We start from the raw sequence: 459542 nt of genomic DNA, 5'->3' as shown, positions 1-459542 counted from the left end.
CCCGAGTCGCTGGTCGCAACCGGGGGCGAACCGCGACTCAGCAACCGGATGCGCGAGCGCCTTGCCCTGGGAATCATGGGCATGATCGGCGCGCACTACCTGAGCGGCCGGCCAGCATGGACTCTCAGGCAGCTATGTCAGGCACTGCAGGTACCGAGCCATAGCGTGGCGGCGATTCTCGACGCCTTGCAGGACGGCGGCCTGCTCGTGCAGAGCAGGGACAATCCGCGAGGCTACCTGCCGGCGCGCGACCTTGGCGCGGTCTCGGTAAAGCAGTTGCTGGACATCGTCCGCTCCGCCGGCGAAGACGGCTTCCTGAATCCGGCCGCGTTGCCGGTTTCCGCTACTGTCGAGCACGTCCTGCAGTCGATCGAGCGCTCGCTTGACAGGCCATTCCAGACCATGAGCATCATGGAACTCGCCGGCCAAGCGGCCGGGCACGACCACATCACGATACCGAACGGAAATTTGCTGAAGTCGGTGCAACAAGCGGCAGGTGGAGCGGGCGAAGGGAATCGAACCCTCGGCTCTAGCTTGGGAAGCTAGGGTATTACCATTATACGACGCCCGCGCAGGCCGCTATTCTACGACGCTTGTGCTCCTCTTAACAACGGCCGCGCGCTCGGCGTACGTCCACCACCCAGTGCGTGCCGCCGCCTGGATTCGCCAGGCGCCGAGCGTACCACCACCGCGCGCGGTCTGCAGAAGGAGTCAGACTGCCGCCTGCTGCGCGATCACAGCTGACATCGGAGGGTCAGCGTGTCTATAATGCTTCGATGGATATCCCCACTGCTCTCCTGTACACGATCATCAGCACGATTGCCGAGATGGCCATGACGCCGTCTGCCGACTCGCAGTCCGCGTACGAAACGGCCGCCATCGCCAGAACGCTGCCACCCGAGGCCAAACAGGGCGTGATGCAGCCACCGGCCGGCGACGGCTTCCTGATCATCAATGGACGTGAGTGGCCGCTGGCCCCGACAGCCCAGATTCGCAGCCGCCAAAACCTGATCGTCGTGCCGATGCAGATCCAGAACCCGGTCGACGTTGTCTATCTTACCGACGCCTCCGGCGCCATTTTTCGCGTCTGGATGCTGACGCCGAGCGAAGCCTCGGTGCCCCGCCCGCGCTAGGTCAAACACACGATGGCAAGAAAACTGTTCATCCGCACCTTTGGGTGCCAGATGAACGAATACGACTCGGACAAGATGGCCGACGTGCTCGCCGGATCCGAAGACATCGTCAAGACGGATAGCCCTGACGATGCCGACATCATCCTCTTCAATACCTGCTCGGTGCGCGAGAAGGCGCAGGAGCGCGTCTTCCACGACCTCGGCCGCGTGCGCCTGCTCAAGCGGGCCAATCCGGATCTGGTGATCGGCGTGGGGGGCTGCGTGGCCAGCCAGGAGGGTGCGGCGATCGTCGCGCGCGCGCCTTACGTCGACGTGGTTTTCGGACCACAGACGCTGCACCGGCTGCCGCAACTGATCGCCGACCGCCGCCGACTGGGCAAGTCGCAGGTCGACATTTCCTTCCCGGAGATCGAGAAGTTCGATCATCTGCCGCCCGCCCGGGTCGCCGGGGCTTCGGCCTTCGTCTCGATCATGGAGGGCTGCAGCAAGTTCTGCTCGTTCTGCATCGTTCCCTACACGCGCGGCGAAGAGGTTTCACGCCCCTTCGACGACGTGCTGACCGAGGTCGCCGGTCTCGCCGCGCAGGGCGTCAGGGAAGTGACGCTGCTCGGGCAGAACGTCAACGCCTACCGGGGAGCGATGAGCGGCGTCGGGCAGGCGCCCGCCGGCGACGAGGCCGCCGATCTCGCGCTGCTCATCGAGTACATTGCCGAGATACCCGGCATCGAACGCATCCGCTACACGACCTCGCATCCGCGCGAGGTATCGCAACGCTTGATCGACATCTACGCGAGAGTTCCCAAGCTCGTTTCGCATCTGCATCTGCCGGTGCAATCGGGTTCGGACCGTGTTCTGGCGGCGATGAAGCGCGGCTATACGGCAATCGAATACAAGAGCCTGGTGCGCAAGCTGCGCGCGGCGCGCCCCGACCTGTCGCTGTCGTCCGACTTCATCGTCGGCTTTCCCGGCGAAACCGCGGACGATTTCGAGAAGACGATGAAACTGATCGACGATGTCGGCTTCGACGCTTCATTCTCCTTCCTGTACAGTTCGCGTCCCGGCACGCCGGCCGCCGAGCTTGCCGACGACACGCCGTCGACGCTGAAGCTGGAAAGGCTGTTGCGCCTGCAGGCGCGCATCGACGAACTGGCGCAGGCCGTCTCCGTCAGCATGGTCGGCACCGTCCAGCGCGTGCTGGTCGAAGGTCTGTCGAAAAAGGACAGCGGCGAACTCGCCGGACGCACCGACAACAACCGGGTCGTCAATTTCGCTGCCGGCTCCGACGACTGCACGCGATGGCTGGATCGTTTCGTCGATGTGCGCATCACGTCGGCGATGCCGCATTCGCTGCGCGGTGAACTGGTGGGTGGCCTGGCATGAGCGAGAAGACAGCGGCGGCGAAAAGCCGGGCGACCGAACTCCTGCTCTCACCGGTCAACAACAAGCAACTGGCCAACCTGTGTGGTCCTCTCGACGAGAATCTGCGGCAGATCGAGACCGCCCTCGACGTCATGATCGCTCGCCGCGGCGAACGCTTCACGCTGCGCGGCGAGCCCGCGCAGACCGCGCGCGCCTCCGAAGCGCTGCAACAGTTCTACGCACAGGCCAAGGACACGCTGTCGGTCGATGAGATCCAGTTGGGCCTGATCGAACTCCTCAACCGGCCGGTTCGCAGCATCTCGTCGGGAGGGGGCGTGTCGCCGGCGCTGATGACTCGCAAGAGCGAACTGCACGGCCGTACGCCCCGCCAGATCGAATACCTCAAGAATATCCAGGAGCACGACATCACGTTCGGCACCGGCCCGGCGGGCACCGGCAAGACCTACCTGGCGGTGGCTTCGGCGGTGGATGCCTTCGAGCGCGAACTGGTGCAGCGCATTGTCCTCACCCGCCCCGCCGTCGAGGCCGGCGAGCGCCTGGGCTTCCTGCCCGGTGACCTGGCGCAAAAGGTCGACCCCTATCTGCGACCACTTTACGACGCGCTCTACGACCTGATGGGTTTCGAGCGCGTCGGCAAGCTGTTCGAGCGCGGCGCGATCGAAATCGCCCCGCTCGCCTACATGCGCGGGCGCACGCTGAACCACGCCTTCATCATCCTCGACGAGGCACAGAACACGACGCCCGAGCAGATGAAGATGTTCCTGACGCGCATCGGCATCGGCGCCAAGGCGGTGGTCACCGGCGACGTGACGCAGATCGACCTGCAGCGCGGCCAGAAAAGCGGCCTGATCGAGGCCCGCCAGATCCTCAAGGAAGTTCGCGGCATCGCCTTCACCGAGTTCCTCAAGGAAGACGTGGTCCGCCACCCCCTGGTGGCCCGCATCGTCTCCGCCTACGAGGCACACACCGCCGCACTCGAGGCACGCGATGCGGCGGCGGCAACGGCGGGAAAGCATGCCGGCAGCAAGTAAGCGGCTGCACGTTGGCGTGCAGTACGCCTGCCTGGCCAACGAACTGCCGCAAAAGCCGCAAGTCCGGACCTGGGCGCGCGCCGCGATTGACGTTGACGGCAAGCGGCGGGGGCAGATCACCGTGCGCTTCGTCGATGCCGACGAAGCGCGTCGCCTGAACCGCGACTACCGCCACCGGGACTACGCCACCAACGTCCTGTCGTTTCCCTACGCACGGGAACCGGTCGTCTGCGGTGATTTGGTGCTCTGCGCCCCGGTGGTGGCGCGCGAGGCGGCCGAGCAAGGCAAGCCACTGGAAGCGCACTATGCACATCTGATCGTGCACGGCCTGCTGCACCTGCAGGGCTACGACCACGAAACGAGCGCACGGCAGGCTGCGGAAATGGAAAGTCGGGAACGCCGAGTCCTGCATGCTCTGGGCTATCCGGACCCGTACGCCATGGAGGTGTGACGCGTCAGCGGCGCCGGGCGACGAATGCCATGAATCCAATGAACCTCCGTCACCCGGCGCCGCTGACGCCTCATTCCTCAAAAGGTCAGTATGGACAGTAGCAGCCCAAGTGGCAAACCCGGTTTCTTTGAACGTCTCTCGTCGCTCCTGGTGCGCGAACCGGAAGACCGCGAACAACTGGTGCAACTGCTGCACGCGGCACACCAGCGCAAGCTTCTCGACGCCGACGCCTTGAGCATCACCGAAGGCGCCCTCGCCGCCTCGGAAATGATCGTTCGCGAAGTCATGGTGCCGCGCCCGCAGATGGAAGTGGTCGATGTCGGCGACACGCTCGATGACGTCATCGACCGTGTCAACACCACGGCTCACTCGCGGTTCCCGGTAATCAACGGCGACCGCGATCATGTGGTCGGCATTCTGCTCGCCAAAGATCTGCTGCGCGTACGGCGCGATGCGCCCTTCAACCTGCGTGAGTGGGTGCGCCCGGCGGTGTTCATCCCCGAATTCAAGCGTCTCGACGTCCTGCTCCGCGAATTCCGCGTCTCGCGCAATCACATGGCCATCGTCATTGACGAATACGCCGGAATTGCCGGCCTCATCACCATCGAGGACGTCCTCGAACAGATCGTCGGCGAGATCGAGGACGAATACGATTTCGACGAAGCCGACGAGAACATCCAGCTCGACCAGAATGGTCTGTATCGCGTCAAGGCGCACGCGGCAGTGGCGGATTTCAACGCCGCGCTGGGAACCCACTTCAGCGACGAGAAATGCAATACGGTCGGTGGACTGGTCCTGCACCACCTGGGCCGGGTGCCGCAGTTCAACGAGACGATCGTCATCGACGGCACGCGCTTCCAGGTATTGCGCGCCGACAGCCGGCGCATCTACACCCTGATCGTCACGCGGCCACCCGAGGCTGACAGTCCTGAGTAACGCGCTGCGCTGGCACTGCCTCGGCGCGCTGCTGCTCGGCGCGGCCGGCGTCCTCGCCTTTGCCCCGCTTGGCTGGTTTCCGGTCAACTGGCTGAGCCTCGGCGGCCTGTTCGGCCTGCTCTCTGCCGAAGCCGCCGGCGCCAGGAGTTCGCGCCGTGCCGCCTTGATCGCCGGAGCCTATGGCTGCGGCCTGTTCCTGACCGGCGTTTCGTGGGTCTATGTCAGCCTCAGCGTTTTCGGCGGCATGCCGGTATGGCTTGCGGGCGTGGCCACGGTCCTTTTCTGCGCTGTACTCGCACTGTTTTCGGCACTGGGCGGCGCGCTGTTCGTTCGTCTCTCGGCGCCTGGCTGGTTTCCCCGGGCACTGCTCTTCGCCGGCCTGTGGACGCTTGCCGAGTGGACGCGCACCTGGGCCTTCACCGGCTTTCCCTGGCTCGCCGCCGGGTATTCTCAGACACCGCCGAGCCCGCTCGCCGGCTATGCGCCGCTGCTCGGCCTGCATGGCGTCACGCTGGCATCGGCGCTGATCGGGGCGCTGATTCTCGAGGTCGTCAGGCGCTGGCTGTCGAGCGAAAGCTGCGGCACGCGCAGCTTGCTGCGCTGGTGTCCCGCCTTGCCGCTGCTCGCCACGGCCGTGGTTCTTGCTGCGGGCGGCCTGCTCCGCGAAGTCCGCTGGACGCAACCGACGGGCGAGCCGCTGTCGGTAGCCCTGCTCCAGGGCAACGTCGCCCAGGAAATGAAATGGCGGCCCGAGCGCTTCGTCGATTCGCTGCGCACCTACTATCGTCTGGCGCTGGAGAATCCAGCGCAGCTTACGGTGCTGCCGGAGACCGCCCTGCCCGCTTTTCTCGAGCAGATTCCGGGCGAGTATCTCGACGCCTTGCGACAACTTGCACTCCGCCAACAAGGTGACCTGCTGCTCGGTATCGCCATCGCCGACGGCCGGCAGTACTTCAATGCGGCGCTGAGCCTCGGTGCCAGCGGCCAACAGCACTACAGCAAGAGCCACCTGGTGCCCTTCGGCGAGTTCGTTCCCCCCGGCTTTGCCTGGTTCATGGCCAAGGCCAACATCCCGATGTCGGACTTCACGGCCGGCGCGCGCGCGCAGGCGCCGCTGCGCCTGGGCGGCCAGTACGTCGCGGTGAACATCTGCTACGAGGATGCCTTCGGCGAGGAGATCATCGGCGCGCTGCCGGCCGCCACGCTGCTGGTCAACATCTCCAACGTGGCGTGGTTCGGCGACTCGCTGGCGCCGGCACAGCACTTGCAGATCGCCCAGATGCGCGCACTTGAAACCGGCCGCATGATGCTGCGCGCGACCAACACCGGCATGACCGCCATCGTCGATGTCGACGGTCATGTGCAGTCGGTGTTGCCGCCATTTACCCGCGGCGCGCTGGTCGGCGAAGTACGGGGCTATTCCGGAGCGACGCCTTATGTTCGCTGGGGTAACTGGCCGGCCGTCGTTCTCGCGTTGCTGCTCATCGCCCTGGCGAGCGACCGCAAGGCGTTCCCACGACAGGCATGACCAGTCGGCGAGTGTCAATGTTGCCAGAATGACGGGCGCCGGGCCGCCGGTTGCGTCGAAGGAGAAGAAATCTCACTGGCAACATGCAGCAGTTTCATGCTCCGCCGCGGCCGTCTCCCTATGCTTGGTCCTCCTCAACCAACCTGGGAACCCACCGTGTCCGATTCCAGCATCGTCGTCTTCGAGCAACACGCCGGCATCGTCGTGCTGACGCTCAACCGCCCCGAGGCGCTCAATGCGCTCAACCTCGCCGTCTTGCAGCAACTCGCCGCGCTACTCGACAGGTTGCGCACCGACGCTGCGGTGCGTGCCGTCATCCTCACCGGTGGCGGCACGCGCGCCTTCTGCGCCGGCGCCGACATTCGCCAACTCAACAGCGCCTCGCCGCTCGCCGTGCGCGAGTTCGCCAGGCTCGCCGTCGAAGTCAATTGCCGCATCGAGACACTGGGGAAGCCGGTGGTCGCCGCGATCAACGGTGCGGCGCTGGGTGGCGGCCTGGAACTGGCCGAGGCGTGCACGCTGCGCATCGCCGCTCGCGGTGCGCGGCTCGGCCACCCGGAAGTGCAGATCGGTGCCATCGCCGGCTTCGGCGGCACCACCCGGCTACCGCGTCTGGTCGGCCGCGGTCGGGCGGCCGAAATGCTGCTGCGTGGACGCGCTGTCGATGCCGACGAGGCTCTGCAGATCGGCTTGGTACAGAGTGTCGTCCCCGTTGACCGTCTCCTCGACGAGGCACAAGTCTTCCTTGCAGACATCCTCGCGCAGTCGCCCACCGCCGTGCGACTGACCTGGGAGGCGATGCACCGCGGGCTGAACCTCTCGCTCGACGACTCGGCGCAACTCGGCGCCGACTACTTCGGCCTCGTCGCCGCCAGCGAAGATTTCCGCATCGGCACCACCGCTTTCCTCAACAAGCAGCAGCCCCGCTGGACAGGCCAGTGAAGCTCATTCCTCATTCCTCGCTCCAGGCCAGGCGCGCACCGCACACATGCGCCTCCTCACGACCGAAGCCGGCTTGCCCGCAGGCTCTGCGTTTCCGCAGGGAACAAGGGCAAGCAGCGCGGCGAGCCAGGTACTGCGCCTTGACCGTCTCTTGGGCCTGGGTCGCCGGTCCTTCAGACCACTTCCAGGACGGCGCCGCCGAAGGTAAATCCTCCCCCAAAAGCGGTAAGACCCCACTTCTGCCCCGCTGTAGCCAAGGGCAGAAGTTCCTCAAGGCAAAGGGGAATGGTCGAGCTGGAGGTGTTCCCACTGTGGCCGATGTTGGAGTAAACCTGGTCTTCCGCCAGCTTCATTCTCTGGCGGAGAGCATTGATGATCCTCTGGTTGGCTTGATGCGGAACGACGAGATCCAGGTTCTGCGGTTCCATGCCCAGCTGACGACACGCGTCCACCAAGGCCTGCGGCATGTACTTGACCGCGCCCAGGTAGACCTTGGGACCATCCATTGAAATCTTCTCGCCGGGATTGGCGGGCAGCTTCAGTATTTCACCCGACTCTCCATGCGTTCCTATGGCTGTTTCCAATACCTTGAGTTTCATGACTCCGGCTCTCCCCGACCCGACAAGCAGAGTAGCCGTGGCAGCGTCGGCGAACACCGGCGCGGTACCGTAGTCGGCCATGTCGATCTGCGGCGACAGGACTTCCGCGGTAATCAGCAGCACCCGATCCTTTTGCCGGAGTTTCAAGTGATCGGACGCCTGCTTCAATCCAAAAATATACCCGGAGCAAGCAGAAGAGAAGTCATAGGCAGGAACCAGGATGGGATCGGCCTCATCGAGGTTCAGATTCATCTGGATCATGGCAGCCAGGGACGGGGTGTGGGCTGGCGGCGTACCCGTCGACACCAGGATCAGATCGATGTCCGCCAATGTCAGGCCCGTTTGTTTGAGCAACTTTCTCGCTGCCGCCGTGGCCAGGAACAATACCGTCTCTCCGTCGGCAATCCAGGGCCTGGTTTCAATACCGATGCGCTTGAAGATATCATCGGTCTCCCACTCGGGACACATCCCGGCAATCTCCAGGTTGGTGACAACCCGACTTCCCTTGACACTCGTTACGGCCTGAATGCCCACCAATCCTTGGGAATCCCGGTGAGAAACCAGCGGTGCGACCGGCGTGGCGGGCGCCAGCCGCAGGTCGGATATCCGAGGTTGTCCCGGATTCTCTTTCGTCAGAGGCTTGAAGCCTTCCTCGCCCTCGCCGATCTTGACCTTTAGAACAGGCGTACCCACCTTTACCATGGTTCCTTCTGGAACCAGGATTTCTTCCAGGAGTCCAGAGGCTGGCGATCGCAACTCCACGGCGGCCTTGTCGGCTTCCAGGTCGCCGATATAGTCCCCTTCCCCGATCGTATCGCCCGGCTTTACCAACCACCTGGCCACCGTGACGGATTCATCAGAGGGGCTGGAACCAATGGCCTCCACCAAGAAGCAACCTCTTGGCGCGGTGGGCGGAAGCTCCCAGCCAACATGACCTCCAAGCATTTCCACAGCCGTTTCAAGTAGGCGTTTATAGCTCGGGAGAACCTCCAGCTGGTTGGCAAAGTTACAGGGCACATAGGTGTCTGCCCTCGCCACCCGGCGGACGCGGAAGGGTCTCGCTACCGTTTCTGCCATGACCGCTATGATTTCCGCACCCATGCCCGCACTCTCGTTATCCTCGTGCACGACGACAAGGCGCCCGGTCTTCTCCACCGAAACGGCCACAGTCCTCCGATCCCAGGGCTGGAGCGTTCTGAGATCGATGACCTCCGCCTCAGCACCCTGCGATGACAAAGCCACAGCCGCCTGGAGGCAGAGTTTCACGGTGTTGCCGTAGCCAACCAGGGTGATGTCCTTTCCCTGACGGACGGTTCTCGCTCTTCCCAGGGGAATGAGCTGTTTCTCCACGTCGCAACTGGTGGCGTTGTCCCGGTCATTGAGGCAGCTCTTCGGATAAAAGAAAAGGGTTGGACGTCCGCTTTCGAAGGCCGCGTTGAGAAGACCTGCGGCGTCGCCAGCGGTCGAAGGCATGAAAACGTCCACTCCGGGCGTGTGAACAGCCAGGGCTTCGTAACTCGAGGCGTGGAAAGGACCCAAACCGGGTTTGTAGCCGCCGCAGGTGACCATGACGATTACGGGCGCTTCCCAACCCCCGTCGGTTCGCCAATGCATGGACCCCAGTTCTGAAACGATCTGATTGTAGGCAATGGGAAGGAAGTCCGCGAATTGAAGAAAGGCCACCGGGCGCCTTCCCGCCAGGGCTTCCCCGATGCTGACTCCGACGATGGTGGCTTCGGCCAGTGGCGAGTTCCTTACCCGGCCCGGAAAGGTGGTCGACAGGCCTTTGGTCAGCCCGAAGACGTCGCCCTTGGGATCCTCGAGATCCTCACCGAACAGGGTGATCCTTTCGTCCTCCGACATCCGTTTTCTCAGCACTTCGCGGATGGCTTCCAGCATCACCAGATTGTCTTCACCGGTGGCGGAAGGGGAGCCTCGATATTCAGACGAGGGGTCTTCCAGCGTTGGTGGCAAAGGCTTCAGCGCCGTACGGGTGGGAGACGGCTCCGGACTTCTTTGGGCCAGGGAAGCTTGTATCTTGAGATCGGCACGCAGGGAGTCCCCTAGCCCAGCAAAGAAGTCTTCCGGTACACCCTGAGCCTTGAGCCAGATTTCCAGGTTCACAATGGGGTCCCCGGATTCCTTCACCTGCTCGAGTTCGCCGACACTGCGGTAGATTCTCTGGTCATCGGCATTGGTGTGGCTATGTAAGCGGTCCACGTCCATGATGACAATGGCCGGACTCCGGTCTTTTCGCATGGCCGCGACCAGCGTTGCGAAAGTCTCCAGGCAGGTTTGCGGATAGCGCCCATTGATCCGGTGAATGGGAATTCCATAGAACTCTGAAGCATCTCCCGCCGGCGTCTGGTAAAAGGTCTTGGCGGTGGTGGAGGTGGAGATGGCCAGCTTGTTGTCCTGGACCAGAAAAAGCACAGGCAGGTTTTCTCGGACGGCGTGCGCCAGGGCTTCAAGAACCTCTCCCTGCTGAGTCATTCCATCGCCAAGCGAGCACAGCACCACCGGTTGATCGGCGTCACCTTTCACCGCGTTGGCAACGCCAACCGCCTGCAGAGCCGAGTTGCCCACCGGCCCCACGAGGGACAGAATCCTGAGTTGCGGGCAACTCATATGCGCGTTCATTTGACGGCCCCGGCTGTGGGAGGCGTCTTTGTTGAAAAGCGCAAGAAAGAACTGCTGTGGGGCAATGCCACGGGCCATCATCAGAGCTTTGTCGCGGTAGTGGCAGTGGAGCCAGTCCTGCGGTCCCAGAAACGGACTCAGGGCTGCAGAGGCTTCGTGGCCTGCTCCGGAAACGTGAAAGACAGCCTCCCCTCGACCCGTGTATTCCTGCTCGATCAGATCGACCTCGCGCGACATCACCATGGTCCGGTAAAGGGCTTTGAGGATATCCAGAGGTGCTGAGGCTTTGATTGCCATGGGTTCTCCTAGGACTCTAACCAGCATCTATCGACTTCGTGTCACAGCCCGGGGCTAACGTGGTTTCCTCAAGATCCATGACCATCGTTCCCGACTGTCGGCGAATTCTCTTGAAAGACGGTTAGGCGTTCTCCGGGAGTTAGTCCCCAATCAAGGGCTTGTTCCACGTTTTCCGGGGTACTGGCGGTTTCTGACAACTGGATCAGGCAAGGCGATCCAGGGGGCATCGTGACAGGTTGTGAAAATCAGTCTGACAAGGCTGGTCACCCCCGGCGTGCCACACTCACGCCCGCTCGCGAAAGTGTCGGCATCAGACGCTCGCGACGGCGGCTTACCGGGTCGACCGTCGATTCGATCTCGGGACTCTCATCGGGCGGCGCTGGGCGGCGGCCGCAGCCCGGGCGCCACAATCCCGGCGCGCGATCCGGGCGGCTGACGTTCATCGAGAAGGGCCAGGACAGCTATCCCCGGCGTAATCCGGATCGCGCCCTGAGGGAGAATTCTGTGGCTCATTTCGAGCCTGCCGTTCTCTTGAGCGCATCGGCGAGGGCACCCAAGCGCCGCACATGCACCACATTCCTGAGCCAGTCAGCGTGTTTCATCAACGGCATCGACCCGGTGTACATTCCCGGCTCGGTAATCGACTTGGTGACCAGCGTCATCGCCGAAACGACGGCGCCGTCGCAGATCTCCAGATGACCGACAACACCGGAGCCGCCGCCCATCATGACGCGGCGGCCGATTGTGCTGCTGCCGGCAATGCCGACGCATCCGCAGATGATTGTGTGATCACCGATCACGCAGTTGTGGCCGATCTGAACCTGATTGTCGATCTTGACGTCGTTGCCGAGCACGGTGTCATCGATCGCACCGCGATCGATGGAGGTGTTCGCACCGATTTCGCAGTCATCGCCAATGACGACGCGGCCGACCTGCGGGATTTTTGCCCAGCCACCGTCGCCTTCCGAAAAGTCGGGCGCAAACCCGAAGCCATCGGCGCCGATCACCACGCCGGCATGGATGATCCCGCGCGCGCCAATCGAGCAGCGCGCGTAGATTGTGACGCGCGCGACGAGGCAGGTGTGGGCACCCACCGACACCTCGTCACCCAGGATACATCCCGGTCCGATGCGCGCACCTTCACCAATCACGGCGCCGCGACCGATCGAAACATGTTCTGCGACGGAAGCGCTTTCAGGTACGCGCGCCCCGGCGTGGATGATGGCAGACGGATGGACGCCGCTGGCGTAGAGCGGTGGCGGACTGAAGAGTTGGGCCACCCGCGCGAAACAGACGTACGGGTTGGCAACCACCAGACGTGGCAGCGGCGTCAGGTCCCGGTCTGCAGCGCCGAGAATGACCGCCCCGGCACGCGAAGCCGCCAGATCGGAACGGTATCGTGAATTCGCCAGGAAGGTTATTTGGGTCGGCGTGGCCGAACGGATTGTGCCGACGCCGGTGAGCGGCTGATTGACTTCGCCCACCATCTCGCCGCCGAGTTTCTGCTGAAGATCGCGCATGTACATGCCCGCATTTTCGCACGGGACAGGCTGCCGGGGATAGTCAAAGCCTTGCAACAACGGGTGGTTTCGATCCGCGCTTGACAGCGCCGAGCGAGCCGGAGATACTCTCCCGCCGGTCGGCGTTGTCTCCTCTTGCCATTTTCCTCCCCCGCTACCGCCTGAATTGGCCATCCGCTCCGCGTCGAGCGAGCGGCCTGCCGCGAGTTACCGAACTCGCTGCCATGTCCGGGAGGCGTGCGGCGCTCTTTTCTTGTTCTCTCCCTTCCTGCCCATGACTCCGATCTTTCTCTACGACACGACCCTGCGTGACGGCTCGCAGCGTGAAGACATCTCGCTTTCCGTTGACGACAAGCTGACCATCGCGCAGCGCCTGGCCGCTTTCGGCATGCATTACATCGAATGCGGCTGGCCCGGTTCCAACCCCAAGGACGCCGACTTCTTCGCGCGCGTCATGCGCATGAATCTGCCGGCGCGCCTGGCAGCCTTTGGACGGACGCGCAACGCCAACGGATCGTGTGAGGAGGACACCAACCTGCGCGCCCTGGTCGTCGCCGGTACGCCAGTGGTAACGCTGGTCGGCAAGGCCTGGGACTACCACGTGACGCATGTACTCTCGACGACCCTCGAAGAGAACTTGGCGATGATTCGCGACAGCGTCTCCTGGATGAAGGCGCAGGGCAAGGAAGTCGTCTTCGACGCCGAGCATTTTTACGATGGTTTCCTGGCCAACCCGGACTACGCCGTGGCGACCCTGCGCGCGGCAGCCGACGGCGGGGCCGACTGGCTCGTGCTCTGCGAAACCAACGGCGGCAAGCTGCCATGGGAAATGGAGTCGATCACCCGCGCGGTTGCCGAACGGCTGCCCGCAGCCCGAATCGGCGTGCATTGTCACAACGACACAGGCTGCGGCGTCGCCAATTCGCTGGCGGCCGTCCGTTCTGGCGCGACGATGGTACAGGGAACGATCAACGGCTATGGCGAGCGTGTCGGCAATGCCGACCTGGTGACCATCCTGCCCAATCTGCAACTGAAGATGGGCTATTCCGTGCTGGCCGAGGAGCGCCTGCGCGAGTTGACCGCGCTTTCGCGCTATGTCGCCGAGGTGGCCAACCTGAAGCACAACGACCACCAGCCCTATACGGGTCATTCGGCATTCGCGCACAAGGGGGGCATTCACGTCGCCGCGATCCTGAAGTCGCCGGATACCTACCAGCACATCGACCCGGAGCAGGTGGGTAACCTGATGCGTTCGGTGACCTCGGAGTTGTCCGGTCGCGGCAACATCGTTCTGCAGGCGCGCCGCATGGGACTCGACCTCGACAACGAGGCGGCACAGCATGTGCTGGCACAGATCAAGCACCTTGAGCACGAAGGCTTCACCTTCGAGGCAGCCGAGGCCAGTGTCGAACTGATGTTCCACCGGCTGAGCCCACACTACCGCCGCCCCTTCGAACTCCTCGACTATTTCGCGATCACCGAAAGGCGGCATGGGCGTGGGCTGGTGGCCGAGGCAACGGTCAAGATCAAGGTCGGCCAGACCGTGAAATTCACCGCTGCCGAGGGCAACGGCCCGGTTAACGCACTGGCCAGCGCGCTGCAGGAGGCACTCGTCGAGGACTATCCGGTTCTCCGCACAGTACGACTCGCCGACTACAAGGTGCGCATCCTGGGCGGTACGGCCGGCACGGCGGCCAATACCCGCGTCCTGATCGACTTCCAGAGCGGAACGGAAGCCTGGACCACCGTCGGCGCCAACGCCAACATCATTGACGCCAGTTGGCGGGCGCTCTCCGACAGTATGGAGTACGCGCTGATCCGGCTGACGGAAAAGGACTGAATTGCGGCGACCAAAGCCCGCGAAATGCGATAATCTAGACTTTCCTTGGCCCGGCAAATTGATCATGGCACGCACGCTTTACGACAAACTCTGGGACGCGCACGTCGTCCATCAGGAAGGCAATGGCACGGCGTTGATTTATATCGACCGTCATCTGGTGCATGAAGTGACCAGCCCACAGGCTTTTGAAGGACTCAAGCTGGCTGGCCGCCGCCTGTGGCAGGCAAAGACGGTTCTCGCCACCCCCGATCACAACGTGCCGACCACCGACCGCGCCGCCGGCATCGTCGATCCGGTCTCGCGGACCCAGGTGGAAACCCTCGACGCCAACTGCGCCGAGTTCGGCCTGAACGAATTCCGAATGGACGACAGCCGCCAGGGCATCGTCCATGTCATCGGGCCCGAACAGGGTTTCACCCTGCCGGGGGCGACGCTGGTCTGCGGCGATTCGCATACCAGCACGCACGGCGCCTTCGCTGCGTTGGCCTTCGGCATCGGAACTTCCGAAGTCGAGCAGGTGCTGGCGACACAATGCCTGTGGCAGAAGAAGTCGAAGTCGATGCTGGTGCGAGTCGACGGCAAGCTGCCGGCCGGCGTGACCGCCAAGGATCTCGCGCTGGCGATCATCGGCAGAATCGGCACGGCGGGTGGCAATGGTTATGCCGTCGAGTTCGGCGGTAGCGCGATCCGCGGGCTGTCGATGGAAGGCCGCATGACGCTGTGCAACATGGCGATCGAAGCCGGTGCCCGTGCCGGCATGGTGGCCGCGGACGAAAAGACGATCGCCTATGTCGAGGGCCGTCCACAGGCGCCAAGAGGTGCCGACTGGCAACAGGCGGTGGCGTACTGGCGCACCCTGCACTCGGATGACGGCGCCCAGTTCGACGCCGTGCTCGAATTCGACGCAGCAACGATCAGGCCGCAGGTGACCTGGGGCACGTCGCCGGAAATGGTGTCGTCGGTCGAAGACCGCGTGCCCGACCCGGCGGATGCGCCAAGTGCCGTCAAGAAAGCCGGTTGGGAACGGGCACTGGCCTACATGGGGCTGACCGCCGGCACACCGATCACCGAGATCGCCATCGACAAGGCCTTCATCGGCTCGTGCACCAACTCGCGCATCGAAGACCTGCGTGAAGCCGCTGCCGTGGCGCGCTGGGCGGTTGCGCAGGGGCGCCGCGTCGCCGCCAATGTCCGCTTGGCCATCGTCGTTCCCGGCTCCGGTCTGGTCAAGTCCCAGGCCGAGGCGGAAGGGCTCGACAAGGACTTCCGCGCCGCCGGTTTCGAATGGCGGGAGCCCGGCTGTTCGATGTGCCTGGCGATGAATGCCGACCGCCTTGAGCCGGGGGAGCGTTGCGCCTCGACCTCGAATCGCAACTTCGAGGGGCGTCAGGGACAGGGTGGTCGCACCCATCTCGTATCACCGGCGATGGCGGCGGCAGCGGCCGTGTTCGGGCATTTCGTGGATATCCGCGGCTTGACCGGCGAGGCCCGGTGATGACGGCAAACACTCTTCACCGCTGCGACGCACGCCAAGTCGCGCGCGCGATTGACCTGGATCTTCGAGGGGCTGGCATGGCCAGCCGGAAGGCAGACGACAAATGAAACCGTTCACCACCCTGCAGGGTCTGGTCGCCCCGCTCGACCGCGCCAATGTCGATACTGACGCGATCATCCCCAAACAGTTTCTCAAGTCGATCAAGCGCTCGGGCTTCGGCCCCAACGCTTTCGACGAATGGCGCTACCTGGATCGCGGCGAACCGGACCGCGATTGCGCGACGCGCCCGCTGAACCCGGATTTCGTTCTCAACCAGCCGCGCTACCAAGGTGCGTCGATCCTGCTCACGCGCGAAAATTTCGGCTGTGGTTCGAGCCGTGAGCACGCGCCTTGGGCGCTCGAGGATTATGGCTTCCGCGCCATCATCGCTCCGAGCTTCGCAGACATCTTCTTCAACAACTGCTTCAAGAACGGCATCCTGCCGATCGTTCTGGCTGCCACCACTGTCGATCGACTGTTCCAGGAGACCGCAGCACACGCCGGCTATAGCCTCAGCCTCGATCTCGCCGCGCAAACGGTCACCACACCGGCCGGCGAGGTGATTCCCTTTGTCGTCGATGGCGAGTGTAAACACCGCCTCTTCAACGGTCTCGACGACATCGGCCTGACCCTGCTGCACACCGACAAGATCAAGGCCTACGAGGCGCGGCGCCAGGCCGAGGCGCAATGGCTGTTCCAGACATGAAGCACGTGATCTGGGTCATGTGGCCGGCCTTTATCGCCGCCGGCATCGCCGAGACGCTGTTTTTCACGATGATCGATCCGCGGCAGTTGTACCTGTTCGGCGAACTCGTCGAATGGTCGCCGACAGCCACCTACTCGACGGGTTTCCTGCTCTTCTGGATGATCTGTATGTGCTCGAGCCTGATGACCTATTTCATGATGCCGCAACCGGCCAAGGATGCGCTGAAACAAGCCGCCGGCGATCGTGACGATCTGGCCCGGCCGAAACGCCGCGAGCCCTCCGGCGGCAACCGCTAGATCGACGACAGGCCGATTTCGAGGTCGGTCTGCAGATCGACCACGGCCTCGAGACCGACAGCAATGCGCAGCAGGTCGTCGCCGATGCCCGCGGCGGCGCGCTGTTCGGGCGTAAGCCGGCCATGCGTGGTCGAAGCGGGATGCGTCAGGGTCGTCTTCGTATCCCCGAGGTTGGCGGTGATCGACAGCAGACGACAGCTATCGACGACCTTCCAGGCTTCGGCGCGCGCTCCCTTGACAGTAAAGGAGACGATCGCACCACCGCTCTTCTGTTGCCGTCGCGCCAGTTCGAACTGTGGATGCGAGGGCAAGCCGGGATAGTAAACCCGTGCCACGCTGGGATGCTTCTCCAGCCACAACGCCAGTTGCATGGCCTTCGCCGATTGCGCTTCGAGGCGAATCTGGAGCGTCTCCAGCCCTTTCAGCAGCACCCAGGCGTTGAAGGCGGAAAGCGTCGGCCCGGCGGTTCGCAGAAACTTGAACACCTCGTCGGTGAGTAGCCTGGGCCCGGCAACAGCACCGCCGAGGACCCGCCCTTGACCGTCAAGAAACTTGGTCGCCGAATGGACGACCAGATCGGCGCCCAGGTCGAGCGGTCGTTGCAGAATCGGCGTGCAAAAGCAGTTATCGACCGCCACCAGGACACCCTGCGCGCGCGCGATGCCCACCAGCGCGGCGATGTCGGCGATTTCGGTCAGCGGATTCGACGGGGTTTCGAGGAAGAACATCTTCGTTTCAGGCTGTATCGCCGCGTGCCACGCGGCGACATCGGTCTGCGCAACAAAGGTCGTACGGATGCCGAAGCGCGGCATGATGGTGCCGAGCAATTGCTGCGTGGCTCCGAACAGGCCCGTCGACGCGACCACGTGGTCGCCGCTGCTGCACAGCGCCATGACCAGAGAGAGAATGGCCGACATTCCCGACGCCGTGGCCACGCACGCCTCGGCGCCCTCGAGGGCTGCCAGACGATCCTGGAAAGCGGCCACCGTCGGATTGGTGAAGCGCGAGTAGACGTTGCCGGCTTCCTCCCCCGAAAAGCGTGCAGCAGCCTGCGCCGCGCTGTCGAAGACAAAGCTCGATGTCAGGTACAGGGCCTCGCTGTGCTCGTTGAACTGGCTGCGTTCCTGGCCCTCGCGCACGGCCAGCGTTTCGAGGGAATAGTTGCGATCGAGTGCCATCGACTTCAGTCCACCGACATCAGGTTGAGTTGCAACTGCCTTGACGTCCAACGATCGTCCTTGGTCAAGGCATGGTGACCCTCCCGCGCCAGTTCGATGGCGTTGAGGTACTCCAGGCTGACATCGCCAGTAACGTAAGTACCATCAAAGCAGGAGGTGTCGAAGCTGGCGAGCGCCGGCTTGAGCTCACGAATCGACGCTTTCAGCGCGTCCAGATCCTGATAGACCAGCGCGTCGGCGCCGATCTCGAGGGCGATCTCCTCGCCGGTACGACCGGTGGCAATGAGTTCGCCACGTGTCGGCATGTCGATTCCGTAAACGTTCGGAAAGCGCACGGGCGGCGACGCCGAAGCGAAGTAAACCTTCAGCGCGCCGGCGGCGCGTGCCATCTCGACGATCTCGCGGCTCGTCGTTCCGCGCACGATCGAATCATCGACCAGGAGGACGCGTTTGCCTTTGAATTCCTGCGCCACGGTGTTGAGTTTCTGCCGTACCGACCGCTTGCGCGTCGCCTGACCAGGCATGATGAAAGTACGTCCGATATAGCGGTTCTTGACGAAACCTTCGCGATACGGGACGCCGATGCGCTGGGCCAGCTGCATTGCCGAAGGACGGCTCGAGTCGGGGATCGGGATGACCACATCGATCTGATCGACCGGAATGCGTTTGATCAACTTGTCTGCCAGATGCTCACCCATCCGCAAACGCGCCTCATAGACGGACACGCCGTCGATCACCGAGTCTGGGCGTGCCAGGTAGACAAATTCGAAGATACAGGGCGAGAGTGTCGAAGTCACGGCGCACTGACGCTGATGCATGCGGTGCTCCAGGTCGATGAAGATCGCTTCGCCGGGAGCAACATCCCGAAGCACCTGGAAACCGAGGGTGTCGAGCGCCACCGACTCGGAAGCGAAAAGATACTCCGTGCCTTCGGGAGTCTCGTTGGTGCCGAAGACCAGCGGGCGGATGCCGAATGGATCGCGGAACGCCAGCATGCCATAACCGGCGATCATTGCGACCACCGCATAGGCTCCCCGGCAACGACGATGAACGGCGGCGACGGCGGCGAAGATCGTATCGAGATCCAGGCGGCAGCCCTGGGCTGTCGCCTGCAACTCGTGCGCCAGCGCATTGAGCAGGACTTCCGAGTCGGAGCTGGTGTTGATGTGCCGCAAGTCCTGACGGAACATCTCCTCCTTCAACTGTTCGGTGTTGGTCAGGTTGCCGTTGTGCCCAAGGACTATCCCGAACGGCGAGTTGACATAAAAGGGCTGCGAGAGTGCGGCATCGAACGCCGAACCGGCGGTGGGGTAGCGACAGTGGGCGATGCCCATGTTGCCCGGCAAGGCCCGCATGTTGCGGGTGCGGAAAACGTCGCGCACCAAGCCCGAACCCTTGTGCATGTGGAACGCATCATCCTCGGCCGTCGCAATACCGGCGGCATCCTGACCTCGGTGCTGCAGGACCATCAGACCATCATACAGCAACTGGTTTACCGCCGTGGTGGCGACCACCCCGAGAATCCCGCACATAGTCTGTTCCTAACCGAACCTGATTCGTTTAGCCACGTCCGTCGGCAACCAGGGCCTGCTGGCCAGCACCGCCGTTTCCAGCGGAGCAGCGAAGTACGCCTCGCTCCACCATTTCTCTTTCGGCAAGGACGTCATGCCGCCAACCGCCACGAAGGCCAGGACGATGACCAGACCCCGCGCCACACCGAACATGACGCCGAGCAGGCGGTCGGTAACGGTCATCCCCAAGGCCTTGAGCAGGCCCTGTACGACCATGCGCAGAAGAGCCATGGCGATGAGCACGATCACGAAGACTGCGACCCACCCGGCGACGATGCGCAGGGTTGGATCGGCAATCGCCGAGAACCCTAGGGCAAGTTCCGCGCCCCAGGCCCTTGCCGCCAGGAAAGCCAGGATCCACGCCACGAGGGCGATGATCTCGCCCACCACGCCGCGCCACATGCCGAGCAACAGCGAAGCAGCGACGACCATCACCACGGAATAATCGAAGACTGTCATTGCCTGCCGGCGACAACTCCATTGATGCCACTGCGCTTCAACTTTTCGAGAGCATTGTCGGCGGCCTCGCGAGTGGGAAAAGGACCGGCGCGCACTCGCGTCTTGGCGCCATCCGGCGAGTTGAGCATCTCGGTGTAGGTGCTGACGCCCAGTCCACCGATCTTGCCCTGCAACTGTTTGACATTCTCGGGATTGGCAAAGGCCCCGATCAGAATGACATGCTGCCCACCGGGTTTCGCTGGCGCCGGCGCTGGCACCGCTGCGGCTGTCTTGCCGGCCGGCGGGGCCGCGCTGGCGGGGCGCGCCGACTCGTCCGCCGCAGGCTTGGCACCTTCGTCAACGGGTTTCTCTCCCGGTTTGTCGGCTGCCGGCTTGCTGGCGTCGTCGACAGCCTTGTCCAGTGGCCTGGAGACCGGCTTCTCGACCGGTTTCTCAACGGCTTTCGTCACCGGCTTCTCCGCTGGCTTCTCCACCGCTTTCTCGACTGGCTTCGGAGTCGGCTTCTCGGCCTTCTTGACTTCCGGCTTCTCCGCCGGCTTGTCGATCTTCTTTACGACCGGCTGTTTGTCGGGGGTCTTGTCGACGGGCTTGACGGCTTTTTTCTCGGGAGATTGTTCCGCCAGCCTCTCGGGCGGCTTCGCCACTTTCTTCTCCGGGGCCTTGTCCGCCCCCTTGTCGGCCGGCGCGGTACCGGAGAGCTTTGCCGTCGGCACGATTGCCTGTGACTTTTCGGCGGCATCGTGCGAAGTCCCTACAGCCGCCTGCTCGGCACTCGCCACGGGCGCACCCGAAGGCGTCGGCAAGGCCGCACGGGCAGGCTCAGCTGGTCTCACGGGCACCTGTTCCTGACCGGGAATGCGTATCTGGACGTCCTGAAGCCGCTGTTTCGGTTCCTCATCCATGACCATCGGCAAGACCACCGCAGCCAGGCCAGCAAAAGCGACTGCGCCGACGAGGCGGCGACGAGCCCGTTTCTTGAGTTGCAGTTGCGGGTCAGAGGATTCAGTCATCGGTATCGTGGCGCCCACTCGCTTCGTTCAGCGGCCATTCTGCATGCTGTGCATGGCCGCCGCGACCGTGTAGAACGATCCAAAAACCACAATTCTATCATTTTCCCCGGCCAGCTTGACAGAACGCTGGAAAGCCAGAGAGGGTGAAGCGAGACACTCGACATGGCCACCCAAGGTGGCGGCCGTCACCACGTCCGCCAGAAAGGCAGCCGACGCACCACGCGGTAGGTCGAGATCGGCCAGCAGCCACAAGTCAACCCTGCCCGCCAGCGGCGCCAGTGAACCGGCAATGTCCTTGTCGGCAAGCATCCCGACGACAGCGATGGTGCGGGCGAAGAAACCCATGTCACCGAGGTTGTCGACCAAGCCGACAACGGCCTGCGGATTGTGCGCCACATCGAGGACGACCACCGGCCGCCCCGGGAGAACCTGGAAACGCCCGGGCAACTGAAAATCGACGAGGCCACGCCGTACCGCCTGCATCGACGCGGGCAGTTGCGACCTGAGAAGTTCGATGGCAGCCAGAGCGGCGCTGGCGTTGCGCATCTGACAGGCGCCCCGCAGGGCGGGATTGGCGAGACCACCACGGCGCAGCCCATGACGCCCCCAGAATGTCCATTGCTGTCTGTCGCCGAAGTACCCGAAATCACGCCCGATCAGGTGCAGGTCGGCACCAATCGCCAGCGCATGCTCGATCAGCGATGGCGGCGGGTCGGGATCGGCACAGATCGCCGGTTTGCCGGCCCGGTAGATGCCCGCTTTCTCAAAACCGATGGTCGTTCGCGTCGGGCCCAGCCAGTCGGTGTGATCGAGAGCAATACTGGTCACCACCGCGCAACTCGCGTCGTAACAATTGACCGCATCAAGCCGGCCGCCCAGCCCGACTTCGAGAATGATGACCTCGACCTCGCGCGCACGGAACACTTCCAGAGCGGCCAGGGTTCCGAATTCGAAATAGGTCAGCGCTATGCCGCCGGAAGCCAGTCTCGCCGCCTCGACTCGCGCAAAAGCCTCGCACAGCGCGCGGTCGTCTACGGGCAGGCGATCCACGCGCACCCGCTCGTTGTAGACGAGTAGATGCGGCGAAGTGTAGCAGCCAACCCGGTAGCCGGCGAACGAGTAGACGGCCTCGAGATACGCGCAAGTCGACCCCTTGCCGTTCGTACCGCCGACGGTTATCACAGGGCAGGCGGGTTCCTGAGCCAGAGCTTCCTTGACACGCAGCACCCGCTCCAATCCCAGTTCGATTCCCGCCTGTCCCCTGGGGTGGAGGCCTTCGAGATGCGCCAGCCACGCCGTCAAAGTAGAGGGCTCCGGGGCCTCGCCTGTAGGTGCAGCCGACTGCTCCCTGCCTTCCTCGGCGGTCACGCCGCGTCCCTCACGACAACGCGGGTCGCTTCTGCAGCAGGGCCAGCAACGATGCAACCCGGTTTTTCATTTCCCGGCGGTCGACGATCATGTCGACTGCGCCTTTTTCGAGCAGGAACTCGGATCGCTGAAACCCCTCGGGAAGCGTCTCGCGGACGGTTTGCTCGATGACCCGCGGGCCGGCAAAGCCGATCAGAGCGCCTGGCTCGGCAATCACGACATCGCCAATGAAGGCGAACGAAGCCGACACGCCGCCCATCGTCGGGTCGGTCAGGATCGAGATGAAGGGCAGCCCCGCTTCCGTCAGCCGGGTCAGGATCGCCGTCGTCTTCGCCATCTGCATCAGCGAGAAAAGACCTTCCTGCATGCGTGCCCCGCCCGACGCGGTGACGCAGATGAACGGCACGTGGTGTTCGACCGCCGCCTGCACGCCACGCGCGAAGCGCTCGCCAAGCACCGAACCCATCGACCCACCCATGAAATCGAACTCGAAGACGGCCAGGACCACGGGCAGCGTCCGGATCGTGCCGCGCATCACCACCAGAGCGTCCGTCTCGCCGGTTGCCGCCGTCGCGTCCTGCAGGCGATCCACATAGCGACGACTGTCCTTGAACGACAGGGAATCCACCGGCAGGACCTCGGCACCAATTTCCGCACGCCCTTCCGTATCGAGCAGCAGGTCGATGCGGGCCCGCGAGTCAAGACGTTTGTGATGACCACACTTGGGGCAGACGTTGCTGTTGTTCGCGAGGTCGGTGGCGTAGAGCACGGCCTCGCACGCCACGCACTTGCTCCACAGACCTTCGGGCAGGGACGACTTGCGGGCGACGCCATTGTCGTTACGCTTGATCTTCGGCGGTAGCGGTTTGTTGAGCCAGCTCATGCTTGTCCTCGCGACACCGCGGCATCCATCGCACGGCGAATGGCGTCCACCAGGGTGCCGACGTTGACACACACCTTGTCGGACGGCGACTGTTCGATTTCTTCGATGATCCGGCTACCGATGACGACCGCATCGGCCAGTTCCGCGACTGCCGCCGCTGTCGCCGCATCACGGATGCCGAAACCAACGCCGACGGGAACGCCGGTGCGTGCGCGGATCTCCGGAATGCGTGCGGCGACGGCCGCAACATCCAGCGCCGCCGAGCCGGTAACGCCCTTCAGCGACACGTAGTAGATGTAGCCGCTGGCCAGCGCACCGACCTGCGTCATGCGCGCCTCGCTGGATGTCGGCGCCAACAGGAAGATCGGATCGAGCGCGTGCCGGTGCAAGGTCTGTGCGAACTCGACAGCTTCCTCGGGTGGATAGTCAACGACCAGGACGCCGTCCACACCGGCATCAAACGAGGCCGCGGCAAAGGCTTCAAGACCCATCGACTCGATCGGATTGGCGTAGCCCATGAGCACGATTGGTGTTTCGTTGTCGTCGGCGCGAAAATTGGCCACCATCCCAAGTACGTGGCGCAGACTCACGCCCTTCGCCAGCGCTCGCTCGGAGGCACGCTGGATGGTTGGTCCATCAGCCATCGGGTCGGAGAACGGGACGCCAAGTTCGATGATGTCGGCCCCCGCTTGCACCAGCGTATGCAGCAGCGGTACGGTCAGCTCCGGCGCCGGATCTCCCGCAGTGATGAACGGAATCAGCGCCTTGCGCCCGCGCGCCTGGAGGCGTTCGAATACAGCCTGTATTTTCGACATGGTCAGAAGGTGATTCCCGATTTTTCGGCAACGGTGTGCATGTCCTTGTCACCACGACCGGAGAGGTTGACCAGCAGTATCCTGTCCTGCGGCAAGGTCGGCGCCAATCGGCTGGCGTAGGCCAGGGCATGGCTCGATTCGAGCGCCGGAATGATGCCTTCGAGGCGACACAGATCGTGAAAGGCCTGCAGCGCCTCGCTATCGCTGACTCCGACATACTCCGCCCGGCCGCTATCCTTGAGCCAGGCGTGCTCCGGGCCGACGCCCGGATAATCGAGGCCGGCCGAAATCGAATGCGTCTCGATGATCTGACCGTCCTGATCCTGCAGCAGATAGGTCCGGTTACCGTGCAGCACGCCTGGCCGCCCTGCCGTCAACGAGGCCGCATGCCGTCCCGTCGCGATGCCTTCGCCGGCCGCCTCGACGCCGATCAGACGCACACCGGCAACCGGAATATAGGGGTGGAAAATGCCCATCGCGTTCGAGCCACCGCCGACGCAGGCAATCACGGCGTCGGGTTGACGGCCGCACTGCTCCTGCATTTGGGCGATCGCCTCGCGGCCGATGACCGACTGAAAATCGCGCACCATCATCGGATAGGGATGCGGGCCGGCCACCGTACCGATGATGTAGAACGTGTTGGAGACATTGGTGACCCAGTCGCGCATTGCTTCATTCAACGCGTCCTTGAGCGTCCTTGAACCACTCTCGACCGGCACGACGGTCGCGCCGAGCAGTTTCATCCGGTAGACGTTGGCGGCTTGCCGTCTGATATCTTCCGAACCCATGTAGACAACGCATTCCATGCCATAGCGCGCGGCGACGGTCGCCGTTGCGACACCATGCTGACCGGCACCCGTCTCGGCGATGACGCGTGGTTTATGCATCCGCCGCGCCAGCATCGCCTGACCGATGCAGTTGTTGATCTTGTGGGCACCGGTGTGATTCAGGTCTTCGCGTTTGAGATAGATCTGGGCGCCGCCGAGTACCTCCGACCACCGCCGCGCATGGTAGAGCGGACTTGGCCGACCGACATAGTGTCTGAGGTCGTAATCGAATTCGGCGACGAATTGAGGATCGCGCTGAGCGGCGGCGTAAGCCTCCTTGAGTTCGTCGAGTGCACCGATCAGGGTTTCGGCGACGAAGACGCCACCGTACTGGCCAAAATGGCCTGTGGCGTCGGGTAAATCGTAGTCAGGCTGGGTCATCAACACATATCCTTGCGAGCTGGCGACAAGGCGCTTGCGCAGCGCCGGAGAAAAGCACCAGACGCCCCCTCAGGTATGTTTCGCCAGATGCTGCCGCCAGCACATCCGCGTCCGACCACCAGACTGCCTACCCATGACCCAACCTCGCTCAGAGACCTTCTGCATCGTTCGCTGTTCATTTATCGAACAGCCCGTACCGCGGCCACAAAGGCACGCATCTTTTCGCCATCCTTGATCCCCTTGGCGGCTTCGACACCCGACGAGACGTCCACCGCTGCCGGCCGCAGTCGGCGTACCGCTTCGCCCACGTTGCCGGCATCGAGTCCGCCTGAAAGGATCACCGGCCTGTCGAGCGACTCCGGCACCAGCGACCAGTCGAAGACCTTGCCGCTGCCACCGTAGCCGTCCGCAAAGGCGTCGAGAAGAATCGCTTGCGCCGACGGGAAGGCAGCCGCGTATTGTACCAAATCCAGCCCTGGCCTGACGCGCGCGGCCTTGATATAGGGCCGATCGAACTGCCGGCAATAGGCTTCGTCTTCATCACCGTGAAGTTGCAACACATGCACTGGCACAGCCGAAAGCGTCGCCCGTACCAACCCCGGATCGGCATTGACGAACAGGCCGACGATGGTGACGAAGGGCGGCACCGCGCGCGCCAAACGCGCCGCAGTATCGACATCCACGCAGCGCGGGCTCGGCGGATAGAAAACCAGACCGATCGCGTCCGCGCCAGCCTGCACTGCCTGCTGCAGATCCTCGCCGCGAGTCAGCCCACAGATCTTGATACGTAACGGCAGTGGGCCGGCGAGCTTATTGTCCATAGAGCGGAATACAAGGTGTGAGGTTCGTTTGGTCCCCACTCGGCAGCCCGAGTTCCGGCGGATACCTGACCGCAAAGAGGTAGAGCCCGGCCGCCGCGAACGTCGGCGCCGCCAAGCGGCGATCGCCGGCAGCCAGCAGTTCGCCAATCCACTCGGGCGGGCGTTTCCCCTGACCGACATGAACCAGGCTGCCGACCAGATTCCGTACCATGTGATGAAGAAAGGCCGAGGCTTCGAAGTCGAAGGCGATCAGATCACCGAAACGCCGTACATGAGCCTCGCGCATCACTTTCACCGGGGAGTTGGCCTGACACTCGGCCGCCCGGAAAGCCGAAAAATCCCGCTCACCAAGCAGCAGGTGTGCAGCCGCCTGCATTGTCCCCACATCGAGCGGGTGATGATACCAACCGACCCTGCCGTTCCAGACTCCCGTCCGATGTGCGCGGTTGATCAACAAATAGCGGTATCGCCTGGCATACGCCGAAAACCGCGCATGGAAGTCGTCCGCGACCGGTCGCGCCCAGCGGACGGCAACCGCCGACGGCAAGAAGCTGTTGGTGCCGCGTACCCAGGCAAACATCGACCGTTCAACGGCGGCATCGAAATGCACGACCTGCCCCGTCGCATGCACGCCGGCGTCCGTGCGCCCAGCGGACACCACCTGAACCGGCACACCGGCGAACTGTCGCAAGGCGTCCTGCACGGCATCCTGCACCGTACCGCCACCCGGCTGCGTCTGCCAGCCTCGAAAACCGCTCCCGTCGTATTCGACAGCCAAGGCAATGCGCATAGCTCAGGCCTGCCACAGCCAGACGGTCGCCAGCGTACCGGCGACCAGCGCCAGAACCAGGAAATCCCCCCCGGAGAAAGGCCGATCGGCGATTTCGAACACCTCCTCCGTGTTGCCGGTGGTCGGCACGTCGAGCAGGATACGCCAATCGCGCGGACGCGGCAGCGTTTCAAGGTGGCGCAGAACCAGCAGCAGTCGCACCAGTCCACGATCGGGATCGACTCCCAGCCGCCGTAGCGGTCCCAACAAGCGACGCGTACCGGTCAGCAACTCGGGCAAGGACATTCGCTCGCGGAGGATTGCCACCGCCATCAACACCAGCAGCAGACGTCCGACATGCGTCAGGGCATCGGCCAGTCCCTCGCGACTGGGTGCCAGCAAGCCGCTCCACGCCGGCTCACCGGCGCCTCCCCAGGCCATGATGACGAACAGCGACACAAAAAGCCAGCGCGCACCCCAGGCCAGTCGCGCGCAACGCCGCTGCGCCTTGCTGCCGGACAGCAGCAAGGACAGCAGACCTGCCAACAGCAGGTGGCTACCTTCCAGACACTGGATCAACACCAGCGCCACGAGCCAGACCAGCAGGCCGCTTGCCGGGTGCATTGCCGCGTCCGTCCTTTCAGCTTACGCCCAAGCGCAGGCGCCGACGCGACCCACCCCTCACCCGGCGCACCGCCAGCCCGCCGCCCCGAAGGCACTTAGGCGGCAAGCAAAAATAACTTGAACAATACGAGTTATTCGTCATTTTTCCGGGGTATCAACCGGTAGTTCCATTCGCCATGAAACGCGTCGCGCTCGATGGCAAGCGAAGCAAGTTCTTCGTCGGACACCTTGATTCCCGACGTATAGGCGTTTTCATCGATCGCAGCCTGGATTCGCAAGCCTGTCTCGGTTGTCGTGTTACCGATCAGGTTCACCACCACCTGTCGACTGACTAGCGGTCGTCCGCGCCAATTCGCGGTGATGTGGCAAAACATGCGATGCTCGATCTTGTTCCATTTGCTGGTTCCAGGCGGGAGATGACAAACCTGAACCGTCAGGCGAAGTTCATCCGCCAGCTTTTGCAACTCCCTTCGCCATAGACGCACACGATAACCGTTGCTGCCACCGCCGTCCGCGGTGATCAGCAGACGGCGAGCATTCGGGTAGGTCACCTGTCCCATTTCACGCCACCAGCGCCGGATGCTTTCGACGGCAAATTCGGCGGTATCGTGGTCGATGCCGACACTGACCCAGCCCGTATTGGTGGTCAAGTCATAAACCCCGTAGGGCGCGACCTTGCCGAGTTCACGGTCAATGAAGTCATGAACCCGGACTTCTTCTGGCTTTCCCTTGGGTTGCCACTCTTTGCCGCCATTCTTGAAGTCGCCGATTAACTCTTTCTTCTTGGTGTCCACCGAAATCACCGGATCGCCTGCCGCCTGATACTCCGCAACAGTACGGGCGATGTGGCCGAACTGGGCATCGCGGTCCTCATGCTGCCCACCCTCTCGCGTCTTTCGCGTCGATTGCAGACTGAAGCCTGCCAAACTCAGCAAATCACAAAGGCTCCGCTGGCTGACCGTATGCCCCTGTCGCCTCAGTTCTTCAGCCAGGCGATAGGTGCTCTTGCAGGTCCAGCGCAGCGGCGACATCGGATCACCACGCGTTGTCGGCTCCACCAAGGCGTCGACATCGCTCAGCAAGCTGGCATCCTTGTCAATCAACTTCTTTCGCCCACCGCCTACCGCTCGCGCTCGGAGTGGCACGCCTTGCTCCCCAGCCGAAACCGGTGCGTTCAGTTCACTCAAACCCGCATGAATCGTCGTGCGCGACAGGCCAGTCGCCTTGGCGACCAAGGTGACGCCACCACGCCCCAGGCTTCGTGCCTCCGTCGCCGCCCAAAGGCGAAGCGTGGCCTCATCCAGCCTGCCGCACAGCGCTTGATACTTGGCTTCTATGGCTAGCTCTTGCTCCATGCTGAAACCATAGGCCAATCACCACAAATGTTCAAGTTATTTTTGCTTAACGCCTTACTCGCGGAGTTCCGTCAGAAGGGCGCTGGCCGCTTCGCGCTGCCGAGAATCACCGTCCCTGAGAACCTCCTGCAGGAGTTCGCGCGCCCCTTCGAGATCACCCATCTCCTGATACGCCCTGGCGAGGTCAATCTTCGTCGCCACTTCCTCGCTCGAACTGATCTCCGGTTCCGCCGCCAGATCAAGATCCGGGGGGAACCGTGAATCCAGTCCGGCGTCGGTGCTCTCCACCGAGAAATCCGGATTGACCAGGGTATCCTCCTGCTCGGCTTCGAAGGAGGCTTCCGGCGATTGGTCGGCAACACTCACCTCAGCCCGCCTAGGCATATCGTCGGCCAGGTCAAGGCTGATTGACGAGATGTCGAACGATGGATGCTGCAGCGCCTCGCCAAGAACTGTCGACTCGGTCAGCTTGACGTCGAACTCCAGGGCATCGACGCCAGCCGAGCCGATATCGAGCATCTCATCCGGCGCCGCGGGCACACGCAACTCCGTTTCGGCACCCTGCTCAACCGACGACGCGGCATTCAGATCGAAAGCGAAATCGACTCCAATGTCATCCGAAAGCGTACCCGGGTCCGTTCCGGGCGCGATGAGCATCGTGATTTCCGGCGGCTCGATGTCCACCCGCGGCGTCGGCTGCATCGCATCGAGTTCCTCGTCCGAAAGCGATGGCGTCTCCGAATAGGACGTGGCCAGATCGAAATCGAGTGGATCGTCGGGTGCCGGACCTTGAAACGCGAGAGTGGTTTCAAGGTGAGCGTCCTCGACAGCGCTTGCCTCCAACGGCTTCGCGTCATCGAGACCAAGATCGAAATCCAGGCTGGCCAGTTCGACCGGCGCGGCTACTGCCGGCGCTGCGGCAGGCGGCACCAGCGCAGCCGCGGCGGTAGCGACGGTAGCGGCGGCAGCCATTTTCGCCAGTTCGCCGGGCTTGGTGACGGTATCCTGCAAGATGGTCGTGGAGGCTGGCTCATCCGGCGCCGACGCCTTCGGCTTCTCCAGAATCGTCTCGGGACGCACGATGATCGTCGTTTCGGAGTCCCGCGACGGGGCAGGAGTTGTTCCAGCGGCGCCATACAGCGGGTTCAACGGGTCGAGCTGCAAGCCCATCGCGGCAGCTTTCTCCCATTCGACGCCAACCCCACCGGTGACGCTGAAGAGTTCAGCCGCCAGCGTGTCGAAGGGCTTGACGTCCTTGCGCCCCAGATAGATCTCCAGCAACTTCAGGTGAATGGCATGACGCCGCGGGTCTTTCTGCTTGGCCTCGAGGAGAATCTCTTCAGCCTGCGCGTCACGGCCGTACGCCATGTAGACGTCGGCCTCGGCCACCGGATCCACTTCATCGGTATCAATGCTGCCTGGCCCGGCCTGGCTGAAATCGGTCTGAGCCATCGAGTGCGATGTATCGACGCTCTGCCCACCCGTGTTGTGGAACACCGAGTTGGCGACCAGACTATCGCCTGGCGGAGCAATCGTGCTGGTCGCATCGAGCGACCTGGAGGTCTCGCTGCGATGACGACGCCTGGCCAGCCAGTAAGCGGCAAGCAGCGCCAGGACACCGCCGCCGCCTGCCAGGAAGGGCGTACTGGTCAGCAGCGCCTCGAAGAACCCCGGCTCTTCTTCGGGCGGCGAGGTGACCGCCACAGCCTTTGCTTTTGGTGCAACGGCCGGCTTGGGCGCTGCAACCGGTTTCGGCTCTTCCGGCTTGGGCTCGACCTTTGGCTCCTGTGGTACAGGTTCAGGCTTCGCCGCCACATCGCTGGGCTTGCTGTCGGCAGGCACATCGGCAGGTTTGGCGGCGACCACCGGTGAGGCAGGGGGTGGTGATACCTCCGATCGCCCGCCAACGACGCCTGGCGCCGGCGCTCCCGGCGACGTCACGGGTGCTCGGGCGTCTTCCACGGTCTTTTTCGTCTCGGCTGCCGGCGCGCCGCCCTTGCCCGCTGCCTGTTTTTCTAGATCAGCCAGCGTCTGACTCTTCAGTTCCACCAGCCTCTGCAACTCGGCCACATTCTTTTCGAGGCTGGCCAGACGCTCATTGGCATCCTTGAGCGCCTTTTCCTTGGCAATCAAGTCCTCGTCGGCACGCTTGCTGGGGACCGCCGGCTTGCTGCCGGCGAGCTCCGTCTTCGATACCTTCAGTTGATCCTTTGGTTCAGCCGCCGGTGCCGCCCGGTCTTCGACCCGTGCCGTGATCTTGCCGACAGATTGCTGGCGCGCCGCCTCCTCCGGAACGGGAGCGTCGGCTGCACCTGCGGCAAGCTTGCGGCGGTAACCACCCCAGTCGGTGGACTGCGCCACGACGACTCGCCGGGCTTCGTCCTTTGGTATTGCCTCAAGACTTCCCTTGTCCGGTATCGAAAGAATCCTGCCGGCCTTCAACCGGTTCATGTTGCCACGATCGAATGCGTCCTGGTTGGCCTGGAAGAGCCCGACCAGCATCTGGTCAAGCGACACCCCCTCGGGCCGGAGGTCACTGGCGATCTTGCCGAGCGTTTCGCCGCGACGCACCTCGTAGGTCTCGCCGCTTTTCGGCGCCTGTTCGGTGGCCCGCGGCCGGCTGTAGGAGTCGCCGCGCTGGGGCCTTGCGACGGTGCGCTCTTCGGCGAACGGCCTTGGCGACACCAGCGGCCTGGCGACAGGTGGCGGAGCAGCGGTCTTGCCAGCGAACTCCACCGGATCGAGGAGGAACGTGTACTCCCGAATCACGCGACCGGTCGGCCAGTTGAGTTCCAGCAACAGATCGACGAAGGGGTCGTTGACCGCCCGCTCCGAAGTCAGCCTGACGATCGCCTGCCCATTCGGGCGCTTGTCGATGGCGAAGCGGATGCCCAGCAAGGTCGGCGCATATTCCACGCCAGCCTGCTTGAAGGCATCCGGCGACGCCAGCTGCGCCCGCAGACCGGCAAGTTCTTCGCGCGTCGCAAAGAGCTCCACCTCCGCGCGCAGAGGCTGACCGATCGCAGAGAGGACGGTGACCTTGCCCAAACCGGCAGCGGCTGCGGCCAGGGGCAAAGCCGCGACCGCCAAGGCTGATGCAACCGCCCATGCAGAGGTCCGCAGTCTGAAATTGCTTGCTGTATATTGTATTTTCTTGGCCACGGCGCCACCCTGCGCGTCGAAATCGGAATAATTAAAATAACATCATGAAGTTAGCCATGCAAGCTAAACTTGCTTGTGATTCCGGGCACTGCGCCGGGCCGAATACCGGCGGTCCGCACCGAACTCGCCGGTTTCTACCCAATCAGTCCTCGAGCAGAATACGGAGCATTCGCCGCAGCGGCTCAGCCGCGCCCCACAACAACTGGTCCCCGACAGTAAAAGCGCCGAGATAATCCGGCCCCATGGCCAGCTTGTGGAGGCGACCGACCGGGACATGCAGGCTACCGGTAACCGCCGCCGGCGTCAGTTCCCGCTCACTGATCTCGCGCTGATTTTCCACGACCTTTACCCAGGGATTCGCCTGCGCGATAACGTCGCTGATCTCATCCAGCGGCACCTCCCGCTTCAGCTTGATGGTCAGACCCTGCGAGTGACAGCGCATGGCACCGATGCGCACGCAAAGACCGTCGACCGGTATGCTGCCTGGCGTGCGAAACGCCGGCAAGCCGAGGATCTTGTTGCATTCCGCCCCACCCTTCCACTCTTCCTTCGACTGGCCACCATCAACCGGCACATCGATCCATGGGATGAGGCTGCCGGCAAGTGCCGTGTTGCGGAAGTTCGTCGTCGGGAAACTCGGTGAACGCATGCATTCGGCCACTTTCCGGTCAATATCGAGAATCGCCGAAGCCGGCTCGGCGAGCTCGGACCTGACCGCATCGTGCAGCGCGCCCATCTGCAGCAACAACTCACGCATGTTCTGCGCCCCCGCCCCCGATGCCGCCTGATAGGTCATGGCGCTGACCCACTCCACGAGATCGTGCCGGAACAGCCCGCCAATACCCATCAGCATCAGCGATACGGTACAGTTGCCACCAATCCAGTTGCGCCCGCCATTGACCAAGGCATCCCTGATGACGCCAAGGTTGACCGGATCAAGGATGATTACCGCGTCGTCGTGCATGCGCAGGGTGGACGCAGCGTCGATCCAGTGACCTTGCCAACCGGCAGCTCGCAGCCTGGGAAACACCTCCTTGGTGTACTCGCCACCCTGACACGTGATTACCGCGTCCAGGTGCGCGAGCGCCTCGATCGACATTGCATCCGCAAGCGTACCGCCTCCCTTGCCAGCGAAAACCGGGGCCGTGTCACCAACGGCCGAAGTCGAAAAATAGAAGGGTTCGAAATGCTCGAAATCACCCTCATCAACCATCCGCTGCATCAGGACCGACCCTACCATACCGCGCCAACCGACCAGACCAACTTTCATCATTGCCTCACCTCTACCCGTATTCCGACTCTCACAGCGCCGCGAGGACAGCATCACCCATGGCCCGCGTACCGACCCGCCGGGTGCCTGCCTCGTAGATGTCGGCGGTGCGGCACCCCTGCGCCAGCACTTTCTTGACCGCGCTCTCGATGCGTAGCGCCTCGCCCTCCCGACCAAAGGTATAACGCAGCATCATCGCCACCGAAAGAATCGTCGCCAAGGGATTGGCCACCCCCTGGCCGGCGATGTCAGGCGCTGAACCGTGGCAGGGCTCGTACAAACCCTTGTTGTTGGCATCGAGCGAGGCCGACGGCAGCATGCCGATCGACCCGGTGAGCATCGATGCCTCGTCCGAAAGAATGTCGCCAAACATGTTGCCGGTGACGATGACGTCGAACTGCTTCGGATTGCGCACCAGCTGCATCGCGGCATTGTCAACCAACATGTGGCTCAACTCGACATCGGGGTACTCGCTGGCCGTCTCGCTGGCGACGTCGCGCCACAACTGAGTGGTTTCCAGCACGTTCATCTTGTCGACCGAACACAACTTCCTGTGGCGTCGACGCGCCGCCTCGAAGGCAACCCTGACGATGCGTCGAATCTCGCTTTCGCTGTAGTGCATGGTGTTGTAGCCGAAGCGTTCCTGGTGGCCATCGACATCGCGTGTTTCGACTCCCCGCGGTTGGCCGAAGTAGATGTCACCGGTCAGTTCGCGCACGATCAGGATATCGAGACCGGCAACTATCTCAGGCTTCAATGTTGAGGCGTTCGCGAGTTCCGGATAGAGGATCGCCGGCCGCAGATTGGCGAACAGACCAAGCTGCTTGCGAATACCGAGCAGACCACGTTCCGGCCTTTGCGCACGCGGCAGATCGTCCCACTGCGGACCACCGACGGCCCCGAGCAGGACCGCATCGGCTTCCTGGGCCAGTCGCTGCGTTGCCTCCGGATAGGGATCACCCGTGGCATCGACGGCGCAGCCACCCAGGAGCGCTTCCGTCATTTCGCACCCGAGATCGAGTGCCTGCAGAACGCGCACCGCTTCGGCCATGATTTCCGGGCCGATACCGTCTCCCGGGAGAATACAGATCTTCATTTCCTGTCCTTGTCATCCTGAATGCTGAGCTGGTACGACGTCCTGCCGACAAACCGGTTGATGCTGGGTCAGCCGAGGGGTCACCCACCCATTTTCGATGGCGCTCGCCAACGGGCGGATTATGTCACAGCCCTCGATAGCTGTCTGTCGGCCGATGGCAAGGCTTCAGTCTGGCACGTCGTCGAGATCGCTTCTGCGAACCCATTGAGCAACGAATAGTAGACCGACCAGGGCAAACACCGAACTCAAGGCATAAGTGGGTGCGGCACCCAAGCGTTCCCACGTCCAGCCGCTGAGCAGCCCACCCACGAGACCTCCGGCGCCAAACGACACACTCGAATAGAGCGCCTGCCCACGGGCCTGGCAGCGACCCGGGAACCAGCGATTAATCGCCGCGATCGCCGCTGCATGATAGGCACCAAAGGTCAGCCCATGGAGAAGTTGGGCAAGGACGATCACCAGCAACCAGTCGACGCCCCAGCCGATCATCAGGAAGCGCACCGTTGCGGCGGCAAAACTGAGCAGCAGAATGGCGCGCAAGCCGAACTGGCGCAGCAGATCGCTCATGAAGAAGAACACGATGATCTCGGCCAGAACCCCGAGCGACCAAAGGCAACCAACCAGGAACTTGTTGTATTGATGATCGGCGAGGTGGATCGAGTAGAAGACGTACAGCGCGCCGTGCGCCGCCGACATCATGAAGCAGGCCGCGAAAAGCGCCCTGACGCGCGTCTGGCGGACGATATCGCCCACCGGCAGGTGTTCGTCAGCGGACGCGTGCGCCGGCGCTTCAGGAACGGCCAGCGCGTAGATCAGGATGCCGGTCAGCGTCCCGACAATCACCCACAGCAGGCTCGGCAAGTGTAGGCCATCGAGCAGCGCGCCGGTCCCCATCACCGCGACGATGAAGCCGACCGAACCCCACAGGCGAATGCGGCTGTAACGCCCCGGTTGGTCCCGCAGATGGTCGAAGGTCACCGTTTCGACCAGCGGCAACGCGGCACTCCAGAAGAAGGCCAGCAATGCCATGGCGACGAGCATCGCCGGGAAACTCTTGACGAGGAAGAATGCCGAAAACGCGATCAGACTCAGCACGGCGGCGAGACGAACAACCGATACCCGCTGCGCCAGACGATCAGCGAGAACGCCCCAGAGGTAGGGAGCGCACAGGCGCATCAGTTGCATTTGCGACATCAACAGGCCGATGTCCCAGGCTGAAAAGGACAGCGACTGGAGGTAGAGCCCGAAATAGGGCGAGAAAGCGCCAATAAAGGCGAAGTAGAAGAAGTAGTAGCCGGACAGACGCCAATAGGGCAGTGAATGCATCCGGCAATTCTACCGGATGCACCGCATCACACCGGCGGGATCGGATCAGTGGCCGTTCTTGTGCGCGACGAGCATCCGATACATCTGGTCCTTGAGCCGCACACGGTGCTTCTTCATGGTTTCGATAGTGAAATCGTCAACCGGCAGGTCTTCCTCTTCCAGACGTTCGACTTCTCTGGTCAGATGCTGGTATTCATCATACATACTGCCGAACTGCTCGCTCGATGTCTTGAGGACGTGAATTACATCCAGATACTCGGGAAACTCCTGATGAAGGTCGTGGTGCTCAACTTGCATGATCATCGCCTCTCACTGATCGATCCCGGCTCGCCCCATGCGCAACCGGACCGCGCGATTATAACCATTGCCACGGCACCACGTCATCCCGCTACGCGGCCGGCAATGCGAGGCGTGGCGCACAGCACATCAGCGCACTGCGCCCGATGACGAAGGGCCTGATCGATCAGTACCAGCGCGAGCATTGCCTCGGCAATCGGGGTCGCCCGGATACCCACGCAAGGGTCGTGCCTGCCGTGGGTTTCAACGAGCGTGGCATGACCAGCGAGGTCCACCGAGCGGCGTGGCAGGCGGATGCTCGACGTCGGCTTGATGGCCAGCCTGACCACCAGGTCCTGCCCGCTCGATATGCCGCCGAGCACCCCTCCCGCGTGGTTGGTGACGAAGCCCTGCGGGGTCATCTCGTCACCGTGCTCGCTGCCCTTCTGGGCAATGGCCGCAAAGCCGGCGCCGATCTCCACCCCCTTTACCGCGTTGATGCCCATCATCGCGTACGCGATCTCGGCATCGAGACGACCATAAACCGGTTCTCCCCAACCGGGCGGCACGCCACTAGCGGTAACCGTGATCCCGGCGCCGACGGAATCACCGGACTTTCGCAACTGATCCATGTAGGCCTCGAGTTGCGGTACCAACGCCGCATTCGGCGCGAAGAAGGCGTTGGCGGCAATATCGGTCGCGTTGAGGAAGGGAATCTCGATCGGTCCGAGCTGGCTCATCCAGCCAACGATCATGATGCCGTAGCGTTCGGCGAGCCACTTGCGGGCAATCGCGCCGGCAGCCACGCGCACCGCCGTCTCGCGCGCCGACGAGCGGCCACCGCCACGATAGTCGCGGAAACCATACTTCTGTGTGTAGACGTAGTCGGCATGCCCTGGACGAAAGGTCTCGGCGATGTTGCCGTAGTCCTTGCTGCGCTGGTCCTGATTGCGGATCAGGAGCCCGATCGGCGCACCCGTCGTCCGGCCGCCGAAGACTCCGGACAGGATCTCGACCGCGTCCGGCTCGCGCCGTTGTGTCACGTGGCGAGAGGTTCCCGGCCGGCGGCGATCCAGTTCAGCCTGGATGTCGCCTTCGCTGATCGCCAGCCCCGGCGGACAGCCATCGACCACGCAGCCGATTGCCGGCCCGTGTGATTCACCAAAGGACGTCACGGTGAAAAGGGTACCGATCGTGTTGCCGGACATGGCTGTCTTCTTGCACGTTAGAATGACGGCGAAGTCTACCACAGCGCCAGCCAGTGGCCGCGATCACTCCGATGAACCGAAAAGCAAACCGACCGGGCACCAGTCCGGCCAAGCCCGCACCCCAGCGGGCCACCTCAGGCAATCCCGTTGAGCACACCGCCAATGCCCTGCGCCAAGCGGATTCGCGCTGGCGGCGGGCGGCTCGCTACGGCTGGGACAAGGGGGGCAGCAAGGGCGGCCGCTGAAGTCGGGGGACGAGGACGATGTGATGATGCCGCGCGTCGGCACGTCGATGACACAAAGGCTTTGCCGGATACCACGGTCGGCCGCAACGAATCAACCCCTTCGCTCACGCACCGAAGTGGATACAGGCCGAACGACAGTGCAGCGTGTGCGAGAAACCAAAGCGGCCCGGCAGCTTGTCGCTGCCGGGCCGCTTGCTGCTCAACGCAGGCTGCTAGCGGCTACCGCTCAGTGGCCGGACGCCGACGAAGCGCCCACGCCCGTTTCCGAGCGAACCTTCTGGGCCGGGTAGAGCGAACGCTCGAGCTTGGCCTGCTGGCTGTTGTCCATCTTGGAGACCAGATAGATCACCAGGAAGGCGCCCGTCATCGAGAAGATCGCCGGTGACGAGTAGGGGAACAAGGCACTGCCCTTCGGGTTCTTCAACACCGCTTCCCACACCGAGGCCGACAGGAGGGTCAGGCCAACCGAGCTGACCAGACCGAAGATACCCCCGGCGACGGCTCCTTTGGTCGTGCAATCTTTCCAGAGCACGGACATGAAGAGGATCGGGAAGTTGGCCGAACACGCGATGGCGAAGGCCAGCATCACCATGTAGGCGACGTTTTCCTTCTCGAAGGCGATCCCGAGGAACACCGCAACGACGCCGAGGCAGACCGTGGTCATCTTGGAGACGCGCAGCTCGGCCGCCGAGTCGGCGTTGCCGTGCTTGAAAACCGTCGCATACAGGTCGTGCGACACGGCCGAAGCACCCGACAGCGTCAGACCGGCGACCACCGCCAGAATCGTCGCGAAAGCCACCGCGGAGATGAAGCCGAGGAAGACGTTACCGCCGACCGCATTCGCCAGATGAATGGCGGCCATGTTACCGCCACCCTTCAACCCTTTGGCCAGATCCCCATCGACATAGTAGAGATCGGGGGACTGCGTCAACATGACGACGGCACCGAAACCGATGATGAAGGTCAGAATGTAGAAGTAGCCGATCCAGGTGGTCGCCCAACCGACCGACTTGCGGGCTTCCTTGGCACTCGGCACCGTGAAGAAGCGCATCAGGATGTGCGGCAGACCCGCCGTCCCGAACATCAGCGCCATGCCGACTGAGATCGCCGACACCGGGTCCTTGATCAGCGCCCCCGGACTCATGATCGCGTCGTGCTTGCTGTGCACTTCAACGGCTTTGGCAAACAATGCTTCCGGGTTGAAGCCGAACTGCCAGAGCACCGCCAGCGCCATGAAAGTAGCACCGGTAAGCAACATGATGGCCTTGATGATCTGCACCCAGGTGGTGGCCGTCATGCCGCCGAACAGCACGTAGCACATCATCAGCACGCCGACGAGGATCACCGCAACCGTGTATTCGAGACCGAATAGCACCTTGATCAACTGACCGGCACCGACCATCTGGGCGATCATGTAGAACGCCACGACGACCAGCGAGCCGGTTGCCGCGAAGGTTCGCATCGGTGTTTGCGCGAAACGATACGCCGCCACGTCGGCAAAGGTGAACTTGCCGAGGTTGCGCAGGCGCTCGGCCATCAGGAAGGTGATCACCGGCCAGCCGACCAACCAGCCGATCGAGAAGATCAACCCATCAAAACCGTTGGCGAACACCAGGCCGGAAATACCGAGGAAGGACGCGGCCGACATGTAGTCGCCGGCAATCGCCAGACCATTCTGAAACCCGGTAATGCCGCCGCCGGCCGTGTAGAAGTCGGCAGCGGACTTCGTTTTCGCCGCGGCCCACTTGGTGATCCCCAGAGTAATGGCGACGAAAATGGCGAACATCGCAATCGCCACCCAGTTGGTCGCCTGCTTGGTGGTGTTGCCAAGGTCGGCTCCCGCAGCCAGAGCACCACCGGCAACGCCGAGACCCAGCGTCAGTGCGAAAATGGTACGAGTGGATTTGCTGATCATTTCCTGTTCGCCTCCTTGATGATTTCGGCATTCAGGTCGTCGAACTCCGTATTCGCACGCCGAACATAAATGTTGGTGACGACGATCGTGAAAACAATAACGCCCACACCGAGCGGAATACCGATCGAGGTGACCATACCGGCGCCGATCTTGGTCGCCAACCATTCCTTGTTGAAGGCAATCAAGAGAATGTAGCCGTAGTAGACAATGATCATCAGAATCGACAGGGTGATGCCGAATGAATTGCGCTTGCTCACCAGTTCGTGATACTTCGGATTGGCCTCAATCCGTGCAACGATGTCGTCGTTCACTTCGCGTTTCCTCCTCCAAAATGGACTTTTGTCGAGTCACTTAGCATGACTAGCGCCAGATCATAGTTGCCATTGCTTACTTCGGGCTTACGGCCTCGAAAAAACCATTGCTCCAGCAACACCTTGCTCACACCGCCATGTGCAGCCGGCGGCAAGGTTGGAAGCTTCATCGGCAGAACGGATTCTGATGAGTCGGGAGTCAGCAGCGTTGAACTCGGACGACGGGGAAGCGGCCGGGGCATCGGCACCAGCGACGGTCAGGCACGCCCGTCGCGCCCTGCTCCCAAGCGGGAAACGCGGGACGTGGCGGCAGTCCTTTTGCAAAGCGTTGACACGGCGCGGCAGAGACCGCACCGCGGCGTTCACGACGACGACTCGCCCCACGGCATTGGCTTGCCGAAAAAGTAACCTTGAGCATAGTCGACGCCGAGTTCGCACAAGCGTTCGGCGATCGACTCGCTGCACACGTACTCGGCGACCGTCTGAATCCCCATCGCGTGGCTCATCTGGTTGATGGCAGCCACCAGGGCATCGTCCCGGGGATCCTCGCACATGTCCTTGACGAAGCTGCCGTCGATCTTCAGGTAGTCGACAGGCAGCGTCTTCAGGTAATGGAACGAGGAGAGTCCACTGCCGAAATCGTCAAGCGCCAGATGACAGCCGTGCCCCTTGAGCGCGGCCATCAGACCGAGCGCAGGTCCCAGATTCTGAATGGCGGCGGTTTCCGTGATCTCGAAACAGGCTCTTTCCGGCGGGAACGCGTGTTCGACAAACTGGCTTTCGATGAAAGCGAGAAGGCTCTCGTCGCTGAGTGAGTTTCCCGACAGGTTGATCGCCAGTCTGGCACCGCCGAGACCGACTCCGTTTGCATATTCCCGGAAGGCGGCCTGAATCACCCAGCGATCGATGGCGCCCATCAGATTGTAACGTTCCGCCGCCGGAATGAAGGCCGCCGGCAAGACCAGTTCCCCCTTGCGCTGGGTATTGCCAGGATGAGCAACGCGCAGCAGCGCCTCGTAGCGCACGGTGCGGAAGTCGGGGCCCTGCAAGGCCACGATCGGCTGGTAGTGAAGCCGGAACAGGCCCTGGTCGAGCGCGTCGCGCAGACCGGCCGCGCCGAGTATTTCGCTGTGACGCTGAACGCTCTCGCTGTCTGTCCGCTGGTAGACATGGACGCGGTTGCGACCCAGTTCCTTCGCCGTATAGCAGGCAATATCGGCCTCGGTCAGCAACTGGACGGTATCCTGGGTTTCGGCCGTGATCGGCACCAGGCCAATACTGACGCCGATCTGGTAGCTTCGCCCCTGCCAGTTGAAGCGGTGCTCACGGACATTGCGCACGACGGACTGGGCAATGGCGTAGGCGCGATCCAGCGGACAGTTTTCCTGCAGGAGCGCGAACTCGTCACCGCCAATCCGCGCCAGCGTGTCGCTCTCCCGGAACATGCCGGCCAGAATCGTATTGATCTGCTGCAGCAACTCGTCACCGGCCGCATGCCCGGCGGTGTCGTTGACCACCTTGAACTGATCCAGGTCGAGATAACACAGGACGTGCCGGGCGCCGTCCTGACGGGCGCTGGTGACGGCTCGCTGCAATCGCCGCTCGAACTCGGGCCGATTGATCAGACCGGTCAGAGCGTCGTGCGTGGCATCGTGCGCCAACTGGCGTGCCAGCTCGCGCGTCTCGGTGACGTTGCGGAACACGAGGACGACGCCGAGAAGCTGGTTGTCCCGGCCACGAATCGGCGCTGCCGAATCGTCGATGTCGTACTCCTGGCCGTCGCGCGCGACCAACAGCGAATGGCTGGCCAGGGCAACGATGCGTCCTTGCTGTAGGCAGCGACTGACCGGATCCGCGACCGGCCGACGCGTCTGGTCATGCACGATCGGGAACACCTCACCGGACGACCTGCCCCTCGCCTCCGCCGTCGTCCAGCCGGTGAGCGCTTCCGCTACAGGATTCAGGTAGTCGACATGCCCACTCGCATCCGTGGTGATCACGGCATCGCCGATCGAATGTAGGGTCACCAAGGCTCGCTCCTTGGCTTCGAACAAAGCCTGTTCCGCAAGCTTGCGTTCGCTGATGTCGCTACAGACGCCGATCAGTTGCTCGACCTCGCCATCGCCATTGACGATCGGCGCCTTGATGGTGTGGAACCAGCGCACTACACCCGCCCGGTCGACAAAGCGAATCTCGCGCTCGACGCGACGCCGCTTGCCGCTGAGGATGGCCCGATCATCGTCGCGCAGCGTCTGCAGGAGATCAGGGTCGGTCACGAAGTCCGGCAGGGCGTGTCCGACCATTTGCGCGGGCGTCAGATCGAAGCTCACCGCCAGGCTGCGGTTGGCGAGGCGGATCGTCCCCTGCCCATCGATGACGAAGACGAAGTGCGGATTGGCGTCGATCACCGCTCTGAGGAAGGCACGTTGCTGCTCGATTTCCCGCTGTGCATGCAGGAGGCGCTCGACCAGCTTGACGTTACGGAAGCAGGCGGCAATGTTGGCAACGAAAACGTCGAGCAGGGTGCGGTCGAGAGTCTCGAGCACCTGGCCGGAATCGAGGAAGATCGCCGCCTCCTGATGCGGTGAAGCCTTCAGGTAGAGGACCGCGTAGTCGCTGCCAAAGACGTGCTGGCGACGCGCCACGCTGGCCAGGATGGCGTCAACGATCCGCTCATCCGGCAAGGTCTCCAGCGGCTGAGCAATATAGCCCGCGTGACGACCGGCGGCACCCACGACATAGCAGTGGTCGCCATCACCGCCCAGCGGTGACCCTTTCTGTGTGCACACGATGCCGTCTACCGGCAGCTTGAGCAGGGCCGCGAGCTGCGTGAGCACACCCTCCGCCAGATTGGCGATGGCGCGCTCCTCCATCAGATCGGCGGCGGCTCGAACGATCAGTTCCAGACCGCGCCGATGTTCGGCGACCGCGTGCAGTTGCTGGTACGAGCGCAGAGCTGAACTGACCGTCGTGATCAGGCGAGTGTGGGTCAGTTCGGCCTTGGTACGGTAGTCGTTGATATCGTATTCCTGGATGACGGTCAGCTCAGGCGCATAACCCGGCTCGCCGGTGCGCAGGATCAAGCGGCACTCGCTCATGCCGAGTTCGTCACGAATATGGCCGACGAGATCGAGGCCCGCCTGTGCCGTCTCCATGACGACATCCAGCAGGGCGACGGCAATGTCGGGATGCACCTGCAGCTGCCTGCGCGCCTCCTCGCCGCTGAACGCGTGCAGCAGACGCAGCGGCCGCCCGCAGACGTGCAGGCCGTCGAGAACGAAGCGCGTCACGCCATGCACTTCGGGGTCGTCGTCGACCACCAGAATCTTCCAGGGACACTGACCGCCAGGGACCAAGCTGTCGTGCGATCCGGTGTCATCCGTCCAGCGAAGTAGTTCGTCGTTCATGCAGGGTATTCCAGGGCAGAGCGGGCGAGGTCCGACCGCTGCTAGGTCAGCGGGAAAGCAATCTCCGCAACAGCGCGGCGACTGGCCGTGATTTCTCCATCGAGCGATTCATTGGTGAACGGCAGACAATCTACACTACACGATACACCACTGAAGACGACTCGGTCGAAGCGCCAATGAACTCGGCGCCGCTGAACACACAAGAAAAGAGCCAACCTGACAGCGTTGGCTCTTTTCTCTGGTCCATTGGTCGGGGCGCCGGGATTCGAACTCGGGACCCCTTGCACCCCATGCAAGTGCGCTACCAGGCTGCGCCACGCCCCGACGAATTGATAATTATAAAGCAAACACTGCGACGGCTCAAACCCGAAGCATTTCTGCAATGCTCAACAACTCGGCACGCAGTATTTCCGGCGTCAGCCCGGACGAACTGGCGTCGGCCTCTTCTTGGAGCACAGCCTCGTCGAGGCGATTGCGCGCGCCGCTGATCGTGAAGCCCTGACTATAGAGAAGCTCGCGAATGCGGCGAACCAACAGCACCTCGTGGTGCTGGTAATAGCGCCGGTTCCCGCGGCGTTTGACCGGTCTGAGTTGGGAGAATTCCTGCTCCCAATAGCGCAGCACATGCGGTTTGACGCCACAGAGTTCGCTGACTTCGCCAATCGTGAAGTAACGCTTGGCGGGAATGGCCGGCAAAGGCTCATTGCCCGTGTCCCTAGGACTCGCTTCCATCATAAGCGTGCTCCACCTCGCCCTTCAGTTTCTGGCTGGCGTGAAAAGTGACCACTCGTCGCGCCGTGATCGGGATTTCCTCGCCGGTTTTTGGATTCCGGCCCGGCCGCTGCGGCTTGTCGCGCAACTGGAAATTGCCGAACCCCGAGAGCTTGACACCGTCGCCACGTTCCAGTGCATTCCGGATCTCTTCGAAAAAAGCCTCTACCATATCCTTGGCTTCACGCTTGTTGAGGCCGACCTTTTCAAAAAGCAAGTCCGCGAGTTCTGCTTTGGTAAGCGTCATTCCTCTCCCTTCTCAGACGCGAAGCCGCGCCGCGAATGCCTCGCTGAGATAGGCCGTCAGCTGCTGCATCGCGGCGTCAACGTCGGCTTCGAGCAACGTTTTTTGAGTATCTTGCATCACTATGCGGAAGGCAAGGCTTTTCTTGCCGGCCTCGACGCCGCTACCGGCATAGACGTCGAACAGCTTGATATTCCTTACGATTGCCGGGGAATTGCGCCTCAAACCATCGTCCAGTTGCTGCAATTCCAGAGCCTGATCGACGACGATCGCGATATCCCGTATGACTAGTGGTTGACGGGAAACCTCCGCGTATCGCGGCAGAGGGATCACCGTCAACGCGTCGAGATCGAGTTCGAAGAGAACCGGCACCAGTGGCAATTCGTACTTCTGCTGCCAGCGTGGGTGCAACTCACCAACAAAGCCAATCGTTCTGCCATCGACCACCACCGCGGCACTCCGACCGGGATGCAGGGCAGGATGCGCCGTCTTCTCGAAACGTGCCGCGAGTGGCGCGAGCAGGCGCTCCAGATCGCCCTTGGCGTCGAAGAAGTCTACGTTGCGCAGCGCTGACCCCCACTGCTCAGGCAGCGCACTCCCATAAGCCAGCGCGCTCAGCTTCCAGGGCTGTCGAAAGCCGGCGACCGGGCCGCCCAGCGGATCACGAGAAAAGCAGCGACCTGTCTCGAAGACTCGAACGCGGTTCTGCCGCCGCCTGAGGTTGGTCGCCACATTGGCCACGAGACCGCCGATCAACGTCGAGCGCATGACGCTCAAGTGGCTGGCGATCGGGTTGGCAAGGCGAATCACCTTGGCGTTACCGGCAAAATCGGCTTCCCACGCTTCTTCGACGAAAGCGAAGTTCACCACCTCCTGATATCCGCAGTCAGCCAGAATCTGTCTGATTCGCTGGCAGGGCCGGACCGCTTCGGTTTGCGGCAACATTGACATCAAGGCCCGCGGGACCGGAGCGGGAATGTTCTCGTAACCATGCAGCCGCGCTATCTCTTCGATCAGGTCTTCCTCGATCTCGATGTCGAAGCGAGAGGTCGGCGGCGTGACGATGAAGTCCTCGCCGTTCCGGGTGAACGGCAGACCCAGACGGGAAAGCAGTTCAGCGATGCGCTCGGTCGAGACAGCCATGCCCAGAACCCTGACCACACGCGCCGGCCGCAGGCGCACCGGCGAACGTTCGGGTAGGGTCGCCAATGCTTCACTGAGCGGACCCGCCTGGCCACCGCAGATGTCGATGATCAGCCGCGTGGCACGTTCCAGCGCGCGCCGCGTGCCGCCGAAATCGACACCGCGCTCGAAGCGATGTGAAGCATCGGAGACAAAATTGTACCGACGGGCGCGACCGGCAATGGCCTTCGGCGCGAAGAACGCCGACTCGAGGAACACTTCAGTGGTCACCGATGTGATACCGGTGTCCGCACCACCCATGATCCCGCCCATCGCCACGGGACGCCGCTCATCGGCAATCAGGAGAACGTCTTCCTGCAATTCGAGTGTCTGCTCGTTGAGCAGCACGATCGATTCTCTATTGCGCGCCATTCGCACGTGAATGGCTCCGGTGAGCCGGGCATTGTCAAAGGCATGCAGCGGTTGGCCGAGTTCGAGCATCACGTAGTTGGTGATGTCGACAAGTGCCGAAATCGGACGAATGCCGCTACGTTCGAGGCGCCGCCGCATCCACCCGGGCGTCATCGCGCCGGCGTCGACGCCGGCAATGATCCGTCCACAGTACAGGGGGCACGCCTGGGGAGCATCAAGAACGACGACGCGGGACGCGCTGATCGTTGCGGCGACTGCCTCGACTGCGGCAAAGCGTGCTGGTGCACCCGTGAGCGCCGCCACTTCACGCGCGATGCCTTCCAGCGACAGACAGTCGGCGCGGTTCGGCGTCAGCTTGAGCGTCAGCAGGCGATCGTCGAGATCAAGGTAGCGGCGGATGTCATCGCCAACCGGCGCGTCGACCGCCAGTACCAGCAGGCCTGTCGCGTCGTCGGTAATGCCGAGCTCCCGCGCCGAACAAAGCATGCCGAAAGACTCGACGCCGCGCACCTTGCTGACCTTGATGGTCAGTCCGCCGGGCAGTTCAGCGCCGGGCAATGCACACGGCACCTTGATCCCGGCGGCAGCGTTCGGCGCGCCGCAGACGATCTGCAGCGGTTCCCCGGAGCCGACATCGACGCGGCAGACATGGAGGCGATCGGCATCCGGGTGCTTGCCGACCTCGAGTACCTCGGCGACGACGACCCCGCCGAAGTGCGGAGCCACCGTCACCTCCTCCTCGACTTCGAGGCCGGCCATGGTCAACAGGTGCGAGAATTCATCTCCCGCGCAGGCGGGGTCAACGAAGCTGCGAAGCCAGGATTCAGAGAATTTCATGGGCGCCAGAGTTCAGGAGAAGACACCGTCAGACAAACTGCCCCAGGAAGCGCAGGTCGCCATCGTAGAACAGGCGCAGGTCATTGATGCCATAGCGAAGCATCGTCAAACGATCGGGGCCCATGCCGAAGGCAAACCCAATGTACTTCTCGGGATCGATATTGACGTGGCGCAGGACGTTCGGATGGACCATGCCGCAGCCGGCGATTTCCAGCCAGCGCCCCTTGAGGGCACCGCTCATGAAGGCCATGTCGATTTCGGCAGACGGCTCGGTAAAGGGGAAGAACGACGGGCGGAAGCGCACCTGCAGATCGTCGCTCTCGAAGAAACGGCGCAGAAAGTCGCCGATCACCCCCTTGAGGTCGGCGAAGCTCACCTGCTCACCAACCCAGAGGCCCTCGACCTGATGAAACATCGGTGAATGCGTCGCATCCGAGTCCACACGATAGACGCGTCCCGGAGCGATCACGCGGATCTCGGGCATGGTCTCCGCGCCGGCATACCGGGCGACGTGCGCCTGCATGTAGCGCACCTGGATCGGGCTGGTATGCGTACGCAGCAGGATCCCCGGCGCCACTCCGCCATTCTCGTCCTGCAGATAGAAGGTATCGTGCATCGAGCGCGCCGGATGATCCTCCGGTGTGTTGAGTGCCGTGAAATTCTGGAAGTCGGCCTCGATCTCCGGTCCATCGGCAACCTCGAAGCCGATTGACCGGAACAGCCCTTCCATACGCTCCAAGGTTCGCGTCACCGGGTGCAGTCCGCCACGCGCCTCGCCACGGCCCGGCAGGGTCACATCCAGCGCCTCCTCGGCCAGTCGAGCTGCGAGCGCCATCTGGCGGAGCGACTCGCGGCGGGCATGCAGCGCCGACTCGACCGCCTCCTTGACGCGATTTATTGCTGCGCCAACGAGCTTGCGCTCGTCCGGCGGCAGTTTCGCCAGTCCCTTGAGCAATCCGGGAATCTGGCCGTTCTTGCCAAGGAAGGAAGCCTTGATCTGCTCAAGCGCGTCAGGGTCGTCGGTCGCCGCGAAGGCGAGCAACGCGTCCTGGATGATTTGGTCGAAATTTTGCATGGTTTACCGAAAAAAGGAGGCTCGCGCCTCCTTTCCCGAGATCGGTCGAGCTAGCCGTCGAGCTGAGCCTTGGCCTGCTGGGCGAGAACCGCAAAAGCCGGCTTGTCGAAGACCGCGAGGTCGGCCAGCACCTTGCGATCGACCTCGACCTGCGCCTTCTTCAGACCGTTCATGAAGGTGCTGTATTTCATCCCCAACTCACGAGCCGCCGCATTGATGCGGGCAATCCAGAGACTGCGGAACTGACGCTTCCTTTGGCGACGGTCGCGATACGCGTACTGGCCTGCCTTCATCACCGCCTGCTTGGCGACGCGATAGACATTGTTGCGGCGACCGCGGTAACCCTTGGCGAGGGCGAGAATCTTCTTGTGACGCGCGTGCGCCGTTACACCACGTTTGACTCGGGGCATCTCTTATCTCCTCACGCGTACGGCAGCATGGCACGAACCATGGCCTTGTCAGAGGCATGCACCTCGGTCACCCCGCGCAGCTGGCGCTTGGTCTTCGTGTCCTTCTTGGTAAGAATGTGTCGCTTGAACGCATGCGAGCGCTTGATGCGGCCGCCGGGACTGATCGTGAAGCGCTTCTTCGCTCCCGACTTGGTCTTCATTTTGGGCATGGAATGCTCCTGTTTATAAACATGCTGCCAGGTGTCTCCCGACGGGAGCACTTTCGACCCGGCACCACTTGTTTTTGCTGCTGAAGGTTGAAACGAGTGCTACTTCTTCTTGCTCGGCGTCAGCACCATGACCATCTGGCGGCCCTCCATCTTGGGCATCTGCTCGACGACCGCCATCTCCTGCAAGTCGGCCCGTATCCGCTCGATCTGACGCATGCCGATATCCTGGTGGGCCATTTCCCGACCGCGGAAGCGCAGAGTTACCTTGACCTTGTCTTCTTCTTCGAGAAAGCGCGTCATGTTGCGCAGCTTGATCTGGTAGTCATTCTCGTCGGTACCGGGACGGAACTTGACTTCCTTCACCTGCACCTGCTTCTGCTTGAGCTTGGCCTCGTGCTGACGCTTCTGTTCCTGGTACTTGAACTTGCCGAAATCGACGATGCGACAGACCGGCGGTTGCGCCATCGGGGCAATCTCGACGAGGTCAAGGCCTGCTTCCTCGGCCAGCGACAACGCTGCCCTGACACTCATGACTCCCAGTTGCTCGCCTTCCTCCCCGACGAGACGAACTTCCGGTGCGTTGATCTCTTGGTTAACGCGTTGCGCCTTTTGCAGTGCGATGGGTCCACTCCTTGTTTCGACAAAAGTCAAGCCGTGCCACTACGCGACGCAACTTCCTCGAGAAGTTGCCGGATCAGGGACTCGAGCGACATTTGCCCCAGATCCTGCCCACCGCGTGTGCGCACGGCCACCAGATTGGCTGCCACTTCCTTGTCGCCAACGACGACCTGATAGGGCAGCTTGTTCAAGCTATGTTCCCGAATTTTACGGGTAATTTTTTCGTTGCGCAAATCCGCTTCGGCGCGCAGGCCGGCGCGGCGAAGCGTCGCCGCCACCTGTTCGGCATAGTCGCCTTGTTTCTCGGAGATATTCAGTACCACGACCTGCATCGGCGACAGCCACAAAGGCATGGCGCCAGCATAGTGTTCGATGAGAATACCGATGAAACGCTCGAGCGAACCGAGGATCGCCCGGTGCAGCATGACGGGAACGTGGCGGTCGTTGTCTTCGCCGACATAGTGCGCGTCGAGGCGTTCCGGCAAGGCGAAATCAAGCTGCAAGGTGCCGCACTGCCAGACCCGCCCGAGACAGTCCTTGAGTGAAAACTCGATCTTCGGACCGTAAAAGGCGCCCTCTCCCGGTTGCAGATCGTAGGCCAGGCCCTTGGCAGCCAGCGCCTCGGCAAGAGCCGCTTCCGCCCTGTCCCACACCGCATCGGAACCGATGCGTTTGTCCGGGCGTGTCGACAGCTTGACGAGGATGTCGGTGAACCCGAAATCGGCATAGATCTTTTCCAGAAGATCGATGAAGGCCGCCGTTTCCGGCAGAACCTGCGCTTCTGTACAGAAAATGTGGGCGTCATCCTGCACGAAAGCGCGTACACGCATGATGCCGTGCAGAGCGCCGGAAGGCTCGTTACGATGACACGAGCCGAACTCGGCCAGCCGCAACGGCAGGTCCCGATAGCTGCGCAAACCCTGATTGAAGATCTGGATGTGGCCGGGACAATTCATCGGCTTGATCGCGTAGTCGCGGTTCTCGGACGCCGTGGTGAACATGTGCTCGGCATAGTTCTGCCAATGGCCCGAGCGCTCCCACAACGTGCGGTCCATGATCATCGGCGTCTTGACTTCACAATAACCGTTCTCGCCAAGCAGACGACGCATGTACTGCTCAACTTCCTGCCAGATCGTCCACCCTTTGGCGTGCCAGAAGACCATTCCCGGTGCCTCGTCCTGCAGGTGGAACAGATCCAGTTGCCGCCCCAGCTTGCGATGGTCGCGCTTTTCCGCCTCCTCGAGCAGGTGCAGGTAGGCGTCCTGATCTTCCTTCCGAGTCCAGGCGGTACCGTAGATCCGCTGCAGCTGCTCGTTGCGATGATCGCCGCGCCAGTAGGCACCCGCCAGCTTCATCAGCTTGAACACCTTCAGTTTGCCTGTCGACGGTACGTGCGGGCCGCGACAGAGGTCGACGAAATCACCCTCGCGATAGAGCGACACTTCCTGGCCGGGCGGAATGGCATCGATCAACTCGGCCTTGTAGTGCTCGCCGATCGACTTGAAGAAAGCGATGGCCTCATCGCGCTGCCAAACTTCCCGCTGCACGAGCAGATCGCGGCGGGCGAGTTCGGTCATCCGCTTTTCGATCGCCGCCAGATCCTCGAGCGTAAACGGGCGCTCGCAGGCAAAGTCATAGTAGAAGCCGTTTTCGATCACCGGGCCAATCGTCACCTGCGCCGCCGGGAAGAGTTCCTTGACCGCGTAAGCCATCAGGTGCGCGGTCGAGTGCCGGATCACTTCGAGACCTTCGGGGTCCTTCTCGGTGATGATGCCCAGATGCACGTCGGTATCGATGCGGAAGGAGGTATCGACCAGACGACCATCAATCTTGCCGGCGAGGGCCGCGCGCGCCAGACCGGCGCCAATGCTTTGCGCCACCTCGGCCACGGTGACCGGCTGCGCGAACTCCCGTTGAGAACCGTCAGGCAGTGTGACAATCGGCATAGGGCAACCTCAGAAGAAATGGAAAAGCCAGAGGTCTGCTCTGGCTTGAAGGTGTCCGACACGCGCGCTGGTCGCCCAAGGCCGGCCCCGCGGCGATCTCGCCGTGCCCTTCCTGGGTCAGACCGCCGGAACCCACGGGACCGGACGTTCGCGCCAACGACTGGCGACGCCGGAAGCCACGGAGACATGGCGGCAGCGCGACAAGCTCACCAGCAAAATCAGCATTCTAGCACAGTGACGGGCCGGCACCCAAGGCGCCAGAGCTCGCAACTGACGGGGATTGGCCCTTCGCTACGGCAGACCGTCACTCCTGGCGGCCCGGCTGGACCAGTTCCACGCAGAAATCCGCCTCGTATGGCGGCACATGGACTTCGATGATCGAGCCCGGAGCGACGTCGAGACGAATTCCCGTAACGTCGGCATGAATCGGCAGCAGGCTGACGCCGCGGTCGACAAGAACGACGCTGCGGATCAGCCCCGCGCCCCGCGCCGCCAGGAACTGCACGACCCGCAGGAGCGAATGGCCCCGGTAAAGGACATCGTCTACCACCACCACCGTCTTCTCCGCCAGGGCTACGCCGGCCGGCACCTGCCGCTCGGTCAGGCGCGTTTCCGGATACAGCAGTGCAAGGTCGTCGCCGTAGCGCTTCACCTCGAGGTCCAGCCGCCAGGCAGAGCGAACTCCCAGCTTGTCCAGCCGTTCGGCCAGCCGCGATGCCAGCGGCACACCGCGCCGGAGAACACCAACCAGGACGATATCGGCGTTGCCACCGAGCAGACCCGTCAAGCGTCTGGCCATACCGTCGAGCACCACATCCAGTTGTCGTTCGTCGTAAAGACAAGAGCGCGCGTTCCCGTTCATCGGCCGATTATGCACAAAAAACCGGCTGCCGTCGCGTGCCGCGGCAGAACGCCGCGACGATCGCGTACAGGCGGTCCTGTCGCGGTGTGGTCTTCACCCTCGGGCAAGCGCAGGCTCTCCCGCGAGGGCTGAGCACAGGGTCGGGGCTGGGTGTCGTGCGGACACCCGCCATCGATGGAACGACGTCCACAGGCTGAGCAAAATGGTTTATGCTGCCCACGACCCGACCACTGACCGATGATCTGCGCGCTGCCGTTACCGGAATAGGGACCGCGCACAGGCGCCGAGCCGTCGCCGCGCCGGCGAACGCTCCGTGGCGGCAGATACCGTTCAATCCAGGAGGAATGCCCCATGTCCATCCACGTCAAGCGCTTGTCCGTCATAGCCGGCCTTGGTGCCCTGCTCGCCATGGCAGGCTGCGACTCCAACTCGTCGTACGACCATCGCTACGACGATTACTCGTACGACCGCTACCCGTCATCCGACCGCAACTCGGCGTACGAGCGCGGCTATCGCGATGGCGAACGGGCGAGTTTCAACCAGAACTACAACTCTCGAGACTACCGAGAAGGATATGACCGCGGCAGGAAAGAAGCCAAGCGGGACAGCAAGGAACGTAGCCGCGACCGTAACGACTACCGGCATTCGAACGATTACCGCCCGCCTAGCGACTACCGCCCGCCGAGCGATTACCGTGGCGCCCCGGGTGGTGTCCCATCAGCCCCGAGCACCTACGGGACGAATGACGGCTGAGAAGAGACCGTTCGCCACGATGAAAGAAATGATCTCCGGCAACCCCTGCCCGGTCTTCATGTTGCTGAAGACAAACGGCCGCTCGCCACGCATGCGACGGCTATCGCGCTCCATCACCTCGAGCGAGGCACCGACCAGCGGCGCCAGATCGATCTTGTTGATCACCAACAGGTCGGAGCGGGTAATCCCCGGCCCGCCCTTGCGCGGTATCTTGTCGCCGGCAGCGACGTCGATGACGTAGATCGTCAGGTCGGAGAGTTCGGGGCTGAAGGTCGCCGCCAGGTTGTCGCCACCCGATTCGACGAGAACGATCTCGATGTCGGGGAAGGTCGTCGTCAGCCGGTCCACGGCTTCGAGGTTGATCGAGGCGTCCTCGCGGATCGCGGTGTGCGGGCAACCACCGGTTTCGACGCCGAGAATGCGCTGCTGCGGCAGCGCCGCATGCTGGACGAGGAAGCGCGCGTCTTCGGCCGTGTAGATGTCGTTGGTCACCACACCGAGGCTGTACCGATCACGCAGGGCGAGGCACAGGGCGAGAGTGAGCGCGGTCTTGCCTGAGCCGACCGGCCCGCCGATGCCGATACGCAGCGCGGGTCGCCGGGTGATGGGCGCGTCGTGGTCTTTCATGATCGGAAGAGTCTCGAATACTGTGTTTCGTGGCTGCTCGACGCCAGCGCGAGACCGGGAGCGAAGTTACTCCATGCCGCTTCGGGAAGTTCGATCGCCTGCTCCGCCAGCACTGGAATGCGGCCACCGAGCGCCAACAGCAGACGCTGCCCGGCTGCCTGCCCGAGGGGTACGCTCTTGAGCGCGGCCATGACCTGGTTTTCGCACCAGGACCAGAGATAGGCGGTCAGCGAGTCCACCGTCGGTATCTCCCAGACCGCGCTGGCGAGTGCCCAAGCGGTTGGGAAAGCCACTTCAGGCATGGCATCGAGCGTAGGCGGCACCGGAAAGTCCTCGAGATCGTGCAGCAGGCGGCGCAGCGAATAGCCCATTTGCACCGTCTCGGCGCGCAACTCGGACGACTCGCGACTGGCCAGGAAGTCGGCATTCAGCCGCTCGACCTCAGCCGTCTGGCCAGCCGCCCAGGCGCGCTGCAGACAGGCCGCCAACGGTGCTTCGAAGCGGCCGACGGCGTGCTCCAGCAGCCCAGCGATCCATTGCTCGCCAGTCGCCTGATCGTGTACCAGACCGGCCTCGACCGCCCACTCGAGGCCTTGCGAGTACGTGTAGGCGCCAACCGGGAGGGCCGGGCTGGCGAGTTGCAGGAGGCGAGGCAGGGCAAGATTCACTTGAACTCGTGGATCTTCGCCGGCGAGCGATGCGCGCCATGCCCGGGGTCGTGCGCAGCGCGTGGCGAGGCGGCCGTCGCTTCGCGCGACGGCCGGTAGGCGTGCCCTCCTCCAGCAGCGTGGGCATGGCTGCCATAGGCACCGCCCTCGGGATCGAAAGCCGCCTGCACCGCCTCCACCAGACAGCCGAGCCCGATCAGCATTTCGGCCAGAACATGATCCGGCTGAAAGCGCAGGCAGCCCTCGGCCAGTTGCACGGGAACGTGCCGGTTGCCGAGATGATAGGCGGCGCGGGTCAGTTGCAGGCTGTCAGCGGCGCGGACTTCGAGCAGTTCTTCCGGAGCGGCTTCGACCGCGACAACACGCCCGCTGCCGGTCAGCAGGCGATCGCCGTGGCGCAGGACGGTGCCGGCAGGAAAAACGTAGCCCAACTCCTCGCCGCTCGCCAGCATCACGCGCTGCCGGCTCTTGCGACGAGCGTCGTAAGGCAATACCAGGCGGTCGCTGGCCGGGGCCCCGGCTGCGGCAAACGATTCGGCAAAAAGCATCCGCCCCTCAGAAGAGAAAGTAACGTTGCGCCATCGGCAGCACGCTCGCCGGTTCGCAGACCAGGAGTTCGCCGTCGGCGCGGACGACATAGGTTTCGGGGTCGACGTCGATCTTCGGCGTCGCGTAGTTATGCACCATATCGGGTTTGCCAATCCCGCGCGTCCCGCGAACGGCGACCAGCGGCTTGCTCAACTGCAGCGCCGCCACCTCGGGATTGGCGAGTGCCGCCTGTGAGACGAAGGTCACCGAAGTTCGCAGCGCCCGCCCGAAGGCGCCGAACATCGGCCGGTAGTGCACTGGCTGTGGCGTCGGAATCGACGCATTGGGGTCGCCCATCGCCGCCGCGGCGATCATCCCGCCCTTGACAATCAACGACGGCTTGACGCCGAAGAAAGCGGGCTTCCAGAGCACCAGATCGGCGAGCTTGCCGACTTCGATCGAACCGACGAGATGGCTGATGCCATGCGTGATCGCCGGGTTGATCGTGTACTTGGCGAGGTAACGCTTGACGCGGAAGTTGTCATGCGCGCTCGCCGGATCACCCGCTGCGGCGGGCAGGTGGCCACGCTTCGCCTTCATCTTGTGCGCCGTCTGCCAGGTGCGGATGATCACTTCGCCGACGCGGCCCATCGCCTGCGAGTCGGACGACATCATCGACAGCGCGCCGAGGTCGTGCAGGATGTCCTCGGCGGCGATCGTCTCGCGCCGGATGCGGCTTTCGGCGAAAGCGACGTCCTCGGCGATCGCCGGGTCGAGGTGGTGACAGACCATCAGCATGTCGAGGTGTTCGTCGACGGTATTCACCGTGTAGGGCCGCGTCGGGTTGGTCGACGAGGGCAGGACGTTGGTCTCGCCGACGGCGCGCAGGATGTCCGGTGCGTGGCCGCCGCCGGCACCCTCGGTATGGAAGGTGTGGATCGTTCGCCCCTTGAAGGCGGCAAGCGTCGTTTCGACGAAGCCCGATTCGTTGAGCGTGTCGGTGTGGATCGCCACCTGCACGTCCATCGCGTCGGCCACCGCCAGGCAGTTGTCGATCGCCGCCGGCGTCGTTCCCCAGTCCTCGTGCAGCTTGAGGCCGATGGCTCCGGCGCGCACTTGCTCGCGCAAGGGTTCAGGAAGCGACACGTTGCCCTTGCCGAGGAAGCCGAGGTTCATCGGAAACGCCTCGGCGGCTTCGAGCATGCGGTGGATGTGCCAGGGTCCGGGAGTACAGGTGGTTGCGTAGGTGCCGGTCGCCGGGCCGGTGCCACCACCCAGCATCGTCGTCACGCCCGACATCAGCGCCTCGTCGATCTGCTGCGGGCAGATGAAGTGGATATGGCTGTCGATGCCGCCGGCGGTGACGATCATCCCTTCGCCGGCGATGATCTCGGTGGCGCCGCCGATGGCGATCGTCACGCCCGGCTGAATGTCCGGATTGCCGGCCTTGCCGATGGCAGCGATGTGGCCGCCCTTGATGGCGATGTCGGCCTTGACGATACCCCAGTGGTCGACGATCAGCGCATTGGTGATCACCGTGTCGGCGACTTCCGCGGCGACCTTCTGGCCCTGCCCCATGCCGTCGCGGATCACCTTGCCGCCGCCGAACTTGACCTCGTCGCCATAAACGGTGAGATCCCGCTCGACCTCGATCCACAGATCGGTGTCGGCGAGGCGGACGCGGTCGCCGACGGTTGGCCCGAACATTTCGGCATAGGCCTGGCGCGAGATGCGGACGCTCATTCGAGGGCTCCCATGACAGCGGCAGTGAAACCGTAAACCCGGCGATCGCCGGCGAGCGCGACGAGTTGCACGCTGCGCGTCTGCCCGGGCTCGAAACGCACCGCCGTACCGGCGGCGATGTCGAGCCGGAAGCCGCGCGCCGCCGCTCGATCGAAGGACAGCGCGGCGTTGGTCTCGGCGAAGTGGTAGTGCGATCCGACCTGGATCGGTCGGTCGCCGGTGTTGGCGACGACGAGCCCGATCGTCTCGCGACCAGCGTTGAGCTCGATCTCGCCGGGCTGGACAAGTATTTCTCCGGGAATCATGGCTCGCCTCCTCAGATGATCGGGTGATGGACGGTGACCAGCTTGGTGCCGTCGGGAAACGTCGCTTCCACCTGAATGTCGTGGATCATTTCCGGCACGCCTTCCATGACGTCGTCGCGGGCAAGCAGCGTCGTGCCGTAACTCATCAGTTCGGCTACCGTCCGGCCATCGCGGGCGCCTTCGACGATGGCCGCGCTGATCAGGGCGACGGCTTCCGGGTAGTTGAGCTTGAGACCGCGCGCACGCCGCCGTTCGGCGAGCAGCGCGGCGGTAAAGACCAGCAGCTTGTCCTTCTCTCTCGGTGTCAGTTCCATTGCTCCCTTTCAGCAGAATCAGGTACTCCAGAGGCGTGGCGGCACGGCCACCCGGGCCAGCGCCAGCGGCCGCAGGCGCTGCCAGACTTCGACCAGCCACGCCCTTGCCGGTTCGGCGGCCGGCCCAAGGCAGCGCGCCACCAGCACGCCGGGCAGCGCCGTGACGCCGGCCCGCAAGCCGGCGGCGAGCGGCACGGCGCGGCACGCCGCCAGCCATTCCGGCTCGACCGGGCGGCCGGCGAGCAGCAGCGTCCCGCTCACCGGCAGGCCGCCGAGGCCGGCCGTCGCGGCCAGCCACGGCGAACCGCCACGCAGACCGCCCCGCTCGATCCACAGCGGCCGCCCGGCCTGCTCGATGCGCGTCGCCAGATCGAGCCCACCGTGAGTGTAACGCTCGCCGCAGGCGGTCCGCCCCAGGCAGAGAATGTCCCAGCCACAGTACAACGCCCCGGCGGCCAGTTCGACCCGCGTCTCCAGCTCGGCCTCGGCGCCGTCGAAAACGATCGTTTCCTGCGGCAGCCACTCGACGATGGCCTGCTCGTCGACGCGCACATGCAAGGACTGCCGCGCGCGCCGGCCGCCGGAACGATACCACTTGCCGGCACCCGGTGTCGTCAACTGCGCATGCGCCCCCGCCGCCGCGGTCAGCACGACTTCCAGACTGTCGCCGCCGGCGATGCCGCCCGGCGGATGCAGGACGATCGCCTGGCAGACCGCCGGCCCCTCCGGGTACAGCGCCTTCTGCACGCGCAGCGGCCCGAAGTGTTCGCAGCGGGCCAGCAGCGTCCGCTCGCCGCGCCGCTCGAAACCGAGCGTCAGGCGTCCCGGCCAGCCCGGCCGTGCCGCTTCCTCGATCGCCCGCACGGCGCCGGACGCCAGCCGCAAGCTCTCGCTCAATCCGCCCACCGCCGCGCGCGCGCCGAGCCGAGCGACGACAGTGCGCGCGCCAGCCGTGGGGCCGGCCGCGCCGGGGAGAGCAGACGGCCGCTCATGATCTCGCCGAAGAGATGTTCGGGCAGAGCGAAAGGATCTTCGTGGAGCGCGGGTTTCTCCTGCCATGGTGCCGTTCGAACGAACGGCGGCGGGCCGGCGTCGCCGGCTTCGAGCACCGGGGCAGATCGGCAGGCACATCGCGTAAGGCGAGCTTCGGCATGGCTTGGGCAGTGACATCGCAAGGACGGCACTTTAGCATCGGCCAGCCGTGTGCAGGCGAAATGCGGCTGCGGAGCCCGCCAGGCGAGCGCGTCTTCGAAGCGCAGGCTTCGGGAGCGGCGATGTTTCGCGCCAGCCGCGCCGCTCGCCGGCGTCGATAGCCGGCGACAGCTTTCTCTGCCCAAGAACCCGCTTGCCGCAGCGGCTGTCACACGGCGGCCACGCCGGCCGCCGCGATGGACACCGGCCCGACGTGCCGCTAAGATCAAACAGGAAGATATGAAGCGGGCGCGCCGGACGCGCGCGTCGGTTCTTCGCGAACGCTCGAGTGCCAGCGCTCGGGTGCCAGATCGACGGCCCGGATGAGCGACGAATCCTGCAGGGGATCCGGCATTCCTGGCGCAGAAGAGCTTCCCGTAATCCCTTCGAGTAACCTTGTCGCTGCTCGTCAATACGCCGATCATGTGTAACTCACCGCAAGGACAGCTCAATGACCATGCGCAGCCGTCGGCACCCTGGCTCATCGACCAACGACGGGACGCTGCCTGTCTCGCCAGCCCGGATGGCGGGCCCATGAGCACAAACATTCACCATCGCTGGCAGCGCTACTGGCTGCCTATGGGCGCCAACTTGAACCTCGACGTGGATGGTTTCCTGCCCGATCCGGAGTGCGAGTTCGGCCGCCACTACAATCCGGAGTTGCGCCGGCTGGAAGCCTTGCGTGCCATTCCGCTCTTGATGCTGCTTGGCGAGCCCGGCGCGGGAAAATCCACGCTGATGCAGGACGAGGCGGACGCACTCGCGGCAGCCGGTCAGGCCGTCCACTCTCTGCGGCTCAATGAGTACAGCTCGGCCGATCTGGTGCCCGCCGCATTCGACTCGCCAAGCGTGCTGCACTGGCGACAGGGAGCGCACAGGCTCTACCTGTTCCTCGATGGTCTCGACGAGTGCCTCCTGATCATTCCCAACGCCGCCCGCCTGCTGCTGCGAGCGCTCAGGGAATTGCCGCGGGACAGGTTGCTCCTGCGTTTGAGTTGTCGCACGGCCGAATGGCCATACGGTCTTGCCGATGAACTCGGTGCGCTATGGCCCCGCGAGAACGCCGATGTCGAACGGCAAGCAGACGAGCAGTGCCAGACTGCAGCGAACGAGGCCGGCGCGGCCCCCCGTGTCTACGAACTCGTGCCGCTGTGCCGGCGCGACGTCGAAAACGCGGCGCGCGATTACCAGATCGATCCGGCAGGTTTCCTGCAGCAGGTTCATGACCTGGAGATCGCGACCTTCGCCGCCTTGCCCAACACGCTGCGCATGCTGTTGAAAATCCAGAAGCAGAACGATTGCCTGCCGGCCACGAAACAGGAGATCTTTCGCCAGGGCTGCCGCCTGCTGGCGGACGAACTATCTCAGAGTCGACTTCAGGCCGCTTTCCGAGGTCGCTTGAGCACCGACCAGCGCCTGGCAATAGCCGGGCGTATCGCCGCCATGCTGCTGTTGGGAAACAGGCAGTCGGTATGGCTGGGACAAGCACTGGAAGTGGCGCCGGATGACCTGTCGCCCGCAGAGATCCTCGGCGAGAACGAACGCGCCGGCAGGCTGCGTGTCCGGGTCGATGACCAGGCGCTGAAGGAGGTGCTGAACACCGCCCTATTTACCACCCGCGGCCATCAGCGATTGGGCTTCGGGCACCAGAGCTGGGCCGAGTACCTGACCGCCGACTATCTTGCCGAGCGCGTGGCAGACCCCGAACGACTGCTCGCATTGTTGCGCGGCGGCGGCGACCCGCGCCTACCGCCGCGACTGTCGGAACTGACGGCCTGGTTGGCGAGCCTCTCGCCCGCGCTGTTCGACATCCTCGTGGCGACCGAGCCGGCGCTGCTGCTGCGCGGCGATCTCGGGGCGCTCGATGCGCCGCGCAAGGCGAGGCTGCTCGATGAACTGCTGCAAGCCTTCCGGCGCAATGAGGTGAATTTGTGGGATCGGGAAACGCGTCCTCATTTCCGCAAGCTGGCGCATGCCGGCCTCAGCGAACGGTTGCGGCGCTGGCTGCCAGACCGCAGTTTGCCCGAAGACGTGCGTGCCGCCGCTCTGCAGATCGCCTCCGCCTGTCGGGCAGACGAACTGGCGGAGCTGGCGGCCAAGCTCGCGCTCGATGACGACGAAGCGCCGCGCATTCGCTACGCGGCTGCGAAGCTGGCGGCCGAACTGGGCGATTGCGCGGTCCTGGCTCGCCTGCGTTCGCTGGCGATCGGAACCTCCGCGACGAACCAGGAATTGCGGTCGCTCCTCCTGACCCGTTTGTGGCCGCATCATGTCGATACGCGGGAACTGTTCGACGGTTTCGGCAGAGACGGCGATTGGCAATGCCTGGGCCCCTACCGCTATTCTCCGGGGAAACTCGTCGATCGTTTCGGCCCGTCCGACCTCCTTGTCGCGCTGGATTGGCTGGAGGCGAGCGAGCGCTCACCTTTCGATTTCGGTCATGACGACCTGGCAAACGCCATCGTCGCCAGAGCCTGGCAGTGTTTGGACGACCCCGCCATTTGCCGGGCCTTCGCACCGGTCGCATGGCGGTGTCTGCAGCGTTACGAGAAGCTGTTCACCCGCCGTAGCGAAACGGCTGACGGTGCGCACCCCTTTGCGTTCGACGCCGGGAAGCGCAGGAGGCTGGTGCTCGCCATCCTTCCTCTGGTCAACGACCCGGCAGAGCAACTCGTGCCGCTCGTCTACGCGGAGAATCCCCTGCTGCTCCCCGAAGACCTGCCCTGGCTGCTGGATCAATACGAAGCGACCGCCGATGAGCAGCAGAAGACGCGTCTGGCCTCCTGCCTGCGGAGGGTGTTTTCACCGAATGCCGACAACGACTGGACGAACCGGCTGTTTGAAGCGGCCTGCCGGGATGCTCCCCATTCTTTCTCTCCGCTTGCTGATGCCGTCGCTCCCTTAGTCGAGCCGATCTGGCTCGGCACGGACGCCGAAAGGGACGCCCGGGAAGCGCACGCGCGTCAACTTGAGTTCGAGCAGAGGAGATCGCAGGGCGAGCGTCGGCTGGACCCTCCACCGGCAGAGCGGGTGCAGAACGCCCTCGACGACCATGCGTGCGGCGATACCGGGGTCTGGATGCGGTTATGGCAGGAACTGAGCCTGAAAGACGGCGCTGCGGGATACCCCGTTTTGCCGTTTACGCCCATTCTTAAGACGCCTGGCTGGGAGCGCGCCAACCCGGCGCAGCGAATGAGAATCCTCGATTGCGCCCAGTCGTGGGCGACGGCCATTTCGCTTTCCGAGCTGGGGATCGGCTTGCCCGACGGAGAGATTTCCTATTCAGACATCGCCACCCACCTTGCCCTCGCGCTGCTGGGACATGAACGGGCCGGCTGGCTTGGTGCAGCCACGGAAGAGCGATGGTCGGCGTGGCTTCCCTCCATCTTGTCGTATCCCTTTGAACCCAGCGCCCCTGTCCGGGGTAGGCTGCTCAGGATAGCCAGCGAGAGGTTTCCGGATCGCGTGCTTGCCGAAATCGGCCAGCAACTCGACAAGGAAGTTGCCGTGGAAAGTCGCCACTTCACCGGCCTCGGTGACCTGCAGGCAGTCTGGTCACCGCAGGCAGCGGCAATGGTCCATGCCTACCTGCAGCGGCTGACCGACCCGGACCAGCGCAAGGCTTTCCTGAAAGTGCTGCTCAACCGGCAAGATGCGACCGCGGTCAGTCTGGCCTTGACCGAGTTCGCGGCAGCGGTCGACTCGGGAGCCGCGGAGACAGGTCGTTCTCTCGAACTCGCCGAAATGCTGATGGAGCATGCACCGAGTGCGGCCTGGCCGCCGCTGTGGGCGAGGAGCCAGCAGGATCCCGCGTACGGAGAAGCTCTCTGGAGCAAGCTGGCAGGTCGATACCACTGGCTTGCCGCGCTGCACGAGTCGCAGTTGGGTGATCTGTATCTCTGGCTCGAGGAGCGCTTCCCGGCGGCCACCGATCCCGTACGCCCAAGCATGCAGGTCTATTCCCCCACCAGCCGCGATCACGTCGCCCGCCTGCGCGACGGCTGTGTCGGACAGCTCTCGGCAGCGGCGACGGTTCAGTCGGTCGCCGTCCTGCAGAGCTTGTGCGATCGATTTCCCGGACAGCACGGGTTGGTAGAAAGCCTGCTCTCTGCCCGCTCGGCCCTGCGCGAAAGGAATTGGTGTCCAATCCGCCCATCAATGCTGCTGCAGTTCCTCGAACGAACCGACGCACATCTCGTACGCAACTGCGCGGAACTGACCAACGCGGTCCTGGCCTCGCTCGCGCGGCTACAGAGACTGCTGCAGGGAGACACGCCACTGGCGCCTTTCCTATGGAACGTGGAACGGGACCAACGCTCCGGAAGGCCGAAGGGCGAGGACCGGCTGTCGGATTTCGTGCTGCATCATCTGCGACGTGATCTCCCCGGTTCGGTCATCGATCGCGAGGTACAGGTGAGGAATCTACGGGAAAGCGGGATCGGCGAGCGCACCGACCTCAAGGTCGAGACTCGGGCGGCCGACGGCTCTCCTCTCGTACTGATCATCGAGACCAAGGGCTGCTGGAACGAAGACCTGATGAGCGCGATGGAAAACCAGTTGAAGGAACGCTATCTTGAAGCGCTCGACACCGCGCATGGCATCTATCTGGTCGGCTGGTTCGGCTGCGACTTCTGGCTGGAGGGGCCGAAAAAGCGAGCGTGCCTGCGCCATGCTGAAAGCTCGGCCGCGCTCCTGTCAGAGCTTGAACGGCAGGCAACCCGGTTGTCGAGCGATAGCTGTCGAATCGTCGCGATGGTTCTGGACATCGCCCACCCGGCGCCGTAGCGCGAGGGACCGGCGGTCTTGTCCTGCGGCGAGTTCACCAACTCAACAACTTTGCAACCGCTCCGCCTGCCTCGCCACCCAAGGGCGAGCGGCCGGCTGGCCTTGTCTTCCGCCGGCGCCGGCAAGCTTCGGCACCCCCACCGCAAGGTGAGGGGCTGGCCCGCAAGGGTTCAGGACATGCGTTGCCGCTTCAGCGGATTGCGCGCCGGCCGGGCGAGCCGAAGCGCCGCGGAGGCGCCTCATTCTCCAGTGGCAACGGCGCGATAGCTGGCCAGTTCGGCGAGATGGTCGCTTTCGATCATCGCCGCGAGTTCGGAGTGGGCCTTGAACACCTGCATCGCCGGCACCTTGAACTTCGTCTTCCGCCAGCGTTTCTTGTGCTCGAAGTCCATGCGGATCCACCCGCCGGTGGTGTCGTCATCGACGATGAAGATCGGCCGCCGCTCCCACTTGATTCCGGGGTAGAGCGCATGCTCCTGCAGCGGGTGATCGGGTGGCAGAGCATTCCTGATCTCGGCAATGCAAAGGTCGATGTATTCCATCGGGACCATCGTCCAGGGGGATTTGATTTCGAGTGTTTCTTTCATTGATCGCTCCGCGGGAAAACGGGGTCTGGGGTCTGGGGTCTGGGGTCTGGCTGCGGGCTGCTGGCAGGGCGTGTGCCATCGTCGGAGAGGTCGCCGGGGACCGGCGCGGCGCCGTCACGAGTCGCCGCCGGGCTTGGCGCCGGGGTCGCGCGCCAGACAGTCGGCGATCTCGTCGTCGCTCCGGCCCATCTTCTGCAGCAGGGCGACGGTGTTGGCTCTCACTATCTGTGAGTTGGGGTGCTCGCTGCCGAAGCTGGCGACGAATATTCGCCGCGCGCGGCGCATCAGCGGCTCGGCTTCGGCCAGGCGGTCGGTGGCCTGCAGCAGTTGGGCCAGGTTGTTGAGGTGGATCGCGACCCTGGGGTGCGCGTCGCCGAAGCTCGCCTCGTCGATCGCCAGCGCGCGGCGCATCAGCGGCTCGGCTTCGGACAGGCGGTTGGTCGCCTGCAGCAGTTGGGCCAGGTTGTTGAGGTCGATCGCGACCGTGGGGTGCGCGTCGCCGAAGCTCGCCTCGTCGATCGCCAACGCGCGGTGCAGCAGCGGCTCGGCTTCGGCCGGGCGCTTGGTCGCCTTCAGCAGTCCGGCCAGATTGTTAAGGTGACGCGCGACCCTGGGGTGCGCGTCGCCGAAGCTCGCCTCGTCGATCGCCAGCGCGCGGCGCAGCAGCGGCTCGGCTTCGGCCAGGCGCTTGGTCGCCCGCAGCAGTTGGGCCAGGTTGTTGAGGTGGCGCGCGACATTGGGGTGCGCGTCGCCGAAGCTCGCCTCGTCGATCGCCAGCGCGCGGCGCATCAGCGGCTCGGCTTCGACCAGGCGGTTGGTGTCCTGCAGCAGTCGGGCCAGGTTGTTGAGGTCGATCGCGACTTCGGGGTGCGCGTCGCCGAAGCTCGCCTCGTCGATCGCCAGCGCGCGGCGTATCAGCGGCTCGGCTTCGGCCAGGCGGTTGGTCGCCTTCAGCAGTTGGGCCAGGTTGTTGAGGTCGCGCGCGACGTTGGGGTGCGCGTCGCCGAAGCTTGCCTCGTCGATCGCCAGGGCACGGCGCATCAGCGGCTCGGCTTCGGCCAGGCGGTTGGTCTCCTGCAGCAGTTGGGCCAGGTTGTTGAGGCGGATCGCGACTTTGGGGTGCGCGTCGCCTAAGCTCGCCTCGTCGATCGCCAGCGCGCGGCGCAGCAGCGGCTCGGCTTCGGCGTAGCGTGCCTTCTCCAGCAACAACAAGCCAACTTGATTGAGCAGCCGGGCCGTGGGATCGGCGATTCCGGCCGCGTCGGCATAGCGAGCGACGGCCAGTGCGTGCGGCGCCAGCGCGTCGAGCAGCGGCCAGTCGCGGACATCGCCGGGATCGCCGACGAAAGCCGCATCGACCCAGGCCAGCGCGGCGCGCAGCGCGGCGGCGGCGGCCGGCGCCGTATCGTCGCGCGGGCGTCGGCTCACTTCCTGCAGCAGCCGGTGGATCGTGAAGCTCGGCGCGTCGCTGGCGCGCCGGACCAGCGAATACGACTCCAGTTCCACCAGCGCGGCCAGGCTGTCGGCCGGCGCGCCGGCGGTCGCGCGCGCCTCGCCGGCGTCTTCGGGTACGGCGACGGCGAGCAGCGATTCGGGAATCGGCTCCGGCGCCAGCCAGGCGAGACGCTGCAACAGCCGCCGCGCCGGCTCGCCGACTCGGTCGAAGCTGGTCTGCCAGGTGATCGCGACGCTCTTCGGGTACTGCATCAGGCGCGCGTCGTACCAAGCGAGCACCTTCTCACGCTGGCTGTGCCATTCGGCCAGGTACTCGGCGAAGTTCAGCCGGCGCTGCGCGATGTAGGCGCCGGCCTGTTCGAGCGCCAGCGCCAGGCCCCCGAGTTCGTCGGCGAGCTGCGCCGCCAGGGCGGCATCGTCGGTGCGCGGGCGCCGCCGCTCCTGGCTGCGCGCCACCAGGAAGTTGGCGGCGTCCTTGCGCGCGAGCACTTCGAGCGACGGCAGCGCCAGGCGGCCGCTCCAGTGGGCGAGCCGGCTGGTGAGGACGACGTGGCCGCCGGCGAGTCGCGGCAGCAGCGCCTCGGCCGCCGCCGCGGCGTCTTCGGAATCGACGTTGTCGACGATCAGCAGCCAGCCGGGGTGGGTGCGCAGCCAGTTCAGAACAGCTTCGTACTGGCGGCCCTCGTCGGTCTCGTGCCGCTCCGGGAGATCGAGGACGCTGGCGCTGCACAGCGCGGCGAGGTGGCGCTGCAGCGCCGCGGGCGACTCGGCGCCGACGAAGAGCAGCGCGCTGTAGTCATCGGCGCGCCGCCACGCGTATTCGAGCGCCAGGCGAGTCTTGCCGACGCCGCCGATGCCGTTGATGACGCGCGCGACGACGGCGCTGGGGCTCGCCGGGATACCGCCGAGACTGACGGCGAGGTCGGCGAGCGCCGCGTCGCGGCCCTTGAAGAGAGCGCCCAGGCTGCCGAACGGCAGGTTGGCCGGCCGCATCCGGACGCCGGCGCGCGCGAGGATTTCGTGCAGCTTCGAGCGGAGCAGCTCGACGGCGAGGCGGTCGGCGTTGGCGAAGCGGATTTCGGGATGGCGCTCGACTGCCGCCAGCCGCGCCAGGTGCGCCTGCTGCGCGGCGCGCTGCGCTTCGTCGCGGCGGTAGCCCGCGTCACGTGGCGCCGCGTCCTCCGGCACGGCGATCAGCAGCGTCTTGCCGTGATAGAGCGCCAGCCACGCCTCCCACTGCGTGTAGGAGAGCGCCGGCGCGCCGTCTTCGAGGAAGGGCGCGAGCGGCGGCAGGCGGCGGCCGAGATCCGGGTACCGTTGCCGGATCAGCGCCAGCGACGACGGCTGCGCCAGCGCGCCGGTCAGGTCGCCGACGAGGTGGATGACGGCGTCGCAGCCGGCGATGTAGGTGTCCAGCTTGTCGAGCGTTTCGCTGCCCGTCGGGATGAAGTCTTCCTGGACCCTGACGGTGACCCCGGGGCGTTCGAGGTCATGACGCAGCGCATCGCGATAGCTGCGGAACTCGCTGCCGACCGCCGAAACGAAGAGGCGGTACGCATTGAGCAGATCGGGGAAACGCGCCGCGAGCAGACTCGCCTCCTGATCGAGGCCGCCCTGGCGCAGGAAGCCGAGCGCACGCAACAGCAGGTCTTGCGCTTCGGCTTGCGTCAGTCCCTGCTGCCGACCGCGCTGCAGCCGCTCGATCGTTGTCGCGGCCAGCGAGCGCAGCTCCGCCGGGTCGAGGCGCGTGTCGATGGCCCCGCGTTCGCGCGCGCCAAGCCGGTCGCCTGCCGCTTCGGCGGTTCTGGTGGTTTCAGCGATCTCGCTGAGCTGCAGCTTGACGAGAAACCACGAATCGAGGTCGGGGACGAGGCGAATGAAATCCTCGGCGAGGTGCGGCGGCAGCCACCAGATCTGGCGCTGCGGCTGCTCGCCGAGGGGCTCGCGCTTGAGGTTGAAGCGGTAGAGCGCTTCCCGGCGTTGCGCGCTGTCGAGCGGCAGAGCGCTGGCGAATCCGTCGATCGAGACGGCGCCCGGGGCGAGCGTCGAAAGGTGCGCCAGCAGATCACTGGCCAGTGCCGAGGCGTCGGCGACCGTCTGCAGGGTGATCTCGTGCAGCAGAATGCCACGCGCCGCCAGGTCCTCGCGCAAGCCTGCTACGACGCGGCGGCGGGCGCCTTCGCTGCTGAATTCGACGCGCGCCAGGCCCGAGTCGCTGCGCTCGCACCAGAGGACGAGCCGCTGGCGGACGTCGGCGATGCTGCCCAGAGGCGGCGATCTATTCGGTTCCACCGGGCACCCGACCGGAGTCCGGGCGGGCAATCCTGTTCTGGCGAACGAGCAGGTCCACCACCAGCGGATGCACGCCGAACCAGCGCTCGCCGTTGAACTCCTGCACGGCGCGCGAGCGCAGCAGCGAATAGAGCACTGGCGCGGGAATCTTGGCTTCCGGATCCCCTTCGTAGATGCGCAACATCCGTTCCGCTTTCGCTTCGTAGGCGATCGGCCGCGCCTTGCCATCGGCTCCGGTTTCCTGGTCGTACTGGCTTTCGCCGAGCTGGCGCTCGTAGTCGGTCCGCAGTTGCCGTATGGCGCCGCTCACGTCGTCCGCCTCGATCCGCTGGCCGCCCCGAAGCAGCGCCGTATCGCCGGCGCTGGCGGTCATCGCGAAGAGGTTGCGGAGGTTGCCGCCGGACGCCTCGATCAGCCGTTCCATCTCGCCGGCGGCAAAGAGTTCGGGCCGCATGCGGGCTTCGAGGACGGCGCGGATGGCCGCCCGCCCGGGCTCGTACGGTCGATGCTCCCGGTCGAAGACCATCGTGTCGGGGAGGACGAAGAGTGCGCTCTGCGCAACCGGCAAGGAGCCGGCTCGCGGCGAGTAACCGAGCGTGATCGGAATGGTGAACAACAGCTGGGCGTCGAGTTCGCGAATGGCGTTGGCGTAGGTGACGAAGAGATCCTCGGTCTGCTTCGGCGAAATCCCGGCCTTGTCGAAATCCTCGAAGATGAACAGCCACTCGTGTCCGGTCGCCGCACGCAAGAGGTCGTTGCAGTGCACGAGCAAGCGGTTGGCGGCGCCGATCAGTTCGTCGAGGCGGCTCAAGCGGTAATTCACCTTCTGCCGGTCGCGCACGCTGGCATATTTGATCTCGCCCTTGATGTTGGCGAACAGACCGGTGAGTTTGGCCCACAGGGTGTCGCCCGCGACGCCGGCGCCGGCCGCGGCCTGCGCGGTCGTCTCCGTCCGGCTGCTCACCATATCCTTCTCGCTGGCGAACCAGTCCTCGATGTCCTTCAGGTAAGCATCGTCGGGTCGCCGACCGGCGCCGGCGGGTTTGTTCTCCGCCGTGCGCCGGGCGACTTCGATCATCATCAAGAGAACGACGTCGAAGGGCTGGAAGCTGATCGGGTCGAGGCTCTCGCTCGCGCTCAGCCGGATGACCCGGTACTTGTCCTCGACCTCGCGCGTCAGGCGTGTCAGTTCGGTCGACTTGCCGACGCCGGCGTGCCCCATCAGCAGCGCCTTGTACGGCAGGATGCCGTGCGCCCGCTTCAAGCCTAGACTCATCCGTTCGACGACCTGACCGCCGCGCACGGCATTGATTTCCTGGCGGTAGAAGGCGGCGAAGTCGGCGGGATCGATCAGCGGTTGCGGCGACAGAGCCTTGTAGAGGTCTTCGAGCGTCTCGGCGCGTTGCAGCATGTGGTGTCCTCCATGACTCGGCGGAACCCGCGAGGGAAAGCGGGCAACGCCCGAGAATACAACGAAGGAGCCTTGCATCTCAACGATTCTGCCGGCACGCGCGATCGACGCGCGCGGGATTCTGCGGCGAACGGGTCGATCCGGATCAGTGGGAAGCGAAGCGGGCGAGCATCGGCACCGACCGGCGTGCCGGCGCCGGCACTGCCGAACGGGTCCGTCAGCGGCAGCGTGCCGCGCCGCCAGGCACCGACCGCGCCGTCAGACGGCGAGCGCCGCCAGCACCCCGTCCTTCTCCATGTCGTCGCCGCGCCCGCGCATGATGATCTCGCCACGCTCCATGACCAGGTACTGGTCGGCGAGCGAACGCGCGAAATCGTAATACTGCTCGACGAGCAGGATGGCCATTTCGCCGCTTGCCGCCAGTGCGCGGATGGCGCGTTCGATGTCCTTGATGATCGACGGCTGGATGCCCTCGGTGGGCTCGTCGAGAATCAGGAGCTTCGGCCCCATCGCCAGCGCGCGGCCGATCGCCAGTTGCTGCTGCTGGCCGCCGGAGAGGTCGCCGCCGCGCCGGCGCAGCATCTGGCGCAGGACCGGGAACATCTCGAAGATGCGCTCGGGAACGCGCGTGCCGCCGGGACAGGTCGCCAGCCCCATCAGCAGGTTTTCCTGCACGGTCAGGCGAGGGAAGATCTCGCGCCCCTGCGGCACGTAGCCGATGCCGGCCTTGACCCGCTGGTGCGACGCAGCACGCGTCAGGTCGCGGCCGGCAAACTCGATGCTGCCGCTCTTCGTCGGCAGCAGGCCCATCAGCGACTTGAGCAGCGTCGACTTGCCGACGCCGTTGCGGCCGAGAATCGCCGTCACCTTGCCGGCCTCGGCGGTGAAGCTGAGGTTGCGCAGGATGTGGCTGCCGCCGTAATACTGGTTCAGGTTGTTGATACTCAACATGGTCGTCCTAACGCCCCAGATAGACTTCGATGACGCGCTGGTCGGCCTGCACTTCCTCCAGAGTCCCTTCGGCGAGCATGCTGCCTTCGTGCAATACCGTCACCTTGCCGCCGAGTTGCTTGACGAAGGCCATGTCGTGCTCGACGACGACCAGCGAGTGCTTGCCGGCCAGCGAGAGAAACAACTCGCCGGTACGCTCGGTCTCCTCGTCGGTCATGCCGGCCACCGGCTCGTCGAGCAGCAGCAGCTTCGGCTCCTGCATCAGCAGCATGCCGATCTCCAGCCACTGCTTCTGTCCGTGCGAGAGCAGGCCGGCCAGGCGATCGGCGTGCGCCGACAGGCGAATCAGCTCGAGGGTCTCGGCGATCCGGTCGCCGGCGGCGGAGTCGAGCAGCGCCAGAAGGCTGCACCAGACGCGCTTGTCGGTCTTCATGGCCAGTTCCAGGTTCTCGAAAACCGTGTGGTTCTCGAAAATCGTCGGCTTCTGGAACTTGCGGCCGATGCCGATGTGCGCAATCTCGGGTTCGCTCAGTCGCGTCAGGTCGATCGTCTGGCCGAAGAACACCGTTCCCTCGTCGGGCCGTGTCTTGCCGGTGATGACGTCCATCATCGTCGTCTTGCCGGCGCCGTTCGGGCCGATGATGCAACGCAGTTCGCCGGCGTCGATGGTCAGCGACAGCTTGTTGAGAGCGCGGAAACCGTCGAAGCTGACCGTAATGTCTTCGAGATAGAGGATGACCTTGTGCGACAGGTCGAGCTGGCCGGGTTTCAGTACGTGCCCGAGTTCGGCCGTGCCGCTGTCCCAGTCCGGGTTGTCCTGGTCCGCCAGGTGAAGTTCGCCGGCGTTCATGCGCGCACCCCTTTGGCGTCGCCCGCGACCGCCCCGGCATCGTCGTTGCGGAATCGCCCGCGCAGCTTGAACCACAGGCCGACGACGCCCTGCGGCAGGTAAAGGGTGGCGACGATGAACAGCGTGCCCAGGAAGAACAGCCAATATTCGGGGAAGCTGACCGTAAACCAGCTCTTCGCCAGATTGACGATGAACGCCCCAATGACCGGCCCGATCAGCGTGCCGCGGCCGCCGACGGCCACCCAGATGGCGATCTCGATCGAGTTGGCGACGGACATTTCGGACGGGTTGATGATCCCCACCTGCGGCACGTAGAGCGCGCCGGCAAACGCGCAGAGCATCGCCGACAGCGTCCAGACGAACAGCTTGTACCACAGCGGGTTGTAGCCGATGAACATTACCCGCGACTCGGCGTCGCGGATCGCCGTCAGGACTCGGCCGAACTTCGAGGTCACCAGATAGCGCGCGAGCAGCAAGGTGCCGATCAGCGCCAGAGCCGACAGCGCGAAGAGGACGACACGCGTCTCCGGCGCGGTGATCGAGTAGCCGAGAATGCGCTTGAAGTCGGTAAAGCCGTTGTTGCCGCCGAAACCGGTTTCGTTGCGGAAGAAAAGCAGCATTGCCGCATAGGTCAGCGCCTGCGTGATGATCGAGAAGTACACGCCCTTGATGCGCGAGCGGAAGGCGAAATAGCCGAAGACGAAAGCGATCACCGCCGGCACGACGAGCACCAGCAGCGCCACCCACAGAAAGCTGTCGCTGCCGGCCCAGAACCACGGCAACTCCTTCCAGTCGAGGAAGACCATGAAATCCGGCAGATCGCTCTGGTAGCTGCCGTCACGCCCGATCTGGCGCATCAGGTACATGCCGAACGCGTAGCCGCCAAGCGCGAAGAAAAGGCCGTGCCCGAGCGAGAGGATGCCGCCGTAGCCCCAGATCAGGTCCATCGCCACAGCGACGATGGCGTAGCAGAGGATCTTGCCGACCAGCGTGATGAACCAGGTCGACAGATGCAGCGGGTGGTCGGGCGGCAGCGCGAGGTGCATCACCGGCACGGCGACCAGCGCGAAGGCGGCGAACAGGCCGACGATCTGCCAGGTGCGCGCGTCGAAGCTGCGTCCGAGGCGAACGATGAAGGGCACGGGTACCGGTGAAGGGTTCATGATCGCTTTTCCCGGCTCACGATTCGACGAAGCGGCCCTTGAGGGCGAACAGCCCCTGCGGACGCTTCTGGATGAAGATGATGATGAACACCAGCACGACGATCTTGGCGACCACGGCCCCGGTCCAGCCTTCGAGGAACTTGGTGAAGACGCCGAGTCCGAGAGCCGCCCAGACCGCGCCGGCGAGTTGCCCGACGCCGCCGAGAACGACGACCATGAAGGAATCGACGATATAGCCCTGGCCCATGTCCGGCCCGACGTTGGCGATCTGTGACAGCGCCACGCCGCCGAGGCCGGCGATGCCGGCGCCGAGGCCAAACGCCAGCGTGTCGATGCGGCCGGTCGGCACGCCGACACAGCCGGCCATCGGCCGGTTCTGTGTGACGGCCCGCACGAACATCCCCAGCCGCGACAGGTTGAGGATCGCCCACATGGCGACCAGCACGGCAATGGAAAAGGCGACGATGATGATCCGGTTCCACGGCAGCATGAGATTCGGCAGCAGTTCGATGCCGCCGGCCATCCAGGCCGGGTTGGCAACCTCGACGTTCTGCGCGCCGAACACGGTGCGCGCGACCTGCATCAGGAACAGCGAGATGCCCCAGGTAGCCAGCAGGGTCTCCAGCGGACGGCCGTAAAGGTGACGGATGATCAGGCGCTCCATCAGTACGCCCACCAGCGCCGCGGCGAGAAAGCCGACGGGGATCGCCGCCAGCAGATACCAGTCGAGCGCCCCGGGCAAATAGGCGCGGAACACACTCTGCATCGCCCATGCCGAGTAGGCGCCGACCATCAGCAACTCGCCGTGGGCCATGTTGATCACCCCCATCACGCCGTAGGTGATCGCCAGTCCGAGCGCCGCGAGCAGCAGGATCGAGCCGAGCGACAGGCCGGTAAACGCCCGTCCGAGACTGTCGGCCCAGGCCAGCCGCTGCTCGATCGAACGGAGCGAGGTGCCGGCCGCGGCGCGCACGGCGCTGTCGGGCTCCACCCAGCTATCGCCGCGTTTCTCGTTGAGTGGCAGGAGAAGCTGGCGGACCTTCGGATCGCTGCTCTCGCCGAGCGTCTTGACTGCCGCGAGGCGGACTTCGGCGTCGGTCGAACCCAGACTGGCTTGCGCATGCGCGAGTTGCAGGCGCGTTCGAATCTCGGGATCCTTTTCCGCGGCGAGCGCGCGGTCGAGCAACGGCAGCATCTTCGCATCGGCGCTCAGGGTCACTTCCTGTGCCGCCTGCCAGCGCACCGCGCGCTCCGTCGAGAAAAGCCGCAGTGCAGCCAGCGCGGCCGAGAGTTCTCGGCGCACACGGTTGTTGATCCCGATCACCTCGCGCGCTGCCGGCGCCGGCGAGATCTCGGTGTTATTGGCCGCGTCGAGAACCCGCTCGCCGGCAACGATGACGACGCGCTCCCCCGCCACCGCCAGCGAATCGTCGGCCAGCGCCTTGAGCACCGGCAGCGCCTCGGCAGGTGCCGCCTGGGCCAGAGCCGTGATCGCGGCGATCTTGGTGTCGGAATCTTCGGAGGCCAGCGGCTTGAGCAGCGCCGGGTCGATGGCCGCCTGCGCAAGCGAAACGCTCAACAGCCAACCACACAGCAGAAATCGAGACTTGCCCATGCTCTCTCCACGATCGGGTGCCGGCGGCTGACCGCCGGCACCCGCAGAACAACGCTTACTTGCCTTCCGGCGTGTCTTTCTTCTTGTCGTTACCCGGGATGTACGGGCTCCACGGTGCTGCCTTGACCGGACCAGGCGTCTTCCAGACGACATTGAACTGCCCGTCGGCCTTGATCTCGCCGATGAACACCGGCTTGTGCAGATGGTGGTTTTTCTCGTCCATCTTGATCGTGAAACCGGACGGCGCCTTGAAGGTCTGCCCGGCCATCGCCGCGATCACCTTGTCGACGTCGGTGGACTTGGCTTTCTCGACCGCCTGCTTCCACATGTAGACGCCGATATAGGTCGCTTCCATCGGGTCGTTGGTGACCGCCTTGTCGGCATTCGGCAGCTTCTGCTTGACGGCCCACGAGCGGTACAGCTTGGTGAACTTGTCGTTCTCGGCGTTCTTCAACGACATGAAGTAGTTCCACGAGGCCAGGTGCCCGACCAGCGGCTTGGTATCGACGCCACGCAGTTCCTCTTCGCCGACCGAGAAAGCAACGACCGGCACGTCGGTCGCCTTGATGCCGGCGTTACCCAATTCCTTGTAGAACGGAACGTTCGAATCGCCGTTGATCGTCGAGATCACCGCCGTCTTCTTGCCTTCGCTCGAGAACTTCTTGATCTTGGCGATGATCGTCTGGTAGTCGCTATGCCCGAAGGGGGTGTACTCCTCCATGATGTCGGCGTCGGCGACGCCCTTGGACTTCAGGAAAGCGCGCAGGATCTTGTTGGTCGTGCGCGGATAGACGTAATCGGTGCCGAGCAGAACGAAACGTTTGGCCTCACCACCATCCTTGCTCATCAGGTACTCGACCGCCGGGATCGCCTGCTGGTTTGGCGCTGCGCCGGTGTAGAAGACGTTGTACTCGAGTTCCTCACCTTCGTACTGCACCGGGTAGAAGAGCAGGCCGTTGAGTTCCTTGTAGACCGGCAGGACCGACTTGCGCGACACCGAGGTCCAGCAGCCGAAAGTCACCGCAACCTTGTCCTTGCTCAGGAGCTGGCGTGCCTTCTCGGCGAACAGCGGCCAGTTGGAGGCCGGGTCGACGACCACCGGCTCGAGCTTCTTGCCGAGGACGCCGCCCTTGCTGTTGATCTCGTCGATTGCCATCAGGACGGTCTCCTTGAGAGCCGTCTCGGAAATCGCCATGGTGCCGGAAAGCGAATGCAGAACACCGACCTTGATCGTCTCGGCGGCCAGGGCGCTCAGCGAGTTGAGGCCGAAGGCAGCCGTGACGGCAACCGCCGACAGGGTCTTCATGAAATTGCGACGTACCATCTGTTGTCTCCTCGAAGGTTAAGAAGCGGGAAGAAGTCTTCCTCCGAGGAGCATTAAGCAAGCGGCGTGCCAACACTAAAGATGTTCGGAAGGCGCGCCGGCAGGCGGCGCTTGGCCGCGGCACGCACTATTCAGGGAGCATCGCGCCTTTTCTCCGCACCAAAGCGGGGCAACGGCCGGCGTCGTGCACCAGGATCACGCATCTGGCGCTTTCCGTCCGCTTGCCGACAAGCCCATCGGTGGTAGCCATGGGGGAAGAAGGGGTAGGCGCCAATCATGGGGGTAGTCGGTCTGCCGCCGATTCAGGGCCATGCCGCCCCACAGGCAGCGGCGGAGTGGGTCAGATGCGGCTCAGCAGCTCCGTCTTCTTGGCCGAGAACTCCTCGTCACTGAGGATGCCCTTGGCGCGCAGATCGGCGAGCCTTTCCAGCGTCGCGAACACGTCCTGCTCGCCGCGACCCGCCGCCGGCGCCGATTCCAGCGCTACGCTGTTCGCCCAATCATTGGCTGCCGGCCTCGCCGGCGACCTCACGGGAAGCTGTCCGGTGGACGAGACCACCGGCAGGCTTGCTACGTCGATCAAGCCATGTTGGCTCGAGAAGCTCAGCGTGCCGCCGACCGACTGCTGGATAGTTCATTGCACAGCCCGTCGATACGCCCCTTCAGTGAGTTGTCGAACATGTCCGATACCATGATCATGCCGCCGCGCGTCCACTGACCGGAGCCGGAGAATTCGGAATGCGAGAACTGCGCCATGCTTGCTCCACTGGTACACTGGCCGCCCACTTGAACGCAGGATGTGATGATGGAAGGGATCCTTGCCAGGCAGGAGCGCGTCGACGCTCGCGTCCCGCCGGCAGTCCATGAAACGCTGTACCGTGCCGCCGAACCCTCCACCGATCTGCTCGCGCCGCCTGCACGGACCCGTGTCGCCGCCCTGCCGGGAGACCCGGCATGGGCCACCAGCACGGAAGGCTGGCGCCGCCCGTTGGCGGTGACACCGGCGCTCGTCGTTAACCTGGTGGTCGCGCCTTGCCATGTCGGCGCGACCGCGCTTGACGAACGTGCCGAAAACCACATGCTCACTTGCCCACAGGCCCTCGCTCTCGACGATATGCCCGTTCCCGCCGCGCAAGGACTGGCCGAGGAACGAAGCCATGATCTCGACGACCGCAAACGCTTGCGCAGGCCGCCAGGAGAGTGAGTACGGATGCCCGAACCGCTGTGCCCGCGCTGCCTCCCTACTACGAAGCACCATCCGGTCTGCGCCCTCTGGCCTGGGCGGTCGCTGCCTCGCTGGTCGTGCACGCCGTCGTGCTGTTCGCTCCACAAAAGGAGCCGCCTCCCCTGCTGAGCGCCAGCTCGCGCTTCGAAGCCAGCCTGTCGGCCCGCCCGCAGGCCGAGGCCCCACCCGCACCCGCGCGCCCGCCGGAAAAGGCGGCGCCGACGCCGAAGGCTCCCACCCGGCCGACCGTTGCCCCGCCAGCCAGGCAGCCGCCCCGCGCGCGCGTATTGACCGCGCCGAAGTCCGCCGCGCCGGCCGTCGCCGAGACTCCACGCTGGTCAGCGGCTGAGAAGCAGGAGATGAACCGTTTCCTCGACGAACTCGCCGCCGAGGCCAAGGCCGCGCCCAAGCCTTCGCTGGCCCAACGTTCGCTGGCCATGGCCAGGGACATCAGTCGTCAGCAAGCACGCCAGGACGAAGAGGGTAGCGCCCTGCTCGAGCGGCGACCGAACACGCCGCCGCCCGAGCCCTTCAGTCTCGATCTCTATGTGGACGGAGTCGTCAAGCGCCTCAACCGCAGCGCCGCCTTCGTCCGCAACGACCCACGCAGCCGGGGCCTGAAGACGGCGTCGGTGCAGTTCCGGATCAATCCCGACGGCAGCCTGAAATCCTTCAAGGTCATCAATGCGGGTGACCAGGAAGAGGAGATCGCTTTCATCAGGTCGGTCGTCGAGCGCGCCATCCCCTTTGCACGCTTCCCGCCGGACATCGACCGCGCCGCCCGCTCGCTGGGCGTGACCATCTGCATTCAACCGGGTGTCGGCGGCGGTTTCGGCTTTTCGCGACTGGCCGACGGCCGGCCGTGCTGATCGGCGACACGACTTCCCTGGGCGATAGGCTCGCTACATACCGCCGGGCCGGGTGGCGGCCGCGACCACCGCCAGGGCGACCCACCGGGCCCCCTCAGCCGCCGGCATCCAGCCGGTACACGGCCTCCTGCATGCGCCGCAAGGCTTCATCGAGGACCGCACTACCGGCAGCGAAATTGAGTCGCACAAACCCGGGTGCGCCGAAATCGGCGCCGTCCGAAAGGCCGACGCCCTGCTGCTCGAACCACTGTGCGGCGTTGCCGACTTTGCCAACGAGCCGCCGCGTGTCGATCCACGTCAGGTAGGTCGCCGCCGGATGGCTGTGCGGCAGGTGCATGGCGTCGAGCGCTGCCGAAACCTGGTCGCGATTCCGGCGCAGCCTGGCGAGCAGCGCCTGACGCCAGGGCTCGCCAGCGCGCAGCGCGGCCTGCAGTGCCGTATAGCCAAAACAACAGGCCTCCGGCACCAGGCGCTGCTTGGCGGCGCGGAAGCGCTTGCGCAGTCCGGCATCCGGAATGATCGCCCAGGCGATTCCCAAGCCGGCGAGGTTGAAGACTTTTCCCGGCCCGTGCAAGGTGATGCTGCGCGCCAGATGCGTCGACGAACGCGCGGCAAGCACGCGGGCAAACGGCACGTGGGGCGTCGTGCCGTCGAGAATCAGGTCGCAATGGACTTCGTCCGAACAGACATACAGATCGTGGCACACACAGAAGTCCGCCAGCGCATCAAGTTCGTCACGGGAGAACAAGCTGCCGACCGGGTTGTGCGGGTGACAAAGCAGCAGCAGGCGCGTATCCGGCAGGAGGGCCGCATCGAGACGAGCGAAATCGATGTGGTAGCGTAGATCACCGGCTCGCCAGGCGGCTTCATCGAGCGCCAGGGGAACTTCCAGCGTGCGCCTCCCCTGCGTCGGCGCCGCGCTCAGGAACGGCGGGTAGACGGGGGAAAAGGTCAGCGCCGACTCGCCGTCGCCGCAGCAGGCCTTGACTGCGAGATTGATCCCGAGCACCAGACCCGACAGCCAGACGATCCACCCGGGCTCGATCTGCCAGCCATAGTGCTCGGCGTGGTAGGCAACCAGGTCGCCGGCCAGTTCGCGCGGCGCCGACATGTAGCCATAATTGCCATGCCGCACGTGCGCCGCGACGGCGCGCTGGATCGCCGGCGCAACCGGGTAATCCATGTCGGCGATCCACAGCGGAATGACGTCCCGCCCGCGATATTTTTCCCACTTGGTCGCCGACCACTCGAGGCGGTCCGCAGGCGAGTCGAAGCTCGCCGAAAAGTCCCTTGTCATGGCTGTCGATTCACGCGGGCCTGAGGCAGTGCAGACACTTTTCCAACTTGACGGACACCCACTGCGCCGTGTGGCCGCAGGCCGACTGGAGAGCGCAGCAACCCACCGAACGGGCAGCCGGTGCCCCGCCCCCCGGACTGGCGCCTACTTGCACAGACCGAGCAGCCGTTCCTGCTGCGAGCACGCCTTTGCCGGCGGCGATCCCGTCTGCACTCGCCCCTTGGCCTCGCCGCCGATGCAGGAACGCAGTTCAGCAGTGGTGGCGGCGTAGTAGTTCCAGCCACGCCCAAGGTCCGGCAGGGCAAGCTCGACCTCGCGCCATTTCGGGTGCCCCTTATCGAGCAGCGTCGGGAAGTTCTGGCACAGCGAACGGGCGAAGCGTCGCAGGTAAGCCTCGGTGTTCTTCACCTGGAAGTCGTAGGTGACGAGGAACGCCTTGACGGCCAGCCCGGGCAGGTCGGCCGTCAGCAGGTTGGGATAATTGCTGGCCCGCACACTCGCCTGGAAGTAGGTCCTGAGCACCGACTTGCTGGACGGATGGTTGGCATCGAACTTGAGCAGCTTGATGCGCTGACGCGCCTCGGGCTTCATATCGACGAGAAGTTTGGCAGGCTGGCCGGCAACCACGGCGACCACGTCGATGGTCTTGTCAGTCACCAGTTTGACCAGCGCCTCCTCGTTCGACAGGTAGCTGGCGCTGGCGTCGGGTATCGCTTCGCCGAACATCAGGCGGTAGAGCGTCGCCGAGGTCAGCGCCGTGCCGCTCCCCAACTCGCCAGCGTTGATCTTCGCATTCCTGATCTCGTGTACGTAGTTGCGCTCCGAGTCAGCCCGGACGATGAAGTAGATCTCTTCGTTGTACAGCGGCATGATCACGCGCAATGGCCGGATCAGCGCGCCCGCCTCGCTGTTCCCGCCGCTGGCCATGTCGAGAAAGGACTGATAGACATCCGACTGCACCAGAGCGAACTTGACGCCCGGCTCGTAACGCAGACGTCGAACGTTATCCACCGATCCCGCCGACGACAGCACCTCGAGAGCGATGTCCGCCGGCGGCGCCACGAACTGGGCGAGATCGCGCCCGATCTTGATATAGGTACCCCGTTCCGAAGCGGTCACGATCTTGTATTCCGCCGCCGCCAGAACGGCGATCGCATGGCCCATCATTGCCGCCAGCAGCAGCGAGTACAGGACTATCTTTCTCATGCTATTGCTTCCCCTGTTTCAAGTTCGCCGCGCACAGACCGAGGGCATCGACGGCTTCCGGACATCCCGTCACCGTCGGCGCCGCCTCCGCCGGCTTCGCCGCCGCATCGGTTCCATTCCTTGCGCGCATGGGCTTGGCCGCGCCGGCGGCCGGCGGCGCCAGCGCCAAGGCCTTGTCGGGAACGCCAATTCTGCTCGCTACTGGCGGTGTCACGGCCGATGGCGGTGCGCGGTCGAGCCTGGCCGCCACGTTCGTCGAGGCAGCATCTGCCTTCAGCGGAGGTTCGGTCGCGCTCGCCGGCAATGCTTGTTCAGCCTGCTTCTCGGCAACCGGAAGCGGTGCCGAACGCTCATGGGCGTAATAGAGCGAAGCGGCAATCGCCACCAGCAATAGCGCAGCCACGGCAGCCCGCCAGCCGCGTCCGGAGTCGGCGCCCGGCGCGTACGGAGTAGCCGACGTCAGCGTTGCGTCAGCCGGCAACAACTGGGGAAGCTGGGGACGCGCGTGCGTCTGCTCGTCATTCGCCGGCGTTGCTTCCGGAACATCGAGTTCCGCCACCGGTTCGCCGACATCGTGATCAGCGCGTGGCACTCCCCGGCGCAACTCAGCGAGCGCCAGCGCCACCGATTCGGGCACCGCCGGCCGCCCACTGGCGACGCCGCCGGCGTCAAGGGGTGGATCTGCGAGCGGCTGGTCGAGCGCCGCCAGTGCCGAGTCGATCTCATCGGCGAGAGACTCGGCCGACAACTCGCTCTCCGCCGGCAGCGGGAACTCGCCACCGCACTTGTAGCAGGTCGCCGCCGTCCGCTTGTCGATTGCCCCGCAGCGTTCGCACGGCTGCAGGTGCAAGGGCGAACCGCAGCCATTGCAGAAGCCGGCACCCTCGGGATTAGGGTGCTTGCAGAACAGGCACAGGAGGAAGCGCATGGATGACATGATCAGCAGGTGCGTTGGTGCCATGGGCACAGGTCCGGCGAAACCACCGAGCATCCTGCTCGGCATTCCGTGATCGCGAACATCTGTGCAGCCCGCCATGGACCCACCAGTTCCGTCGTCACGCGTCGCCAACCGCCCGGTAAGTCAACGGTACGGCATCAGTATAGGTGGCCGGGTCAACGCCAGTCAATGCGGAGCGCCGGGCGGTCGCCACAGCGACTCCCGGTGTGCCAGCCCGGCCAGCCTGCGCAGCGCCGCACGGTGGTGCATTGCCGGTGTATTCCTGCATTGACAGCCGCTTCCCCGCGCCCTTAACCTACCGTGAAAACCATGGCGCAGCGACGCCATCGATCTCCTGGCCGGCCCATCCGGGCGCCCCTTTTCCGTCGGCAGAGCCGCATGCGCGTGTTATTGGTCGAAGACGATCCGATGATCGGCAAGAGCGTTCAGCAGGGCCTGCGCCAGGACGGCCATACAGCCGACTGGCTGCGTGACGGCCAGCAAGCGGAGCTGGCTCTGGCCACGACGCCCTACGACATCCTGCTGCTCGACCTCGGCCTGCCCGGCCGATCCGGCCTCGACGTCCTCACCCGCCTGCGGCGATCGGCCAACAGCATTCCGGTCCTCGTGATCACCGCCCGCGATGCGATCGCCGACCGCATCCGGGGACTCGATGCCGGCGCCGACGACTACCTCGTCAAGCCATTCGACCTCGACGAACTGTCCGCACGCATGCGGGCGGTACAGCGGCGGCATGCCGGGCGCGCCGAACCGGTGATCGAGAATGGACCCCTGCGGATGAATCCGGCCACGCACGAACTGACACTGGACGGCACGCCGGTAACGCTCTCGGCGCGTGAGTTCGCGCTGCTGCAGGCACTGCTCGAACAGCCCGGCGTACCGCTCTCGCGGGCCAGGCTCGAAGAGAAACTCTACGGCTGGGGCGACGAAATCGAAAGCAACGCGGTCGAGGTCTACATTCATTCGCTGCGGCGAAAGCTCGGTGCCGAGCAGATCAAGAATATCCGCGGTGTCGGCTACCTGGTGCCGCGCCTGCCATGAGATCGATCCGACGCCAGTTGCTGTTCGCCCTGCTCGCGGCGATCACGCTGACCACGCTGCTCGGCGCGCTGGCCACCTACCGGACGGCGCGCGCGGAGGCCAACGCGATGTTCGACTACCAACTGCGCCAACTGGCCTTGTCGTTTCGCGACCAGGCCTTGCAGAATGCGCACATCCGCGACCTGGCGAGCAACGACGACGCGCAGGACTTCTCGATCCAGATCTGGCGACCGGACGGCACCCGCATCTACCTCTCGCACCCCGGCAAGGAACTACCGCACCACGCGCCACTCGGCTTCGCGACGATCGACACCGGCAAGGGCAAGTGGCGCGCGTTCGGCTTGCAGCAGGGTGGCCAGACCATCCAGGTCGCGCAACCGCTGCAGGCGCGCGACGAGTTGGCGCTGGCCGCCGCCTTGCGTACCGTCGCACCCTTCCTGCCGATGCTGCCGATGCTCGGGGTATTGATCTGGGTGGTCGTCGGCCGGGGCTTGCGGCCGCTCGACGCGGTGGCGCGCGCGATGACCACGCGCACGCCCGTGGCGCTCGATCCACTGCCGGAAAACCGGGTACCCACCGAGGTGGTGCCGCTGGTGCGCTCACTGAATGACTTGCTCGCCCGCCTCAAGCGCGCGCTCGACGCGCAGCGCGAGTTCATCGCCGACGCCGCCCACGAATTGCGGACGCCCCTGGCGGCCCTCAGCCTGCAGTTGCAACTGGCCGAACGCGCGACCGATGCCGCAGCGCGCGGCGACGCCTTCGGCGAACTGGAACGTGGACTCGAACGTGCTACCCACTGCGTGCAGCAGCTCCTCACCCTGGCCCGCCAGGAGCCCGGTGGCGGTGACCGGCCGCTGACGCCGGTGAACCTTGACGACCTCGTGGCCAAGGTCGTCGCCGACCAGTTGCCTCTCGCCGAAGCCAGGCAAATCGACCTCGGCGTAACACCCGCGGCGCGCGCGCTCACCGTCAGCGGCGACGCGGAGGCGCTGCACATCCTCGTCAGCAACCTCGTCGGCAACGCGATTCGCTATACCCCACCCGGCGGCAAGGTCGACGTGGCGGTCGGCGACGACGCTCTCGGCACCTTCGTCGAGGTCAACGATTCCGGCCCCGGAATTCCCCCCGAGGAGCGAGAACGCGTCTTCGACCGCTTCTATCGGCGCGCCCAGACCGACGAACCGGGCAGCGGTCTCGGACTCGCGATTGTCAGAACGATCGCCGAACGGCATCGGGCCAGCGTCCTGCTCGATGCGGCGGACCTCGGTGGCCTGCGGGCGCGGGTTCGCTTCGGCGGGTCGACGGCATCCTGACCGGTGCTCGCCGGCAATCACGTGGACTCGCCGGCGCCTTAAGTCAGATTTAAGTCATGCCCTCCTATCGTTGCGCCATGGGAAGCCGAGCGCTTCCGGTGTGCAACGAAACAGGAGACCAACATGCAAGGAAGCACCTTCAAACGCAGTCTGCTCGCCGTGACCCTGATTGCCGCGCTGGGCGCCGGCTACGCCAAGCTTGGCGGGCACGCCATCAGCCCCGCCGATGCGCTTCCGGCGGCCGCCGCAGCGGCCCCCGCACCGGCCCCCAGGTCCGCGTCGGCACTGCCGGACTTCACGTCGATCGTCGAGCGCAGCGGTCCGGCCATCGTCAACATCAGCTCCACCGGCCCGTCGAAAACGGCGGCGACGATCGACCCGAACGATCCAATGTTCGAGTTCTTCCGCCGCTTCGGCCTGCCCTCGCCGCACGGCGGGGCGCCGGCGCGCGGCATGGGGTCGGGCTTCATCGTCAGCGCGGAAGGGCTGATCCTGACCAACGCGCACGTCGTCGACGGTGCCGACGAGGTCACCGTCAAGCTCACCGACAAGCGCGAATTCAAGGCCAAGGTGGTCGGCCTCGACAAGCTCACCGACGTTGCCGTCCTGCGCATCAACGCCGGCAATCTGCCGGTCGTTCGCCTCGGCGATCCATCGCGGACACGCGTGGGCGAATGGGTCGTTGCCATCGGTTCGCCGTTCGGCTTCGAGAACAGCGTCACGGCCGGCATCGTCTCGGCGAAATCGCGCTCGCTGGCCAGCGACAGCTACGTGCCCTTCATCCAGACCGATGTGGCGGTCAATCCGGGCAATTCCGGCGGCCCGCTGCTCAACCTGGACGGCGAGGTGATCGGCATCAACTCGCAAATCTACAGCCGCAGCGGCGGTTATCAGGGGGTCTCGTTCGCCATTCCGATCAACGTCGCGCTCAACGTCCAGGAGCAGTTGCTGCAGCATGGCAAGGTCCGCCACGGCCGCCTCGGCGTAGCGATTCAGGAGGTCTCGCAGTCGTTGGCCGAATCGTTCGGACTGAAGAGTTCGGCGGGCGCCCTGGTGAGTTCGGTCGAGAAAGGCAGTCCGGCTGCCGCCGCCGGCCTCGAGGCGGGCGACATCATCCTCAAGCTCAACGACACCGAGATCGGCCGCTCGTCCGACCTGCCGCCGCTGGTCAGCGCGATCAAGCCCGGAACGCAGATCAAGCTGCAAATCTGGCGCAAGGGGGCCACGCGCGAGCTGGCACTCTCGGTCGGCGAGATCCCGACCGCCAAGGTCGCCGCGGAGCGCAGTGGCGACGCCGACAAGTCCCGCCTCGGTCTGGCGCTGCGCTCGCTGACGCCGCAGGAGCGCCGCGAGGTCGAAAGTCCAGACGGGCTACTGGTCGAAAGCGTCAGCGGTCCTGCCGCGCGGGCCGGCATCCGCCCCGGCGACGTCATCGTCTCCGTGAACGGCCAGCCGGTCCGCGACGTGCCGCAGCTACGCGCGCTGCTCGACAAGGCGGGCAAGAAAGTAGCCCTGCTGATCGAGCGCGAAAACGCCAAGATCTTCGTACCGGTGGAACTCGGCTGATGTTCGCCCGGGGAAGGTGTTTGGGATCGACGCCTGAATCACGAGGACCGAAAGGCCGATCGGCGCGCTGCCGGACAGCGACGCTGACCTGCCGGCCACCGCAGTTTCCAAGCGTGGATGAGCCGCCCTGGCGGGCGCAGGTCGTAGGTTGGGGTGAGGAACGAACCCCAACATGGCAGGCGTGGAATGGCGTTGGGGTTCCTTCGTCACCCCAACCTACGGAGTGCCTCGCGGCAAGTGGTCTGTTGTCGCCACTGTCCGGGCCGACGCCGGCGAGTGCGCAGGCCTTCTCGCCGAACGTCGGGCGGGCGACCGGAGAACTGGCTGCCCTCGCTGCCGGTTGCGGAACCGATCCTCGCCATCGTCGCAGCACGGCGCCGAGCCGACAGGCGATCCGCCGCGCGCGCCGAGCGTGCCCAATGCGCGCCAAACGCCAGTGAACGCGTCGATCGAGCGTAGAATTCCCGGCTAGCGACCCTGGGCCAACTGTCCCGATGAGTGAAAACACAATCAAGGTAACGATCGTCGATGACTCGGCGCTGGCTCGCCAGTTCATCGCCCAGGCGCTGTCGGCTGCACCGGGAATCGAGGTGCTCGCCACGGCGGCCGACCCGGTCATCGCCTTCGACCGGATGCGCAGGCAATGGCCGGACGTGCTGGTCGTCGATATCGAGATGCCGCGCCACGACGGCATGGCCTTCCTGCGCGAGGTAATGGCCGAACGGCCGACGGCCATCGTCATCTGCTCGGCGCTCGCCGCCCGGGGAACGCCGGCGAACCGCGAGGCGATGACGGCCGGCGCGCTCGCCGTCATCACCCGGCCAAGGATCGGCCTCAAGGCTTTCCTCGACACTGCCGGCGGCGAGATCGTGCGTGCCGTGCGCGCCGCCGCCCGTGCCCGCGTGGGCACGGGGCCACGCGTCGCCGCGGCGACCCCGCTCCTGCGGCCGAAAAACTCCGCCGACGTGATGCTCGCCGCCGGCCCGCCGCTGGCCATGCCCGGGAACGGCGAGCAGATCATCGCCATCGGCACGTCGACGGGTGGCACGCAGGCGCTGGAGGCGGTTCTCACGCGGCTGCCGGCAAGCTGTCTCGGCATCGTCATCGTCCAGCACATGCCCGAGCGCTTCACCGCGATGCTGGCGCAGCGCCTCAACGAGCTGTGCCGGATGGAAATCCGCGAGGCGCAGAACGGCGACCGCGTCATGCCCGGGCGAGCGCTGATCGCCCCCGGCGGCAAGCACATGCTGCTCAAGCGCAGCGGCACTCAATATCAGGTCGACGTCGCCGACGGCCCGCTGGTGAACCGCCACAAACCGTCGGTCGATGTCCTGTTCCGCTCGGTGGCCAGGTTCGCCGGCGCCAACGCACTCGGCATCATCATGACCGGCATGGGCGACGATGGCGCGCGCGGCCTCAAGGAGATGCACGACGCGGGCGCCCGCACGATCGCCCAGGACGAAGCCAGTTGCGTGGTTTTCGGCATGCCCAGGGAAGCCATCAAGCTGGGCGCGGTCGACCAGACGATGGCGCTCGACCAGATTCCCGGCGCCGTCACCGCCTACTGCCGGACCGGCAACCCGGTCGCGTGAGGTGACGCGGATGCGCCGAGACCTTCGCCAACGCTACGTGCCGGGGACGCACCGGCGCTTCCCGAGCGCCGCGCCAGCGCGTATGCTCCGGCGATGAGCATTCGGGGAGTCATCGCAGCGTCAGACCCGCATACGGCGGTGGCCGGGGCGCGAATGTTGCGGCGCGGCGGCAACGCCGTCGATGCGATCGTCGCCGCCAAGCTCGCGGCAACCGTCACCGAACTGCCCCTGACCTCACTCGCCGGCGGCGGTGCCTGCCTCTGGGGTGACGCCAGGGACGGCTACGAAGTTGTCGATTTCTTCGCGGCGATGCCGGGCCGCGGCCTCACGGCTTTCCCGGTCGTCGACTTCGCGCCGGTGGCCGTCGATTTCGGGCGGACGACGCAGACTTTCCACGTCGGCAAGGGAGCGGCGGCGGTACCGGGCGAACTGGTCGGTCTGCTCGAACTGCATCGGCGCGCCGGCCGCCTGTCGCTCGCCGAGGTCGTCGCACCGGCGGTCGCCTGGGCGCGTGACGGCTTCATGGTCAGCCCGCAGATCGCCAGGATTGCCGCCGTCATCACGCCGATCGTCAGCCGCTCGCCGGCCGTGGCGCGCCTCTTCTTTCCGGGCGAGCACATGCTGCAGGCAGGCGATCGCCTGGCCAACCCGGATCTGGGCGATTTCCTGCACGCGCTTGGCGCAGGCAATCCCGCCGTCCAGGTCGCCCAGTACTGGTCGTCCTTGGTCGACCACTTCGGCCCGGCGCACGGCGGCCTGATCACGGCAGCAGATGTCGCGGCCTACGCGCCGGTGATACGCGAACCGCTGCGCGTGGAGTTCGGTCGCCACACCGTGCTGACCAACCCGCCGCCTTCAGCGGGCGGCGGCCTGGTCGGCGCCGGACTGCGCATCGCTGCCGGCCTCGGTCTCGGCCAGGAGGCTTTCCGCACGCGCGCGCATCAGCTCGCCATCGCGGCGCTGCTGGCCACCGTATCCGACCTGCGCCAGTCGGGCTATGACGAAAGGCTGCGCAGCGACCCCGCGTCGATCCGCGACCTGGTGGCTGGCGACGGCATCCCGACCTGGGTGGCGCGGGCCCGCTCACGCCGGCACGAGAACCCGCTGGGTGCGACCACGCACATCTCGGTGATCGATGCGCAAGGCATGGCGGCGGCGATGACCACGAGCAACGGCGAGGGCTGCGGAGAGGCGCTGCCGGGACTGGGAATCCACGTGAACAACTTCCTCGGCGAGGACGACATCAACCCGGGCGGCTTCCACCAACTGGTGCCGGGAAGCTGGATGAGCACGATGATGTCGCCGACGATCGTCGTCGCCGGCGAGCGACCCTGCTTCGCGCTCGGCAGCGGCGGCTCGAACCGCATCCGCAGCGCCATCCTGCAGGCCTTGCTCAACCTGCTGGCGTACCAGCGGCCCCTCGACGACGCCGTCAACGCCGCTCGTCTGCATGTCGAAGGACCGCAACTCTGGTTCGAAGACTTCGGTGTCGACGCCGACGCCGTCGCCGCCCTGCGCGCCGCCTGGCCGGACGCGATGTGTTTCGACGCGCCGAGCCTGTTCTTCGGCGGCGTCAATTGTGCGGCGAGCCTCGACGGGCAGCTCGCCGGCGCCGGCGACCGTCGACGTGGTGGCGTGGTCGTGCTTGCCGAGGATTAGTCGCCGGCAACCGCCGCCGGTAGGGACGGCGTCAGCGGCCGAGCGTGCTCACCACTTGCGAGAAGGTCTGGGCGATTTCCTCGGTATGCGCTTCCAGCCCCATCTGGCGCTGGATCCGCGCCAGGGAGAAAACGCCGCAGAGAACGTGGTGGTCCTCCTCGTCGTGATCGACGACCAGGCAGAAGGGCGTCCCCAACTCCTTGAGCGTGGTGACGATGTTGCCCACCCGGGCATGCGCGACATCCCTCAGATGCAGTACTTCGGCCTCGTCGTGCTTGTCGATCATGACATTGCCGACGACCAGTTCGCCCGGCCGAACACCCATCCGGTGGGCAATGGCGAGTGGCTGATTGCCTCGCGTACCGGCCTCGGTGACGATGCCCAGCAACTGCTGCTGCTCGTCGGTCACCAGCAGATACTGCACCCGGCACAGCGTCATCGCCCGGTTCGCATCGTCGAGCGAGGCGCTGCGCGCGATGGTCACCGGGGTCTGGCGGCGATAATCGGTCATCACCTCGAGCGCCGGCGAATTGGCATCGACCGAGGCATGGCCGGCGGCTCGCGGAAGGTAACAGGGCACGCCCCTCTTGAGCTTGGTCCAGGGCAACGGCTTGTAACGATTCTCGGGCATTTGTCGATCCCTCCGGTCGGTGGCAATGCAGGAATTAATACACCGATGTCGTCCTGCTGACAAGCGCCGCGCAGCCAGGCCAGGCGACGCCAGAATTGCGTCACGCGAGTCTTGAAGGTAGTATCCATGCCGCGCGCCGCATGATTGTGCCAATCCTTTCATTTTGCCGCCCCGGCGCTCCACTCCGGACCGCACTCTACCTGGTCACGGCGGACAAGAACCGGCTCCGCCAGTTGGCTCGGGCCGACATATTAACTTCGCAACATCCTCTACCGTTCCCAGAATGATTTCCGGCCTACTCAAGAAGATTTTCGGCAGCCGCAATGACCGGCTGATCAAGCAGTACTCGCAGGTTGTCCGCAAGATCAACGCGCTGGAAGCTTCTGTCAGCGCACTCTCCGACGACGGCCTGCGCGACAAGACAGCCGAGTTCAAGGCTCGTGTCGCCAATGGGGAGTCGCTCGATGCCCTGCTGCCGGAGGCTTTCGCCGTCGTTCGCGAGGCCGGCAAGCGTAGCCTGGGCATGCGTCACTTCGACGTGCAGCTGATCGGCGGCATGGTGCTGCACGACGGAAAGATCGCCGAAATGCGGACCGGCGAGGGCAAGACGCTGGTCGCGACGCTGGCTTCGTACCTCAACGCGCTGTCCGGCAACGGCGTGCACGTGGTCACCGTCAACGACTACCTGGCCAACCGCGACGCCGAGTGGATGGGGCGTCTGCACCGCTTTCTCGGCCTGACCGTCGGCGTGAACCTGTCGCAGATGGCACATGAGGAAAAGCAGGCCGCCTACGCCGCCGACGTCACTTACGGAACCAACAACGAGTTCGGCTTCGATTACCTGCGCGACAACATGGTGTACGCCGCCAGCGAGCGGGTGCAGCGCAAGCTCAGCTTCGCGATCGTCGACGAGGTCGATTCGATCCTGATCGACGAAGCGCGCACGCCGCTGATCATCTCGGGCCAGGCCGAGGACCATACCGACCTCTACGTGCGCATGAACAAGGTCGCGCCGCTGCTCAAGCGCTGTGCGGAAGAAAACGGCCCCGGCGACTACTGGGTAGACGAGAAGGGCCATCAGATCCTGATGACCGAGGAAGGCCACGAGCATGCCGAGGAACTGCTCGCGAGCGCCGGCCTGCTACCCGACGGCGGCAGTCTGTACGATGCCAGCAACATCCTGATGATCCACCACCTGAACGCCGCCCTGCGCGCCCACAATCTCTTTCTGAGGGACCAGCAGTACGTGGTGCAGAACGGCGAAGTGATCATCGTCGACGAATTCACCGGTCGCCTGATGTCCGGCCGCCGCTGGTCCGACGGTCTGCATCAGGCCGTCGAAGCCAAGGAGGGAGTGCGGATTCAGAACGAGAACCAGACTCTGGCCTCGATCACCTTCCAGAACTACTTCCGTATGTACGACAAGCTGTCCGGGATGACCGGCACGGCCGACACCGAAGCCTACGAGTTCCAGCAGATCTATGGTCTCGAGACGGTGGTCATCCCGACCAACCAGCAAATGCGGCGGACCGACAACAACGATCAGGTCTTCCGTACCGCCAAGGAAAAGCACGAGGCGATCGTCGCCGACATCCGCGCCTGCCGCGAACGTGGCCAACCGGTGCTGGTCGGCACGACCTCGATCGAGAACTCGGAACTGCTGTCGGCGCTGCTCGACCACGAGAAGCTGCCGCACCAGGTGCTCAACGCCAAGCAGCACGCGCGCGAAGCAGAAATCGTCCGTGACGCCGGCAGTCCGGGCGTCATCACGATCGCCACCAACATGGCCGGCCGGGGTACCGACATCGTCCTCGGCGGCAGCATCGAGAAGAAGATCTCCCAGGTTCGCGACGACGAGACGCTGAGCGCCGCCGAGATCGATGCGCGCATGGCCGAAATCCGTGCCCAGTGGCAGAAGCTGCACGACCAGGTGGTGGCGGCGGGCGGCCTGCACATCATCGGTTCGGAGCGGCATGAGTCTCGCCGCATCGACAACCAGTTGCGCGGCCGTTCCGGTCGCCAGGGCGATCCGGGTTCCTCGCGCTTCTTCCTCGCGCTCGATGATTCCCTGCTGCGCATCTTTGCCGGTGACCGCCTCAAGGCCATCATGGAGCGCCTGAAGATGCCCGAGGGCGAGCCGATCGAGCATCCCCTGGTGTCACGTTCGCTCGAGTCGGCTCAGCGCAAGGTCGAGGCGCGCAACTTCGACATCCGCAAGCAACTCCTCGAGTACGACGACGTCGCCAACGACCAGCGCAAGGTCATCTACGCGCAACGCAACGAGTTGCTGGAGAGCGGCGACATCTCGGAAACGATCACCGCGATGCGCGAAGGCGTCCTGCACGACATGTTCCGGCTTCATGTTCCGGCGGAAACGGTCGAGGAACAATGGGACCTGCCAGGACTCGAGAACGCGCTTGCCGCCGAACTGCAGCAACACCTGCCGATCGTCGAATGGTCGACGAAGGAACCGAATCTTGGCGACCAGGAGATGCTCAGGCGCATCGTCGACGCGGTTGCCGCCGCCTACGCCGAGAAGATCGAACTTGTCGGCGCCGAGAACTTCCACGCGTTCGAGCGCAACGTCATGCTGCAGAGCCTGGACACGCACTGGCGCGAACACCTGGCGGCGCTCGATCACCTGCGGCAGGGAATCCATCTGCGCGGCTACGCCCAGAAGAACCCCAAGCAGGAGTACAAGCGCGAAGCCTTCGAACTGTTCCAGCGACTTCTCGACAGCGTGCGCGTCGACGTGACGCGCCTGCTGGTCACCGTTCAGGTGCGTGCACAGGACGTCGAGGAAAGTGCCCCGCACGCCGAGGTGCAGAACGTCCGCTACCATCACGCCGACTACGACGAGGCACTCGGCAGTACCGACGGCGACGCGGCTGCCGCAGCGAGTGCTCGCAAGCCGATGGCACCGGGCGCCAAGGTCGGCCGCAATGAGCCTTGTCCCTGCGGTTCAGGCAAGAAGTACAAGTTCTGCCACGGCAAGCTGTCGTAGGCGTCAGCCACGGGGAGAACAGCTTGCGGGCACCCCACCCCTCGGCGCCCCCGGCCTTCGCCCTGCTCCTGCCCCTGCCTTGCTCCTGGCTCGTTGCTCGTTCTCCGCTCGCGAGGTTGCCATGCCCGTGAATTATCGTACCCCTGCTCCCGAAGAACTGCTGCCGGTCGCCGGCGTTCGCCTCGGCGTTGCCGCGGCGGCGATCCGCAAGCTCGACCGGCACGACCTGACGCTGCTCGCACTCGACGCGGGCTCCCGGGTCGCCGGCGTGTTCACCGCCAATCGCTTCTGCGCCGCTCCGGTGCAGGTCTGCCGGCGGCATCTGGAAATCGGCAGCGACATGCGGGCGCTGGTGATCAATACCGGCATCGCCAATGCCGGCACCGGCGAGCAAGGCTGGCTGGCGGCGACGGAAACCTGCGCCGCGGTCGGCCGCCTGCTGGGAATCGATGACCGCCAGGTACTGCCTTTCTCGACCGGCGTGATCCTCGAACCTCTGCCGGTCGACCGCCTGATCGCAGGCCTGCCGTCCTGTGCCGCCAACCTCGCCGCCGACAACTGGCACGCCGCGGCGCATGCGATCATGACCACCGACACACTGGCCAAGGCCGCCTCACGGCGCATCGAGAACGCCGGCCGAAGCATCACCATCACCGGTATCAGCAAGGGAGCCGGCATGATCCGGCCGAACATGGCAACGATGCTCGCTTTCATCGCCACCGACGCCGGTATCGCCGCACCGCTGCTGCAGCAACTCCTGCAGGAAGCCGCTGCCGAGTCGTTCAACTGCATCACCGTAGACGGCGACACCTCGACCAACGATTCCTTCATCCTCATCGCCACCGGCGGCGCCGGCATTGAGTTTGCAGACGCCGGCGCGGCTGGCTACGAGGCGCTGCGTCAGGCCGTAATCGACGTCGCCGTCGAACTCGCGCAGGCGATCGTTCGCGACGGCGAAGGCGCCAGCAAGTTCATCACCGTCGCCGTCGAAGGCGGTCGCGATAGCGCGGAGTGCAAGCGCGTCGGCTATGCGATTGCGCACTCGCCGCTGGTCAAGACCGCCTTCTTTGCGTCCGACCCCAACCTCGGGCGAATTCTCGCCGCCATCGGCTACGCCGAGGTCGACGACCTCGACGTAGACCGCGTCAAGGTCTGGCTGGCCAGTGCCGGTAGCGAGATTCTGGTTGCCGAAAACGGCGGACGGGCGGCGTCGTACCGTGAAGAAGACGGCGCGCGCCGCATGCAGGAAGCCGAGATCGGCGTCCGCGTCGACCTCGGGCGTGGTCCCGCCCGCGCCGCGATCTACACCTGCGATCTCTCCTACGACTACGTCAGGATCAACGCCGATTACCGCAGCTAGACGCGTTGCAGGCGAATCCGTCTGAACCAACCACCGGCCAGCGCCGGCTGGTCGCTCGCCACGACCAGGCCAGGCACCTGCGCGAGCACCTCTTCGAAAACCACATCGAGCCGTGTCGCGACATGGCGGACCATCGGGTTGACCAGTCGCCGCACCGGCGCCCACTGCCCCGGTTGCAGGAACTTGTCGAAAATCAGCACGCTGCCGCCTGCAGCCAGGACTCGTGCGGTCTCTCGCAGGCAGGCCACCGGGTCCGGCAGAACGGCCAGGATCAGGTGCAGGACGGCGTGGTCGAAACTGCGGTCGGCAAACGGCAGGCGCTGCGAATCTCCCTGAATCCACTGGAAATCGAGGTCGCCGGCGCGCCGCCTGGCTCGCCGCAGCATCGCCGGCGTCAGATCGATGCCGGTGTAGTGGTGCTGTAACGGCAGCAGCGGCAGGTCGAGACCGGTGCCGACACCGCTGAGCAGCACGCGCGCCGGCGCCTGCGGCAGCTCGGCCAGGCTGTCGGCGCGCTGGCTGCGGCTGGCCGCCGCGAGCACCAGATCGTAGAACGGCGAGATCAGCGTGTAACTGTGCTTGAGGCTCAAGCGCGGGGAATCAATGCAGGACGTGCGGGACGGCCAGGGTGAACTCGGCAATCTCCGCGTCGAACTGCCGGCCATCGACAGCCGTCATCTGGTAACTGCCACGCATCGTACCCACCGGGGTATCGAGCTGACAGCCGCTGGTATAGGAAAACTGCTCGCCGGGCTGCAACAAGGGCTGCCGGCCGACGACACCGAGCCCGCGCACTTCCTGGACCTTGCCGCCGGCATCGGTGATGACCCAGTGGCGCGAAATCAACTGCGCGGCCACGGTGCCGACATTCTCGATGGTGATCGTGTAGGCGAAAACGTAATTGTCGTTCACGGGATCCGACTGGTCGGCGATGTATTGCGGAACCGCGGTGACCGCGAACTCGTATTTCTTGCTTTCGGCCATGATTTCTCGATGTCGGAACGATCAGAACCCGCATTGCACACCAAACGGCGGGTACTGGCAAGCCTGCCGATAAACCGAGGGGCCCCTCTAAGCCGACCAGACCTTTCGGAGTAGAATAAACCCTGTTTTCCCTACGGATTCCCCACATGCATGTCATCGCCCCCAGTATCCTCTCCGCCGATTTTGCCAGACTCGGCGAGGAAGTCGTGAATGTCATCGCCGCCGGCGCAGACTGGATCCACTTCGACGTCATGGACAACCATTACGTTCCCAACCTTACCATCGGTCCGCTGGTCTGTGCGGCCATCCGCCCGCTGACCGAGGCGCCGATCGATGTGCACCTGATGGTCAGGCCCGTCGACCGTATCGTTCCCGACTTCGCCAAGGCCGGTGCCAACATCATCACCTTCCACCCGGAAGCCTCGGAGCACGTCGACCGCACGCTCGCGCTGATCCGTGAGAACGGTTGCCAGTCGGGGCTCGTCTTCAACCCGGCGACACCGCTCGACTACATGGATTACGTCATGGACAAGCTGGACATCGTCCTGCTGATGAGCGTCAACCCGGGTTTCGGTGGACAGCAGTTCATTGCCTCGACCCTGGCCAAGCTCGCTGCAGCACGCGCCAGAATCGACGCCTATGAACGGAGCAGCGGCCGGCGCATCCGGCTGGAAGTCGACGGTGGCGTCAAGATCGACAACATTGCCGAAATCGCCCGCGCCGGCGCCGACGCCTTCGTCGCCGGGTCGGCGGTCTTCGGCGCCGGCCGGGACAGCGACGCCAATCGCTACGACACGGTGATCGCGGCGCTGCGCGCCCAACTGGGAGAGATCTGATGCCCCAGTCACTCGCCGTACGTGCCGTTCTCATCGATCTCGACGGCACGTTGCTCGACACTGTCCTCGATCTGCACGCCGCCGCCAACGCCATGCTGGACGACCTCGGCCGTCAGGAGGTTGCTGTCGAGGCGATCCGCAGCTATGTCGGACGTGGCATCCCGAATCTCGTCAAGCGCGTGCTGGCCGGCACCATGGAAGCCGCCGACGACGCGGCGCCGCCACCGGCCAAGGCGCTGGCCAGCTTCAGGTATCACTACGCCGCAGAGAACGGGCGCAACGCCATTCTTTTCCCGGGCGTCATCGAAGGACTCGACGCGTTCAAGGCCATGGGGTTGCCGCTCGGCGTCATCACCAACAAGGCGGAAGCATTCACCCTGCCGCTGCTCGAGCATACCGGTCTGGCTCCCTACTTCGACGTCGTCGTCAGCGGCGACCTCCTGCCGCGGCCCAAGCCCGATCCGATGCCACTGCTCTGGGCGAGCGGCCGCCTCGGCGTATCACCGGCGCATGTGCTGATGATCGGCGACTCGCTGCACGATTTTCATGCCGGACGCTCTGCCGGCTGCCGCGTTTTTCTGGTGCCTTACGGCTACAACGAAGGACGCGATGTCCGCGATCTGGACTGCGATGGTATAGTCTCGTCCCTCGCCGAGGCCGCCCGCCGCATCGCTCAGGAATGACCGCGCTCCACCACAGACGGCCACCGAGACCTGCCCGCGGGGTGCGGGCCTGGCGCTGGCGCGGCGGACGCGTCTAGCCGCCGCGTGGCGGCCCCGCCCAGGACGCGCATCGGCCCGGTGCGCAGCCACTTGCGCCGTGTTTCCCGCCGTGTTTCCTTGTGGAGTTCCGATGACCGAAGCCTATTTCAATCGCCTGGCTGCCGAAGGCTACAACCGCATCCCGGTGACGCTGGAGACCTTCGCCGATCTCGACACGCCGCTGTCGATCTATCTGAAGCTGGCCAACGCCCCCTACACCTACCTGCTCGAATCGGTCCAGGGCGGCGAACGCTTTGGCCGCTACTCGTTCATCGGCCTGGCCAGTCCGACGCGCATCGTCGTCAATGCCCATCAGGTACTGGTTCTCAACGGCAATCGCATCGCCGAACGCGAAGACGACACCAACCCGCTCGACTTCATCGGCAAATACATGAAACGCTTCCGCGCCGCGCCGACGACCGGCCTGCCGCGCTTCTGCGGTGGTCTCGTCGGTTGCTTCGGCTATGACACCGTCCGCTACATCGAAACCCGCCTGACGCGTTCGCAAAAACCCGACGACCTCGGAATTCCCGACATCGTGCTGCTCCTTTCCGAGGAGATTGCGGTAGTCGACAACCTGTCGGGCAAGCTGACGCTGGTCGTCTACGCCGAGCCCGGGGTTCCCGGTGCCTACCACAAGGCGCAGGCCAGGCTCAAGGAACTGCTCGCCCGCCTGCGCGAACCGGTGCGCATTCCAGCCGAAGCGCCGCAATCGTCGCAGCCGGCGACGTCGATGTTCGGCGAGTCCCAGTTCAAGCGAGCGGTGGTCACGGCCAAGCGCTACATCACCGAGGGCGACATCATGCAGGTCGTCCTCTCGCAGCGCATGAGCAAACCGCTTGCCGCCAGCCCGATGGCGCTCTACCGGTCCCTGCGCTCGCTCAATCCGTCGCCGTACATGTTCTACTTCGACCTCGAGGACTTCCATGTCGTTGGCGCCTCACCGGAAATTCTGGTTCGCCTCGAAGGCGACACGGTGACGGTCCGGCCGATCGCCGGCACCCGCCGGCGCGGCGTGTCCTTCGAGGAGGATCAGGCGCTTGCCGCCGAATTGCTGGCCGACGCAAAGGAACGTGCGGAGCACGTCCAGCTCCTCGACCTCGGCCGCAACGACGCCGGCCGCGTTGCCCGCGTCGGCACGATCAAGCTCACCGAGAACATGATCGTCGAACGCTACTCCCATGTCATGCACATCGTCTCCAACGTCGAGGCGCGGCTGCGTCCGGACCTTTGCGCGCTCGACGTGCTCAAGGCGACCTTCCCGGCCGGCACCGTCTCGGGCGCGCCGAAGGTGCGGGCGATGGAGATCATCGACGAACTCGAACCGGTCAAGCGCGGCATCTACGCCGGTGCCGTCGGTTACCTCGGCTTCAACGGCGACATGGATCTGGCGATTGCCATCCGTACGGCCATCGTCAAGGATGGCCAGCTGCACGTGCAGGCCGGTGCCGGCATCGTCGCCGATTCGGATCCGTCGTCGGAATGGCAGGAGACGGAGAACAAGGCCCGCGCCGTGTTGCGCGCCGCCGAACTGGCCGAGCACGGTCTCGACACCCGCTGCTGAGGGAACGACCGCGCCAGGGTCCGGGGTGAGCGGCGGCTACCTCAGGAGCGACGCGCGCCGATGCCGTCGGCGATGCACCGCGAACGCTCACTCCGCGGCTGCCCCGGTCAAGGGCACGAAGGCGACCGGCAGGACGCGCCGTTCGGCGAGCCCGCCCAGCGCGTCCTTTTGGAGCACCAGCAACTCCTGCCCGAGGTAGCGGCTGCCCACCGGCATGACCAGGATGCCGCCGGCCTTGAGCTGCTCGATCAGCGCCGGAGGAATGCGCGGGGCGGCCGCGGTGACCATGATCGAATCGTACGGGGCGTGCTCGGGCCAACCGAAGCGGCCGTTGCCGGCGCACACCTCGACGTTGTCGCAACCCAGGCGCTGCAGGCGCACGCGCGCCTGTGCGGCGAGTTCCTCGATGATTTCCAGCGAGTAGACCTGCTTCACCAGCCGCGCGAGAATCGCCGCCTGGTAGCCCGAACCGGTACCGACCTCGAGGACGACGTCCCCCGCGCGCGGCTGAATCAGGTCGCTCATCAAGGCTACGATGTACGGTTGCGAGATCGTCTGTCCATGGCCGATCGGTAGCGGGTGGTTGACGTAGGCGCTGGCCTGCAGATCGTCGGGGACGAACATATGCCGCGGCACCCCGCGCAAGGCCTCGAGCACGCGCGGATCAAGAACCGGACGACCGGTCAGTTCGCGCGTGTCGCGGACCTCGTCCCGGATTTCATCGAGCAGCCGCTGCATACACCCGTCGTCGTCCTGGCGCATGCCGTCAGCGCGCCCAGTGGACCCGCAAGTGCGCGTCTTCGGCGTTGTAGTGAAACTCCAGTTCGCCCTGATAGGCGTGATGTACGGCTTCGCCGATACCGCGTGCAAGGTGCATGTCGGTCGTACTCACGCGCATCTCGCTGTCGCTCTCTTCGATCGCCATCACACGTTTCAGCGGGTGTCCGGCCCTTTCGCGCTCCGCCTCGTTGAGAACGAGGTGCTTGATTTCCTCGCGGTGACTGTGCAGGAAGCTGCCCTCGAGGACGACAACGCCGGCCGGATAATGGTCCTGCACACGCTGGCACGCCGGGCAGCTTGTCCGCTGGGCGTCCTCGGGGGCACTGATGCCCCACTGCCATCGCCCACCATGAAACACCGCGCCACAGTGCGGGCAGACCGTCGGCTCCGCAAGCTTTCCTCGGGTTTTGTAGCTGTCATGCCGCTCTTCCTGCAGCAGGCGGTCGCGGCGAACCCGCTGAAAGCCCGCTGGAATTGATCTGGTAATCATGGCAAACCTCCTTGCCGGAAAATTCCGACATTATGGAGCAGCCACCCCACTCGTCCGCCGGGCTTGGCGACGCCGCCGCCCCTGTTCTTTCTGGCGAGCTCATTCTGTGAGCCTATAGCGCCCTACACTGCGGCTCATGCCCCAACCCCATGAGCCCGTGCGATGAGTTTACATTTCCTCCTGAAAGCCAAAGCCCGTACCCTGTCCGTGGTTCAGGTCCTGGCGATGAGTGACGACGACGCGTTTACCCTGTTCCGCGAGGCGCGCTGGGGCGACGGGGAGGAAGTGGTCTGCCCGCACTGCGGCATGGCGCACCGGCACTACTTTCGCCCGGCCCGCAAGATTTGGCGTTGTGCGGGCTGCCAGGAGGATTTCTCGGTCACGTCCGGAACGATTTTCGCCTTCCACAAGCTGCCGCTGCGCCTGTACCTGGCGGCCGTGATCCTGTTCACCAACGCCGTGAAGGGCATTTCCGCGCTGCAGGTGGGTCGCGACCTGGGCGTGTCCCACAAGACTGCCTACGTGCTGTTGCACAAGATCCGGGAGAGCCTGCTGGTGGGCCGGGAGGAATCCGCTCTGCAGGGCGAGATACACGTGGATGGCGCGTATGTCGGCGGGAAGGTCCGGCCGGAGAACAAGAAGGAAGACCGGGTAGACCGGCGCCTGGCAGAGAATCAAGACCCGGACAAGCGCTGCATCCTGGTGATGCGTCAGGCGCACACCGAGGCGGAGGTAGAGGCCGGCAACGCCGGGGCCAAGAAGACGCTGACCTTCATCGTCAAGAATGAGAACCAGGCCGACCTCGGCAAACTGGCGCCAGCCTACATCGCGCCAGGTGCGGTGATCTGTGCCGACGAATCGGACGCCTACGACCGGCTCGCTGCCAAGTACGAGGTTCGCCGGGTGAACCACGGCAAGGAGTACCGCGCCGATGACGGCACGACCAACAACCTGGCGGAATCGTATTTCTCCCGCTTCCGCCGTTTCCACATCGGCCAGATCCACAAGGCGGCTCCGAAGTACCTCGACAACTACGCCAACGAGATGGCCTACCGGGAAGACACCCGGCGCTGGAGCAACGGCGACATCTTCCGGGACATCCTCGGCAAGTGCGCCCGTGCCCTGGTGAGTCGGGATTGGTGCGGGTACTGGCAGGGCAACCACCGACTGGGGGAAAGCCTGGCGGTGTGAAAGCGTCAGGCGACCGCCCAGGTGGCGCCGTGCCCGTCACGGCCGGCAGGGATCAGGGTGCCGCTACGCTCCAGGCGATGCACGACGCCAATGGCGTTCTTCCGCATCTGCTCGATCATGACGGTGGTCGCTTCCAGACCCCGGCGTGCCGTCAGCGCTTCGCCGATCTGGCGGCTGCTCAGCGCTGCGCCTTGAGCCTCGCGGAAGATGTCCAGAACCAGGCGTTGGCATTCCCCCGGGCGGAAGAAACGGTTCCGCATCCGGTGGGCCTTGACCCGGATCGTCCGCAGGTCGATCTCCGGGGAAAACAGCTTGAGGGTGGCGTCAAGGTGGGCCAGATCATCCGCCAGACGATCCATTTCCTTCTGATGATGCTCGATCAGCCCAGCCAGTTCGGCGCGCTTGCTGATCAGGGCCGTAACCACGTGGCTCTCCGCCATGAACAATGCTCCTGTTCGTTGAAAACAAGAGAATTTTCGCCGGGCTGAGCGTCAGCCGCTGGGGGTGGCTGCTCCATAATGCCGGAAAATTCGCTGCAGCGACAGGAAACGCTGTCCCTGGCTCGTCCTGCGAGGTTGTTTGCCGCGGCTCGACGGAAACAACTCCGCCTATTCATCATAGGTCGTTTGCCGCGCTTTCCCAGTAGAAATAAAGATCGCGACGACCACTGCGCGGAATGCTGGTCGTCCGGCTGAGGAGCTTGCCGTGGTACTCGACGTCGATCCGGTAGGTACCGGGTCGCAGCGTGGCGAAGAATAGCGGGCCGGGCGAACGTGCCACGAGGACCGTCTCACCGCCCGCACCGTGCAGCGTGACCCTGACATCGGCGAGATAGGAGCCGCTGCCTTTCAAGGCGAAGACGAGTTGCAGGTTGTGCAGGCGCCGCATCATCTCGATTTCGATCGGGTCGTCGTCGCCGATGCCGAGACTGACATGGATGACCTCGGCAGCAAGCACGCGCGCCGGCACGCCGACAGTGCAACCGAGGCACAGCATCAACAGGCCAGCCGACAAGCTCAACTTTCGCCTTCGCATCTCCGCCCCCTTCTCCCGGAATGTCGATGCAACAGATTTCGGCACGGCATGCGGCAGCGCCGAGCGATCATCGCGGCATGGCATTGCGCACCGCGTCGTCGACATTCTCGAGAAAGATGAATTCGAGTTTCTCCTTCGCCTCCGCCGGCACTTCCTCGAGGTCCCGGCGATTCCGCGCCGGCAGCATCACCCGCTGGATGCCGGCGCGCATGGCGGCGAGCACCTTGTCCTTGATCCCGCCGACCGGCAGGACGAGGCCGCGCAGGCTGATCTCGCCGGTCATGGCGGTGTCGTTGCGCACCGGACGCTCGGCAAAGAGGGAGGCGAGCGCGATGAACATCGCCACCCCGGCGCTCGGACCGTCCTTCGGGATCGCTCCAGCCGGGACGTGGACATGCACGTTGACCTTCTCGAAGCCGGCGGGATCGAGCCCGAGGCTGGCCGCACGCGTTTTCGCCAGGGTCAGCGCCGCCTGCGCCGACTCCTTCATCACCTCGCCGAGTTGACCGGTGAGGATCAGCTTGCCGTCGCCACTGGTGCGACTGGCTTCGATGAACAGGATGTCGCCGCCGACCGGCGTCCACGCCAGTCCGGTCGCCACCCCGGCCTCGCCGGTGCGCAGCGCGACTTCGTTGTCGTACTTGCCCGGCCCGAGAATTGCCGGCAGATCGTTCTCCTCCACCTGCATCGCGTTCAGCGTTCCCTCGGCAATGTTCACTGCAGCGCGTCGACAGACGGCGCCAATCTGCCGCTCGAGCGAGCGGACGCCGGCTTCGCGCGTGTAGTCACGGATGATCGCCGTCAGGGAGGCGTCGGAAAACTCGATCTGCCCTTCCTTGAGGCCATTCTGGACGATCTGCCGGCCGACGAGATAGCGGCGGGCGATCTCCCGCTTCTCCTCCTGCGTGTAACCGGGCAACTGGATGATTTCCATGCGGTCACGCAAGGGGCCGGGGATGTTGTCCAGCACATTCGCCGTGGTGATGAACAGCATCCGCGACAGGTCGTAGGGCAGCGCCAGGTAGTTGTCGCGAAAGGTATTGTTCTGTTCCGGATCGAGCACCTCGAGCAGCGCCGCCGACGGGTCGCCCTGGATGCCGCTGCCCAGCTTGTCGATCTCGTCGAGCATCATCACGCAGCCCCGCGATCCAGCCTTGCGGATCGCCTGAATGATGTTGCCGGGCAGGGCGCCGATATAGGTGCGTCGGTGGCCACGGATCTCGGCCTCGTCGTGACAACCGCCGAGGGAGGCACGCACGAACTTCCTCCCCAGCGCCCTGGCAATGGACTGGCCGAGCGAGGTCTTGCCGACTCCCGGCGGCCCGACGAAGCAAAGGATTGGCCCGTGCCCACCGGGATTGAGCTTGCGCACGGCGAGAAACTCGATGATCCGCTTCTTGATCTGGTCGAGGCCGAAGTGATCGCCCTCGAGAATGCGGCGCGCTTCGCCGATCTCGATGCGATCCGGCTCGGGTTCCTTCCAGGGCAACTCGACCAGCCAGTCCAGATAGGCGCGGATCATCGAGGATTCGGCGGAGCCGTCGGACATGCGTTCGAGGCGCTTGAGTTCCTTGTTGGCCTGGGTCGCCACCTCCTCGGGCATCTCCGCCTCGGCGATGGCCTTGCGCAGTGCTTCGATCTCGCTGCTGTTGCCGGCGTCACCCTCACCGAGTTCCTTCTGGATCGACTTCAACTGCTCGCGCAGCAGGTATTCGCGCTGATGCTGGTCGATGCTGGCCTTGGCACGCTCGTCGATCTCGCGCGACAGCCGCAGCACCTCGAGCCGCCGCTGCAGACAGCCGAGCACAAGGTCGAGTCGTCGCCTGAGGTCGATGGTCTCGAGGACCTGCTGCCGCTCGGCGATCTTGATCTCCGCCACACTCGCCACCAGGTCGGTCAATGCTCCGGGCTGGACGAGACTCTTCACGGCGCCGAGCAATTCCTGCGAGACCTGCGGCAGAAACTGCAGGACTTCGAGCGCTCGTTCCCTGAGCTGGATGGTGCGCGCTTCCACTTCGCTGTCGATCGCCTCGGGTTCGTCGATGCGACCGATGCGCGCCACCGGGAACGGATAGCCCGAAAGGTATTCGGCGATGCGAAAGCGCTGTAGCCCCTGGCAGACGATGACATGTGTGTTGTCGGGCAGGGTGACGTAGCGCAGGATGTTGGCTACCGTACCGACCAGACAAAGATCGTCAGGGCCCGGCACCTCGACCCCGGCGTCGCGCTGCAGGAGGATGCCCACCGGCCGCTCCGTCTTCACCGCCTGCTGGGCGGCGAGGATCGGCTGTTCGCGGCCGATGGTCAGCGGCAGGATCATTCCGGGAAACAGCACGACGTTGCGTACCGGCACGATGACCATCGCATCCTCGGGGATCACCAGGATGCTGGCTCCTGTCGCGACGCGGTCGCGATTCCGGTCGGACCTGTCGGTCGGCATGTTGTCCCCACTCATTCAGGGTTGACGGAGGACGACCACCAGACAGCCGTTCTCAAGGAACTGCTCGTGCACGTGAAAGTCCCGGCCGGGCAACTCGATCCGGCGCTCGAACCTGCCGTAAGGGATCTCCAGGCGATGGATGGCGGCATGCTGCGACGTCGACGGCATCGGGCGCTCGCCGCGCACGGCCAGTCCCTCGTCGTCGACGAGAACCTCCAGGTGCCCCGAGTCGACGCCCGGCAGAGCGACGACCACCTTGAGTTCATCGCCCTCGTCATAGACATCGACGGCGGGAACCCAGCAGGTAACCGACTGCAGGCCAGCCAGCGTGAAGAACCGGCGCTGCAGTTGCTCGCCAGCTCGGAGAAGATCGAGCGCTTCCGCCCAAACCCAGAGACTCTGGTCATGAGATCGCATTGGCCGAACCCTCCCCTGAAACTCGCGCCTACTGCCGCCCCGTCGTAGAAATCGTGCGAATCGTGCGATTCGTGCAAGTATAGCCCTCGCCATCGCCTCATCGCCATCGCGTTGTTCCGCTGCGCTCTAACGGGTCCAATGCCCTCGATGCGTGCGCACGCCGACAGCGATCCGCAGCCTACTTTTCGCTGCGCACACCGAGCACGGGCGCCTGCGCTGGCCACAGCCCGCGCTCGACGGCTCGCCCGCCCTCGAACACCAGCCAGCTCTGCCCGCCGTAGTGCGGCAGTGGCCGCGCCAGCGCGCGTAGCGCCACCGCATCGTCCGCGGCCACCGCGAGCAGCGGCCCGCGCGCGCTCGTCCACACCCGCGCCGAACCGCGCCCGCCTTTCTTGCCCAGGGCTTCCGACTGCTTCGGCAAGCCCGACGCGGAGAGCGCTGCATCGACCTCTGTCGGTGTGCCGATGAGCATTACCATCCCGTCGTCAGCCAACACCGACTTCAGGTCCGACACGGCAAGCGGCGTCGCCGGGCGCTCGAAAAACCGACTGACGACGACCTCCGCCGCCTTGCGAAATTCGGCATCGCCGCCGACCACGGCCCAGCGCGGCTTCAGGGCGCCGAGCCAGCGGCGCAGAATGGGCGGCTGTTCAGCGACATCGAGCCGACGCCAGACGCGCGCGTCGGGATCCAGGCGCAGTTGCTGCGGACGGAAGTCGAGGTCGAGGTCGACGATCCTGCGCGCGCCGTCCAACTCGACCCAACGCACGACGCGCCGCTCGCCGGCGGCGATGTCGACCGGCACCCGCAGCGTCAGCGGCGGGTTCGCCTGACGCAGCGTCAGGCGCAGGCGATGGCCGACGGCAGAACGGCTGACCACGGCGTCAGCGGCCGTCACCTCAGGCAATTGCCGCGAATTCAGCCACTGCGCGAAGAAAGGACGCAGGTCGTGCCCCGAGGAGCGCTCGAAAGCGCGGCGCAGGTCGTCCCAGTCGGCCCGGCGGAAGCGCTGCGTCTGCCAGAAATCGCGCAGACCCTTCTGGAAGGCCACCTCGCCGATGCGGTCGCGCAGCATCAGGAACAGCATCGCCCCCTTGCCGTAGCCGACGGCCGCCTCGGCCCCATGGCGTCGCGAACGGAAGTCGCGCAGCGCCGGCTGCTCGCTCGCCGGCAGTGCCGCGGCATCGCGCAGCCAGGCGAGACGCATGTCGCGCGCGGCCGCCGCCGAACGCTCCTCGCTGTAGGCGTAATCGGCGAGAAAGGTGGTCAGCCCCTCGCTCCAGTTGCCGCTGCGCGCGTCGCCATAAACGCCGTTTCCCCACCAGTTGTGGAGAATTTCATGGCCCAGGGAAGTGGCGCGGATGAAAGGCAGGCGCAGGACATCCACGCCGAGATAGGTCAGCGTCGGCATGCCGAAGCCGGTCGGCAGCGGGCTGGCGACAATCGAGAAAGCGTCATACGGATAGGCACCGATCAGGCTGCTATAGCGGGCAATATAGTGCTCGCTGTCGGCGAGGTAGCCCTCGGCAAGCCCCGGCTCGGCGTCGAGCTCGGCCGGAAAGTAAGTGCGCAGGCGCAGAGCCGGCGCACCCGCACGCGCCACCAGACGCTCGCGTACGCGCCACGGCCCGGCCATCAGGTCGATGCCGTCGGTGCCTTGCGGGAACTCGAACTCGGCCTCGTAACGATCGCCAGCGCCGGTCGGTAGCCGCTCACCGAGCAAGCGGCCGGCAACGAGCGCGCGCTGCTCGCCGGGCAGCGAAAGGCGCACACGGTAGTCGAACAGCGCGGCCGGCGGCTGCGGATACCAGGCGCTGCCGGCAGGCAGAAACGAACCCTCGGGAGCCGCCATCGGCGGCAATCCGCGCAGCACTTGTCGGTGGTCGCGGCGCAGCTCGGTCGCCGGCAGCGTACCGGCGTAGGCGATGCGCAGCCGCTCGCTGCCGGCCGGCAAGACGAGGCGCCACAAACGGGTAGGGCCGCGCGACTCCTCGCCGCGGCGGCCGACCGCATCGGCCAGCCCAATGACCCGGCCGGCCGCCGTGGCCTGGCTGACGGTCAAGGATTCGTGCAGTTCGAACGCGAAGCTCCGCCCGGCAACGGGCAGTTCGGCGACCACTTCGAGTCGCCGCGTACCGGGATCGAGCGTCACCGCGAGGTCCAAGGCCGGCGCCGCCCCGGCCCCTGTAGGCAGCAGCAGGACAGGCAGGAGAGCAGCGATCAGCCAGAAGCGCTTCATGGTGCCGGCGGAAAGCGGATCACGGCCTCGAAACTGGCCTCGCCGCGTTTGACGCGCAGCGGTAGCCAGGTTCCTGGTGGCGCTGCGCGCACGACGGCGATCACCGCGCCAGCTGTCGCCGTCGGCCGACCAGCAACTTCCAGCAAGCGGTCGCCAGCGGCGAGGCCGCTTCGCTCGGCGAGACTGCCGGCGGTGACGGCCAGCACGCGCACCCCGCCCTGCCCGGCGTCGGCGTCGGCGAGTTGCACGCCGAGGCGCGGTGGCGGCGCCGGCGTCGAAGGCTTCTTCGGCAAAGCGAAAAGCGCATCGGCGAGGCCCGGGCGAATCTCGCGGCAATCCGCGTCGGGCGACAGCGGCAGCAGCGTCACGACGCGCTCGACGCCGAGATCGCGCAACTGGTGCGCTACGCCGAAGCCGTAGCGCAGATGCCCGCTGCCCATGACGCCGACGATCAGTGGCGGTTGCCTCGACGACCCGGCCACCCGCCGTACCGCCAGCGCCTCGGCCATGGCACGGTCCCAATTCTGCTGCGCCTCGACGAAGTACTGGAAACCGCTGCTGCTGCGCGCGCCGTCGCCGTGCGCATGCTCTCGGTAGATGGTGAACAGGAAATCACGATAGGCCTCGCTGGCCGGCGCCGCCCGACCGACTCCCTCACGTTCGCGCTCGGGAATGGCATCCCAACCCTTGTCGCCGATAGCCCGGGTGAGTCTCGCATCGACATTGAGCGCGAGCATCGGGATGCGGTTGATGCGCGCGAACTCGAACAGCGGCAGATACAGGTCGATCGGAAAGTTCCAGTTTTCTTCCCAAGCCGTTTGCGCGAGCAGTGCCGCGACGGACAACTCGCCGGCTATCCAGCGATCCAGTGCCGGCTGTACCCGGCGCGGGAACATCTCGAAACCGATCACCAGATTCGGGCGAAGCCCATGCAGCCCGGCCAGCACCTGTGCCTGCCAGCGATGGTGGTCCTCTTCGTCGTGCTGCTCGCCCAACAGGACAATCTCGGCAGCGGCGGCCCGCGCCAGCACCTCGTTGCCGGGAACCCGCTCGCTGCCTGTGCCGGACGCTTGCAACCAGCCGCCCGGGGCGGCACAGGCGGCCACCGAAGCCGAAGAACCGAGCGAGGCCGCCAAAGCGGCCAACGCAGCGACGAAGGCAGACAGCAAACACAGAAACCGCCACCGAGGACGATGTAGATTCATGCTAGGCACCTCGAGCATGGAACGTCACCATGACCAGCCTTGCAGCCACGGCATGGCATCGATCAGATCACAGCAGGACAGCGACAATACCCGGCCCGAGTATACGGTTTCCAGGTCGATGCTCTCGCATCCGAGTCGCTGGGGGCTGCGGCTGAATCACCCGCGGAAGCATGAAGTGCGTCTCCTTGCCATGCGGGGCAGCCGCTGTCCACTTGCCGAGCAGCAGCAGCAGCTTCGGGTTCAGGCGACGAGCAATCGGTGCGGCGAAAGCCGGGACGCCGCATCCGGGGATAGTGGCGGCCTTTCGGTCTTGCTCATCAGTGTCCTAGACAGTCTGAAGATTTTACCGTAGTGTAGCAGCAATATTAGGTTGTTTGGTGGTTTGCATTTTTGTTGTCCTGAACAAAATAATCGTTCGCTCGATCAAGCTCGTGGCTTCTGTGGCCGACGGGGCGACCGTTCCCGGACGGCAGGCGCAACTGGAGAAGCGATGTCATGGCAAGAATAACTCTTGTCACTGGAACGGCAGGCGGGCTGGGTCAATCGGTGGCGGCCAGGCTGGCGGCTTTCCCTCGCCGGGCATTGGCTCGGCGGACGCACTGCTTCGTCTGGAGCGTCTTCCCGGCGCTTCTCGCCTGGTCGGCATTTCTGTTTCCGCCGATGCTGGCGAGTTTTCTTCTGGTATCCGGGTTTCTGGCCCACTACTGGCAAGATAGACTGCTGGTCGCAACGAGCCTTCTGCCGTCCTGGTACCTGCCCTTGCGCTTCCGGCTGACCACCGTGGCCTGCCTTTGCCTGATGGCGGGTGCTTTCGCCGAGACCTGGTAATCGTTCAAGACCTGTCGAGTAAAGGAGTAACGATGAACGCCTTCAACAGACTTCCGGGATTCGTGCAGACGCCGGCTGGGCGGGAGCGTGACGTCCTGCGCCTCTTGCCCCGCGCGCTCGTTTTCGGCACGCTGCTCTTGGCCCTGCCGTCGCTCGGCGCGAGGATCTTTTTCGGGGACGGGGATGCCGTGGAAGCTTCTTCTCGCCTCCAGATGGTCGACATTCTGGCGATCAGTATCCTGGTCCTGCACTGGACGGGATCGGCGCGCGATTGAACGGGTTGGCGGAACGAAGAAGGAGCATGGTCAGGCTGCTCATCGTTGCCCTTGCGGCCATGGCATGCCCTTTGCTGGCGCGGGCCGATCAGCCGCCATTGCCGCTTGGTGAGCTGGCCAAACCGGGCCGTCTGCTGATGCTCCGGCATGCCCACGCGCCGGGGTTCGGCGACCCGCCGAATTTCGTCATCGGCGATTGTTCCACGCAGCGCAATCTTGACGCCAGCGGCCGTGCTCAGGCACGAGAGCTGGGGGCCCGTCTGCGTGCGGTCGGCTTGGCCAGAGCGCGTGTCTTTTCGAGTCAGTGGTGCCGCGCGCGCGAAACGGCCCGCCTACTCAACCTTGGGCCGGTGGAGTCCTTGCCCGCGCTGAACTCGTTTTTCGAACGGCAAGGCGATCGGCAACGGATTCTGGACGACTTGCGAGCGTTCCTTGCCAAGTTGCCCGTCGATGGCCAGCCGGTGATCCTGGTCACCCATCAGGTCGTGGTGAACGCCTTCACGGAGGCGACGCCGCCTGCCGGTGGCGGCAGCATTTTTCAGATCAACGGGACCGGGGCACCACAGTGGATTGGCACCATCCCGATCGAAGCACGGTAAGGTTCATGACCACTGCCTCCATTCGACGCACCTGCCTCACCCAGGCTTTCGTTCGCAGGTGTATGGCGCCACTCCTCACCGACCGGCTTCGACCATGACCCCTTTCCAGAAAGCAATGTGCTCAATATTCAATGCTCGCATGACGCAGGAAGATGGAGGCTGCGACCGCCTGTTACGACGACATCTGTTGCGGGCGTCGCTGAAGCAGCCGGCGAGTCTCCAGTGCTCTGCTGCCTGCCGCTCACATCCGATAGAAGACATAATCCGCCTGATACGCGACCTGCGTCTTTGCGCCGACTGAACCGGCAGAGCAGGCATCCGCTGGCGCGACCCCGCCCTTGGTGTTCAAGCGCTGGATATAGGTGACATTGCTCATCGCGCCGTTGCCGGTCGCAGGTTCGGCCTTGACGAGCTGCAACGGAATGCTTCCGGGTGCGGCGGGCGAAACGGCAACCTGCTTGCCGGTGACCTTGCTGCCATCAATGGCCTCCCAAGTCGGACCGGCGTAGTACTTGCCGACCTCCTTCTTGCTCATATCCATCAGGGTCGCGACGGGCGCGACGAAGGCCCATTCGAAGACAGCAGTGGTGCCGGCCTTGGCGCGGCATTCATAGGTGATCTCGCCAACGCCGACGGTATGCAGGCTCATCGCATGGCCAACCGGCGGACGGACGGCTTCTGGCGCGTCCATCATGTCGGCAAGAGCGGGAGCGGAAAACACGGCGGCAAGTGCCGCAAAGCGAGCGAATGTGCGCATGGGTCTTTCCTTTCGATGTTGTGGTTCAGGTGCCGTTACCTTATACGCATGCCAGCGCGGACTGGATGCACCGTGCACACTCGCGCATCGCGGCCGGACGCGTGCGCCGCCTCGCTCGTGCCATGAGCCGCCTCAACGAACCCGCATCTGCCCTGGTTGTCTGGGAACGACGACAATGTCGCCACACTGCCGCGCCTTGCCGGACTGCTGCCCAGCGGCCTCGATGTCGGGCCGCTACTGCGGGAGCCAAGCGCCAGTCGCACGTCGAGGCGGATCATCTCGGCGAAGGCATCTGGCTCCGCCGTTACGCCGGATTGCTCGCCGAGAATCGCCCGATCAGACCACTAGAGCACGCCAAAATTATCGGCGCCGCAGTTGAGCGGGGCTCGCCGGCAGGCGATAATATGCGGTCTCCGGATTGCCGACCCCAGCGCGCTCTGCCAACGACAAGAAAACACGGCGAGAGGCGGCCGGGATTCCTGAGTCCCGTCAGCAATTCATATATTAATCAACAGGCTATCTCCCGTATGCTGCTGATGCTCGATAACTATGACTCCTTCACCTACAACCTCGTCCAGTATTTCGGCGAGTTGGGGCAGGACGTCCGGGTGTTCCGCAACGATGCCGTCACCATCGCCCAGATCACTCGCCTTGACCCGGCCGTGCTGGTGATCTCTCCCGGCCCCTGCACGCCGACGCAGGCCGGGATTTCCCTGGCAGCGATTCGCGAGTTTGCCGGCCGGATCCCCATCCTCGGCGTTTGCCTGGGCCACCAGGCGATCGGCGAGGCCTTCGGCGGCCGCATCGTGCACGCCCGCAAATTGATGCACGGCAAGGTTTCGCCGGTGCATCACGCCGATCAGGGCGTTTTTCGCGGGCTACCCAATCCGCTGACGTGCACGCGCTACCACTCGCTGGCCGTCGAGCGCGCCTCCCTGCCGGCCTGCCTGGAAATTACGGCGTGGACGGACGACGGCGAGATCATGGCGCTGCGCCACCGTACGCTGGCCGTCGAGGGCGTGCAGTTCCATCCGGAATCGATCCTCACCGAACGTGGCCATGATCTGTTGCAGAATTTCCTCGAGGAACATGCCAAATGAAAGTACAGGAGGCGCTGGCGCGGGTCATCGAACACCGCGAGATTTTCCACGACGAGATGATTTCCCTGATGCGCCAGATCATGGGCGGCGAGGTCACACCGGTGATGATCGCGGCGATCATCGTCGGCCTGCGTGTCAAGAAGGAGACGATCGGCGAAATCGCCGCGGCGGCACAGGTGATGCGCGAGTTGTCGACCAAGGTGGTGGTCAGCGACGCGACCCACCTCGTCGATACCTGCGGCACCGGCGGTGACGGCGCACAGACCTTCAACATCTCGACCGCAGCGATGTTCGTCGCTGCCGCCGCCGGCGCCCGCGTCGCCAAGCATGGCGGGCGCTCGGTTTCCTCGCAGTCGGGCAGCGCCGACGTCCTCGAAGCGCTCGGCGTCAATATCAACCTCTCGCCGGAACAGGTCGGACGCAGCGTCGACGAAACCGGCATCGGTTTCATGTTCGCACCCAATCACCATAGCGCCATGAAGCACGCCGCGCCGGTACGCCGCGAACTGGGCGTCCGCACCCTCTTCAACATCCTCGGTCCGCTGACCAACCCGGCCGGCGCGGCCAAGCAGGTGCTCGGCGTCTTCCATCCCGATCTCGTCGGCATCCAGGTGCGCGTTCTGCAACGGCTCGGCAGTACGCACGCGTTGACCGTTTTCGGACGCGAGGGTCTCGACGAAATCTCGATTTCCGGCGAAACCCTGGTCGGCGAACTGAAGGACGGCCGGGTCGAGGAATATACGGTCCACCCCGAGCAGTTCAACCTGCCGGTGCACGACCCGCGCGTCCTGCGCGTCGGCAACGTCGAGGAGTCGAAAGCCGTGCTGCTCGCTGCGCTGGAGAACCGGAGCGGCGCCGCGCGTGACATCGTCGCACTCAACGCCGGCGCCAGCATCTATGTCAGCGGTCTGGCGGCCACGCTGGCCGATGGCGTCGACAAGGCCTTCGAGACCATAGCCTCCGGCGCGGCGCGCGCCCGGCTCGACGATTTCGTTGCGTATACTCGACGCGTTTCGGCCTGATCGACGGCCTGGTCACGGAGAACGCGCATGAGTGACATTCTCAAACGGATTCTCGCCGTCAAGCGCGACGAAGTCGCCGCGGCGCAGGCCGCCCTACCGCTCGCCGAAGTCCGCGCGATGGCCGAGAGGCAGCCGGCGGCGCGCGATTTTCTCGGTGCCCTGCGCGACAGGATCGTCGCCGGTCGCCCGGCGGTCATCGCCGAGATCAAGAAGGCCAGCCCGTCACGCGGGGTACTGCGCGCCGACTTTCGCCCGGCCGAAGTCGCCGCCAGCTATCAGCGGCACGGCGCCGCCTGCCTGTCGGTGCTGACCGACCACGCGTTCTTTCAGGGCGCGCCCGAGTACCTGCAGGCAGCCCGCGCCGCCTGCAGCTTGCCGGCCTTGCGCAAGGACTTTCTGGTAGACGCCTATCAGGTCCATGAGTCACGCGCCATGGGCGCCGACGCCATCTTGCTGATCGCTGCCGCGCTCGATGTGCCGGCCATGCGCGACTTCGAAGCCATCGCCGGCAGCCTCGGCATGGCCGTTCTCGTCGAAGTGCACAACCGCCAGGAACTCGATCTCGCCCTGCAACTCGCGACGCCGCTGCTCGGCATCAACAACCGCAACCTGCGCAGCTTCGACGTCAGCCTGCAGACGACCCTCGAACTGCTGCCCTACATCCCGGCCGCGCGTATCGTCGTCACCGAAAGCGGCATTCTCACTACCGGTGATGTTCAGTTGATGCGCGACAACGGCGTCAATGCCTTCCTCGTCGGCGAAGCCTGCATGCGCGCGGTCGACCCTGGCGAGGCGCTCGCCGAATTGTTTTCCTGAGCTTTCTGCTCAGTCCGTCGTCGGCGTGATCAGTTGCAGGCGTGGGAGCAAGGCCGGAACCTTGAGAAACCGATCGGCAAGCCGTCGGTAGCTTCCGCCGCTCGCCGGACGCGCCTCATCACCGGCAATAGTGGCGACCGCGCTGGCCTCCGGCCACCCGCGGCACCTTCCTGCTGGACAGCTTTGTTGAACAAATCGCTACGCCTGTAGCAAAAAACCAACAATCCTTCGGCTTCAAACAGCGAAAGCGCTCAGGGCGCTTGCTCCGGCTGGCCGCGTTTGCCAGAATCGCCCCAACTTCTCGTCTGTTTCGAGAGGTCCAGTTTGGTGAAGCAGCGGTTGGCTTCATCGATCTCAAACCTAGAGGAGATTCACAATGCAAAAGAAACTGATTGCACTGGCAGTAGCCAGTCTGGCCTCGGGCGCTGCTTTTGCCCAGACCAATGTCACGATGTACGGCATTGCCGACGCCGGCTATGTCTATAGCACCGGCGATGCCGGCAAAGCCAGTGCCCCAGGCTTTCCTGTTGCTCCTGGCGCTGCCAACATTCCCGGCAATAACACCTTCAGCGGCGTCGTTTCCGGCCTGCTGAGCGGTTCGCGCCTCGGTTTCCGCGGTGAGGAAGCGCTCGGCAACGGCCTGAAAGCCATTTTCACCCTGGAGTACTCGCTGAACATCGACGACAACAGCGGCGTCGGTAACACCACCAGTGGTCTCCAGGCGCGCCAGCAGTTCGTTGGCCTGTCGGGTGGTTTCGGTGCCATCACCCTCGGTCGTCAATATGCTCCGGGCTACCAGGCCACGGCGAACAACGACCCCGCCGCCGGCGCCGTCTTCGAGCCGCAGTCCTACCTGTCGGCCCAGGCCGGCAACACCATCACGCCGAATAGCGGCGCGCGCTGGAACAACTCCATTGCCTACACCACCCCGAACTGGGGCGGCTTCACCGGCAAGCTGATCTACGCCTTCGGCGAAACCAACAACCAGGACGCGATCACTCCGTCGGGCGCCGTTCCCGCCGGCACGTATAACGACAAGGTCGTGAGCTGGGAGGACAACGGCCGTTACGGCATCGGTGCCAACTACGCCAACGGCCCGTTCAACATCGACTTCGTCTGGCAGACTCGCCAGAACGTGATCGCGAATCCAGCTCCGCTGATCACGAGCGGCCTCCTGGCACCGACCGCCATTCCGGCACCGGCCAACGCGGCCGGCAAGGACATCAACGAAGCCTATCTGGGTGGCAGCTTCGACTTCAAGGTCGTCAAGATCATGGCCAGCTACCAGCAGCAGAACGACAAGAACCCGATCAACAACGACAACACGGTTTGGCAGGTTGGCGGCATCGTCCCGGTGGGCAACGGCAACATCCATCTGGGATACGCTTCGCTGGAAATGGATCAGGGCAGGGTCAAGGCGCCCTACGCCCCAGTCAACGCCAAGAAGCTGAACGGCAACTCCGACGCCTGGATGATCGCCTACACGCATAGCCTGTCGAAGCGCACCACGCTTTACACCGGTTATGTATGGACCGAGAACGACAACAACAGCTTTGCCGCCGGCCCAATCTCAAACGCCACCTCGCTTACCGGCGCCAAGGGCCAGGACAACCAGACCTTCCTGGCCGGTGTTCGTCATACCTTCTAATTTGACGACCGTCATTTAGTTGCTGACACGGGCGCTTCGGCGCCCGTTTTTTTTCCAGCGCTCCCGAACCTCCTCGCGTCAACGCCGTTCCGCCCGGACCAGGCCGCCGTCGCCTCGCCAGCAGAGCGCTTCCCGCTTCACGGGGGCGAGAACTCCGCCATCCGCCATCGCCGGCCAACACCGCCGCCCGCCTGCCGCCCTCTGGCAAAGACTCCGTAGCATAAGCGCAACAAACCGCCCACAGGCTCCGCTCCGGGCCGTGTAAACGTTGCCCACGCCTCGACCGTCTGTCACAATCGACTCAGACCTTCGCCTGACACGCTTGATCTTGAACGCGCGCCTTGGTGGAAACGATTTCGGGACTCACTTTTTCAGACCTACAGGAGATGACCCACATGCAAAAGAAACTCATCGCGCTGGCCGTTGCCAGCCTGGCCTCCGGCGCAGCGCTGGCCCAGACCAACGTCACCGTTTACGGTGTTGCGGATGTTGGCTACGTGTATAGCGCGGGCGGCGCTGGTCGCGACCCTGTTACGGGGCTCAAGATTCCTGGAAACAACAAGTTCAGCGGCCTCGCGGGCGGGGGCGTGACTGCGGGTAACCGTCTCGGTTTCAAGGGTGAGGAAGCGCTCGGCAACGGCCTCAAGGCCGTATTCACGCTTGAATATGGCCTGAACATGGATAACAACTCCGGCCTTGGCAATACGGGTGGCCTGGACGCACGCCAGCAGTTCGTCGGCCTGGCCAGCAATTACGGAACGCTGTCGCTCGGTCGCCAGTACGCTCCGGGCTTCAACGCCACGATAAACAACGACGCCCTCGAAGTCACGGACCTCAGCCTCGTGTCCAACCTCAGCGTCTATGCCGGCAACTCGATCACCCCGAACAGCCCGGCTCGCTACAACAACTCCATTGCCTACACCAGCAACAATCTGGCTGGGTTCACGGTCAGTGCGATTTACGGCTTTGGCGAGGCGACGAACCCCTTCACCAACGCCAGCCTTGGTACTTATAACGATAAACTCGTGACCGTCAGCGACAGCGGCAAGGTGGGACTTGGCCTCAACTACGCCAACGGCCCTATCAACCTCGACGCTGTGTACCAGGCCCGCCAGAATGTCGTCGTTGCCGTCCCGAACCCACCCGGTTTCGGTAAGGATGTTAACGAGTGGTATTTGGGCGGTAGCTGGGACTTCAAGATCGTCAAGGCCTACGCAAGCTACCAGGCGCTGGACAACAACAACCGCGGCGTCATTGCCCTTCCCGTTGGTTGCTGTCTCGCCAAGAGTAACGACCTGTGGACCGTCGGCCTCAGCGCACCGATCGGCAACGGGTCGGTCGCCGTGAGCTACGGCAAGCTGTCCGTCGACAACAGGAATGCACCCGACGGCGATAGCTGGGGCTGGGGCGCCATGTACCAGCACAACCTGTCGAAGCGCACGGCGCTGTACGTGGCCTACCAGTACATCGATAACGACAAGTACTCTGTACCCGCGCAGTCGCAGTCGGCCGGTGGTGGCGAGGGTATCGGCGTCTTGGGCGAAAGTAACTACGCGCTTGGAGCCGGCATCCGTCACAGCTTCTGATCGTCGTTCAATCGCTTCGCAGAATCGACGGGCGCTTCAGCGCCCGTTTTCTTGTCGCTGTGCCTTCGGGAAAGTATTGCGCCAGAGGGCCTCAGCCGCTATACTGCGCGGCTTTCGATCCATTCATCAGCCTTTCATAGGGACCCAAATTCATGGCCAATAGCGCACAAGCTCGCAAGCGGGCCCGCCAAGCCGTCAAGCAACGCGCCCACAACGCCAGCCTGCGCTCCACCCTGCGCACTGCCGTCAAGCGCGTGCAAAAGGCAATCGTGGCGGGCGACAAGGCCGCCGCCCAGAGCATCTTCCGGGAATCGGTGTCGACCATCGACCGCATCGCCGACAAGAAGATCATTCACAAGAACAAGGCCTCTCGCCACAAGAGCCGCCTCGCCGCCCAGATCAAGGGCCTCGCTGCCTAGTCGGTCGGCGGCAGTGCGGGAACAGTAGCGGCGCCTGCGGGCGCCGTTGTCGTTTTCGCCGCCCGGGGTTCCGGCAATCCCGTCGCCGCCCCGTCATCCCGAAAACCTCCCGGGGGAGACCACGCGCAGCGGTGGCGATCGCCTTGCGCGGCCCCCAGTTGATCCAAGGTATAATGGCGGTATGGGCAGGGAATATTAGATCGTGCTAATATCGATATTGTGATGAGGATTGCTATGTCTGCGGTGAAGATGGATATGGAACAGGCTCGCTTCAACATGATCGAGCAACAGATCCGCCCCTGGGAGGTTCTCGATCCCGAGGTGCTCGACATTCTCGCGACGGTCAAGCGTGAGGATTTCGTTCCGGCCGCGCACCGGGCACTGGCTTTTGCGGACCTCGAACTGCCGATCGGCAACGGTCAGACCATGCTCCAGCCGAAGATCGATGCCCGCGTTCTCCAGGAAGTGAACGTAAGGAGCACCGACATCGTCCTTGAGGTCGGTACCGGTAGTGGCTACATGGCCGCCCTCCTGGCGGCGAATGCGGAGTACGTCCATACGGTCGAGATCGATCCCGTCCTGGCGGAAACCGCCCGGCACAACCTTCGGCAGGCGGGCATCACCAATGTCAGCGTCGAAGTCGGAGACGCTTCGCAAGGCTGGTCGGCGTCGTCACCCTACGACGTCATCGTCATCTCCGGCGCGCTCCGCGAATTGCCGGAGGCGTTTCTCCAACAACTGAAGCCTGGGGGTCGACTGGTGGCGTTCATCGGCGAGCCGCCGGTGATGGAGGCCCAGCTGGTCACCCGCACAGGCGACAGGGCGTTCACCACCATCAACCTTTTCGAAACCGTGGTCGCACCACTGAGCAGCAGGAAGCGCCCGCGCTTCGTTTTCTGACGCCCGGCGTGGATCGAGCAGCGGGGTTCGGCGGTCCACCCGGCGCCCGCGCGGCGCACACCCCGCCGTTCGGTCTTGAACATTGCGGGCGGCGTCGATGCCCGGCTGCACGACACTGCTGATCCGGCGCGATGCACAAGTACCGAAAGTGAGTTAGCTGCATGCCTCTGAAACCGCGTGTCCGCAAGTCGAGCGTCGCGCTGCTTGCTCTTTGCGCCGCCATTCCGGCGTTCGCCGCCGATCTGGTGCACGTCTATCGCGAAGCCCTGGCCTACGACGCGCAGTACGCCGCTGCCCGCGCCACCGCTGAAGCAGGCCGCGAGAAGCAACCGCAGGCGCTTGCCGGCTTGTTGCCGACGATCGGCGCGACCGGCAACACCTTCTGGAATGACAGCACCTTCGACAGCAAGGCCGGGGCGGCGACCTTGCACGAGCGCAACAAGTACAACAGCAACGCCTATAGCGTCAACCTGACGCAGCCGCTGTTCCGCTGGCAGAATTTCGTTCAGTACGACCAGTCCAAGCTGCTGGTCATGCAGAGCGAAGCCAATTTTGCCCAGGCCGGCCAGGATCTGATCGTCCGCGTCGCCCAGGCCTACTTTGACGTCCTCTTCGCCATCGAGAACCTGCGCGCGGTTCAGGCCAACAAGACGGCAATTGCCCAGCAGCTCGAGCAGGCCAAGAAAAACTTCGAGGTCGGTACGGCGACGATCACCGACACCTACGAGTCCCAGTCGCGCTTCGACCTGGCGACCGCCCAGGAGATCGCCGCCGACAGCGAACTCGAGGTCAAGCGCTACGCGCTACGCGTGTTGATCGGCAAGGATCCGGGCGAACTGAATCGGCTGAAGCCGAAGGCGGTGATGGAAGCACCGCAGCCGGCCAGCATGGAACCCTGGGTCGAGGCGGCCGAACGCGACAGCTTCGTCGTCCAGGCGCAGCAGGCCGCTGCCGAAGCCGCGAACAAGACGATCGAGATCAACCGGGCCGGCCACTACCCGACGCTCGATGTCGTCGCCAACTACGGGACCAACAATGGCCCCGGCCAGTTCGGCATCGGCGAAATCGACACGACGACACGCCAGGTCGGTCTGCAACTCAATATTCCCCTTTTCCAGGGTGGCGCCGTCAACTCGCGAACCCGCGAGGCGATCGCGAGACGCGATGCCGAGCGGGCGACTCTCGACAGCGCCAAGCGAAACGCGGCATTGAATTCGCGCCAAGCCTATCTCGGCGTGGTCAATGGCCTGGCCGAAGTGAGGGCGCTGGAAGCCGCGCTGGTTTCGAGTCTCAGTTCGCTCGACTCGAACCGGCTCGGCTATGAGGTGGGCGTGCGCATCAACATCGACGTCCTCAATGCCGAAAACCAGGTATACGTGACGCGGCGCGATCTCGCACGCGCCCGTTTCAACACCCTGCTTTCGCAACTCAAGCTCAAGGCGGCGGTCGGCTCGCTCGCCGAAGCTGACCTGGAACGTATCAACGTCCTTTTCGAAGCGCCATGAGCCGCTGAACCAGCTGCATGCTGCGCAGCGTCGCACCGCGATGCGCCTGGCTGAACGTCGTGGCGGCTGCGCGCATCCCCAGGAGCCGCTGCCGATCGTTGAGCAGATCGCGCGTGGCAGCCGCCGCCGCGACGGCATCGGACACGCGCCGCGCCGCGCCACAGGCGATGGCATCCTCACTCGCCTGCGCGAAGTTGAAGCTGTGCGGGCCAAGTACCACCGGGCAGCCGCAGGCGGCCGCCTCGATGAGATTCTGCCCACCGAAGGGCAGCAGCGTGCCGCCAACCAGGGCCAGATCGGCCAGGGTGTAGTAGGCGGCCATTTCTCCCATGCTGTCGCCCAGCCAGACCCGCGTGCCGCTGCTCGGCAGCGTGCCGTCGCTGCGCCGGCAGAAAGGCAGCCGGCGTTCGTCGATAAGCGCGGCGACCTCGGCGAAGCGTTGCGGATGGCGCGGTACCAGGAGAAGCAGCAGTTCGGGAACGTGGAGCCCACTGAAGGCATCGAGGATCAGCGCCTCTTCGCCCTCGCGGGTGCTGGCGGCAAGCCACACCGGGCGGGCGCCGAGCGCCTGCCGCCACAGCGCTCCCTGTTGCAGCTTTTCCGGCGCCGGTGCGACGTCGAATTTCAGGTTGCCGCACACGCTCACGTCGACGGCGCCGAGCTGCCGCAGACGCTCGGCGTCAGCCGCGGTCTGTGCGGCGACACCACTCAGCGATGCCAACGCCGGCCCGATCAGGCTCTTCAGCCGCGCATAGCCGCGCAGTGAGCGGGCCGAGAGGCGGGCGTTGATCAAGGCCACCGGCAGACGCCGTCGCGCCGCCGCCGCGATCACGTTCGGCCACAGTTCGGTTTCCATCAGCAGCCCGACGCGTGGTTTGAAATGATCGAGAAAACGCCCGCAGGCGCCCGGCAGATCGTACGGCAGGTAAGCTTGCATCACCCGCCCGGGGTAGCGGGCCAGCAACTCACCACCGGTGGCCCGGCCGGTAGGCGTCATATGCGTCAGCAGCAGGCCGTGCTCCGGATACTGCTCCAGCAAGGCCGCGATCAGCGGCTCGGCGGCACGCGTCTCGCCGACCGAGACCGCGTGCACCCAAAGCAGCGGTGCCGGCGACGCCGGCGGGTAGTAACCATGCCGCTCGCCAAGATGCTGCAGATACTCCGGCTGCCGGCGCGCCCGCCACAACAGACGCAGCCAGACCAGCGGTATCGCCAGGTAGAAAAGCGTCGAGTAGATCAGGCGGGGCATCAGCGCAACGCCTGCTCGGCAACCGTCATGACCTCGGCGACCGAAGGGGGAGCACCGGTTCGCCCGAGATTGCGGACGAAGCCGCTGCCGTACACCCCGGTGAGCGCCGGCTCGGTCGCTACGTAGAGCGCGATGGTCGGCACGCTCAGGGCAGCGGCGAGGTGCGCCAGCCCGGTATCGACGCCAATCGCCAGACGCGCGCGTGCTGTCAACGCGGCGATCTGCGGCAGACTCAGCGGCGGCGCGACGACGGCGCCGGTGGCCACGGCGGCGATACGCTCCACCCGCTGGCGTTCGACCGGGCTGCCGGCCGGCAGGACCGGCGTCAGCCCGCGATCGAGCAAGGCTCTGGCCAAGTCGCACCAGTGCCCTTCGTTCCACAGCTTGTCGTCGCGGCTGGTTGCCGTCAAGAGGACGACGAGCCGATCGCCGGCGCACCAGCCGCTGTCGATGGGCGGCGCCGCTATCCCGTAGTCGAGCGGCAGATCGACCGGGTAATCGAAGGCGGCGGCGGCCAGCCAGCGGTTGCGCTGCACGGCATGCACATTGCGGGGAATGACGAAGGTGGCATCGTAGAAACGTGCCGCCAGGGGTTCGCGTGCCGCCTCGGCCGCGTAACCGCAGCGCCTGCCATGCGCCTGACTGACGATCAGCGCGCTCTTCAGCAAACCTTGCGTATCGAGAACGGCGTCGTAGTCGCTCTCGCCAAGTCGCCGGCGAAAACCGGCCAGTTCGCGCCAGGTGGCGAGGCGGCCGAGAGTCCGGCGCCAGCGCCTGATGGCGACCGGTATGATCTGATCGACGCCCGGGTGCAATCGGGGAATGTCGGCAAAGACTTCCTCGACGCACCAGTCGATCTGCACGCCGGGAAAACAGCGGCGCAGGTCGCTGACCACCGGCAGGTTGTGGATTACATCACCGAGCGACGAAGTCTTTACCAGTAGGATGCGCATCGGTGGGCCAGGGTGTGTGAGATGGGCGGCAGCCGCAAGACGCGCATTATAGGAGATGACGGCAAACCGCTATAATCCCGCCGCCCGCATCCACTTCTCGGCGCGCCCACTCCTCATGGAGACACTGTCAATGACCCCCCCTGTGATTCGCCCCGTCATCCTTTGCGGAGGATCCGGAACTCGCCTGTGGCCGATGTCACGAACGCATTACCCGAAGCAGTTTCTTCGCCTGGCGGACGAGTTTTCCCTGCTCCAGAACACGCTGCGCCGGCTCGACGGACTGCCGGGACTCGCCGGCACCATCGCCGTCGCCAACGAGAACCATCGCTTCCTGGTCGCCGAGCAGCTTCTCGAGATCGGGCTGCGTGCCGACATCCTGCTCGAACCGGCAGCGCGCAATACGGCGCCGGCCGTCGCCGCGGCCGCGCTGCACGCCCTCGGCAAGGCGAATACGCCGGTACCCCCCCTGCTTCTGGTGCTCCCCTCGGATCACGTGATCACCAACGTGGCGGCCTTGCAGGCGGCGATCAGGGCGGCCATTCCACACGCCAGTTCCGGGTCGCTGGTCACCTTTGGCGTCGTGCCCGACCGTCCCGAAACCGGTTACGGATACATCCGCCGCGGTCCGCCCGTCGCCGGCGGCTATGCCCTCGACCGGTTCGTCGAGAAGCCCAATGCCACAACGGCGCAGGCCTACCTGGATTCCGGGGATTACTACTGGAACAGCGGCATGTTCATGTTCCGCGCCGATTGCTACCTGGATGCGCTGGACCGTTTTGCCCCGGGAATTCACGAGTCGGTTGCCACAGCCCTGGCCGATGCCAGTCACGATCTCGACTTCCTGCGCCTCGATCACACCGCCTTCAGCAGCAGCCCGTCGGACTCGATCGACTATGCGGTAATGGAAAAGACCGACCGCGGCGTCGTCATCCCGCTCGATGCCGGCTGGAACGACATCGGTGCCTGGGATGCGCTCGCTACGCTGGGTCTCGCCGATCGGAACGGCAATACCGAGCGCGGCGACGTGCATAGCGTGGACACCGAGAACTGCGTGCTGCTCTCCGAGGGACGACTGCTCACCACCGTCGGGGTCAGGAACCTGATCGTCGTGGCCACGCCGGACGCGGTGCTGGTGGCCGACAAGTCGAAAGCCCAGGACGTCAAGACGCTGGTTGCCGAATTGAAGCTCGGAGCCCGCGGCGAGATCGAGTTCAGGCACATCGTGCATCGCCCCTGGGGAAGCTACGAGGGACTGGCCAATGGCCCGCGCTATCAGGTCAAGCGCATCCTCGTCAAGCCGGGCGCCAGCCTCAGTCTGCAGAAGCACCATCATCGCGCCGAGCACTGGGTCGTCGTCAAGGGCACGGCGGTGATCGCGCGCGGCGACGAATCGCTGCTGCTGTCGGAGAACCAGTCGACGTACATCCCGCTCGGCGTCGTTCATCGGCTCGAGAACCCGGGCAAGATCGACCTCGAAATCGTCGAGGTGCAGTCCGGCAGCTATCTGGGTGAGGATGATATCGTCCGCCTGGAGGACAGCTACGGCCGCTAGACGCGATCGCCGGAAGCACACCGTGACGCGTCGGTCACGGCCCTCCCCTTTTCCCAATTCTCCTGGAAGGAGCGCGACATGATTCTGGTTACCGGCGGCGCCGGCTTCATCGGAGCAAACTTCGTTCTCGACTGGCTGGCGCAGAGCGACGAGGCGATCGTCAACCTCGACAAGCTGACCTATGCGGGCAATCGCGAAAACCTGTCCTCGCTGGCCGGTGACCCACGCCACATCTTCGTGCACGGCGACATCGGCGACGCCGCCTTGACGAGCCAGCTGCTTGCCCGCCATCAGCCGCGCGCCATCGTCAATTTCGCCGCCGAATCCCATGTCGACCGATCGATTCACGGCCCGGAAGACTTTATCCAGACCAATATCGTCGGCAGCTTCCACCTGCTGGAAGCCACCCGCGGCTACTGGGGCAGCCTGCCGGACGAGGCCCAGAGACGCTTCCGCTTTCTCCACGTCTCGACCGACGAGGTCTATGGCTCGCTCGCCAGAGACGAGCCCGCCTTCAGCGAACTCCACCGCTATGAACCCAACAGTCCCTATTCGGCAAGCAAGGCGGCGAGCGACCATCTGGTGCGAGCCTACCATCACACCTATGGCCTGCCGGTGTTGACCACAAACTGTTCGAACAACTACGGCCCCTACCATTTTCCCGAGAAGCTGATCCCGCTGGTGATCGTCAATGCCCTCGCCGGCAAGCCCTTGCCGGTCTATGGCGACGGCCAGCAGATTCGCGACTGGCTCTACGTCAGGGATCACTGCAGTGCCATCCGGCGCGTGCTCGATGCCGGTCGCCCCGGTGAAACCTACAACATCGGCGGCTGGAACGAGAAGCCCAACCTCGACATCGTGCACACGGTTTGTCTCCTGCTCGACGAACTGCGCGCGCGCGGCGACGGCAAGCCGTACCGTGACCAGATCGTTTACGTCGCCGACCGGCCTGGCCACGACCGGCGCTACGCCATCGACGCCCGCAAGATCGAAAGCGAACTGGGCTGGCGGCCTGCCGAGACCTTCGCCAGCGGAATTCGCAAGACCGTGCAGTGGTACCTGGAGAACCAGGACTGGGTCAGGAACGTGCAGTCCGGCGCCTATCGCGAATGGGTCGAGAAGAACTACCAGGGACGCGACCAATGAAGATCCTGCTGTTCGGCAAGCGCGGCCAGGTTGGCTGGGAACTGCAGCGCAGTCTGGCACCGCTCGGCCAGGTCGTCGCACTCGACTGCGAAGGGGATGGCAGCCTGTGCGGCGATTTCAGCAATCTCGCCGGTCTGGCCGTCTGCGTACGCGAAGTCGCGCCCGACGTCATCGTCAATGCCGCCGCTCATACCGCAGTGGACAAGGCCGAAGCGGAACCGGATCTGGCCAGCACCATCAACGCGCGCGCGCCCGCCGTGCTGGCCGAGGAAGCCGCCCGGCTGGGTGCCTGGCTGGTCCATTACTCGACGGACTACGTGTTCGACGGCAGCGGCGAAACGCCGTGGCTGGAAACGGATACCCCCGCTCCGCTCGGCGTCTATGGCCAGACCAAACTGGCCGGCGAACTGGCCATTGGCCATCGTTGCGACAAGCACCTGATCTTCCGCACCAGCTGGGTGTACGCCGCACGCGGCAACAACTTCGCCCGGACGATGCTGCGTCTGGCGGCGGAGCGCGATCATCTGCGCGTCATCGCGGACCAGATCGGTGCGCCGACCGGCGCCGAACTCCTCGCCGATGTCACCGCACATGCGATTCGCAGCGCTCGTCAGCGCCCCGAACTCGCCGGTCTCTATCACCTGGCTGCCGGCGGCGAGACCAGCTGGCATGGCTACGCCCGACATGTCGTCGAGCAGGCGCGACGAGCCGGCCAGCCGATTCGCGTTGCCGCGGAGGCTGTCGAGGCGGTGCCGGCTAGTGCCTATCCGCTGCCGGCGCCTCGGCCCGCCAACTCGCGCCTGGATACCGGCAAGCTGCGGTCCGCTTTCGCCCTGAACCTGCCCGATTGGCAGAGCGGTGTAGACCGGATGCTCGAGGAGATCCTCGGACAACAGTGAACTGGCCGATGGCGACCACTGCCCGGGACGCACCGGCGCTCAGCCGCGGTCAGCGGCGGTCAGGCAAAGCGCACCCCGGCCGGGAATCGTGGGATGATAGTGGCCTTCTGGCCGCGGCCTTGACGGGGGTCTCACTTGCTCTGGTGGTTGGCGTATATCACGCTGGGCCTGTTTACCGGCTTCTTTGCCGGCATGCTCGGTATTGGCGGCGGACTGGTGATGGTCCCTGCGCTGACCATGATGTTCGCTGCCCAGGCTGCCTTTCCGGGTTCCGAGATTCTCCATCTCGCGCTCGGCACGTCGATGGCGACGATCCTGTTCACTGCCCTCGCCAGCCTGCGTGCGCACCACCGGCACGGCGCCGTGCTGTGGCGGGTGGTCGGTCAGATCACGCCGGGGATTCTCCTCGGGACCTTGCTTGGCACCTTGTTCGCGTCGAGCATCCCGGCCCGGCCGCTGGCCATCTTCTTCACGGCCTTCGTGTGCCTGGTGGCAGTGCAGATGATCCTCAATCTGAAGCCCAAGCCGTCGCGCGACTTGCCCGGTGCGGCGGGCGTCATTGCGGTCGGTGTCGGCATTGGCGCGCTGTCGGCGCTGGTCGCCATCGGTGGTGGCTCGCTCACCGTACCTTTCCTCACCTGGTGCAACGTGCGCGTGCAGCATGCCATCGGCACGTCGGCTGCCGTCGGCTTTCCGATTGCCATCGGCGGCTCGCTGGGCTACATCTACAACGGCTGGGGACACCCCGGGCTGCCGGAGTGGAGCCTTGGCTACATCTACCTGCCCGCCTTCGTCTGGCTCGTGCCGTCGAGCATGCTGATTGCACCGCTCGGTGCGCGCCTGGCGCACCGCTTGCCGGTAGCCACACTGAAGCGCCTCTTCGCCGTCGTGCTGATCGCGCTCGCCGCCAAGATGCTGTGGGGCCTGTTCGCCTGACGAAGGCGATCAGCGACCACGGAAGTTCGGCTGGCGTTTCTCGATGAACGCCGCCAGGCCTTCGCGGTAGTCTTCCGTTTCGAGAAAGGCGAAGGACGCCCGCAGTTCATCCTCGCTTAGCGGAACGTCATGCTGCAGACGGCGTATCCACTGCTTGTGCCAGCGCGCGACCAGAGGTGCGCCGGCGCAGATGCGACGCGCGCTGGCGTACGCTTCGGCAGCGACTTCGTCGTCGGCGACAACACGCGTGACGAGCCCCTTGGCCAGGGCCTCGACGGCGCCAAGGATCCGCCCTTCGAGCAGGATTTCGAGCAGCGTCGCCGAGCCGACCAGACGCAGCAGCGCTTCCATTTCCGCAGGATACATCGAGAAGCCGAGCTTGTTGATAGGCGCGCCGAAGCGTGAGGACGCACCGCAAATGCGCAGGTCGCACTGCGCGGCAAGCTCCAGCCCACCGCCGATACAGGGCCCCTGGATCAGCGCGATCGTCGGATGGCGGCAGGTGAACAGTGCCAGCAAGGCGGCACCTGCCTGCGCGTGGTAGGCCATCGCGTGCTCGAGGGTGTCGCGCTTGCTGGCGAACTCGCCGATGTCGCCACCGGCGGCAAACGCCTGGTCGCCTTCCCCACGCACGATCACGCAACGGAGTTCCTCGTCGTCCGACAACTCGCCGACAATCGCGGCCAGCTCCTGCCACATCGCGTGGTCGATGGCGTTGAGCTTGCCCGGATTGGCGAGAGTGACCGTCGCAATGGTCGACTCGCGGCGACACAGAATGCGACCGCTCATGCCGGCACCTCATGCTGCGAAATGCTTCTGACGAGCGCGCGCCGCACCGACAGGATGTGATCGTGCATCGCCGTCTGTGCGGCCACCGCGTCACCGGCCTTGATCGCATCGAGAATGACGCGATGTTCGATCAAGGACTGCTCCAGACGACCGTCGATACTCAACGACAGCAGACGTGTCAACTTGAGTACCTTGCGCAGGTCCTGGATCACCTGTCGCAACCAGCGGTTGCCGGCCATCAACTGGATCTGGGAGTGGAACTCCTGATTGGCCTCGAAGAATCGCTCGATCTGATTGTTCTCGGCAAAACGCTCGAGTTGCCGGTGAATGGCCTCGAGCCTGGCGATCTCCGCGGCCTGCGCCCGGCCGGTCGCCTCCAGCGCACAACGGCCTTCGAGCATGGCCATCAGGGGAAGAATCTCGTCCAGATCCTGCTCGGAGATCTCGGTGACGAAGCAACCCCGGCGGGGCCTCAGCGTCACCAGCCCTTCGGCCGCCAGGACCTTCAAGGCTTCCCGCAAGGGCGTCCGGCTGATGCCGTAATCGATTGCCAGACCCTGCTCGTCGATGCGCGTTCCCGGCGGTATCTGGTGCGCGAAAATCCGCTGGCGCAGTCTCTCGGCAACCTCCTGGTAAAGGGCAGTCTGCGCTATACGACTCGGAGCCATCGATCTTTTCTTGCCGACTTGTTCAGGGTCACCATCGGACCTTGCTTTCATAATTATGGATACAGTATTATTCGCAGGGCGGGGTGTCAAGCGTTTCAGCTGGCTCTGACTCGGCATGATTCTCCAAGTCGGTATGATTCTTGCGTCGAAGGCGGGAGCGCCGCCTCAATCCACAGATTTCGTGAAAGGTTCCGTCATGTCCAACGCGAACAATGCAACGCCACTGGTTTCTCCAAACATCGAGGCCTGGAAAAAGGCCGCCACCAAATCCGCACCGGGTGGCAACATCGAAGCATTGAACTGGGTCACCCCTGAGGGTATTGTCGTCAAGCCTTTGTATACCAAGGCGGATGTCGAAGGGCTCCAATACACCGATACGCTGCCGGGTCTGGCGCCTTTCGTGCGCGGCCCGCAGGCGACGATGTACGCCGTACGTCCATGGACCATCCGTCAGTACGCCGGTTTCTCAACCGCCGAAGCATCGAACGCTTTCTACCGCAAGGCGCTGGCCGCCGGCGGTCAAGGCGTTTCGGTCGCCTTCGACCTGGCCACCCACCGCGGCTACGACTCCGACCATCCGCGCGTCACCGGCGACGTCGGCAAGGCCGGTGTGGCGATCGATTCCGTCGAAGACATGAAGATCCTGTTCGACGGCATCCCGCTCGAAAAGATCTCGGTGTCGATGACGATGAACGGCGCCGTCCTGCCCATCCTCGCCGGCTACATCGTCGCCGCCGAAGAACAGGGCGTACCCCAGGAAAAGCTGTCGGGGACCATTCAGAACGACATCCTCAAGGAGTTCATGGTCCGCAACACCTACATCTACCCGCCCAAGCCGTCGATGAAGATCATCTCCGACATCATCGGCTACACCGCGCACCACATGCCCAAGTTCAACTCGATCTCGATCTCCGGTTACCACATGCAGGAAGCCGGAGCGACTCAGGCGCTCGAACTCGCATTCACCCTCGCTGACGGCCGCGAGTACGTGAAGACGGCAATCGCTTCCGGCCTCGACGTGGACGAGTTTGCCGGCCGACTGTCGTTCTTCTTCGCCATCGGCATGAACTTCTACCTGGAAGTCGCCAAGCTGCGGGCGGCGCGCCTGCTGTGGTGGAAGATCATGCAGGAATTCTCGCCGAAGAGCCCGAAGTCGATGATGTTGCGCACGCACTGCCAAACCTCCGGCTGGTCGCTCACCGAACAGGATCCCTACAACAACGTCGTGCGCACGACCATCGAGGCGATGGCGGCGGTCTTTGGCGGCACCCAGTCGCTGCACACCAATGCCCTCGACGAAGCGATCGCGCTGCCGACCGAGTTTTCGTCGCGCATTGCCCGCAACACGCAACTCGTGATCCAGGAAGAGACACACATTACCAACGTCATCGATCCCTGGGCCGGCTCCTACATGATGGAAAAACTCACCCAGGATCTCGTCGACGAGGCCTGGAAGCTCATCGAGGAAGTCGAGGCCATGGGCGGCATGACGCACGCCGTCGAATCGGGCTGGGCAAAGATGAAGATCGAGGGCTGTGCCGCCGATAAACAGGCGCGCATCGACTCCGGCAAGGATGTGATCGTCGGCGTCAACAAGTACAAGCTGGCCAAGGAAGATGCGATCGACATTCGCGACATCGACAACAACGCCGTGCGCGATTCGCAGATCGCCCGTCTCAAGCAGGTTCGTGCCGCCCGCGATACCGACAAGGTCAACGCGGCACTTGCCGATCTGGCGCGCTGCGCCGAAACCGGCGAAGGCAATCTCCTCGAGTTCGCGGTCAACGCCATGCGCCTGCGCGCGTCGGTCGGCGAAGTCTCCGACGCCATGGAAAAGACCTTCGGTCGTTTCCGCGCCACGCAGCAGACCGTTTCCGGCGTCTATGGCGCGGTCCTCGAAGGCATGGCAAGCTGGGAATCGCTGAAAGCCGAGATCGCCAAGTTCAACGAGGACGAAGGCCGTCGGCCACGCATCATGATCGCCAAGCTCGGACAGGATGGTCACGACCGTGGTGCCAAGGTCGTAGCCACCGCCTTTGCCGACCTCGGCTTCGACATCGACGTCGGCCCGCTCTTCCAGACCCCCGAGGAAGCGGCACGCCTGGCGATCGAAAACGACGTGCACGCCGTTGGCGTCTCGTCGCTCGCCGCCGGTCACAAGACGCTGCTGCCGGCGCTGGTTCAGGCACTCAAGGATCAGGGCGCCGACGACATCATCGTTTTCGCCGGTGGCGTCATCCCGGCGCAGGACTATGACTTCCTCTTCCAGGCTGGCGCCAAGGCCATCTTCGGCCCGGGAACGCGAATCGAAGATTCGGCAATGACCGTCCTGACGGAGATCCGCAAGGCACGTTCGCACGCTCCAGCCTGAGCAACAAGCTCGTACCAACGTTTGGTTAGGGACATGACCAGCACCTCTGCCACCAGCCTGTCGGCTGCCGACCAGCATCTCGTGGAAGGGGTGCTGGCCGGTCGTCGGCGAGCGCTGGCCAAGACCATCACGCTCGTCGAATCGACGCACCACGATCATCAGCGGCGTGCCCGCCAGGTATTGACGGCACTGCTGCCGCACACCGGCCGGACGATTCGCGTCGGCATCTCCGGTGCCCCGGGCGCCGGCAAGTCGACCTTCATCGAGACTCTCGGCCTCTATTTGATCGAAGCCGGCAAGCGCGTCGCCGTGCTCGCCGTCGATCCCTCGTCGTCGGTTTCCGGCGGCTCGATTCTCGGCGACAAGACGCGTATGGAGTTCCTGTGCCAGCGCGACGAGGCATTCATCCGGCCCAGCCCGTCGTCCGGCTCGCTGGGCGGCGTCGCCGACAAGACGCGCGAAGCGATGCTGGTCTGCGAAGCAGCGGGTTTCGACGTGATCATCGTCGAGACGGTCGGCGTCGGGCAGTCCGAGACGACTGTCGCCGGCATGGTCGATATCTTTGTCCTGCTGCAGTTGCCCAACGCCGGCGACGACCTGCAGGCGATCAAGAAGGGCATCGTCGAAATCGCCGACCTGGTGGTCTTCAACAAGGCCGATATCGACGAACGCGCCGCGGCTTTTGCCCGCGGCCAGATGAAGGCCGCACTGACCATGCTGCGCAGCGCCAGCCCGAACTGGCGGCCGCCGGTCCTCACCGTCAGCGCGCTCGCCAAGCGCGGCATCAGCGAATTCTGGGCCGAGATCGAACGTTACCAGACGACGATGACGGCCAGCGGCGAGTTCGAAGAGAAGCGCCGTCGACAGGCCGTCGACTGGATGTGGAATCTGATCGACTCGGGCCTGCGTCACTATTTCCGTTCGCATCCGGCAGTCCGCTCGGCGCTGCCGGAACTCTCGGCAGACGTCGCCGAAGGGCGAACGACGCCCGGAGCAGCCGCTTCACGACTGCTGACCTATCTAAAGCACTGACTCTTGGCTATTGCAACGAAACCTCCGACTTGTTTGTAGTTCTGATTGACGCGACCGTTAGGGAGTAGAACATATGCATGACATTATTCGCCAGCTAGCAGAAAAGCGCGCGGCGGCCTGTCTGGGTGGTGGCCAGAAGCGCATCGACAACCAGCACAGCAAGGGCAAACTGGCTGCCCGCGAGCGCATCGAGCTCCTGCTCGACAGTGGTTCTTTCGAAGAGTGGGACATGTTCAAGGAGCACCGCTGCAACGACTTCGGCATGGCCGAACAGTCGGTGCCCGGTGACGGCGTCGTGATCGGCTGCGGCACGATCAACGGTCGCCTGATGTTCGTCTTCTCGCAGGACTTCACCGTCTTCGGGGGCTCGCTCTCGGAAGCGCATGCCGAGAAGATCTGCAAGGTCATGGATCATGCGATCAAGGTCGGTGCGCCGGTGATCGGTCTCAACGACTCGGGCGGTGCGCGCATCCAGGAAGGCGTGGCTTCGCTCGCCGGTTACGCCGATGTCTTCCAGCGCAACGTTCTCGCCTCCGGCGTCGTACCGCAGATCTCCCTGATCATGGGACCGTGCGCGGGTGGTGCGGTCTACAGCCCGTCGATGACGGACTTCATCTTCATGGTCAAGGACTCGTCGTACATGTTCGTCACCGGCCCGGAAGTGGTCAAGACGGTGACGCATGAAGACGTCACTTCCGAAGAACTCGGGGGCGCGATCACGCACACGACCAAGTCCGGCGTCGCCGATCTGGCTTTCGAGAACGACGTCGAAGCCCTGATGATGATTCGCCGCTTCATCAGCTTCCTGCCGTCGAACAACCGCGAAAAGCCACCGCGCCTGCCGTCGCAGGATCCGGCCGAACGTCTCGACTTCTCGCTCGACACGCTGGTCCCGGACAACGCCAACAAACCGTACAACATCAAGGAACTGATCATCAAGGTCGCCGACGACGGTGACTTCTTCGAACTGCAACGCGAGTACGCCAAGAACATCGTCATCGGCTTCGCGCGCATGGACGGTTCCACCGTCGGCATCGTCGCCAACCAGCCGCTCGTGCTGGCCGGCTGCCTGGACATCAAGAGCTCGATCAAGGCCGCCCGCTTCGTGCGCTACTGCGACGCCTTCAACATCCCGGTGGTGACCTTCGTCGACGTTCCCGGCTTCATGCCCGGTACCGCACAGGAGTACGGCGGCATCATCAAGCACGGGGCGAAATTGCTCTACGCCTACGCCGAATGCACGGTGCCGAAGATCACCGTGATCACCCGCAAGGCCTACGGCGGTGCCTACGACGTGATGGCCTCGAAGCACCTGCGCGGCGATGTCAACTTCGCGTGGCCATCGGCCGAAATCGCGGTCATGGGACCGAAAGGCGCGGTCGAGATCATCTTCCGCGAGGAGAAGAACGACCCGGCCAAACTGGCGGCGCGCGAGGCCGAATACAAGGCCAAGTTCGCCAACCCCTTCGTCGCCGGCGCACGTGGCTTCATCGACGACGTCATCATGCCCAACGAGACCCGCAAGCGCATCTGCCGCTCTCTGGCAATGCTGCGCAACAAACAGCTGGAAAACCCGTGGCGCAAACACGGCAACATTCCGCTTTGATCGACGGGGAGAAATAGAGATGTTCAAGAAAATTCTGATCGCCAACCGCGGCGAGATCGCCTGCCGGGTCATGAAGACCGCCAAGAAAATGGGCATCAAGACGGTCGCGGTCTATTCCGAGGCCGACAAGGACTCGATGCACGTACTGATGGCCGACGAAGGCGTATGTATCGGCCCCGCCGCCTCCAAGGAATCGTATCTGGTGATCGACAAGATCATCGCCGCCTGCCAGGCGACTGGTGCCGAGGCGGTACACCCCGGCTACGGCTTCCTCTCCGAGAACGAAGAGTTCTCCCGCCGCCTCGAGGATAACGGCATCATCTTCATCGGCCCGAAGCATTATTCGGTCGCCGCGATGGGCGACAAGATCGCTTCCAAGAAGCTGGCGATGGAAGCGAAGGTCAACACCATCCCTGGCTACAATGCCGAGATCGCCGACTCGCCACAGGCCGTCGAAATCGCCAAGGGAATCGGCTACCCGGTGATGATCAAGGCGTCCGCCGGCGGCGGCGGCAAGGGACTGCGCGTCGCCTTCAACGACAAGGAAGCCTTCGAGGGCTTCGAGGCCTGCCGCAACGAAGCCCGCAACAGCTTCGGCGACGACCGCGTGTTCATCGAGAAATTCGTCGAAGGCCCGCATCACATCGAGATCCAGGTGATCGCCGATTCCTTCGGCAACACCGTCTACCTGCTCGAGCGCGAGTGTTCGATCCAGCGGCGGCACCAGAAGGTCCTCGAGGAAGCCCCCTCGCCGTTCATCGACGACACGATCCGCAAGGCGATGGGCGAGCAGGCGGTGGCACTCGCCAAGGCCGTCAACTACCAGAGCGCAGGCACCGTCGAGTTCGTCGTCGGCTCGGACAAGTCGTTCTACTTCCTGGAAATGAACACCCGCCTGCAGGTCGAGCATCCGGTCACCGAGATGATCACCGGCGTCGATCTCGTCGAACTGATGATCCGCGTTGCCGCCGGCGAACCCCTGCCGTTCAAGCAGGAGGACATCAAGCCGAACGGCTGGGCGATCGAATGCCGGATCAACGCCGAGGATCCCTTCCGCGGCTTCCTGCCTTCCGTCGGCCGCCTGGTCAAGTACCGGCCGCCGGAGACCGTCGAAGGTCAGGTCCGGGTCGACACCGGCGTCTTCGAAGGCGGCGAGATCTCGATGTACTACGACTCGATGATCGCCAAGCTGATCTGCCACGGCGGCACCCGCGACCAGGCGATCGCCAGACTGCGTGACGCGCTCAACGCGTTCGTGATTCGCGGCATCGATTCGAACATTCCCTTCCAGGCGGCGCTGATGCAGAATCCGCGCTTCCTTTCGGGCGTGTTCACCACGGCCTTCCTCGCCGAAGAGTATCCGGATGGCTTCGTTGCCGCCGACGTGGTGCATGACGATCCGGGGCTTCTCGCCGCATTGGCGGCCTTCGGCCGTCGCCGCTATATCGATCGCGCCGTCCAGGTCAGCGGCCAGATGGCCGGCCACCAGCGCAAGGTCGGCGACGAGTGGGTCGTGCAGATGGAGGGCAAGGACTACCCTGTGGTGGTGAAACCGATCCCCGGCGGCTACTCGGTGACGCACGGCGCCGACCGCTACGACCTGGTTTCCGACTGGAAATTCGGCGAACTCGTTTTCCACGGCACCTGTAACGGTGCGCCGATCTGTCTGCAACTCGAACGCATCGGTCTGCTCTATCGTGTCGTGCACTTCGGCAAGCAGGTCAAGGCGACGGTGATGACCGCCAACGCTGCCCGCATGCTGGCACTGATGCCCAAGAAGCTGCCACCGGACCTCTCGAAGTTCCTGCTCTCACCGATGCCCGGCTTGCTGCGCGAAGTGTCGGTCGTCGCCGGACAGCAGGTCAGTGCCGGCGAGAAGCTGGCCGTCATCGAAGCGATGAAGATGGAAAACGTCCTCAAGGCCGAACTCGACTGCAAGGTCAAGAAGGTCGTCGCTGCACCCGGCGAGAGCCTGTCGGTGGATCAGGTGATCATCGAGTTCGAATGAGTCTGGTTTGGCTGTATGCCTGGCTCCCCATGGAAGCCCGCCGCAAGGCGGGCTTTTTGTTCTGGCGGCAAGGAACCCCTGAAACCACCGCCGCTGCAGGCGGCCGTGCCGTCGCCGACTAACCGGCGTCTCGAGCAAGCTCTTCCGCGGCCTCGGTGAACCCGAGGACCCACTCCAGCGCCTCGATCTGGCATCTGTTGACGGCGTTCAGGTCGAAGCCACAATCTGCGGCCAGGGTCTCGATCGACGCTTGATCACCACTCTCGCAGGCCAACGCCAGTTCGAGATAGCCGGCAAATTTTCCCTGGTGATTGAGCAGCGCATTCGACACTTCCGGTGGCAGCGTGAACTTCTCCACGGCGTGTTGCATCGACATGCGAAACAGCTTGTCGATCATCGACAGGACGCCGACAACGAACAGCTGGCTGCATTCCAGCGTGTTCAGGCGCCCGGCGGCGAGCACCTCCATGAAGCGCCCGCGCACGAGGGCCGTTTCGCGCCAGGCGTTTTCCATCGGCTGCCTGTCTTCCGGGCGATGACTGGAAAACAGCAGCAGCGTTACCCAGCGGTAGAGTTCGTCGTAGCCGAGGTAGGTGATGGCCTGCTTCAGATCGCTGATCGGCGCGCGCAGACGAATGGCAGGCGAATTCACGACGCGCAGCAGACGCAACACCAGTGTCGGGTCGGACCATGCCTTTTCCGCGAGTTCGTCGTGATTGGCCTGCCGGCGAATCGCATTGAGCAGTTCCATCGCTGCCACCTTGTACGGGGGAAGATCGACGTTGCCTTCCGCCTCCTCGCTACAACTGATGAAGTCACCGTGGAAATACCCGAAGCGCATCTTGCGGCAAGCGTGGTACATCTCGATGAAGTCGACGTTCATTGCCATCAGCGGCTTCTGCTGGTGGCGGCCCGACAGCCGGCGTTGCACGTCGAGGAGATCGGGTGGCGCCATCTGGCCCACGTCGACCGTGACGTAGTCCGCCAAAGCCGCCAATCCGTCGTCGCCGTCCATGAGATCGTGGGCGCAGGCAAGGGAAAACCCGAGTTCGCGCAGCCGGGTCATACCGGCAAGCAGCGTGCTCGGCGAACCCGGGCTACCCTCATCGTGCCAGGCAATCTGCAGCACGACGTTACGCCGTGGCAGGCTGGCCAGCGCCGGGTGGTCGATGATCCCGATACCCACCGGCAGAAACACCAGACGCTGCATGAGGAGGGCATCCAGCCTCGCCTGCGCAAACTGCCAAAGCAGGACATCACCGAAAAGCTTGCGCGACGTCGCCTGCCATTGGTGGGCATGCAGCGCTCGATGCCTCTCCACGGTGAGTTCATACGCAACCACGCGCTGTTCGCGATCGAGTATCGGCCGATGCCGCAGATACGTCTGGCTTTCCGGCCGGCCGACATCGGGCCTGCCCACATCGGCGACGGCGACTTTGGCCACCGGCGGGACCTCGGCAGGCGCGTTCCCGGTCTTCGTGCGAAAAAACGACAGCAGGCCTCTGAACATCGGTTTCCTCCACTCCCGGGTGTGCTCTTGTCATTCCCGCGGGCCATCACGCGCGCAGCGCAGAGAGTATATGTGGCGCCGTCAACGGTGGTCAATCGACGATTGACCACCGGCAGACCAGGCAGACCCGGCAAAGCCCTCTCTTCGGGTCACCTCTCTGTCCCGTAACCTCGCGGCGTCGCCCCGGTCGGCGGTGATCCCGGAAACGCCGGTCGGCATTTGCCTCTGTCATGGCAGGAGGAGTATAGTGCGGCCCAGACACTGGGCAAGCTCATGCCCTCAACGACACGAGAACGGCAGTGAACCTCACCCACCCGGCAGCCGTAAGCACGAACCTCGCCTTGCCAACGCCTGACCCGGCTCATGCGCGCCATGCGCATCGGCACACGCACCCAACCGACGGCAGCGGCCCGGCGCATGGACTGGCACAGCAATCCCTGTTGCTTGCCGCCATCGGGCTGCTATCGCTGCCGGCGGCGTCCGTGCTCGCCGCAACGGCGCTGCCCACCGGCGGCGTCGTCACCGCCGGCAGTGCCACGATCAGTCAGACGGGCAGCAGCATGCGCATCGACCAGACATCCGCCAAGGCCGTCATCGACTGGCGCAGCTTCAATGTCGGCAGCGATGCCGCCGTCCGCTTCCAACAGCCTTCCGCCTCGGCGATAGTACTGAACCGCGTCGGCGCCGACGGCGGACGCTCGGTCATCGACGGTCGCCTCTCCGCCAACGGCCAGGTCTGGCTGCTCAACCCCGGCGGCGTCCTTTTCGGCCCCACCGCCCGCGTCGATGTCGGCGGCCTGCTGGCCGCCAGCCTCAGGCTCGGCAACGACGATTTCATGAGCGGCAACTACCGCTTCACGAAGGAGAGTTCCGGCAGCATCGTCAACCAGGGCACGCTGACCGCCGCCGACGGCGGCTACATCGCCCTCCTCGCACCGGAAGTCAGAAACGAAGGCATCATCGCCGCCCGACTGGGCACTGTCGCGTTGGCCAGCGGTGAGGAACTGCGCGTCGACTTTTCCGGCGACCGGCTGATCGAAATCCGCGTCGACCGGGCCGATGTCGCCGGCCTGATCGACAACAGGAACCTCGTAGCCGCCGACGGTGGTTGGGTCCTGATGAGCACCGACGCCGCCGGTCGCCTGGCCAACGGCGCCATCAACAACAGCGGCATCGTCCGCGCCACCACGCTCAGCGAGCACCAGGGAGTGATCAAGCTGCTCGGCGGAGCCGTCAAGGTCGCTGGCACCCTCGACGCTTCCGCGCCCAGCGGCGGCGATGGCGGCTTCATCGAGACATCCGGACACAGCGTGAAAGTCGATTCCTCCACGCGCGTCACCACGGCTGCAGCCTACGGCAAGACGGGAAACTGGCTGATCGATCCGAACGACTACACCATCAGTTCGGTGCCATCCGGCGGCGACATTACCGGCCCAGCGCTGTCGAGCCTCCTCGCGACGACCAGCGTGACCATCCAGACGGCGACCATGGGTACTCCTGGCGGCGCCGGCGACATCTTCGTCGATGACCCCGTGTCGTGGAGTTCGGGCAACGCGCTCACCCTGGTGGCCGAACGCAACATCACGATCATCGGCAACGTCACCGGAACCGGGCTGAATTCACGCTTCGCTGCCACCGCGCCGGGCACCCTGAACGTCTTCGCCAACGTCACCGGTACCGGCCCCGGCGGTGGCGGCGGCGATGCCGTCCGTTACCAGGCCAACAACCTCGTGCTGAGCGGCACGACGACGGCCATCGCCGGTACGCTGAGTATCCAGCCCAACGATCCCGGCCGCTCGATCCGCATCGAAGCGACGCCGAGCGCGGGCGTCCTGAGCCTGACGCCAACCCAGTTCGCCACCCTGCGTGCGGATGCAGACCGGGCTATCGTGCTCTTTACACAGAACGGCGACATCAGCGTGGGGGCCGCGCTTGCCGGCAGCCAGATCCATGCCGGTTACCTGGCGCTGAGCACCCCCGGCGGCAACATCACCATCGACGCGCCGATCACGGGCGGGCCGGGACTGTTGGGGATCGGTCTTGAGGCGCTGGCGGGTGTCCGGATCAACAGTGCCGTCAGCACCCCGGGGGTCTTCAAGATCGATACAGCAGGGACGCTGACTGTTTCGAGCACCGGCCGCGTGAACGCGGCGGACGTCGAGTACCACGCCAATGACCTGGATCTGACCGGCACGACGACGAGCAGCGCAGCAAGTATCGGCATCCGGGCTTTCGATTCGACTCGCGCCATCCGCATCGAGTCGAGCCCGAGCGCCGGCGTGCTGAGCCTTTCCCCGGCAGAAATCGCCACCCTGCATGCACCGGCTGCCCATAACATTGTCATCGGATGGAGCGGCGGCGGCCCCCTGACGGTCGCCGCCGACCTCGACGCCAGCCATATCGATGCCGGAGACCTGCATCTGGGCGGCAGCAGCGTCGTGGTGAACGCTCCCATCACCTTCGGTTCGGGTGCGTCTGGCCTGCTCTTCGACACCGGCAGCGGCGGCGTCCAGATCAATGCGCCGATTTCCCTGACCAATGCCGATGGCTTGCTCAGCTTCCAGTTGAGCAGTGGCGGCCAGGTCCGCCAGTCGGCTGCGGCGCCGATAACCGCCAGACAACTGGTGGCAACCGGCAGCGGCGAGATCATTCTTGTCGATGCGGTCGGTGGCAACAGAATCGGCACCGTCGCCGCCGATCTGGGCAGCGGTAGCGTCGGTGACTTCGCGCTCATCAACGACAGCAGCACGGGAATTACGGTTGGCTCGGTCGATGGTGTCAATGGCATCACCGCCGTCAACATCCTCCTTTACACCGGCGGCAACATGACGCTCAACGCGCCGATTGTCGCCGTCGACAGGGGTTACGGATTTGGCCTCGGCCCCGTCTATACCGTGGACCCACTGTGCACCGGCACCTGCGTGCAGCCGCATATCGATCTACGCGCGGGCGGCAGCTTCACCAACAATGTCGGCGCCAGCGCTCTGACGCTCCCGGCCGGCAGCTTCTGGTCCCTGATCACCGACAAGCCGTCCACCACCTACCTGAACGGCCTGAGCGGGTATGTCGTGTCCTTTGACGGCGCCAGCATTCAAGGGGACATCCTGTTGTCGGCAAACCGGGTGTTCTACACGTCCGGCGGAGGCGATTCCTCGCTCGTCGGTCAAGTGAAAAGCGCCATCGTCACAACCGATACCCGGGTCAACGAGCAGTCGTCCGCCAATCCGCCGACCAACGGGCTGGTGTCGGCCGCCATCGCGCCCCCCGGAGGCCTGGGCAGCGGTGGCGCGGCGATGAGCAATTTCCCGAGCGGCAGCGCAACGAGCCAGGCCTCGTCGACAGGTACGCTGGCCAGCGCCACAACGAAAACGCCCCCCCCTCCACCGGAATTGATCGTCGACGCGAGCACGACCATGCCCCGGCTCGCCGGCGTGCTGAAGCTTGGCGACCTGCAGGCCATCAGCCGGCAGGTACACGCGGCGCGCAGCCAGCTCTTTGCCGACGCACTGGCTGTGCTGGCGAAGAATCCCGGCGCCGCCGACATTCCGGACTGCATTGACGGTCGCAGCGAGCTGTGCATCGCCACGCCGCTGCGAGCGGCGGACGACGGCTACCAACCGGCGGTCAGACGCAAGGTGGCGCTGCTGATCGGCAACAACGCCTACCGCTCGCCAATCCCCGAACTCGAGACCCCGATCAACGACGCCAACGCCATCGCCGCGCAACTGCGCGACCGATTGGGTTACGAGACCAGGGTGGTCGACAATGCCGACCGCCAGGAACTGGTCAAGGCCCTGAACGACCTGATCCGCAACACCGCGCGCAACGACAGCGTGCTGGTGATGTACTCGGGCCACGGTTATCTCGACGAGGCCACGCACACCGGTTACTGGCTGCCCACCGACGCTGACGTGCAGACGCCATACCAGTGGATCTCGAACCAGACGATTGCCCGCGCCCTGCGCAACATCCCGGCCAAACAGGTGATGCTGGTCTCGGACAGTTGCTACTCCGGTTCGCTGACCCGGGAAGGCAAGGTGACCGATAGCGTCCGCGTCAGCCGCGAGCAGACGCTGACGCGGCGCTCGGTGCTGGCGTTCTCCTCGGGCGGCGAGGAGCCCGTTTCCGACGAGGGCTACGACGACCATTCGATCTTTGCCTGGAACCTGATCCGGTCGCTCGAGCAGATGAAGGAAGAGACCTCGGGCCAGCAACTGCACGCCGCGATCAAGGCCGCGGTGGCCAGCGAGTTCCCACAGGTGCCGCAGTACGGCATCGTCGTTTCCGCAGGCCACGCGGAAGGCGGCGAGTATCTGCTGACGCCGGGGCGCGCGGGAGAGAAGCCATGACCACCACTGGAGCCTGGCCCCTGCGCCCGCCACACGATCCTGTTCTTCGGCAACGGCGCGCGGCGGCAACGCTGATCTGGACGCCGCTACTCCTCTGTCTGGCGAGCGAAGCCTGGGCGGCGCCACCGCCTGACGCCGGTTCGCTGCTGCGCGAGGAAATCCGCCGCGACCAGCCGCCCGCTGCGCCCTTCATGCCGCCCACACCCGATGCCGTCGACGGTGCCAAGAGTGCCACCGACAGCGGCCCGAAGACCGAGGTCCGAGCCTTTCGCGTGACCGGCCTGAGTGCGGTAGCGGAGTCCGAGGCGCAGGCCTTCCTCGCCGCCTTCGCCGGTCAGCTACTGAGCGTGGACGGCCTGCAGCGTGTCGCCGCGAAGTTCGAGGCGTGGTTGCGCAAGCGCGGCCTGTTTGCCGCCCGCGCCTACGTGCCGCCGCAGGAGATCAAGGATGGCGTCGTCGAACTGCGCGTCATCGAGGGCCGTGTCGAAGGTATCGACATCAAGCGCGCACCGGATACGCGCCTCTCCGACGACAGGCTGCGCGCCATGCTGGCCGGCGCGCTGCCACCAGGAAGCGCACTCGAGGAAGAGCGCCTGGAGCGCGGCCTGCTGCTCATCAACGACCTGCCAGCAACCAGCGCCCGTGCGGTACTGACACCGGGCGAGGAACTCGGCGGTACGCGCGTCCTCATCGAGGCCGGGCAGGGAGCGGTCCTCGCCGGCACCATAGACATGGACAATGCCGGCAACCGCTACACCGGCAGGGCGGAACTGGGCGCCGGGATAGCGATCAACGACGCCTATGGACTCGGCGACCAGTGGAGCCTGCGCGGCCTGGTCAGCGAAGGCACTTCCTTCGTGCGCGGCAGCTACGCGCTACCCCTCGGCGATGATGGCTGGAGAGCCGGCGTCGTCGCCATCGAATCGCGTTACCGGCTGTGCTGCGGCGATTCGACGATGTCGGCATTGCGCGCAAATGGCGAAGCCTCTTCGCTTGCCGGATTTGTCACCTATCCGCTGCTGCGCACCCGCCTGAATAACCTCAGACTTCCGGATCTCGAAGGAAACCCGGATGGCACTTCAGACTAGAGCAAAGGTCATTTTTGCTCCGGTTTCCGGATGCGGGAATTCCTGTTGGGTGAGTTCGTCCAGGAGAGCGGCGATGGCACGATCATGGACCGGACTGGCCATCCGGTGAATCTTGACGGTCAGTGTGTTGGCGGCGGTGTTGGGCTGGATATCAGCAGCAGAAACGAACAACTCGCGAATGAGCGCGCGCGCCTCGTCCTCGTTCTTCAAGTGGCGGCGTAATAGCGCCACCATCGCGGTCTCGGCCCGGTAGGCGACCATTTTTATGGTATCGCAGAGTATCTTGTTCAGCGGCGGCAGTTGGGTCGGCCGCTCGGCCTCGGGCAGGCTGTCGATCGTCACTTTTCGGGAGGTTGCCTTGCGCTTTGAGAGAAGTCGCTTGAGTTCCTCCTGAACGGCTTGAAGCGATTCAACCGACTCGGCGTTTTTCTGGATTTCCCCGCCGTCGTTCAGCGCCGTCCTGGCGAGTTCGGCCTGGAGCTTTCGTTCGCTCTGGCGGGTTTGCCTGACGGCTTTGTCGAGCTCCCGCCAGCGGGGATTGACGACTGGGTGAGTGCCGGGAAGAGATTCGGCTCCGTACTCGACAAGTCCATCAATATCATAGTGTTCCATCATGTACGCGAAGTAGTTTTCCTGGCACCAACGGGCGAACATCCGGCCCGCGATGGTGGTGTTTCCGAGTTGCCTGGCGGTCGTGATCACGGCCGTTTGATGTCCGGTCTGGGTCAGCCGACGGACTTCGCTGACGGCGAGGCTGTTCGCGTCGGCGCCGAGTCGGGTTTCGCGCATCGCCAGTTTCATCCGGGTGCTGCCGCCGGCCGGCAGACGGACTTCCTGGTCCTGAAACTCGTCTTCGGGCCAGAGGGCCTTGACGTTCTTGCGGTAGGTCAGGGCGCCGATGCGCTGTTTCCAGAGTCTGCCGAGGAGACTCTGGGTCGCCCCTTCGCGATCGAAGACCATCACAAACCGGTGCAGGGTCGGGTCGGCGTCCAGTTCGCCCGGTGTCGGCTGTGCCGGGACGATGTCCAGCAACTGGGGAACGATGTCCTTGAGCAGGGTCTCGGCGAGTCCGTCATTGAGCGGCTGCGATACCACGAAGAAGGGGCGACCCAGGGCATCATTGACCCAGTAGTCGGTGGTGCCCCGCAGGCACAGGCGTTCGCGCGAGACGTAGCGTCGTGAGAGATTGGCTTGCTTGCCGTGATACACCCGAACATGTCCATCGACATAAAGGTAACCGGCTTCTGCGGGCTCGCTTGCCATCCAGTTCTTCGCCAGGTCCCGCATCCAGGCCGCCGGGTCGCCTGTCTTGGCCAGCAGAGTGATCTTTTCCCGCAGGGTGCGGACCTCCGGCACCCGGTCAAGGCCGATGACTTTGCCCAGCTCTCCGGGCGGGGTTTGTCGCAGATGTTCCGGACGCTTGATTCGCCCCAGCGCCATGAAGCCGAGGACGAGAAGGATATGCAAGGCGCTGTAGAATCCCCGTGGCAGCTTGAGATGGCGACCCAGGCCGGTCAGCAGCCCGTTGGCGCATAAGGCCGGTAGCCCGGCCAACAGCCCTCCCATCGCCACATCATGGCTCGCTTCGAAGCGCGTCGTTGCACCGGTCGCCAACCCCAGCGCCGCCTGGATCCGCTCGTCCGCGCGCGTGCAGGCGGTTCCCATCCCCGCAGCGGCTTCCGCATCCGCCCGGCTGCGCTCGCTCTTGGTACTCGCCGGTGCCGACTCCACCCGCTCTGGTGGCAGGGGCGCCAACTGCGGCACACCCTGGCGACGGATCGCCTTGCGCAGCGTCGACTCCTTGACGCCCACCTGTCGCGCCACTTCAGACGGTCGCTTTCCCTCGCTCAGCAACCGCGCGCATTCGGCACTCTTGTCCGGCGTCATGATCCGCGGCTTGCTCGGCGCCGCCGGCCGAAAGAAAGACGATGGCCCCGCTTTGCGGCTTTGTCCCACCCAGTTCATCAGCGTGCGGTGCGGAATGCTCAGCGGTGCCCTTTCCAGTTCCACCGCCTTAACGTGCCCGTTTTCCATCAGGCTGGCCAGCGCGAATCTTCGGCTGGCGTCGTCTCCTGCCGCGTGCGAAAAATAGTTGTCCCCTCCAACGAAGTAGGTCACCTGGCCATCCTTCTCCAGAATCGCCAATCCTTCCCCTACCTTCTGCGCACCATCAGGAAAACCCGGAAGCCACGACTGTCTCAACACCTTCGCACTCCTTGGCAACGTGAGGCGCCCGATTATGCCAATAACAACCTACTGCTCGGCGAATAAAGTGCTACCTCGAATTCCTGAATTTTACCTCCATACCCCGCCGAGATCCGGAAATCTGAACCTGTCGGTGTCGGCCAACTGGGCGAGCCAGAGCTTCGTCAACCGCGCCCTGGGGGTGACGACCAGCGACATCGAGAGCAAGACCCTGACACTGGGACTCAGCGGCGACCGCAGCAACCTGCTCGGCCTCACCGGCCTCGGCGCCTACACCAGCTATTCTGCGCAATGGGTGTCGGGCCGGATCACGCTCGACGGCTGGGCGGCGAACAAGCGCCAGGATGCGGTGACTGCACAGGCACAGGGCGGCTTCGACAAGGGCAGCGCGCAGCTCGTGCATCTGCTGCGCTTGTCGAAAACCTCGGCGCTGTATGCGGCGCTGTCCGGGCAAGTGGCCAGCAAGAACCTCGACTCGTCGCAGAAGTTCGTCCTCGGCGGACCGCAGGGCGTGCGCGCCTACCCGACCGGCGAAGCCAGTGGAGACGAAGGCTGGCTCCTTAACCTCGAGTGGCGCCGCGAAATCGACCGCCACTGGCGTCTCGTGGCTTTCCTCGATCATGGCGAAATCCGCTTGCACCGCAACCCGTGGTCGACCTGGAACGCGTTGACGCCAAATCTGGACAACCAGTACGGGCTCTCCGGCTTCGGCGCCTCGGCGGTGTGGACGCCGACGGCCAACAGCCAGATCTCGGCAACGCTGGCGCAGCGCCTCGGCAACAACCCGGCCAGCGACGTCAACGGCAATGACTCCGACGGCCGCGCACGCAGCCCGCAACTCTGGGTCCAGGTCAGCGCCGCCTTCTGAACGCAGCGCGGGCGGCGCGGCGCCGACAACGCTGCGCCAACCGGCCCCGTCCGCTACCGCTCGCCCGCCTGCTGCGCGAGGTTGCGCTGCATGAGCGCGAAGAAGCGGTCGTAGAAGGGTCCGGCGGGAATCGTTTCGCTCGCCACCTTGACCAGCGAATCGTCGGAAGCGGCGAGCGGGATCGACAACGAGCCGAACGCGGCGACGCCGACGGTCGCCGAGTTCGGGCTCTTCTTGAGCGCGTAACGGTCCTGGATCGCATTCACATAGGCTGTCGACACGTGCTCCTGCCCGCCCTCCGGCGCGCAGACGACGTTGAAGACGATTTGCACATGCACCTCGCCCTCGGGCTGGAAGTTCTTGCTGGCGCTGATGAAATCGCGCTTCAGCGTGCTCAGCACGTAGCCCTGGCTGAGCAGGGCGCGCCGCGCCGCCTCGCAGGTCGCGTCGACATCGGCGTCGAACAGCCGCGAAAAGGTTTCGTTGGCTTCGAAGCCTTCGTTCTGGTAGACGGCGACGCTGCTCCGCGTGCTGCCGCAACTGGTCAGCAGGCCAAGCAGCAGTATCGCGGCAAGCGTCCGGAAGGACGAGGGAAAGGACGGGGAGCGGAAGTTGAGCAGCACCGGCGAGAGTATAGGTGGCCCTGTCAGGCAAGGTCAAACGCCGACCGCCTGCCGATCGGCGACGCCTGCGCGCCTGACGCGGAAGGTGGCGGGCAGGTAAGGACGCTTGCCCGGCGCGTGCTCGTCGGCGAGCGCCGCTGCCAACCCAGCGACCGCCCGCGCGACCGTGAGAAAATGCCCGAAGCGGTGCAACATACCGATACACTGTCTTGTAGAGCTGGTGTCTCCCACTCGAAAAGCCTTCGCAAGACCGCTTGCGCACGAGCCCGTTCGGGCTTGAAACGAACCATCAATGGCCTCATCGATACGTTCCCTGCTTGGTGAACTGAAAAACCTGGCGACCCGGATTGCCCCGGGCCTTTCGTCCCGCTTCGCCGGCACGCTCGACTCGCTCCGCCAGCCGACTCGGCGAGGGGTGATCCGGACACTGCTGGCGGTACCTGCGCTGTTGCTGCTCTATGTCCTCATCCTCATCCCGTTCACGCCAAGCATCAGCAACATCCGCAAGGCGTCATCGGAGCACCCGGCGCAAATCCTCTCGGCAGATGGCAAGAGACTCACCGAGTTCAAGCAATCCAACCGGGAATGGGTCGCACTCGCCGAGATCTCGCCATATGTCATCAACGCCCTGATCGCCACGGAAGATCACCGCTTTTATGACCATTTCGGTCTCGACTGGCGACGCACCGCTGCCGCGGCGCTCAACAGCCTCAGGGGCGACCGCCAGGGGGGCTCGACGCTCACCCAGCAACTCGCCCGCAACCTCTACCCGGAGGAGATCGGCCGGGCGCCGACGCTGACCCGCAAGATCAAGGAAGCCATCACGGCATTGAAGATCGAGGCCATCCACAGCAAGGACGAAATCCTCGAGACCTACCTCAACACCGTACCCTTCCTCTACAACGCCTACGGTATCGAGATGGCGGCGCGTACCTATTTCGATACCTCGGCCGACCGGCTCGATGTACTGCAGAGCGCGACGCTGGTCGGCATGCTCAAGGGCAACAGCTACTACAATCCGGTGCTCAATCCCGAGCGAGCGCTGCAGCGACGCAACACGGTGCTGAGGCAAATGGTCAAGCGCGAGAAATTGACCCCGAAACAATTCGACTCGCTCAGCAAGCGGCCCATGCGTATCGACTTCGAGCGCCAGACGGAACCGCCGGGACCGGCACCCCACTTCGCCAGGCAACTGCGCAAGTGGCTGATTGCCTGGGCCGACCGCAACGACTACAGCATCCATGGCGACGGGCTGGTGGTACGCACAACCATCGATTCCCGGCTGCAGGCAGCCGCCAACCAGGCCGTGACGCGCCAGGGCAACAGCTTGCAGAACATCGCCAACGCAGCATGGGGAAAGCGCTCGGCGTGGGGCACCGACTCCAGCCTGGTCCAGGCCTTCATCCGCGAATCGCCGGAGTACGCCGCCGCAATCGCCAAAGATCGGACGCCTGCACAGGCCATGCTGGAACTGCAGGCCGACAAGGACTTCATGCGGGCGCTGCGTCAGCAAAAGACGCAGATACAGATCGGTTTCCTGGCCATCGACCCGCGCAACGGCCACATCAAGGCCTGGGTCGGCAGCCGCGACTTCGAGCAGGAGGCCTTCGACCATGTGCAGCAGGCACGCCGCCAGCCCGGCTCGACCTTCAAACCCTTTGTTTACGGCGAAGCCTACCGCCAGGGCGCCAGCCCGGACGACAGACTGATCGACCAGGCGGTGGAAATCGCGGTCGGCGGTAGCGAGGTCTGGCGGCCCACTGATGGTGCAGCGCCAAGCGGCGAGGCGATGAGCCTGAGCGACGGGCTTGCCTACTCGAAGAACACCATCACCGCGCAACTCATCCAGCAGGTCGGCCCCGCCAAGGTGGCCAGACTCGCCCGCCACATGGGCGTGCGCCAGAGCAAGCTCGAAGCCGTGCCATCGCTCGCCCTGGGCACCAGTCCCGTCACTCTCAAGGAAATGGTTGCCGCTTACGGGACGATCGCCAATGGCGGTGGCTACCTCGAGCCGCTGCTGGTCAGCCGCATCGAAGACCGCGACGGCCGGGTCATCGAGGAATTCAGCCCGCAAGACCCCGACATTGCGCTCGAACCCGACGTCGCCTACACCCTGATCGACAACCTGCGCGGCGCAATCAACCGCGGCACCGGCCGAGATATCCGCAGCCGCTATGGCATCCGCGCCGACGTGGCCGGCAAGACCGGCACGACGCAGGACAACGCGGACGGCTGGTTCATCCTGATGCACCGACAGTTGGTCGCCGGGGCGTGGGTCGGTTTCAACGACAGTCGCGTCACGCTGCGCAGCGACTACTGGGGTCAGGGGGCGCACAGCGCCTTGCCGGTGGTCGGCGACTTTTTCGGGAACGCCCTGCGCGCTCGCCTCATCGATCCACGTGCTCGTTTCGCGGCACCGGAGGACACCGGCCTCTGGGCGCGCATCACCGGCTGGTTCCGCAGACTCCTGTCGCCGGAACCCGTCGCCGAGCCCAGGCCGCAACGGATTGTCAAACCCGCCCAAAAACAACAGCCTCGCGAGGACCCGGCGACGCCGGCTCCGAACGTATTGCCCCCCCAGGCTCAGGATGACCCGCTGCAGGAGAAGATCGATCAAATCATGAAAGAGAGCGACGAAGCCGAACAGCTGCCCACCGATCCAGCAGCGGCGGCGAAGCTGGAGGACTCGCGTTGAAGCAGGGCCTGCGGCACCTCCCTTTCTTGGGGAGCGGCATTCAGCTCATGGCGATCCGACTTGCGGCTGGGTGCATCGCCGTGGCCCTGATTTTTGCCACTGAACTGGCGGCTGCGGATTTCGCAAGCAGGGGCGGGCCTGAGCCCGCCAACATTGCCGAGATAGGGGAATTGCTCCGCACCGACCCCTACGATCTCGAACTGCTGATCAGCTTCGGCACCTCCAAGGGTGGGTCAGCCGGCCACCTCGCGCTGGCGCTCCGGGACGACAACACTGACGACGATCTGGTCTACTCGGCGAACTTCTATGCCGACCGCCGCCCCGAGCACGACCAGGCGTTCTATACAGATGACCTCATGCTCGCCGTTCCGAAACTCGAGTACCTCTTCAAGACGACCTCATCTCTCGGGGAAACCGCCTCATTCGGCCTGGACTTCGGCGAGATCTACAAACGCTCGGTCGTCGGCGTGCGCGTCTATGGTGTGCCAGCAGGCGAAAAGGAGGCTCTGGCGAGCTTCTTCGGGCGCATCAACGCCGACTTTCATGCCCGCGCCGCGCGCACGGCATACCACGACGGGGAAATCAAGTACGACTACCTGCTCTTCAACTGCGCCAAGAGCATCGGCTCGGCATTCAAGTTTGGTGCTGGCTACGAGGAACTTGCGGTGACCAGCCCGCGGCGCCTCTCGCTGACGCGGCTGGCAGCCGCTGCCAACGCCAACCTGCCGACCGAGATGGCCATGAAGCTGATCAGCGAATGGAGCCGGCGCGGCTACGCCATCGACGTGGTGCTCTACAAGAAGTATGGCGGCTCGACCTACATCGACCCGCATGAAGAAGAGAAGGTGGCTTTCAAAGATCTGCCCAACCGTTTCCCCTCGGTTCGCTCCCGCGATTTCCGCCGAGAAGAAGGCGCCTACCGGGACTTCGACAACCTCTACGCGATGTACCTGCTCTACAACCTGGGCAAGTACAGCGTGTGGGTCAATGAAGCGACGCAAGGTCTCGAGATAGAGAAGGAGAAGCAACCGATGGCCTACGACGAGGCGGCAGCACTGGCAAAGACCAATGCCAGGTCGGACAGCAGGAGCTACCGCAGACACCTGCGCTTCCTGCCCCGGGGAATCCGGATTGGTGAAGCTCCGGACAACTCGCATCTGTACGATTACACGCATGGCGGCAAGGCAGATTGAGGCCATGCGTCGGGCAGCCAACTATCTCCCCATCCTGATCACGGCTTTCTGCATCCTTGCCATGATCGTCCAGGGTCCGATCCCACAAACGGAGAACTACCATGCCTTCGCCGACGAGACTTCTTTCCTCGGCATTCCTCACGCGCGCGACGTGCTGTCCAATCTTGGTTTCGCCTGCGTGGGCCTGTGGGGATTGCTGGGCCTCTGGCGGCACCGCCGTCACCCCGGCATCGCGCGCGGCTGGCCGGGCTATGCGCTGTTCCTGATCGGCCTGATCCTGACCGCATTCGGTTCGGCCTACTACCATTGGCTGCCGGACAATGCCCGCCTGGTCTGGGATCGCCTGCCAATCGCACTCGTCTGCGCCGGCCTGCTTGCCGGGGTCTGGGCCCAGACGGCCCTGCCACCGGGCCGTGCCGGCATTGTCACCGGGCTGCTCGCCGTGTATGCGGTGCTCAGCGTGCTCTGGTGGTATTGGACCGAACTGAACGGACAGGGCGACCTGCGCCCCTATCTCCTGCTACAAATACTGCCGATCCTGTTGATCCCGCTCTGGCAGGCAATTCACCGCACACCGGCAGTCGAACGACTCTGGTTCGGCGCAGCCCTTCTCCTCTACGTTCTCGCCAAGGTTGCCGAAGTCAATGATCATGCCCTGCTCGCCGCGACATACTCTGCGTTGAGCGGCCACACGCTGAAGCATCTGCTTGCCACCGCGGCGGCCGCGGCGCTGGTGTATCGGCTCCTGCAGGCAGTAAGGTCGGCGGCGCCATTGGCCGTTTCATCACGATAGGGGTTTCAGTTCTCGAGATCCGCTTTCATCGGTCGCCCTCAATCACCTGCACGGTCGGCTTTCCCGAAAAAGAGAGCCCATATTTTTTCCTCCCCGAGCACCCGCCCAAGTTCCTTAACGGCGAAGAAAGGGATCAAAGCGACGAAGATCACCAGGGATCCGGCGAGCAATTCGTGCGGCCCCCTGTCAAGGAACTCAGCGAAACCGCCGGCGAGTCCGTTTCCCGTCCAGAGGCCCTTGATCGCATGCTCGACAAGGTTGAGAACGACGACCAGAAAAGTGAAGACCACAGCCTTGTAAAGGGTCGGGAAGATCAGGGGACGTTGCTCAAGGCTGCGCCCCAGGCGGAACACGGCGCCGATCATGATCACTTTCCCGAGGATCAGCGCCTGGATCACTGCCACCCAGTAATTCGTGTAGATGATGTCATGGGCGGCGAGAACGAGTCTCCGGTACTGCGTGAAAGCGGCGAATACGAGCGTCAGATAAATGACGTTGATCGCATACTCGGCCATCTCGTGGACGAATTTTTCCTTCCAGCGTCCAGTTTGCCGCTCAGTGCCAGCCATGAACCACCTCCCTCCCGAGGCGAAGTCCTGCTGCGCCGCACATGCTCGGTGGCACCTGCAAAGTCGTCGCCACGAAGACCCGCCGATTCGTTCAATTCGCCAGTAGGCGAGTGTGGAACCGCGACAGCATCCCGCCCGCCAGCGTCCTCGCCGTGAACCCGTGCTGCACGAGCGCGCGTGTTGCGTAATAGGCTCGCTGACCGGAGCGGCAAATGACCAGGATCTCCCGATCGCGGGGAAGCTCGTCGAGGCGCGCCCGGAGCTGGCCAAGCGGGATGTTGAGCACGCCCGGCACGCTCTCCACGGCGAGTTCGCCGGGCTCGCGCACATCGAGCAGGAACGCGTTGTCGGCAGCATCCCAATGAGTCAAGGGCATGTCGCCGCAGAGGATATCCGCAGCGACCATGCCCGCGAAGTTGACCGGATCCTTCGCGCTTCCGAACTGCGGCGCGTAGCACAGCTCGGCTTCTTCGAGGTCATGGATCGTCGCGCCCATCTGGAGCGCCATGGCGAGAGCGCTGATGCGCTTGTCTACCCCATCCTCGCCGAGCGCCTGCGCACCCAGGAAACGTCCGTCGGATTTCCGGAAGAGCACTTTCATCGCAATCGGCCGCGCACCCGGGTAGTAGCCGGCGTGCGAATTCGGGTAGAGGTAGATCTTTTCATAATCGCTGTCGCCGAGCCGCTTGAGCGTTTTTTCGCTGGCGCCGACCCAGGCGGCGGCGGCACCGAACAGCCCGATGATCGACGTGCCCTGGGTGCCGCGGAAGCGGGACTGGCGCCCGGCGATCACGTCGGCGGCGATGCGGCCCTGCCGGTTCGCCGGCCCGGCGAGCGCGATGAGACTCCACTCGCCGGTCACGAAATCCCTGACTTCGATCGCGTCACCGACGGCGAAGATGTCCGGGTTGCTGGTGCGCATCTGCTCGTCGACGCGAATCCCGCCGCGTTCGCCGATAGCGACGCCGGCCGTCTTCGCCAGAGCCGTCTCCGGACGCACGCCAAGCGCGAGGATCACGATGTCGGCCGGATGCACCTTGCCCGACTTCGTCAGAACCTCAAGCGAGCCGTTCGCGGCCTGCTGGAATCCGGCCACCCCGTCATTGAGCGCGAGACGGATACCGTGACGCTCCACGTAGCTCTCCACGATGCGCGCCATGTCCTGATCGAGTGGCGCCAGGACCTGATCGAGCATCTCGACCAGGGTGACTTCGAACCCGCGATGCACGAGGTTCTCGGCCGTTTCAAGGCCGATGAATCCGCCGCCGATGACCACCGCGCGGGTCTTCGGCCTGAGCGTCTGGAAGCCCGAGTACTTGTCCATCCCGGAGAGGAACAGCGAACCCCGTTCGATCCAGTCGCGGATCGCCCGCGCATCGGGCACGGTGCGCACCTGGAAGATTCCGGGCAGGTCGATTCCCGGCAAAGGCGGGCGGACAGACGACGCGCCGGGCGACAGCACGAGCTTGTCGTAGGGCTCGCTCGTCACCTCGCCAGTCTCCAAATTGCGCAGATCGATGGTCTTCGTGTCCGGCGACACCCGGATGGCTTCGCAATTCGTTCTGACATCGACATTGAACTGCCGGCGGAAGGTGTCCGCAGTCGCTACCAGGAGGCTCGATTCCTTTTCGATCACGCCACCGACATGGTAGGGAAGCCCGCAATTGGCGTAAGAAACGTACGGCCCGCGTTCGACCATGAGGATTTCCGTGTTTTCGTCCAACCTGCGCAGCCGTGCCGCGCACGAGGCACCACCAGCCACGCCGCCGACGATGACGACCTTGTTTCTTGCACTCCCGCTCTTTGCTTCCATGACGCTCTCCTGATGATCAACCAATCCCTTGCCAGGCGGATACCCAGCAGCGCATTCATGGATTCTAATCCGATAAATCACCTGGAAGCCGTGCCCCAACGAGAAGAGAAGTGACTCGACGAAGTGCAGGTCAAGGTTCACCACCGTCTGCGGCGCGCACCAACCCGGCGCGGTGTGCCTGAGCCCGACGACGCCGCGACGATGGCGAATGGCGGTGGCTACCTCGAGCCGCTGCTGGTCAGCCGCATCGAAGATCGCGACGGCCGGGTCATCGAAGACTTCAGCCCGCAGGATCCCGACATAGCGCTCGAACCCGACGTCGCCTACACCCTGCTCGACAACCTGCGCGGCGCAATCAACCGCGGCACCGGCAGAGATATCCGCAGCCGCTATGGCATCCGCGCCGACGTGGCCGGCAAGACCGGCACGACACGGGCGCCGCGGACGGCTGGTTCATCCTGATGCACCGGCAGTTGGTCGCCGGGGTGGTGGGTGGGTTTCAACGACAGGCGCGTCACGCAGCGCAGCGACCACTGGGATCCGGGGGCGCACAGCGCCGTGCCGGCCCCGGCACCTTGAGGACATTACCCTCTTTATTACATCCTTTCACGCCAATTGCCCCTTCTCTGCCAGAGCGCACCGGGGCCTCGGCCGATGCAGTCGACGGACTGTCCTTTCTGCGTATTCAGCACCCGCCGGATCATGTCCCGGCTCACCCCCGGGCAGGCACGCTCCAGGTCGGCCAAGGAGAACGTTCCCGGCATCTTGGCGATGGCCTCCAGCACCATCTGGGTTTTCGATCCTCGTGGCTCCGAGGTTTCCCCAACCCGTTCGACGAACTCACGATAAGCGCTCTTGAGGATGAACAACACGTAGTTGATGTAATGCCACGGATCGTGCTTGGCCTCGTGCCAGCGCTGCGAACTCAGTTCCAGTGTCTCGTAGTAACGGTCCTTGTTCTGCTCGACCAGACGTTCCAGGCTGATGTAGCGTCCGACCTCGAAACCCAGTTGGTAGCTCTGCAACAGCCAGATCAGCCGGGACACCCGGCCATTACCATCGCGGAACGGATGGATGCACAGGAAATCGAGATTGAACGCGGCCAGCGCGATCAGCGGCGGAACCCAGCGCTCTTCGAGGCAGGCCCGCCAGTCGCCGACCAATCGGGCCATGGCTGCCGGCGTCTCCTTGGCAGGCACGGTGCGAAAGCGCACCCGCTCGCGCCCATCGGGATAGCGTTCGATGATGTCGCCATCCTTCTCCTTGTACAGACCGGCATCCCAGATCTGTCCCCGCGTCATCGCGTGGAGACGCTGGATGGATTCGGTGGCAATCGGGATGCGCTGGGCATCCTGGTGAATCCAGGTTACGGCATCGCGGTAGCCGCGCACTTCTTCCTCATCGCGATCCCGAAACAGCGGTCTGGCCGATACGACCACATCGCGGACCCGCGACGGCTCGACGGAAACACCCTCGATGCGGTTCGATGAGACAGCGCTTTCGATCAGCGCATGCTCGCGCAAGGCCTTGAGGCGCAGCGGTGACTGCCGGGTGTAAAGCTCCTGCTTACCGCGGAATTCGCCGAGGTCCGAGAGATACCAGGCCGTGGCGGGAGGTATAGACGATTTCCCAGCGGCAAACAGTTTCAGCGTACTCGTCATGCTTTATCCTCTTCTGCCGATTCGACATACAAGTTGAAGAGGGACCAATGAACAGCGGGGTTTTGCGGACGGCATACCAAATTGCTCGTCCCAACACCGAAGTGCCGAAGAGAATCGACGTGGGTGGAGTATGCAGCAGAGCGAATTCCATATACTGTCCCCAGAACTCGCCCCAGCCATCAATTCACACCCTCCTCCAATGAACGACAAACCACAAAACGAAAGATACAAGGGGTGGGGTGCCCGAAGGGCTCGGCTTGGGGTCCCGGGGCCCCGTTCCACACGAAACGGACTAAACCCTGATGTTTCTAATGATTGCCGCTGCAAAGTTACGGTGTGCTGGGCGTACGACCGATGTGATCGCCGGGCGCTCACATTGTGTTGTGGTCAGAATGGCGTGCAGTTCGTAAAAGGTCCATTCTGCATACATGTATAGTTAGGCGACGGGCGGTGCATGTGCTCTGCTGGTGCCTGATTCCGCTGACGTGTAGCGTTTAGCATTTCGTTACGTGCATTTAATTCGGCCACTTTCTTGTCAAGCAAGTAGGCCCATTCGGTTTCGTGCATCGCTCGTGCGTCCATCTTCTTTGCGAGGTAACGTTGATACGATTCCATCTCACGCGTCATGTCATCTTCCAATGGCAGGATCTGGTCGCGGAGTTCGTAGAAGCGATTAACCATTTCGGACCACGAGATACGTCCACTTCTTGCTAGTTGGTAGCCCTGTAATTCAGTTCTATGGAGAGCCTGACAGCGAGAAGCATACTGAGGTGGGCAGTCGGCAAACCCAAGTGGTGTTGGCTTTGAGGCAAGATAAGGGCCGTCAGCAAGTGCTGTTGAACAAGTCAACGCTATCGCCAGGGTAAGTGTGGCTCGGCTACAGCAGTGCTTTAGGTGGTTCATCTAGTTCTCCAGCAATGCGATCGGAAGCGACCAAACGCGATGCTATTTGAATTGCAGAGGGAGCGCCATAGCGGGTACACCGGTCAGGGCTCCCGCACTCGGATAGCATAGTCTACGTCGCTATATTCAGAGAGGCAAGAATTGTTCACGGGCATGAATTTATGCCAATAGCTTTTAAACCCGCGCGAAATCGGGTCTACTCTCGTCTTTTGGACGACAGAAATAACTCTGACGAGGGGGGCAAGCCTGATGTGTTGTTTCCGGGAAGTGGATGACCCGCGCAAACCCAGCAATGGGACGCTGCATGACTTTCTGGAGATTCTCGTGATTGCTATCGCCGCTGTCCTCTCCGATTGTGACACCATCGAAGACATCGCCCATTGGGAACGTGAGAAGGAAGATTGGTTGCGTCAGTTCCTGGTGCTGCGGAACGGTGTGGCCTCCGAGGAAACGTTTCTGCGCATCTTCCGAGCCCTCGACCCGAAGCAATTTGAGGCGGCGTTCCGCCGTTGGGTGGCTGGGGTGGTCGGTACCCCGAGAGGCGGCCTGGGGGTCGATGGCAAGACGGTACGAAATTTCGGGGACAGCATACCAAATTGCTCATTCCAACACCGAAGTGCCGAAAAGGGTCGACGCGTGTGGAGTGTGCAGCGGTGCGAATTCGAAATACTGTCCCTAAAATCTCCAAGCGCAATGCATCCAAATAGGCTTCGGTGCTGGCTACAGCGGCCTCAACAAGGGCACTCACAGGAAGGTCAGGCATGGCTCGTGGCATCGTCTCCGGCACAACCAGTGCGTCGAATTAGTCGCAACTGACCGTTTTCTGGGCCACTGTCTGTTCCACGAAGAACTGGGCAGTCGGAGCCTGGCGACGTGGGGTGAAGGGGTTGCGGGAACAAGAGAGGATATACCACGTTGCTTGGGAGTCATCGTCAAGCATGCTGCTCGGCTGATCCCACGGAGCTATCCGGTAGCTTCTCGAGAATCGCCTGCCAGTGAATGACGATTTCAGGGAAGATGGCCGGCGAGCGTTCGCCGGCCATTTCGGCAATTTCCGGGCCGCCGTAGATGCCGTCCTTCAGCGTGTACAGCGTAATGACACGGTCGACCGGGTGAACCAGCCAGTATTCTCGGACACCGGCGCGTTCGTAGAGGGCGCGCTTGGTCAGGTGGTCGTGGCGGGCGGTGGCGGGGGAGAGGACCTCAATGATCCAGTCCGGGGCGCCGTGAATGTTGTTCTCGGTGACCTTGGCCGGGTCGCAGACGACCAGAATATCGGGCTGGACGACGGTCGTCGCCTGATCATCAGCGTCGCTCGCTGCCGACAACAGGATGTCGACCGGAGCGATCAGGGCGCGGCAGGAGGCGCCATCCAGGGCTTGATCGATCTGTCTGAAAAGCTGACCAATCATCGTCTGGTGGCTGATCGTCGGCGCCGGCGCCCTCGCGTAGGCCACGCCATCGATCAGTTCCCAACGCTCGCCAGCGGGCCATTTCCGGTAGTCGGCATAGGTAAGACGGTGATCGGTGGCTTTCGGCAAGGCCATGACGTTGATTCCGGCAGGGCAGACCCGATCATTGTGCCTTGATGCCTGCCCCCATGGCAATGACAGGATCAGGCCATCCACTCCGACAACATTTGTTCGTTTCACGCAAGCCGGCGATGGAGGCTCGCCTAAGGGGCTAGACCTCGTTGATGGGAATGTTGTGCGGAAGCTTCAAAGCCCAGCCAGGAAACAAGGCTGTGGGTGTGGATGGGTGCGGAAGACGGATTGCGGCGACGGACTGGAAACGCGGCTGGAAGCGCTTTCCGGCGGGCTGCGTCGACTGACCTACCGCCCGCAACCCGTCCGGCACGTCTAGATCCCGAAGGGTAACGAAGGTAGACGCCCACTGGGGACACCCAGTTTTGAAAAGTGCATCGTCCAAGATCGGCCTTGCGAAATTCTGCTAGCGATCGGGGAAGCAGGTTTTGGCGCCTGTGCCTGTGGGTTTCGACCGGGCCGTAATGCCCACCAGGCGCTCGAGCGACTGGGGGAAACCGTCACCTCGAAGGCGATGCAAACGGCTAGTCGAGGCCGAAGGTCGGGCGGACCCACGGCAGTGCCGAGCGGCCGATCTCCGATGAGTTCGCTGCCGTTCGTGCGGCTCTATTTCCTGGGCCGCTACGGCCGGCTCCGGCCGATAGTAGCCATTGAGCCGTTTTCAGCGCAGCAGCCACACAGAGGCGCCGGGTGCACCCCACGACCGTCGAGCGCCGGCGATCGGCGGGAAGTCGTCATTCTCTTGCGAACCCCTCCTGTCCGGTCAACAGCAGGCCGCGGCAGCCCCCCGCCGGCGCTCAATGCGCCTCGTCCCAGTTGGCGCCGACGCCCACGTCGACGACCAGCGGCACGCGCAAGCTGGCGAAGTCGGTCATCAGCCGCGGCAGTTCGCCGCGCACGCGTGCCAATTCGTCGTCCGGCACTTCGAGGACGAGTTCGTCGTGCACCTGCATCAGGAGGCGCGTCTGCAGGCGCTCGGCGTCGAGCCAGCCCTGCACGGCGATCATCGCCGACTTGATGAGGTCGGCCGCCGAGCCTTGCATCGGGGCGTTGATCGCCGCCCGCTCGGCGCCCTGGCGGCGGCCGGCCTGGCTCGAACGGATTTCCGGCAGCCATAGCCGGCGGCCGAAAACGGTTTCGACGTAGCCCTGCGTCCTGGCCGCCTCGCGCGTCGTCGCCATGTAGCGCGCGACCCCCGGGTAACGCGCGAAATAGCGCTCGATGTAGGCCTGCGCGGCGCCACGTTCGAGATCGAGTTCGCGCGCCAGGCCGAAAGCGCTCATGCCGTAGATGAGGCCGAAGTTGATGACCTTGGCGACGCGCCGCTGGTCCGGACCGACGTCGACCGGCCGGACGCCGAAAATCTCGGCGGCGGTGGCGCGATGCACGTCCTCGCCCTGCGCGAAGGCTTCGAGCAGGCGCGCGTCTTCCGACAGATGCGCCATGATGCGCAGCTCGATCTGCGAATAGTCGGCCGAGACGAGCGAACTGCCCGGCGGCGCGATGAAGGCGGCGCGGATGCGCCGGCCTTCGGCGGTGCGTACCGGGATGTTCTGCAGGTTGGGGTCGCTCGACGCGAGCCGGCCGGTGACCGCCACCGCCTGCGCGTAGCTGGTATGCACGCGCCCGGTGCCGGCGTTCACCATCTTCGGCAGCTTGTCGGTGTAGGTGCCCTTGAGCTTGGCGAGTTGCCGCGATTCGAGCAGGATCTTCGGCAGCGGATAGTCGAGCGCCAGTTCGGAGAGCACTTCTTCGTCGGTCGATGGCGTTCCCGACGGCGTCTTCTTCTTCACCGGCAGGCCGAGCTTGTCGAAGAGGATTTCGGCGAGCTGCTTCGGCGAGTTGACGTTGAACGGCTGCCCGGCGGCGGCGTGTGCGCGCGCCTCGAGGTCGAGCAGGCGCTTGCCGATCTCGTGGCTCTGGCGGGTCAGGAGTTCGCCGTCGATGAGGACGCCCTGACGCTCCATCCGGAAGAGGATGTCGCGCACCGGGATTTCGATCTCCGCGTAGACGCGCGCCAGACCGGCGTCGGCGACGATCTGCGGGTAGAGCACGGCGTGCAGGCGCTGGCAGAGGTCGGCGTCCTCGGCGGCGTATTCGGCGGCCTGGCCGATGGCCACCTGCTCGAAGCCGATCTGGTTCGCACCCTTGCCGCAGAGCGCTTCGTAGGGGATCGTCGCGAGTCCGAGGTGGCGCGTCGCCAACTGGCCCAGGTCGTGGCCGCGCACGCCGTCCTTGCCGGATTCGAGAACGTAGGACTGCAGCAGGGTATCGTGCCGGACGCCGGCGAGGGCGATACCGTGGTTGGCCAGCACATGCTGGTCGTACTTGAGGTGCTGGCCGATCTTGGCGTGGCCGGGCGATTCGAGCCAGGACTTCAGGCGCGCCAGGACCTCGTCGCACGGCAACTGCGCCGGCACCCCGGGGTAGTCGTGGGCGAGAGGCAGATAAGCCGCTTCGCCGGGGGCGACGGCCAGCGAAATGCCGACGATGCGCGCTGCCAGCGGATCGAGGCTGGTGGTTTCGGTATCGAGCGCGGTCAACGGCGCGTTCTCGATCTTCTGCAGCCAGTTCTCGAAAGCCGGCCAATCAAGAACCGTCTCGTAGCCCGCACGGTGCGCGCCAGGCGGCAGCGGCTCGGCGGCGACGGCCGGCGCGGCCGCGCTGCCGACCGCTACGGCCGCTGCCTGCGCCGCGGCATCGGCCGATCCTTCGCCCTGCACCTCCCGGAGCCACGATCGCATCTCGTAGTGCGCGAAGAGCTCGATCAGGCGCTCGCGATCTGCCGGACGCGGCGCCAACTCGCGCAGCGCGAGCGGCAGTTCGAGATCGCAGCGCACGCTCACCAGGCGCCGCGCCAGCGGCAGGAAGTCGAGCGAACGGCGCAGGTTCTGGCCGACGACGCCACCGATGGCTGCCGCGGCGGCGATGACGCCGTCGAGCGAGCCGTACTGGTCCAGCCACTTCACCGCCGTCTTGGGGCCGACCTTGTCGACACCCGGCACGTTGTCGACGGCGTCGCCGATGAGCGCCAGGTAATCGACGATGCGTTCCGGTGGCACGCCGAACTTGGCGCGCACACCGGCTTCGTCGAGCGCCTCGTTGCTCATGGTATTGATCAGCGTGACGTGCGGGCCGACGAGTTGCGCGAGGTCCTTGTCGCCGGTGGACACCACCACCTCGATGCCGGCCGCCGCTGCCTGCGTGGCGAGCGTGCCGATGACGTCATCGGCCTCGACGCCGTCGATGCTCAGCAGCGGCCAGCCGAGCGCGGCGATGGCGGCATTCAGCGGTTCGATCTGGCGCACCATGTCGTCGGGCATCGGCGGGCGGTTGGCCTTGTACTCGGGGTACCAGTCGTCGCGGAAGGTCTTGCCCTTGGCGTCGAAAATACAGGCCTTGTAGGTGATTCCCGCTGCCTGGTAGTCGCTTTCCAGGCGGCGCAGCATGTTCAGGACGCCGTGCAACGCGCCTGTCGGCTCGTTCTTCGTCGTGCGCAGGTCGGGCATCGCATGAAAGGCGCGGTAAAGGTAGGACGATCCGTCAACCAGCAGCAGGGTAGGCATCGGCAGGCCATGGCAAGGGCGAAAGGACGAAAAAACGAAAGAGCGAGAAGGAGATGCTGCGCCAGACCGCAAAGCCGCTGGCCAAACTCGGCGGGCCTGCGAGGTCTGGCGACTCCCCGGCATTATCGCAGAGTTCGCCGCACCCACCGAATGGCCGGCCGACCGTTTGGCCCCCCGCTACCGGAGCGGGCGGCCAAACGGCGCGGCATCCCGGCGACCGGCGCGCTGCGACAGTGCTGGCGCCGTCTGGCGAACGCGGGATGCCCGTCAATCTGTACTACAATCGACACTGGTTCATGCCATTCACCGATTGACCACCTGGAAGCTTGCTCATGCGTCGCCCCCCCGCCCTTTTTGCCGTCCTCGCCCTCCTTGCGGCGTCGGCGGTTGCGCAGACCCAGACCAATCTGCAGCCGCTGCCGGCCGTGCCGCCACCACCGCCGGACATGGCGCCCTTCGACGCCGCCCTCGAACCGCAGGTGACGATCAAGAAGCGCGAGGGCGACACGGTCGAGGAACACCGCATAAACGGCAAGCTCTACCGCGTCAAGGTCACCCCGGCCGACGGCATTCCCTACTGGCTGATCGACCGGCAGGGCGACGGCAACTTCACCCAGGAGACGATGGGCAACCATGACGTCAGCGTCCCGCAATGGGTCATCGGCACGTTCTGAGTACGCTGCCCTGAAGGGTAACTGCCCGCCTGCCGACCCTGCCACAACACGATGTCGGTTTTTACCCCGCTGAGCGCCGAGCAGGCGGCAACCTGGCTCGAAGACTATGCGCTGGGGACGCTGGTGGCGCTCGAAGGGATTGCCGAAGGCGTGCAGAACTCCAACTTCTTTCTGACGACCACGCATGGGCCGTACGTGCTGACCGTTTTCGAACAGGTGGCGCGGGCGGCAGTGCCTTTTCATGTCGAGCTGATGGCGCATCTGGCCGCGCACGGCATTCCCTGCCCGCAGCCGGTCGCCAACCGCGCCGGGGCGTATGTCAAGGAGATCGCCGGCAAACCGGCGGTGGTCGTCAGCCGGCTGCCGGGTCGTTCCGAGAGTGCGCCGAGTCTGGCGCAGTGCGCGGCCATCGGCACGCTACTCGCCGAGCTGCACCTGGCAGCGCAGTCGTTCCCGGCTCCCCTGGCGCACCACTGCGATACCGCCTGGTGTGCGCAGGTCGCCGCGCAGATCGTCCCGCACCTCGGCGCCGACGATGCCCCACTGCTGCGCGACGAACTCCAGCATCAGCAACGCTGTCGGCCGGACGACCTGCCGCGCGGCGTGATTCACGCCGACCTGTTCCGCGACAATGTGCTGTTTGTCGGCGACCGGCTGACGGGCGTGCTCGACTTCTACTTTGCCGGCGTCGACGATCTGCTTTTCGATCTGGCGGTGACCGTGAACGACTGGTGCTCGACCGCCGACGGTGCGCTCGACGATGCGCGCAGCGAGGCACTTGTCGCCGCCTACGACGCCCGCCGGCCGCTCGCCCGCGGCGAACGCGCGGCCTGGCCGACGCTGTTGCGCGCGGCGGCGCTGCGCTTCTGGACCTCACGGCTGCTCGACCATCATCTGCCGCGATCCGGCAAGCTCATCGTCCGGCGGCAACCGGACACCTATCGGACGATCCTGCGGGCTCGCCGCGCGGCGGATGCCGGGCACGCCCGGCTTGCCTCGCGCTGTCAGGCCGGCTAGCATCCATTCTCCCCCAACTCCCTCAACTCCCTCCCGACATGGTCATGGAAAACGAACCCTTCCCGATTCTCCCTCCCACCTTCAGTGGCAACAGCCGCAGCGTCGACGTCGGCAATGTCTTCGACTGGCTCCGCCAGGGCTGGGCGACCTTCATCGTCAATCCCGGCACCTGGATCGCCATGATGGTCATTACCATCGTCATCTTCATCGGCCTGGCGATCGTTCCCCTTATTGGTCAACTCGCCGCCCACCTGCTGACCCCGGTTCTCGCCGCCGGCATGCTGGTCGCCTGCCGCAAGGTGGCCAGTGAAGAAACGCTGGAAATCGCCGATCTTTTCGCCGGTTTCCAGCGCAATACCGGCCCGCTGATGATGCTCGGGGTGCTCTACATGATCGGCATGCTGCTGGTCTCGCTACTGGTCCTCGCGCTCGCCGGTGGCGGCCTGGCCGGCGGCCTGATGATGGGCAGTCCGGTGGGTGCCAGCATCGCCGTCGGCGGCTTTCTGGTGGGTGCCATGCTCTGGCTCGCGCTGTCCGTACCGATCGCCATGGCCATCTGGTTTGCGCCGGCGCTGGTCCTCTTCAACGACATGCCGCCGGTCGATGCGCTCAAGGCCAGCTTCAACGCCTGCCTGCGGAACATCGTCGCCTTTCTGGTCTTCGGCCTGATCGTCATGGTGCTGTGTTTCTTTGCGGCGCTACCCGTCGGCCTCGGCTTCCTGGTCCTCGGCCCCGTGCTTGCCGGCGCCATCTACGCGTCCTACCGCGACATCTTCGCCGCCGCCTGAGTTTTCTCACCACATGCACCCACTCACTCTTCCCGCGGCGCGCGGCTGGCACTGGCTGGCCGACGGCTTCCGGCTGTTTCGCCAGAATCACCTGATGCTGACCTTCCTGATCGTCAGCTACTGGATGTTGATGGCGCTGGTGAACGTCATCCCGTGGATCGGCACGATCGCCAGCACGCTTTGCATCCCGGCCTTCTCGGTCAGCCTGATGAATGCGTGCCGCAACATCGAAGCGGGTCGCCCCCTGGCGCCGCCCCTGCTGTTCTCGGGTTTCCAGAGCAATCTGCGCTCCCTGCTGACCCTCGGCGCGATCTACCTGGTCACGACGCTGGCGATTCTCGCGCTGTCGGCGCTCGCCGACGACGGGGCGCTGCTGCGCTTGATGCTTGCAGGCCAGAAGCCGGAGGAAGCGTCGGTGACGGATGGCAGTCTGCTCTTCGCCACCCAGATCGCGCTGGCCCTGCTGTGCCCACTGATGATGGCCTACTGGTATGCGCCGGTACTCGCCGCCTGGCATGGCTTTTCGCCGGCCAAGGCACTGTTTTTCAGCTTTTTCGCCTGCGCTCGCAACTGGCGGGCGTTTCTCGTCTACTCGCTGGCGATCCTCGTCGTCGCAACGCTGGTACCGGGGCTGCTCCTCGGGATTCTGGCGGCCATGCTGCCCGACGGCGCCGGGCTGATGACCGTTCTGGCAATGGTGTTGGTCGTTCTCGTTCTCGCGCCGACGCTGTTTGCCAGCTTCTACGTCAGCTATCGGGACGTCTTCGTCGCCAGCGAAGCCGATGCCTGAAAGCACCGGCGACAGGCCGCTGGGAGTTTTCGGCGGCACCTTCGATCCGGTTCATCTCGGCCACCTGCGCCTCGCTGAGGAAGCTACCGACGCCCTTGGCCTCGCCGGCATCCGCTGGATCCCGGCCGGCCAACCGGCCCTGCGTGACGCGCCGCAAGCCGCCGCCCAACAACGCCTGGCGATGGTTCGCCTGGCGACCGCCGGCAACCCTCGCTTCACCGTCGATGCCGGCGAGGTCGAAGCTGCCCGGCCAAGCTACACGGTGCAGACGCTCGAGCGTCTGCGGCGAGCCGACGCGTGTGGTCCGCAGCGGCCGCTGGTACTGCTGGTCGGCGCCGACGCGTTCGCCGGCCTGCCCGCGTGGCATCGCTGGCAGTCGCTGTTCGACCTCGCACATATCGCCATCGCTCATCGCCCGGGCTTTCCGATCGCTGTCGCCGACCTGCCCGCGACGCTGGCGGCCTGCTGGAGCGTCCACTTCTGCGACCAGCCGGCGCTGCTCGCCGAGTCGCCGTCGGGACGCATCGTCACCTTTGCCATGACCCAGATGGCGATCTCGGCGACGCAGATCCGTGCCTTGCTGGCCAGCGGCGCCAGTACGCGCTATCTGCTGCCCGACGCGGTCATCGCTCACATTGACAAGCACCACCTCTACCAGGAGAACTGACCCGCCAATGAAACTCCCCCAACTGGAAAAACTCGTCGTAGACGCGCTCGAAGACATCAAGGGCCGCGATATCGAGGTCATCAACACCAGCCGCCTGACTGCGCTCTTCGACCGCATCGTCATCGCCTGCGGCGACTCGAACCGCCAGGTCAAGTCGCTGGCTCGCAACGTGCAGGACAAGGTTCGCGAAGCCGGCGGCTGCGTCCTCTCGTGCGAAGGCGAAGAGGTCGGCGAATGGGTACTGGTCGACCTTGGCGACATCGTCGTTCATGTCATGCAGCCGGCAGTGCGCAGTTATTACAACCTCGAAGAACTGTGGGGCGGCAAGGGACCGCTACGCGTTCGCCGGGCCGCTGCCACGACCAGCGACATCGCCCAGGGATGAAACTGGGGATCCTCGCCGTCGGCCACCGGGCACCCGACTGGGTGGCCGAGGGCTGCGCCGAGTACATCAAGCGCATGCCGCGCGAACTGCCGGTGGCGCTCGTCGAAGTCAAGCCGGAAGCGCGTGGCTCGAAAAGCCGCGAACAACTGCTCGCGGCTGAGAAGGCGCGCCTGCTGGCGGCGCTCAACGGCTACGACCGGCTGATCGTCCTCGACGAGCGCGGCGATGACTTGCCGACACTGAAGCTGGCCGAGCGACTGGCGGGCTGGATGCGTGCCGGCGGCGCCACGGCTTTCGTCATCGGCGGCGCCGATGGTATCGACGAAGCCTTGAAGCGACAGGCCGACGAGACGATCCGCCTGTCCAGCCTGACGCTGCCGCATGCGATCGCCCGTCTGGTGCTCTGCGAACAGCTCTATCGCGCTATCAGCATCGTCCATAAACACCCTTACCACCGGGAGGGCTGAATGGCAATCGATCTGCTGCAACCTCGCGTACACCTCGCGTCGCGCAGCCCGCGGCGGCGCGAATTGCTGGCGCAGATCGGCGTCGCCTTCGATACCATCATCCTGCGCGATTCGCCGCGCGCCGAGCCGGGACTCGATGAAACACCGCTGCCGGGCGAGGATCCGGTCGCTTATGTCGAACGGGTCGCCCGCAACAAGGCCGAGCACGGCTGCCGCATCGTCCAGTGGCGCAGGCTGCGTGCGCAGCCGGTGCTGGCTGCCGACACGACACTGGAGCTGGCCGGCGAGTTGATCGGCAAGCCCGTGGACGCCGCGGATGCCCAGGCCATCCTGCAGCGTCTCTCGGGCAAGACGCATCGCGTTCTCACCGCCGTGGCCGTCGGCTTCGAGAGCCGCATCGAATTGGCACTGTCGATCAGCGAGGTGCGTTTTCGCACGCTCGACGAGCAGGAAATCCGCCACTATGTCGCGAGCGGCGAACCCATGGACAAGGCGGGCGGGTATGGGATACAGGGTCGCGCCGCGATGTTCGTCGAGCATCTCGCCGGCAGCTACTCGGGGGTGATGGGACTGCCGCTGTGCGAGACGGCCCGCTTGCTCAAGCGCTACGGCTACGTCCTGTAGCCGACCACAGGAAGACGCCGTCGATGGCCCACCCGGACGGGCAACAGAGCGACATCGAAGCGCGGGTCTTTGCCGAGCAGATTGCCATGATCTACCGGCTGACGCCGCATACCCTGGCGATGTCGGTCATCGGTTCGACCTTGATCCTGGTGGCCCTCTGGACGTCGGCACCGCACCCCCTGCTTTTCGGCTGGTACCTGCTGCACCATGTCATCACGCTCTGCCGCTATCGACTGATCCGATCGTATCGGCGTGCCGACCCGCCGCCGGCGGCAGCGCCGCTGTGGGCTCGGCGATTCGTGATCGGCACGATTGCGGCCGGACTGATCTGGGCGACTGTCGGCACGGTCCTCTTTCCGCCACCGGGTAGCGACGTTCAGTTCTTCATCGGCATGTATCTGGTCGGTGTAGCCGCGACCGGCATGTTCACCTTGTCGGCCTATTTCTGGTCATTCCTGCCCCTGGCCGGCCTGACCCTGATCCCCATGTCCCTGTGGCTGCTGGCTTCCGGCGTCACGAGCCTGCAGATCGCCGGCGGCGCCACTTTCCTGTTCGTCTATATCGTCCTGTCGAACGGCCGGCGCTTCGAAAGAATCACCAGCGATTCGATCCGCCTGCGCATCGAACTCAATGCCGCCAAGGAAGCGGCGGAGGCGGCGAGCCGTGCCAAGTCGCAGTTTCTCGCCAACATGAGCCACGAAATCCGCACGCCGATGAACGGCGTGCTCGGCATCGCCGAACTGCTCCTCGCCACACCGCTTGCCGAGCAGCAGCGCAGCCGCTTGCAAACGCTCTACCGTTCGGGCCAGAGCCTGCTCGACGTCATCAACGACATCCTCGACTTCTCGAAGATCGAAGCCGGCAAGCTGGAGCTGCGGGAGAGCGACTTCGACCTGCGCGCCATGCTGCGTGATGTACTCGACGCATTCGCGGCGACTGCCGCCGCCAAGGGCCTGGCCCTCTCCTCGCGGCTTGGCGCCGACGTTCCTGCCGGGCTGCACGCCGACCAGGCACGCCTGCGCCAGGTGCTGACCAACCTGATCGGCAACGCCATCAAGTTCACCGAGGCGGGACGGGTCGTGGTGACTGTCGAACGGCTCGACGACCAACACCTGCGCTTTGCCGTGCAGGACACCGGAGTCGGTCTGGCAGCCGAGGAGCGAGCGCGAGTTTTTGACGCCTTTGCCCAGGCCGATGTCTCGCATACCCGCCGGCACGGCGGAACCGGGCTGGGCCTGGCGATTTCCCGGCAGATCGTCACGCTGATGGCAGGCGAGATCGGCGTCGACAGCACCCCGGGCGCGGGCTCGACGTTCTGGTTCAAGCTGCCGTTCCAGCCAGCGCAACACGAACCGGCGACGCCCGCGGCCGACCCGCTCGCCAGCCCGCAGCGGCGCCTGCAAGGGCGCGTGCTGCTGGTCGAGGACAACGCCGTCAATCAACTGGTCGCGCAGGCCTTCCTGCAGCGTTTCGGCTTGCAGGTCAGCCTCGCCAAGGATGGTCTCGAAGCCGTCAGGATGACCGCCGAGCAGCCCTTCGATCTCGTCCTGATGGACTGCCAGATGCCCGAACTGGACGGTTTCGAGGCGACGCAACAGATTCGCGCGCGCGAAAAGGCGCGGGGAAGCACCGGGAGGGCGGCCATGCCGATCATCGCGCTGACCGCGAACGTCTTCGAAGGCGACCGCGAACGCTGTTTCAGCAGCGGCATGAACGACTTCATCGCCAAGCCGTTCAAGCAGGACGAACTGTACGCGGTCCTCGCGCGCTGGCTCTGAGCACTCTCGGACGACGGAGCAGCGCATGCTGAAGCCTTCGCGAGCGGCGGACTTCCGTCGTGGCGTCCTGGACATCCTGCCGGTGCTCGCCGCCGCGGCGCCGATCGGCCTGCTCTGGGGGACGCTCGCCGCCGCCAGAGGCTTCTCGCCCTTCGAGGCGTGGCTGACCAGCGCCACGGTGTTCGCCGGTGCCTCGCAGTTCGTCGCCATTGACATGTGGCGCGACCCCGTCCCGCTGATGCTCGTCGTCTTCACTACCTTCGTCGTGAACGTGCGCCACCTGCTGATGGGTGCCTCGCTGCAGCGGCACCTCGCTCGCTTCTCGGCGCCGGGCAAGCTGCTGGCCATGTTCCTGATGACCGACGAGAGTTGGGCCTTCGCCGAGCGCAAGGCGCTTGCCGAACCGCTGCGACCCGCCTACTACTTCGCTGTCGCCGTGTCGATGTGGCTGGTATGGACTTCCGCCTCGCTGGCCGGCGCCATCGCCGGCCACTCGCTCGGCGATCCCGCCGCCTATGGCTTCGATTTCGCGTTCTCGGCGATGTTCATCGCCATTCTCGCCGGTTTCTGGAAGGGCCGGCGTACCGCGGCGGTACTCGCCAGCAGCGCCGTCGCCGCCGCACTGGCCAAGCTGGCGCTGTCCGGTGCCTGGTACATCGTGATCGGCGGCCTGAGCGGTGTGGTCGTCGCGGCCCTCCTCCACAGCGACGAGGAGGCAGCGGCATGAGCGGCGACTGGCTCACCATCGCGACGATCATCGCGATGGCGGCAGCGACCTACCTGACGCGCATCGGCGGCCTCTATCTGATGAAGGGCATCACCGTCAAGGGCCGGCTGAAGGCGGCTCTCGACGCGCTGCCGCCGGCCGTGCTGATGGCGGTGATCGCGCCGACGGTGCTGGCCACCGGCCCGGCGGAAACCATCGCGGCGGCGATCACCGCCGGCGCCGCTTTCCTGCGCCTGCCGATGATGGCGGTGGTGGCGATCGGCGTCGCCGCCGTGATCGCTCTGCGCGCATTGCTCTGACCGGCGCCTCCGCCCGCGCTCGTCGGCGCCGGCCGGGCAAGCCACGGGCAGAGCGGCTTCACAGCACCGCCTCGCCCCTGTACCACCTGACCTCGGTAGATGCATCGGTCAGAGCCGCCAGCACGGCCGCAAGCAGCTCGCGCGGCGACGCCGGCAGCCCGACTTCCCGATAGGCAGCGGCCGTGCCGGCCATCAGGGCCTCGGCGTCGACCAGCAACTTGAGGTTCTGGGTAATCTCCGGTGCGAACGTCTCGCACTGCTTGACCGAAAGGGAATGCGCCTTGCGGCAGCTTGCCGGCCTCACCTCGTAGATGGAGCAGCGGTCGTCGACGAGAAACGCACAGGCCTGCCGGGTATCGCCAAACCCGGCGCGTTGCTCGGCAACGCAGCCGCGCAGCTTCGCGAGGAGGTCGGCAAGTTGGGCCGCGGGCCACTGCCCCACCCGTCGTGCGATGTGGAAGATCTCGGGGTCGGTCGCCTCGACACGGACGTGGCAGCAGTACGCGCAACCAGCCCGGCAATCGGCAACGGGCCCAAGTTCGGCGGCGCGAGCGGCCACCTGGTCAAGGCCGCGATGCAGGTTGGCGACGAAGTCGACGGCACGCCCGGCATCGGCAAGCTCGCCAAGACTTCTTGCCGCCACGCGCCGGACGCGGTCAACGGACTGATGAAAGATCAGCAGTTCTTGGTCGCTGAGCATGCGGGAACCACCTGCAGGAAACCGCACAGTTCGCGCGCCTTCCGGACGTCGACGATCTCCGTACCCATTCAAGAAGGCGCCGCCTCCGGTACCGCGCTGGCCACCTCCCGAGTGTTGGCACGCAACTCGGCGTGGTAGTGGCGAAAGCCGCACGACTGCGGTCTACAGCCGCGGGCGCCTGGTATCCCGTCCCAACCGTCGGGCAGGGGAACGTCTGGCCGCCCGGTCATCGAACAGACCGGGATGACCCAGCAGCCTGCGAGTCCCACGAGCTTGACGCTCGCGCCATGCGTACCGGGAAGCGCGAGACCTGGCAGGCGCAAGCCCTGTAGATGGGAGGCTGCCCCGTCGTCAATCGGCACGGGCAGATCGACAGGCAGTTGCGACAGCTTGGCAAGCATGAACCCTCCACAACTTGACGGCCAATCGGCCCCCAAGGCGATTGCACGCGCCCTGGACCATCAAGGCGAGCATACCTGCGTCGAGCGCCCTTGTCGACGACACGGACAGAGGCGGGCGTGGCTCAGCATGCAAACAAGGGCAGGAGACGGCGGGCAACTCGGATCATCGTCGGAAGGATGAACGTCGGTGGCGATTCCCGCCAGGACCGAGTCCGCCAGCTACCCTGAGTCTCGATGCAGAAGACGCCCCAAAATGGTGCGCGCGCTTGTTATAATGATGTGTTGCATGTAACCATGGAGGCGCTCACGATGACCAACGCATATCAAGGGATGTCCACCCGCAGCCAATTGCTGGTAATGCTTTCGCTTCCCCTCCTGGCCCTCGTCGCTTACGCGACGATCACCGTCTGGGGAGCAATGCGCGAGCTTCGCTCGGTGCACCTCTCGACCGCCGCCGTCGAGGCAGCGATCGCCAGCAGCCAGTTGATCCATGAACAACAGAAGGAACGTGGGCTTTCGAGCGGGTTTCTGGCCAGCAGGGGTGAGCAGTTCCGCCCGGAACTGGCCAGCCAGAGGGAACTCACCAACCGGAGACTCGACGACCTGCGCTCGGTCGCCAGGCGCCTGAGCGAAACGCCCCTCCTGGCGGAAACTCTGCTCAAACCCCTTGAGCTGGCGATTGACAAGGCCAGTGCCCTGTCTGATTTCCGGCCGCAGGTCGACGCCCAATCGGTCAAGCCAGCGGAGTCTTTTGCCCGCTACACCGCCGCGATTTCGACAGGCGTCGACGTCATCAGCGCCGTCGCCAAGGCCACCAACAACGCCGAAATTGCGCGCGCCGCAACGGCCTATCTGATGTTTGTTCAAGCCAAGGAGTTCGCCGGCCGCGAGCGTGCGACGCTGAATGCGGCGTTCGCCGCCAGGACCTTCGACCCGGAATCGTTCCGCCGCTTCGTCGGCATCGTCAGCGCCCACGATCTCTACATGCATGGTTTCCGCACCTTCGCCACGGCGGAGGCGCGCAATATTGTCGACGAGACCGTCAAGGGCAGCGCGGTAGACGAGGTGAGCCAAATGCGCAGGAAAGCGCTCGAATCGACCGCCGGGGAGGAAGTCGACGTAGCTCCGGCGCAGTGGTTCAAGGCATCGACGGCGCGCATCGAATTGATGAAAACGGTGGAGTCGGCACTGGACGAGCAGATCCTGGGAGTGCTGGCCCAACAGGAGAAGGTCGCGCTGCGCACCTTGAGCGTGGCGGCTCTGGGCTCTACCGTCGCGGCAGTTGTCGCCCTCGTATTGAGCAGCGTGATGATCCGTCGCCTGACCCGCCGCCTTGGCGGCGAACCGGCAGCCGCCGCAGCGCTCGCTCGCGCCATTGCCGGCGGCGACCTGACGCAGCCGATCCAGGTGGCGCCGGGGGATACGCGCAGCGTGATGGCCGCCATGCGCGCGATGCAGGAAAGTCTGCGGGAGATGATCGCCGCCGTGCATGCCACGTCGACCACGGTATTTTCGCAAGCGACCCGTCTCGCCAGTGCTTCCCGCCAAGTGTCCACGGCCTCATCGGCCAGCAGCGAGTCGGCGCAGACGATCGCGACCGCGGTCGAGCAGTTGTCGACGTCGATTCAGAGCATTGCGGGCAGTTCGGACGCGGTCAACGCCACTTCGAAACAGACAGGCGAGGCGGCGATGGCTGGCAGGCAGATCGTGAGCCGTACGGCCGACGAGATGAAGTCGATCGCCGAGGTGGTCGACGCCTCTTCGCGCTCGGTCAACGAACTTGGCCAGCAATCGCAGGAGATCGCCACGATTGCCAACGTGATTCGCGAGATTGCCGACCAGACCAACCTGCTGGCGCTCAATGCCGCGATCGAAGCTGCCCGCGCCGGCGAACAGGGACGCGGCTTTGCCGTCGTTGCCGACGAGGTACGCAAGCTGGCGGAGCGGACGCGACGTTCGACGCTGGAAATCTCCTCGACGATCGAAAAGATCCGGTGCTGCATGAGCGAGGCCGAACGGGGGATGGCAGCCGGCACCGCGCGCGTTCGCGACGCGCTGGCCGAAGCAGAGCGTGCCGAGGAGTCGATCGGCGACATCCACTCGTCGGCCGCGGCGGTCATTTCCAGCGTCGACGACATCACGGCTCACCTGCGCGAGCAGAGCAGCACGAGCAAGGAAATATCGCAGAACGTCGGCGCCATCGCCACCAGCAGCGCGCAGGTCAGCGACACCGTCGACTCGATGGCCGGAATCGCGAGACACCTCGAATCGCTCGCCGGCACGCTGCAGCAGTCGGTAAAGCGCTTCCAGATCGCCTGACCTATCCTGGCGCGGGACAGACTGCTGCTCCTGATGACTATGACTGACCCGGGCCTTCGCCGAGCGCAAAGCAGTCGGCGAAGCTCGGCGACCGGCCTGGTACTTCGGCGCCGCGATCGCGATGTGGCTGGCGACAACGCACAGGCCAAGCCAAGGGCCCCGTGGCAGCCGAACGACCAGCCGGCGGCGAGCCCGACCTTCGCCGTCCGCTACATCCGCAGCACCAGCGCATCCGGGTTCCAGCATTCGTCTTGCCTGACCTCAGCGGGCTCGCCTGCCATCTGAACGTCCGCCGGCAACAATGGGGCTTGCCCCATGTACCCGTTCTCCATGCAGCAGGCGTCAGCATCCAGAAAGTCCTTGATGGCCCGCGCCAGTGGCTGCCTGTGCATGGCCAGCGAGTCGCCCAGGCAGCTGCGGGCCAACTCTCGGTCACCCACGGCCACAGCGCGAAGCGCCTCCTCCAGCCGGCGCACTGCTTGTTCCATCGCCTGCCGCGCAAGCGAGAAGTCGCAGCCGCAACGCGGACAGACGCCGTCTTGCGCCAAGCGCGCCCGACACGCCTGGCAACGATCAAGCGTTTCAGGCATCGAGGTAGTACAGGAGATCAGCAAGGGCATCCATCGCCGTCTTCAAGCTTGCGTCTGGTCCGCCGAGCTGATCCTTGACCGCCTCGATGCCGTTTACCAGATCCTCGGCGTCCTCAGTGCCGGCACTGGCCAGCAGGCGCTCGGCCTTCTCGATCAGGGCACCGGCTTCGACGCGCAGGCGTCGACTGTCATCGATCGGCGCTGCCCCAACGCTTGCGCCTGGGCGCCCCTCCTCGCCATCCTGATCACGGAACAGCGCGTCGATTCGATGCCGCGCTTCCCCCAGCTTGTCGCCGGTGAAGCGGCTGATGGCATTGTCGATGGTGATCGAGTGCACCAGCCCCGTGTTCTTCTCGCGCGAAGTGACCTGGAGAATACCGTTATGGTCCAGCGAGAAGGTGGTGATCAGTGGGTTGCCGGCCGGTGCGTCGCGCAGGCCCTCGATGGTAAAACGCCCAATCTGAATATTGTTCAGGGCGTCCGGGTCCTCGCCCTGGTAGACGTTGATGTCCACTTGGCGCTGACCATCGAAGACGGTGCAGAAGCCCTCGCTCTTGGAGACGGGAATCGGCGTGTTCTTGCGGATCAGCGGCACGTAGCAGTAGGGATACATGTCGCCATTGAAGTATTCCAGGGCACTGGTACCAAAGGTATAGGGCGTCACATCGACGAGAACCGTCGGCGCCTGACCGCCGGCGATCACGGCCGCCTGGATGGCGGCGCCCATGGCGACACAGAGATCGGGGTCGACTTCGGCGCGCGGCTGCATACCGAGTTCACTTTCGAGTCGGCGCTGCACCAGCGGCGTCCGCGTCGCACCGCCAACGAGCAGGATCTCGTTGATGTCGGCGACTGTCAGCCCGGCGCCGCTCAACGCAACATGTACGGCTTCGAGCGTCTCGGCGACATACGGTTCGATCATCTCCTCGTAGTCATCACGTGAGATTTCGACCGACAAGTGGATCGGCACCCCGTCCTTCTCGAACAGATACTCTTCCGCAAGTGTGGCGTACGGCTCGTCGGAGAGGGTGATCTTTGCGGCTTCAGCGGCATGCTGCAGGCGCGCCATGGCCTGTGCATGCGGCCTGATGTCGATGTCGTGCTGTGCTTTCAGGTGATCGATCGCGAAGGTAATGAGTTTCTGGTCGAAATCGTCGCCACCGAGATGATTGTTGCCGTGACTGGCGAGTACTTCGACGACGTCGCTCTCCAGATTGACTACCGAGACATCGAAGGTTCCCCCACCCAGGTCATAGACCAGCGCCTTGCGCGCGCCGCTGTGACAGCTTTCGTAAGCCAGCGCGGCCGCCGTCGGCTCATTGATGATGCGTACCACCTCCAGACCGGCAATTTCGCCGGCCTCGCGTGTCGCCTGGCGCTGCGCATCGGAGAAATAGGCGGGTACGGTAATCACCGCTTTGCCCACTGGCTCACCAATATGTGCCTCGGCGATGTCGCGCAGCCGACGCAGGATCATCGCCGAGATTTCCTGCGGGCTGTAGTCCTTCCCGGCCATCTGTACCGCCGTGTACTCGCCCATTCGACGCTTGATCGAGCGCACGCTGCGTTCGGGGTGCAGTGCATACTGATTGCGCGCCGCTTCGCCAACCAGCAGGCTCCCGTCATCGGCAACACCAACGAGGGAAGGAAGAATGCGCACGCCAGGCGCAACCGGAATGACCTCGACGCGCCCGCCGCGAACGATCGCCACTTCGGAGTTCGTCGTACCGAGATCGATACCGACAATGATTTCTGTCATGTTCTGGTCGCCTTCTTGCTGACAATGACCTGGGCAACCCGCAACAGTTCGCCCTCGTGGAGAAACCCGCGCTGTACCTCGCGCAGGACGGTGCCATCCGCAACGTTGGCCGCCTCGGCGGCAGCTTCAACGCCGACCACCCGCATTCGGTGCGGATCGAGGGTCTCGCCCAGCACCTGCAGCGACCGTACACCATGACTGGCGAGCAACTCATCAAGGCGCTGCAGGGTGAGCCGCTGCCCCTCTGCCAAGCTGGCAGCGAAGCGCGTTGGACCAGGCACCAGACGCGTCAGAAACGACGATGGGGGCCGCCCTGCCGCGTCAACCCCACTCTGCAGTCGATCGCGCAGATCAAGCAGGGCGAGCAGGAACTGGCGCTCGGTCCGACCCTGCACAGACGCGGCCTGCTCACGCGCGCGCTCAAGATCGCGCTGCAGTCGCTCGCCGTGCTGACGCAGGTCGTCGCCGAAAAGCCGTAGCTCCTCGAGCGTGTTCTTGAACTGCCGCGACTGCAGCCGCACCTCGTTCTTCAGAACGGCCATCTCGCTGAGCAGGGTCGCGAGGTCGACCGCCGTCTGCGGGTCTCCGACCGATTCACCTTCCGGCAAGCCTTCAAGCTCACCATGCCTTGCGGCTCGCTCGAGACCGGCGCGGAAGTCGTCGACGAGACGCTCGCGTTGCTCAGGGTCGAGGACGATCGGCGACTGGTTCATTTCGCGCCCAATACCCGCAGCAGCCGTCGCTCGGTCGGACACTGCGGAACAAAATCGCTGCTGATGGCGATCAGCACATCGTCCACGGTCGGGCTGGAATGGTCGAACAACTCGTGCGCAATCCGCCGGCGACAGTTGCAGATCGCTTCATAGGCCGTGCGCACACTCTCGAAACGCTCGCGGTCACGTTCAGGTGGCGACTCGCGAATAGCCGCCAGATAGGCGGCGCGAATGGCTTCGTCACCCGCGGTCAGGGCGACGCCAAGCACGCGGTAGGGGTCAATCATCGAACAGCCCTTTCTGCCGATCATCCGGGACCGGTTCCTTGTTTCGCGGAGATCGCGGAGCGCGTGGCGCCGGCTTGGCCGCTTTGTCAGGCGAGCGGGCCGCGGGCAGACGCGGCGCCACTTCAACCAGATGATCGATCAGCATGCGGGCCAGCTTCCTCCGATCGCCGCCGGCGGCAAGTTCCAGCCGGCGAAACTCGCCGGCAGACACGATGTCGCGAGCCATGTTGATCAAGCCCTGTTCGTTGCCGAGCGAGATCATCATTTCCAAGAGCGCGCGCGGATTCTCGAACAGAGCCTCGCCCGGATGATCGAAAGCATCCAGATCAACGACGTCGTCAGGATCGTCACCCTGATCGAAGTCCGCTGGCTCGATCAGTTCACGGATTCGCAATACCGTGCGCTGATCACCGTCACGGGATGCCTTTTCCAGAGCACGTTCCAGGGCCGCTTTCTCGCGTGCCGACATGGCGAACAACGCCGCAGGACCGTGCTTCGCGAAGGTCGTCAGGTAGACGAACACCGGTCGCTCAGGCCAACGCTGCAAACCGACATCGGCATACGCCAGGAGGAGCATACGTTCACCCCGGCGCAGCAGGGTCTCGCAGATCGAGATACGTTCCGACTCACTGAAATCGCCATCGGCAGCGTATTTCAATGGTTCCCGCAGAGTGTCGAGGACAGTCCCCAATGCCCGCTTTTCGGATTTGCCAAGCACGTTGATCGCCTGCATGACGGCGAGGACTTCTCGATCAACGGGCGTTCCCGACAGACTGATCGCGGCCCGCTGCAGCTCGGCCGTGCCCGGCCTACCGATGCGAATGCTCTCGAACATGAGATGGAAGGAGGCGAGGAGATGCCCTCCCAGTTCGACAACGGCTTCCCGCAGCAGCGCTGTAGCCCTCGCATCGCTGGCGCTCAGTCCTCGCAACAACTTGCTCAGGCGGCGTTCATTCGGTGACGCGAGCCACTCGTCGGCGAGGTCGAGTTCCTTGACTGCCATGTCCGGGCGACCCGCACGGATCTGTTTGCGTGCATGCGACAGGTGCGCCTGACCGATCACTGCCCGCGCCTGCGAGTTGATCGGGTCGATTTCGAGCAGACGCTTGGCCAGGGTCACCGCTTTCTTGAACGCATTGCCGGCCAGCGCTATTTCGACGGCTTCGAGCAATACTGCCGAATCGTTGGCAAAGCGCGCCAGCGCCGTCTCCATCGCCGCACGCGCCGCTTTCAGATCCTGGGCCTGGCGGTGGATTCTGATCAGCTTGAGGTGAGTATCGCGGTCTTCCGGGTCCAGTTCAAGGCTGCGCTCCAGCCATCCGGTGCACTCGTCATCGAAGTCCGACGCGTCGTCATTGCCAACGATCAGGTCGAAGAGATGGCGCAGGATCAAGGCAGCTTGCAGCGGCGCGCTTTCCCGCGTCGAAAACAGGACGGCGGCGCGCAGCCAGTGCCTTTCACTCCGCTCGGGAGCCCTCCGGAGTTCGGCGGCGAGGGCCAGGATGCTCTCGCCTTCCGCTGCGCCAAGCGGACCGAACGCACTCCGGTATTCGTCCAGGCGTTTGTCGGCATAGGGCAACAGACGGCGGCACAGTCTGGCCGCCGTGGCCGGCAAGTTGCGATTGCGGCGCAGCAGGAGCTCAACAACCCTGGCCGGCGCCGGTGGCATGCCGACCTTGGCGAACTCCGCCACATCAAGCAGCAACGAGCGCCTGTTCTCCGGACAACCCTTGATTTCCAGCAACAACAACCGGCCGTCTTCGTCGAGATCGAGAAGCGCCGAAAGCCAGCGTGTACCGGGCAGGACGCCAGCGCGTACGACGGCCGCGAGCTTTTCGAAAGGGCCGTCCGCGGGCACACGGGCAATCAACTCGCCTGCCCGGGAGGCATTGCCGCCGGCCAGCAGGAGCGCCTTGAGGATCAGACGCAGATCGCGATACGGGGAGCGAAAAGGGATGGCACGCAGTTGCTCGTCGAGGTCAGCCGCATCGCCCCCGCAGCACGCGGCTAGGGCCGCGAGGGCCGCAGCACGATGTCGGCGCAGCGGACTGTCGGCTGCGAGTTGCGCCAGCGCGCTGTCCGGCGCGGTCAGCGCCACGGCGGCCAGACGCGTCTCGAGGTCTGTGCCCGTGGTCGCCGGAAGATCGCCGACCGTCGTCAGCAAGCCCAGCGCTGCGTGGTGTTCACCTGCGCGCAGCAACCACTCGACATAGGGTCCTTCGGCCAGCGGCTTGCCGCACAGACTCGATCGATTGCGCCACACCACCAGCGCCTCCGGCAGCATGCCCTTGCTCGCCAATTCGTCAGCCCGACCGGCATAGCTCGCCGCCAGCCCATCAAGCCACTCGGATCGGCGCTCCTGCTTGAGCAAGCCCTTGTAGAGTTCTATCGCCTCACGATAGCCACCTGCCTCCAGGACCGCTCTTGCGCGCGAGTCAGGCGAGACCGACGTGCCGGAAGCACCGGAACGTGTCCTGGGCGCCGATGTTCTGTTCTTGGTAGACACTTACGGAAGAGAGTCGAGGGGCGACGCGAAGGCTCGATTTTACCCGCAATCGCGGCTTGCGGCTTTGCGGCTTTGCCGCTTTGCTCTCCTGCGTCTCGCGCTTCCGTCCGAGTTTGCTCATGGCGACGCTGGCCGTGTCTCCAAGGGTCATCAGGGCCGACACCCGCTCGCCGGCGACGTCAGGAGGCCAGCAGCCGCCGGATCTCCGCCAGGCCCGCCGAGAGCATGGCCAGGTCCTGCGGCTCATTGCTCTTGATCTCGTCGAGCACGGCGTGCGCAGCGCCGGTGGCCGGCAGGCTGCCGGCGAGAACCTGCCCCAGGAGATGCTGCCGCAACGCCGAGAGGTCGCTGGTGAGCTGCGCGCGCGCGCGCGCCTGCCAGCGGTTGCCGGCCGGCAGGTGGTTGACGGCGCCGCCCAACCAGTCCAGATCGATCTGCGCTGCCAGGTTCCCCAGCGCGTCGGCGACGACGTTCAGCGGCTTGCCGCAAACGCGCGCGAGATTGACCAGATCGAACGCGGCGACGATCGCAGAACGTTCCTCGATGAGTGCGGTAATCGCCTGCGCACCGGTCTGGCCGCAGCGAATGCGGTCAATGGCGGCGCCGACCGCCGGGCGGTAGTCGGCCAGCAAGCGGCCGATCGTCGCACCCGCCAGGTGCTGCGTCAGGAGGAGCCGGGTGGCGGCCAGCGTCATGGCGCGCAGCCCGGCCATCAGCTCCATCTGCCGGCTGGCGTCGACGATCAGGTCGAGCGACTCGATCTCGCACCACAGCGCTTCGCCGTCCAGCACGCTGCTCGCCGCGTACCACGCGCCGGCCACCTGCGCCGGTGCGGCGCCGGTCTCGTCGGCCACCTGCATGACGAAGGTCGTTCCCATGCGGTTGACCAGGCGATTGACGAGTTGGGTCGTGATGATGTCCCGCTTCAGCGGATGTGCCGGCAGCAACTCGCGACAATGCGCGACGAGGGCGGCCGGGAAGTAGTTTACGAGCAGATCATGAACGTCCTCGCTGTCAGGCAGGCTGGACGCCAGGATGGCTTCCTTCAGCGCGATCTTGGCGTAGGCCAGGAGGACGGCAATCTCGGGCGCCGTCAGGCCCCGCTTCTGTTGCGCCCGCTCGGCGAGCCCCTTGTCGTCAGGCAGGAACTCGATGCCGCGATGCAGCGCGCCTCTGGCCTCGAGGCTGCGGATGAGGCGCCCATGCACGTCGATCAACGCCGCTCCTGCCGCGGCTTCGAGCGCGATGGCCTGCGTCTGCTGGTAGTTGTCGATCAGGACCAGGCGCCCCACTTCGTCGGTCATCGAAGCGAGCAAGGCATCGCGCTGCTTGCCGGTCATGTCGCCGCGACCGACGAGGCCGGCGAGCAGAATCTTGATATTGACTTCGTGATCCGAACAATCGACTCCGGCCGAATTGTCGATCGCGTCGGTGAAAATCCGGCCGCCGTTCTGGGCAAACTCGATCCGACCCCTCTGGGTCAGACCGAGGTTGCCGCCTTCGCCGACGACCCGCGCGCGCAACTGGCTGGCATCGACACGCAGGATGTCGTTGGCACGGTCGTTGGCCTCCTGGTGGCTCTGCCCGCTGGCCTTGACGTAGGTGCCGATGCCGCCGTTGTAGAGCAGATCGACCGGCGCCTGCAGGATGGTCTTGATCAGTTCGGGCGGAGTCATCTGGGTCGCCTCGGTTCCCAGCCAGGCACGCACTTCCGGCGACAGCGGGATCGACTTGGCGCTGCGCGACCAGATGGCGCCGCCTTCCGAAATCAGCGTCGCGTCGTAGTCGGCCCAGGAGGAACGCGGCAGCAGGAACAGGCGCTGCCGCTCGGCGAAGCTCCGTTCGGGGTCCGGCGACGGGTCGAGGAAGAGATGCCGGTGGTCAAAAGCGGCGAGCAGCCGGATTTGCGACGACAGCAACAGGCCGTTGCCGAAGACGTCGCCGGACATGTCACCGATGCCGACGACGCTGAAGGCCTGCGTCTGGGTGTCCAGACCGAGCTCGCGGAAATGGCGTTTGACCGCCTCCCAGGCACCGCGGGCGGTGATTCCCATTTTCTTGTGGTCGTAGCCGACCGAGCCGCCGGAAGCAAAGGCGTCGCCAAGCCAGAAACCGTACTCGATGGCGATGCCGTTGGCGATATCCGAAAAGGTCGCCGTTCCCTTGTCGGCAGCGACGACGAGGTAAGGGTCGTCGCCATCACGACGCCGCACCCCGGACGGTGGCTGGATGCGGCCATCGATCAGGTTGTCGGTCAGATCCAGCAGGCCGCGAATGAAGGTCGAATAGCAGGCGATTCCCTCGGCCTGAAAGGCTTCCCGGTCAGCGGCCGATGGCAGGCGCTTGCAGACGAAGCCGCCCTTCGATCCGAGCGGAACGATGACGGCGTTCTTGACCATCTGCGCCTTGACGAGACCTAGCACTTCCGTGCGGAAATCCTCCATGCGGTCGGACCAGCGCAGACCGCCGCGCGCGACGCGCGCACCGCGCAGGTGCACGCCCTCGACGCGCTCGCTGTAGACGAAGATCTCGTACAGCGGTGCGGGCGCGGGCAGGAAGGGGATGTCTCTGGACGAAAACTTGAACGACAGGTAGCGCTTGGACTGGCCGTCGCTGCCGGCTTGATAGACGTTGGTCCGCAGCGTCGCTTCGATTACCGTCTGCAGGGCGGAAAGGATGCGGTCGTCGTCGGGATTGGCGACCTGCAGGAGCGCCATGTTCAGCTCGTCGACCAGTGCCTTGGCGAGAGCATCGTCGTGCGCCGGCGAAAAGCGCGCCTCGAACAAGGCCATCAATCGGCGCGTGATCGCGAAATGGGTCGCCAGGCAGCGCTCGACGTAGGCCTGGCTGAACGGCAGCCCGGCCTGCCGCAGGTAACGGCTGTAAGCGCGCAGGATGCTGATCTGCCGTCCGTCGAGGCCGGCCAGCAGGACCAGGCGGTTGAAACCGTCGTTCTCCGCCTGCTCACGCAACAGGTTTTCGAGCAAGGCGACAAAGGACTGGCGCGTCGCGTCCTCGTCAAGCGCCGCCGGGTCGGGCAGGAGCACGGCAAAATCGGCGATATGGAGGTCGCTCTTCGGTAAACTGAACGGCTGCTCGGAAAGCACCGTCAGCCCCATGTTCTCGAGTATCGGCAGGATCGCCGACAGGGGCCGCGGGCGACCGCGGCGAAAAAGCTTGAGATGCTGGTGCGACCCGTCATCGGCTTGCGTGGCGCTCAGCTTGACTTCGACCCGGCCGCTCCCTTCGGCGGCTTCGAGGCGCTCGAGGTCCGACACCGCCGAGGCCGGCGTGACCCGTTCCTGGTAAGACAGGGGCAGTTCGAGCGAATAGCGACGCAGCAGCGCATTGCCGCGCTCCTCGCCGAAATGCCCGACGAGGTTCTGCTTCAGTTCGTCAGCCCAGCCGCGAACGATGCGTGCCACCTGTCGTTCGATCGCCTCGGCATCGTAGCGGTAGCGGCTGCCAACCGGTGTGCGGGCGATGAAATGCAGGCGCGCCAGTCGCGCCTCGCCGAGCATGATGAAGAAGTCGACGCGCTCGGCGGCGAGGGTGTCGTCAAGCAGCGCCGAAATCCGCTCGCGCACCGAGGTGTCGAAACGATCGCGCGGCATATAGACAATCGCCGAAACGTAGCGTCCCCAGGCGTCGTTGCGCAGGAAGATGCGTACCCGCTCGCGTTCGTACACCGAGACGATGCCGCGGGCGATGCGCATCAGGTCCTCGCGATCGATCTCGATCAGTTCATCGCGCGGGTAGGTTTCGAGGACGTTGATCAGCGTCTTGTCGCGATGGCTGCGCGGCAGGAAGCCGATCGCTTCACGCACGGCGGCAATCTTGCGCCGCAGCAGCGGGATCTCGGTCGCCGTCACATGGTAGACGTGCGCCGTATAGAGGCCGACGAAAGCGCGCAGTCCGACGATGTTGCCGCTGGCGTCGTAGCGCTTGACGCCGATGAAATCCAGATAGGCCGCGCGATGAACGGTCGCGCGCGCATCGGCCTTGACCAGGATCAGCGGCAAGGGGTCTTTGGCGAGTTCGGCAACGGCACCGGGAATCCCCGCCAGGCAGCGGCCGAAGCCGGGATGATCGGCGTCGCGGAGAATGCCGAGACTATTGCCGGGGACACGTGCGAGCGTACTCTCGCCAGGGGCAGCCCGGTAGTCCGCGTAACCGAGAAAAACCAGGTTGTTGGCGGCGATCCATTGCAGATAGGCGGCCGCTTCGTCGCTCTCGGCGACCGGCGCTGTCATCAGCTCCGCATGCCCCTCGTGCATCCGCTGCTGCATCGTTGCACCATCGTCGACGGCGGCACGCACGTCGCCGAGAACGGCGGCGATCTCATGGCGCAGGCCGTCGATCAACTCGCCATCGCCGACACGGTCGATCTCGATGTGGATCCACGATTCCGGCCGGCTGCCGGCGGCGCCACGCGGCAGCGCGCGCTGCAGCTTGCCGTCGCCATCGCGCTCGGCACCGAGCAGGGGATGCACCAGACGATGGATCACCAAGCCATGGCGATAGACAACCATGGTGATCGAATCGACGAGGAAGGGCATGTCGTCGGTCACGACATCGATCACCGTGTGCGGGGAATGCCAGCCGTGGCGGTCGAAGTCCGGCGTGTAGAGGGCCACCCCGGCCTGCCCCGGCTGTCGCAGTTCGCCAAGGCGAAAGTGCTGCAGGGCGGCGCCGAGAAGCTCTTCCGGGCTCGCGTCGCTGGCGTCGCTCAGCTCGACATCGGCGAAATAGGATTCGAGATACTCGCGGAGCGGCAGCGACAGATTCTGGTGTTCGGAGATTTCGCGCAGGTTGCGGCGCAGGTTCTGGGCGGATTCGCTGACCATGGCCATCCCTCTCCAGCGGCTTCAGTGGTGCAGGATCTTGGCGAGGAACTGTTGCGCGCGCTCCGAGCGCGCATGCTCGAAGAAAGCCTCCTTGCTGTCATCCTCGACGATCCGCCCCTGATCCATGAAGATCACCCGGCTGGCGACCCGCTTCGCAAAGCCCATCTCATGCGTGACGCACATCATGGTCATCCCTTCCTTGGCCAGTTCGGTCATCACGTCGAGGACCTCGTTGACCATCTCGGGGTCGAGCGCCGACGTCGGCTCGTCGAAAAGCATGCAGATCGGGTCCATCGCCAACGCCCTGGCGATCGCCACGCGCTGCTGCTGGCCGCCGGAAAGCTGGCCCGGGTATTTCTCCGCCTGCTCGCGCAGGCCAACCCGGTCGAGCAACTTGTAACCCTTCTCGCGCGCCTGCTCCTGGTTGCGCCCGAGCACCTTGAGCTGGGCAATGCTCAGGTTGTCGATGATGCTCATATGAGGGAAGAGTTCGAAGTTCTGGAAGACCATGCCGACCGTCGAACGCAGCTTGGAGAGATTGGTTGCGGGGGCGCCGACCGACACCCCATTGACGATGATCTCACCGCTCTGGAAGGGCTCGAGGCCATTGACGCACTTGATCAGCGTCGACTTGCCCGAACCCGAGGGCCCGCAGACGACGATCACTTCGCCCTTCTGGACCTGCGTCGTGCAGTCGGTGAGAACCTGGAAGGCGCCGTAATGCTTGCTGACCTTGTTCATCGAAATCATCGAAATCTCCTCTGTTCGTTGCGGCAAAGCGGCCCGGGGGCCGCCTTTGCACTCTTGTGTTCTGTTGCCTCGGGCGGCCTCAGGCCGTCTTGAGCTTGTTCTGGTAGTAGCGAACGATTCGCGACGCGGTGAAGCAGATCACGAAATACACGGCGCCGGCAAAGAGCAGCAGTTCGACCAGCCGCCCGTCGCGGTCGCCGACCTTGTAGGCAGCGCCGAAAAAGTCGGCCAGCGCCGAAACATAGACCAGCGAGGTGTCCTGGAACAGGATGATCCCCTGCGTCAGCAGCAACGGCACCATGTTGCGGAAGGCTTGCGGCAGCACGACGAGGCGCATCGCCTGGCCGTAGGTCATGCCGAGCGCACTCGCCGCCGCCATCTGGCCTTTCGGCACCGACTGGATGCCGGCACGGATGATCTCCGAGTAATAGGCCGCCTCGAAGAGGGCAAAGCCGGCGATCGCCGACGACAGGCGCATGTCCGAACCGCGCGGGAAACCAAAAATGCTCTCCAGCAGATGCGGCACGATCAGGAAGAACCACAGCAGCACCATGACCAGCGGAACGGCCCGGAAGAGATTGACGTACCCCGCCGCAAACCATGACAGAGGCGTGACGGAGGAGAGGCGCATGAGCGCCAGCAGCGTTCCCCAGACGATCCCGAAAACCACCGCGCTGAGCGTGATCTCGAGGGAAATCTTCATCCCGTCCCAGAGGAAGGGCAAGGCATTGGGGATCGAAGACCAGTCGAAGTCATGCATCTCACTTGCCTCCGATGTAGCCGGGAACGCGCACGTGCTCTTCAACCCAGCGCATGCCGAACATGACGACGACGTTGATGAGCAGATAGGCGAGCGTCACGGCGATGAACGACTCGTAGGGTTGCGCGGTGTAATCGACCAGTTGCCGACCCTGGGCGGCCAGTTCCAGCAAGCCGATCGTCGAGCAGACGGCCGAGTTCTTGAAGATGTTGAGAAACTCCGAGGTGAGCGGCGGTACGATCAGGCGCACGGCCATCGGCAGCAGCACATAGCGATAGGTCTGCGACAAGGTGAAGCCCATCGCCAGGCCGGCGTTCTTCTGCCCGGGCGGCAGCGAGTTGATCCCCGAACGCACCTGCTCGGCGACGCGTGCGCTGGTGAACAGCGCCAGGCAGACCATCGAGGAAAGGAACTGCTGGACGATCGGGTTGCTCTGCTTGAAGGCGTTGCCCAGGTTCTCGGGCAGCAACTCGGGCATTACGAAGTACCAGAGGAACAATTGGACGAGCAGCGGAATGTTGCGAAAGACTTCGACGTAGGCGGTCGCGAAGCCGGACAACCACTTGTTGGGAACCGTCCGCAGGATGCCGACGACGGCGCCGAGAACGAGCGCGATGAACCAGGCCGACAACGACAGGGCGATGGTGACCTTGAAGCCGTAGAACATCCAGCCCAGGTAGGTGCCATCGCCGGTTGCCGTCGGCTGCAGAAAAATCCCCCAGTTCCAGCTGTAGCCCATCTGCGCTTCTCCTTGGAGCAAGGCAGCGGCCGCCCGTCAAGGCGCCCTGCCGCCGTCTAAGAACGGGGAATCAGTATTCCCAGAAAATCCGCTGCAGTTCCTTGCTGTCCTGAGTCTTGCTCAGGGCGACGGCGGCGAGAATGCGTGCCTTCTGCGGATTGAGGTCGTGCGCCACCACCCAGTCGTACTTGTCGTCGGGCTGTTCGGCGTTGCGCAGGACAAAGCCGCCGGCATTGACGTGCGACGACCGAATGATCTGCACGCCCTGCCCGCGCAGGTCGAGCAGCGACGGGACGACGGCGCTGCTCACCGAACCGTTGCCGGTGCCGGCATGGATGATCGCCTTGGCGCCTTTCGCCGCGAAGGCACGATAGGCGGTATCCGAGGCATTGCCGGAACCATAGGCGATCTCCACCGCGGGTAGCGTGTCGATCTTCTCGATGTCGAACTCGGAGTTGCTCGTGTGCCGCTTCGCCGGCAGGCGGAACCAGTAGTTCTTGCCCTCGACGACCATGCCGAGCGCTCCCCACGGGCTCTTGAAGGCCTCGGTGCGCAGGTTAACCATCTTGGAGACGTCGCGACCGCTGTTGATCTCGTCGTTCATCGTCACCAGCACGCCCTTGCCGCGTGCGTCCTTGCTGGCTGCCACGCTGACCGCGTTGTACAGGTTCAGCATGCCGTCGGCCGACATCGCGGTTCCCGGCCGCATCGAGCCAACCAGGACGATCGGTTTGTCGGTGCGCACGACCAGGTTGAGGAAGTAGGCCGTCTCTTCGAGCGTATCGGTGCCATGCGTAATCACCACGCCATCCACATCGCCTTGCTTGACCAACGCCGCGACGCGCTTGCCGAGGGTCACCAGGTTATCGTTGGTGAAGCTCTCCGAGGCAATCTGGAAAACCTGCTCACCACGCACCTCGGCAATCGTCTTCAATTGCGGAATGCCGGCAATGAGCTTGTCGACCGGCACCTTGGCTGCCTGATAGGTGGCGCTGTTGGTCACATCGGCACCGGCACCGGCGATGGTGCCACCGGTGGCGAGGATGACGACGTTCGGCTTGTCGGCAGCCACTGCAGCGCTGCCGACCACGAGCATCGAGACCACGGCCAACAGCCAACGACTCAAGTCCACTCGAAACATGGCTTCCTCCTTTGCGGGTGATGCATTGCCCAGGGGCCGCCCGGCCCCTGGCGCGAAACCTACTCGAACGCCTTGTCGTTGGGAGCCTTGTACAGCTTCTTGACGGCCTCCGAGAGCGCGAAGTTGAGGTTGAGCCCCTTCGGCGGAATCGGCTGCAGGAACCACTTGGCGTAGATTTTCTCAGCTTCGCCCGAGGTCATCGCCTTGGCCAGTGCGCCATCGACGACCTTCTTGAACGCCGGGTCATCCTTGCGCAGCATGCAACCATAGGCCTCATACGACTGCGGCGTACCCACCACCACCCAGTCGCTGGCCTTCTTGGCCTTGGCCATTTCGCCGTAGAGCAGCGCGTCGTCCATCATGAAGGCCACCGCGCGGCCGGTTTCCAGGGTCAGGAACGATTCGCCATGGTCTTTCGCGCTGATGACGTTCATCTTCATCTGCTTGTCTTCGTTCATCTTGCGTAGCAGGCGCTCGGAGGTGGTACCGGCAGTGGTCACGACATTCTTGCCGGCCAAATCCGGGAAATCGTTGATCCCGGAATTCGTCTTGGTCATCAGGCGGGTGCCGATGATGAAGATGCTGTTCGAGAAACTGACCTGCTTCTGGCGTTCGGTGTTGTTGGTCGTCGACCCGCATTCGAGGTCGACCGAGCCGTTCTGGACCAGCGTGATACGGTTCGCCGAGGTAACCGGCATCAGCTTGACATCGAGCTTGGCAAGCTTCAGGTCGGCCTTGATCGCCTCCACCGCCTTGAGCATCATTTCATGCGAATAGCCGATCACCTGTTGCTTGTCGTCATAATACGAGAACGGGATCGACGACTCGCGATGTCCCAGTGTGATGACGCCGGTATCCTTGATCTTCTTCAGCGTACCGGTCAGTTCCTGCGCCGCGACGGGTGCCGACAGCAGGGCCGCGGAGAGGGTTGCAGCAATGGCGAAGCGCCTCGAAACCTTGAACATCGTGTCTGTCTCCTCATCAAACAAGAAAAGTGGCCACCGGCCGAATACCGGACCGCGCGATTGTGGCACGACTCTCGCCCGGATCCAAGTAATGAAAAGGTCATCTCCCCGCGTCGCGTCGCCAACAGTGCTGCCGGATACGCGGCATGCCAGGCAGTCATGGCGGCACGCACTCGACACTCGCGTGGGCCAGGCAACGCGCCTTAGTCGCCCCCATGCTCGCCCCGCTTCTTGCCCCGCTTCTTGCCCCGCTTCTTGCCCCGCTTCTTGCCCCGCTTCTTGCCCTCTTCCCATCGTCGGACCGTGCACAGGCCGTACAATTCCGCCAGATTCCCGAAAAGTGCATGCAACCGTCCGATGAAGCCCGTCCACATCTGCTACAGCATCCGCCCCAGCCATCCCGAGGCCCATCTGTTCGAAGTCCGCTGCACGGTTCGCGAAGCCGACCCGGCGGGCCAGTGCTTCGCCTTGCCGGCCTGGATTCCCGGCAGCTATCTGATTCGCGACTTTGCCCGCCACGTCGTCGCGATTCGCGCCGAGTCCGCCGGCAAGCCGGTCGCTCTCGAGAAGATCGACAAGCACACCTGGCGGGCCGCGCCGCTCGGCAAGGCGCAGGCACTCACCGTGATCAGCGAGATCTACGCCTGGGACCTCTCGGTACGCGGCGCGCACCTTGACCAGACGCACGCCTTCTTCAACGGCAGCAGCGTCTTTCTGCGCGCCCTCGGTCACGAACATCGGCCGTGCCTGGTCGACATCCAGCGACCGCTCGGCACGGCCTTCCAGGATTGGCGCGTCGCCACCGCGCTGCCACGCGCGCTCGGCGAGCGCGGAGCTGCCCGACAGCATGGCTTTGGCCTCTACCGGGCCGCCAGCTACGACGAACTCATCGACCATCCGGTCGAGATGGGGACGTTCACACTCGCCGCGTTCACCGCCTGCGGCGTGCCCCACGAGATCGCCATCAGCGGCCGTCACGACTGCGATCTGACGCGCCTCACGACCGACCTGACACGCATCTGCGAGTGGCAGATCCGTTTCTTCGGCGAACCGGCACCAATGCGCCGCTACCTCTTCCTGGTCACTGCCGTCGGCGACGCCTACGGCGGACTCGAGCACCGCGCCTCCACGGCCCTGCTCTGCGCGCGCGACGACCTTCCCTATCCTGGCATGAAGGGCCTGCCCGAGCGCTACCGGACGTTTCTCGGTCTGTGCAGCCACGAGTACTTCCATGCCTGGAACGTCAAGCGCATCCGGCCGGCCGCGTTCACCGCCTACAACCTCGACAGCGAGAACTACACCACCCTGCTCTGGGCTTTCGAGGGTTTCACGTCGTACTACGACGACCTGACGCTGCTCCGCTGTGGGCTGATCAAGGCGAAGAAGTGGCTGGAACTGGTCGCCAAGACGATCGACCGGGTCCAGCGCGAGCCGGGTCGCCAGCGTCAGACACTCGCACAGTCGAGCTTCGACGCCTGGACCAAATACTACCGCCCCGACGAGAACACGCCCAATGCGGTGGTCAATTACTACGCCAAGGGAGCCCTCGTGGCGCTGGCGCTCGACCTGACCCTACGCGCCGAAACCGACAGCCGCGTTTCCCTTGATGATGTGATGCGCACGCTCTGGGAGCGCCATGGCGAGCGGGACGACTACCGCGGGCCGGGTGTTGGCGATGAGGACATCCGGCTGATCGCCGAGAATCTGTCAGGCCTGGATCTGCGGCGCTTCTTTGCCGACGCTGTGCATGGCACGCCCGAACTGGCTCTGGCGAGCCTGCTCAAGCCTTTCGGCATCGTCCTCAAGCGCACCGCGGCATCCGCGACGCCGACGCTCGGTGCGCGCACCAGCACCGAGGGCAATGACGTGCGGCTGGCAACGGTGTATGAGGGCAGCCCGGCGCAGGTCGCCGGGCTGTCGGCGGGCGATCTGCTGCTGGCGATCGACGGCTTGCGCGTCACGCCGCTCGGGCTGGAACGTCTGTTGTGCCGGCGGAAAAGCGGCGATACCATCCGGGTCCATGCCTTTCGTCGCGACGAACTGATGGAATTCTCGGTTCAGCTCGGCCCACCGGCCAGCGACAGCCACAAGCTCAACCGCAAGGTCAGGGTCAACCCGCTGCGCAAGCGCTGGCTGCAGGGTCATCGGGCATCCCCGGATGCGCACTCAGCCTCCATCGATCCACCCTTGCCCCACGACACGACATGACCGATCTTGCCGCCTTGCGAAAGAGCTACGAACGCGCCGAACTCAGCGAGGAAGCGTCGCACGCCGACCCGCTAAAGCAGTTCGAGCGATGGCTCGGCGAAGCGATCAGCGCGTGCGTGCCGGAACCGAACGCCATGACGCTGGCGACGGTCGACGCCGGGCTGCGCCCGTCCACGCGGGTGGTGCTGATCAAGGGCTACGACCAGGCGGGGATCACCTGGTTCACCAATTACGACAGCCGCAAGGGCCGGGAACTGGCGGCCAATCCGTGGGCCGCGCTGCAGTTCCACTGGGTCGAACTGGAGCGCGTCGTGCGCATCGAAGGGCGGGTCGACAAGGTCAGCGCCGAAGAGAGCGATGCCTACTTCGCCAGTCGCCCGCTCGATTCACGGATCGGCGCCTGGGCCAGTCCGCAAAGCCAAGTCATTGCCGGACGCGGCGTACTGGTGGCCAACGCCGCTCGTTTCGGCACGAAGTTCCTCCTCCATCCGCCGCGTCCACCACACTGGGGCGGCTACCGCCTGCGGCCCGACACCTGGGAATTCTGGCAGGGCCGGAAGAGCCGCTTGCACGACCGCTTGCGCTACCGACTCGCTGCCGACCAGCAGTGGATTCGCGAGCGATTGGCACCCTGAGCGAAAGCCGGGAAGCGGCAAAGCTGCATTAGCGAGGCGCTTCGCGACCCGAACGCACTCAGGCTAACTCCCGCCCGTCCGCGTTAGTTGTCAACCGGCGCCACCTTCTGCCAGGCGCCGGGACATTGCCGGACGGCAGGATAGTAAGCACCCTGCTCCCGACAGTAGTACCAGTAGCCAGGCTCCAGTGGGTCAGCGCTGTCCGAGGTGGCCGCCGGGATCTCGTCGGAGCGTTCGACATAGACGACCGGTGGAGGCACCGCAACGACCGGCGGATAAACCACTACTGGCGGGTTGTACACCGGCACCCACGGCCCGCCCCATACGACAGGGCCGCCGACATAGACACCGACGCGTGGGCCCGGGTATCCCCAGCGGGGCCCGTGGCCATAGTAGCCTCCCCGCGGCCCAACGGGCCCACCGACGACCACCGCCCCGGAAACGCCATAGGCGCCACCGCCACCGGCCAGAACGATGGACGGCTGGACAGCCGCCAGGGCAAGCAGCGCCACGGTCAAGGTCTTCATGGAATGCTCTCCAGGTGCTGATGGTTGATGAGCTGTCGGCCGGCCATGGCTTGCCGCAGCCGACGGTGTTGACAGCTTCCGGCAGATCATCCACGAGTAACGCAGCATTTTCGCCATCGCCGACACGGCCGGCCGGATAACGCGTCGATACGGCCATGGCCGGTCCCGAACAGGCGCCGCCGGACTGCCGCGGCGAACGGCAACCGGCAACCGGCCCACCAATCGCCTTTCACGCAGTGGACTCACCGGCAGCCGTCGTCGGCGGCAAGCGTGATCGATTCGACGATCGCCCCCTGGTTGGTGCAACGCCACTTGATCTCCAGGTCGTGGAGACGCAAGCCGTACTGGCGCAGCGGGTCGTCGGCATAGGCGGGACGCGGGTCCTGCGCGAGAACTTCGCGCAGCAGCGCGGCCAGGTCGGGCCAGCGATGCGCGTGCTGGTGCAACTCGTCCAGCGCCTGCGCCGTGAAATCGACCGGCAGTTGCGCCGGCGGACCGTCGACGAAACCCGCGCGGGCGGCGGGCCGGCTTTCGACGAAAGGGATGTACGGTTTGATGTCGAGCACCGGTGTGCCGTCGAGCAAGTCGACGCCGCCAAAGGTCAACAGCACGCCGTCGCGCGTGTCTATCGCCAACAGTTCGACCAGTGACAGTCCCAGCGGGTTGGGGCGAAAGGGGCTACGGCTGGCAAACACGCCGACGCGTTCGTTGCCGCCGAGGCGCGGCGGCCGCACTGTTGGGCTCCACCGGCCGGCGGTGCGGTGGAAGAGGAAGCTGAGCCAGACATGCGAAAAAGCGTCGAGCCCGCGCACCGCCTCCGCCCGGTCGTAGGGCCGCAGGAGGCGCAAGCGACCCAGCGCGTGCGGCGCCAGTTGCGGCTGGCGGGGAATTCCGAAGCGATCGCGAAACGGCGTCGCCAGATAGCCGATCGGCACCAGGGCGCCCTCAGGCACGGCGGCTCTCGGCGAGCCCGGCGGCCACCGCCTGGAAGGAACGAAGGCAGGCAAGCGCCTTGCCGTCGCCGGCGAGCGCCCGCACTGGCTAGCCGCCGGCAACCGTCAGTGCATGCGCAGCCATGGCCTGGACGATGGTCTCTGCCTCGCCGACGGCAGCGGCGAGTTCAAAGCAGGCGCGCGGATGACCTCGGCGGAGTTCGTCGAGAAGCAGCGGCACGTCGCGCTTCAGGTGACCACCCCGGGCAATGAACATCGGCAAGACGACGATGCGTTCGAAACCCTCGCCAAGCAGGGATTCGGCGCACTCGCGCAAGCCGGGCTGGATGAACTCCAGGAAAGCCAGTTCGACGCGCAGTTCGGGGGCCTGCTGGCGCAGCGCCGCGCCAACGCGACGCATGGGCTCTGCCCATTCGGGGTCACGCGCACCGTGCGCAAAGAGAATCAGGGCGGCTTTCGGCATGTCTTCAGTTTAGCGCAACGGCAGCGTCGACGCCGGATCGGGTTGATCGACGACAAAACCGCCAAAGTGGCTCGGCCGGTGCGGACTGCCGGCCTGGCACGCCGAATCAGCGCAAACCGGCGACGGCGGCAATGTCTTGCGCATGATCAACGAGATGATCGGCCCCCCAGGACTCGATCGGGTCGCCGTCGCCAAGATAGCCGTAACGCACCGCCACCGTCGCCATGCCGACGGACCGGCCGGCCTGGATGTCGCGCAGGTCGTCGCCGACGTAGAGGCAACGTCCCGGGGCGCGGGTGATCAGCGTACAGGCCAGTTGCATCGGGGGCGCTGCGGGCTTGGCGCGCCGCGCCGAGTCGCCACTGACGACGCAGGCAGCGCGCTTGGCGTAGCCCAATTGGTCGAGCAGGGGCAAGGTGAAGCGCTGGGCCTTGTTGGTGATGATTCCCCACGGCGAACCACGGCTCTCCAGCCGTTCGAGAAGTTGGTCAATACCGGGGAAGACGGTCGTGGCGACGCAGATGTCCTGGCTGTAGTAGCGCAGGAAGCGATCGTAGAACTCGGTGTAGAGCGAATCACCCGGCCGCATCGAGAGCCCGGCCTTGAGCATTCCGCGTACGCCCTGCGAGGTATACGGGCGCAGCCGCCCGAGCGGTACCGGCGGGAGGTCAAGATCGGCGCGCAGGCGGTTCAGTGCGGCGGCGAGGTCGGGTGCGGTATCGGCAAAGGTGCCGTCAAGGTCGAAGAGGACGGCATCAAACATTCTTCACGCAATGCAGCAGGTAATTGACATCGGTATCGCGCCCCAGCGTGTAGCGGCCACCCAAGGGGTTGTAGCTCATGCCGCGCAAGTCGAGGCCATCGAGGCCGACCCTCCTTGCCCAGCGTAGAAGCTCTGACGGCTTGATGAATCGGGCATAGTCATGGGTGCCGCGCGGCAACATCCGGAGGACATACTCGGCGCCGATGACGGCGAGCAGGTAGGCTTTCGGGTTGCGGTTGATGGTCGAGAAGAAGACGTGCCCGCCGGGTCCCGCGAGAGCAGCGCAGGCGGCGACCGTACTCGCCGGATCGGGGACGTGCTCGAGCATTTCCATGCAGGTCACGACATCGTAACTTCCGGCGCACTCGGCCGCGAGTTCCTCGGCCGCGATCTTGCGATAGTCGACCTGGTGTCCGCTCTCGAGCAGGTGCAGACGGGCAACACTCAGCGCCTTGTCGGAGAGATCGATGCCGGTCACCGTCGCGCCTTTTTCGCACATGCCTTCGGAAAGCAGGCCACCGCCGCAACCGACGTCAAGTACGCGCTTGCCGGCCAGGCCGCACCGATCGTCGATCCATTCCAGACGCAAGGGGTTGATGTCATGCAGCGGCTTGAAATCACTGCTCGGATCCCACCAGCGATGGGCCAGCTGGCTAAATTTCTCGAGTTCGCCCTGATCAGCGTTGATGGTCATGCCTGCGGTATCCGTGTCAAAGGGTCAGTATAGGGGCTTGGCGAACGCTTGCAACGAAAAAGCCCTGCCGAGGCAGGGCTTCGCGTGGGACGGCGAGGAATTACTTGGTGCCGATGAGTTCGATGTCGACGCGACGGTCAGGCTGCAGGCAGGCGATGACCTTCGGGCTCGTCTTGCCGAGGCACTGATCGGGCTTGGTGACCGGATTCTTCTTGCCCTTGCCTTCGGTGTAGACACGATTCGCGTCGATACCCTTGCTCACCAGGTACTGCTTGACGGCCGCAGCGCGACGCTCGGACAGCTTCTGGTTGTAGGCATCGGAACCGATGCGGTCGGTGTGACCGACGGCGATGATCACTTCGAGCTTGATGGCGCCGGCCTTGGCGACCACTTCGTCGAGCTTGGCCTTGCCTGCCGGACGCAGGGTTGCCTTGTTGAAGTCGAACAGTGCGTCGGCGGCGACGGTGATCTTGTCACCCGACGGCTTGGCCGCCGGTGCGGCAGCCGGGGCAGCCTTGGCGACCATCGGCTCGCAGACTTCCTTCGGGATCAGATCCTTGTCGCACTTGCAGCCAGCCGGATCGCGGGCTGCCCCGGCGGGAGTCCAGAATCCAGTCCGCCAGCAGAGGCCGGCACCGCTCATGACGACTTCGCCGCGTTGATCGATCACATACACGCGATCCAAAGGAGCCGACGTCTGAGCCTGAGCCAGCGAGGCGCCGAAGCCGACAGTCGCGGCGAACACGGCCATCATTGAGTTTCTTGCAATTCTGTTCATCTGGGTTTCCCTCGTTAGTTGGAGCTTGCGAAACTGGTCCGCATAGCCTGTTATGCCTCGTTGTAGACTCAACTCATCACGGACGAATTTTATTTTGCCACAACAGGGCCAGTTTTATCAATCCAGTTTCGTTGTTTTCAACCAGTTGCCCATTCTCTACGCGGATCCGCCCAGCCACCCAGACGTCAGAAACATGCTCCCGGCCTAGCGAGTAGGTGAGGTGCGACACCGGGTGGTAACAGGGCGCAAGGGCGATGTCGTCAAGCCTGACGGCGCACAGATCGGCATACTTGCCGGTGGTGATCGAGCCGATGTCCGCGTCCAGGCCGAGCGCACGAGCGCCGCCCAGAGTCGCCATGCGCAGTACGCGGTGAGCGTCGATGGCGTCGGCACGCCCGCCCTGCTCCTTGGCGAGCAACGCCGCCAGGCGCATTTCCTGAAAGATGTCGAGCCGGTTGTTGCTCGCCGCGCCGTCCGTGCCGAGACCGATGTTGATCCCTTGGGCGAGAAGTTGCGTGATCGGCGCGATGCCGCTGGCCAGCTTGAGATTGGAACTTGGGCAATGGGCAACCGAACAGCCGTGCTCGGCCAACAGTTCGATCTCCTGCGCATTGAGGTGAACGGCGTGTACCGCGATCAAGGCCGGACTGAGCAGACCCAGGCGGCGAATACGTTCGATCGGGCGCATCCCGAAGCGCTGCTCGCTGTCGTCGATCTCCTGGACGGTTTCATGCAGGTGCAGGTGGATCGGCACCTCGATCTGCTCGGCCAGCGTCAGTACCTTGGCAAAACTCCGCTCGCCGACGGTGTAAGGCGCATGCGGGGCAAGACAGAACGATAGCAGCGGCTCGTCCAGCAACTCGTCGCGAACGGCGAGCCCCTTCGCCAGATAGTCGTCTGCATCGGCCGCATAGTTGCTTGGAAAGTCGACGGTGATCAGGCCTATCGCGGCGCGCATTCCCGAAGCGAGCGCCGCGTCGGCGGCGGCTTTCGGAAAGAAATACATGTCGTTGAAACAGGTGATGCCGCCGCGCAGCATTTCGGCGCAAGCGAGCAGGCTGCCGTCATGAACGAACTGCTCGCAAACGTGCTTTGCCTCGGCCGGCCAGACGTGATCGTGCAGCCATTCCATCAGCGGCAGATCATCGGCGAGACCACGCAGCAGCGTCATCGCCGCGTGCGTGTGCAGGTTGACCAAACCGGGAATCAGCACGTGCTGGTCAAGCCGTTTGCGCTGGCGCGGCGAGAAACGGGCAGCCGCCTCCGCCTGTGAAAGCACGGCGACGATCCGGCCGTCGTTGACCGCCACCGCATGGTTCTCGAGAACGGCGCCCACCGGTTCGACCGGCACCAGCCAGCGCGCCTCGATCAACAGATCGACAGCTTGCAGCCCAGAGATCATTTCCATGATCTACCGCGGAGGCTAAAAAAAACCCCGCAGAAGCGGGGTTTTTTGGGCATGGCCTGGATTACTTGGTGCCGATGAGTTCGATGTCGACACGACGGTCAGGCTGCAGGCAAGCGATGACCTTCGGACTCGTCTTGCCGAGGCACTGATCGGGCTTGGTGACCGGATTCTTCTTGCCCTTGCCTTCGGTGTAGACACGATTCGCGTCGATACCCTTGCTCACCAGATACTGCTTGACGGCCGCAGCGCGACGCTCGGACAGCTTCTGGTTGTAGGCATCGGAACCGATGCGGTCGGTGTGACCGACGGCGATGATCACTTCGAGCTTGATGGCGCCGGCCTTGGCGACCACTTCGTCGAGCTTGGCCTTGCCTTCCGGACGCAGGGTTGCCTTGTTGAAGTCGAACAGCGCGTCGGCGGCGACGGTGATCTTGTCACCCGACGGCTTGGCCGCCGGTGCGGCAGCCGGGGCAGCCTTGGCGACCATCGGCTCGCAGACTTCCTTCGGGAGCAAATCCTTGTCGCACTTGCAACCGGCCGGATCCTTGGCCGCAGCGGCCGGTGTCCAGAAGCCGGTCCGCCAGCAAAGGCCGGCGCCGCTCATCACGACTTCACCGCGTTGGTCGATCACATAAACGCGCTCACCAGCGGTTTGGGCTTGCGCCGCGCCAGCGGCCACGAAAAGGCCGATAGAGGCCAGCAGGGTGGTAATGACTTTCGATTTCAAGATGTTCCTCCTCGATTAATTGATCTCTGTTGGGTCCGAATGCGTATGCAGCGATGCGATTTTTGCGCAGTGGGGCGATTTAAGCATACAAACTTGAATGGCTTCAACCATCGGTTTGGCATTGTGTCGTATTTATGCAACGAATGGATGGGGATTCGTCTTTGGCAACGGTGCTCGCACGGGCTGGGCGAGTCGCCACGCAGGCCGGATTGCGGCCTTCTCCTCACCTGCTCCCATCCCCGTATACTGACGCGGTTGCGGCGTAGAAGCTTGCCGCATCGCCGGCGCCGGCCCTGCCCACCGCGTGCGGAGGCAGTTGCCGGGAGGGCAGGCCGTTCATTCATGAATGAGGAGGCTGTCATGCTATCAACGAGTCTGGAATCGATTGCCACGGTTCTCCGGCGGGCGCGCGAAGTCGTCGTCTTCTCGGGCGCCGGACTTTCCGCCGACAGCGGCATTCCCACTTTCCGCGACGGCGCCACAGGATTGTGGAACAACGTCGACCCCGACGAGGTGGCCAGCATCGAAGGATTCCTGCGTAAACCGCGTGTGGTCTGGGACTGGCTGCTGCAATTGAAGAACCTCGTTGACGACCGGCATCCGAACGCCGGCCATGAGGCAATCGCCCGCCTCGAGGATCTGTGCAAGGGCAAACGGCTGACCATCATCACCCAGAACATCGATGGCTACCATACGCAAGCCGGCAATGCGCAGGTGCTCGAAGTCCACGGGACGATTCATCGGGTACGCTGCCACCGGCGCTGCGGTTTCGCTGCCGTCTGGGAGCAAAGCGCCGTGGAGCCTTTTTCCTGCCCCAACTGTGGCGGACCGGTACGGCCCGATCTGGTCCTCTTCGGGGAAATGCTCGATGAGGAGGTGTTTGCGGCGGCGGGGATACGCAGCCTCAATGCCGATCTGTTCTTCTGCGTCGGCACCTCGTTTACCGTCCAGCCCGCCGCCCGCCTGCCGGTGTGGGCGAAAGGGGCCGGCGCCACGGTGGTGGAAGTCAATCCGCACCCGACGCCACTGTCGGATGCGGCGGACTACTCGATTCGTGCCGGCGCTTCGCAGTTCTTCGGCGCCCTCTGCGCGCGACTCCAGGAGAACGGTCCAGGACGCTGAAGGGAATTCGCGATCAGCCCCCAGCCTCCCGGCGTCAGCGCATCGGGCACGGCGGCAAACCCCTGGCGCCGCCGAATGCTGCGGGCGACCAGGACCGATCGGCTATAATGCCGCCCTTTTCCTGCACTGCCCAGCGCGGCAGGCGCAGACCAGTCCACTGTAGAAGTCGAGTCGCGAGTCGCATCCCTTGTCATTGCCGCTGCCCCGATCGCCTTTGCCCCAGGCCGGCGAAAGGCTCCATCTCCCATCGTTTACCGGCTCGGCCGACGCACTCCTGATCGCCCATGCGGCATCGGCAGCCAGCAACGGCGTCAGGCCGCGCCTGCTGGCGGTGCTGACCGCCAACGCCGGCGATGCGCAGCGTCTGCTGCAGGAGATCCCGTGGTTCGCCGCCCATCTGCGTGTACGCCTGCTGCCGGATTGGGAAACGCTGCCCTATGACAGCTTCTCGCCCCACCACGACCTGGTTTCCGAACGACTGGCGACGCTCTACGCCGTCACTCGCGGGGATTGCGACGTGCTGCTGGTACCGGCCAGCACTGCCGTCTATCGTCTCTCGCCCGCCGCCTATCTGGCCGCCTACACGTTCTTCCTCAAGCAGGGCGAGAAGCTCCACTCTGAACCGTTCCGCGCCCAGCTGACGCTCGCCGGCTATGCGAATGTCACGCAAGTCGTCGCGCCTGGCGAGTACTCGATCCGCGGTGGCATCGTTGACCTCTTCCCGATGGGGTCACCGCTGCCTTACCGCCTCGATCTTTTCGACAACGAAATCGAGAGCATCAAGACCTTCGACGTCGATAACCAACGCACGCTCTATCCGGTGCCTGAGGTACGCCTTCTGCCGGCGCGCGAGTTTCCCCTTGACGACAGGGGACGCGCGCGATTCCGCCAGCGCTTTCGCGAGATCTTCGAAGGCGACCCGGCCCGCTCGCGAATCTACAAGGATGTCTCGAACGGCGTTGCCGCTGCCGGTATCGAGTACTGGCTGCCGCTCTTCTTCGAGGAAACGGCAACGCTCTTCGACTACCTGCCGAAGGATAGCGTGCTGTGCCTGCACCGCGACGTCCCGGAAGCGATTCGCGCCTTCTGGCGTGAGGCGCAGTCGCGCTACACGATGCTCTCCGGCGACCGGACGCACCCGCTGCTGCCACCGGCGGATCTCTTCCTGGCCGAGGAACCCTTTTTCGTCGCCGCCAAGGCCTACGCCCGGGTGGACATCGCGGCCGGCGACGACGGGCCGGTGCACAGCTTGCCACCGCTGGCCGTTGACCGCCGGGCCGAGGACCCCCTCCACCGTCTGAAGGCCTTCATCGACGGTTTCGCTGGCCGCGTTCTGCTGGTCGCCGAAACCCCCGGGCGGCGGGAAACCCTCGCCGGGCTCTTCGCTGAATATGGTTTGAAGCCGGCGGCGAGCACCGGCCTTACAGACTTCCTGGACTCGCCCAGCCGTCTCGCGCTGACCATGGCACCGCTGCACGACGGCTTCGTGGTCGATCACTTGGCGATCATCACCGAAGCCGAGTTGTATGCCGACAGCCCGTCACGCCGCACACGCCACGCGGCACAACGCAAGGCCTCGGTCGACAACTGGCTGCGCGATCTCACCGAACTCAAGGTCGGCTCCCCAGTGGTCCATGAACAGCATGGCATCGCCCGCTACCAAGGGCTCGTCCACCTCGACCTTGGCGAAGGCGACATGGAGTTCCTCGAACTCCACTATGCCGGCGACGCCCGACTGTATGTACCGGTAGCGCAACTGCACGTCATTTCGCGCTACTCGGGCGCCGACCCCGACGCGGCACCTCTGCACACGCTCGGCTCACCGCAATGGGAAAAGGCCAAGCGCCGGGCAGCTTTGCAGGCGCGCGACACGGCCGCGGAACTGCTCGCTCTCTACGCCCTGCGTGCAGCGCGACAGGGTCACGCCTGCCAGTTCAAGGCACATGACTACGACGCCTTTGCCGACGGGTTCGGTTTTGAAGAAACGGCGGATCAGGCGGCAGCGATCAACGCCGTGATCGAAGACATGCAATCGGGGCGGCCGATGGACCGTCTCGTCTGTGGCGATGTCGGCTTCGGCAAGACCGAGGTGGCCCTGCGCGCAGCCTTTTGCGCCGTGGCCGGCGGCCGGCAGGTGGCCGTTCTGTGCCCGACCACGCTGCTCTGCGAACAGCACCACCAGACGTTCAGCGACCGCTTTGCCGACTGGCCGGTGAGCATCGCCGAACTGTCGCGCTTCAAGACGGCCAGGGAGGCCAGCCAGGCCCTCAGGGAACTGGCCGACGGCAAACTCGACATCATCATCGGTACGCATCGACTGCTGCAGAAGGACGTGCAATTCAGTCGCCTGGGGCTCGTCGTCATCGACGAGGAACACCGCTTCGGCGTCCGCCAGAAGGAAGCACTGAAGGCGCTGCGCGCCGAAGTCGACGTGCTGACGCTGACCGCAACGCCGATCCCGCGCACACTCGGCATGTCGCTCGAAGGCCTGCGCGATTTCTCGGTCATCGCCACCGCGCCGCAGAAGCGACTGGCGATCAAGACCTTCGTCACCCGCTTCTCCGACGGCATCATCCGTGAGGCGCTGCTGCGCGAGTTCAAGCGCGGTGGCCAGGTCTATTTCCTGCACAATGAAGTCGACACCATCGAGAACATGCGCGACAAGCTCGGCAAGCTGTTGCCGGAGGCACGCATCGTCGTCGGCCACGGGCAACTCAAGGAGCGCGATCTCGAGCGCGTGATGCGTGACTTCACGCAACGCCGGGCCAACGTCCTGCTGTGCACGACAATCATCGAGACGGGAATCGACAACCCACACGCCAACACCATCATCATCAATCGCGCCGAGAAGTTCGGTCTTGCCCAGTTGCATCAGCTACGCGGCCGCGTCGGCCGATCGCACCACCAGGCCTACGCCTATCTGCTGACGCACGACGAGACGGCACTCAACAAACAGGCCCGTCAACGCCTCGAAGCGATCCAGATGATGGACGAACTGGGTGCCGGTTTCTATCTCGCCATGCACGACCTCGAAATACGCGGCGCCGGCGAAGTGCTCGGCGACAGCCAGTCTGGCGAAATGCAGGAGGTCGGCTTCAACCTGTTCACCGAGATGCTCAACCGCGCCGTCGCGGCACTCAAGCAGGGCAAGGAGCCCGACCCGATGCAGCCGCTGGCGATCGCCACCGAGATCAACCTGCACACGCCGGCTCTGCTCCCCGACCAGTATGCTCCGGACGTCCATGACCGGCTGACTCTCTACAAGCGCCTGGCCAACTGCACCGTCGCCGACGAACTCGGCGAGTTGCAGGAAGAACTCATCGACCGCTTCGGCGACCTGCCGCCGCAGGCGCGCGCGCTGCTCGACAGCCATCGGCTGCGGCTGCTCTGCAAACCGCTCGGCATCAGCAAGCTCGACGCCACGACCGAGCAAATCGTCGTACAGTTCCAGCCTGACCCGCCCATCGAGCCGACGCGCATCATCGACCTGATCACGAAGAACCGCAATTACCGGCTGGCCGGACAAGACAAGCTGCTCCTCAAGCGCCATTGCGCGACGCTCGCCGACCGCGTCGCCGCCGTCAAAGACATCATCCATCAACTCAGCAAGTGAAGGCGCCCAAGCCATGACCACCCTCGACATCGACAACATCAACGTCAGCGCCTTCGACCCCATGCCTTCGCCGGACGAGATCGCGGCCCGCCTGCCGCTCTCCGCGAGCGCGGCCGGGGAGGTCAGGCGCGACCGCGAGGTGTTGCGCAACATCCTCGACCGCCGGGACCATCGTCTGTTCGTCGTCGTCGGCCCGTGCTCGATCCACGACCCGCTGGCGGGGCTGGACTATGCGCGCCGTCTCAAGGCGCTCGCCGACGCGGTCGGCGACACGCTCTACCTGGTGATGCGCGTCTACTTCGAAAAGCCACGTACGACAACCGGCTGGAAAGGGTACATCAACGACCCGGACATGGACGACTCCTTCCACGTCGATCAGGGGATGCAGAAGGCACGCCAGTTTCTCCTCGAACTTGCCGAACTGGGACTACCCGCCGGCACCGAGGCGCTCGACCCGATTTCGCCGCAGTATCTGGGCGGCCTGATTTCGTGGACGGCGATCGGCGCCCGCACCACCGAGTCGCAGACGCACCGCGAGATATCGTCAGGCCTGTCGACGCCGGTCGGTTTCAAGAACGGCACCAACGGCGATGTCGGCATCGCCGTCAACGCCATCCTTTCCGCCTCGCGACCGCACAGCTTCCTCGGCATCAACGGCCAGGGACGCACGTCGATCGTCCGGACGCGTGGCAACCGGTATGGCCACCTCGTCCTGCGCGGCGGCGATGGCCGTCCGAACTACGACACGGTGAGTGTGCAGATGGCCGAACAGGCACTGCGCAAGGCCGGTTTGCCGACCAATATCGTGGTCGACTGCTCGCATGCCAACAGCTACAAGAAGCATGACCTGCAGCCACTGGTGATGGCCGACGTCGTCAATCAGGTGCGTCTCGGCAACCGGTCGCTGGTCGGCATGATGGTCGAATCGAACATCGTCGCCGGCAACCAGGCGATCCCCGAAGATCTCGACCAGCTCCAGTACGGCTGCTCGGTCACCGACGCCTGCGTCGACTGGCCGACCACCGAGAAGATGATTCTCGACGCTGCCACGCTGCTGCGAGACGTGCTGCCAGCACGCAACGCCGGCTGAACCGCTGGCGTCGCCGCGTCACACGCCTCCGGCGTAGGCCTGCTGGCGCCACGCCTCGAAGACGGTAACGGCCACGGCATTCGACAGGTTCAGGCTGCGCTGGCCGGGCAGCATCGGCAAACGCAAGCGCCAGTCATCGGCAAACTCGGCCAGGACGGCGGCCGGCAGGCCACGCGTTTCGGAACCAAACACGAAAACGTCGCCGGCGGCGAAGCGTCTGTCGGCGATCGTCCGCGCCGCCCGGGTGGTGCAGGCGAAGAGGCGCCGCCCGACAAGCGCGACGCGCAGGGCAGGCCAGTCATCATGCACCCTGACTTCGGCGTATTCGTGATAGTCGAGTCCGGCGCGGCGCAGGTTCCTGTCGGCGAGGTCGAATCCCAGCGGCTTCACCAGGTGCAGACGACAGCCGGTATTGGCGGCGAGGCGGATGACGTTCCCCGTATTGGGCGGGATTTCCGGCTCGACGAGGACGATTTCGAACACGTCGCTGCAGCGCCTTGCTCAGCGTACCGATCCGCCGCCCGCGAACTCGCGGTCGTAGGCCTCGACCGCCTTCTTGACCGAGACGAAGAAGTCGTTGCCACCAATCTCCTCGGAAAGCCCGACCTTGGCAAGCTCCTCGAGGAATGGTCGGGGCGCGTCGGCGATCTTCACGTCAACGCCCTCGTCGGCCAGTTCCCGGTGAAGTTCCGCGAAACGCTGCGCGGCGGTGACATCCATGTCATGGATCGCCTGCGCGTCGATGACCAGCCACTTGACCGGTGGATCGGCCTCGTCGACCAGCGTACGAATGCGCGTCATCACATGCCGCGCATTGGCGAAGACCAGCGGCGCGTAGGGCCGATAGACGAGCAGACCGGGCACACTCTCTGCTTCCTCATCATCCCGGCAGTCATGGAACCTGCCGTCGAGGAGGCGCCGGCGAAGTACCGCGTCGCCGGGCCGCGAAATCTCGACGAGAACGGTGATCAGCGACAGCAACAAGCCAAGGATGATTCCCGGCACGACCCCGGCCACCAGTATGGCCGCCGTCACGCCCAGGGCGATGGCGAACTCGACACGGTCGATCCTGTAGAGACCGACGAGCGAAGCCATCTCCAGCATGCCGATGGCGGTGACGATGAGGATCGCGCCGAGGGCGACCTTCGGCAACAGCGCGATCAATCCGGTCAGGAAGAACAGGAAGAGGAGCAAACCCACGGCCAGCACCAGTTGCGCGACCTGTGACTTGCCGCCGGAGGCATCGACGATCGACGTCCGCGACTGGCTGGCGGAAACCGGGAATCCCTGCCAGAGGCCGGCAAGAATGTTCGCCGAACCAAGCGCCACGAGCTCCCGGTTTGGCTGTACCTCATAGCCGTTCTTCTCGGCAAAGGTCTGGGCCAGCAGAATGCCGTCGGAAAACGCGAGAAAGGCGATCGCCACGGCGGCGGGAGCGAGCGCGGCGATGTCTCCCCAGCGGAAGCTGGGGATCGTCAACTGCGGCACGCCCGACGGCACCGTGCCGACCAAGGCAATGCCGTAGCTGCCGAGATCCAGGAAGAAAGTGGCGAGAATCGCGACGGCACAGACGGCCAGCGCGCCAGGGACACGTGGCAGCCAACGCGCGAGAGCCACCAGCAAACCGACCAGGAGCACGCCCAGAAGGAAGGTCGGCAGCTGCGTCTGCGGCAATTTCTCGATCACCGTATAGACCAGTTCGAAGAACTCCTCGCCTTCGGTTTTGATGCCGAACATCTTGCCCAGTTGGGTGGCAATGAGCACCAGCGACGCCCCGTTCAGGTAGCCGATGAGCACCGGCCGGGACAACAGGTCGGCAATGACGCCGAGCTTCAGTCGAGCGGCGAGCAGCAGCACGCCGCCGGACATGATGCTGAGCACGGCAGCCAAAAAGACGATGCGCGCCGGGTCGCCCGCCGCCAGCGGCAGGATCGCCGAGCCCGCCAGCAGGCCGATGGCCGCATCCGGTCCGGCGATGACGTGCCGCGAACTGGCAAACAACGCGTAACCAACGGCCGCCGCCAGCGCCGCGTAGAGCCCGGCAATCGGCGGCAGATGCACGAGCTCGGCATAGGCAATCACCGACGGAATCGAGACGATGCACGCCGACAGGCCGGCGATCGAATCCTTGCCGAACCAGGAGAATCGGTAGTCTCTCAGGGTCGCCAGCAGCGGCACGCCGGATAGCAGGTACTGGAAAATCGCAGCAGCTCTCATGGGCTTGGCTCCGGGCAAGAAAGGAATAGACCGGCAATATAACCTGATCTGCGGCGAATGCGGCAAGCGAGCCGGCATCGACGGTGCAGCAGGTGACATGTCTTGAGCATACCTGGAGCGGACAATGATACTGTCTTCAAACATGTTGAGACGCAGCATGATTGCGTCCTTGACTTGGAACCGCCGCAAGAAGGGCTCTCGCTACGCCTTTCCGAGGCCCTGGCAACCCAGAAATGTGAGGAAAATGCGGCGCGCGGCGTCGAAAGGATGGACCGCTGAAGACCGTCCGGGTAGACTAGTCAGTTGGACTACAACGCACGCAGCACCCAGGGGGAGAACATCGTCATGCAGATCAACGTGGAAACCAAGCCGGTCGCCTCTGCTGCCTACAACACCAGGAAGAAACGGCTCGTCGAGACGATCGACCGGCTCTATCACCGCGGTGCCAAAGTGCCCCTGCAAAAGGTGATCGCACGGGTTCACCCTGCCGACATGGCGTCGATTCTCGACGAGCTTCCCCCAGCACACGTGGTGGACATCTTCTACGCGATTACCGACACCGAGATGGCGGCCGAAGTTTTCCATCAGCTATCGCCAAGTCTGCGCACGGAGGTGATGACCGAGTCGCCCGTCGACAAGCTGGCGGCCGTGCTGCAGCACCTCGCCCCGGACGACCTCGCCGACCTGATCGGCGATCTGCCCGATGATCAGCGCGCGCAGCTGATGGCACTGCTCGACCGTGAAAGCAAGGACGAGGTCGAAAGCCTCCTGAAGTACGACCCGAACAGCGCCGGCGGCATCATGACCACCGACTTCTTCTCGCTGCCGCACACGCTCACCGTCGAAGAGGCCATCGAGAATATCCGCAGCCGCGAAGACGTCGAGATGGTCTTCTACCTTTACCTGACCGACGAGGCGGGGCGGCTGGTCGGCGTGGTGTCGCTGCGCCAGTTGCTGCTCGCCCGGCCCGGTACGCCCCTCGACAAGGTCATGAACCGACGCGTCATGAAGGTGACGACGGACGCCGACCAGACCACCGTCGCCATGCTGGTCGAGAAGTACCACCTGCTCGCCGTACCGGTGGTGGACGAGGAGAACGTGCTGGTCGGCATGGTCACGGTCGACGACGTCATCGACGTCCTCGAAGAGGAAACGACTCGTGACATGCTGAAGATGGCCGGTACCAGCGAGTCGGAGACGCTCACCCACTCGGCTTTCAAGATCGCCGGGATACGCCTGCCGTGGCTGCTCGCCGCGTTCATCGGCGGCCTTGCGGCAACAGCGGTGATCGGCCGCTACGAGGCCATCCTCGGCGAGGTCCTCGTGCTGAGTGCCTTTCTGCCGGTGGTCATGGGCATGGCCGGCAACGTCGGCGTGCAATCAGCGACGGTCGCCGTGCGTGGTCTGGCGACCGGCGCGATCGACGTCCGCGACACGGTACCGCTGGTCCTCAAGGAATTGCGCGTCGGCCTGCTGCTCGGCGGTTTCTACGGCGTCATCCTGGCAATCTACGGGTACCTGATGCACGACAGTCTGGCGCTTGGCGAGGTCGTCGGTCTGACGATCCTCGGCAACATGACCGGCGCCGCCCTGCTCGCCGTTCTCCTGCCGATGCTCTTTCAGCGCCTGAAAGTGGATCCGGCGGTCGCCACGGGACCTTTCGTGACCACTGCCATCGATATCCTCGGCGTCCTCAACTACTTCGTGATCGCCAGCTGGATCTACAAGCTGTAGGCGGCGCGGGCCCCGGTCGAGGCGCCGCGCCGGCGCCCGACAATCCGCACAGATCTCAGGGCTCGTCCCACGGCGCGACCCGCTGCTGGAAGTCGCTCAGTTGCCGAGCCAGTTCGGGCCGCAGGGACTCGATCGCAGCGCCCAGCCAGGCCTGCAGCGCCTCGCCTTTGCGGCCTGGTAGCGCCGCCAGCGTCATCTGCCGGGCTACCGCGAGATCGTTCAGGCGACCGAGCAGTTCCTGCAGGGAAGTCGTCGCCTGAAGGTAGCCCGGCAAGCCTGGGGCCACGACGATCGGGGTGAAGAACTCCAGCGCATAACGCAGTTGCTTGAAGGCGACGCGCAGGCGGTGGCGGGCCGCCACGTCGGCACCGAGAGCATCCGGAGCACGCTCGATCACGCGCCGGAGACGCTTGTTCAGGCAACGCGGCACGAAGGCGGCCAGCGGTCCCGTATCGGCTTCCGGCAATCCCAGGACGGCGGCGGTGAATTCGATCAGCAGCCGCGAGTAGTCTGCCGACCTGAGAGCGCGGCGGGCTGCCTGGCGGCTGCCCGCGCAGCGCCGCTGGCTGTACAGCGCCAGCCGGTCGGTCTCGGAACCATCCGGAAAGGCCGTGCGCAGAGCGGGCAAGGTTTCGGCAATGAACACGTCCCAGTTGCGTGCGTCGCCGAGTTTCGCGGCCAGCCCTTGCCAGAGCGGATCGAAATGCGCGACAAAAGACTCCGGCAGCAGCGGTTCCCAGAGACGCATGGCCGAGCGCAGGCGACGCATGGCGACCCTCGCCTGGTGCACGAACTCGGGCAGATCGCTGTCGCAAACGCCTTCTTCGTTGTTTTGCAGGTGATTGAGGCAGCACAGGGTGATCACGCGAAACGCGCCGATGCTCGGCATCGCGCCGGCGACCGGTGCGGGCAGCGCCTTCGCCGCCGCCGGCGGCGCGTCGGCCAGCAAACGGTAGGCGCGGTCCGACTTGCTGCGCGCTTCCGGGTGTAGCGGCAGCGTCGCCTGCAACTCCCCGGCCAGCAGGAACAGATCGCCGACTGCTCCGGCAAGCAGTTCGAGTTCGATCTCGCGAATCGTCCGCCGGCGAGCCTGCGCTTCTATCAAGCCGCGATCGAGCGCCAATTCGACGCGCACACCGCTGCGTGGTTCGAGCAGCCAGGCCTGGCGCGTGAAGCGAGTGGTGAAAATCGGCTGCAGTTGATCGCGCACCGACTCGAGCAGGCCACGGACGACAAGGTCATCGACATTCCAGAAGTCGAACTCGCCCGGCCGGCCCGGAACCTCCCACTCGCTGCGTTGCGCCAGCCCGCCGCTGAGGAGCGCGGCGGTCTTGACCGTAAGGAGCCACTCGCGGCCCTTGCGGCGATAGCGCACGACAACCCGTTCGCGCCGCAGACGGCCATCCGGAGTGTCGTAATAGGTATTGACGAGGAGTTGCCTATGCGGCTCGACGCCGGCCAGCAAGGGATGCTTCGCCAATTGACTGGCGGTACGCGCCGACAGGGAAAACTTGATCTCGGTTTCAGTGGCCATGCAGACCCTCGTGCGGTGGAAGGCTGATCAGGACATCTTCTCGATCAGGTGCGCCTTGAGCTGAGCACGCCCCGAAGGATTGGCCATGGCGATGATCGTGTTGCCGGCCTGGATGACGTGATCGACCTTGGGATTGAACACCCAGGCTCCATCCTCCTCACGCAGGGCCAGGAGAATGTAGTCGGGGCTGCGCAGACGCAGATCGCCGACCCGCGTCGGCGGGAAATTCGCCGGCACCGGCACCTCTTCGACGCGCACGTTCTTGTCCGACCGGATCATCTCGTCGAGAAAACCGACGACGTGCGGCCGGACCATTGCCGACGCCAGACGAATGCCGCCGGTGAAGTCCGGCGAGATCACGGTGTCGGCGCCGGCCTTGGTCATCTTCTCGACATTTCGCAGTTCCTGGGCGCGCGCCACGATGCGCAGGTTCGGATTGAGCTGCCGCGCCGTGATGATGATCATCAGATTGCGCGAATCATCGCCAGTGACGGCGAACAAACCCCTGGCATCCTCGATGTCCGCTGCTTCCAGGAGATCGTCGTCCGAGGCGTCGCCGTGCAGATAGAGCAAACCGGGAAAGCGGTCGAGATTCTCCTCGAAACGCGCTTCTTCGACATCGATCGCCACGTAGTGACGGCCGGTGTTGTGGAGTTCCCGCCCGACACTGCGGCCCACGCGGCCAAAACCACAAATGATGAAATGCTGCCGCAGTTTCTGGATGCGTTTTTCCATCCGTCGTCTCCGAAGGGACTGATCAAGATCCTTCTCGAGGAAGAACACTGACAGGCTGGTGAAAAGAAAGGTCAGCGCCCCCAGGCCGGCAATGGCCATGATGCCGGCAAACAGGCGATCATTGAGCGAGTGCAGCGGAACGATCTCGCCGTAACCGACGGTCGAGATGGTGATCAGCGTCATGTAGAGAGCGTCGGACCAGTTGCCGTGGTCATCGGCAATCTGGTAGAAGCCAAGCGTCCCGACGCCGATCAGCACCAGCACGACCACGCCGGCCCAGATGATGCGGACAATGATGCGCTGCAGTTGTGCAGCGACGCGCAGATCCGATTCGCGTAGGCGGCGCGAGCGGCGAAGCCTCATGCGAGCCTGCAGCGGGCTATCTGGCATGCGCAGGAGAGGAGTCTGATTGGGCTCTTGGGGTCATCGAGGAAACAGACACGCGGTAGGGATCGACAGGCGGCCAGTCACGCAGGCGGTATATGCTGAGCGGGCGAGATTCGCACATCTGCCGGCGATTGTCCACGATTCCGGAGGAGCCCTGCGGGTTGACCAGGACAACGCCTTGCAAGGGAGCCGTGCGCGGCGACCACGCCGTCATCGCGCGACCCTTCGCGCCGGCGCTGCCGGCGATCGTGGCGAGCGGCAGGCAAGCGTTCGCCGGCAACGTTTGGGCACTGATGGTTTACCATCGAGCCCCAAAGCAAGTCTTGCCCTGTCGTCAGCCACCAAACACGCGCCATGCCACTACCGTTGGACGATCCTGCACAAATCACCACCCGCACCCTGGCACATTACGAGCAGCATGCCGAGGACTTCCGGGAAGGAACCCGCGACCACGACGTGAGTCAGAACATCGCCGCTCTCTTGCGACATATCCGAGCGCAGGCGCCATTCACGATTCTCGACCTCGGCTGCGGCCCGGGACGCGATTTGCAGACTTTTTCCCGCCTTGGCCACGTCGCCATCGGCCTGGACGGCGCCGGCAGCTTCGTCCGGATGGCACGCGCCGACAGCGGTTGTACGGTCTGGCATCAGGATTTCGTCAGCCTCGACCTGCCGGGTGGCCTTTTCGACGGGATCTTCGCCAATGCCTCGCTGTTTCATGTGCCCAGTCTCGCCCTGGCGCGCGTTCTGCGGCAACTGCGCGCCGCCCTCAAGCCCGACGGTGTGCTGTTCTGCTCGAATCCACGCGGCCAGAACGAGGAGGGATGGAACGGCGAACGCTACGCCGCCTACCACGACCTCGCCGCCTGGCGAAGCCGCATGGTCGACGCCGGCTTCGTTGAACTCGAACACTACTATCGGCCCCCCGGCCTGCCGCGCGCGCAACAGCCCTGGCTCGCCAGCGTCTGGCGCCGGACCGCGGAATGAGCGACCATCAGCGCCGGCTGGCAGCACCGCGAAACCGTCATTTTCCTCTACCACACGTCGAAGGTCCCCATGCGAGACAAACCCTTCTCCAGACACGGCATCCGCTTCCGGGCCGGACAGCGGATCGCCGAAGCCATCCTCGATTATGTCGGCCAGACGCCGCCGAGCACCGAGCAGAGGCGGCAGAAGCCGCAAGCTCGTGCCCGCGCGCTGGCCCGCAAAGCGGCCCGGCAGGCGGCGCTGACCGCCGGTAGCCTGACGCTGCCGCCTGGCCCGCTCGGCTGGCTGACCCTTCTTCCCGAACTGCGATCCCTGTGGAAGCTGCAGACGCAGATGGTCGCCGACATCGCCGGCTGCTACGGCAAGACGGCCGAGCTCGAGCGTGAACAGATGCTCTATTGCCTGTTCCACCATACCGACCCGCAGGCCGTCCGCGATCTGGTTGCGCAGATCGGCAAACGCCTGGTCGTCCAGCGCGCGTCGCGCCCCGAAGTCCAGTCGGTGGCCCTGAAGATCGGCATGCACATCTCGCAACGACTGATCGGCAAAGGAATCTCGCGCTGGATCCCGGTCTTCGGTGCGCTCGGTGCCGGTGCTTACGCTTACTACGATACTTCACAGGTGGCCGAGACGGCGATCGAGCTGTTCACCGCTGTCATCGAGGTACCGGTGGAGGAAGCGCCGGCGGACTGTTAGAATGGTCCGACAGGGTCTGTGATGAAGGCTAACGGCATGCTGAGCGGCACCGGCAGACATATCGAGGAATGGGCCAACCCGCGGGCGGTAATCTTCCTGACCCTGCTGTTTCTCGGCACGCTCTGGTCGCTGGTCGTCTTCTCGGCGATCACGACTCGCCAGGAGAGCATTGACGCCACCGGTGACCGGCTGCAGCGGATGAACCATGCCGTCGAGGAAGAGACCCGTCGGTATGTCGATCTCGTCGCCGTTTTCCTGGCCGCCTGCGAGCAGTCGCTGGCAGCCAACCCGGCGCACGATCCGCGCAGCGACGCCGTGTTGCGCAACCTGGTCGAAGGCTTTCGAGCGAGAACGGGCGGCGCCATCGACATCCGCCTGGTCGCCCGCGACGGTAGCCTGGTCGACGTCGTGGAAACCGCTGCCACGCCATTGGCCAATGTCGCCGACAGCGATTACGTCAGGGGTGCGCTGGCAGGCCCGGGGCTGTCTATCGGCCACCCGGTGCAGAGCCCGCTTAGCGGTCGCCACGGCTTGCCGGTCGCGCTGCGTTTGCGGCAGCCTGCGCACGACATCCACATCTTGCTCGCCGTCATCGACCTGCCCACCCTGCAAGACACCTACGAGGAGCAGCGCCAGAAACCCGGAGGCACGATCGCACTCCTGCGGCGAGACGGTACGGTCCTGGCCAGCGCGCCCGGCGACGAGGGCTTGCCGGGCCAGTCGATCGCTGACGGAAAACTGTTCCGCGAGCATCTTGCGCAAGAACCGCGCGGCGTCGTTCTGGTGGAGGAAACGACGGGCCGACAGGCCAGGGAGTTCACCAGTTATTCCTCGATGCCCGATCTCCCGCTGGTGATCACGGTGTCGGAGAACTACGACGCGGCACTCGCGCCCTGGTTGCGACACACGCTGTGGATCGTCCTGCTGGCCTTCGGCGTGACCGTACCGACGACGGTCGTCGCCTATCGGTCCTTGCGGCTGCTGCGTGCCCTGGCCAGTCGCGATGCGCAGTTGCATCGGCTGTCAACCACCGACGGGCTCACCGGCGCCAGTAGCCGACAGCATTTCGTGGACGAACTCGCGGACCAAATGGAAACCGCCAGACGCCAGGCATCGGCGCTGACCGTCCTGCTGTTCAATATCGACTTTTTCCAGCGCATCAACGACGGCTACGGGCATGCCGTCGGCGATCAGGTGCTGGTCGCGTTCGCACGCGTGGCACGCGGCTGTCTGCGCGAGCGCGACCTCCTGGGCAGGCTCGGCGCCGGCGAGTTCGCGATCCTCCTGCCCGGCACCGCCGTCGAGGAAGCCGTGCTGGTCGCCGAACGCGTCCGCCGCGAGACTGCCGAGATAGCGATCGCCACCGAAAACGGGACGGTCCAGTTTACAGCCAGTGCAGGACTGACCGCTGCACACATGGCCGACAGCTCCGTTGACGATCTCCTGAAGCGCGCCGCCAAGGCTCTGCATGACGCCAGGACCGGCGGACATGACCGCGTCGTGGTCGCCTGAGGAGTCCGAACACGCTGCCTCGCAGGCTGACCACGACGGTGCGTGGCGCGTGCCCGCAAGGCAAGCCGTAGCCAGCAGCGCCTAGCGCCCCTTCCAGTCGGCCTGGCGCTTGCCGATGAAGGCGTCAATGCCCTCGCCGGCGTCCTCGGTCATCATGTTGCAGGCCATCACCTCCGCGGCATACTGATAGGCGGCTTCGAGACCCATTTCGAGCTGCTTGTAGAACATCTGCTTGCCCATGCCGATAGCCACCGACGACTTGCCGATGATCGAGCGGGCCAGTTTGTCGATCTCCGCATCGAGTGCGTCGCCGGCAACCACACGATTGACGAGACCTTGCTGCTGCGCGGTCCGGGCGTCGATGAAATCGCCGGTGAGCAACATCTCCAGGGCCTGCTTGCGGCCGAGGTTGCGGGACAATCCGACTCCCGGCGTCGCGCAGAACAGGCCGACATTGATTCCGGAAGTCGCGAAACGCGCCGTGTCGGCGGCAATCGCCAGATCGCACATCGACACCAACTGACAGCCCGCTGCCGTGGCGATGCCATGGACACGCGCGATGACCGGCTGCGGCATCTGCGTCAGGGTCATCATCATCCTGCCGCAACGCCTGAACAGGTCCTGCATGAAGGCCTTGTGGCGATTGGCGCGCATCTCCTTGAGATCATGTCCGGCACAGAAGGCCTTGCCGGCACCGCCAATGACCACTACGCGAACCGTCGGGTCGGCGGCGATCGCGTCGAGTTGCCCTTGCAGGGCGGCGATCATCGCCTGCGACAGCGAGTTGAACTGGCTACCGCGGTTCAACGTCAGCGTGGCTATGCCTTCCTCATCAGCACGGAGGACGTAGGGCGCCTCGTGGTCCGGTGTCTGGGGGTTCATCCTTCTCTCCTTGGTGACTGGCTTACTCGATTGCCGCAGAAGACTTCGCCCGGTCGCGGAGAATGAACTTCTGGATCTTGCCGGTCGATGTCTTCGGCAGGGAACCGAAGATCACCCGCTTGGGCACCTTGAAACGCGCCATGTGCTGACGGCAGAAATCGATGACCTCCTGCTCGCTCGCCGTCGCGCCATCACGCAATTCGAGGAAGGCACAGGGCACTTCGCCCCACGTGGCGTCCGGCGTCGCCACAACGGCGGCGGCGATCACCGCCGGGTGCTTGTAGAGAACGTCCTCGACCTCGATCGACGAGATGTTCTCGCCACCCGAAATGATCACATCCTTCGAGCGATCCTTGATCTTCACGTAGCCATCGGGATGCATCACGGCAAGGTCGCCGGTATGGTACCAACCGCCGGCGAACGACTCCTCGGTCGCCTTCGCATTCTTGAGGTAGCCCTTCATCACCAGGTTGCCGCGGAACATGATCTCGCCCATCGTTTCGTGGTCCCAGGGCACCGGTTCCATGGTGGTCGGTTCAAGGACGGTGATCGCCTCCTGCGCATGGTAGCGAACGCCCTGCCGGCCGTTCAGGTCGACCTGCTGCGCCAGCGGCAGCTCCGCCCAATGACCATGCTTGGCGCACACCGCTGCCGGTCCATAGGTCTCGGTCAGACCATACACGTGCGTGAGGTCGACGCCGATGTTGGCCATCGCCTCGATGACCGCGGCCGGTGGTGGCGCCGCCGCGATCAGGCCGCATACCTTCTGTGTGATGCCGGCGCGCAGTTCGGCCGGCGAATTGGCCATCAGGCTGTGAACGATCGGCGCCCCGCAGTAATGGGTGACGCCGTGCGCGCGGATGGCGTCGAAGATCAGCTTCGGATCGACTCGGCGCAGGCAGACGTTGGTCCCGGCGTTGGCAGCCATGGTCCACACAAAGCACCAGCCGTTGCAGTGGAACATCGGCAGCGTCCACAGATAGACGGAGTGCGGCGGCATGCCCCAACTGATGATGTTGCTCATCGAATTGAGATAGGCGCCGCGGTGATGATAGACGACGCCCTTCGGATTACCGGTGGTCCCTGAAGTGTAGTTGAGCGAGATGGCGTCCCACTCGTCGTTCGGGCCGCGCCACGGGAAATCCGGACTGCCGGCGGCAATGAAGGCTTCGTACTCCTGGCTGCCCAGCCGCTCACCCGGACCGCTGTACTCGGAATCGTCGACATCGATCACCATGATCGGCCGCTGCACGGCCGCCAGCGCCTTTTTCACGGTCGGCGAATACTCGCGATCGGTAATCAGCACCTTTGCCTCGCCATGGTCGAGCATGAAGGCTATCGTTTCGGCATCCAGACGCGTATTGAGGGTATTGAGCACGGCGCCGGTCACCGGCACACCAAAGTGGCATTCGACCATCTCGGGCGTGTTGTTGAGCATCGCGGCGACAGTGTCGCCCTCGCCGATTCCCAGTGCGCTCAACGCCGAAGCCAGACGACGTGCGCGGGAGAAGGTCTCGAGCCAACTGTAGCGGCGCTGCCCGTGAATCACGGCCGTGCGCTCGGGATAGACGTAGGCCGTACGGGCAATGAAGGTCAACGGCGTCAGCGGCGTGTAGTTGGCCGTGTTCTTGTCGAGACCCTGTTGGTAGATGTTCTGCATTCCCAGCTCCCCCAATGAAAAGTGTCAAGTCCTTCCTACTGGCTTTCTGCCACCGTCGACCGGCAGCTTTTCAGCGTGCCACGTTTCTCCTGATCATTCAACCACGCCGCCAGCTCGCCGGCCAGCGCATCGCTGGCCCGCACCAGCGCGTTGACGCCGCCGCGGGCGTCAACGCCAGCGGCCGGCTCCTCGACGGCGACCCGCCGCTCGCCGACGATCCGATGTCGGGAATCGAGCAGGCTGGCCTGACCCCGCAGCAGGCCGCGGCTCTGCAGCGGCGTGTCGAAGACCTGCGAGAACTCCTGCAGCTCAAGGCGCAACAGGCAATTCGTCGCCGTCTGGCCACCGCTCCCGACGACCCCGATCTGCTGCCGCAGGCGCTGGGCGAGCAGCAACCCGGGAGCTCCAGCCCAGCGACTTCCCGCGTAGCTGCGCAGCTTCAAGGGATCGTCGTAGAGCAGGCGGTATTCGATGGCCAGCGAGTCGAACCAGTACGGCACCTTGACTTCGAGGGCCAGATTAGACCAATGCCCGACGTCGGCAAGATGCTGAACCGGCATGCCGAAGTCGTAGACGTCGGCCGGTGGCGCCTTGCGCGCGCCACCGGCGCAGGCGGCAAGCAGGCAGGCGACGAACGCCATCAGAAGCCTTTTCATCATCTATCCTCGCGAGTTGGCGGTGGTACAAAGCCGGCCTCACCGGGTCCGGGGGCCGCTTGCGGAACGCCAAAAATCAGGCTCTGCGGTGACTCCTCGAGCATCTGCAGCACGCGGTTGAGCTGACGCGAGCTTGCCGAAAGCTCGCTGCCGAGCTCGTTGAGGCGTGGCGCGAGCGCGCCGATCCCGCCCGGCGATGGGTCGCCGATCAGTTGGTCCAGCTTTTCGCTGACTGACTGGAGGCGGACCAGCAGGCGACGGGCTTCGACGAGTGCCGGCGCCGCCTCGCCGGCCGCCTGCTCGGCGCGGGCGAGCGTGGTCTGCAGCAGGCGAACGTTTTCCGGAGCCAGCAGCTGCCGCAACTGACGGGTCGCGGCGTTGGCATTGCCGGTCGTCGCATCGAGATTGGCCAGTATGTTCGTCAGATGCTGCCGGTTCTCGGCGTCGAGCACCTGGTTGGCACTGGTCAGGAGGTCGCGCGCCTGCCGCAGCGTCGCCGTGCCGGCATCCGACAGCTCCTCGATCAGCGACGACTGCATGGCGATGCGCGGCGACTCGCCCTCGCCGCCGACGAGAGGCGTCGCGTCGGCACCTCTGTCTTCGAGCAGGATGTGGGCAATACCGGTGATCCCTTGGTAGCCCAGCTTGGCAGTCGTCCCCTGGGTGACCGGCACGGCGCGGTCCACATTGATGCGCACCAGGATGTTGCGCACATCCTGCGGATCGAGTTCGATCGACTGCACCTTGCCGACCCGGATCCCGCGATAACGCACTTGCCCTTGCAGACTGAGACCGGTGACATTCTGGCGGGTGACCACCGTGTATTCCTTGGTCGCTTCGTGCCTGCCGCCGAACCACCAGATCGACGCCAGCGCCGCCAGCCCAAGCAACAGGGTGAACAAGCCGGCCAGCAGGGCATGCGAACGGTTTTCCAAGGCTAGCTCACCCCTTGTCCCATGGCCGCGGCCGCGTGCCCGGAACCGAAAAAGTTGTGGATGAAAGGATGCTCGACAGCGAGAACTTCGTCCATCGTCCCGCACGCGACGATCCGGTGATCGGCGAGCACCGCCAGACGCGTGGCGAGGCCCAGCAAGGTCGGGCGGTCATGCGTCACCATCACCACCGTGAACCCCAGCTCCTTCTGCAAGGTCGTCAGCAGCTTGATGAAGTTCTCGCTGCGATCGGGATCCAGCCCGGCGGTCGGTTCGTCGAGAACGAGCAGTTCGGGCTCCAGCGACAGCGCGCGCGCCAGCGCAACGCGCTTGACCATGCCGCCGGACAACTCGGCTGGCATCAGCCGGGAGTGCCTGGGCTCGAGCTCGACCATGGCGAGCTTGAGCAGGACCAGATCGCGGATCAGGGCCTCGTCGAGCAGGCGCAGCTCGCGCAGAGGAAAGGCGATATTGTCGAAAACCGAGAGCGCCGAAAACAGTGCCCCCTGCTGAAAGAGCATGCCGAAACGTCGGCGAACCATTCGCCGACGCTGCGGATCGGCATCGAGCACGGCGTGCCCGAAAAGCTTGACCATGCCCGCGCTCGGTGCCAGCAGGCCGACGATCTCGCGCAGCAGCGTCGTCTTGCCGCTCCCCGAGCCACCGACCAGACCGAGCATCTGCCCGGGCGGCACCTCGAGATTGATGTCGCGATGGATGACGACGTCGCCGAAGCGCGTCGACAGATCGCGAATTTCGATCGCCGGAACCGCGGCCGAGCTCCATTCCGTTGGCACGCTCACAGCGGGATGCCGAAGCTGCGCGTCATGATCGCAAAGACCGCGTCGACGAGAATCGCCACGGTGATCGATGTCACCACCGACGTGGTCGTCTGCGACGACAGGCTCTCCGTGTTCGGCTTGACGCGCAAGCCGAAGTGGCAGGCGACGAGGCCGATCAACATACCGAAAACCAAGCCCTTGCTCATGCCGATCCACAGGTTGGCCACCGGCACGACGCGCGGCAGGGTATCGATGAAGAAACCATATGACAGGTCCATCTGCAGCCGCGCCGCAATCATGCCGCCAACGATTCCGGCTGCCGAACACCAGACCACCAGCAAGGGCATCGCCACCGCCAGCGCGATGATCTTGGGCAGAACCAGCCGCAGGCTGCGCGAGACGCCCATGGTCGCCAGCGCGTCGATCTCCTCGGTCACCCGCATGACGCCGAGTTGCGCGGTCATCGCCGAACCCGAGCGGCCGGCAACCAGAACGGCGACCAGCACCGGGCCCAACTCGCGGACGATGCTGATGCCCAGCAGATTGACGATGAAGACGTCGGCGCCGAAGGTCTTGAGCTGGAGTGCCGAAAGGTAGGAAAGGACGATGCCGATCAGAAAACCGATCAATGCCGTCACCGGCAGCGCCTGCGCGCCGCTCTTGTAGAGGTTGGCGGAAAACTCTCGCCACGGAATGTCGCGCGGATGCGCGCAGAGGTGGCCGACGTCGAGAACCATCTGGCCGACCAGGGCGACCATCCCGGCAAGATTGTCGACTGCAGCAAGGGCCAGGCGACCAGGCACGAGCAGCCAGCCGAGGCGCTCGCTCGGCCTGGCCGGCAGGTCGGCAGGGATCGCCTCGACGCGTTCGAGCAGCAGGCGATGCTCGCCGGACAGCGCGAGCGATGCCGGCCAGCGCCGCCCCCAGCTTCGCCAGAGAACGACCGCCGCAGCGCTATCCAGGCGTGCGATCGACAGCAAATCCCAAGCCGCTTCACGGCTCGCCAGTTCGCGCAGGCGGGCCTCGAAACGGGAAATCGGTTGCGGCAGTGTCGCCAGCGTCCAGTCACCGGCAAGCTGCACCTGCAGCGAGTTCGCCCGATGCACGGTTTCTATGGACGCCACAGCCATTCCGGCCTCACGGCACGCCAGTCTCGCCAGCCACCGGCTTGATGCGCAGCTTGCTGCCGATGCGCCGCCAGATCAGCGTCTCCTCGCTGAGCGCGGCGGCGGTGATCGGGTTGGCCTCCAGCCAGGCAGCGGGGATATCGAGCTGGAAGCCGACCGGCGACTCCTTGACCGAAACGTCGGGCAGCTGATGGTCGTCGCGCGCACGATGCAGGAGAACCGCCAGACGCAGGCAGAACACCAGGCGCCAGTTCGGATCGCCGGCCGGCATCGCCGCCAGCTTCTGGAGCTTGCCGCGCTGTCCAAGCACGAACAGGGCCAGACGCGCCTGATCGCGCTTGGAAAATCCCGGCATGTCCGCATGGCTCAACAGATAGGCGCCATGCTTGTGAAACTCGCTGTGCGCCACGGACACGCCGATCTCATGCAGGGACACCGCCCAGCGGAGGAAGTGCACATCATTCTCGTGCTCCGGCGAGTCGAGCTTGATCAGTTGCCCGAGCAGTGCCACGGCGGTGCGCTCGACGCGCGTGACCTGACTCTGGTCGACCTGATAGCGCCGCCGGAAGTGGACGACGGTCTCGTCGCGGGTATCGTGGTGTTCGAAACGCCCGACAAGATCGTAGAGGACGCCCAGTGGCAGGGCACCGTCGGAATGCGTCATCGTCTCGATCGCCAACTCGGAGAACACCGCCGACATGATCGCGACGGCCCCCGGGAGAATCGGCAGGCGTTCGCTGCGCATGCCCTTGAGGTCCAGCGCCTCCGCCGACCCGGCCCGGATGAGCAACTGGCGCAGCTTCGCCAGACCCACGCGCGTGATACCGGTGGCCGCGTCCGGATTGAGCTCGTTGATCTCGAGGATGTCGGCGAGTTCCTGGGCCGAGCCCGACGAACCCACCGCCTCCGCCCAGCCGACGCGCTGGTAGTCGGCGGCAATCCCCTCGATCTCGCGAGCCGCCGACACCTCGGCCGCGTAGAAGCGTTTCTTGTCTACCTTGCCTTCCGGAAAGAAGCGCTGGCGGAAGCTGATGCAGCCCATGAACAAGGACTCCATCAGCAAGGGTTCGGCACCCTCGCCGATGATGAACTCGGTCGACCCCCCGCCGATATCGACCACCAGACGCCGGTGACTGGCGGCGGGCAGCGCGTTCGCGGCACCGATGAAAATCAGGCGGGCCTCCTCGCGGCCGCCGATGATCTCGATCGGGAAGCCAAGTGCCGCCTCGGCCTGCGGCAGGACGATGTGCGCATTGCGCGCCACGCGCATCGCGTCGGTCGTCACCGCGCGCACCGTCTCCGGCGGGAACCCGCGCAGCCGCTCGCCAAAGCGCCGCAAGGCCTCGATCGCACGCTGTTGCGAGGCATGATCGAGAAGCTTCTCACGCGTCAGACCGGAACCCAGCCTGACGGTGTCCTTCAGCGTATCGAGCGGATGGATCCGATTGCCAACCACTCGCCCGATCTGCAGGCGAAAACTGTTGGACCCCAGGTCGACTCCGGCAATCAGTTCGTAGCTCATGCCCGTTGTTTCTCAGCCGTGTGGCGATTAGTGTGTGCAGGCCGGTAATTCTAGCACCGTCGGCAACGCCTCCACTGACCTGGACAGGCTCGGTCGCCACAGCCCGGCCAAGAAAAATGCCAGAGCAATCGACCGGCAGCGTACTGATCGCTGTAATATTCCGACCTCGACCCACCCTCCCCGATCCATCTCTTCTGACGGAACGAACCGATGACTACAGAAGCCCCGACCGCCGATACCCCTGTGCAGCAGTCCCCGATCACCTTCCCGCCGGAATACTTCCAGAATCGTGAGATGAGCCTGCTCGCGTTCAATCGGCGCGTTCTCTGGCAGGCCAAGAACCCGCGGACTCCGTTGCTCGAACGTCTGCGCTTCCTGTGCATCGTCAGTAGCAATCTCGACGAGTTCTTCGAGATTCGGGAGGCGGGGATCAAGGAACAGTTGAAGCTCGGATCGGTGGCGATCACTACCGACGGCAAGACGGCGCGCGAGGTCTATCGCCTGGTCAGCGACGAAACGCATGCGATCGTCAAGGAGCAGTACGCGCTGCTCAACGACGAAATCCTGCCCCTGCTCGCTGCCGAAGGCATCCGTTTCGTCAAGCGCGCAGAATGGAACGCCGCGCAGCGTGACTGGATCAGCGACTTCTTCTTCCGCGAAGTGATGCCGGTAATCACGCCGATCGGACTCGACCCTTCGCATCCCTTCCCGCGGGTACTCAACAAGAGCCTCAACTTCGCCGTCGAGCTCGAAGGTCGCGATGCCTTTGGCCGTAGTTCCGGGGCAGCCATCGTCCAGGCGCCCCGCGTCCTGCCGCGGGTCATCCGGCTGCCACGTGAGCTCGGGGACGCCGAGTACACCTTCGTCTTCCTGTCGTCGATCCTGCACGAGTTCGTCCACGAGCTCTTCTCGGGCATGAAGGTCCTCGGCTGCTACCAGTTCCGGGTGACGCGCAACAGCGACCTGTTCGTCGACGAGGAGGAAGTCAAGAACCTGCGCGCCAAGATCCAGGGCGAATTGCCACAACGTCATTTCGGCGATGCCGTCCGGCTCGAAGTCGCCAACAGCTGCTCGGAGGCGATGACGCAGTTCCTCCTCGGCCAGTTCAATCTCACCGAGAGCGATCTGTTTCGAGTGGCCGGTCCGGTCAATCTGGTGCGCCTGATGCAGGTGCCCGACTGGGTGGTGCGCAACGACCTGAAGTTCCTCCCCTTCACGCCGGGCATACCCAAGGCCTTGCAGAAATGCCACAGCGTTTTCGACAGCATCCGCGGCGGCGACATCCTGCTGCACCACCCCTACCAGAGCTTCAATCCGGTAATCGAGTTGCTCGAACAGGCGGCAACCGACCCGCAGGTGGTGGCGATCAAGATGACCGTCTACCGCACCGGCACCGATTCGGTCCTCATGCAGTCGCTGCTGCGCGCGGCGCAGAACGGCAAGGAAGTGACGGTGGTCGTCGAACTGATGGCCCGCTTCGACGAGGAAGCGAACATCGGCTGGGCGACCAAACTCGAGGAAGTCGGCGCGCACGTCGTCTATGGAGTCGTCGGCTACAAGACGCACGCCAAGATGCTGATGATCGTGCGGCGCGAAGAAGGCAAGGCAGGCAGCAGCCTCCTGCGCCGCTACGTGCATCTGGGCACCGGCAACTACCATCCGAAAACAGCTCGTCTGTACTCGGACTTCGGTCTGCTGACCTGCAACGAAGAGATCGGCGCCGATACCAACGAGGTCTTCAAGCAGCTCACCGGCCTGGGTCGTGCGCAGACGCTGACGCACTTGTGGCAGGCACCGTTCACGCTGCAGCCGAACGTCGTCGCCGGCATCCGCGCGGAAGCCGATGCGGCGCGCGCCGGCAAGCGTGCGCGCATCATCGCCAAGATGAATTCGCTGCTCGAACCGGAGACGATCGCGGCGCTTTATGAAGCGTCGCAGGCCGGCGTGAAGATCGACCTGATCGTGCGCGGCGTCTGTGGTCTGCGCGCCGGCGTCAAGGACCTGTCCGACAACATCAGTGTTCGCTCGATCATCGGCCGGCAGCTCGAGCATCACCGGGTCTTCTATTTCTACGCCGGTGGCGAGGAGAAGGTCTATCTGTCGAGCGCCGACTGGATGGAGCGTAACTTCTTCCGGCGCATCGAACTGGCCTTTCCGGTGCTCGACCGCAAGCTGAAGCGTCGGGTGATCGCCGAGGGGCTGCAGATCTATCTCGCCGACAACACCCTGGCCTGGGAACTCGGACCCGATGGGACCTACCACCAGCGGCGCGGCTCACGCACCAGCCGGCATGCGTCGCAGAGCGAGTTGATCGAACTGCTCCAGTCCTGAATCACGGCAGGGGGGACGCCCCCCTTGCCTCCCCGCGCGCGGCGGCCTTGGTCAGGCGCGCCGCGCGCCCACGACTCCCTCGACCTGATGCAGCAGCGCCAGCGTCCGATTGAGCTGCGCCATGGTGCCGACTTCGGCGGTGAAGCTCATGTGCGCATTGCCCTGCCGCGACTGGGTATTGACCGCGATGACGTTGATTTTCTCGCGCGCCAGAATGTCCGACACGTCGCGCAGCAAACCCTGACGATCGTGGGCGTCAATCACGATGTCGGCGGCAAAGACGCTGTCCGTCTTCAAACCCCAGGTCGTTTCGATCACCCGCTCGGGATGCATGCCGCGCATGTTGGTGAAGTTGCTGCAGTCCAGACGATGGACGGACACCCCCTTGCCACGCGTGACGAAGCCGACGATGGGGTCGGGCGGCACCGGTTTGCAACAACCGGCCAGCTGGGTCAGCAAGCGATCGACGCCAACGATCAGGATGCCCTTTTCGGCCACATCGCTGTCTCGCTGCCGGCGTACCGGCAATTCACCGACAAGGCGTTCGTCGACCGGCATGTCGGTGCCGCGCACCGCCACCTGCAACTGGCGGATGTTGAGCTTGGCCCGCGCTACCGCGATGAACAGATCGTCGCTACCGGCAAGGCCCAGCCGGACCGCCAGCTCGTCAAGACTGACGCCTGTCTGACCCATCCTCTGCAGTTCACGGACAACGACCGAACGCCCTTCGGCAAGGGTGTCCTCGAGCGCCAGACTGGCGAACCATTGCCTGACCTTGACGCGCGACCGATGGGTGAACAAGTAACCGAGCGAGGAGTTCAACCAGTCACGCGACGGGCCACCGTGTTTGGCGAGGACGATCTCGACACGTTGCCCGGTGGCCAGTTGTGTGTTGAGCGGCACCAGCGCGCCGTCGACCTTGGCGCCACGACAACGGTGACCGATATCGGTGTGCACCCGATAGGCGAAATCAACCGGTGTCGCACCACGCGGCAGATCGACGACGCGCCCCTGCGGCGTCAGGATGTAGACCGTCTCGTCGAAGGCGGCCTGCTTGTAGTGTTTGACCCAGTCCGACGAATCCGCCACATCGTCCCGCCAAGTCAGCAACTGACGCAGCCAGGCAATCTTCTCGTCGTAGCGGTCTTCCGGCGTCGTCCCGCTGCCTTCCTTGTAGCGCCAGTGCGCAGCGACGCCCAGTTCGGCGTGGCGGTGCATTTCCCGGGTGCGAATCTGCACCTCGATCGCCCGCCCGTCAGGGCAGTGCACTGCCGTGTGCAGTGAGCGGTAGTCGTTACCCTTCGGATGCGAGATGTAGTCGTCGAACTCCTTGGCGATCGGCGACCAGATGTGGTGCACGATGCCGAGCGCCGTATAGCAATCCCTCACCTCCTCGACGATCACGCGCAGCGCACGCACGTCATAGACCTCGGAGAACTCGACGCCCTTCTTGCGCATCTTGTTCCAGATGCTGTAGATGTGCTTGGGTCGCCCATAGATTTCGGGCGTACCGACGCCGGCGGCCGCCAGTTCGCTCTTCAGGCGATCGATCGCGTCGGCGATGAACTGTTCGCGCTCGGTCCGCTTCTCGTCGAGGTGCCTGGCGATCTCCTTGTAGATCTCCGGGTGCAGGTAGCGGAAGGAAAGATCCTCGAGTTCCCACTTCAGCTCCCAGACGCCGAGCCGGTTGGCCAGCGGCGAATACAGTTCGAGCGTCTCACGCGCCACCGGAACGCGCAGCTCATCGGGCTCGGCGGCGTAATGGCGCAGGGTCTGCGTGCGTGAAGCCAGGCGCAGCAGTACCACCCTGATGTCCTCGACCATGGCCAGCAGCATCTTGCGCAGCACTTCGATCTGCGACCGCAGCTCCTGCGGGTTCTTCTCGCCGCTGTCGATCGAATGCGCGACGAAACCGCGCGAGATCGGCCGCAAGCGATTCAGGCGCGAGATTCCGTCGACCAGATGCGCCACGCTTCGCCCGAAATCGCTTTCGATGCGGGTCAGGCCAAACTCCAGGATCGCCGGCACCGCAAACAGCAGCGCCGCCAGACGCGAATCGGCGTCCAGTTTGAGCCCGGCGACGATCAGCGCCATACCCAGCGCATGACCCCAGACTGCTTCGCCGCTACCCAGTTGGCCATCGCCATAGATGCCGCGGGCGAAGTCCACCGCCCGACGCAGGCGCTCTGCCTCGACAGCGGGTAGACCTTCAACAAGCGTCTGCAAGGAGTGCTCGAAGTCGCTCTGCGCAGCGACCGAGTGGATGACCGAGACCATCGAAGCATTATAAGTCCTCGCCCGGCCATCATGCATAATGCCGGTTTCCCGCGACGGTTGCCCGCCATGCTCGCCCGCCTGCACCACCCCTATCTGCTGCTCGTGCTGACCACTCTGTTCTGGTCGGGCAACATGGTTCTCGGTCGCGCGATTCGCAACGAAGTTCCCCCCCTCTCGCTCGCCTTCTGGCGCTGGGCAATCGCCCTGCTGCTGACCCTGCCGCTCGCCCTGCCGCATCTGCGTTCGCAATGGCCCTTGCTCCGGCGCGGCTGGAAGGCCGTGGTCAGCCTCGGACTGCTCGGTGTCGGCGGCTACAACACGCTCGCCTACGTCGGCCTGAACTACACGCCGGCGACCAACGCCGTGCTGCTCAACTCCTTCATCCCGATCGCCACGATCACCCTGTCGTGGGTCTTCCTCAAGAAGCACCTGCGCCGCGTCGAATCGCTCGGCGTGCTGTTGTCCTTCGTCGGCGTGGCGACCATCGTCTGCCGTGGCCAGTTCGCGACACTGGCCAGTCTGAGCCTCAACGTCGGTGACCTGTGGATGCTCGCCGCGGTATTCACCTGGGCGCTCTACACCATCGGCCTGCAGTGGCGGCCGGCGGGCGTTGACCCGATGTTGCTGCTCGCCGCCTTCACCGTCGTCGGGCTGCTTGCGCTCGCCCCCGCCTACGCCTGGGAAATCGCCCAGGGCAGAACGATTGCCGTGTCGCCCGGCTCGCTCGCCGGGATCGCCTACACCGGCGTCTTTCCGGGCTTTCTCGGCTACGTCTTCTACAACCGCGCCGTGGGCGAAGTCGGGGCCAGCAAGGCCAGCCTATTCCTGCACCTGATGCCGGTTTTCGGAATCATCCTCTCCGCCATCTTCCTCGCCGAAATCCCGCAGTCCTACCACTACGGCGGCATCGCGCTGATCTTCGCCGGCATCTACCTGACCACCGCAACGCCACCGCAGCCGAGAACACCATGATCGAAACCCTCCTCGGCTGGTGGCGCAAGCGCCTCGAACCCGCCCCGCCACCGGAAGCCTTGTGGCAAGAGATCATGGCGGGGCTACCGTTTCTCGCGGCACTCGACGCCGACGAACAGCTCCGGCTGCGCGGTCTGGCCGAGCGATTTCTCGCCGAGAAGGAGTTCACCACCGCCGGCGGGCTGCAGCTCAGCAACGCCATCTGTCTGTCGATCGCCGCACAGGGTTGCCTGCCGATCCTCAACCTCGGCCTCGACTACTATCGCGGCTGGATAGGGATCATCGTCTACCCCGACGAATTCATCATCCCGCGCAGCATCGAGGACGAATCCGGCGTCGTCCATGAATACGAGGAACTGGCCTCGGGTGAAGCCTGGGACGGCGGTCCGCTGCTCATTTCCTGGCGCGACGCGCAGATGGCCGGGAGCGGCTACAACGTCGTCATCCACGAGTTCGCGCACAAGCTGGACATGCTCAGCGGCGAGGCGAACGGCATCCCGCCGCTGCCGCCGGAACTCCCCCGCGCCGCCTGGCAGGAGGTGCTGCGTACCAGCTACGACGATTTCTGCGCCTGGGTGGACGAGGCGGCCGCGGCCGACGAGGAAACACCCTTCGACCCGTACGCGGCGGAGAATCCCGGCGAGTTTTTTGCGGTCATGAGCGAAGCGTTCTTCGAAACGCCGGACATTCTGCAGGCCGAGTATCCGCAACTCTACGCCAGTCTGGCCGGCTTCTACCGGCAGGATCCGGCTTCGCGGCTGGTCGCACGCTGAGGCTCAGCCGAGCGGAGCGCCCCTTGCGCCCGACACGGCAAGCGACCGGCGTCAGCGCCCCGCGCCGCTGTCAAGCCGTCCGAGAAAACCGACGATTGCCTCGATGACCGCCAACGGCTGATCGCGGTGCGGCGAATGACCGCAGCCGGCCAGCCCGAGCAGTTCGACATCCGCAGCGGCTTTCGCAATGCACTCGATCTGGGACATCGTCGCGTACTCGTCGTCTTCGCCCTGGATCGCCAACACCGGACAGCGCAGCCCCGGCAGACAGTCGGTGATGCTCCAGGCGCGGAACTCGGGTGCCAGCCAGGTGTCGTGCCAGGCCCGGAAAACGGCGTCCGGGTCGCGGTGATAGCGTGCCAGTTTCTGCGGCCAGTCGCCGTGCGCGTACGACTCGCCGGCCAGGCGAATGCCGGCCAGAGCTTTTTCCTCGACGAACTCGTGGGGCGCCATGACGACGACTCCGGCGACGCGATCCGGCAGCGCGGCCGCGTGGATCAGCGCAATCGAGCCACCATCGCTGTGCCCGATCAGCACCGGCCGTTCGATGGACAGCGCCGCCAGCAAGCGCGGAAACCGTTCGAGCGCCTCGGTGTGCAGGTAGCGCGGCGTCCGCGGCGCCGGTAGCGGTGCCGAGCGACCGTGCCCGAGGCGCGACCAGAGCAAGGTCCGACAACCGGTCGCCGCCGCCACGCGCGCCGGGAAATCACGCCACAGCGCGACGCTGCCAAGCGCCTCGTGGAGAAAGACCAGCGTCGGGAGACCGGGCCGGCGCGCCGCAATCAGCTCGTACTCGAGGCGCCCGCCGTCGACATCGACGAAGTCGACCACCCCGTCAGACGACCAGCAGGAAGTCGCGCACGATGCCGATCTGCCCGGCGTCGAGAAACATCGGAGCGTGTCCGACACCGGGAATCTCGACGGTCTGCGGGCGCGGGCCCCGCATCGCCATCGCCTGCAGCGTCTCGGCCGTCAGCAGATCGGAATCGGCGCCGCGCAGCACCAGCGTCGGGCAGCGGATGCGATCGTAGATCGGCCACAGGTCGATATCCCCGGAACTCAGCGCCTGCCGGAACGGCTCGCCGATCGCCGGGTCGTAGCACATCTCCAGGCGTCCATCGGACGCCCGCTGCAGGCAGAACTCGGTGAGATGGCGCCACTGCGCGTCGCTCAGGGGGCCGAAGGGCTCACTGACCAGTCGAATGTACTTCTCGGCATCGTCGAAGGTGTCGAACTTCGGTGCGCGGCCGACGTAGTCGCTGATCCGTTGCAGCGAAGCGACGGTGATCACCGGCCCGACATCGTTGAGCACCAGGCGCGTGATCGGCGAATCTTCCTGGCTGGCGATCCACATCCCGATCAGCCCCCCCAGCGACGTGCCGAGCCAGTGCACCGCTTCGACATCGAGCCGGGCAAGCAGCACCAGCATGTCCGTCACGTACTGCTGAACAACGTAGCCGGACGGGTCACGCAGCCAGTCGCTGCGCCCACGCCCGACGACGTCGGGGCACAGCACGCGATAATCGGCGGCCAGCACGCGCGCCAGTTCGTCGAAGTCACGCCCGTTGCGCGTCAGCCCGTGCGCGCAAACGAGGACGTTCGGATTGTCGCGCTCGCCCCATTCCGTATACGCCATGCGATGCAGACCCGCAGGCGAAGCGCAGCGTACCTGACGTTCGGCGAAGGCCGGCGTCGTCCCGGCGAGCCAACGGGATAACCCGGAAAGCGCACTCATCATCCATCTCCAGGAGAAGTTTCAACTGTTTCGATGTCACGTCGATGCCACCGCCGGCATCGCCCTACTGCGGCCGAGGACCGGTCACCTTGCAGGCCAATGTATCACCGTCGCGAACCGCGTGCCCCGTTCCGGTCAGCTGCCTGCCGCGCCGGCGACTCGCCTTGACCGGAAGGCGGCGACTTTAGCACACGCGTCGCGGCCGGCGGCGGGAAGAACGCCCTGTCCGAGGGGTATCGAGGTGGACGGCGAGAAACGCGCGGTCACAAATTAGCTGGCTCCCGTTTGCGTGCCCCAACGTTCATTTATGGGACTCGCGCTTCCTTGCCGGCATCGAAAAGGCGACGGGGCAGAAACACGAAGCCCAACCGCGAAGCCGACCGAAAAAGCCTCCACCACAGAAGGCTGGAGAGCGAGAGCGTGGACAGATCTCTGTGAGATTGTGAGCCTGGCCCCCTGGGTTCTGCGCGCCACATCAGTTACGACACACGCTCTGAACAGGGCTCCCGCGCCTTTGCTCTGCTCGCCAGCCTTGTCGAAACCTGTCGCTGTCGCGCCGCTTCTGTCTCGCAGTACCTCGCCACCGTCATCGCCGCTCGCAAGGGTTTGCCGCTGCCCCCCATCCCTGTCATTCCGGCTACAGCATAGGGGAGTGAACGATTGCGTGGCGCTTGCCATGGAAAAGGAGGCGCTGGCCATGGAAAAGGACGAAACGCCGTACCCAGCCCCTGTAAGCCTGCTCCGTCCGTATGCTATAGTCCTTGCGGCGAATGCTTTCGGAGAGTTGGTCAAGGAGCCTGTTGGGAGGCCCAACAACGCCATTGGCATTGACGCACTTGTCGGAATTTTTAGTGAACGTGCCCATGCCCTATCTCCTTGTTTCCGTTGGAAGTTCATCGCTTACTTTACATTCACACAGCATGCTGACGCAAAACTCTGCGTCAATTAGGTTTGCGACATCACGTTAGCCCGCACGCATTGCTATGCGCACCTTCTCGGACTTCTTCGCCTACCTCGGTTGTCCTCTGAGGAACACGCGCTGGTCGTGGTCCGCCGTGTCCGCTGACGGTCGGCGCGCGCTATTCACCCTCTGGAGTGACGAAGTCAAGAATAGGCAGTACGTGCTGTATCCCACGTCGCTCCGCCGGCCTCGCGAGATTCCTGAGGAGGCTGATTCTCGCCTCGGTGCGGAAGAGATCGCGCGAAATGCCCACTACGCGGCGTCCACGCCTGGTGTCGAGGCATTCGGCGTGCTCACCATCGCCAAAGACACGAATGCCACTACTCGCGAGCGCGCCACGTACGATGACAGCACGGTCTTTCGACTGCGCATTGAGGTCGTCGATGGTGTCTACATTGCGCATCTCGTCGAGCGCCCATCAGTTCGCTCACTTGTCGAGGCCAACAGTGCGGGCTAACCAGTTGTTCGAGCCGACGGCCACATGCACGCTTCGCGTGCTTGCGTCCGCAGCTCAACTCCAACGTTAGGCGCCACAGGAAACACCATGCCCAATCTACGTGTCACCGAAGTCAAGGCATTCGTTCCGGCCAGAGACTTCGAACTATCGAAGCGCTTCTATCAGGACCTCGGCTTCACCATGGCCTCTGACGGTGGAGGTGTCGCGTACTTCCACCACGACCACGCCAGCTTCCTGCTTCAGGACTTCTGCGTTGACGAACACATCCAGAACTTCATGATGCATCTGCTCGTGGAGGACGTAGATGACTGGCACCGGAAGATCACGGAGTCCGGACTCGCAGAGAAGTACAAAGTCGCGCTCGGCCAGGTTGAACTACAACCCTGGAGAATGCGAGACTTCACGCTCTTTGATCCGTCAGGCGTTTTATGGCGAATCGCTCAGAACGTGAAGTAGGCGCACAGTCTCGTCAGCTGGCAGGACTTATGAATTCAGTCACTACACTGTCGTCGCTGGTGGCGCCTAACCCCTCGCTCAACCGGACACGCTACGGCAGGCAGCGTAAGGCTGGCGCGCAGCGGCTTCGCCACTGTCGCGCGCCAGCCTTACGCTGCCTGCCTCCGCGTGCCGGTTAGCTCGAACGTTAGGCTGCACATGTACCGCTTCGCTCCGAATTTTGACTTGGGCTTTTGCGTTGGGTCTTCACTCGATCAAATTGCTATCGGCAAATACGATGTGCAATTCAAGTTTGGCTCCGGAGCCACAATTGCTGTGCAAAGTCAGGCAACCGTGCTTTGCCGAGAAGAACCTGTTGCAAACTGGACTGAAGCAGAAGGCTGGTCGTCTTTGGCCTACCATCGCTTACTCAACGAGCAAGTAACCAAGGGCATCGTGATCGATGAACGAACCATCGAAATTCAATTCACAGAGAACCTTGCTCTGCGGATATATGACAACTCCGACCAATACGAATCAATGCAAATCTATTTGCCTGCGCCCTGTTCCGGCATCATTGTCATATGAAAGTGCAGCCTAACCCTGCGTTCGAGGGGACCTGCGCAAAAAGCCGCGCAGCCCCCTCAACTCCACGTTAGCCATATATGCCCATCAACTACTCACTACGCATTCCTACTGGAGAGCTAAAAGACTATCAAGGTCGCTACAATTTCAGCGCCGAAGCCAATCTTGAAAAATACCATCAAATTGGGCCAAATCAGGGCTATTTAACTACCACTCAATTACACGAGATATGTCACTGGAAATCAAAAAGACGCTCAGACCTTGCTCTAAAGAACCCCGAGCCGCTTGTTAGAGAAATAACAACCTTTTCCTTTTCGGCACAATGCGAAGAGTCTAGGCTGGGTTCGCTCACGCTACTTTCAGGCGTTCAATTTCCAACGGCCTCTGTTATATTGCACTTCTGCGTTGACCAAACGTACCCCATTCTAGATTTCAGGGCTATATGGAGCCTTGGAATCGACCAACCCTCACAGTACACATTCGCATTCTGGAACGAATACGTTGAAATTTGTCGCTCTGTTGCAACCGCTCATAATCTCTCCGTCAGAGAGTTAGATATGGCTCTTTGGCAGTACTCAAGTGAGAACCAAAATGGCTAACCCGGCATTCAACTGGACGCCGGTGCAGCGTGGTTGCTTGTCCGGCGGCGCTCTTGCCGGCGCCGGTTAATTCTACGTTGGGCGTCTCACATTGAGGCTTGAATGGTTTTTGCGGAGATGGAATATCACAAGCACTACTCGGATTTTCATACCGAGTTACTTGCTTTTGTCGGCCAGAACTTCTTGTGGCTAAAGGGGCCAGGCTCAATTTAATCTGCTATACTTCCCGCATGCCTCGTCGTACCCGAATTCATCTCCCCGGCCTGCCCCTGCACATCGTTCAGCGGGGGCATAACCGCGACGCATGCTTCTTCGCCGAGGACGACTACCTCGCCTATCGGGAATGGCTGGGGGAGGCTACCAAGGCGATCGGCTGCCAGCTTCATGCGTATGTGCAAATGACCAACCACGTGCATCTGCTCGTGACGCCGCCGGAAGCGACGGCTGTGTGCCGGTTGATGATCTCGCTCGGCAGGCGCTATGTGCAGTACGTCAACAGAGCTTACCGGCGCACTGGCACCTTGTGGGACGGCCGTTACAAGTCATCGCTGGTACAGGCCGATGACTATTTGCTCGTCTGTCAGCGCTACATTGAACTGAATCCAGTTCGTGCGGCGATCGTGGATGATCCGGCGCGCTATCGTTGGAGCAGTTATCGGGCCAACGGACTCGGGGAGGCCGACCCGTTGTTGACGCCTCATGAAGTCTATCTGGGCTTGGGAGAGAGCCGCGCTGAGCGGCTGGTGTCGTATAGGGAATTGTTCCGATCAGAACTCGACGCCGAGGTGATAGGCGGGATCCGCATGGCGATGGGCCAGGGACAACCGCTGGGGGACGCGCGCTTCCTTGACAGCATTGAAAAGGCGATGGGGCACCGACGCGAAGCCCGACCGCGGGGCCGACCGAAAAAGCCCATGGCACACGGGACTGGGGAGGGAGAGCCTAGACAGGTCTCAATGGAATTGTGAGTCTGGCCCCTTTGGGGTGAACTCATCCCCGAGTTTTCCGCGTGGCTTTCCGGCCTCAGTGACAGCATGACGCATCGTCGCCTGGCGCGGCGTTTGGAGAAAGCGCAGGCGGGTAACCTGGGTGATGTCAAGCCGGTCGGCGAGAGCGTGTTCGAGATGCGCGAACACTTCGGGCCGGGCTGGCGCATGTACTACGTGCAGCGCGGCGCGGCGCTGATCGTGATGCTAGGCGGTGGCGACAAGTCTACGCAGGCCGCCGATATTGCCAAGGCCATCACGTTGGCCGCTACCGTGGAGGATTGAACCATGACCAAAAGGATCAAGGTTGCCGAGTTGCCGGAATTCGACATGGCCGAGCATTTACCTGACCAGCAGGCTATTGCCGAGTACCTGACCATCGTTCTTGAAGAGAACGATCCGGCCGAATTCGCCCATGCGCTCGGCACGATTGCCCGCGCGCGCGGCATGACCGAGATCGCGCGGGCGTCCGGTCTCACGCGCGAGGCCCTCTACCGGGCGCTGCGGTCAGATGCGCTCCCGCGCTTCGATACCGTGTCTCGCGTGTGCGCGGCACTGGGCGTCAAGCTCGTAGCCCAGGCGGTGGTTCCCGCGTAGGTTCTCATTGCTCAACGTCGTCTAACCTTCCGCTCCAGAGAGACGCTTCCACGTTAGAGCCCATCCCAACCGCAACACCGCAATGCCCGCCCTGTTCAAGAGAGGACGAGTGGAATTGTGAGTCTGGCCCCTTTGGGGTGCGGCCGCAGCATGGTCCACCAAACTTTCAGCACCAAAGACCACCGAAGGCATCGACTTCGATTGCGTTTCGAACGTGTGGACCCAAGATGACGACTTTGCCGATCTGGCTAACGTTTGTTACTGCGCGAAGGCCAAGCCTGAGTGACACGCGTGTCTGCAATAGCGGCCAAACAGGCGCGAAGGGCAGAGCGAGGAATACAGGGCAGACCACTGCCCAGCGTTTCAGCGTCCCTGCCAGTACCGACGATATTCGCCGCGATAGGAGGACAACGCGAGGCCGCTGGCCAGGTCGATGCGTACCGCGCCATCGCGATCGCTGCGCCACAGCCGGCTGCCCGCGTAGCGTGCGACGACATCGGGCCGCGGATGCTGGAAGCGGTTGCGGTAGCCGACCGGAATGATCACGTCACGCGCGGCGACGGCAGCAACGAAGTCAGGCGTCGACGACGTGGCGCTACCGTGGTGCGGGACGAGCAGCACGTCGCTGCGTAGTTGGTCTGCTGCCCGGGCCAGCAGCGCCTGCTCGTCGCGCGCCTCGATGTCGGAGGTGAGCAGAACGCTGCCGAAGGCATTTTCGATGCGCAGCACACAACTCATGTTGTTGGTCTTGGCGGCCTTGCGCTCGTAGTCGTCGGCCTGTGGGTGCAGGATCGTGAAATGCACGCCATCCCACTCCCAGGCCTGACCAGCAACACAGCGCTCACCGACGAGTTCGGGAACCGACGACAGCGTGCGCGCGATCGGCAGGGCTTGCTGTACGGCGACGACGCCACCGGAATGGTCCTTGTCGCGATGCGTGACGATCAGCGTGTCAAGCTCCCTGACACCGGTGGCACGCAGATAGGGCACGACGATGCGCTGACCGGCGTCGGACTCGGCGCTGTACAGCGGCCCGGTATCGTAGAGCAGCGTGTGCTCGGCAGTACGTACGACCACTGCCAGTCCCTGGCCGACATCGAGCACGTCCACCCAGGCATCACCCAACGCCGGCCGCGGCGCCGGCCAGAGCAGCGCCGGCAGCAGCAGGCAGACGCCAAGCCAGCGCGCCGGGAAGCCGCGCGGCAGCAACAGCCAGATGGCGCCCGGCACGGCGAGCAGGGTTGCGGCCAAAGGGGGTGCCGCTTGTTCCCAGACCGGCCAGACGGCCAGCCATTCGAGGAAGCGCATCAATCCGGCCAACAGCCAGTGATCGAAATGCAGCAGCAGCGGCCAGGGAATGACCGCGAATACCAGCGCCAGCGGCGTAATCACGAAGCTGACCAGCGGGATCGCCACCGCGTTGGCCGGCGGCGAAACCAGCGAAAACTGCTGGAACAGAAAGAGCAGCAAGGGCAGCGTCCCGACGGTCACCGCCCACTGCGTCGCGCCCCAGTTCGCGAGTGCGGCTCGCCAGCCACGCGCGGCACCGATGCGTCCCGTGCCAACAAAGAACAGTAGCCCGACGGCAGCGAAGGAGAGCCAGAAGCCCGGCGACAAAACCGCCCACGGATCGAGCAGGAGCACCAGCAGCAGCGCCAGCAACAGACTGCGGCTGACCCCCAGATTGCGACCCGACCACAGGGCCAGTGCCACCACGCTCAACATGTACAGGGTGCGCTGCGTCGGCACGGCAAAACCGGCGAGCAGCGAATAGCCCAAAGCGGCCAGCCAGCCGGCAGCGGTCGCCGCCTTCGGCGCCGGCAAGAAGAGCATCAGCCGCTCGCTGCGCCGCCACAGCCAGCCGACAAGGCCGGCGGACAGCGCCGCCACCATCGTTACATGCAGGCCAGAGATCGACATCAGGTGCGTCACACCGGTCTGCCGGAACAGACGCCACTGGTCTGTGGGAATGGCCTGTTGGTCGCCGATCGCCAGGGCGACGAGAACTCCCGCATAGGGAGCATCGGGCAGGACCTCAAGGAAGGATCGGCGAACCCCCTCACGCAGGCGCTCGATCGCGTAGCCGGGCCGCCAGACGAAGTCGTCCAGGCGCTGCGCATCGGCGCGTGGACGCACGTAGCCGGTGGCCCGCAGTCCGCGCTCGAAGAGCCAGGCCTCGTAGTCGAAGCCATGCGGATTGGCGTTGCCGTGGGGACGCTTCAGACGAACCGTGAAACGCCAGCGCTCACCCGGGCGAATCGCCAGTCCATCGCGCCACTCGTCTTCCAGCCAGCCGTGATACCAGGAAAGCATGATCCGTCGCGGCAGTTGCGCGCCCGGCGTCAGCACCGACTCGACATCGAAGGGGAAGCGCTCGCCGCGCTCGAAGCCCTGCGGCAGGGTGGCGACGACCCCGACGACATCGACATCACGGCCCTCCCACGCCTCCGGCAGGTGGTCCTGCAAGCGCTGGTCGGCGAAAAGCGCCGCCCACGAGAAACCCAGCAATGCGCAGGCGAACAGCGATACGGAGCGATTGATGGCATCCTGCCGGCGTGCCTGCCAGAGCAGGAACGAGAGCGCGGCGACCAGCGCGCCCACGACGGGCGACCAGGCCGGCAGAGTCTCCTGCGTCTGCAGAAAGCCGACACCGAGAGCGAAGGCGACAATACCGGTGCGCATTCCGCATTAGACCTGAAAACCGCCTCGACGATGGCGGGTCGTCCTGGCGTAATCCTGCTGGGGTGATCGTCACCGGTCAGCGCGAGCAGGCGCCATGCAGGCGCCGGACGACGCGCTGACCAGCATCGAGCACGTGCGGCCTGCCTCTCTGGTCTGCTCGCCGGACCCGGCGCGCAGACCGCTTCAGCCGAGTCTGAAGCGGTTCGCCTCCGCCTCGAGACCTTGCGCAAGGCTGTCGAGTTGCCTCGCCGTCGCGGCATTGCCGGCGACCGCCGCCAAACTACAAAAAAACCAGTCTCAATTTAGCACAAGCTCTTTCCAGTCCACGACGCCAACCATTCGCAGAAACTACCGATAGCCGTCGTCGTCGGGGCTCTGCTTGAACGACGCGAAGAGAAAGCAAGCTGATCGAACGCGGGAGTGCTGCTCTGAATGGCAGGTCCGCGACTGGAACGCCGTGGCCCAACAGATGCCCGAGATGATACCGCCCATCACGCCTTTCTGGTGGTCGTTGGCTGTCGTCATCCAATCCGCGCCGAGCATCAGGTCGACGAAACTGACTGGATCGCGCTCTTGCTTGAATGGAATCGTGAGCCTGGTCCCTTTTCTGCGCGGGCCCCTTTTCTGCGCGCATTACTGCAAATCGCATAGTGCCGACACCCTGCTCCGCCAGTGCATATAACGTGGCCGCTGGGTTCGTCGGTCGGTAAAAGAAACTGCTCGGGTGAAAAAACTTTAACTTTCTATGGTAATCAACACCCGACAATCAGCGATGTTCCAGCCCATAGCCTGGTGTGCCTTCTGCAAGAAGTGCTCTCGCGCTTGCTCATCATTCTCGAACGCCTTCTTACCATTTTGATTATACTCATCGAAGTAATCCACGAAGTCCTCGGCAATCAGGCGAGTGTCCTCGTTGTCGTAATACCTCACGTCATATACAACCACCTTGAAACGATGATTTGTGGGCGGTTCGTATGTGGTATAATCCATCACGAGCGTGAAATCATCCTTCAACCTGTTATACATTTCTTCATACGTTTCCATCTCATTCTCCTAAAGGGCGTTGCAAGCCGAATCAGCTGCGTAGACAAGCGGATTCTGCGCTTGCACGAGCCTGAATGCCTGGATGGTCTCAAGGCACATTAAACCCATATCCTTATACACAACTTTAGCATCTCGTTGTAAGCTGCCGATTTTTTTTGAGAAGGTGGCAGAATGGGCTGGGCTGGGGAGGAGCTGAAGGAACTTGACTTGGGGGACCGACGACTGAACAAGCGAGCGATCACGTTGTTGGACACGCTGGCGGCCAAACCGACACTGAGTATCCCGTCGGCGTGTTCGGGCTGGTCGGAGACGATTGCGGCCTACCGCTTCCTGGACAATGATGCCGTCACGTGGGAGGGCATCCTGAGACCTCATTGGTCGTGCTCGCGGACGCGGATCGCCTGCCACAAGGTCGTGCTGATGCTGCAGGACACGACCGAACTGGACTTCAACGGGCAAAGCATCGACGGCTTGGGCCCATTGAGCTATGAAGCTCAGCGCGGTCTGTACGTGCATCCGACGTACGCAGTGAGTACGGATCGCGAGCCCTTGGGGGTTCTGGATGCGTGGATGTGGGCGCGCGAGCCGAAAGACGCCAACGGCCAGCGCCCAGGGATCAAAGAGAGCACGCGCTGGGTCGAGGGCTATGAACGAGTGGCCGAGTTGGCGGCGGAGTTGCCGGACACCCGGCTGGTCTACGTCGCCGACCGCGAGTCCGACATGATCGAACTGATGGCCCGTGCCGGCGAATTGGAGACCCCGGCCGACTGGTTGCTGCGTGCCCAGCACGATCGAGCGCTGCCCGACGGCCAGAAGCTGTGGCAAACGGTGACGTCTGGTGAGGAACTCGGCGGAATCTCTTTCACCCTGCCGGCGAGACATGGCCAGAAGGCTCGCGTAGTGCGCCAGCAACTTTGGGCGCGCGTCGTCGATCTTCCGCATGGCAAGAACAAAACGATCCGAGCTACCTGTGTGGTAGCCAAGGAGATCGACCCCCCTGCCGGCAGCACCCCGGTTGAGTGGCGCCTGCTGACCAATCGCACCGCCGAGACGCTCGCCGAGGTGGCGGAGCTGATTGACTGGTATCGCGCGCGCTGGGAGATCGAGATCCTCTTCCACATCCTCAAGAACGGCTGCCGGATCGAGTCCCTGCAATTGCGCACGATCGACGGCCTGCAACGCGCCATCGCGCTGTACCTCATCGTTTCCTGGCGCATTGCGATGCTGATGCGATTCGGCCGGACCTGTCCAGACTTGCCAGCCGACTTGTTCTTCGACCAAGATGAATGGCATGCCGCCTATCTCCTCAACAAAAAGAAACCTCCGGCTGACCCACCAACTCTCAACCAGGTCCTGCGATTGGTGGCCATGCTCGGCGGTTTCCTGGCGCGCAAAGGCGACGGCGAGCCCGGAGTCAAAACCATCTGGATCGGGTTGCAGCGCGTCATGGACTGCGTCGTCGGTCTCCAGTTCATGCGTGAGGCGGCCCCGGGGTGAGTTGTGTATAAGGATATGCATTAAACCAAGGTCTTTCCACTCAACGACTCCAACCAATCGCAGGAAGTACCGATAGCCGTCGTCGTCAAGATTTTGCTTGAAGGCGGTGAAGAGGAAGCACGGCGACTTGAAGCGAGAGTGTTGCTCTGAATGATAGGTTCGCGACTGGAACACTGTGTCCCAGCAGATGCCAGAAATGATACCGCCCATCACGCCTTTCTGCTCGTGGGTTGCTGTGGCCATCCAATCAGCGTCAAGCATCAAGCCGACAATGCTGACTGGATCACTCTCTCGCTTGAGGTGTTGCGCGATGTATGATGCGCCGTGATCTGCTGATTCCTTCGCTTCCTTGAACGTGTGCTGGTAGGAAACGTAGTCTGTCTCACCCAGGATGAACACTCCCATAGTACCTTTCACCTTGCTCTCCAATATGGCCACGACATATGCCGCAAGTGTATTAGATACCATCTTGTGGTCGGTGTACATAGGCTGTCAGGTCACTGACCTGCCAGCCTTTCAGCCTGTGAAATGACGTTTCACCAGGTGCAATGAATATCACCGAAGGTATGCCGCCCATAGAAAGTGCTGCTCGAAAATAGTTTGTCTTGGTTGTCTCCATATTGACATCAGGTGCGTCACGCCCGTCTGTCGGAACAGACGCCACTGGTCTATGGGAATGGCCTGCTGGTCGCCGATCGCCAGCGCCACGAGAACTCCCGCATAGGGAGCATCGGGCAGGACTTCAAGGAAGGATCGGCGAACCCCCTCACGCAGGCGCTCGATCGCGTAGCCGGGCCGCCAGACGAAGTCGTCCAGGCGCTGCGCATCGGCGCGCGGACGCACGTAGCCGGTGGCCCGCAGTCCGCGCTCGAAGAGCCAGGCCTCGTAGTCGAAGCCATGCGGATTGGCGTTGCCGTGCGGACGCTTCAGACGAACCGTGAAACGCCAGCGCTCACCCGGGCGAATCGCCAGTCCATCGCGCCACTCGTCTTCCAGCCAGCAGTGGTACCAGGAAAGCATGATCCGCTGCGGCAGTTGCGCGCCCGGCGTCAGCACCGACTCGACATCGAAAGAGAAACGCTCGCCGCGCTCGAAGCCCTGCGGCAGGGTAGCGACCACCCCGACGACATCGACATCACGGCCCTCCCACGCCTCCGGCAGGTGGTCCTGCAAGCGCTGGTCGGCAAACAGCGCCGCCCACGAGAAACCCAGCAGTGCGCAGGCGAACAGCGATACGGAGCGATTGATGGCATCCTGCCGGCGTGCCTGCCAGAGCAGGAACGAGAGCGCGGCGACCAGCGCGCCCACGACGGGCGACCAGGCCGGCAGAGTCTCCTGCGTCTGCAGAAAGCCGACACCGAGAGCGAAGGCGACAATACCGGTGCGCATTCCGCATTAGACCTGAAAACCGCCTCGACGATGGCGGCTCGTGCCGGCGTAGTCCTGCTGGGGCGATCGTCGCCGGTCAGCGCGAGCAGGCGCCATGCAGGCGCCTGACGACGCGCTGACCAGCATCGAGCACGTGCGGCCTGGTTCGCTGGTCCGCGTGCCGGACCCGGCGCGCCGGGCGCTTCAGCCGAGTCTGAAGCGGTTCGCCTCCGCCTCGAGACCTTGCGCAAGGCTGTCGAGTTGCCTCGCCGTCGCGGCATTGCCGGCGACCGCCGCCGAGTTCTCGCTGGCCATGTGGGCGACTCTCTCGACATTGCGGGCGATCTCGCTGCTCGCCGCGCTCTGCTCGCGCAAAGCATGCGAGATCTGGGCCACCCGCTCGACAACCTGCTGCGCGTTGCCGCCGATTTCGGCCAGTGATCGACCGGCCTGCGTGGCCAGAGTGACGCCCTCGCCGACACGGCCGACGCCGACATTCATGCTTGCCACCGCCGCCCGCGTACCGCCCTGGATCGCCTCGATCATCTCCGCGATCTCGTTCGTCGACCGGCTGGTCCGTTCAGCCAACTTTCTCACCTCGTCGGCCACCACGGCGAAGCCGCGCCCCGCCTCGCCGGCGCGCGCCGCCTCGATCGCCGCGTTCAGCGCCAGCAGGTTGGTCTGATCGGCGATCTCCCGGATCACGTTGACGATCGCCGAAATCCGTTCCGAGCGCGTCCCCAGGTCGGCGACGATGGACGCCGACTGATGCACCACCTCGGCAATCCGCTCGATCGCCTGGACGACGTCGCCGACCACGCGGCTACCGTCGGCCGACAATTCGCCGGCGCGCGCGGCGATCCGGTCGGCGTCCTGTGCGTTGGCCGAGACGTCATCGATCCCCGTGGTCATTTCCTCGACGGCCGCCGCCATCGTCGATGCGGCCTCGCTCTGCTGCTCGCTGCCCTGCTTGACACGCGCCGCCGAAGCGGCAAGTTTCTGCGTCGCGCCGAGGACTTCGTTGGCGCTACGCTGCACTTTCTGGAGCAGATCGCGGAACGCCGCCACCATCTCGTTGAGACTATCGCCGACCAGCATCAGTTCGTCGCGGGTGCCCAGATCGACGCGCACGCTCAGGTCGCCTGTGGCGATGGTTCGCGCCTTCGCGGCCAACTGGTCGATACTGCCGAGCGTTGCGTAGTACAGAGCGATCGAGACATAGGCATAGATCAGCAGGATCGCGCTGGCTGTGGCGACACTCAGGTTGAGGTTTCGCTCTGCTCGGTCGACCCGCTGCTGCAGTAGTTGTTCGAGGATCGGGAACAGGCTCTCGAACAACTCCTTGTAACCCTTGTCGACCGACGTCGTGGTCAGCGCGAAGTAGTCATCGGGAAGCGTCGCGTAGGTACCCGAAAGAATATCCTGGTTCACCAACTCGCCGACCTTGTCGGCGGCCGTGCGCAGATCCTTGACCGAAGCGTCGAGCGCCGACTGCCGGCCCTGGTTGTGGCGCGCGGTTTTCTCGACGTTGCGCTGCAGACTGCCGACAGCCGAGTTGAGTCCGGCCAGCAAGACCGTGAACTCGACCTGTTGCGAAAGCGCCAGCGGCTGCTTCCTGGTCAGCACCCCGGTTCCCAGCGCCCGCAACTGGCCCATGCTCTCGATCGCCAGCGGCAGCTTCTCGACGGCGGTATCGATCAGGTAAGTCGAGGCGATGTCGGGATCATTGGTCAGCGAGTAGTGATCGGCGACGCTACGCTGCAAGGCCAGCAATTCCTCGATCAGGCGACTGTGGGCGAGAAAGTTCTCGCGCGCAATGAGCTCCAGGCCGTCCTTCTCGATCGCCGCCCAACCCGCGACAAGCGTCTTCCACGCCTCGCCGGCGGCCAGTTCGGGCGCCAATCTCGCCGCCAGCGCCTGGAAGGCCTCGCTCACCTGCTTTTCGCGAGCAGCACGCTTGTCCTGCATCTCGTCGTTGCCATTCAACACGCCCGACGACAGGCCGCGATGCACCTGCAGGTGCTGAATCAGGCGACCGATCGGCTGGAGCACCTCGAGACCGGCCAGTTCCTGCTGCGAACTGTCGATCACCCGGTGCAGGCTCTGGTACAGGCCAGCCAGCAGCACGGCGATGGCCACCAGCGCGAGCGCCCCCATGATGGCAAACTTCTTCGTGTAGCCGAGGCGGTTGAGCAGCGCGATGGCGGGAGCGAACAGGGTTTGCATCGTCAGACTCCTCCAGGTCTTCAAGCCTTGCCGATAATGGCAACCGGCAGCCCCGTCGGCAACGGGACTGCCCACGTCGTGCGCTCAGTCGCTCGTCGAATGCAGGCGCCCATCGCGCAGCGTCAGGATCCGCCCGACGCGGCCGGCCAGCGCCGGATCGTGGGTGACGACGACGAAACTCGTCTGCCGCGAGCGATTGAGCGCCAGCATCAACTCGAAGACGCCTTCGGCGGTCTGCCGATCGAGATTGCCGGTCGGTTCGTCGGCGAGCACGCAGGCCGGCTCGGTGACGAGTGCGCGCGCGATCGCCGCGCGCTGACGCTCGCCGCCCGACAGCTCCGACGGCGTGTGCTGCAGCCGATGGCCAAGCCCGACCTCGCCGAGCACCACCGCCGCGCGCGCCTCGGCCTCGGCGCGCGGCAGCCGCCGGATGAGTAGCGGCATGGCGACGTTCTCGAGCGCGCTGAATTCCGACAGCAGATGATGGAACTGATAGACGAAACCCAGATGGCGATTGCGCAGGATGCCGCACCGGGCATCGTCGATCGTCGCCAGGTCCTGCCCCATCAATTGCACGCGACCGCTGGTCGCGGCGTCGAGACCGCCGAGCAGGTGCAGCAGCGTGCTCTTGCCCGAACCCGAAGCGCCGACGATCGCCACGCGCTCGGCAACGCCGATTTCGAGGTCGACGCCGAGCAACACCGGGACGTCGGTGTCGCCCTGGCGGAAGATCTTGCGCAGGCCCTGGCAGGCCAGTACTGGCTCACTCATAGCGGAGAGCAGCCGCCGGATTGACGCGCGCTGCCCGCCAGCTCGGATAGAGCGTGGCCACCAGAGCCAGCACGAAAGCGACGCCGGTGATCGTCGTCACGTCGCGCCACTGCAGTTCGGACGGCAGGTTGGAAATGTAATAGACCTCCTTGGCCAGGAACTGCGTGCCGAGCAGGCGCTCGATGAAGGGCACGACGACGTCGACGTTGAGCGCCAGCGCCACGCCTCCGGCAACGCCAAGGCCGAGACCGATGAAACCGATCAGCGCACCCTGGACGATGAACACCGCCATGATGCTCAGCGGACTGGCGCCGAGCGTGCGCAGGATGGCGATGTCGGCCTGCTTGTCGGTCACCGCCATGACCAGCGTCGACACGATGTTGAACGCCGCGACGGCAATGATCAGCGACAGGATGATGAACATCATGTTCTTCTCGATCTGCACGGCGCGAAAGAAATTGGCATGGCTGCGCGTCCAGTCGCTGATGAAGGCCTCGGTGTCGAGCGTGCTGGCCAGCGAGCGCGCCACCCGCGGCGCCACGAACAGGTCGTCGAGTTTTAGCCGTACGCCGGAAACCCGGTCGTCCATGCGGTACAGGCGCTGCGCATCGGCGAGGTGGATCAACGCCAAGCCGCTGTCGTATTCGTACATGCCGACCTCGAACAGACCGGCAACGGTGAAGGTCTTCAGGCGCGGCACGACGCCGGCGGGCGTGACGACGCCCTGCGGGGAAATCAGCGTCACCCGGTCGCCGACGAAAACGCCGAGCGCGCGTGCCAGTTCGCTGCCGAGGATGATAGTGAAGCTGTCGGGCTGCAAGGCGTCGAGCTCACCGTTTTTCATGTGCGGGCGGAAGTCGGCGACCTTGTCCTCCTGGTCCGGCAGGATGCCGCGCACCACTGCGCCGCGCACCGCTTGTCCGAAGGCCAGCATGCCCTGCGCCTGCACGAAGGGTGCGGCGGCGACGACGTGCTCGTGTCCGGCAGCCTGACTGGCGACCCCCTGCCAGGCGCTCATCTCGCCGCTGGCGCCGGTGATCTGGACGTGCGAGACGACGGCGAGGATGCGCGCGCGCAGCTCGGTCTGAAAACCGTTCATCACCGACAGGACGACGATCAGCGCGGCGACGCCAAGCGCTATGCCGAGCATGGAAATCAGCGAAATGAAGGAAATGAAGTGATTGTGCTTCTTGGCCCGCGTGTAGCGCAGGCCGATCAGCAGTTCGTAGGGAAGGGCCATCGGCGGCGACAGATCATCTCAGGGTGGCAGTGCGAAGCGCCTGAACGGCAAGGCCGCTATGCTACACTTTTCCGGCGGCGTCTGCGCCTTCCGGCCGACGCCGGCCGCCTGCCGCCAGCCGCGCTCGCACGGCTCGCGCCCCCGCCACTGTCCACCCCGCCCAGACTCGTATGCAGATCACCCTCGTTGTCCCCGAACTGATCTGGCCCGAGCCGGATGACCGTGATGCCCTCGACGCCTTGCCTTGCCCGGGCCTGGGTACGCTGATCGCACGCGGCCAGCTCGACCGGCGGCCGCCGCAGTCGGTCGAAGCCACGCTCGCCGATACCTTCGGGCTCGCCGGCAACGTCGCCTACGCGGCCTTGCGGATACTCGGCGAGGACTCGCCGCCGGCCGCCGCAGACGCCTGCTGGCTGTGCGCCGACCCGGTGCATCTGCGCCTGCACCAGGAGCGCCTGATCCTCGCCGACGGCGCCAGTCTCGGCATCGAACTCGCCGAAGCCGCTGCCATCGTCGACGACTTCAACCGGCAGTTCCCGGACGTCGGCGTTTTCCACGTCGCCACCGCCGACCGCTGGTACCTGCAGCTTCCCCGCGCCACAGACTTCCGTGACTTCGACGTGCTGCCGCTCTCCGTCGTTGCCGGCCGACGCGTCGCCCGGCAATTGCCGGACGGACCCGAGATGCGCTGGCTGCGTCAGTTGCTCAACGAAGTGCAGATGGTCCTGCATCGACATCCTGCCAACGAGCAGCGCGAAGAGGCGGAACGTTCGACGATCAACAGTCTGTGGCTGTGGGGTGCCGGGGTGTTGCCGCCGGCGAGCCCACGCGACTTCGCCGCCATCTGGAGCGAAAGCCCCCTGGCGCGCGGCCTGGGGCGCGCTGCCGGCGTACCGGTTCGGCCACTGCCGGATGACGCGCGGGCGCTGCTGGCGGCGGCAAGGCCGGGCCGGCAACTGATCGTCCTCGAGGCGCTGCAGCGGGCGGTCCAGTACGAAGACGCCGATGCCTGGCGCGCTGGTCTGCTCGACCTCGAGGCGCGCTGGTTTGCCCCGCTGCAAAGGGCGCTGGCCAGCGGCCGGATCGACCACCTGCGTCTCGAAGCCCCGACGGCTTACGCGACGCTGGCCTGGGAGAGCCAACGCGGCGATCAATGGAAGCTATGGCGTCGCCCCGAGCCGCTGGCGACGATTGCCCAGGCGTTGGCCAAGGCAGACCAATGACCCGCCTCCTCAGCCGCCCGGTCTCGCAACGCGTCCAGTGGCAACTCGAACAGCAGGGCCTGCACCCGCTGCTGGCGCGCCTCTACGCCGCGCGCGGGATCCGCGCCCGCAGCGAACTCGACTACGACCTGGCGTCGCTGCTCGCACCGGCCAGCCTGACGCACGCTGCCGAAGCCGCCGTTCTGCTCGCCGACGCCATCGCCGCGAACGCCAGAATCCTGATCGTCGCCGACTACGACTGCGATGGCGCGACGGCCTGTGCGGTCGGCATGCGGGCGCTGCGTGCCTTTGGCGCATGCGTCGACTATCTGGTACCGAACCGCTTCACCTACGGCTACGGACTGTCGCCCGACATCGTCGACCTGGCGGCGACGCGCCAGCCGAACCTGATCGTCACCGTCGACAACGGCATCGCCAGCGTCGACGGCGTGGCCCGCGCCCGGCAACTGGGGATCGCGACGCTGATCACCGACCACCACCTGCCAGGCGACGAACTGCCGGCCGCCGACTGTATCGTCAACCCGAATCTCGAGCACTGCGACTTCCCGAGCAAGCATCTCGCCGGGGTCGGCGTCATCTTCTACGTGATGCTGGCGCTGCGCGCCGAACTGCGCGCGCGCAACTGGTTTGCGGAGAGCAGCGGCCGCCGCGAACCCCGGCTCGCCACGCTGCTCGATCTGGTCGCGCTGGGGACTGTCGCCGACGTCGTCAGGCTCGACCACAACAACCGGGTGCTGGTCAGCCAGGGTCTGCAGCGCATCCGTGCGGGCCGGCTGACGCCGGGCTTACGCGCCATCTTTCGCGCCGCCGGCCGCAACCCGGCGCAGGCTTCGGCCTTCGACCTCGGTTTCATGATCGGCCCGCGCGTCAACGCTGCCGGCCGGCTCGCCGACATGTCGCTCGGCATCGAGTGCCTGGTCACCGACGACGAGGGGCGAGCGCTGAACATCGCCCAGCAACTCGACGCGCTCAATCGCCAGCGGCGCGAGATCGAATCGGGAATGCAGGAACAGGCGCTGATCCAGCTCACCGCGGCTACCGCCGCGCTCGATGCCAGCCCGGCCGCCGCCGGCGTGGCGCTCTTCGACACCGACTGGCATCAGGGTGTCGTCGGCATCGTCGCTGCCCGCATCAAGGAGAAGCTGCATCGGCCGGCGTTTGCCTTCGCCCGCGGCGAAGGTGGCGAAATCAAGGGCTCGGGCCGCTCGATCGCTGGCCTGCACCTGCGCGACGCGCTGGATCTGGTCGCCAAGCGGGCGCCCGGGCTGCTGCTGCGCTTCGGTGGGCACGCGATGGCTGCCGGGGTGACGCTGCGGGAGATCGACTTCGCGCGTTTCCAGGAGCTTTTCGCGCAGGTCGTGGACGAGTTGCTTGCCCCCGCCGACCGCACGCGCACGCTGGAAACCGACGGCAGCCTCGAATCCGGCTACTTGTCGATCGCCACGGCGCGACTGCTCGAGGCCGAAGTCTGGGGCCAGGGCTTCCCGGCACCGCTGTTCGAGGATGAGTTCGTCGTCGAGAGCCAGCGCATTCTCAAGGACAAGCACCTCAAACTACGCCTGCGCAAGGGGGCGCAGCGACTCGACGCGATCCAGTTCAACTTCGACCAGGCGCCGGGCGCGACGATGCGCGCGGCTTATCGGCTGGCGATCAACGACTTCAACGGCGTGCAGACGCCGCAGTTGATGATCGAACACATCGAGAGCCGATCGGTGTGAGCGCTCCCGGCAGGGAAGCGACTCGACCGGACGCCCCTGCCCGCGCGGAAGACTGGCGCAGGCGACGGCGATCGGCTGAGCGCCGCCGTCGCCTGGCCGGTTACCGAAGCGCCGCCCCTTGGCGTCAGGACGCCTGCCGGCGGCGGCGCAACCAGGCCACGCCGCACAGCAGACCCAGACCGGCCAGCGCCAGACTCGACGGCTCGGGAACCGCGCGGGTCGGTTCGGCATAGAGGAAGTCATCCATCACCACCATGTCGGTGGTCTCGTCGGCGCGCTTGCCATTGGACAAAATGGAATTGGCGCCGGAGGTGAGCCGCACCCGACTGATCTTCTCGCCAGCATCGGCAACCGCGCCGACGAAGCTCAAGCCCTGGTTGCCCGCGATTAGAACGTCGCGCGTAAAGATCAGCTTGTCGGTCGCGTCGAAGAACTCGATCTTGGTACCAGGGCCTTCGACATCGACGAAGACGACGCCGAAAGCGCTCGTCGTCGCGGCGATGCCTGTCCCCGGAACAAAGAACGTGACGTCGGTGATAGTGCTGTCGACGGCCGTAAACAGCCGCTGCGCGCTGAACGTCTGCAAGTCACCCGGGAAACCGAAGAGCGTCGGGGTGGCCAGGCCAGCGTTGGCGCTCACCAGGAAACCGGTCCCCGGCGTGCTGAAAACCGCTCCCCGCGGCGAATTGACGTTGAAGAAATTGGCTGGCAGGAGGCTGGGATCGGCCCGTGCGTCAGGCACGCCATCCCAGTTGATCTCGCGACGAACGCCGCCGAAGGAGCCGTTGGCCCCGGCAACGACACCACCACCGACGGCCACGCGGAAGGCATCGCGCGTGGGGGTGATTGCGGCAGGATCGACACCAGCCGCCTCGAAGGTGACCAGAGTGGCCCCCGCAACCGGGGCCAACAGCAAGGCGGCGACCGCTGCGGCGGCCTTGAAGACTGAATTCATCATGATTCTCCTCTCGCTGAAAGCGACATGGCGATACGACCTCTGGCTCGCGCAGAATGCGAACACAAATCATAAGCAAGATCCTGACCACTACATAACTATTGTTTAAAACCAATGGGGTATGTGAACTCCTGGATCGGGCTCAGCGATTGGTGTAAAGAAATTCGACAGGAGTCGGCAGCCGGCAAGCGAGCACGCGGCACATGGCTCGGGGTATTTTCCAATTCAGGTATGAGCCTGAAGGAGCGACGGAGTGGGTGACGCGGTGATGTGGGCTGAGGGGTTGAAAAGGGCAGTCTAACGGATTCCGCCGGGGGCGTTGAGATGATCCTGGCGGGTTGGTTTTGATCTTGGGTGTTAAGGGAATATTTATTCCGGTTGTACGCTTTGCTGCCCGCAGGGCTTCCGGCGGGCAGATGGCGCAGCCATTCGTCCGTCTGTCAAGCGCAGCGCGGCAGGCTTTCGGCTGGCGTCGTCGCCGGTACGTGTCAGGCTCGGCGCTTGGGTTTGACGAAGCCGGCAAAGAGTTCGCGCTTGGCGGATTGCATGGCCTGGGCGGCCGCCAGATCGGTTTGTGACCTGGCCTGAATCTGCAAGGCCTCCAAGGTGATGCCCGGCTTGAAGGTGACCCGACCCAGTGGCGCCAGCTGGGTCAAACACTCGAGTGGCGTCTTCACCTCCTGAGGCTTGTAGCGCTTGACGGTCTTGCCCTTGTCATTGGTGATCAAGGTCGCGAACAGGCACGGGCGGTGCAGATTGAGCCAGGGATTGAAGGTATCCTGGTAGAACGCGTTGATCGGCTTGGCGTACGCCTGCGGGATATGGTCGTAGCCCATGTGCTTGCGGACCACGCTGGCATTCTTGCTCTCGGCCAGGGCGTTGTCGTTACTGTGCCGGGAGCGTGACTTGGTTTGCTCGATGCGCAGCTTCTCGAGTAGGCTCGCAACGTGATGATTGATGTACTCGGAGCCGTTGTCGGAGTGAAAACCGACAATGACGAACGGGAACTGATCGATGATCAAAGCCAGCACCGGCAACAGAAAGGCCTCGCTGATGCCTTCTACGCATGCCTCGACCTGCCACTGGCTGACGGCATCGACGCAGGTGATGTGATAGACGCCCTTGACGCCGTCCTGATCGCCCTGATGAACGGTATCGATGCGTACAAAGCCGGCGCGTCCCTCCGGGCCGGGGGCTTTGCGAACGCCGATCGCGTTGCACACCGGGCGGGTCTTGGTGAAGCTCCTGCGCCGGGCCTGATAGCCGGCGCTCTTGCGCAGGTTGTACAGGTGCGAGACGGACAGCTTGGCCAGGCGCTCGTAACGGGGATCGTCATAGTCCCGGTAGGCCCGTTGCAGAAGGTGCGCGATGGCCGGCCCGCAGACGTCTTCATGGGCCTGGTCCATCTCCACGAGCAACGCCACGTCGACGGCGGTGTACTTGCGTGCAAAGGGCGCGGCAGGCGCACGGTAGCGCTTGACCAAGGGGACCGCCGCCAGGCGGTTACACTGCCAACGGGTCACCAGGCGGGTCACCTGAGCCCGACTGTAGCCGCTGGTGTGCTGCAGGTACCTCAGCAGCACGCCGCGCTCGCGCTTGTTGCGACCGGGGTAGTCAAAACGTGCGAGGACGCGACTGATGTGCCCATACCGCTCGCCGTTGTCGTCTGCCGCCGAGAACTCTATCGAGCCGCTGGCGGTGAGAAACTGCTCGATCTGCTCGATCGTGGTCAGCCGTGCTTCGTTCATGTTGATCACCATCCTTGCGATGATCAACCCACACCTCACTTCACCCGCAATTTCTTTCGCTCAGGCTCATTCCTGGGTGGAAACACGATCCTCGTTCAGGCTCATACCACGTTGGACAAGGCTCGGGTTTGCTTAGCATCGCCCGAGCGACGATAATCCGAACCGACAGCGGCCGTGCAGGCCGAGCGAACAGGGAGGCAGTGAATGGATCTGTGGGCGTGCCCGGCGGTGGTCACCGGAGCAGCATCTGGCTTGGGCGCGGAGACGGCCCGCTATCTGGCCGAGGCGGGTGCCAAGGTGACCGTGATCGACATCGACGGCGACGGAGTGCAGAAGGTCGCCGAGGAGATCGGCGGCCTCGCGATTCACTGTGATGTCGCCGATTCGCTGTCCGCCGAGAATGCCGTCGCGACGGCGCGTGCTGCGCATGGCGCGGCGCGCGTCCTCGTGCACTGCGTCGGCCGCGGCCACTCCGAGCCGATCGTCGGCGTCGACGGCCCGATGCCGCTCGACGACTTCCGGCAACTCGTCGAGGTGAACCTGATCTCGACCTTCAACATGATGCGGCTCGCCGCCGCCGACATGGCGCAGTTGCAGCCACTGGCCAACGGCGAGCGCGGCGTCATCCTGTCGACGGCGTCGGTCGCGGCCTACGAGGGACAGAGCGGCGAGGCGGCCTACGCCGCCTCCAAGGGCGGCGTCGTCAGCATGATCCTGCCTGCCGCGCGCGAGCTCGGTCCGCTGGGCATCCGCGTCGTCGGCATCGCCCCCGGCCTGTTCGGCACCCAGACGCTGTTCAACATGGAGAAGAACCTCGATTCCCGGCTCGCCCACCAGATCCCGTTTCCGCACCGCTTCGGCGATGCCGCCGAGTTCGCCATGCTGATCCTGCACGTCCTGAAGAATGTCATGATCAACGGCACCGTGCTGCGCCTCGACGGCGGCTACCACCGCTAGGCGATGGCAGAGGCCAGGCCCGGAGAACCATCATGAGCAAGACACTCGTCCTGCACCTCGTCTCACACGCCTCGGGCGAACTGGTCGAGATGCTGGCGCGCAATGCGGTCGCGCAGCTCGCAGGTGTCGAGGTCGAGCGGCGACTGTGGAAGATGGTCCGCCGCCTGGGCCAGATTCCCGAGATCCTCGGCGCGCTCGCCGCTTCGCCTGGCTACGTCCTGCACAGCATCAGCCATACCGACATCCGGGAAGCGCTCGAGGAGGGTTGCCGCCGGCTCGACCTGCCGTGCGATTTCGCGCTCGAACCGCTGATCGGCCGCCTGGCCGCGCACGCCGGCGCCCCGGTGCAGCTTCATCACAGCTCCGGCGATGCCTTCGACGAGGACTACTACCGCCGCGTCGAAGCCATGAAGTACGCCCTCGCCCACGACGATGGCATGGCCAGCGACGATCTCGAGGGCGCCGACGTGGTCCTCGTCGGCGTGTCGCGGGCGACCAAGACGCCAACCTGCATGTATCTGGCCTCGCGCGGCATCAAGGCGGCCAATGTGCCGCTGGTGCCGGGCGCACCGCTGCCGGCCGGTTTGATGAACGCGCACGGACCGCTCGTCGTCGGGCTGGTCGTCGATCCGACGCGCCTGGCCAAGGTGCGCTCCGCCCGCCTGCAGGCGCTGCAGCAGGACACCAGTACCGACTACACCGATGCCGACGCCCTGCGCAAGGAGGTTCTCGAAGCACGCCGCCTATTCATCAGGCGCGCCTGGCCCGTCATCGACGTCACGCATCGCTCGATCGAGCAGGCCGCATCGATGATCATCGACAAACTCAAGGCGCGCGTCGGAGACGCCTCGTCGTCCGGGAGGCCCCTGGACGGCAGGCCTGTCCAGTGACCTCAGTCGACCGTTCTGAGCACCTCTTCCGCCCCTTCGTGGAGATCGCCAAGGTCTGTTTCGGCCAGCTTGAGCAGGCGCAAGCACGAGCCGCCGAGCTTGCTCCATTCCTGCGTGCGGCTGCCGCCGGTAAGTTGCTGGACGAGATGTTCGGCCGTCTGGCTGATGGCTACCAGATAGCGGCTGGCGGCGGGTAGACCAGACTCGAAGAGGTCGATTGCCGACTGGTCGTGGTGGTGACGGATGGCCAGGCAGATTTCTTCCGGCAGCCACCAGTCTTGCGCCAGCAGACAGCCGACCATGGCGTGATCGGTGGGCAATTCTTGCTGTTCGACCGCCGTAAAGGTCAGCACGCCATCGGCATTGGCGCGCTCCAGCGTTTGCCGGTAGCCCGGAAAGCGGCGCAGCAGCATGGCGATGCCGCAGTCGCGAAACAGCCCATAAGTATACGCGTCGTGGGTACGCACTCGACGGTTCGGCAGCTCTTCGGCGAGCCAGCCCGAGAGCGCGGCAATCTGGGCCGATGCGCCCCAGAAACGTTCGAGTTGGCCGTTGCTCGGAAAAGCCTGGCGCAGGCTGATGGTGGCGACGGCCCGGCTGGCGACATCGAGACCCAACATCAACAGCGCATCGTGCGCCGAGCGCGCCCGGTTGCGCAGGCCGAAATACGGCGAGTTCGCGGTCTTGATCAGGCCGGCAGCCAGACTGACATCAGCGCTGATCAACTGGCCGATGCGCTTCACATTTCGACTGTCGCTGCCGATCTCGGCCTTGATCCGGTCGATGATGAGCGGGCGCGGTGGGATGTCCAGGTCCTGCAACGTCTGCTCCAGCACCTGGTCCACTTGCGGGCGCCCGTTCAGGGTTTCCTCGGGGATGTCAGTCATTTCTCTGCTCTCCGCGCCATCCATTTGAGCAAGGCGTGTTCGGGCATCGGTCGGGCGTGATGGAAGCCCTGACTCGCATCGACGCCAGCCTCCGTCAGTGCAGCCAATTGCGAGTGGTTTTCCACCCCTTCGGCGACCACCGCCATTCCCAGTTCCTGGCCCAAACGCGTCATCGACCTGACCACGGCGAAGGACCGGCGGTCTCCCGGCAGAGCGGCGATGAAGGACCGGTCCAGCTTGAGTTTGCTTGCCGACAGGTCTTTGAGATTGGCGAGGCAGGAATAGCCGGTGCCGAAATCGTCGATCGCCAGGCCGACGCCGACCTCGCGCGCACTACGCAGATTGGCCTGAACGGTTGGCGAGAGATCCAGGAACAGCGACTCGGTCAGTTCGAGTTCGATCAGGCGCGCTGGAACATCGGCACACACCAGGGCAGCGTGCAGGGCGGGCATGAACCTGGGGGAAAGCAGTTGCGCACGGGAGACATTGATCGCCATCGTCGTCGGTGTCCCCCGCGCGCGCAGGCGGGCGGCGCAGCGGGCGCCCTCGAGCAGGCTCCATTCGCCAAGGCGAATGATGAGGCCGGTCTTTTCGGCGACGGGGATGAAGCGCGCCGGAGCGATCTGATGTCCGCCGGCGTAACAGCGCATCAGCGCCTCCACCGCCTCGACCCGACCGTCCCGGCCGACGATGGGTTGAAAGTGGAGGCGCAGGCCACCGTTCTCCAGAGCGGCGTGCAGGGTGCTCTCGATGGCCAGTTCCTCGCGCGCCAGTTGTACGCCAAGACGCCCGGTCAGCAACTCGTCGCCGGATAGCGCCAGGCGATTGCCGCCCCGGCGCTTGGCCTCGAGCATGGCGCGGTCGGCGCGTTCGAGCCAGGCCGCGGGCTCCTCCCCGACCTGTTCAAGAGCAATGCCGATGCTGGCGGACGGGCGGATCAGGAGCTCATCGACGGTCAACGGCAGCCGGATTTCGACCAGTAACTGGCGAGCCAGTTGCGTGGCAGCGGACCGGTCACGGACCGCTGCCAGCACGACGAATTCGTCACCCCCCATCCGCAACAAGGCGCACGGAAGGCCGATCGCTGAACGAATACGCTCGGCAATGCGAGCGATGACACCATCTCCAGCCGCATGTCCGAAGGATTCATTTACCTGCCGAAAGCGATCGATATCCAGCCAGATGGCGCACAGCCGCGCCTGCCTGGCGCCGACATCGGCGATCAGCACCGCCGCCGCCTGCAGACCGGCCGTCCGGCTGAGGAAGCCGGTGACCGGATCAAGCGTCGGGTTCGCCGCTGGGATCGTGTCGAAGCGCCGGCGAAGCGCCTCTTCTGACGACGGATGACGGACCGGGTCGCTCACTGCGCTGTTTCCTCCTGCAAAATGAACTCGCTTGCCCCGATTGGCTTGCCAAGTTTGGACAGCTTAGGGGGCAGGGCCGAAAAGTGCTTGACCGGGCACGCCTTTCGCATGACCATCTGCGCCACCGTGACAGACGAATGCCCGGGGGACTCCCGCCATGTTGAATCCCGAAACCTCGCTGGCCAGCCTCTGGCTGATCGTGTTGCGTCTCGTCGAGCTGCATGGCATCGACCCCCAGGCGTTCAGCCAGGAAGTCGGCGTGCCGGCGGCAACGCTGCGCGATGTGCATGCACGCCTTCCCAGCCGGCTGGCCGATGTCGCCTTTGCGAAAGCCGCAGCACTGATCCCGGATCCGGCCTTTGCCCTGCGCGCCGGCGAATGTTGGCACCCCTCCAACCTCGGGACGATGGGTTACGCCTGGCTCTCCAGCCGAACGCTGCACACCGGGCTGAAGCGGCTCGAACGTTTCGGCTGCATCCTCGGCAACCGCAGCACCTATCGCTGCGTAAATACGCCGGGCAGCCTGCGCTTCGTCCTGGAGCATGGCCGCGGCGATACGCCGATTGGTCATTCGATCGCCGACTACACGCTGTCGCTCCTGCTCGGCATGTGCCGAACAAATTACGGCGGCAAGCTCAACGCTGCGGCGCTTTTTCTGCGCCGGCCGGAACCTGCCGACCCACAGCCATGGCCGAAACTGTTCGGCTGCAATGTTCGGTTTGGCGCCCTGGAAGACAGCCTCTTGCTCGATCGCGATACGGTGGATGCGCCGCTTCCGTCTGCGAACGTCCCACTGGCCAACACCTTCGACAGAATACTGAGCGAGCAACTGGCCCACGCCTTCGACGACGACATCGTCAGTCGCTGCAAGGCCCACCTGCTGCGCGAACTGACGTCAGGAGTGCCGTCGGCGCAAGAGACGGGTACGGCGCTGGGAATGAGCCAGCGGACCCTGCAGCGCAAACTCCACGAACTCGGCCTGACCTACCAGAGCCTTTGCGACGAAGCCCGTCACGAACTGGCCCGACGCTATCTTGATGACACGAACAAATCGGTTACCGAGGTCACCTTCTTGCTGGGCTTTTCCGAACAAAGCGCCTTCACGCGTGCCTTCCGACGCTGGAGCGGCATGTCGCCGACGACCTATCGCCACAACCCGGCGGCGTAGCCTCGCGTAGCCTCGTAGTCTCAGCGCCGGCAACACCGCGAGCGTCGGACGGTTATAATCCAGCGTTTCCCCATCAGACGATCAGAGACATCATGGAAGCCGAACAACTCAACATCATCGACAACCGGCTCGCCGACCTCGCACAGCGGGCGAGTGAGCTGCGGAGGTATCTTTGACTACGATCAGAAAGCCGATCAGTTAAAGACCGTCGCCCGCGAGCTCGAAGACCCGGCGGTCTGGGACAACGCCGAGCGCGCGCAGGAACTTGGCCGTGAGCGGCGGTCGCTGGAGAACGTCGTTCTGACGTTGAACCGCGTCGCCGACAGCCTGCGCGACACCGGCGAACTGTTCGCGATGGCGCGCGAAGAAGACGACGACGAGACGCTGAATGCGGTCGCGGCCGATATCGACGGCATCGAGAAGGAGGTTTCCGGCCTCGAGTTCCGCCGCATGTTCAACAATCCGGCCGACCCGCTGAACTGCTTCGTCGACATTCAGGCCGGCGCCGGCGGTACCGAAGCACAGGACTGGGCGGCGATGCTGCTGCGCATGTACCTGCGCTACGCCGAGCGCAAAGGCTACGCGGTCGAGGTGCTCGAGGAGTCCGAAGGCGAAGTCGCCGGTATCAAGACCGCGAGCATCAAGATCTCCGGTGAGTACGCCTACGGCATGCTGCGCTCGGAGACCGGCATCCATCGGTTGGTACGCAAGTCCCCCTTCGACTCGAATGCTCGCCGCCATACGAGCTTCTGTTCGGTCTCCGCGTATCCCGAAATCGACGACTCGTTCGAAGTCGAGATCAATCCGGCCGAACTGCGCATCGATACCTATCGCGCTTCCGGAGCCGGCGGTCAACACATCAACAAGACCGACTCGGCGGTACGCATCACCCATCTGCCAACCAACATCGTCGTCCAGTGCCAGAACGACCGCTCGCAGCACCGCAACCGTGCCGAAGCGATGGCGATGCTGAAATCACGCATCTACGAAGCCGAGATGCGCAAGCGGCAGACCGAACAGCAGAAGCTCGAAGACGCCAAGTCCGACATCGGCTGGGGCCACCAGATCCGCTCCTACGTCCTCGACCAGTCGCGGATCAAGGACCTGCGCACCAACGTCGAAGTCGGCAATACCCAGGGCGTCCTCGACGGCGACCTCGACCAGTTCATCGAAGCCAGCCTGAAGCAGGGTGTGTGATTCCGGTACCTGCTTGCCGACCCCTGCCTGCTCCGCCTGACCAACCCGCACCCGCACCGATCACGAGAACCGCACCCATCATGTCCCCGACCGAAAACAAGCCCGACAGCGCGCCGCAACACGACGAAAACCACATCATCGCCGAACGTCGCGGCAAGCTCGCCGAATGGCGGCAGAGCGGCAAGGCCTACCCGAACGACTTCGCGCGCGAAAACACCGCCGGCAAGATCAACGACCTCTACGATGTGAGAAGCCGCGAGGAACTCGCCGCCTCGCCGGTCGAGGTCAAGGTCGCCGGCCGCATCATGCTCAAGCGCGTGATGGGCAAGGCCTCGTTCATCACGCTTCAGGATCTCTCCGGCCGCATCCAGGTCTACGTCAGCCGCGACCACCTCGGTGAGGACGATTACGCGGGCTTCAAGCGCTGGGACCTGGGCGACATCGTCGGCGCTGTCGGCACGCTGTTTCGTACCAAGACCGGCGAACTGACGGTCGAATGCTTGGAGATCCGCCTGCTTGCCAAGTCGCTGCGGCCCCTGCCGGAGAAGTTCCACGGTCTGACCGACCAGGAACAGAAGTACCGCATGCGCTACGTCGACCTGATCACCAACGAGCAGTCGCGCTTCACCTTCGCGGTCCGCAGCCGCATCGTGCAGTCGATCCGCAGCTTCATGGTGCACCACGGCTTCCTCGAAGTCGAGACGCCGATGATGCATCCGATCCCCGGCGGGGCGACGGCGAGGCCCTTCGCGACACACCACAACGCGCTGGACATGCCGCTCTTCCTGCGCATCGCGCCCGAGTTGTACCTCAAGCGGCTCGTGGTCGGCGGCTTCGAGAGGGTCTTCGAGATCAACCGCAACTTCCGCAACGAGGGGCTAAGCCCGCGCCACAACCCGGAATTCACGATGATGGAGTTCTACGAGGCGTACACGGAATACCGCCAGTTGATGGACTTCACCGAAGGGCTGCTGCGGCACAGCGCGCGCGAGGCGCTCGGAGCCGAGGCGTTCGAATACCAGGGCCGCCGGCTCGACTTCGCCAAGCCGTTTGCGCGCCTGACGATCAGCGACGCGATCCGCCAGTCGCATCCCGGCTTCAGCGTCGCTCAGCTCGCCGACGCCGCCTGGCTGCGCGAGAAGCTGAGCGCGATGAAGGTCGACATCGGCGCGACCGACGGCCTCGGCACGCTGCAATTGAAGCTCTTCGAGGAAACTGCCGAGGCAGATCTCTGGGATCCCACCTTCATCATCGACTACCCGGCCGAGGTGAGCCCGCTGGCGCGCCGCAGCGACAGCAACCCTGAGGTTGCCGAGCGCTTCGAGCTGTTCATCGCCGGCCGCGAGATCGCCAACGGCTTCTCCGAATTGAACGACCCCGAAGACCAGGCAGCGCGCTTCCTCGAACAGGCGAAAGCCAAGGAAGCCGGTGACGAGGAGGCCATGTACTACGACGCCGACTATGTCCGCGCCCTCGAGTACGGCCTGCCGCCGACCGGCGGCTGCGGCATCGGCATCGATCGGCTGGTCATGCTGCTCACCGACTCGCCGAACATTCGCGACGTCATCCTCTTTCCGCAGATGCGACCTGAGTAGCGAGCAGGCAGGCCCGCGCACCGGCTCATGAGCCGCCGCGCCATCGTCATCGGTGCCGGGCTGGCCGGCAGCAGCGCCGCCGAACGTCTGGCCGCACGCGGCTGGACCATCGAGCTGATCGAGCGCGCCGACGCACCCGCCCAGGGGGCGTCCGGCAACCTCGCCGGCGTCCTGCGGCCCCTGCCCTCGGTCGACGACAACCGGCTGGCGCGGCTGACCCGTGCCGGCTTCCTCGAGGCCTGCCGGCACTTCGCGTCGCTGACGGCCGCTGGCCTGCCGCTGCGCTGGGCACAGACCGGCGTCCTCCATTTGGCGCGCGACGACACGCATGCCGCCACCCAGCAACGGGTGGTCGACGTCCAGCAACCGGCCGCCGACTATCTGCGCTTCGTCGACCGGGGCGAAGCCAGCCAGCTTGCCGGTTGGCCGGTCACACACGGCGGCTGGTGGTTCCCCGGCGGCGGCTGGGTCGATCCCGCGTCATTGTGCCGGGCCAACATCGCCCGCCACGCCGTCGCCATCAAGGCACACTACGGCTGCCGGGTCGCCGAGGTCGAGCGTCGGGCAGGTCTCTGGCGAGCGTACGCCGACGGTGGCGCCGTCATTGCCGAAGCGCCGGTGCTGATTCTCGCCAACGCCACCGACGCCGGACGTTTCGCCGTGGCCGCGCACCTGCCCCTGCGCGCCGCGCGCGGGCAGGTCTCGCATCTGCCCGCTGCAGCCGGTTCGGCGCCCGACATCGTCGTCTGTCGTCTCGGTTACGTGACCCCGGCAATCGACGGGCTGCGCTGCGCCGGCGCCACCTTCTCGATCGATGACGGCGAGACCGCACTGCGTACCGCCGACCATGCCGAAAACCTGGCCAGGCTCGCTTTCATCCTGCCGGGCCACGCCAAGGGCATCCAGCCGGCCGATCTCGGCGGCCGCGTCGGCTTCCGGCCGCTGGCACCCGATCGCCTGCCGATGGTCGGAGCGGTCGCCGACGCCACCGCCATCGAGGCCAGCCACCCATCGCGGCCGCTCGCCGAGATGCCGCGACACCCCGGCCTCTACGTGATCAACGGTTTCGGCGCGCGCGGCATCGTCTGGTCGGCGCTGGCCGGCGAACTCCTCGCCTGCCTGATCACCGGGGCGCCACTGCCCCTCGCCGACGACCTGGTCAGCGCGCTCGACCCCGGCCGCTTCCTGCTGCGCGGCCGCCAGAGAAGGGTTCGCCGCGACGACGCCGGCAGCGGGACATAGACGCACGCCCCGCCGACGCCTTCACTACGGCAGTGGCCACCCCGCGCACCGGCAGCCGCACCCGCATTGACCGCGCTCGAAGGAGGCCCCTATACTGCCGCCGACGCTCGCGAATTCCCTGGCCCGCCGGGCGTCCCCGGCCCTGTCGGCGGCGCCCAGCCGGCCGACAGACCACCATCGGCAGGCACGCCGCATGCCGTATGTACGGACAACACGGGAGATGCGTTCCCGAGCCTGGGAAATAGCGGCACGAGGAGTACGCATGTCCATGTCGACGTCGATCCTGCGCCCGGTGGTGATGCCGCCCGAACTCATCGGCCACCCTGCGCCCTGTGATCTGTTCAATGCCAGCGGAGTTCTTCTGCTGCGCGCCGGAGCGCTGATCGTCCATGGCCGCCGGGATCCGTCGCAGCCTCTGCGCTTCCTCTGCCCGGCGGCATTCGCTGCCAGGATTTCCCATGCCCACCCGGCCAGGGAGTTGTCGCGGATCGCGGCAAGCCTCGCCGACATTTCCGAGCGCATCGCCCGCAACGCGCACGTTTCCGCGAGTGAACTCCGTGAACTCGCGCGCGACCTGCTCGAAGTCTGGCTGCTCGACGCGGATGCCTGCCTGGGCTTCGCGCGACTGGGACGCTTCGCGCGCAGCAGCGTTCGGCACGCCATCCATGTTGCCTTGCTGGCGCTCGAGTCGGGATCGGCAAGCGGCTTGCCGAGCCAGAACCTGACGACGCTTGCCGGCGCCGCCCTGAGCATGAACCTGCCCAGATTCGCCTTGCACGACGAGATGTTCGATCTCAGCGGGGCTCCCGATGACGCCCAGCGCCGCAGCATTGGCGAGCATCCGATCGAAAGCGCCCGGCTCCTGAGGCGACTTGGCAAGGACTACGAAGACTGGGTTCCTGCCGTCATCTGCCACCATGAGAATGTGGATGGGAGTGGCTATCCCGGCGGCCTGAGGGGAGCATCGATACCCCTGACGGCGCGCATTCTGCGCGTCGCCGACACCCTCGCCGCGCGTTTGAGCGGACGCAAGGCGCGCGCACCCGTCTACTGGAACCTCAACCACGCGGGTGATGCGTCGCTGCTGACGCGACACGTATTCGGCGCTGACCTCGCGCGCATGGACAAATCGCTGGTGAATCAACTGATGCGGGCTCTCGGGCCGTTTCCACCGGGCAGCCTCGTTCGCCTGAGCAACCGCGAGTTGGCGGTGGTCACGCGGCGGCGTTTCGGCAGCGCCTCGCAGCCGCGCCAGGTGGTGGCGATCGCCGACACCTTCGGCCGTCCACTCGAAGCACCCATGTTTCGTGCCACCGGTCCCGGCTTGCTGGCGATCCGTGCCTATGCGCAGGACGAGTCGGGCCGTCATCACGCACACAACTGGGGTCGGGCGTGGGGTTATGAGCTATGAACGCGACAGGCGTGGCACAGACCTCCGAAGGTACGGTGCTGTCCGCGCGAACCGCCACGCCGTCAGACGCCAGATTCCTCTCCGCAATCTGACAACCGTCTCCTTGCGCGAACAGGCCCTGGAACTGCCAGGTGCCATCGTCAAAGAGCTGGACAGAAGACGGGGCGCCCTTGGCCATAGATCGAGCGTCAACCCCGACAAGCGAAATGCTAAGATTCGCGCCTTCTCTTGATACCGCCCCACCCACACAGGGAGAACCCGCATGAAACTCGAAACTCTCGCCGTCCACGCCGGCTACAGCCCCGAACCGACGACCAAGGCGGTAGCCGTACCGATCTACCAGACCACCTCCTATGCTTTCGACAATACCCAGCACGGAGCCGACCTGTTCGACCTCAAGGTGGCGGGCAACATCTACACGCGGATCATGAACCCGACGCAGGATGTCCTGGAGAAACGCGTTGCCGCGATGGAAGGCGGCATCGGCGGGCTGGCTCTCGCCTCGGGGCAGGCGGCGATCACCTACGCCATCCAGACGATCGCCGAAGCGGGCGACAACATCGTCTCCGCGTCTACGCTCTATGGCGGCACCTACAACCTGTTTGCCCACACGCTGCCGCAGTACGGCATCGATGTCCGTTTTGCCAACCATGCGGACCCGGCAAGTTTCGAGAAGCTCATCGGCGCCAGGACCAAGGCACTCTTCTGCGAATCTGTCGGCAACCCGCTCGGCAACGTCACCGACTTCGAGAAGCTGGCCGAGATCGCGCACCGGCACGGCATCCCGCTGATCGTCGACAACACCGTTCCCTCGCCCTACCTGTGCCGCCCGTTCGAACACGGTGCCGACATCGTCGTCCATTCGCTGACCAAATACATCGGCGGTCACGGCAACTCGATCGGCGGCATGATCGTCGATAGCGGCCGCTTTCCGTGGGCCGCGCACAAGGACAAGTTCAAGCGCCTCAACGAACCGGACGTCTCCTATCATGGTGTCGTCTACACGGAGGCGCTGGGCCCCGCGGCCTACATCGGTCGGGCGCGCGTCGTCCCGCTGCGCAACATGGGCGCGGCGATCTCGCCATTCAATGCCTTCCTGATTCTGCAGGGACTCGAGACGCTGCCCCTGCGCATGGACCGGATCTGCAGCAACACCGAGCAGATCGCGGCTTATCTCAAGAGCCACGCCAAGGTTGCCTGGGTCAATTACGCCGGACTGGCCGACCATCCCGACCACGCGCTGGTGCAGAAGTACATGGGCGGCAAGGCCTCCGGCATTCTCACGTTCGGCGTCAAGGGAACCGACTGCAGCGGCTCGCAGGCGGGTGCGCGCTTCCAGGATGCACTGCAGCTGTTCACTCGTCTCGTCAACATCGGTGACAGCAAGTCACTCGCCTGCCACCCGGCGTCGACCACGCACCGGCAACTGGCGCCGGCAGAACTGGCGAAGGCCGGTGTTTCCGAAGAAATGATCCGCCTGTCGATCGGTATAGAGCATATCGACGACTTGCTGGCCGATCTCGAACAGGCGCTGGCGGCCGCCTGAGGACATTGACGCGGGGGCCTGCCCGGCATGCTGCCGGCGGGCCCTGCGCGACGAACGCAGGCATTGGCAAGCGCCGAACAGGGTTTTGGGATACGATAGAGACATACCTTCGTGCGGGTCCGCCGATGCCCACCAAGCAAGACCGCCTGCCACTCGTCGATCTGCGTGCCGATGACGCCGAGATCGGGCGTTATGCCGCCCTGCTCGACAGTCTCGGCATCGGGCTGCTGGTCTTTGCCGCCGACGGATCGCTGCTGGAGCGCAACACGCAGGCGATTGCTTTCCTCGGCGATGCGCCAAGCCTTTGGCAAGATGAGAACGGACAGCCTCTGGCCACCGAGGAGCGCCCCGAAAGGCAGGTCATCAACACGCGCCAAGCCGTCCATCAGCGTGCCATCGGGCTGCGCGGAAGCGCGTCCGCCGCGAGCACATGGTGCAAGGCCAGCGCCTTCCCCGTCTTCGCCAGCGATGGCGGCTTGCGGCGTGTTCTGCTGATCCTCGCCGACCTGCGCCAGTACAGCCGGGCAGCCAGCGACAGCCAGCAACTGCCGACGCACGACCCGCTGACCGGGGTCTTCAACCAGCGCTACATTCAGCTCCTCCTCGACGATGAGGGACGTCGCGCCCGTCGCTACGGTACGCCCTTTGCTCTGGCCCTCCTGGCGATCGACAATTTCCGGGAACTTTGCCGAGCGCATGCCACGGGGTCGGCCGACCGACTGCTCGCCGACGTCAGTCGACTGCTCGGCAAGAGCCTGCGTGAATTCGACATGGTCGGCCGTTTCGGTGATGACCAGTTCCTGCTGATCCTGCCCAACGTGCGCGTCAACGAGGCGATGATCGGCCTCGAGCGACTACGTGAAACTATCGAGGCCAGCGCTACGAGCGACAGCGGGCCCTTGCTGACGGTCAGCGGTGGCGTGACCGAATACACCGGCGAGGATGCCGGGGCGCTGATCGAGCGCGTCCGCTCGCTGCTCACCGCCGCACGCGAAGCCGGCTGCAACCGGCTGTGCGTGAACATGGACATCTTCTAGCGGCGCAGCGCTGCCGCGGATCACGGCAACTCCTCGACCTGCAGCCAGACGCTACGCTGGTCGAGACTCTGGCTATTGCCGCTGCGCCCCTGACCGCTACCGGCACCCACGGCCTGCTGGCTGCTGCCGCCGAGTTCCAGCCATTCGCCGAGGCGACCGGAAACCGTACTCGTCAGCAGCTGCGTGCTGACGGTGCCGTAAGCACTCTCGCCGGGCGAGTCGAAACGCGGGCTGATGTCCACCGTCACACGCCCACCGACGACCCGGGGTGCGGCGTAGAAGCCTTGACCGAGATCACGGTAGACAATGCTCTCACTGACCACAGCGCCCCGCGGACCAATCGCCACCTGCCGTAGCGGGATCGGCAGCGAGCGTCCGACCTCGATCAGCGCCCGCCCACCGTCGACCACTTGCACCGTCTGCATGCTGCCGCTGGCCTGCGTCCGGCGCGAGTCCCAGGCCTGCGCACTGACGCTCGCGTCGCCACGCCGGACCTCGACGCGCGTACTTTCCTTGCTTTCCTGCATGCCGCCGGACGGCTTGCCGATCCACCGCGTTTGGCCGATATCGCCCCCGGCCACCACCGCCACCCCCTCGTCGCGACCCTCCACCTCACGGTTCTGGCTGACCCGGATCAGCAAGCGCCGCGGCGGCGTGTCGATCGCCGCGAGCGCCTGCCTGATCTGCTGGCGGTTGCGCGGCGAAGCACGCAGAATCAATTGATCGTTCATCCCCGAAAGGGTAGCGCCGGGCTCCAGCAAGGGCTGCAATGTCGGCAGCACCTGATCGAGCGTGCGATGCCGCAGGGCAATGATCTCCATCTCCTGCTGCGCCATGGCCAGCGCCGGCAGGCAGAGGCACAGCCGAAGCAGCAAGCCCCCGAGGGCGCCGACGCGTGCCAAGCCAATCGCCGCCGCCATGCCCGGCCGCTCAGGACAGATGCGGCAGGCCGAGATACTCGCGCGAACGCATCTCGGTCAGACGACTCGCCGTGCGGAAGAACTCGCTGGCCTGCGTTCCCTGCGTATACAGACCCTCGGGACCACAGTCGGCGGTGGCGATCAGCTTGACCTTGTGATCGTAGAAGATGTCGACCAGCCAGGTGAATCGCCGTGCCTCGGACGACATGCTTGCCGACATTCTGGGAATCGCCGACAGCAGCACCGTGTGATAGCCGCGCGCCAGTTCGAGGTAGTCATTCTGCGAGCGCGGACCGCCGCAAAGCGACTTGAAATCGAACCAGATCACGCCGTTGCCGCGACGCAGCGTCGGAATTTCGCGCCCGAGCACCTCGATGCTGCCCGCCGGTACGCCCTCACCGCCAGCCATCGCGGCGAAGTACCCGGCCATTTTCAGCTCGGCAGCCGCATCCGCCGGATAGTGGAAGATCTCGACCTGTTCGAGGGTTCGCAAGCGGTAGTCGACACCGGCATCGATCTCCAGAACGTCGAGACGCTCCTTGATCAGCGCAATCGTCGGCAGGAAGTTCTCGCGTTGCAGGCCATTCGGGTAGAGCCGATCGGGAGGGTAGTTGGAGGTCATCACGAAGACGACACCCCTGGCAAACAGCGCTTCGAGCAGCCTTCCGAGGATCATCGCATCGGCAATGTCGGATACGTGGAACTCGTCGAAGCACAACAGGCGCACCTCGGTAGCGATCCGGTCGGCAACCCGGAGCAGTGGATCGCTCTCACCCTTCAGCTCGTTCAACTGGCGATGGACGCCGTGCATGAAGGCATGGAAGTGAATCCGGCGCTTGCGCCGGTAGGGCACCGAGTCGAAGAAGCAATCCATCAGGAAGCTCTTGCCGCGCCCCACGCCGCCCCAGAAATAGACGCCACGCGGCAGATCGGGCGGGGAAAAGAACCGCCGCAGGGCGCTGCGACGCCCGACCTTGAACGACAGCAGCGCATAGTAAAGGCGCTGCAGGCGCTCGGCGGCCGCCCGCTGCGCAGCGTCGGCAGTGAAGTGCCGTACCGCGAGCAGGCCCTCGTAGGCGTCGAGCATGCCGCGCTCGGGGACGCGGAGAATTCTGTGAGGCATCAGCTTCCTTCCGGTGCTTGGGGGAGATTTCTGGTGGATGCCGGGGCAGGCAGGTGGAGACCGCTGCAGGCGCCGCGGCGAACCCCGCTCGCCACGGCCATGGCGAAATTCTAAACCATCGCCGGCAAGACGTCAGAATCGACCGGCGGCTGGAGAACTTCGGGGAGTGGCAGAGGGCGAACGCCGGCGCTCAGCAAGGCGCTGTGGATGGCGCTCGCCGTGGCGAGCGCCTGCGGGCCATCGCCATGGACGCAGATACTGTGGAATTCGCACCGGATGAGACGCCCCTTCGCGGTGACGATGCCGCCCGCGTCAAGCATGCGCAAGACCTGCGCAACGCAGGCGTCGGCGGTGTGCAGGACGGCATCCGGCTGGCTGCGCGCGACGAGCTTGCCGTCTTCGGCGTAAGCCCGGTCGGCGAAAATCTCGGTCGCCACGCGCAGGCCGGCGCCTGCACCCGCCGCCGCCAGTTCCGAAAGCGCGGGGGCGAGCAGGATCAGCGACGGGTCAAAGCTGGCAATCGCCGACGCCACGCTGGTGGCCAAGTCGGTTTCCTCGCAGGCCATGTTGTTCAGCGCCCCGTGTGGCTTGACGTGCGTCAGGCGCCCGCCCTCGGCCCGAGCGAGGCCGTCCAGGGCGCCGATCTGGTAGATCAGCATCGCTTCCAGTTCGGCGGCAGGCAGACGCATCACCCGCCGCCCAAACCCCTGCAGGTCGGGAAACGACGGATGCGCCCCGAGGCTGACGCCGGCCGCCAGTGCCTGGCGAACCGTCCGCCGCATGACCAGCGGATCGCCGGCATGAAAGCCGCAGGCGATGTTGGCCGCACCGACGACGCGCAACAACTCGCTATCGTTGCCCATCTGCCAGACACCGAAAGCCTCGCCGAGATCGGCGTTGAGATTGATTCGGGACACCATCATTCCTGCCTCCGGGCAGCACTCGCGACCGCCGCAGCGCCGTCGGCCGCCCAGGCATCGACGACGCCGCTGACCAGATTGACGGCGTAAAGCGCCTGCGCATCGATCTGCCGCGCATCTTCCAGGGGGCCGATGCCGGCGATGAGTGCACGCAGCGCCGCTTCGCGCGAGCGCGCCGCCAGTTCGCCGGCGGCCACCGACACGGCCGCAAAGCGCAGCGGCTGTCCCGGCGCCATCACGGCCAGACGCGGCAGGTCGGCCGAGATCACCGTCGCGATCTTCGGATAGCCGCCCGCCGTCTGCCCGTCGGCAAGCAGGACGATCGGCAGCCCCTGGCCGGGCACCTGGATCGATCCGGGAACCGTCGCATCCGAAGTGATCTCACTGCCCTTCTCCGGACGATGCCTGAGCACCGGGCCGTCGAGGCGCATCCCCATGCGGTCCGCGGCCGGCAGGACGTGGTAAGTCGCGCTCAGGAAACGCTCCAGCGATGGCGTGTCGAAGTAATCGTCCTGCGGCCCCATGACGACACGGATCGGCGCCGCATCGACCGGCGGCGGCGTTCGCAACACCCGCTCGCCGCCGTCGCATGGCGTGCCGGCCAGGCGGGCGCCGCTGGCCAGCAAGCGTCCGTCGATACCGCCAAGTCCGGCGCGAACATAGGTCGACGCACTGCCGAACTGCTGCGGCAAGCGTATACCGGCCAACGCCAGGTAGCCCAGGCGGCCCACCACCGGCATACCACAGCGCAGGCTATCGCCAGGCGCCAGCGTCAGGCTGCGCCAGGAGTCGACACGGCGACGCTCGCCGCTGCCGACGACCTCGGCAGAAAAATGGCCGGCCAGCGCCAGGCGCAGCGGCAGCCCGCCAGCACGCACCCAAAGGCCGCCGGCGAGGAATTCGACGGCCGGCGCATTTTCCGGGTTGCCGGCCAGAGCATTCGCCAGGCGCAGCCACCCGCCTTCAAGCGCCCCGGCATGCGGCACACCCAGCCGGCGCAAGCCGGGGCGACCGAGATCCTGTAGCGACGCCATCGCCCCCGGGCTGACGACTTCGAGCACGGCGTTCATGGCGTAGTCCCCGCATCGATCAGGAAGGACATCGGTGGCAACGGCGAATTGCCTGCCCCCATCAGCTCTGCCGCCAGCGCCCGATATTCGCCGACCTCGACCGCCCGGAAGCTCACCCGATCGCCCGGCCGCAGCAACGCCGCCTGCGGCCACGCCGCGGAGAACAGCGGCACGGGGCAGCTGCCGATCAGGTGCCAGCCGCCGGGACTCTCCCAGGGGTAGATCGCGGTCAGCGTGCCTGCCGTCGCAACACTCCCGGCCGGCACGCGCACGCGCGGTTCGCTGCGCCGCGGCCGAGCAAGAACGGCTGGCAGGTCGCCCATGAAGGCGAATCCGGGCAGGAAACCGAGCATGTAGACCTCGTAGGTGCCGCTCGAATGCAGGCGAATGACTTCCGCCGGCGTCAGACCACAGGCCGCAGCAAGCTCATCGAGGTCAGGCCCGCAATCGGCACTCTGGTCGCCATAGCACACGGGCAGCCGCCACTGGCGCCGGGCAGGCGAGCGCGCCGCGGGCGAGGCGTCGATGAGGCCGCGAATCACCGGTTCGATCGCGGCCCGCGTCGTCCGCAGAGGATCGTAAATGACCGTCAGCGAGCGAAAGGTCGGCACCGTTTCAACGATTCCCGGCAAGCGGCCGTCTTCAACCGCCTGCGCCAGGACCGCGTCGAGTGCGGCCACCGCCGCCAGCAGGCGGCGGTCCACGCCGTCGCCGAATTCGATGGTCAGCGCCGTGTCGCCGGCGTCGAGGATGCGCAGCGTCATGCCGCTCTTCCTTCCACTCCCACTCCCTGCCCGCAGTAGCGAACTGCCGACTGCTATCCGCGCAGCGCCTCTGCCCAGCAATTGGGCGTCTCGTAGAGGCGCAGACGCTCGAGGCGCAATTGATTGCCGTAGGTATCGCGATAAACGGCATCGAGAATCGCGAACGCCTGCTGCGCGAGGTTCTCGGCGGTCGGCACGCAATCGAGCAGAACGGTCTTGTGGTCCGGCAGCGACTGCAGAAAGTCGACGATCGGCCGGTCGCCGGCCCAGACCAGGAAGGCGTGATCCCAAGCTTCGACCAGATGCTGCATGGCCAGCGCCTTGACCTCGGAGAAATCCATCACCATGCCGTTGGCCGGATCGCCCGTCCGTCGAATGATGTCGCCGGCGAGAGTGATCTCGATCGCGTAGCGGTGGCCGTGCAGATGACGGCACTGGCTCTGGTGGTCGGGAATGCGGTGGCCGGCGTCGAACTCGAGGCGGCGGGTGATGAGCATCGGAAGGCCGCGCAAAGCCTTGATTATAGCACCGCCGCCACTCGCTCTCGCGGGCGCTCGAAAGCGACGGGGCATCGACTCGCCGCGTGATCGGCCACACCCCCAAAGGACTGCAGCCGCAATCTGATGACGCCCGGCGAGGTCCTCGACGCGCCGCTGGCTGCGAGTCACCGCGAATTTGACCACGGCATCAAGGGGGCCGATAATTGGTGTTCTCGTCGGCAAACGCTATTCGGCGTTTTTTTGGGCCGGTCCTGGCAGCCAAGGGCGGCGCTGTCGGTCAGCCCAAGCCGCCTTCCGCGACCAGAAGAGCCGGGTTCGCGGTGACCTGCGCGCACGTTGTTCTGCCCGGCGAGCCCACTTCACCTGGAGGTAGGCATGGATCCCGCGCTCTGGATAGAGCTGATCGTCTTCATCTTGCTGCTTGGATTCTCGGGCTTCTTTTCGAGCACCGAAACCTCGCTCTTCTCGCTGAGTTCCTTCCAGCTCGACCAGATGCGCGCCACCAAGCACCCGCGCATCGAACTGATCGAGCGTTTGCGCAGCGAACCTCGACGCCTGATCGTCACCATCCTGATCGGCAACGAGTTCGTCAATGTCTCGGCTTCGGTGATCTCGGCGGCAATGGTCATCCACCTGTTCGGCGCCGACAACGAGATGGTCAACCTGCTGGTCATGGTGCCTATCCTGCTGCTGTTCGGCGAGATCACCCCGAAAGTGCTGGCGATTCGCAACAATGTCGCGTTTGCCCAGGTCGAGTGCCGTCCAATCGATCTCTTCGCTCGCCTGATCACGCCGCTGCGCGAGGTGATCAGGCACATCGCCGACTTCTTCATTACCCTGATCGTCGGCAAACAGCGCTCGCAGGGCAATCTGGTCACCGAGGACATGATCCGCACGCTGGTGCAGGATGCCGTTGGCGAAGGCGCGCTCGACAGCCAGGAAGCGCAGTACATCGAGAAGATCTTCGACTTCGGCAACAAGGTCTTGCGTGACGTCATGCGACCACGTTCAGACATCCAGTTCCTTTCGGCGGACTTGCCGGTGCCGGAATTGATTGCCCAGATCAAGGCCACCCGCCAGTCACGCTATCCGGTATTCAGAGGGCACCGTGACACCATCCTCGGCGTCCTGTATACCCGCGACCTGCTCGGCGTCGATCTCGCCAGGCTCGAACGCGATTCCCAGGGATTCCGCAAGCTCTTGCGGCAGGCACATTTCTTTCCCGAATCCAAGCCGGCGGTGGAACTGTTCCACACCTTTCGCCAGCGCAAGCTGTCCTTCGCGCTGATCGTCGACGAATATGGCGGCGTCACCGGACTGGTGACGATGGAAGATCTGCTCGAGTGTGTTTTCGGCGAGATATCGAGCCCTTCGGACGTCGATACGGCTAGCCAGCATCTGGTCAGCGAACTTGCCGATGGTCGTCGCCTGATCGATGCCGGCATGTCGCTTGGGGACTTCAACCAGGCCTTCGCGGTGACCATCGCCAGCGTTGACGCCGAAACGCTGGCCGGCGCATTGCTCGACACCTTCGGCGAACTGCCTGCCTGTGGAGCAACGACCGTCCTTGGCGGGCTGCAATTCACCGTCGAGGGCATCGAGCACAACCGCATCACCCGTGTCCTGGTCGAGCGCCTGCCAGAGGCAATCGAAAAACCGGCAAGCGACAGTGGCGAACTACCCAGCGATACGTCCGGCCGACCCGAAGCCGCGAAACGCGCGACGGATCGGCCCGACCGGAGGATTGGCGATGTCTGACATCTGGCTCACGGTCTTGTTGATGGTCGTCTGCCTGCTCGCCGAAGGTTTCTTCTCGGGGTCTGAACTCGGCGTCGTCAGCGCCGACCGCATGAAACTGCGCCACGACGCCGCCAAAGGTTCGCGCGGCGCGCGCCTGGCGCTTGAGATGCTCGAGAAACGGCCGGAGTGGTTGCTGTCGACGACGCTGGTCGGCACCAACATCGCCGTGGTCGCCAACTCGACCGTCGCAACAGCGCTGATGATCTCGATGTTCGGCGAAGCGGGCAGTTGGCTGGCGGTCGTCCTGGTTGCGCCGTTGATCTGGGTTTTCGGCGAAATCGTCCCGAAGAGCGTTTTCCAGCAGCGCGCCGACACGATCACGCCGTACGTGATCTACATACTGCGCTTCTTCTCCATCCTCTTCTGGCCGATTCTGATCGTCTTCGTGACCCTGTCGAAGTTTCTTTCGCGCCTTGCCGGCAGCCGCGACGAGCACAACCCCTTCACCCTGCGCGAGCAGATACAGAGCATGGTGCAGATGCCGCCACAGGAGGGCGGCGACATCCGGGCGATCGAGAAGACCATGATCCGGCGCATGTTCAATTTCTCGGAAACCACCGTATACAAGGTGATGGTGCCATTGATCGACGTCAACGCCATCGAGAAGTCCTGCACCGTCGGTGAAGCGGTGCGACTCGCAGTCCAGTGCTCAAACATTCGCCTGCCGGTCTACGACGGACGTATCGACCGGGTGATCGGCGTACTCAACGCGATGGACCTGCTCGGCGTGGACGAATCGTTGCCGATCGCGCCTTTCATCACGGCAACGCGCTACGTCCCGGCCAGCAAGAGTGCCGAGTCGATGCTCGTCGAGTTGCGCCAGGATGGTGACGCGATGGCCGTGGTGATGGACGAGTTCGGTGGTGCCGAGGGGATCATCACCATCGAGGACATCATCGAGGATGTCGTCGAGGATATGCAGGACGAGTACGACCGACAGGAAAAACCGGCCGAATGGCTGAGAAAGCTCGGCCACCATGATTATCTGGTGAGCGCCCGCGCCGACCCGGCGATGCTGATCGAGAAGTTGGGACTGAGGCTGCCGGGCAATGCCACCTACGATACGCTGTCCGGCTTCCTGCTCGAACATGCGCGCGAGATTCCCAAACCCGGTGCGACGATCGAGGTCGAAGGCATCAGGTTCATCGTCCAGCGCGCAACTCCGCAGGTGATCCAGGAAGTCCAGATTCGCTGGTAGTAGCGCTTCCCGCGCTCTGCGGCGAAGGGGGCTCGCGACGCTCATCCAGTCTTCGCGTTAACGACGCTGCCGGTGGTCGGCTTCATCTCGCCCCAGGCAGATGGCCCGGCCGCTCGGCCGCTCGCCGACGACGCGCAGGCAACGAGTCGAGCTATCGCTGCGCGAACCGATTCGCTACCATCGCGACAGTCCGCCTGCGCGCGGCCGCCTCGCAAGGACGAATCTCATGTCGGAACTTCCATTTGCCGCTTCCTGCCCCGCACCCCTCGACAAGTCTGGGAGCGCGTGGACGCGCGGCCTGCGCACGACGGCGACGCTGGCCTTCTGCCTGCTGGCGTTCTTTGCGTCGGCCGCCGACGCGCAGTCCGACGCCGGCGACGACGCGGTGACCGCCTTCGTCGACGGGGACGAGACGGTGACACCGCTGGCCAGCGACGAAGCCGCCCGGCTGCTCGCGCAGACCTTGCCCGAAGCGCCGGACGCCCGCTATGACGCGCTGCGCCGCCACTACCGCGCCGCCCAGGTGCTCGACGACCACGAGCGCCTGATCGAACTGGCGCGGCAACTGGTCGACGCCGGCCGCGGCCGTGCCGACGGCGAAGCGTGGATTCCGACCTATCTCAGCGCCGAGTTCCAGTGGGGTAGCCAGGGCAAGGCGCTTGCCGCCTGCGAGCCCTTCCTGGCCGACCGCCAACTGTCGCTGACCACGCGCGCACTGGTTGCCCTGCGCCAGACCTACTTCGCCGCTCTCGGGCACGACCGTGCGCTGCTCTTCCGCATCTGGCCGCGCGCCGATGAACTGGCCGAGAAGGCCATCCGCCAGTCGGCGGGCAAGACCACCTCGCGACTGGTCGTCAGCCGGCTCCAGGTTCGTTCCGAGATTGAGCGCTGGCAGGGCGATGCGGCGGCTTCGGTGGCCACCCTGCGCGAGGCCGTCGTCTTTGCGCAGAGCGAGTTGCGAGCAGCGCGGGCGCGCAGCCGCGCAAGTAGCGACCCCGCCGTGCGCGACGCCCTCGGCTGGCTCGACGGCTCGCTCGGCATGCTCACCTACGCCCTGGTGCGGCACGGCCGGGCGCAGGAGGCGATCGCCATCGCCCAGGCGAATCTGGCGCTCTGGCGCGCCGGCGAACTCCCCGACGGCCTCGGCGCGCGCTGGAACTATCGGCTGGCGACCAGCCTGAACGCGACCCAGCAGTATGAAGCCGCGCTGGCCGCGGCACGCCTGTCGGACGAGATGCTGCAGCGCGCCGGCGCCGGCGCCGCCAGCCACACGCGCTGGATGGCACGCCAGGAAATCGTCCGCGCCTTGATCGGCCTCAGACGCTGGCAGGAGGCCGACCAGTCCTACCGGGAGTTCCTCGCCGCGCTGCCGCCCGACGTGCTGGCGCGCACGCGGGCTTCCGACTGGCGGCTGCTCGCCTTGCTCGGGGCGAAGAACGGCCGCCTCGACGAGGCGCTCGAACAGGCGGAGCGTTCGCACCGCTACCGCGTTCGCCTGTATGGTGCCCAGCATCCGCAAACGCAGGAAGCCGCCGGAGTGCGCGGAGTCGTCCGCTTGTTGCGCGGCGACGTGAAGCCGGCGATGAGCGACTACGAAGAACTCTTTGCGGCGACGCTCGACAGCCCCGGCGGCTGGCTCGACCTGGACCTGCGGGGTGTTCGCGGCTACGTCTTCGGAATCGCCTTCGACGAGTTCCTGCGCCATGTTGCCGAACAGGCCCTCAGAGGCGAACGTGTCGATCCGGCGCTCAGCAACCGCGCCCTGCAGCTCGCCGATCGCAGCAACCTCGGCGTCACGCAGCGTGCGCTGGCTGACAGCACGGCGCGCGTGCTGGCCGCGACGCCGGCGCTGCGCACGCTGGTCGAGGAGGAACAGGCGCAGCGCCAGACGACTGCCGCACTGTTCGCCCGCCTCGCCGGCACGCTGAGCGAGGACGACCGACTGCGGCGCGAAGCCCGGAGCGAAGCCTTCCAGGCGCTGCCGGAAGGCGAACGCCAGGCGCACAAGGAGCGCGCGCAGGCCGTGCGCGCGCAGATCAAGGCACAGCAGGCCGAGGCGGCGAGCGCCCGCGCCAACCTCGACAAGCAGCGCCAGACGATCGCCGGCGAGTTCCCCGGCTATGCCGACCTGATCACGCCGGCGACGCCGACCGCCGAACAACTGCGCCGCCTGCTCGGTCCCGGCGAAGCGCTGCTTTTCGTTCATCCGACGGAGACGGCGACTCTCGTCTGGCTGGTCGGGGCCGACGGCCGCAGCGGCTTTGTCGCCAGCAAGCTGACGCGCACTGACCTGACCAAGCGTGTCGCGGAATTGCGGGCGATGCTCGACCTCGCCAGTGCGCCGCCGGGACGCGAGCCGGCCTTGCAGCCGGCCAGCCTGTACGCCCTTTATCGCGACTTGTTGGCGCCGTTCGAGCGCGACTTGCGCGACCTGCGCTCGTTGATCGTCGCCACCCAGGGGCCGCTGGCGAGCCTGCCACTGGCTGCACTCGTCACGCGCGCGCCGGAAGGCGATGCACCGCCCGCCTGGCTGGTGCGCCAAGTGGCGATCACCCAAATCCCCTCGCCATCGGCGCTGCAGGCGTTGCGCCGGGTGGCGCAGCCGGCGGCCGCAACGAAGGCGATGATCGGTTTCGGCGATCCGCTGTTCAAGCTCGCTACGGCAGCCCAGGCCGACCGCTCGCCCGGCGGGCCGACGGCCCGACAGCGCCCGGCCGAGGCCGCCCCGGCTGCCACGGCGACGCGTTACGATGCCGAGCGCGGCTTCCGCTACGGCGACATGCAGCCCTTGCCCGAGACCCGCGGCGAACTGCTCGCGGTCGCCGCCGCGCTCGGCGCCGATCCGCAGACCGATCTGCTGTTCGGTTCCCGGGCGACGCGCCGTGCCGTTGTCGAGGCAAAGCTGCTCGACCGCCGCGTCGTCGCCTTCGCGACACACGGGCTGATGCCCGGCGAACTTCCCGGCATCTCGAAGCCGGCGCTGGCGATGGCGGTCACCGCCGACGCGCGCGAATCACCGCTGCTCGAACTCGACGACGTGCTTGGCTTGCGCCTGAACGCACAGTGGGTTTTGCTCTCGGCGTGCAACACCGCGGCCGGCGAACCGGGTGGTGGCGCCATGTCCGGTCTGGTGCGCGGCTTCTTCTTTGCCGGTGCACGGTCGGTACTGGCGACCCATTGGGCGGTCGATTCGGACTCCGCCGCCGCGCTCAGCACGGCGACTTTCCAGACGCAGGCGGGTGGCAGCGTCTCGCGCAGCGAGAGCCTGCGGCAGGCGCAGCTCGCCCTGATCGACGGCAAGCTGGGTGACGGTCGCTGGCGCCATCCCTTCCATTGGGCGCCCTACGCCCTGTTCGGCGACCCCGAGCGTTGACGCGTGCGGAACGCGCCGCCATCGCGCCGGGGCACCGCAAGCTGCGCAGTGGACCAGCCTGCGGTCCGCCAGGTGTCCACGCACCCTCCTCGGCAGTCCGCCGAACGGGCATGCAAGCGCTGGCCGCGGCAAGCCTGAACCACCGTTCCGGGCGCCGTCCCGACGCCTGCCGGGCTCGCACAAAACGCGGCTTTGCCTCCTTTTCCGCCTGCGGCCGCCGAAAGCGTGTATCTTCTGCCCCGGAGCCGAGCCGCGTTTCATCCGGTCGGCAGCTCGCTCCGCTGTTTCGTCCCGACGCGTGCCTTTTCGCGCCGCTGCCCGCAGCCCCCATTCCAATCGTCGTACCCGCCTGAACCGGCTCTGATGGCGTCATGCCACAGCAGGTCGTTCCCGGAGATTCATTTGTCCCATTCGTTTGCCCTTCTCGGCCTGTCGGCCGAACTCACCCGCGCTGTCGACGATCAAGGCTACAGCGAGCCCACACCCGTACAGGCGCAGGCCATCCCGGTCATTCTCGCCGGCCGCGATGTGCTCGCCGGCGCCCAGACCGGCACCGGCAAGACCGCCGGCTTCACGCTGCCGCTGCTGCAACGCCTGGCCACGCGCGCTGCGCCGGCAGGCGTCCCGGGGCAGCGTTCGCCCGTGCGGGCGCTGATCCTCACCCCGACGCGCGAACTCGCGGCGCAGATCGAAGAGAGCGTCCGTACTTACGGCAAGTACCTGCCACTCAAGTCGACGCTGATCTACGGCGGCGTCAACATCAATCCGCAGATCGACGCGCTACGCCGCGGCGTCGATATCCTGGTGGCGACACCCGGCCGCCTCCTCGATCACCTGCAGCAGAAGACCGTCAGCCTCGCGCAGGTCGAGATCCTGGTCCTCGACGAAGCCGATCGCATGCTCGACATGGGCTTCATCCGCGACATTCGCCGCATCCTGGCACTGCTGCCAGCGAAGCGCCAGAACCTGCTCTTCTCCGCCACGTTCTCGAACGAGATCCGCAAGCTTGCCGATGGCCTGCTGCACGCGCCGGCGATGGTCGAGGTTGCCCGCCGCAACGCCGAGTCCGAGCTCGTTGCCCAGCGCGTCCATCCGGTCGATAGCTGGCGCAAGCGCGAACTGCTGACTCACCTCGTGGCCTCGGGCGACTGGCGGCAGGTGCTCGTGTTCACACGCATGAAGAGCGGCGCCAACCGCCTCGCCGAGCAGTTGTGCAAGGTCGGCATCGAGGCCACGGCGATTCATGGCAACAAGAGCCAGCCGGCGCGCACGCGCGCGCTCGCCGGGTTCAAGGCCGGCACCGTGCGCGTGCTGGTGGCCACCGACATCGCGGCGCGCGGTCTCGATATCGAGGAATTGCCGCACGTCGTCAACTTCGAGCTGCCGCATGTCCCGGAGGATTACGTACACCGCATCGGCCGCACCGGCCGCGCGGGCAGCACCGGCGAAGCAATCTCGCTGGTTTCGCCGGAGGAAAGGCCGCTGCTCGCCGACATCGAAAAGCTGCTGACGCGCCGCATCGACAGCCAGATCGTCCCCGGCTTCGAGCCCGGCCAGCCGGTGCCGCCAGAGGTCGCCGCGGCGGCCGCGCAAGCCGGCGCGCGTGGCTCCCAGGGCGCCAACCGGCGTGGCGGCGGCGGTAACGCCGAGCACGGCCGCGATGGTGGGGCGCGCAGCCAGGGCAGCACGGCGACGCCGGCACGCCCGACGAGCGCGCATGCCGCCGCACCCACGCATGCCAAGCCGACGCCCTTGCCGAACGTACCGCGGGCACCGCAGCGTGGCAGGACGGACACCAGCACGCCCCTGCCGGCGCTGTTCCGCAGTCCGGCGCGGCGCGGCGGCTGAGGCCGCTGGCCGGCCGCATCCTTCACTCTTCACAACGCTTGATCAGGAGTCGGCAATGAATATCTTCGTGGGCAATCTCGCCGCCGAAACAACCGAAACGGAACTTACCGATCTGTTCAAGGCCTTCGGTCAGGTCAAGTCAGTGCAGGTGATGCGCGAAATGTTCAGTGGCGTCTCGAAGGGCTTCGGCTTCGTCGAAATGCCCGGCAAGGCGCATTCACTGGCTGCCATCGCCGCCCTCGACGGCAAGGATCTACACGGCAAGCCGCTGCGCGTCAACGAAGCGATGGCACGCGGCAGCGGCGGCATGCGCCACCGCTAGCCGGCACCTTGTCGGCACGAGCAAGGCCGATCAGGACTTGCCGTCGGCTTGCTGGAACCACCGGCGAGATCCACCCGCGTGCTTGCGTCGGGCAGCTTCTCGTCGCCTGGCGCAAGGCAAAGCTGCCGCCGTCTCCGTCGCCCCCGTGGCGGCCGAACCAGACCCCGCGATGCGACTTTCCTGGAGCCGTTTGCGCCTCCGAGCTGGCTCCGTTCACGACGACCAGCCGTTCGCCTGCGCCAATGGTTCGCTCCGACGGATGAAGGCTCCGTATCCATAGGCTGAGGTTTCATCGTTCCCCGCCAGGCCATCGACCCCGTGAAGCGGCAACTCGCAAGCGCCATGAAAAGTGGTCTGGCGCCTGATCAGACCAGCACAGCTACAAGGAGCAGCAAAATGAGAACCGATATCCCTGCCATCAGCGAAGGCCTTGGCGTCTTTGTCATGATCGCCTGTTTGTCCCTGCCAGGCGCCGGCCTGCTCGTGGGTTGGCTGACTCGCCAAGCCGCGTCAAACGACGTGAGGCAGTAACGCACTTCCGGCGACGAGGACGACGAGGACGACGAGGACGACGAGGACGACGAGGAGGAAGACAGCGAGACTGCGCGACGACGAGACTGCGCGGTGGGTAGAGACGGACTTAGTGGCCGCGATTGCGGTACGCGTTGGCGCGTTCGCTGTGGTGGTGGCTCGACGAGTGGTTACCCATGAAGACCTGATTGGCGATTGCCTGCCGCCGGTTGTACGCCGCCCCGTAAGCCGCTGCCGACCCGGTAGCCGCCCAGCTATTGGGGCCGCCCCAGGCGTTGACACCACCCCAGGTATTGACGCCGCCCCAAGTGTTGTACCCGTCGATCAGAATGATATTGGGGCTGACCCGAAACTCGCCGTTGTCATTCCGCGAACGTTCGAGGATGGCGCGTTGACGGTTGTACTGGGCCGACTGTGCGGAAAGACTCGCACCTGGCGCCGGACCCAGGATGATTTCACCGACGGCCGGCTGGCTGAACGAAGTCAGCAGGCACCCCAGCGAAGCTGCCGATAACAGGTTGCAGAACGATGTCTTCATCAGGCGCCGCGGTGTGCTATTCATTTCATTGACTTCGACGTGATCGTGCGGTCAAGGTAATCGAGTCCAGCAAAGCCGTCACCGTCCTGCTCGGGGCCTTCAGTCAGGCCAGGATCGACATGAGACTTGGGTCAAGGCCGACATCCAGCAGAACGCGTTGACGATACCATGAAATCACGCGCGCTGTGTTGGCTGGAATTTTCCGTGCGTTGACCCTCGCCTCATCAGCGTTGCTGCGTGACCGCATACACGGCCTGGACGACCTTTGCCATGCGCACGTAGTCGAGTTTGTCGTAGGTATCGCCCGCCAGATGATAGTTGCGGTTGCGCATGAACGCGGTGTCTGTGACCATGAACGCGGGAAAGCCTGCGTGCCAATAGCTGAGATGGTCGGAAAAGTCGATGCCCTGAAGCCATGGCGGCGCGTTGATGGAATAGACAGGCAGGCTGGTCGCGCCAGCCATGACGGCCTTGATGCGACGCAGCAAGGCGAAGTTGCTCAAGCTGCCGACGAGCGCGATGAAGTCGCCGCGATCGGAGTAAAGATGTGACATCGCGGCGACCGGATAGCTCTGACTTCCCGGTTCGTCGGAGAAGTAGCCGATCATCTCGAGAGACAGCATGAACTCCACCTCCCGACCTGCTGCGCGAAGCGAGCGCGCATGCCATGCACTGCCCATATGTTCGGTGCGAAAGTGCGGCGGCTCTTCGAGGGTGTACGCAACGAGTTCGATTGGTCGGAGCTGGGTGGTGCGACCGACGAGACGGGCGAGCTCGAGCAGACCGGCGATGCCGCTGGCGTTGTCATCCGCTCCCGGCGTGTGGGTTTCTCGCGTATAGCCACGTGGATCCTTGGCGCCGCCGTGGGCATCGCCATGCGAATCGTAGTGCGCTCCGATGACCAGCAGAGGGCCGGACACCGGACCGAATCTGGCGACGATGTTCCGGTACCTGACCTCATCCACGAGAACGTCTTGTACTGTCACCGCGCCGCCCGCGGCCGTCAACTCAGCGAGGATGTACTGCGCGGCGAGGTCGATGTTGCGCAATTGATCGAAGCTGCGCGGATAGAGATCCACGGAGAGATGCCTGACGTGAGCCTCAAGTCGCTTGACGTCAACCTGCGGCGCCTGCGAGGTGACCGCCTGCACGAAGGGCTGAGTGAGCATGGCGATGCCCGCGGCAGCGACGCCCATGAGAAACAAGGCTAGAGCCAGGAAGCTTTGAATTCGCATCGGCGTGTTGGCGAGAACCGAAGTGACTTCGGCCAGTCGATCTGGAGGGCCGTCAGCAAATCGACGACCCCGGATTGTTGCGGACATGCCGCGCTGTACAGCAGGCTGGAAACTCCAGGTTCCCGGCTTCCGGCAGTGTGCGCATCAGCGTTGCGTACTCCCGGCACAGCCCGATGGCCTCGTCGACCAGTTTGGACTGGTCGCGGCGCATGCCCTCCGCGAGTATCTCGAGTTTCTCCTTCAGGTCGGGCTTGCGGGTCAGTGTGGCCGACATCGGGGGCGCTCCATGCGTTGATGGACAAAGTCTAGCGCCGCATCCTGCGGGGAGCAATCAGCGAGATCGGACCGCCAACAGGCGGTCGCTGTCGACCCGACAAGCGACCACAAGCGCCACGCTCGCGAACGCGGAATTCCCGGAACTCTACCCGGAACTCTACCGGAACTCTACTGCCGGCCCTTACCCGATTATGTTTCACAGGAATCGCTCGAGCTTTGTCGCGACAATGTTTAGTGCAACAGCAAATACGCCGCTAAGTGCGATCTTGATCATGATCGCGCGCTTTCTGTCTGAAAATTCATCTATCAGATTGATATCGCCCTTGTTTAGTTTTAGGTAGGAAAGATCAGGGTAACTATCAATTGCTTCCTCGATAAAACTACCAATGGTTCCCATGAGCGGGACAAGGATGAGAGCACCACCCGCGTAGACAACGAAAAAGCGAGCCCAGACGTCAGTCTGGATCGATGTATTGAAATATGTGGGCACTGACTGGAACGCGAACCAACTAAGAAGGGCACCAACCACAAGCTTTGCAGCACCAGGTATGTAGCCCGACCACCTACGCAAAGAATTCAAAAACGGTACCGGCGGGGTTTTCCTGCACCCTCGAAGCCACTCGTCGAATGCTTCTAGGAACCCGCGAGCGATCACGTAATCCGCGTAGTCAATCGTCACCTCTGCCGTAATTAGTGCGACAAAGCCGGCAAGATGACCACGCAGAAATGGCGGCGCTTCCTGTTCGATCTGTTGGAGCATCGCCGCACGTGATGTAAGGCGTATCGACACCGCATATTCTTGCGGTAGCTCAAGACCTGCCGGGACAATTGAAAAGTTGTACTTCAGAACGATACTAACGGTTGGGCTAGCCGCGTTGGTGTTGTATGCACGGAACCGGTCGAAGGATGTGAATTGCTCTTTTCGTTCTTTGTCATGGAAGACCGAAATAACCTCATTGCGTGCAACGATCTTATGTACGTCGCAGAGCTGCTGAACTTTGAAGTGCAACTGCTCGACCTCAGCAAACTCGACCAATAAGTTATCCGAATAACGCTTCCGTATCTGTTCGGTCCGGCCGGTTACCTGGTGATAGATGTCCTGATATACCTTGAGTGAGACACGGGAGCCGGCTTCGCCTACTCTCACAACTTCCACATTGCCATTATCATTCTCTGAGTGCTCAATCAAATCGCCCATTCAGGGCCTCCATACTTGAGTGGTTGAAACATAATCGGGATAGGAAGAAGCCTCGCGGCCCCTCAATGCTCTGAACCTATCAGAACCTTGTCATACTCCACTTTTGTAAGCGTGTGATAAATGTGGTTTTTGGGTGAATTTCCTGGGGTATGACCGGTTTGGTTTTATCTGGACGAGGTTCTTGATGAGTTCGTTGAAGACCGAGGTGATGTTGTCGAGGGCGTCGCGGCCTTGGAGGAGCCAGCGTCCGAGTGTACGCTTGATGGCATTTCGGGGCATTTCGGGGACAGTATAATTAATTCATGGCCATTTGGATCAGAAGGTTCGAGACGGGCACGGCACGCAACGGCAAGACTGGGCTCAACTGGCCGCAGCTTCCGGGGGGGCAGTAACCTTGATCGCCCCCTTCAGCGCCGAGCAGGCGCGACGTTTCGCGACTGGCGTAGGAAGCGGCGGGCCGAAGCAAAACCATACTCGTCGCGTAACCGCGCTGCCCCCGGCGGGTGATGCCTCCACCCACGATTTGCAGCCGCCGGTCGATTCGCACCTTGATCTGGTCGATGCCCGACCGTTGTCAGATGACATCCTCATAATTGCGCACACTGTCGCGCCGACCGGCGGCGGTGCTGGCTGCGAGGCTGATCGGACGGGTGGCGACCTCCCGCAACTCACTCTCTACGCGGTCCTGCCCCCCACTGCGCGGGTGTTCAAGGATCAGATTCTCTATGTTGCCGGTCATGCCCAAGCCCCCTTGCGCCGAGGCTATCGCCAAGCAGGCGCATTTCCAAGCCACTGAAGTCCTGCACCGAACACCGCTCACCTACGACCTCTTTGATTCTTCGAACGCCGTTGCGGATAAAGCAAAAGCATTGCTTTCGCGCTACAGTGATTGCGGCCAGTCGCGCGCGGTGTGAAGAACCGCCAGCACATCGATCCCCGCGGATTGTTGCCGATATGCCGCGATATACGGCAACTGGGAAATGACAAGTTCCCTGGTTCCGGCAATGCGCCCGGGCCGACCGATTCCAGGATTGTCGGATACCAGCATGATGTCTCTACGGATGTCAGCCACAACCCGTCGCGCGGCGGCAGGATTGTCCCGGGCGATGAAAGAGAAGATCTCTGCGAGGTCGGACTTGGCTTGGGGGGTATAGCGAACCCTCATGGTTCGACGATGAACCCGTGCTCCGCAAAAAACGCGTCCATCTCACCGTCCGGTACAAACTCCCCGCGTTCGGCCTGCGCCAAGCCGTTCCGGATCTTTTCCAGCAGTAGCGTTTCGCGCTCCACGTACAGCCCGATGGCCTCGTTGGCCAGTTCGGATTGGTCGCGGTGCATGACATTCGCGAGCGTCTCCAGTTTTGCTTTCAGGTCTGGCTTGATGGTCAGTGTGGCCGACATCGGGGGCACTCCTTGGGTTGATGGACAAAGTCTAGCGCCGCATCCAGCGGGGAGCAACTAGCGCGATGGGACTGCCGACAGGCGTTCAGTGTCTACCGGGTAAACCACCACAAGCTCCGCGCTCGCGAACACAGAGGAGCCCTAATTGTGCCTAACGGCTCCATGACGGCGTCGAAACCTCACCCGCAACTCCCCACCGCCCCGCAAGCCGTACAGAAATCACACCCATCCTTCCGGATCATCGTCAGGTTCCCGCACTCCCCGCACAGCTTTCCAGCCGTCGGCTGCGCCGCGGTGCTGCCTGCAGGGGTCTGCAGGATTCCCATCTGCTGCAGCGGCAGGCCGCTCTCGTCGAGGATGCCGAGCATCGCGTAGCGGTGGATCATCAACTGCGCGAGATAGGCGACGGTCGAGGGGTAGTTGGTCTGGCGACGGGTACCGGGGATGAAGGCCATGAAGTCGCCGAGCGGTTCAGGGTAGTCGAGCAGTTTCCGCAGCTTCATGCCGATCCACGCCGGGTCGAGGACGCGCATGTCGAAGGACAGCAGCTTGGTCAGGCCGTCGAGGGCGCGCGGGTAGTTGCCGGAGAGCCAGACCGAGTACGGGCGAGTGACACCGTCGGGCAGGGTGATCTCCTTGAGGCCAAGGACGAAGTCTTCGCCGGTGGCGGGATTGAAGATGTCGACCGTCCAGGAGAGCGTGCCGTCGGTGCCGGTCTTCGGCTCCTTGCGGCTGAACATCGCGTCGAGCACCGGCGTCGGGCCTTCGTGCTTGAACGAGTCGAGGCGTTCGACGCGGTACTGGATCAGCCGGGCCATCGCCGAGACGACCGAGGGCATGCGCTGGCGCTCGCCGTGCGGCGGGAAAGGCATGTCGAAGCCTTCGTCGCCGGGCGTCTTGGCCAGCGATTCGAGCTTGAGCGCCAGCCAGCCGTGGTCGTTGGCGCGCATGTCCATCGACAGCGTCTTGGCCACCGCGCCGAGGCCGCGCGGCTGCTCGGGGCCGTTGACCCAGACTTCGAACGGCCAGCTACGGCCGTCCTGGTCTACGTGGCCGACGAAGAGCGCGAACTTGCCGTGCGTGCTCTCGATCATGTAGGTCCACGCCATGTTGCCTTCCGGCAGGTGCGGACGGTTCGGCCAGCGCAGGCTGGCCAGGACGGGGGCCGGCAGCGTCTTGATGGTCAGCCGGCGGTTGGCGTCGCCGAGTTCGAAGTCCTGCGGCTGCTTGCGGTCTTCAGCTTGCTTCTGTGACACCGACTGTGACCCGGACGGTGAGCCGACCGACAGCACCGAGCCGAGGACCGCGTTCGGGCGATAGGTGGCAAGTCCCTTGAGGCCGGCTTTCCAGGCGCTCAGGTAGAGATCCTGGAAGTCTTCGTAGGGGTAGTCGGCGGGGACGTTGACGGTCTTCGAGATCGACGTGTCGATGTAGGGCGCGACGGCGGCGACCATGTCCTTGTGCGCCTTGGCGGAGATTTCGAGCGCGGTGACGAAATAGTCGGGCAGCTTCTCGACGTCGCCGCCCTGGTGCTTGTAGAGGCGCCAGGCGTAGTCTTCGACGGCGTATTCCTTGAGCGTGCCGTCGGCCATCCGCTTCTTGCGGCTGTAGGTCCACGAGAACGGCGGTTCGATGCCGTTCGAGGCGTTGTCGGCGAAAGCCAGCGAAATCGTCCCGGTGGGCGCGATCGACAGCAGGTGCGAGTTGCGCAGGCCGTGCTTGCGGATCTCGGCCTTGATCTCGGTTGGCAGGCGCGAGGCGAAGTTGCCGCCGGAAAGGTAGAGTTCGGCGTTGAAGAGCGGGAAGGCGCCGCGCTCCTTGGCCAGGTCGACCGAGGCGAGGTAGGCGGTGTCGCGCATGAATTCGGAGATGCGCGCGCCCATCGCGGTCGCTTCGGGCCGGTCGTAGCGCAGGCACAGCATGCACAGCGTGTCGCCGAGACCGGTGAAGCCAAGGCCGACGCGCCGCTTGTTGGCGGCCTCCTCGCGTTGCCGGTCGAGCGGCCAGGCGGTGACGTCGAGAACGTTGTCGAGCATGCGCGTGGACACCTTGATGACTTCGCCGAAAGCGGCGAAGTCGAACTCGGCGCGGGCGCTGAAGGCGTCCTTGACGAACAGGGTCAGGTTGATCGACCCCAGGCAGCAGCAGCCGTAGGGCGGCAGCGGCTGTTCGGCGCACGGGTTGGTGGCCTCGATGACTTCGCAGTAGTAGAGGTTGTTGTCCTTGTTCATGCGGTCGAGGAAGAGGATTCCGGGTTCGGCGTGGTCGTAGGTGGATTTCATCACCTGATCCCAGAGGTCGCGCGCGCGCACGCGGCGGTAGACCCAGATGCCGTCGTCGCGCTGGAAGGCGCTCGCCCGTTTCATGTCGGCGTTGGGTTCGGCGCGGTGCGTCAGCTCGACCTCGGCGTCGGCTTCGACGGCCTCCATGAAGGCGTCGGTGACGGCGATCGAAACGTTGAAGTTGGTCAGGTCGCCGTGGTCCTTGGCGTGGATGAAGACTTCGATGTCCGGGTGGTCGCAGCGCAGTACGCCCATCTGCGCGCCGCGCCGCGAACCGGCGGATTCGACCGTCTCGCACGAGCGGTCGAAGACGCGCATGTAGGAGACCGGGCCGGAGGCGCGCGACTGCGTGCCCTTGACGATCGCGCCCATCGGTCGGATCGCCGAGAAGTCGTAGCCGACGCCGCCGCCGCGGCGCATCGTTTCGGCGGCCTCGGCGAGCGCGCTGTATATGCCCGGCTTGCCGTCGACGATCTCGACGACGGAATCGCCGATCGGCTGCACGAAGCAGTTGATCAAGGTCGCCGCGAGCGTCGTGCCGGCCGCCGAGTTGATGCGGCCGGCGGGAACGAAGCCGTTTTCCTGCGCCCACAGGAAGCGCGCTTCCCACTGGCCGCGCTGCTTCTCTTCCTCGTTGGCGGCGAGCGCGCGGGCGACGCGCCGGCGCACGTCATGCACCGAGGTTTCGTTGCCCTTGGCGTACTTTTCGACCAGCACCTCGCCCGAGATTTCCTGTTCCGCGAGCGGAAGGTTGACAGGCGCCTCGGCGATGGCCGAGAGGGGTAACTGGTGTACAAGCTGGCTCATGGTCTGTCCCTCGGATGGTGGGTAATGGTGATCAACAGGCGGCGGCTGCCGGCGGCGGCACCGGCGACGCCTCGCCGCCGGCCGGCGCAACAGACGTAAAGCTACTACATGTAGTGGCTGAAGGCAACAATGTTACTAGATGTAGTTTTCCGGAGACGGCCTGTCGGAGAGCCGGAAAGCCCTTGAAATCACGGCCTTGCGTCGGCTACGGGCAGCGGAACTTTTTTTTGGCGGGCGTGGCGCGACGCCTGACCCGCCAGAGCGGGGATCAGCCCGCCTGCTGTTTGGCGCGGTTGGCGTGCGCGATCAGCGCCGCGATGACGCACGAGGCGATGCGCGTTTCGGCGGTGTCGGCGCGACTGGTCAGGACGATCGGCACGCGCGCACCGAGCACGATGCCGGCGCTGAGCGCGTTGGCGAGATATTCGAGCTGCTTGGCGATCATGTTGCCGGACTCGAGGTCGGGGACGACCAGGATATCGGCCCGCCCGGCGACCGCCGAATTGATCCCCTTGGTCTTGGCGGCGACGATCGAGACGGCGTTGTCGAAGGCCAGCGGACCGTCGAGCAGGCCGCCCTTGATCTGGCCGCGGTCGGCCATCTTGCACAGGGCGGCGGCGTCGAGGGTGGACTGGATCTTGGGATTGACGGTTTCGACGGCCGAGAGAATCGCCACCTTGGGTTCGGGGGTGCCGATGATGTGGGCGAGATCTATGGCGTTCTGGATGATGTCGACCTTCTCCTGGAGCGTCGGCAGGATGTTGATCGCCGCATCGGTGATCATGATCGGTCGCGGATAGGTGGGCACGTCCATCAGGAAGACGTGGCTGATGCGGCGCTCGGTGCGCAGGCCGGCGGCGCGGGAGATGACCTCGGCCATCAGTTCGTCGGTGTGCAGGCTGCCCTTCATCAGCGCTTCGACGTCGCCGCTACGCACCAGCGTGACGGCCATTGCCGCGGCATCGTGGCTGTGTTTGACGTTCACGATGCGGTGCGATCCGAGGTCGAAGCCGTTCTCCTCGGCAACCGCCCTGATCTTCTGCTCCGGCCCGATCAGGAAGGGATCGATCAGGTTCGCCTCGGCAGCCAGCAGCGCCCCCCTGAGCGACTCGCGGTCGCACGGGTGCACGACGGCCATGTCGATCGGCGCCAGTCCCGCGGCACGCGCCACCAGCACCTGCAGGCGGGCGTACTTGTCCGAGATGGTGATTTCCGGCATCACCGTCCGCTTCGTCTTGATCTTCTCGGCTGGTGCCAGCACTTCGGCGCTGCCCGACACCACCAGCATGCCATCCTGGTTGACGCACGCGCAGTCGAGGACGATGTGGTGGTTGTGATCGAACTTCTGCCTGATCGTCACCGTCACGGTAATCGTGTCGCCGATCGTCACCGGCCGCGAGAAATGCAGCGTGGACTCGATGAGGACGGTTCCCGGCCCCGGGAACTGTGTGCCGAGGATCGTCGACAGCAGCGAGGCGGACCACATGTCGTGGGCGATGAAGTCGCGGAAGAGGCCGCTGTGCCGGAATTCGGTGTTGGCCAGCGCCGGGTTCATATCCCCGGACATCAGCGCGAAGAGCTTGACGTCCTCCGGGCGCAGGGTGCGTACCAGCGACGCGCTGTCACCGACGCTGATTTCGTCGTAGGGCCGGCTTTCGAGATAGTCCAGCGAGGTCTCAAAGTGCATGATGGGGCTCCGGATGGTGCTCAGAATCGCCATTATGCTGCAACGCACCACGCAATGGTAGGGGAGCGACGCGCAGGCTCCGGTGAGGCGAGGTCCATTGTCGCTTTCGCCCTGCGCGCGCCTTTCCTCGCCTCCGTTGACCTGGATCAGCCCCTGCCGCAGCCGGGACGCTAGACTTGGCTACGGCGTAGCAGAAACTGCCGAGGGCGCGGGAGACTGTCGTGACGGACGAGAGCATGGATGCAGGGCGGATCGAGGCGTTGTTGCTGCCGATCCTCGACGCTCGTCGCCGCGATCCGGGCGAACTGGTACAGATTCTGCGCGAGGCGCAGGAGGCGCTGGGCTACCTGCCGGCCGCCGCTCTGACCCTGATCGCCCGGGCGGTCGGAGTGCCGCGTGCACGCGTCGAGGGAGTCGCCGGCTTCTACTCGTTCTTGCATCTGGCGCCGGTGGGCCGCTATCGGGTTCTCTTTTCGGACAACATCACCGACCGCATGCTGGGCAGCGGCGACCTGCTGGATCGCCTGTGCAACAAACTGTGGATCGAGCGCGGCAAGCTTTCCGAGGATGGTCTGGTCAGCGTCGATACCACCTCCTGCACCGGCATGTGCGACCAGGGCCCGGCGCTGCTGGTCAACGGCAGGGCAATGACGCGCATGTCGGCAGAGCGCATCGACCGCCTCTGCGAGCTGATCCGGGCGCAGGTGCCGCTCGCCGAGTGGCCGAGCGAGTACTTCGTGGTGACCGACAACGTCCGGCGCCGCGACGCGGTGCTGGCGACCGAGTCGCCAGCCGGCGAAGCGCTGCGGGCAGCCATAGCGCGCGGGCCCGAGGCGATGCTCGCCGAAATGAAGGTCTCCAACCTGCGCGGCCGCGGCGGCGCGGGCTTTACCACCTACATCAAGTGGGAGTCGGCGCGTCGGGCGACCTGCCGGCATGCGCCGCCCGCGCGCTACGTGGTCTGCAACGCCGACGAGGGGGAACCCGGTACCTTCAAGGATCGCGTCCTGCTGACGAGCCATGCCGATCTCGTGTTCGACGGCATGAGCGTCGCTGGCGTGACGATCGGTGCCGAAAAGGGGCTACTCTACCTGCGCGGCGAGTACGCCTATCTGCTGCCGGCATTGCAGGAGAATCTCGAACGCCGCCGGCGCAATGGCTTGCTCGGGCCGGCGCTGTGCGGCCGCGCGGATCTCGCCTTCGACATCGACATCCACCTCGGCGCCGGCGCCTATGTCTGCGGCGAGGAAACGGCATTGCTCGAGTCGCTCGAAGGCAAGCGCGGCGTCCCGCGCATTCGCCCGCCCTTCCCGGTCCACGCGGGCTACCGCGGTCAGCCGACGGTGGTGAACAACGTCGAGACCCTCTGCAAGGCGGCGCTGATCGCGGTCAGGGGCGGCGCCTGGTTCGCCGGCCTCGGCACCAAGCAGTCGACCGGCACCAAGCTGCTGTCGATCTCGGGTGACGTCGAATCGCCGGGCATCTACGAATACCCGTTCGGCGTCGCGGTGAGCCAAGTGCTCAACGACTGCGGCGCCGGCAATGCCCAGGCGGTGCAGGTCAGCGGCCCGTCGGGAAGCTGCCTGGCCATGCACGAGTTCTCGCGCCGCATAGCTTTCGAGGACGTGCCGACGGCGGGTGCCTTCATGGTTTTCGGCGCCCATCGCGACATGTTCGAAGTCGCCCGCAACTTCGCCCACTTCTTCGCGCACGAGAGCTGCGGCTTCTGTACCCCGTGTCGGGTCGGCACCTCGCTGGTCGCCAACTGCATGGACAAGATCGCCAATGGCCGCGGCTCGCAATACGACATCAGCGAGATCTTCAAGATCCACCGCCTGTTGCACGCGGCCAGCCATTGTGGCCTTGGCCAGACGGCCTGCAATCCCTTGTTCGACACGCTGAACAAGTTTCGCCCGGCCTACGAGCGACGCCTGCGCTCGCTCGACTTCGCGCCGGCCTTCGACCTCGACCAGGCATTGGCCAGCGCCCGCCAGATGACCGGGCGCGACGACCCGGCGGCACACTTCGGTTTCGCGGCGAGAGGCGTGGGAGGCGAATCATGAGCGACGACTCCAGCATGCTGCTCGACGGCCTGCCCGTCGCCTTCGCTGATGGGCAGACAATCATGGAAGCGGCGATGGCGGCGGGGATCTTCATTCCGCACCTCTGCCATCACCCCGACTTCAAGCCGCAGGGCAGTTGCAAGCTGTGCACCGTCAAGGCCAACGGCCGCTACGTTTCGGCGTGTACCCTGCCGGCCAAGGACGGCATGGAGGTCGAGAACAATTCGCCGGACCTCAACGACAAGCGGCGGACGATGCTGCAGATGCTCTTCGTCGAAGGCAATCACTTCTGCCCCTCGTGCGAGAAGAGCGGCAACTGCATGCTGCAGGCACTGGCCTACGAGCTGGAAATGCTCTCCCCGCACTTCCCGGAGTTCTATCCCGACCGGCCGGTCGATGCCTCGCATCCCGAAGTGCTGCTCGAGTTCAACCGGTGCATCCTCTGCGAATTGTGCGTGCGCGCCAGTCGCGATGTCGACGGCAAGAACATCTTCGCGCTCTCCGGCCGCGGCATCACCAAGCACCTGATCGTCAATGCCGAGTCCGGCCGGCTGGCCGATACCGATTTCTCGCTCGCCGACCAGGCGGCGCACGTCTGCCCGGTCGGCGTGATCCTCGAGAAACGCCATGGCTTCGCCGTGCCGATCGGCAGCCGCCGTTACGACGTCGAGCCGATCGGCATGCAGGTCGAGCGGCCGGCGACAGCTGGCACGCCTGGCACGCGCGACGAGCAGGCCTGACATGAGCGCTGCCCTGCCCTCCCGGAAGCTGCGCCTCGCGACGACTTCGCTGGCCGGTTGCTTCGGTTGCCACATGTCTTGCCTCGACATCGACGAGCGGCTGCTCGACCTGATCGAGCGCGTCGACTTCGACCGTTCGCCCTTGACCGACCTCAAGGAGTGTGGCCCCTGCGACATCGGCCTGATCGAAGGCGGCATCTGCAACGCCGAGAACATCCACGTGCTGCGCGAGTTCCGCCGCAACTGCAAGGTCCTCATCGCCATCGGCGCCTGCGCGGTCAATGGCGGCCTGCCGGCGCAGCGCAACCATCTCGACCTCGGTCTTTGCCTGCAGGAGGTCTACCTGACCGGCACGGGGGTCGTCGGTGGGCAGATCCCCAACGATCCGGAATTGCCGCTGCCGCTCGACAAGGTGCACCCTATCCATGAAGTCGTTCGCGTCGATTACTTCATTCCCGGCTGCCCACCCTCGGGCGACGCGATCTGGAAGTTCCTGACCGACCTGCTCGATGGCCGAACCCCGCGTCTCGGACATCCCCTGCTGCATTTCGACTGAGACAGACCATGGCCAGCGAAAACTTCGAACTCGAGACTGCCGACGCCGGCGCCGGCACGCTGCGCCGCGTGGCGATCGATCCGGTATCGCGCGTCGAAGGGCACGGCAAGGTGACGCTCTTGCTCGACGAGAACGATGAAGTGCAGCAAGTCCGCCTGCACATCGTCGAATTCCGCGGTTTCGAGAAGTTCATCCAGGGCCGCCCGTACTGGGAGGTGCCGGTAATGGTGCAGCGCCTGTGCGGCATCTGCCCCGTCTCGCATCACCTGGCGGCGGCCAAGGCGCTTGACCACGTGGTCGGTGCCGACCGCCTGACGCCAAGCGCCGAGAAATTGCGCCGCTTGATGCACTACGGCCAGATCCTGCAGTCGCATGCACTGCATTTCTTTCACCTGTCGTCGCCCGACCTGCTCTTCGGTTTCGACAGCGAGGCCGGCCGGCGCAACATCGTCGGCGTCGCCGCCGCGCATCCCGACGTCGCCAGGCAAGGCGTGCTGTTGCGCAAGTTCGGCCAGGAAGTCATTCGCCTGACCGCCGGCAAGCGCATCCACGGCACCGGGGCGATTCCCGGTGGCGTCAACCGCGCGCTCACCCGCGCCGAACGCGACGGCCTGCTCGCCGACATCTATCCGATCATCGGCTGGAGCCGCCAGGCCGTGCAGCTCGTCAAGCGCCTGCACACGAGTGATCCCGCGCTCTACGACGTTTTCGGCAGATTCCCTTCGAACATCCTGTCGCTGGTCGGTGCCGACGGCGTGCTCGACTTCTACGACGGCCGCCTGCGCGCCCGCGATGCCGACGGCAAGATCATCGTCGATGGCGTCCACGTCAAGGACTACCACGAACTGATCCGCGAGGAAGTCAAGCCGTGGAGCTACATGAAGTTCCCGTTCCTGACGGCGCTGGGGCCGCGGGACGGCTGGTACAAGGTGGGCCCGCTGGCGCGCGTACAGAACTGCGCGTCGATTCCGTCGCCGCTCGCCGAAGCCGAGCGCCGCGAGTTCATGGAGCACGGCCAGGGCAAGCTGATCCACGCGCCGCTGGCGTATCACTGGGCGCGCATGATCGAGATGCTGCACGCCGCCGAGACGATCAAGCACCTGTTGCACGACGACGACCTCTCGGGCAGCGAACTGATCACCAGCGGCAGCCGCAGCCGCGATGGTGTCGGTGTCATCGAGGCGCCGCGCGGAACGCTGATCCACCACTACCGCGTCGGCGACGACGACCTGGTGACGATGTGCAACCTGATCGTATCGACGACGCACAACAACCAGCCGATGAACGAAGCGATCCGCCGCGTCGCCCGCCGTTACCTGAACGGTCGCCAACTCAGCGAAGGCCTGCTCAACCATATCGAAGTCGCCATCCGCTGCTTCGATCCCTGCCTCTCCTGCGCCACGCATGCGCTCGGCAAGATGCCGCTGCAGCTCGAATTGCAGGATGCGGCCGGCCAGGTGCTGCAGCGTCTGCGCGCCTGAGCAGCGGATGCCGAGGTCAGGAGGGCGTCGCTGATGTCACTGGTGCCGGCCATGCCACCCGCCCCGGTGGTCGTTCTCGCCTGCGGCAACCCGAGTCGCGGCGACGACGCACTCGGACCCCTGCTCCTCGAACGCTTGCAGAACTGGCTGCATTCGGTCGGCCTGGCCGACGGCTTCGAGTTGATCGGCGACTTCCAGTTGCAGGTCGAGCATGCCCTCGATCTCACCGGACGGCGCCTGGCGCTGTTCATCGACGCCGGCGAGCAGACCCCGTCGCCTTACGCCTTTCGCCAAGTGGCGGCGGCCGGCGTCGTCAGCCCCGGCACGCATGCCTTGCCTCCCGCCGCCTTGCTCGCCGTGCTGCGGCGCATCGGCGAGCCGCCGCCGCCGGCTTTCGTGTTGTGTGTGCGCGGCGAGCGCTTCGCGCTGGGCGAGGGCTTGAGCCGCGCCGCGCGAGACCATGCGGACGCTGCCTTCGAACTGCTGACGGGGCTATGCCGCGCCTCCCGGGTCGACGCCTGGCAGGCGCGCGTAACCCGCGACGTGTAGGGGCCGGCCAGAACCCTGCCTGCGGCTTACAGAGAAGTCGTGTCAGCGGCCCAGGCCGCTCGCCGCCAAGGCAGGCCGGTCACCAGCGATCGGATTCAGATCCGTGTACGCTGGCGTGCAGCGCCGGCATCGGCTCCTCGCCGTGCGCTGGAGCTGCCCGGTAACCATCCATCCGACGAGCAACGGCTGTTCAGCCGGCAAGACCAGATGCTATATTGAGCGGCCGGGAGATGCCATTGCTCCTGGAGCCACCGTTGTACGGCCGACGCCGGCCACAGGGTTGCCGGATGTGCTGCCTGGGTTCGTTTCCAGCCTGTCCGCTGCGGCAACACGTTTTCGGGGCAGGAATATTTGAAAGCGATTCTCGCGATATCGGTCGGTGCCGCGCTTGGCGCACTGTTGCGCTGGCAACTGGGGATCAGGCTCAACAGTCTCTTCCCGACGATTCCACCCGGGACGCTGGTCGCCAACCTGGTCGGTGCCTACGTCATCGGCGTCGCCATCGCCTTCTTTACCTCGTTCTCGGCGCTTTCCCCGGAATGGCGCCTGTTGATCATTACCGGGTTCTGCGGCGGTCTGACGACATTCTCGACCTTCTCCGCGGAATTGATGATCCTGCTTCAGCAGGGGCGGATTTCCTGGGCGCTCGGCATCGTTGCGGCGCATGTCGTGGGTTCGGTGGCGATGACTTTTGCCGGTCTGGCGACCGTCTTCTGGGCGCGAGGTTCGCCATGAGACGCCCGGCAACACGCAGTCGGGTTCCGGGCGCGCCTGGCGCGAACCGCTACGGACGCAGCAAACAACTGAGGAAGGCATGGAAGGCTCATTTCTGCGGTTCTATGTGACCGAGTCCGAGGCGCACCACGGGGTTCTTCTCTGGGAGTGGCTGTTGATCCAGGGCAACCGGCTCGGCATTCGCGGCGGCTCGGCGTTCCGCGCCATCGGCGGTTTCGGGCGGCGCCACACGCTGCACGAAGACCGGTTTTTCGAGCTGGCGGGGAGCAGCGGCATCGAGGTCGAGTTCGTGGCCACCGACGAGGAGGAGCAGCGACTTTTCGATCTGATCAATCGCGAGCAGATCCGGATCTTCTATACCCGCATCCCGGCCCGCTTCGGGGTCATCAATCCGGATGCCGAGGACCCTCCGGCGACCGACAACCCGTAAGCGATGCCAGTGGCGGCGGCGGCAGATCGTGAATTGTCGCCGACCCGTGCCGGAGCGGGCTGGCTCACCGGATCAGGGGCAAGGCCGTACGCGCCGTGCCCCTGTGATCCGTCAAGGCTCAGTAGGTCAGGGTCTTCGGCAGATCCTTCGCCTGCTGCACCCAGGACTCGACCATGGCCAACGTTGGCGGCTGCTTGCTGACCTGTTCGCTGGTGTTGGTGTCGATGATTTTGGCGTGCAGATTGTCGGGGCGCCGCGTTGCCAGTTCCTTGACCGTATCGACCCCAGCTTTTTCGAGCAGGTCCGAATAGACACCGGAGACGCCCTTGATGCGGGCGAGATCGGCGCGGTTGGCCAACTCGAGGATGACGCGGGGATCGCAGCCACAGGTACCGGCGAGCGCCTTCCGCTGGGCCGGAGCGGCGGCCGCAGCAAGAAGTTGTTCGTTGTTGGTAATCCCCGCTTCCTTGAGCTTTTCGCTGATCGTCGGGGTGGCACCCTGTAGATCCTTGACCGAGACTGTCATTTCAGTTTTCTCCTCTGGTATGTTGGTGCGAAGCAAAGTTTCGATGTCGTCGGGCTACCCGAGCTGCAGGGGCGTTCGACGGGCACGATTCTAATACCAGTGAAGACATGCGGGGACATCGCGCCACTCGCCGGCCTCGCCGGCCTCGCCATGTCCTGTCGCGGGGCCAGTGCCTGCAGGCCGGCCGGAGGCGCGGACGCCACCGTGATCGTCACCGCCGGGAACGCGTCGCCAGCCGCAGGCCGAGCGCCAGGACCGCCAGCGAGGTCAGCGCAATGACGCCGCCCCAGAACCAGTACGGCAGCCACAGCGCCTGCGCAATGACGGCGGTGTCGGAGGCGTGGCGCATGCCGCCGATGACGGCGCTGGACGTGAACAGATAATCCAGGTCCTGAAGCCAACTCAGGCACAGCAGAGCGCCGGTCAGGCGCAGCACGAAAGTCACCGCACGATCGCCCAGCCACAGGGCGACCGCGGCGAAAAACAGCGCGCTGGCGACGAGGAAGATCACGCCGAACGGATTGCGCGCCCACACGACGACGACGCCGAGCAGACCGCCGGCAACGAGCCAGAGCATCGCCCGCGCCTGTCGCGCCGAGCGCGCCAGAATGATCAGCAGGCTACCGGCAATGCTCGGGCCCAGCAGACCGCCGGCGGCCACGAGCGCGGTGCTCAGGCGGCCGCCCGTCCCCCGCCACAAGGCCAGCCCGGAGCCGTCGGCGTAGAGGGCGAAGCTGCTGAACTCGCCGCCGACGAGCAGTGCCGTCAGGCCGTGCCCGAGTTCATGGGCGCAGGTTGCCAGCAGCGAGAACGGATAGAGAATCGATCGGCCGTACGGCAACTGCCAGGTCACGACGATGAGCGCCAGCACCCAGAGCAGCGCGCGCAGCGGATGTTCTGCCGATGTTTCGGACGACGATCGCGGCGACGCTGTCGACATGGAACTCATGGCTCGCGCCCAGGCTGCACTGGCAATTCGCGCCCCACGTCCGCCTGCCGGGAATCCCGGACTGGGCGAAAAGCCCGCACACCAAGAACGACGCCGGTGATCAGCAGGGCAATTCCGACCAGCGCTGTGCCGCCCGGCAGTGCGCCCCGCCAGATGAAGGCATAGGCAAAGGCCGCCAGGGTTTCGAAGACGATCAACTGGCCGGTGAGGGCTGTCGGCAACAACTTGCTGGCGCGGTTCCAGAGCAGGGTGCCGAGCCACGAGGCGCACAGCCCGAGGGTCAGCATCAGGCCGACGTAGCGCCCCGGATGCGGACCCAGAGGATAGTCGTAAGCGCTCTCCCCCCCGGCATGGACGCCCGCCACTGCCATCCCGAGGGCAGCCAGGGGCAGCGTCGCCAAGCCCTGGGCGAGGGCCCAGGTACCCGAGGCCAGAGCCGGTCGCCGGCGCAACCAGCGCGAATTGCGCACCGGGTACCAGGTCCAGGCGACGACTGCCGCCAGCGCCAGCAGGGCGCCGACGACATAGTCGTGCGCGCTACGACCTTCGCCGCGCTGCGCCATCTCGTGACTGTTCACCAGGGCGATGCCGAGGGCAATCACTGCCAGCGAAGGGAGCAGACGCCGCCACGGCAGTGCCTCACTGCCGAAGTTCGAGACGATGGCAATGACGATCGGCAAGGTGCCGATCAGCATCGTCGGCAACGGCGCATCGGCAAGCTGGATCGCCGCCGACAGGAACAGGTAGTAGAGGATGTTGCCGACCAGCGCCAGCTCGCCGGCCATTTGCCAGTCATCTCGCTGCAGGCGCCGCAGGCCCGGTAGATCGGTCAAGGCGAGGAGCAGCGCGATGACGCCGAAACCGAGGTAGCGCCCGAACGAGAGCATGGCCGGCGGATAGTCCGGCAGCATCAGCGGAACGACGAAGACCAGCCCCCAGAGCAGGCCGGCGCCGAGCGCGCAGGCGACGCCTTCGACGAGTGCGCGGCTGGCCGATGCCTGCGGCCGCATGCTGACGTCTGCCTTCGCGTATCCCGAGTCGCAGCGGCCTAGTAGCGCAGGCTGGGCAATCTCGGCAGTTGCGGCCACTCGACGGCATCGAGCATGTTCTTGACCAGCAGGCCGAGTTCGGTGTCACCAGTGATCGACAGATCGCGGTTGAAGAACAGGGTGTCCGGGTCCTCCTGACGAGCGAGCAATTGCAGAAAAGCAGACAGGTTGGCGCGAAACGACAGATCGGGGGCGTCCGGCAATCTGAAGAGCGGCCGAAACAGACCACGGCGATAGGTGAAACAGGCCTGCCCGCCGGCGTCGACGACCTCGACGACGAAACTTCGCCCTTCAAGTTGCGCCAGGCTGTCTTCCGGCAGCAGGCCGACCTTGGCGGCAGCGTTCAACGCCGTCGCCAGGGCCAGGGAGTGCGGCCATTGCGGCAGATGCACGCCAATGGTGGAAACCAGGCCGGGCAGCCTGAAACGGGGAATTGCGAAGAGCTGGCTCATGTACCGATTCCTTCCTCTGTTGCGGCGACCGCCGGAGGATGCCGGACGATGCCGGCTTCGCCAAACCAGTAGCCGTTCACCAGGCCCTCGGAGGCCCAGCCGGCGGTGTCCGGATCGACAGCCCGAGCGTGGCGAGCCGCGTCGAAAGCGGCAATTATCGCCGACATCGCCTGGGGCTGCGGACTGATGCGCACCACCTCGATGCCCAGGTCCAGCAGATCCGGCATTTGCGGCAGGAGATTGTAGGTCTGCGCCGACATCGTCTGAATGCCGTTGATGGTCAGGAACGGCTGCCCGGTGCGCGTGCGCAGCGTCAGCCCCTCGGGGTGATCGAGGCACTTGAACTGGCAGTCGTCCTTGTTGAGGATGTAGCGACGCGCCGTGAAACAGCGAGCCGAGAAGGCGAGCGGCAGTTTGCCGAAGACAAAGACTTCGGTCTCGACGCCTGCCGGGCGACTGCGATGCAGTGTCTCGATCAAGCGGCTGTCGCCCTCCAGCGGCGGTACCCAGCGCCGCATGCCGTAGCGGAAGAAGGTAGCCAGCGTCGCTTCGTTGTAGATGTTCAGGTGCGGCCCGGCAACGAACGGACGACCCGCGGCGATGCCGACCGCGCCGAGGTCGTTGACTTCGAGGCGGCAGCCGGGAATGTTGGTCAGTTCGTCGGTAAGTTCGTCGGCCAGGCGACGCACTGACTTGAGATCACTTTCCGATTCGAGCAGGGCCTGTGCGGCAACGACCACTTCCTTGCCGGCGGCGGCCAGATCGCGCGCCAGCGCAAGCCAGTCGGCCACGCGAATCTGCTGGCGGCGCGAACAGACGACCTCGCCAATGGTGATGATGTCGATGGCCGGGTTCTGCGCGATTTCGGCATAGAACTCGAAAACCTCGTGTTTGGGCCAGAAGTAGAGCAGCGGTCCGAGGGCCAGTTTCATATCTTGCTCCTAACGCCATGGCCGGTTGTAGGCACCGAGCGTCACCTGGCTCCCCTCGGAGACCTTGGCCAGTTCGGCCTGCCAGGCCGGACGGACGTGAAAACGCTGACCATCGCGGGCCAGCGCGTCGAGCGCGGCGCGCAGGGTACGCGTCACTTGCGCGACGTAGGTCGGGCTGCGTTGACGCCCCTCGACCTTGATTGCCGCGACGCCGGCTGCGGCGATCGCCGGCAGGATTTCCAGCACGTTGAGACTGGTCGGCTCTTCGAGCGCGTAGTAGGTCTCGCCATCGACCGCGAAGCGGCCCTTGCACAGGGTCGGATACCCGGCCGGTTCGTCGTCGCCGAAACAGTCGATGACGATGCCGTTCAGGCGCGTCGTCATCTGTCCCGGCGAGCGTTCCCACTGCACGTACTTCGCCGGCGAACACGCGCCGACGGTGTTCGGTGATTCGCCCGTGGCGTACGACGACAGCCAGCAGCGTCCCTCGTTCATCACGCACAGGCTGCCGAAACCGAAGACTTCGATCTCCACCGGCGTGTTCCTGATGACCGTTTCCACCTGCACCAGAGTGAGTACGCGCGGCAGCACCGCACGCCGGACGGCGAACTCGCGATGGGCGAAGTTGACGGCTTCGTAGCTGGTCGCCGAGCCCTGCACCGAGAGGTGCAGGCGCAGCGTCGGGTGACGCTTGCTGGCGTAGTCGAGCAGACCGATGTCGGCGAGGATCACCGCGTCGACACCGAGATCGGCGGCGCCATCGACCGCCCGCTGCCAGTCAGCGGCACGTCCGGGCTGCGCAAAGGTGTTGATCGCCATCAACACCTGCCGATGACGCGACTGGGCGTAGCGAATTCCCTCGACCATCGCCTTGTGATCGAAATTCAGGCCGGCAAAGTTGCGGGCGTTGGTGTCATTCCGGTAGCCGAGATAGACCGCGTCGGCGCCGTTGTCGACGGCTGCGCGCAGCGCCGGCAGGCTGCCGGCAGGACAGACGAGTTGAGGGATTGTCGGGCGTGCCATGGGAATCCTCGTCGAGCGAAGCACGCCAGTATAGTCACGACGGCCTGGCGGCACTTGATTCCGGTCAAGTTGCGGGCGAATTGGCCAACTCGCGCCGCAAGCGGCGCAGATACGGCAGCCCGTGCAGCGCCCGCGTGCCGTACCAGGAGACCAGTTCCCCATCGATCAGCGCCGCGCGCACGCCCGGCAGTTCGTCCAGCAGTTGGCGCCGGTGTTTTTCACGAAACGGGTAGGGCTCGCTCGACAACAGAACGATGTCGGCTTCGCGGGCCACGCTGGGTAGGTCGACCTCCGGATAGCGGACGCTGCTGAGCACGGGCAGCGTGTCCCAGCCCGCTGCCGCCAGCATGCGCGAGATGTAGGTGTCGCGGGCAACGCTGAGCCAGGGTTGGCGCCAGATCAGGTACAGCACCCGCTGTCGCGGCACGCCGGTGAGCCAGGCGGTGGTCGCCGCCCATTCGCGCTCGAAGGCGGCGCACAGATCCGCGGCCTGGCTCTCGCGCCCGAAGACGCCGCCGACCAGCCGGTACAGATCGAGGTTGTCGCGCGGCGCCAGCGGGTGGGTCACGATCAGATGCGGCACGAAGTCGCGCAGCGCCTCGACTTCCTCGCGCCGGTTCTCGTCGATGTTCGCGATGACGTGCGTCGGCGCCAGCGCCCGCAGCGTATCGATCGAGAAACCTTTGGTGCCGCCCACCTTCGCTATCCGCCGAACCGCTTGCCGAGGGTGGACGCAGAAACCGGTGCGGCCGACGAGAACACCGGCGAGTCCAAGGTCGATCACTAGTTCGGTGATGCTCGGCACCAGCGAGACGATCCGTGGGCTGCCCGGATAGCGGTCGTGCGGCTTGCCGAGCGCGTCAGACCATTGCATGATTCGGCCTCTGCCATGTGGAAGAACAGGAGAGACAGATGCTAGCCCAGAAACTTGCCGTTGTGACCGGTGCCGCGCGTGGCCTCGGCCTCTCGGTGGCACGCGAACTGGCGGCCGCCGGCTGTCTGGTACTGATGGTCGGGCGTACGGCCGAAACGATCGAAGACGCTGCCCGGGACCTGCAGGCGCTGGGCCACAAGGTGCTGCCGCATGTCGCCGACGTTACCGACGCGAGCGCCGTCGCCGCGCTCGCGGCGCGCTTGCGCCGTGAGTTCGGGCGCGCCGACATTCTCGTCAACAACGCCGGCGTGCTGCTCGAACCGCGCGGCTTTGCCGTTCCCGAGGATGCCAGCGCGCTTGTCGTCGACCCCGAAATCGTTGCCGCCACCTATGCCTGCAACGCCCTCGCGCCGCTGCGCCTGATCCAGGCGATCGTGCCGCTGATGCGCGACAACGGCTGGGGGAGAATCGTCAACGTCTCGTCAGGCATGGGGCAGCTAGCTGACATGGGAGGCTGCTGGCCCGGCTACCGGATGTCCAAGGCAGCGCTCAACGCGCTGACGCGCCTTACCGCCAGGGAGCTGGAAGGGAGCCCGATCAAGGTGAATGCGGTCTGCCCGGGCTGGTGCCGTACCGAGATGGGTGGCCAGGACGCCACGCGCAGCGCCGACGAGGGTGCCCAGGGAATCGTCTGGGCAGCGCTGCTGCCGGACGACGGACCGAGCGGCGGCTTCTTTCGCGACGGCAAACCGATCGACTGGTGAGCTTGCCTGCCGTCGACTTCCCGGCCCGCCGCGGCGCCTCCCTCGGCAGTCGGCCCGGCCGGAGCTGCCGACCCGGGTTCACCAGGCCGGGGCAGCGTCCGCCAGCGGCTTGAGGACGATGCGCAAGCGGTCGATCTCTGCTCTGAGTCCGTCGAGCAGCGGCTTCAATTCCGACGGCTCGCTGAAGATGGCGTATTGTTCGAGGCGCTGCGCCAGGCGGACTGCCGGCAACGCACCGAAAATGGCGAGGGTGCCATGCAGCGCGTGGGCGACCGACACGACGCCCTGGAGATCGGCGCTGGCCAGCCCGCGCTGCATCTTGTCCAGATCGCGCGGACAGTGTTCGAGGAACGCGGCGGCGATCAGTTCCACGGTTTCCCGGTCGGCGTCCGCCAGGGCAGCGCCATAGTCGAAGGCGCCCGCTGCGGCAGGCAGCTCGCTCGCTACCAGCGGCTCAGGCACGACGACCGCGGTGGATGTTGCGCCGGGGCCACCGTCGAAGACGCCGCCGAGGCCCGCCAACAGATCGTCGCCAGTAAGCGGTTTCGGTAGACAGGCGCTCACCCCGGCCTCGCGGCAGGCTTGCGCAGCGATGCTGCCGAGCCACGACGACCAGAGCACCTGCGTCATCGGCGCGTCGCCGGCGGCCGCGCGCAGCCGGCGGGCCAGCGCCAGGCCGTCGACCCCGGAACGGCAGGCGTCGAGCAGAACGAGATCGGCCAGCGGTGGTGTGCCGACGCTGGCGAGGGCCGCCACCGCCGATTCAACGGCCGTCACGACGGCGCCGGCGCCGGCGAGGGCACGCGCCAGGACGGCACGCGTATGGGGGTTCTCTGCCAGCAGCAGAACCCGCCGGCCGGCCAGTCGTCGGTCCTTGCGGGGCAGCGGGCGAGCCTGTCCATCGATCCCGCAGCGAAGCGTAAAGTGGAAGGTACTGCCTTGCCCGAGCGTGCTGTCGACCCGGATGTGGCCGCCGAGAAGCTCGGCCAGGCGTGCCGAAATCGTCAGCCCGAGGCCCGTGCCACCATACCTGCGGGTGATCGAGCCATCGGCCTGGGCGAAGGCGTCGAAGATCGTCGCCAGCTTTTCTTCGGGGATGCCGATGCCACTATCGATGATGGCGAAGTGCAGCCCGACTTCGTCGGCGTTGCCTGCCGAGCACTCGAGGCGCACGATCACCTCGCCCTGCGAAGTGAACTTGATCGCATTGCCGACCAGGTTGACGAGCACCTGCCGCAGCCGGCCGGGGTCGCCCAGGACATGTGTCGGGACGTCGGCGGCGATGTCGCCGATCAACTCGATCCCCTTGTCGGACGCGCGCAAGGCCAGTGCCTTGAGCATCTCGCCAACCACCTGCCGGAGGTTGAAGGAAACCCGCTCGGCGACGAGCTTGCCGGCCTCGATCTTCGAGAAGTCGAGAATGTCGTTGAGGATGGTCAGCAGCGCGTCCGACGACTGCTTGACGATCTGCAGGTGGGCGCGCTGACGGTGGCTGAGCGTGCTGCCGAGAAGCAGATCGGTCATGCCGATGACGCCGTTCAGCGGCGTGCGGATCTCGTGGCTCATGTTGGCCAGAAACGCCGATTTCGCGCGGTTCGCCGCTTCGGCGTCTTCCTTGGCCAGGCGCAACTGCTCGGAAGCCATCTTGGCACTCGATACGTCCGCGAGGTAGCCGTTCCACAAGCTGCTGCCGTCAGGCATCGCCTTGCCGTGCGCCTCGCCGTGCACCCAGACGATCCGACCACTGTGGCGATCGATCAGGCGGAAGTCGACCGACCAGGGCGACTGGCTGGCGGCCGCCTGGGCGATCGACATGTTTACCAGCTCGCGGTCGTCCGCATGCACCAGATCATGCAGCGCTTCGGGGCTGGCCATCGCCTCCTCGGCGGACAGCCCGCAGATCTGCGCCAGGCCGCGGCTGAAGAAGCGGAAGGTACGCCCGCCCGCACCCGACAGGTGGTACTGATAGACGGCGACCGGGATGTTCTCGGTAACCTCGCGCAGGCGCGCGTCGGCCTCCTTGAGCAGGCTGACGTCCTGCCAGATGCCGGTGTAGATCGTCGCGCCATCGGCCGCGAGTTCGGGCGCCGGGTGGATCTGGCAGCGAATCCAGCGCAGCGCTTCGTTCGGCAGGTGGATTCGATACTCGTCCTGCCACGCCTGACGCTGCATCGCGGCCACCCAGGCACCACGCATGACGCGCTGACGATCATCGTCGGCGATCTGCCCGGTGATCACGCTGGCATCGGCGAAAACGGCCTCGCGCGGATGCCCGGTGATCTCGCTCACACGGTCGCTGAGAAAGGTGTAGCGAACACCGCGCAAGCCGATCTCGCACTGGAACACGGCGGCGGGAACGGTATTGGTAATGTGGCGCAAACGCGATTCGGCGGCCCCGACGGCGGCTTCCTGTGCTTTCCGCTCCGTAATGTCGACGATGGCACCGAGGAGCCCGGCAATGCTGCCATCCGGCCGCGTCAGCGTCGCCTTGTGGTAGATGGTGTCGCGCCGCCTGCCGTCGCGGCCCTCGACCTGCGCCTCATAGACCTGCTGTCCGGCGGTCGCCAGGAGTTGCCGGTCGCGCTCGGCGTGCAACGCCGCCTGTTCGGCAGGCAGCAGGTCGGCAACGGTTCTCCCCAGCCACTCGCTACGCCGGATACCGAAGAAATCCTCACTCGCCTTGTTGAATTGCAGGTAGCGTCCGGCAGTGTCCTTGAGGTAAATCGGCAGCGGCAGGACTTCGAACAACTCCTGAACGAAGTGCAGTTGCTGATGCAGCTGCTCGAGCGCCAGCCGCCGTTCGGTGACGTCGTTGAGGGTACCCGCGATGCCGGTGAAGCGCCCGCCATCGTCGAACTCCGCGCGCGCAAAGATCTCCAGCCAGCGGCCACGCCCGTCGCGCGTCCGATAGCGCGCTTCCTCGCGGATGGACGCGATCTCCTGCCTGGCCAGGGCAGCGAAACGCACCGCAGCGTAGCGCCGGTCTGCCGCCGGGACACTCTTCAGCGACGGCCGCCCGAGGCTGTCCTGAATGGCGAAGCCGGTAATTTCGGTCCAGGCCGGATTCAGGTAGGTCCAGCAGCCATTGGCATCGGTGCGGAAGATGACTTCCTTGAGGCTCTCGACAACAGACCGGAAACGACGCTCGCTGTCGGCAAGTTCACCTTCGATCCGCTTGCGTTCGCTGATGTCGGTGCGGATGGCGATGTATTGCAGTGGTTGGCCGCCCTGATCGCAGAAGGGCACGATGCTGGCGTTGACCCAGTAGAAACGGCCTTCCCGGCTTCGATTGCAGAGCTCGCCATGCCACACCTGGCCAGCGGAAATCACCGCCCACATCTGCGCAAACAGATCCGGCGGGTGCATCCCCGACTTGACGATGCGGTGGTTGCGTCCGAGCAATTCGTCGCGCGTGTAGCCGCTGATCTCGCAGAACCTGTCGTTGGCGTAGGTAATCGTCCCGTGCACATCGGTGATGCTGACGATGGCATGCTGGTCAAGGGCGAACTTCTGGTTGGCCAGCGCCAGTAGCGCGCCCTGCAAGTCCCTTTGACTCGCCTCGCGCTGGCGTACCAGGTCGGCCATCAGTACGGAAAGGGATTCGAGATCGTCTCCCGGCGGCAGGCTCGGCTCGCTGCCGCCGAGCAGCCCACTGGCGGTGTGGCGCAATGAGCCGATGGCACGCGTGCGACTGGCCAGTTCGCTGCGCAAGCGGTCGTTGGCCTCGAGAAGTTCGTCCGAACATAAATCCAGGCTGCGCGTCTTGAGTTCCAGGTCGCGGTCGTTCTGCGCGTACGCCAGGCCGACATGACCGAGAAAACCTGCCAATCCGTTGACGAAGCGTACCGCCTCGGGCGACATGCCACCCTGTGCGGCAAGTGCTTCCAGTTCATCCAGAACCGCCGCCGCGCGTTCCCCATCAACGCCAAGGCGGCGCCGCATCTGTCGCTTGAGAAGCTTGTGCATGCCCGAGCCGATCAAGGATGCGAACCGGCCGGGCGAGTTTCACCGATGTAGGCCACGGTCATCGTCTGGTTGTGCAGCCGGCAGCCGCCGCTTCGCGCGAAGGGGCCAATCTCGCCGTAGGAATAGAAACCGGCCAGAACGGCGCTGTTGCCGAACACTTCGCCGACGGCTTCGACCTCCTCATCAACGCGGCCGCCCATCACCAGCTTGCGCCCGACACAGCTCACCAGCAGGGCCAGGCCCTGTCCATCGGGTCGGCGCATCTGCTGCACGGCCTCGGCGGCCGCCTCGGCGCCGTCGACCAGGGCATCGGTGCTGGCGTGCATCAGTTTCAGGTAACCCTCGGGGTCGATCTCGCCGGCCAGCGTCAGGCTGCCATCGCGCTCATCGACGCCGAGGATGGTGCGGATCAGTCCCACTTCGCGGTGGTCGCTGCCAAGCATGGCAAAAGGGAAAAGCAGACCCGATGCCGGCAGTCCGCTGGCGTGCTCGCCGAGGTAGCGCTTATAGACCTCCAGCGCCGGCTCGCCATCCAGTTCACGGAGGACGTTGCCGGCACAGCCGGTCACCTTGCGTGCCGGACCGAAGGGAGACCAGCCTCCGAAGGAAGCGTGGCAGAAGTCCAGATCCTCACCGTAGAGCCCGAGGATGACCAGCGTGTCCCTGCTCGCCCCCCGGCCGTCGAGTACCCAGGTTTCGCGGAAGGCACCGCCGTCGCCGGCGAGGCCACCGGCAAGCGGGACGCCTGGGCCGAGAACGTCACCGATCCCGACCAACAGGGCGCAACCATTGATCCTGACTCCCTGGCCAAAGACCAGGACAGCTCGCAAGCCATCCTTCGGCAGCTGTGCGGCGAGCCGCCGACCGGCGCCAAGCGAATCGTCCATTGCCGCCAGTGTCGTCGAGGCAACAGCCAGACGCGTGCTCGCGAAGCCTACGGCGGTGACCACGCACGCATTTTCGGAAACCCCGGCCGCCGAGATCTCGCCAGCGGTCGAGCAACCGACGCGATGCGCGTCGGGAAAGAGAGTCGCCAACGGCGCCGCCGCAGCCTGCAGCAGATCGCTACCGCCGAAGGCCAGGATCAGATCCGCGCGCACGCCGGTCAATTGGGCCAGTTCGCTGGCGATGGCCGGAGCATTGCGAAGAACGACCTGCGCAGTGTGCATCGATGTTTCCCCTATTCACAGCGGCAAGCGCGACGCCGAGCCCGGAGAATAGCGCCGTGCCCCCAGCCAGACAAGCGCTCTAGCCCGACCCCCGCGGCTTGCGCGGCGCGCCGGCAAGGAGCCGGTCGTAGAGCTGGTTCGGCAGCACGCGCAACGCCTTGCCGACCAAAGCCATCTGCCAGGGGATGACGACGTAGCTGCTGCCCCGCGCGATGGCGCGCGCAAAGCGCGGCGCGGCGGCATCTGCCGACAGCAGGAACGGCATCGGGAACGGGTTGGTGGCGGTCATTGGTGTACGGATGTAGCCGGGACTGATGGTCACCACCGCAACCCCCGAGCCGCGCAGTTCGAGACGCAGACTTTCGAGGTAGCTGATTGCCGCCGCTTTCGACGCGCTGTACGCCTCTGCCCCGGGCAAGCCGCGGATGCCGGCCAGCGACGCGATGCCGACCAGACGCCCGGCGCCGGCACGCCGCATGCCGCCGAGGAAAGGTGCAAAGGTCGCCACCATGCCAAAGAAATTGACATCCATAACCCGCCGGATGGTGTCGAGATCCTCGGCGTGCTCGGTCAGCGTCCCGACGGACACTCCGGCGTTGGCAATGACGATATCCGGAACGCCGGCACGGGCGATGAAGTCCTCGCCGGCGGCACGCATGGCCGCCGCGTCGGTCACGTCGAGCGGGTAGGCGTGCAGCTGGCCCGGCCAGCGTGCACACAGCTCCTGCAGGGGCTCGCGCCGACGCGCGCAAACGCCGAGCACGGCCCCTCGCGCCGCGTAGTATTCAGCGAGTGCCCAGCCGATGCCCGATGAGGCACCCGTGATGAAAACAGTGTCAAGCGCCTGCACGCGGTGTCCGAAGAACGAGCGCTCCGGCAAGGGACTGAGCCAGGCAGGCCAAGCGGTCGGCTGACGACGGGCACGGCGATGTGGCGGAGCCGCGCCACGGCGTCACTTCTTGCCGCGCTCGCTGCGTGCCTTGTTGATGACCTGATCGGTCAAGGCGATCAACTCGGTGAAACCCTTGGTCTCCTTGCCGGTCACCAGGTACTTGCCGTCGACGGCCAGTGCCGGAACGCCCTGAATCTTGTACGCCTGAGCCATCTGGTCGGCGCGCTTGACTTTGCTGATCACCCCGAAGGAGTTGAAGGCGTCGGTAAACTTCCGGGCATCGACACCCTGCGTGGCGACCCACTCGATGATGCTTTTATCGTCATAGAGCTTGCCCCCCGCCTGATGCAGAGCGTTGAACACAGCGCCGTCGAGCCTGGCCAGATCGCCTGTCACCTCCAGCGCGTAGTAGAGCCTCGCCAGACTCGCCCACGCGGGACGGCCGAACGACACCGGTACGCGCTTGAAGACCACATCGGCGGGCAAAGCCGCCGACCACTTGCCGACCACCGGGTGGAACTCGCTGCAATGCGGACAGCCGTACGAAAAGAACTCGAGCACCTCGAGCTTGCCCGGGTTGTCTGTGGTCTGTACCGGGACTATCGGCACGTAGTCGCGGCCGACCACCAGCTGCGCCCGTGCCGGCGTCATGAACACCAGCAGACTCAGGGCGAGCGCCAGACACCATCCGTTGATGCGTCCGAACATGCGTATTCTCCTCAATGGGTTCAATCTTTCCTGACCAGATTGGCATCGATGCCCTGCCTGGCCAGATCGGCGCGCAGGTGATTGACGTCGTCGATCTTGTGGTACGGCCCGAGGCGGACCCGATACCACACCTTGTCCTGCAACATCACCTGCTGGATCCTCGCCTCAGCACCGAGTAACGCCAGTTTCGCCTTTTGGTTGTCCGCTTCGCTCGCACTCTGGAAAGAACCTGCCTGCAGGTAGATCGGTTCCTTGAGCGTCGCTTCCTTGCTGCTCTTGGCACCTTCCGCCGACTTGGCATCCGCCGGCTTGCCCTCGGCCGGCTTGCCCTCGGCCGGTTTGCTGGCCGCTGTCCGGGTCTCGACCGGTCTGGTCTCGGTGGGCTTCGCCTCCGCCGGCTTCGTCTCGTCGTGTCTCGTCTCGACAGGTTTGCTGACCGGGGACTTGACCTCCTCCGGCTTGGGATCCGGGATTGCATCCGCCTTGCCGGGCAGAATCTTGTAGAAGTCGAAGCGTGGCTTTTCGCCGGCGACCGGGTCGCCGGGCTTGCCCGGAAGGGCCACCGGAGCCGTGGCAACCGGCGGCACCTCCGCGCTGGCCGGCGTCGCCGACTTGCCGGCGACCGGCGGGGGCAGTCTCGGCTGCTGGCCCGTCGTGGTGAACGGCAGCGGCGCTTTGTTGATGTACCAGACGACACCGGCCACGGCGATCACGCCGATGACCAGACCGATGAACAAGCCGAGCAGAGTGCCGCCACCCGATTTCCTGCCGGGCGGCGCCTTGCGGGGTTTCATGTCACGACTCATGGAAGTCCTCTGTTCTCCAATCACATCGATTCGGGGCAGCTGACGCCCAGAATCGCCATGCCGTTGCGAATCACCTGGCCGACGGCAGCCGCCAGAGCGATGCGCGCATCCCGGATCGCCGGATCATCGACGAGGATGCGTTCGGCATTGTAGTGGCTGTGGAATTCGGCAGCCAGATCCCTGAGATAGAAAGCGATCAGGTGTGGTGCCAACTCGCCGGCAGCGGCCTCGACGACCTCAGGGAACTCGCCGAGCCGGGCCGCCAGCGCCAGTTCACGCGCACTGCCGAGTGGGTCCAGATCTGCGCCGGCAAGCACCTGCGGCTCGCCCGCCCAGAGGGCGAGCAGCGAACGAACACGGGCGTGCGCGTATTGAACGTAGAAAACGGGATTGTCGTTCGACTGGCTTTTCGCCAGGTCGAGATCGAAGTCGAGGTGCTGGTCCGACTTGCGCAGGACGTAGAAGAAGCGGCAGGCATCGTTGCCAACCTCGGCGCGCAAGGTGCGCAGGGTCACGAAGTCGCCCGACCGAGTGGACATCGACGCCTTGCAGCCCGACCGATAGAGCACGGCAAACTGAACGAGCGCCACCTCGAGCACCTCGGGATCCAGTCCGAGGGCGCTGACGGCGCCCTTGACGCGGGGTATGTAACCGTGATGATCGGCACCCCAGACATTGATGATGCGCTGGAAACCGCGTTCGTACTTGTTGAGGTGATAGGCGATATCGGACGCGAAGTAGGTGTAGAAGCCATTGTCACGCTGGATGACACGGTCCTTCTCGTCGCCGAAAGTGGTCGACCGAAACCAGCGGGCCCCGTCCTGCACGTAGAGATGACCGCCCTTCTCGAGCCGCTCGACACAGCGGGCCACCATCCCGGTGGCGAACAGCGACTGCTCGGAAAACCAGACATCGAAATGCACGCCGGACTCTTCGAGGTCGCCGCGACAGTCGGCCAGTTGCTCGGTGAGAACGAAGTCATGGACGTATTGCCACTCTTCGCCGAGCAGGTGCTTGGCATTGACGATCAGGGCATCGAGCTGCGCTTCGCGCTGCTGCGCAGCCTCCGCGTCGGTACGCTCGGCGCCCGGCAGCCCGGGCGTCCCGGCAAGAACGTCGCTCGCCGTTCGCCGGTAACGCTCGCCGTGTGCCGTCAACAGTTGACTGGCCATGGCACGCACGTAGTCGCCCTGGTAGGCGTTCGGCGGAAAGAGCGACGGCGTGCCCTCGCCGGAACACAGTTCCAGATAACGCAGCCACGTCGACAGGGCCAGGATGTCCATCTGGCGGCCCGCATCGTTGACGTAGTACTCGCTGGTGACATCCCAGCCGGCAAAGGCGAGCAACTTGCAGAGGCTGCCGCCATAGGCGGCACCACGGCCATGGCCGACGTGCAGCGGCCCGGTCGGATTGGCCGAAACGAACTCCACCAGCACCTTGCGCCTGCCGCCGCTGGTCGAACGGCCGAAGTCCTCCGCCTGTTCGAGAACGTCGCGCACGACCTGGATCTTGGCCGTTGGCGGCAGGTGAAAATTGATGAAGCCGGCGCCAGCGATCTCGGCCTTGCTGACCCATGGCGAAGGCGGCAGCTCAGAGAGCAGCAGCTCCGCCAGTTGGCGCGGATTGCGCTTCAGCGATCGCGCCAGTTGCATCGCCAGGTTGCAGGAGAAATCACCATGCGCGGCCTGCTTCGGCCGCTCGATGTGGATCGTCGTGTCGGCCTCGGCCGGCGCGACGCTGTGCAGCGCAACGCGCATCAAATCGGCGAGGTGGGACTTCAGGTCGTGACTCATCAGGGTGCGCAGGCTTGGAAGAATCGGTCAAGCCGCTGATTATACGATGCGCAACCTACGCCCGGGCGAACGGCGGAGCGAGGACGGCGGTTTCTGTGTAAACTGGCTCCTTTGCCGACCACACCGCCGCTGCCAGCCGTGCGACTTTTCCGCCTCGCCAAGATCCTGAGTATTGCGAGCCGCTACGGCCTCGACGAGATGATTCTCGAGCACGAGCCGAGCGGCCGCCTCGCTGCGCTGTCGCGCGCCCTGCACTTCTGGCGACGCTTCGATACGCCACCCGCTGTTCGCCTGCGCCAGGCGCTCGAGTCGCTTGGCCCGATCTTCGTCAAATTCGGACAGGTCCTGTCCACGCGCCGCGATCTGCTACGCACCGACATCGCCGACGAACTGGCGAAACTGCAGGACCGCGTGCCGCCCTTTTCCTCCGAGCTCGCGTTGGCGCAGATCGCCCAGGCGTACGGTCGCCCAGCCAACGAGGTGTTTGCCGAGTTCGACGCGACACCGGTGGCGAGCGCGTCGATCGCTCAGGTCCACTTCGCCCGACTGCGTCCGGAAGACGGCGGCCATGCGGTTGCGGTCAAGGTTCTGCGCCCGGAAATGCACGGCGTCATTGCCAACGATCTGGCGCTGCTCGAAACCCTTGCCGGCGTCCTCGAGAAGGTGTGGTCGGACGGCAAGCGATTGAAGCCGCGCGAAGTGGTCGGCGAGTTCGCCAAGTACCTCTACGACGAACTCGATCTGATGCGCGAAGCGGCCAACTGCTCGCAATTGCGCCGCAACTTCAGCGGTTCGCGCCTGCTGCAGGTTCCCGAAGTGTACTGGGACCAATGCACGACGACGGTGATGGTCATGGAGCGCATGCACGGCATCCCGATCAGCCAGACCGGGGCGCTGATCGCTGCCGGCATCGATCTGCCGGCGCTGTCGCGTGCCGGGGTCGAGATCTTCTTTACGCAGGTCTTCCGTGACGGCTTCTTCCACGCCGACATGCACCCCGGCAACATCTTCATCGCCGTCGACCCCGCTCACCACGGCAGCTACATTGCACTGGATTTCGGCATCGTCGGGACGCTGACCGACGCCGACAAGAATTACCTGGCGCAGAACTTTCTCGCCTTCTTCCAGCGCGACTACAAACGCGTCGCCACCGCGCATATCGAAGCCGGCTGGGCGCCGGCCGATACCCGCGCCGATGAGTTCGAAGCCGCCATCCGCGCGGTCTGCGAACCGATTTTCGACCGGCCGCTACACGAGATCTCCTTCGGTCGGGTGCTGCTGCGCCTGTTCCAGACCTCGCGCCGTTTCAACGTGGAGATCCAGCCGCAACTGGTGATGCTGCAGAAGACCCTGCTCAACATCGAGGGGCTTGGCCGACAGCTTGACCCCAACCTCGACCTCTGGAAGACCGCCAAGCCTTTCCTCGAACGCTGGATGAGCGAGCAGGTGGGCCGACACGCTTTCCACCTCGGCGTCCTCCAGGAAGCGCCCTACTGGGCGCGCACCCTGCCGCAATTGCCGCGTCTGGTGCATCAGGCTCTGGCACAGCAGAAGACTTCCGACCTGGCACCTCTACTCGGCGAGTTGGCGCGCGCGCAGCGTCAGCAAGGGCGCTTGCTGGGCATCATCGCCGTCCTGCTGGCCGCACTGGTGGTCAGCCAGTACCTGTAACCGGTAGTCTGCCAACCACCCCGGAGAACCTGCATGCATCGCATCGTGATCAGCGCCACTGGCCTCTACACCGCTCCCCACACCATCAGCAACGAGGAACTGGTCGCCGCCTACAACAGCTACGCCAGGCTGTTCAACGAAACGAATGCCAACCGCATCGCAGCCGGCGAGGTCGTCAGCTGCGCGGAGTCGAGTGTCGACTTCATTGAAAAGGCCTCCGGCATCACTCGTCGCTACGTCATGGACAAGGCCGGCGTGCTCGACCCGCTACGTATGCGACCGAAGTTCGAGCCGCGCGGCAACGAAGAGCTGTCGCTCCAGGCCGAAATGGCGATTGCCGCCAGCGGCGAGGCGCTGGCCGCTGCCGGCAGGACTGGCTCCGACGTCGATGCGGTGATCTGCGCCGCCTCCAACATGCAGCGCCCCTACCCGGCAATGGCCGTCGAAATCCAGCGAGCGCTGGGAATCAGTCAGGGCTATGGCTTCGACATGAACGTCGCCTGCTCCTCGGCCACCTTCGCACTCGAACTGGCGGTCAACGCGGTGCGCTGTGAGACGGCGCAGCGTGTACTGGTGGTCAATCCGGAAATCTGCTCGGCGCATCTGGCCTGGCAGGATCGCGACTGCCATTTCATCTTCGGTGACGTGTGCACGGCGATCGTCGTCGAAAGGCTGGATACGGCAAGATCGACCAATGCCTGGGAAGTCCTCGGCAGCAAACTGGCAACCAGCTTCTCGAACAATATCCGCAACAATGCCGGCTTTCTCTCGCGCTGCGAAGACCGCGACCCGACCGACCGCGACCAGCTCTTCGTCCAGGAGGGTCGCAAGGTCTTCAAGGAAGTGTGCCCGATGGCCGCTGCGCACATCACCACGCATCTCGCCGGGCTCGGCTTGCGGCCGCCTGACGTGCGGCGCTTCTGGCTGCATCAGGCCAACCTGGCGATGAACCAGTTGATCGGCCGTCGCCTGCTCGGTCGCGACGCGACTGCCGACGAAGCCCCAGTAATTCTCGACGAGTTCGCCAACACCGCGTCGGCCGGCTCGATCATCGCCTTCCACCGGCACAGCGCCGACCTCATGAGCGGTGACGTCGGCGTCATCTGCTCCTTCGGCGCCGGCTACTCGATCGGCAGTCTCGTCGTCGGCAAGCGCTGACGACGACGAGAAAGTGTGTCGGCAACGTGTCGTCGCACACGCCGACGCGTTTGCCGGCGGCTTGCCGACGGTCGTCTCTACCTGCCGTAGGAATCCCCGATCACTCCGGCCTCGTTGGCAACGACGTTGCCGGATCCTTGATTGACCGTGCTGGTGTTGCGCTGTGAACGGCGAATGGAAACATAACCCTGGATGCTCGTGGCCATCGACGACTGGTACCGCGTGTAACCCCAGTAGTCGCCGCTGGATGGCTTGCCCGCATAGTACTGCGCCCTTTCCAGATTGCGCTGCGCGGAAAGCCGAGCAGGACTCTGAAACGCCACCTGCGCATAGCGAAGGTCAGGAATCAGCAGGATCACGAACAGTCCGACCAACAATGAGGAGTACTTGGGCATTGTCTTCTCCGCTCTGGTGGCACGGCCGCAGCCGGCCCGGGGGGGCTGCACCCACTCGCCGCAAACGGCCCGCCCTCGAGCCGGCCCCGAGCAGCGACGCGGCTTCCCCGGGCAGGTGCCTCACCTGAGGAAGTGTAATCCGAGGGGCGGCCCCCAGCAAGACGGTTGCCAACACTGGGCATGGCGATCTCCGGGTCCGTGTCTCACGGACTCTGCAGCACTCGATCACGAACGCCTGGGCGAGTCTTGGCGGCGGCAACCGACTAGGCCGCCGGTGACCTGCACCAGCGCAGGCGCGCAGTAAAGCCGCCGGCCGGCAGATTCTCCACTTCGAAGCGCGCGTCGTGCAATTCGGCGATCCGTTGGACGATTGCTAGACCGAGGCCACTGCCTTCAGCGTTCGCCTCGCGACCGCGATAGAAGCGTTCGACGAGCCGCGGCAACTCGGTCGGCGGCACGCCCGGGCCATCGTCGGCGACGCCGAGCGACAACTCGCCGCCTTGCCGACGGGCGAAGACGTGGATCCTGCTGTCCGCAGGCGTGTAGCGCAGGGCGTTGTCGAGGAGATTGCGCAGCACGATCTGCAGCAGTTCCGCGTCGCCGCGGACCAGCAAGGGCGAGCCGGCCGTCTGTAGCCGGATGTCCCTGGCGTCGACGCTTTGCAGGAAGTCGGCCAAGCCTTGCCGAGCCAGTTCGGCCAGGCCGACCTCGACCGGGTTGGGCAGTCGCGCGAGCGGATCGAGCCGCGCCAGACGCAGCAGTTGCTCGAGTACGCGCGTCGCGCGGTCGGCACCGGCGACGATCTGCCTCAGTGCGTGCTGGCGGTCGTTGGCGTCGGGGCTGAGTTGGGCGACCTGTGCCTGGATCCGACTGGCCGCGCGTCCGGATGTCAGTCTTGTGGGAGCCGGTAGCCGGGGGCTCGCATTGCTCACCCAAGATCTGTGTCGAACTTCCGGACGACGCCCCCTTCGTGTTGCTCAATCGCCGGCCAATGTTCCACCACAACCAGCACACTCCTTTCCTGGGGGGCCAGCCAAGTCGCCCAGAGTGTCGGAATTTTTTACACTCGCCAACCCGACACTCGCCAACCCGACACTCGCCAACCCGACACTCGCCATTGCGCCACTAATTTAAAAGACATATTTGGCAACGCCCAACTTCTGGCCGGATTATTGCTTCCGGAAAGTTGCCGAATCGCACGGCCCATCAATAATAGTAAGAAAACGGAGCTCCCCCTTGCGAAACCTGAAATTCATCTGCTTGCTCGCCGGCGTTTGTCTGGCTGTCCCTGGCTGCGACGTCAACACGCCGAAAGTCCGCATCGAAACCGAGTATCAGGCCGTCTTCCTCGACAATGGCCAGATCTTCTACGGCAAGCTGGAAGGAGCAGGCGGCACTTATCCGCTGCTGCGCGACGTCCATTACATCCAGCGCCAGACCGACCCGGAGACCAAGGAGGTCAGGAATGTCCTGCTGCGGCGCGGATCCGAATGGCATGCTCCCAATCTGATGTACCTCAACGACCGGCATATCGTTGCCATCGAGCCTGTGACAAAGGATTCGCAGGTCGCCAAGATGATCGCCCAGTCGATGGGTAAACCCCTGCAATAGCGCCCACCCCTCTGCTTACCATTAACGCCATCACAGCCAAGGAGATCTGATTGAAACCCAAACGCCCCCGGGCCTTCGCGCTCAACGCCGTGGCCGCCGCCCTGTTGGCCGCCTATATCCAACCGGCCAGCGCCGTCACGACCTATTGGTTGGGTGGCCCGACCCCGACCTGGACTTCCGGTGCTTGGACTGACGGGAGGCCCACTACGGGCGACACGGCGGCGCTTCTCTTTCCGGGCGCTGACCCAGTTGTGGTCCATGACGAAATCACGCCTGGGGTTGCGCTAGTAGGCTTGAATATCGGCAGCGATCATATCCTTTTTCAACCGTTCCCGACCGACCTTCGGTCGTTCAACGAGGCGATAGGCACGTACTGCCTGGTTTCTCTCTGCGGCGGGGATCGGGGTTCCGGCGTGGGGACTCATATCCAGGCGGCTGGCACCAATACCATTGCGAATGATCTGCACCTGGGGGTCTCCGCAGGAACCGCCGGGTATTACCAGTTGAACGGTGGCACTCTCACCGTCGGGCGAGACACCGTTCTCGGCCCCAATCTCGTATCCACGGCTGGCTTCGCGGCTTCGGGCACGATCGCCAATAGCGGTGGCACACACACCGTCGGCCGCGATCTGATTCTCGGAACGTTAGAGAATCAGACCGGCACTTACGACCTCAGCGGCACCGGCACCTTGAGCGTCGGTCGGGATACATGGGTTGGCGCGTGGGGCCATGGCAGCTTTAACCAATCGGGCGGTAGCGCAACCATAGGAAAAGACCTCTTGCTCGGGAATTGGACTGGAGGCACCGGCACGGTGAGCGTAACGGGCGGTTCGTTGATAGTCACCCGATCGATACAAGTCGGAAACTTTGGCGACGGCACCTTTACCCAGAACGGAGGTGTGGTAACCAATGAGCAGACTCATATCAACCGGGGTAGCTACACATTGCTCGGTGGTGTCTTCACTAGCACTAGCTCAACGGACGTCAGCGGCTACGGCGGCGCCGCCCTGTTTCAGCAAAGCGGCGGAACGCATAACACTCCCCATTTGACGATCGGGGATAAAGACACCGTGGCCGCGACCTATGACCTAAGCGGCGGTGTTCTCAAGACGGACCTCACCGCCATCGCCAACAACTATTACGGCGCGACGACTGGGATGATGAACCACCGCGGCGGAATGCATGAGACCGGCATACTCGGCTTGGGCTCGTTTTCGGGTAACGTTGGGACTTACAATTTGTTGAGCACAGGTAGCTTGACGGCCGCTCAAGTCAAAGTCGGCGAAGAAGGCACTGGCGTCTTCAATCAGTCCGGAGGCACGGCTACGGTGACGGAGTTCAAACTCGGAACCTGGACGACGGGTACCGGCCGGGCCGAGCTAAGTGGTGGCCAACTGAACGCGAACTACCTGACTGTCGGAGAGAGGGGGGATGGCTCATTCAAACAAACCGGCGGTACTGTGCGTACGGACTACCTACAGGTCCTTTACCATGAGGCTGAGGCGGGCAAACAGGCGAGCTATTCGCTGTCAGGAGGGATGCTTCAATCATACTGGTTGTCAGTCGGGAATGGTGTCAGTAGCGCCGAGGCCAGGTTCGAGCAAACAGGGGGAAACGTCGAGGCCGATAGTGTCGGGATCAACGGCAGTACCGGCAAGAGTAACTACGCGATGTCAGGTGGGACGCTGAGTACCCAGTCGCTAGCCGTTTTTGGCAAGTATTCGACGATGGATCACAGCGGTGGAACTGTGACGGTCAATGATTTGGACGATGGTGTCTCCGGAAGTCTTCTTGTCTCGGGAGCGGGTGCAAACTACCGGCTCTCGGGAACCGGTGTGGTGCGAGCCAGCGAAGCAGTGATTTATCTCGGTGGATCCTTCGACCTGTCGGCCAGTGGTTCGCTACTTACGGAGCGGACTAAGGTGGGCTATTTTGGCCCAGCCCCGGAGTCCTCCTTCGTCCAGAATGGCGGTCATCACCAAACCGGAACGCTGGCTGTCGGATCGAGCGGTGGAACTGGGCGTTACATTTTGCACGGTGGTATGTTGGACGCGACCGGTCTTGGGTTGACCTTGTCTCTTGGCGATGGCGGCACAGGGGCCTTCGTCCAGAACGGAGGTACCGTCAACGCCGGCTGGATGTTCGTTGGTGACGGAAGTGGAGGCCAGGGGAAATATGATCTCAATGGCGGCACGCTGAATACCGCTTGGGAGGCAGTTGTCGGATTCAGCACCGGAACAACTGGCGTATTCAATCAGACTGGCGGAACCCATAATGCCCTGAATGTGTTGCTTGTGGGCTATAGGGGCAACGGCACCTACAACCTTTCCGGCCCCGCTGTTCTTAACGTCTCGGGCACCAGCGGCGTTGGCGGCTATGGTGGTACCGGCACCTTCAACCAGTCAGGCGGCACACACACGACCTCGCAGGTGGCGATCGGCAGCGCTGGAACGTATCGCCTCGACGGCGGCACGCTCAACGCGGGCAGCGTCGTCAACCAGGGCACACTCCATCTCGCCGGCGGTTCGCTGAACACCGCGAGCATCGACAATCGAGGCGCATTGAGCGTCGTAGCCACAGGAGCTCGCAGCCTGACGACAAACCTCGATAACCAGGGCACGGTGGACATTGGCGGTGGTGGCAGCTTCACCTTTAACGGCAATGTGGTCAATCAGGCGAGTGGCAACGTCCATCTGCACAACGCCGGCGGTTCGGTCTTCAACGGCGAGGTGGTGAACCACGGCACCTGGAAACTCACCGACACCACTGCCACCTTCACCGGCACCCTGACCAACCACGGTGCCTATGTGAGCGACCCCTCCGACACGCACGTCTTCAAACTCGTGGTGGGAGAGACGGGGTACCTGGTCGGCGGAGCGGGTGACCGGTGGTTTATCGGCGGCGACTTCGCGAACCACAGCAAACAGGGCGCCCTGTGGAATACGCGGGATGCCTATCTCGCCTTCACCGGTGGCGGCGACCACACCTTCCTGCTGGCCAGTGAGGACCGTGGTGCAGCCGGCTTCGCCGATAACTTCGCTTGGGACACCCTGTTCCTCGGCGCCGGTGACATCCTTCACCTGGGCGACGGCAATACCGACAACAGCGGAACGGCTTTGTACGTCGACGCCTTCCTCCTCGAAGGCAACGATCTCGGCCTGCTGAGCCACCTCTTCGGCGACGGCATCGACATCTACTACGACTACGGCGACGCCCGCAACGCCTATCTGCGGGGTGCAAGCTACACGCTGGCTGGCGGCGGCTCCTTGAGAGCCTTTGGCGCACCACCGCCCCCGCCCCCACCCGCCGGCGTTCCTGAGCCCACCACCCTCGCCCTGCTGGGGCTGAGCCTTGCCGGGCTACGCCTGACGCGCAGACGCCACTGACCAAGTCAGACACCCGCCACGAGAAGAAGCAGGAGCAATGGCCAAGGCAAGAGCAAAGCAATACCGGGGCAGCGCCGTCCAGCTGCATTTCAATTCCGAAAGGCAACACAATGAAAATCGGCACCTTCTTGTCAACTGCCACCCTCGCGCTGGGGCTCGTCGGCATCGGGCCGGCCCAGGCGACACCGTGGACGTTCACGACTAGCGGCAAGATCTTTACGGGGGTTGACGGACTGGGACTGTTCGGTCCGGCTGACGGGAGTTTGGTTGGGCTTGACTACAGCCTGACAACGCGCCTCGCCGACCCAACCGCAAATGCCAACCAAGGATCGAATTCGACAGTCAGCCATTCCTACGGCTTCTCGTCGGACCCAGGGGGCACTTCAGCTGCCAGCTTTTCGGCAACAGTCAATGGTCATACGGTGACACGCGAGTTCGTTGTGCCCGACGGGAATTCAGCCTACGTTTACTCGTATGGCGAGGTCGACGGGAAGGTGGAGAAGGACGGTGGCCCTACCAAGTTCTCGGCGTCTCAACAGGTGTACAGCTTGTCCAACGACTTCGTGCCGGGTATCGGCTTGTTCCAGTCCATCGAGTATCTGTTCAAATCATCGGACGATAGAGGGTTTGCATTCTTTGACATCTTCAATTACGCGACAAGCACTGATGCTGCAAACTGGACAACGTTCGAGGGAACGCCCGAGAGGTTTGTCCTGAACGCACCCGCCGGCCCAACGACGACTGTGCCGGAGCCGACCGCGCTGGCCCTGCTGGGCCTCGGCTTCGCCGGCCTGCGTTTGGCGCGTCGACGCTGCTGAGCACTGACTCGTGAGCAGACGCCCCACGGCGGGGCATCTGCTCACGAGCAAGGACAACAAGCGATCGCCACGCCGGCAGCGAGGAAAGACGCCGCATCGACTTGCCCGGCATACTTAGTAGTGCAAGCCGACCGCGCGTCCTGTTCACAACCCTCTTTCTGCTCGCCCTACTCGAGTACAGCCCCCAGCCTGACACGCTTCACTCGGCCGGCAGCGCAGCCACCGCAAACGGATTTGACGGTGGTCAACTGGGCATCAACCACCAGGCCATCCTCCCTGCCATCACGCGCGTGGGCGATAACGTTCGTATCGACAAAGACCCGCTCACTGGCTCGCCAGACGTCCGTGCAGATCCTCACGTGTGGGCCAGATCGGCCATCTTCACGAACCGCAGATTCAGGGGAAGGGCCGCGCGACAAGAAGTCCTGCATGGCGGCGGCGTACAGTCCTTCTGCTGGCTGGCACGCGCGAGGGTTTCTCCACCAGCTTTGAAACGCTGGTCTTGCTCCTCGCAGCTTCGATCCGCGCGCATCGCAGGGTCGATTCATCTGTGGTGATGGTCAAGTTGGGCATTGCGATCTCCGGGGCCGTGTCTTCCGGACCCAATACAGCACTCGATCACGAAACCATGGGCAAGTCTTGCCGCGTAAACTGGCTAGGCCGTCGGCGACCTGCACCAGCGCAAGCGCGCAGTGAAACCGCCGGCCGCCAGATTCTCCACTTCGAAGCGTGCGTCGTGCAATTCGGCGATCCGTTGGACGATTGCCAGACCGAGGCCACTGCCTTCAGCGTTCGCCTCGCGACCGCGATAGAAGCGTTCGACGAGCCGCGGCAACTCGGTCGGCGGCACGCCCGGGCCATCGTCGGCGACGCCGAGCGACAACTCGCCGCCTTGCCGACGGGCGAAGACGTGGATCCTGCTGTCCGCAGGCGTGTAGCGCAGGGCGTTGTCGAGGAGATTGCGCAGCACGATCTGCAGCAGTTCCGCGTCGCCGCGGACCAGCAAGGGCGAGCCGGCCGTCTGTAGCCGGATGTCCCTGGCGTCGACGCTTTGCAGGAAGTCGGCCAAGCCTTGCCGAGCCAGTTCGGCCAGGTCGACCTCGACCGGGTTGGGCAGTCGCGCAAGCGGATCGAGCCGCGCCAGACGCAGCAGTTGCTCGAGTACGCGCGTCGCGCGGTCGGCACCAGCGACGATCTGCCTCAGTGCGTGCTGGCGGTCGTTGGCGTCGGGGCTGAGTTGGGCGACCTGTGCCTGGATCTTGACGATGGCCAGTGGCGTGCGCAGTTCGTGCGCCGCGTCGGCAGTGAAACGGCGCTCGCTCTCCAGCGTGTCGCGCAGCCTGAAGAGCAGCCGGTTGAGGGCGGCCACGAGCGGCTGGGCTTCGCTCGGCGCCGCGCGATTGGCGAGTGGGCCCAGGTTCTCCGGCGACCGTGAAGCGACATCGGCGGCCAGGTCATCAAGCGGTTTCAGGCCGCTACGGACCGAGTAATAGATCAGCAGCAGAAGCAGAGGGGAAATCGCTGCAATCGGCAACACCGACTGACCGGCAACCTCGAGCGCGGCGCGGTCGCGCAGGGTGATCGACTGTCCCACCTGCACCCGGTAGTCGCCGGACGCGGCCTGCATGTTCAGCATCCGCCAGGGATGGCCGTCGTGTTCGATGACCGAATAGCCCGTCGCGGCCGACAAGGGGATGCCCGGCGCATGCTCCGAGCGCAGCAGCAGCGACCCGTCGGCGCGCCCGATCTGGAACTCGAGCGGCGGTTCGTAGAGATTTGCCTGATCGCTGCGTACGGTTGCCAGACGCGCGGCGAGATCCGCCAGGTGACTCTCGTTGTCGCGCACGAGCGCCAGCAGGAGTCGGGCCGATTGCGCCAGATGCCCGTCCATCAGTTCTTCTGCCTCGTGCTGTGCCTGCTGGTAACTCAGCGCGCCGCTCAGTGCCAGGCCCAGCAGCGCGGCGATGCAGACGGTGCGCAGCAGGCGCCAGCGCAATGACCGGACCTGCGCGCACTGCAGCGATTTCGGCATCAGCCGGCGTCACCCAACTGGTAACCGAGACCGCGAACGGTGCGGATGAAGTCGGTCCCGAGTTTCTTGCGCAGGTGGTGGACGTACACTTCGACGGTATTGCTGCCGGTTTCCTCGCCCCAGGCGTAGAGACTCTCCTCGAGTTGGCTGCGCGTCCGGATGTGCGTCTTGTGGCTCAGCAGATCATGCAGCAGGGCGTACTCGCGCGCCGACAGGGCGATCGGCTGGCCATCCCGCAGCACCCGCTTGCTTGCCGGTTCGAGAACGACGCCGGCGTGCTCGAGCGTCGGTGTCGCGGCGCCGCCGGCGCGGCGAATCAGCGCCCGCAAGCGCGCCTGCAGTTCGGGCAGATCGAAAGGCTTGGTGAGGTAATCGTCGGCGCCGGCGTCGAGCCCAGCGATCTTGTCGGCGCTGCTGTCGCGTGCCGTGAGGATGAGCACCGGCAGGTGATTGCCGCGCGCGCGCAAGTCCTTGAGGACCGACAGGCCGTCGCGCTTGGGCAGGCCGAGATCGAGAACGCAAGCCTGATAGGCGTGGTCGAGCAAAGCCAGGCGCGCCGCCTCGCCGTCGCGCACCCAGTCGACCGCGTAGTCTGCCAGCTTCAGACCAGCACGGATGCCGTCCCCGAGCAAGGAATCGTCTTCAACCAGCAAAATCCGCACTTACTTGCCTTCCTTCCTGACTTTGGCCAACAGGGCCTGGATCTCCTGGCGGCGGCCGCTATCGGCCACTTCGCGGCCCGGCCGCGGCGGCGCCTTGAGCGCCTTTTCCAGATAGGTGAGCGCCTCGCCAGTGCGGCCCCGATCGGCCAGATACTCACCGTAAAAGAAGTTCGGGTCAATACCGTCCGGGTTGATCGCGAGCGCCTTCTTGAAGTACTCCTCGGCACGCTCCTTGTCGCCAAAGCCGACCGGCCAGCCCGGCACCTTGGCATACAGCGTCGCCAGACTGGTGTACGCCGAACCGTTGAGGGCCTTGTCGTTCAGCTTCAGAGCCTCGTCCAGAAGCTGGCGCGCTTCCTTGGCCAGCGACAGCGCCCCGAGGCCGCCCTTGGCACCGGCCTCGCTCGACACGACGATGCCTTCCCAGATCAGCGGCTCGGGCATTTTCGGATTGGCTTCGACGATCTTCTTCGCCTGGGCGGCCAGCAGGCGATAGCTTTCGGCCTGCTGCTTTTCCGGCTGGCGATACTTGATCTCCGCCCACTGTTCCTGAATCGGCCGGATCAGTTCTTCGGGCGTTGCGGCAGCGGCCAGGGTAGTGCAGGCAAGAAACAGTGGCAGGGCAAGAAATGCGCCTGCCTGGCGGACGATGATGTTCATTGGCGGAAGTCCTTTCACAGGAGATCAAGAGGAGGAGGAGGAAGAGTGCTGTTTGATGATCGCCAGCTTGCCAGCCAGGCCGCGGTCGATGAGCGCGGGGGCGAAACCGTTGATCCAGGCGAAGAGGCGCTCCGGAAATCCGAAATGACTCTCGCCGTCGCCACGACGCAGGGCGCGCACGATCTGCCGAGCGACGTCTTCGGCGCTGTCGCTGTGGTTCTTCAGCGCCCGGTTCAACGCCTTGACGGGGTCGCTGTTGAGCGGCGTATCGATGGCGCGCGGCGCGATGTGGACGACCGACACCAGCGAATCGGCAAGTTCACGACGCAAGGCCTGGGAAAACCCGCGCAGCCCGGCCTTGGCCGCCGAGTAGGCGACGAAGCCGGGAAACGGCAGGCTGCCGAAGGTCGAACCAATGTTCACGATCGCCGCTTGCGGCTGTGCCTTCAACCATGGCAGCAGCGCGTGCGTCAGACGAACCGGCGCTTCCAGGTTGGTGGCGAGGACCCCCTCGATCGTCGGCCAATCCTGATTCTCGAACAGGCCGAAAGCGCCGACACCGGCATTGTTGATGAGGACATTGATGCCGAACTCGCGCGCGGCACCCGCCAGGGCGACGACTCCCGCCGGCCGCCCGAGATCGGCGCAGACACTGGCGACGCCAGTTCCCAGCGACGTCGAGAGGGCGGCCAGGCGGCCCTGATCGCGCCCGGCGAGCAGCAGTGCGGCGCCGGCGTCGTTCAGCTGGCGAGCCAGTTCCTGGCCAAGGCCACCACTGGCGCCGGTCAGGAGAATGCGGGCATTCTTCAAGTCCATGATGGTTCCTCGCGCGGCAGTGCCCGGAAGACATCGCCATAGAGTTTGTAGAAAACGCGCGCGCTGCGCAGCACATCGGCCTGATCGTCGGGCACCATGCGCGCGAGCAGATCGGCCAGATGCCGGGTGTGCTCCTGGTCCAGCGTACCGTGCGAGCGCAGGTACGAAAAAGCCGCATTCGGCAGTGCCAGCGCCTCCTGGATGCGATCGGCCGCCTGCAGGGCCAGGGCGATGCTGGTGCCTTCGAGAACGAAAACCATACCGAAGAACGCCGCTGGATTGCCGCGGTTGAGCAGGTCGTAGGCGTAGGCGACCATGACTTCGGCCGGCAATTCCGGCTGGCTGTTGCGCACGGCCGCCGCATCGCCGCCGGCGGCGGCGATGTCGTTGAGGATCCATTCCTCGTGGCCGATCTCCTCGTCGATGTAGTCTGCGACCGCTCGCCGCAGCCATGCCAGACGTTCGGGCAGGCGGCCGCCGAGGGTCATCAGCAAAGGCGTCGTATGGCGAACGTGGTGATACGCCTGCCCCAGGAAGGCCAGGTAGCTGGCCCTGCTGACGCGTCCCTGCAGGCAGTCGGCGATGACCGGTGCCGCCAGCAGATGCGCGCGCTCGGCGGCTGTGGCAGCGATCAGTTGTTCATAAAACGACATTGGTGGCTTCCTGATCAAGATAGAGTGCCGCCAGTTCGGCAGCATACTGAGTGAAGATGGCGCTGCGAATTGGTCGCCCGTTGCCGGTGGCCAGAGCGTTCGCTGCGCCGAACGGTGCGGCTGCGATCCAGCGCGCGACACGCGCGTAGTCGGGCAGCGCAGCATTGGCCCGCTGGACGGCAGCAGCCAGGCCGGCAGCGTCGACGCCGGGCGATCCGACGAGCACGGCGCTGAGCCAGGGCTTGCCGTCGCCGGCGACAACCGCCTGGGCGATGGCTGGCTGCGCCAGGAGGACCGACTCGACCCATTCGGGGGCGATGTTGCGGCCGTAGGACGTGATCAACAGATTCCTGCACCGACCCGACAGATGCAGATGACCGTCGGCGTCGAAGCAGCCCAGGTCGCCAGTGGCGAACTCGCGCGCCGGCACGAGCGTCCCGGCGGTCTCGATCGGCGGCTCGCCGACGTAGCCGAGGAATGCGCGCGCAGCGACGCGAACTTCACCGTCGACGATACGCACGCCGACGTGGTCGAGGGGGCGTCCGACATCGTTGCCGTCGTCACCGGGGCGGTTGATGCTGACCACCGAGCCACACTCGGTCAATCCATAGCCCTGGTAAGCGGGCAAGCCGAGCGCCCGCGCCTCGCTCAGCAGAGCCGGGGAGACGCGGGCGCCGCCGACGGCGAGGTAGCGCAGTGCCGCTGGCGCGCGTTGCCCAGCCGCCGTCAGGAACAGGCTCCATGCCTTGAGCAGTTCGGGCACGAGGATCAGGCTGTCCGGACGCGCCGCGTCGACTTCGCGCTGTAGCGCGGCCGGGTCGAAACCGGCCATGCCCCGCCATCCCAGGCGCTGCAGATCAGGCAGGCAGACTTCGGCACCGCGCAACAGTGGCGCGTAGACTCCGGCGCTGTTCTCGAGCAGCAAGGGCAGAGGCAGGACCGCCAGATGCCTGCGGATCGGCAGGTCGGCCAGGCGACTGGCAACGGCACGGGCGGTATCGAGCAGGCCGGCGGCGCTCAGGCATGCCCCCTTGGGGGTACCGGTGCTGCCCGAGGTGAACGACACCTTGGCAGTGGCCGTGGGCAGCGACACGCTCACGGCCGAGCGCTGCATCCAGACAAGGCCATGCCACTTGCCGCCGATCGCGAACCCCAGATCCAGCTTGGCTATGCGTGCCGGCTGGTCGGTGAGGAGCGTGTCGGCGCCGCTTTGCTCGAGCGCGTGCGCGAGCTGCGCCTGGCTGAAGAAATCGGGTAACGGCAGATGCACGATTCCCGCGCGCAGGGCGGCGAGATCGGCGATCACCCACGCCGGGCCATTGTCAGCCAGCACGGCAAGAACGCGACTGCTGGCCAGCCGGCTGGCCAGCAGCTCGATCGCCGACAGCAGCTCCGCGGTACGCCAGGTCTGCGTCGTTCCCTGCAGGACGACCTCGTCCGGCGCTCTGGCGGCCAGTGCGGCAAACAGCAGATCGCCGCTCATGGGCGCCGGCCGATCCGCTCGAGAGCCATGCGGATGCGACCAGCGACGACGATCGGCTGCGTGTCGTAATAGTGGCCCCAGGCGGCGGCATCGTCACCGAGGCGGGCGGGGTCGGCCGAGGCCAGCGCCAGCAAGGGCAGCCCCAGGCGGCCAAGAATGCCGATCAGTTCGCGGGTGGCGGTGAACACGACCCACTCATAGCCCAGGCGGTCGAGGTGAACGGCGAGAGCGAGCACCACTTGAGCCGTCCCGCCAGGCTTCTCGGCAGCCAGATTCCCGACTTCGACGATACGCTCACGGCGCACGCGCTGGTTGGCGAGTTCAGCCATGGCCTGCTCGACCGGCTGGTCGAGATAACGCTCGAGAAACAGCGCGTCACTCGCCGCAGCACGCCAACCGGTGGCGGCGACTGTCCGGTCATGCTGTTCGAGGAGCAGCAGGTTGGGGGCAAACGACGATACGTCGGCGCCGTGGTGCCGCGCGAAGACCGTCCGGATGAAGGACTCGGTTTCCTTGCGCCGCGGTGAACCGACGACACTGTGGGTGACGAGGACTGGGCTGGAACGGCTGTCGAACACGTCGCGTCTTGCGGTCTGCATGGCAGATCCCTGGTGAAGAATTGCCACCAGTTTGCGAGCTGATCCTTAAAGTCCTCTTAATGGGGCGAATCGCGGGAACATCATGGCAGACGCCTTGCTGGTGCCGGCAAGGGCTGTGCACCCGATTGGGGCTTGGCGCGCGACCGCCATTGACAATATTGCCTGGCGAAGTGGGAAGAGCGTGGCTCCGCTGCATCCCGCCGCGAGGTCAGGGACGGTCTGCGTCGGGCTCCGCCGGACGCCCGATCAACTCGCGCAGAATTCCGGCGACTGCCCAGACCATCAGGGCAACGCCGGCAGCGACGGTAATCACCGCCGTTGGCGTACTGGTCGGGAAGTCGGGAATGAACAGCGTCTCGCCCCGGGCCAACCACAACGCACCGCTCGCCAGGATCAGCATGCCGACGACATCGAGCAGCGCAAACAACAGCACACGCGGCGTAACCCGCGAGCGTTGGCGTGCCTGCATACCGCCTACTTGACGCGCATGCCGGGTGCGGCCCCGGCGTCCGGCGCGAGCAGGAAAATCCCCGGCGCTTGACCGTCGGGATCCGAGGCAGCCAAAACCATTCCCTCGGACATGCCGAATTTCATCTTGCGCGGGGCGAGGTTGGCGACCATCACCGTCAGCCGGCCAACGAGCGCCGCCGGATCGTAGGCCGCCTTGATCCCGGCAAAGACCTGCCGGCTGCCGAGCGGGCCGATGTCGAGCAGCAGGCGAACCAGCTTGTCGGCGCCATCGACGTGCGCCGCCTCGCTGATGCGGGCTATGCGCAGGTCGATCCGCATGAAGTCGTCGAGACTGACGTGTGGTCCGGCGGCGGTTGCCACGGCAGCCTGCGCGACGGCGACGACGGCCGCCTTCTCCTGCTGCTCGGCGTGTTTTTGCGGCGCGGCCTGCGGGAGTGGCGCGCGCGATTCGCGATTGGCTTCGACCAGCGCCTCGACGAGCTTCCTGTCCACGCGCGTCATCAGGTGCCGGTAGGCATTGATCGCATGCCCGGCGGCGAGAACGGTAGCCGAGTCCTCCCAGACAAACGGGGCGACGTTGAGAAATGCCTCGGCCCTGGCACTGAGGGCCGGCAGGACCGGTTTGAGCAGAATGGCGAACAGGCGAAAGAGGTTGAGCGCATTGCTGCAGGCGGCCTGGAGTTCGCTCTCGCGCCCAGCCTGGCGGGCGAGTTCCCAGGGCTTGACGCTGTCGACATACTGATTGGCGAGGTCGGTGAGGGCCATGATTTCGCGAATGGCCTTGCCGAAGTCGCGCGCTTCATAATGGTCCGCGATCAGCGCGCGCCGGTCACGGATGGCCTGGATCGCCGGCAGGCTTTCGTCACAGGTGCACAGCTGGCCGGCAAAATGCTTGACGACGAAGCCAGCCGAGCGGCTGGCGATGTTCACGAACTTACCGACCATGTCCGAGTTGACGCGGGCAATGAAATCATCGAGATTGAGGTCGATATCCTCCATCGAACTCGACAGCTTCGCCGCGTAGTAGTAGCGCAGCCATTCCGGGTCCAGGCCCTGCGCGAGATAGCTTTCGGCGGTGATGAAAGTGCCGCGTGACTTGGACATCTTGGCGCCGTCAACGGTCAGGAAGCCATGCGCAAAGACCTTGCTCGGCGTGCGATACCCGGCGTGCTCGAGTTCTGCCGGCCAGAACAGGGCGTGGAAATAAAGGATGTCCTTGCCGATGAAGTGATAGAGCTCGGTTGCCGAACCCGGCCGCCAGTACTCGTCGAAGTCGAGACCTTGCCGGTCGCAGAGATTGCGGAACGCCCCCATGTAGCCGATCGGCGCGTCCAGCCAGACGTAGAAGTACTTGCCGGGCGCGCCGGGGATTTCGAAGCCGAAGTAAGGTGCGTCGCGCGAGATGTCCCAGTCGGTCAGATGATTCTCGCCCTCGGCTCCCAGCCACTCCTGGAGTTTGTTGGCCGCTTCGCTCTGCAGGCGGCCTTCTGCCTGCGTCCAGCGGCGCAGAAAGGTCTGGCAGCGCGGGTCGGAGAGCTTGAAGAAATAGTGCTCGGACTGCCGCAGTTCCGGTCTGGCGCCGGAAACCGCCGAATACGGGTTCTTCAGGTCGTTCGCGGTATAGGCAGCGCCGCAGCTTTCGCAGTTGTCACCGTACTGGTCGTGCGCACCGCACTTCGGGCATTCCCCCTTGATGAAACGGTCGGGCAGGAACATCTGCTTGAGCGGGTCGTAGTACTGCTCGATGACGCGCGTTTCGATCAGACCGGCCGCCTGCAACCGGGCGTAGATCTCGTTGGCACAGCGGCGAGTCTCGTCGGAATGGGTCGTGTAGTAGTTGTCGAAACCGATATGGAAGCCGGAAAAATCGCGGGCATGCTCGCCCTGCACACGTTCGATCAGCGTCTCGGGAGTGATTCCCTCGGCCTCTGCACGCAGCATGATGGGTGTGCCGTGCGTGTCGTCGGCACACACGTACCAGCACTCGTGGCCGCGCATCTTCTGGAAGCGTACCCAGATGTCGGTCTGAATGTACTCGACCAGATGACCAAGGTGGATTGCGCCGTTGGCATACGGCAGGGCGGAAGTGACGAGAATCTTGCGTGTCATTGGGCTTGGCGCAACCGGGACAAAAAGCCATTCTACCAAAGCGCAGCAAGGCTGAGCGCGATTGGCCCCGCAAGCATTGCCGGTGGTGTCTGATTCCCGGCCCCGTCCGCCAAGAAGTGTCGCCTAAATACCGGCGATTAGCTATGATTCTGGCCAGACCACAAGCGGAGTGCAAGAAAATGCGGAAGAACCTGCCGGTAACCAATCTCGAAACGATCCTGCCTGACAACGAGTTCATCTATTCGCGCACGGATGCGAAAGGAGTCATCGTCGAAGCCAACGAGGCCTTCGCCAAGGTCAGCGGCTTCACGCGTGAGGAAATGATCGGGCAGCCGCACAATCTGGTTCGCCATCCGGACATGCCCGAGGAGGCGTTCGCCGACATGTGGCGCGATCTGAAGGCCGGTCGCCCCTGGTGCGGCCTGGTCAAGAATCGTCGCAAGGACGGCGGCTTCTATTGGGTCGTTGCCAACGTCTCGCCGGTGCGCGAAGGTGGCCAGGTCGTCGGCTACCAGTCGGTGCGCAGTCGGCCGAGCCGCACAGAGATCAATACCGCCGATGCCGCGTACAAGCAAATCCGGGAGGGTGACAAGAGCACCCGCGTCGAACATGCTGGCCTTTGCCCTCACTTGACTCCGCTGCCACTCAAGGCGCCTGGGGGTGCGACGGATAGCCTTCGGGGTAGGAGCGCCAGATTCGAGGCGCAGGTGAGAGGGTGAAGATGTTGTACATCTGGACGGCCACGTCGAGATGCTGCAGACCGCGCCAGAGCACCTGGGTACCGGGCGGAGCGTCGCCGCGACGTCCGAGGTGGCCGCCCATCTTCGCCAGCATGCGCACCGCTTGAGCCATGCTGGGCGGTTCGTCGGGGGGTACCGAGGTCTGGTAGTGATAGCAGTGCAAGGCCTTCCATTCCACTTCTTCGAAGAAGACGGTGCATGGATGATCGGGAACCTCGCGCCCGAGCATCGTCAAGTGGTAGATGCGCCACGCCACCACCATGTCGATCCCCAGGCACGCCTGCAAGCGCGTGGCGGTGCCGAGTTGGCGATCCTTGATCCGACAGCCGCTCTTCAGGGTGCGGTGGAAGACCTCGATCCCCCAGCGCGCGGCGTACCACTCGGCGCGTTCAACGGCATCGTCGAAGGTGTTAACCGGCACGGTGGTCAGCAACATCCACTCGATTGGCTCGGGATCGTCGGTGTTCTCTTCGTATAGATGAACCGCCCACAGCTCAACCGCCGGCAGGCGACTGTCGCGCGGCGGCTGCAGCGTCACTTCGGCGAAGCGCACGGACAGCACCACCGTGCGCTTCGGGCGGTTGCCCCGCCGGGGAATGTGCAGGGTGATTTCGCCGGCGGGCGACTGGCGGCTGATGAAGTCCCACAGGGCTTCGTTCTCCACTCGCCGCTGCCGGGTACGCTCGGCCCGCACCAGCAACTTCGGCCCTGCCGGATCGCGCGCGGCCAGCGCAAACAGATCATGAATATCCGACTCCCGATCCCCCATGCTCACCAACAGGGTTTCCGGGCACAGCGCCTGAACTTCAGCCACCCGAGCGAAGCTGTTCAGCCACTTCATGCTCTCCTTTTCCTCGATCGGCAGATGCTTACGTTCCTCGCTCTTGCCGTGCTCGTCGGGATCGCGTGCCCAGCACTGGGCGTCGAGGACGCCGAGCGGTGTCCCCTCGACGCTGAACGCCACGGTGTCGTGCAGCATCAAGCCGACGGCCTGGTCGCGCGTGGTGTTGACCGGGCCCAGTCCTTGGGTTGCGGGATGATGCGAATAGTTGAGCGTCGTCGTATCCTGCGGGACCAGGACGATCCGGTGCGCTCGAATGCGCTCGATGGTCGCTTCGATGTGCGGGGTCAGAATCGCTTGCAGGTTCACCTGGCGGTTACGGAGAAAGCGATACGCGGCCATCGTGCCGGCGCGCGAAGCGCAGGCTTCGGGGACATTCGCCTGCGGGCGATGGAAGAAGTCGAGCGCAAGGGACACCAGCCGTCGTTTGAGGCGCTCATCGTACCAGCGAACGGTGGCAAATTCTTCTTCCGCCCAGTTGCTCGCCGGCGCACGGGGGGAGGTGCGCAGGCCGTCGTGGGGTTTCGCGGACAATCGCTCGCGCCACTGCGTGTCCAATGGCAGCAGGAAGATCTGTTTGGCCACGCCATCACGGCGCCCAGAGGTGGTTCCGACGTCCATCCAGTTGGCCGCGCGGTAGCAGTGGCCGGGAAAACGCGTGGGATCGACGAAGGTCTCCAGCAACAGCGGCCGTACGTCGTAGCGCGCTTCCCAGTCCGCCGGCAGTCGCCGGCTCGCGAGTCCGAGCACGTGTGAGGCAAGATTCGGCACCTGCACGCCCGGTCGGATCAAGAAGCGGGCATTCGCCACCACCTGCCGCAGGTTGTACCGACGCGCCGCATCATCCCACCCAATCGCTTTGTCACGCTCCTTCAGGGCCCAACTCGCCGAGGTGAAACCGAGCGCTCCCAGCCAGCCGTAGAGTTCGCAGCGCACCAGGTAGCGCAACTGGGCACCACAGAGGGGCTTTTCGCCCAGGTAGTGTTCGCGCGCCATCAGCGCGCGCCAGATTTGTGCTTCCCGACTCCCCGCCTCGACGGCCACCAACTCGACGGCACCCAGCGTTGCCAGCGGCCCACTGACGCGGAGGTCTTCCACTTCCAGCGTGGTCGGCTGGCGTGGCGTGAATCGGGCCCGGACGGCCGGAAGTTCGATGACCTGGCGCCGCACGAGCTGTGCCAACGCTTTGCGGCAGCCGCCTTCCTGCCAACCGCCCGTCGTGGTACGCCAATCGAGCCACTCGCAAACCCGCCGCGACAGCGCCCGACGCGATATCTCCGGCACCGACGTGACGGCCTCCCGGATTCGATCCAGAAGGTCGATGGAGAATTCTTGGCCACAGAGACGCATGCCCAGAGCTTAGCGCTCACGGCCAACGGAGTCAAGTGTGTGGGAGCTTCAGGTCGAACATGGCCGGGTCGTCGATCGTCGGGCGGCGTCGGTCCGGGCGGTTCTCGCGCTGCCGATCCAGCTCACCCTGATCGGCATCGCTGCAGTTGCCGGCGCCGCGATGCGCTTGGCGGGGGGGAACCTCGGCAGCGGCGCACTCGCGACTGCCCTCGACGTCGTCGCGACCGTCCTGGGCTTGTACGGCCTGTGCTTTCTTTTCGTCTACGCGCCGCGCGTCATTCGTGATCTCAACGCCTTCGGTGCCTGGCTCGATGGCCTCCTGACTACCGGCAACCTCAAGCAACGCGTAAATTCTCAACGCCATGACCTGATCGGCACGGTAATCCAGAAGACCGACAATTTCGTTTCCTCCGTCCAGGCAACCGTGCAGGGAATGGCCGACGTCGCGGCGCAGGTTGGCAGCGCGACCCACGAGGTCGGAGCCGGCGTGCAGCAAGTTCACCAATCGGCGCGCAAGCAGAGCGACGCGACCTCCTCCGCGGCAGCGGCGGTCGAAGAGGTGACGATGTCGATCGGCGAAGTGGCGGAGAACGCGCGCTCGACGCGTGAGGTCGCGCATCATACCGGCAAGGTATCACGCGATGGCTTCGAGCGATCCGGGCAGGCCTGCGAAGCGATTCTTTCACTCTCGGAAACGGTCACGGTCTCTGCGGAACAGGTCGAAACCCTGGGCCAACGTTCGGCGGAAATCAGCCAGATTGCCAGCGTCATCAAAGAGATCGCCGATCAGACGAACCTGCTGGCGCTCAACGCCGCTATCGAGGCAGCACGTGCCGGCGAGCAGGGACGCGGCTTTGCTGTCGTCGCCGACGAGGTGCGCAAGCTCGCCGAGCGCACCGGCAAGGCAACTCAGGAGATCAGCGCCATGATCGCCATCATCCAGAGCGAGACGAAGCTCGCCGTCGATGGCATGCGCGCCGGCGCCGCCCAGGTTGGCGAAGGCGTAAACCTCGTTCATTCCTCACAGGAAGCGTTGCAAAGGATCAAGGACGAGATGGACGACACGATCCGGCGCGTCGACGAGATCTCGCATGCGTCGGTCGAACAACAGGCAGCGATGACCCAACTGGCCCAGAACGTCGAGCAGGTAGCAGCGATGACCGAACAGAACGTTTCGGTGGTCGCGCACACCGACGTGATGGTCAGCCGGCTGAGTTCGATCGTCGAGCGGATGGAAAAATCGGTCAACCAGTTCACGGTCTGAGCACACCGCAGACGCCCCCCCCTGTGATCTGCAGGCTGATCCGCACCACTGCAGCGGGCGTCGTCGCTTGGCGCTGGTCGTCAGAGGCAAGCCCGCATCGCGGACGAATCCGCCACCTTGGAACCAGGACTACAGGCTCACCGCATCGGCACGTCACTGCAACAAATGGAATTCTCAACGCATTGACGGTGCGTGTTTATTGACCGCATGAATGGCGGTTTCACTGTAACTTCACGGCAGTTCCGGCTTGTCTCCGATGCTATCAGCATGGTATAATGCGCTTCCTGGGGTTCGGATCAGGTGGTTTCCGACCCCGAACGGGGCGAGGAGCCCCTTTTTCTCGCGGCTGGGTCTCCTGTCCCAGCCGCTCATTCTTGTCCACGGGGGTAGTGATGGCGGAGCAGAAGCTGGGAAATCCGGCGGTTGTCGGTCTGGCCGGTTTTGGTTTGACGACGATGGTGTTGCAGTTTCATAACGTCGGCTGGATGGGCCTCGGCCCGGTCATCTGGCTGGGACTCATCTTTGGCGGGCTGGCGCAGATGATCGCGGGCTTGCAGGAGATGAAAACGGGCAACAACTTCGGCTATTGCGCCTTTACCGCCTACGGCTGTTTCTGGATCGCGCTGGCGCTGCTCCTGATCGGCAACCACTACAACCTGTACACCTCGAGCAAGACCGACGTCGGCTGGTTCCTCGTGGCGTGGACGCTCTTCACGTTCATCCTGTGGATCGGCTCGCTGCGCATTCACGGCGCTCTGGCACTGACGTTCACGTTGTTGTTGATCGGGTTCATCCTGCTCGATCTTGCGCACTTCGGCTATCCCGAACTCACCGTTGTCGCCGGCTACGAGCTGATGGTCACGGCCGCGATGGCCTGGTACATCATGGCGCACATTATTTATGCCGACGTCTTTGGCCGCGACATCCTGCCGGTGGGCAGGCCGTGGATCGGCTAGGGTCAGTCAGGTCGGTGGCCGGCTCGCCAGGACTTCCTGGCAGCGACCGGACCAGCCGACATCGTGAACAAGTTCTGAAGGAGCAAGATGCTATGAAAAATGGGAAAGCGATCGGCCTGATCGCGGCTTTGGCCGCTTGCGGCTTTGTACCCTGCGCGAGTGCCGCCGATGCGGACATCGCAACTGCCGAAGAGGCCGTCAACAACGTGCGGGCGGCCGCCAAATTCCTGCACGACAAGGGCTCGGCCGGCTACGCGGAGTTCAACAACAAGGATGGCAAATGGGTGTGGAAGGACAGCTATGTCTTCGTCTACGACTGCCGCCGCAACAGAATGATGGCACACCCCTTGCGGCCCGATCTGGTCGGCCAGCCGATCATGCAGATCACCGACAATGCGGGCAAGTTCATCTTCAAGGAACTCTGCAAGGTCGGTAGCGAACCGCGTGGCGGCTGGGTGGAATACATGTGGCAGAAGCCGGGGGCCGGCAAGCTTTCGCGGAAGCTCTCCTATGCCCTGGCGGCGGACATATCCTTCACCACCGGCATCCAGGTGAGCGCCGGCATCTACGATGAAAAGCTGACTGCGCCGGAACTCGGCAAGGTACTCGAGAAGATGTCCGACCCGGCCAAGTATCCGGCCCTTTGACGACCGCGACAAGCGGGCGGCCAAGCTGACCGGGCCGCCTTGCTTGTCGAGCCTGCCGGCACTATCCTCACTATCTCACTATCCTTCTAGCACGACGTGGCCGCGCCCGGCGGCGTTGCGCCGACCAGACGCCGTGCCTCGGCGACGACCCTTGCCACAGTGATCCCGAAGAACTCGTAGAGTTCGGCAGCCGGCGCGGATTCGCCAAAGCGGTCGATACCGACCACAGCACCATGGCCACCGAGATACTTCCACCACAGGTCGGGATGTCCGGCTTCGACGGCGACTATCGGCAGCGATGGCGGCAGCACTTCCTGCCGATACGCTTGGGCCTGCAGGTCGAATCGTCGTTGACACGGCATGGAGACCACGCAAGCGGCGATACCCTCCGCGCGTAGCGCGGCCTGCGCATCGACGGCGACGGCGACTTCCGAGCCCGTGGCAATCAGCACGACCTGAGGAATCTCCGCATCGGCGTGCCGGAGGACGTAGCCGCCAAGCCTGATCCCGGCAAGCTGCTCGGCGGTCCGGGACAGTGCCGGGAGATTCTGCCGGGAAAGGAGGAAGCAGGAGGGGCCATCCTGCCGTTCCAGCGCCGCAGTCCAGGCCACCGCCGTCTCCATTGCGTCGGCCGGGCGCCACACGTCGAGACCCGGGATCAGCCGCAAGGACGCGGCCTGTTCGATCGGCTGGTGCGTCGGACCGTCCTCGCCAAGGCCGATCGAGTCGTGCGTGTAAACCATCAATTGCCGCAGCCGCATCAGCGACGCCATGCGTATGGCGTTGCGCGCATAGTCGGAAAAGACCAGGAAGGTCGCGGTGTAGGGAATGAAGCCACCGTGCAGGGCAATCCCGTTGGCAAGCGCCGTCATGCCGAACTCGCGCACGCCATAGCTGACGTAGTTGCCGCCCGGCTCCCGGTTGGCGGGTCGCGTGCCGCTCCAGTTGGTGAGATTCGACCCGGTCAGGTCGGCCGAACCACCCAGCAACTCGGGCAGGAGCGGGGCGACGGCCTCGATCACGTTCTGCGATGCCTTGCGTGTCGCCACGGCACCGGTCTGCGTCGCCAGCTTGTCGAGCAAGGCGGCCACCCGGGCGTGCCAGTCGCCCGGCAGCTCACCGCGCGTCCGGCGTTCGAATTCGGCTGCCGCTTCGGGGTAGGCTGCACGATACGCGGCGAAATTCGCCGTCCAGACTTCTTCGGCGGCTTCGCCACGGGCGCTGGCATCCCAGCCGCGGCGAACGTCGTCCGGGATTTCGAACGCGGCAAATGGCCATTCGAGCTGGCGGCGAGTATTGGCGATTTCGCTGGCGCCCAGGGGTGCACCATGCACGTCGTGCGTGCCCCCTTTGTTCGGCGAACCAAACCCGATCATCGTCTTGCAGCAGATCAGCGTCGGCCGCCCGGTTTGCGTCTTGGCGATGCGAATCGCCGCCTCTATCGAATCGGGGTCATGCCCGTCGCAGTGTGGGACGACGCGCCAGCCGTAGGCCTCGAAACGCTTCGGCGTGTCATCGGCGAACCAGGGCTTGACGTGGCCGTCGATCGAGATGTCATTGTCGTCATAAAAGACGATCAGCTTGGACAGTGACAAACGGCCAGCCAGCGAACACACCTCGTGCGAAACCCCTTCCATGAGGCAGCCATCGCCGATGAAGGCATAGGTGTAGTGGTCGACGATCGCGTGCTCGGCGCGGTTGAAGGTCTCGGCGAGCAGACGTTCGGCCAGAGCCATGCCCACAGCATTAGCGAGGCCCTGCCCAAGAGGCCCGGTCGTCGTTTCGACACCCGGGGTCATACCGAACTCCGGGTGGCCGGGAGTCCGCGAATGCAGTTGCCGAAAGCGCTTGAGTTCCTCGATCGGCAGATCGTAGCCGGAGAGATGCAGCAGAGCGTAGATCAGCATCGACCCATGCCCGTTCGACAGCACGAAGCGGTCACGGTCGACCCAGTCGGGATTGGCCGGATTGTGCTTCAGGTGGTGACGCCAGAGGACCTCGGCGATGTCGGCCATGCCCATCGGCATCCCCGGGTGGCCGGAATTGGCGGCCTGGACGGCATCGATGGCGAGAAAGCGCAACGCGTTGGCGCAGCGACGGCGGAACTTGCGGGATTGCGTCGGCACAATAATCTCCTTCAATCAGGGCACGGGAACAGGCTTCGAGAAGTGAACCTGCCAGCCCGTCAGCGCGCGCGGCGCTTCTTGTCGATCAGCTGCATGATCATCGGCGTGAAGATGATCTGCATGGCCAGGCCCATCTTGCCGCCCGGACAGACGATGATGTTCGGCCGCGACATGAACGAGTCATGCAGCATGCTCAGCAGGTAGGGGAAGTCGATGCCCTTGGGGTTGGCGAAGCGAATCACCAGCATGCTTTCGTCCTGCCCCGGAATATCCTGGGCGATGAAGGGGTTCGAGGTGTCGACCGTCGGCACGCGCTGGAAATTGACGTGCGTCTGGGAGAACTGCGGGCAGATGTAATTGATGTAGTCGGGCATTCGCCGCAGGATGGTGTCCATCACCGCTTCAGTGGAGTAGCCCCGTTGCGCCTTGTCGCGATGGAGCTTCTGGATCCATTCCAGGTTGATGATCGGCACGACGCCGACACAGAGGTCGACATAGCGGCCGATGTCGACCGCTTCGCTTCTCACGCCACCATGCAGTCCCTCGTAGAACAGCAGGTCGGTGTCGCTGGGCAGATCGGCCCATTCGGTGAATGTCCCCGGCGGCGCGCCATACTTCTCCGCTTCGGCATCGTCGTGCACGTAGTGACGGCTCCTGCCCCGGCCGGTCTCGCCGTATTCGCGGAACAGGCCTTCGAGTTCGGCCAGCAGGTTGGCTTCGGGTCCGAAATGGCTGAAATGATGGTCGCCGGCGAGGCTCTTCTCGGCCATCTTCGCGCGCATTTCCAGGCGGTCGTAGCGATGAAAGCTGTCACCTTCGATGATCGCGGCGTTCAGACTCTCGCGCCGGAAGATGTGTTGAAAGGCGCGCGTGACCGACGTCGTACCGGCGCCCGAGGAACCGGTGATCGCGATGACGGGGTTCTTGATCGACATGCTGTGTGCCTCCGTGGCTCAAAGGGATAGGGAGTGTATTCAGTCGCTTGCTCCGGACCGACTAATCGTCACGGAACAGCGTGCGCGTCGAGAAAAGAGGCGAACGGAACGGCTGATCTTCACCGGTTTCATGTTCCCGGTGGTAACGTTCGATGCGCTCGACTTCGTCGCGCGAACCGAGAATCACCGGCACCCGCTGGTGCAGGCTGGTCGGTTGCACGTCGAGAATGCGCTCGTTGCCGGTTGACGCCAGGCCGCCCGCCTGGCCGACGATCATGGCCATCGGATTGGCTTCGTACATCAGGCGCAGCCGCCCGGGCTTCGACGTGTCCTTGCTGTCGCGCGGGTACAGGAAGACGCCCCCGCGCATGAGGATGCGATGAACTTCGGCAACCATCGAGGCGACCCAGCGCATGTTGAAATCCTTCCCGCGCACGCCGGTCTTGCCGGCCAGGCACTCGGCGACGTAGCGCTGAACCGGTTTTTCCCAGAAACGCTCGTTCGAGGCGTTGATCGCGAACTCGTGGGTATCCGCTGCAATGACCAGATTCGGATGCGTCAGGAGGAACTCGCCGATATTGCGATCGAGCGTGAAACCATGCGTACCGTTGCCCACTGTCAGCACCAGCATCGCCGACGGACCGTACAAGGCGTAGCCGGCGGCAACCTGCCGGCTGCCGGGCTGCAGAAAGTCCGCCGCGGTCGGCGTGCCGGCGCTGCCTTTTTCCGGGCAGCGCAGTACGGAAAAGATGCTGCCCACCGAGAGGTTGACGTCGATGTTGGACGAACCGTCGAGAGGGTCGAAAACCAGCAGATACTTGCCGCGCGGGTTCTCGGCGGGGATCGGATAGATGTCGTCCATTTCCTCGGACGCCATCGCCGCCAGGTGGCCACCCCACTCGCAATGGTGTATGAAGGCCTGGTTGGCCAGCACGTCGAGCTTCTTCTGCGCCTCGCCCTGGACGTTCTCGCTGCCGTGATCGCCGAGCACGCCGGCCAGCGAGCCACGCGAGACGCCTTGGGCAATTGCCTTGCACGAGCGAACGACATCGCTGATGAGCATCGAGAAATCGCCGGCCAGCGCCGGATTCCGGCGCTGCTCCTCGATCAGGAACTTGTTAACATTGGTACGGCCGCATAGCATGGTGAGACTCCAGGAGTTGAAATTCTTGTTGATCCGGGGACTGCTCAGATTCTAGCGGTCCAATACAAAAGCGCTAGTTAAACATACTGTCTGTTTAATTTAAGAAAACCTTGCATATGAGAAACGCAACGATCCGTCAACTGCAAATCTTCTCGGTAGCCGCCAGCCACCTCTCGTTTGCGCGTGCGGCGGAGAAGCTGCATCTGACACACGCCGCCATCTCCCTGCAGATCAAACAACTGGAGGATGTCTCCGGTGCCCTGCTGTTCGAACGGATCGGCAAACGGGTGTTTCTTACCGAAGCGGGCGAAATCCTGCTAGACCATACGCGTCAGATCCTGCAGTCGCTCAAGGAAGCGGATGAGGCCCTTCTGGCGCTCAAGGGGCTGCGCGGTGGGCGCATCGCCGTCGCGGTCGCCAGTACCGCCGAGTATTTTGCGCCCGGCCTGCTGGCCGAGTTTCGCAAGGTCCAGGCCGACGTTCGCATTCGCCTCCTGATCGACAACCGCGACACGGTGACTCGCCTGCTTGTCGGCAACGAAGTCGACCTGGCTATCATGGGGCGTCCGCCTGCCGAGCTCGACGCCACGGCCGTCGCCTTCGCGCCGCACCCCCTCGTGATCGTTGCCAGCGCCGCGCATCCCCTGGCCGGACAGGCGAACGTTGCGGTCGAGGATCTCGCCGGCGAAACGCTGATCGTGCGCGAGACCGGTTCGGGAACGCGCTCGGCCATGGAGGAGTTCTTTCAGGAACGTTCGATCAAACCGCGGATCGGCATGGAGATGGGCAGCAATGAAGCGATCAAGCAGGCGGTCGTCGCCGGCCTGGGAATCAGCTTCATCTCGCAGCACACGCTCGGACTTGAACTCAGCGCCGCGCGCCTGGTGATCCTCAAGGTCGAAGGTACCCCCGTGATCCGGCGCTGGCACATCGTCCGTCACAAGAACAAACACCTGACACCGGCACTCGGTGCTTTCTGGGATTTCGTTCTCGAATTCGCTCCCGCTTATCTGCGGAGACTGGCCTGACGTCGGCCCGACAGGCTCGCGAGGTCGGCACCCCGATCCGCCAGCGTAACGCCTGTTCGTCGTTTGTTTGGCCCACCCGGCACGTCGGCCGCCCTCGATCCAGTATCATATCGCGCATCGCGATCAGGGATCTTTCGTCATGAAGTTGCTTTACTCGCTCGCCCGGTCATTGGGATACGAACTCATCCGGCGAAAGAAGAATCCGTCTCTCCGCGCCCACCTCCGCAACGTCATCCACCGCCATGCCATCGACGTGGTCATCGACGTCGGAGCCAACGACGGGCAGTTTGCCCTCCTCCTGCGCAGCGAGGGCTTCAGGGGTACGATCTATTCCTTCGAGCCGGTCAACAGCACCTACGAGCAGTTGCGCCGGATCGCGCAACACGACGCGAACTGGGAGGTTTTCAACACTGCTCTCGGCGAGAGGGTCGGCGACGCCATAATCAACGTCACCGCTTCCTCCGATCTTTGTTCGCTGCTCGACCCGAACGATTTTGGCAAGACGGCCTTCCCGAGCATCGCGGTAAGCCATCAGGAAACCATCGCGATGGACACGCTCGACAACTTCATTGCACGTGAGAAGCTCGCCAAGGCAGCGAGGATTCTCCTGAAAATGGATACCCAGGGCTACGACCTGCAAGTGTTCCAGGGCGCCCAGCAATCCCTTGGCTGCATCGTCTGCCTGCTCTCCGAGATCTCCCTGATGCCGATCTATGCGCAGGCACCACACTACCTCGATGCCTTGCGGCTCTATGAGGGAAAGGGCTTCGTCCCGAGCGGCCTCTACCCGGTCAGCAGGAACGACGACCTGTCGGTCATCGAGATGGATTGCGTCCTGATCAACAACGCCCTGGCGCAGCCTTGAGCAGGCGATCGCGATTCGTCGCGCATCGCGGCGCCGGAAATCTGCCGCCGGCGACAGAGATGGGCACCGACGACCACCGGCGTCACCATCCACTTCCAGACAGGGCCCGGCCAGGGTTTCGGTAATGCACAGTGCCCAACCGGGTTGGTCCCTCGAGCAACCAGAACCGTCGCCTCTGGTCCATCCGCGCTACCGTCCCGACATCGACGGACTGCGTGCCTTGGGCGTGCTCCTCGTGGTGCTGTTTCACGCCTTCCCGAAAGCCCTCCCGGGCGGCTTTGTGGGCGTCGACATCTTCTTCGTGGTCTCGGGCTATCTGATCAGCACGATCATCTTCGGCAGCCTCGAAAATGGCACTTTCAGCTTCCGGGAGTTCTACGCCCGGAGAATCAGACGCATCTTTCCGGCCCTGCTCATCGTCCTGACGGCAGGCTGGGCCGCCGGCTGGTACCTGCTCTTCGTGGACGAACTGCAGCAGTTGGGAACGCACATAGCCGCCGGGGCCGGATTCGTTTCGAACTTCGTCCTCTGGGGCGAAGCAGGCTACTTCGACAGCGACGCCTACACCAAGCCCTTTCTGCATCTCTGGTCACTGGGTATCGAGGAGCAGTTCTACATCGTCTGGCCGCTTCTCCTGGCACTGGTCTGGCGACGCCGGGCGCACTTTCTGAAGATCACCATCGTCATCGCCATCGCCTCCTTTGCGGCGAACATCCTGACGACAGGCGCCGACCCGGTGGCGGCTTTTTACTCGCCGTGGTCGCGTTTCTGGGAGTTGATGACAGGCGGGATTCTCGCCTACCTTGCGCTGCACCGGCGTGGCCCCCTGGCCAGGGCCGGCAACTGGCAGTCGGCTGCCGGCTTGTCGCTGATCCTGGTAGCGGTTGCCCTGCTCAGTCGGAAGTCCGCCTTCCCGGGTTGGTGGGCCCTGCTGCCCACCCTCGGAACTTTCCTGATCATCTCCGCAGGCCCGCAGGCCTGGCTGAATCGGACCTTTCTGAGCAGCCGGGGTATGGTCTGGGTCGGCCTGATCAGTTACCCACTCTATCTCTGGCACTGGCTGCTGCTTTCCTTCGCGTGGATTGCCAGAGGCAGAATGCCGCCCAGCAGTACCCGCGCCGCTCTGGTCGCCCTCTCCTTCCTGCTCGCCTACCTGACCTATTTCTACATCGAAAGGCGGGTGCGGGCGGGCCGGGAGCGAATCACGCTCGTCCTGGCGGGCCTGATGGCGGCCCTCTTCGCCTTCGGGATCGCCACGCAGGCCGAACTGCTTCGCCCCAGAAACGACAGCCGCAGCATCGGGCTCATGCTCGAAGCGATTCATGACTGGGAGTACCCATCCAGTCTGGAGAAGACGACCTTCCAGGGGACGCCGGTCAGGTCGAAGAAAGCCGGCGAGAAGACCGTGCTGTATGTCGGCGACTCCCATCTCGAACAGTACGCAGCGAGGATTGTCAGCCTGCTGGAGCGAGGATCGACCAGCTATCCATCGGTTGTCTTCCTGACCAGCCCGGGATGTTCGCCGATCCCCGGCAGCGCGCAAGTGAATAGCTACCATGTCGAGAGATGCGCGACGTTCAGGCAAGACCTGGCGCGACTTGCTGTCGATCCGGAAGTCGATGCCGTCGTTGTCGCGGGGGCCTGGAACCTCTACTTCCTGGAATCGCGCACGCACTACGCCGGCAGTATCGATGTCGAGTCGGAGATCGCCGGAATTGACGCCTTCCTGAGAACACTTGCCCGGCACAAGAAAGTGTATTTCGTCCTCGACAACCCCAGCGGACAGCAGTTCGAGCCGAGAAACTTCTTTGCCGGCAGCCGGCTGTCGGCCTTGACGGTGAAGCCGTTTCAGGAGCAGGTCGCGCTCGCCGAGGACCAGGCCGCGTTGCGTGCACGCCTTGCCCAGGTGGCCGCGACCGCCGGGGCGGTGGTGATCGATCCCGCTGCCCACCTCTGTCCGGGAGGCCATTGCCGCGTCGTTACCGATGCCGGCAAGCCCATCTACAAGGACGATAATCACTACCGGGCGTCCTACGTCCGCGCGCATGTCGATTTCATGGATGTTACCCTGGCCGAGTGACCGGCGCGGCATTCGTCTCGTCCGCATCGCCCAGGGGTTGGCGTATCCTCCGGATAGCGAGACAATGGCTGAGCCCGGCCCGTTTGCCGTCGAAACAGGCCTTTGCCCGCCGTGCACCGGCCACGATTGCCGTACGCGCGACCCGTCAACGAAGGAGAGAACGAGATGAAATGGACTTTGCGTCGCTGGCTTGTCCTTGCCGGACTGGCCACCGGGCTGCTCGCCTGCAGCAGCATGCCACCGGACGGTGTCGGCTATGCCCGCTCGTCAGCGCTACCCGCACCGCCGGATCCACCGGACAACCCGACGACGCCGGAGAAAGCCGCGCTCGGCAAGCAGCTCTTCTTCGACAAACGTCTCTCGGGCGATGGCAGCATGGCCTGCCAGGGCTGCCACTTCCGGCACCTTGGGTGGACCGACGCACTGCCGCTGTCGCGCAAGGTCGGGGGTGGCATGAACACCCGCCATACGCCCACCGTCTATAACACCGGCTATTACACCGCGTGGTACTGGGACGGCCGCGCCAAGACTCTTGAAGGCCAGATCACGGCCGCCTGGAAGGCTCAGATCGGTGCCGACCCGGCCAAGGCCACCGCCGTCATCGCTGCCGTTCCCGGCTATCAGGCGGGGTTCCAGAAGGTCTTCGGCGCCGCACCCAGCGAGGAGAACATTGCCAAGGCGCTCGCCGCCTTCCTGCGCACACTGAACAGCGGCGAAGCGCCATGGGATCGCTATGCCGCCGGCGACAAGACGGCCGTCTCGGCCGATGCGGCGGCCGGTGCCGAACTGTTCACCGGCAAGGCCGGCTGCGCCGCCTGCCACAGGCCGCCCCTCTACAGCGACGGCATGTTCTACAACGTCGGTCTCGAGGCAGGCAAGGCACAGCCCGACCTCGGCCGCTTTGCGGTAAGCAAGGACCCGGCCGACACATCGGCGTTCAAGACACCGACCCTGCGTTCGGTCGGCATTTCCGGTCCCTACTTCCACGACGGCAGCGTCGCCAGCCTCGAAGAAGCAGTCCGCTACATGGCCGCTGGAGGCAAGGCGGATCCGCACAAGAGCCAGATCCTGATCGACCGCAAACTCTCCGAGAAGGAGATCGGCCAGCTCGTCGCTTTCCTCAACACACTGACCAGCGAGGAAAGCTTCGCGCCGCCGAAGCTGCCGTAAGCCAGGAAATCCCGATCCATGTCCGATCTGCTCGCCAACCTCAATCCGCCGCAACTCGCCGCCGTGACGCTGCCGGCACAGCACGCGCTGATTCTGGCCGGCGCCGGCAGCGGCAAGACGCGTGTGTTGACGACGCGCATCGCCTGGCTGATCTCGACCGGACAGGTCGGCCCGCAGGGAATCCTGGCGGTTACCTTCACCAACAAGGCGGCGAAAGAGATGCAATCGCGTCTCGCGGCGATGCTGCCGATCAACACGCGCGGCATGTGGATCGGCACCTTCCACGGCCTGTGCAATCGCCTGCTGCGCGCGCACCACCGCGAGGCCGGGTTGCCGGAGACTTTCCAGATCCTCGATGCGGCCGATCAGCTGTCGGCGATCAAGCGCTTGCTGAAGAATCTCAACGTCGACGACGAGAAGTTTCCGCCGCGCGAGCTGATGCATTTCATCAACGCGCACAAGGAACAGGGCATCCGCGCAGCACAGGCCGAGGCCTACGATCATTACACCAGCCGCCGCGTCGAGTTGTACACCGAGTACGAAGGGCAGTGCCAGCGCGAAGGCGTCGTCGATTTCGCCGAGCTGCTGCTGCGCTCGTACGAACTGTTGCAGAGGAACGAGCCGCTTTGCCGGCACTATCAGGAGCGTTTCCGGCACATCCTGGTAGACGAGTTCCAGGACACCAACCGGCTGCAGTATGCCTGGCTGAAGCTCCTCGCCGGGCGCGGCAGCGTGCGCCCGGAAACGCCCGGCGCCTGTGTCTTTGCCGTCGGCGACGACGACCAGTCGATCTACGCCTTCCGCGGTGCGGAGATCGGCAACATGCGCGACCTGCAGCGCGAGTTCGAGTTGCCGAGCGTAATTCGCCTGGAGCAGAATTATCGCTCGCACGGCAACATCCTCGACGCGGCGAACGCGCTGATCAAGCAGAACGTCGGCCGCCTCGGCAAGAACCTGTGGACCGAAGCCGGTGCCGGCGAGCCGATCCGGGTTTTCGAGGGCATTTCCGACTTCGATGAAGCGCGTTTCATCGTCGACGAGATCTCGGAACTGCTGCGCGAAGGGATCGGGCGCGACCAGATCGCACTGCTCTATCGCTCGAACGCGCAGTCGCGCGTCCTCGAACATCAGCTATTCACGGCTGGCGTGCCGTATCGCGTGCACGGCGGGCTGCGCTTCTTTGACCGGCAGGAAATCAAGCATGCCCTCGCCTACCTGCGCCTGATCGCCAACCCGGACGACGACACGGCCTTTGCCCGGGTGGTCAATTTTCCGACCCGCGGCATCGGTACGCGCAGCCTCGAAGCCTTGCAGGAAGCTGCGCAGCGGAACAACGCCAGCCTCTACAACGCTGCCGCGAGTCTGGCCGGCAAGGCCGGCACGGCGGTTGCCCGCTTCGTCGCGTTGATCGAGGACCTGCGGGCGGACACCCGGGCTCGCTCCTTGCCCGAGGTGGTCGATCACCTGATCGACAAGACAGGACTGCGGCAGCACTACCTGGCCGAAAAGGAAGGACAGGACCGACTCGAGAACCTCGACGAATTGATCAACGCCGCGACCACCTTCCTCTACGAGGACAGCGACCAGGACGGCGAGCCCGCCGCCAATGGCGGGCCGCTCGCGTCCTTCCTGGCACACGCCTCGCTGGAAGCCGGCGAGCATCAGGCCGGCGAAGGCGAAACCGCGGTGCAGTTGATGACCGTGCATGCCGCCAAGGGACTGGAGTTCGACGTGGTCTTCATCACCGGCCTCGAGCAGGGGCTCTTTCCGCACGAGAACGCGGCGCAGGAGCGCGCCGGCCTGGAAGAGGAGCGGCGATTGATGTACGTCGCCGTCACGCGCGCGCGCCAGCGGCTCTACCTGACGCATGCGCAGACGCGCATGCTGCACGGGCAGACGCGCTACTGCCTGCCTTCGAGCTTTGTCGACGAACTGCCGGCGGAGCTGCTGCGCAGGATCAACCGCACCGCCAGCGCTGGCCAACCGGGGCGAGGCGCCGCAAGCGCCGCGCGGCAACCGCCGACAGCCGGCCATGGCCTGCGAATCGGCCAGAACGTGCGGCACGCGCGTTTTGGCGTCGGAGTGATCGTGTCGACCGAAGGTGCCGGCCCGGAAGCCCGCGTGCAGGTCAACTTCGGCGCCGCCGGCATGAAGTGGCTGGCCCTCGAGTACGCCAGACTGACACCAGCCTGAAGCCGGCCGACTCGGCCGCGTCCCCCGGGGACGCCGGCAGGACGGCGTGACGGATGTCCTGCAAACCCACCGTTTGTGTGGATAAGCCTGTGGACGACCCCTGTGTGCAAGGGTCAAGTGGCAGAGTCGACAGGCTTTTTTCCGCTTGCTCAAGAAGCGGGCGGAATACTAGACTGTCGGGCTACGCCAACGGAGGAGATCGACATGCCATTTGCCATTCGTATGCGCCAGGTCGGCGGACCGGAAGTGATGTCCTGGGAGGAGGTCGAGGTCGGCGATCCGGCGCCGACCGAAGCGCGCGTACGCCACGCGGCCGTCGGGCTCAACTATATCGACATCTACCATCGAACCGGCCTGTATCCGCTGCCGCTGCCGAGCGGCCTTGGCCTCGAAGCGGCAGGTGTGGTCGAGGCGGTCGGCAGCGCGGTCACCGACCTGCGCCCCGGCGATCGCGTCGCCTACGCCGGCGGGCCGGTCGGCGCCTACAGCCAGGTGCGCTGCCTGCCTGCCGATCGCCTGTTGAAACTGCCGGCTGCGATCGATTTCCGGACGGCAGCGGCGATGATGCTGCAAGGGCTGACCAGCGCCTACCTGCTGCGCCGGACCTGTCGCGTAGAGGCGGGTGACGCGGTGCTGATCCACGCCGCCGCCGGCGGCGTCGGCCTCATCGCCTGCCAGTGGGCAAAAGCGCTCGGCGCGACGGTCATCGGCACGGTGTCGAACGACGCCAAGGCCGCGCTGGCGACCGCGCACGGCTGCGACCACGTCATCCACTACACGCGCGAGGACTTTGCCCGGCGCGTGCGCGAGATCACCGGCGGCGCCGGCGTCCGCGTGGTCTACGACGGCGTCGGCAAGGACACGTTTGCCGGCTCGCTCGACAGCCTGCAGACCTGCGGCATGCTCGTCAGCTTCGGCAACGCCTCGGGCCCGGTGCCGCCGTTCGACCCGCTGCTGCTCTCCCAGAAGGGCTCGCTGTTCCTGACCCGGCCGACCCTGATGCACTACACGGCGAAGCGCGCCGATCTGGTCGCGCTGGGTAGCGAACTGTTCGACGTCGTCGGCGCCGGCAAGGTGAGAATCGAGGTGAACCAGACCTACCCTCTGGCCGATGTCGCCAGCGCGCACCGTGACCTGGAAGCGCGCAAGCATACCGGGTCGACCGTCCTCCTGCCCTGATGGATCGCCTGCGCGCCAGGCTCGTCGCCGTCCGCTACATGCTGGCGACGGCCTGGCCGATCGTCCTGATCACGGCGATCGGCCTGCTCGTCGCCTACCAATTCGTCGAGCCGGCGCCACCCAGGCAGATGACGATCACTACGGGCAGCGAGACCGGTGCCTACTATGCATACGCCAGACGCTACGCGGCACTGCTGGCCGCCAAGGGAATCACGCTCGAGATCAGGACCTCGGCGGGTTCACATCAGAACCTCGATCGCCTCGACAAAGGGGAGGCGGACATTGCCTTCGTACAGGGCGGCATTCGCGCGCCGGCAACCCCGGACGACGAGGACGACGACGATTCCGGCCATCTGCGCTCGCTGGGCAGCGTCGCCTACGAACCGGTGTGGGTGTTCTATCGCGGCGAACAGCGGGTCGACAAGCTGCATCAGCTCGACGGACAGCGCATCGCCGTCGGCGAGGATGGCAGCGGCATCCGTGGGCTCGCCCTGCAGTTGCTCGAAGCCAACGAGATTCGGGCCGATAGCCCGAACCTCCTGCCTCTGGCCGGGCTGACGGCGGCCGAAGCACTGCAGAAGGGCGAGATCGATGCGGCTTTCATCGTCGCCGCCCAGGAAGCGCCGGTCGTCCAGGTCATGCTGCGCTCGCCGGGACTGCACGTCGTCAGCTTCAGCCAGGCCGACGCCTATCTGCGGCTATTCCCCTTCCTCTCCAAGGTGGTGCTGCCGCGCGGGGTCGTCAGCCTGGTGCGACACGTGCCGCCGCGCGACGCCGTCCTGCTGGCGACGACGGCCAATGTAATCGTTCGCGACGACCTGCATCCGGCACTGGTCAGTCTGCTGCTGCAGGCGATGACCGAGGTCAACGGCAAGGGTGGTTTCTTCCAGCGCGCCGGCGAGTTCCCGGCCTACAAGGACCAGAGCTTTCCGCTATCAAGCGAAGCGGCGCGCTACTACAAGTCGGGAGCGCCGTTTCTGCAGCGCTACCTGCCTTTCTGGCTGGCGGTGCTCGTCGAGCGCCTGTTCGTCATGGTCCTGCCGCTGGTCATGCTGTCGCTGCCGCTGTTGAAGTTCGCTCCGACGATCTACAGTTGGCGAGTACGCTCGAAGATCTTTCGCTGCTACGGTGATCTCAAGTTCCTCGAGAACGAGTTGCGCGGGCGTTACGATCCCGCGCTCGCCGAGGAATACGCCAACCGCCTTGACCGCATCGAGCAGGACGCCAGCACACTGAAGATTCCGCTGGCCTTCAGCGATCTGCTTTACACTTTGCGTGAGCACATCAACCTGGTGCGCGCCGAGCTGCTTCGGCTCGGCACGACCCATGACCGGGGACAACAACAATGAAATCGTTTCTGATCGCGAATCCAAAGGGGGGTTCAGGGAAGTCCACGCTGGCCGTCAATCTGGCCGGCCATCTCGCGCGCAGCGGCCATCGGGTGATGCTCGGCGACGTCGATCGGCAGCAATCCTCGCGCGACTGGCTGCACCTGCGGCCATCGATCCTGCCGAAGATTCGTAGCTGGGAAATCGAGCCGGGAAAGACCGCCAAACCACCGAAAGGTACGACGCACGTCGTTCTCGACACGCCGGCAGCCCTGCACGGAAAAGCGCTCGACACGGTCGTCAAACAGGTCAATCGGGTCCTCGTCCCGGTTCAGCCGTCGCTCTTCGACATGCTGGCGACACGCCATTTTCTCGAGGTCCTGCTGGCCGAGAAAGCGGTGCGCAACGAACATGCCTTCGTTGCCGTCGTCGGGATGCGTGTCGATCCACGCACCCGCTCGGCCGCCGAACTGGAGCGATTTCTCGAGAAGTTCGACCTGCCGGTGCTCACCTACCTGCGCAATACACAGCTCTACGTGCAGACGGCGATGCACGGGATGACGATGTTCGACCTCTCGGCGTCGCGCGCGGCGAAAGATCTCGAACAGTGGCGACCGATCATCGACTGGGTTGACAGCTAGCCCCGATCAGCGACGCGCGGCCCAACCGGCCGCGTGCGAGTGCCGCGTGCGCAGTGATCGGCGCGTGCGCCGCCCGCCCTCGGGGTAAAATGGCGGGATGCTCGAAGCCCCGTTCATCCATCTCCGCCTGCACAGCGAGTATTCGATTACCGACGGCATCGTCCGCCTCGATGATGCGGTTGCGCGTGCGGCCGGCTACGGCATGCCGGCCCTGGCACTCAGTGACCTCGCCAATGTCTTCGGTCTGGTCAAGTTCTACTCGTCGGCGCGCAGCAAGGGGATCAAGCCGATACTCGGCAGCGATGTCTGTATTGCCAACGACGGCGACCCGGACCGACCGTATCGCCTGCTGCTGCTCTGTCGCTCGCGGCCGGGCTACCTGCAGCTCTGCGAACTGCTGTCGCGTGCCTACCTCGCGCCGCGCGTACGCGGGCGCGCGGAAATCACCCGCCGGATGCTCGAGGAAGTCGGCGTCGACGGCCTGATCGCGTTGTCGGGCGCCGCCGCCGGCGATGTTGGCGAGGCGCTGCTGCAGGGCAATCAAGAACTGGCCGCGAACCGCGCAGCGCGCTGGGAAAAGACCTTCCCCGGTGCGTTCTATCTGGAAGTGCAGCGCTATGGACAGGCGCAGCAGGAGGCGCTGGTCGCCGCGACCGCCGATCTGGCCGGCGAACTCGGCTTGCCGCTGGTTGCCACCCACCCGATCCAGTTTCTCGAACGCGATGATTTCAAGGCGCACGAGGCACGCGTGTGTATTGCCGAAGGCTACATGCTCGGCGATGCGCGGCGCCCCAGGCTACACACGGAAGAGCAGTACTTCAAGTCGGCTGACGAAATGCTCGCCCTGTTTGGCGATCTCCCCGAAGCGCTCGCCAACTCGGTCGAGATCGCCAAGCGCTGCAATCTGCAGATCACACTCGGCAAGAGCTACCTGCCCGATTTCCCGACGCCGGCAGGCGTGACGCTCGACGATTTTCTTCGCCAGCAGGCGGTCGCCGGCCTCGAAATTCGCCTGCAGCAGCTTTTCCCCGACCCCGACGTGCGCACTGCCGAGCGGGCGCCCTACGACGCGCGCCTGCAACTCGAGACCGATACCATCGTCCAGATGGGCTTCCCCGGCTACTTCCTGATCGTTGCCGATTTCATCAACTGGGCCAAGCACAACAGTTGCCCGGTCGGACCGGGCCGTGGCTCGGGCGCCGGATCGGTCGTCGCCTACGCGCTCGGCATCACCGACCTCGACCCACTGCGCTACGCCTTGCTCTTCGAGCGCTTCCTGAACCCCGAGCGGGTGTCGATGCCCGACTTCGACATCGACTTCTGCCAGGACAACCGGTGGCGGGTCATCGAATACGTGCGCCAGAAGTATGGGGCGGCGGCGGTATCGCAGATCGTCACCTTCGGCACCATGTCGTCGAAGGCGGTCATCCGCGATGTCGGACGCGTGCTCGATCTGCCGTACAACTTCTGCGACCAGCTTTCCAAGCTGATCCCGGTCGAGACCAACAAGCCGTTGTCGCTGGCCAAGGCAATTGCCGCCGAACCGCAACTGCAAGCGCGTATCGACGACGAGGAAGAAGTCAGGGATCTCTTCGCGCTCGCCGCCCGGCTCGAAGATCTGACACGCAACGTCGGCATGCATGCCGGCGGCGTACTGATCGCTCCCGGCAAGCTGACCGACTTCTGCCCCGTGTACTCGGCCGATGGCGGTTCAGTCGTTTCGCAATTCGACAAGGACGACGTCGAGAAGGTCGGGCTGGTGAAGTTCGACTTTCTCGGTCTCAGGAACCTGACGATCATCGAGCTGGCGCTGAAGTACGTCGAGCAACTGAGCGGTGTGCGTCCCGATCTGGCGACGATGGCCTTCGACGATCCGCAGGCTTACCAGATCCTCAAGGACGGCAACACGACGGCAATCTTCCAGGTCGAATCGGAAGGCATGAAGAAGCTGGTCAGAAAGCTCGCGCCCGACCGCTTCGAGGACATCATCGCCGTTCTCGCGCTGTATCGGCCGGGGCCGCTCGGCTCGGGAATGGTCGACGACTTCATCCTGCGCAAGAAGGGTCAGCAGAAGATCGAATACTACATCGACGATCTGAAGGCCTGCCTCGAACCCACCTACGGCGTCATCGTCTACCAGGAACAGGTGATGCAGATCGCGCAGATCATCGGCGGCTACACGCTCGGCGCCGCCGACCTCTTGCGCCGCGCGATGGGCAAGAAGAAGGCCGAGGAGATGGCGCTGCATCGCGACCTGATGCGCGAGGGCGCGCGCAAGAAGGGCTACGACGAAAAGCTGGCGATGCAGCTCTTCGACCTGATGGAGAAGTTCGCCGAGTATGGCTTCAACAAGTCGCATACCGCCGCCTACGCCGTCGTCACCTACCACACCGCCTGGCTGAAGGCACACCACTGCGCGGCTTTCATGGCGGCGACCCTGTCATCGGACATGGACGTCACCGACACGGTCAAAATCTTCCACGACGATGCGATCAACAACGGCCTGCGCATCCTCGGCCCGGACGTCAACGCCTCCGAATACCGCTTCATGCCGGTCGACCGCAGCACCGTGCGCTATGGTCTCGGCGCCGTCAAGGGCACCGGCGAACAGGCGGTCAACGCGATCCTGAAAACCCGTTCGGCGGCGGGCGCTTTCCGGGACCTCTTCGACTTCTGCCGGCGCGTCGACAAGCGGCTCGTCAACCGCCGGACGATCGAAGCGCTGATTCGTGCCGGCGCCTTCGACTCGCTCGACAGCCACCGCGCGCGGCTGCTCGCCTCGGTCGGCATCGCCATGGAAGCCGCCGAGCAGGCCGAGCGCAACGCCATGCAGGTCAGCCTATTCGACATCTTCGAAGCGGGCGGCGAGGAGGATCGCGAGCATGGCCCGCAGTACGTCGAGGTCGCCCGCTGGAGCGAACGCCAGAAGCTCAACGAAGAGAAGCTGGCGCTCGGTTTCTACTTCTCCGGCCACCCGTTCCACAGCGTGCAGGCCGAAGTGTCGCGCTTCGTGCGCACGCGGCTGGCGGCGCTCGAAGCTCGGAAGGAAGTGCAATGGCTCGCCGGACTGGTCGTCGGCGTGCGCAGCAAACTCACCGCACGCGGCAAGATGGTCTTCGTCCAGCTCGACGACGGCAGCACATCGCTCGAGGTCTCGGTGTTCAGCGAATTGCTGGAAAGCGAGCGCGCCAAGATCCGCGAAGACGAGGTGCTGATCGTCGAAGGCCGCGTGCAGCGCGACGACTTCGCCGGCGAAGGCCGCGTGCGCATCATCGCCGAACACCTGCTGACACTGGCCGAAGCACGCGGGCGGTTTGCCCGTCACCTGCGCCTGTCGCTCAACGGCCAGGCCAGCGGCAGCGGCGCGCGCGCCGCCGTGCAACGCCTGCGCACGCTGCTGGCGCCCTACACACCCGGCAATTGCCCGGTCCGGCTCGCCTACCGCAATGGTGAGGCATCCTGTGAGCTCGCCTTCGGTGACGCCAATCGGGTCCGCCTCGAAGACGATCTGCTGGTGGCGCTCAGCGAATGGTTGAGCAGCGACAATGTCAGCGTGGACTACCCATGATCGGACCTCACGCAGGCGAGTCCGATTACTTTCGCCCCCTCTGCTCCTGCCGCCCCCTGCTCATGAGTCATCACGAATGCCGAGTTGATCGACCACACCGATGACCGTTCTGTTGATCTCCGATCTCCATCTGCAGGAGGAACGGCCGGACCTGACCCGGGCCTTCCTGCACTTCCTGCAGACGCGCGCGGTAACCGCCGAGGCGCTGTACATCCTCGGCGACCTCTTCGAAGTCTGGGTTGGCGACGATGGCATGACCGCGAGTCAGCGCGCGATTGCCAATGCATTGCAGGAAACCGCCGACGCCGGCACGCGCATCCATCTGATGCACGGCAACCGCGACTTCCTGATCGGCAAGCGCTTCTGCCGCATGGCTGGCTGCACCCTGCTACCCGACCCGAGCGTCGTGCAACTGGGCGGCGAGAGAGTGCTGCTGATGCACGGCGACACTCTGTGCACCCGCGATGTCCAGTACCTGCGCAAGCGCAGCCGCATCCGTAGCCCCCTCGGACTGTTCATCCTGCACCACGTCATGCCGCTGTCGAAACGCCAGGCGCTGGCGCGCAAGCTGCGCAGCGAGAGTCTCGAAAGAACGGCGATGAAAGCCGCCGACATCATCGACGTCAGCCCCGAAGCCATACCGTCCGTGATGCAGAAACACGGGGTCAGGACGCTGATCCACGGCCACACCCATCGCCCGGCAATTCATGAACTGCAGGTGGCCGGCGAACCGGCGCGGAGACTCGTGCTCGGTGACTGGGATGCCAGAGGCTGGGCCCTACAGGTGGATGCCGACGGTTTTGATCTGGCATCCTTCCCGATCGGCGCCTAGCGTCTTCTGCGGGCCGCATGCGCAGCTTTCATGCGCACCATCGATCCCGTACGCGGAGGCCAGCGTGCCTGCCAACTGTTCGCCATGGCGGCCAAGGTCGCCCCGACCAGCCACACCGCCCCGTCAGCCTAGCGCCGCCGCTTCGCTGCGCAGCCAGCCAATGGAGAGCCTGAAGGGCCCCGGCTGTCGGTCGGCAATCATCAGGCCGAGGCGGCGGATTCTCCCGGGATCGAGGGCCGGCGCGAGCACGGCCCGGCCACGGTAGCGCGGCGCGAATTCACCGATCGGCAGCACCACCTCGCCCCACTGCCCGACCGGCGGCACGAGCGCCGCCTGGTAACTGACGCCGTCCCAGGCATCGTCGGTGCGCAGGTTCAACCTGTAGCGGCGACCGTCACCGCGGACGCGCAGACGCACCGACAGCATCCCCGGAGCGGAGTAGGCGCCGGGCAGCGTTCGCACCGAAGCAAAACCGCCGTTGTTGGCCAGCGAAACGGTGCCGATGAAGTCCGCATGTCCCTCGGTGGCGAAGACCAGACGGCTGCTCGACAGCCCACCCATCACCGCATCGTCGATCGCTGACCAGGCGAGGACGCTTTCCGGGCCGTCGAAAGCGACGAGGATGCCGCTGCAGGACGGGCCAGCCTCCGCAACCTCAGGCATCGGGCCGATCCTGATCGACCCAAATCAGTCGCGTGGTCGCAAAGCCCAGTTGCCCCGCCTTGTCGAGCAGTCGCTGGCGAACGTCGGCGGGCAGGCGGCGCTCGCGCGCCAGGATCCACAGGTAATCCCGACTCGGGCCGACGACCAGCGCCCAATGGTAGTCGCGTTCATCGAGCGCGACGATGTGGTAGCCGCCGTAGAAGGGGCCAAAGAACGAGACTTTCAGCGAGCCGACTCTCGGGTCGCCAATGAACTTTGCCTTGCCGATGACCTCTTTCCAGGCTCCCTTGTCGGCACTGTAACCACGGTTGATCACTTCCACGCTGCTGCCATCGGGTGCCCGGCGGTACTCGGCGGAGACATCGCTGAGACCGCGTTCGAAGGAGTGGTCGAGACGAGCAATCTCGTACCATTTGCCGAGGTAGCGGTCGAGCTGGAAGTTGTCGACTGCCGTGATACCTTCCGGAAGGCTCGTGCAGGCGGGAAGAAGAACGAGGAACAGCAAGGGGCACAGCAGCTTGAGCAGGGAGCGGCGCATGGCATCGACCGTTGATGAGGATTAGAACAGACAATGATCGGCCGCCGTAGTTCGCGAAAGGCCCCGAACAGTGTCAAGCTGTCGGCAGTTCCGGCTGATGTCAGCCAACCCGAGTGATGGCCTTGCAGCGTGGTAAAATCGAACTCCCATGAGACTCCTGATCAACGGTGAAAGCCGCGAATTTCCTGCCTCGCTGACGGTTGCCGATCTGGTGAAGGCACTCGACCATGCGGGCAAGCGCATCGCTGTCGAGCGCAACGGTGAAATCGTTGCGCGCGGCCGTCATGCCGAAACCACGCTGGTCGACGGTGACCGGATCGAGATCGTCGTTGCCGTCGGCGGCGGCTGACCTCATTGCCAAGCGAGAGACAAATGCCCTCCTCCCCACACAGTCTGACGGTAGCCGGCAAGACCTACCGCTCTCGTCTTCTCGTCGGCACCGGCAAGTACAAGGATTTCGCCGAGACGCGGGCGGCGATCGATGCGTCGGGCGCCGAGATCGTCACCGTCGCCATTCGCCGCACCAACATCGGCCAGAATGCCGGCGAACCGAATCTGCTCGACGTTCTGCCACCGTCGCAATTCACGATCCTGCCGAATACTGCCGGTTGCTATACGGCGGCGGATGCGGTGCGCACCCTGCGTCTGGCGCGCGAACTGCTCGACGGGCATGCGCTGTGCAAGCTGGAAGTGCTGGGCGACCCGACCAACCTGTTCCCGAACATGCCGGAAACCCTGAAAGCGGCCGAAACGCTGGTCAAGGAAGGTTTCGCGGTGATGGTTTACTGCGCCGACGACCCGATCCAGGCGCACATGCTGGAGGAGATCGGTTGCGTTGCGGTGATGCCCCTGGCCTCCCTGATCGGCTCCGGCATGGGGATCATCAACCCGTGGAACCTGCGCCTGATCATCGATCAGGCGAAAGTGCCGGTGCTCGTCGATGCCGGCGTCGGCACGGCTTCCGACGCGGCGATCGCCATGGAACTCGGTTGCGACGGCGTGCTGATGAATACCGCCATCGCGCATGCCCGCGATCCGGTGCTGATGGCCAGCGCCATGAAGAAGGCGGTCGAGGCCGGGCGCGAAGCGTTCCTCGCCGGCCGCATGCCGCGCAAGTATTACTCGGCCGATCCTTCGTCGCCGACGGCGGGGTTGATCGGCTCCTAGCCATGGAAGACCGGGGAAGCGTCGCCGCCCCCGACAGGGAGGCGTCCATCCGCAGCTTCGTTCGCCGCCAGGGCCGTGTCTCGAATGCCCAGCAGCGCTATCGTGAGCAGATGATGGCAAGCATCGGCGTGCCATACCGTGCGGCGCTCGTCGACCTCGACGCCGCGTTCGCGCGTACGGCGCCGCGGATTCTCGAAATCGGTTTCGGCATGGGCGAGACCTCGGCAGTGATCGCTGCTCGCCATCCGGAGAACGACTACCTCGGCATTGAAGTGCACACGCCAGGAGTCGGCAGCCTGTGCAAGCTGGTCGCCGAGTTGGGCCTGCAGAATCAGCGCATCATCCAGCACGACGCCGTCGAGGTGCTGCGGGACATGATCGCGCCAGCGTCGCTCGCCGGTGTGCACATCTTCTTTCCCGACCCCTGGCCGAAGAAACGTCACCACAAGCGGCGGCTGCTGCAAGAGCCTTTCGTGGCTCTGCTCGCCAGCCGACTGAGACCCGGCGGCTACCTCCATTGCGCCACGGATTGGCACGACTACGCCGAACAGATGCTCCGCGTGCTCGCCGCCGAAGCCCGGCTCGAAAACACCGTAGCGGGCTTCGCGCCGCGCCCCGAGCATCGCCCACAGACAAAATTCGAGCAGCGCGGCTTGCGCCTTGGGCACGCGGTGTGGGACGTGGTCTTTCGGCGGCGACAGGGGTCAGTCGAGACGGAAGATGACCGGCAGGATCAGCTCGCGTGACTGAGCCCAGCTTACTCTCCCCATCGCCCAGGCCGCCCTCTCTGCCGCCTTGTCCAGAACCGGGTGACCACTGCTGGCGGCGACGCCCACATCGACGATGCGGCCGTCGTCCGACAGGGTCAGGATCAGCCGCACTTCGCCCTCGAGGCCCCGGGCGACCGCCTCCGGCGGGTAGTAGAGGTGTTGCGACAGTTTGCGCTGAGCGGCCTCAACTTCACGTCTGGGCGTCGTCCTGCTGGCAGGCGACGGCGCGCGCGCCGCAGGTGGCGGCGGCAGCGGCTTGATGGCCGGGGAAGGCTTGTCGGTGGGCAAGGTGTTCTTCAGCAGCGGTTCGTCGCTGGGGAGCGAGGGCCTGACTGGCGGCAGGCGCAGCGACGCCTCAAGCGCCGGACGCACCGCAGTGGCCTCGCGCTTCAGGATATCTGGCAACAGCAGGCTGGCGTGCAGGGCAAGCGAGAGCGCAAGGGCGGGGATCAGGCGAGACAGCATGGAACCTGTCATTGTGAACCAAAACCGTGCCGCAGAACACGCGAAGGCAACTCGATGCGCCTCGGCTGCCGGGTTGGAGGGGAGAAAACTGGTGCGAGTCGTGTGGGCTGGAACCTGTCGATGGCTATTGCTGTGGCTGCTCGTCGGTGCCGTATGGGCACAGGCGCCGGCACCCGATCCGATCACTTTCGAGTACACCGTCGAGCGCGGCAATCTTCGCGCGGTCAAGCGCTGGCTCGATGACGGCCTCGATCCCGAGTACCAGGCAGCACACATCGGCAGTGGGCTGATGGTCGCCGCCTGGTATGGCAACATCGAGATGATGGCGCTGTTCGTCGAGCGCGGTGCCGATGTGCGGCGTACCAACCGCAACGGCGAGCAGGCGCTGCAACTCGCCGCCTGGGGTGGGCATCTGGACGCGGTCAAATGGCTGCTCGAGCACGGGGCGCCACTCGAACGCCAGGGAAATCAGTGGGGGGCCCTGCACTACGCGGTCTTCAACGGTCACGAGAAGGTGGTCAGCGATCTCCTCGCGCGCGGGGCCAACGTCAATGCGCGTGCGCCGAACGGCGCGACGCCCCTGATGATGGCCGCCCGCGAAGGTCGCGACGGACTGGCGAAGGTGCTCCTCGAAGCGGGTGCGAATCCCGCCTTGCAGAGCGACTGGGGCGACACGCCACTGACCATGGCCATGCGCTACAACCATCTGCGGCTGGCCAAGATGATCTCCTCACCGGAAGAGTTCGCGATCGCAGTGAAGGCGCCACCAGAGAACTTTGGCGAGCCCAGCCGCTCGGCATCGGTTCCGCGCGAGATCGAGGCGATCATGAAGGAGATAAGGGCCGCCGAAGCCGAAGGTCGACCGAGCGAGGAGTTGCACAAGAAGCTGCTCGCGGCCGTCAATGCTCTGCGCAGCACCAGTACGGCGCCACTCGCCCAGCGGCCGATGCCGCGCCCCTATCAGCCACGTTCCATGGTGATCACCGCCCGCCGCGGCCAGCCTGGTGCCGAGCGCGCGCAGCTGATCGAAAGCAAACCCACTGGGCAGCCGGGGACGATGGCGGACGCCCCCGTTCCGGCGAGCAAGACCACGAAAACGCCGCCGCCGATCGCCGCGGCGAAAGCGCGCAGTCTGGCGGCGGCGCGGGTGTCCGATCTGCTGCGGCAGATCCGCCTGAGCGAGGTGCAGGGACGACCGGCCGACGAACTCCGGCAGCAGCTCTCTCAGGCGGTCGAAGCGATGCAACAGTAGGACGCCGGCCGCCGGCGGGACGGCGTGTGCACCGTCCCGCCGAGCACGCTCATCGGCGCTCGGCGAGAAAGCGCTGAACGAGCTGATTGAGAAAGCGCCGGCCCCGCTCGCTGGGCGCAATGCGCTGCCCCTGCCGCTGCAGGAGACCATCGCGTTCGGCCTGCCGGAGTTGGCTCTCGATGCTGATCAGGGGCAGCGCGGTGCGCATCTCGAACAGCGGCGCCGCGAAACCCTCGACCAGGCGTAGCGCGTTCATCATGAATTCGCAGGGCAGCTCGGCAGGGGCGACGGTGAACTCCTGCTGCACCGGCGTCCCCGCCGCCACCTTGGCGAGATACTGCTCCGGCCGCTTCCAGCGCATCTGACGCTGCACGCGGTCGTGCAGCGTCAGCTTGCCGTGGGCCCCGGCACCGATGCCCAGGTAGTCGCCGAACTGCCAGTAGTTGAGATTGTGCCGGCACTCCTGGCCAGCCCGCGCAAAAGCGGAGATTTCGTAGTGCCGATAACCGGCGGCCGCCAGCTTCGTCTCGATCGCGTCCTGCATGTCGGCACAGGTATCCGGGTCGGGTAACGCGGGCGGTCGGGCAGCAAAGGCGGTGTTCGCCTCGATGGTCAGCTGATAGCAGGAGAGATGCGGTGGTGCGCAGGCAAGTGCCGCGTCGACGTCGGCAAGAGCCTCCGCCAGCGTCTGCCCGGGCAGACCGTACATCAGGTCGAGATTGAAATTGTCGAAGTGGCTGGCGGCGATCCCGATCGCCAGTCTGGCGTCGCGATCGTCGTGGATGCGGCCGAGGGCGGTGAGGTGCCGCGAGTTGAAACTCTGGATTCCCAGCGACAGGCGGTTGACGCCGGCAGCGCGAAAGGCGGCAAACTTTCCGGCTTCGACGGTTCCCGGATTGGCTTCGAGGGTGATTTCGGCGTTCGGCAGCAAGGGAAGGCGGCTGCGCACGGCGGCAAGAAGCTCGTCGACTCCCTCGCCGGAGAGCAGGCTGGGTGTTCCGCCGCCGATGAAGACGCTGTCAACCCGGCGTCCCCAGACCAGGGGCAAGGCCGATTCGAGGTCGGCGATCAGGGCCGCGAGGTAGTCGCTCTCGGGGATCGCCGTCTGCCGCTGGCCAATGCTGCTACCTACCGGCAAGGCGTGCGAGTTGAAGTCGCAGTACGGACACTTCTGTACGCACCAGGGAACATGGACGTACAGCGCCAGCGGCGGCGGGTTGCGGAACTCGACGGGGTTTCCAGCTGCCGATGCCAAGGGCCGCCGAAGCAGCGGGATGACCGCTCGGGCCCCGCCGCCCGGCATCAGCGCAGCCGCTGAAGACGCTCGACGAGGCGGGCGAGCGCCTGGCCACGATGCGAGCGCCGGTTCTTTTCGGCGGCGTCGAGTTCGGCAGCGCTCTTGTCGAGCTCGCGGATGTAGAACAGGGGATCGTAGCCGAAGCCATCGTCGCCGCGTGCTGCTGACAGAATCTCGCCATGCCATTCACCCTCGGCGATGATCGGCTGCGGATCGTCGGCGTGACGAACAAAAACGATCACTGAAACGAAGCGGGCTCCGCGTGCAGCCGTCTCGCCAAGGGCGGAAAGCAGCTTCTCGTTGTTGCGGGCATCGGATTTCGGTTCCCCCGCGTAGCGTGCGGAAAAGACGCCTGGCGCTCCCCCGAAGGCGTCGACGCACAGGCCGGAATCGTCTGCCAGGGCCGGCAGTCCCGCCAGCCGCGACGCGTGGCGAGCTTTCGCCAAAGAGTTCTCGACGAAGGTGCAATGCGGCTCCTCGACCTCCGGGATGCCCAGTTGCCCCTGCGGAACGAGTTCCCATCCCAGCGGCGCGAGAATGGCGTCGAGTTCCTTGAGCTTCTTCGCGTTGTTCGAGGCGAGTACGAGTTTCATTGGGCGAGCGCCGCTTTCTGCCGGGCAATCAGCTGGCCGATGCCGGCATCGGCCAGATCGAGCAACTGGTTCATCTGGCCGCGCGTAAAGGGAACGCCTTCGGCTGTACCCTGGATTTCGACGATGCCCCCGCTACCGGTCATCACCACGTTCATGTCGGTGTCACAACTTGAATCCTCGGCGTAGTCAAGGTCGAGAACGGGCGATCCCTGGTAGATGCCGACTGAAATGGCGGCGACGTGATCGCTTAGCGGGTTGACGACCAGCCTGCCCTGGGCCAGAAGATGCGCGCAGGCATCATTGAGCGCCAGCCAGGCGCCCGTGATGGCGGCGCAGCGTGTTCCGCCGTCGGCCTGCAGGACGTCGCAGTCGAGCGTGATCTGGCGTTCGCCGAGCGCCTTGAGGTCGGTCACCGCACGCAGGGCACGGCCGATCAGACGCTGGATTTCCTGGGTGCGGCCAGTCTGCTTGCCTTTCGCCGCTTCGCGCTGAGTACGGGTGTGCGTCGAGCGGGGCAGCATGCCATACTCGGCGGTGACCCAGCCCGCTCCCGTACCGCGCCGGAAGGGCGGCACGAACTCCTCGACGCTGGCCGTGCACAGCACGCGCGTGTCGCCGATCTCGATCAATACCGAGCCTTCGGCGTGGCTTGTGAACTGGCGCGTAATGCGCACCTGGCGCAGTTGTGACGGTTGGCGTTGGCTGGGGCGCATCGGGATTCCTGTTGCTATTTGTACTTCTGAATGGTCGAGCGGATCTCTTCGATGGCGCGTTCGATTTCGGCTTCGGTAAGCTCGGTCCTGGATTGCGGGTTGCGCCCGAATTCGTCCATCTTGGTCGTCACCGTATCCCGCGGCATCGTTCTGGTGGATATCACGCTGCTGCCACCGCTGCTACCGTCGCTGTAGGTGTCCTGCCAGCGCACGGCGATCATCGACAGGTTGTCGGCAGTCGGCCCGCCCCGCGCTTCTGCCTGCCCAAGCAGCAGCGGCACGGCACGCAGCAGGTCGGCAGTCTTCAGCGCTATTGCCAGGATGTCGCCGGGCAAGCCACTCCAGGCTCCGTCGGTGCACAGCACCAGGACGTCGCCGGCTTCCAGCGTCACCTTGTGCGAGAACGTGACCTCCGGCGTCTGCTGGCCACCCAGGCAGCCGTAGATCTTGTTGCGGTCCGGGTGGCTGAGCACCTCGTCTTCGGTGATGACCCCTTGATCGACCAGCAGCCGCACGCGCGAGTGATCCTTGGTCTGCGCCAGCACCTTGCCATTGCGCAGCAGGTACAGACGTGAGTCGCCGGAGTGGGCCCAGTACGCGACGTTGTTCTGAACGATGCAGGCGACGCAGGTGGTGCGCGGCGAATCCTGCAGATGATGCTTGCCGGCGAAGTCGAGAATCCCACGGTGCGCGTTGAGCATCCCCTTCTGCAGAAACATGAAGGGGTCACGAATCCGGGGCTTGAATTCGCGCTTGAAGGCCTCGGTCAGCGTCTGCACGGCGATCTGCGCAGCAACTTCGCCATAGTAATGGCCCCCCATGCCGTCGGCGACGACCGTCAGCAGCGCATCGCGCGAATAGCAGTGTGCCAACCGGTCTTCGTTGTTGGCGCGCTTGCCGATCCGGGTTTCCTGATAGATCGTGAATTTCATGCGTCCCTGGACTTCCTGATTCTGCCGACCATCTGGCCAAGCCAGTTGTCCTTCGGCGGGGGATCCGGCGCCACCACCGGCTCGGTGAGCGCCTTCTGCAGGGCGAAAACGCTCTGCGGGCGATAGCGCTCATTCAGGCACAGGCACCAGTCGATGGTTTCGAGCAACTGGTCCGAGTACTTCCCGTCCCAGAGCACCATGGCCGGTTTGAGTTCGTCCCTGGCCTTGCGAATGTCTGCCGGCACCGGCGTACTCGCGGCGAGGCAGGCATACATCGACGCGCCGACACTGTAGATGTCGCTCCACGGACCGAGGAGATCGCGCTGCTGGCTGTAGTGCTCGGGCGAAGCGAAGCCCGGCGTATACATCGGCTTGAGCATCGGCGCATCGCACGCCAGCGTCTGGCGTGCCGCGCCGAAGTCGATCAGCACGGGCACATGGTGGTTGCGCATGTAGATGTTTGACGGCTTGAGGTCGAGATGCAGCAGGCGATGCGAGTGAACCTCGCGCAGGCCGTTGAGCATCTTTGTAAATACATTGCGGATGAAGTTCTCGGTCACCCGGCCCGGGTTGTTCTGGATCAGTTCCTGCAGCGTACAGCCTTCCTCGTATTCCATGACCATGTAAACGGTCCCGTTGGCGCGAAAGAAGTTCAACACCCGAATCACGTTCGGATGCGCAAGCCCCGCAAGCGCCCGGCCCTCCTCGAAGAAACACTTCATGCCGTAGCGAAAGGCTGGCAGGTGTTCTTCGGAAATGATCGGCGCCGTCTTGCCCTCCGCGCGCAAGGCCAGCGTATTGGGCAGGTATTCCTTGATCGCGACACGCTGCCCCTGGCCGTCGGTAGCGACATAGACTATCGAAAACCCCCCCAGGGACAGCTGTTTCTCGATGCAGTATTCATCGAGTTGAAAACCGGCAGGAAGGGGTTGGTTCGCTTGTTGCGCCATCGATGTCAAGGCTATCATGGGAGTCTTCACCCATTGTCGAGGTTTTTGGGGGGAACTGTAAAGCCGGCTTCCCATCCGAGAACGCCAACCCCTGTCAGGATTTCGATGATCTACAGCATGACCGGCTATGCCGCCAGAACCTGCACCGTCAAAGGCGGCGCCCTGCACATTGAATTGAAGAGCGTCAATTCCCGTTATCTCGATTGCCAGTTCCGCGTCTGCGACGAGTTGCGCATGAGCGAGCCCGCGCTGCGCGAACTCATCAACGCGCACATCAGCCGCGGCAAAGTCGAATGCCGTGTGAACTACGTGTCGACGGTCGGCAACAACGCGCAAAGCAGCCTCAATGGCGACCTGCTCGAGCGCCTCCGAGCATTCGATGCCCAAGTGCGAAGCGTCATGCCGCTGGCGGTCCCGCTGGCCGTCAATGATGTGCTGCACTGGCCCGGCATCTTTGGCGACGACTCCGTGGATGGCGATGCCCTGAGCTCAGCCTGTCTGGCCCTCGCCGGTGAAGCGTTGGGCGACTTCACCGCAAGCCGGGCACGCGAGGGCGCAAAGCTGACCGGCGTGATACTTGAAAGGATGGCCTGCATGCGTCTCCTGCTGCGCGACGTGGGACCGCGGATTCCCGCTGCCCAGGCAGCCTTCAACGAAAAGCTGCGACAGCGCCTGCTGGATGCCGTCGATAGCGCGGCTGACGAGCGCATCCGTCAGGAAGTGGCGGTCTTCGCCGCTCGCATCGATGTCGCCGAGGAACTGGCGCGCCTCGCCACCCATCTCGACGAGGTTGCACGCGTACTCACGACGGGTGGTGCGAGTGGCAAGCGTCTCGATTTTCTGATGCAGGAACTCAATCGCGAAGCCAATACGCTTGCCTCCAAGTCGCTCGTCGCCGAGGTTTCGCAGACGGCGATCGAGCTCAAGCTCCTGATCGAACAAATGCGCGAGCAGGTGCAGAATCTGGAGTAGCAGATCGCGCGGCACTACCGCGTCGCTTTCGGCGGTCCGAGAATGCGGAGATGAACGGTTGACCTGCCACCGGCGCGTGCTCTCTTCCCGCCGTCGCGCCGATGCTCTCCCGGGGAGGCAAGCCGCAGCGGCTCTGGTTCTACTTCGTGATCGGCGAGTTGCGACCGGAGAACTGGTCGCTCAGACGAAATGCCGCATCACTGAACTGGCCAAGCGGCTTTTCGACACAGTAGCGCTGAACATGCTGCTCGACCGTCCCGGTCGACAGCGTCGACACCTGCTGACTCTGGTTGGCGTAGTTGTGGCCAGTAAGGACACCGCGCACCCAGGCGACGTAGAGTGCCCGGAGATCGGCATCGTCCTTGGATGCCGACCAGGCACGGCACGACATGTCGTCAAAGCCGAGGATCTTGATCGGGACAGCAGCGCCCGCCGGCGCTGCCGACATTGCGGCAAGCACCAGGACGTATCGCTGCACCACTTTCCATCGGGACATCGGATTGCTCCTCGCTAGGTGTAAACGCTTTCAATGCGCAATTTTCGTCGGTAAGGGCCGGCGAGTCCATGCCGACAGACGTTGCGCGCTCACCGTAACGAGGCGCACCGCAGGTACAATTGAAATTTGGCGTTAACTGGCCAGCACACATGACTGGACATCTCTACATCGTCACCGCCCCCTCCGGCGCCGGCAAGACGACCCTGGTGCGGTTGCTGCTCGAGAACGATCCCGGCATTCGCCTGTCAATTTCTCACACGACGCGCGCACCGCGCGCTGGCGAAAGGAACGGTATCGAGTACCACTTCACGGACGTGCCGGACTTTCTCGACAAGGTTCGTGAGGGCGAGTTCCTCGAATGGGCAGAAGTGCATGGCAACTACTATGGCACATCGAGAAGCGGCATCGAAGCTGCCCTGCACGCAGGCCAGGACGTTCTGCTGGAGATCGACTGGCAGGGTGCGCAGCAGGTGCGCAGATGGTTCCCGGCGGCCATTGGCGTGTTCGTCCTGCCGCCTTCGCTCGATGAACTGGCGCGTCGGCTGCGCCAGCGGGCGACCGACAGTGCCGAGATCATTGCTCGTCGGGTCACCGCGGCTCGTGAGGAGATGCGGCATGTCGGCGAATTCGACTATGTTATTATCAACGACGAATTGCCACGTGCGTTACACGATCTGTTGGCGGTCGTGGCGGCTTCGCGACTCCGCTATGCAGCGCAAAGCCAACGCCACGCCATCCTGTTCTCAACACTGCTTGCTTGACCCTCCAGGGAGATTTGCATGGCCAGAGTGACCGTAGACGACTGTCTGCACCGCATCCCGAACCGCTTTCAGATGACCCTGGCGGCTACCTATCGTGCCCGTCAGATTACCTCGGGCGCCACACCGTTGATCGATGCCGGTCGTGACAAGCCAACAGTGATTGCGCTGCGCGAAATCGGCGCCGGCAAGATTGGCCTCGAGGTGCTCAACCGCGGCCAGGCCTGACCCTCGGCCAACGACGGGTTGCCCAAGGCGTAATCGTGAATACGCTTGCCGAGACCGCCAGGCCAGCCGAAGTCGCGGCGGCCGAAAACACCTGCCCGCATCCCGAGGATGATCCCGCTTACCAGGTTTTCATCGACAGCCTGAGCTATCTTCCGCCGGAAGAACTGCAGATCGTTCGGGATGCCTATCTGTTCAGCGAACAAGCGCATCGCGGTCAGTTCCGCCTGTCTGGCGAAGCCTACATCACCCACCCGCTGGCGGTCGCCGGCGCGATCGCCGAATGGCAGATGGATGTCGAAGGCGTAGTCGCCGCCCTCCTGCACGACGTGATGGAGGATACGACGGTCGGCAAGAGCGAGATCGCCGAGCGCTTCGGCAAGCCGGTTGCGGATCTCGTCGACGGACTGTCGAAGCTCGACAAGATAGAGTTTCAGTCGCACGAGGAAGCACAGGCGGAAAATTTCCGCAAGATGTTGATGGCCATGGCGCGTGACCTGCGCGTGGTCTTGATCAAGCTGGCCGACCGCCACCACAATCTGCAGACGATGGCTGCCGTGCGCGCCGACAAACGGCGACGCATCGCCCGCGAGACGCTGGAGATTTACGCACCGATCGCCAGCCGGCTCGGCCTCAACAAACTGTTTCAGGAACTGCAGGATCTCTCCTTCCAGCTGATCTATCCGATGCGCGCGCGTGTGCTCGCGCGCGCGCTGAAGGCTGCGCGGGGCAACCGGCGGGAATTGCTGTCGCGAATACTCGAAGGCATCAAGGGCAAGCTGCGCGACACCGGCATCGACGCGCAGGTCTTCGGGCGCGAGAAAAGCCTCTACTCCATCTATCGCAAGATGCTGGAGAAGCGACTGTCGTTCTCGCAGGTGCTCGATGTCTACGGTTTCCGGGTCGTCGTCACCGATGTACCGACGGCCTACCTTGCCCTGGGTTCGCTGCACGCGCTTTACAAGCCGGTGCCGGGGAAGTTCAAGGACTACATCGCCATTCCCAAACCCAACGGATACCAGTCGTTGCACACCACCCTGATCGGTCCGCATGGAACGCCCTTCGAGTTGCAGATCCGCACCGCGGCGATGGACAACGTGGCGCAGGAGGGGATTGCTTCGCACTGGCTCTACAAGGACGGGGAATCCTTCGGCGCCGAACTGCAACAGAAGACCACCAAGTGGTTCCATTCGCTGCTCGACCTGCAGAGTACGGCCGGCGATACGTCCGAGTTCTTCGAGCACGTCAAGGTGGACCTCTTTCCCCATGAGATTTACGTGTTTACGCCCAAAGGCAAGATCATCGCTCTGCCGCGCGGTGCAACGCCCATAGACCTGGCTTACGCGGTGCATACCGACATCGGCAATCACTCGGTGGCTGCCCAGATCAACTTCACCCTGATGCCCTTGGCGACGGAGTTGACGAACGGCGACCGGGTCGACGTTGTCACCGCCGCCGATGCGCATCCCAGCGTGGCCTGGCTCGCCCACGTCAAGACCGGGCGAGCGCGCAGCAAGATCCGCCACTACCTGAAGACCGCCCACAACGACGAGTCCACGGCACTCGGCGAGAAAATGCTCGACCAGGAGTTGCGCGCCCTCGGCGTTGTCGCCTCGGAGCTGCCGGTTTCGAGCTGGAAGAGCGTTCTGCGCGATTCCGGCAACAAGCTGATCAAGGAGGTCTACACCGACATCGGCCTGGGTTTCCGCATCGCGGGCGTTGTTGCCCGCCGCCTGCTGGCCCGCGAGGAAGCGCCACAGCCGACAGACAAGCGGCCCGCTTCGCTGATCATTCGCGGCACCGAAGGCATGGCCGTGCAGTTCGCGCCCTGCTGCCAGCCGATTCCCGGCGACCCGATCATCGGTTCGATCTGGAAGGGCAAAGGTCTGGTGATCCATACCCATGACTGCCCGGCGATCCGCAAAGCGCGCACTGCCAAACCGACGAAATGGATCGATGTCGAGTGGGAACCCGAGCCCGGCAAGCTGTTCAGCGTGCGCCTGCGGATCATGGTGCAGAATACGCTTGGCGTGCTGGGTAGAATCGCCACCGAGATATCGAACTCGGGCACCAACATCGAGCATGTCAACATGGACGAGAAGCATCCCGGGCTATACACAACCCTGCATTTCACCGTCCAGGTTGGCAGTCGCACGTCTCTTGCACGCCTGATGCGCGGCCTGCGTCGCATCCCGGAAGTGGCACGGATTTCCCGGGACCAGGGGTTGACTGCTTGAAGGTTCTGGTCCTCGGGGCCGGTGTCGTTGGCGTCACCAGTGCCTGGTATCTGGCCAGAGCCGGACACCAGGTGACCGTGATCGATCGCCAGGCAGCGGCCGGCATGGAAACCAGTTTCGCCAATGGCGGCCAGATTTCCGTTTCGCATGCCGAACCGTGGGCCAACCCGCACACCCCGTTGCGGGCCCTGGCGTGGATGCTGCGCGAAGACTCGCCCTTGCTGTTTCGCCCGCGGTGGGACGTCGCCCTGCTCAACTGGAGCCTGCGCTTCCTCGGCGAGTGCACGCCGCGCCGGACGCGCGACAACATCCGCCAGATCGTCACGCTCGCGCTCTACAGCCGCCGCCAGTTGCAGGCGCTGCGCGCCGAAACTGCACTCGCCTACGATCACCTCGAGCGTGGCATCCTGCACGTCTACACCGCTAGCGGCGAGTTCGCCGCGGCGACCAAGGCCGCCGCCGTGATGCGTCACTTCGGCTGCGACCGACGAACGATTGCCGTCGACGAGTGCATCGCCATCGAACCGGCGCTCGCCGGGGCGAAGGAACTGCTCGTCGGCGGCGACTACACGGCCGAAGACGAATCGGGTGACGCGCATCGCTTCACCCAAAGTCTCGCGACCCTCTGCGCGGCGCGCGGCGTCGTCTTCCGCTACGGCGTCACGATCGACAAGCTCGCCACGTCCGACGGGCGGGTGAGCGGGCTGCTTGCCGGCGGCGAGTTGCACCAGGCCGACGCCTACGTCGCCGCCCTGGGCAGCTACACCCCATTATTGCTCCGTCCCGTCGCCGTCCGCCTGCCGATCTATCCGGCGAAGGGCTACTCGGCCACCGTGCCGCTCGCCGCGGACAGCGTGGCACCGACTGTCAGCCTGATCGACAATGGCCACAAGATCGTCTTTTCGCGCCTCGGCCAACGCCTGCGTATCGCCGGAACAGCCGAGTTCAACGGCTACGACACCGAGCTCAACGCGGTACGTTGCGGCGCCTTGATGAACCGGGCAAACGAATTGTTTCCGGCGCTGCAGCCGGCTGGCGAGCCGCAGTTCTGGTGTGGTCTGCGGCCGGCAACGCCTTCCAACGTGCCGCTGATCGGCCGTTCGGCGTTTCCCAACCTGTTCATCAACAGCGGTCACGGAACGCTTGGCTGGACAATGGCTTGCGGTTCCGCCGCGGCGCTGGCCGACATCGTCAGCGGCCGCGCGCCCGAGCCGGATTTCAAGTTCCTTTGACGGCGTTTTCTCAGCATGCTGATCGACACGCACTGCCACCTGGCTGCGGACGAGTTTGCCGATGATCGGGATGATGTCGCCGCCGCCGCCAGAGCGGCCGGCGTCTCGGCGCTGGTGGTTCCGGCCGTCGACGCGACGAGCTTTCCTGAGGTGCGCGCGTGTTGCGCGCGCTATCCCGGATGTGCGCCGGCCTACGGCATCCATCCACTCTACGTGCAGCGCGCCAGCCAGGCCGATCTGGACACCTTGCGCGACTGGCTACGGCCATCTGGCGACCACTCTCCCCGGCCGGTGGCCGTGGGCGAGATCGGCCTCGACCTGTTCATCGTGGATCCCGATTTCCAGCGGCAAGAGTATTTCTTCGTTGAACAACTGAAGATCGCGCGCGCGGCGGATCTGCCCGTGCTGTTGCACGTTCGCCGGGCAATCGACCAGGTGCTCAAGAACCTGCGCCGCATCCGCGTCAGGGGGGGCATCGCGCACGCCTTCAATGGCAGCCGCCAACAGGCGGACGAGTTCATCAGCCTCGGCTTCAAGCTCGGTTTCGGCGGCGCGCTGACGCATGCCGGATCGACGCGCATCCGCCGCCTGGCCGCGTCGCTGCCGCTCGATTCCCTGGTCCTCGAAACCGATGCTCCGGACATGCCGCCGGCCTGGCTGGCGGGCGGGCGCAACGCGCCGTCGCAGTTGCCGCGGATCACCGAAGCACTCGCGGAACTGCGCGCCATCGAGCCGGCCGAGTTGGCGCGGGCGACGTCAGCCAACGCGCTGGCCGTTCTGCCCGAGTTGCTTTCACTCGATTGATCGGGTAGGGTACGCCCTGTCGGCTTCGAGCTCCCTGGCTTCCAGGAGGGCGGGCAGCGTGCGGAGCCCTTGGCGGAGCGTGTGCCAGGGCATTCTCGGGCACACGCAAATTTACAGCGGGAACTTCAGCCAGGCTTATCGGTCCCAACGCGGCATTCAGCCGATCGTAAACCATAACATCTTCCCTATGAAAACTCGCATCGATCGACCTGGTGCCACCTGCGTGGCTGTCAAGAAAAGCCTGCCTGCCGTCCCGCAGTACCTGCAAGCGCACTACTGGTGGGCCTACGTCCATCCGCGGGCAGTGCATGTCTTCGAGCGCCAGTGGCTGGTGAATCTCATTCTCTGGGGCAACTACAAGCGCTTGTGCAACGCGGTTCTCCATGATTACGGCCATCATCTGCCCGGTCGGACGCTGCAGGTTGCCTGTGCCTACGGCGACCTGACGCCGCGCCTGGCCAACTGCGTGACACCGGACGGCTCGCTGGAAATCGTCGATATCCTGCCGATCCAGCTCGACAATCTGGCCAGCAAGCTACCGCGGGACGTGCCGATAAAGCTGCATTGCATGGATTCGGCGGCGCTGGGCTTTGCCGATGCGAGCTTCGACCGGGCGCTGCTGTTCTTCCTGCTGCACGAACAACCCCAGGCGGTGCGCGAGCGAACCCTGGCCGAGGCGCTGCGCGTGGTCCGTCCCGGCGGAACCCTGACCATCGTGGACTATGCGCCGCCGAACCGCTTCAACCCGTTGCGCTACTTCTGGAAACCCGTTCTCGACCGGCTGGAACCTTTTGCGCGTGACCTTTTCAGCGAGGAAGTCGCTGCCTGGTTACCGAAGAACGGCAGTTTCCTCACCGTCAGCAAGCAGCGCTTCTTTGGTGGCATGTATCAGATGTTGACGCTCAAGGTTGCCGAACCTGTCAAGGACAGGCAAACCGACGAGTAAGCAATCAGTCGGCCCCGGATCTTCCGGGGCTTGTCGTATGTTGTTCGCGGCTGGCCATGCCGGGCGCGAGAAAGGATAAAGCGTGGAGACATACAAGGCAGATGTAGTGATCGTGGGCGGCGGTGGCGCCGGCCTGCGGGCGGCAATCGCCGTCGCGGAAACGGATCCGACGCTGCGCATCGCTCTGGTCTCGAAGGTCTATCCGATGCGCAGCCACACGGTGGCCGCAGAGGGTGGCTCAGCGGGAGTCAAGCAGGCGACGGACAGCCTCGAATATCACTTCAACGATACCGTGCATGGTGGCGACTGGCTGTGCGAGCAGGATGTGGTCGACTACTTCGTCGCTCACTGCACGGAAGAGTTGACCCAGCTCGAGCACTGGGGTTGCCCGTGGAGCCGGACGCCGGACGGGCATGTCAACGTGCGCGCCTTCGGCGGCATGAAGATCGAGCGAACCTGGTTTGCGGCCGACAAGACCGGCTTTCACATGCTGCACACACTGTTCCAGACGTCGATCAAGTACCCGTCGATCAAACGCTTCGACGAGCATTTCTGCGTTGATCTCATCGTCGAGGAAGGGCGCGTCCAAGGCGTCGTGGCGATCGAGATCGCTTCCGGAGAACTGACGCTGGTCGAGGCCAGGTCGGTGGTCATCGCCACCGGCGGCGCCGGCCGTGTGTTCCGCGAGAACACCAATGGCGGCGTCGTCACCGGCGACGGCATGGCCCTCGCCTATCGGCACGGCGTGCCGCTGCGCGACATGGAATTCGTCCAGTATCACCCGACCTGCATGCCCGGTACCGGACTGCTGTTCACGGAAGCCTGCCGGGGCGAAGGCGGCTTCCTGGTCAACAAGGACGGCTACCGCTATCTGCAGGATTACGGTCTCGGTCCGGCCGAGCCGACACCGCGCAACAAGGCGATGGAACTCGGCCCACGCGATCGCCTCAGTCAGGCCTTCTGGTACGAGCAGCAGAAAGGCCGAACGATTGAAGGCCTGCACGGTTCAGTCGTGCATCTGGACCTGCGCCATCTCGGCGAGGAAAAACTGCGCGAGCGCCTGCCGCAGATCTACGAGCTCGCCGAGCAGTTCATGGGCGTCGATCCGGCGCGCGCGCCGATCCCGGTTCGCCCCGCCGTGCACTACACGATGGGCGGTATCCTTGTCGATGGTCGCTGCGCCGCGCCACTACCGGGCCTCTATGCCGCCGGCGAATGCTCGAGTGTCGGCATCCATGGCGCCAATCGTCTGGGATCGAATTCCCTTTCCGAACTCCTCGTCTTCGGCAAAGTGGCGGGAGTCGAAGCCGCCCGCTTCGCCAAGTCGGTGGCGCCGGGGAATTCGGCGAGTCTGCTCAAGCAGGCACAGGCCGTCGAACAGCGGATTTCCGGGCTGAAGACGAAGACCGGCGGCAGCGAACGCATCGCCACGCTGCGCAAGGAAATGGCGCAGACGATGGAGGACGGCTGCGGCATCTATCGCCTGGCCGAGACGATGCAGAAAACCTGTGACAAGCTCGACGAACTCAAGGCGCGTTTCAAGAATGTGAATCTCGAGGACAAGTCGAGCGTCTGGAATACCGAGTGGCTGCTGGCGATCGAACTCGAGTACCAGCTTGACGTCGCCCAGGCGATGGCGTATTCGGCGATCAACCGGCGCGAGTCGCGCGGTGCGCATCAGCGACTCGACGGTTTCGAAGCGCGCGACGATATCAACTTCCTGCAGCACTCGCAGGCACACTATGTCGCCGGCGCCGCGCCACGCATCGACTACGGCCCTGTCAAGATCACCAAATCGCAGCCGGGCACGCGTGCCTACGGTGCCGCAGGCGAAAAGGCCGAGCAGGAAAGGAAGGCATCCAATGTCTGAGAATCAGAAAGTCATCGAAATCGAGGTTCTGCGCTATCACCCGGAGAAGGACAAGGAACCTCACAAGCAGGTCTTCGAAGTCCCCTTCACCGACGACATGTCGGTATTGCAGGGCGTGCAGTACATCAAGGACTACCTCGACGGCTCCTTGAGTTTTCGCTGGTCGTGCCGAATGGCCATCTGCGGCAGTTGCGGCATGATGATCAACGGCGAACCGAGCCTGTCCTGCCAGACCTTCCTGCGCGACTATTACCCGGCCCGGGTACGCGTGGAAGCACTGTCGCATTTCCCGATCGAGCGCGACCTGGTGATCAACATGGAGGGCTTCATCGAGAAACTCGAAAGCATCCAGCCTTACATCATCCCCAAGGAACCGCGCACCCTGGCGCAGGGCGAATACCTGCAGACACCCGAGCAGCTCAACGCTTACGAGCAATTCAGCTCGTGCATCAACTGCCTGCTGTGCTATGCCGCCTGCCCACAGTTCGGCCTCAACTCCAGCTTCATCGGACCGGCCGCGACAGCGCTGCTGCATCGCTACAATGTCGACTCGCGCGACGGCGGCAAGGCCGAGCGCATGGAACTCATCAACTCCGAAGAAGGCGTCTTCAACTGCACGGCGGTGGGCTACTGTTCCGAAGTGTGTCCAAAACACGTTGACCCGGCCAACGCCGTCAACCAAAACAAGACCAACGCCGCAGCCGACTATTTTCTTCGTTTCCTCGCTCCGAAGGGAGGTGCCAAGTGAACAAGCGTCGACCCTATGTTCGCTCGATGGACGGCTGGTGGAAGAAGAATCCGTTCTTCGTCGAGTACATGATTCACGAGGCCACCGCTCTCTTCGTGGCGGCCTACGCAGGGATACTGCTGTTCGGCCTGCTGCGGCTGTCGCAGGGTGAGGCTGCCTGGAACGAGTGGCTGATGGCACTGAAGAACCCGTGGTACATCGGCTTCCACCTGCTGGCGCTGGTGGCGATCAGCTACCACACCTACACCTGGTTCAAGATCATGCCGAGGACCATGCCACCGGTGATCGTCGGCGGCCAGCGGCTCTCGGCCTGGGCAATCACCGGCAGTGGCCTTGCCGTCGCCGCGGCGGCGAGTGCTGCCCTGCTCGGTCTGGTATGGGGGATGGCACGATGAAACCAACGACACTGAAACGTTCCAACGCCCCGATCTTCTGGGCGCTGTTCGGCGCCGGTGGCATGCTTTCGGCGCTGCTCGGTCCGATGCTGGTGTTCATTACCGGCATCGCCGTGCCGCTCGGCGTGGTCCTGCCACCGGACACGATGAGCTACCCGCACATGCTCGCCTTCGCCAAGAACTTCATCGGCAAGGGTTTCATCTTCGCCATCATCGCCCTCTTCCTGTGGCATGCGGCGCACCGCATCTTCCACAGCCTGCACGACATCGGCATCCATGCTGGCACCGGAGCGAAACTGCTCTGTTATGGAACGGCGATGGTGGGGACGCTGATCGCGGCATACGCGCTGCTGGCGATCGGTTTCTAGGCGCAGCAGCCTTTCGTGACGCCTGTCGGCCGGGTGACGCCCGGCCGACTAGCCGAACCCACGGCGCGGCAGGCCAGCGATATCGCCGCGGCCCGCGCCAGAGCGTTCAGGCCATACCGCTGAGGCGTGCCTTGCGCTCGCGCTCGACGCGGGTGATGTAGCGCTGAACCATGCTCATCCTGGCCCCGGGCAGAGCGATGAACTCGCAACCGACGCGCACGTAGCGCGAGCCACCGCGGGTGGTAACGTCGAACTTGTTGCGCACGCACAAGTTGGCGACCAGCAAACCCTCGTCGGGAAGCGTCATCCTGCACTCGGTCAGCATGCCGCCGCGCGGCAGCAGCGCCGCCAGTGCCGGAGAAGCCATCAGGCCGACACCACCGCCGCTGATGTCCAGCAGTGACGCCTCGACGATCAAGGCGCTGCCGTCCGGGCGCTTGAGAGTGGTGACGAACTTGACCGGTTTGGCGATCGGCGTCGACAGGCGGAAATACTCGCGCCGCTGCAGGCGCAAGACCTTGTCGGGAAGCGCCGCACTGAAGGCCGCACGACCCGCGCTCTGCGTCTCCGCGAGCTTGCTCAGCGTGAACTGAATCTTCACCTTGTCGACCATCGCCGTCAGGATCAGTTGGTCGGCGAGCAAGGCCTGGCGGTTGGTCGCCTCTTCACGGCCGCAATCGAGAACGAGTTGGCCAGACCCCGTGTCGACCTGCAGCACCGACGTCAGCAGAAACGAACTGCCGCGGTTGAAGTAGGCGCTGACCAGCGCCCTCTTCTGGACCAGTGAGCGAAGCACCGCGACGATCTCGGGCCTGGAACGCAACAGGTACTGTTCGTAGTCGTCGGGCTGTTCGATTTCGAACCGCAGCGGCGTCTCCTGCGGCTGGACGTCCGTTTCTTCCATTTACTTCCCCGGAGTCGGCTGGAACCGGCAGTTTAAAGCAAAAGCGCTGCCGCGGTAACCGGGAAGGACGCCGTCATGCTGTCGGCGTCTCTTGCGGGGGAGCGACGAAGACCGGTGCCGGCGACTCCGACTGGCCGCTTTCCAGTCGATAGAGCCAGGCCAGCAGTTCGGCGACAGCCAGATACAGTTGCGGCGGGATATGCTGATCCAGATCGACCTGCAGCAGCAGAGAGACCAGTTCTGCCGACTCGTGAACGTAGACCCCATGTTCGTGAGCGCGCGCTATGATCTGCTCGGCCACCAGGCCACGCCCCTTGGCGACCACACGTGGAGCCGCGTCGGTCTGGCTGTAGGCCAGCGCGACGGCGTTCTTCAGCGGGTTGGTCGGCGTCCTGGGCATGCTCACCGCGCATTCATGATCGCCGTGACCAGGATCCTGGCGGCAAACGATGGTTGGCCTTACTCATATGAGAGCATATTAACCGCGTCGGCCGCAATCCGGTAGGTCTGCACGATCCGCCGCGCGGTCGAGTCGTTGGCGCATGGCGGCACGCACAAACCGGGCGGTGGCTTTAACCCCACCACGCGCAAACCGACGTTTACCTGCTTGTCGCATATCTGGTCACGAAAGGCCGATCATGAAAGTATCGAGCATCCTTCTCCTGGCGACGGCGCTCCTCACCGGACCTGCCGTTCTCGCCCAGCAACCGGCGATCAGCGAACCGCTTGCGCCGCCGCCGCGACCGCTCGTCCTGCGCGTCCCGGAAGCGGCGCAGCCGGTACGACTGACGCGCGTCAATGTCGACGTGATGGTCGTCGGCCGCCTGGCAAGAACCACTGTCGAGATGACCTTCCACAATCCCAACGCCCGCCTGCTCGAGGGCGAGTTGCAGTTTCCCTTGCTTGACGGACAGCAGGTCAGCGGCCTGGCCCTCGATTTCGATGGCAAGTGGCGGCCAGCAGTGCCGGTGGAGAAGGCGCGCGGCCAGGAAATCTTCGAAGAGGTGACGCGCGCGCGCATCGATCCGGCCTTGCTCGAAGCCACGCAAGGCAACAACTACAAGCTGCGTGTCTACCCGATTCCGGCGCATGGCGAACGCAGGGTGTCGCTGACCATCAGCGAACACCTGCGCGAAAAGCGCGATGGTTCGGCGCTCTTGCGCCTGCCACTGGCCTTCAGCGAACGACTGGACGTCTTCGATCTGCGGATTCAGGCGCCCGGACTCAAGGCGGAAGCGGTGAAAGCGGTGCGCGGCCTGGGCGGAGCGCGCTGGGAAAACCGCGCCGGTGGCGCGACGCTCGAAATGCGTCGCCGCGACTACCGACCGGAAGACCGGGTCGAAGCGAGCTTCTCCGCAGCAGGTGGCCCGCTGGTCACGGTCGAGGAATTCGACGGCAAGCGATACTTCTATGCCGAACTGCCAGCGCCGCGCACACTCCTCGCCCCCCGCCCGAGCCCGCGGCAACTGGCCCTGGTCTGGGATGCGTCGGGCTCGGGCGCCAAACGTGAGCACGGCCGCGAGTTTGCCCTGCTCGACGCCTATTTCAGGGCTCTCGGCAACACCCGGGTGCGCTTGACGCTGGCGCGCGACGCCAGCGAAGACAGCGGCACGTTCGTCATCAAGGGCGGCGACTGGTCGTCCTTGCGGGCAGTGCTGGAGAAAGTCAGCTATGACGGCGGCACGAACATGGCGGCGTTCCGGCCGCACGCGGCGGCCGATGCGGTCCTGCTCTTCTCGGATGGCCTGGGCAATTTCGCGGCGCCGACGATGCCCGATTTTGCCGTGCCCTTGTTCGCCGTGAGCGCCGCGGCAGCCGCCGACAACGACCGCCTGCGTCAGGCGGCGGAGAAGAGCGGCGGCGCCTTCGTCGATCTGCTCGCGAGTTCACCGGCGGAGGCGGTGACGGCACTCTTGAAGCAGGGTCCGCGTCTGACCGGCTTGCGCTCCAACGGCGCGCGCGATCTGGTCGCGGCGCCTGCCGACGCGGAATCCGGGCGACTGGCCGTCGCCGGCATCCTGAGCGAAGCGAGCGCCATCCTCGACCTGGAATGGCGCCAACCTGGCGGCGCCGTCGAGCGCCAGCAGCTCAAGGTGGGCAGTGCGGGGGCTCTCAGCGCCAGCTTTGCGGCGCAAGCCTGGGCAAACCTGCAACTCAGGCAGTTGTTGCCGGAGCGGAGCGTCAATCGGGCGGCGATCGAGCGTCTGGGCAGGGCGTTCGGGCTGGTCACCCCGGGGACTTCGCTGATCGTCCTCGATCGCGTCGAAGACTATGTGCGCTACGAAATTGTGCCGCCGACCGAACTGCGTGTTACGTCCGCCCCTAAACGGGATTGAAGGGCTTTGAATATCGCGCGTACTTTGAGCAGGAAGATCGAAGGATCTCCTGAGCGAAGGCGGAATGAAGAAGGACGGAGAAGGGCTGGAACACCTCTGCTATCGTGGGAAGTTATCGAGACGACCGAGATAGAAAAGAGCCCAGCCCATGCAACGAATTGTAGCCGGCATCACCACGCTTGAGCAGCACGTTGAGACGACTCAAAAGGCCGCTGAAGTGTATCGACCGAAGTCGTGCCCGCACTGCGGGCTGGGAGTGGTCCATCAGCATGGTCACTATGAGCGAAAGGCCGACCGCCGAGCCGTGCCGCCACGGCTCAACCCGATCCCCATCCTTCGCTACCGTTGTGCCGGATGCCGACGCACGTGTTCGCGCCTGCCGGAATGTATCGCACCGCGACGCTGGTATGACTGGTCGGTGCAACAGCAAGTCCTGCAGCAGCGGCTGAACGGCGCGGCAGAGCACCCCGGCGGTCCACCTGACCGGCACACGGGCGCGCGCTGGTGGAACTGGTTGCAGGAGCGGGGAAAGGACTTTGTGTTTCACCTGCGCGTGCGCTTTGCCGAACTCGGCCGGGCCGTTGACACGCACGGCTTTTGGCACCAGGTGTTCAACAGCCTGGGTCTGCCGCGGGCCATGTTCTGGCTCGATCAAGAGATGAGCGTCCCATGATTTCCTGACACCGAGCGAGTGGCGGACGGTGGGGACCCCGCCCGGGCGGGGTCCCCACACAGTTTGCTCGTGGCATTATTTCGGCCCTTTTGTTTTGATGACGACTCCCATTCACCCCGAGGAGTCGTCATGAATCGAATCAATCCGATCGCCTTGTTTCGCCTGTCCGTCCTGGGTTCGCTGACCAGCCGGGAACGGCTGGATCACGGCGAATTGCAGCAGACCATCCGCGCCCTGGCCGAGCGCGAATACACCATTCCCGGCACGCGTCGGCGCCATGTTGCCGAGAAGACGATTCAGGGCTGGTATTACACTTACCTTGCCCAGGGCATCGATGGCCTGACACCCAAGACCCGTATCGACCGCGGGCAATCGAAGCTATCGCAAGCCATTCAGACCGCGATCCTTGCCGCGAAGCGCGACAACCCGCGCCGCTCGATCCGTCAGATTCGCCAGTTGCTCGAAGCCACCGGAACGGTGGCTCGCGGCAGCCTGTCGCGCTCGACGGTCCACCGGCTGCTGCAACAGCACGGCCTGTCGCGGATCAGCGGCTCGGCCAGCCTGCCCGAGGAGAAGCGCAGCTTCGTCGCCGCTTCCGCGGGCGCCATCTGGTATGGCGATGTGATGCACGGTCCCCGCGTGCCTCACGAGGGCAAGCTCGTCAAGGGGTATCTCGTCTCGCTGTTCGACGATGCCTCACGTCTGGTGGCTCACAGCGCTTTCTGCCCCGGCGAAACGGCGCTCGACATCGAAGGGGTGCTCAAGCAGGCGCTGCTGAAGCGAGGCATCCCGATCAAGCTCGTCGTCGATAACGGCGCGGCCTACCGCGCTGAGACCCTGCAGGGGATCTGCGCCCGCCTGGGCATTCACCTGATCTATTGCCGGCCCTATGCGCCCGAGGGCAAGGGCAAGTTGGAGCGCTGGCACCGGACCTGCCGCGACCAGTTCCTGTCGGAACTCGACGAGCGCCACATCAACAGTTTCGAGGACCTCAATGCGCGTCTCTGGGCCTGGCTGGAGCGGGTCTATCACCATACGCCGCATGCCGGCCTCGACGGGATGACGCCGCTCGCGCGCTACCAGCAGGATTTGTCGAAGATTCGTTCGCTGGGAGCGCTGGCCGCGCAGCTCGATGCCTTGTTCCGGTATCGCGTCAGCCGTCGAGTCAGGAAGGATGGCACGGTGTCGTATCAGGGGGCGCGCTTCGAAGTGCCTTTCGAACTCTCCGGCAAGACGGTGTGTCTGGTCGTCGATCCGCATAGCGGGGCGGTCATCGAGGTCGAGGACGAGCACGGCAAGGGGATCGGCGCCGCGACCCCGCTCGATGCCCTGGGCAATCTCGATCGCCAACGAAATAAATCCGACCCGACAGACGCCGCTCCCGCCTCGCCGTCTGGCCCGAATCTGATCGAACTCACCTATCGTCAGTATTACGACCGCAAAGGAGACTGAAGATGTATCTGCAACACTTTGGTCTGCGCCATCCGCCTCTGGGCAAGGACGCCGCCGAGCTGTGGGATGACGGTGCGCTGGCGCAACTCGCCGAGCGCTTCCAGTGGCTTCTGCAATCGCCGGGCCTCGGCCTGCTGACCGGCGAGGCCGGCGTGGGCAAGACGGCCGCCTTGCGCCTCGTGACCGCCAAGCTCAATCCGCATCGCTACCAAGTCATCTACCATGCCGAGACCGATTTCGGACGGGCAGACCTTTACCGGTGCCTGGCCCAATCCCTCGGCCTTCAGCCGAGTTATCGTCGCGCCCAACTGTGGCGCGACATCAAGGCGCATATCCATCATCTGGCCGACGCCAAGCAACTTCTGCCGGTCTGGATCCTCGACGAGGCGCAGAATCTGCCACCCGAATTCTTCCGCGATTTCCCCGCTTTTCTCAACTTCGCCTTCGATTCGCGCGATCTCATCACTGTCTGGCTGGTCGGTCACCCGATCCTCGCCCAAACCCTCGAACGGGCGTCTTACGCCGCACTCGCCGGCCGCATCCAGGCACGCGTGCATCTGCGACCGGTGCTCGAACGCGAGCGCTTTGCGCAACTCGTCGGCCATGCCCTCAAGAGCGCCGGGTGTGCGCATACCCTGCTCACCGATTCCGGCCTGGAACTCCTGCGCCAAGCCAGCAAGGGCCTGCCGCGCCACGCCGGGCGCATCCTGCGCACCGCCATGCGTCTGGCGGTGCCGCGCGCACTCAATCATTTGCCCGACGATCTGCTGCAAGCGGCTATCGAGGAGTTGCGATGAAACGCCGCCCTCACTCCCTCTTCCCCGACGGCCTCTCCGACGAAAGTGCGGCGGCGATCAGCGAGTTCCTTCACCAACTCGCCGCTGCTTGTGAGGCCCGCTACCTCGTCCAGCTTCGCCGCCACCGCAGCCGTCAGATGAACCTCTACGATCCCGAAGCCCCTTGGAGAATACCTCCAGGCGAGCCCTTCTAGCCCTCTCGTCCCACGCTGACGCCGGAACCTCTTCTTCCGGCGTCAGCGTGGGACTTTGCCATCATCTCAACCTCGAATGGCTCGGGTTGAAGAGTTCCAGATATCGCGGGACGTAACAACTGCGTGCCGAGTATGAGCGCTTGATGAGTACCCGTCGTCAGCAGAGCGAACGCGAGCGTGCCAGCCACAGCGACGACATCGCCCGCCGCTTCAAGGAAAAGCAGGCCTGGTGGGAACGTGATTTTCCCAAGGGCGATCGCCCGAAGGCCCGCGAGGAAGCCAAGGCAAGCGCAGGTGCCGTCGGTTCTTCCGCCTTGTCGGCGGAGCGGAATCGCCCGGCGGCCGCCGCGCTGCCGGCCCCCATCGCTTCTCCCGCGCCCGCGCCCGCTGTCGCCGAGTCGCGCCAGTCGCTGGCCAAGGCGGCCCCTGCGCAGCGCATGGCCGACGCCGCAGCGCCGGCCAAGGCGGATGCCGTCGCCACTCCGTCGCCGGTCGCCAGCATCCAGCTCAAGAAATGGGTTGCCAACGCACCCTATGCCGAGCGTCTGCGCAAGGCCGAGAACGATCAACTGTACCGCATCTATCTCGACGAACGTCCCGGCTACCTCAACAGCACGGCTTTCTTTCTCGATGTCGCCGATGTCTTCTTCGACCGCGACCGGCCCGAACTGGCGCTGCGCATCCTCTCCAATCTGGCCGAGATGGACCTCGAGAATCGCCACGTGCTGCGCATCCTCGGCTATCGGCTGATGCAGGCCAAGCGTGCCGACCTGGCCGTTCCCGTGCTGCAGCGCGTCGCCGAACTGGCTCCCAACGAGCCTCAGTCCTGGCGTGATCTGGGACTGGCGCAGGCGGAAACCGGAGCGCGACAGCAGGCGCTGAAGTCGCTCTACGAAGTGGTGACCCGACCCTGGCACAACCGCTTCCCGGATATCGAACTGGTGGCCCTGGCGGAAATGAATGCCCTGATTGCCACGGCGCCGGAAAAACTCGATACCTCGGCGATCGATCCACGCTTCCTGCGCAATCTGCCGCTCGATCTGCGCGTGGTGCTGACCTGGGACGCCGACAACACCGACATCGATCTCTGGGTAACCGACCCCAACGGCGAGAAGAGCTTCTACGGCAACCGTCTGAGCTATCAGGGCGGCGCCATGTCGCGTGATTTCACCGGCGGTTACGGTCCCGAGGAGTTCTCGCTGAAAAAGGCCAAGCCCGGCCGCTACCTGATCCAGGCGCAGTTCTATGGGCATCGCCAGCAGGTCGTGGCCGGCGCGACGACGCTCGGGCTGCGCCTGACCACCGGCTTCGGCACTGCCGCCCAGAAGGAGGAACGACTGACGCTGCGCCTGAAAGGGCAGAGCGAGGTAGTCACCGTCGGCGAGTTCGTGGTCGGCGAATGATCGCCTGCAATCAGAACTGGCGCTGCCGTGGCAAGGTCGTAGAATCAGCACGACCTACTTGCGGAAATCCAGACCATGCTCGAAGAAATCAATCACCTGGCACTGATCGGCAGCCTGATGCAGCAGATGTGCGTCTATCTGGTGATTGCCTATCTGCTGAGCAAGACGCCGCTGTTCGCGCCGCTGATGCAGGTGACCGTACGCCTGCCCGGCAAGCTGGTCTGCTACCTGGTGTTTTCCGGCTTCTGCGTCATGGGCACCTACCTCGGCTTCCAGATCGAAGGCGCGATCGCCAATACCCGGGCCATCGGCGCCGTGCTCGGCGGCCTTCTCGGCGGACCGATCGTCGGCCTCGCCGTCGGCCTCACCGGCGGCCTGCACCGCTACTCGCTCGGCGGCTTCACCGACGCTGCCTGTGCGGTATCGACGACCGTCGAAGGCCTGATCGGCGGCGGCCTGCATCTCTACCTGTTGCACCGCCATCGCGCCGACCGCCTGCTCAGTCCGATGATCGCGCTCGGGACGACGCTCTGCGCCGAATTGATGCAGATGCTGATCATCCTGCTGATGGCCAGGCCCTTCGATCAGGCGGCCCGGCTGGTTGCGCATATCGCGCTGCCGATGATGCTGACCAACGCCGTCGGCGCGGCCCTCTTCATGCGTCTGATCCTCGACCGCCGCGAGACGCTCGAGAAATATTCGATCGCCTTCTCGGCGAAGGCGCTGCGCATCGCCGAGCGCTCGGTCGGCGTGCTGATGCAGGGTTTCGACGAGCGCAACTGCAGCCGCATGGCCAAAGTCATTCAGGAAGAAACGGGGGTCGGCGCGGTGGCGATCACCGATTGCGAAAAGCTCCTCGGCTTCGTCGGTGTCGGCGCCGAGCACCACCTGCCGGGTACGCCGATTGCCTCGGCACACACCCGGCACGCCATTGACCACAATGAAGTCGTCTATGCCGACGGCGCCACCGTCCCCTATTGCTGTTCGGTCACCAAAGACTGCAAGCTCGGCTCGTGCCTGGTCATCCCGCTACGCGGCGAAGAAAACCGCGTCTTCGGGACGATCAAGCTCTACGAACCCAAACGGAAGTTGTTCTCCTCGCTCAATCGAACCCTCGGCGAAGGGATCGCCCGCCTGCTCTCGAATCAGGTCCTGGCCGGGCGGATCGAGGAGCAGAAGCGGCTGCTCGCGCAATCGGAAATCAAGCTCCTGCAGGCGCAGATCAACCCGCACTTCCTGTTCAATGCGCTGAATACGCTGGCAGCGGTCATCCGCCGCGACCCGGAAGCCGCGCGGCAACTCGTGCAGTACCTGTCGACCTTCTTCCGCAAGAGCCTCAAGCGGATCGGCAACGAGGCCACGCTCGGCGATGAAATCGAACACGTCGATGCCTACCTGCACATCGAACTGGCGCGCTTCGCCGATCGCCTCGACGTCCAGTTCGCCGTTCCCAACGACCTGCTGCCGCTGCGTCTGCCGGCCTTCTCGCTGCAACCGATCGTCGAGAACGCGATCAAATACGGCATTTCGCAGATGCTCGATGCAGGAACGATCCGCATCAGCGCCCAACGCCAGGCGGGCGTGCTGACCATCGTCGTCGAGGACAGCGCCGGCCTCTATCAACCGACTCCGGGAGGCGACGGCCTGGGGATGAACCTGGTCGATCGGCGAATCAAGATTCGCTACGGCGCGGCCTACGGCATCGCGGTGAGCTGCGAACCCGATTGCTGGACGCGCGTCGCCATCCGTCTGCCGGTGGAAGAGGAGTTGGCGCCATGCTGACCGCCCTGATCATCGATGACGAGGCGCCCTCGCGCGAGGAACTCAAGGCGCTGCTGGCTGCCACCCCCGACGTCGAGGTGCTGGGCGAATGCGCCAACGCCATCGAAGGGCTGTCCGCCATCCACCGCCTGCGCCCCGACGTGGTTTTCCTCGACATCCAGATGCCGCGCCTCAGCGGTCTCGAAATGGTGAGCATGATCGACGCCTCGGCCCTGCCGCAGATCGTCTTTGTCACCGCCTATGACGAGCACGCCCTGCAGGCTTTCGAGGAGCACGCCGCCGACTATCTCCTCAAGCCGATCGATCCGCAACGTCTTGCCCGGACGCTCGACTGGTTGCGCTCGGGAGTACGCCACTCGCCCAGGGCTTTTCCGGGATCAACCGAAAAGCTGCGCCAGATTCCCTGTTTCGGCCGCAACCGCATCTTCCTGCTGGCGCTCGACGAAGTGGAATTCGTCCACACCGACATCGCCGGCGTGCAGGTGGTCGGCGACAAGCGGCAGGGAACCACCGAACTGAGCCTGAAGATCCTGCAGGAGCGTACGTCGTTGATACGCTGCCACCGCCAGTTCCTGGTCAACCTCGACCAGATCGCCGAGATCGAATTGCTCGACAATGGCGCCGCCGAGATCATCACCCGCAGCGGCAGAAGGGTGCCGGTCAGTCGCCGGCACCTGCGCGAGATGAAGGACAGGTTACTCATTGCCTGAGCCCGAACCGTGGAGCCAGGCACGGCGATCGGCGAACGTGGGGGGACCCGCAGTCTCGCTCGTCAGCCAGTTCGATGCCTGGGTGGCAGCCCATTCCGATCGCCTGCCGTTTCCCCTTCGGCAGCTTGAGCGCACCGGCGACTACGCGACCTATCGACCGGTCGGCATCACCGATCACCTCTCCGTGTTCGTCGGCAACGACAGCGTCAGCGTTGTAGTCGACTGGCAAGGCCAGTGCTGGGACATGCTGCTCAGCCTGGATGCCGTAGGCGCGGCGGTCGAAGGCGGCTATCGCTGCCAGCTATGCAGTGAGGATCACTCAGAAGCCACGCTGCTTCCCACCCTGGACAGTCTCTGGGAAGGCCATCTCTTCCTGCCGTTGGCGAACTGGATTGACGAGGCACTGTGTTCCGCCACCCACCTGTGCATCGAAAGCACACCAACCTTGAGCGCCACCTGGGCGAGTCTGGCCACGCTCGACGGCGAACCCGGTGAATGCAATGGCGTAGCGCTTCCCCTTCGCGTCTGATCCACAAAGAGACCACTCGGGCGAGAGGACGGGCACCAGAGACCTGGCAGCACCTTGCGGCGACCACCGCCGCGCAGGTGCACAACCGGGGATCGCCGACACCTTGGCGACTCGTTAAAACTATGGAGAACAGGTGAACTTTTGCCGTTTGTTCAGCTGGACTTGCGCTTCCCTTTCTTGGTCTTTTTTGCGGAACCTACTGCGGGGGCGGCACTGCTCTTGAGCATTTCCGAGTCATAAGGTGATTTCCGCAAGACGCCGTACCAAGGATCATGGCGTTAGGACGGGCTCAGGGCCAGGAAAACAACCCGCTGCGGTAGTTGTTCGGATCTTGATTCCCGGAAATCGCCTAAAGACTGTCAAAATCCGTGGCCGACATTTCTGAAGACTCCGCGTTTTTCCAGGAGTCGAGCAGCTCGCACTGGCGATCGCCAAGCCGAAAATAAGACAGTTGATGGCAAATGCTGTGAAGAATCTGCAGGAGGGTTGGTGGGCCGAAATTGATCTCTTCCATGGCGATCGCCTGGCCAGCGTTCGCGTTCTTATCCCGGCCATGAACGAATACCTTTGAAGTCCGCTCGAGTCGGAGTGGATAGTGCAGGCATGTCCGAACACTAGCGCCGCACATCCTCCACTCTTGCCGGTCACCGACGCTGCCACCATTCGAACCAGCGTCGCGCTGAGGGAACCCGATTCCCAACAGCAGCAGGCGCGTCATCACATCATAGGCCCTGGTGCGCAGGTCAACTCCGCAAGGGCCGGCCAGAAGCAGATACTCCACTTCGTCCGGATCGTCGGCACCGGTGTCGGAACCTGGCTCCTCGGCAAGCGCTTCCTGAACCAATTCGACGTAATGATTCACTCCCCCTTAAGAAAAGCTGCCAGACCAATGATTTGTATAGCATAATCTGAGCCTTGAGGACGACGAGACAGAGCGGGCAGGATGCGCCTGAGCAAGCATGGCCTTTTCCAAATGGACGACGAGTGGCTCAAGAAGCTACCGGCGGAGCTATTGCTGGAGGTGTCGAAGCGTCTGCTGCATGACGTCAAGGAGTTGCAGGACCGGCTGAATCGGAACCCGACCAACAGTTCGTGTCCGCCGACCAGCCAAGCGCCATGGGAGAAGGCGGGCGATGCGGCGAAGGACAAGGGGACGCCAGCCGAGAGCCGCACAGCAGAAGCTGCCGCGACCGACACGGTGGGAGATTTGCCGAAAGAGACGGCAGGAACCAGCCCGGCTGTTGCCAACCGCCCCTCGCCCGGGAAGGGCTCGGGGAAGTCGCCCGGCAGGCAAGCCGGCAGTGCGGGCCATGGGCGCACGCAGAAACTGGCGGTGACCGCCACGTGCGAGCACCGCCCTGAAAGCTGCACGGCTTGTGGGCTAGCGCTGGCGGCGGACGCCGGGTCGCCGGCTTACACAGCTTGGGACGAAATCGACATCGCGCCGCAGGTCGAGGGCCTGATCGGGCTGACGTTCCGTGTCACGCGTCACCGTTTGCTTGAAGTGCGCTGCGCCTGCGGCCATGTCAGTCGTGCGCTGCCGTGGCGGGCGCCGGCGGACGACCCGTGGGAGACGACTGAACTGGGCGAGTGGCGCTTGGTGGGTCCTCGCTTGGCCGGAGTGATCATTCTGCTCGCGCTGCGCATGCGCCTGTCCCGGGCGAGCATCCGCGAACTGCTGAGGGAAGTGTTCGATCTGACGCTGAGCGCCGGCGTGATCGACGAGACGATCCGCGAAGCCGGGCGTGCCCGTTTGCCGCTGGAGGATGCCTTGGTGGCCGATCTCGTGCAGACAACACAATTGAATGGGGATGAAACGTCGTGGCCAGAATCCGGTGTACTGCTGTGGCTGTGGGCTCTGGTCACCCCCCACACCGTACTCTTCCTCATCGGCCCGCGCCGCCGGGAAATGCTGGAGAACGCCCTGCAAGACGGCTATCACGGCATTCTGATCAGTGACGGTTACGGGGTCTATCGCGCCTGGGAAAACCGCCCGCGCTGCTGGCCGCACCTGATGCGCAAGCTGCGGGGCCTGGCCGAATCGAGCGATCACCGAGTATCCGGGGTCGGGCAGGAGAGGCAAGGGATCATGAAAACGCTGATGGCCGCCATCGACGCGGCGCGGACCGATCCGCCGCCAGAAGCACTGCCCTTACGCCACGCGGCCGACGTTGACCGGCTGCAGCACCTGTGCAAAACGCATCGGACCGATCACCACGAGGTACTGGGCGGCGTCGTGCGCGAGTTCCTCTACGACTGGACGGTGATCTTCCGTCCGCTTGCCGAGCCCCACCTGCCGCTCTCCAACAACGCCGCCGAACAGACGCTACGGCACGGGGTGATTTCGCGCCACATCAGTCACGGCACGCGCTCTGAACAGGGCTCCCGCGCCTTTGCTCTGCTCGCCAGCCTTATCGAAACCTGTCGCCGTCGCGCCGCTTCTGCCTGGCAGTACCTCGGCACCGTCATCGCCGCCGCTCGCAAGGGTTTGCCGCTTCCCCCCATCCCTGTCATCCCGGCAACAGCGTAGGGGGAGTGAACGATTACCAATTTGGAGCTCACAACCGCGATGCACACCTACGACCGACCAAGACGCTACACCGTGGCGGTCAAGGTGATCGACATCTTCGGCAACGACACGATGACGCTCGTGCCCGTGAACGTGGGGTAGGTACAACAATGCACATTCATCACGTTGAGATAGGTGATTTTAGAAAGCTCAAGCACCAGTGCTCCAAAAGCTTGCGATTAAAGGGAAAACAATGATCCTACCCGACAACGAAACGAAAATCGATCTACTCAACAACGAGGCCATCGCGACAACGATCATCGGCTTGCTACGCGAACGGCCCGATAGTCCGGTCACCATCGGCGTGCATGGTGATTGGGGAGCTGGGAAATCCAGTGTCCTGGAGATGATCGCCTCGCGTTTCGAGAATGAAGAACAGGTTCTTTGTCTCAAATTCAATGGCTGGCGTTTCCAAGGGTTCGAGGACGCCAAAATAGCATTGATCGAAGGCATCGTAGCTGGCTTGATGGAGAAGCGCCCCGCCCTCCAGAAAGTCAAAGGTGCCTTGAACGATGTCGTCAAGAGCATTGACCTGCTCAAAGTCGCGAAGAAGGCCGGTGGACTGGCCTGGACTGCCTTTACTGGGATTCCGACACCAGAGCAGATCGGTGGCATCGTGGCCACGTTGCAGGGTTGGATCGCGAATCCTGCCGAGCTTGCGACCAAGGACAATATCGGCGCGGCGATTGAGGACGTTAAGTCCGTTCTTTCGCCGGCTGAATCCAAGAGCGTTCCTCAGGAGGTCGAAGCCTTCCGCAAAGCCTTCGACAAATTGCTTGAAGAAGCAAGAATAGATCAGCTGGTTGTTCTGATTGACGATCTCGACCGCTGCCTTCCCGACACGGCAATCGAGACACTGGAAGCGATCCGGCTCTTCGTTTTCACGTCACGAACAGCTTTTGTCGTCGCCGCAGACGAAGCCATGGTCGAGTACGCTGTACGCAAACATTTCCCCGATCTCCCTGAGACAACCGGACCACGTGACTACGCCAGAAACTACCTCGAAAAACTGATCCAGATTCCATTTCGTATTCCAGCGTTGGGCGAAACCGAGACTCGCATCTACGTCACGCTCTTGTTGGCCGGGGCCGAAATTGGAGAGAAGGATGAGAACTTCTCGAAGCTGATTGCTGTGGCACGCGAACGTCTCAAGAGGCCTTGGGAAAACGCACTCCTTGATGCAGCTTCGGTGAAAGCTGCTCTGGGGGATAGGGCCGACCAAACGCACAACGCACTCATGCTCAGTGATCAGATCGGCCCGATTCTAGCCAGCGGCACAAAGGGAAACCCACGCCAAATCAAGCGATTTCTCAATACGTTGCTGCTTCGGGAGCGCACCGCTATTGCACGTGGATTCGGCGCGGAAATCAAGCTTCCGGTGTTGGCAAAGCTGATGCTTGCCGAGAGATTCATTCCCCGGCTGTTCGACCAGATCGCCTCCGTTGCCGCCATCCATCCCCAGGGACAATGCGACGACCTTGCCGCGCTGGAGGCGAGCATAGCTGCAAAGCAGCACGTCACAAAAACCGCAGAAGAGGGGAAGGCAGCGAAGCCCACAGACAACGCCGCAACAGCAATTGAAAGCGCGGCCTTGCTGGAATGGAAAGAATCGGAGGCAGTGCAAGACTGGGCACGAGTGCAGCCACTACTGTCCGGCGTTGATCTTCGGCCTTACCTGTTTGTCACGAAAGACAAGAAGGACTTCTTTGGGCCGGTGTCTGTCCTCGGCCATCTCGGCACCGTGGTTGAGAAGCTCTTCGGCGCCAAGCTCTCAGTGCAGGCGTATGCACCTGAACTGAAGCTGCTCGTGCAAGCTGAGGCCGACAAGGTATTCGAAGCCGTTCGATCCAGGATTATGGGTAGCGGATCCTTCGATGTGATGCCGGCCGGCATCGACGGGCTGATTGTTCTGATCAAGGCACAACCCGGATTGCAGGGAAAACTGCTGGACTTCCTGGAGGGTTTGCCCAGCAGCAAGTGCGGACCGTGGGCTGTGCGGGGATGGCAGGGCGCAGTCACCGACCCTGAAAACGTCGCTCGACTTAGCAAATTGCTCAACGAATGGGCCAAGGTCTCGAACAATCGTGAGCTAAGAGCAGCAGCTGAGGCGGTCCTCAAAGCGTCAAAGGGAAGCCGGTAAATGGGAACTTCGACAGCCTACGGTGGACCGGGCGGCGGCACACCACTTGTTCCCACATGGCTTGGATCGGAAGATGGGACTTCGCCCCCGGCTATGCCAGCAGACGCAGCACCTGCCAGCGATGACACTCCTGTGCCACAAGCTGTACCTGCTGCCCCGTCTGACAGGCCAGCAATTCCGCAGCCGGCGGACCCTGGCCGTTTTACAAGCGCCCGCGGCAACTTCACGCGTTTTGCAAAATCCGGCGGAAGTGATCGCACGGGTCTCGGTCGCGCTGTTGCCAGCTATGTGTCGTCGGCTGTTGGCGGATCGCGCCAGGCGGCGAAGCGGATGGGGGCTTCACGCGGTGCCGGGGCTAGGTTACTCGGGTTCTTGTCTGACGCGCAAGCGCGTGGTGTACGCGAAGCACTGAGAGCACTTGATCTTGAAGAACTAGCGGGGCGTCCTCTTGCCGAGATACTTGTTGGTCTCGCCGATTACGTTTGTCCGGGAGCAGGCACAATCGATGAAGGCATTGCGCGCGAAGCGTACGTTGAAACCATCGTTGAGCTGACCACCGACAGCCTGACTGACCTGGATGCGTTTACCCCGGACCAGCTGCAGACCGTCTTCGAACTGTATGCGACGCATGCCATTGAAGCCAGAATCTGCAACGACATTGGCACCAAGGCGGTCACCGTGCCCGCCGACGCCCAAGCCGCCCTGCGTGTTCAAGCGCAGCTACGAGATTTCATTCGCGGCGGAGTCAGCGATGCGCTGACAACGGCACGTGCAGAAACACCCACGCTCACCCCAGATCGCATTCAATCCTTCGTCGATCGGGTGTACGAGTCTGCGTTCGAGTTCCTTCAGGCACGAGGTGAAGCAGAGGTGAACCAATGAAACGCCAACTAGTCGCCGGTCGTTTCGGTCCGGATGATCAGACAGCAATACCTGCCGCTGCCGATGAACAGTTGACCCAGCTTCAACTAGTTGCCGGAGTGAAGACCCTGGACTATGGAATCGGCAGTGCTCTGGGCAGCCTGAAAGCCCTTGGCATCTTTCCATCAGAGATAGGGATTGATCTGCTTGTGGTCGCCGCGCACGTTCATGCCGCCGACACGCGCATTTCCCGCGTAGAGCAATCCCAGGACTCATGGACTCGCGAAATCCGGTTGGTCATACCGGTGAGCGATCTTCCGCGTTGGACTGCCGTGACGCCCACGCTAACGAAAGCGCTGAACTTCCTGACGGGAGATCGTTGGACCATCGGATTCAGGCTGCGGCCTGTGAGGTTCACGAATATCGCACGAAAAAGACCGCACTCTCTCTTGACCGTACCGTATGACTCACTGTGCCTGTTCTCCGGCGGGTTAGATAGTTTGATTGGAGCCATTAATCTTCTTCAGGCTGAATCAGCCCCCTTGCTGATCAGCCACTTCGGCGAAAGCGCTACGAGTGATGCGCAAAATAAGTTGTTTGCCAAACTGAAAAAACAATACGCGAGGTCCGCATTCGATCGGTTGCGTGTCGGGATGACCTTCGATGATGGCTTGGTGAAAGATGTCGGTTCTGAAAACAGCACGAGAGGCCGTTCTTTCTTGTTCTTTGCGCTCGGAGTGTTTGCTGGAACTGGGCTTAGGAATGGATTTACCTTGAAAGTCCCAGAGAACGGACTAATTGCCCTGAATGTGCCTTTGGACCCGTTACGGCTAGGGTCAAACAGTACACGAACTACGCATCCGTACTTCATGGCACGTTGGAACGACCTCCTAGACGAACTCGGTATCGACGGCCGTGTAGAGAACCCATATTTGCCTATGACTAAAGGCGAGATGGTCCTCGCCTGCGCGAACCAAAAATTGCTGCTCGAACTGGCACCGATGTCCTTATCTTGCGCACACCCGGCCAATGCTCGATGGCAAGGTCATAAAGGAAGAGGTATAGAGCACTGCGGTTACTGCCTGCCGTGCCTAATCCGTCGTGCAGCATTGAACAGAGCATGGGGCGAGGGGGGCGACCGAACGGCATATACCGTGCCTGATCTTCGCGCTAAGGCATTGGACACGCGGGAATCGACGGGGCAACAGGTGCGCTCGTTTCAGTACGCGATCGCGCGATTGCAGGGACACCCAGGTCTTGCAAACCTTCTTATTCACAAACCGGGTTCGCTCGCCGACAGTGCCACCCGGCTTGATGAACTGGCAGATGTTTACCGACGTGGCCTCAATGAAGTGGCGTGCCTGATTCACGGCGTACAAACAAGGCCGAGCTGATGGTAAAGTTATTATGATCGCATCAGCTGGACTGGTCGATTTTCACTGCCACCTTGACCTCTATCCAGATCATCCCGCGGCAGTTCTGGAGGCGGACGCCGCTGGCGTCTTCACCCTCACCGTGACAACGACACCGAAAGCATGGCCGCGCAACAATGAACTTGCGCAAGCCACGCGTCATGTACGTGCTGCGCTTGGTCTGCATCCCCAGCTCGTGGGCGAGCGCGCAAGCGAGCTGGCGGTTTGGGATGAGTACCTCGCAGAGACGCGATACATCGGCGAAGTGGGCTTAGACGCCGGCCCTCGCTTCTACAAATCCTTCGATTTGCAGAAAGCGGTGTTCGAACATGTCCTGCGGAGCTGCGCCAAGGCCGGTGGCAAGGTGATCACAGTACACAGTATCCGGGCGGCTACAGCTGTGCTGAACCACGTGGAAGAATTCTTACCTCCTGAAAAAGGGAAGATCGTGCTGCATTGGTTCACCGGAACCAAAGCAGAAGCCAAGCGCGCCGTCGAAATGGGATGCTACTTTTCTATCAACGCAGCCATGCTGGACAACGAGCGTCACAATTCGATGGTCAGCGTTATCCCACTCGACAGGATGTTGACCGAGACGGATGGTCCGTTCACCAAGACCATGGAACGTGCTTCCAGGCCTGCCGATGTGGCTTTCGTAGTGGAGGCCTTGGGACGCCTGTACAGTCAACCGGCCATAACCGTGGCCGCGACAATCCGAGAGAACTTGCGGCGGCTGATCGTCGAAGAGGGTTAATCGTACTCAACCTTAAACGTCGGGCTGGTCTCCAGCTTGATCTTGTGACGGTCGTAAATCCGCGTCGGGTGAAACATGGCTTCTGTGGTGGACCGTGCTCACGTAGGCGCGAGCCGCGAGGTACTTGACCACAGGCTGCCCGAAGGCAAACGCGTGGCAGCGCTAGAGCCATCTCATCTCTGCCGCCATTCGCAGCGTCCAGGACACCGCTCAATCCGCGTGCCAACCGCTCGCCAGATAGCACGCCATGCGGCCTTGATCGGATCTAGATTGCGTGGCGCACCACGTCAGGAGTCACCATGCCAAGGTCTCACCTCCTGCCGGTGCCTGGTCGATGGGCCATTGTTGAGGCCTCGACGACCGGTTTTCCGAGACGGCCCGGCGACTTCGCGAGAAGCCGCGACAGGCCGCCATGACGCAACTCACCTCAGGAGGGGTCGTGAACATCGTTTCCAAACATGCCATCTGGTGGCTCTTGACGGCAGTCGGGGTATTCTCCCTCGGCACCGTGGCGCTATCGCGGGGCGAAACCATCAACGCCTTGTGGATAGTCACTGCTGCAGTTTCGATTTATCTCGTCGCCTATCGCTACTACAGCCTGTTCATCGCCGACAAGGTGATGCAACTCGACTCGACGCGCGCGACGCCGGCCGTCCGCCACAACGACGGCCTCGACTACGTACCGACCAACAAGTACATCCTCTTCGGTCACCACTTCGCGGCGATCGCCGGCGCCGGTCCACTGGTCGGCCCGGTGCTGGCCGCGCAGATGGGTTACCTGCCGGGAACGTTGTGGATCATCGTCGGCGTCGTCCTCGCCGGCGCCGTGCAGGACTTCATGGTGCTGTTCGTCTCGACGCGTCGTGACGGACGTTCGCTTGGCGACCTCGTCAAGTCCGAACTCGGTTTCGTCCCGGGAATCATCGCGCTGTTCGGAACCTTCATGATCATGGTGATCATCCTCGCCGTCCTGGCGTTGATCGTCGTCAAGGCGCTGGCCGAAAGCCCGTGGGGAACCTTCACCGTCGCCGCGACAATCCCGATCGCCATGTTCATGGGGGTCTATAACCGCTTCATCCGCCCCGGACGCGTTGGCGAAATCTCGATCGTCGGCTTCGTGCTGTTGATCGCGGCGATCGTCGTCGGCGGTCAGGTCGCGGAGAGCGCCACCTGGGCACCGCTGTTCACCTTCAACGGCAAGCAGCTGACCTGGATGCTGATCGTCTACGGCTTCGTCGCTTCGGTGCTGCCGGTGTGGCTGCTGCTGGCGCCGCGCGACTACCTGTCGACCTTCCTGAAGATCGGCACTATCGTCGGCCTGGCGCTGTGCATGGTTTATGTGGCACCGAACCTGCGCATGCCGGCCGTCACCCAGTTCATCGATGGCACCGGTCCGGCGTGGTCGGGAAGTCTGTTCCCATTCATCTTCATCACCATCGCCTGTGGTGCGGTTTCGGGCTTCCATGCGCTGATCTCGTCGGGAACGACACCGAAGCTGCTCGACAACGAGAAGAATGCGCGCATGATCGGTTACGGCGGCATGCTGATGGAGTCCTTCGTGGCGATCATGGCGATCGTCGCCGCTTCGGTGATCGATCCGGGCGTCTACTTCGCGATGAACAGCCCACCCGCGATCATCGGCAAGACCGTCGAAGGCGCTGCCCAGGTGATTTCGCAGTGGGGCTTCGTGATCACCCCGGAAGTGCTGACGCAGACCGCCAAAGACGTCGGCGAGAACAGCATCCTCTCGCGCGCCGGCGGCGCGCCGACACTGGCCGTGGGAATGGCCCAGATCTTTTCGCAGGTCTTCGGCGGGCAGACGATGATGGCCTTCTGGTACCACTTCGCGATCCTCTTCGAAGCGCTGTTCATCCTCACCGCCTGCGACGCCGGGACGCGTGCCGGACGCTTCATGCTGCAGGATCTGCTGGGCACCTTCGTCCCATCCTTCCGGCAGACCAACTCCTGGCCGGCCAACCTGACGGCTACCGGTCTGTGCGTCGCCGCCTGGGGCTACATCCTCTACCAGGGCGTCGTCGATCCGCTCGGCGGCATCAACAGCCTGTGGCCGCTGTTCGGCATTTCCAACCAGATGCTGGCTGGCGTGGCGTTGATGCTGTGCACGGTGGTCCTGTTCAAGATGAAGCGGCAGAAGTATGCCTGGGTGACGATCGTGCCGGCGTCCTGGCTGCTGGTGTGCACGCTGACGGCCGGTTGGCAGAAGGTCTTCCACGCCAATCCGAAGATCGGTTTTCTGGCGCTCGCCGACAAGTTCCAGGCCGCACTCGACAGGGGCGAGATTCTCGCGCCGGCAAAGAGCGTCGAGCAGATGCAGCAGATCGTCTTCAACAACCATCTGGACGCCGTGCTCGCCACCTTCTTCATCTTCGTCGTGGTCAGCATGCTTTTCTACACGATCATTGCCTGCCTGAAAGCCTGGCGTGAAGACAGGATCACGAGTCGCGAGATGCCGTACGAGGCCATCCCCACCGCCAGGGCCTGACATCCTTGTTCAACGACCTCGCGAAATTCGGCAAGTATCTCGGGCAGGCCGCCAGATTGATGGTCGGTCTGCCCGACTACGACACCTACGTCGCCCACATGCGGGCGACACATCCCGAGCTGCCGGTGATGAGCGAAACCGAGTTCTTCCGGAATCGCCAGGAAGCAAGGTACGGCTCCGGCCGTTCCGGCGGCTGTTGTTGATCCGGACGTAAAGCCCGCACGCTTGTGCAACGAAGACGAGGTGCCCGCCGTCGCCTCGTCTTCGCTCTTTTCCTGGGTATCGAACGCTCATGAACCAGACCCTCGCCGCACCACTCCCCGTCACCCTGCTCTCCGGCTTTCTCGGCGCCGGCAAGACGACGGTTCTCAACGAACTGCTCAATCACGCTGGCGGCCTGCACTTCGCCGTCGTCGAAAACGAGTTCGGCGCCGTCAATATCGACAGCCAGCTCATTTCGCGCAACCAGGGCGGCATCATCGAGCTGACCAACGGTTGCGTGTGCTGCACGGTCAACGCCGATCTGGTACGTGGCCTGCAGGATCTGGCCGCGCAACGCGCCTCGGGCAGACTGTCTTTCGACTGGATCCTCATCGAGACGACCGGGCTGGCCGACCCCGGCGCCGTCGCCCAGACCTTCTTTGCCGCGCCCGAGTTGCGCGACGACTTCATGCTCGACGGCATCGTCGTCGTCGTCGATGCACTGCACGCCGGCCAGCAGCTCGATCAACATCCCGTCGTCCAGCGTCAGGTCGGTTTCGCCGACCGACTGCTGCTCGCCAAGTGTGATCTCGTCGATCCGGCCGCGATTGTCGAGCTGTCGGAGCGCCTGCACGGCATCAACCCGCGTGCACCGCAGCAGTCACTGCAACAGGGTCGCGCCGAGCCCGGTTCATTGCTCGGTATCGGCGGCTTCAATCTCGATTCCTCGCTGCTCGCCGCCGATTCCGGCAGCCCTTCCCCTGCCCGCTTCGTGCCGGTGACCGCGCCGGCTGGCGTGCGCTGGTCGCGCCGAGCGGCCGTGCACGATGACGAAATCTCGTCGTTCCTGCTCGAAGCCGGGGAAGTCGATCTCGACAGGATCGGCACCTTCGTGCAGTCGCTGATCGACGAACTGGGCGACGAGCTGCTGCGCTACAAGGGCATCCTGGCGATCCCCGATGAAGATCGGAAGCTGATCTTTCAGGGAGTCCAGCGCGTCGCCGGCTTCGATTACGGTGAAGTGTGGGCGCCTGGCGAAACGCGCACCTCCCGGATTGTACTGATCGGCAAACGCCTGCCGGAAGCGCGCCTGCGCGAGGCGTTTCGCGGCGCGGCCGACGCCGCAGGTGGCGACTGCGGCGCAGACCGGCGAGTCTGAACCGCCGCCTGCCGACGCCGTGCGGGCAGCCGCCGATTGCTGATGACAGCAGCGCGTCGAAGGTGGTAAATTAGCATGTACTTATACACTGCTACCGGAAGCTGCCATGAAGCTCGTCACACCCGCTCTCGTTTCGCTCTCTCTCCTTGCTGCCGTTCAGCCCGCCTGGGCACAGGATGCAGCGTCCCTGCTCGCCGAAACCCGCAAGACGGCGCTGCCGGTGCTGCCCAAGGTCGTCCAGGCGATGCAGACGGCGGTCAAGGAACAGGGGCCGGTCGGCGCCATCCCCGTCTGCAAGGAGAAAGCGCCGCAACTGCTGCAGGAAATGCGCCAGCAGACGGGTTGGGACATTCGCCGCGTCAGCCTGAGAACGCGCAATCCGGCAACCGGCACGCCGGATGCCTGGGAAGCGCGACAGCTCGCCGATTTCGACATCAAGGCGGCCAACGGCGCGAAACCCGAGCAGATCGAAGTCGGCGAGATCATCACCGCCACTGACGGCAAGCGCAGCTACCGCTACATGAAAGCGCTGCCGGTCGCCGAGGTCTGCCTGACCTGCCACGGGCCGAGCGATCTCCTGGCGGACGATCTCAAGGCGGCACTGGCGAAGGACTACCCACTCGATCGCGCTACCGGCTATGCTGCCGGCGAGGTACGCGGGGCGCTGACCGTAACGCGCCCGCTCCTGGGGCCATGACTTTTCGGCGCCTTAACGCAGAGGCGAGCGCACCACAGACGATTCACACGACCCTGAACACCCATGACCGTTCAGTACGACATCACTCACACCACCTGCTACCGATATAGCTCGCCGGTAACGTTCGGCGAGCACCGGGTGATGTTCCGCCCGCGCGACAGCCACGACCAGCGGGTCCTGGCCACCGACCTGCAGGTCAGCCCCGAAGCCGTCGTGCGCATGATCCAGGATCCTCATTCCAACTCGGTGGCGCTGGTGACGCCGCTGGGCGCGGCCAGCGAACTGAAGATCGTCTGCTCGTTCACGATCGAACACGCGCACAGTCAATACCCGGAACTGCAGCTCTCGCCGAGCGCGCTGATCTTTCCTTTTGCCTATTCCGTGGAGGAACGTTTCGACCTGGAGCACTACATGCGCCCGCACCACGACGACCCCGATGGGGTGTTGACGCACTGGGCACGCCAGTTCATGCGCACCGACGGGCCGACGGGCACGCGCAATCTGCTGTTGAACATGAACCAGTTCATTCGCGACCATTTCGGCTACGCGCAGCGCGAACGGGAGGGCACGCAAACACCGCTGCAGACCCTGAGCCTCGGGACAGGGACCTGCCGCGATTTCGCGCTGCTGATGATGGAAGCGATTCGGCGTCTCGGCGTGGCGAGCCGCTTCGTTTCGGGCTACCTCTACGACCAGGCGCTGGATAGTGGCAGCGACGCCGGCACGGTCGGTGCCGGCGCGACGCATGCCTGGCTGCAGGCCTATCTGCCCGGCGCCGGCTGGGTGACCTTCGACCCGACCAACAACCTGCTGGGCGGCAACCAGCTGATCCGCGTCGGTGTAGCGCGCGACCCGAGCCAGGCGTCGCCGATTTCCGGCAACTGGTTCGGGGCGGCCAACGCGTTCCTGGGAATGACGGCGACGGTGCAGGTACGGCGCGTCATTCCCGACGGCTGACGGGTCGCCGCCAGCCGCCGAGCGAGGTTCGCCGCCGCTGGCGGGGGTAGCGCGCCAGATGCTAAGCTGGGACTTTGCCTCGCTGGAGATACAGATGGAGACACGACAACTGGGCCGCGACGGCCCGCACGTATCCGCCCTCGGCCTCGGCTGCATGGGAATGAGCGATTTCTATGCCGGCCGCGACGACGCCGAATCGCTCGCCACTCTGCAGCACGCGCTGGATCTCGGAATCAACTTCCTCGACACGTCCGACATCTACGGCCCGCATACCAACGAGGAACTCCTCGCGCGCGTGATCAGGGGCCGGCGCAGTGAAGTGTTCATCGCCACCAAGTTCGGCATCCTGCGCGATCCGCGGGACGCGTCGGTACGCGGCTTCGACAGCCGCCCCGAGTATGTCCGGCGGGCCATCGAGGGCAGTCTGCGGCGTCTCGGCGTGGACACGATCGACCTCTACTACCAGCATCGCGTCGATCCGAACGTGCCGATCGAGGACACGGTCGGCGCTCTCGCCGATCTTGTGCGGGCCGGCAAGGTGCGCTACATCGGGCTGTCCGAAGCCTCCGCCGCAACGCTCGAGCGCGCCCACCGGGTGCACCCGGTGACGGCGCTGCAAAGCGAGTATTCGCTATGGTCGCGTGACCCGGAGGCCGGCGTTCTCGCCGCCTGTCGTCGGCTTGGCGTCGGCTTCGTTCCCTACAGCCCGCTCGGCAGAGGCTTCCTCACCGGCGCGATCACACGACCCGAGGATTTCGCCGCCGACGACTATCGGCGGTCGAGCCCACGCTTCCAGGGGGAAAACTTCGCCAGGAACCTTGCCCTCGTCGCCAAGGTCAAGGCCTTTGCCGACGATATCGGCTGCACACCGGGCCAGCTCGCGCTCGCCTGGGTGCTCGCGCAGGGGGACGACATCGTGCCCATCCCTGGCACCAAGCGGCGCAAGTACCTCGACGAGAATGTCGGCGCCCTCGCGGTCCGGCTGTCGCCCGCGCAACTGGCGGCTCTCGACCTCGAGTTTCCGTTCAACGCGGCTGCCGGCGAGCGCTACCCGGCCAACATGATGGCGGCGCTGAGTCGCTGATGCCCGCGCTGATGGCAGGTACACGCCAATGACAGCTTCCCGGATCGGCAAGGACAGGACGGCTCTGATCACCGGCGCATCGTCGGGGATCGGCGAGGAATTGGCCCGCTGTTTTGCCGAGGGCGGTTTCAATCTCGTCCTGGTGGCCCGCCGCGCCGACAGGTTGCAGGCGCTGGCGGACATGCTGTCCGCGCAACATGGCGTTCAGACCTCGGTGGCGGCCGCTGATCTGGCGCAGTGCGGCAGCGCAGCGAAGCTCGCCGGCGAGATGAAGCGTGGCAAGCGCGCCATCGACGTGCTGGTGAACTGCGCCGGCGTGCTGGAACACGGTCAATTCATCAGCATGGCGGCCGATCGCCATCGGCAACTGATCGAGGTCAACGTTTCTGCGCTGACTGCCATGCTGGCGCACTTCCTGCCGCCGATGCTCGCCCGGGGCTACGGGCGAATCCTCAACGTCGCCTCGATCGCCGCCTTTCAGCCGGTGCCATCGCTGGCAACGTACGCGGCGACGAAAGCTTACGTCCTGTCACTGACCGAGTCCTTGGCGGAGGAACTCAGGGACACCGGCGTCACCGTTTCGGCCTTGTGCCCGGGAATCACGGCGACGCCGATGATGCACGCCGCGCAGCAGGCGTCGCAGGCGTTGAAGCTGCCCGGCATCGTCGTGGGCGATGCCCGCAGCGTCGCCATCGAAGGCTACAACGCCTGCCTGAACGGCGAGGTCATCAGCGTGCCCGGCGGGCTGAACCTGGCGAGCACGCTCCTCAGCCGCGCCGCACCGAAATGGCTGGTGCGCCGTCTCGGCGGTTTCTTTGGGCGCGCGATGACCAAAGCCTGAGCGCCGGATCGCGGCGACAGCCGGCCCGGACGCGGGCCGGAGCCCCATTTGGCGCCGGCCGGCCTGCTCAGCGGCAGAGACGCGCCGGAGCGAGCATGTCAGCCGTCAGACCGAAGGCCGCCAAGTGCGGCGGAATCGGCAGCCCACGCACCAGAGCGGCACAGCTTTCGCCCATCGCCGGCGCTGTCTGGATGCCGTAGCCGCCCTGCGCGGCTACCCAGAAGAATCCGCGGGCACGCGGGTCGACGCCGCCAACCAGATCACCGTCGGCGACGAACGAACGCAGACCTGCCCAGGTGTGCGTCGGGCGACGGATGCTCAGAGTGGTCATCTCCTCCAGGCGATGGATGCCGGTCGCGATGTCCAGTTCCTCGGCCTGCACGTCGTGCGGCTCCACCGGGTCGGCGTTCGCCGACGAGCCGAGCAGCATGCCGGCCTCCGGCTTGAAATACCAGTCTTCGGCGATGCCGATCGTCATGGGCCAGTGCCTCGTTCCGAGATTTTCCGGCGGCGGAAAGACGAACACCGATCGGCGCCTGGGTTGCAGGCCGAGTGCCACAACGCCCGCCAGGCGCGCGATCGTGTCGGCCCAGGCACCCGCCGCGTTGAGCACGCACGGCGCGGCGTAGTCCCGACCCCCGGCGCTCACCCGCCAGAATCCGTCGGCGTGCGTCAGCGCCGTCACCTCGGCATCGCCGAAGATACGGCCTCCCTGCCGGCGGAGACCGCGTAGGTACCCCTGGTGCAGCGCGTTCACATCGATGTCCGCGGCGGTCGGGTCGTAGACCGCCCCGATCACTTTCCCGGGGCGAAGAACGGGCACCATCCTGCACGCTTGCGCCGCGCTGAGGCGCCGGATTCTGTCGTTGGCGGCACCGAGAACCTGCCATTCCTTCTCCAACAGGTCGTCCTGTCCTTGGCCGGCGACGAAGAGGAGGCCACGCGATGTCAGCAGAGGGTGCTCGGCAAAGTCGAGGGGCGGCGCGTCGAAGAAGGCACGGCTGGCGACGGTGAGCAAGCGCACCTGCGCGCTTCCGTAGCTCTCGGCGAACACGGCGACCGAGCGTCCGGTCGAGTGATAGCCGGGCTGCGCTTCTCGTTCGAGGACGATGACGCGACCGTGCGGCGAGAGATGCCAGGCGACCGAGACGCCGGCGATGCCCGCACCGACGACGAGAAAGTCGGCCTGTTCGACCGGTTGGCGACTGCGCATGCTCATGGGTTATCCCTCCCTGGCGTTGAACGGGCCGTCCGGCACGCTTCTCGGCGCCGCGCACCCTGACCGGCACGTCGGCCTTCCCGCCGCGGCGAAAGCGTCGTGTTCCGGCTGTTTCGGCGACACTTTGGCTCACTTCAGGTTTCCGCGGCTTGCCCAACCTGGCAAGCACGCTGCCCGCGGGTTGGACGATCAAAATTCACGCCAAATCCACGAAGCGGCGGGTAGACTGGCACAATGGCAGATGTGTTCACGCCGGAGCCTCTGCTGAACACGCGAGTCGGGTCGATGCGCAAGCGCAAGGAACAGGAAGATGGGCAAGTGGAGTTCGCGGTTGGCAGGCGCGGTAAGCGGTTTCTGGCCTTGCCGCTGCGTTGGCAAGAGCCCCGCTGAGCCGTCGGTGGGCGCCACATCGCCGAATCATGCGGTCGACGCTTTCATGGCCAGCGACATCGGCTGCGTACGCAGCAGCAATCAGGATTCGATCGCCTTCGTTTCGCCGAGCGACGCCGACGTGCGCCGACGCCTCGGCGTCCTGGCGGTGGTGGCCGATGGCATGGGCGGCCACAACGGCGGCGAAGTGGCGAGCGCACTGGCCGTGGAGACGATTTGCCGCCACTACTTCGCGGCGCCGGACGATGACCCGGGGCAGGCGCTGGCGCTGGCGCTGCGCGAGGCCAATGGCGTGGTATTCCGTGCCTCCGAGGCGGATCTGGCGCTCGATGGCATGGGAACCACCGCCACCGCGCTGGCTCTCATCGGCACGCGCGTCGTCTTCGCGCATGTCGGCGACAGCCGTTTGTACCGATGCGTCGGCGGCCGGTGTACGCAACTGACCACCGACGACAGCTTCGTCGCGGAAATGGTGAAGAACCGCATGATCACCGCCGAGCAGGCGCTGCACCACCCGGCACGCAATGTCCTCCTGCGCTCGTTGGGAACGCAGGCCAAGCTGTGGCTCGTCGCGCAGTCCTGCGACGCGGCGACACCTGGCGACTGCTTCGTGCTGTGCTCCGATGGCCTCTGGGATATGGTCGAAACGCAGGAGATCGCCCGGATCGTCGCCTCCGCGGAGGCCGAAGAAGCCTGCCGCCAACTGATCGAACTGGCGCGCGAGCGCGGCGGCAGCGATAACATCTCGGTCGGCGTCCTTGCCATCCGGAGCGCTGAACCGCCGCAGGAGCCTCATTCGTTCGCTCAGTAGCGCAGCACGATGCTCAGCCAGAGCGGTAGCGTCGCCATCGCGGCCAGCGTATTGGCTGAAACCAGCCAGGCAACGCCTGCACCGTCGCCACCCATGCGTTGGGTCAGGATGTACGCGGAAGTCGCCGTCGGCAAGGCGGCGAAGAGCACGGCGGCGTCGAGATGGACGCGCCCCAGGCCGAGACTCAGGGCCACGAGCAAGGCCGCCGCCGGTACGGCGATGAGTTTAACGGCCAGCAGATAGCAGGACCCGAGAGGCGACCCGGTGGGACCGCGCAGCCTGAGCGCCGCACCAACCGCCAGCAGACCGAGGGCGACTGCCGCGTCGCCGAGCCGACCGAGGAAATGGCTCGCGAAGTCCGGCAACGTCAGGCCACTGGTGCTGAAGGCAAAGCCGGCAAGCGAGGCGAGAACGAGCGGATTGCGCGCCATTTCGCGACCGACGCCGAGGTTTCCCTGCCGCGCCAGCATCCAGACCGAAGCGAGGTTCACCAGCGGCACCATGGCGCCGATCAGGAGGCCCATCGTCGCGATGCCGGCAGCGCCATGCAATTTGCCGAGCACCGCCAGACCGATGTAGGAGTTGAAGCGGAACGCGCACTGAAAGCGCGAAGCGAAAGCGCTCCCATCCTGCCTGAACAGCGGACGCGCCAGCAGGGCGAGGGCGATGCCGCAGACGGTCGCCGCGGCACCGCTGGCGATCAGCGGTGCCGCCGTGGCGAAGTCGATGCGCGTGCGCGCCAGGGCGTTGAACAACAGGGCGGGAAAGAGCACGAAGTACACCAGCTTCTCGAGACCGGCCCAGAGCGTGTCGCCGAGATCCATGCCGCGACGCAGTCCCCAGCCGAGCAGGATCAGGCCAAAATCGGGAAGCAGCAGGAAAACGCCCTGCATCGTCGCGGCACCCGCGAACGACGTCAGATCACTTTCTGCGCGCGCAGGCGGGCAATTTCGTCGGCGCTGAAACCGGCCTCGCGGAGAACTTCGTCGCTGTGTTCGCCGGCGGCTGGCGGCGGCAGGCGCACCGCGAACGGCACTTCGCTGATCTTGAACGGCGGCGCGAACTGCTTGACGCCGGCGACCTCGACGATCATGCCACGCGCTTGCAGTTGCTCGTTCTCGAGACTCTCCTCGAGGCGCAACACCGGCGTGACGCAGCAATCCACGCGCTCGAACACCGCCGTCCAGTCGGCGAAACTGCGTTGCGCGAAGGCCGCTTCCAGCTCGCGCCGGATCCGCTGACCCTCGGCGCCGGTGGCGAAGGCGAACGGCTTGAGGTCGGGACGGCCGACCGCCTCGCAAAACCCCTGCCAGAATTTCGGCTCCATCGCACTGACCGCGAAGTGGCGACCGTCACTGGTCGCATAGACGCCGTAACTCGGCATGCCGCCGGAGAGGACGTCCTCGCCACGCGGCAGCGCGTGCCCCAGGCCCAGCACGGCCAGCAGCGGAAAGATGGTGTGCGCGAACACCGCGTCGGTCATCGACACATCGACGTAACGGCCACGGCCACTGCTGCGCGCATCGACGACACCGGCGAGAACGCCGACGAGCGCGGTCAGCGAACCGCCGAGGAGGTCGCCGATCTGAAAATTCGGCACCGCCGGAGCGCTGCCGGGCAGGCCGATCTGGTCGAGCAGGCCGCAGTAGCCGAGGTAGTTCAGATCGTGGCCGGCGCGGTCCCGGTACGGCCCGTCCTGCCCATAGCCGGTGATCGCGCCATACACGATGCGCGGATTGAGCTCGGCAACGGCCTGATAACCGATGCCTAGCTTGTCGACGACGCCGGGGCGAAAGCCCTCGAGGATCACGTCGGCGGTCGCGGCGAGGCGCAGGAACGCGTCGACGCCGGCGCCCTGCTTGAGGTCCAGACAGAGACTGCGCTTGTTGCGATTGACGAGCTGAAAGTAGCTGATGTCCCCGTGCACCGCCCCGGCGCTGCGCGCGTAGTCGCCGGCGCCGGTGTCTTCGACCTTGATGACGTCGGCGCCGAGGTCGGCGAGGTGCATGCTGGCGAGTGGCCCCGGCAAGAGGCGGGTGAGATCGAGGACGCGGAGTCCGGCGAGAGGAGGTGAGCGCATGGCGATTGGCTTTCTGTGGGTGTCTACTGCCGCCGCAACTGGGCGATCAGCGCGATGATGAAGTCGGGCACACCCTGGAGTACGGGCGTCACCGGTGTCTGCTGTCCCTGCGTCAGTTCATCGACGCGGTCCGAAACGTAGGCGTCGAGCTGCTTGTAGGTGACGCGGCCACGTTTCTTGACGTCGGCCTCGCCGCGCAGCCCTTCGAGCAGCGCCTTGGTGAACGCGCCGTTACCCCACTTGGCATCCTCGATCGATTCCTGCGCGCCGGCCGACGACGCGAAGACGACGATATTGTTCTCGCTGCTGGCCAGTTCGTTGATGGCTTCCGTGTTGTCGAGGCGCTGCCGCGCGGACCCGACGACGTTGCCGGCATGGCAGGTGTCGACGAACATCAGCGTTCGCCCCGGCAGGCTGGTCAGCGTGCCGCGGATCAGCGAGAAGGGGACGCCGGTGGCTTGCAGACGTGCCACGTCAGCGTCACGCGGCAGGTAGAGATAGTCGCCGCGACCGTCGTTGATCCCGTGCCCGGCGAGGAAGACCATCGCCGTATCGCGCGGCCCGACGCTGTCCTTGAGCCAGGCCAGCGCCGCCTCGACCGATTGCTTCGAGGCGGCGCTGTCCACCAGCATGCGAACGACGACCTTGCGGTACAGGGCTCCTTCCTGTTGCCGGATCAGCTTGCCGAAATCCTCGGCGTCCTTCGCCGCCAAGCCAAGACGGTACTCGGGCTTGTCGTAGGCCGAGACGCCAACGGCAAGGACGTAGAGGTCGCTGCCGGGAGCCGCCTTCTTCTCACCCTGATAGCGCACGCGCACGACGACCGGAACGGAGGCGCCGGCGGCGTTCTCGGCAATCAACTGGACCTCGGCATCGTCGCTCGGCAGCTCGATGGTCAGGTTGCGCGTCTCCTCGCGCACCGGTCGCTGCCCGCGCGTCTCGGCGGCCTGTGGCACCTCCTGGCCATTGACGCGGACGCGCACCCGGGTCACCGGTGCGGTGGCGGGCGTGCGCACACGATAGGCGAGAGTGAGCCGCGGCTCGCTGACGCCGACTTCGTATCCGGGCTTGATGATGTCGATCACCGGTGGTAGGCGATCGACGGCAGGCGGGCTGATCTCCTGGCCCTGCCCTTCGTCGAGTTCGGCGAGCCGGCCCTTGCTGCTGCTCGCCGCCGGTGTCGGCGTGGGCACGGGCGGCGTGCTGTCGTCGCCGGAACGGGAAGGCGGGGCTCCTTCAGGCGTTCGCCGCGTCTCGCGCTCGCGCTTCGCCGCCGCGATACCGCGGCGCTGGTCGTTGGCGGCAAGAACCTGGCGAACCATTCCCGGCAGGAGAAAGTTGGCACGAAAACGCGACAGCGGAAAGAAATCGGCAGTCCGCCCCGGGTCGCTGCCGACGATCCAGCCGGCATGGTCCTCGGCGCCGATCGCCGCCTCGTAGAAGCCGGCGCGCGAAATCGCCAGCCACTTGCGGTCGCCCGGCTGCAGGTAATAGCTCATCACCGGCTCGCCATCGCCCCAGCGCAGCAGGTGGATGAATCCGTCGAGCGTCGCAGCGACGACCAGACCGCGCGACTCGATCAGGTTCACGGCGACGACATCGGCCTGCAGATAACGCACCCACAGCTCGCGGCCCTGGCCGCTGACCTTGCGCAGAAAACGGTGCGACGAACCGAAGACCAGGGCATCCTCGCTCGAATGTACGGCGACCGACAGCGAGCGCTCGCGCCGGTTCTTCTTCGGCAACGGCTGGCCATTGACCGTGCCGTCGCTCGTCCCCTGCCAGGCCAGCACGCTCATCCCCGGGCGACTGGTCAGCGGTGCCTGCCACTGCTGGCGAGTGCTGTCGACGCTGACGAAGCCCGGCTCGTCGAGGTTGAAGGCGATCAGCCGGCTGCCCTGCTCGTTGGCCGCCGGCAGCACGACCTGACGCCCGTCGGCAGACACGCGCAGCGCCTCGGGATGACCGTCGAGTTCGGCCACCGCGCGCGCGTTGCGCCACAGCAACTGCATGTCCGGGCCGACGGCGGCAATCGCCCCGTCCTCCGAGATGTAGGCGACACCGCCGTTGCGCAGGGTCACGATATCGGCCACCCGGCGGTCGGGAATTCGCAGGTCATCGTAGCTCTGGCGCTGGTAACCGGCACCACTCCAGCGGCGGATGAGCCCGCTCGCGCTTTCGCGACTGGTCGCGGCGCCGAAGATATGGCGGCCATCGGGCGATTCGCGAATGACCAACGAGCGAATCCCGTTCGGCATGGCGCTGCGGCTCAGGCGGTAGGGCAGCGGCGCCAGCGACTCGCCATCGTAGAGGCCGTGACCGAAGACAAAGAAGGCCCGTTCGTCGGCCGTCCAGTAGGCGCGAAAGGCGCCACGGTCGGCCAGGACGCGCTCGCCAACCCGATCGAAACCGGCGCCGGCCGGCTTGTAGAGGGCGACCCGACTGGCGGCGGGGAAGTTGTGCGTGGTCGCGAAGAACGTGTTGTCGGCGCGAAAGCCAAGCGCCGCGACATGCCCTTCGAGCGAGCGATCCTCGTACACGCTACGCCCAGTGTCGATCTCGATCACGCGCAGGCCGTGTTCAGTGCCACCCGTGTCGTCGGCGAAACCGACCGCCAGCAGGCGGCCGTCGCGCGACCAGGCGAGCGCCGTCACCGGCGACTCGAAGCCGGAGAAGGCGCGCACGATGCGGCCGTCCTGCAGCGAGACGATGGCGACCGAGCGCCCCTTGCCGAGGCTGTAGAGGCTGCCGCCAACCGCGGCCAGGCTGCCGTCCGGCGACAGGGCCAGCGCGTAGAGCAGGCCGTCGTTGCGGCCGCCCACCGGCAAGATCAGCCGCCGCGCTTGACGACCGCTGTCCGCGTCCCAGATGCGCAAGGTCTTGTCGAGTCCGACGGTGATCAGGTGACGCTCGTCCGGGGTTGCCGCGATACGGTGGGCGTTGCCGGCATGCACGCCGGGGTCGATGGCGAAGACCGGGCGCGCCGAAGGCTGTCCTGTCGGCTGCGCGGTGGGCTGCGCAGAAGCGACGCTGGAGAGCATCAACAGCAGCCCGAGGGCCAGTATTCGCATCATTGCTGCCTCCTGCGGACGCAAGGGATACACCAGCCGGGCGAGGCGGATGCTCCGGCCCTTCGACACTTTCGCGGAGCACCCGGAGGGTCTGCGGCGACCCGCCGCGCCGGATCTACCGCGGCACGCGCACTGCGGGCGGCGCGCCAGGCCGCCGACAGTATTATTGCAGCTCTTCGAGCCGCAGGCGGATGATCCTGCACTTGACCGCCGACAGCGCCTCGATGCCGGCGATCGCCGTGTCGATATTCCTTTCGCGCGTCTTGTGGGTCAGCATGATGATGTCGGTCTGCTCTTCGCCCTCGCCCGGCTCGCGCTGGATCATGGCGACGATCGAGATGCCATCGTCGGCGAGGATGCGCGTGACGTCGGCGAGGACGCCCGGCCGGTCGTCGACGCGCAGGCGGAGGTAGTAGCTGGTCACGACGTCCGCCATCGGCAGGATCGCCAGGTCGACCATCGCCCCGGGCTGGAAGGCAAGATGCGGGACGCGATGCTCGGGGTCGGCGGTGTGCATGCGCGTGACGTCGACCAAATCGGCAATCACCGCCGACGCCGTCGGCTCGGCGCCGGCGCCCTTGCCATAGTAGAGCGTCGCGCCGACGGCGTCGCCCTTGACCAGCACGGCGTTCATCGCTCCCTCGACGTTGGCGATCAGCCGCCTGGCCGGGATCAGCGTCGGATGGACGCGCAGCTCGACACCCTCGGCCGTGCGCTTGGTGATCCCGAGCAGCTTGATGCGGTAACCGAGCTGTTCGGCGTAGCGGATGTCGGCCGCATCGAGGCTGCTGATGCCTTCGATGTAGGCCTGGTCGAAGCTCATCGAGTTGCCGAAGGCAATCGCCGACATGATCGAGAGCTTGTGCGCCGCATCGACTCCTTCGATGTCGAACGTGGGGTCCGCTTCCGCATAGCCGAGACGCTGCGCTTCCGCCAGCACCGCGGCGAAGGACATGCCCTTGTCGCGCATCTCGGAGAGGATGAAGTTGGTCGTGCCGTTGATGATCCCGGCGATCCACTCGATGCGGTTGGCCGTCAGGCCTTCGCGCAGTGCCTTGATGATCGGGATGCCGCCGGCGACAGCGGCCTCGAAGGCGACCATGACCCCCCTTGCCTGGGCAGCGGCAAAGATTTCGTTGCCGTGCTTGGCAAGCAGGGCCTTGTTGGCGGTGACCACGTGCTTGCCGTTGTCGATCGCCTGCAGAACCAGCGCCTTGGCGACATCACAACCGCCGATCAGTTCGACGACGATGTCGACCTCGGGGTCACTGACGACGGCAAACGGGTCGTCGATCACGCGGCATGTTCCCCCGGTACGCTGCCGCGCCCGTTCCAGATTGCGGTCGGCGACGATACCGACCTGAATCGGACGACCGGCGCGACGGGTGATTTCTTCAGCGTTACGCTTGAGTACCGAGTAGGTGCCGCCACCGACGGTGCCGATGCCGAGAAGTCCAACGTTGATAGGTTTCATGGGACAGTGGGCAGTAAGGGTTGAGGGTTGGGCCTCGGCCATCGAGGCTCTGCAAAGTGCCGATCGGCGACGTCAGGCGACCGCGCCGGCCAGCCTGAGCCGCTTGCCGCCGCGCTGGCGATAGCCGGCAAGGAAACGCGCGATGCGCGCGATGGCGTCGCGCAGATCGTCTTCATAGGGCAAAAAAACGAGGCGGAAGTGGTCGGGAGCAGGCCAGTTGAAACCGCTGCCCTGGACGAGCAGAACGCGCTCTTCCTGCAGCAGTTCGGCAATGAAGTCCTGGTCGTTCTCGATCGGATAGATCTCTGGGTCGAGACGCGGAAACATGTACAAGGCCGCCTTGGGCTTGACACAGGTGACCCCGGGTATGGCCGTGATCAAGGCGTGCGCCAGATCGCGCTGCCGGCACATGCGGCCGCCCGGCGCGACCAGGTCGTCGATGCTCTGATAGCCGCCGAGCGCGGTCTGGATCGCGTGCTGCGCCGGCACGTTGGCGCACAGGCGCATCGAGGCGAGCATGTCGAGTCCCTCGATGTAGTCGCGCGCTTCGCGCAGGTCGCCGGAAACCACCATCCAGCCGGCGCGATAGCCGCATGAGCGGTAGTTCTTCGACAAGCCGTTGAAGGTCACCGTCAGCACGTCCTGCGACAGCGAGGCGATCGCCGTGTGCGTCGCCCCGTCGTAGAGCACCTTGTCGTAAACCTCGTCGGCGTAGATGATCAGGCCGTATTCGCGCGCGATGGCGACCATCTCGCGCAGGACGCTTTCCGGATACAGCGCGCCGGTCGGATTGTTGGGGTTGATCACCACCAGCGCACGCGTCCGCGGCGTGATGCGGGCGCGCAGGTCGTCGAGGTCGGGTAGCCAGTCGTTCGCTTCATCGCAGAGGTAATGCCGCGGCGTCCCGCTCGACAGGCTCACCGCGGCCGTCCACAACGGGTAATCGGGCGCCGGCACGAGTACTTCGTCACCGGCATTGAGCAGCGCATTCATCGCCATCACGATCAGCTCCGAGACCCCGTTGCCGATATAGATGTCCTCCAGCGTCACGCCCTTGATGTGCTTCTGCTGCGTGTAATGCATGACGGCCTTGCGCGCCGAGAAGATCCCCTTCGAGTCCGAATAACCCGCCGCATTCGGCAGGTTGCGGATCATGTCGAGCTGGATTTCTTCGGGCGCCTCGAAGCCGAAAGCGGCGAGGTTGCCGATGTTGAGCTTGATGATGTGGTGGCCCTCGTCCTCCATCTGCTTCGCCTTCTGCAGCACGGCGCCGCGGATGTCATAGCAGACGTTGTCGAGCTTGTTTGACTTGAATATCGGTTTCATCGCATCGGCCTAGAGCAGCCCATCCTTCCTGAACATGTCCTTGATTCCACGTACCGCCTGCCGCGTGCGTTCCTCGTTCTCGATCAGGGCAAAGCGAACGTGGTCGTCGCCATACTCGCCGAAGCCGACACCGGGCGACACCGCCACCCTGGCATCGCTGAGCACCTTCTTGGCAAATTCGAGCGAACCCATTTTCAGATAGGCATCGGGAATCTTCGCCCAGATGTACATCGACGCCTTCGGCACATCGACCATCCAGCCGGCTTCGTGCAAGCCCTTGGCGAGAACGTTGCGCCGGCCCTGGTACAGTTGGCGTACCTCTTCGACGCACTGTTGCGGACCGTCGAGCGCGATCACCGACGCCACCTGGATCGGCGTGAAGGTACCGTAGTCATGGTAGCTCTTGATGCGTACCAGCGCGTGGCACAGTTCCTGGTTGCCGACCATGTAGCCAACCCGCCAGCCGGCCATGTTGTAGCTCTTCGACATCGTGAAGAACTCGACGGCGACGTCGCGCGCGCCGGCGACCTGCATGATCGACGGCGCCTGGTAACCATCGAAGCAGATATCCGCGTAGGCGAGGTCATGCACGACCAGGATGTCGTGCTGGCGGGCCAGCGCGACGATGTGCTCGAAGAACTCGAGGTCCACGCAGCGCGCCGTCGGATTGCTCGGGAAGCCGAGAATCATCATCTTCGGCTTCGGAATCGACTCGCGGATCGCGCGCTCGACCTCCTCGAAGAAGTCGACATCGGGGGTCATGCGCACCGAGCGGATGTCGGCGCCGGCGATGATCGCTCCATAGATGTGAATTGGGTACGAGGGATTCGGCACCAGCACGGTATCGCCGCGATCGAGCGTCGCCAGCATCAGGTGCGCCAGACCCTCCTTCGAGCCGATGGTCACCACCGCTTCGCTGTCCGGATCGAAAGTCACATCGTAGCGCCGCTGATACCAGTCGCAGATCGCCTTGCGCAGCCGGGGTATTCCCTTGGAGATCGAATAGCCATGCGTGTTCTCGCGCAGCGCCGCCTCGACCAGCTTGTCGGTGATGTGCTGCGGCGTCGGGCCGTCCGGATTGCCCATGCTCATGTCGATGATGTCTTCACCGCGCCGACGTGCGGCCATCTTCAGCTCGCTGGTGATGCTGAAGACGTAGGGGGGCAGGCGTTTGATGCGGGAAAACTCTCTCATGGCGCAAACTCGGTTAATGGTCGGTGCGTTGACCGATGCCGCGATCTGCTCCCGGCGCAGGGCGGCGACCACACCCTGCCAGCCCCGGAACGCGATCGACAAAAAAGCTATAATCCTACTTTAACGTCCTGTGCACCGCAATTTTCATGAAACTGCAGCTCGACAGAAACGCCGGCCTGAACACTTTCACCGCTTACGGTACCGGCTACGTGAGCGTGAACGGAATTCGCCACACCTGCAATCTCGCCGTGCTGCCGGATCGGCTGATCCCGGACTGGACGAACGCCACCTTCGAAACGCTGAGCGTCGGCGACATCGAACTGCTCGCTTCGCTCGATGCCGAAATCGTTCTGCTCGGCACCGGCGACCGGCTGCGCTTCCCCAGCCCCGAACTGCTGCGGCCGCTGGTGCGGCTGCAAAAGGGGCTCGAGGTCATGGATTTGCCGGCCGCCTGCCGCACCTACAACGTCTTGATGGGTGAAGGCCGCAAGGTCGCCGTCGGCCTGCTCCTTGTCTGACGCCCGTCGTCGGCCCTCCTCCGCCATGCTTCAGTCACCGGTGCCCGTCCGATGAAGCGCATCGCCCTCAAGATCGACGTCGACACCTGCCGCGGAACGCTGGTCGGCGTCCCGGCGCTCATTGACCTGCTGCAGCGGCACGCCGCTTCGGCCACCTTCTTCTTCGCTCTCGGTCCGGACTGCAGCGGTCGCGAAGCGCACAAGTCCTCGCCCAGCCGTCACTACGATCTCACCACACGCCTGTCGGGGCTGCTCCTGCCGGCTCCCGATATCGGCGCGCGTGCTGCCGACAGCATGCGCCAGACGCTGGCTGCCGGTTTCGAGGTCGCCGTTCACGCCTGGAATCGCGTGCTTTGGGAGCGCCGCGTGCTGTCGGCCGACAACGCCTGGGTCGAGGCCGAAATGGCCCAGGCCTGGCGCCGTTTCGAGGCGATTTTCGGCGCCCCGCCACTGGCCCACGGCGCCGCCGGTTGGCGAATGAATCGCCATGCGCTGCGTCTGACGCAACGCCTGGGCCTGTGCTATGCCAGCGATTGCCGCGGCAAGTATCCCTTCTTCCCCGTCATCGACGGTGAAATCGTGCGTTGCCCACAGATCCCAACGACCTTGCCGACGATCGACGAGTTGCTGCTCCTCGGCGCCGCCTCCGCGGATCAGGCGGTCGAGCAAGTCATCGAGGCATCGACGACGATAAGCGGCGACCATGTCTTCACTTTGCGCGCCGAGCTGGAGGGGATAACGTTTTGCGACGCCTTCGAACGTCTGCTCGCCACGTGGCAGGAAAAAGGCCATCGACTCGTTGCCTTGCGTGACCTGCTGGCGGCTCGCAACGTCGCCCAGTTGCCACGCCACACCGTCGCGTTTGCCGAGATCGCCGGACGAACAGGCCCACGCATGCTGCAGGGGCGCGCCTTCCTCGAGGAGTGAACAAAAAAAGGCGGCCGCAGCCGCCTTTTCCTCGCGAACATCCGTGACCGATCAGTCGCGATCGCCGCTGAAAATCATCAGCAGATTGAGCAGGCTGACGAAGACGTTGTAGATGTCGAGATAGACCGCCAGCGTCGCCGAAATGTAGTTGTCCTCGCCACCGGTGACGATCCGGCTGATGTCATAGAGGATGTAGGCGGAGAAGATCATCACAGCGAGCGCCGAGATCGTCACCGACAGCGCCGGGATCTGGAAGAAGATGTTGGCCACCGCCGCCAGCAGAACCACGATCATGCCGACGAACAGGAACTTGCCCAGGAAGCTGAAATCCTTCTTGGTCACTGTCGCCACGCCGGCGAGCGTGAAGAAGATCACCCCGGTGCCACCGGCCGCCATGGCGATCAGCGAACCGCCGTTGTTGAAGCCGAGCGCCACCTGCAGGATGCGCGACAGCATCAGGCCCATGAAGAAGGTGAAGCCGAGCAGCAGGACAACACCCATGCCGCTGTCCTTGGTCCGCTCGATTCCCCACATGAAGCCGAAGGCGATGCCGAGGAAGAGCAGGAAAGACAGGAACGGGCTGCCGGCCAGGAACGAGAACTTCAACTGAACGCCGACGAGCGCGCCAATGACGGTCGGCACCATGGTCAACGCAAGCAGCATGAACGTGTTGCGCAGAACCCGGTTCTGCTGCAGCGCCATCTCCTGGGTTGCCTGGTTGGTCATCTGATACTGGGGTTGCATTGCGTGTTCCTCCTGTAATTGATATGCGACTACGCCCCTAAGACTAGCCAAGTGGGGGAAAAGTTGCAACGTCGACGAGCCCCGGGGGGACATGGCGGTGCGGCCATGGCACAGCGCTGCGACGCGCGTGCTATCATTCGTCGCCTTGCCGAGCCCAGTTCGCAGCATTCCGGAAGTCGGACTTGCCGCCAGCGAAACGCGATGTTTCAGCAACTCGGCGAGGGAAGTTCAGGGCGAATGGGTGGCGCGTCTCCGCCACCGCCGCCGGGCTGAACGGACGCATGTGGGGATGCGTCGAAACGGCAGAAGACAGTCTCGAGTGTTTTTGCAGGAAGCGTGGCAGAGTGGTCGATTGCACCGGTCTTGAAAACCGGCGACGGGCAACCGTCCGTGAGTTCGAATCTCACCGCTTCCGCCAGGACGACTTTTCACCGCGTCCCACGGGGTGCCATCCCCCAGAACCCTCACGCATAGAGGCTGCCCACCAGATTCCCGGCCTCGCGCTGGTTCATGACGTGGCTGTCAGTCGAGGCCGATTCACGCGCACGTTCTGACGGAGTCAAGCCGCGCCTCACGGGATCAAACTCGGCAGACGCAACATGAGCGTCATCGGATGCGCAGGTGAGGCTTGAAACCCGTAGTGCTCGTAGAACTGTCTGGCGCGATCATGGAGTGCGCGCACCAGCAACGCTCTGACGCCTGCGTGTTCGGCTACAGCGCTCGCACGATTGACGGCGTCCTGCAGCAAGGACGGCCCCAGATGGAACCCTTGAGCGCGACGATCGACGGCGAGCCGCGCCAGCACCAGGATCGGAACAGGATCCGGCATGTTGCGCCTGATCTTGCTGGTCGCCAGTTGGTGCGACACAGCACCGGCGGCCATGGCGTAGTAACCGACGACGCGACCTTCCTGGTCGACCACCACGAAGGTGCGGCTGGCGCCGCTGGACTGATTGGCAAGGGCCCGGCGCTTGAGCCAGTCGTCGAGCGTCACCTCACCGCACGCGAAGTCGTCGACGCTGTGTGCTCCCGCCAGCGGCTGCGGCGCGCCGAATTGCCGGCTCATCGCTTACCGGTCTTGGCGCTCCAGGGAGCCTTGACGGCCATGAGTCGTTCGAGGCCCGGATTTCTTGCCGGAGGCGCATCGAGCAGTTGCGTGAACTGGCGGAACTTGTCCTCATCCAAGGCAAAGAACACCTGGTCGAGCACCACAGCTTGTGCTCTGTCGCAAGCTGCCTCCAGCATGAAGTCGGAGCGGTTCTTGCCGAGCAACTGCGCGGCGTGGTCAATCAGATCCCGCTGTTCGGGCAGGGCCCGCAGGTTGATGGCGGCATCGCGCATGGATTCCCCTTCCTGTCTTGATGTATACACAACAGCCACACGAATCGTAGCCAGACGTGTAGCTGTTGTCAATGCGAACAAGAGAAGTCACCGACCGCTTTCGTCGAGTGCGATTCACGGAAGAGAGCTCTGACACCAGGCGACGCCTGCCGTCCTGTGATGGCGTGCTATCCTCCCTGCAGCGCTTTCCATCTTGACCTTCGCCGCCGCTCCACCAGCGATGAGCGAAGACGCGCAACGGTTCTTCCGCAGCGGCAGGAACAACGATGACCCGTGGCCTGTGCCCGACAAGCGCGGATCACGAAGCACCCAGCCCTTCACGCGGGCTTTGTACACGCAGGTGCTTGCAGACAGCCGTTCGCGCTTACAATCCGGTCGGGCCGATCCTGCCGCATTTCAAGCGCACGAGCACTGTCGGTCCCGGATATGCCAGCAGGTGGACAGGACGCCGTTGGCGTAGCGAACTGCTCGACGACGACCCGCGCTGTGGGCCCAATGCGTGGCAAACGCGAGCACGCCGCGAAAGCGCAACGAGACAACCATTCGGAGCATTTCCTCATGATCACCGGCAACATCAAGAGCCAGATCGACCAGATCTGGAACGCCTTCTGGTCCGGCGGCATCTCCAACCCGCTGGAGGTGATCGAGCAGATCACCTACCTGCTCTTCCTGCGCCGGCTGGACGACCTGCACACGCTGGAAGAGAACCGCTCCGCCCGGCTCGGAACGCCGATGGCGCGCCGGATCTTCCCCGAGGGCAACGACGGCATCGGCAAGAACGGCGGCCACTCCTTCGAAAACCTGCGCTGGTCGCACTTCAAGCACTTCGCCGCGAGCGAGATGTACGCCGTGGTCAGCGAGCACGTCTTCCCCTTCCTGCGCACGCTCGGCGGCGACGGCTCGACCTACGCGCAGCACATGCAGGATGCACGCTTCACCATTCCGTCGGCGGCGCTGCTGGCCAAGGTGGTGGACCTGCTCGACGCCGTGCCGATGGAGGACCGCGACACCAAGGGCGACGTCTACGAGTACATGCTCGGCAAGATCGCCAGCGCCGGACAGAACGGTCAGTTCCGCACGCCGCGCCACATCATCCGGCTGATGGTCGAACTGACCGCGCCGCAGCCGAGCGACGTGATCTGCGACCCGGCCTGCGGCACGGCCGGCTTCCTGGTCACGGCGGGCGAGGTGCTGCGCCAGCGCCACCCGAACCTCCTGCACGACGCCGGGCGGCGCGAGCACTTTCACCACCGCATGTTCCACGGCTTCGATTTCGACAACACCATGCTGCGCATCGGCAGCATGAACATGCTGCTGCACGGCGTCGAGAACCCCGACATCCGTTACCGCGACTCGCTGGCGCAGGACCACGCCGGCGAGGAGGAAAAGTACACGCTGCTGCTCGCCAATCCGCCCTTCGCCGGCAGCCTGGACTACGAGAACACCGCCAGGGACCTGCTGCAGATCGTCAAGACGAAGAAGACCGAGCTGCTCTTCCTGGCGCTCTTCCTGCGCCTGCTCAAGCCCGGCGGCCGCGCCGCGGTGATCGTTCCCGACGGCGTGCTGTTCGGTTCGAGCACCGCGCACAAGCAACTGCGCCGGATGCTGGTCGAGGACCAGAAGCTCGACGCCGTCGTCAAGCTGCCCGGCGGCGTCTTCAAGCCCTACGCCGGCGTGTCCACCGCCATCCTGCTGTTCACCAAAACCAACTCCGGCGGCACCGATCAGGTCTGGTTCTACGATGTCCAGGCCGACGGCTGGAGCCTCGACGACAAGCGTACGCCGCTGCTGCCTGAAGACAAGCTCGGCCCCGTGCCGCGTAGCACGCTCGACGGGGACGAGCACGGCAAGAACAACCTACCCGACGTGCTGGCGCGCTGGGCCGAGCGCAATGGCGCCGAGCGCGAACGTCCGCGCACGGCGCAGAGCTTCTGCGTGTCGCGAGCAGACATCGCCGCACAGGGCTACGACCTCTCGCTCAACCGCTACAAGGAGGTGGTACACGACGCGGTCGAACACCGCGCACCGAAAGAGATCCTCGCCGATCTGGCGAAGCTGGAGGAGGAGATTCAGCGGGGGATGAAGGACTTGGAGGGGATGCTGGGATGACCGCGTTGGCAGCAGTAGAACTGAGCGACGTCGCGGCATTCATTCGCGGAATCACGTTCAAACCGGAGGATGTAGTACCCGTCGACACGCCAGGCGCTGCAGCCTGCATGCGAACGAAGAACGTGCAGACGGAACTCGACCTATGCGATGTGTGGGGCATTCCCCAGTCGTTCGTAAGGCGCGAGGATCAGTACCTGATTCCCGGAGACGTGCTCGTATCGAGTGCGAACAGTTGGAACTTGGTCGGGAAATGCTGCTTGGTGCCCAGCCTCCCCTGGCGGTCCACGTTCGGCGGGTTCATCTCTGTTCTTCGCGCGAATCCCGCGAAGGTCGATCCCCGGTACCTATTCCGTTGGTTCGCGTCGGACCGCACTCAAGCCACGGTACGGAGCTTCGGCCAGCAGACCACCAACATTTCGAATCTCAACGTTGGCCGCTGCTTGAAGCTCAAGCTCCACCTTCCAGCCCTCCCCGAGCAGCGACGGATTGCGGAGATCCTGGACAAGGCGGACGCGCTGCGGGCCAAGCGCCGCGCCGCCCTCGCCCAACTCGACGCCCTCACCCAATCCATCTTCCTCGACATGTTCGGCGACCCGGCGACGAATCCGAAGGGCTGGCCCTGTGCGCAACTGTGCACGCTCGGGACGAAATTTTCGGATGGGCCGTTCGGCTCAAACTTGAAGAGTGATCACTACAGGGCGAGCGGAGTTCGAGTCGTGCGTCTGCAAAACATCGGCGTAGGCGAGTTCCTTGGCGCCGATGCTGCCTACATTTCCGAGGACCACTTCAGGAATCTGAAAAAGCATGAGTGTCTTCCCGGTGATGTCCTCGTGGGCACGTTGGGCGACCCGAACCTCCGCGCATGCATCCAACCGAGGTGGCTTTCAGTCGCATTGAACAAAGCCGATTGCGTTCAGATTCGCCCCGACGAACGGACCGCAACTTCGGAGTTCGTCTGCTTCCTGCTAAACCAACCGGGTACGCAGCGCATGGCACAAGACCTGATGCACGGGCAGACTCGTATCCGTATCAGCATGGGACGCCTCAGAAGTTTGGCCATTCCCGTCCCTCCGATTGGATTGCAGCGCGATTTCACACAGCAAGTTGCCGCGATGGAGACACTGAAGACTGCCCATCGCGCCGCGCTCGCTCAACTCGACGCCCTCTTCGCCTCCCTCCAGCACCGCGCCTTCCTGGGAGATCTATAGCCGTGCGCAGTGAGTTCATCCGCGCCTGCCCGGCCGCTGGGATTGTTTTACAAACCCTCATCATCCTAAAATAACGCTTGCCGCTATTTTAGGTTCCCGCCACCGATGAAGCGCCCGCTGCAAGGCCGTTACCTCAAGGTTGCCACCGCTGACGAGTCGTTCCAGGCCTTCGTCCCGGCGCCCCTGCCGCCGCGGCCGGCGATCGACTGGACGCCGGCGCTGCGCGGCCGCTTCGACGCCGCGCTGGTGGCACTCGGCCGGCTCGACGCGGTGAGCGACCTGCTGCCGAACGCGGCGCTGCTGCTCTACAGCTTCGTGCGCAAGGAGGCGGTGCTGTCGTCGATGATCGAGGGCACGCAATCTTCGCTCGCCGACCTGATGTTGTTCGAACTCGACGAGCAACCGGGCGTGTCGCTGGAAGACGCGCGCGAGGTGAGTCGCTACGTGGCGGCGCTGGAGCACGGCCTGCAGCGGCTGCGCGGTGGATTTCCGCTGTCGCTGCGGCTGCTCCGCGAAGTGCATGCCGTGCTGATCGGCGACCACGGACGCGGCGCCACGCTCACGCCCGGCGAGTTTCGCCGCAGCCAGGTGTGGATCGGCGGCACACGGCCGGGCAACGCGGTGTTCGTGCCACCTCCAGTCAACGAAATCGAAGACTGCCTGCACCTCTTCGAGCGCTTCCTGCACGACCTGCCCGAACCGACACCACCACTGGTCAAGGCGGCGCTGGCGCACGTGCAGTTCGAGACCATCCACCCCTTCCTCGACGGCAACGGGCGGCTGGGTCGGCTGCTGATCGCGCTGCAGATCTCGGCGGACGGGCTGATGCGCGAGCCGATGCTGTACTTGAGTCTTCATTTCAAGGAGCACCGGCAGACGTATTACGAGTTGCTGAACGCGGTGCGCCTGACGGGCGATTGGGAAGCCTGGCTCGAGTTCTTCGCCGATGCCGTGTTGGCGAGCGCCACCCAGGCCGCGACATCGGCCAGGCGTCTGCTGGAACTGGCCGCCGCCGATGGGCAGCGGATCGCGGCGCTGGGGCGCGCCGCAGCGTCGGCGCTGGCGATTCACCAGGCTTTGCAGCGCCAGCCGATCGCCACCGCCGCGTCGCTCACCGCGACGACCGGACTGACGCCAGCGACCGTTAACAAGGCGCTGGTTCATCTGGAGCGCCTCGGCGTCGTCGCCGAGCTGACACGCAAGCTGCGCGGCCGGGTGTTCAGCTATGCGCGCTATGCCGAAATCCTCAACGAGGGCATGGCCCTGCCGGACGGGAGACGATGAGCCAATTCTCTTTCCTCGAACGTGAGTGGCCCGCCGTGCTGGAAGCGGCAAGCCGGGCCGAGGCGGCGGCGCACGCCGACCCGCGCAGCGCCTGCTTCTACGCGCGCCGGGCGCTGGAACTGGCGGTCGCCTGGGCGTACAAGCACGACGCCGCGCTCAAGCTGCCGTATCAGGACAATCTCTCGGCACTGATCCACGAGTCGAGTTTCAAGCAGGCGGCGGGCGAGGCGGTGTTCAGCAAGGCACGCGTCATCAACACGCTCGGCAACCGCGCCGTGCACGGCCAGCGCGCTATCCCGCTCGACGACGCACTGGTCGCCGTACGCGAACTGTTCCATGTGGCGTACTGGCTCGCCCGCACCTATGGCCGTGTCGGGCGCCCGGCGCCGGGAGTGGTCTTCGACGCCGCCGCACTGCCCAGGGCCACGCCCGCGCCGCGGCTGACCAGCGAGCAATTGCAGCAGCTCGAAGCCGGCCTGCGCGAGCGCGACGAGAAACTCTCCGCCTTGCTGGCGGACAAGGCGGCGCTCGACGAGGAATTGAAGGGCCTGCGCGCCGAGGTGGCGGCGGCGAAACAGGCGGCCACGGCGCAACCGGATACGCACGATTACTCCGAGGCGGAAACCCGCGACTACTTCATCGACCTGCTGCTCAAGGAGGCCGGCTGGTCGCTGGACCAGGCGCGCGACCGGGAATTCGCGGTCGCCGGCATGCCGAACAACGACGGCCAGGGCTTCGTCGACTACGTGCTCTGGGGCGACGACGGCAAGCCGCTCGGGCTGGTCGAGGCCAAGCGCACACGCCGCGACGCGCGCGCGGGCCAGCAGCAAGCCAGGCTCTACGCCGACTGCCTGCAGCGCCAGTTCGGCCAGCGCCCGTTGATCTTCTATTCCAACGGTTACGAGCACTGGCTCTGGGACGATACGAACTACCCGCCGCGCGCCGTGCAGGGCTTCTACAAGAAGGCGGAGCTGGAACTCGCCATCCAGCGGCGCGCAAGTCGCAAGTCACTCGCCACGGCCGAGCTGAACAAGGAGATCGTCGAGCGCTACTACCAGTGGCGCGGCATCCGCCGCATCGCCGAATCCTTCGAGCGCGACCATGACCGCAAGGCCTTGCTGGTGCAGGCCACCGGCGCCGGCAAAACGCGTACGGTGATCGCGCTGTGCGATCTGCTGATGCGCTGCAATCGGGTCAAGCGCGTGCTCTTCCTCGCCGACCGCGTGGCACTCGTGAACCAGGCGGTGAATGCCTTCAAGCGCCACCTGCCGGATTCCTCGCCGGTGAACCTGGTGAGCGAGAAGGACGCCGAAGGGCGCGTCTTCGTGTCGACCTATCCAACGATGATGGGGCTGATCGACGAGACGAGGAACGGCCAGCGGCGTTTCGGCGTCGGGCACTTCGATCTCGTCATCATCGACGAGGCGCACCGTTCGGTCTTTCAGAAGTACCGCGCCATCTTCGATTACTTCGATGCCCTGCTGGTGGGGCTCACGGCAACGCCCAAGGACGAGCTGGACCGCAACACCTACAGCCTGTTCGACCTCGAGAACGGCGTGCCGACCGACGCCTACTCGCTCGCCGAGGCGGTGCACGACGGCTTCCTCGTGCCACCGCAGGCCGTGTCGGTACCACTCAAGTTCCAGCGCGAGGGGATCAAGTACGACGAGCTGTCGGAAGACGACAAGGAGCAGTGGGACGCGCTGGAGTGGGACGACGAGGACGGTGTTCCCGATCGCGTCGAGGCCGAAGCGGTCAACAAGTGGCTGTTCAACAAGGACACGGTGGACAAGGTGCTGCAGCACCTGATGACGCGCGGCGTGACCGTGGCCGGCGGCGACCGGCTCGGCAAGACCATCCTCTTCGCCAAGAACCAGCGCCACGCCGAGTTCATCGCCGAGCGTTTCAACGCCAACTACCCGCATTACAAGGGGGAGTTCGCGCGCGTCATCACCTTCAGGACCGAGTACGCGCAGAGCCTGATCGACAGCTTCGCGGCGAGGGACAAGGCGCCGCACATTGCCATCTCGGTGGACATGCTCGATACCGGAATCGACATCCCCGAGGTCGTGAATCTGGTCTTTTTCAAGCTGGTGCGCTCGAAGACCAAGTTCTGGCAGATGCTCGGTCGCGGCACACGCCTCTGCCTGGACCTGTTCGGGCCGGGCCAGCACAAGACCTTCTTCTACGTCTTCGACTACTGCCAGAACCTGGAGTACTTCAGCCAGGACATTGCGGCCAGCGAGGGAGCGCTCGGCGAAGCGCTCGGCAAACGGCTGTTCAATGCGCGGCTGGAGTTGATCGGCGAACTGGACAGGAACCTGGTGGCTGCCGACCGCCATGCGGCGCAGGAGCAGCGGGCCACACCGCACGGGCATCCGGAAACCGACGGCGAAGTGCGCGCGCAGCTTGCCGTCCTGCTGCAGCGGGAAGTGGTGGCCATGAACCTGGACAACTTCGTCGTGCGGCCGAAGCGGCGCATCGTTGAGCGCTACGCCACGCCCGAGGCCTGGGCGACACTGTCGCCGGAGTCGCTCTCCGAGCTGTCGCGCGAAGTGGCGGGACTGCCGTCGGCGCTGGACCCCGAGGGTGAAGAGGCCAAGCGCTTCGACTTGCTGGTGCTCAAGCTGCAGCTTGCCATGTTGCGCTGCGAGCCCGGCTTCGTTCGCCTGCGCGAACAGGTGAAGGAGCTTGCCGGCCTGCTCGAGGAGAAGTCGGCGATTCCGATGGTGCGCGAGCGGATGACGTTCATCCAGGACGTGCAGACGGAAGCGTGGTGGCAGGACGTGACCGTGCCGATGCTCGAAGGCATGCGCCGGCGCCTGCGCGATCTGATCAAGCTCATCGACAAGCAGAAACGCAAGCCCATCTACACCGACTTCGTGGACGCGATGGGCGAGGAAACAGCGGTCGCCCTGCCGGGGTTCGGCGAGGGTACGGACTACGCCAGGTTCCGTGCCAAGGCGCAGGCCTTCCTGCGCGCGCACCAGGACCACGTCGCGATCCACAAGCTGCGGATGAACAAGGCACTGACGGCGGCCGATCTGGCCGAGCTGGAACGGATGCTTGCCGAAAGCGGAGTCGGTGCGGCGGATGAGATCGAATTGGCCAAGACGCAGTGCCAGGGGCTGGGGCTCTTTGTGCGATCGCTGGTCGGCATGGATCGTGAAGCCGCCAAGGAGGCATTCACCGGCTTCCTTGCCGGCAAGACGCTCGGCGCGAACCAGATCGAATTCGTCAACCTGATCCTCGACCACCTGACCGAGCAAGGGGTGATGGACCCAGCGCTCCTCTACGAGTCGCCCTTCACCGACCTGACGCCACACGGACCCGACGGCATCTTCAGTTCCGCACAGATTGACGAACTGGTGGCCACGCTTGAACAGGTGCGTGGGACAGCCATGGCGGCATGAGCGGATTCGGGGGTCGCTATGCCCGGCGGCCTCACCAGCGGACAGAACGCCTGGGCGGCTTGTGGCAGCCCGGCCTCAGCGTGAGCGCGCCAGGTCGAAGTCCGCGCTGTTGCGTTCGTCGACGAACAGGCTGGCAGGCTCCGGCGTCGGTCCATTGCGACAGGTGACGACGGCGTTGGCGAGCACCTGCTTCTTCTGCAGCACCTCGACGGCGCAGCGGCCGTAGACGCTCTCGATGGTCGCCAGCAGGTTGCGCGAGTAGGGTGTGGCGAGGGCGCTGTCGAGGATCAGGTTGGCGATCAGCAGCCCGTCGGCTTCGAGGACTCGGCGCGTCGCCTGCCAGAATTCGCGTGTCACGAGGTGGCCCGGAATCGAGGAATGCGAGCCGTACACATCGACGATGGCCGCAGCGAAGCGCTGCTCGGTGCGGATGACGAAGCGGCGAGCGTCGTCGGCGATGAAGTCGCCACGCGCGGTTTCTCGGAGAAAGTGCTTTTCGGCGATCCCGCGGACTGCCGGATCGATATCGACATAGGTGTAATGGTTGCTCGGCTCACGGTGCGAGAGCGTGAAGCCGCCGGCGCCGAGAACCAGAATCTGCCGATCACGAAAGGCGAGGTCATCGAGCAGCAGGCTGCGGATATGCCGGATATAGCGAGCGTAGTGCGGTGGCTCGGCGTCATCGATCAAGGAGGCGACCGAACTGTTGTTCTTGAATGCCCGCCCGTTGATGGCGCCGTCGTACTTGACCGGCACGACCAGATAGCTGGCGTAGGCGGTTTCGATCTCCGGGCGCAGCCAGGCGTTGGCGACGAAGGTCAGGGCGCCGACAGCCAGACCGGTCGTCGCCGCTGCCCAGCCACGCCGCGGGCTGAGCAACACGTAGCCGGTGACGAGGAGCAGCGCACTCAGGGCGACGGCGGCCGAAACGCCCAGCCATTGCATGACCAGCAGCGACAGCGACAGCGAACCCAGGAAGGAGCCCAGCGTCGACCAGTACAGAGCCTGGCCGCTGGCTTCCCCGACGCGTTCGTGGTGCAGCAGGTTGGTGAGGATCGGCACCGTCTGCCCGAGCAGCCAGGCAATCGGACAGACGACGCCGGCGACAAAGAAGAGATACGCGAGGCCCGACGGGTTGAGCAAGGCGAAGATCCGATCGACGGCCACTCCCGACAGCCCAACGCCAGTCAGTGCCGCCGCGATCAGGAAGTTCCTTGCCACGACAGCCAGATAGCCGCTGTCGACTTTCGCGCCGGCGTGATAACCGAGGGCCAGCGCGAGCAGGAAAAAGCCGATCGTCGGCGCCGTGACAACGATGGAACTGCCCATGTGCGGGATGATCTGGCGCAACGCGATGACTTCTGCACCGAGCGAGCAGAATCCTTCGATGAAGACGATGGCAAAGAGCAGGAAGCGTGGCATGGGGGATGGGGATCGCGTCGCTGGGGCTGGAGTGAGCCGGCACTATACCGCAGCGGCAAGCGCTTCCGGCCCAAACCGGCGGCTCCGGGCGGCCATGCCGGGTGCGCATGTTTGTCATGATTCACCAAACCGATGGCTCGTCCCGGCGAAAGCATGCCCGCGCCGCAGGTTCAGGCAGATTGATGACTCCGGTATGCCCCATCGCCGGCGTGCAGCGCGTATACTCGCGCCCTCCTCCAGGCGACGGCCAGCCGCCTCGCCTCAACCGGCGCAGGCAATGTGACCGTCGGCATTTCCGGAGAGCAGGATGGACAACGCGCAGACCTTTCTTCAGCAGTTCGGGTGGTTGGCGAGTACCGGTAACCTGGTCGAGTTTTCGGCCACGGCGGCCACGACGTTCGCCCTGATTGCCGCCGCCGAGATCGGCGACAAGAGTCAATTGGTCTGCATGACCCTCGCCTCCCGGCACCGGCCAATGCCGGTCATGCTGGGCGCGGTGGCCGCCTTCGCGGTGCTGAATACCCTGGCCGTGGTCTTCGGAGTGGCCATTGCCAACTGGCTTCCGGAATACGTGGTCGGCGCGACGGTCGCCATTCTCTTCGCCGCTTTTGGCATCCACGCCTTGCGCGCCACCGACGACGGCGACGACGACGATGTCGAGGAGAAAAGTGGCCATGGCATATTTCTCACCACCTTCATCCTGCTCACGGTGGCCGAGTTCGGCGACAAGACGCAGCTTGCCGTCGTTGCCTTGAGCAGCACGCATGTGCCTGCCGCCGTCTGGCTGGGTGCCACGGCGGCCCTGGCGACAACGTCGGCCGTGGGAATCCTGGCCGGCCGCACCATCCTGAAGAAGATTCCGCTGGTCCTGCTGCACCGGATCAGCGGCGCGTTCTTCCTGGCCCTCGCGGCAGTTGCCGCTTACCAGGCCTACCGCTCCTTCACCGGCGGATAGGCCAGTCGCCGCGCGACGACAAGCCGGAGTCGGCCGCTGGCCGTCGCCAAAGGCCGGACTCCGGCAAGCTGCCGTGGTGGCGGCAAGTCGCCGCCGATCGCCCCCCCGGGTCTCAGGCAATCAACTGAAAGTCGCTGTACACCAAGCTCGGATGCGTCGCCAGCCCGACCACAGCGATCGCCACGGCCGCGCCGCTGCCGCTGCCGTCGGCGTCGTAGAACAGGCTTCCTGACGCTGTGTCGTAGATGATCCGGTCGCTGGCGTCGTGGGCCACGCTGATGCCGTTGCCCGACCAGAACTGGTCCGCGGTCAGGTTGCCCGGCGCCACACCCAGGGCACGTGTTACGTCCGCCCCTAAACGGGATTGAAGGGCTTTGAATATCGCGCGTACTTTGAGCAGGAAGATCGAAGGATCTCCTGAGCGAAGGCGGAATGAAGAAGGACGGAGAAGGGCTGGAACACCTCTGCTATCGTGGGAAGTTATCGAGACGACCGAGATAGAAAAGAGCCCAGCCCATGCAACGAATTGTAGCCGGCATCACCACGCTTGAGCAGCACGTTGAGACGACTCAAAAGGCCGCTGAAGTGTATCGACCGAAGTCGTGCCCGCACTGCGGGCTGGGAGTGGTCCATCAGCATGGTCACTATGAGCGAAAGGCCGACCGCCGAGCCGTGCCGCCACGGCTCAACCCGATCCCCATCCTTCGCTACCGTTGTGCCGGATGCCGACGCACGTGTTCGCGCCTGCCGGAATGTATCGCACCGCGACGCTGGTATGACTGGTCGGTGCAACAGCAAGTCCTGCAGCAGCGGCTGAACGGCGCGGCAGAGCACCCCGGCGGTCCACCTGACCGGCACACGGGCGCGCGCTGGTGGAACTGGTTGCAGGAGCGGGGAAAGGACTTTGTGTTTCACCTGCGCGTGCGCTTTGCCGAACTCGGCCGGGCCGTTGACACGCACGGCTTTTGGCACCAGGTGTTCAACAGCCTGGGTCTGCCGCGGGCCATGTTCTGGCTCGATCAAGAGATGAGCGTCCCATGATTTCCTGACACCGAGCGAGTGGCGGACGGTGGGGACCCCGCCCGGGCGGGGTCCCCACACAGTTTGCTCGTGGCATTATTTCGGCCCTTTTGTTTTGATGACGACTCCCATTCACCCCGAGGAGTCGTCATGAATCGAATCAATCCGATCGCCTTGTTTCGCCTGTCCGTCCTGGGTTCGCTGACCAGCCGGGAACGGCTGGATCACGGCGAATTGCAGCAGACCATCCGCGCCCTGGCCGAGCGCGAATACACCATTCCCGGCACGCGTCGGCGCCATGTTGCCGAGAAGACGATTCAGGGCTGGTATTACACTTACCTTGCCCAGGGCATCGATGGCCTGACACCCAAGACCCGTATCGACCGCGGGCAATCGAAGCTATCGCAAGCCATTCAGACCGCGATCCTTGCCGCGAAGCGCGACAACCCGCGCCGCTCGATCCGTCAGATTCGCCAGTTGCTCGAAGCCACCGGAACGGTGGCTCGCGGCAGCCTGTCGCGCTCGACGGTCCACCGGCTGCTGCAACAGCACGGCCTGTCGCGGATCAGCGGCTCGGCCAGCCTGCCCGAGGAGAAGCGCAGCTTCGTCGCCGCTTCCGCGGGCGCCATCTGGTATGGCGATGTGATGCACGGTCCCCGCGTGCCTCACGAGGGCAAGCTCGTCAAGGGGTATCTCGTCTCGCTGTTCGACGATGCCTCACGTCTGGTGGCTCACAGCGCTTTCTGCCCCGGCGAAACGGCGCTCGACATCGAAGGGGTGCTCAAGCAGGCGCTGCTGAAGCGAGGCATCCCGATCAAGCTCGTCGTCGATAACGGCGCGGCCTACCGCGCTGAGACCCTGCAGGGGATCTGCGCCCGCCTGGGCATTCACCTGATCTATTGCCGGCCCTATGCGCCCGAGGGCAAGGGCAAGTTGGAGCGCTGGCACCGGACCTGCCGCGACCAGTTCCTGTCGGAACTCGACGAGCGCCACATCAACAGTTTCGAGGACCTCAATGCGCGTCTCTGGGCCTGGCTGGAGCGGGTCTATCACCATACGCCGCATGCCGGCCTCGACGGGATGACGCCGCTCGCGCGCTACCAGCAGGATTTGTCGAAGATTCGTTCGCTGGGAGCGCTGGCCGCGCAGCTCGATGCCTTGTTCCGGTATCGCGTCAGCCGTCGAGTCAGGAAGGATGGCACGGTGTCGTATCAGGGGGCGCGCTTCGAAGTGCCTTTCGAACTCTCCGGCAAGACGGTGTGTCTGGTCGTCGATCCGCATAGCGGGGCGGTCATCGAGGTCGAGGACGAGCACGGCAAGGGGATCGGCGCCGCGACCCCGCTCGATGCCCTGGGCAATCTCGATCGCCAACGAAATAAATCCGACCCGACAGACGCCGCTCCCGCCTCGCCGTCTGGCCCGAATCTGATCGAACTCACCTATCGTCAGTATTACGACCGCAAAGGAGACTGAAGATGTATCTGCAACACTTTGGTCTGCGCCATCCGCCTCTGGGCAAGGACGCCGCCGAGCTGTGGGATGACGGTGCGCTGGCGCAACTCGCCGAGCGCTTCCAGTGGCTTCTGCAATCGCCGGGCCTCGGCCTGCTGACCGGCGAGGCCGGCGTGGGCAAGACGGCCGCCTTGCGCCTCGTGACCGCCAAGCTCAATCCGCATCGCTACCAAGTCATCTACCATGCCGAGACCGATTTCGGACGGGCAGACCTTTACCGGTGCCTGGCCCAATCCCTCGGCCTTCAGCCGAGTTATCGTCGCGCCCAACTGTGGCGCGACATCAAGGCGCATATCCATCATCTGGCCGACGCCAAGCAACTTCTGCCGGTCTGGATCCTCGACGAGGCGCAGAATCTGCCACCCGAATTCTTCCGCGATTTCCCCGCTTTTCTCAACTTCGCCTTCGATTCGCGCGATCTCATCACTGTCTGGCTGGTCGGTCACCCGATCCTCGCCCAAACCCTCGAACGGGCGTCTTACGCCGCACTCGCCGGCCGCATCCAGGCACGCGTGCATCTGCGACCGGTGCTCGAACGCGAGCGCTTTGCGCAACTCGTCGGCCATGCCCTCAAGAGCGCCGGGTGTGCGCATACCCTGCTCACCGATTCCGGCCTGGAACTCCTGCGCCAAGCCAGCAAGGGCCTGCCGCGCCACGCCGGGCGCATCCTGCGCACCGCCATGCGTCTGGCGGTGCCGCGCGCACTCAATCATTTGCCCGACGATCTGCTGCAAGCGGCTATCGAGGAGTTGCGATGAAACGCCGCCCTCACTCCCTCTTCCCCGACGGCCTCTCCGACGAAAGTGCGGCGGCGATCAGCGAGTTCCTTCACCAACTCGCCGCTGCTTGTGAGGCCCGCTACCTCGTCCAGCTTCGCCGCCACCGCAGCCGTCAGATGAACCTCTACGATCCCGAAGCCCCTTGGAGAATACCTCCAGGCGAGCCCTTCTAGCCCTCTCGTCCCACGCTGACGCCGGAACCTCTTCTTCCGGCGTCAGCGTGGGACTTTGCCATCATCTCAACCTCGAATGGCTCGGGTTGAAGAGTTCCAGATATCGCGGGACGTAACAGCACGGAACACCGACACACTCAACTGAATGGTATCGGTTCCCGATACGAAATCGGCCAGCACGTCCCGATTGGTGGTCGAACTCAAGGCCTGAGTCAGGACGAACTGGTCCGCGCCGGCGCCGCCGGTCAGCGTATCGTTACCCGCACCGCCGATCAGGCGGTCGTTGCCGTCGCCACCGATCAGCCGGTCGGCACCCGCACCACCGTCGAGCGTGTCGGCATAGGCAGTGCCGGTGAGCACGTTGGCACCGGCATTGCCAAGCAAGGACAAGGCGTTGGCCACCCGCGAAGCGTCCACGTCCAGCGCCAGCGTACCGCTGCTTACCGCAACCTCACCCAGCCCACTGCCGATCACCACCCGCTCGATGCCAGTATCGCCGGCGAACAGTGTCAAGGTTCCGCTGGTGTTGGCCGCAAAGCGGACCTCGTCACTGCCGCCATTGCCGCTGTCGGCAATCTCCGCTGCCGCGTGGTCGCTGGCCAGCCCGACCAGGTAGATGTCCGACCCCTCGCCACCGTCGAGTACGTCGACCCCGGCCTTGCCGTCGAGGACATTGATCCCGGCATTGCCCCGCAGCGTGTTGGCCAGAGCATTGCCGATGCCGCTGAGGTTGCCGCTGCCGGTAAGCGTCAGATTCTCGACGAAGTTGCCGAGCGTCCAGTTGATGCTGCTGTCGACCGTGTCAGTACCACCGGCGTCGTACTGGCTGGTGCTGGTCGTCGTTTCGTAAACTTTGTCGCCGAGGTTGTCGACAACGTAGCGATCGTCGCCAGCACCGCCCAGCAGGATGTCGGCACCCTGGCCGCCGTCCAGGCGATTGGCACCGGCGTTGCCGGTTAGCGTGTTGTTGAGCGCATTGCCGGTGCCGGCAAGGTTGCCGGTGCCCAGCAGCGTGAGATTTTCCAGGTTGGCGCCAAGGATCCAGTCAACGTAGCTCTCGACCCTGTCGATCTCGCTCGCCAGCGTCGACGCTTCGATGATGGCGTCACCGGAATCGACCACATAGACGTCGTTGCCGGCACCGCCGATCAGGGTATCCGCACCGCCGCCGCCGATCAGTCGGTCAGCGCCGGCACCACCGTCGAGCCGGTCGGCGTAGGCGGTACCGGTCAGCACGTTGGCACCCGCGTTGCCAAGGACAGAGAGGGCGTTGGCCACCCGCGAAGCGTCCACGTCCAGCGCCAGCGTACCGCTGCTTACCGCGACCTCACCCAGCCCGCTGCCGATCACCACCCGCTCGATGCCAGTGTCGCCGGCGAACAGCGTCAAAGTCCCGCTGGAGCTTGCCGCAAAGCGGACCTCGTCGCTGCCGCCATTGCCGCTGTCGGCAATCTCCGCCGCCGCGTGATCGCTGGCCAGCCCGACCAGGTAGATGTCCGAACCTTCGCCACCGTCGAGTACGTCGACCCCGGCCTTGCCGTCGAGGACATTGATCCCGGCATTGCCCCGCAGCGTGTTGGCCAGAGCATTGCCGATGCCGCTGAGGTTGCCGCTGCCGGTGAGCGTCAGATTCTCGACGAAGTTGCCGAGCGTCCAGTTGATGCTGCTGTCGACCGTGTCGATGCCGCCGGCATCGTACGCGCTGGTGCTGGTCGTGGTTTCGTAGACCTTGTCACCGAGGTTGTCGACGACGTAGCGATCGTCGCCAGCACCGCCCAGCAGGATGTCGGCACCCTGGCCGCCGTCCAGGCGATTGGCGCCGGCGTTGCCGATCAACGTGTTGTTGAGCGCATTGCCGGTGCCGGCCAGGTTGCCGTTACCCAGCAGCGTCAGATTCTCCAGGTTGGCGCCAAGGATCCAGTCGACGTAGCTCTCGACCCTGTCGATCTCGCTCGCCAGGCTTGAGGTCTCGACCAGCACATCGCCGACCTGGTCGACAACATACGTATCCCCACCCGCACCACCGATCAGCGTGTCGATCCCTGCGCCACCGTCGAGGCGGTTGGCCAGGGCATTGCCGGTCAGCACGTTGGCCAGGTCATTGCCGGTGAGGTTGATCGCCACGGCGGCAACGACCGTTGCATTCTCAAGATGGTTGCCCAGCACATAGGAGGTGCCGCTCGCGCTCAGCGCCACCAGAACCGTATCGCTGCCTTCGTCGGCGTTCTCGATCAGGACATCGCCGAGTTGATCGACCTTGTAGACGTCATCGCCCTGGCCGCCGATCAACTGGTCGGCTCCTCCCTGTCCATCGAGCGTGTCGTTGCCGGCCGCGCCCTCGAGCCGATTCACCGACGCGTTGCCGGTCAGGGCATTGGCGAGGCCGTTGCCCAGCACATTGAACAGGCCGGCACCGCTGAGCAGGACGTTTTCGATATTGGCCAGATTCCCGGTCAGCGCGATGGATTTTACCGCCGAGGTATTGGCGTAAACAACGGTCAGCGTGTCGGTCCCCTGGCCGGCGTTCTCGGTCACGTTCGCCAACTCGCCCTCCATGTCGAGCAGATAGGTATCGTTGCCCAAACCGCCGGCAAAGGTATCCAAGCCCGCCTTGCCGTCGAGGATGTTGTTGCCGCTGTTGCCCGTCAACTGATTGTTCTGGCTGTTGCCGGTGCCGTTGCTGTCGGCGTTCCCGGTGAGCACGAGGTTTTCCAGATTGGTACCCAGCGTGAAGCTTACCGACGACTCAACGCGATCGATTCCACCGGCGGCGCTCGTTTCGCTGACGGAGTCGGCGACGTTGTCCACCACGTAGATATCGTTGCCATTGCCACCGCTCATCGCGTCTGCACCGCTGCCGCCGTCGAGACGGTCGTCGCCGCCGTCGCCCGACAGGACATCCGCACCACCCAGACCGTACAGCACGTCGTCCCCCAGCGTGCCGACCAGCCGGTTTGCTGCCTCGTCGCCGGTGATCGTCCTGCCCGCGAAGGTGATCGCGCTGATCGTGTAGCTCCCGGTACCCGTCCAGGTATCCCTGGCCAACAGGTAGTACGTGGCGCTGCTGCTTGCCGTATAGGTGATTTGCGCGCTGCTCGTCCCGGCTCTGACGTTATCGTTGCTGGCGACCGCAGACAGCGAAGTGGCCGTCGTCGCATAGAGCGACAGGTAAGGATCGACTCCCGAACCCGTAGCGACCAAATCGAAGACATAGGTCACACCGGCATTCAGGTTGACGCGGAAGAGATCGAGGTCGCCTGCCCGCTCGATCGCACCCGACACCGCGCCGCCATTCACCGCCAGGTTGCCGGCGCTTGCCGTCGTGGATCCGAAATCGTCGCCGCCGCTGCTCGTGTCGTCATTGAGGATGGTGCCCTGCGCGCTTGACGAGGCGAACTTCAGGCCGGCAGACGGATTCGACAAGGTCACCGTGAAGTGCTCATCGGCTTCCACGCTGGTGTCACCGCGCGCGTAGATCTGGATGGTCTTTTCGGTCTCACCAACTTGAAAGGTGATGCTGCCGGAGGTAGCCCCGGAAAAATCGCTCGCCGGATCGGCTGCCGACGATCCCGTACCACTCAGGCTCCAGTTGACTGTTTGCACCGAGGAACTCGCCGCACTCAGGCTGACCTTGTAGGAAAAGAGCGTCTGCCCGGCATTGCCTTCGGCCTGCGTCGCGGCACTGCTGGAAATCGAAACCAGCGACGGCGAGGGCCCAGCCCCCGACAACTCGCTCGCGTACTTGGTGACGTCGGCGAAGACGAACGTCTCGATCCCCCGCAGCGTGTCCGTCCCGGTCGCGGCGCCGTAGAAGGTGAAGGCGAAGGTCGTCGCGTAGAGATTCGTGCAGGTATAGCTGTAGGCCCCCCAGGTGCCGGAAAACACCACACTGTCCGTCCCTTCGCCGCCGTCGAGCACGTCGTCGCCGGCACCGGCGACAAGGACATCGTCGCCGCCGCCACCCGACAGCGTGTCGTTGCCCGCGCCACCATCGAGTCGGTTGGCCAGCAGATTGCCGGTGATCTGGTCGCCGGCAGAACCTCCCACCGCGTTCTCGATGTCGCACGTGTAGGCAATGGCGATGTTGTACGTCATGCTGTTGCCCGACGAATACGAACCCGGCGCCAGATTGATGGTGCAGGCCGTGTTCCAGCCGCTCAGATTGAGCGTGTCGATGCCGGCAGAATCGTAGATGGTGACGATGGGATTGGCATTGAGCGTGAAATCGAAGATCGGCGCCATCGCGCCGGTGACGTTGGAGCCGAAGCCATACACGGTATCGCCGGTGCGCGTCGTCGTCTCGGCGCCGTAGATCGCCTGGATCGCCATCACGTCGTTGACCATCGGCGTCTGCGGGGAGTACAGCTTGCCGTCCGCACCCACCCAGTCGGCCCAGGCAACCTGACCGCTGCCGCTGTTCATGTTTGGACCGAAGTACGACATCACCGAGTAGACGCCACTGTCCTCGTACGAAGACGGCGTCCAACTCCCCGATCCGTTGTAGTCGCCCATGTGGTCGAGACCCAGCGCGTGCCCGATCTCATGCACATACGCCATGAAGGAGTGCTGGCCGACCTGCGGTGACATCAGGTCAGCGTAGCTGCGGCTGAACCAGACGCTGCCGGTCGTCGGGAAGTAGGCATGGGCGTAGCTGACACCGGTTGTCGACGTGCCGAACTCGATGTTGGAGGTGGTCGCCGTGGTACGCACCATATCCGGTGCGATCAGGTCATCCCAGGTTTGCAGCGCCCGCTCGGCCTGAGCCTGCTGCTGCGCATTGAGGCCCACGAATCCCGACAGCTCCTGGCTGCCGTAGATTCCGGACGCCGCTGTGGGAAAGGCATAAGTGATCCTGATTAGCAATGAACGTCAGCCAGGCCCACTTGGTGAGGTACCCGAGGCCTATTCTGTCCCCATCGCACCACGGAAGAGGGTGTATGGTGTCTCAGGAGTCGCCTGTGCGCCGCTCCGGTGGCGTTCAATTTGGGTGGCTGAAGTTCATTGCTAATCAGGTAAGTGATTGTCGGCCCGCTCCAACGCGATCCTGAAATCAGTTGATCAAGGATCTGTTGCTGGGTCCACGATGCGAGTGCCATGACGCCTCCGTCAAACTGGAGACGCAAAGCTGAAGGAGGGAACTCGATCTGCGCAGGGGATACGCACGATTCGGGCAACCCGGCCACCCTTCTGAGCTCATCTGACAACTCAGGGTAGGGTCCGCGGCTTTGCGTCCGGAGGTTTCCCTCCGTTTGCCTTTAAATCAGATGAGGCCACGCACCGAACGACGATGCCTGAAACCCATCCACCGAAAACTGAATAAACATAGGCGCCTGATCGGAAAAAGTCAAGGCCGATTTCGACGGAGCATGAGATCCGTCGCGCCAGCAGCCCCTCGGCCATGGCGTGGTCCTACTTCTGCTGCACCTCAACGAAATACTGGTTGCACCGCTACCGCGCGCACCCACGGCGGCGCGAACCTTCCAACTTCGAAGCGCGTCGGGCGGCGGACTTCGGCGAGCACAAACTGGCCGATCTGGTACGCAACTTAACTGGCCGCGCGCAACGCGAGTGGCGGATAGGCTGTTCGCGCGCCTCGACCAAAAATTGCGCCCCGTCAGCCAACGAAGCGCCCGCAGTCCCGATGTCGGGCCGCTTCTGTGCCGAGATTGGAGATGCGTTACCGCGTTTTCGCGGAAGAGGGGGAGGAGTCTCGTTGGCAACAACGTCCCGTGATGAGACTCCGGGATGCTCGTTCTTGGAAATCAGCCTCGAGTAGTCTTGCGGCGACGGGCTACAACACCCACTATACCGAGTCCGGTCAGCATCATGGCCCAGATTTCGGCTTCGGGCACCACGGCGACCAGGGCGCTGCCTCCGCCGAAGCTCCAGGACCCCGAAGTGCCAGCTACACCCAAGCCAGCGCTGCCTGCGTAGCGGCCGTTTTTCTGAACCAACGCCCCGCCCAGCGTTTCAAACATCTGGGTGGCTCCACCAATGTTTGTGTTGAAATTCTGATCATTACTGTTGAACCCACTGGCCTGGATTGAATAGACGTGCCCATTGGTGAGCAGCGTAGGCGTCACGTTCTGGTAAGCGTAGGAGGAAATGACCGTGCCCACATTGCCCGTAAAAGTAATCGGCGCTATGACCTGACTGATCGAGTTCGTGCCAGAATTATCGTCATACAGATCAGTCACGTCAAAAAGCCCGACCTTAACCGTGGTGCCATTGGCGAAACCAGCGGTACTGCCAGTAAATGCACCCAAGGCTGAAACCTGAACCAGGCTGTTGGTCACAGCGAAATCGTTACCCAACATTCCAGGCCACGCCTGATTTCCGTCACTGGTCGGGCTGAAATAAACCGGCGCGGCCGCCTGCGCCAAGGACACCGGCAAGCTCGCTAGAACCAGGCACAAAAAGTGAAACCGCTTTGACGTCTGGTAACTCATGATTTTCCCTCCCGAAACGATGTGAATTCCGCGCAGCCTTCGTCCAAAGCATCATAAGACAACATACGGCGCAAAGTTGAGAAGCCCGACCGGAAGCCCCACCTGTGCTTGATCTTCGATAAAGAGGTGTTGCCGGAAGACACAGCACAATCTGAACCGGAATCCGGTAGAGGATAACCATAGCACAGACGATGCTATGGTTCAAGCCAGAAGCAACACTCGCAGCCTCCAGGCAATCGACGCAGAACACCGCTTTCATGGTATTGCTGATCCGCCAACTGAGCACCTTGCGGCTGTACCAGTCGATCACCGCCACCAGGTAGGCGAAGCCACGCGGCAGGCGGATGTACGTGATGTCCGCACTCCAGACCTGGTTCGGCCTGAGCACCGCAACCCCGCGCAGCAGGTACGGATAGACCTTGTGCGCTGGGTGTCGCCGGCTCGTGTTCGGACCCGGCGCCATGCCGGCCAGCCCCATCAGCCGCATCAACCGTTGAACCCGCTTGCGATTGACCGTGTGACCCGCTTTCCCGAGGAAGACCACCATCCTGCGGCTACCGTAGAACGGGTGCCGGGTGTACTCCTCATCAATCAGGCGCCGGTGTAGTAACTCGCTTTCGTCGAGCGCCGAAGCCTCTTGCTAAGCTGCCCACGAGAATCCCCCCAGTCAATACTGTAAAGGTTGACTCCGCGTGATGGCGTTACTATAAATAAGCTCGACGGTGCTTCTTGTCTTGATGCTTATGAGCGTCTCGTGGATGTGCGGCCCACTTCGCTGAAGCGATGCGCAAGCACCGCGCAAGGCTTGTTGCCGCGGAGACGAAGTTCCACGGCCATGATGAGCGCGGGCCATAGCATCGGAGAACCAAGAGTCTGGTGGGCGCGGCAAAGCGTGGCTTGGATGGGGCTGGTTGCAACAACGAAGGAGAGAATAGTGAAACATGCGGCGATGGTTCTTTCGATCGGACTGTTGGCGGCGACTGGGCCGGCATGCGCCGATCAGCATTTCCTTATCACCCGGGTCGCGGATTCAAACACGCAAATGCCGGGTGGAGGGTGGTCGGAGAGCAGCTTGTTGCAGTCCTTTGCCGCACCCGCAATCGACGGCACGGTCGTCGCCTTCTGGGGTTGTGAATACAGCGGTCAAGCCTGCGTGAATGGTGGCAACCAAGGAGTCTGGAAGGCTTCGGATGGCGTCTTGAGCATGGTCGCGGATCGGGCAACTGCGATGCCCAGCGCGGGCGGGAGTTCGTGGACCTGGGGCCCCCCCGGGAACGAACGGGTCAACTTCCAGGATCTCTCCAGTCCCTCCGTCGACGGATGTCAGCAACGGAAGTAAATTGATACAGCGCAACGATTGAAAGTTGATACACCGAACTGAGAAGATCGGCGATTTTTTTGGGCGCCGATGATTACGAAGGAGGTGTATGTGGAAATTGAAGTATTGAGGAAGCATGGATTCAGTCTGCGCAAGATTGCAGCCGAAGTGGGCTGCGCGGTGAATACGGTTCGCAGCCACTTGGCGCAGGGCAAACAGCCCCGCTACCAGCGTCAGAAGAAGCGGGCCACCAAACTCTCGACCCATGAAACGTACCTGTGCGAGCGACAGGCTGCAGCGCAGCCGCAGTGGATCCCGGCCACGGTTCTGTTCAGGGAGATTAGGGCCCTGGGCTACGCCGGCGGCGTCAGCCAATTGCGCGCCTTCATGCGTACGATCCGGCCGCAGGGGGCTGCTGATCCGGTGGTGCGTTTCGAAACGGCACCGGGCGAACAGTTGCAAATCGACTGGGTCGAGTTTCGTAAAGGTGCTGATCCGCTGTACGCCTTCTGCGCGACCCTTGGGTACAGCCGGGCGAGTTACGTCGAATTCGTCACCGACATGAAAGTCAGTACGCTGATCGACTGCCACCAGCATGCCTTTGAGGCGCTCGGTGGCGTGGCCCGGCGCCTGCTCTACGACAACATGAAGACCGTTGTTCTCGAACGCGACGTCGACGGCCCAGGCGAACACCGCTATCACGCGGGCTTTCTCGACTACGCCAAGCACTGTGGCTTCGTCATCAACCTGTGCCGTCCCTATCGCGCCCGGACCAAAGGCAAGGTCGAGCGCTTCAACGGCTACCTTCGCCGCTCCTTCTACGTTCCCCTGATCAGTCGGCTCAAGCAGGCCGGCCTGCCACTGGACGCCGTGACCGCCAATGCCGAGGTCAGGCGCTGGCTCAAGGAAGTGGCCAACGTGCGTATCCACGCCAGCACGCAAGTACAGCCCGCACAACGCCTGCAGGAAGAGCAGGCGCATCTGCAAGGCATTCCCCCGCCATGGCGCGGCGATATCGCCGCCGCTCGTCCCCTGGACGCCCCGCCGCCGGTCGAGGGGGCCACTGTCCGCCCGACGGTTGCCGAGAGAATCGCCTTGCCCACGCCGGAGCAGCATCCGCTCGCCGTCTACGCGCAACTGCTGACCCAACTGCAGGCCGCTGCAGAGATGCAGCCATGAACCTCCAGTACGAACGAATGCTCGCCTTGTGCGACAGTCTGAACCTGCCGTTCGTGGCGCAGAACTACGTCGGCGCCGCCCAGGAAGCCGCTGCGCAGGAAAGCGCCTACAGCGACTTTCTGGAAGCACTGCTGAAAGCGGAAGTCGCGGGACGCCAGGTGCGCAAGCAAAGCATGTTGACGCGTCTGGCGGGATTCCCGGCGATCAAGACGCTGGAGGAATTCGATTACGCCTTCGCCGCCGGCGTCAAAAGGAGCCAGATCGACGAACTGGCCGGTCTGGCCTTTGTCGAGCGCAACGAAAACGTCGTCCTGGTCGGCCCCTCCGGGGTGGGCAAGACCCATCTCGCGATCGCCCTGGGCTATCGCGCCGCGCAAGCCGGCATCAAGACCCGTTTCACGACCGCCGCCGATCTCTTGCTGACCCTCTCGGCCGCGCACGCACAGAACCAGTTGAAAGCGGTCATGCACCGGGCGATCGCCGCTTACCGTCTGCTGATCATCGACGAAATCGGCTATCTGCCGATGAGCCGCGAGCAGGCCAACCTCTTTTTCCAGGTGATTGCCGCGCGCTACGAGAAGGGCAGCCTGATCGTCACCAGCAACCTGTCGTTTGGCCAATGGGATGCCACCTTTGCGCAGGATGCCACGCTGACGGCGGCATTGCTGGATCGTTTGCTGCACCACGCACAGATCGTACCGATCGCCGGGGAAAGCTACCGGCTCAAACGTCAGCGGCAGACGGGAATGGTTCAGGCCAGGAAGGCGATCGCCGGAGGGTAGGCGCCGCCGCGGTGGTGGGGCCTCCTTCCGGTTGGGCCTACGGCCCGCCCTCCAGGAGGCCCCACCACCGCCATCAAGCAGCATTGGGGGTGTATCAGTTTTCAATCGGTGACAAAGGAAAAACTGTGTCAGTTTTCAATCGGTGTTGACAACGGAGGCACCATCGTCTTTTGGGGCCAAAACCGTGGCATTGGTCAACCGACGGGCATCTACAGCAATCGATCTGGCCAACTCCTGCCGATCGTCAATGCCGTGACAACCATACCCGACAGCGGCGGAAGCTCCTTCTACGTCAATAACTTGACCACGTACTCCTTCAAGAACGATCGCCTGGCCTTCATCGGGAGCACGGGCTACCCCGATTCCCCCTACCCCCTTGTGAACGAGGGTCTGTTCGTCGAGCGGAGCGGCGGCGCGCTCGATAAGCTCGCGGATCGGACCACTCAAGCACCTGGCGGTGCGGCGGGTACCTTCACCTCCTTCGTCGGTGGCACCGGTCTCTTGGCCTTCAATGGACAGGAGGTAACCTTTAACGCCAGGACATCCGTGACCAACCGGATAGGTCTGTATCGGACTCAAGGCGGAACAATTGAAACGGTGGCCGACGTCCATACCCCCGTACCAGAGCGCCCAGGATCCACCTTCGGCGACGGCTTTCGGCTCGACGTGGACGGCCACACTCTTGCTTTCACCGACTCCGGGAACGGGGTCTATAAGGACGTCGGGGCCGGACTGCAGAAGGTCGCCGACGTCAATACTCGGGTGCCTGGGAGCGATCTTTTTTCGTTTGGGCAGCGCATCGAGAACGTATCGATCTCGAACGGCAATGTTGCATTCGACTGGGGTTCGCAGGGAGTGTATATCGAGTACGAGGGACAACTGGCCAAGGTGATTGCCCAGGGCGACACGCTCGACGGCAAAGTTGTCAACTCCACCGCAATGTCCTCCGATGCACTAAGCGGGAATCGCCTCGCTTTCTTCGCGAGTTTCAGTGACGGCAGCGAAGGGGTCTATGTGGCTACCGCCGTGCCGGAAGCGAGTGAGGCGGCGATGTTGCTGGCCGGTCTGGGGGTGATTGGGGTAATAGCGCACAGGCGCCGTCAGATCAACGACGTCGTGTAGGCTGCCTTGGCCTCGCGGCAATAGGCAGTCGAGCATGCGTTTTCGGCGATGAGCTGAGGGAATTACGGAGGCTTCGAGCGCAACCCATCAGCAAAGCGCTCGAAGCCACCCGGAATCAGCCTGGACCAGCAGGCAAATCCGCGCGAAGCCCGACCGGCAGAACGTGTTCCTTGATCACCGGCGTCACTTGGCGCAGTTGGAACTGCGGCCAGACGACCCGCGATGACGCTCGCAAACGCTCATATTCGCCGATAACCAGCGGCACATAGGCGCGCGTCTCGGCGTAGGGCGGGATGTCTCCATAGCGTTTCACGGCACCCTCCCCGGCGTTGTAGGCAGCCACGGCCAAGCGTTCGTCGCCATTGAACTGCCGCAGCAAGTCACGCAGGTAAGACGCCCCGGCCTCGAGATTTCGTTCGGGGACGCGCGCGTCGCGGACGCCATAGCGAACAGCCGTTCCCGGCATGAGCTGGGCGAGGCCAGTCGCACCCTTGGGTGAGATCGCGTCCGGCCGATATCCGGACTCCTGCAGGACGACCGCGTGCAGCAGTTCGGGAGCGATTCCGGCCTGGCGGGCCGCGCGCTCGATAGCGCTAGCGTACGGGCGGTTAGTGAGGCCGCGATTGATCGTCACGCCGCCCTGGAGGAGGACGCTCGAATCCACCCGCAAACGATAGGCCTCCTGCGAACCGGAGAGCCGGTAAGGACTCGGTGCGGGCTCGACCGCGAGCGCCGGCGGCACCGCGCAGACAGCAGCGAGAATGAGCGCAACATGCCTCATCGCAGCCGCCAAACCGGCACCATTGCGCTCAAGGTGCAACCGGCAGCAGCCCCACAAGCGTCCGAGGCAAAATCCAGCCAGTCCGCGCTGCGTCCCGGCAGTTGTAGCTGGTGGAGTTCATCTGCCCCCCCGACCAGCGCCGCCAGCAAGAAGGCCCACGCCAGTCGGTGCCGCCCCAGTCCCTGCGACAGCAACCCGGCCAGCAGCCCAAAACTCACCACATGCGCCACCTTGTCCCACGGGGTGACGAACAGCCCAACGGCGAGCGGCGTCCAGCCGACAGCGAACAGGAGCACAATCCCGAGAGCGGCCAGAGCAAGGGCCCAGCGCCGCCCATGCCGAAAATCGGCCTCCTCAGTAGGCATGCCGGTCGCCTCGCAGTACCACCCATATCGTCTTGATGATGATCCACGTGTCCAGACTCAGCGACCACGTCCGCAGGTATTCCAGATCCCATTCGATGCGCTTCTGCATCTTCTCGACGGTCTCCGTCTCGCCGCGGCAGCCGTTGACCTGCGCCCAACCGGTGATCCCGGGCCTGACCTTGTGCCGCACCATGTAACCCTTGATCAGCTTGCGGTAAGTTTCGTTATGAGCAACGGCGTGCGGACGCGGGCCGACAATGCTCATTCGCCCTTGCAGAACGTTGACGAACTGGGGCAATTCGTCAAGCGACGTGCGCCGCAGGAACGCGCCGAACGCAGTTACCCGGACATCATTCCTGCGTGCCTGGGGAATCACTCCGTGATCCTCGCATACGGTCATCGAACGGAATTTGTAGACGGCGATCTCCTTGCCATCGAGCCCATAGCGGCGCTGCCGGAAAATGATCGGTCCCGGAGAACTCCTCTTGACGCCGATCGCCAGGGCCAGCATGGCCGGCGACACCGCGAGGAGGATCAACGAGCTCAACACGATGTCGGAGAGTCTCTTGATGATGCCTTGCAAACCCTGAAACGGCGTCTCGCAGACGGCCACGACAGGGACCCCACCGACACTGTCCATCCGGCCCTGGATGAGGTCGGTGACGAAGATATCCGGCGCGAAGAAAATCGACGCCGTGGTGTCTTTGAGACTATCGAGCACCGCGAGTATGCGCGGCTGCGTGGCCATCGGCAGTGCCAGGTAGATTTGCTCCACACGGTGCTCCCGGACGTAGTCACCAAGAAGCGCGAGTGAACCGAGCAATGGCATCTCGGCAATGGAATCCAGGCGCGCGCGCCCGCGATCGTCAAAAAATCCTTTGAAAGTGACCCCGAGGTAACGGTCATCAAGGAAGGAGCGGGCAAGGCGCAAACCGACGTCATTGCAGCCGGCAATGACCACTGTCTTCCGATTGGCCTCGATGGCAAGCAAGCGCGGCACGATTCGGCGTGCTGCTTCATGACCCGCGATCAGCAGCGCGGGTGTGGCGACCAGCCAGGTGAGCATGACCTCGCGCGAGAAATGATGGATATAGCCTGTGGCATATCCCAACGCACCCAGCATGACCACGAAAATCAGCCAGTTCAGCACCTTTTTCCGCACCACCCGCCGGAGTCGATCGTGGAAGCGAGTGTCCCCCGGAAACATCAGCCCAAAGGCCATCAAAGCCAGAATAACGTAGCGCGCCTCCAACCTGGCCCCATGGTACAGCAGGGCGCCGAACAGACACAGCGCGACCAGCAGGGGATCGAGGAACGCCTCCGCGGCCGCGGTGAGTGTGAACCGCTTGCCATACAAGACGTGCCGCTTGTCCAATGTCGAATACATACCGGAGGAGGAGATGCGCGCGGGGGGAGTGACTGACAGGGGGAAATAACGTGAGAGAATCGCATGTCTCAAGCGGTGGATTATACAACGGCAGCGAAACCCTTCTGCAAGAAATGCCAGGAACCCTGATGATACGAGCTCAGCAGCAACGTAGCGGCTGGCAACGGGCGTTGCTGCTCATGGCGGCGTTCGGCACACTGGCGCCCGACCAGGGAGTGGCGGACGAACCGAACACACTCACGTTGTCTGTCGCCGAGACAGTCCAGCGCGACAACAACCTGTTCCGGCTACCCGATGGCCTCTCCCCGGTCATCAATGGTGTCCCCGGTTCCCGCGGCGACACGCTGAGCAGCACGCAGCTGGGATTGCGCTTCGCTCACACCTACGGTCGGCAAGACCTGCGAGCCAATGTCAACTATGCCATCAACAAGTACCGGGAGTACGCCTACCTCGACTACAACCCGCTGAATCTGGGGCTTAATATGGACTGGCAAGTGGGAAATCACTGGCGCGGTAGCCTGGTCGCCGAGCAGGCACAATCGCTGACCAATTTCGCCAATACGCGCGGTTTCCAGCAGACGACCAATACCTACCGCCGGTCCGGCGGCGACGCCAACTACTGGTGGCACCCCGACTGGGCGACAGGAGTCGGCGTCTACGCCCTGCAGAACCGCTATTCCGGAAATTCCCAGCCGCTTGATGACTATGACGCGGCAGTCGCCGAACTCAAGCTGACCTACCAGCCGCGGTCGGGCAATCGGGTGGGCCTACTGTACCGTCATACCGATGCCAGCTATCCCAACCGCAGCACCCCGGTGCTCGGCTTGTCCCTGCTCGATACGGGATTCGGCCAGGAAGACTTGCGCGCCACCGCCAACTGGCAACTTTCCGGTGCCAGCCGGCTGGACGGTCAGCTCGGCTTTACCCGGCTGCGCTATGACGTGCTCAGCAACCGCGATTTCCAGGGCGTCACCGGCAACCTGAACTACGCCTGGCAGCCCTCCGCCAAGACCTCGCTGAACGCTGCCGTGTCACGCGAAATCGGCCCCCGTCAGGACGTGACCGGCGACTACGTGGCCAATTACGTGCTGACCAGTTCGGTCACGCTCGCGCCGACCTGGCTGGCGACCGAGAAAACGAGTCTGCAGGCGACAGTGAAGTGGTTGAACGAGGTCTACCCCGGTGTGCCGCTGGGCTTGTCGAGCGTTTTTCCTCGCAGGGAGGACCGGACCTGGCTGCTGGGCCTGACGGCCGGCTACAACCCGACGCGCAAGCTGTCCTTCAGGATGGCCGTGCAGCAACAGAAGCGCGATTCAAACTACCCTGGCGACCAGTACAACGATACCACGGCGTCGATCACCGGGGCGCTCACCTGGTGAGTCGTCTATCCGATCCGGGGGACCTCTCGATGGTCACGCCGGTGTCGGAATTCTTTACACCATCACCGACATCATCGGCGCATGAGTTAATATCCATTAAGTCCATCTGTTAGGAATTTATTTGGGTTTGTTTATGACGTCGCAAGGACCCGACTGTGGCTCGCACCCCGCCGCGGGCGTCGGAATTCTTTACACTATTGTCGACATCATTGATTCAGAAGCAAAAGCGCAATTAAGTTGGGGTGTTACGGACGTTCCAGCGCTTTTTCATGGCGCATTCAGGGGCCTGATCGATGCTTCTATCCGGCTGCGGGTGTCGGAATTTCTTACGACATGGCCGCAATGACCCGAGCCGGAACCCGGGACACCACGGTATCGCAAGAGAGCAAGGAACTGGCACACTACTTGCGATAGCGGCAAGGCATTCGTGTAGAATACCCACACTGAAGAAGTCAGCAGTCGGCTGCAGGCTTGCTTACGTGCCCTGCCCGAACGGCAACGTGACTGAAACAATGGCAAGCGTTCGGCGGGCTGGCGCAATCCGGTCATTTGGTGGTTTTCTTGGAGGGGGCGATGATGAACGTTAAGCTAGCGAGCATGTTGTCGGGAGCAGGGGTGATACTGGCTCTAGCGCCAGCCGCCGCCTCGGCGGTCAATTTGATTACCAACGGCGACTTCGAGTCGTGGTCGGGCTCGTTCTTACCGTCGGCGGGTTACAGTACGGTCAACGCCGGTCAGTCGTTTATCAACGATTGGACCGTAGGATCAACATCGGTCGATGTGATCAGAGGCGCGTACGGCGCTATCAGCGGCATCAGCATCGACCTGCTCGGCACACCAGGGCCCGGTTCAGTGTCGCAAACCTTTGCTTCCAGTGCGAGCCAGCAGTACAAGGTGGCCTTCGACCTTTCGAAGAATACGTACAGCACGGGCGGCGCGTCGGCGATGACAGTCATCATCGGCGGTGCAGCGCCGTTATCGTTATCCTACACTGGTACGGCTTCACCCACGCACTACGAGTTCCTGTACACAGCTACTGGGACGTCGACAAACCTTAAGTTCGTCAGCGCCGACTCAGGGAATTCGGGCGCGGTGCTCGACAATGTGTCGGTTACCGCTGTCCCCGAAGCCGACACCTACACCATGTTGATAGCGGGCTTGGGGCTGGTCGGGTTCGTGGCGAGGCGGCGCATGCCAAAGAGCCTCTGATTGGGCGTACAAACGGTTGTCACGAACAGCAAGCTTTGGGAAGATTTGCGACCGGCCGATCGTTTGGCCGCCTTGCCGTGGTCCGAATGCCACGGGTCTTGCCCTGTCTGAGGAGGTGTGAGTGTGAATGATAAGTTAGTCAGAAGACTGTCTTGGGGAGCAGGACTGACGCTCGGTCTGCTTCCAATGTCTGCCCTAGCGGCGTCAATTGTAGCGAATGGCTCGTTTGAGGACGGTCTCAGCAATATTGGGAAGTTCACCACCATCACCAGTGGCCTCACGAATTGGACGATTTCTAGTGGCAACGTCGACTACATCGGAAGCTACTGGTTGGCGAGCAACGGTTCCCGAAGCCTCGACCTCAACGGCTCTTCAATACCAACACCAACGGTTTCCCAAGCGGTTTCCCTTACGGGCGGGCAGCAATACCTTCTCTCGTTTGACATGGCGGGCAATCCTGACGGTGGTCCGCTGACTAAGTCCCTGACCGTCGCGGTTGGCACGGCCCTACCCTCTCAGTCGGTGACTTTCGACTCCACGGGCAAGACGACAACTGCCATGGGGTGGATCACGAAGAGCTTTTTGTTTACGGCACCGAGCACGGGTTCCTATGCCCTGAGTTTCAAGAGCGACGTCACTGACCCATGTTGTTATGGACCTGCCCTGGACAACGTCAGCATCTCGGCGGTCCCCGAAGCCGAAACCTACGCCATGATGTTGGCTGGTCTTGGCCTGGTGGGCATAGCCACGCGTCGCAGAACGCGAGCCATTGCCTGATCCAAGCTGTGAAGTATCAGTGTGTCTCGGGGGGCTACGGCCCCCTTTTCCTTGATGCATTGGCGGGAGCCCTGTCGTCGCCTACCGGTTCCCGTGTCGCGTCAACCTTGGCTTCAGCCCCCCCGGACTGCACGGTCAATGGAGTTTTTGCGACGTCCATGGACAAAAAAACGACCCGCGTGCTCAAGTAGCAAGCATCGCGATGACACCTGGGTTGCGACGACGGCACCGTAGGGCAGTGCCGGAGCGTCGCGTGAGCTCCACGCCGATGCCTACTGCCCACGGGCAAATTGGGAAGATAGGGGCTTTTTCCGCCCCCTCCGGTCGTCAGTGCTGGACCCTCAATCAGGCAAGCACCCCTGAATGCAGTAGTCTGCGACGTGTGACAAACCCCACCAAGCCAAGACCAGCCAGCAGCATCCCGTAACTTTCCGGTTCGGGAACCGGCGTGACACTTGACGACAAGAACTGAACCTGAAGACCGGTCGGGTTGCCGCCGCTTTGCGCCAGGTTGGTGACGATGAAGTCAAGCGTATTCAGACCCGTGGCGAACGACCCACCCGTACTCGAGAAATTCGTCCACGTATTGAACCCTGACGAACTACCGACAGCAAGAAGAGTTCCGTTGAGCTTGATCTGACCGGAGTTGTCCGTCGCCCACCGCCCGCTAAAACTTGCCGATAGTGGATCGTAACCGGACAAGTTGAAGCTCAGTGTCCACGTATAGATGCCGTTTGAGGTCGCATCATACGTCGCCGCCGCATTCACAGCCGGAGCCAACCATTTGGAGGTTGCCGTGTTGGCGACCCAATAGCCGATTGGGAAACCCGAATCCGGTGCCACAAAGCCTGAAGTACCGACACTCGGGCCATCGCCGCCGCTCTTGGAAAGCGCGTAATGCGTATCCGCCGCACCCGCCAAAAGAACGGCGCCAACATTATCGGTGCCTGTGCTGAAGAGACCGGGAATCGGAACGGCCGCCGCCACGTCAAGCGCGGTCAGGGAGCCAGCCGCCATCATCAAGGCGACGCTGGTAGCGCGGTGTCTTGCCAGGGTCGTGAAAATTTTCATGTTGAAGAACCTCCCAAAAATTTAGGTAATGCAAGGAGCCAAAGAAGAACGATCCCCCCGTGCCTGAACACAGGTCCCAACGCCACAACGTCCGTGCCCCGAACGGCCGGCATGGAAGTTGCAGCCAGCAAGACTAAAGCAACAATCGGGCCTAAGTTCCCTTATGTTGACTCAATTTGTTCTTCAGCGCTCGCACTACCACATGGCCTCCTACCGATGAGCTAGCTACCGGTCGCTCGGTCGCTCACCGTGGAGAAGCCGGCAACAATAGCCTTGCTATCCCTCGGCCCAGCCGCGTCTTTACTTCGCTCATTGCTTCTCGCTCCTTATGGCAGCGCCTAGCTTAAACCCCTGTCTCAAGCCCTGGGACCACTATAGTCAGCGCACCGCCGATGCGCCCCATCATCTCGACCCCAGCCGCTAGCGCCGCTTTTCAAATGCCATGTCATACGCCGCCAACAGCTTGGGCGCTTCGTACTTCCACTCCAATTCGTTGATCACACGATTGCGCCCGAACTCCCCCATGCGCCGCCGGCGTTCAGGATCTTCCAGCAACTCGACAATCCTCTCGGCCATGTCCACCTCGTCATTGCGCTTTGCATACAACGAAGCCTCCTGCGCCGAGAACCGTCCTTCGGCCAAGTCAAACTGAACGATCGGCTTGCCGAGCGCCATGTATTCCATGATCTTGTTCATCGTCGACTTGTCGTTCATCTCGTTGGCGACATCCGGGTTTACGCACACGTCGGCAGTGTTGAGCATTTCCAGCAGTTGCTGATCCGGCACGCGGCCGGTAAAGGTGACGTAGGCGGCGATGCCCAGTTCCTGCGCATAGGCGTGCATCTCGTCGAGCGAGGTCCCGCCGCCGACCAGTCCGAAATGAACGTCTGTGCGCCCCATCTTCTGCACGATATGCGCTGCGGCCCGCAGCAGATAGTCGATCCCCTCCTGCTTGCCCATCACGCCAACGTAACCGACCATAAACCTGCGCCCGTGCTTGAGCGACTCGACCGGCGGCGCGATCTTCAGCCGATCCAGCTTGGGCCCGCTACGAACCACAAAAACCCGCCCTGGGTCCATGCCGCCACGCTCGACGGCGATGCGCTTGTAGGACTCGTTGGTTGCAATCGACACGCTCGCCGTTTTGAACGTAAGCCGTTCGCACAGCACCATCAGCTTGTAGAACAAATCCCGGCGAGCAAACTTGGCCTCGTACAACTCCGGGTTGATGTCGTGGTGATCGAAGATGAATTTCTTGCCGAGAAACAGCTTGAAGAAGCCGCCCACCAGAAAGATAAGGTCCGGCGGATTGCAGGCATGGATCACGTCGAACCCACGTTTGAACAGCACCTTCCAGGCAAGCTTAAACTCCCAGAACAGCGCCGCCGCATACTCCAGCGCGTAGGCGATTGCGCCATCGGCCTCAAGCGGCAGATTGTGGCGATAGATGTGAATGCCCTCGACTACCTCGAACTTCTTCTCATAGCCCTTGCCAGTCGGGCAGATGATGGACACCTCGTAGCCCGCGTCGCGCAGTGTCGTCGACTCCTGCCATACCCTTCGGTCAAACGGCGAAGGCAGGTTCTCGACAATAACCAGGACACGCCTTGGCCTACCAGCAAATGCCATCGTAGCGCCCCGCCTCGCTCTTGTTGGGCACTATTCGTACCAAATCGACAACTACCTGCCCCGGCTTGATTTGTTCAAGGATGTTGCGGAACTCCTGGGCGCTGTTGCCAATGATAATCACCTCAGCAAAACTCACGACATCTTCCATGCTCTCGACCATCAGCTTCGAGATATGTGGAATATGGTTGAGGATGTAATCGCGGTTCGCACCGGTCAGCGCTGCCAGATTCACGTTGCGGTCGTAAAGCTTCATCTCGTAGCCCTTGCCGATCAGCGACTCGACAACCTCCACCAGCGGCGACTCCCGCAAATCATCGGTACCTGCCTTGAATGCAAACCCCAGTATGCCAACACGCTTCTTGCCATAGGCGGTCACCATCTCCAAACCTTTTTGCACCTGTCGCTGATTACTCGGCATCAGCGAATTCAGCAGCGGCAAATCAAGATCCAGGGTGCGGGCCTTGTAGGTCAGCGCGCGAACGTCCTTGGGAAGGCATGAACCGCCGAAGGCAAAGCCAGGCTTCATGTAGTAGGGCGAGAGATTGAGCTTGGTGTCCTTGCAAAAAATCTCCATCACCTTGTGGCCGTCGATCCCCAGCGACTTCGAAAGGTTACCGATTTCATTGGCAAACGCCACCTTTACCGCATGCCAGTTGTTATCGGTGTACTTGACCATCTCGGCTGTCTCGACATCCGTGCGTACCAGCGGCGCACCCATCTTTTCATACAGCTTGACCAGAACGTCGCCCGCCTGCGCATCGGTTTCGCCGATCACTGTCTTCGGCGGGTTGTAGTAGTCATATACCGCAGTGCCCTCACGCAGGAATTCCGGGTTGTTGCAAACACCGAAATCTCTCCCCGCCGTCTTGCCGGAATATTGTTCCAGCATGGGAATGACAACGCTGCGCATGGAGCCCGGCAGCATGGTCGAACGCGCAACGACTACATGAAACCCGGCTTTCTCCCTGATCGCGGAACCGATTTCCTCGCAAACCCGGCGCACAAAGGAAAGGTCGAGATTGCCGTTCAATTGCGAGGGCGTGCCCACGCAGATCAGCGAAATATCCGAGTCCAACACCGCTTCATGCACGTTCGACGTAGCACGCAGCCGCTTCGCCGCGACGCCGCTTGCGACCATCTCACCGATATCCTTTTCTATGATGGGCGTCTGGCCACTGTTGATCAGATCCACCTTCGTCTGATTCGGGTCGACACCAATCACCTCGTGCCCGTCGTTGGCCAGACAACCCGCCGAAACGGCGCCCACATAGCCCATGCCAAAAATGCTTATCTTCAAAAAGCCTCCCAATACTGAATGAATGAATCTATCTGACGGATGTTCCGATTCGATCGGCATCGAGATCGAACGAGAGGGCCAATCGCGTCACCAAACGCACAGGCCCGCCAATCGTCCCGCGCCACACAAGCATTGTTGTCGGCGTCTTCACGTCGAAAGATCTTGAAATCCATCCTGCGTGCGGATCCTCCTCGCCTCTCAAGAAGCTTGGCGAAAGAGCGCACTCCTCCATGTCCATCGTCAGTCGCACGGGGCCAGAATCGGCTGTGACCACCCCTTCAGCGCAAGTCACCACGCAGTGCTCGGCAAAGTGCCAACACAGTTCCACCTCGTGTCGTCCCGCGCAGCGCAACACATCGATCACCTCGAAGCGATTGCCGACAGCATCGAAAGAAATCTCCCGCTGATGGGTCAGCGGGTCGCTCAAGCGCCGGTAGCCATCATGCCGGCCCCTGAAAATCTGCCGTTCGCCATCGAGTTCCGCCAGCTCACAATGCGCATTGGCCTTGCCTAACCAAAGAAAATTTCCACCGATCACCGACTGATCCGTTCCATCCACACGCAGCGTGTTGTGAGCGAATGTCCCGCGAAAATAGTCGCGACATTTCTTTTGCGTGTGATAGGCATAGGTCCCCGGATCGATCAGCAACTCACGCCCACCGGCAGACAGCACGAATGACAGTGCGTCCGCGTGACCGTGGGCCGCGATCGACAGATAACCCAAGGGGCCGCAGTCGATCAAGGCCCGCACCTCATCCGCCGCCCCGAGACGGGCGCCCATCAGGTAATAGCCACCTTCGGAAAACGCCGTGCGTGGCTTTTCCGTTTCCGGCAGGGGAAGCGCATCAAACACCTCCGCCGCCGAATCCCCCAGCAACCAACGGCTCTTGTCGTCGAAGCGCCGAGCCTTGGCAGCGAAATCACCTCGGCTGAACAGCACCGCCCCAGTCGCCAGCAACGACCGATAGCGCGACCGACCCGGCCCCTGGCTCAAGCGGACCATCAGCGCGTCGTCCGCATCACCGATCATCGGCACATGGCCGGCACAGTCCATCACTGCCGCCAGAAACTCCATCAATCGTTCCAGCCGTTCCCAGTACGACGCGCTGAACTCGATACCATTCGCCCGGCAGATCAAGCCACAGAGCAGCATCATGTCAATCACCTCGTGCTGGTAATAGACCGCCTGTTCCCGATTCACACCGTCCGGCGCGTTCTGCTTCAGCGCTTCCGTCTCGAAGCCCGGCGCCGCAATGCTTTTCCATTCGGCGCTTTCAGGCCACATCGGCCAGGTGACCGTGCCAACCAACAAACCCATGTACTCGCCTAGCAGATGGTTGTTGGCGGACGAATGGCGCGACAGATGCCCGGCGATAAAGTGGCAATGCTGAAACACCGAGCGTAGCCAACGAGTGCGGAAAGCCGCGCCCTCGACGCCGACAAACAAGCGAGACTCATCCCCACCCAGCAGATGCCAGGCAAAGGACCAGTTCATTAACCTAACGGCATGCTCAAGAGAACTGGTCCAGTTGGGCCCCAAGGGGTAAGGGCACTGCGCAAACCATGAATCAAGAAGCGCTCGGCAGCCCTCGCTGAACCTGGCATCGCCCGTCAAGCGCCAGGCCTGTGCCAAGGTGACCAGTTCCAGGTGCCGGTTCGGCTCCCACAGATACTTGATATCCCCGACGACGCGTTCGTCCCGATAATTCAGCGTCTTCCCAAAAACCAGCGGAACGACTGTCCGTGTCTTGGGATCCTGGTTCCAGGCAGGAGGAAAACCCAAGGTCGCGTCGCGCATTGCGAACACTCCAAACTGCCCGGACAGAATCCTGTCCGCCGCGGATCGATAAGCCTCAAGCTCGAAACCTCTCGGGACTTCTCCCAACCAGGCGCGGCCGCACAAACCCGTCGGTTCCCCGGGGCTTGCGCGACCAATCCCCCACTGCTCCAGTCTTGCCCTCACAGACTGGCGAACACGATAGACGAGTTCAGGCGCGTCCATCGCACGCAGGCGCAGGAATCGCCACGAGACATTTCTAAACATATTGCCGATGCCAGATCTCAAGATTGAGCAGCGACCACAACAGTTTTTCATGGTTCTGCCGTCCGCTTACGTGCTCGCACAAAAGTCTTTCCAAAACGGCACGATGAAAATACTCTCGAGTTCTTGAATCGCTCCCCAGCAGGTGATCGTAGAGGTAATCCTTCATCCCGCGCCTGAACCATTCGTTAACCGGAACGCGCAAACCAATTTTCGGTCGCTCAAGAATGCGATTCGGCAACACGCGCTTCATCGCCTGCCGGAGAATGAACTTGGTTTTTCGGCCGCAGATACGCCAGTCGTCGGGCAATCGGGAAATGAATGCGGCCAACTCGTAGTCCATGAACGGCATGCGTGCTTCCAGGGAGGCGGCCATTGACATGCTGTCGCCACGCTCAAGAAGGTTATCGGGCAGCCAGCTTGGCTGATCAAAGTAGAGGATTTTTCTCAGCGCGGAGTTGCCTGCCGCCGTATCGAAGCGCGGAGCCACTTGTCCCGGACCAGAGTCGGCGCCCCACATCGACACCAAGGCAGACCGCTCGGCATTCGATAGCGCGCCAAACCAGCGCGGCAGGCGCTCCCTGGCATCGGCTATCCCCAGATTGGTAACGGCAGTCTTCATACGTCGATACTCATAGGGCAGCGCATGGACCAGAGGTTCGAAAATCCCGTGCCTCAGGAAGCCCGGCATCCGCTGGTAATACCCCACGTAACGCTCATACACGTGCTTTGGATATCCACCCAGCAGCTCATCCGCCCCTCTCCCGTCAGTACCATCTTGACGGTGCGCGCCGCCTCTCGTGCCAGCAGAAAGATCGGGATATCCGAAGGTTCTGCCACCGGCGCGTCCCGAGAGCGGATCAGATCCGGCAGGTGCTGCATCATGTGGGTATCGGACACCGTCAGCTCGTGATGATCGGTGCGGAGCTGCTCGGTGATCTCCTTGGCATAGGCCAGTTCGCTGTAGGCCGTCTCGGCGAACCCGACCGAGAACGTCTTTACCGGCAAGCTGGAATGTCGGGACATGAGACCGACAACGGCCGACGAATCGATCCCGCCAGAGAGAACGGCGCCAAAGGGAACATCGGAAATCATGCGCATCTCAACTGCGCGATCCAGCGACTCCAAAAACTCGCCGACCGGATCAGCCGACACGGCGAGGGACTCACGAACCGCTCCGTCAGGCGGCCGATAGTACGCCTGCTCGATCCAGCGCCCGGCCTCCCAGAGCGCCCAGGAGCCCGGCATCAGCTTGCGGATGCCCTCGAACAACGTCGCCGGAGCCAGCACGTAGCGATAAGCGAAGTAATCCCAAAGCGCCGCCCGATCAACTCGCGCCACGACGCCCGGATAGCAGAGCAGCGACTTGATCTCCGACGCAAACAGCAGGGTATCGGCCGTTTGGCGGAAATACAGAGGCTTCTTGCCAAAACGGTCCCGCGCGAGAAACAGCCGCTGCCTGGGTGCATCCCAGATGGCAAAGGCAAACATGCCATTGAAGCGCTCGACACAGGCAGGTCCCCATTGCTCATAGGCATGAACGATGGTCTCGGTATCCGAGCTTGTGGCAAACACGTGCCCCAGCGCAAGCAACTCCTCGCGCAGGCCCTGGAAGTTGTATATCTCGCCGTTGAAGACGAGCTGAATCGATCCGTCTTCATTGCCCATCGGCTGATGACCGGTGGAGAGGTCGATGATGGACAAACGCCGATGCGCCAGACCAAGGCGATACTGCCCGTCCGAACTACCAGATTCGAAAAATCCCTCATCGTCCGGGCCCCGATGGGCGATGGCCGCAGCCATTGCCCGCAAGGTGCCGCCCAGGTCGAGCCCGACCACTCGGGTCACGTAGCCAGCGATGCCGCACATCTTGCCTAAGCCACCCGCTCGTAGATTTCGCCAAACCGGGCAGCCAGGCGATCAACCGTGTAGTTCTCGGCAATCCTCTGCCGTCCTGCTGCCGACATGCACAACAACTCTGCGCGATTGTCGGCCAAGCGCCGAATGGCCGCTGCCACTGCTGCGGGATCGTGAGCCGGAACAAACAGGCCGTGCACACCGTCCCGCATCACATCAGGGATGGCGGCCACCGGGCACGTGATCGGCACGCAGCCGGCAGCCATGGATTCAAGAATCGAATAGGGCAGCCCTTCATTGTGATAGGTGGGGAATACCTGGACATCGGAACCAAGCCACAATCGGTCCTTTTCTGCGCCAAACACCGGGCCAAGCAGAGTGACCTCGCTCGTCAAGCCAAGGCGCGCAATCGACTCAAGGACCTCTGCCTCGTCCGGCCCGGAGCCCGCCACCCGTAATTCGAACCCAAGCCCCTGGTCCTTAAGCAGTTTCAGTGCCGCCAGCGACTCAAATAATCCCTTTGAACGAATGATTCGCCCAACGAAGACCAGCCTCAGCGGAGCACCGCCTACGGGTCGCTCTCGCTCCACGTCAAGTAAACCCTTGGTATCGATCGCGTTCGGCACCAGTTCCACGGCGATCCGTGAATCGAACGCCCTATGGGAACGGACGGCCCCACTCGAAAGAACGGTGACCACATGAGACGCGAGCAAGAAGCGCTTCAGAATCGACGACAACAAAGGGCTGGAAAAAAGGCTCTGTGGAGCAGAGCCACTATGAAACTGATTCACCACACGACACCCGAGGAGGCGCGCCACAATCAAGTAGGTCAGATCGCGCCAGAACGCCTTGCGATCCATTGACGTATTGATGTGCACGATGCGCGGTTTTTTCCGAACAAGGAATACAGCCAGTTGCAGAGGACTGAATGCGAAGCGTGCCATGCGCTGCCACTTGTTTTCTGCTCGCCCTTCGCGGCCGACCTGAAAGTGCATCAACTTATAGCGATCAGCAAGACTAGATGCCATTAGCAACTTTACGTGTGAAGACACGCCACTGACCGCGTCTAGCGACGGACCGAACAGAACGATGCCAACTTTCCCCATTTGACCAATTTCCCAATCCAATTGACACTTCTCCCCAATGCAGTGCTCGCAATTGATGCAGCTACTGACCATTTCGATTTCGATCCATGAACATTACCGATCCAACGCGTCAACCATGTCCTGATACCCTGCGCTGGGCCCGCCATAAACGATTCCGCGAGTGAGAATTCTGATCGCATCGCTGGCCTCGATTCCGTATGGCGCATAAATGCCCGTCTTCGCGTAATTGCGGCCGCCGATACCCTCTGAAGTGTCATATGTATTCGGAACACCGCGCTGCCTCGCTAACAGATTGCCGTTCAGCCAAACATCCAGCTCTCCGGCTCCCGGCATCGCCGACCAGTACGTTCGGACAATTAACCGGTACCAGCGACCAAGAATCAATGGACCATGCCATGGATAGAAACGGATTGAGTTCGCCGTAGTTGGAGGGGTCCTTCCGGTAACCGCGTTGGTGTTGTGTTGAAGCATTAGGAACATTCGTCCGCCCTGTATCTGTATGCTGACTGGCGGCGAAAGTCGCAGACGATCATTTCCGTGGAGCTGGGCAACAACAATTGCCGTCGGATACTGCCTCCAGTCCGGCGGTACGTAAAACTCAAACCCGTACCAACGTGCCTCCTCTTGGTTCCCAAGCCCGTCCTTACGTCCGAGAATCTCTGTGCGATGACTGGTAGCCGCTTCCGGATCGCTGCCACGCAGCGTCAATTCAAGAACCATTCTTGACGGCTTTTCCGGATCTGGAATAAAGCGCAGATTCGCCCTGTTCCCAGTTTGAATCAGGTAATAGTCATTTAGCGTCGCCTCATTTACCACGCCACCGATCGGCAGAATCTTCTCCGAATCAGCCGCCGCAACTACGCTTCCCAACAACAAGAAGACGGCAAGAATGCGTGCCGCAGCATGTGTTCCAGTCATTATGATTTCTCCTGAGAGCAAGTGCATGGGTACCGTATTGCCGCGGCCTATACACGATCTGCTCCTCCCATTTCTGCATCCAGCCCCAATCATTCCGTCCCCATTTCGCTGCAAGAGCAATCCCATCTAACCCATAGCCTTATACACAACTCACCCCGGGGCCGCCTCACGCATGAACTGGAGGCCGACGACGCAGTCCATGACGCGCTGCAACCCGATCCAGATGGTTTTGACGCCCGGCTCGCCGTCGCCTTTACGCGCCAAGAAACCGCCGAGCATGGCCACCAAGCGGAGGACCTGATTGAGCGTGGGTGGGTCAGCCGGAGGCTTCTTCTTGTTGAGGAGATAAGCGGCATGCCGTTCATCTTGATCGAAGAACAAGTCGGCGGGCAAGTCTGGACAGGTCCGGCCGAATCGCATCAGCATCGCAATGCGCCAGGAAACGATGAGGTACAGCGCGATGGCGCGTTGCAGGCCGTCGATCGTGCGCAATTGCAGGGACTCGATCCGGCAGCCGTTCTTGAGGATGTGGAAGAGGATCTCGATCTCCCAGCGCGCGCGATACCAGTCAATCAGCTCCGCCACCTCGGCGAGCGTCTCGGCGGTCCGATTGGTCAGCAGGCGCCACTCAACCGGGGTGCTGCCGGCAGGGGGGTCGATCTCCTTGGCCACCACACAGGTAGCTCGGATCGTTTTGTTCTTGCCATGCGGAAGATCGACGACGCGCGCCCAAAGTTGCTGGCGCACTACGCGAGCCTTCTGGCCATGTCTCGCCGGCAGGGTGAAAGAGATTCCGCCGAGTTCCTCACCAGACGTCACCGTTTGCCACAGCTTCTGGCCGTCGGGCAGCGCTCGATCGTGCTGGGCACGCAGCAACCAGTCGGCCGGGGTCTCCAATTCGCCGGCACGGGCCATCAGTTCGATCATGTCGGACTCGCGGTCGGCGACGTAGACCAGCCGGGTGTCCGGCAACTCCGCCGCCAACTCGGCCACTCGTTCATAGCCCTCGACCCAGCGCGTGCTCTCTTTGATCCCTGGGCGCTGGCCGTTGGCGTCTTTCGGCTCACGCGCCCACATCCACGCATCCAGAACCCCCAACGGCTCGCGATCCGTGCTGACGGCGTACGTCGGATGCACGTACAGACCGCGCTGAGCTTCATAGCTCAAGGGGCCCAAGCCGTCGATGCTTTGCCCGTTGAAGTCCAGTTCGGTCGTGTCCTGCAGCATCAGCACGACCTTGTGGCAGGCGATCCGCGTCCGCGAGCACGACCAATGAGGTCTCAGGATGCCCTCCCACGTGACGGCATCATTGTCCAGGAAGCGGTAGGCCGCAATCGTCTCCGACCAGCCCGAACACGCCGACGGGATACTCAGTGTCGGTTTGGCCGCCAGCGTGTCCAACAACGTGATCGCTCGCTTGTTCAGTCTTCGGTCCCCCAAGTCAACTTCCTTCAGCTCCTCCCCAGCCCAGCCCATTCTGCCACCTTCTCAAACAAATCGGCAGCTTACAACGAGATGCTAAAGTTGTGTATAAGGATATGCATCTAACCGCATCCAAAGTAGAGTTAACAACCAGAAGAACTCATGTCAATGTGCGAAGAACTGCACGCAAGGCGTCAGTCGGCTGGCTAAGCATTTGTCTTGACGCCACTCTCACCTTCTTTGCGAAGTGTTCTGACGAAATACGCAAACGTACTCTTTGGGAAGATGTGCCTGTAGAGATGGCGCCCAATCAGCTTAATGGCGCCACTCACCTCCAGCCATCCGGAAGATCCGTTGTAGAGCTTGTACAGGCTGGGCCTCAGCCGCTTCAAGCCAGCCGTATGTGCTAGCGCAACCAATGACTTGTGTGTAAAGGAATTAATGTGCTCTAATGGGGCAATTGGCATAATCTCGTCCCGCGATAGAGAAGAGAAGTCAGGATTACTGGCTAACTTACGCAAGGACCTGCTTGAATCCGGCACTGAGATCTTAAGAATTCCGCCGACTCGAATACGGGTGGCCAAATGTGCGATCAGATGGTTCGGATCAACAAGGTGCTCGAATACCTGTTCGGTGTTTATGAAATGAAAGTGATTGGCAGGTAACTGGTCGACCGCCAAAACATTTAGCCCGATCGATTCAGCGTACTCGATTCGATCTCTAGATAACTCCGAACCCGAGACATCACAACCGTAGGCCATAGCCATTCTTGCCCACTCCGCCCAGCCGAATCCGAAATCCAGGACACTAATCTGCTTTGGATGCAACCTAAAATGCTGGATCAGGAACTGGACCTCGTTGGCGAGATAGCGATAGTCATCAAGATTGAGGTCGCCTCGGAGTTCTTCTCGGGACCCTCGCGGCATCCATGCATCGTAAATGTCAGCGAGAAGTATTTCCGTTGGCACGTAAACCTGGTAGGCAAGGCTGCAGTTCGAACACCTAGCAAGCTCATAGGGCACATCCTCGAAATGACACGACGCCCTTCCCTTGTAGTGCGTATCGATGTAGTTCCGTATGGAAGCCGCTGAGTAAGGCGCGCTGTATAGAGATGTAGCCAAAGTCGAGTGACAATTCGGGCATCGATCCCTTCTTCTCAGCAGTCCCTCACCATGCTGACTCATAGCGCAGCCGCCGATCCCAGCCTTGCACGCCCAAGATCCGATCTTGACAAAAATCGGGTGAAAATACAGATTGGGATTTCACTCCAAGGCTTCGCGACATGGCATTGCCTAATTGAATTAATGCGTATTGCATATAAAATCATTGAATTACCCGAGAGTCGATTGGCTCAAATGGATCGCCGATTGGATAAGAGAAGCCAATAAGGGCGGCAAGCGAGTAGACGTGCCATGCCCCAATTGCAAAAACGCCCTCAGCCAAGTCTCTTTTACGAACTACCATCACACCGAGAACTCCGGCCCAAAGAAAAAAGCCGGACACGATCACGCTTGTGCGGAAGGAGAGGCCAAATTCTAAAGAGACAATTGCGATGAGCAAAGTCAAGAGATAGAGCATTGGTGCTATGAAGACATGCCACGATGTCCTTGCTGCTCGCCACCACCAGGGCGTGCCAGCGGACATTCTCAAGAGCATCCCGTAGGCCTGCAATCGGCGACTGCGCCAGAGCCTGATCAGCATCTGCGCTTTAGACTCATCATGTCCCGTATGCTTTACGGACGGATGCGGCAATCGGACTATTCGCCAACCGGCGGCAATCAGTCTCGCACCCAGTTCCGCCTCCTCGCCCGCAGGCAACCAACGATGCGCCGCATAGCCGACGGATTCAATTGCGCTTCGACGATACAACCCGCCTCCCCCAAGGTCGAGCACATCCTGTTCCCGCTGAAGTGCACCGTAGTGCGCCACGCGCCTCTTATCAGCTGCCGTCTTGACCTGTAGATCAATTAAGCGTCCTCCCACTCCCGCCACTTCTGGATGACTCTCCAAGTATCTTAGCGCCACCTCAACAAATCCAGGCTCAAGCGCCATATCGCCATCCAGCAGATAAATGAAATCACCCCGGGCAAACTGATAGCCAAGCTGAATTGCCGCGCCGCAACCTCGATCGCCTAACACCCGGAATTGCACGATCCGGATCGGAAAACGAGCGGCAATTTCGACTGTTTTGTCAGTCGATATGGAATCTACAAGAATGACCTCGCCATCGAGTCGTTCAGCCTCTCCAACAACTGACTTTAAACAGGCGTCGATAAGACGTTCCTCATTCAGCGCCTTAATAATTATTGACAGGCGGGGAGATCGACGACTCATCTGGTCCCCCAAGAGCGCCGAGATGTATCGCGATCACCCATCACGTACCTTTACAATCAGAGTTGCGCAAGTCGTCAACGCACGCCGCGAAAATGGCTTTGGCGCGCACCCGACGTCCCTTGATCAGGGCAAAGGCGCATTCAAACAATGTGCGCAAATGGCAGCCAGGCCGCCAACTCGGGAAGAAAGTTCGATACAACCTGAAGCGGGCTCGATACAAGGTGAAGATTGCGAATTCAGATTCGCACTGTTCCTGCGTTGCACTCCCAGCCTTGTGGTACAGCACCGCAGCATGGGCAAAAGCATGGATAAAACGTCCCTGTGATCGCTGAGCCCAGTCGATTTCCTCGTAATAGAGAAAATAACGCTCCTCCATACTCCCAACTTGCTCAAGAAAATTACGCGAGACAAGCATTGAAGAGCCGCTTACCCAATCTAGACTGGACTCGGCTTTCCGAATGAGGGTCGGCGTAAGCTCGCTGCGCCGAATTTCATGGCCATACAAGCCACCTCGCACCGTTCTGTATTTGAACCAGCCACCGCCCAGCGCCTGCACTATCTCTGGGCGCGAGTAGTAGCAGTTGAGTGAACCTGTGACACCAATTGACGGGTCACTGATGGCGGTGCTGACCATCTGCGCAAGGCAATCGGCTTCGACCACCGTGTCATTATTCAGCAACCAGACAAAAGCGCAGTCGGGATCGGACAGTGCAATACGAATGCCGACGTTGTTCCCAGCCGCGAAGCCGAGATTTCCTCCGGTTCCTACGAGAACCAGCGAACTCTCGGTTCCAGAGGTATCAAGGATTTCGTCCGCCCTAAGGACGTGGCACGAAACGGGTTTACTTATCGGTGGCCAACTGAGGCGTGCAAGCGGGCACTGTGGTCGCTCAAAAGGCATTTCGCCGCCAGCCCAACGCCGAATATTTTCTATTGAAGCATCGGCAGAAGCATTGTCACAGACGAGAACGCGCAGATTGGCGTAATCGAGCCGAAAGACGCTTTCAAGACATTCAATGGTGTCGCGCCAGCCATTCCAGTTGACCAGGACAACCCAAACCCTCGGCGAATCGCTTCGCCCAATAATGCTGCTCATCCCGGTACCCCGGCGCGAAGCCGTGTCCGTAAGGTATGGCGGTCGCTCGCAAGCGCACCCGCAGGTGGCGCCTCACGCAGGACAACTAGTGACGCTATCAAGACATACGCCAGGGAAAAGCCGGACGGAATCGAAAGGACACTCTTGACACCAATCAGCATCATTATCGACACGGCGATCAACCCCGACGCTGTACCAGCCAAATCGTTGCGCCTCATGTAGCCCCTGAATCCAAGCAGTGCAGAACCAGCAAACACCATGACAAAGGCGGTTATGCCAGGAACTCCTGCGTCTAGGGCCGTACTCAGAAAATAGCTGTCTATGTTGTAGCGGACACCGTCGAAAAACCCGAGCTTGACCGCACCCATGGCGTTGCCGTAGCCCAAGACAGGGCTATCGAACAAGAGGGGGATCCCCTGTTGCAGCATAAGCATCCGGGTCATTGTGCTGTTCGCTTCGCTGGTGTTTCGCCCGACGACCAGCGTGAGAAGTTCTGACCCCGCGAAGTACGTCACCGCGACCAAAACTGGCAATACAAGAGCGGCTATCAATAGCCCTGACGAGGACGCATTCCGAGCCGTACCGCGGTTTCGAGGAATCATCGCCAGCAAGCCGAGCAGCAGCAGGGAAATCAGCACGACCGCGATGCCTGCGCGGCTTCGCGAGGAGACTATCATTACAAAAGCAACCGGCACAAGTCCCGCAGCGATGGACCGTAAGGCAAGACTCTTGCTTCCCAGAAAGACCGCTACCGCCAATGGCATCATCATCGCCATGAACTCCGCAAGTACCATCGGGTGAGTAAAAGTACCTTGCGCCCGATAGTGTCCACCGCGGAACTTGTCCATCAAAATACTTTGCAGGGTTCCTGGATCTTGCTGGCCTACAGATATGAACTTCTCGAACAAGGTGTGCTGCACGAAGGCCTCATACGATGCGAGCAGCACTTGCGCGGCGGCGACAACGACGAGAACGGCCAACAGGCGAAACACGTCGCGCTCGTCCCGGAGTATCGCCAGTGCCAAAAAAAACAGCAGGTAGAAGGTCAGAAGTTCGCTTCCCAGTTGCCAGAGCTGAAATAGCGGCTCCGGCCCGGCGAGGGAAGTCACGATACGCCACAGCATCAGGAAGGCGACGGAGCCGACAAACGTCCGATGCGCCGCGCATCGACTGAACAGCCGCGCCATCGGTTGGCGACACGACAACACGAAAAACAAGGAAATCGACAGGAAGGCAAGCCATGCAATCTTGGTCGGGCTGATCGCAGGAAGACCGCCCAAGCGGCTGAAGATATATTCGGGCCACAGGTGAATCGATGTCAATAAAACAAGCAGCAGACCATTGAGCAAGGCATCCGGCGACTCGTTGCGCTTGGGCATCGCCCAGAGCAGTAGCAGGCCGCCTAGTACTACTGGGAAAGCGCCCAGCCGAGCCACCGCCCCAGCCGTCATGGCAGCCGCCAAAAAGCCCAGGACGCCACACAATAGTGTCAGCCCGAGCCAAAAGAGGCCCGCTCCCCGTCTGCGTCGAAACAGCTTTTCCGCCGACCCACGACCAAGCGAATGAATTCTCTGCATCGACATACCCCGAACCCTGACAACTCAACCAGTAGCGGAAATCTTGGCCACGCGGTTGCACCACAGCCAGAACAGACCTTGCATCAGCGGCACCCAAAGCGCAAAGACCGCAAGCCGGACGTAGATGGCGCCCTCGACGCCGAAGCGCGCAATCGCCCAGAAACTAAAAGCGACGACCACTAGGCTCGTAGCCAAGGTCAGCACCATGTTCAGCCGAAGCAGCCCGCGTCCAATCCACTGTGGCGTCATGAGCAGCGCAAGGCTTAAGCCCAGCACGGACGGCAGCAACGCGCGAAACATCGCGGCGCTCGGGGTGAATTTCTCGCCCGCAACGAGAACGACGAGCGAAGGAGCGGCCAAGTACGCAAGCAGGCTAGCCGCCAGCATTCCCCCGAGTAGCTTTGTCGCCAGCCGCCGATGCTCAGGCCAGAACGCGTCAGGCGAAGTCTTGGCAAGGCCACCATAGATCACCATCAAGGCACTCTGCGGCACGATCAGCAGCAATCCGACCATTTGTTGCGCCAATTGGTAGAAACCGACTTCCTGCGCGCCGAGGTAGTTGTTAATGACCAAAATGCTGACCTGGTCAAGGGCAAAGGCGCTTACCGTTGTCAGATGAATAACGCCACCCGAACGAACCATGGGCCGGATTTCGCGCGAAGCCCAGGCGACCCTCCGGCCCGCGATGCGCCAAAGCGGGACCACGGTTAGAGCCGCCACCAGCAACTGCGCCAGGAGTTGGGAACCAAGCGCACCGGCGACGCCCCACCCCATCTCCATGAGAAACACGAGGAAAAGGCCAAGGCCGATGCTGCGCCCCCAATATTGTGACCGGTTGAGTATGTCGGTCCGGGCTGATGCGGCAAGGATGTTGGAGGCGTATTGCTCCCATACCAGCAGCGGCACCGCGGCGAAGGCCAGACCCAGTAGGGACGGACTGATCCCCTTGAACAGGTCGCCGGAAGTCAGAAAGAACAATCCGCCGGCCACAGCGATTGCTAAGGCGGAAAGGAGCAATCCCAGGCCGCCAAGTGTACCAAGCTGCTCCGCAAGACTCGGCTTGGTATCCGCAACCTGCAACCGATGCTGCAGTGCCTGGCCAAGGCTCAAATTGGCGAGTGTCGCAAACAGGGCAGCCCAAGCTAAGGCCGCACCAAAAGTCCCGCGCCCCTCCGGGCCAAGCAATCGGGCTGAAATGCAAAGAGTGGCAAGCGAAACCGCCACGCCATAACCGCGTGCGGCACTCATATGAGCTATGCGAGCGATGTCACTCATCGTGGCGCCAATGGCACAAGAATCTCCATACAAGAACCTTTGCCACGCGTTCTACCTAGTTCGAAGCTCATTAGCGGTTGCATCAACAAATGCCTTCTCGAGGAGAAGGAGGTTCCGCTTCCGCTCCTTCACCTTTCTCGCTGGAGCGCCTACGTAGATACCAAACGGCTCACAATCGCTCGTGACTAGGGCCTGCGCGCCGATGGCGACGCCTTCCCCAATGGTTAGGCCGGGCAAGACTACCGTTCCGCTGCCGATGATGGCGTGCCGCCCGACCGTGACGGGCGCTACGGTGACATTGGTGTATTCGGGTGGAACCGTGGGATTGGTCATGAACTCCCCGCTGTAATCATCATTGCTAGAATAGATCGCGACTCGTGATGAAAGGCCCGAAAAATCTCCGAGAAAAATCCTTCCCCGTCCGATCAGAAGCGAAAAGACAGCAATATGTACATGTCGGCCGATCTCCAGCCCGCCCTCCCCAGGCGAAAGCACACAAAAATCATCGATGCGGGAATAATCGCCCACGCTGATCTTCCCAGGGTTATAGATCGATGCCTTTCGCGAAACCTTGATCCATCGACCACAATGGGCTAAGCCTAGCCCGCGCAACTCATCTTCAGTGTAAAAGGACATTGATAGTTCCAGTATGGCGAGCAACTAGCGTCTGCCGCTGCCACGAATCAGTTCGCACACGCCATCAACGGCATCCAAGGCAAGGTCCGGAAAGATCGGCAGGCAAAGCACCCGATTGGCGGCATGATGTGCGACGGGA

394 protein-coding genes, 3 tRNA genes, 5 pseudogenes and 1 riboswitch (1 of these 403 cut by a window edge) are annotated in these 459542 nt (G+C 64.2%); of the genes and pseudogenes, 186 read left to right on the top strand and 216 right to left on the bottom strand.

Annotation, left to right across the window (positions count from 1 at the left end; all coding sequences use genetic code 11):
• Positions 1–132 precede the first annotated feature (132 nt).
• A complete protein-coding gene (locus tag CAP2UW1_RS06240; RefSeq protein WP_199931583.1) occupies positions 133–441 on the bottom strand; it encodes a hypothetical protein in 309 nt (102 codons plus the stop codon).
• Between the two features lie 56 nt (positions 442–497).
• Positions 498–571: transfer RNA gene (locus tag CAP2UW1_RS06235), tRNA-Gly, on the bottom strand.
• Between the two features lie 205 nt (positions 572–776).
• Between CAP2UW1_RS06235 and CAP2UW1_RS06230 the strand changes: the two genes are divergently transcribed.
• The 7 genes from CAP2UW1_RS06230 (at position 777) to CAP2UW1_RS06200 (ending at position 7401) form a co-directional block, all read left to right on the top strand.
• Entirely contained in the window at positions 777–1133 is a 357-nt protein-coding gene (locus CAP2UW1_RS06230; RefSeq protein WP_015765815.1) for a hypothetical protein, read from the top strand.
• A 12-nt stretch (positions 1134–1145) separates the two neighbouring features.
• Positions 1146–2513 carry a tRNA (N6-isopentenyl adenosine(37)-C2)-methylthiotransferase MiaB gene (gene miaB / locus CAP2UW1_RS06225; protein WP_015765814.1) on the top strand — a complete coding sequence of 456 codons (1368 nt, stop codon included), beginning with the start codon at positions 1146–1148 and terminating at the stop codon, positions 2511–2513.
• On the top strand, positions 2510–3544 hold the full coding sequence (locus CAP2UW1_RS06220) for a PhoH family protein (RefSeq protein WP_015765813.1): 1035 nt from the start codon (positions 2510–2512) through the stop codon (positions 3542–3544). The genes miaB and CAP2UW1_RS06220 overlap by 4 nt, the downstream gene beginning before the upstream one ends.
• The gene (ybeY, locus tag CAP2UW1_RS06215; protein ID WP_041567729.1) at positions 3528–3995 is read left to right on the top strand and encodes an rRNA maturation RNase YbeY; all 468 of its coding nucleotides are present in this window, start codon (positions 3528–3530) and stop codon (positions 3993–3995) included. Before CAP2UW1_RS06220 ends, ybeY begins: the two co-directional genes overlap by 17 nt.
• A gap of 90 nt (positions 3996–4085) precedes the next feature.
• Positions 4086–4931, top strand: coding sequence for an HlyC/CorC family transporter (locus CAP2UW1_RS06210; protein WP_015765811.1), 846 nt, complete (start codon positions 4086–4088; stop codon positions 4929–4931).
• On the top strand, positions 4915–6459 hold the full coding sequence (lnt, locus tag CAP2UW1_RS06205) for an apolipoprotein N-acyltransferase (RefSeq protein ID WP_366915822.1): 1545 nt from the start codon (positions 4915–4917) through the stop codon (positions 6457–6459). Before CAP2UW1_RS06210 ends, lnt begins: the two co-directional genes overlap by 17 nt.
• 156 nt (positions 6460–6615) lie before the next feature.
• On the top strand, positions 6616–7401 hold the full coding sequence (locus CAP2UW1_RS06200) for an enoyl-CoA hydratase/isomerase family protein (RefSeq protein ID WP_015765809.1): 786 nt from the start codon (positions 6616–6618) through the stop codon (positions 7399–7401).
• Positions 7402–7574: 173 nt separating this feature from the next.
• Here the strand turns inward: CAP2UW1_RS06200 and CAP2UW1_RS06195 are convergent, their stop codons facing one another.
• Positions 7575–10937, bottom strand: coding sequence for a beta-ketoacyl-ACP synthase 3 (locus CAP2UW1_RS06195; RefSeq protein WP_015765808.1), 3363 nt, complete (start codon positions 10935–10937; stop codon positions 7575–7577).
• 509 nt (positions 10938–11446) lie between these two features.
• A complete protein-coding gene (gene lpxD, locus CAP2UW1_RS06190; RefSeq protein ID WP_015765807.1) occupies positions 11447–12463 on the bottom strand; it encodes a UDP-3-O-(3-hydroxymyristoyl)glucosamine N-acyltransferase in 1017 nt (338 codons plus the stop codon).
• 268 nt (positions 12464–12731) lie between these two features.
• On the opposite strand from lpxD, the gene cimA reads away from it, so the two are divergent.
• The 4 genes from cimA (at position 12732) to CAP2UW1_RS06170 (ending at position 16833) form a co-directional block, all read left to right on the top strand.
• On the top strand, positions 12732–14297 hold the full coding sequence (gene cimA / locus CAP2UW1_RS06185; RefSeq protein ID WP_015765806.1) for a citramalate synthase: 1566 nt from the start codon (positions 12732–12734) through the stop codon (positions 14295–14297).
• 64 nt (positions 14298–14361) lie between these two features.
• Positions 14362–15792: a 3-isopropylmalate dehydratase large subunit gene (gene leuC, locus CAP2UW1_RS06180; protein WP_015765805.1), complete on the top strand. Its 1431-nt coding sequence runs from the start codon at positions 14362–14364 to the stop codon at positions 15790–15792.
• A 103-nt stretch (positions 15793–15895) separates the two neighbouring features.
• Positions 15896–16537 carry a 3-isopropylmalate dehydratase small subunit gene (leuD, locus tag CAP2UW1_RS06175; RefSeq protein WP_015765804.1) on the top strand — a complete coding sequence of 214 codons (642 nt, stop codon included), beginning with the start codon at positions 15896–15898 and terminating at the stop codon, positions 16535–16537.
• The gene (locus CAP2UW1_RS06170; protein WP_199931582.1) at positions 16534–16833 is read left to right on the top strand and encodes a hypothetical protein; all 300 of its coding nucleotides are present in this window, start codon (positions 16534–16536) and stop codon (positions 16831–16833) included. Before leuD ends, CAP2UW1_RS06170 begins: the two co-directional genes overlap by 4 nt.
• On the opposite strand, the gene CAP2UW1_RS06165 is transcribed toward CAP2UW1_RS06170, so the two are convergent.
• The 18 genes from CAP2UW1_RS06165 to aroC all read right to left on the bottom strand — a co-directional run bounded on the left by CAP2UW1_RS06165 (position 16830) and on the right by aroC (position 37232).
• Positions 16830–18011 (bottom strand): O-succinylhomoserine sulfhydrylase, encoded by a 1182-nt coding sequence (locus CAP2UW1_RS06165; RefSeq protein ID WP_015765802.1) that lies wholly within the window; start codon positions 18009–18011, stop codon positions 16830–16832. The two genes, CAP2UW1_RS06170 and CAP2UW1_RS06165, sit on opposite strands and share 4 nt — an antisense overlap.
• Positions 18012–18016: 5 nt before the next feature.
• The gene (gene purF / locus CAP2UW1_RS06160) at positions 18017–19543 is read right to left on the bottom strand and encodes an amidophosphoribosyltransferase (protein ID WP_015765801.1); all 1527 of its coding nucleotides are present in this window, start codon (positions 19541–19543) and stop codon (positions 18017–18019) included.
• Between the two features lie 9 nt (positions 19544–19552).
• Entirely contained in the window at positions 19553–20041 is a 489-nt protein-coding gene (locus CAP2UW1_RS06155; protein ID WP_015765800.1) for a CvpA family protein, read from the bottom strand.
• On the bottom strand, positions 20038–21051 hold the full coding sequence (locus CAP2UW1_RS23570; protein WP_015765799.1) for an SPOR domain-containing protein: 1014 nt from the start codon (positions 21049–21051) through the stop codon (positions 20038–20040). Before CAP2UW1_RS23570 ends, CAP2UW1_RS06155 begins: the two co-directional genes overlap by 4 nt.
• A 27-nt stretch (positions 21052–21078) precedes the next feature.
• A complete protein-coding gene (gene folC, locus CAP2UW1_RS06145; protein WP_015765798.1) occupies positions 21079–22419 on the bottom strand; it encodes a bifunctional tetrahydrofolate synthase/dihydrofolate synthase in 1341 nt (446 codons plus the stop codon).
• A gap of 10 nt (positions 22420–22429) precedes the next feature.
• The gene (gene accD, locus CAP2UW1_RS06140) at positions 22430–23302 is read right to left on the bottom strand and encodes an acetyl-CoA carboxylase, carboxyltransferase subunit beta (RefSeq protein WP_015765797.1); all 873 of its coding nucleotides are present in this window, start codon (positions 23300–23302) and stop codon (positions 22430–22432) included.
• Positions 23299–24117, bottom strand: a complete 819-nt coding sequence (gene trpA, locus CAP2UW1_RS06135) for a tryptophan synthase subunit alpha (RefSeq protein WP_015765796.1) — start codon at positions 24115–24117, stop codon at positions 23299–23301. The genes accD and trpA overlap by 4 nt, the downstream gene beginning before the upstream one ends.
• A 2-nt stretch (positions 24118–24119) precedes the next feature.
• Entirely contained in the window at positions 24120–25325 is a 1206-nt protein-coding gene (trpB, locus tag CAP2UW1_RS06130; protein ID WP_015765795.1) for a tryptophan synthase subunit beta, read from the bottom strand.
• A gap of 179 nt (positions 25326–25504) precedes the next feature.
• Positions 25505–26146 carry a phosphoribosylanthranilate isomerase gene (locus tag CAP2UW1_RS06125; protein WP_015765794.1) on the bottom strand — a complete coding sequence of 214 codons (642 nt, stop codon included), beginning with the start codon at positions 26144–26146 and terminating at the stop codon, positions 25505–25507.
• Complete coding sequence (gene truA / locus CAP2UW1_RS06120) at positions 26136–26936, bottom strand: tRNA pseudouridine(38-40) synthase TruA (RefSeq protein ID WP_015765793.1); 801 nt, start codon at positions 26934–26936, stop codon at positions 26136–26138. Before truA ends, CAP2UW1_RS06125 begins: the two co-directional genes overlap by 11 nt.
• A gap of 3 nt (positions 26937–26939) precedes the next feature.
• A complete protein-coding gene (locus CAP2UW1_RS06115) occupies positions 26940–27539 on the bottom strand; it encodes a CbiQ family ECF transporter T component (RefSeq protein WP_015765792.1) in 600 nt (199 codons plus the stop codon).
• Positions 27540–27670: 131 nt separating this feature from the next.
• Complete coding sequence (locus CAP2UW1_RS06110; protein WP_015765791.1) at positions 27671–28894, bottom strand: ISAzo13-like element ISCap1 family transposase; 1224 nt, start codon at positions 28892–28894, stop codon at positions 27671–27673.
• 54 nt (positions 28895–28948) lie between these two features.
• Positions 28949–31984 (bottom strand): FimV/HubP family polar landmark protein, encoded by a 3036-nt coding sequence (locus tag CAP2UW1_RS06105; protein WP_049778524.1) that lies wholly within the window; start codon positions 31982–31984, stop codon positions 28949–28951.
• A gap of 214 nt (positions 31985–32198) precedes the next feature.
• A complete protein-coding gene (gene asd, locus CAP2UW1_RS06100) occupies positions 32199–33329 on the bottom strand; it encodes an aspartate-semialdehyde dehydrogenase (RefSeq protein ID WP_015765789.1) in 1131 nt (376 codons plus the stop codon).
• A gap of 28 nt (positions 33330–33357) precedes the next feature.
• On the bottom strand, positions 33358–34422 hold the full coding sequence (gene leuB, locus CAP2UW1_RS06095; protein WP_015765788.1) for a 3-isopropylmalate dehydrogenase: 1065 nt from the start codon (positions 34420–34422) through the stop codon (positions 33358–33360).
• Positions 34423–34587: 165 nt separating this feature from the next.
• A complete protein-coding gene (locus tag CAP2UW1_RS06090; RefSeq protein WP_015765787.1) occupies positions 34588–35748 on the bottom strand; it encodes an MFS transporter in 1161 nt (386 codons plus the stop codon).
• 45 nt (positions 35749–35793) lie between these two features.
• Entirely contained in the window at positions 35794–36045 is a 252-nt protein-coding gene (locus CAP2UW1_RS06085) for a YdcH family protein (RefSeq protein ID WP_015765786.1), read from the bottom strand.
• 83 nt (positions 36046–36128) lie between these two features.
• Positions 36129–37232: a chorismate synthase gene (gene aroC / locus CAP2UW1_RS06080; protein ID WP_015765785.1), complete on the bottom strand. Its 1104-nt coding sequence runs from the start codon at positions 37230–37232 to the stop codon at positions 36129–36131.
• A 71-nt stretch (positions 37233–37303) separates the two neighbouring features.
• On the opposite strand from aroC, the gene CAP2UW1_RS25345 reads away from it, so the two are divergent.
• Positions 37304–37477 carry a hypothetical protein gene (locus tag CAP2UW1_RS25345; RefSeq protein ID WP_199931581.1) on the top strand — a complete coding sequence of 58 codons (174 nt, stop codon included), beginning with the start codon at positions 37304–37306 and terminating at the stop codon, positions 37475–37477.
• Between the two features lie 226 nt (positions 37478–37703).
• On the opposite strand, the gene CAP2UW1_RS06075 is transcribed toward CAP2UW1_RS25345, so the two are convergent.
• The 13 genes from CAP2UW1_RS06075 to CAP2UW1_RS06015 all read right to left on the bottom strand — a co-directional run bounded on the left by CAP2UW1_RS06075 (position 37704) and on the right by CAP2UW1_RS06015 (position 51636).
• The gene (locus CAP2UW1_RS06075) at positions 37704–39392 is read right to left on the bottom strand and encodes a cation acetate symporter (RefSeq protein WP_015765784.1); all 1689 of its coding nucleotides are present in this window, start codon (positions 39390–39392) and stop codon (positions 37704–37706) included.
• Positions 39389–39703 carry a DUF485 domain-containing protein gene (locus CAP2UW1_RS06070; protein ID WP_015765783.1) on the bottom strand — a complete coding sequence of 105 codons (315 nt, stop codon included), beginning with the start codon at positions 39701–39703 and terminating at the stop codon, positions 39389–39391. Before CAP2UW1_RS06070 ends, CAP2UW1_RS06075 begins: the two co-directional genes overlap by 4 nt.
• Before the next feature lie 362 nt (positions 39704–40065).
• A complete protein-coding gene (locus CAP2UW1_RS06065) occupies positions 40066–43110 on the bottom strand; it encodes an EAL domain-containing protein (protein WP_015765782.1) in 3045 nt (1014 codons plus the stop codon).
• A 247-nt stretch (positions 43111–43357) separates the two neighbouring features.
• Positions 43358–43434, bottom strand: a tRNA-Pro gene (locus CAP2UW1_RS06060).
• A 36-nt stretch (positions 43435–43470) separates the two neighbouring features.
• A complete protein-coding gene (locus tag CAP2UW1_RS06055; RefSeq protein WP_015765781.1) occupies positions 43471–43842 on the bottom strand; it encodes a MerR family transcriptional regulator in 372 nt (123 codons plus the stop codon).
• The gene (locus CAP2UW1_RS06050) at positions 43826–44128 is read right to left on the bottom strand and encodes an integration host factor subunit alpha (protein WP_015765780.1); all 303 of its coding nucleotides are present in this window, start codon (positions 44126–44128) and stop codon (positions 43826–43828) included. Before CAP2UW1_RS06050 ends, CAP2UW1_RS06055 begins: the two co-directional genes overlap by 17 nt.
• Before the next feature lie 12 nt (positions 44129–44140).
• On the bottom strand, positions 44141–46516 hold the full coding sequence (gene pheT / locus CAP2UW1_RS06045) for a phenylalanine--tRNA ligase subunit beta (RefSeq protein ID WP_015765779.1): 2376 nt from the start codon (positions 46514–46516) through the stop codon (positions 44141–44143).
• A gap of 28 nt (positions 46517–46544) precedes the next feature.
• Complete coding sequence (pheS, locus tag CAP2UW1_RS06040) at positions 46545–47591, bottom strand: phenylalanine--tRNA ligase subunit alpha (protein ID WP_015765778.1); 1047 nt, start codon at positions 47589–47591, stop codon at positions 46545–46547.
• A 50-nt stretch (positions 47592–47641) separates the two neighbouring features.
• Positions 47642–48001 carry a 50S ribosomal protein L20 gene (rplT, locus tag CAP2UW1_RS06035; protein WP_015765777.1) on the bottom strand — a complete coding sequence of 120 codons (360 nt, stop codon included), beginning with the start codon at positions 47999–48001 and terminating at the stop codon, positions 47642–47644.
• Between the two features lie 11 nt (positions 48002–48012).
• Entirely contained in the window at positions 48013–48210 is a 198-nt protein-coding gene (gene rpmI / locus CAP2UW1_RS06030) for a 50S ribosomal protein L35 (RefSeq protein ID WP_015765776.1), read from the bottom strand.
• Positions 48211–48309: 99 nt separating this feature from the next.
• On the bottom strand, positions 48310–48861 hold the full coding sequence (gene infC, locus CAP2UW1_RS06025; protein WP_015765775.1) for a translation initiation factor IF-3: 552 nt from the start codon (positions 48859–48861) through the stop codon (positions 48310–48312).
• Entirely contained in the window at positions 48858–50774 is a 1917-nt protein-coding gene (thrS, locus tag CAP2UW1_RS06020; RefSeq protein ID WP_015765774.1) for a threonine--tRNA ligase, read from the bottom strand. Before thrS ends, infC begins: the two co-directional genes overlap by 4 nt.
• 304 nt (positions 50775–51078) lie before the next feature.
• Positions 51079–51636, bottom strand: a complete 558-nt coding sequence (locus CAP2UW1_RS06015; RefSeq protein ID WP_015765773.1) for a bifunctional pyr operon transcriptional regulator/uracil phosphoribosyltransferase PyrR — start codon at positions 51634–51636, stop codon at positions 51079–51081.
• Between the two features lie 351 nt (positions 51637–51987).
• Between CAP2UW1_RS06015 and CAP2UW1_RS06010 the strand changes: the two genes are divergently transcribed.
• Positions 51988–52389 carry a hypothetical protein gene (locus CAP2UW1_RS06010; RefSeq protein ID WP_015765772.1) on the top strand — a complete coding sequence of 134 codons (402 nt, stop codon included), beginning with the start codon at positions 51988–51990 and terminating at the stop codon, positions 52387–52389.
• On the opposite strand, the gene ureG is transcribed toward CAP2UW1_RS06010, so the two are convergent.
• From ureG to CAP2UW1_RS25985, 8 genes are read right to left on the bottom strand one after another with little or no spacing between them, the layout of a single operon-like run.
• Positions 52354–53016 carry an urease accessory protein UreG gene (ureG, locus tag CAP2UW1_RS06005; RefSeq protein WP_015765771.1) on the bottom strand — a complete coding sequence of 221 codons (663 nt, stop codon included), beginning with the start codon at positions 53014–53016 and terminating at the stop codon, positions 52354–52356. The genes CAP2UW1_RS06010 and ureG overlap by 36 nt on opposite strands.
• Positions 53013–53684: an urease accessory protein UreF gene (locus CAP2UW1_RS06000; protein WP_015765770.1), complete on the bottom strand. Its 672-nt coding sequence runs from the start codon at positions 53682–53684 to the stop codon at positions 53013–53015. Before CAP2UW1_RS06000 ends, ureG begins: the two co-directional genes overlap by 4 nt.
• Complete coding sequence (ureE, locus tag CAP2UW1_RS05995) at positions 53681–54232, bottom strand: urease accessory protein UreE (RefSeq protein ID WP_015765769.1); 552 nt, start codon at positions 54230–54232, stop codon at positions 53681–53683. Before ureE ends, CAP2UW1_RS06000 begins: the two co-directional genes overlap by 4 nt.
• Positions 54233–54239: 7 nt before the next feature.
• On the bottom strand, positions 54240–55955 hold the full coding sequence (gene ureC / locus CAP2UW1_RS05990) for an urease subunit alpha (RefSeq protein ID WP_015765768.1): 1716 nt from the start codon (positions 55953–55955) through the stop codon (positions 54240–54242).
• Positions 55952–56260 carry an urease subunit beta gene (locus CAP2UW1_RS05985; protein ID WP_015765767.1) on the bottom strand — a complete coding sequence of 103 codons (309 nt, stop codon included), beginning with the start codon at positions 56258–56260 and terminating at the stop codon, positions 55952–55954. The genes ureC and CAP2UW1_RS05985 overlap by 4 nt, the downstream gene beginning before the upstream one ends.
• Before the next feature lie 11 nt (positions 56261–56271).
• Positions 56272–56574, bottom strand: coding sequence for an urease subunit gamma (locus CAP2UW1_RS05980; protein WP_015765766.1), 303 nt, complete (start codon positions 56572–56574; stop codon positions 56272–56274).
• Between the two features lie 18 nt (positions 56575–56592).
• On the bottom strand, positions 56593–57459 hold the full coding sequence (locus tag CAP2UW1_RS05975; RefSeq protein ID WP_015765765.1) for an urease accessory protein UreD: 867 nt from the start codon (positions 57457–57459) through the stop codon (positions 56593–56595).
• Between the two features lie 8 nt (positions 57460–57467).
• Positions 57468–57683 carry a hypothetical protein gene (locus CAP2UW1_RS25985; RefSeq protein WP_041567726.1) on the bottom strand — a complete coding sequence of 72 codons (216 nt, stop codon included), beginning with the start codon at positions 57681–57683 and terminating at the stop codon, positions 57468–57470.
• A 616-nt stretch (positions 57684–58299) separates the two neighbouring features.
• On the opposite strand from CAP2UW1_RS25985, the gene CAP2UW1_RS05965 reads away from it, so the two are divergent.
• On the top strand, positions 58300–62550 hold the full coding sequence (locus CAP2UW1_RS05965; protein WP_015765763.1) for an NACHT domain-containing protein: 4251 nt from the start codon (positions 58300–58302) through the stop codon (positions 62548–62550).
• Between the two features lie 239 nt (positions 62551–62789).
• Here CAP2UW1_RS05965 and CAP2UW1_RS05960 read toward each other — a convergent pair whose 3' ends face one another.
• From CAP2UW1_RS05960 to CAP2UW1_RS25975, 10 genes are all read right to left on the bottom strand, one after another.
• On the bottom strand, positions 62790–63137 hold the full coding sequence (locus tag CAP2UW1_RS05960; RefSeq protein ID WP_015765762.1) for a hypothetical protein: 348 nt from the start codon (positions 63135–63137) through the stop codon (positions 62790–62792).
• Between the two features lie 114 nt (positions 63138–63251).
• Positions 63252–66884 (bottom strand): tetratricopeptide repeat protein, encoded by a 3633-nt coding sequence (locus tag CAP2UW1_RS23565; RefSeq protein WP_015765761.1) that lies wholly within the window; start codon positions 66882–66884, stop codon positions 63252–63254.
• Positions 66871–68295 (bottom strand): hypothetical protein, encoded by a 1425-nt coding sequence (locus CAP2UW1_RS05950; protein ID WP_015765760.1) that lies wholly within the window; start codon positions 68293–68295, stop codon positions 66871–66873. Before CAP2UW1_RS05950 ends, CAP2UW1_RS23565 begins: the two co-directional genes overlap by 14 nt.
• A 258-nt stretch (positions 68296–68553) precedes the next feature.
• Complete coding sequence (gene urtE, locus CAP2UW1_RS05945) at positions 68554–69246, bottom strand: urea ABC transporter ATP-binding subunit UrtE (protein WP_015765759.1); 693 nt, start codon at positions 69244–69246, stop codon at positions 68554–68556.
• Positions 69247–69253: 7 nt separating this feature from the next.
• Positions 69254–70096: an urea ABC transporter ATP-binding protein UrtD gene (gene urtD, locus CAP2UW1_RS05940; protein ID WP_015765758.1), complete on the bottom strand. Its 843-nt coding sequence runs from the start codon at positions 70094–70096 to the stop codon at positions 69254–69256.
• On the bottom strand, positions 70093–71259 hold the full coding sequence (gene urtC / locus CAP2UW1_RS05935; protein ID WP_015765757.1) for an urea ABC transporter permease subunit UrtC: 1167 nt from the start codon (positions 71257–71259) through the stop codon (positions 70093–70095). Before urtC ends, urtD begins: the two co-directional genes overlap by 4 nt.
• 16 nt (positions 71260–71275) lie before the next feature.
• Positions 71276–72874, bottom strand: coding sequence for an urea ABC transporter permease subunit UrtB (urtB, locus tag CAP2UW1_RS05930; RefSeq protein WP_015765756.1), 1599 nt, complete (start codon positions 72872–72874; stop codon positions 71276–71278).
• A 55-nt stretch (positions 72875–72929) separates the two neighbouring features.
• Complete coding sequence (gene urtA / locus CAP2UW1_RS05925) at positions 72930–74198, bottom strand: urea ABC transporter substrate-binding protein (RefSeq protein ID WP_015765755.1); 1269 nt, start codon at positions 74196–74198, stop codon at positions 72930–72932.
• Between the two features lie 340 nt (positions 74199–74538).
• On the bottom strand, positions 74539–74781 hold the full coding sequence (locus tag CAP2UW1_RS25980) for an SHOCT domain-containing protein (RefSeq protein WP_041567725.1): 243 nt from the start codon (positions 74779–74781) through the stop codon (positions 74539–74541).
• 20 nt (positions 74782–74801) lie between these two features.
• Entirely contained in the window at positions 74802–74954 is a 153-nt protein-coding gene (locus CAP2UW1_RS25975) for a hypothetical protein (protein WP_291913937.1), read from the bottom strand.
• A gap of 46 nt (positions 74955–75000) precedes the next feature.
• Between CAP2UW1_RS25975 and CAP2UW1_RS05915 the strand changes: the two genes are divergently transcribed.
• On the top strand, positions 75001–75402 hold the full coding sequence (locus CAP2UW1_RS05915) for a hypothetical protein (RefSeq protein ID WP_199931580.1): 402 nt from the start codon (positions 75001–75003) through the stop codon (positions 75400–75402).
• Positions 75403–75422: 20 nt separating this feature from the next.
• Positions 75423–76292: a hypothetical protein gene (locus tag CAP2UW1_RS05910; protein WP_291933807.1), complete on the top strand. Its 870-nt coding sequence runs from the start codon at positions 75423–75425 to the stop codon at positions 76290–76292.
• Positions 76293–76386: 94 nt separating this feature from the next.
• On the opposite strand, the gene CAP2UW1_RS05905 is transcribed toward CAP2UW1_RS05910, so the two are convergent.
• From CAP2UW1_RS05905 to CAP2UW1_RS05895, 3 genes are all read right to left on the bottom strand, one after another.
• Complete coding sequence (locus CAP2UW1_RS05905) at positions 76387–77589, bottom strand: MalY/PatB family protein (protein WP_015765752.1); 1203 nt, start codon at positions 77587–77589, stop codon at positions 76387–76389.
• Between the two features lie 144 nt (positions 77590–77733).
• A complete protein-coding gene (locus CAP2UW1_RS05900; protein ID WP_015765751.1) occupies positions 77734–78795 on the bottom strand; it encodes a TAXI family TRAP transporter solute-binding subunit in 1062 nt (353 codons plus the stop codon).
• Between the two features lies 1 nt (position 78796).
• Positions 78797–79756: a double zinc ribbon domain-containing protein gene (locus CAP2UW1_RS05895; RefSeq protein ID WP_015765750.1), complete on the bottom strand. Its 960-nt coding sequence runs from the start codon at positions 79754–79756 to the stop codon at positions 78797–78799.
• 375 nt (positions 79757–80131) lie between these two features.
• On the opposite strand from CAP2UW1_RS05895, the gene CAP2UW1_RS05890 reads away from it, so the two are divergent.
• The 5 genes from CAP2UW1_RS05890 to CAP2UW1_RS05870 all read left to right on the top strand — a co-directional run bounded on the left by CAP2UW1_RS05890 (position 80132) and on the right by CAP2UW1_RS05870 (position 86924).
• Positions 80132–80794, top strand: a complete 663-nt coding sequence (locus CAP2UW1_RS05890) for a response regulator (RefSeq protein WP_015765749.1) — start codon at positions 80132–80134, stop codon at positions 80792–80794.
• A complete protein-coding gene (locus tag CAP2UW1_RS05885; RefSeq protein WP_015765748.1) occupies positions 80791–82107 on the top strand; it encodes an ATP-binding protein in 1317 nt (438 codons plus the stop codon). The genes CAP2UW1_RS05890 and CAP2UW1_RS05885 overlap by 4 nt, the downstream gene beginning before the upstream one ends.
• 123 nt (positions 82108–82230) lie before the next feature.
• On the top strand, positions 82231–83673 hold the full coding sequence (locus CAP2UW1_RS05880) for a DegQ family serine endoprotease (RefSeq protein WP_015765747.1): 1443 nt from the start codon (positions 82231–82233) through the stop codon (positions 83671–83673).
• Positions 83674–84167: 494 nt separating this feature from the next.
• Entirely contained in the window at positions 84168–85265 is a 1098-nt protein-coding gene (locus CAP2UW1_RS05875) for a protein-glutamate methylesterase/protein-glutamine glutaminase (protein WP_015765746.1), read from the top strand.
• A gap of 93 nt (positions 85266–85358) precedes the next feature.
• Positions 85359–86924 carry a gamma-glutamyltransferase gene (locus tag CAP2UW1_RS05870; protein ID WP_015765745.1) on the top strand — a complete coding sequence of 522 codons (1566 nt, stop codon included), beginning with the start codon at positions 85359–85361 and terminating at the stop codon, positions 86922–86924.
• A gap of 31 nt (positions 86925–86955) precedes the next feature.
• On the opposite strand, the gene CAP2UW1_RS05865 is transcribed toward CAP2UW1_RS05870, so the two are convergent.
• The gene (locus CAP2UW1_RS05865; RefSeq protein ID WP_015765744.1) at positions 86956–87555 is read right to left on the bottom strand and encodes a CBS domain-containing protein; all 600 of its coding nucleotides are present in this window, start codon (positions 87553–87555) and stop codon (positions 86956–86958) included.
• A gap of 283 nt (positions 87556–87838) precedes the next feature.
• Between CAP2UW1_RS05865 and secA the strand changes: the two genes are divergently transcribed.
• On the top strand, positions 87839–90559 hold the full coding sequence (gene secA, locus CAP2UW1_RS05860; RefSeq protein WP_015765743.1) for a preprotein translocase subunit SecA: 2721 nt from the start codon (positions 87839–87841) through the stop codon (positions 90557–90559).
• Positions 90560–90680: 121 nt separating this feature from the next.
• A complete protein-coding gene (argJ, locus tag CAP2UW1_RS05855; RefSeq protein WP_015765742.1) occupies positions 90681–91919 on the top strand; it encodes a bifunctional glutamate N-acetyltransferase/amino-acid acetyltransferase ArgJ in 1239 nt (412 codons plus the stop codon).
• Here the strand turns inward: argJ and CAP2UW1_RS05850 are convergent.
• Positions 91916–92509 carry a class I SAM-dependent methyltransferase gene (locus tag CAP2UW1_RS05850; RefSeq protein ID WP_015765741.1) on the bottom strand — a complete coding sequence of 198 codons (594 nt, stop codon included), beginning with the start codon at positions 92507–92509 and terminating at the stop codon, positions 91916–91918. The genes argJ and CAP2UW1_RS05850 overlap by 4 nt on opposite strands.
• 10 nt (positions 92510–92519) lie before the next feature.
• Positions 92520–92903, bottom strand: coding sequence for a Co2+/Mg2+ efflux protein ApaG (gene apaG, locus CAP2UW1_RS05845; protein WP_015765740.1), 384 nt, complete (start codon positions 92901–92903; stop codon positions 92520–92522).
• Positions 92904–93049: 146 nt separating this feature from the next.
• Here apaG and rpe point away from each other — a divergent pair, with 146 nt between their 5' ends.
• From rpe to trpE, 3 genes are all read left to right on the top strand, one after another.
• Complete coding sequence (rpe, locus tag CAP2UW1_RS05840; protein WP_015765739.1) at positions 93050–93739, top strand: ribulose-phosphate 3-epimerase; 690 nt, start codon at positions 93050–93052, stop codon at positions 93737–93739.
• Positions 93739–94422, top strand: a complete 684-nt coding sequence (locus tag CAP2UW1_RS05835) for a phosphoglycolate phosphatase (RefSeq protein WP_015765738.1) — start codon at positions 93739–93741, stop codon at positions 94420–94422. Before rpe ends, CAP2UW1_RS05835 begins: the two co-directional genes overlap by 1 nt.
• A gap of 169 nt (positions 94423–94591) precedes the next feature.
• Complete coding sequence (gene trpE, locus CAP2UW1_RS05830) at positions 94592–96064, top strand: anthranilate synthase component I (RefSeq protein ID WP_015765737.1); 1473 nt, start codon at positions 94592–94594, stop codon at positions 96062–96064.
• 87 nt (positions 96065–96151) lie between these two features.
• On the opposite strand, the gene CAP2UW1_RS05825 is transcribed toward trpE, so the two are convergent.
• Complete coding sequence (locus tag CAP2UW1_RS05825; protein WP_015765736.1) at positions 96152–96826, bottom strand: protein-L-isoaspartate(D-aspartate) O-methyltransferase; 675 nt, start codon at positions 96824–96826, stop codon at positions 96152–96154.
• A gap of 4 nt (positions 96827–96830) precedes the next feature.
• A complete protein-coding gene (locus CAP2UW1_RS05820) occupies positions 96831–97334 on the bottom strand; it encodes a BCAM0308 family protein (protein ID WP_015765735.1) in 504 nt (167 codons plus the stop codon).
• Positions 97335–97496: 162 nt separating this feature from the next.
• On the opposite strand from CAP2UW1_RS05820, the gene CAP2UW1_RS05815 reads away from it, so the two are divergent.
• Complete coding sequence (locus CAP2UW1_RS05815; RefSeq protein WP_015765734.1) at positions 97497–98525, top strand: IS1595 family transposase; 1029 nt, start codon at positions 97497–97499, stop codon at positions 98523–98525.
• Positions 98526–98530: 5 nt separating this feature from the next.
• On the opposite strand, the gene CAP2UW1_RS05810 is transcribed toward CAP2UW1_RS05815, so the two are convergent.
• From CAP2UW1_RS05810 to CAP2UW1_RS05785, 6 genes are all read right to left on the bottom strand, one after another.
• Positions 98531–98965, bottom strand: a complete 435-nt coding sequence (locus CAP2UW1_RS05810; RefSeq protein ID WP_015765733.1) for a hypothetical protein — start codon at positions 98963–98965, stop codon at positions 98531–98533.
• 175 nt (positions 98966–99140) lie between these two features.
• Positions 99141–99560: a hypothetical protein gene (locus tag CAP2UW1_RS05805; RefSeq protein ID WP_015765732.1), complete on the bottom strand. Its 420-nt coding sequence runs from the start codon at positions 99558–99560 to the stop codon at positions 99141–99143.
• A 67-nt stretch (positions 99561–99627) separates the two neighbouring features.
• Positions 99628–102000 carry an endopeptidase La gene (gene lon, locus CAP2UW1_RS05800; protein ID WP_015765731.1) on the bottom strand — a complete coding sequence of 791 codons (2373 nt, stop codon included), beginning with the start codon at positions 101998–102000 and terminating at the stop codon, positions 99628–99630.
• A 15-nt stretch (positions 102001–102015) separates the two neighbouring features.
• Positions 102016–102417, bottom strand: a complete 402-nt coding sequence (locus tag CAP2UW1_RS05795) for an Hsp20/alpha crystallin family protein (RefSeq protein WP_015765730.1) — start codon at positions 102415–102417, stop codon at positions 102016–102018.
• A 178-nt stretch (positions 102418–102595) separates the two neighbouring features.
• Positions 102596–104656, bottom strand: coding sequence for a M1 family metallopeptidase (locus CAP2UW1_RS05790; protein WP_015765729.1), 2061 nt, complete (start codon positions 104654–104656; stop codon positions 102596–102598).
• A complete protein-coding gene (locus CAP2UW1_RS05785; protein ID WP_015765728.1) occupies positions 104653–105861 on the bottom strand; it encodes a ChaN family lipoprotein in 1209 nt (402 codons plus the stop codon). The genes CAP2UW1_RS05790 and CAP2UW1_RS05785 overlap by 4 nt, the downstream gene beginning before the upstream one ends.
• Before the next feature lie 495 nt (positions 105862–106356).
• Here CAP2UW1_RS05785 and CAP2UW1_RS05775 point away from each other — a divergent pair, with 495 nt between their 5' ends.
• The 3 genes from CAP2UW1_RS05775 to CAP2UW1_RS05765 are packed head-to-tail and all read left to right on the top strand — an operon-like array spanning position 106357 to position 107563.
• Positions 106357–106689 (top strand): DUF3429 domain-containing protein, encoded by a 333-nt coding sequence (locus CAP2UW1_RS05775; RefSeq protein WP_015765727.1) that lies wholly within the window; start codon positions 106357–106359, stop codon positions 106687–106689.
• 32 nt (positions 106690–106721) lie between these two features.
• On the top strand, positions 106722–106964 hold the full coding sequence (locus CAP2UW1_RS05770) for a hypothetical protein (RefSeq protein ID WP_015765726.1): 243 nt from the start codon (positions 106722–106724) through the stop codon (positions 106962–106964).
• A 26-nt stretch (positions 106965–106990) separates the two neighbouring features.
• Positions 106991–107563: a histidine phosphatase family protein gene (locus tag CAP2UW1_RS05765; RefSeq protein ID WP_015765725.1), complete on the top strand. Its 573-nt coding sequence runs from the start codon at positions 106991–106993 to the stop codon at positions 107561–107563.
• Positions 107564–107804: 241 nt separating this feature from the next.
• Here the strand turns inward: CAP2UW1_RS05765 and CAP2UW1_RS05760 are convergent, their stop codons facing one another.
• On the bottom strand, positions 107805–108320 hold the full coding sequence (locus tag CAP2UW1_RS05760) for a DUF3455 domain-containing protein (RefSeq protein WP_015765724.1): 516 nt from the start codon (positions 108318–108320) through the stop codon (positions 107805–107807).
• A 527-nt stretch (positions 108321–108847) separates the two neighbouring features.
• Between CAP2UW1_RS05760 and CAP2UW1_RS05755 the strand changes: the two genes are divergently transcribed.
• The 8 genes from CAP2UW1_RS05755 to CAP2UW1_RS05720 all read left to right on the top strand — a co-directional run bounded on the left by CAP2UW1_RS05755 (position 108848) and on the right by CAP2UW1_RS05720 (position 117316).
• Positions 108848–109420, top strand: a complete 573-nt coding sequence (locus CAP2UW1_RS05755) for an aminodeoxychorismate/anthranilate synthase component II (RefSeq protein WP_015765723.1) — start codon at positions 108848–108850, stop codon at positions 109418–109420.
• Complete coding sequence (trpD, locus tag CAP2UW1_RS05750; protein ID WP_015765722.1) at positions 109417–110442, top strand: anthranilate phosphoribosyltransferase; 1026 nt, start codon at positions 109417–109419, stop codon at positions 110440–110442. The genes CAP2UW1_RS05755 and trpD overlap by 4 nt, the downstream gene beginning before the upstream one ends.
• Positions 110443–110469: 27 nt before the next feature.
• Positions 110470–111258, top strand: coding sequence for an indole-3-glycerol phosphate synthase TrpC (gene trpC, locus CAP2UW1_RS05745; protein ID WP_015765721.1), 789 nt, complete (start codon positions 110470–110472; stop codon positions 111256–111258).
• 376 nt (positions 111259–111634) lie between these two features.
• On the top strand, positions 111635–112906 hold the full coding sequence (locus CAP2UW1_RS05740) for a porin (RefSeq protein WP_015765720.1): 1272 nt from the start codon (positions 111635–111637) through the stop codon (positions 112904–112906).
• A 344-nt stretch (positions 112907–113250) separates the two neighbouring features.
• Positions 113251–114492: a porin gene (locus tag CAP2UW1_RS05735; RefSeq protein ID WP_199931579.1), complete on the top strand. Its 1242-nt coding sequence runs from the start codon at positions 113251–113253 to the stop codon at positions 114490–114492.
• 152 nt (positions 114493–114644) lie between these two features.
• Positions 114645–114911, top strand: a complete 267-nt coding sequence (rpsT, locus tag CAP2UW1_RS05730) for a 30S ribosomal protein S20 (protein WP_015765718.1) — start codon at positions 114645–114647, stop codon at positions 114909–114911.
• A gap of 249 nt (positions 114912–115160) precedes the next feature.
• Positions 115161–115811: a protein-L-isoaspartate O-methyltransferase family protein gene (locus tag CAP2UW1_RS05725; protein ID WP_041568173.1), complete on the top strand. Its 651-nt coding sequence runs from the start codon at positions 115161–115163 to the stop codon at positions 115809–115811.
• Positions 115812–115972: 161 nt separating this feature from the next.
• On the top strand, positions 115973–117316 hold the full coding sequence (locus CAP2UW1_RS05720) for a TolC family outer membrane protein (RefSeq protein ID WP_015765716.1): 1344 nt from the start codon (positions 115973–115975) through the stop codon (positions 117314–117316).
• Here CAP2UW1_RS05720 and waaA read toward each other — a convergent pair.
• Complete coding sequence (gene waaA, locus CAP2UW1_RS05715; RefSeq protein ID WP_015765715.1) at positions 117291–118565, bottom strand: lipid IV(A) 3-deoxy-D-manno-octulosonic acid transferase; 1275 nt, start codon at positions 118563–118565, stop codon at positions 117291–117293. The genes CAP2UW1_RS05720 and waaA overlap by 26 nt on opposite strands.
• Positions 118565–119518 carry a lipopolysaccharide heptosyltransferase I gene (gene waaC / locus CAP2UW1_RS05710; RefSeq protein WP_015765714.1) on the bottom strand — a complete coding sequence of 318 codons (954 nt, stop codon included), beginning with the start codon at positions 119516–119518 and terminating at the stop codon, positions 118565–118567. Before waaC ends, waaA begins: the two co-directional genes overlap by 1 nt.
• Before the next feature lie 130 nt (positions 119519–119648).
• Between waaC and CAP2UW1_RS05705 the strand changes: the two genes are divergently transcribed.
• From CAP2UW1_RS05705 to CAP2UW1_RS05690, 4 genes are all read left to right on the top strand, one after another.
• Positions 119649–121070, top strand: a complete 1422-nt coding sequence (locus tag CAP2UW1_RS05705; RefSeq protein ID WP_015765713.1) for a mannose-1-phosphate guanylyltransferase/mannose-6-phosphate isomerase — start codon at positions 119649–119651, stop codon at positions 121068–121070.
• A 78-nt stretch (positions 121071–121148) separates the two neighbouring features.
• Positions 121149–122216, top strand: coding sequence for a dTDP-glucose 4,6-dehydratase (rfbB, locus tag CAP2UW1_RS05700; protein ID WP_015765712.1), 1068 nt, complete (start codon positions 121149–121151; stop codon positions 122214–122216).
• Positions 122213–123115 carry a dTDP-4-dehydrorhamnose reductase gene (gene rfbD / locus CAP2UW1_RS05695; RefSeq protein WP_015765711.1) on the top strand — a complete coding sequence of 301 codons (903 nt, stop codon included), beginning with the start codon at positions 122213–122215 and terminating at the stop codon, positions 123113–123115. Before rfbB ends, rfbD begins: the two co-directional genes overlap by 4 nt.
• Before the next feature lie 135 nt (positions 123116–123250).
• The gene (locus CAP2UW1_RS05690) at positions 123251–124051 is read left to right on the top strand and encodes a sulfite exporter TauE/SafE family protein (RefSeq protein WP_015765710.1); all 801 of its coding nucleotides are present in this window, start codon (positions 123251–123253) and stop codon (positions 124049–124051) included.
• Between the two features lie 9 nt (positions 124052–124060).
• On the opposite strand, the gene CAP2UW1_RS05685 is transcribed toward CAP2UW1_RS05690, so the two are convergent.
• The gene (locus CAP2UW1_RS05685; RefSeq protein ID WP_015765709.1) at positions 124061–124840 is read right to left on the bottom strand and encodes an enoyl-CoA hydratase/isomerase family protein; all 780 of its coding nucleotides are present in this window, start codon (positions 124838–124840) and stop codon (positions 124061–124063) included.
• Entirely contained in the window at positions 124837–125508 is a 672-nt protein-coding gene (locus tag CAP2UW1_RS05680; protein ID WP_015765708.1) for a GntR family transcriptional regulator, read from the bottom strand. The genes CAP2UW1_RS05685 and CAP2UW1_RS05680 overlap by 4 nt, the downstream gene beginning before the upstream one ends.
• A 196-nt stretch (positions 125509–125704) precedes the next feature.
• Between CAP2UW1_RS05680 and scpA the strand changes: the two genes are divergently transcribed.
• The 4 genes from scpA (at position 125705) to accC (ending at position 132525) form a co-directional block, all read left to right on the top strand.
• Complete coding sequence (gene scpA / locus CAP2UW1_RS05675) at positions 125705–127879, top strand: methylmalonyl-CoA mutase (protein WP_015765707.1); 2175 nt, start codon at positions 125705–125707, stop codon at positions 127877–127879.
• Positions 127880–127912: 33 nt separating this feature from the next.
• Positions 127913–128911, top strand: coding sequence for a methylmalonyl Co-A mutase-associated GTPase MeaB (gene meaB / locus CAP2UW1_RS05670; protein ID WP_015765706.1), 999 nt, complete (start codon positions 127913–127915; stop codon positions 128909–128911).
• A gap of 73 nt (positions 128912–128984) precedes the next feature.
• Positions 128985–130517 (top strand): acyl-CoA carboxylase subunit beta, encoded by a 1533-nt coding sequence (locus CAP2UW1_RS05665; RefSeq protein ID WP_015765705.1) that lies wholly within the window; start codon positions 128985–128987, stop codon positions 130515–130517.
• A 19-nt stretch (positions 130518–130536) separates the two neighbouring features.
• On the top strand, positions 130537–132525 hold the full coding sequence (gene accC, locus CAP2UW1_RS05660) for an acetyl-CoA carboxylase biotin carboxylase subunit (RefSeq protein WP_015765704.1): 1989 nt from the start codon (positions 130537–130539) through the stop codon (positions 132523–132525).
• Positions 132526–132643: 118 nt separating this feature from the next.
• Here the strand turns inward: accC and CAP2UW1_RS05655 are convergent, their stop codons facing one another.
• Positions 132644–134035, bottom strand: coding sequence for an EAL and HDOD domain-containing protein (locus tag CAP2UW1_RS05655; protein WP_015765702.1), 1392 nt, complete (start codon positions 134033–134035; stop codon positions 132644–132646).
• Positions 134036–134334: 299 nt separating this feature from the next.
• On the opposite strand from CAP2UW1_RS05655, the gene CAP2UW1_RS23560 reads away from it, so the two are divergent.
• Positions 134335–138384, top strand: a complete 4050-nt coding sequence (locus CAP2UW1_RS23560; RefSeq protein ID WP_015765701.1) for a two-partner secretion domain-containing protein — start codon at positions 134335–134337, stop codon at positions 138382–138384.
• On the top strand, positions 138381–139472 hold the full coding sequence (locus tag CAP2UW1_RS05645) for a ShlB/FhaC/HecB family hemolysin secretion/activation protein (protein WP_049778522.1): 1092 nt from the start codon (positions 138381–138383) through the stop codon (positions 139470–139472). The genes CAP2UW1_RS23560 and CAP2UW1_RS05645 overlap by 4 nt, the downstream gene beginning before the upstream one ends.
• Here CAP2UW1_RS05645 and CAP2UW1_RS05640 read toward each other — a convergent pair.
• Positions 139464–141677: a helix-turn-helix domain-containing protein gene (locus CAP2UW1_RS05640; protein ID WP_199931578.1), complete on the bottom strand. Its 2214-nt coding sequence runs from the start codon at positions 141675–141677 to the stop codon at positions 139464–139466. The genes CAP2UW1_RS05645 and CAP2UW1_RS05640 overlap by 9 nt on opposite strands.
• 133 nt (positions 141678–141810) lie before the next feature.
• Between CAP2UW1_RS05640 and CAP2UW1_RS05635 the strand changes: the two genes are divergently transcribed.
• The gene (locus CAP2UW1_RS05635; protein ID WP_049778521.1) at positions 141811–142545 is read left to right on the top strand and encodes a ShlB/FhaC/HecB family hemolysin secretion/activation protein; all 735 of its coding nucleotides are present in this window, start codon (positions 141811–141813) and stop codon (positions 142543–142545) included.
• Between the two features lie 53 nt (positions 142546–142598).
• On the opposite strand, the gene CAP2UW1_RS05630 is transcribed toward CAP2UW1_RS05635, so the two are convergent.
• Both CAP2UW1_RS05630 and CAP2UW1_RS25340 read right to left on the bottom strand, forming a co-directional pair.
• A complete protein-coding gene (locus CAP2UW1_RS05630; RefSeq protein ID WP_015765699.1) occupies positions 142599–143168 on the bottom strand; it encodes a DUF2242 domain-containing protein in 570 nt (189 codons plus the stop codon).
• A 33-nt stretch (positions 143169–143201) separates the two neighbouring features.
• On the bottom strand, positions 143202–143363 hold the full coding sequence (locus CAP2UW1_RS25340) for a hypothetical protein (RefSeq protein ID WP_015765698.1): 162 nt from the start codon (positions 143361–143363) through the stop codon (positions 143202–143204).
• A 97-nt stretch (positions 143364–143460) separates the two neighbouring features.
• On the opposite strand from CAP2UW1_RS25340, the gene CAP2UW1_RS05625 reads away from it, so the two are divergent.
• From CAP2UW1_RS05625 to CAP2UW1_RS05615, 3 genes are read left to right on the top strand one after another with little or no spacing between them, the layout of a single operon-like run.
• Entirely contained in the window at positions 143461–145863 is a 2403-nt protein-coding gene (locus tag CAP2UW1_RS05625) for a penicillin-binding protein 1A (RefSeq protein WP_015765697.1), read from the top strand.
• 47 nt (positions 145864–145910) lie between these two features.
• Positions 145911–147056 carry a hypothetical protein gene (locus tag CAP2UW1_RS05620; protein ID WP_291914272.1) on the top strand — a complete coding sequence of 382 codons (1146 nt, stop codon included), beginning with the start codon at positions 145911–145913 and terminating at the stop codon, positions 147054–147056.
• A complete protein-coding gene (locus CAP2UW1_RS05615) occupies positions 147037–147849 on the top strand; it encodes a hypothetical protein (protein ID WP_199931577.1) in 813 nt (270 codons plus the stop codon). Before CAP2UW1_RS05620 ends, CAP2UW1_RS05615 begins: the two co-directional genes overlap by 20 nt.
• 38 nt (positions 147850–147887) lie before the next feature.
• Here the strand turns inward: CAP2UW1_RS05615 and CAP2UW1_RS05610 are convergent, their stop codons facing one another.
• Both CAP2UW1_RS05610 and CAP2UW1_RS05605 read right to left on the bottom strand, forming a co-directional pair.
• Complete coding sequence (locus CAP2UW1_RS05610) at positions 147888–148364, bottom strand: hypothetical protein (protein ID WP_291914274.1); 477 nt, start codon at positions 148362–148364, stop codon at positions 147888–147890.
• A gap of 145 nt (positions 148365–148509) precedes the next feature.
• On the bottom strand, positions 148510–150231 hold the full coding sequence (locus CAP2UW1_RS05605) for an FAD-dependent oxidoreductase (protein WP_015765693.1): 1722 nt from the start codon (positions 150229–150231) through the stop codon (positions 148510–148512).
• A 198-nt stretch (positions 150232–150429) separates the two neighbouring features.
• Here CAP2UW1_RS05605 and CAP2UW1_RS05600 point away from each other — a divergent pair.
• Positions 150430–150795 (top strand): annotated as a pseudogene (locus tag CAP2UW1_RS05600) (penicillin-binding transpeptidase domain-containing protein); the annotation flags it as partial.
• Between the two features lie 32 nt (positions 150796–150827).
• Here CAP2UW1_RS05600 and CAP2UW1_RS05595 read toward each other — a convergent pair.
• Together CAP2UW1_RS05595 and CAP2UW1_RS25335 are read right to left on the bottom strand one after the other, a co-directional pair.
• The gene (locus CAP2UW1_RS05595) at positions 150828–151892 is read right to left on the bottom strand and encodes a Fic family protein (protein WP_015765692.1); all 1065 of its coding nucleotides are present in this window, start codon (positions 151890–151892) and stop codon (positions 150828–150830) included.
• 387 nt (positions 151893–152279) lie between these two features.
• Positions 152280–152795, bottom strand: a complete 516-nt coding sequence (locus tag CAP2UW1_RS25335) for a hypothetical protein (protein ID WP_199931576.1) — start codon at positions 152793–152795, stop codon at positions 152280–152282.
• 249 nt (positions 152796–153044) lie between these two features.
• Between CAP2UW1_RS25335 and CAP2UW1_RS25330 the strand changes: the two are divergent.
• Positions 153045–153377 (top strand): annotated as a pseudogene (locus CAP2UW1_RS25330) (ISAs1 family transposase); the annotation flags it as partial.
• A 350-nt stretch (positions 153378–153727) separates the two neighbouring features.
• On the opposite strand, the gene CAP2UW1_RS05580 reads toward CAP2UW1_RS25330, so the two are convergent.
• Positions 153728–154342: a Uma2 family endonuclease gene (locus CAP2UW1_RS05580; RefSeq protein WP_015765689.1), complete on the bottom strand. Its 615-nt coding sequence runs from the start codon at positions 154340–154342 to the stop codon at positions 153728–153730.
• Between the two features lie 794 nt (positions 154343–155136).
• Entirely contained in the window at positions 155137–157905 is a 2769-nt protein-coding gene (polA, locus tag CAP2UW1_RS05575; protein ID WP_015765688.1) for a DNA polymerase I, read from the bottom strand.
• A 332-nt stretch (positions 157906–158237) separates the two neighbouring features.
• Between polA and CAP2UW1_RS05570 the strand changes: the two genes are divergently transcribed.
• The 11 genes from CAP2UW1_RS05570 to CAP2UW1_RS05520 are packed head-to-tail and all read left to right on the top strand — an operon-like array spanning position 158238 to position 166121.
• Complete coding sequence (locus CAP2UW1_RS05570; RefSeq protein ID WP_015765687.1) at positions 158238–158579, top strand: DUF2782 domain-containing protein; 342 nt, start codon at positions 158238–158240, stop codon at positions 158577–158579.
• 51 nt (positions 158580–158630) lie between these two features.
• Complete coding sequence (locus tag CAP2UW1_RS05565) at positions 158631–159596, top strand: homoserine kinase (protein ID WP_015765686.1); 966 nt, start codon at positions 158631–158633, stop codon at positions 159594–159596.
• Positions 159597–159640: 44 nt separating this feature from the next.
• Positions 159641–160384 (top strand): BPSS1780 family membrane protein, encoded by a 744-nt coding sequence (locus tag CAP2UW1_RS05560; protein ID WP_199931575.1) that lies wholly within the window; start codon positions 159641–159643, stop codon positions 160382–160384.
• A gap of 13 nt (positions 160385–160397) precedes the next feature.
• Complete coding sequence (locus tag CAP2UW1_RS05555) at positions 160398–161174, top strand: BPSS1780 family membrane protein (protein WP_015765684.1); 777 nt, start codon at positions 160398–160400, stop codon at positions 161172–161174.
• Positions 161167–161841: a nicotinate-nucleotide adenylyltransferase gene (gene nadD / locus CAP2UW1_RS05550; RefSeq protein WP_015765683.1), complete on the top strand. Its 675-nt coding sequence runs from the start codon at positions 161167–161169 to the stop codon at positions 161839–161841. Before CAP2UW1_RS05555 ends, nadD begins: the two co-directional genes overlap by 8 nt.
• A gap of 7 nt (positions 161842–161848) precedes the next feature.
• On the top strand, positions 161849–162226 hold the full coding sequence (gene rsfS, locus CAP2UW1_RS05545) for a ribosome silencing factor (protein ID WP_015765682.1): 378 nt from the start codon (positions 161849–161851) through the stop codon (positions 162224–162226).
• On the top strand, positions 162223–162693 hold the full coding sequence (gene rlmH / locus CAP2UW1_RS05540; RefSeq protein ID WP_015765681.1) for a 23S rRNA (pseudouridine(1915)-N(3))-methyltransferase RlmH: 471 nt from the start codon (positions 162223–162225) through the stop codon (positions 162691–162693). The genes rsfS and rlmH overlap by 4 nt, the downstream gene beginning before the upstream one ends.
• The gene (locus CAP2UW1_RS05535) at positions 162694–163317 is read left to right on the top strand and encodes a Maf family protein (protein ID WP_015765680.1); all 624 of its coding nucleotides are present in this window, start codon (positions 162694–162696) and stop codon (positions 163315–163317) included.
• A 23-nt stretch (positions 163318–163340) separates the two neighbouring features.
• Positions 163341–165095 (top strand): ATP-binding protein, encoded by a 1755-nt coding sequence (locus CAP2UW1_RS05530; RefSeq protein WP_015765679.1) that lies wholly within the window; start codon positions 163341–163343, stop codon positions 165093–165095.
• A gap of 25 nt (positions 165096–165120) precedes the next feature.
• The gene (locus CAP2UW1_RS05525; RefSeq protein WP_015765678.1) at positions 165121–165822 is read left to right on the top strand and encodes an AzlC family ABC transporter permease; all 702 of its coding nucleotides are present in this window, start codon (positions 165121–165123) and stop codon (positions 165820–165822) included.
• Positions 165819–166121: an AzlD family protein gene (locus tag CAP2UW1_RS05520; RefSeq protein ID WP_015765677.1), complete on the top strand. Its 303-nt coding sequence runs from the start codon at positions 165819–165821 to the stop codon at positions 166119–166121. The genes CAP2UW1_RS05525 and CAP2UW1_RS05520 overlap by 4 nt, the downstream gene beginning before the upstream one ends.
• 58 nt (positions 166122–166179) lie before the next feature.
• Here CAP2UW1_RS05520 and CAP2UW1_RS05515 read toward each other — a convergent pair whose 3' ends face one another.
• On the bottom strand, positions 166180–166821 hold the full coding sequence (locus CAP2UW1_RS05515; protein ID WP_015765676.1) for a YkgJ family cysteine cluster protein: 642 nt from the start codon (positions 166819–166821) through the stop codon (positions 166180–166182).
• 68 nt (positions 166822–166889) lie between these two features.
• Positions 166890–167222 (bottom strand): hypothetical protein, encoded by a 333-nt coding sequence (locus CAP2UW1_RS05510; protein ID WP_015765675.1) that lies wholly within the window; start codon positions 167220–167222, stop codon positions 166890–166892.
• Positions 167223–167531: 309 nt separating this feature from the next.
• On the opposite strand from CAP2UW1_RS05510, the gene CAP2UW1_RS05505 reads away from it, so the two are divergent.
• Positions 167532–169541 (top strand): methyl-accepting chemotaxis protein, encoded by a 2010-nt coding sequence (locus CAP2UW1_RS05505; RefSeq protein ID WP_199931574.1) that lies wholly within the window; start codon positions 167532–167534, stop codon positions 169539–169541.
• A 209-nt stretch (positions 169542–169750) separates the two neighbouring features.
• Here the strand turns inward: CAP2UW1_RS05505 and CAP2UW1_RS05500 are convergent, their stop codons facing one another.
• From CAP2UW1_RS05500 to CAP2UW1_RS05445, 11 genes are all read right to left on the bottom strand, one after another.
• Complete coding sequence (locus CAP2UW1_RS05500; protein WP_291912278.1) at positions 169751–169966, bottom strand: hypothetical protein; 216 nt, start codon at positions 169964–169966, stop codon at positions 169751–169753.
• A 157-nt stretch (positions 169967–170123) separates the two neighbouring features.
• Positions 170124–171890 carry an Hsp70 family protein gene (locus CAP2UW1_RS05495; RefSeq protein WP_015765672.1) on the bottom strand — a complete coding sequence of 589 codons (1767 nt, stop codon included), beginning with the start codon at positions 171888–171890 and terminating at the stop codon, positions 170124–170126.
• Positions 171887–172603 carry a nucleotide exchange factor GrpE gene (gene grpE / locus CAP2UW1_RS05490; RefSeq protein WP_015765671.1) on the bottom strand — a complete coding sequence of 239 codons (717 nt, stop codon included), beginning with the start codon at positions 172601–172603 and terminating at the stop codon, positions 171887–171889. Before grpE ends, CAP2UW1_RS05495 begins: the two co-directional genes overlap by 4 nt.
• Positions 172600–172890, bottom strand: coding sequence for a J domain-containing protein (locus CAP2UW1_RS23555; RefSeq protein ID WP_015765670.1), 291 nt, complete (start codon positions 172888–172890; stop codon positions 172600–172602). The genes grpE and CAP2UW1_RS23555 overlap by 4 nt, the downstream gene beginning before the upstream one ends.
• Positions 172883–175396: a tetratricopeptide repeat protein gene (locus CAP2UW1_RS05480; protein WP_015765669.1), complete on the bottom strand. Its 2514-nt coding sequence runs from the start codon at positions 175394–175396 to the stop codon at positions 172883–172885. The genes CAP2UW1_RS23555 and CAP2UW1_RS05480 overlap by 8 nt, the downstream gene beginning before the upstream one ends.
• Before the next feature lie 179 nt (positions 175397–175575).
• Positions 175576–180243 (bottom strand): NAD-glutamate dehydrogenase, encoded by a 4668-nt coding sequence (locus CAP2UW1_RS05470; RefSeq protein ID WP_015765668.1) that lies wholly within the window; start codon positions 180241–180243, stop codon positions 175576–175578.
• Between the two features lie 21 nt (positions 180244–180264).
• Entirely contained in the window at positions 180265–180993 is a 729-nt protein-coding gene (locus CAP2UW1_RS05465) for an amino acid ABC transporter ATP-binding protein (RefSeq protein WP_015765667.1), read from the bottom strand.
• Positions 180994–181072: 79 nt separating this feature from the next.
• A complete protein-coding gene (gltK, locus tag CAP2UW1_RS05460) occupies positions 181073–181753 on the bottom strand; it encodes a glutamate/aspartate ABC transporter permease GltK (protein WP_015765666.1) in 681 nt (226 codons plus the stop codon).
• Between the two features lies 1 nt (position 181754).
• Positions 181755–182492, bottom strand: coding sequence for an amino acid ABC transporter permease (locus tag CAP2UW1_RS05455; RefSeq protein ID WP_015765665.1), 738 nt, complete (start codon positions 182490–182492; stop codon positions 181755–181757).
• A gap of 70 nt (positions 182493–182562) precedes the next feature.
• The gene (locus tag CAP2UW1_RS05450) at positions 182563–183588 is read right to left on the bottom strand and encodes an asparaginase (RefSeq protein WP_291912306.1); all 1026 of its coding nucleotides are present in this window, start codon (positions 183586–183588) and stop codon (positions 182563–182565) included.
• A gap of 104 nt (positions 183589–183692) precedes the next feature.
• A complete protein-coding gene (locus CAP2UW1_RS05445; protein ID WP_015765663.1) occupies positions 183693–184598 on the bottom strand; it encodes a glutamate/aspartate ABC transporter substrate-binding protein in 906 nt (301 codons plus the stop codon).
• 357 nt (positions 184599–184955) lie between these two features.
• Here CAP2UW1_RS05445 and CAP2UW1_RS05440 point away from each other — a divergent pair, with 357 nt between their 5' ends.
• Both CAP2UW1_RS05440 and pdxH read left to right on the top strand, forming a co-directional pair.
• Positions 184956–186806 carry a M61 family metallopeptidase gene (locus tag CAP2UW1_RS05440; protein WP_015765662.1) on the top strand — a complete coding sequence of 617 codons (1851 nt, stop codon included), beginning with the start codon at positions 184956–184958 and terminating at the stop codon, positions 186804–186806.
• Positions 186803–187441, top strand: coding sequence for a pyridoxamine 5'-phosphate oxidase (gene pdxH / locus CAP2UW1_RS05435; protein ID WP_015765661.1), 639 nt, complete (start codon positions 186803–186805; stop codon positions 187439–187441). Before CAP2UW1_RS05440 ends, pdxH begins: the two co-directional genes overlap by 4 nt.
• Before the next feature lie 83 nt (positions 187442–187524).
• Here pdxH and CAP2UW1_RS05430 read toward each other — a convergent pair whose 3' ends face one another.
• The 8 genes from CAP2UW1_RS05430 to ompA form a co-directional block, all read right to left on the bottom strand.
• Positions 187525–187968 (bottom strand): hypothetical protein, encoded by a 444-nt coding sequence (locus CAP2UW1_RS05430; RefSeq protein ID WP_015765660.1) that lies wholly within the window; start codon positions 187966–187968, stop codon positions 187525–187527.
• A 242-nt stretch (positions 187969–188210) separates the two neighbouring features.
• Positions 188211–188921, bottom strand: a complete 711-nt coding sequence (gene tsaA, locus CAP2UW1_RS05425; protein ID WP_015765659.1) for a tRNA (N6-threonylcarbamoyladenosine(37)-N6)-methyltransferase TrmO — start codon at positions 188919–188921, stop codon at positions 188211–188213.
• A gap of 88 nt (positions 188922–189009) precedes the next feature.
• Positions 189010–189384 (bottom strand): sirohydrochlorin chelatase, encoded by a 375-nt coding sequence (locus CAP2UW1_RS05420; protein ID WP_015765658.1) that lies wholly within the window; start codon positions 189382–189384, stop codon positions 189010–189012.
• A 106-nt stretch (positions 189385–189490) separates the two neighbouring features.
• The gene (locus CAP2UW1_RS05415; RefSeq protein WP_015765657.1) at positions 189491–190147 is read right to left on the bottom strand and encodes an HAD-IA family hydrolase; all 657 of its coding nucleotides are present in this window, start codon (positions 190145–190147) and stop codon (positions 189491–189493) included.
• A complete protein-coding gene (gene ubiG / locus CAP2UW1_RS05410; protein ID WP_015765656.1) occupies positions 190140–190841 on the bottom strand; it encodes a bifunctional 2-polyprenyl-6-hydroxyphenol methylase/3-demethylubiquinol 3-O-methyltransferase UbiG in 702 nt (233 codons plus the stop codon). Before ubiG ends, CAP2UW1_RS05415 begins: the two co-directional genes overlap by 8 nt.
• A 100-nt stretch (positions 190842–190941) precedes the next feature.
• Positions 190942–191619 (bottom strand): OmpA family protein, encoded by a 678-nt coding sequence (locus tag CAP2UW1_RS05405; protein ID WP_015765655.1) that lies wholly within the window; start codon positions 191617–191619, stop codon positions 190942–190944.
• 76 nt (positions 191620–191695) lie between these two features.
• Positions 191696–193027 (bottom strand): TRZ/ATZ family hydrolase, encoded by a 1332-nt coding sequence (locus CAP2UW1_RS05400; protein WP_015765654.1) that lies wholly within the window; start codon positions 193025–193027, stop codon positions 191696–191698.
• A gap of 61 nt (positions 193028–193088) precedes the next feature.
• Positions 193089–193754, bottom strand: coding sequence for an outer membrane protein OmpA (gene ompA, locus CAP2UW1_RS05395; protein ID WP_015765653.1), 666 nt, complete (start codon positions 193752–193754; stop codon positions 193089–193091).
• 360 nt (positions 193755–194114) lie between these two features.
• Between ompA and CAP2UW1_RS05390 the strand changes: the two genes are divergently transcribed.
• From CAP2UW1_RS05390 to CAP2UW1_RS05380, 3 genes are all read left to right on the top strand, one after another.
• Positions 194115–194876 carry an SIR2 family NAD-dependent protein deacylase gene (locus CAP2UW1_RS05390; protein ID WP_015765652.1) on the top strand — a complete coding sequence of 254 codons (762 nt, stop codon included), beginning with the start codon at positions 194115–194117 and terminating at the stop codon, positions 194874–194876.
• Positions 194877–195090: 214 nt separating this feature from the next.
• Positions 195091–198489: a transcription-repair coupling factor gene (gene mfd, locus CAP2UW1_RS05385; RefSeq protein ID WP_199931572.1), complete on the top strand. Its 3399-nt coding sequence runs from the start codon at positions 195091–195093 to the stop codon at positions 198487–198489.
• Between the two features lie 13 nt (positions 198490–198502).
• Positions 198503–199579: a 3-deoxy-7-phosphoheptulonate synthase gene (locus CAP2UW1_RS05380; protein ID WP_015765650.1), complete on the top strand. Its 1077-nt coding sequence runs from the start codon at positions 198503–198505 to the stop codon at positions 199577–199579.
• Between the two features lie 18 nt (positions 199580–199597).
• Here CAP2UW1_RS05380 and CAP2UW1_RS05375 read toward each other — a convergent pair whose 3' ends face one another.
• On the bottom strand, positions 199598–200062 hold the full coding sequence (locus tag CAP2UW1_RS05375; protein WP_015765649.1) for a tRNA (cytidine(34)-2'-O)-methyltransferase: 465 nt from the start codon (positions 200060–200062) through the stop codon (positions 199598–199600).
• An 18-nt stretch (positions 200063–200080) separates the two neighbouring features.
• Complete coding sequence (locus CAP2UW1_RS05370) at positions 200081–201955, bottom strand: SulP family inorganic anion transporter (protein ID WP_412566855.1); 1875 nt, start codon at positions 201953–201955, stop codon at positions 200081–200083.
• Between the two features lie 144 nt (positions 201956–202099).
• On the opposite strand from CAP2UW1_RS05370, the gene mgtE reads away from it, so the two are divergent.
• Positions 202100–203530: a magnesium transporter gene (gene mgtE, locus CAP2UW1_RS05365; RefSeq protein ID WP_291912258.1), complete on the top strand. Its 1431-nt coding sequence runs from the start codon at positions 202100–202102 to the stop codon at positions 203528–203530.
• Between the two features lie 55 nt (positions 203531–203585).
• On the opposite strand, the gene CAP2UW1_RS05360 is transcribed toward mgtE, so the two are convergent.
• Positions 203586–205064, bottom strand: a complete 1479-nt coding sequence (locus CAP2UW1_RS05360) for a CYTH and CHAD domain-containing protein (RefSeq protein WP_015765646.1) — start codon at positions 205062–205064, stop codon at positions 203586–203588.
• Positions 205065–205091: 27 nt separating this feature from the next.
• Complete coding sequence (locus CAP2UW1_RS05355) at positions 205092–206162, bottom strand: potassium channel family protein (RefSeq protein WP_015765645.1); 1071 nt, start codon at positions 206160–206162, stop codon at positions 205092–205094.
• A gap of 378 nt (positions 206163–206540) precedes the next feature.
• Between CAP2UW1_RS05355 and CAP2UW1_RS05350 the strand changes: the two genes are divergently transcribed.
• The 3 genes from CAP2UW1_RS05350 to CAP2UW1_RS23550 all read left to right on the top strand — a co-directional run bounded on the left by CAP2UW1_RS05350 (position 206541) and on the right by CAP2UW1_RS23550 (position 209381).
• Positions 206541–207173 (top strand): class I SAM-dependent methyltransferase, encoded by a 633-nt coding sequence (locus CAP2UW1_RS05350; RefSeq protein WP_015765644.1) that lies wholly within the window; start codon positions 206541–206543, stop codon positions 207171–207173.
• 69 nt (positions 207174–207242) lie between these two features.
• Positions 207243–207869 (top strand): EcsC family protein, encoded by a 627-nt coding sequence (locus CAP2UW1_RS05345; protein ID WP_015765643.1) that lies wholly within the window; start codon positions 207243–207245, stop codon positions 207867–207869.
• Between the two features lie 21 nt (positions 207870–207890).
• Positions 207891–209381, top strand: coding sequence for a sensor domain-containing diguanylate cyclase (locus CAP2UW1_RS23550; RefSeq protein WP_015765642.1), 1491 nt, complete (start codon positions 207891–207893; stop codon positions 209379–209381).
• Between the two features lie 81 nt (positions 209382–209462).
• Here CAP2UW1_RS23550 and CAP2UW1_RS05335 read toward each other — a convergent pair whose 3' ends face one another.
• The 7 genes from CAP2UW1_RS05335 to CAP2UW1_RS05305 are packed head-to-tail and all read right to left on the bottom strand — an operon-like array spanning position 209463 to position 216942.
• On the bottom strand, positions 209463–210263 hold the full coding sequence (locus tag CAP2UW1_RS05335) for an enoyl-CoA hydratase (protein ID WP_015765641.1): 801 nt from the start codon (positions 210261–210263) through the stop codon (positions 209463–209465).
• Positions 210264–210285: 22 nt separating this feature from the next.
• Positions 210286–211923 carry an acyl-CoA synthetase gene (locus CAP2UW1_RS05330; RefSeq protein WP_015765640.1) on the bottom strand — a complete coding sequence of 546 codons (1638 nt, stop codon included), beginning with the start codon at positions 211921–211923 and terminating at the stop codon, positions 210286–210288.
• A gap of 35 nt (positions 211924–211958) precedes the next feature.
• A complete protein-coding gene (locus tag CAP2UW1_RS05325; RefSeq protein WP_081444104.1) occupies positions 211959–212582 on the bottom strand; it encodes an ABC-type transport auxiliary lipoprotein family protein in 624 nt (207 codons plus the stop codon).
• Positions 212579–213514 (bottom strand): MlaD family protein, encoded by a 936-nt coding sequence (locus CAP2UW1_RS05320; protein WP_015765638.1) that lies wholly within the window; start codon positions 213512–213514, stop codon positions 212579–212581. Before CAP2UW1_RS05320 ends, CAP2UW1_RS05325 begins: the two co-directional genes overlap by 4 nt.
• Positions 213515–213516: 2 nt before the next feature.
• Positions 213517–214314 (bottom strand): ABC transporter ATP-binding protein, encoded by a 798-nt coding sequence (locus tag CAP2UW1_RS05315; RefSeq protein ID WP_015765637.1) that lies wholly within the window; start codon positions 214312–214314, stop codon positions 213517–213519.
• Positions 214311–215423, bottom strand: a complete 1113-nt coding sequence (locus tag CAP2UW1_RS05310; protein WP_015765636.1) for an MlaE family ABC transporter permease — start codon at positions 215421–215423, stop codon at positions 214311–214313. The genes CAP2UW1_RS05315 and CAP2UW1_RS05310 overlap by 4 nt, the downstream gene beginning before the upstream one ends.
• Positions 215424–215430: 7 nt before the next feature.
• Positions 215431–216942 carry a Ppx/GppA phosphatase family protein gene (locus CAP2UW1_RS05305; protein ID WP_015765635.1) on the bottom strand — a complete coding sequence of 504 codons (1512 nt, stop codon included), beginning with the start codon at positions 216940–216942 and terminating at the stop codon, positions 215431–215433.
• A gap of 210 nt (positions 216943–217152) precedes the next feature.
• Here CAP2UW1_RS05305 and ppk1 point away from each other — a divergent pair, with 210 nt between their 5' ends.
• Complete coding sequence (gene ppk1, locus CAP2UW1_RS05300; protein WP_015765634.1) at positions 217153–219273, top strand: polyphosphate kinase 1; 2121 nt, start codon at positions 217153–217155, stop codon at positions 219271–219273.
• A 51-nt stretch (positions 219274–219324) separates the two neighbouring features.
• On the opposite strand, the gene CAP2UW1_RS05295 is transcribed toward ppk1, so the two are convergent.
• Positions 219325–221550, bottom strand: coding sequence for a RelA/SpoT family protein (locus CAP2UW1_RS05295; RefSeq protein ID WP_041567715.1), 2226 nt, complete (start codon positions 221548–221550; stop codon positions 219325–219327).
• A gap of 66 nt (positions 221551–221616) precedes the next feature.
• Here CAP2UW1_RS05295 and CAP2UW1_RS05290 point away from each other — a divergent pair, with 66 nt between their 5' ends.
• Both CAP2UW1_RS05290 and CAP2UW1_RS05285 read left to right on the top strand, forming a co-directional pair.
• Complete coding sequence (locus tag CAP2UW1_RS05290) at positions 221617–222522, top strand: DMT family transporter (protein WP_015765632.1); 906 nt, start codon at positions 221617–221619, stop codon at positions 222520–222522.
• Positions 222519–223295, top strand: a complete 777-nt coding sequence (locus CAP2UW1_RS05285; RefSeq protein WP_015765631.1) for a M90 family metallopeptidase — start codon at positions 222519–222521, stop codon at positions 223293–223295. The genes CAP2UW1_RS05290 and CAP2UW1_RS05285 overlap by 4 nt, the downstream gene beginning before the upstream one ends.
• Before the next feature lie 51 nt (positions 223296–223346).
• Here the strand turns inward: CAP2UW1_RS05285 and CAP2UW1_RS05280 are convergent, their stop codons facing one another.
• A complete protein-coding gene (locus CAP2UW1_RS05280; RefSeq protein WP_015765630.1) occupies positions 223347–224126 on the bottom strand; it encodes an alpha/beta fold hydrolase in 780 nt (259 codons plus the stop codon).
• A gap of 4 nt (positions 224127–224130) precedes the next feature.
• Entirely contained in the window at positions 224131–225030 is a 900-nt protein-coding gene (locus CAP2UW1_RS05275) for an alpha/beta fold hydrolase (protein WP_015765629.1), read from the bottom strand.
• 465 nt (positions 225031–225495) lie between these two features.
• Between CAP2UW1_RS05275 and CAP2UW1_RS26340 the strand changes: the two are divergent.
• A pseudogene (locus CAP2UW1_RS26340) lies at positions 225496–225678 on the top strand (IS66 family transposase); the annotation flags it as partial.
• On the opposite strand, the gene CAP2UW1_RS05270 reads toward CAP2UW1_RS26340, so the two are convergent.
• Positions 225668–225895, bottom strand: a complete 228-nt coding sequence (locus CAP2UW1_RS05270) for a phage integrase N-terminal SAM-like domain-containing protein (RefSeq protein WP_015765628.1) — start codon at positions 225893–225895, stop codon at positions 225668–225670. The pseudogene CAP2UW1_RS26340 and the gene CAP2UW1_RS05270 overlap by 11 nt on opposite strands.
• 118 nt (positions 225896–226013) lie before the next feature.
• Here CAP2UW1_RS05270 and CAP2UW1_RS05265 point away from each other — a divergent pair, with 118 nt between their 5' ends.
• The 7 genes from CAP2UW1_RS05265 (at position 226014) to CAP2UW1_RS05245 (ending at position 229650) form a co-directional block, all read left to right on the top strand.
• Positions 226014–226448 (top strand): hypothetical protein, encoded by a 435-nt coding sequence (locus CAP2UW1_RS05265; protein WP_015765627.1) that lies wholly within the window; start codon positions 226014–226016, stop codon positions 226446–226448.
• 87 nt (positions 226449–226535) lie between these two features.
• The gene (locus CAP2UW1_RS05260; protein WP_015765626.1) at positions 226536–226904 is read left to right on the top strand and encodes a VOC family protein; all 369 of its coding nucleotides are present in this window, start codon (positions 226536–226538) and stop codon (positions 226902–226904) included.
• 198 nt (positions 226905–227102) lie between these two features.
• Positions 227103–227471: a hypothetical protein gene (locus tag CAP2UW1_RS25325; protein WP_015765625.1), complete on the top strand. Its 369-nt coding sequence runs from the start codon at positions 227103–227105 to the stop codon at positions 227469–227471.
• A gap of 77 nt (positions 227472–227548) precedes the next feature.
• The gene (locus tag CAP2UW1_RS25320) at positions 227549–228067 is read left to right on the top strand and encodes a hypothetical protein (protein WP_199931571.1); all 519 of its coding nucleotides are present in this window, start codon (positions 227549–227551) and stop codon (positions 228065–228067) included.
• A 230-nt stretch (positions 228068–228297) separates the two neighbouring features.
• The gene (locus CAP2UW1_RS05255) at positions 228298–229035 is read left to right on the top strand and encodes a transposase (RefSeq protein WP_015765623.1); all 738 of its coding nucleotides are present in this window, start codon (positions 228298–228300) and stop codon (positions 229033–229035) included.
• Between the two features lie 24 nt (positions 229036–229059).
• Positions 229060–229338, top strand: coding sequence for a type II toxin-antitoxin system RelE/ParE family toxin (locus CAP2UW1_RS05250; RefSeq protein WP_041567714.1), 279 nt, complete (start codon positions 229060–229062; stop codon positions 229336–229338).
• Between the two features lie 3 nt (positions 229339–229341).
• The gene (locus CAP2UW1_RS05245) at positions 229342–229650 is read left to right on the top strand and encodes an addiction module antidote protein (RefSeq protein ID WP_015765621.1); all 309 of its coding nucleotides are present in this window, start codon (positions 229342–229344) and stop codon (positions 229648–229650) included.
• Between the two features lie 363 nt (positions 229651–230013).
• On the opposite strand, the gene CAP2UW1_RS05240 is transcribed toward CAP2UW1_RS05245, so the two are convergent.
• Positions 230014–232332, bottom strand: a complete 2319-nt coding sequence (locus tag CAP2UW1_RS05240; RefSeq protein ID WP_015765620.1) for a DNA internalization-related competence protein ComEC/Rec2 — start codon at positions 232330–232332, stop codon at positions 230014–230016.
• A 735-nt stretch (positions 232333–233067) separates the two neighbouring features.
• On the bottom strand, positions 233068–233376 hold the full coding sequence (locus tag CAP2UW1_RS05230; RefSeq protein ID WP_015765619.1) for a hypothetical protein: 309 nt from the start codon (positions 233374–233376) through the stop codon (positions 233068–233070).
• A 171-nt stretch (positions 233377–233547) separates the two neighbouring features.
• Between CAP2UW1_RS05230 and CAP2UW1_RS05225 the strand changes: the two genes are divergently transcribed.
• On the top strand, positions 233548–234873 hold the full coding sequence (locus tag CAP2UW1_RS05225; RefSeq protein WP_015765618.1) for an IS4 family transposase: 1326 nt from the start codon (positions 233548–233550) through the stop codon (positions 234871–234873).
• A 555-nt stretch (positions 234874–235428) separates the two neighbouring features.
• Here the strand turns inward: CAP2UW1_RS05225 and CAP2UW1_RS05220 are convergent.
• The 4 genes from CAP2UW1_RS05220 to CAP2UW1_RS05205 form a co-directional block, all read right to left on the bottom strand.
• Entirely contained in the window at positions 235429–236262 is an 834-nt protein-coding gene (locus CAP2UW1_RS05220) for a ComEC/Rec2 family competence protein (RefSeq protein WP_015765617.1), read from the bottom strand.
• 183 nt (positions 236263–236445) lie between these two features.
• Positions 236446–238467 carry a methyl-accepting chemotaxis protein gene (locus CAP2UW1_RS05215; RefSeq protein ID WP_015765616.1) on the bottom strand — a complete coding sequence of 674 codons (2022 nt, stop codon included), beginning with the start codon at positions 238465–238467 and terminating at the stop codon, positions 236446–236448.
• 84 nt (positions 238468–238551) lie between these two features.
• A complete protein-coding gene (gene lolD, locus CAP2UW1_RS05210; RefSeq protein WP_015765615.1) occupies positions 238552–239238 on the bottom strand; it encodes a lipoprotein-releasing ABC transporter ATP-binding protein LolD in 687 nt (228 codons plus the stop codon).
• The gene (locus CAP2UW1_RS05205) at positions 239231–240478 is read right to left on the bottom strand and encodes a lipoprotein-releasing ABC transporter permease subunit (RefSeq protein WP_015765614.1); all 1248 of its coding nucleotides are present in this window, start codon (positions 240476–240478) and stop codon (positions 239231–239233) included. Before CAP2UW1_RS05205 ends, lolD begins: the two co-directional genes overlap by 8 nt.
• Positions 240479–240648: 170 nt before the next feature.
• Here CAP2UW1_RS05205 and CAP2UW1_RS05200 point away from each other — a divergent pair, with 170 nt between their 5' ends.
• The gene (locus CAP2UW1_RS05200) at positions 240649–241701 is read left to right on the top strand and encodes a hypothetical protein (RefSeq protein ID WP_015765613.1); all 1053 of its coding nucleotides are present in this window, start codon (positions 240649–240651) and stop codon (positions 241699–241701) included.
• A complete protein-coding gene (recJ, locus tag CAP2UW1_RS05195; protein WP_015765612.1) occupies positions 241698–243419 on the top strand; it encodes a single-stranded-DNA-specific exonuclease RecJ in 1722 nt (573 codons plus the stop codon). The genes CAP2UW1_RS05200 and recJ overlap by 4 nt, the downstream gene beginning before the upstream one ends.
• Positions 243420–243543: 124 nt before the next feature.
• Here recJ and CAP2UW1_RS05190 read toward each other — a convergent pair whose 3' ends face one another.
• On the bottom strand, positions 243544–244377 hold the full coding sequence (locus CAP2UW1_RS05190; RefSeq protein WP_041567712.1) for a PEP-CTERM sorting domain-containing protein: 834 nt from the start codon (positions 244375–244377) through the stop codon (positions 243544–243546).
• 485 nt (positions 244378–244862) lie between these two features.
• A complete protein-coding gene (locus CAP2UW1_RS05185) occupies positions 244863–246122 on the bottom strand; it encodes a DDE-type integrase/transposase/recombinase (RefSeq protein WP_015765610.1) in 1260 nt (419 codons plus the stop codon).
• A gap of 204 nt (positions 246123–246326) precedes the next feature.
• On the opposite strand from CAP2UW1_RS05185, the gene CAP2UW1_RS05180 reads away from it, so the two are divergent.
• Positions 246327–247079: an SDR family NAD(P)-dependent oxidoreductase gene (locus CAP2UW1_RS05180; protein ID WP_015765609.1), complete on the top strand. Its 753-nt coding sequence runs from the start codon at positions 246327–246329 to the stop codon at positions 247077–247079.
• 32 nt (positions 247080–247111) lie between these two features.
• Positions 247112–247969 (top strand): pyruvate, water dikinase regulatory protein, encoded by an 858-nt coding sequence (locus CAP2UW1_RS05175; RefSeq protein WP_015765608.1) that lies wholly within the window; start codon positions 247112–247114, stop codon positions 247967–247969.
• 2 nt (positions 247970–247971) lie between these two features.
• Here CAP2UW1_RS05175 and CAP2UW1_RS05170 read toward each other — a convergent pair whose 3' ends face one another.
• Together CAP2UW1_RS05170 and CAP2UW1_RS05165 are read right to left on the bottom strand one after the other, a co-directional pair.
• Positions 247972–248856, bottom strand: coding sequence for an HDOD domain-containing protein (locus CAP2UW1_RS05170; protein ID WP_015765607.1), 885 nt, complete (start codon positions 248854–248856; stop codon positions 247972–247974).
• The gene (locus CAP2UW1_RS05165) at positions 248853–250220 is read right to left on the bottom strand and encodes a putative bifunctional diguanylate cyclase/phosphodiesterase (RefSeq protein ID WP_015765606.1); all 1368 of its coding nucleotides are present in this window, start codon (positions 250218–250220) and stop codon (positions 248853–248855) included. Before CAP2UW1_RS05165 ends, CAP2UW1_RS05170 begins: the two co-directional genes overlap by 4 nt.
• Positions 250221–250377: 157 nt before the next feature.
• Between CAP2UW1_RS05165 and CAP2UW1_RS05160 the strand changes: the two genes are divergently transcribed.
• The 7 genes from CAP2UW1_RS05160 (at position 250378) to CAP2UW1_RS23545 (ending at position 259416) form a co-directional block, all read left to right on the top strand.
• Complete coding sequence (locus CAP2UW1_RS05160) at positions 250378–251388, top strand: AraC family transcriptional regulator (RefSeq protein ID WP_015765604.1); 1011 nt, start codon at positions 250378–250380, stop codon at positions 251386–251388.
• Positions 251389–251480: 92 nt separating this feature from the next.
• Positions 251481–252585, top strand: a protein-coding gene (prfB, locus tag CAP2UW1_RS05155; protein ID WP_199931570.1) for a peptide chain release factor 2 whose coding sequence is annotated in 2 segments (ribosomal slippage) — positions 251481–251561 and positions 251563–252585 — 1104 coding nt in all. Because the reading frame shifts where the segments join, the coding sequence is not laid out codon by codon here.
• Between the two features lie 80 nt (positions 252586–252665).
• Positions 252666–254180: a lysine--tRNA ligase gene (gene lysS / locus CAP2UW1_RS05150; protein WP_015765602.1), complete on the top strand. Its 1515-nt coding sequence runs from the start codon at positions 252666–252668 to the stop codon at positions 254178–254180.
• A 27-nt stretch (positions 254181–254207) separates the two neighbouring features.
• A complete protein-coding gene (mnmC, locus tag CAP2UW1_RS05145) occupies positions 254208–255422 on the top strand; it encodes an FAD-dependent 5-carboxymethylaminomethyl-2-thiouridine(34) oxidoreductase MnmC (RefSeq protein ID WP_015765601.1) in 1215 nt (404 codons plus the stop codon).
• Between the two features lie 262 nt (positions 255423–255684).
• Positions 255685–256833, top strand: a complete 1149-nt coding sequence (locus CAP2UW1_RS05140) for an HD-GYP domain-containing protein (RefSeq protein ID WP_015765600.1) — start codon at positions 255685–255687, stop codon at positions 256831–256833.
• A gap of 262 nt (positions 256834–257095) precedes the next feature.
• A complete protein-coding gene (locus CAP2UW1_RS05135; RefSeq protein ID WP_015765598.1) occupies positions 257096–258379 on the top strand; it encodes an O-acetylhomoserine aminocarboxypropyltransferase/cysteine synthase family protein in 1284 nt (427 codons plus the stop codon).
• 125 nt (positions 258380–258504) lie between these two features.
• Positions 258505–259416 carry a sensor domain-containing diguanylate cyclase gene (locus CAP2UW1_RS23545; protein WP_015765597.1) on the top strand — a complete coding sequence of 304 codons (912 nt, stop codon included), beginning with the start codon at positions 258505–258507 and terminating at the stop codon, positions 259414–259416.
• Between the two features lie 20 nt (positions 259417–259436).
• Here CAP2UW1_RS23545 and CAP2UW1_RS05125 read toward each other — a convergent pair whose 3' ends face one another.
• The 6 genes from CAP2UW1_RS05125 to queD all read right to left on the bottom strand — a co-directional run bounded on the left by CAP2UW1_RS05125 (position 259437) and on the right by queD (position 264710).
• On the bottom strand, positions 259437–260336 hold the full coding sequence (locus CAP2UW1_RS05125) for a NolW domain-containing protein (RefSeq protein WP_015765596.1): 900 nt from the start codon (positions 260334–260336) through the stop codon (positions 259437–259439).
• A gap of 10 nt (positions 260337–260346) precedes the next feature.
• The gene (gene zapE, locus CAP2UW1_RS05120) at positions 260347–261459 is read right to left on the bottom strand and encodes a cell division protein ZapE (protein ID WP_015765595.1); all 1113 of its coding nucleotides are present in this window, start codon (positions 261457–261459) and stop codon (positions 260347–260349) included.
• A 110-nt stretch (positions 261460–261569) separates the two neighbouring features.
• A complete protein-coding gene (locus tag CAP2UW1_RS05115) occupies positions 261570–262379 on the bottom strand; it encodes a LamB/YcsF family protein (protein ID WP_049778643.1) in 810 nt (269 codons plus the stop codon).
• Complete coding sequence (locus CAP2UW1_RS05110) at positions 262379–263449, bottom strand: 5-oxoprolinase subunit C family protein (RefSeq protein WP_015765593.1); 1071 nt, start codon at positions 263447–263449, stop codon at positions 262379–262381. Before CAP2UW1_RS05110 ends, CAP2UW1_RS05115 begins: the two co-directional genes overlap by 1 nt.
• On the bottom strand, positions 263446–264213 hold the full coding sequence (gene pxpB / locus CAP2UW1_RS05105; protein ID WP_015765592.1) for a 5-oxoprolinase subunit PxpB: 768 nt from the start codon (positions 264211–264213) through the stop codon (positions 263446–263448). Before pxpB ends, CAP2UW1_RS05110 begins: the two co-directional genes overlap by 4 nt.
• A 53-nt stretch (positions 264214–264266) precedes the next feature.
• A complete protein-coding gene (gene queD / locus CAP2UW1_RS05100; protein WP_015765591.1) occupies positions 264267–264710 on the bottom strand; it encodes a 6-carboxytetrahydropterin synthase QueD in 444 nt (147 codons plus the stop codon).
• A gap of 378 nt (positions 264711–265088) precedes the next feature.
• Between queD and CAP2UW1_RS05095 the strand changes: the two genes are divergently transcribed.
• The 5 genes from CAP2UW1_RS05095 to CAP2UW1_RS05075 all read left to right on the top strand — a co-directional run bounded on the left by CAP2UW1_RS05095 (position 265089) and on the right by CAP2UW1_RS05075 (position 273254).
• Positions 265089–266471, top strand: coding sequence for a hemolysin family protein (locus CAP2UW1_RS05095; RefSeq protein ID WP_015765590.1), 1383 nt, complete (start codon positions 265089–265091; stop codon positions 266469–266471).
• On the top strand, positions 266464–267711 hold the full coding sequence (locus CAP2UW1_RS05090) for a hemolysin family protein (RefSeq protein WP_015765589.1): 1248 nt from the start codon (positions 266464–266466) through the stop codon (positions 267709–267711). The genes CAP2UW1_RS05095 and CAP2UW1_RS05090 overlap by 8 nt, the downstream gene beginning before the upstream one ends.
• Before the next feature lie 226 nt (positions 267712–267937).
• The gene (locus CAP2UW1_RS05085) at positions 267938–271084 is read left to right on the top strand and encodes a CHAT domain-containing protein (protein WP_015765588.1); all 3147 of its coding nucleotides are present in this window, start codon (positions 267938–267940) and stop codon (positions 271082–271084) included.
• Positions 271085–271486: 402 nt separating this feature from the next.
• Positions 271487–272932, top strand: coding sequence for a DEAD/DEAH box helicase (locus CAP2UW1_RS05080; protein ID WP_015765587.1), 1446 nt, complete (start codon positions 271487–271489; stop codon positions 272930–272932).
• A 55-nt stretch (positions 272933–272987) separates the two neighbouring features.
• Positions 272988–273254, top strand: a complete 267-nt coding sequence (locus CAP2UW1_RS05075) for an RNA recognition motif domain-containing protein (RefSeq protein ID WP_015765586.1) — start codon at positions 272988–272990, stop codon at positions 273252–273254.
• Between the two features lie 640 nt (positions 273255–273894).
• Here the strand turns inward: CAP2UW1_RS05075 and CAP2UW1_RS05070 are convergent.
• The 5 genes from CAP2UW1_RS05070 to CAP2UW1_RS05050 all read right to left on the bottom strand — a co-directional run bounded on the left by CAP2UW1_RS05070 (position 273895) and on the right by CAP2UW1_RS05050 (position 277771).
• The gene (locus CAP2UW1_RS05070; protein WP_015765584.1) at positions 273895–274347 is read right to left on the bottom strand and encodes a hypothetical protein; all 453 of its coding nucleotides are present in this window, start codon (positions 274345–274347) and stop codon (positions 273895–273897) included.
• 200 nt (positions 274348–274547) lie between these two features.
• Complete coding sequence (locus CAP2UW1_RS05065) at positions 274548–275558, bottom strand: M28 family peptidase (protein WP_015765583.1); 1011 nt, start codon at positions 275556–275558, stop codon at positions 274548–274550.
• 52 nt (positions 275559–275610) lie between these two features.
• Positions 275611–275832 carry a hypothetical protein gene (locus tag CAP2UW1_RS23540; RefSeq protein WP_015765582.1) on the bottom strand — a complete coding sequence of 74 codons (222 nt, stop codon included), beginning with the start codon at positions 275830–275832 and terminating at the stop codon, positions 275611–275613.
• Positions 275833–276030: 198 nt separating this feature from the next.
• Positions 276031–277032, bottom strand: a complete 1002-nt coding sequence (locus CAP2UW1_RS05055) for a hypothetical protein (protein ID WP_015765581.1) — start codon at positions 277030–277032, stop codon at positions 276031–276033.
• A gap of 574 nt (positions 277033–277606) precedes the next feature.
• Positions 277607–277771, bottom strand: coding sequence for a hypothetical protein (locus CAP2UW1_RS05050; protein ID WP_015765579.1), 165 nt, complete (start codon positions 277769–277771; stop codon positions 277607–277609).
• Here CAP2UW1_RS05050 and CAP2UW1_RS25315 point away from each other — a divergent pair.
• A complete protein-coding gene (locus tag CAP2UW1_RS25315) occupies positions 277770–277946 on the top strand; it encodes a hypothetical protein (RefSeq protein ID WP_291911791.1) in 177 nt (58 codons plus the stop codon). The genes CAP2UW1_RS05050 and CAP2UW1_RS25315 overlap by 2 nt on opposite strands.
• Here CAP2UW1_RS25315 and CAP2UW1_RS05045 read toward each other — a convergent pair.
• The 4 genes from CAP2UW1_RS05045 to CAP2UW1_RS05030 all read right to left on the bottom strand — a co-directional run bounded on the left by CAP2UW1_RS05045 (position 277913) and on the right by CAP2UW1_RS05030 (position 283209).
• Positions 277913–278197 (bottom strand): type II toxin-antitoxin system RelE/ParE family toxin, encoded by a 285-nt coding sequence (locus tag CAP2UW1_RS05045; RefSeq protein WP_015765578.1) that lies wholly within the window; start codon positions 278195–278197, stop codon positions 277913–277915. The two genes, CAP2UW1_RS25315 and CAP2UW1_RS05045, sit on opposite strands and share 34 nt — an antisense overlap.
• Positions 278194–278433, bottom strand: a complete 240-nt coding sequence (locus tag CAP2UW1_RS05040; RefSeq protein ID WP_015765577.1) for a CopG family ribbon-helix-helix protein — start codon at positions 278431–278433, stop codon at positions 278194–278196. Before CAP2UW1_RS05040 ends, CAP2UW1_RS05045 begins: the two co-directional genes overlap by 4 nt.
• A gap of 179 nt (positions 278434–278612) precedes the next feature.
• Complete coding sequence (locus CAP2UW1_RS05035; RefSeq protein WP_015765576.1) at positions 278613–281522, bottom strand: adenosylcobalamin-dependent ribonucleoside-diphosphate reductase; 2910 nt, start codon at positions 281520–281522, stop codon at positions 278613–278615.
• A gap of 268 nt (positions 281523–281790) precedes the next feature.
• Positions 281791–283209: a bifunctional enoyl-CoA hydratase/phosphate acetyltransferase gene (locus tag CAP2UW1_RS05030; protein ID WP_015765575.1), complete on the bottom strand. Its 1419-nt coding sequence runs from the start codon at positions 283207–283209 to the stop codon at positions 281791–281793.
• 236 nt (positions 283210–283445) lie between these two features.
• On the opposite strand from CAP2UW1_RS05030, the gene CAP2UW1_RS05025 reads away from it, so the two are divergent.
• The 7 genes from CAP2UW1_RS05025 to CAP2UW1_RS04995 all read left to right on the top strand — a co-directional run bounded on the left by CAP2UW1_RS05025 (position 283446) and on the right by CAP2UW1_RS04995 (position 289763).
• Positions 283446–285272, top strand: a complete 1827-nt coding sequence (locus CAP2UW1_RS05025) for an NAD(P)H-dependent oxidoreductase subunit E (protein ID WP_015765574.1) — start codon at positions 283446–283448, stop codon at positions 285270–285272.
• Positions 285269–286012: a 2Fe-2S iron-sulfur cluster-binding protein gene (locus CAP2UW1_RS05020; RefSeq protein ID WP_015765573.1), complete on the top strand. Its 744-nt coding sequence runs from the start codon at positions 285269–285271 to the stop codon at positions 286010–286012. Before CAP2UW1_RS05025 ends, CAP2UW1_RS05020 begins: the two co-directional genes overlap by 4 nt.
• A 1-nt stretch (position 286013) precedes the next feature.
• On the top strand, positions 286014–286568 hold the full coding sequence (locus tag CAP2UW1_RS05015; RefSeq protein ID WP_015765572.1) for an NADH-quinone oxidoreductase subunit B family protein: 555 nt from the start codon (positions 286014–286016) through the stop codon (positions 286566–286568).
• Between the two features lie 8 nt (positions 286569–286576).
• Positions 286577–288049, top strand: coding sequence for a Ni/Fe hydrogenase subunit alpha (locus CAP2UW1_RS05010; protein ID WP_015765571.1), 1473 nt, complete (start codon positions 286577–286579; stop codon positions 288047–288049).
• Between the two features lie 33 nt (positions 288050–288082).
• Positions 288083–288598, top strand: a complete 516-nt coding sequence (locus CAP2UW1_RS05005; RefSeq protein WP_015765570.1) for a hydrogenase maturation protease — start codon at positions 288083–288085, stop codon at positions 288596–288598.
• A 351-nt stretch (positions 288599–288949) separates the two neighbouring features.
• Positions 288950–289333 carry a fluoride efflux transporter CrcB gene (gene crcB, locus CAP2UW1_RS05000; RefSeq protein ID WP_015765569.1) on the top strand — a complete coding sequence of 128 codons (384 nt, stop codon included), beginning with the start codon at positions 288950–288952 and terminating at the stop codon, positions 289331–289333.
• Positions 289334–289412: 79 nt separating this feature from the next.
• Positions 289413–289763 (top strand): DUF190 domain-containing protein, encoded by a 351-nt coding sequence (locus tag CAP2UW1_RS04995; protein WP_015765568.1) that lies wholly within the window; start codon positions 289413–289415, stop codon positions 289761–289763.
• A gap of 118 nt (positions 289764–289881) precedes the next feature.
• Here CAP2UW1_RS04995 and CAP2UW1_RS04990 read toward each other — a convergent pair whose 3' ends face one another.
• From CAP2UW1_RS04990 to CAP2UW1_RS04960, 7 genes are all read right to left on the bottom strand, one after another.
• Positions 289882–290289, bottom strand: coding sequence for a DUF4332 domain-containing protein (locus tag CAP2UW1_RS04990; protein WP_015765567.1), 408 nt, complete (start codon positions 290287–290289; stop codon positions 289882–289884).
• 211 nt (positions 290290–290500) lie between these two features.
• The gene (locus CAP2UW1_RS04985) at positions 290501–291238 is read right to left on the bottom strand and encodes a M50 family metallopeptidase (RefSeq protein WP_015765566.1); all 738 of its coding nucleotides are present in this window, start codon (positions 291236–291238) and stop codon (positions 290501–290503) included.
• The gene (locus tag CAP2UW1_RS04980) at positions 291235–292248 is read right to left on the bottom strand and encodes a DMT family transporter (protein WP_015765565.1); all 1014 of its coding nucleotides are present in this window, start codon (positions 292246–292248) and stop codon (positions 291235–291237) included. The genes CAP2UW1_RS04985 and CAP2UW1_RS04980 overlap by 4 nt, the downstream gene beginning before the upstream one ends.
• 38 nt (positions 292249–292286) lie before the next feature.
• Positions 292287–292739 carry a ubiquinone anaerobic biosynthesis accessory factor UbiT gene (ubiT, locus tag CAP2UW1_RS04975; protein WP_015765564.1) on the bottom strand — a complete coding sequence of 151 codons (453 nt, stop codon included), beginning with the start codon at positions 292737–292739 and terminating at the stop codon, positions 292287–292289.
• The gene (locus tag CAP2UW1_RS04970; protein WP_015765563.1) at positions 292736–293671 is read right to left on the bottom strand and encodes a U32 family peptidase; all 936 of its coding nucleotides are present in this window, start codon (positions 293669–293671) and stop codon (positions 292736–292738) included. The genes ubiT and CAP2UW1_RS04970 overlap by 4 nt, the downstream gene beginning before the upstream one ends.
• A 9-nt stretch (positions 293672–293680) precedes the next feature.
• Positions 293681–294694, bottom strand: a complete 1014-nt coding sequence (ubiU, locus tag CAP2UW1_RS04965; RefSeq protein WP_015765562.1) for a ubiquinone anaerobic biosynthesis protein UbiU — start codon at positions 294692–294694, stop codon at positions 293681–293683.
• Between the two features lie 64 nt (positions 294695–294758).
• Complete coding sequence (locus CAP2UW1_RS04960; protein ID WP_015765561.1) at positions 294759–295568, bottom strand: helical backbone metal receptor; 810 nt, start codon at positions 295566–295568, stop codon at positions 294759–294761.
• A gap of 38 nt (positions 295569–295606) precedes the next feature.
• On the opposite strand from CAP2UW1_RS04960, the gene CAP2UW1_RS04955 reads away from it, so the two are divergent.
• Positions 295607–296332 carry an SDR family NAD(P)-dependent oxidoreductase gene (locus CAP2UW1_RS04955; protein WP_015765560.1) on the top strand — a complete coding sequence of 242 codons (726 nt, stop codon included), beginning with the start codon at positions 295607–295609 and terminating at the stop codon, positions 296330–296332.
• A gap of 78 nt (positions 296333–296410) precedes the next feature.
• Here the strand turns inward: CAP2UW1_RS04955 and CAP2UW1_RS23535 are convergent, their stop codons facing one another.
• From CAP2UW1_RS23535 to argS, 6 genes are all read right to left on the bottom strand, one after another.
• Positions 296411–300298 (bottom strand): PAS domain S-box protein, encoded by a 3888-nt coding sequence (locus CAP2UW1_RS23535; protein ID WP_015765559.1) that lies wholly within the window; start codon positions 300296–300298, stop codon positions 296411–296413.
• Positions 300299–300309: 11 nt separating this feature from the next.
• Positions 300310–301467, bottom strand: a complete 1158-nt coding sequence (locus CAP2UW1_RS04945) for an FIST signal transduction protein (protein WP_015765558.1) — start codon at positions 301465–301467, stop codon at positions 300310–300312.
• 79 nt (positions 301468–301546) lie between these two features.
• Positions 301547–302347, bottom strand: coding sequence for an SDR family oxidoreductase (locus CAP2UW1_RS04940; protein ID WP_412566854.1), 801 nt, complete (start codon positions 302345–302347; stop codon positions 301547–301549).
• Positions 302348–302419: 72 nt separating this feature from the next.
• The gene (locus CAP2UW1_RS04935; protein WP_015765556.1) at positions 302420–303067 is read right to left on the bottom strand and encodes a thiol:disulfide interchange protein DsbA/DsbL; all 648 of its coding nucleotides are present in this window, start codon (positions 303065–303067) and stop codon (positions 302420–302422) included.
• 20 nt (positions 303068–303087) lie between these two features.
• Positions 303088–303861: an SPOR domain-containing protein gene (locus CAP2UW1_RS04930; protein ID WP_041567707.1), complete on the bottom strand. Its 774-nt coding sequence runs from the start codon at positions 303859–303861 to the stop codon at positions 303088–303090.
• Positions 303862–303893: 32 nt separating this feature from the next.
• Positions 303894–305666, bottom strand: coding sequence for an arginine--tRNA ligase (argS, locus tag CAP2UW1_RS04925; protein WP_015765554.1), 1773 nt, complete (start codon positions 305664–305666; stop codon positions 303894–303896).
• A gap of 138 nt (positions 305667–305804) precedes the next feature.
• On the opposite strand from argS, the gene ubiB reads away from it, so the two are divergent.
• Both ubiB and CAP2UW1_RS04915 read left to right on the top strand, forming a co-directional pair.
• On the top strand, positions 305805–307337 hold the full coding sequence (gene ubiB, locus CAP2UW1_RS04920; RefSeq protein ID WP_015765553.1) for a ubiquinone biosynthesis regulatory protein kinase UbiB: 1533 nt from the start codon (positions 305805–305807) through the stop codon (positions 307335–307337).
• 33 nt (positions 307338–307370) lie between these two features.
• Entirely contained in the window at positions 307371–308495 is a 1125-nt protein-coding gene (locus CAP2UW1_RS04915) for a beta-ketoacyl-ACP synthase III (protein ID WP_015765552.1), read from the top strand.
• Between the two features lie 77 nt (positions 308496–308572).
• Here CAP2UW1_RS04915 and CAP2UW1_RS04910 read toward each other — a convergent pair whose 3' ends face one another.
• Both CAP2UW1_RS04910 and CAP2UW1_RS04905 read right to left on the bottom strand, forming a co-directional pair.
• A complete protein-coding gene (locus tag CAP2UW1_RS04910) occupies positions 308573–308890 on the bottom strand; it encodes a hypothetical protein (RefSeq protein ID WP_015765551.1) in 318 nt (105 codons plus the stop codon).
• A gap of 263 nt (positions 308891–309153) precedes the next feature.
• Positions 309154–309822 (bottom strand): ATP-binding protein, encoded by a 669-nt coding sequence (locus CAP2UW1_RS04905; RefSeq protein WP_291911737.1) that lies wholly within the window; start codon positions 309820–309822, stop codon positions 309154–309156.
• 304 nt (positions 309823–310126) lie between these two features.
• Here CAP2UW1_RS04905 and CAP2UW1_RS04900 point away from each other — a divergent pair, with 304 nt between their 5' ends.
• The 3 genes from CAP2UW1_RS04900 to CAP2UW1_RS04890 all read left to right on the top strand — a co-directional run bounded on the left by CAP2UW1_RS04900 (position 310127) and on the right by CAP2UW1_RS04890 (position 314705).
• On the top strand, positions 310127–310501 hold the full coding sequence (locus tag CAP2UW1_RS04900) for a hypothetical protein (RefSeq protein WP_015765550.1): 375 nt from the start codon (positions 310127–310129) through the stop codon (positions 310499–310501).
• Positions 310502–310551: 50 nt separating this feature from the next.
• Positions 310552–313887 (top strand): beta strand repeat-containing protein, encoded by a 3336-nt coding sequence (locus CAP2UW1_RS04895; protein WP_015765549.1) that lies wholly within the window; start codon positions 310552–310554, stop codon positions 313885–313887.
• 110 nt (positions 313888–313997) lie between these two features.
• Entirely contained in the window at positions 313998–314705 is a 708-nt protein-coding gene (locus tag CAP2UW1_RS04890; RefSeq protein ID WP_015765548.1) for a PEP-CTERM sorting domain-containing protein, read from the top strand.
• A gap of 655 nt (positions 314706–315360) precedes the next feature.
• Here CAP2UW1_RS04890 and CAP2UW1_RS04885 read toward each other — a convergent pair.
• The 9 genes from CAP2UW1_RS04885 to metG form a co-directional block, all read right to left on the bottom strand.
• A complete protein-coding gene (locus tag CAP2UW1_RS04885; RefSeq protein WP_015765547.1) occupies positions 315361–316737 on the bottom strand; it encodes an ATP-binding protein in 1377 nt (458 codons plus the stop codon).
• Positions 316737–317399 carry a response regulator gene (locus CAP2UW1_RS04880; RefSeq protein WP_015765546.1) on the bottom strand — a complete coding sequence of 221 codons (663 nt, stop codon included), beginning with the start codon at positions 317397–317399 and terminating at the stop codon, positions 316737–316739. Before CAP2UW1_RS04880 ends, CAP2UW1_RS04885 begins: the two co-directional genes overlap by 1 nt.
• On the bottom strand, positions 317400–318059 hold the full coding sequence (locus CAP2UW1_RS04875) for a tetratricopeptide repeat protein (RefSeq protein WP_015765545.1): 660 nt from the start codon (positions 318057–318059) through the stop codon (positions 317400–317402).
• Between the two features lie 24 nt (positions 318060–318083).
• Positions 318084–318875 (bottom strand): SDR family oxidoreductase, encoded by a 792-nt coding sequence (locus tag CAP2UW1_RS04870; RefSeq protein ID WP_015765544.1) that lies wholly within the window; start codon positions 318873–318875, stop codon positions 318084–318086.
• On the bottom strand, positions 318866–319528 hold the full coding sequence (locus tag CAP2UW1_RS04865; protein ID WP_015765543.1) for a TenA family transcriptional regulator: 663 nt from the start codon (positions 319526–319528) through the stop codon (positions 318866–318868). Before CAP2UW1_RS04865 ends, CAP2UW1_RS04870 begins: the two co-directional genes overlap by 10 nt.
• Positions 319515–321011 carry an AMP-binding protein gene (locus CAP2UW1_RS04860; protein WP_015765542.1) on the bottom strand — a complete coding sequence of 499 codons (1497 nt, stop codon included), beginning with the start codon at positions 321009–321011 and terminating at the stop codon, positions 319515–319517. Before CAP2UW1_RS04860 ends, CAP2UW1_RS04865 begins: the two co-directional genes overlap by 14 nt.
• Positions 321008–321610, bottom strand: a complete 603-nt coding sequence (locus CAP2UW1_RS04855; RefSeq protein WP_015765541.1) for a thermostable hemolysin — start codon at positions 321608–321610, stop codon at positions 321008–321010. The genes CAP2UW1_RS04860 and CAP2UW1_RS04855 overlap by 4 nt, the downstream gene beginning before the upstream one ends.
• Positions 321611–321818: 208 nt before the next feature.
• Positions 321819–322079: a hypothetical protein gene (locus tag CAP2UW1_RS04850; protein ID WP_015765540.1), complete on the bottom strand. Its 261-nt coding sequence runs from the start codon at positions 322077–322079 to the stop codon at positions 321819–321821.
• Positions 322080–322084: 5 nt separating this feature from the next.
• On the bottom strand, positions 322085–324190 hold the full coding sequence (gene metG, locus CAP2UW1_RS04845) for a methionine--tRNA ligase (RefSeq protein ID WP_015765539.1): 2106 nt from the start codon (positions 324188–324190) through the stop codon (positions 322085–322087).
• A gap of 179 nt (positions 324191–324369) precedes the next feature.
• Between metG and CAP2UW1_RS24350 the strand changes: the two genes are divergently transcribed.
• The gene (locus tag CAP2UW1_RS24350; RefSeq protein ID WP_015765538.1) at positions 324370–324909 is read left to right on the top strand and encodes a PAS domain-containing protein; all 540 of its coding nucleotides are present in this window, start codon (positions 324370–324372) and stop codon (positions 324907–324909) included.
• Here the strand turns inward: CAP2UW1_RS24350 and CAP2UW1_RS23530 are convergent.
• A complete protein-coding gene (locus CAP2UW1_RS23530; protein ID WP_291911760.1) occupies positions 324836–327055 on the bottom strand; it encodes an IS4 family transposase in 2220 nt (739 codons plus the stop codon). The genes CAP2UW1_RS24350 and CAP2UW1_RS23530 overlap by 74 nt on opposite strands.
• A 103-nt stretch (positions 327056–327158) precedes the next feature.
• Here CAP2UW1_RS23530 and CAP2UW1_RS04830 point away from each other — a divergent pair, with 103 nt between their 5' ends.
• The 3 genes from CAP2UW1_RS04830 (at position 327159) to CAP2UW1_RS04820 (ending at position 329988) form a co-directional block, all read left to right on the top strand.
• Positions 327159–328385, top strand: a complete 1227-nt coding sequence (locus CAP2UW1_RS04830) for a methyl-accepting chemotaxis protein (protein ID WP_015765536.1) — start codon at positions 327159–327161, stop codon at positions 328383–328385.
• A 392-nt stretch (positions 328386–328777) separates the two neighbouring features.
• Positions 328778–329341 carry an acetate uptake transporter gene (locus CAP2UW1_RS04825; RefSeq protein WP_015765535.1) on the top strand — a complete coding sequence of 188 codons (564 nt, stop codon included), beginning with the start codon at positions 328778–328780 and terminating at the stop codon, positions 329339–329341.
• A 92-nt stretch (positions 329342–329433) separates the two neighbouring features.
• Positions 329434–329988 (top strand): cache domain-containing protein, encoded by a 555-nt coding sequence (locus CAP2UW1_RS04820; protein WP_015765534.1) that lies wholly within the window; start codon positions 329434–329436, stop codon positions 329986–329988.
• Positions 329989–330074: 86 nt separating this feature from the next.
• On the opposite strand, the gene tkt is transcribed toward CAP2UW1_RS04820, so the two are convergent.
• The 3 genes from tkt to CAP2UW1_RS04805 form a co-directional block, all read right to left on the bottom strand.
• The gene (gene tkt, locus CAP2UW1_RS04815) at positions 330075–332114 is read right to left on the bottom strand and encodes a transketolase (protein ID WP_015765533.1); all 2040 of its coding nucleotides are present in this window, start codon (positions 332112–332114) and stop codon (positions 330075–330077) included.
• A gap of 59 nt (positions 332115–332173) precedes the next feature.
• Entirely contained in the window at positions 332174–333049 is an 876-nt protein-coding gene (locus tag CAP2UW1_RS04810; RefSeq protein WP_015765532.1) for a phosphoribulokinase, read from the bottom strand.
• A 61-nt stretch (positions 333050–333110) separates the two neighbouring features.
• Positions 333111–334193 carry a class 1 fructose-bisphosphatase gene (locus CAP2UW1_RS04805; RefSeq protein ID WP_015765531.1) on the bottom strand — a complete coding sequence of 361 codons (1083 nt, stop codon included), beginning with the start codon at positions 334191–334193 and terminating at the stop codon, positions 333111–333113.
• Between the two features lie 116 nt (positions 334194–334309).
• Between CAP2UW1_RS04805 and CAP2UW1_RS04800 the strand changes: the two genes are divergently transcribed.
• The 10 genes from CAP2UW1_RS04800 (at position 334310) to lpxH (ending at position 349077) form a co-directional block, all read left to right on the top strand.
• Entirely contained in the window at positions 334310–335221 is a 912-nt protein-coding gene (locus CAP2UW1_RS04800; protein WP_015765530.1) for a LysR substrate-binding domain-containing protein, read from the top strand.
• Between the two features lie 139 nt (positions 335222–335360).
• A complete protein-coding gene (locus CAP2UW1_RS04795) occupies positions 335361–336086 on the top strand; it encodes an FkbM family methyltransferase (protein ID WP_015765529.1) in 726 nt (241 codons plus the stop codon).
• A gap of 124 nt (positions 336087–336210) precedes the next feature.
• A complete protein-coding gene (locus tag CAP2UW1_RS25970; protein WP_015765528.1) occupies positions 336211–338166 on the top strand; it encodes an acyltransferase family protein in 1956 nt (651 codons plus the stop codon).
• A 165-nt stretch (positions 338167–338331) separates the two neighbouring features.
• Complete coding sequence (locus CAP2UW1_RS04785; RefSeq protein ID WP_015765527.1) at positions 338332–339336, top strand: cytochrome-c peroxidase; 1005 nt, start codon at positions 338332–338334, stop codon at positions 339334–339336.
• Between the two features lie 18 nt (positions 339337–339354).
• Positions 339355–341529, top strand: a complete 2175-nt coding sequence (locus CAP2UW1_RS04780; RefSeq protein WP_015765526.1) for a UvrD-helicase domain-containing protein — start codon at positions 339355–339357, stop codon at positions 341527–341529.
• 204 nt (positions 341530–341733) lie between these two features.
• Positions 341734–342708, top strand: coding sequence for a quinone oxidoreductase family protein (locus CAP2UW1_RS04775; protein ID WP_015765525.1), 975 nt, complete (start codon positions 341734–341736; stop codon positions 342706–342708).
• On the top strand, positions 342708–344057 hold the full coding sequence (locus CAP2UW1_RS04770) for a TAXI family TRAP transporter solute-binding subunit (protein WP_015765524.1): 1350 nt from the start codon (positions 342708–342710) through the stop codon (positions 344055–344057). The genes CAP2UW1_RS04775 and CAP2UW1_RS04770 overlap by 1 nt, the downstream gene beginning before the upstream one ends.
• Positions 344054–344677, top strand: coding sequence for a ParA family protein (locus CAP2UW1_RS04765; RefSeq protein ID WP_015765523.1), 624 nt, complete (start codon positions 344054–344056; stop codon positions 344675–344677). Before CAP2UW1_RS04770 ends, CAP2UW1_RS04765 begins: the two co-directional genes overlap by 4 nt.
• Before the next feature lie 97 nt (positions 344678–344774).
• A complete protein-coding gene (dnaE, locus tag CAP2UW1_RS04760) occupies positions 344775–348245 on the top strand; it encodes a DNA polymerase III subunit alpha (protein WP_015765522.1) in 3471 nt (1156 codons plus the stop codon).
• Between the two features lie 100 nt (positions 348246–348345).
• Positions 348346–349077, top strand: a complete 732-nt coding sequence (lpxH, locus tag CAP2UW1_RS04755; protein ID WP_015765521.1) for a UDP-2,3-diacylglucosamine diphosphatase — start codon at positions 348346–348348, stop codon at positions 349075–349077.
• Between the two features lie 123 nt (positions 349078–349200).
• On the opposite strand, the gene CAP2UW1_RS04750 is transcribed toward lpxH, so the two are convergent.
• Both CAP2UW1_RS04750 and CAP2UW1_RS04745 read right to left on the bottom strand, forming a co-directional pair.
• Positions 349201–349740 (bottom strand): CIA30 family protein, encoded by a 540-nt coding sequence (locus CAP2UW1_RS04750; RefSeq protein ID WP_015765520.1) that lies wholly within the window; start codon positions 349738–349740, stop codon positions 349201–349203.
• Positions 349733–350278, bottom strand: coding sequence for a lipocalin family protein (locus tag CAP2UW1_RS04745; protein WP_015765519.1), 546 nt, complete (start codon positions 350276–350278; stop codon positions 349733–349735). The genes CAP2UW1_RS04750 and CAP2UW1_RS04745 overlap by 8 nt, the downstream gene beginning before the upstream one ends.
• Before the next feature lie 148 nt (positions 350279–350426).
• On the opposite strand from CAP2UW1_RS04745, the gene thiS reads away from it, so the two are divergent.
• From thiS to trmB, 3 genes are read left to right on the top strand one after another with little or no spacing between them, the layout of a single operon-like run.
• The gene (thiS, locus tag CAP2UW1_RS04740; protein WP_015765518.1) at positions 350427–350627 is read left to right on the top strand and encodes a sulfur carrier protein ThiS; all 201 of its coding nucleotides are present in this window, start codon (positions 350427–350429) and stop codon (positions 350625–350627) included.
• Positions 350628–350650: 23 nt separating this feature from the next.
• On the top strand, positions 350651–351445 hold the full coding sequence (locus CAP2UW1_RS04735; RefSeq protein WP_015765517.1) for a thiazole synthase: 795 nt from the start codon (positions 350651–350653) through the stop codon (positions 351443–351445).
• A 2-nt stretch (positions 351446–351447) separates the two neighbouring features.
• Positions 351448–352191, top strand: coding sequence for a tRNA (guanosine(46)-N7)-methyltransferase TrmB (gene trmB, locus CAP2UW1_RS04730; RefSeq protein ID WP_015765516.1), 744 nt, complete (start codon positions 351448–351450; stop codon positions 352189–352191).
• Here the strand turns inward: trmB and CAP2UW1_RS04725 are convergent.
• Positions 352150–352680 (bottom strand): energy transducer TonB, encoded by a 531-nt coding sequence (locus CAP2UW1_RS04725; RefSeq protein WP_015765515.1) that lies wholly within the window; start codon positions 352678–352680, stop codon positions 352150–352152. The two genes, trmB and CAP2UW1_RS04725, sit on opposite strands and share 42 nt — an antisense overlap.
• Positions 352681–352771: 91 nt before the next feature.
• Here CAP2UW1_RS04725 and CAP2UW1_RS04720 point away from each other — a divergent pair, with 91 nt between their 5' ends.
• Complete coding sequence (locus CAP2UW1_RS04720) at positions 352772–353932, top strand: ankyrin repeat domain-containing protein (protein ID WP_015765514.1); 1161 nt, start codon at positions 352772–352774, stop codon at positions 353930–353932.
• A 49-nt stretch (positions 353933–353981) separates the two neighbouring features.
• On the opposite strand, the gene hemW is transcribed toward CAP2UW1_RS04720, so the two are convergent.
• The 5 genes from hemW to CAP2UW1_RS04695 are packed head-to-tail and all read right to left on the bottom strand — an operon-like array spanning position 353982 to position 358417.
• The gene (hemW, locus tag CAP2UW1_RS04715) at positions 353982–355235 is read right to left on the bottom strand and encodes a radical SAM family heme chaperone HemW (RefSeq protein ID WP_015765513.1); all 1254 of its coding nucleotides are present in this window, start codon (positions 355233–355235) and stop codon (positions 353982–353984) included.
• Entirely contained in the window at positions 355235–355822 is a 588-nt protein-coding gene (gene rdgB / locus CAP2UW1_RS04710; protein WP_015765512.1) for an RdgB/HAM1 family non-canonical purine NTP pyrophosphatase, read from the bottom strand. The genes hemW and rdgB overlap by 1 nt, the downstream gene beginning before the upstream one ends.
• Positions 355819–356535, bottom strand: coding sequence for a ribonuclease PH (gene rph / locus CAP2UW1_RS04705; RefSeq protein WP_015765511.1), 717 nt, complete (start codon positions 356533–356535; stop codon positions 355819–355821). Before rph ends, rdgB begins: the two co-directional genes overlap by 4 nt.
• Before the next feature lie 14 nt (positions 356536–356549).
• Positions 356550–357467 carry a PP2C family protein-serine/threonine phosphatase gene (locus CAP2UW1_RS04700; protein ID WP_015765510.1) on the bottom strand — a complete coding sequence of 306 codons (918 nt, stop codon included), beginning with the start codon at positions 357465–357467 and terminating at the stop codon, positions 356550–356552.
• On the bottom strand, positions 357464–358417 hold the full coding sequence (locus tag CAP2UW1_RS04695) for a serine/threonine protein kinase (RefSeq protein WP_015765509.1): 954 nt from the start codon (positions 358415–358417) through the stop codon (positions 357464–357466). Before CAP2UW1_RS04695 ends, CAP2UW1_RS04700 begins: the two co-directional genes overlap by 4 nt.
• 105 nt (positions 358418–358522) lie before the next feature.
• Here CAP2UW1_RS04695 and CAP2UW1_RS04690 point away from each other — a divergent pair, with 105 nt between their 5' ends.
• Entirely contained in the window at positions 358523–359389 is an 867-nt protein-coding gene (locus CAP2UW1_RS04690; protein WP_015765508.1) for a YicC/YloC family endoribonuclease, read from the top strand.
• Positions 359390–359528: 139 nt separating this feature from the next.
• Here the strand turns inward: CAP2UW1_RS04690 and CAP2UW1_RS04685 are convergent, their stop codons facing one another.
• Entirely contained in the window at positions 359529–359885 is a 357-nt protein-coding gene (locus CAP2UW1_RS04685; RefSeq protein WP_015765507.1) for a hypothetical protein, read from the bottom strand.
• A 149-nt stretch (positions 359886–360034) separates the two neighbouring features.
• Between CAP2UW1_RS04685 and gmk the strand changes: the two genes are divergently transcribed.
• From gmk to frdD, 10 genes are all read left to right on the top strand, one after another.
• A complete protein-coding gene (gmk, locus tag CAP2UW1_RS04680; RefSeq protein WP_015765506.1) occupies positions 360035–360646 on the top strand; it encodes a guanylate kinase in 612 nt (203 codons plus the stop codon).
• 18 nt (positions 360647–360664) lie between these two features.
• Positions 360665–360871, top strand: a complete 207-nt coding sequence (rpoZ, locus tag CAP2UW1_RS04675) for a DNA-directed RNA polymerase subunit omega (RefSeq protein ID WP_015765505.1) — start codon at positions 360665–360667, stop codon at positions 360869–360871.
• A 35-nt stretch (positions 360872–360906) separates the two neighbouring features.
• Positions 360907–363105, top strand: coding sequence for a RelA/SpoT family protein (locus tag CAP2UW1_RS04670; RefSeq protein ID WP_015765504.1), 2199 nt, complete (start codon positions 360907–360909; stop codon positions 363103–363105).
• Positions 363102–364337, top strand: coding sequence for a D-amino acid dehydrogenase (locus CAP2UW1_RS04665; protein ID WP_015765503.1), 1236 nt, complete (start codon positions 363102–363104; stop codon positions 364335–364337). The genes CAP2UW1_RS04670 and CAP2UW1_RS04665 overlap by 4 nt, the downstream gene beginning before the upstream one ends.
• A gap of 15 nt (positions 364338–364352) precedes the next feature.
• On the top strand, positions 364353–365141 hold the full coding sequence (locus CAP2UW1_RS04660) for a TatD family hydrolase (RefSeq protein WP_015765502.1): 789 nt from the start codon (positions 364353–364355) through the stop codon (positions 365139–365141).
• A 223-nt stretch (positions 365142–365364) separates the two neighbouring features.
• Positions 365365–366087, top strand: a complete 723-nt coding sequence (rquA, locus tag CAP2UW1_RS04655) for a rhodoquinone biosynthesis methyltransferase RquA (RefSeq protein WP_291911781.1) — start codon at positions 365365–365367, stop codon at positions 366085–366087.
• 82 nt (positions 366088–366169) lie between these two features.
• Positions 366170–367957, top strand: a complete 1788-nt coding sequence (gene frdA, locus CAP2UW1_RS04650; protein WP_015765500.1) for a fumarate reductase (quinol) flavoprotein subunit — start codon at positions 366170–366172, stop codon at positions 367955–367957.
• Entirely contained in the window at positions 367950–368705 is a 756-nt protein-coding gene (locus CAP2UW1_RS04645; protein ID WP_015765499.1) for a succinate dehydrogenase/fumarate reductase iron-sulfur subunit, read from the top strand. Before frdA ends, CAP2UW1_RS04645 begins: the two co-directional genes overlap by 8 nt.
• A complete protein-coding gene (locus CAP2UW1_RS04640; protein WP_015765498.1) occupies positions 368702–369100 on the top strand; it encodes a hypothetical protein in 399 nt (132 codons plus the stop codon). The genes CAP2UW1_RS04645 and CAP2UW1_RS04640 overlap by 4 nt, the downstream gene beginning before the upstream one ends.
• A complete protein-coding gene (frdD, locus tag CAP2UW1_RS04635; protein ID WP_015765497.1) occupies positions 369097–369468 on the top strand; it encodes a fumarate reductase subunit FrdD in 372 nt (123 codons plus the stop codon). The genes CAP2UW1_RS04640 and frdD overlap by 4 nt, the downstream gene beginning before the upstream one ends.
• A 106-nt stretch (positions 369469–369574) precedes the next feature.
• On the opposite strand, the gene CAP2UW1_RS04630 is transcribed toward frdD, so the two are convergent.
• Positions 369575–370372 (bottom strand): flagellar brake protein, encoded by a 798-nt coding sequence (locus CAP2UW1_RS04630; RefSeq protein ID WP_015765496.1) that lies wholly within the window; start codon positions 370370–370372, stop codon positions 369575–369577.
• A 73-nt stretch (positions 370373–370445) separates the two neighbouring features.
• Positions 370446–370772: an EscU/YscU/HrcU family type III secretion system export apparatus switch protein gene (locus tag CAP2UW1_RS04625; protein WP_015765495.1), complete on the bottom strand. Its 327-nt coding sequence runs from the start codon at positions 370770–370772 to the stop codon at positions 370446–370448.
• Positions 370773–371010: 238 nt separating this feature from the next.
• On the opposite strand from CAP2UW1_RS04625, the gene CAP2UW1_RS04620 reads away from it, so the two are divergent.
• From CAP2UW1_RS04620 to CAP2UW1_RS04580, 9 genes are all read left to right on the top strand, one after another.
• Positions 371011–372708, top strand: coding sequence for a VIT domain-containing protein (locus tag CAP2UW1_RS04620; RefSeq protein WP_015765494.1), 1698 nt, complete (start codon positions 371011–371013; stop codon positions 372706–372708).
• 148 nt (positions 372709–372856) lie between these two features.
• Positions 372857–373381, top strand: a complete 525-nt coding sequence (locus tag CAP2UW1_RS04615) for a DUF6431 domain-containing protein (RefSeq protein ID WP_012806124.1) — start codon at positions 372857–372859, stop codon at positions 373379–373381.
• 129 nt (positions 373382–373510) lie between these two features.
• On the top strand, positions 373511–374833 hold the full coding sequence (locus CAP2UW1_RS04610; RefSeq protein WP_012806985.1) for a DDE-type integrase/transposase/recombinase: 1323 nt from the start codon (positions 373511–373513) through the stop codon (positions 374831–374833).
• A gap of 2 nt (positions 374834–374835) precedes the next feature.
• A complete protein-coding gene (locus CAP2UW1_RS04605; RefSeq protein ID WP_012806122.1) occupies positions 374836–375630 on the top strand; it encodes an ExeA family protein in 795 nt (264 codons plus the stop codon).
• Positions 375627–375824, top strand: a complete 198-nt coding sequence (locus tag CAP2UW1_RS04600) for a hypothetical protein (RefSeq protein WP_012806121.1) — start codon at positions 375627–375629, stop codon at positions 375822–375824. Before CAP2UW1_RS04605 ends, CAP2UW1_RS04600 begins: the two co-directional genes overlap by 4 nt.
• Before the next feature lie 143 nt (positions 375825–375967).
• Positions 375968–377227, top strand: coding sequence for a DUF2135 domain-containing protein (locus CAP2UW1_RS04595; RefSeq protein WP_015765493.1), 1260 nt, complete (start codon positions 375968–375970; stop codon positions 377225–377227).
• A gap of 75 nt (positions 377228–377302) precedes the next feature.
• Positions 377303–379009, top strand: a complete 1707-nt coding sequence (locus CAP2UW1_RS04590) for a sensor histidine kinase (RefSeq protein WP_015765492.1) — start codon at positions 377303–377305, stop codon at positions 379007–379009.
• Complete coding sequence (gene btsR, locus CAP2UW1_RS04585) at positions 379003–379719, top strand: two-component system response regulator BtsR (RefSeq protein WP_015765491.1); 717 nt, start codon at positions 379003–379005, stop codon at positions 379717–379719. The genes CAP2UW1_RS04590 and btsR overlap by 7 nt, the downstream gene beginning before the upstream one ends.
• A gap of 37 nt (positions 379720–379756) precedes the next feature.
• Positions 379757–380248, top strand: a complete 492-nt coding sequence (locus CAP2UW1_RS04580) for a hypothetical protein (RefSeq protein WP_041567703.1) — start codon at positions 379757–379759, stop codon at positions 380246–380248.
• Positions 380249–380597: 349 nt separating this feature from the next.
• On the opposite strand, the gene CAP2UW1_RS04575 is transcribed toward CAP2UW1_RS04580, so the two are convergent.
• Positions 380598–381110: a hypothetical protein gene (locus CAP2UW1_RS04575; protein WP_015765489.1), complete on the bottom strand. Its 513-nt coding sequence runs from the start codon at positions 381108–381110 to the stop codon at positions 380598–380600.
• Between the two features lie 81 nt (positions 381111–381191).
• Between CAP2UW1_RS04575 and tnpC the strand changes: the two genes are divergently transcribed.
• From tnpC to CAP2UW1_RS04515, 12 genes are all read left to right on the top strand, one after another.
• Complete coding sequence (gene tnpC / locus CAP2UW1_RS04570) at positions 381192–382778, top strand: IS66 family transposase (protein WP_015765488.1); 1587 nt, start codon at positions 381192–381194, stop codon at positions 382776–382778.
• A gap of 232 nt (positions 382779–383010) precedes the next feature.
• Entirely contained in the window at positions 383011–384957 is a 1947-nt protein-coding gene (qatA, locus tag CAP2UW1_RS04565; RefSeq protein WP_015765486.1) for a Qat anti-phage system ATPase QatA, read from the top strand.
• Entirely contained in the window at positions 384958–385839 is an 882-nt protein-coding gene (gene qatB, locus CAP2UW1_RS25305) for a Qat anti-phage system associated protein QatB (protein WP_041567702.1), read from the top strand. It abuts the gene before it with no gap.
• Positions 385836–387212, top strand: a complete 1377-nt coding sequence (gene qatC, locus CAP2UW1_RS24340; protein ID WP_015765484.1) for a Qat anti-phage system QueC-like protein QatC — start codon at positions 385836–385838, stop codon at positions 387210–387212. The genes qatB and qatC overlap by 4 nt, the downstream gene beginning before the upstream one ends.
• A gap of 13 nt (positions 387213–387225) precedes the next feature.
• On the top strand, positions 387226–387984 hold the full coding sequence (gene qatD / locus CAP2UW1_RS04550) for a Qat anti-phage system TatD family nuclease QatD (RefSeq protein ID WP_015765483.1): 759 nt from the start codon (positions 387226–387228) through the stop codon (positions 387982–387984).
• A gap of 439 nt (positions 387985–388423) precedes the next feature.
• The gene (locus CAP2UW1_RS04545) at positions 388424–390487 is read left to right on the top strand and encodes a carbon starvation CstA family protein (protein WP_015765482.1); all 2064 of its coding nucleotides are present in this window, start codon (positions 388424–388426) and stop codon (positions 390485–390487) included.
• Between the two features lie 5 nt (positions 390488–390492).
• Positions 390493–390690, top strand: coding sequence for a YbdD/YjiX family protein (locus CAP2UW1_RS04540; protein ID WP_015765481.1), 198 nt, complete (start codon positions 390493–390495; stop codon positions 390688–390690).
• An 89-nt stretch (positions 390691–390779) separates the two neighbouring features.
• Positions 390780–391847 (top strand): CobW family GTP-binding protein, encoded by a 1068-nt coding sequence (locus CAP2UW1_RS04535; RefSeq protein ID WP_015765480.1) that lies wholly within the window; start codon positions 390780–390782, stop codon positions 391845–391847.
• Positions 391848–391953: 106 nt separating this feature from the next.
• A complete protein-coding gene (locus CAP2UW1_RS04530; protein WP_015765479.1) occupies positions 391954–392544 on the top strand; it encodes a Tll0287-like domain-containing protein in 591 nt (196 codons plus the stop codon).
• A 63-nt stretch (positions 392545–392607) separates the two neighbouring features.
• Positions 392608–393501 (top strand): transglutaminase family protein, encoded by an 894-nt coding sequence (locus CAP2UW1_RS04525; RefSeq protein WP_015765478.1) that lies wholly within the window; start codon positions 392608–392610, stop codon positions 393499–393501.
• A 94-nt stretch (positions 393502–393595) separates the two neighbouring features.
• Positions 393596–394585, top strand: coding sequence for an aldo/keto reductase (locus CAP2UW1_RS04520; RefSeq protein ID WP_041567700.1), 990 nt, complete (start codon positions 393596–393598; stop codon positions 394583–394585).
• 28 nt (positions 394586–394613) lie between these two features.
• The gene (locus tag CAP2UW1_RS04515) at positions 394614–395426 is read left to right on the top strand and encodes an SDR family NAD(P)-dependent oxidoreductase (RefSeq protein ID WP_015765476.1); all 813 of its coding nucleotides are present in this window, start codon (positions 394614–394616) and stop codon (positions 395424–395426) included.
• Positions 395427–395493: 67 nt separating this feature from the next.
• Here the strand turns inward: CAP2UW1_RS04515 and CAP2UW1_RS04510 are convergent, their stop codons facing one another.
• Positions 395494–396645, bottom strand: coding sequence for an NAD(P)/FAD-dependent oxidoreductase (locus tag CAP2UW1_RS04510; protein ID WP_015765475.1), 1152 nt, complete (start codon positions 396643–396645; stop codon positions 395494–395496).
• 397 nt (positions 396646–397042) lie between these two features.
• Here CAP2UW1_RS04510 and CAP2UW1_RS04505 point away from each other — a divergent pair, with 397 nt between their 5' ends.
• Entirely contained in the window at positions 397043–397846 is an 804-nt protein-coding gene (locus CAP2UW1_RS04505; RefSeq protein WP_049778516.1) for a Stp1/IreP family PP2C-type Ser/Thr phosphatase, read from the top strand.
• Here CAP2UW1_RS04505 and CAP2UW1_RS04500 read toward each other — a convergent pair.
• The 6 genes from CAP2UW1_RS04500 to alaC all read right to left on the bottom strand — a co-directional run bounded on the left by CAP2UW1_RS04500 (position 397840) and on the right by alaC (position 406991).
• Positions 397840–398739 carry an AEC family transporter gene (locus tag CAP2UW1_RS04500; RefSeq protein WP_015765473.1) on the bottom strand — a complete coding sequence of 300 codons (900 nt, stop codon included), beginning with the start codon at positions 398737–398739 and terminating at the stop codon, positions 397840–397842. The genes CAP2UW1_RS04505 and CAP2UW1_RS04500 overlap by 7 nt on opposite strands.
• Positions 398740–398762: 23 nt before the next feature.
• Complete coding sequence (locus CAP2UW1_RS04495; RefSeq protein WP_015765472.1) at positions 398763–399926, bottom strand: CaiB/BaiF CoA transferase family protein; 1164 nt, start codon at positions 399924–399926, stop codon at positions 398763–398765.
• 23 nt (positions 399927–399949) lie between these two features.
• The gene (locus CAP2UW1_RS23525; protein WP_015765471.1) at positions 399950–403000 is read right to left on the bottom strand and encodes a caspase family protein; all 3051 of its coding nucleotides are present in this window, start codon (positions 402998–403000) and stop codon (positions 399950–399952) included.
• Between the two features lie 160 nt (positions 403001–403160).
• Positions 403161–404471: a homoserine dehydrogenase gene (locus CAP2UW1_RS04485; RefSeq protein ID WP_041567699.1), complete on the bottom strand. Its 1311-nt coding sequence runs from the start codon at positions 404469–404471 to the stop codon at positions 403161–403163.
• Positions 404472–404543: 72 nt separating this feature from the next.
• Positions 404544–405797 carry a pyridoxal phosphate-dependent aminotransferase gene (locus CAP2UW1_RS04480; RefSeq protein ID WP_015765469.1) on the bottom strand — a complete coding sequence of 418 codons (1254 nt, stop codon included), beginning with the start codon at positions 405795–405797 and terminating at the stop codon, positions 404544–404546.
• A 9-nt stretch (positions 405798–405806) separates the two neighbouring features.
• Positions 405807–406991, bottom strand: a complete 1185-nt coding sequence (alaC, locus tag CAP2UW1_RS04475; protein ID WP_015765468.1) for an alanine transaminase — start codon at positions 406989–406991, stop codon at positions 405807–405809.
• Positions 406992–407137: 146 nt separating this feature from the next.
• Here alaC and CAP2UW1_RS04470 point away from each other — a divergent pair, with 146 nt between their 5' ends.
• Positions 407138–407509 (top strand): Mth938-like domain-containing protein, encoded by a 372-nt coding sequence (locus CAP2UW1_RS04470; protein WP_015765467.1) that lies wholly within the window; start codon positions 407138–407140, stop codon positions 407507–407509.
• Between the two features lie 51 nt (positions 407510–407560).
• Positions 407561–408436 (top strand): polysaccharide deacetylase family protein, encoded by an 876-nt coding sequence (locus tag CAP2UW1_RS04465; RefSeq protein WP_015765466.1) that lies wholly within the window; start codon positions 407561–407563, stop codon positions 408434–408436.
• Between the two features lie 51 nt (positions 408437–408487).
• On the opposite strand, the gene CAP2UW1_RS04460 is transcribed toward CAP2UW1_RS04465, so the two are convergent.
• On the bottom strand, positions 408488–409180 hold the full coding sequence (locus tag CAP2UW1_RS04460) for a Bax inhibitor-1/YccA family protein (protein ID WP_015765465.1): 693 nt from the start codon (positions 409178–409180) through the stop codon (positions 408488–408490).
• Between the two features lie 330 nt (positions 409181–409510).
• On the opposite strand from CAP2UW1_RS04460, the gene CAP2UW1_RS04455 reads away from it, so the two are divergent.
• A tRNA-Ser gene (locus tag CAP2UW1_RS04455) sits at positions 409511–409598 on the top strand.
• 153 nt (positions 409599–409751) lie between these two features.
• Here the strand turns inward: CAP2UW1_RS04455 and CAP2UW1_RS04450 are convergent.
• Together CAP2UW1_RS04450 and CAP2UW1_RS04445 are read right to left on the bottom strand one after the other, a co-directional pair.
• Positions 409752–410246 (bottom strand): GNAT family N-acetyltransferase, encoded by a 495-nt coding sequence (locus tag CAP2UW1_RS04450; protein ID WP_015765464.1) that lies wholly within the window; start codon positions 410244–410246, stop codon positions 409752–409754.
• Entirely contained in the window at positions 410243–410521 is a 279-nt protein-coding gene (locus tag CAP2UW1_RS04445) for a type II toxin-antitoxin system TacA family antitoxin (protein ID WP_015765463.1), read from the bottom strand. Before CAP2UW1_RS04445 ends, CAP2UW1_RS04450 begins: the two co-directional genes overlap by 4 nt.
• A 558-nt stretch (positions 410522–411079) precedes the next feature.
• Here CAP2UW1_RS04445 and CAP2UW1_RS04440 point away from each other — a divergent pair.
• From CAP2UW1_RS04440 to CAP2UW1_RS04425, 4 genes are all read left to right on the top strand, one after another.
• Positions 411080–412630 carry a class I SAM-dependent DNA methyltransferase gene (locus CAP2UW1_RS04440; protein WP_015765462.1) on the top strand — a complete coding sequence of 517 codons (1551 nt, stop codon included), beginning with the start codon at positions 411080–411082 and terminating at the stop codon, positions 412628–412630.
• Positions 412627–413838: a restriction endonuclease subunit S gene (locus CAP2UW1_RS04435; RefSeq protein ID WP_015765461.1), complete on the top strand. Its 1212-nt coding sequence runs from the start codon at positions 412627–412629 to the stop codon at positions 413836–413838. The genes CAP2UW1_RS04440 and CAP2UW1_RS04435 overlap by 4 nt, the downstream gene beginning before the upstream one ends.
• A gap of 105 nt (positions 413839–413943) precedes the next feature.
• Entirely contained in the window at positions 413944–415122 is a 1179-nt protein-coding gene (locus CAP2UW1_RS04430) for a Fic family protein (RefSeq protein WP_015765460.1), read from the top strand.
• Positions 415119–418535 carry a DEAD/DEAH box helicase family protein gene (locus CAP2UW1_RS04425; protein WP_015765459.1) on the top strand — a complete coding sequence of 1139 codons (3417 nt, stop codon included), beginning with the start codon at positions 415119–415121 and terminating at the stop codon, positions 418533–418535. The genes CAP2UW1_RS04430 and CAP2UW1_RS04425 overlap by 4 nt, the downstream gene beginning before the upstream one ends.
• Positions 418536–418610: 75 nt before the next feature.
• On the opposite strand, the gene CAP2UW1_RS04420 is transcribed toward CAP2UW1_RS04425, so the two are convergent.
• Complete coding sequence (locus CAP2UW1_RS04420; RefSeq protein WP_015765458.1) at positions 418611–419957, bottom strand: fused MFS/spermidine synthase; 1347 nt, start codon at positions 419955–419957, stop codon at positions 418611–418613.
• A gap of 307 nt (positions 419958–420264) precedes the next feature.
• On the opposite strand from CAP2UW1_RS04420, the gene CAP2UW1_RS04415 reads away from it, so the two are divergent.
• Positions 420265–420912, top strand: coding sequence for a TMEM165/GDT1 family protein (locus CAP2UW1_RS04415; RefSeq protein WP_015765457.1), 648 nt, complete (start codon positions 420265–420267; stop codon positions 420910–420912).
• Between the two features lie 112 nt (positions 420913–421024).
• Here the strand turns inward: CAP2UW1_RS04415 and CAP2UW1_RS04410 are convergent, their stop codons facing one another.
• Positions 421025–421240 (bottom strand): hypothetical protein, encoded by a 216-nt coding sequence (locus tag CAP2UW1_RS04410; protein ID WP_015765456.1) that lies wholly within the window; start codon positions 421238–421240, stop codon positions 421025–421027.
• A 188-nt stretch (positions 421241–421428) separates the two neighbouring features.
• Here CAP2UW1_RS04410 and CAP2UW1_RS04405 point away from each other — a divergent pair, with 188 nt between their 5' ends.
• From CAP2UW1_RS04405 to CAP2UW1_RS04390, 4 genes are all read left to right on the top strand, one after another.
• Positions 421429–421953, top strand: a complete 525-nt coding sequence (locus CAP2UW1_RS04405) for a DUF6431 domain-containing protein (RefSeq protein WP_012806124.1) — start codon at positions 421429–421431, stop codon at positions 421951–421953.
• 129 nt (positions 421954–422082) lie between these two features.
• Entirely contained in the window at positions 422083–423405 is a 1323-nt protein-coding gene (locus CAP2UW1_RS04400; protein ID WP_012806985.1) for a DDE-type integrase/transposase/recombinase, read from the top strand.
• A 2-nt stretch (positions 423406–423407) separates the two neighbouring features.
• Positions 423408–424202 carry an ExeA family protein gene (locus CAP2UW1_RS04395; RefSeq protein WP_012806122.1) on the top strand — a complete coding sequence of 265 codons (795 nt, stop codon included), beginning with the start codon at positions 423408–423410 and terminating at the stop codon, positions 424200–424202.
• Complete coding sequence (locus CAP2UW1_RS04390; protein ID WP_012806121.1) at positions 424199–424396, top strand: hypothetical protein; 198 nt, start codon at positions 424199–424201, stop codon at positions 424394–424396. The genes CAP2UW1_RS04395 and CAP2UW1_RS04390 overlap by 4 nt, the downstream gene beginning before the upstream one ends.
• Before the next feature lie 66 nt (positions 424397–424462).
• Here the strand turns inward: CAP2UW1_RS04390 and CAP2UW1_RS04385 are convergent, their stop codons facing one another.
• The 3 genes and pseudogenes from CAP2UW1_RS04385 to CAP2UW1_RS25040 all read right to left on the bottom strand — a co-directional run.
• Positions 424463–429259, bottom strand: a complete 4797-nt coding sequence (locus CAP2UW1_RS04385) for a M10 family metallopeptidase C-terminal domain-containing protein (RefSeq protein ID WP_015765455.1) — start codon at positions 429257–429259, stop codon at positions 424463–424465.
• A 303-nt stretch (positions 429260–429562) separates the two neighbouring features.
• Positions 429563–429660, bottom strand: a riboswitch (cyclic di-GMP riboswitch).
• A gap of 498 nt (positions 429661–430158) precedes the next feature.
• Positions 430159–430845, bottom strand: a complete 687-nt coding sequence (locus CAP2UW1_RS04380) for a PEP-CTERM sorting domain-containing protein (protein WP_015765454.1) — start codon at positions 430843–430845, stop codon at positions 430159–430161.
• A gap of 220 nt (positions 430846–431065) precedes the next feature.
• A pseudogene (locus CAP2UW1_RS25040) lies at positions 431066–431485 on the bottom strand (DDE-type integrase/transposase/recombinase); the annotation flags it as partial.
• A gap of 768 nt (positions 431486–432253) precedes the next feature.
• On the opposite strand from CAP2UW1_RS25040, the gene istA reads away from it, so the two are divergent.
• The 3 genes from istA (at position 432254) to CAP2UW1_RS04355 (ending at position 435246) form a co-directional block, all read left to right on the top strand.
• Positions 432254–433342 (top strand): IS21 family transposase, encoded by a 1089-nt coding sequence (gene istA / locus CAP2UW1_RS04365; RefSeq protein ID WP_012806910.1) that lies wholly within the window; start codon positions 432254–432256, stop codon positions 433340–433342.
• Positions 433339–434124 (top strand): IS21-like element helper ATPase IstB, encoded by a 786-nt coding sequence (gene istB, locus CAP2UW1_RS04360; RefSeq protein ID WP_012806911.1) that lies wholly within the window; start codon positions 433339–433341, stop codon positions 434122–434124. Before istA ends, istB begins: the two co-directional genes overlap by 4 nt.
• Positions 434125–434232: 108 nt before the next feature.
• Positions 434233–435246: a DUF7453 family protein gene (locus CAP2UW1_RS04355; RefSeq protein WP_015765452.1), complete on the top strand. Its 1014-nt coding sequence runs from the start codon at positions 434233–434235 to the stop codon at positions 435244–435246.
• Positions 435247–435361: 115 nt separating this feature from the next.
• On the opposite strand, the gene CAP2UW1_RS04350 is transcribed toward CAP2UW1_RS04355, so the two are convergent.
• The 3 genes from CAP2UW1_RS04350 to CAP2UW1_RS04340 are packed head-to-tail and all read right to left on the bottom strand — an operon-like array spanning position 435362 to position 437779.
• Positions 435362–436027 carry a lytic transglycosylase domain-containing protein gene (locus CAP2UW1_RS04350; RefSeq protein WP_015765451.1) on the bottom strand — a complete coding sequence of 222 codons (666 nt, stop codon included), beginning with the start codon at positions 436025–436027 and terminating at the stop codon, positions 435362–435364.
• On the bottom strand, positions 436024–436392 hold the full coding sequence (locus CAP2UW1_RS04345) for a VanZ family protein (protein ID WP_015765450.1): 369 nt from the start codon (positions 436390–436392) through the stop codon (positions 436024–436026). Before CAP2UW1_RS04345 ends, CAP2UW1_RS04350 begins: the two co-directional genes overlap by 4 nt.
• On the bottom strand, positions 436382–437779 hold the full coding sequence (locus tag CAP2UW1_RS04340) for an undecaprenyl-phosphate glucose phosphotransferase (RefSeq protein ID WP_015765449.1): 1398 nt from the start codon (positions 437777–437779) through the stop codon (positions 436382–436384). Before CAP2UW1_RS04340 ends, CAP2UW1_RS04345 begins: the two co-directional genes overlap by 11 nt.
• A gap of 128 nt (positions 437780–437907) precedes the next feature.
• Here CAP2UW1_RS04340 and epsL point away from each other — a divergent pair, with 128 nt between their 5' ends.
• The 3 genes from epsL to CAP2UW1_RS04325 all read left to right on the top strand — a co-directional run bounded on the left by epsL (position 437908) and on the right by CAP2UW1_RS04325 (position 441144).
• On the top strand, positions 437908–439158 hold the full coding sequence (gene epsL / locus CAP2UW1_RS04335; protein WP_015765448.1) for an XrtB/PEP-CTERM-associated polysaccharide biosynthesis outer membrane protein EpsL: 1251 nt from the start codon (positions 437908–437910) through the stop codon (positions 439156–439158).
• 576 nt (positions 439159–439734) lie between these two features.
• On the top strand, positions 439735–440367 hold the full coding sequence (locus tag CAP2UW1_RS04330; protein ID WP_041568125.1) for a choice-of-anchor C family protein: 633 nt from the start codon (positions 439735–439737) through the stop codon (positions 440365–440367).
• Between the two features lie 186 nt (positions 440368–440553).
• Positions 440554–441144: a choice-of-anchor C family protein gene (locus CAP2UW1_RS04325; RefSeq protein ID WP_041567695.1), complete on the top strand. Its 591-nt coding sequence runs from the start codon at positions 440554–440556 to the stop codon at positions 441142–441144.
• A gap of 345 nt (positions 441145–441489) precedes the next feature.
• Here CAP2UW1_RS04325 and CAP2UW1_RS04320 read toward each other — a convergent pair whose 3' ends face one another.
• The 15 genes and pseudogenes from CAP2UW1_RS04320 to CAP2UW1_RS04250 form a co-directional block, all read right to left on the bottom strand.
• On the bottom strand, positions 441490–442215 hold the full coding sequence (locus tag CAP2UW1_RS04320) for a PEP-CTERM sorting domain-containing protein (RefSeq protein ID WP_015765445.1): 726 nt from the start codon (positions 442213–442215) through the stop codon (positions 441490–441492).
• A 420-nt stretch (positions 442216–442635) separates the two neighbouring features.
• Entirely contained in the window at positions 442636–443844 is a 1209-nt protein-coding gene (locus CAP2UW1_RS04315) for a glycosyltransferase family 4 protein (protein WP_015765444.1), read from the bottom strand.
• Entirely contained in the window at positions 443828–445141 is a 1314-nt protein-coding gene (locus CAP2UW1_RS04310; RefSeq protein WP_015765443.1) for a nucleotide sugar dehydrogenase, read from the bottom strand. The genes CAP2UW1_RS04315 and CAP2UW1_RS04310 overlap by 17 nt, the downstream gene beginning before the upstream one ends.
• 28 nt (positions 445142–445169) lie before the next feature.
• Positions 445170–446939 (bottom strand): heparinase II/III family protein, encoded by a 1770-nt coding sequence (locus tag CAP2UW1_RS04305; protein WP_291914021.1) that lies wholly within the window; start codon positions 446937–446939, stop codon positions 445170–445172.
• Positions 446940–447177: 238 nt separating this feature from the next.
• Positions 447178–449051, bottom strand: a pseudogene (gene asnB, locus CAP2UW1_RS04300) (asparagine synthase (glutamine-hydrolyzing)).
• 5 nt (positions 449052–449056) lie between these two features.
• Positions 449057–450166 (bottom strand): glycosyltransferase family 4 protein, encoded by a 1110-nt coding sequence (locus tag CAP2UW1_RS23520; RefSeq protein ID WP_199931568.1) that lies wholly within the window; start codon positions 450164–450166, stop codon positions 449057–449059.
• 72 nt (positions 450167–450238) lie between these two features.
• Entirely contained in the window at positions 450239–451063 is an 825-nt protein-coding gene (locus CAP2UW1_RS04290) for a polysaccharide lyase (protein WP_015765440.1), read from the bottom strand.
• A gap of 150 nt (positions 451064–451213) precedes the next feature.
• Positions 451214–452539 carry an IS4 family transposase gene (locus tag CAP2UW1_RS04285; protein WP_015765439.1) on the bottom strand — a complete coding sequence of 442 codons (1326 nt, stop codon included), beginning with the start codon at positions 452537–452539 and terminating at the stop codon, positions 451214–451216.
• A gap of 152 nt (positions 452540–452691) precedes the next feature.
• Positions 452692–453411: a class I SAM-dependent methyltransferase gene (locus tag CAP2UW1_RS04280; protein WP_291933717.1), complete on the bottom strand. Its 720-nt coding sequence runs from the start codon at positions 453409–453411 to the stop codon at positions 452692–452694.
• 397 nt (positions 453412–453808) lie between these two features.
• The gene (locus CAP2UW1_RS04275) at positions 453809–454819 is read right to left on the bottom strand and encodes a glycosyltransferase family 2 protein (protein WP_015765437.1); all 1011 of its coding nucleotides are present in this window, start codon (positions 454817–454819) and stop codon (positions 453809–453811) included.
• Positions 454820–454859: 40 nt separating this feature from the next.
• The gene (locus tag CAP2UW1_RS04270; protein ID WP_015765436.1) at positions 454860–455915 is read right to left on the bottom strand and encodes a glycosyltransferase family 2 protein; all 1056 of its coding nucleotides are present in this window, start codon (positions 455913–455915) and stop codon (positions 454860–454862) included.
• Complete coding sequence (locus tag CAP2UW1_RS04265; RefSeq protein ID WP_291913210.1) at positions 455912–457294, bottom strand: O-antigen ligase family protein; 1383 nt, start codon at positions 457292–457294, stop codon at positions 455912–455914. The genes CAP2UW1_RS04270 and CAP2UW1_RS04265 overlap by 4 nt, the downstream gene beginning before the upstream one ends.
• A 222-nt stretch (positions 457295–457516) precedes the next feature.
• Positions 457517–458767 carry a lipopolysaccharide biosynthesis protein gene (locus CAP2UW1_RS04260; protein ID WP_015765434.1) on the bottom strand — a complete coding sequence of 417 codons (1251 nt, stop codon included), beginning with the start codon at positions 458765–458767 and terminating at the stop codon, positions 457517–457519.
• A 51-nt stretch (positions 458768–458818) separates the two neighbouring features.
• A complete protein-coding gene (locus CAP2UW1_RS04255; RefSeq protein ID WP_015765433.1) occupies positions 458819–459403 on the bottom strand; it encodes an acyltransferase in 585 nt (194 codons plus the stop codon).
• Positions 459404–459427: 24 nt separating this feature from the next.
• Positions 459428–459542, bottom strand: the 3' end of a protein-coding gene (locus tag CAP2UW1_RS04250) for a DegT/DnrJ/EryC1/StrS family aminotransferase (protein WP_015765432.1). The gene runs 998 nt beyond the window's last position; 115 of the gene's 1113 nt are visible here — the last part of the coding sequence; its start codon lies beyond the right edge, outside the window — the gene reads right to left on this strand; it ends in the stop codon at positions 459428–459430.

This window comes from Candidatus Accumulibacter phosphatis, from assembly GCF_000024165.1.
Lineage (GTDB): Bacteria > Pseudomonadota > Gammaproteobacteria > Burkholderiales > Rhodocyclaceae > Accumulibacter > Accumulibacter phosphatis.
Note: the sequence above shows the minus strand (reverse complement) of the source record. Positions and strands in the feature narration are given on the sequence as shown.

Excerpts from the sequence above, each read along its gene's own strand:
- CAP2UW1_RS04735 (WP_015765517.1), top strand. The coding sequence starts at position 350,651 with ATGCCCTCCTCCCCACACAGTCTGACGGTAGCCGGCAAGACCTACCGC.
- CAP2UW1_RS05295 (WP_041567715.1), bottom strand. The coding sequence starts at position 221,550 with ATGGTCTCGGTCATCCACTCGGTCGCTGCGCAGAGCGACTTCGAGCAC.
- CAP2UW1_RS05360 (WP_015765646.1), bottom strand. The coding sequence starts at position 205,064 with ATGGCCACTGAAACCGAGATCAAGTTTTCCCTGTCGGCGCGTACCGCC.
- CAP2UW1_RS04595 (WP_015765493.1), top strand. The coding sequence starts at position 375,968 with ATGAGTACCCGTCGTCAGCAGAGCGAACGCGAGCGTGCCAGCCACAGC.
- CAP2UW1_RS05220 (WP_015765617.1), bottom strand. The coding sequence starts at position 236,262 with ATGCGCACCGGTATTGTCGCCTTCGCTCTCGGTGTCGGCTTTCTGCAG.
- btsR (WP_015765491.1), top strand. The coding sequence starts at position 379,003 with ATGCTGACCGCCCTGATCATCGATGACGAGGCGCCCTCGCGCGAGGAA.
- CAP2UW1_RS04970 (WP_015765563.1), bottom strand. The coding sequence starts at position 293,671 with ATGAAACTGGCCCTCGGACCGCTGCTCTACTTCTGGCCCAAACACGAG.
- urtD (WP_015765758.1), bottom strand. The coding sequence starts at position 70,096 with ATGAACGCCGGCGAACTTCACCTGGCGGACCAGGACAACCCGGACTGG.
- CAP2UW1_RS05440 (WP_015765662.1), top strand. The coding sequence starts at position 184,956 with ATGAAGCCCGTCCACATCTGCTACAGCATCCGCCCCAGCCATCCCGAG.
- CAP2UW1_RS04345 (WP_015765450.1), bottom strand. The coding sequence starts at position 436,392 with ATGCCTACTGAGGAGGCCGATTTTCGGCATGGGCGGCGCTGGGCCCTT.
- trpE (WP_015765737.1), top strand. The coding sequence starts at position 94,592 with ATGACCGAAGCCTATTTCAATCGCCTGGCTGCCGAAGGCTACAACCGC.
- CAP2UW1_RS06110 (WP_015765791.1), bottom strand. The coding sequence starts at position 28,894 with ATGGAGCAAGAGCTAGCCATAGAAGCCAAGTATCAAGCGCTGTGCGGC.
- qatB (WP_041567702.1), top strand. The coding sequence starts at position 384,958 with ATGGGAACTTCGACAGCCTACGGTGGACCGGGCGGCGGCACACCACTT.
- CAP2UW1_RS05135 (WP_015765598.1), top strand. The coding sequence starts at position 257,096 with ATGAAACTCGAAACTCTCGCCGTCCACGCCGGCTACAGCCCCGAACCG.
- CAP2UW1_RS05865 (WP_015765744.1), bottom strand. The coding sequence starts at position 87,555 with ATGCCCGAGAATCGTTACAAGCCGTTGCCCTGGACCAAGCTCAAGAGG.
- CAP2UW1_RS05765 (WP_015765725.1), top strand. The coding sequence starts at position 106,991 with ATGGTCAGGCTGCTCATCGTTGCCCTTGCGGCCATGGCATGCCCTTTG.
- CAP2UW1_RS06055 (WP_015765781.1), bottom strand. The coding sequence starts at position 43,842 with ATGGAAGCGAGTCCTAGGGACACGGGCAATGAGCCTTTGCCGGCCATT.
- trpD (WP_015765722.1), top strand. The coding sequence starts at position 109,417 with ATGAAAGTACAGGAGGCGCTGGCGCGGGTCATCGAACACCGCGAGATT.
- CAP2UW1_RS05950 (WP_015765760.1), bottom strand. The coding sequence starts at position 68,295 with ATGCTGCAACGCGCCGAGACGCTCGAAGACCTCTACAAGGCTCTGTCG.
- CAP2UW1_RS04685 (WP_015765507.1), bottom strand. The coding sequence starts at position 359,885 with ATGTCCCGATGGAAAGTGGTGCAGCGATACGTCCTGGTGCTTGCCGCA.
- CAP2UW1_RS05310 (WP_015765636.1), bottom strand. The coding sequence starts at position 215,423 with ATGGCTGTGGCGTCCATAGAAACCGTGCATCGGGCGAACTCGCTGCAG.
- CAP2UW1_RS04745 (WP_015765519.1), bottom strand. The coding sequence starts at position 350,278 with ATGCGCCGCTCCCTGCTCAAGCTGCTGTGCCCCTTGCTGTTCCTCGTT.
- CAP2UW1_RS04935 (WP_015765556.1), bottom strand. The coding sequence starts at position 303,067 with ATGTTCGGACGCATCAACGGATGGTGTCTGGCGCTCGCCCTGAGTCTG.
- CAP2UW1_RS05325 (WP_081444104.1), bottom strand. The coding sequence starts at position 212,582 with ATGATGAAAAGGCTTCTGATGGCGTTCGTCGCCTGCCTGCTTGCCGCC.
- CAP2UW1_RS05050 (WP_015765579.1), bottom strand. The coding sequence starts at position 277,771 with ATGACCGGCAACATAGAGAATCTGATCCTTGAACACCCGCGCAGTGGG.
- pxpB (WP_015765592.1), bottom strand. The coding sequence starts at position 264,213 with ATGACGCTGCGCATCCTCGACGCCGGCGACACGGCGCTGACCATCGAA.
- CAP2UW1_RS05185 (WP_015765610.1), bottom strand. The coding sequence starts at position 246,122 with ATGAACGAAGCACGGCTGACCACGATCGAGCAGATCGAGCAGTTTCTC.
- CAP2UW1_RS05055 (WP_015765581.1), bottom strand. The coding sequence starts at position 277,032 with ATGGGCGATTTGATTGAGCACTCAGAGAATGATAATGGCAATGTGGAA.
- CAP2UW1_RS05420 (WP_015765658.1), bottom strand. The coding sequence starts at position 189,384 with ATGCCGAAAGCCGCCCTGATTCTCTTTGCGCACGGTGCGCGTGACCCC.
- CAP2UW1_RS05655 (WP_015765702.1), bottom strand. The coding sequence starts at position 134,035 with ATGTTCAGAGGCCTGCTGTCGTTTTTTCGCACGAAGACCGGGAACGCG.
- CAP2UW1_RS04530 (WP_015765479.1), top strand. The coding sequence starts at position 391,954 with ATGAAGCTCGTCACACCCGCTCTCGTTTCGCTCTCTCTCCTTGCTGCC.
- CAP2UW1_RS04990 (WP_015765567.1), bottom strand. The coding sequence starts at position 290,289 with ATGACAGTCTCGGTCAAGGATCTACAGGGTGCCACCCCGACGATCAGC.
- thiS (WP_015765518.1), top strand. The coding sequence starts at position 350,427 with ATGAGACTCCTGATCAACGGTGAAAGCCGCGAATTTCCTGCCTCGCTG.
- CAP2UW1_RS23570 (WP_015765799.1), bottom strand. The coding sequence starts at position 21,051 with ATGACTGAATCCTCTGACCCGCAACTGCAACTCAAGAAACGGGCTCGT.
- CAP2UW1_RS05795 (WP_015765730.1), bottom strand. The coding sequence starts at position 102,417 with ATGCGATCTCATGACCAGAGTCTCTGGGTTTGGGCGGAAGCGCTCGAT.
- ureC (WP_015765768.1), bottom strand. The coding sequence starts at position 55,955 with ATGAGCGTCCGCATCTCGCGCCAGGCCTATGCCGAAATGTTCGGGCCA.
- pheT (WP_015765779.1), bottom strand. The coding sequence starts at position 46,516 with ATGAAATTCTCTGAATCCTGGCTTCGCAGCTTCGTTGACCCCGCCTGC.
- CAP2UW1_RS05740 (WP_015765720.1), top strand. The coding sequence starts at position 111,635 with ATGCAAAAGAAACTGATTGCACTGGCAGTAGCCAGTCTGGCCTCGGGC.
- CAP2UW1_RS04695 (WP_015765509.1), bottom strand. The coding sequence starts at position 358,417 with ATGGCGCAACAAGCGAACCAACCCCTTCCTGCCGGTTTTCAACTCGAT.
- CAP2UW1_RS05870 (WP_015765745.1), top strand. The coding sequence starts at position 85,359 with ATGAGCATTCGGGGAGTCATCGCAGCGTCAGACCCGCATACGGCGGTG.
- CAP2UW1_RS04875 (WP_015765545.1), bottom strand. The coding sequence starts at position 318,059 with ATGAACATCATCGTCCGCCAGGCAGGCGCATTTCTTGCCCTGCCACTG.
- trpB (WP_015765795.1), bottom strand. The coding sequence starts at position 25,325 with ATGACCCAGCCTGACTACGATTTACCCGACGCCACAGGCCATTTTGGC.
- ubiG (WP_015765656.1), bottom strand. The coding sequence starts at position 190,841 with ATGACCATCAACGCTGATCAGGGCGAACTCGAGAAATTTAGCCAGCTG.
- trmB (WP_015765516.1), top strand. The coding sequence starts at position 351,448 with ATGGAAGACCGGGGAAGCGTCGCCGCCCCCGACAGGGAGGCGTCCATC.
- tnpC (WP_015765488.1), top strand. The coding sequence starts at position 381,192 with ATGCGCCTGAGCAAGCATGGCCTTTTCCAAATGGACGACGAGTGGCTC.
- CAP2UW1_RS05895 (WP_015765750.1), bottom strand. The coding sequence starts at position 79,756 with ATGGCACCAACGCACCTGCTGATCATGTCATCCATGCGCTTCCTCCTG.
- CAP2UW1_RS05985 (WP_015765767.1), bottom strand. The coding sequence starts at position 56,260 with ATGATTCCCGGAGAAATACTTGTCCAGCCCGGCGAGATCGAGCTCAAC.
- CAP2UW1_RS05245 (WP_015765621.1), top strand. The coding sequence starts at position 229,342 with ATGACCAAAAGGATCAAGGTTGCCGAGTTGCCGGAATTCGACATGGCC.
- CAP2UW1_RS04290 (WP_015765440.1), bottom strand. The coding sequence starts at position 451,063 with ATGACTGGAACACATGCTGCGGCACGCATTCTTGCCGTCTTCTTGTTG.
- CAP2UW1_RS23555 (WP_015765670.1), bottom strand. The coding sequence starts at position 172,890 with ATGATTGACCCCTACCGCGTGCTTGGCGTCGCCCTGACCGCGGGTGAC.
- thrS (WP_015765774.1), bottom strand. The coding sequence starts at position 50,774 with ATGCCGATTGTCACACTGCCTGACGGTTCTCAACGGGAGTTCGCGCAG.
- CAP2UW1_RS05960 (WP_015765762.1), bottom strand. The coding sequence starts at position 63,137 with ATGAAAGAAACACTCGAAATCAAATCCCCCTGGACGATGGTCCCGATG.
- CAP2UW1_RS04605 (WP_012806122.1), top strand. The coding sequence starts at position 374,836 with ATGTATCTGCAACACTTTGGTCTGCGCCATCCGCCTCTGGGCAAGGAC.
- CAP2UW1_RS05190 (WP_041567712.1), bottom strand. The coding sequence starts at position 244,377 with ATGATGAATTCAGTCTTCAAGGCCGCCGCAGCGGTCGCCGCCTTGCTG.
- CAP2UW1_RS05035 (WP_015765576.1), bottom strand. The coding sequence starts at position 281,522 with ATGAGCCAGCTTGTACACCAGTTACCCCTCTCGGCCATCGCCGAGGCG.
- CAP2UW1_RS04930 (WP_041567707.1), bottom strand. The coding sequence starts at position 303,861 with ATGAAACCCCGCAAGGCGCCGCCCGGCAGGAAATCGGGTGGCGGCACT.
- CAP2UW1_RS05515 (WP_015765676.1), bottom strand. The coding sequence starts at position 166,821 with ATGCTCAGCGACCAAGAACTGCTGATCTTTCATCAGTCCGTTGACCGC.
- CAP2UW1_RS06075 (WP_015765784.1), bottom strand. The coding sequence starts at position 39,392 with ATGATCAGCAAATCCACTCGTACCATTTTCGCACTGACGCTGGGTCTC.
- CAP2UW1_RS05450 (WP_291912306.1), bottom strand. The coding sequence starts at position 183,588 with ATGCTCGTGGTCGGCAGCGCTGCAGTGGCTGCCGACAAGCCGAACGTC.
- secA (WP_015765743.1), top strand. The coding sequence starts at position 87,839 with ATGATTTCCGGCCTACTCAAGAAGATTTTCGGCAGCCGCAATGACCGG.
- recJ (WP_015765612.1), top strand. The coding sequence starts at position 241,698 with ATGACCCGCCTCCTCAGCCGCCCGGTCTCGCAACGCGTCCAGTGGCAA.
- cimA (WP_015765806.1), top strand. The coding sequence starts at position 12,732 with ATGACTCCGATCTTTCTCTACGACACGACCCTGCGTGACGGCTCGCAG.
- scpA (WP_015765707.1), top strand. The coding sequence starts at position 125,705 with ATGTCCAACGCGAACAATGCAACGCCACTGGTTTCTCCAAACATCGAG.
- CAP2UW1_RS05820 (WP_015765735.1), bottom strand. The coding sequence starts at position 97,334 with ATGATTACCAGATCAATTCCAGCGGGCTTTCAGCGGGTTCGCCGCGAC.
- CAP2UW1_RS05445 (WP_015765663.1), bottom strand. The coding sequence starts at position 184,598 with ATGTTCAAGGTTTCGAGGCGCTTCGCCATTGCTGCAACCCTCTCCGCG.
- CAP2UW1_RS05115 (WP_049778643.1), bottom strand. The coding sequence starts at position 262,379 with ATGGTGTCCCGAATCAATCTCAACGCCGATCTCGGCGAGGCTTTCGGT.
- polA (WP_015765688.1), bottom strand. The coding sequence starts at position 157,905 with ATGCCTACCCTGCTGCTGGTTGACGGATCGTCCTACCTTTACCGCGCC.
- CAP2UW1_RS05200 (WP_015765613.1), top strand. The coding sequence starts at position 240,649 with ATGCAGATCACCCTCGTTGTCCCCGAACTGATCTGGCCCGAGCCGGAT.
- CAP2UW1_RS05180 (WP_015765609.1), top strand. The coding sequence starts at position 246,327 with ATGGATCTGTGGGCGTGCCCGGCGGTGGTCACCGGAGCAGCATCTGGC.
- CAP2UW1_RS05770 (WP_015765726.1), top strand. The coding sequence starts at position 106,722 with ATGAACGCCTTCAACAGACTTCCGGGATTCGTGCAGACGCCGGCTGGG.
- CAP2UW1_RS05665 (WP_015765705.1), top strand. The coding sequence starts at position 128,985 with ATGCATGACATTATTCGCCAGCTAGCAGAAAAGCGCGCGGCGGCCTGT.
- miaB (WP_015765814.1), top strand. The coding sequence starts at position 1,146 with ATGGCAAGAAAACTGTTCATCCGCACCTTTGGGTGCCAGATGAACGAA.
- nadD (WP_015765683.1), top strand. The coding sequence starts at position 161,167 with ATGCCTGAAAGCACCGGCGACAGGCCGCTGGGAGTTTTCGGCGGCACC.
- CAP2UW1_RS06195 (WP_015765808.1), bottom strand. The coding sequence starts at position 10,937 with ATGGCAATCAAAGCCTCAGCACCTCTGGATATCCTCAAAGCCCTTTAC.
- CAP2UW1_RS05330 (WP_015765640.1), bottom strand. The coding sequence starts at position 211,923 with ATGCAGAACATCTACCAACAGGGTCTCGACAAGAACACGGCCAACTAC.
- CAP2UW1_RS05390 (WP_015765652.1), top strand. The coding sequence starts at position 194,115 with ATGCTATCAACGAGTCTGGAATCGATTGCCACGGTTCTCCGGCGGGCG.
- CAP2UW1_RS06125 (WP_015765794.1), bottom strand. The coding sequence starts at position 26,146 with ATGGACAATAAGCTCGCCGGCCCACTGCCGTTACGTATCAAGATCTGT.
- CAP2UW1_RS04495 (WP_015765472.1), bottom strand. The coding sequence starts at position 399,926 with ATGCGCTCACCTCCTCTCGCCGGACTCCGCGTCCTCGATCTCACCCGC.
- waaC (WP_015765714.1), bottom strand. The coding sequence starts at position 119,518 with ATGCGCATCCTACTGGTAAAGACTTCGTCGCTCGGTGATGTAATCCAC.
- CAP2UW1_RS05345 (WP_015765643.1), top strand. The coding sequence starts at position 207,243 with ATGCGAGACAAACCCTTCTCCAGACACGGCATCCGCTTCCGGGCCGGA.
- CAP2UW1_RS25975 (WP_291913937.1), bottom strand. The coding sequence starts at position 74,954 with ATGGCGCAGTTCTCGCATTCCGAATTCTCCGGCTCCGGTCAGTGGACG.
- CAP2UW1_RS05825 (WP_015765736.1), bottom strand. The coding sequence starts at position 96,826 with ATGCGCCAGGACGACGACGGGTGTATGCAGCGGCTGCTCGATGAAATC.
- CAP2UW1_RS04885 (WP_015765547.1), bottom strand. The coding sequence starts at position 316,737 with ATGCCGAAATCGCTGCAGTGCGCGCAGGTCCGGTCATTGCGCTGGCGC.
- CAP2UW1_RS05495 (WP_015765672.1), bottom strand. The coding sequence starts at position 171,890 with ATGACAGAAATCATTGTCGGTATCGATCTCGGTACGACGAACTCCGAA.
- CAP2UW1_RS05240 (WP_015765620.1), bottom strand. The coding sequence starts at position 232,332 with ATGCGCACCGGTATTGTCGCCTTCGCTCTCGGTGTCGGCTTTCTGCAG.
- CAP2UW1_RS05705 (WP_015765713.1), top strand. The coding sequence starts at position 119,649 with ATGACCCCCCCTGTGATTCGCCCCGTCATCCTTTGCGGAGGATCCGGA.
- CAP2UW1_RS04690 (WP_015765508.1), top strand. The coding sequence starts at position 358,523 with ATGATCTACAGCATGACCGGCTATGCCGCCAGAACCTGCACCGTCAAA.
- CAP2UW1_RS05305 (WP_015765635.1), bottom strand. The coding sequence starts at position 216,942 with ATGAGCTACGAACTGATTGCCGGAGTCGACCTGGGGTCCAACAGTTTT.
- gltK (WP_015765666.1), bottom strand. The coding sequence starts at position 181,753 with ATGCATGACTTCGACTGGTCTTCGATCCCCAATGCCTTGCCCTTCCTC.
- CAP2UW1_RS05980 (WP_015765766.1), bottom strand. The coding sequence starts at position 56,574 with ATGGAACTGACACCGAGAGAGAAGGACAAGCTGCTGGTCTTTACCGCC.
- CAP2UW1_RS05045 (WP_015765578.1), bottom strand. The coding sequence starts at position 278,197 with ATGAGGGTTCGCTATACCCCCCAAGCCAAGTCCGACCTCGCAGAGATC.
- zapE (WP_015765595.1), bottom strand. The coding sequence starts at position 261,459 with ATGCCTCACAGAATTCTCCGCGTCCCCGAGCGCGGCATGCTCGACGCC.
- accC (WP_015765704.1), top strand. The coding sequence starts at position 130,537 with ATGTTCAAGAAAATTCTGATCGCCAACCGCGGCGAGATCGCCTGCCGG.
- gmk (WP_015765506.1), top strand. The coding sequence starts at position 360,035 with ATGACTGGACATCTCTACATCGTCACCGCCCCCTCCGGCGCCGGCAAG.
- CAP2UW1_RS05785 (WP_015765728.1), bottom strand. The coding sequence starts at position 105,861 with ATGAATCTACATCGTCCTCGGTGGCGGTTTCTGTGTTTGCTGTCTGCC.
- rph (WP_015765511.1), bottom strand. The coding sequence starts at position 356,535 with ATGCGCCCCAGCCAACGCCAACCGTCACAACTGCGCCAGGTGCGCATT.
- meaB (WP_015765706.1), top strand. The coding sequence starts at position 127,913 with ATGACCAGCACCTCTGCCACCAGCCTGTCGGCTGCCGACCAGCATCTC.
- CAP2UW1_RS04425 (WP_015765459.1), top strand. The coding sequence starts at position 415,119 with ATGAGCCAATTCTCTTTCCTCGAACGTGAGTGGCCCGCCGTGCTGGAA.
- rpe (WP_015765739.1), top strand. The coding sequence starts at position 93,050 with ATGCATGTCATCGCCCCCAGTATCCTCTCCGCCGATTTTGCCAGACTC.
- CAP2UW1_RS04770 (WP_015765524.1), top strand. The coding sequence starts at position 342,708 with ATGGATCGCCTGCGCGCCAGGCTCGTCGCCGTCCGCTACATGCTGGCG.
- CAP2UW1_RS04615 (WP_012806124.1), top strand. The coding sequence starts at position 372,857 with ATGCAACGAATTGTAGCCGGCATCACCACGCTTGAGCAGCACGTTGAG.
- rfbB (WP_015765712.1), top strand. The coding sequence starts at position 121,149 with ATGATTCTGGTTACCGGCGGCGCCGGCTTCATCGGAGCAAACTTCGTT.
- hemW (WP_015765513.1), bottom strand. The coding sequence starts at position 355,235 with ATGCCGGGCGGCGGGGCCCGAGCGGTCATCCCGCTGCTTCGGCGGCCC.
- argS (WP_015765554.1), bottom strand. The coding sequence starts at position 305,666 with ATGAGTCACGACCTGAAGTCCCACCTCGCCGATTTGATGCGCGTTGCG.
- CAP2UW1_RS05085 (WP_015765588.1), top strand. The coding sequence starts at position 267,938 with ATGTCGGAACTTCCATTTGCCGCTTCCTGCCCCGCACCCCTCGACAAG.
- CAP2UW1_RS05290 (WP_015765632.1), top strand. The coding sequence starts at position 221,617 with ATGCTCGCCCGCCTGCACCACCCCTATCTGCTGCTCGTGCTGACCACT.
- CAP2UW1_RS05565 (WP_015765686.1), top strand. The coding sequence starts at position 158,631 with ATGTCGGTTTTTACCCCGCTGAGCGCCGAGCAGGCGGCAACCTGGCTC.
- CAP2UW1_RS05125 (WP_015765596.1), bottom strand. The coding sequence starts at position 260,336 with ATGGCGGCGGCGATTGGCTTGGCACGCGTCGGCGCCCTCGGGGGCTTG.
- CAP2UW1_RS06065 (WP_015765782.1), bottom strand. The coding sequence starts at position 43,110 with ATGAACGACGAACTACTTCGCTGGACGGATGACACCGGATCGCACGAC.
- ppk1 (WP_015765634.1), top strand. The coding sequence starts at position 217,153 with ATGACTACAGAAGCCCCGACCGCCGATACCCCTGTGCAGCAGTCCCCG.
- CAP2UW1_RS05230 (WP_015765619.1), bottom strand. The coding sequence starts at position 233,376 with ATGGAAACGTATGAAGAAATGTATAACAGGTTGAAGGATGATTTCACG.
- CAP2UW1_RS05835 (WP_015765738.1), top strand. The coding sequence starts at position 93,739 with ATGCCCCAGTCACTCGCCGTACGTGCCGTTCTCATCGATCTCGACGGC.
- CAP2UW1_RS04390 (WP_012806121.1), top strand. The coding sequence starts at position 424,199 with ATGAAACGCCGCCCTCACTCCCTCTTCCCCGACGGCCTCTCCGACGAA.
- urtC (WP_015765757.1), bottom strand. The coding sequence starts at position 71,259 with ATGAACCCTTCACCGGTACCCGTGCCCTTCATCGTTCGCCTCGGACGC.
- CAP2UW1_RS05090 (WP_015765589.1), top strand. The coding sequence starts at position 266,464 with ATGTCTGACATCTGGCTCACGGTCTTGTTGATGGTCGTCTGCCTGCTC.
- rplT (WP_015765777.1), bottom strand. The coding sequence starts at position 48,001 with ATGCCCCGAGTCAAACGTGGTGTAACGGCGCACGCGCGTCACAAGAAG.
- CAP2UW1_RS04450 (WP_015765464.1), bottom strand. The coding sequence starts at position 410,246 with ATGAGCCGGCAATTCGGCGCGCCGCAGCCGCTGGCGGGAGCACACAGC.
- CAP2UW1_RS05265 (WP_015765627.1), top strand. The coding sequence starts at position 226,014 with ATGCGCACCTTCTCGGACTTCTTCGCCTACCTCGGTTGTCCTCTGAGG.
- lolD (WP_015765615.1), bottom strand. The coding sequence starts at position 239,238 with ATGAGTGAGCCAGTACTGGCCTGCCAGGGCCTGCGCAAGATCTTCCGC.
- CAP2UW1_RS06230 (WP_015765815.1), top strand. The coding sequence starts at position 777 with ATGGATATCCCCACTGCTCTCCTGTACACGATCATCAGCACGATTGCC.
- CAP2UW1_RS04315 (WP_015765444.1), bottom strand. The coding sequence starts at position 443,844 with ATGGCATTTGCTGGTAGGCCAAGGCGTGTCCTGGTTATTGTCGAGAAC.
- CAP2UW1_RS04460 (WP_015765465.1), bottom strand. The coding sequence starts at position 409,180 with ATGCAACCCCAGTATCAGATGACCAACCAGGCAACCCAGGAGATGGCG.
- CAP2UW1_RS05430 (WP_015765660.1), bottom strand. The coding sequence starts at position 187,968 with ATGAAGACCTTGACCGTGGCGCTGCTTGCCCTGGCGGCTGTCCAGCCG.
- apaG (WP_015765740.1), bottom strand. The coding sequence starts at position 92,903 with ATGGCCGAAAGCAAGAAATACGAGTTCGCGGTCACCGCGGTTCCGCAA.
- CAP2UW1_RS05205 (WP_015765614.1), bottom strand. The coding sequence starts at position 240,478 with ATGGCCCTTCCCTACGAACTGCTGATCGGCCTGCGCTACACGCGGGCC.
- CAP2UW1_RS05020 (WP_015765573.1), top strand. The coding sequence starts at position 285,269 with ATGAGCGACGACTCCAGCATGCTGCTCGACGGCCTGCCCGTCGCCTTC.
- CAP2UW1_RS04890 (WP_015765548.1), top strand. The coding sequence starts at position 313,998 with ATGAAAATCGGCACCTTCTTGTCAACTGCCACCCTCGCGCTGGGGCTC.
- CAP2UW1_RS06220 (WP_015765813.1), top strand. The coding sequence starts at position 2,510 with ATGAGCGAGAAGACAGCGGCGGCGAAAAGCCGGGCGACCGAACTCCTG.
- CAP2UW1_RS05885 (WP_015765748.1), top strand. The coding sequence starts at position 80,791 with ATGAGATCGATCCGACGCCAGTTGCTGTTCGCCCTGCTCGCGGCGATC.
- CAP2UW1_RS04860 (WP_015765542.1), bottom strand. The coding sequence starts at position 321,011 with ATGAGCGGCGATCTGCTGTTTGCCGCACTGGCCGCCAGAGCGCCGGAC.
- CAP2UW1_RS04255 (WP_015765433.1), bottom strand. The coding sequence starts at position 459,403 with ATGTCCTTTTACACTGAAGATGAGTTGCGCGGGCTAGGCTTAGCCCAT.
- CAP2UW1_RS05815 (WP_015765734.1), top strand. The coding sequence starts at position 97,497 with ATGAGTTTACATTTCCTCCTGAAAGCCAAAGCCCGTACCCTGTCCGTG.
- CAP2UW1_RS05455 (WP_015765665.1), bottom strand. The coding sequence starts at position 182,492 with ATGGGCTACAGCTGGAACTGGGGGATTTTTCTGCAGCCGACGGCAACC.
- CAP2UW1_RS04910 (WP_015765551.1), bottom strand. The coding sequence starts at position 308,890 with ATGCCCAAGTACTCCTCATTGTTGGTCGGACTGTTCGTGATCCTGCTG.
- CAP2UW1_RS04785 (WP_015765527.1), top strand. The coding sequence starts at position 338,332 with ATGAAATGGACTTTGCGTCGCTGGCTTGTCCTTGCCGGACTGGCCACC.
- CAP2UW1_RS05530 (WP_015765679.1), top strand. The coding sequence starts at position 163,341 with ATGGCCCACCCGGACGGGCAACAGAGCGACATCGAAGCGCGGGTCTTT.
- CAP2UW1_RS05605 (WP_015765693.1), bottom strand. The coding sequence starts at position 150,231 with ATGGAAGCAAAGAGCGGGAGTGCAAGAAACAAGGTCGTCATCGTCGGC.
- CAP2UW1_RS23535 (WP_015765559.1), bottom strand. The coding sequence starts at position 300,298 with ATGCACAAGCTTCTCAAGCGACAGATGCGGCGCCGCCTTGGCGTTGAT.
- CAP2UW1_RS04535 (WP_015765480.1), top strand. The coding sequence starts at position 390,780 with ATGAACCAGACCCTCGCCGCACCACTCCCCGTCACCCTGCTCTCCGGC.
- CAP2UW1_RS04520 (WP_041567700.1), top strand. The coding sequence starts at position 393,596 with ATGGAGACACGACAACTGGGCCGCGACGGCCCGCACGTATCCGCCCTC.
- urtE (WP_015765759.1), bottom strand. The coding sequence starts at position 69,246 with ATGTTGAGTATCAACAACCTGAACCAGTATTACGGCGGCAGCCACATC.
- CAP2UW1_RS06085 (WP_015765786.1), bottom strand. The coding sequence starts at position 36,045 with ATGCAAGTTGAGCACCACGACCTTCATCAGGAGTTTCCCGAGTATCTG.
- CAP2UW1_RS05170 (WP_015765607.1), bottom strand. The coding sequence starts at position 248,856 with ATGACTGACATCCCCGAGGAAACCCTGAACGGGCGCCCGCAAGTGGAC.
- CAP2UW1_RS05275 (WP_015765629.1), bottom strand. The coding sequence starts at position 225,030 with ATGAGTGCGCTTTCCGGGTTATCCCGTTGGCTCGCCGGGACGACGCCG.
- CAP2UW1_RS05610 (WP_291914274.1), bottom strand. The coding sequence starts at position 148,364 with ATGGCCGAGTATGCGATCAACGTCATTTATCTGACGCTCGTATTCGCC.
- CAP2UW1_RS05285 (WP_015765631.1), top strand. The coding sequence starts at position 222,519 with ATGATCGAAACCCTCCTCGGCTGGTGGCGCAAGCGCCTCGAACCCGCC.
- dnaE (WP_015765522.1), top strand. The coding sequence starts at position 344,775 with ATGCTCGAAGCCCCGTTCATCCATCTCCGCCTGCACAGCGAGTATTCG.
- CAP2UW1_RS05880 (WP_015765747.1), top strand. The coding sequence starts at position 82,231 with ATGCAAGGAAGCACCTTCAAACGCAGTCTGCTCGCCGTGACCCTGATT.
- CAP2UW1_RS04510 (WP_015765475.1), bottom strand. The coding sequence starts at position 396,645 with ATGAGCATGCGCAGTCGCCAACCGGTCGAACAGGCCGACTTTCTCGTC.
- ubiT (WP_015765564.1), bottom strand. The coding sequence starts at position 292,739 with ATGAGCCAGCTCTTCGCAATTCCCCGTTTCAGGCTGCCCGGCCTGGTT.
- frdD (WP_015765497.1), top strand. The coding sequence starts at position 369,097 with ATGAAACCAACGACACTGAAACGTTCCAACGCCCCGATCTTCTGGGCG.
- CAP2UW1_RS04380 (WP_015765454.1), bottom strand. The coding sequence starts at position 430,845 with ATGAGTTACCAGACGTCAAAGCGGTTTCACTTTTTGTGCCTGGTTCTA.
- CAP2UW1_RS05890 (WP_015765749.1), top strand. The coding sequence starts at position 80,132 with ATGCGCGTGTTATTGGTCGAAGACGATCCGATGATCGGCAAGAGCGTT.
- CAP2UW1_RS05755 (WP_015765723.1), top strand. The coding sequence starts at position 108,848 with ATGCTGCTGATGCTCGATAACTATGACTCCTTCACCTACAACCTCGTC.
- CAP2UW1_RS04480 (WP_015765469.1), bottom strand. The coding sequence starts at position 405,797 with ATGAAACCGATATTCAAGTCAAACAAGCTCGACAACGTCTGCTATGAC.
- CAP2UW1_RS04445 (WP_015765463.1), bottom strand. The coding sequence starts at position 410,521 with ATGCGCGATGCCGCCATCAACCTGCGGGCCCTGCCCGAACAGCGGGAT.
- CAP2UW1_RS05260 (WP_015765626.1), top strand. The coding sequence starts at position 226,536 with ATGCCCAATCTACGTGTCACCGAAGTCAAGGCATTCGTTCCGGCCAGA.
- CAP2UW1_RS05370 (WP_412566855.1), bottom strand. The coding sequence starts at position 201,955 with ATGCTGCGTCTCAACATGTTTGAAGACAGTATCATTGTCCGCTCCAGG.
- argJ (WP_015765742.1), top strand. The coding sequence starts at position 90,681 with ATGCCCGTGAATTATCGTACCCCTGCTCCCGAAGAACTGCTGCCGGTC.
- accD (WP_015765797.1), bottom strand. The coding sequence starts at position 23,302 with ATGAGCTGGCTCAACAAACCGCTACCGCCGAAGATCAAGCGTAACGAC.
- CAP2UW1_RS05510 (WP_015765675.1), bottom strand. The coding sequence starts at position 167,222 with ATGCTTGCCAAGCTGTCGCAACTGCCTGTCGATCTGCCCGTGCCGATT.
- pheS (WP_015765778.1), bottom strand. The coding sequence starts at position 47,591 with ATGCAAAATTTCGACCAAATCATCCAGGACGCGTTGCTCGCCTTCGCG.
- asd (WP_015765789.1), bottom strand. The coding sequence starts at position 33,329 with ATGATGAAAGTTGGTCTGGTCGGTTGGCGCGGTATGGTAGGGTCGGTC.
- CAP2UW1_RS04320 (WP_015765445.1), bottom strand. The coding sequence starts at position 442,215 with ATGAAAATTTTCACGACCCTGGCAAGACACCGCGCTACCAGCGTCGCC.
- ureE (WP_015765769.1), bottom strand. The coding sequence starts at position 54,232 with ATGCTTTTTGCCGAATCGTTTGCCGCAGCCGGGGCCCCGGCCAGCGAC.
- CAP2UW1_RS05010 (WP_015765571.1), top strand. The coding sequence starts at position 286,577 with ATGGCCAGCGAAAACTTCGAACTCGAGACTGCCGACGCCGGCGCCGGC.
- CAP2UW1_RS04630 (WP_015765496.1), bottom strand. The coding sequence starts at position 370,372 with ATGGAAGAAACGGACGTCCAGCCGCAGGAGACGCCGCTGCGGTTCGAA.
- CAP2UW1_RS05790 (WP_015765729.1), bottom strand. The coding sequence starts at position 104,656 with ATGAAGCGCTTCTGGCTGATCGCTGCTCTCCTGCCTGTCCTGCTGCTG.
- CAP2UW1_RS05535 (WP_015765680.1), top strand. The coding sequence starts at position 162,694 with ATGGCAATCGATCTGCTGCAACCTCGCGTACACCTCGCGTCGCGCAGC.
- CAP2UW1_RS06090 (WP_015765787.1), bottom strand. The coding sequence starts at position 35,748 with ATGCATTCACTGCCCTATTGGCGTCTGTCCGGCTACTACTTCTTCTAC.
- CAP2UW1_RS04995 (WP_015765568.1), top strand. The coding sequence starts at position 289,413 with ATGGAAGGCTCATTTCTGCGGTTCTATGTGACCGAGTCCGAGGCGCAC.
- CAP2UW1_RS04325 (WP_041567695.1), top strand. The coding sequence starts at position 440,554 with ATGTCTGCCCTAGCGGCGTCAATTGTAGCGAATGGCTCGTTTGAGGAC.
- CAP2UW1_RS05720 (WP_015765716.1), top strand. The coding sequence starts at position 115,973 with ATGCCTCTGAAACCGCGTGTCCGCAAGTCGAGCGTCGCGCTGCTTGCT.
- qatD (WP_015765483.1), top strand. The coding sequence starts at position 387,226 with ATGATCGCATCAGCTGGACTGGTCGATTTTCACTGCCACCTTGACCTC.
- CAP2UW1_RS04805 (WP_015765531.1), bottom strand. The coding sequence starts at position 334,193 with ATGCTATGCGGCCGTACCAATGTTAACAAGTTCCTGATCGAGGAGCAG.
- metG (WP_015765539.1), bottom strand. The coding sequence starts at position 324,190 with ATGACACGCAAGATTCTCGTCACTTCCGCCCTGCCGTATGCCAACGGC.
- CAP2UW1_RS04600 (WP_012806121.1), top strand. The coding sequence starts at position 375,627 with ATGAAACGCCGCCCTCACTCCCTCTTCCCCGACGGCCTCTCCGACGAA.
- CAP2UW1_RS04340 (WP_015765449.1), bottom strand. The coding sequence starts at position 437,779 with ATGTATTCGACATTGGACAAGCGGCACGTCTTGTATGGCAAGCGGTTC.
- CAP2UW1_RS04515 (WP_015765476.1), top strand. The coding sequence starts at position 394,614 with ATGACAGCTTCCCGGATCGGCAAGGACAGGACGGCTCTGATCACCGGC.
- lon (WP_015765731.1), bottom strand. The coding sequence starts at position 102,000 with ATGCCGACCGACAGGTCCGACCGGAATCGCGACCGCGTCGCGACAGGA.
- CAP2UW1_RS04765 (WP_015765523.1), top strand. The coding sequence starts at position 344,054 with ATGAAATCGTTTCTGATCGCGAATCCAAAGGGGGGTTCAGGGAAGTCC.
- CAP2UW1_RS04280 (WP_291933717.1), bottom strand. The coding sequence starts at position 453,411 with ATGCCGCGAGGGTCCCGAGAAGAACTCCGAGGCGACCTCAATCTTGAT.
- CAP2UW1_RS04430 (WP_015765460.1), top strand. The coding sequence starts at position 413,944 with ATGAAGCGCCCGCTGCAAGGCCGTTACCTCAAGGTTGCCACCGCTGAC.
- CAP2UW1_RS05465 (WP_015765667.1), bottom strand. The coding sequence starts at position 180,993 with ATGATTTCGATGAACAAGGTCAGCAAGCATTACGGCGCCTTCCAGGTT.
- CAP2UW1_RS05760 (WP_015765724.1), bottom strand. The coding sequence starts at position 108,320 with ATGCGCACATTCGCTCGCTTTGCGGCACTTGCCGCCGTGTTTTCCGCT.
- CAP2UW1_RS24350 (WP_015765538.1), top strand. The coding sequence starts at position 324,370 with ATGCGGAAGAACCTGCCGGTAACCAATCTCGAAACGATCCTGCCTGAC.
- ureG (WP_015765771.1), bottom strand. The coding sequence starts at position 53,016 with ATGAAAGACCACGACGCGCCCATCACCCGGCGACCCGCGCTGCGTATC.
- CAP2UW1_RS05380 (WP_015765650.1), top strand. The coding sequence starts at position 198,503 with ATGACCACCCTCGACATCGACAACATCAACGTCAGCGCCTTCGACCCC.
- CAP2UW1_RS05015 (WP_015765572.1), top strand. The coding sequence starts at position 286,014 with ATGAGCGCTGCCCTGCCCTCCCGGAAGCTGCGCCTCGCGACGACTTCG.
- CAP2UW1_RS05685 (WP_015765709.1), bottom strand. The coding sequence starts at position 124,840 with ATGAGCGGTCGCATTCTGTGTCGCCGCGAGTCGACCATTGCGACGGTC.
- urtA (WP_015765755.1), bottom strand. The coding sequence starts at position 74,198 with ATGGTACGTCGCAATTTCATGAAGACCCTGTCGGCGGTTGCCGTCACG.
- CAP2UW1_RS04945 (WP_015765558.1), bottom strand. The coding sequence starts at position 301,467 with ATGCACACTGCGCAGGTCGTTCTTCGCAATGCTCCGGCCATCGCCAGC.
- CAP2UW1_RS04625 (WP_015765495.1), bottom strand. The coding sequence starts at position 370,772 with ATGCCCAGGACGCCGACCAACCCGCTGAAGAACGCCGTCGCGCTGGCC.
- CAP2UW1_RS04285 (WP_015765439.1), bottom strand. The coding sequence starts at position 452,539 with ATGGGCTGGGCTGGGGAGGAGCTGAAGGAAGTTGACTTGGGGGACCGA.
- CAP2UW1_RS05875 (WP_015765746.1), top strand. The coding sequence starts at position 84,168 with ATGAGTGAAAACACAATCAAGGTAACGATCGTCGATGACTCGGCGCTG.
- rlmH (WP_015765681.1), top strand. The coding sequence starts at position 162,223 with ATGAAACTGGGGATCCTCGCCGTCGGCCACCGGGCACCCGACTGGGTG.
- leuC (WP_015765805.1), top strand. The coding sequence starts at position 14,362 with ATGGCACGCACGCTTTACGACAAACTCTGGGACGCGCACGTCGTCCAT.
- CAP2UW1_RS06050 (WP_015765780.1), bottom strand. The coding sequence starts at position 44,128 with ATGACGCTTACCAAAGCAGAACTCGCGGACTTGCTTTTTGAAAAGGTC.
- CAP2UW1_RS25345 (WP_199931581.1), top strand. The coding sequence starts at position 37,304 with ATGAACCGAAAAGCAAACCGACCGGGCACCAGTCCGGCCAAGCCCGCA.
- istA (WP_012806910.1), top strand. The coding sequence starts at position 432,254 with ATGATTACGAAGGAGGTGTATGTGGAAATTGAAGTATTGAGGAAGCAT.
- CAP2UW1_RS05215 (WP_015765616.1), bottom strand. The coding sequence starts at position 238,467 with ATGCAAACCCTGTTCGCTCCCGCCATCGCGCTGCTCAACCGCCTCGGC.
- CAP2UW1_RS04980 (WP_015765565.1), bottom strand. The coding sequence starts at position 292,248 with ATGCGGCCGCAGGCATCGGCCAGCCGCGCACTCGTCGAAGGCGTCGCC.
- CAP2UW1_RS06165 (WP_015765802.1), bottom strand. The coding sequence starts at position 18,011 with ATGGCACTCGATCGCAACTATTCCCTCGAAACGCTGGCCGTGCGCGAG.
- CAP2UW1_RS06015 (WP_015765773.1), bottom strand. The coding sequence starts at position 51,636 with ATGAACGGGAACGCGCGCTCTTGTCTTTACGACGAACGACAACTGGAT.
- CAP2UW1_RS04865 (WP_015765543.1), bottom strand. The coding sequence starts at position 319,528 with ATGTCGTTTTATGAACAACTGATCGCTGCCACAGCCGCCGAGCGCGCG.
- purF (WP_015765801.1), bottom strand. The coding sequence starts at position 19,543 with ATGTGCGGGATTCTCGGGGTGGTCGCCACCACGGCGGTAAACCAGTTG.
- CAP2UW1_RS04775 (WP_015765525.1), top strand. The coding sequence starts at position 341,734 with ATGCCATTTGCCATTCGTATGCGCCAGGTCGGCGGACCGGAAGTGATG.
- CAP2UW1_RS04400 (WP_012806985.1), top strand. The coding sequence starts at position 422,083 with ATGAATCGAATCAATCCGATCGCCTTGTTTCGCCTGTCCGTCCTGGGT.
- CAP2UW1_RS06155 (WP_015765800.1), bottom strand. The coding sequence starts at position 20,041 with ATGACAGTCTTCGATTATTCCGTGGTGATGGTCGTCGCTGCTTCGCTG.
- CAP2UW1_RS05030 (WP_015765575.1), bottom strand. The coding sequence starts at position 283,209 with ATGCACTTTGAGACCTCGCTGGACTATCTCGAAAGCCGGCCCTACGAC.
- CAP2UW1_RS23545 (WP_015765597.1), top strand. The coding sequence starts at position 258,505 with ATGCCCACCAAGCAAGACCGCCTGCCACTCGTCGATCTGCGTGCCGAT.
- CAP2UW1_RS25325 (WP_015765625.1), top strand. The coding sequence starts at position 227,103 with ATGTACCGCTTCGCTCCGAATTTTGACTTGGGCTTTTGCGTTGGGTCT.
- rdgB (WP_015765512.1), bottom strand. The coding sequence starts at position 355,822 with ATGAAACTCGTACTCGCCTCGAACAACGCGAAGAAGCTCAAGGAACTC.
- lysS (WP_015765602.1), top strand. The coding sequence starts at position 252,666 with ATGTCCCCGACCGAAAACAAGCCCGACAGCGCGCCGCAACACGACGAA.
- CAP2UW1_RS04465 (WP_015765466.1), top strand. The coding sequence starts at position 407,561 with ATGAAGCGCATCGCCCTCAAGATCGACGTCGACACCTGCCGCGGAACG.
- CAP2UW1_RS25320 (WP_199931571.1), top strand. The coding sequence starts at position 227,549 with ATGCCCATCAACTACTCACTACGCATTCCTACTGGAGAGCTAAAAGAC.
- CAP2UW1_RS23540 (WP_015765582.1), bottom strand. The coding sequence starts at position 275,832 with ATGTCGGCCACACTGACCCGCAAGCCCGACCTGAAGGAGAAACTCGAG.
- urtB (WP_015765756.1), bottom strand. The coding sequence starts at position 72,874 with ATGGGCAAGTCTCGATTTCTGCTGTGTGGTTGGCTGTTGAGCGTTTCG.
- CAP2UW1_RS05560 (WP_199931575.1), top strand. The coding sequence starts at position 159,641 with ATGGAAAACGAACCCTTCCCGATTCTCCCTCCCACCTTCAGTGGCAAC.
- CAP2UW1_RS05505 (WP_199931574.1), top strand. The coding sequence starts at position 167,532 with ATGACCAACGCATATCAAGGGATGTCCACCCGCAGCCAATTGCTGGTA.
- CAP2UW1_RS05620 (WP_291914272.1), top strand. The coding sequence starts at position 145,911 with ATGGCGATCCGACTTGCGGCTGGGTGCATCGCCGTGGCCCTGATTTTT.
- qatC (WP_015765484.1), top strand. The coding sequence starts at position 385,836 with ATGAAACGCCAACTAGTCGCCGGTCGTTTCGGTCCGGATGATCAGACA.
- CAP2UW1_RS25340 (WP_015765698.1), bottom strand. The coding sequence starts at position 143,363 with ATGTTGCACCGCTTCGGGCATTTTCTCACGGTCGCGCGGGCGGTCGCT.
- qatA (WP_015765486.1), top strand. The coding sequence starts at position 383,011 with ATGATCCTACCCGACAACGAAACGAAAATCGATCTACTCAACAACGAG.
- rpsT (WP_015765718.1), top strand. The coding sequence starts at position 114,645 with ATGGCCAATAGCGCACAAGCTCGCAAGCGGGCCCGCCAAGCCGTCAAG.
- CAP2UW1_RS05680 (WP_015765708.1), bottom strand. The coding sequence starts at position 125,508 with ATGGCTCCGAGTCGTATAGCGCAGACTGCCCTTTACCAGGAGGTTGCC.
- CAP2UW1_RS04850 (WP_015765540.1), bottom strand. The coding sequence starts at position 322,079 with ATGCAGGCACGCCAACGCTCGCGGGTTACGCCGCGTGTGCTGTTGTTT.
- CAP2UW1_RS05615 (WP_199931577.1), top strand. The coding sequence starts at position 147,037 with ATGGCGGCAAGGCAGATTGAGGCCATGCGTCGGGCAGCCAACTATCTC.
- CAP2UW1_RS05335 (WP_015765641.1), bottom strand. The coding sequence starts at position 210,263 with ATGAACCCCCAGACACCGGACCACGAGGCGCCCTACGTCCTCCGTGCT.
- CAP2UW1_RS04265 (WP_291913210.1), bottom strand. The coding sequence starts at position 457,294 with ATGCCCAAGCGCAACGAGTCGCCGGATGCCTTGCTCAATGGTCTGCTG.
- CAP2UW1_RS05040 (WP_015765577.1), bottom strand. The coding sequence starts at position 278,433 with ATGTCGGCCACACTGACCATCAAGCCAGACCTGAAAGCAAAACTGGAG.
- waaA (WP_015765715.1), bottom strand. The coding sequence starts at position 118,565 with ATGCCCCGCCTGATCTACTCGACGCTTTTCTACCTGGCGATACCGCTG.
- CAP2UW1_RS05160 (WP_015765604.1), top strand. The coding sequence starts at position 250,378 with ATGTTGAATCCCGAAACCTCGCTGGCCAGCCTCTGGCTGATCGTGTTG.
- rpoZ (WP_015765505.1), top strand. The coding sequence starts at position 360,665 with ATGGCCAGAGTGACCGTAGACGACTGTCTGCACCGCATCCCGAACCGC.
- CAP2UW1_RS05075 (WP_015765586.1), top strand. The coding sequence starts at position 272,988 with ATGAATATCTTCGTGGGCAATCTCGCCGCCGAAACAACCGAAACGGAA.
- CAP2UW1_RS04275 (WP_015765437.1), bottom strand. The coding sequence starts at position 454,819 with ATGAGTCGTCGATCTCCCCGCCTGTCAATAATTATTAAGGCGCTGAAT.
- CAP2UW1_RS04825 (WP_015765535.1), top strand. The coding sequence starts at position 328,778 with ATGGCGGAGCAGAAGCTGGGAAATCCGGCGGTTGTCGGTCTGGCCGGT.
- CAP2UW1_RS06170 (WP_199931582.1), top strand. The coding sequence starts at position 16,534 with ATGAAGCACGTGATCTGGGTCATGTGGCCGGCCTTTATCGCCGCCGGC.
- truA (WP_015765793.1), bottom strand. The coding sequence starts at position 26,936 with ATGCGCATTGCCTTGGCTGTCGAATACGACGGGAGCGGTTTTCGAGGC.
- CAP2UW1_RS04440 (WP_015765462.1), top strand. The coding sequence starts at position 411,080 with ATGATCACCGGCAACATCAAGAGCCAGATCGACCAGATCTGGAACGCC.
- CAP2UW1_RS04420 (WP_015765458.1), bottom strand. The coding sequence starts at position 419,957 with ATGCCACGCTTCCTGCTCTTTGCCATCGTCTTCATCGAAGGATTCTGC.
- CAP2UW1_RS05725 (WP_041568173.1), top strand. The coding sequence starts at position 115,161 with ATGGATATGGAACAGGCTCGCTTCAACATGATCGAGCAACAGATCCGC.
- CAP2UW1_RS04485 (WP_041567699.1), bottom strand. The coding sequence starts at position 404,471 with ATGAAACCTATCAACGTTGGACTTCTCGGCATCGGCACCGTCGGTGGC.
- CAP2UW1_RS05270 (WP_015765628.1), bottom strand. The coding sequence starts at position 225,895 with ATGGGCACGTTCACTAAAAATTCCGACAAGTGCGTCAATGCCAATGGC.
- CAP2UW1_RS05520 (WP_015765677.1), top strand. The coding sequence starts at position 165,819 with ATGAGCGGCGACTGGCTCACCATCGCGACGATCATCGCGATGGCGGCA.
- CAP2UW1_RS05400 (WP_015765654.1), bottom strand. The coding sequence starts at position 193,027 with ATGGAAATGATCTCTGGGCTGCAAGCTGTCGATCTGTTGATCGAGGCG.
- CAP2UW1_RS23525 (WP_015765471.1), bottom strand. The coding sequence starts at position 403,000 with ATGATGCGAATACTGGCCCTCGGGCTGCTGTTGATGCTCTCCAGCGTC.
- trpA (WP_015765796.1), bottom strand. The coding sequence starts at position 24,117 with ATGTCGAAAATACAGGCTGTATTCGAACGCCTCCAGGCGCGCGGGCGC.
- CAP2UW1_RS04620 (WP_015765494.1), top strand. The coding sequence starts at position 371,011 with ATGAAAGTATCGAGCATCCTTCTCCTGGCGACGGCGCTCCTCACCGGA.
- CAP2UW1_RS05415 (WP_015765657.1), bottom strand. The coding sequence starts at position 190,147 with ATGTTTGATGCCGTCCTCTTCGACCTTGACGGCACCTTTGCCGATACC.
- CAP2UW1_RS05570 (WP_015765687.1), top strand. The coding sequence starts at position 158,238 with ATGCGTCGCCCCCCCGCCCTTTTTGCCGTCCTCGCCCTCCTTGCGGCG.
- CAP2UW1_RS04870 (WP_015765544.1), bottom strand. The coding sequence starts at position 318,875 with ATGGACTTGAAGAATGCCCGCATTCTCCTGACCGGCGCCAGTGGTGGC.
- CAP2UW1_RS04725 (WP_015765515.1), bottom strand. The coding sequence starts at position 352,680 with ATGCTGTCTCGCCTGATCCCCGCCCTTGCGCTCTCGCTTGCCCTGCAC.
- CAP2UW1_RS04330 (WP_041568125.1), top strand. The coding sequence starts at position 439,735 with ATGAACGTTAAGCTAGCGAGCATGTTGTCGGGAGCAGGGGTGATACTG.
- CAP2UW1_RS04435 (WP_015765461.1), top strand. The coding sequence starts at position 412,627 with ATGACCGCGTTGGCAGCAGTAGAACTGAGCGACGTCGCGGCATTCATT.
- CAP2UW1_RS05255 (WP_015765623.1), top strand. The coding sequence starts at position 228,298 with ATGCCTCGTCGTACCCGAATTCATCTCCCCGGCCTGCCCCTGCACATC.
- epsL (WP_015765448.1), top strand. The coding sequence starts at position 437,908 with ATGATACGAGCTCAGCAGCAACGTAGCGGCTGGCAACGGGCGTTGCTG.
- CAP2UW1_RS04915 (WP_015765552.1), top strand. The coding sequence starts at position 307,371 with ATGCATCGCATCGTGATCAGCGCCACTGGCCTCTACACCGCTCCCCAC.
- CAP2UW1_RS05810 (WP_015765733.1), bottom strand. The coding sequence starts at position 98,965 with ATGGCGGAGAGCCACGTGGTTACGGCCCTGATCAGCAAGCGCGCCGAA.
- CAP2UW1_RS05595 (WP_015765692.1), bottom strand. The coding sequence starts at position 151,892 with ATGACGAGTACGCTGAAACTGTTTGCCGCTGGGAAATCGTCTATACCT.
- alaC (WP_015765468.1), bottom strand. The coding sequence starts at position 406,991 with ATGAGAGAGTTTTCCCGCATCAAACGCCTGCCCCCCTACGTCTTCAGC.
- CAP2UW1_RS05905 (WP_015765752.1), bottom strand. The coding sequence starts at position 77,589 with ATGACAAGGGACTTTTCGGCGAGCTTCGACTCGCCTGCGGACCGCCTC.
- ybeY (WP_041567729.1), top strand. The coding sequence starts at position 3,528 with ATGCCGGCAGCAAGTAAGCGGCTGCACGTTGGCGTGCAGTACGCCTGC.
- CAP2UW1_RS05965 (WP_015765763.1), top strand. The coding sequence starts at position 58,300 with ATGAGCACAAACATTCACCATCGCTGGCAGCGCTACTGGCTGCCTATG.
- pdxH (WP_015765661.1), top strand. The coding sequence starts at position 186,803 with ATGACCGATCTTGCCGCCTTGCGAAAGAGCTACGAACGCGCCGAACTC.
- CAP2UW1_RS05095 (WP_015765590.1), top strand. The coding sequence starts at position 265,089 with ATGGATCCCGCGCTCTGGATAGAGCTGATCGTCTTCATCTTGCTGCTT.
- CAP2UW1_RS04750 (WP_015765520.1), bottom strand. The coding sequence starts at position 349,740 with ATGCCTGAGGTTGCGGAGGCTGGCCCGTCCTGCAGCGGCATCCTCGTC.
- mnmC (WP_015765601.1), top strand. The coding sequence starts at position 254,208 with ATGAGCCGCCGCGCCATCGTCATCGGTGCCGGGCTGGCCGGCAGCAGC.
- CAP2UW1_RS06210 (WP_015765811.1), top strand. The coding sequence starts at position 4,086 with ATGGACAGTAGCAGCCCAAGTGGCAAACCCGGTTTCTTTGAACGTCTC.
- CAP2UW1_RS05025 (WP_015765574.1), top strand. The coding sequence starts at position 283,446 with ATGGATGCAGGGCGGATCGAGGCGTTGTTGCTGCCGATCCTCGACGCT.
- CAP2UW1_RS25315 (WP_291911791.1), top strand. The coding sequence starts at position 277,770 with ATGCCCAAGCCCCCTTGCGCCGAGGCTATCGCCAAGCAGGCGCATTTC.
- CAP2UW1_RS25335 (WP_199931576.1), bottom strand. The coding sequence starts at position 152,795 with ATGAACCACCTAAAGCACTGCTGTAGCCGAGCCACACTTACCCTGGCG.
- CAP2UW1_RS05900 (WP_015765751.1), bottom strand. The coding sequence starts at position 78,795 with ATGAGAAAGATAGTCCTGTACTCGCTGCTGCTGGCGGCAATGATGGGC.
- istB (WP_012806911.1), top strand. The coding sequence starts at position 433,339 with ATGAACCTCCAGTACGAACGAATGCTCGCCTTGTGCGACAGTCTGAAC.
- CAP2UW1_RS04820 (WP_015765534.1), top strand. The coding sequence starts at position 329,434 with ATGAAAAATGGGAAAGCGATCGGCCTGATCGCGGCTTTGGCCGCTTGC.
- CAP2UW1_RS04405 (WP_012806124.1), top strand. The coding sequence starts at position 421,429 with ATGCAACGAATTGTAGCCGGCATCACCACGCTTGAGCAGCACGTTGAG.
- CAP2UW1_RS04795 (WP_015765529.1), top strand. The coding sequence starts at position 335,361 with ATGAAGTTGCTTTACTCGCTCGCCCGGTCATTGGGATACGAACTCATC.
- CAP2UW1_RS04270 (WP_015765436.1), bottom strand. The coding sequence starts at position 455,915 with ATGAGCAGCATTATTGGGCGAAGCGATTCGCCGAGGGTTTGGGTTGTC.
- CAP2UW1_RS04700 (WP_015765510.1), bottom strand. The coding sequence starts at position 357,467 with ATGAAATTCACGATCTATCAGGAAACCCGGATCGGCAAGCGCGCCAAC.
- trpC (WP_015765721.1), top strand. The coding sequence starts at position 110,470 with ATGAGTGACATTCTCAAACGGATTCTCGCCGTCAAGCGCGACGAAGTC.
- CAP2UW1_RS25970 (WP_015765528.1), top strand. The coding sequence starts at position 336,211 with ATGCACAGTGCCCAACCGGGTTGGTCCCTCGAGCAACCAGAACCGTCG.
- CAP2UW1_RS04955 (WP_015765560.1), top strand. The coding sequence starts at position 295,607 with ATGCTAGCCCAGAAACTTGCCGTTGTGACCGGTGCCGCGCGTGGCCTC.
- CAP2UW1_RS05470 (WP_015765668.1), bottom strand. The coding sequence starts at position 180,243 with ATGGTCAGCGAATCCGCCCAGAACCTGCGCCGCAACCTGCGCGAAATC.
- CAP2UW1_RS04780 (WP_015765526.1), top strand. The coding sequence starts at position 339,355 with ATGTCCGATCTGCTCGCCAACCTCAATCCGCCGCAACTCGCCGCCGTG.
- CAP2UW1_RS04800 (WP_015765530.1), top strand. The coding sequence starts at position 334,310 with ATGAGAAACGCAACGATCCGTCAACTGCAAATCTTCTCGGTAGCCGCC.
- grpE (WP_015765671.1), bottom strand. The coding sequence starts at position 172,603 with ATGAACCAGTCGCCGATCGTCCTCGACCCTGAGCAACGCGAGCGTCTC.
- CAP2UW1_RS04810 (WP_015765532.1), bottom strand. The coding sequence starts at position 333,049 with ATGTCGATCAAGAACCCCGTCATCGCGATCACCGGTTCCTCGGGCGCC.
- CAP2UW1_RS05005 (WP_015765570.1), top strand. The coding sequence starts at position 288,083 with ATGTCACTGGTGCCGGCCATGCCACCCGCCCCGGTGGTCGTTCTCGCC.
- ubiU (WP_015765562.1), bottom strand. The coding sequence starts at position 294,694 with ATGGCACGCCCGACAATCCCTCAACTCGTCTGTCCTGCCGGCAGCCTG.
- CAP2UW1_RS05070 (WP_015765584.1), bottom strand. The coding sequence starts at position 274,347 with ATGAATAGCACACCGCGGCGCCTGATGAAGACATCGTTCTGCAACCTG.
- queD (WP_015765591.1), bottom strand. The coding sequence starts at position 264,710 with ATGCTCATCACCCGCCGCCTCGAGTTCGACGCCGGCCACCGCATTCCC.
- CAP2UW1_RS04500 (WP_015765473.1), bottom strand. The coding sequence starts at position 398,739 with ATGCAGGGCGTTTTCCTGCTGCTTCCCGATTTTGGCCTGATCCTGCTC.
- CAP2UW1_RS05915 (WP_199931580.1), top strand. The coding sequence starts at position 75,001 with ATGATGGAAGGGATCCTTGCCAGGCAGGAGCGCGTCGACGCTCGCGTC.
- rsfS (WP_015765682.1), top strand. The coding sequence starts at position 161,849 with ATGAAACTCCCCCAACTGGAAAAACTCGTCGTAGACGCGCTCGAAGAC.
- CAP2UW1_RS05580 (WP_015765689.1), bottom strand. The coding sequence starts at position 154,342 with ATGGCCTTGCCGAAAGCCACCGATCACCGTCTTACCTATGCCGACTAC.
- CAP2UW1_RS23550 (WP_015765642.1), top strand. The coding sequence starts at position 207,891 with ATGAAGGCTAACGGCATGCTGAGCGGCACCGGCAGACATATCGAGGAA.
- CAP2UW1_RS05775 (WP_015765727.1), top strand. The coding sequence starts at position 106,357 with ATGGCAAGAATAACTCTTGTCACTGGAACGGCAGGCGGGCTGGGTCAA.
- CAP2UW1_RS05065 (WP_015765583.1), bottom strand. The coding sequence starts at position 275,558 with ATGCGAATTCAAAGCTTCCTGGCTCTAGCCTTGTTTCTCATGGGCGTC.
- CAP2UW1_RS04590 (WP_015765492.1), top strand. The coding sequence starts at position 377,303 with ATGCTCGAAGAAATCAATCACCTGGCACTGATCGGCAGCCTGATGCAG.
- CAP2UW1_RS05645 (WP_049778522.1), top strand. The coding sequence starts at position 138,381 with ATGACCACCACTGGAGCCTGGCCCCTGCGCCCGCCACACGATCCTGTT.
- CAP2UW1_RS04855 (WP_015765541.1), bottom strand. The coding sequence starts at position 321,610 with ATGCAGACCGCAAGACGCGACGTGTTCGACAGCCGTTCCAGCCCAGTC.
- CAP2UW1_RS05555 (WP_015765684.1), top strand. The coding sequence starts at position 160,398 with ATGCACCCACTCACTCTTCCCGCGGCGCGCGGCTGGCACTGGCTGGCC.
- CAP2UW1_RS05625 (WP_015765697.1), top strand. The coding sequence starts at position 143,461 with ATGGCCTCATCGATACGTTCCCTGCTTGGTGAACTGAAAAACCTGGCG.
- rpmI (WP_015765776.1), bottom strand. The coding sequence starts at position 48,210 with ATGCCCAAAATGAAGACCAAGTCGGGAGCGAAGAAGCGCTTCACGATC.
- CAP2UW1_RS06115 (WP_015765792.1), bottom strand. The coding sequence starts at position 27,539 with ATGCACCCGGCAAGCGGCCTGCTGGTCTGGCTCGTGGCGCTGGTGTTG.
- CAP2UW1_RS04645 (WP_015765499.1), top strand. The coding sequence starts at position 367,950 with ATGTCTGAGAATCAGAAAGTCATCGAAATCGAGGTTCTGCGCTATCAC.
- CAP2UW1_RS04260 (WP_015765434.1), bottom strand. The coding sequence starts at position 458,767 with ATGAGTGACATCGCTCGCATAGCTCATATGAGTGCCGCACGCGGTTAT.
- CAP2UW1_RS04660 (WP_015765502.1), top strand. The coding sequence starts at position 364,353 with ATGCTGATCGACACGCACTGCCACCTGGCTGCGGACGAGTTTGCCGAT.
- lpxD (WP_015765807.1), bottom strand. The coding sequence starts at position 12,463 with ATGTACATGCGCGATCTTCAGCAGAAACTCGGCGGCGAGATGGTGGGC.
- aroC (WP_015765785.1), bottom strand. The coding sequence starts at position 37,232 with ATGTCCGGCAACACGATCGGTACCCTTTTCACCGTGACGTCCTTTGGT.
- CAP2UW1_RS04305 (WP_291914021.1), bottom strand. The coding sequence starts at position 446,939 with ATGCGCGACGCGACCTTGGGTTTTCCTCCTGCCTGGAACCAGGATCCC.
- CAP2UW1_RS04610 (WP_012806985.1), top strand. The coding sequence starts at position 373,511 with ATGAATCGAATCAATCCGATCGCCTTGTTTCGCCTGTCCGTCCTGGGT.
- CAP2UW1_RS04525 (WP_015765478.1), top strand. The coding sequence starts at position 392,608 with ATGACCGTTCAGTACGACATCACTCACACCACCTGCTACCGATATAGC.
- CAP2UW1_RS04350 (WP_015765451.1), bottom strand. The coding sequence starts at position 436,027 with ATGAGGCATGTTGCGCTCATTCTCGCTGCTGTCTGCGCGGTGCCGCCG.
- CAP2UW1_RS05405 (WP_015765655.1), bottom strand. The coding sequence starts at position 191,619 with ATGAACAGAATTGCAAGAAACTCAATGATGGCCGTGTTCGCCGCGACT.
- lpxH (WP_015765521.1), top strand. The coding sequence starts at position 348,346 with ATGACCGTTCTGTTGATCTCCGATCTCCATCTGCAGGAGGAACGGCCG.
- CAP2UW1_RS04985 (WP_015765566.1), bottom strand. The coding sequence starts at position 291,238 with ATGAGTTCCATGTCGACAGCGTCGCCGCGATCGTCGTCCGAAACATCG.
- CAP2UW1_RS05355 (WP_015765645.1), bottom strand. The coding sequence starts at position 206,162 with ATGAGGCTTCGCCGCTCGCGCCGCCTACGCGAATCGGATCTGCGCGTC.
- leuB (WP_015765788.1), bottom strand. The coding sequence starts at position 34,422 with ATGAAGATCTGTATTCTCCCGGGAGACGGTATCGGCCCGGAAATCATG.
- rfbD (WP_015765711.1), top strand. The coding sequence starts at position 122,213 with ATGAAGATCCTGCTGTTCGGCAAGCGCGGCCAGGTTGGCTGGGAACTG.
- CAP2UW1_RS05525 (WP_015765678.1), top strand. The coding sequence starts at position 165,121 with ATGCTGAAGCCTTCGCGAGCGGCGGACTTCCGTCGTGGCGTCCTGGAC.
- CAP2UW1_RS05175 (WP_015765608.1), top strand. The coding sequence starts at position 247,112 with ATGAGCAAGACACTCGTCCTGCACCTCGTCTCACACGCCTCGGGCGAA.
- leuD (WP_015765804.1), top strand. The coding sequence starts at position 15,896 with ATGAAACCGTTCACCACCCTGCAGGGTCTGGTCGCCCCGCTCGACCGC.
- CAP2UW1_RS04415 (WP_015765457.1), top strand. The coding sequence starts at position 420,265 with ATGGACAACGCGCAGACCTTTCTTCAGCAGTTCGGGTGGTTGGCGAGT.
- CAP2UW1_RS04960 (WP_015765561.1), bottom strand. The coding sequence starts at position 295,568 with ATGCAATGGTCTGACGCGCTCGGCAAGCCGCACGACCGCTATCCGGGC.
- CAP2UW1_RS05225 (WP_015765618.1), top strand. The coding sequence starts at position 233,548 with ATGGGCTGGGCTGGGGAGGAGCTGAAGGAACTTGACTTGGGGGACCGA.
- CAP2UW1_RS05805 (WP_015765732.1), bottom strand. The coding sequence starts at position 99,560 with ATGCGAAGGCGAAAGTTGAGCTTGTCGGCTGGCCTGTTGATGCTGTGC.
- CAP2UW1_RS06010 (WP_015765772.1), top strand. The coding sequence starts at position 51,988 with ATGTCCATCCACGTCAAGCGCTTGTCCGTCATAGCCGGCCTTGGTGCC.
- CAP2UW1_RS05110 (WP_015765593.1), bottom strand. The coding sequence starts at position 263,449 with ATGAACGCCGTGCTCGAAGTCGTCAGCCCGGGGGCGATGGCGTCGCTA.
- CAP2UW1_RS05140 (WP_015765600.1), top strand. The coding sequence starts at position 255,685 with ATGTCCATGTCGACGTCGATCCTGCGCCCGGTGGTGATGCCGCCCGAA.
- CAP2UW1_RS04395 (WP_012806122.1), top strand. The coding sequence starts at position 423,408 with ATGTATCTGCAACACTTTGGTCTGCGCCATCCGCCTCTGGGCAAGGAC.
- CAP2UW1_RS05350 (WP_015765644.1), top strand. The coding sequence starts at position 206,541 with ATGCCACTACCGTTGGACGATCCTGCACAAATCACCACCCGCACCCTG.
- CAP2UW1_RS04470 (WP_015765467.1), top strand. The coding sequence starts at position 407,138 with ATGAAACTGCAGCTCGACAGAAACGCCGGCCTGAACACTTTCACCGCT.